Source organism: Paenibacillus lentus (assembly GCF_003931855.1).
In the GTDB taxonomy this organism is placed as follows: domain Bacteria; phylum Bacillota; class Bacilli; order Paenibacillales; family Paenibacillaceae; genus Fontibacillus; species Fontibacillus lentus.
Genome location: NZ_CP034248.1, coordinates 403,701 through 865,073 on the forward strand (window position 1 = coordinate 403,701; position 461,373 = coordinate 865,073).

Consider the following 461,373-nt stretch of genomic DNA (forward strand, 5'->3'; position numbering starts at 1 on the left):
GTTACAGTTGAAATGAAAGCGCTTTATACCCTGCGGAATTGAGGTGGTTTCTACGAAACGAAAGGCGACCATCAAAAGCCGGATCATCCTGATCATGACGTTGTTCGCTCTGCTGATCGCATCCCTGCTGTCTTTTTTCAGCTATGAGCTCATTTCATATTTTCAGAGGAAAACAACGATCCAGGCTACCGAGTTCAATCTGCAGCTCGTATCCCATATCATTGAGCAGGATCTGATGAACCTCTCGGTTCTGGCGATGACCTGCAGCACCAATTCTTCGACCAATCGCATGCTGAATGATTATTTTAAGTCCGACCAGCCCAGCTCCATGGAGGCAATCCATGTCTTCACCTCGCTGCAGGAGGATTTCCGGATGAACCGCTCCAACGGGTATGTGCGCCGGCTGATCGTGACCGATAATAAGGATAAATTTTTTCAAGTGGATAACTCGGTCAGCACATCCGTTCCGTTAACGATTCATAACATTAATGAGCTGCCCGGCCTGACTGCGGATGCTACCGAAGAATGGAAACGGGTCATCCAAGATCCGCTATCCCTAACTAAGACGATCCCTTTTGTCATGCCGATTTACGGGGATAATGCCAACCGGATCGGAACCGTGTACCTTCTTGCCAACACCTCCGTTATTACTGACAAGCTGAAGGGCTACGGTCTGCCTGAGGATGCCAAGCTGCTGCTGACCCTCGGGGATCATCCTTATGAAATTCAAGGGGATCGGATTCTTCCTCTGCCCGTGGAATATAAGCTGACCCCTTATGATGAGGAAGCGTCCAGTGGCAGTGTTACGTCGCTGTCCTGGCTGGAGCTGAACGAAGACGAGAAGGTGATTTCCGTGTCGTACCCCGTGCGCAATGGGGTGACGCTATCCCAGACGCTGCCGGAGAAGCAATTTGCTCCGCAGTTCAATCTCTGGCTGCTGCTTATGCTAGGCGTCTGTGTGCTCGTGATTGCCTCCAGCGGCGTCATTACGGTCTATTTGACCAAGACGATCAGCCTGCCAGTCGAGAAGCTCAAGAAGCGCATTGATAAAATTGCCCAGGGCAATTTCCTCATCGATCGGAACATGGAATGGAACAGCGAGCTTGGCGATGTGGGCCGCGGGATCAACCGCTTATCCCAGGACATCCTTACCCTGATGGAGAAGCGGGTCGCGGATGAGAAGCAGCGGCAGGAGCTGGAGTACCGAATGCTGCAAAGCCAGATCAATCCGCATTTTCTGTACAACACGCTGAATTCAATCAAATGGATGGCGACGATCCAGAATGCCACCGGCATTGCGGAGATGACCACCTCGCTGTCGCGCCTCCTGCGAAGCATTGCCAAGGATGGGCGCAAGCTGGTGCCGCTGCAAGAAGAGTTAAGTCTTCTGGAGGATTATTTTCTAATCCAGAAATACCGCTATGGCAGCAACATTACGATGGAAACAACCATTCAGGACGAACAGCTGCTGACAGGGCTTATTCCAAGGTTCACCCTTCAGCCTCTGGCGGAGAACGCGATATTTCACGGCATTGAACCGAGAGGCCAGGGCCGTCTTAGGCTCAGCATCGAACGTAGCGAATGGAACGACATTCTCATCACACTCGAGGATAACGGAATCGGGATCAGCGAGGAGCAGATGGCCGAGATTCTGACTCCCCAGGAGCGGGCTCCGCAACAGGAGTTCACCGTGAAAGGAATGCTTGAGGGTATGGGGCTGCGCAATGTCAATGAACGTCTGAAGCTCACCTTCGGGGAACAGTACGGATTATCGATCGAGAGCGTGCAGAATGAATATACGAAAATGTTTATTTTGCTGCCTTACCGGACGACGGAATGATTAGGCGAGTGTTCGAGCCGAACCATGATCCCGAATGGAGTGTTGAAGTGAAGAGTCTCAACCTTTCTGGAAGCATCATTGATAGCAAACTTGTAAGGAAGTGATTGCATTGATCAAATTGCTGATTGCCGATGATGAAGCACTGGTATGCATCGGCCTACAGTCCATGCTGAAATGGGAGGAATACGGAATTGAAGTCGTTGGGGTAGCCTATAACGGGGGACAGGCCGAGGAAATGATCGAAGCCTATCGACCGGATATCGTGATTACCGATATTAAAATGCCGGTCAAAACCGGACTGCAGGTCGCCGAATCGGCTCGCGGAAAATACGGACGCGTTCCGCTCTTCATTGTTCTGACAAGCTATGAGGAGTTCCAGTATGCCCGCACAGCGATCCAGATGCAGGCAGTCGATTATCTGGTGAAGCTGGAGCTGACGCCCGAGGCCTTGGAGACCTCGATCAGGAAAGCATTAAAGCTGCTGCAGGAGCATAAAACGGTGGAGAGTTATCCGGAGCTGGTTCATCGAAGTAAGTTGCAAGAGCTGCGGGAGAAGTTTTTCGTCCGGCTATTCAACAATTTGTTCGAGAACAAGAACCAGTATCTTCTGCAAAAAGAGGATCTGGAACTTGAGCTATCCGCCCCGGCCTACCTTGTCTGCACCTGCCGCATCATGGCTCCAGATACTGTTCCCCCGAGCGGCGACAAGCTGGTCACCCTATGCACCAGCACGGTGAAGATGGCGAGAGACCGACTGACTTCGGTTATGCCCTGTTATGTGATAAGCCTGGATTTGCGCAACTTTGCCATCATTTTACCGGTTGATAGCGCTCATTCGCTGCATTGGAGGTCTGACGTAGAAGAACTGTTTTCGGATATGGCCCAGGTGCTGCATAATTATTTCAACGTCAGGATTATGGGCGGCATCGGCTATGCTGTTGACGATCCGTATATGATTCATGAGAGTTATTTAGCCGCCCGCCGGGCTTTGCCCGCTGCGTTGGAGCAGCAAGCCTTTGTATTTTATGCAGAGGATAAAAAGGGCACTAATATGGATCAGCCTCTTTTCGATTACTCGGCATCCCGCTCCGAAATTCGCCGGGCGTTCGAGGAAATGGATACCGATGCGCTCCACAGCATGATTACCATGATGATCGAGGCCTTCGAAGGAAGGAATGATCTTCTTGTGGCCGCAACAGACGCGGCCTGCGGCGTGCTCTATATGGCCACCTCCCTGCTTGCTGATGGGGAAAATCTGGTCGAACAGATTTTCGAGCACGAGTCTGAGGGGTACCGTGGCATCTATCAACAGAGCTCCATCGACGGCGTGATCGTCTGGCTTGTGCAATTCCGGGACGGATGCTGCGAGCTTCTTTCCTCCAAGAAGCAAAGTTACAAGGAACAGGTCATACGGCAGGTCCAGGATTACATCAAGCGCAACCTCGACAGCAAGCTGTCCTTGAACCAGGTCGCGGATATTTTCAACTTCAGTCCCAATTATCTGAGCCACCTGTTCTCCAGGACAGCCAAGGTCAATTTCGTCAAATACGTTACCGACACTAAAATCGCAGCGGCCAAAGAGATGATGCTCCGCGGCGAAGGCCGGATCAATGAAATTTCCCACAAGCTCGGCTACGACAGTGCCTTCTATTTCAGCAAAGTATTTAAGAAGGTTGAGGGCATCTCCCCTCGCGAATTCATGCAGCGGGTGGAGTCGCGGTGATAGGGTAGCAGGCTTAAGAACTTTATAGTTATATTAAGATGAATTAAGATGAACTATTAAAATGGATGTGGGACGAGTACATAAAGTCTTTCTGGGTTCGCTTCCTCTGATAGTATAGATTGACTAATTGATTTGCTATACTAAATGGAAAACATGTATCTAATTACGCTCTAAGCGAATGTTGTGGTGGATTAGTTGGATTTTATGCTTCTAAAATCAAGAATCCAGCCCATAGCTGGCAATTCCCCTTTTTCTAACGACATGAAATCCATTTGAATCTGCTTTTCTTGCCTTGCCGAAGAAACTAACTACTATAAATCCATTTATATAAATTGAACTATAACGGATAATTTTCTTGCCTCAGTCGTTACAGGATTCCAACAAGAAAATGCCCCCGTAAATATTGTAGGCTAATCATAGTAATAGTAAAAAGCCTTCATGCTCGTATGCATGCTCCCGCCATACCGAGAATAACTTTCTTAAAAACCAATATTTAGATAGTCATGGGAAACATCTCTTTGGAGGTGCATGAATATAAACAAAAACAGCCTAAAGGAACGCACACAATTACTTCTTGTCCTAGCCGGGATCTTTCTCATATTAACGGCTATCCTCGTATTTGCGGTTTATGCTTTGAATAGTATAGATTTCATACATATCCGGATTTCTTCCACTGCTTCTGTATTTGCCTTCCTTGGGCTTGTGATGCTGGGAACAGGCGTGTTAAGTGTAATCGGCTCGATGTTGGATGGGTTTCGTAGACATGTGTTCCATCATAGCTTCAAGCTTGGCGGCATGATGATTCAGGAGATTTTGCTGATCGTTATTTTTGGCGGGATGATCCATTGGATCGATCGATGGGTGGACGGCGTAGAAATTGGCAATATTCAAACTGAATTTACGTTAACCTTGTTTTTGTACGGCCTCATTCAATGGGCACCGTTCAAAGACTATTGGAATTTAGAACCTCATAGGACTGCATCAAGTTACGCAGAAGTTGTTTTAAATGGATGCAATCCATAGTTTTAGTAATATAAATAAAATGACAATTAATAACTATTTATTAATTGTCATTTTTCATTAAAGGAATGAAGATAAATGAAAAAAGTATATATGACATTATTACCCTTGTTGATAATTGTTTTAGGGAGTATAGTAATTGAAAAAAATATAAGTAGAGATTTTGGGGCTAAAGAATCTGTACAAGTTGATGAAGATATTAATGATTATTTTACAACAAAAATAGATGATATTAATAAATTGAAAAGTGGGGAAATAATAGGATATGTGTATTTTGGACGAGATACTTGTCCTGTGTGTTTATATCTGAATAAATTATTAGAAAAAGAATATGAAAAAAACGGAGAGTTATTAACTCAACTTTCGCAGAGCGAAAATCGGCTTACTTGCTTGATGTGATTAGATAAACCCTGATTAGAATATGGATGTTGCAATAATAGAAAAACACCGCTTCATTTGGTAAAGTGAGAGTGTCGAATCAATCACTACCATACAGAAGAGGTGTCCTCTACATGATAGAGCAAAGCATATTACAAAATCAACTTCCAAATGAAATTAAACCCGCTTTTAAAGAGCTGAAAGTATTGCAACATTTAAGAACAGCTGGATTTAAAAAGAGATTTGGTTATACCTGTTCGTTTTTATTCCAGCTTGTCTTTGTCCTTTTGTTTCACCACAAAAACTGGTTCCGCCTGTTGGAAAGCGAGAAAGGTGATACGTTTCCTGGGAAGGATGCGATCTATCGATTCCTGAATCACAGCGGCTATGCATGGCGCAAATTTCTGTCATTGCTTAGTTCCTCCACTATCGATAAAATTCGCCCACTGACAGGTGAAGATCGCATGTCTGCATTTGTTGTTGACGACTCCATGTTTGAGCGCAATCGTAGCAAGAAGGTTGAACTGCTTTCTCGATTTAAAGATCATGCAACGGGTTCCTTTTATAAAGGATTTCGGATGCTTACGCTAGGCTGGTCGGATGGTCATACGTTTATTCCCGTTGACTTCTCCTTGCTAGCTTCGATGAAATCGCAAATAAATGGGATCATGCAAGGGATCGACAAGAGAACGTCTGGCTACAAGCGTCGGGTCGAAGCTTTGCTTCCTGCTCCTGAAATTATTCCATCGATGATTGATCGTGCGCTTTCCGCTGGTGTGCAGGCTTCATACGTGCTAATGGATAGTTGGTTCACACATGCTCCATTAATCCAAGCCATCGTTGATCGAGGCCTAGATGTGATCGGCATGGTCAAAGCGGATAAGAAGCGTTATCTTGTTGACGAACGCCGATTATCTTTGCAAGAACTTTATTATGAAGCCATCCCTGTTCAAGGAAAAAACAAGGGAATCTTACGCTCTATCCGTACCGAGTTGTCTCCAGGGATTCCAGTCATGATGGTTTTCGTGCGTCACCGCTCAAAAAAGAAAGAATGGCTTGCCATTCTATGCACCGACCTAACGATTTCGGAAGAAAAAATGATTCAGATATACGGCATTCGCTGGGATATCGAAGTCTTCTTTAAGTGTGCCAAATCCTTACTGCGCCTACAAAAAGAGTTTCAAGGACGCTCATATGATCTCCTTATCAGCCATACCACGATTGTTTTTTCACGGTATATTTTGCTAGCGTGGCAACACCGACAAAGTACCGACAACCGTACGCTTGGTGGCTTGTTTTATTTGCTATGTGATGAAGTAGGTCAGCTAGATTGGGCTGTAGCCTTAAAACAACTGATTGAATTAATCGAAGATATCTCCAAGAAAGCCAGTAAGAAGATCACAGCACTCATTCAAACACAACTACAGCAATGGATCGCTGGCTTGCCCAGTTACATCAAGGCTTATTTGCCGATTTCAAGCTGCGAAAGTTGAGTTATTAATATACAAATTTGACACTGACTTTTGGAGGGATGATAAATATTTTGAAGATGTATTAAATAAATATGCTGTATCAAGAGTTCCAACTTTAATAAAAATTAATGAAGATAAATCATATATTACTTTTGAAACTGAGGCTAGAAAAGATGAAGAAATCCAGGAAGCTTTACATCATTTTTTAATCAAACAATAAAATTTTAAAGTGAAAGGACATGATTATGAAATACAAATTTTTAAATTTAAGTATATTTGTTATAAGTGTTATTTGTTTAATAATATCAATGCAGTTATTTTGGAATATAAATATTTATGTTGATGGACATAATACAAATCCATCTATAGTATTGGGCGGTAAGTCATGGCTTATTGCATATTGGATCATGATTCTATTTAATTTGCTTATATGTGTTTTATCTTTCATTAACTTATTAAAGAAGAAATAAATTTCAACCATAACTTAGTGCTTGATGGAGCATGATATGTAAATACGTAATCTGCCTATGCGGCCGTTCAATCTGATTGAGTCTGTATAATAGTTTGTGTAAACTCCAAAACCTATTAAAATGGAACTAATAGAAGGGTTGGGAGAATACATTGGATTTTGGACGAAGAACAGTTGCGCAACTTCATTAAAGAGAATAATCTGGTAACAGCACAGGATGCTCAAAATGCATTAAAGAACCTGTTTGCAGAAACAATCCAGGAGATGCTCGAAGCGGAGATGGAAACACATCCGGGCTATGCCAAGTACGACATCACGGCGAAAGCGACGTCAAACAGCCGTAATGGCAAAAGCAAGAAAACTGTCGTCAGTGAGTATGGTAAGCAAGAAATATTCGTACCCCATGATCGCTTGGGCGAGTTTGCACCGCTTGTGGTGAAGAAGCATCAGTCCAATGTCCAGGCAACATTGAGGAACAGATCATTGCGCTTTACGCGAAGGGCGTCAGCACGCGTGAAATTCAAGATCATCTACAGCAGTTGTATGGCATCGAAGTCTCCCCGACACTGATCTCGAACGTGACGAACAAGGTTATCTCTATGGTCAAGGAATGGCAAAATCGGCTACTACAGAGCGTGTATGCCGCTGTCTTTCTCGACGCCATTCATTTCAAAGTGAAGCAAGACGGAGCTATTGTCAACAAGGCGGCTTACATGGTCATCGGCATCGATCTGGACGGAATAAAGACGTCCTAGGCATGTGGATTGGCGAAAACGAGTCGGCCAAGTTCTGGCTCAATGTCTTGAACGAGTTAAAAAACCGCGGCATACAAGCCATTCTCATTACGTGTGTCGATAATCTAACCGGTTTCTCGCAAGCGATAAGCGCTTGTTACCCCGCTATAGAGATTCAGAAGTCCATCATCCATAAAATCCGTAATTCAACGCGCCACGTGTCCTACAAGGACTTAAACGATCTGAAGCCGATCTACAAAGCAGCAACCGAAAAAGCGGCGCTTGTGGGGCGAGCTCGCTACATTCTTCAAGTACCCGCCGGAAATTCGCAAGTTGATCTACACCACGAACATGATCGAGAGTTATCACCGTCAATTGCGCAAAGTGACGAAAGGCAAAAGCATCTTTCCGAGCGACGAGGCTCTCCTTAAAATGCTGTATTTATCCACAATGGACGTTGTACGGAAATGGGCGGGCCGTGTTCAGAACTGGGGACAAATGCTGCTACAGTTTTCGGTTTTCTTCCCTGATCGCGTGGGTCAGCACTTGAGGTAGGGGGCGGAGTCCCCCTCTAAGCATCATCCTCTACATTCGTTTACACAAAATTCTTAACAGACCCAACACCTAGGCTGTAAACTGGCACCGATACTCTATCGGCGTCAGTTTATTTAATTTGCCCTGTGACCGCTGTCGGTTATAAAATTGTATGTATTTTTCGATTCGACTTTGTGCTTCAGCTAAACTTCGGATGTGATAGGGGTAGAGTCCTTCCGTTTTGAGGTGATACCTTCTTGTGGATCCGGGTTAACCCCCTAATATTGGACACAGCACCTCTTATTCGAATGATTGCATAGAATCGCTCGATGTTTCATAGTTTTTCATCTGATGACGATCATGCCTTACACGTTGATTTCCTTGGGTCTTACATTGCCTTGCCGGACTGCTTCCATGTATTCGTACGGCGACATATCATATATGCTTCCATGGATGCGATTGCGATTGTAATTGTAGATAAAACCGCTAACGATCTTATATGCCTGTTGGTAGCTCTCAAAATCGTGGCGCTGGTAACATTCCGATTCAAGGATCGAGTGAAAAGACTCGATGTGGGCGTTCTTATTCGGCGTCTTAGGCGGTATTCGTTCGTGGATAATTCCAAACTGTTCACAAGCCTCCGCAAACCGATGGCTAATGAACTGTGGACCGTTATCCGATCGAATAATTGGTCGATTCGCCTTGTCAAAGAGCTGGCGCTTCATTAGTGCCTCCTGCGTGATTTGAACCAGATCCTTAGCCTCGCAGGACAAGCCATGATGATAAGCAACAATTGCTCGGTCGAACACATCGATGATGCTCATCAGGAAGAAAAAGCGCTGTTCACCTTCGAGCCAACCATACTTAATATCCGTTTCCCACAGTTGATTGGAAGCGGTAATGACTTTGTTATTTGCGAGTCGTTTCGGATGCTTGGCCTTGAGCTTCCGCTGAGGGCGAAGCACATTCATTTTCTTGCACAGCCGATAGACTTTCTTCTTGTTAATCACAAGGTGGTGCTGGCGCCTCAGCATCTTTGTCAGCTTGCGGTATCCGTAGACAGACGTGTACTCATCGGCCAACAGCTCCATGATCCACTCACAGATTTGCTCATCGCTAATTCGCTTGTTGTCTTGCGTATATGAGTAACCAGGCGCGGAGCGACCGTTCCTGAGGATTCGCTCAGTTTGCTGATTCGGGCGATTCACATGTGCATAATATGTGGAACGCTCCACTTCCAGAATGCGCAGCACAAGGCTGATTGAATAGCCCTGCATGATGTATTTCTGCGAAATTTCTATTTTATCCGCAAGTGTGGGTTCGTTTTTTTTAACAGGTCACGGAGGATTTCCCTCTCTAGCGCCTGCTCTGCATAGAGCTTCTTGAGTTTCTCGTGCTCCTTCTCCAAGGCTGCATAATCTGAGGCTGTAGGAACGAATGAAGCATGCTTCAAAGCATCGCCATCCAATTCGTCAAGATCCTTGCGTTTCAATTCTCTTGCCCAGCGCAGCACCATCTTCGGATCAAGATCATGCTGCCTGGCTACTGCCGTCATATTGCCGATTTCATGCCCCTTGGATACAACCTTTTTCTTGAAGTTCAGATCATACCGTTTTCTTTCCATTGCGTTCCCCTCCGACTGATTTCATTCTATCGGAATAAGGGGTGTACTGTCCAAGTTCATTTGGGGGCTAAATAGGATCATCCATACGCCGTCATCCTGCCACAAGAAAAGTTGGAGCTGCCGGTAACCGCACTTTCCTTCATAGAGTTGATACACTGTGCTAACTTGACGCTTGGCCTCGGCATCCCGGTCATAATTCTTTCGCTTCAAATAGGCATAGTGACCACTTCTGGAAACACCAAATAGCTGGCACAGTTCAGCTACCTAGCCCTCGCTGGGCTGCCTGTTCGACGAGTTTGAATCGTTCTTTCCTACCTCCCTCATCCAAGTTTCCTAACACTTTTTTTGCATCTCGTTCTCCCGCTTCAGCTGCTGCACATATCGTTCTTGATCCAGATACTCCTTTCGCCTTCCTCGCTGATCCAGTAATCCAAACTCACCTTGCTCTCGATATTTCCGCATCCACCGTTTCATTCGTTCTTTATCTTGGATACCTAGATGTTCGTTGATCTGCTGGTATGTCCAGTTTCCCTCCACGTGCAGGCGGATAGCTTCCATCTTTAGTTCCTCTGAATAAGTTTTAAACTTTTGACCTTTAATCGCCATTTAAAAATGCACCCCCTAGAATTCATCAGTTATACCAAGGGGTTTTTCCAATGTCTATTCTAAGGGGTGCACTTCAACCTTAGGGTGGGTTCTTACTTTTTCTTGTTACTATCTTACAAGCACAAATCTCCAGTTATGATCCGCTGTGCCGTTATCATCCCATTGAACAATGTTCGCGCCTGATGTCGTGGACATGCCATCCACGCCGAGCACCTTACCGCTATGGCGGTTGACAATCTTGTAGCTGCCATTGCCCACCGGAGCGAATTGCCATTCATGATCCGCTGTGCCATTATCATCCCATTGGATGGCTTTGGCCCCATTTGTAGTGGACATGTTTTCGATACCAAGCACCTTACCACTGCGCATATTCGTCAGCTTGTAATAGCCATTATTCAAGCTGTCCACCCGCCATTCGTGATCCGTCGCACCAAAATTGTTCGATTGCAGGGCCTGTGCGCCATCGGCTGTAGATGCGCCTGCTATGCCGATCATCAGACCACTATGCTCGTTCTTCAACGTGTATACGCGGCCGTTCTCAATATCGGACGACTGCCCTCCGCCCGAGGAGCTGCCGAACTGCCAGTAATCCAGGTTAAACAGACGTTGGCCATTTGCGCCTTTAAACATAAAGTACACATGATGCACGCCAGTCACGCCGTTTATCGTAGTTTCTTGGAGGCTCCATGTTTGATTGCCCCCTGTCGGGTTCACCTGGAGCGTTCCGATCACCTGTCCCGTTGGGCTACCGAGCCGAATTTCAATTTGGCCACCAACCGTCGAGGCCACATTCGCTTTGAAGCTCGTTGCGCCTTCCGAACCAAAGTCGGCATTAGCGACGGCAATCCAGTCACCATTATGAATATCGGTTACGTTCATGTTTACGTTTGGCACCATGCCGCCTGGCGCCTGAGCAACCTCCGTCAAAATGCCGCCCTGCCAGGCGATCGTCTCAGCCTCCGTCCGTAGATACGGATTTAGATTTTTGATCTGTGTAACGCCTTTCATTGTTCCCTGAATCGGGTTAATCTCCCCATTTCCCGCATACGTCAGCTCATTAATATGAGGCGAGCGATATCCGAGTCCATCACCCAGTATGGCCTTACTGACAGTCTGGGCATGGTAAGCAATATACCACTTATTGTTGAATGGGAAGATGGAATGGTGGTTATTGCCCCCGACGCCGAAAAACTCATACGGATTTTTCAGAATCGATTTTACATAAGTAAACGGCCCCATCGGGTTGTCGCTCACCATATAGGCGATTTCTCCAGGAGGTGGCGTTCCTGGCGGATGAGTTCCACCAAAGTTGGAGCAGTAAGAGTAATAATATTTGCCGTTGTATTTGTGGATTCCCGAGTCTTCAAAAAAGAATGGAGCGTCAATAACCTGCGCGCTGCCTTCCGTATGAATCATATCATTGCTTAGTTTGATGACGCGGGCTGTCTTAGGACTCGCCCATTGCTGCTGGGTCGGATTGTTGCCGCCGGGAACTCCACCGCCGAAATACAGATAACCCGTGCCATCATCATCGACCAATACGGCCGGATCAAACAGCCATACAACACCCGCAACACCAGGTGTATTTAGAGTCACCAGCGCTTTTCCAAGCGGATCTGTCCACGGCCCGATCGGGCTGTCTGCGGTGAGTACGCCAAGCCCTCCTGCACTATTGGAGAAGTAAAGAAAGAACTTGTCCTGTCCGTTGATTTTCTTATGGGCAGCAGCCGGAGCCCAGGAGCCATTAGCCCACTTGGCGATGCCATTAGGCCCTGCAACAGGAATAGCGCCGTGATCCGTCCAGTTCACCATGTCGTCCGAGGAAATGACATGCACCTTATTCAAATTGCTGAACGAATTAGTTTTCACTTTTCCGTTGCTATCGTATTCATAAGCGTCGCTGGACATATAAAGATAGACCCTACCGTTGTAGGTCATCGCAAACGGGTCAGCCCCAAGCTTATGATCCATCAGCGGATTGGCGTTGCCAGGAGTTTTGGCGATCGCCGGCGTTTCCGCGTGGACGGACTGACTTTGGAACATCCCCATCCCTAGCAGCACAAAGGTTAATAGTAAAACTATGCTTCTCTTACCCTTCTTCATTTTAATTCCCTCCTCATTGTTAAAAATAACTTCTCCGTGCATTCGTACTTTTCGCATATTCGTTACCTCATGAATGCGAAACTCCAATTGTGATCCGCCGTGCCGTTATCGTCCCATTGTACGATTTTTGCACCTGCCGTCTTGGACATGCCGTCCACGCCGAGTACCTTGCCGCTATGGCGATTGACCAATTTATAGCTGCCGTCGCCCACGGGGGCGAGCTGCCATTCATGATCCGCCGTGCCATTATCATCCCATTGTACGGCGGAAGCGCCATTCGCGGTGGACATGTTCTCAATCCCTAGCACCTTGCCGCTATGGATATTCGTCAGCTTGTAGTAGCCGCTGCTTAAGCGATCAAACCGCCACTGATGATCTGCACTGCCATTATCGTTCCATTGGACAGCTTGTCCTCCATTCGCCGTGGACATGGCAGAGATACCAATGACCATGCTGCTATGCGCGTTTCTCAGCTTATACACCGATCCGCTTTGTACAGGTGACTGAGGCGACTCTCCCGCTCCCTCCGTCCCTGTCATCCGATTATCGATTCTAAAATAATCGAAATCCACGTACCCGCCAGCTGATTGCGTTGCATAATTAAACAAAGCAAATCGATAGCCCATAAAATGTGGCAGGGTGTAGCTCATCTGCAGCGTGTCGCCAATAGCCGTCCACCGATTTCCGTCCAGGCTGTAATAGAAGTAAGCCTTGTCGGTTCTATTTTTAAAATCCATTTCCACCTTTAAATACACCTTGTCCTGCGCAAGAGGTACGCTCGCCACTTCCACCGGTGCTGCCCCGCTGCCATTGACCATCACGATTGATTTGGAATTCCCGGACATTTTCACCCCGACGAACCCATAGTTTTTCTGCAAAGCTGCAAGCCCTGCATAATCTCCGCTTTTCATTTGGCTTACATCAATGGCAATCCGACCGGAGCTTTCCGGCCCGATGCTTCTTTGCGTCAGTGAGTTGCGCGCGTCCAAAATGCTTGTGCTGGTTCGTCCGGTCTTCAGCCGTATAAATCCCGGGCGCTCCGTCAGAGACCAAAGATTGTTAACGGGATTGTGATTCCACTGCCATACAAGCGGAAGCCGTGTCTGTTCGAATTCATCAGAAGCCACGATTTTATGATTAGAATTCACGCCGGGAACTGGCTTTGGCATTTGGGCGGGAATCTGGCCATTCACGCCGAATACCGGCCAATCGTTTTGCCAGGCAACTGGAACAAGGAAGGGAGTGCGCCCTACAGATCCATGATCCTGGAAAAGCATGCCGTACCATTTGCCATCCGCCGTATCCACGATTCCACCTTGAGCAACGCCAGCATAGTCCAGAGCAACCCGTCCTTCATAAGGCCCCGTAATGTGATCCGCTCTATAAACCAATTGCGTACGGCCTTTTCCCTGCGGCCAGGTGATCAGGAAGATGTAATACTTACCGTTAATTTTCTGAATATGCGCCCCTTCAGCTGGGAGCCCTATATTCGAGCCTGCAACCTGACTGGCATTGGGGATAATAACCTGATTTAGTCCACCCGCCTTGACGGCGCTGGCGTCCGAATGAAGTTCCGTAATCCGGATATCGCCGCTGCCATGAACCAAATAGACACGCCCATCGTCATCAAAATGCAAAGACATGTCATGATAAAAACCGATCGTGGAACGTGTCCATGGCCCTTTTTCAATATCCCTAGTCTTGTAGATGAATGTATTGCCCGCTGTGCTGGAGGAAAAGACCACATAATAAGTGCCGTTATGATATCTTAAACTGCTGGCCCATGAGCCTTTGCCATACTCATTTTGACCGTTCCTCAACGCCTGTGCGTCCGAATCCCCAAGCGTATCGTAAACATAATTCACAATCTCCCAATTAACGAGATCATAAGATTTCATGATCGGCACGCCAGGGTTCATATGCATCGTTGTGCTTGTCATATAGTACGCGTTACCAACTCTAATGACATCTGGATCCGGTACATCAGCCCATATGATGGGATTCTCAAACGAATTTTGATCCTGTGCAGCATGCAGAGCAGGTGACTTGAGTGTCACTACCATTGCAAGCGCTATCAAAAATAAGTGAGTTTTTCTCCACATCATGATACGTCTCCTCCTTTCCTACGGGTTCTTAAAATAGCACCAACGGAAACTGCTGCCTCCTGGAAGTCCAAAGAATGTCTTAACGATCCGAGACTCTCCCTCCCTTCTAAACAAATTACCACCCCATTATACCTCGTTTCTGCTATTTTTAGCAATAAATTACAATTACAAAAAATTAATTATATAGTTGCTTTTGAAGAATCTAAATGGACTTTTTGTGATTTTGTTGAAATTTCTTTTTACTGTTTTTCAGGAAAGTAAAAACACCATATTCTCTTTCTCTTACCGAGAGAAGTTCTAAGATAATTAGGGAAAGCGCTTTAATTTGCTCACCTCCTGTCGTGCTATGATGAAGCAAACTAACGAGATAGAAAAAGGAGGCTGTTTTTATGTCCACAAGCCAATTGGGCGCTTTCCATACGAAAGACTACCGAAACCCGCTCAAGGAGCTCGGCTATCCGGAAGCGGACATCCAAGCCAAACTGGAACAGGCATGGAGCGATTTGTTTTATGGAGATCCGGATGTGCGTATTTATTATCCGATGGGCGACGATAAAGGCTATATTCTCGATACCGGAAATTTGGACGTGCGGACGGAAGGGATGTCTTACGGGATGATGATGGCCGTGCAAATGAATAAAAAGGAGGAGTTTGACCGACTGTGGAATTTCTCGAAAACGTTTATGCAGCACAAGGAAGGCCGCTACGCCAACTACTTCGCCTGGCACTGCAAACCGGACGGTACCCGCATCTCTCAAGGGCCAGCGCCGGACGGGGAGGAATTCTTTGCCATGGCTCTGTTCTTCGCTGCACATCGTTGGGGAGACGGCCCGGAACCCTATAACTATTCTGAGCAGGCACGAACGATATTAAGAGCATGCTTGCATCAGGGAGAGGACGGCGAAGGCGATCCGATGTGGGACCCAGCAACGAAATTAATCAAGTTCGTCCCAGAATCCACGTTTAGCGATCCGTCATACCATCTCCCTCATTTTTACGATTTATTCGCCCTGCTCGCCGATGAGCGGGACACGGTCTTTTGGCGGGAGGCCGCCAAGGCCAGCCGCGCCTACCTACATACGGCATGCCATCCGCAAACCGGCCTTGCCCCGGAGTACGCAAACTTTGACGGAACACCTGCCGCCCCGCAACCGCATGGCGATTTCCGTCATTTCTTCAGCGACTCTTACCGAGTGGCCGCCAATATCGGCCTGGATTGGGTATGGTTCCGTCAGGACCCTTGGCAGGTCGAGCAATCCAACCGAATCCAAGCATTTTTCCGGGACATCGATGTCTCCGACTACCGCCGGTATACGATTGACGGGAAGCCTTTTGACGAGCCATCGCTGCATCCCATTGGACTTCTGGCCACCATCGCGGCAGCCTCCCTCGCCGCCGACGGCCCAGACGCAGAGCATTTCGTCCACCTGTTCTGGAACACGCCGCTTCGTACGGGCGACCGTCGCTATTACGATAACTGCCTGTACTTCTTCAGCCTGCTGGCCTTGAGCGGGAACTATCGGATATACTGATGACCGTATTGGTGGCAGAGTATTTAAAAAGGCTGGCATCGCAAGGATGTCCAGCCTTTATTTCATCATAGATTCAAGTGTTACTTGCAGTTCCTCCTCCATGAGCTGTAGAGATTCTTGAACGGTTCGTTGTTCGGACAGCATTTCAGCTAGATACCTTGCCGAGATTTCATCGATCTTAGGGTATATTTCTGATGGTAGTTCCCTGAATTCATTCACTAAAGTATGATTTACCTTTTCCAATTTATAAAATGCTTTGATGGATTCCTCCTGATTCTCGGCTACTCTTACAGGTAAGTCCATCGTGTTGATTTGCGGGAGCAGTCGTGCATAATCATTCCCAGAAACATACTTGATGAATTCCCAGGCTCCCTTGGTGTCGTCATTGTTGGATGGAATCGAAAATATGTCATTCATCGTTATCCCATTTCCCATATTTGGCTGTTCTGCACGAATAGGAAGCGTTGTAATTCCCCATTCAAGTTCATTATTTTCTTCATCTAAAATTCGATATAACGAGGAATCAGCAACAGCCATTGCAATATTACCCGATAAAAAAGGATAACTCTTCTTCGTTACATCCTCTATGTTCAAGGATTCCGTTTGTTCTACTTGATTTGGGTCAAAACAGGTCCCCGATTTGAAACACGATGTCACTTCATCAAATATTTTCTCCCACGACGAAGAATTTAGAGTAAATTTCCCATTTCCATAAACGGATAACCCACTGCCTTCTCCTATTGTTAAAGCCATCATAAAGGGGTTAGCAGCTTTTTTGTGATAGAACCCAAACTGCGGAGTCTGACCATCCTTAAAGTCTGAAAATTTATGAGCAAGTGCAAATACTTCCTCCCATGTTATCAAGTCTCTTGGATATGAAATACGATACTCATCAAAAAGCTCTTTATTATAAAATAATGCTTCCCCTACAAATGTTGGCGTTAGCCCATGTATCTTGCCTTGTTCATCTTGAAGGAAGTCGAGGACAGCTGGTGAATAATTCGTAAGATCGAAGCGATCCTTGATTATCATCTCATCCAGGGAGAGTAATTTGCCCGTTTCTTGAAGTACGGAGTAGGATTCCATGGGGATAGTTATTAAATCTATATTTTCCATTGCTATGAGTTCTTCAATTGTATCCGTCATATTCGTTCCTGGAGTAAGATGTTCAAAAATCGAAACAACTTCTATAGAGTAATTAGAGTGTGTGGCAAGAAAAAAATTCCCGTACAGCTGATTAAATGTTCTTTCATTAAAAGCAAGTACCTTTAAGGTTCTATGCTCGTGTTCTTCTACCTGTACCTGACAACCAGGTAATAAGATGAGCAGACTTAACAACAGGCAAAGCTTCTTCATTTTATTATATCCCCTGTCTACGACACGCCCCGTCCTTAGACTTCCTTATCCTAGGCCTGGGCGTATGTGGTCTGATATTTTGATTGTTATGTAGAGCCGCTCATTTCCCTATTTCCGTCGACCGATTAAATCTAAATTTTTTCATGCGATCCCTCTTTAGATTCCAATTAAGTTTTCTAGATATCCACTCATGGAGTAGTAAATTCCTGTCTTAGCAGGGACATTAAGATCAGAGATTCGTAATGATCGCCATTCTTAATACACTCTCTTAATATTCCTTCCTGCTTGAACCCTAGGGATAAGTAAAGCTGTCTGGCCCTTTCGTTATGTACCTTAACATCCAGCCATATGCGATGAGCACCTAGCTCTCCAAATACATGCTGCAAAAGCGCCCTGATTGCTTCTCTTCCGTAGCCTTTATTTTTCTTAGAAATCACGATTCTGACTAGTTCTATATTCTGATGTGGATTTTCCAGACCAGCTAAAATAATATAACCAACCTGGTTCAGCTCTTCATCCTCTATGACAATATGCCTCTTATCCGAGTCGTTTAACGTTGTAATATGTTCATCCCTTGACCATGGAATGATATAGGATATGTTCTCGCGATCGTTTTCTAGGGTTAAAACCATCTCTACATCGCGAACCATGGTTAACCGATATACCAGCCTTTCCGATCTCATAAAAATAGCAGATTTCATGGCCCCACCTCCTTCCATTACTATACAACCAAAATCCAAAGAGTGGAAGTTGAAGCATAAACTACATGAACCAAGAACCAGCTTCGGCTTCAAAATCCCAGAATTAATATGCAAAAGAAGACACTTTATAGTTGTTAGTTCCTATATTAAGTTCTTTGTATTATTATAGAATTAGGCATTTATGAATTAACAAACTAGGGATTGCAAACAATTCGAATACAAGGTAATTCTAATCACGAAGGAGTTTCCGCAATGAACGACAGCATGCAGAATGAGCATCAAGGAATGGAAATCGGGGTTTATACCCTCGGCGATCTTGTGCCTGATCCGTATCATGGTGAAACCATCAGCAGTCGGCAGCGCCTGCAGGAAATGATCCAAGCAGCCAAGCTGGCCGATGAAGCTGGACTAGATCTATTCGGAGTCGGTGAACATCATCGTCTAGATTATGCGGCATCGGCAACCTCGGTTATTTTGGCGGCTATCGCGCAAGCTACCAAGCGAATCAAACTAACGAGCGCGACAACTGTCCTGACTACGACAGATCCTGTGCGATTATTTGAGGAGTATGCCACACTAGACCTATTATCGAATGGACGGGCTGAAATTATTGCTGGGCGCGGCGCATTCCTAGAGTCTTTTCCCCTGTTCGGCTATGACCTAAATGACTATGATGAATTATTCATGGAGAACTTTGAGCTGTTCCAGCAATTAAATCATCAGGAGAAAGTCTCTTGGCAAGGCAAGTTTCGTGCTCCACTACAGGAAGCGGAAATTGCACCACGTCCCGTCCAACCGCAAATTCCCATGTGGATTGGTTCGGGCGGTTCGCTTGTCAGCGCGGAGCGAGCAGGGAAGCTCGGAACCGGTATGGCTTTAGCGATTCTCGGCGGTGCTCCTAATCGTTTTCAAGCCTTGGTGGAAGCCTATCGAGAGACTGGAATTGCCGCAGGCCACAAACCATCTGAACTAAAAGTAGCGATTACTGGCCATGGTTATATTTCCTCCACAACGCAGCAGTCCAAAGATGAATATTACCCTTACTATGCCAATTATCGACAATATGTAGATAAACAGTTGGGCGGAAGCGCACCGAAGCTGTCCCGCTCGGATTTCGAACAAATGACCAGCCCGGAAACAGCGCTATTCGTAGGTGATCCGCAATTAATCATCGATAAAATCCTACATCAATACGAGCTCTTCGGCCATCAACGGTTCATGTTACAGCTTGACGTGGGCGGCATCCCCTTTTCCAAAGTTGCACAAAGCATAGAGCTGCTAGCAACAAAGGTTGCCCCGGTCGTTCGCAAAGAAACAGGCCATGCCGTTACGAAGCCAAATGCCTGACCTAAAATGACCTAATTATTATGGAATAAAGGAATGATCTCATGTCGGATACTAAGCTAGAAGCGAAAGCACTGGATATTTTAAAAGATAAAATCCAATTAATTCAAACTGGAGAAGGCGGCATTTACCTCGTTGGACCGATCAAGCTACCTGTCGACCTGGATGGGGAGACCGTTATTTTTCAATGGTATTGCTGGCTTAGCCGCTGCCAAGTCACAGATAATTTCCAGGAAATCATTGACCAGCTGTCGTCTGCAAGCTTAGCGGAATATCAACAATCGAGCGTGCTTGTGTACGGTGATTTTAAAAATGCTGACGAAGCGTTGATTCGCATGCATTCGATTTGCCACACGGGCGACATTTTCGGCAGTCAAAAATGCGATTGCGGTTATCAGCTCAAGACATCCATGAAAAATATCGTACAGCACGGTACAGGCGCGCTATTTTATCTGGCCAATCACGAGGGACGCGGCATTGGATTATTCAGTAAAGCTATGGCTTATGTGCTGCAAGAGAATGGATACGACACCGTCGAGGCTAACCTAAGTCTTGGATTTGTCGACGATTCCAGGAACTACTCTGATGCACTAAACGTACTGCGAATCCTCCGCACCAAACCTGTTACGCTCATGACCAACAATCCAAAAAAACTCGATGCTCTGCAAAAAGCCGGGCTCACCTTATCCGGAAGAGAACCGATTTGGGGTGGCGAATCCGCCTTCAATGAGTTCTACCTACAAACAAAAGTGCAGCGTTCCGGGCATTTAGAGGAATAAAAGGGGGGCTTTGCCCCTCTATTTAGTTATTCATATTTTTTCTTTGTCCCGTTTACTTCAATTTCTGCCCCGATGTCTTGATAGTTCCCCGTGAACCAAGTTCCATAATTCTGATTACTGTAAAAATTGGCATTAACCTCAACTTTAGCATGTGGTTGTAAAGTTAGATCCTTTGCCTTAAAATCGATATCCTCATAACCCTTAGACAGTATCGGCTTAATTGTAATCTTCTCTTCCTTGCCATAGTTATAGAAGGTAAATGAACAGTTCGCTATTGCTCCATGCTCTTTGACTTGAACATGACAACGACTATCGCTTTTGACATAGTCAAATGATGCAGCGCCACTCGAATTATGTTTTTGTAGAAACATAAGTTTCTCTGTAGCTACTGGAAATATGAATATAAAAGCAATACACACCATGATAATCCTGCTAAGTACTTGAGGGTACCACGATCGATATGATTTTGTGGCCCAAACAACGCCCGTAATTAATAGGGCCAGACCCAGAATTACAGACAAATGAAAGCCAGTCTCGTTCTCCCCTGTCCATGGTGAAATGCCTAAGGCATTAAAAATACCGTCTCCAAGGGATCTTTTTAGATGGTCGCGCGCTAACATAACCAAGCCTAAAATAATAACGACAAAAGAAAGCCTATCCTTCTTCAAGGCTCATCCCTCCCTAATACATCTTTTTCACAATCATTAGCCGCTCTCCTGGCTTACTCCTTATTCAATGCATAAGTTCCGAACTTGTCTAAATCGGTTATCATTAATGCTAACCATCCCTTACTCTCTATATATGCTAAGTATTTTTCTTTGTTAAACGTTAAGCCCAATAAAACAGAACGAACGCTCACCCGCCACGTAAAAGTTGGAATTTACCGCCAAAGGGCTTCCTATAATGCAAAAAAAAGCGAGCTTTGCGCCATTACGCAAACCCGCTAAGGATTAAGAATCAATCATCACATCTATAATATAAAATTTATTCTATCGACAGCATTTTGAGCACGATCACCGTCGCTTCCCCGCGGGTCGCCGCATCGTTCGCAATAAAACGGTTCCCCCCTCGGCCAGCCACGAGACCCATTTTGAGAGCAGCATCTACCGGGCCTTTAGCCCATTGTGGAATCGTGTCGTCATCGGCAAAGCCGGTTGATGCATCGGGGTTAGACTGCAGTTTGAGCGCCCGCGCAATCATTGCCGCCATTTCCGCACGGGTAATGGGAGCATTCGGACGGAAGCTGCCATCTTCATATCCGCTTATAATGCCTGCCTGTACCGCCTGCGCAACGCTACTCTTCGCCCATGCGCCGATTTGATCATGATCGGTGAATATTACCGCCACTGCGTCGCCTTCCCATTTCATAGCACCTGCCAGCATGACTGCAAACTCAACACGGGTGAGCGGTCGGTTCGGTTTGAACGAGCCGTCCGGGTAACCGCTGACGATGCCTTCCAACGCTGCGCGCTTGATATAGCCTTCCGCCCAATGTCGAGCAATGTCGTTAAACGAGATGGCTGGCGCTGCTAGTTCGGCAGGCGGGGTTGATTTTTGCTCGATGAATAGCGTATATACCTTGCGTGTACCATCCTCCGCCTGAACGTGCAACGGGATAGCATTGTCTCCTTCTTGTAAATCGATCTTGATGCTACTGTCTACCACTTGATCCCGCCATGTCACTTTGGCCTTCGGGTGCTCCGCGAATACTTTCACCTCGATTTGCTTCGCTCCCGTCTTGACTGTATAGGACAAAGTATCCGCTGTAAACGATGGCGTTAAAGAAATACGTTTACCGTCCACCCATACTTCCAGCGTCTTCAAGTTGGCGTTACGAGATAAATGCCGATCGCCACCTGCCGTACCTCTACCCGATCTACTGCTGCCAGAAGATGAACGCGAGAGTGTCACCGCTGTCTGGCTTAGCCCAGGTTCGCTTTCATTCCCCACAGCATCATAGGCTTTGACCGTAAAGCGGTAGCTCGTACCCGGGGCAAGGCCTGTCACCGTATACGTATAGACACTTTCCGTAACCGAGTATTCATAATGGCCGATGACCTGATCGACTTTCTTCTCGTCATTCAGGTATAGACGATATCCGCTAACTGCAAAATCATCTTGTGCCGAAGGCCATGTTAGTTTCACGCTCGTCTGTGTAATATCCGAAACAGTCAATTCGCTGCCAGACGGCCAGATGGGGGCCAATGCATCCGGTTCTCTGATCACAGTGACTGTGTACTGCTGTGTATCTCCATTTTCCGCAGTGACAATAATTTCAATATGGTTGCTTCCCACCTGCAACCGCTGCACGTTTCCTCCGATAATCTCTGACTTCGCTCCCGGCTCGTAGGTTGCAGCCGTCACGCTAATCTGTTCGATCAAATAAGGAAAATGTAGGTTGTAGGTGTAAATTTCCGATTTAAAGCCCGGCAGCAATTCCCCGTCCAGTCGGATATCACGCAGCTTCGCATCGTTGCTCGGCAGCACGGTCACGGTCAATTCTGGATTCAATTTGCCTGGATTACGAATATACTCCGGATACTGCAGCTCTCCTGTGACCGTATAAGCTCCCGCCTGTCCCGAGTCATAATCTGTATTCACCAAGTCCCAGCTTACCGACAAATCTCGCTCAGAGCCATCGGTCAGACGGACACGCACCCCGACAGGCAGGGACAGTTGCTCCAGCTTCGTTCCCTTGGCTGTTCGGATCGTTGAAAGAGCCATTAGTTCTGCTACATTTGTGTACGGCATTGCAGAGACAGGCTCCGATAAATCGCTTTCAGTTCCCTCCATGGCAACGGCTTGTATCGCAAACCAGTATAACTTGCCCGGCGTCAGGCTGGTTACATTATATTCTGTACCGGTAATAAGTCCATCCACGTTCACGAGCTCCCACTGTTCCGACTGTACAGGAGAAGCTGTCCCCTGGTAGTGATACAGCTTATAGCCGACAGCCCCGTCGACGGCTTCCCATACCAGCCTTGCTGCATTTTCCCCGGCATCTGCGGTCACCTTCTCCGGAGCAGCTATTGACCTTGTACCAATGGCGTAGAGCTTATGATCATCAGTCCCGATATATACTGTACCGTCCGGGCCGATTACAGGCGATGAGCGTATTTCTTTCCCCGTTGCAAATGACCACAATACCCGCTCATCATCATCGTTAGCCTTCGGATCCAACGCATATAACGCTCCGTCCCCATACCAACCAATCGAACCGATATAGATTGTACCGTCTGCTCCAACCACAGGAGATGAAATGATCATACACCATGTTTTTATAGATGTATCAAACGACCATTTCTCGCGTTTATGTTCATCCACAGCCTCTGGATCAAGCGCATATAACGCTCCATCAAGTGAACCGACATAGACCGTGCCGTCCTGCCCAATCGCTGGCGATGAGGATACCGCTCCCCATGTTTCATAGGACCACTTCAACCGATGGGCATCATCAGCATTCGGATCCAGCGCATAGACGTATCCGTCATCCGAACCAACATAGATCATGCTGCCGTCTGCGCTGATCGCAGGCGATGAGTAGAACGAACAGGGCCCATCCATCATCCACAAGCACTCCTCTGCTGTCTCTGGTTCAAATGACCACTTCAGCCGCTGAGCCTCATCCTGAGCATCGGAGTCCAGCGCATAGAAGATTCCATTGCCAGAACCGACATAGATCGTGCCGTCCACTCCAACTGCAGGCGATGAATCTATCTGACCACCAATTTCGTAGGACCATATCTCCCGCTGTCCATGATCAGCATCGGGATCCAGCGCGTATATTTTCCCATCATACGAACTAACATAAATGATCCCATCCTGCCCAATCGCAGCAGATGAATATATCCGATCTCCTGTTGCAAACGACCACTTCTCTCGATCATCGTCATCGGCCGCATTTGGATCTAGTGCATACAACTTCCCGTCGCCAGAACCAATATAAACCGTGCCGTCTGCTCCGATTGTAGGCGATGAGGCGATAGCCCCCCCTGTCTTAAATGTCCATTTCAGCTTGCCCGTCTTCGAATTCAGCGCATACAGCTTTCCGTCATACGAACCAACATACAACGTGCCGTTCGCCCCGATCGCGGGGGTTGAATATATTTTGTCCCCGGCTTCGAACGACCACTTTACATCATGATCCGGGCTTCCCATAAACCTGGACTGCCTCGTCCAATTAAAAGCTGTCGGCTGTGCCGCCTCGTAATCATAAGCACCCGGCTCATAACCTGCCCCTTGGGCAAACGGCAAATCGGCGGCCTGTACCAACGCAGCCGGAAACAGTCCCGCCAAGCCAAGCCAGATCGCCAGCAGCAGCATCCAGACTTTGTTACTCCCCTGATTCATCTCATACAAATCCTCCTTTTTTTATTTTCTAGAAGCTCATCCAGGCGATTATACACATTTCCTACTCTTTCGTGATCAACCCTACTTGACGCCTTAAGCGAAAAGGTTGATTTAGGGGGTGGAGACGATTGGGGCAAAAAAAGAAACGGGTCAGAACAACTTTAGTGTTCTGGCACGTTCCAATGCTTGTAATCGGCCTTTGGTCTGTAATTTGCCATAAATATTGTTAATATGCGTTTTTATCGTTGCCAAAGAAACATTCAGCTGAAGCGCAATTTCTTTGTTCGACAACCCCATTTCCATTAGCCGAAGCACAGCTTGTTCTTTGGCGGTCAGAACACCCCCATTCCCTTCCATTGAGGACGAATCCATTCCTCCCGTAATAGGATAGATTAGCCGCAGCAATCGTTTCACATACGGTAAAGAAACCTTTCGGCTGGGGCGATGCTGCTGACTTTGACGCAATGTGAGATATTGAGCCAATAAATGACCTAGTGGTGCTCCTTCATCAACAAAGGTACGAATGTATCCTTCCGGCCCTGCCAAAGCAAGTGCTTCTTCCAGCACATCTATACTCTGGGCAACCTGTCCCTTCAAAGCGAGAATCCGGCTCTTAATGACGAGCAGACGAATTTTGTCGCTTTGCCGTCCGGCATTACTCGCGATACCGAGGATACGATCGGTTAAAATTATTGCTTCTTCGGTTTTCCCCTGCTCTGTCAGCAATGAAGCCAGCAGCTCATATTCCTTGAGCATCGTTAGCGGAATTTCATCGCTTGCCCGCAAACCGATCGGATTCTGCCATTGTCGCACAGGCTTCTCTTTTCCTTGCATCCTGGCTAGCATGGCCCGAAACCAGTCGAGTTTTCCTGACAAACGGGGGTTCGCCTTCAGTGCAGGCTGCTTCGTCAGCTCTTGAATGATGACACTTGCCCTCTCCGTGTCTCCATGTACGACGGCAATACGAGCCAACCAAAGCGACGCGATCGCCGAAAGACTAGGATTGTCATGTGCTTCCCCGATATCGCGCGCTCGGCGCATGTACCTCTCCGCTTCGTCCAGTCGATTACGTTCATATAGAAACTTACCGAAATCTATACAGAGATGAGCGATAAAATACATATTCCGGCTTGCGGACCAAATCGACAGTAAAGGATCTAAGACCTGTTCCGCCATTGCAAGACTGTCATCCGACACATAGATGTCCCACACAGGATGGTAGCCGTCCCCGCCACTCCCAAATCCAATGAAGAAATCCCCTTCTGGATGCCTTTCGATATACTCCTTCGAGTATTGCACAGCATAGTCAAAGTCCCGATCCAAGAATGTGCGGAATGCGGCCAGAAAAGCTAGTCCGGCTTGGAGTATCCTTCCAGTGTCAGGATCAAGGAAATCCGTATTCTGTTCCAGCCTACGCACCGCCCACCAATACCCTTCCGTGGCTGCTTCAATGCGACCGGACATATACTGGGAGGCCAGCTTGGATAAAAACAGCATCGGCCTCGCAAACAGCAGAGAATCGGGAATGGCGCTTAGCCATATGCAAAGGGTCGACCATTCATTAATCATGAGCGTAGGCGCAATGGTTTCCAACAACCTCAGCGCTTCCTCATAGCCTGTACCGGCTAAATAATGATCCATCGCTTCATATAGATGATCGTTCTCCTCCAGCCATTTTCCCGCGTCCAGGTGCAGTATTTTCCATCGCAGGGGTTCCCGTATTTTTAACTGCGCGACCAAAAATTGCTGGAACAGATGATGGTACCTGTACCATTCCCGCTGCTCGTCCAAAGGCACCAGAAACAGGCTCATTTGTTCCAACTGCTGCAAATATACATTACTCTCAGCCATGCCAGTGACCGCCTTGCACAGTTCGCCATTCATCCGCGCCAATATCGAAGTCTGGAGCAGAAATTGCTGCAGCGTTTCAGACTGCTGGGATAACACTTCTTCGAAGAAATAATCCGAAATATCACGCTCCGTTCCCATCATTTTTCGGATCATTAAGGCTGAACTGGCATTTTCGTGTTCGTGTAACGACAAAACTGCCAGCCTCATCGCGGCTGCCCATCCTTCGGTCTGTTCCTGTACGGCTATCGCTTCATCAGCGGATAAATCCATCCCGCCGCATAATGCGAAAAACTCAGTCGTTTCTGCCGGGCTGAAGCAGAGATCTCTTACATCCAATCGGTTCAGCCCGCTCCCTGCCCTTATTCTAGAGAGGGGAATGGGCGGACTAGTTCTACTTGCGATATAAAGATGAACATGAGGAGGCAGACGTTCTAATAAATAAACAATTCCCTTCAGGATGGAGGCTTCTTCAATATAGTGAAAATCATCCCACACAAGCAATGTTGTCTGCGATATACGGTGCAAGCCATTGACAAGCGCGGCAATCAGTGAATCCCCCGTTGCGTCTTCCGCGGCATGCCGAAGAACAGCCTGTTCATCAAAAGACGGGCAAACCTGCTTCAGCGCGGCAAACGTGTGAGCCCAGAAGCACATTCGGCGATTATCTCCCTGATCCAGTGATACCCAAGCGACAGGACTTTCCATCGAGATTGCCCACTCACTAAGGAGCGTCGTTTTGCCATATCCGGCAGGGGCTGTAACAACAGTCAGCGCACAGTTCAATCCTTCCTGGAGCCGATGAAAGAGACGAGGCCGGGCAACAAGCGATGAGCGCGGCCGGGGAATATGTAATTTGGTAGCGATGATCATTGAACATCCCTCCCTTCACAAAACAACCCGGCCATCAGATTGCTCTAAGGTCGGGTCGTGTGTTGTATGGTATTCTTCTATGTTTGTTAATAAAGATATTCAATCTATATCCTTGTTTCTCTTCCGTTTATGCTTACCTACATAAAAAAGAAATAGACCGCCCTGCCTAAGGATACGGTCTATTTCGACCACCACTTAGCGGCCGTTATGCAGTTATTGTACTATGGACCATGTTCCTGCACAGCGCCTTACTTATTCTTACTTCAGTGTAACTCATTTCATAACGTTTTTATAGAATTTTTGTGTTTAGTTTCAAAAATATTTTCGGACCAGCCCAAAAGCCAGAGATTAATTACAATTCAAAATAATGACCCGCTAAATATTGTATTAGCCCGTGTCTAGCTACAATAACGTGTCCTCGATAAGGTATTCTATAATAACCGATACAATAAAAATTACAATGGCATACACAATCCCCCATCCTGAGGTTCCACCTTTTTGGATGGCTAGATTACGACGAACTTCAGGATCATTATGAGATTGCATGATCTGATCAATCACTTTTTTAGATTTTTTGTAATATATTTGATTAGCCAAAATCGCCATCCCAATACCCACCCCTGCAAATCCACCACTCGACTCTGAACCTAAGAACATTAAAAAAATCGATATCAGCGATAAAGTTCCAACATACATTGCGCACTCCGCATACATTTTTCGATATCCGAGCCAAATGGGACCAAACAGGAAGATAGGCCAGTTCCATTTCGATTTCCTCATCACTTTTTCAAAATATTTATCATTATTTGTATGTAATCTTAGTAAATGAGTAAGTTCATCCTCGCTATATTGTTGATATGTACCATATGGTGGTGGCATGTAGGATGGCGCTGATGACGGTACGGGTGATGGTCCTGGCATGCTCGGCACTGGTGGCGGCCCTGATGCTGGCGCTTGTGATGGTTGTGGTGGCACCTGCCCTCCCCCCTGTGACACAAGATTCATCCCACAATGCTCACAAAATCGAGCCGTAGCATTTAGTCGTCTTCCACATGAAGAACAAAATTTGTAATCCACTCCGTTCAGTCCTTCCTTTTTAATAGAGAACACCAAACTTTAAACATAGTATGTATCTAGTAAAATCATACCAAATTGACCAGGCGGATGGAACTACTATACATTTCAAATTGAATTAAAAAACTATCTGCCACAGCTTTCGTAAGTATGAGTATGACCAAACCCGCCTTTCAAACCACTCCACAACATCCCAAATCGCTTCAGGATGCCGAAGTTTCTATACATACTGCTATCTAATTATGATAGAATGGCAGGAAAATATTAGGGAGGGCTTTTCTTTGAAAAAATTTATCTCTGGTTGCCTTGTAGGTGCCTGTCTCATGCTAGGAACAACGGTCTATGCAGAACAAATTAAGCAGTTCATATTGACTCCTGTCACATATCCCATAATTGTCGATGGCGTAGAGTATAAGGATGTTGAACGTCCAGTATTAAATTATGAAGGCAGCACTTATGTTCCTCTTGCCAAGTTAGGCGACATTACTGGTGTAGACTATGTTTGGAATGATCAACTTGGAAGAGTGGAAATTAACACTGGAAAGGGACAATTTTATTCTGATTACAATGGTGATATTCCCAATTATGCAAGTGTAAATGGTATCTCGTCCGGAAAAAGAATAGAGCTATCCGATGGAAAAACTGTGGTGTATGCATATGATGTTACGGATGCGACTGAAGAATATATCCAAAAGTATGTTAGGGAATTGGAAAACCAGGGATATATCTATGAAAGTGATACATCCGATAATGAGATTTCCTATTATTCCAAAGGAGATATCTTTGTAGGACTTACTGTGATGGGATATGACTTCAATGTCCTTATCTCTAAAGATTAATATAGTTATGGATGAAGCGGCCCACGCCGTTTCAAAATCCTGATCAGATAGTCGACTTCCACCTTCTTCAATATATTCGACCCGCTATAATTAAGGTGCAATTGAACAAAGGACACTTCATACAGCAGCAAACCGCTGCATGAAGTGTCCCGCAAGAGTAAAATGATGAATTATTCAATGTACCCTTACAGCAAGATTCATAGCTGACTATAACGGATCAGTTCGATCCCCTGCTGCCTGATATATTGCTGCAAATCTTTATTCATAAACAGTGCCAGATCCTGCTCTCGTTCATCACATAGCGAAGAAATATTCCGCAGCTCTTCATCGCTATACCCGGGATGCCCAGCAATTTCAACGGTATAGTTCGTATCCTTGTATTTCTCCAGTACGGATCTTAGCCACGCCTCGCTCACAAATGATGCAGACATATCACCGCACAGCACATCGGTTCCTTTTACACCCGCTCCCGGTATACTCCCTTGCAGTTCAGGAGATAACTGATCATCCCTCCGCATAGGCACGTTATATTCTTTCGCCAGCTCAATAACAATGCCCATCATTTGCGCATCCTTGATGCTAAAACCATGATGCGTATCCAAGTGATTCAGGGTCAGTCCAGTGGCGAGGAATTTTTCAATTTGTGCTGTAAGCTCAAGCTTCACTTCCAAGGCATTGTAAGAGGAAGGAATGAGACCCGGTTTTCTATAAAAATTACCGTCACCATCAACAATACTTCTCACTTGAGCAGCGTCCAATATAGGCTTTCCAAACGTCAGATTTAAATGAACGCCCATCTCCGTAATTCCTGCTTTTTGGGCTAATTCAGCACTTTTCTCAAAATGCACCGAATTGGTGAGCGCTGAAGTATCTGTAATGGTGCCTTCCCTCATCCCCTGCAGGATCCCCTTACTGATGTTCTCCGTCATTCCATAGTCGTCAGCATTTATGATCAGCCTCATGATTTTTCGTCTCCTATATTTATTTTTTAACGATGAACAGATGCTGGAGTGGCTCTACGGTTCCCTGAACCTGAGAAACAACATCTTTGAACGAATCCATATTCGTCACGACAATAGGAGTGGTCAGCTGGAAACCCTCGCCTTTGATTTGGTCCATGTCAAACTCAATCAGAACATCGCCCCGCTTGACTCGATCGCCTTCCTTTACCTTCTGGGAGAAATGATTCCCCTTCAACTTAACGGTATCTACTCCAATGTGCATTAAAATTTCCACTCCATCATCCGATCTCACTGCTATCGCATGTTCGCTTTTCATCGTCACCGCTACGGTGCCGTTCACCGGGGATACCAGGACACCTTGTGACGGAATAATCGCAATCCCTTTACCCATAGATTCTGAAGAGAAGACAACATCATCAACCTCATTCAAAGGAATAGCGGTACCAGCAAGCGGACTTACAACGAGGCTCTCCGAGCCCGCTTCCAAAACCTCAGAAGCTTTGGTTGCTTCAGACACGCCATGATCTGTTCCTTTGGTGGGAGGTACGTCTTTCTTCGACTCATGTCCAAACAGAACTACACAGGTTGCTCCGGCAATAATGGAAACCAGGACACCAATAATGTAGTATATCATCGGGCTTTGTGCAGGCATCGTAAATACATTCAAGAAGAAGTTAAATACGATCAGCTTAACGCCTAGGGCCCCTACGACAGCTCCACCAATAGCACCGGCAATAACCATATAAATAATCGTTTTCCGGTAGCGCAGAACGATACCGTACAAGATCGGTTCAGTTACACCTGACAAGATCGCGGATAGAAACGACGAACCACTTAACGCTTTTAAATCTTTATTTTTTGTCTTCAAGAAGACTCCCAATGCTATACCCATAGAAGCAGCAATAGACATGCCTGCTAGTGGGGTAATGTAGTCTCCCCCCGCACTAAGGTTGTTTATAATAATCGGCACGGTTGCCCAGTGCAGGCCGAACAGAACTAGGAAAGACCATGATCCGCCAAGAACGATTCCCGCAAGGATCGGGCTGCTGTTAATTAGGAAATTGACCGCATCTCCGACCCCCTGGCCGGCGTATTGAGCGAATGGCCCGATCAACATCGCTGTTAACGGAACCATAATAACGAGTGACAAGAACGGTACGGCGAACAACTGCAGGTTTTTGTGAATGATTTTTTTTAGTGCTTTCTCAAGTACCGAATAAATACTTACGGCGATAAACATAGGGAACACAGATGATGCATAATCCACTAAAGGAACTGAAATCCCCATAAAGTGAGTTGAATTTCCATTCGCTAACAAGGCTGTAAAATTCGGTTCAAGCAGCGCTGCCCCAATAGCAGCAGCTACATAAGAGTTGACATTCAAGACGCGAGCAATCGTAACCCCTAACAGAATAGGAAGGAAGAAAAAGATAGAGTTGCCCGCCGCCGACAAAATTGCATAGGTACCGCTATCTGTGGCGATCCAGCCTAATCTCTCCAGTACGATAAGCAGTGCTTTGACCAGACCGGCACCGGCAAATACCGGGATGAGCGGTGTGAGACTACCCGAAATGAGTCCAAAAATAGAGGACCAGAAGCCCTTCTTCTCTTTCACAACCTCTTCTTCTGATTCGGAAAATCCTTCTTTTCCGTGAATATGTTTATACACCTCGGATACATCATTACCGATAACGACCTGAAATTGTCCTCCACTTTCAACAACCTTTAACACACCCGAAGTTTGCTCCAGCGTCTTTTTGTCCGCCATACTGTTGTTCTTCAGAACAAACCGTAATCTTGTGGCGCAGTGGGTCAAGCTCTGAATATTTTGTTTTCCGCCAACAAGCTCTGTAATATCCTTTGCCAATTGTGAATGATTCATATCATAACCTCCTAATTAATTCATTTCAGATTGCTATTTTGAGAAAATAAAAACCTGAACTGAGGCTATCTCATTGACTTTAATCGCCAACAAAATAGCATCAGTTCAGGTTTCGCCTGCCGAACAGTCACAATCCCCGGATCATATTCAGTTTTCACGGCTGGTTACTCTATGAATGTGAATGATAAAATAAACCAGCTCTTCATTTGTCAACTTCTTGGAATAATTGTTCTCAAAATAATGGATCATCTTCTTGGCACAAGCATATGATTCTGGATATTTGTCCCTAACATGCTCAAATAATGAATCACTCTCGTCTGGAATCAATTCATCATGCAGAACCCGATACGCAAAATACCTCAGATGGGTTAGAAATCGGCTGTAATTAATCGAGCTTTCGTCAATTTTAATTCCAAAATGATATTTCACAATATTGGATAAATCGTTTACAATTTTCGTCATCGTATACGTCTGCTTCATGTCCTGCCCTTTTTGCTGGGCATTAACGAAATGCAGAGCGATGGAGCCCGCCTCATCTTCTGGGAGCCGAACTCCCATTTTAGTCTCAATAATATCCAGTGATTTTAAGGCGACTTCAAATTCTGCCTTATAGAACTGTTTGATCTCCCACAGCAGCGCATTTTTCACGAACAATCCCTCAGGGAACCTCGTTAACGCAAAGCTTATATGGTCAGTTAATGTAATATAAATATTGTCGCTAAATTTAACGGATAATTGCTGCTCTGCGTACTCTATAATTTCATTCGATAATTCCAAATGCTCTGTCGGGATCTCACTTACCAGACCAATCAGTTTATCAGATACACCCTTCTCTAGCACAAACCTCTTGTCCACTTGGGAGAAATCAACCGTGGAGCTATTATGCTTGTTGTATCCAATTCCTTTTCCCATCACAATCATTTCATCACCATTGTCATCGACAAGCAATATGACGTTGTTGTTAAAAATCTTCTTGATCTTCATCTCCATCACCTTCTTATCGCTACAATCTTTACCAATAAAAAAAACCTAAACTGAGACAGCAGCTATGCCACTGAATCAATTTAGGTATCGCCTGCCGAACAGTCACAATCCCAATTCATATAAAATGATGTTGTAAAGTTACTTATACTCAGCATAGCACGGTTGTACATTCAATTCAACCGTTTTTTTAGTTTGTCATGATAGATAACCCACCGGCAAGGAATCATTCATCTATAGTTCGCTAGATGCCTGAGCCACCAAGGAAACCAAGAGGGATGAATCCACGGTATTTCCCTTTTTCAGCTTTACAGTTCTTCTCTCAGGTGGACCAGCGAACATTCCAGCTGGCAGCTTCGGCCCGAATGCCATCACGATGACCACAGCCCGATTCAGCTCCACGATCGGCGAGGGCGACACTCTCGAAAGCGCTTCATAAAGAGCTGCAATGCGGGGCCAGTCCGTCTCATCTGCTGTCGGCGCCTGGGCATGGCAGGCGGTAATCGCAGCCTGCAATGAATAGGGATCTAGCGACCTGTTTGGAAGAGGCTATGCTAACGGTTGTATGAGCGCTTAATCTCCCCTAAAAAAGGGAGGTTCTTTTTTAACGGTTGTATGAGCGCTTATTTGGACGAAATGGCCCCTCTGCCTAGGAAAAAACGAAAATAGGCTCGCTGGCAACCGTTACAATTTGTTAAACCTCACTTTTGCCAAAATAACGTCGCTCACAACCGTTAGAATTTGTGGCTCACAACCAACACATGTGTAACTACGTTACTTATCCAACTAGCTGGAGTCAGGCTGCCCAGATATTGTATCGCTCCGCATTGACCGCCAACCTCCTCCAGAAACTCCCGGCGAACGGCTACTTCCAGATCTTCACCTGCCTCGACCATCCCTCCGGGAAGTTGAATTACATAATCATTTACTGTTCTTCTATATTGCTGCACAAATATAAAAGAATCGGATTGTTTCGCTAACATCACGACAGCTTGGTTATTCTCGCTAAGGGTATACATTTTTCCGAATTCATCTTCTACGATCATGTTTCCATTCCATTCTTGTGTGATAAAACAGTTAAGTCTTTCATAACTAACTCCTTTTTCACAAACTACGATGGGCCCAACTCTAAAATTCATCTGTCATATGATCCAACTTCTTGACCCATTCACTATCGTTCCAAATATCGGGGTTATTAATCGTTAGATTTGCCCCTCGCACCATGAAATCATAACTATCTTTTGCACCCGTGTACCAATCAACAATGACTAACTTCCCGTTTACATTACGCACGAGAAACTCAGTAACTTCACCATAACCACCTACAGTCATATTAATTTGTACCGGTAAGTTGAAATAGAGATAGCCTCCATTCACATCATCCTTGTACTCCACTTCCCAAGCACCAATCTCAATATCCTGAACCAGATCATCAGTAAGATTGTGCTTTATATGCACATCGTATTGGGATTGAATTTTTTGTTGTGTATACTGTTTAAGGTGATCGTTTTCAATGAGTGTATCCATTTCGATATCCGAGCCATTCCAGACCGCTTTATAATAGTCAGACAGCGCCTTCACACACATTTCATAAGCCGTTTCAAAATCCTGATCAGATAGTCCACTTTCATTTTTAGCCACATATTCGGGTAATAGCTTCTGTTCAGCGCTGCGCGCTACTTCCGTATTTAAAGCACGATCTGCACTGCTATCTCCTGAAACTACAGGAGCCTCTTTTGGGTTATTCCCTTTGATTTGATCTTGACTACACCCAACCAAAACAAGTCCAATTGCGATAAACAACATCATGAATCTTGTCATAACATGACCTTCTTCCTCTAGAAGTTATGAATCAACGAGGCCTACAATCCCTTATCCAAAATCTATGTACTACTTTTTCAAAATTCTTTATAAAATTCAACACACCCATACAAGTATGGGCGTGTTGCCATTAGTATATGTATCCTTTAGGTACTTACGGAGGCTTTTTGCAACTACATTATTCTTATCATTCAGATCGTTTTGTTTGTGATTCGAGCTGATATATTTGCAATTAAATTAACAAGAACTCCGTAGAAGATTAGAACAAGACTGTAATGAAGCTTCCCGCTAAAATCCTGAACACTACCGATCTCCGATAAAAACACCAGGCCATAACCAACGGCGATCGCGATGGAGAGAGATTGTACTAAACTTCCTGTGTCCTTAAGTACTGTACTTTTTTTATGATCCCTTTTGAAAATAGACGTCAAAATAGAAACGATAGCAACGATAGCTAGAATAGTCAGTCCAGAACTAAAGTTAATAAATAACACAAAACCACTCCCTTCTAATGTCATAGTCAATTTCAGTTATATTTTACCTTTATTCACATCTGCGTGCAATCGTTTTCATTCTTCCTGCTTCTTATAGGCTTCAGGCAAGAACTGATCCTTACCGTCAATTGTATCGTAGCTTACGCCTTTTTCGCCCAGGTAAAGCCTTTTGCCCTTCTTCACTCATCAGGTAGGTCAGGAATTTAATTGCACGTTCCTTGCCCTTACATCTTTGGAAATCATCGAGACGGTCCAGCCGGAGATGGAATGACCGCTCAGGCTAGGCAGATCCAGCCTGGAATTGGCAGGCCCGTCAACCGCGATGTAAATTTCAATTTTGTTCGAATCTTGCTGGGACAGCATACCCAATTACGCGGCAAAATCCGTGCGTTGGTACAGTATCGCAAAGCAACGTCCTTGTGCAATCTTTTCTTCCATTTGAGCACGCGTATCCAACTCCTTAGAACAAATACAAAAATAGGGTTTACTATTCAGTTCAACTGTATTATATTCTTATTAAGTTCAACTATATAGTTCGACTGAATAAGAGGTGAAAATATGAAACATCCATTGTTACCACTGTCTGAAACGATGCATTATATTTTATTAGCGCTGCGAGAACCTCTTCATGGTTATGCCGTGATGCAACAAATTGAGCAAATGAGTAATGGCACCGTAATCTTAGCTGCTGGAACTCTATATGGCGCACTTGATAATTTAAACAAACATGGTTGGATTGAACCAGATGGGCAAACTGGCAGAAGAAAAGTGTACAAAATTACAGATGAAGGACTAGCCATTTTAAAGGCAGAGCAGCAAAGATTAAAGCACATCTTATCTTTGTACGAAAAGGAGTGAAGAGGATGAAGAAATTCAAGATGTTTTTTAATATTGTTGAGGAAGAGAAATGGCTGAACGATCAATTACAACAAGGTTATCGTTGTACGAAAATCAGTAATTCAGGAATCTACACCTTTGAAAAAGTGAGCAAAGATTACGTCGTACGACTAGATTATCAAGACTTTTTACCGAAAGAGAAGTTTATAGAATATAAGACCATGTATGAGGATTTTGGATGGTCTCATATAAAGGGGGCACGCTTCGGAGCCATTCAATATTGGCAAAAAGAAGCCGGAGATCAAAATGAAATTTTCTCTGATCGCCAATCCATATCTCACTATTATAAACGGCTAATGAGATATTCCTTATCACTGGGACTTACACTTTTAGTGATCTGTTTCTACTTATACAACAACGGTATTTATTTAACGGAAGGCCTTTGGGAAATGAAGGGCAAACTATTTTGGTTAGCTTTTCTATTTGAAACCCCATTTGTGCTTTTCAGATTAATTCCATTATTTTTATTATTTACTTTTGGTCTGGGTTTCTTCAAAGCCTACCGGCAATACGCAGCATTCAAAGAAAATTAAAATGAAAGTGGGATACATATGAGACTTGCTAAATTATTACTAGCTGCTGGTATTTTACTAACCCTAATTACAGCTTGCAGTACTGCCGGGTTAGATGAAGTCGAGAAATATGCTACCCCTGTGGAAGATATGGATGTCCCTAATGATGTAACGATTATCGGCTTAGGAGAAGCCACACATGGGAATGTGGAATTTCAGGAATTGAAAAAGACTGTGTTCGAAGCATTAATTAAAAATGAAAATGTGCGAGTTTTTGTTTTAGAAGGTGATTTTGGAGCGGGTCAGCAAATTAATGACTACATACTGCATGGAAATGGGACAGCTAAAGAAGCGGTATTTGCTCTTGACTACGGCATTTATAAAACGCAGCAAATGATCGATTTGGTAGAATGGCTGCGTCAATATAACGAAGCTGCAAATGAGGATGACAAAGTATATTTTTATGGCAATGATATGCAGCGGTATGATGCTAGTAAAAAAGGGTTGCTGGCTTTTTATGAAACGGTGAATGAGGAAATGGCCAAAAAATACACTGCACAATTACAACATGTATCTAATGACACCATGCGTAATTTAACAGCCGAACAGCTAGAGGAACTGAACGGAATCATCGATGACATCGTCACGGATTTACAATCCCATGAAGATGAATATTTAGTACAGACATCCCCAGAATCCTACGCGTTTGCTCTGCAATATGCTAACGTCATGAGACAGCGTACAAGCCTTCTGGGGAATGACAAACAATATACGATGCTGCGGGATGAATACTTGGCGGAAAATGTAAAGTGGATCGTGGAATTTGAAGCACAACGTGGACACGATAAATTATTCGTCTCTGCACATAACGGACATATTGAAAAAACATCCGCCGCCTTTGGTTATAAATCCATGGGAGACTATTTGGACGAAATGTATGGGAATCATTATTTTGCCATTGGAACTGACTTTATAAACAGCACATTTCAGGCAGATCACAATGGAACTAATAAAAGAAAGAACCACACCATTAATAATAGTGATCCTTTTGTGAAGGCATTTAGTGAAATCGAAAGCAATATTTTTTATGTTGATTTTGAACTAGCGAGTAACTCAAAAGAACTCGCCGAAATTATATCGCAAAAACAGAGAATGCCGAACATCGGCGATGACTTTAGCACCTGGTATAAATCTTCAAAAAAGTTATATACCCTTGAGATGATACCGAATGAAGCATATGATGGGATGATCATCGTAAAAGAGGCAACACCGACGACGGTTATGGAATAAAGTCCATGATGTAATAAAGACCAAGTGCAGCGAACACTGGTCAGTACAATTGGCTTGGATGGTTTATTCCCTTCTAAGTCGCATAGGAACAAAACCTACCTTTGGGTGGGTTTTTACTTTCTCTTGTTGTTATATTTTAGCCTTGCAATGGTTGCTATCTTTGTAGCCCTTAATACTTCAGTTAATGACTAAACACCAAACTGATTTAAATGATGGTTTAGGTGCTTATATAATCCTATTCCCCATTGCTCAGGAGTCAGTTTTCCAAAAAAGGGATGTGGATGAGACGTACATTTTTCCGGCCCATTGTTCTGGGATGTTATATTTTTTTGTTTTAGTTTTACTTTTTCTGTTTCAAATTCTTTTTCTTCTACAATCATAATTGTAGACATGTTGCGGGCAGGTGGCTTGTCATTGAAGAAAAATGGTTTCACAAACGTTCCAATTAATATGCCTAACCAACCTCTTGGGGGAAAGGTTTCTCCCATTGCAATGTCATTAAACGCTGAGCAATGAGCTAGCAATTGGGCAACGTCCATCTTACCCCATTGAGAGCGTGAACTTGGACTCAATTTGTCTATTTGGTTCAAGATCTCCATTGTGTCCGCTTGATTAAAGATATCTTTCAAAACAAACTCCTTTAATTTAATGACTTCGGGATTGCTATTCCATTGTAGATAATTTCCCTCCGAGCCTGCCAGTTAGTTTAGCGGCTGCGTTCGAATAATAACTCGCATCTACTTACGTACGCACGTAACTTTCAGCTAGGCATATGATCTTATGAATCCCGTCGCTTTTCTAGGTTTGCGAGATTTGACTCTTACTTATATTTTACCTTTATTTATATGAGCATTTTGCATTAACCTGAGCCCTTGCTAGACAAAGGTTTTCAAACATAAAAAAAGGACTTCACCCCAACTTGGAGAAGTTTTCAAGTGACAAAACAAGAAAACCCAAGGGGGAGAAGTCACTATGTATATTCTACAAGAAAGTCTATTTTCCTTTGAAGAACTTCAAAAACTTGAATTTAAAGAACGTTTGCCTATCTTCTTCAGCGCCCTGGACTTACGGCCATATGCTAAAGAATTGAGAAGTCATTCACCCCGAGGTGCCGATGGGCACTGCCGACAAGGGATTCTTCGCGCATTGCTTGCAGCGCCGCTGGAGAACATGGATACATTTAGCGGCTTGCATCGTCGTCTGGATATGGATCTTCGTTTCCGTTACCAATGCGGACTCAGGCTTGATCGAAAAGCTCCATCAATCGCCACATTAAGCCGCGTTTTCACTGAGCTAACGAATAAGGGATTGGCAAAACGTCTGTTTGAGGATCTCGTCACACGCTGTAAGCAGGAAGGAATCATCGATGGAAGTCACGTGGCGATGGACAGCGCAGCGATCCATGCCTACGAGAAGAAACAGCCGAAGCGCAAAAGTGAGCTGACGGGGAATGCCAACTGGGGCGCGAAGTTTGACTCCTTTGGTAACAAGGTCAAGTGGTTCGGCTATAAGCTTCATCTTGCTGTCGACACCGCTAGCGAACTGCCCCTGGCCCTCTCGGTTACACCGGCTCATGTCAATGACGGTGATCTGGCACCCGCTCTTATGGAACAAGTGGCTGCCGATGCGAAAGTGAAGTTCTTTGTGTTTGATGCTGGGTATGACCAACTTAAAAACTATGAAGCGGCACGGAAGCTCAAAGCGCAAGCGATTATCCCGATGAATCTTCGCAATGAGAAGGAACCGCCTGCAGGTATAACATCTAACGGTACACCTTGCTGCTCCATGGGTTTTGCCATGACATACTGGGGAGTAGATGGCGATCACCTGAAATTCCGGTGTCCCCATGCGACCGGCAAGGTGGATTGTCCGCTGGGGATGGCAGCCTGTTCATCTTCCAACTATGGAATGGTGCTCAAGGTTGATACAAAAAGCGATTTGCGCCGTTATTCAAGTCCGCACCGGAACACGAAACGTTGGCAAGAACTTTACAAAGAAAGAACGAGTGTAGAACGCTGCAACTCCCGAATGAAAACCTATTTGACCGCAGACGCCATGCATGTTTGGGGCATAGAGAAAGTCATAACTCACCAATATTTAAATGCAATTGTATTGCTGGCTTCTGCCCTGGCAATGGCTCAGAAATACAGAAAAGTCGCTGCTTAAAATTTTGAATGCGCAGAAAATTCTGCAGGTCTGCCCATTTTTGAAAACCGAGTGGATTTAGCTGAAAATGCACCACCAACTAGGTCTAGGTTCTGCTATTCAATTCTCAAATAGGGAATTATGCAAAATGCTCATATATAAATAATTATTTGTAATCCATTTATATAATTATGGAGCCTTACAATCATGGTAACGTCATCCTTTATGATTACACTGATGGTACAGCTAGAGCAGGTTACATCAATGATAATAAGAAGCCAGTGGATATTAAAATAGGCGGGGCTCGAATAGCCCCTGCCTACTTATTTATGCATTAAATACCAGTTGATTGAAAGCTATCACCGGACATGTCCCACGGATGAAGTTCTACTCAAGATGCTCAATCTTTCTACGATGGATACCACCGCAAATGGACTTCTCTAACGTCTACATTGACTCTCTTTTAACATATACTAAGAGGCTTAACCTTTATTAACTATCTTTCCTTAGTCCAATTGTTGATATCACTATTCCTGCAATAAAAAGAATAATTGATAGTACAATTGGAAAAGATCCTAGCATCTGATTGCCAAAATCTTTTGTGTGAATTGCTCCATATTTCGTGTAAATACTTGCAGCTATAAGACTCATACCATATAGAACAACCCCCGAAAGACATAAAGTTGAACCTAATAAAACTTGTTTCATCTGAACCTCCTGAGAGATTAAACTCCTAACCAGTATGGCTAGGAGTTCACATAATTAATAATCGTAACTTAAGACTTCAGTATTATTTTTCCACTCCGACGTACTTTCATTAAACCATTGATGACGTACACTTGAGGTTACATAAAGTCCTAGAAGTGTTCCAGCACTTTTGTAAGTAGCAGTATATCTAGTATCTACTGGAGCACCGCTTCCAATCCAATTGTATCTACTTCCATCGGTTCCGTAAAAAAACTGATAGTATCTTTCAGTTTCCTGATCACCTCTCGCCTGCATTTTTACTTTTGCTCCTGATGACCATGTTACATTCGCAGTTACTGCAAACGGGTACCCTATTCCAATTTGATACTGTGTATTATTCTGCAGTTGAGTATCAATAGATCCTGTATTAGGATAGTAACTAATTAACTCATCGCCGTTGTATTGGTTATCAATTGTACCTTGAATACCATTAATGATATTACGATTATCATATGCTGGATACCATGTTGTAAATGCATCAACGGTAAGATAATCATAATTTGGATCTGCATCTTGAGACTTGTAAATTGTATATTCTGTAATCGAACGTGCAACTTCAAATGTATCTAAATCATAAAATAAGCTGTCATCATAAAACCAATTGCTTTTAGTTATACTTGTCAAAATGGTGGTAGGTGTTGTAGCTGCCGGACTAATCAACATTTTTTGGTTACTGTAAATATTATTAATTTTCGTTTTAAAATCCAAAACTTCCTTAACTTTTAATTCTCTAGTAAAAAGCCCTTAGGCACAACTATTCTCTTACAACCATGTACCTTCTTCATCAAAGATTATAGTTCATTTGTAAAATAGAGGAAACCACAAAAAAGAGACTCCACCCAAGTGTCATCTCCAATCCAATTCCATGCCTCATTTTTATTCTTTCATATTTTTATATAAAACCTCACCTTCTTGTTTAATTCTCATAACAGTCTCATGACTACTTTGGCTGCCTGAGATAAATTGAGTTACTTCTTCAGTAACCAGCTCATTTAGCGATTTATTAAAACCATTTGGCATATAAATTGGATAACGAACGCGGATGTCATGGCTCAACTTATAAAACGGTTCAAGTGAGTAACCAAATAACTCTTGGGAGTAGGATGTTCTGGTACTGTTACGATACCCAAACTAAACGATTTATCAGAGTTCTCGTATTGCTCAATCAGGCTTGTAGTCGATAGGATCATTGCTGATTTCCCACGAATGAAGAGCTCTTCCTTCTCCTTCACATCATGTGTCGCAGCGAACACGGGGACATCGAGATGGATCGCACCAGATCGGTATACCTCTTGCACAGTTGCCAATATGTTTTCCCACGCTTCAGTATCATGCATGATCCAAACATCACTGTTGTTGACCGATACCATATTTAATCCATGAGCTCTGCCTACCATACCTACAAATTCATATAATGCGCCCTCAAATGAGAAACCATAGGTCCCTTCCTTATTATCTGAGAATCTGGCCGCTAACCCAAAAAACTCTCTCCAACTTAACTGATCCTGAGGATATTCGATATCCAATTGGTCAAACATGTCCTTATTGTAAAATAACGCGATACTAGAAAACATAGGAGCTAAACCATTTAAACGATTTGATGCATTTTCTCGCAGCAGTGAAATAATGTGAGGATTCAAATTTTCAATATCAAAATGATCTTTTTGTATCCATTCCTCAAGACCTTCAAGCACCCCTCTGTTAGAAAACGCAAGATATTCTTCAAGTGACCTTGTAAATATGACATCAATATTCGCCTGTTCTATTTGTTGAACGAGCTCATCTATAGAGCCCTCCGAGCGATTGACCAATGTTTTTAGCGGAACCACTTCAACTTCAATATCAGGATATTTCAAGTAAAACAGTTCCCCATAATCAGTGTTAAACATATCTTGATTCCAATATAAAACTTTGATCTGGCCACCCTGCGAATGATTTGTTGTATTACAAGCGGTTAAAAGTATAAGTAGAACAAAAATGATGGGCAACTTTTTCATTTTATTAACCAAGTCCCTCTCACTCATTTATTTTAAACACCCATAACAAATTTTATTTACAAATATATACAATCAATTATACTCAAAAAGAGACTTAAAGGGAGGGGACTTTTTAATGAAAAAAAGGATATCAAGATTCATATTAGCTCTAGGCTTAGGGCTGCTGAATCAATCATTTGCCTTCGCAGAATCAACGATTATAGCAGATAGGGAGGTTAGGCCCATTGAAGTCGTCGTGAATGGAGAATTTATCAAAATGGATGTACATCCTCTTATGGATAAGAATCACCTATACGTTCCCATCCGAGCGCTTGCATCCCTTGGTCTTTCCTACAGCTTTAACCCCTCAACTAAAATTACAACAGTACAAAATAAAGATGGAGATTACTTGAAGCTCAGTGTGAATAGCACAACCGCCTATAAAAATGAAAAACCGATCCAAATGGATATGCCTGCTCAAAATAAAAATGGCCGTATTCTTGTTCCATTACGCTTTATCAGCGAATCCTTGGGATACAACGTTCAATTTGAATCCATTCGCAAATTCGTTTTTATTAACTCACAAGACTATACATTTGATCCGAACTTACTGTATCAAGATGACCTTCAAGCAGCGCGTAAAGCCGCGATCGCTTTGCCGATCAACGTGGACTTCAAAACGCTTGGCACATTTGATGGTTATCGTTTACACCAATATTCCTTCCCCGTAGGAAGAGCAGATACCTACTTTTTTAATGATGGAATTTTTACTTTTGTGCAAATCATAGATGGCAAAGCCATTGCCATTGGACAGTTGTTTCGGGAACGAAGAGAACCTTCACAAGCAGCAGGGAATGTTTCACCCGAAATGAGTTTAGATACGGACCCGATCATGGAGCCTTACAACTATGGAAATGTCATCTTTTTTGATTACACTGATGGTACGGCTAGAGCAGGCTACACGGATGATAATAATAAGCGAGTGGATATTGAAACAAAGATGAATATATATTCTGATATCATACAAAAACTTCCTGATCATCGCTATGGTAGATATAAAATAGGCAGGGATCGATAAGAGCTTAATATGGGGTGGTGTTGCTCAATGTGGAAACAAAAGAAAGTTAAAATATTGTCCTTTTCTTTTATCATTTTATTATGCATTACTATGCTCTCCTTTTATATGTATATATGGATATCTGATCCGTTAAAGACAGATGGTTGGTCCAATTATAATAAAGAACACAAACGAATATATCTTTCACTTATAAATAATGGATTTATTAAAATGGAGATAGAGAAGGTGACTGTAAACAGCGGAAAACAACCAGAACAGCTCAATTTGGTCATGAGTTATACTGGACAAATCGTTTCGGCTGGAATTGAAGAAAATCCGCAAGCGCGAATCATCGGCATTGACGAGGGATTTATTCACCCCAAATTATCTGAAAATGAACTAAGAGATTTAATAAATAATAATACACAACAATTACCACTGCATTACGGGGTTCTGATCATAAACAAGGAAAACATTGAAAGCATACGTATCAAATATAAATATTTTGGTATTTCTAAAACTTTGAATGTGAATTTAGAACAAGGGAATTGAAACTTTACTTTTGAGTTGAGGAAACACTGGCTAGCTAAAGTCCTACACAATAAAGAACGTTAAAGAACCTCAACTAGCCAATCCTGCCAAAGCCTTTATGGATTTACTAGCTCATGGTGGTGCCCCTTCAGCTCGATTCTATAATATCCAAACGTTGCTTTTCTTTCATCAGAGCTTAAATGGCCAGAGCGTTGAAAGCCAAATGTAGTAATACCGTTATCATCAATTGGCCAATCATAGACCTTGCCTAATGTGTCAAAGCCATAATAAAATCCTGGTTTGCCTAAATAATCAGAAACCCATTCTCCATTGTTAAATGCTGCCGATTTTATATTGCTTGTTTCATGCGCATTGAGTATACCACGCTCATATCTCGTCATATAATAGACATTGTTTTGATATGTTTTTACCGCCTTGATCGGTGCCTTTTCAATCGCTACTCTTGTAATCGTTTCTCCATCCACATGGTATAAAATAAATTGCTGCGTTGTGGCATAGTCATAATTCAAATAAAAATGGCCCAGATCTGTTTTAAACCATATGTCCCCTAGCCAGACCGTATTTTCATCCTCCATTAATTCCTGATAAACAAAGGGCTCGAAATAAGGGAGATTATTGCTAACTAATAATTGATCATTTTCTTTAATTACTGCCATAAAACGGTCACTATAGACAATGGATTTTCCTTGGTATAGCAATTCGTAAATGTGGATAAGATTACGGTTTTCAAGCACTTTGGCGTTAACATCCCTAATTATAATCAAGCTATAGGGTTGAATCTCTTCATTTTTTAAATAGACTACTTTTTTATTAAAGGCCTCGCCAATATACCTTAAAGGAATATAAGTTGAATTGTTATAAACGTCCGCAGCCACATCCATTTCACTGGATTTTCCATTTATAGAAATATCCTTTTTTCCTATTTTCAAGGTTATGGTTTTATCAACGTGCTTAATAGTAATGAACTGATTTTTAGCGTTAAAATCTACCTTTGCACCCAACCCTTCCGAAATAAAACGAAGCGGTACTAACGTTCTGCCATCTTTAACAATCGGCTGTACGGCTGATACCCTCTGCCCATTAATAAACGCCATGGAGCTTTCAGGAGACAGAATCATACTATTTTTCAAGTCATTTTCTGTTATATCTTTATAATAGTCTCGAAGATTTTCCGCGTGAGCCGTATCACCAAAAGCAATGAACATTATAAAAGTGAATAATGCGAGGATTCTTATTTTCATAGGCACACCTCTTGAATGGTTTATTTAGTTTAAATTACACATAAATAGATCGTGATTAACTATTTTTATGGGCTGGGGTATCCAATCAAAAAAGCACACTACACCTAAGAGAATTATGAGACCTAAAATGATAGAATTCCTTTTCCTTAAAAGCTTCACTTCGAATGATCTATCCTTTTTATTCCGATTATGCAAATATATATAACTATAATGGAAGCTTTTATATAGGGATAACTCCACTGTTTCTATGCTACAGTCATTAGGGGGTTGCTTTTTTTAACTCCTGGTCCAGTATAAATTGTCCCTCGGACTCAATTCTGTTGAGCGCCTCTTCCAAGGAGATCTCCTTCTTTTCAACCCTTTTTATTTCAAGCTGCTCTAGCTCTTTGAGTTGAGCATCAAACCTTGCTGGAATTCTATCAGGGTAGGCTTCTATAATAGTCCTCTAACGAACTTGCTGAAAATGATTGCTCTGGCAGATATACAGCCCCCGAGCTACTGCTCCTCAACGCTAAATCCCAGATAGCTTTCCACGAATCTGTTGTCAGATTAACCTTCATTGTTTTAGTATTTACAGTAATTAGTCCTTGTGTATAGGCGATCCGATTGGCGATTCCGACCGTAGTATCAGCTAGAGGTGTCCCAAAGCCATATATTTTGTCATTGCTGCTAGGATCAACAGGAAACTGCTGCGCAAGATTCAAAATTTCCTCCCAGGTCATATTATCATGCGGAGGTTCAACACCATGTTTTTGAAATAGATCCTTATTATAATACAGCGCATTTGCATAAAATCTCGGACTCAGTCCATACAGCTTTCCGTTCCCTTTTCCCTTCAAAAATTCAATTACAGAGGGGTTGATATCATCTATATCATACTGATCTTTCTTAATAAGTGGCTCCAAATCCACGAGCAGGCCGTCTATTCCAAACTGTTCATATTGTTCTGAACTCAAAAGAAGAATATCCGGCTTAGTCTCTTCAATCGCTAACTTAAGGGCATCCTTGCCGGATTCAAGATTAAGATTCTGTGTTTCAATAACTTCAATTTCTGTCGGGTACTTGGTTTGGAACATATCACCATAATCCTGGTAAAAAAAATTTTCACTGTGATACATCACCCTGAGATGCCTTGTTTGTTTTTCTTTAATTGAACTGCTAACTGTACATCCCGTAAGAAGTATGCAGAAAAAGAGTATAAACACTTTATTTACATGCTTGATAGGCACCTTAATATTCTACCTCCATTTATCAGATCTTTTCATATTCTAACCTGTAAATATCTGTGGAGTTCATCAGTGATGTGATTACCACTTCGTACCGCTTAAATATAACCCAGATGTATCAGTATCATTAGCTTCATCATTTGTTGAATCCAATTCTATGGGTTTATAAACAACGATCTCGCCTTTTTCTATCTCATGCAGTGTATCTTCCATGCTGCTTAAAACTTGAGAAAGTTTGTCCCGACTTATCCTTCCTTTATTGACCAAGCCATCTCCAACTTTTTTGATGTTTTCCATTTCAGCTTTGTACTCTTTATAAGAATAACTTTCTAGGCCATAATTATCCTCATGCTCTGAGACATCCCTAATAAATATACCGCTATCCGTTATTTTTGATCTAATCTCATCAATGGAGCTTACTGATTTGTCTGTATCCTTTCCATTCATCTCAGCCTTTCCTAAAATCGGATTAACGTCAGCTATCTTCGCATTGGTAGCAAATACAGTTACGCTGCCTGCAATTAACGCGGCCGACCGGGTTAACCCCCTAATATTGGACACAGCACCTCTTATTCGAATGATTGCATAGAATCGCTCGATGTTTCATAGTTTTTCATCTGATGACGATCATGCCTTACACGTTGATTTCCTTGGGTCTTACATTGCCTTGCCGGACTGCTTCCATGTATTCGTACGGCGACATATCATATATGCTTCCATGGATGCGATTGCGATTGTAATTGTAGATAAAACCGCTAACGATCTTATATGCCTGTTGGTAGCTCTCAAAATCGTGGCGCTGGTAACATTCCGATTCAAGGATCGAGTGAAAAGACTCGATGTGGGCGTTCTTATTCGGCGTCTTAGGCGGTATTCGTTCGTGGATAATTCCAAACTGTTCACAAGCCTCCGCAAACCGATGGCTAATGAACTGTGGACCGTTATCCGATCGAATAATTGGTCGATTCGCCTTGTCAAAGAGCTGGCGCTTCATTAGTGCCTCCTGCGTGATTTGAACCAGATCCTTAGCCTCGCAGGACAAGCCATGATGATAAGCAACAATTGCTCGGTCGAACACATCGATGATGCTCATCAGGAAGAAAAAGCGCTGTTCACCTTCGAGCCAACCATACTTAATATCCGTTTCCCACAGTTGATTGGAAGCGGTAATGACTTTGTTATTTGCGAGTCGTTTCGGATGCTTGGCCTTGAGCTTCCGCTGAGGGCGAAGCACATTCATTTTCTTGCACAGCCGATAGACTTTCTTCTTGTTAATCACAAGGTGGTGCTGGCGCCTCAGCATCTTTGTCAGCTTGCGGTATCCGTAGACAGACGTGTACTCATCGGCCAACAGCTCCATGATCCACTCACAGATTTGCTCATCGCTAATTCGCTTGTTGTCTTGCGTATATGAGTAACCAGGCGCGGAGCGACCGTTCCTGAGGATTCGCTCAGTTTGCTGATTCGGGCGATTCACATGTGCATAATATGTGGAACGCTCCACTTCCAGAATGCGCAGCACAAGGCTGATTGAATAGCCCTGCATGATGTATTTCTGCGAAATTTCTATTTTATCCGCAAGTGTGGGTTCGTTTTTTTTAACAGGTCACGGAGGATTTCCCTCTCTAGCGCCTGCTCTGCATAGAGCTTCTTGAGTTTCTCGTGCTCCTTCTCCAAGGCTGCATAATCTGAGGCTGTAGGAACGAATGAAGCATGCTTCAAAGCATCGCCATCCAATTCGTCAAGATCCTTGCGTTTCAATTCTCTTGCCCAGCGCAGCACCATCTTCGGATCAAGATCATGCTGCCTGGCTACTGCCGTCATATTGCCGATTTCATGCCCCTTGGATACAACCTTTTTCTTGAAGTTCAGATCATACCGTTTTCTTTCCATTGCGTTCCCCTCCGACTGATTTCATTCTATCGGAATAAGGGGTGTACTGTCCAAGTTCATTTGGGGGCTAAATAGCGACAAACAGAGGGTTAACGCCGTTGTCTGCTTAAATTTCATGATGGATACAATCCTTTCCCTTGTAGAATGGTTACTAAATCCATAATTAAAGGAGGCCACCTTTGAATTTCTCTCTGCCATATGAATAAGAGATAAAGCATAGCTAGATTTTTCTTGCTCCCCTAAGGTTCGTATTACCCTCTCATCACAAGTAAGTTCTAAATCTCTAATCATGAGGAAATGCATAAGCCACACGAGTGGATTAAACCAGTAACAGCAGAGAATAACTGCAGAAAATACCCTCCATAGAATATCTAAATGCTTTATATGCATCTTCTCATGCGTAAGGATATACTTTAAAAGCTTTTCATCTTGCAAATCCAAAGATTTGGGCAATATTATCTTTGGCTTTATGAAGCCGCAAGCTATAGGAGATATCAAACGATCTGAAGTCATAACTTGAATTCGACGAATGAACTTCTGCTGACTGAGCCATTTATCAATAAAAAATTGATTGCGTATAGGCAGTGCCGTCTTTAAATCTTTGTTGTTTTTGTAGAAATTCACTGCAAAAAAAATCCCCAGCGAGATTGTCCCAACAAACCAGATGACTGTTATAGTATCAAGAGAGAGCCTACCTTGACCAAAAGAAATGTCTTGAGTTAGAGGCCTTAAGCCCTCTTCTGTGTCCAAAAGTATTCTTTCTATGATGCCATTTGTTTGTCCTGCGGGATCGCGATTCACTCGTGAGGTTATATCGTTTAATATTGTGTTTATATTCCATTTAGACAAAATGGAATGAGGAATAGCCAATCTGAACAGGGCAATACCCCAGAGTATTAAAAACACTTTCTTCGGCACTTTATGGATTAACAGAGCCCTCAAGCACACTATGACAATAATGAAAATTCCTACAGAAATACTTCTCTCAATTAAAAATAAACTCATCTCCGCACCTCACTTTTTCAGATTCTCAACGATTTGCTTTAATTTTTCGATCTCCGAATCTGATAAATTATTTGCGTTGATGAAGGACGAGAAAAACAACTCCGTAGAACCATTAAACATCTTATTAATAAGTCCGATCGTCTCCTGTTCCTGTACTTGTTCCCTTGAAATCAAGGCTTTACATATAAACTGGGGATCTGTTCTTTGGACGGCTCCCTTATCGACCAGTTTTTTAATTACCGTGTAAGTCGTATTTCGGTTCCAGCCAATATCATCCTTGAGTATCTTTGCAAGTTGCCCGGCTGCTAATGCTCCTTGGCTCCACAGCACCTCCATCACCTTTAACTCCGCATCAAATAATTTCATTTTTCCACCTCCATTTGATTATTGTGCTAGTCATAGATACATACTACTCTGATAGTCATTACTTTTCAATACTTTTCCTATTTTATAAATAAAATCCTTTTCAACTTGGTTATTTGCTATTAAAAATAATCTAAACAAATCTTTGGATTCATTATTTCAAATATTATGCATAAATATCTAAAATTTGAGCGTGAACTAACTCTGCAACCTCTGTATCATCTTTAAATTTTGTTGGATCAATCGAAATGAGATCTTCTTTTGCTAACGTTGATCTATTTAAAATAGGCAAGGCCCGAATGGACCCTGCCTACTTACTCTCTATTCAACCAACTTTTAAATATCAAATACGCAATTCTAGTGTTTTCAAGTCAATAATAAAATTTTGTTGTTTCAGAATATCCAACCCAAGCAGCCCTCTATGGTCTCTAGGAAGAATGCCCACATCGATCTCTATATTTTCAATGCTTCTTGTACCAATTTCGATCTTGTCCATAATTTTTGTATAGAAAGGAGTGCTTCCGCCAATCCCGTATGCTTCATAGATAGAATCTCCTGTTTCGTAGGTCACACCAATTTCCTCTAAAATATCAGGACTGATTATAGTATGTGAAGATCCTGTATCTATAATTACATCTTCTATTCTCAATGTCCGTCCTCTAAACGTCACGGAAAGTGACGTTGTAATTAACTGTCCGTCATAGTTAATTTTCATTGTTATTACGTCTCACTCTTATTAGTGGATCACGCCTAAGATGGATTACAAATTCTTGATTTGATGTATGGTACACTACATTCCCTGGCTTTACTTGAAAAAATTCTTTATTAGCATCTTCATTTGGTACTGTGCGAATTGGTGCAACTTCATCTACTACCTTTTTGTTGCCTTCCTCGTGATAATTAAGTATGGAAACCAGAACAAATTGATCAGGAAACAGTTCTCTTACCTCTTGCCATTTCATTCGTTCTACCTCCTAGAAATTCGCTCTAATTCTTCATTCTATCTTGATTTTACCATACTTATAGCCAAACGTTGTCAATATACTTTACGTATTTTAACTATTTCGCCGATGCTTATGACTTCTATTTACGAAGCTCACGCAATACAATTTGTTCGAACCATTTCCAAGGAAGAAGCGCCTTCCCCCATATTGCAGTCCATGCTCCCTTGCCTAACACGTAACGCAACTTGGGATAGCGAGCTTGAGCGATTCGCACCACCGTCCTGGCCACATCCTGCGGATCGCTGGCGTTGTTAGCTACGTTTTTGCTGTAGGCCAGAATGGCGGCAAGAGGCTCCTGATAGGGTGAATCTTTCTTTGCTCTGATCGAAATGTAATCGAAGCCTTTGGACCAAATTGCGGTTTTGTATGCGCCAGGCTCCACTAAAGACACATAAATGCCGTATGGCAGCATTTCCAAACGAAGCGATTCACTGAATCCTTCCACCGCAAACTTTGAAGCCGCATAAGGCCCGTACCCGGGAAAACCAAGTCTGCCGCTGATGCTGCTGATGTTAATAATTTTCCCGTATTTTCTCGAACGCATATGTGGTAATACTTCTTGAGTCAGAGCAACAAGACCGAAAAAATTCGTGTCCATCGCATACATCCAATCCTCTAGTGGAATCTCCTCCACAAAGCCGCCAAGTGAGATGCCGGCATTATTCACAAGCACATCAATGCGTCCATGACGCTCCATCACTTCATCCACAGTCTGACGAATCGCTTGCTGATCGCTCACATCAAGGGAACAGCACTCGATATGCTGGCTTATACCCTTTTGTTCCGCAGCTTGCATCAATGCATCCTGCTTCGTGATATCACGCATGGTGGCAATGACATGATAGCCGCTTCCGGCTAATGCCAGCGTGATCAGCAAACCAAAACCGCTGGATGTTCCCGTCACCAAGGCAACCGGTCTGTTTTGCATCATGTCCTGCAGCCTCCTTTATAGTTAGAGCTTATATTTTTGGATCAAAGGAATTCCGATTTTGTTAATGACGGTTTGCAAAAATGACCAGCAAAGCCGCCGGCGAAACGGCAAGTGTCTATCATAAACAGCCGAGTACTCGATCTCAGCCGCAGCACCCCGCTTCCTTTTGAAATGAGCAGCACCAGAGCTTCTGTTTAATAAATGACCGTTCTCTAGCGCAATGTAGAATAAAAGCGCAGACAACATCCGGTACAAACCCACTTCTCTCGGCAAAGAAAGATCGTAACCGAGCAATGGGGTCGTCATGACTCCGTTGCGGCAAAAATAACCTATCACGGCATCAATACGCCCATTTTTCCGAAGCGCCTTAAGCTGAAGAATCTTATTTTTAATCGCGAGAGCGATAAAATCTTCGTTAAATTGCGGATTGTACATCGAATATTTTTGCAAATACAAAGCATTGTACAGCTCCAATATGCGCGAAATATCTTGATCTGACAACTGATCATGATCTAACATCTCATAGCCATGACGAGCGATTAGTGCATAGTCCTTTTTTAACAGCTTGCGTGACTTGGAACTTATCGAGGCCGATTGGCTAGGATGAACGAGATAGATTTGGCGGGAAGCTACCATTTTATAATTGAATCGACGTAACTCCTGAATAAGCTTCTCATGGTTCGCTTCATTAAGGGATCGATAGATGATCGCATAATCAGGGAACTGCTCGGTGAAAAAAGAGTGCAGCGCCCTTAGTTGATCCGGTGTTAGTTCGGGATATAAATTCGTTGAGACGAACCAGTTGTTTACATGAACCGCCTTATTGATCTGGCTCGCTTTAAATAATTGCCCTAATCCGCTGAGCAGGGCTGACAAGCCTTTACGCAGCAGTGCATTTTGGAGCAGCACGAGCTCTTGCTTGGCATAGCTTACATAATGCGTATAAGGAGAGCATACATAGGAATTGTCATATTGTGTTTCCGTGATTGAAATAGGAAGCACGATACCATCAAGGGATACTGCCAAGTACCTAGCTTGAACATTGTTGATATAATGCGAGGGCTGGCGCTTCACAAACGGCAAAAGAAACTTTTTAGCATATTGCCCATCTTTGGTGTTCGGCCATGGGAGATCATCTATAGTATCTGCATCATATAAACGGATCTGTTTCCTCTCCAAGCTGAAATCTCCTTTCCACGCGGCGCAGTTTTTTCAGGTCGGTTAGCTCTCCATGCTTATCGTATTTAGCTTGAACACCCTGATCATATAAGCTAAATTCAATGACTGGCGGCTGGCAATTTATTTTAAGAAATAAATCATTCATGGCATGAGTGATCTGCTGTTCAATTTGTACAGACCTAGAGCCTGCCTCATCTATCCTCAAGAAAATTTCAACGCGGTTAGGCGTATGCTGAATTGCCAAATACTCAAGCACTTGCTCGGAGGCATGAATAATCGCCCGGCTAATAAAGTCAGGAAATATCGGCTTTAGCCTGTTGTCATGCACACTGTAGCCATAAAATATATCATCACAGCGTCCTTCTATGGACTCTATTGCTAGAAAAGGAGAACCACACGGACATGGCTCAGCGCGTTCGGTTAGGACATCATTTAATCGGTAGCGCACGATCGGTTGCGTCCTTCTCGAAAAGTCAGTAATAATCGGAACAAATCGACCAAGCTTCTGATCTAAATATTCTTTTTCAATAATAACTATATCTTCGTTCAGGTGAAGGGTGCCATGGGAGCAAGTACAAGCCAGAAAACCTTCCGTGCATTGATAGACTTGATGAACCCTTTGTGCGAACTGCGTCTCTATGGCCTTCCGATCCAACGGATCCAGCACTTCGGCAACAGAAATGATTTTATGGGGATGGATTTGCAAATGCCCTTGTTGTCTAGCTTGAGCCAAAATCCGGAGCATCGATGGCGGAGCGACGATTAATCCTGGACGCTGCTCGTTCAATCGATCAATATGCTCCTGAACCGGACTTAACAAATCATAATAATGAAATTGAAGCCGCTGGCTGCCAACACTGCCATATAAATTGCTATTCGCCCGCAGGAAAAAAGCGATGCTCTCCTTTTGCAGCAATGAATGAGGCAACATTTTAGCCAGGACTGTTCCAGCCCATGCCCTTCTTTCCTGCGGACTGACGAGGAAAATACCTCGATTTCCAGATGTCCCTGATGAGAGTCCGACCGTAATCGAACCGATGGTAGGGGCGAAATCCCGGCTGTTCTCCGCTTGATACGCCACGGCAAAAGCTTCTTCTTTCGTGATTCCCACCGTATTTGATGGGTCGAAATGCTCCATCATCAGCTCTTTATCCATGATCGGAAATTGCCGCCACTGGGCATCCGTATAATCCTTCCAAAGCTCGCGATAAAAAGCAGAATGCTTGCGGACAAAACGAACATGGCTTCGTACTCTCTCCTCCTGCCACTGTTCAACCCCTTGACGACTGGCTGGCCATTGACGAAATTTTGTCCGCAAGTAGTGGTATACAATAGCTCCTTTGTCGATCAACATGACTCCCCCCCTATTTAAGAGATTCCCCGACTTCGCTGCAATGGGATGGAATAATTCGATATTCTGGGTGCTGCTTGTAGAATTGGCATATGCGCTGGAAGCTTTCTTGATACTGCCGTCGATCATCCATAATTAGGCCAGCAAGCCAATGGGGAGGCCGGGATTCACGATACGCTCGGCTTGACCATACAGCATCCGCACATAAAAAATACGGCTGATCCCCAGTATGAAGTAGAACGCCAATTTGACCGGGAGCATGTCCAGGCAAGTCGACGGCAATCACACTTCCATCGCCAAAAAGATCCAAGCCCCGCTCAAATGGAAAACTAGAGGGCAGCGAGATTCGTTGTTGTTCATCTATCGGTAGAGAACGCTCCTCAAAATCACTCGGTAATAAGTCCGGCAGGAAGCCTGCCCGAACCGCCGCTAATCCTCTACGGTGCTTCATTTTATCGTAGGCTGCTTTTAAATAAATAAACGAAGCTTCAGGAAAATCACACAGCCCAGCAATATGATCTGCATGGAGGTGGGATAAAATGACATACTTAATGTCGCTTAATTTAATCCCTGCCTCTTTTAATTGATAGACCGCCGTCTCTCTTTCTGGGATAGAAACAGGGGTCGCCTTTCGATAGAGCGAATAAGGAAAACGACTTGCTGCTTCGAAGAATCGTTCCGAATACCCCGTATCAAATAAGATAGGGCCTAACCTCGGATGCTCCATGCAGGCAAATAGAGCAGGAATTTGAATCGTCCGCCGCTCTCCGCCACGGATCGTTATTTTCTCAGATTGGAAACAGCTTCCCGCCGCAAACAGAGTCAATTTAACACGGGTGCTAAATAAGTGGGTCTCGTTGCTTGATCCATGTGACATAATCGGATATCCCTTCATCAACACTTTTACGTGGTGTATAGTTTAGATCTTTTTTCGCCGCTGATATATCTAACGTAAGACTTTTTCCTAATAGACCCACCGTATAGCGAGTGAGCAAAGGTTCCTTTTTACTCCTGGTCAGGTGGGCTTTCCACTCTAGTAAGGCGGCTGCCCCATAGGCCAGAGGATAGGAAATGTGTTTTCCGCGCAGAGGTTCCCCCAGCTTATCAAACAACTGCTGAAGTAAATCTATCAAAGCTACCGGCTCGCCATTGGTAATATTGTACTTTTTGCCTAGCGTCGATGTAGGGGAGGACATGCATTGGATTAGCGCATCAACCACATTATCGATGTAGGTCAAATCCATCAGAGCCTGGCCGCCGTTAATTAAGGGAACGCGTCCTTGTCGGTTCGCTTGAAGCAGCCGCGGAAGTATCGCCTGATCCCCCGGGCCATAGATCGCACGAGGACGGATGGTGATCACGGGAAGTCCTGCCTCAAAAGCAAGCTCCACTTCTTCTTCGGCCAGACGCTTCGTTGCGGCATACGCATTCACGGCTTGATCCGGAAGCGGAGCTGATTCTGATACATTAAAGCGATCGGTATAATCAAAATATAAGCTCGGTGTCGACACATAGATCAACCTGCCCACCTGATGCTGCCGGCAGCCCTCCAATATATTTCGGGTACCGATCACATTGCTATCATAAAAGTGACTGTATTTCCCCCAAGGTGAAGACAATGCGCCGCAATGAAACACAAAGTCTTGTCCAGCACATAGCAGAACGATCCGCTCGGTGTCCGCAAGATCACAGGGGATGAAGGCGATACCTTCGTTTTCGAATTCCTCCCCTATGGATTCATTTCGTCCAGTCGCTGTAACCTGATATCCCAGCTTACTTAAGGTTTGTGCTAGGCTCCTTCCGAGAAAACCTGTCCCGCCTGTCACTAATACGCTTGAACTCATTTCTCTTCCTCACCATTCCATTCAATATCATTCGTTGATGCTTCTAAGATCGAGATATGCTGCTGCCTGCTTACTTTGGCATTCCACCAAAGAAGCTTAAACTGCTGAAGGAACGGCTGCGGATCTCGAAATCGGAACACCACGTCTTTACCGCCCATGAACAACCGAAGCCACTCCTTGAATTTGAACCAGGAACGAATCGAACGCAAGCCATAGGACAACATCGCCAAGGAAATAATGGCTTTACGACCCGGGCGCGGAGTTATGATCTGCTCTGCCCCCTCCTCATGATGGAAAAACGCCTGATCAATCCGATCTTCCGCTCGAAATAGGTGTAATCCGCTTGTGGCTCTTGGATTGCATTCAATAGGGTAGACTTGTCCATCATCGGTGACGATAAAATCAAAGGAGATTTGCCCCGTAAATTGCTCTGCACTCACGAAGTGTTCGACCCAGCGGTCAATGTCTGGGTGATGTACAGCCTCGAAGCTAATACAAGCGCCAGGCCCAGCCGTAAATCTTACGGGATAAACCGCATGAGCCGTCAGTTTCCCTTGCTTGGCTATGCTGTAGCTGCAATAGGCTGTCCCTTCCATAAATTGCTGTGCCACCCAAGGTTGCTGTGGAGAGAGATGCTTCATTTTTTCCAATACTTCAGTTTCATCTGGTATTTCTGCTTTATCTGGCTCCTTGTTCCTCTCGCCCTTAGCAACTGTACTCGCCGCTCTCGTTTGCACCACGAAAACCTTTGCCCCAAAACGGGAGTATACCGGCTTGAAAACCCATTTCCCCGGGACAGCCAAAGCGGCCTTCACATCCTCCTGAGAGGTTAATAGACTTGTGGTTGGTGCTAATAAACCAAACTCCCTCGCCCGGCCAATAAAATCCCATTTACTATGCAAGCGCCGCAGCTTGTTTAGTGAGTCCGTAAAAACTAGGCAATGCTGACTTAAACGCTCTAAACCTCGGGCAACAAAAAATATCTCCTCGCAAGTTGGAATCAGCCCATCTATCTTTTCTTGCAAAATAATTTCTTGGAGTGCGCTAATATATCCATCTGGATCCTCATTGGGCTTAGGCACATCATAATTTCGAACGATCGCCCGCGAATGAACACAAAGGTGAGCCGGACAGCTCTCGGCCATATACACCTGATGCCCCGCCGCAGCAAGCTGACGAGCCAAATCCAGGGTAGCCGGCGCTCTTCCACCTGTCAGCAGGATTCGCTGATGCCGTTCTTCTTGCCCTGCTTGTCCCTCTTGCCTCCCTTGGCTTTCTTGCCTTTCCGCCCCTTCTTGCCCTCCCTGCCACCCTTGCCCTTCTTCTTCCTCTCGCATTCTTTGCCTTGAGCTAGTATTCAAGGATCATTCCTCCGACAGAGAAGCCTGCGGATGTGCCTAACAATAACAGCCGCTCTCCCCGCTTGATCCGTCCTTGCTTGATAGCTTCATGCAAAGCCATCGGAATGGATGCTGCGATCGTATTTCCGTGCGTTGGTGAAATATTCATTAATTGGTGCTCCGCTATTCCCAGCTTCCTCGATATCAATCGCATAGCCATGGCGCTGCCTTGATGTGGAATGACAAGCTTCAGATCTGCCATCTGACAACCCCCCACTTGGAATAAAGCATCGACAAAGTCAGGCAATACTTTTGACGCCATTCTGTAGATCGCTGGTCCATCCATTTCAAATAGAAATGGCTCTAGCTGGTCGGTATGCCGGCGATGAATTTTCGTCCCTCCACCTCTGATCTGGGAGAGATGAGCTCCTGCACTGAACGTTTGCATCGAGGAACAGATAATCTGGGAGGGTTCATCCTCCTCTGCCCTACTGATCACCACAGCCGCAGCCCCATCCCCAAACAAAGCCGCACTTTCTTTATGAGACCAATCCAACCCAACCGAAGCCACTTCCGTCGCTACGAGCAGAACACGTTGATAACGCCCTGCCGCTACCATATAAGACATAACATCCAGTCCAGTTAAAAAGCTTAAACAAGTAGAATTGATATCAAACGCAGGAACTCCAGAATGCTCTTGCCCCAATGCCTTTTGGATTAAAGAAGCCGTGCATGGAATGGACTGCTCCACGGTGCCGCTCGTAGATACAAGACAGTCGATATCCGAGAAAACAAGCCCAGCATCCTCTAACGCAGCCTCCGCTGCCCTTGCTCCCATGAAAGAAGCTGTTTCCTCTTTTACAACATGTCTAACTCTAACATCTGTTTTCTTCAGCACCCATCCGCTGGGCACACCTAATTTCTTATCTAAATCTTCTGCTGTAATCACTTGCTCCGGCAAATACTTACCCGTTCCTATTATCTTAATCTTCCGAACTTGCATCAGATCAACCTCCAGCTGCTAGAACCTAGCTGCAATAATTTCTACATGAAACTCAAATTAGACCCCGCTTTATTTAGAAACAATCTATGAACATATGGCTGAGCACTCCGGCTCAACTATATTTCTACAACTTTCTACAACTTTCTACACCCTTTCCCAAGATTATAGCCTATTTGTAAAATAGCGGAAACCACAAAAGGAGACTTCACGAAAGTGGAGTCTCGGATTTGAAGTTGTTTGTTAAAATCTTCTTACATGATACTAACCAGCCCAGCGCCATTACCTTCCGAAAAAACTAGTAAGTAAATTCTGCTACCATGACAATAAAGTTCAAATTTCCCATTATATTCCCCTTTGGTTTCTATTTTTTTTGTTTCACATAACGTTGTTGTATCCATAACGCGACCTGCTTAGATAACTCTTAAGGTAATATGTATATTTAATTCGTTACAAAAACATGAGACCTTTATCCATAAGGCTTTCACACTTTCACAAGGTTTGTGAAGAGTGTAAAAGTGGATATGTTTTGTGGGCAAGTAAGACATATACAAAATATCCTACCTACCAATTAAGTTAAGTGGGATTTTCTACGCCGTAGTGTGCCACTAGTGTATTTACAATATTTATCTGAAATATAAACAATATCCCCCTTGTGTTTTGCAAGTAGAAAATGCTTAGTTTTGCAGCCAAAAGTGCTAAACCCACTTGCCAGCATCAAAGTTACATAGGAATTCGTTCCATTGCTTGCTTGAAGCGGAAGCTCTCACCTGTGAAGGAAAGAATATGAGCATGGTGCACCAGACGATCGACGAGTGCTGACGTGAGTTTGGTATCGCCGAATATCGATGTCCATTGACCAAACTCTAAGTTAGATGTAACGATCACACTCTTTTGTTCATAGCAATCCGCTATCACGTTAAATAATAGTTCAGAACCGGTTTGGTTGAATGGGACGTAACCAACCTCATCAAGAATGAGCAAGTCAACTTTTCTCAACTTATCTCGAAATCGGTTAAGTGTTCCCGTCGTAAATTTCTCCTGAAGCATGGCAACTAAATCGGAGGCTCGGTAGAACTGCACCGCATTGCCACGGCGACAAGCCTCCACACCCAATGCCGTTGCCATATGCGTCTTGCCTGTGCCTACGGCACCCATTAAGAGTAAATTCTCCTTGCGCTCTAACCATTCCAATCCCTGAATTTTCTCTGGACTGCTGCCGTTCGGAAAAGTGATATGGTCATAGGCATACCCCTCAAAGGTCTTAATATGCGGAAATCCTGCCTGCTGGACGAGCTTTCCCAGCTTGGCACGGCGGCGTCCGTCCAGTTCCGCACTTAGAATCTGTTCCACAATGCTTCGAATCTCTTCATTTTGTTGAAGCGATACATAGTCCATGACATGGGCCAATCGTAGCTGCCGACATAAATTGGCTAATTCTGTTGGCATGTTAGCTCACCCCCACAAGCTGGTCGTAGCGCTCAAGAGAGCCCTCCAAACGAGTTCCCGGGGGCGACAGCTTCTCCTCCCACGTAATGGGCAAGTCTCGGCTTCCATATTTCATACCAAGGATACCCGTGACGCGGGAAACTGCCGCATCCTGGCCTAGCAAAGCGATTGCCTCTTGGATCTGTTCTATGGTGTACACATCGCTCCAGTGCAACAGCGCCTGAAGGCGCTCTTTTCGCTCAGCCAGATCCTTCACCGTCACATACACGTGCAGTGTCTCCGGCAGCATGCGAAGGAACTGCGAATGTGTAACACTGCGCGGTTTTCTCAACCATCCGCTAAATACTTTCGACCACGGAACGTCCGCCGTTCGTCCCGTGTAAGGTCTAGGCACCTCCCGAATCTTCTGGTGGTGACCGTTCAGGATAACCAGACGATCCCAGAACGTTTGGATCAGCACCTCGCTACCTGGCGCAACCATTCCTAGTAACGGAATCGTCGTATCTTCAATCCGAATTTCCCCGTACTTATTGACTACCGCAGCAGCCAAGCGAAAAGCATCAAATCCATGCTCCGGCAATGTAAGGAGCTTACGTCGGTCATCCTCCCACAGATCAGCGATTCGGCGGTTTTGAGCATAATGCTTACGCTGGTGATCTTGAGTTGCCTGCTCAGCGAAATACGCGACAAGTTGTTCATGGTTTTCATAGATGGGAATGGGGACGGCCCAGTTCCTCTTAGAGTAGCCGCATTTATTTTCCACATGCCCCTTTTCATGACCGCTATACGGATTGCAGAAGACAGCTTCAAACCGGTAATGGGCACAGAATCGCAGAAAGCCTTCGGTTAATTGCCGCTCGCCTCCTTTCTCGATATGCACGACGGCGGCAGACAGGTTGTCGAACCATATCCGCTGAGGAACACCGCCCATCTGTTCGAAGCATTGCTTCATCGCTTCTAAGAAGCATTCCTGATTTTCCGCCGGTGTCGGATAAACGAATGCAGCGTTGCTATGCGGGAAAGACATCACCAGAAGTTTATATGTAAGCATTTGGTGCCCTTGGCTTACCTCAAGGGTCGTAAAGTCGACTTGAGCCTCTCCAGGCGGATGTTCTAGTCGTTCATACGTTTTGGCACGTTCCAGTTCCATTTCACTCTTTCGTTTCTGCACATAGGCTAGCACTGTACGTTGTCCGCCTGTAAATTGATGTTCGTCACGTAACCTTTGAAAAATGCGTACACCTGTATGACGTTGCTTTCGGGGGAGCAAGCGGTCCTCTTCCAACCACGTATCGACAATCTCCATAAATGCCCCCATGACTGGACTTCTACTTTTTCGTTTGGCCACAGATACATTCCAGTTAGTTTGATCGGCATATTTTTTTGCTGTTCGCCAATGAACCCCCACACGTTCAGCTATTTCATTTACAGAACAGCCTTCTACTTCGCGTAGAAATCTGATATAGTCTTGTTGAGGCATTTTCAACATCCTTTCATTTCTCCTCTCGCTACGTTGTCGCAAACATAACGATAGGATGATAATGGGATGCTGACAAGTGTCTCTTTTTTGCATCAAAGTTCGGCATTTTTACGCTGCAATATTAGGCACTTTTATTATGCAAGAAACACCCCTTCTGACAACAAACTGCGGTAATCACCATATTCTTCTAATTAATCTATATACAAGAATAAACATATATGTTATAGTCTGTCATAATATTTCCATTACCACAAAATATTGGGTGGAGGTAGAAAAAGGAGGAGTTTTATATGAGAACAATAAAAATTACAGTCAGTACTTTACTAGCAATTTTCATATTAATGATGGGTACATTAGTTCATGCAAATGTTGGAAGTGCCTCTCAATTGACTTTACAAGGTACAACTATTTTTGACCTCGACGAATACGGGAAGCAGTTAGAAGATGTTTCAGCAGGAAGCCAAACGGAAATTTATATAGATGACTATTTCTTTTCTGATAGTTCAGTGAAGTTACATGGCACAGTATTCACCGCTAAGGATGAAAAGACATTTAATTTAGAAGGTACTCTAAAGAAAGCTGACTACACTAATACATTAATTGTTGGAAATTTAGTAGATACCTCAGGAAATTATGATGTTATCTTTTTTGGAATAGATAGTGCACCAAATTCTAACATCACTCTTAATTATGGACAATATTCTGATAATGATACTCTCTTGAAACTATACTTACTTGAAAAAGGCACTCGTAATTTTACAGTAGTTGAATCAACTATTGATAACAGTACTCTTAATTTATCTGAACAATTTAATAATGTGTCAGAATTAAATCAAGGAGAATACACTGATATATTTTGGTTCAGTAAAATTCTAAATCCAATTAAATCTTCCGAAAGTAGCCCCATTGCTAAATTTGCTGTAACAAGCGGTGTATCCGATAAAACATACTCATTAAGCTATGCTATTGGAGTCGGTACTGTAAATGAAGAAATGGTAGTAAGAACATACGTTGAAGGACCAACTTCAATAAGTAGCGGGTTAACCCCCTAATATTGGACACAGCACCTCTTATTCGAATGATTGCATAGAATCGCTCGATGTTTCATAGTTTTTCATCTGATGACGATCATGCCTTACACGTTGATTTCCTTGGGTCTTACATTGCCTTGCCGGACTGCTTCCATGTATTCGTACGGCGACATATCATATATGCTTCCATGGATGCGATTGCGATTGTAATTGTAGATAAAACCGCTAACGATCTTATATGCCTGTTGGTAGCTCTCAAAATCGTGGCGCTGGTAACATTCCGATTCAAGGATCGAGTGAAAAGACTCGATGTGGGCGTTCTTATTCGGCGTCTTAGGCGGTATTCGTTCGTGGATAATTCCAAACTGTTCACAAGCCTCCGCAAACCGATGGCTAATGAACTGTGGACCGTTATCCGATCGAATAATTGGTCGATTCGCCTTGTCAAAGAGCTGGCGCTTCATTAGTGCCTCCTGCGTGATTTGAACCAGATCCTTAGCCTCGCAGGACAAGCCATGATGATAAGCAACAATTGCTCGGTCGAACACATCGATGATGCTCATCAGGAAGAAAAAGCGCTGTTCACCTTCGAGCCAACCATACTTAATATCCGTTTCCCACAGTTGATTGGAAGCGGTAATGACTTTGTTATTTGCGAGTCGTTTCGGATGCTTGGCCTTGAGCTTCCGCTGAGGGCGAAGCACATTCATTTTCTTGCACAGCCGATAGACTTTCTTCTTGTTAATCACAAGGTGGTGCTGGCGCCTCAGCATCTTTGTCAGCTTGCGGTATCCGTAGACAGACGTGTACTCATCGGCCAACAGCTCCATGATCCACTCACAGATTTGCTCATCGCTAATTCGCTTGTTGTCTTGCGTATATGAGTAACCAGGCGCGGAGCGACCGTTCCTGAGGATTCGCTCAGTTTGCTGATTCGGGCGATTCACATGTGCATAATATGTGGAACGCTCCACTTCCAGAATGCGCAGCACAAGGCTGATTGAATAGCCCTGCATGATGTATTTCTGCGAAATTTCTATTTTATCCGCAAGTGTGGGTTCGTTTTTTTTAACAGGTCACGGAGGATTTCCCTCTCTAGCGCCTGCTCTGCATAGAGCTTCTTGAGTTTCTCGTGCTCCTTCTCCAAGGCTGCATAATCTGAGGCTGTAGGAACGAATGAAGCATGCTTCAAAGCATCGCCATCCAATTCGTCAAGATCCTTGCGTTTCAATTCTCTTGCCCAGCGCAGCACCATCTTCGGATCAAGATCATGCTGCCTGGCTACTGCCGTCATATTGCCGATTTCATGCCCCTTGGATACAACCTTTTTCTTGAAGTTCAGATCATACCGTTTTCTTTCCATTGCGTTCCCCTCCGACTGATTTCATTCTATCGGAATAAGGGGTGTACTGTCCAAGTTCATTTGGGGGCTAAATAGGTAGTGATGGGGTATTTAGTACAAAAATATACCCACTATCAACAAGAACATATTCAACTCAAGTCCCAAATGTTAATTCTAACACGTCTAACTTTGAAATTGGTGTGTCTCAAGATACTGTTCTAGAAGCATATACAGATCCTGGGGATGTTTTCAGATATCAGCAATGGGATGGAAGCTGGCAAAATTCTAGTAGTATTAATCTCGGATTAAGTTGGAGTTATTCACTTCCAGGGACTGGTTTATCGTTCTCGCCAACTTATACGAATACCACTCAATATACTTCAAAAACTCTTAAAAACTTTGATAATAGTGGAACAAATAAGGTAAGACAAACAAAGGTTCAATTATCAAAAAATAATATACTTAAAACTCCTTCGCATACATTTGACGTAAATTTTAGCGTTGGTCATTATAGTACTAATGCTCAAAAGAAACTTAATCTAAAATGGACATATTATGTTTGGAATGCCCAAAGTATTTATAGTTCTGCGGTAGGGCAAAAAACTAGTAATATGTATTTTTCATATGGATCTTCCAATTGATATTTTATAAAAACTATTACTATAATTAGAATAAGCAAAGGTAGAATAATATAATTGTTATTCTACCTTTATATTTCATTACAAGTATCATAGTCACAAAAATGATAAGGGAGATATTTAAATATGTTGGGTTTTTTTGTGATATTTATATGCCTTTTTTTTCAATTAATCTTTTTATTCAGAAGTAATGACAAAATTAGAGATTTACTATTAATGATGAGTTATTTATTTGTTTTAAACTCAATTTTACTATTATTTGGATACGTGCAGACAATACAAGGGGCGACAGATGTATCATATCTCAGTATTTTCACTTTAAAGGCAAGTCAAATATATCCGTACTTTAAAATATCTTTAGGTTTAGCATTAATAGCTTTCACACTCTTTCTGTTTAAGAGAATACTAAACAGCAACGATTAAATAATAATGAACATTCTATTAGAGATGTTCACTATTCCTATTACTGTTTTTGTATTTTTATCTCACTCCACCTCAGCTCCAGACAACAATTAGTCCAGTGACAACTGTCAGCAAAATACGCTGATGCCGTCCTTATTCTTCAGCTCTCCTTCTTTGCCTTGAGCTAGTATTTAAGGATCATTCCTCCGACAGAGAAGCCTGCGGATGTGCCTAACAATAACATCCGCTCTCCCCGCTGGCCCATCCATTTCAAATAGAAATGGCTCTAGCTGGTCGGTATGCCGGCGATGAATTTTCGTCCCTCCACCTCTGATCTGGGAGAGATGAGCTCCCGCACTGAACGTTTGCATCGAGGAACAGATAATCTGGGAGGGTTCATCCTCCTCTGCCCTACTGATCACCACAGCCGCAGCCCCATCCCCAAACAAAGCCGCACTTTCTTTATGAGACCAATCCAAGCCAACCGAAGCCACTTCCGTCGCTACGAGCAGAACACGTTGATACCGCCCTGCCGCTACCATATAAGACATAACATCCAGTCCAGTTAAAAAACTTAAACAAGTCGAATTGATATCAAACGCAGGAACTCCAGAATGCTCTTGTCCCAATGCCTTTTGGATTAAAGAAGCCGTGCATGGAATGGATTGCTCCACGGTGCCGCTCGTAGATACAAGACAGTCAATATCTGAAAAAGCAAGCCCAGCATCCTCTAACGCAGCCTCCGCTGCCCTTGCTCCCATGAAAGAAGCGGTTTCGTCTTTTACAACATGTCTAACGCTAACATCTGTTTTCTTCAGCACCCATCCGCTGGGCACACCTAATTTCTTGTCTAAATCTTCTGCTGTGATCACTTGCTCCGGCAAATACTTACCCGTTCCTATTATCTTAATCTTCCGAACTTGCATCACATCAACCTCCAGCTGCTAGAACCTAGCTGCAATAATTTCTACATGAAACTCAAATTAGACCCCGCTTTATTTAGAAACAATCGATAAACAAATGCCTCAGCACTCAGGCGAAGCTATATTCCTACAATTTTCTACAACTTTCTACACCCTTTCCCAAGATTATAGCCTATTTGTAAAATAGCGGAAACCACAAAAGGAGACTCCACGAAAACGGGGTCTCCGATTCAAGTTGTTTATTAGAAGCTTATCTCACGCAATTCTTTCTAATAGTTCTTGCAAAATATCATCTAGCTCCTCTTCTTTCTCATCCCTTGATGAATTATTTAACATTCTCTCTAGGTCTTCTCGTAATTCTTGCAAGATATCTCTTGGCAATCTATTTACTAATCCGTGAAGCACAAAATACTTCCAACAACCATCATTTGAATTATCCTTTGCTATTGGCCAATTACCATCCTGCAGCCATTCTAAGAGCTCGGGTAGTATAATTTTCAGCTTTTGTAAGGGTTGATGCTTGAGCAAGCTAACTCGTTCATAGTCGCTTTTGTGCTGAGGTACTAAGTCTTTAATATTCATAGATTCACCACTATTCAATCTTATTGTTTTTATACCGGTCTTTTAGCTCCTTAATAAATACATCAATGGGTTCCTTATAATCGATTGGTTTATAAATAGATCTGTTATTCCACTTATGTCGATGATCTTGGTCTTCAAATCCGTCCTTATTATATTCTAGAGATTTCATAATCATCATGATCTCGTTCAATGTACTTCTTACACTTCTGTTATCTGTTTTTGTGATGACCATCTCATTACAATTCTTTATATAAAATTCAATCAGTTTTTCCGGAATATCTTCTAAAGTAAGATATCTCATTAGGTTTGTTATAAAAATCTCTTGCAGCCGATTAGCTTGGTTACTCCTTATTCCAGAGATAGTTAGACTCAGTCGAGATAAATCGTTCATAAATACATAATGCTTCTTTCGATATAGAGTGAAGATATTAACGTGCCAACTAAAGAATAAGTCAGTTTCTAATACAGGCTCTGGATTGATATGCAAGTCTTTTAAGGTATCTTTTGTGGCTTTTATAAATAGCATATGAGTTAGTCCTTTCATTCGCGTTGGTTTCAGATAACATTTCAGTATCCAGTAAAGCTTAAAGCTTTTACACACTGGTTTCAACGTGCTTAACCTCGCACGCTATTCGCTGAAACAATTTCACTGCCTCTAGGCTCAAGCCTCAGTTATCGTAATCTCTCAACTACCGTCTTCTTCGCCGTTAAAATCCTCATAAATTTGAGAACAACAGCTTGAATCAGCAGCATAACTAGTAAATATATAAGAATGGGGCTCCACGGAAATTGATATTGTATAAAAGAAAACCCACCCACGTTTCCTAACGATTCGCTTAGCCCATATCCAATAAGATTCCCTATAATAAGAGAAATCACGAAGCTCCCCACAATGAAAAAGCCAGCTTCGTAACCTAACATGGCGGATAATTGCTTATATTCCATACCTATGGCCTGCATGATTCCCAATTCGACTTTTCTCGCATTAATTGAGGTCATCACCGTGTTCAACAAATTAATAACACTAAATAAAGCTAAAAATATCATAAAAGTGTACACAACAATCGTGATCGTCCGAAAAGCCGCCTTATTGGACTTCGCCATGTCAGAAAATGAATTTAACTTTAAAGTGTCCTTATTTTGAATTAATTTCTGTAGTTCATCCTTCACCAATTGTTCATTCGTATCTTCTGTAAGAATCACTTCATAGCTTTGATTCGGATTAAAGGGGGTGATTGACTCCATGACTCCTGATGGCAAGTAGAACAGAACGCCCAAATTTTTATCCGCTAGGTCGCCTATAATCTCGAACTCATGTTCAATCTTGTTCTGATCATCGCCAATGATAAGTGAAATACGATCGCCAACCTGGTATCTAATGTCGTAAAATTCAAAATCACCGCTGGAGCTATTCATGAGGATATAAGAGTTATTAGAGGAATTGGGTTCGAGTATTTCCCCGTGTACCAGGCGCTTTCTTAATGACTCGATATTACTCGCTGAAATATTCTCGATGCCTACTACCACAGGATCTGCGCTTTCGTTCGCCCCATTGACAGCAGCTTCAATATATTGACGGTCTACAACATTTTCAACTCCGCTAATGGATAGGATGCTGTCTTTTAGGGCTCCAGAGAGTTGATCTTCGCTTTGCAGATCGCTTAAATTCACCGTTTCAGAATAGAGCTCGTTATTGATTTGAATGATAAACTTGCCGTTATTCGGAAAGTACTGCCGTGTTTTTGCAATGGAATCAACCGAATTTAACAGTGTCGCAAAGGAAATGAAAAGGGCCCCGCTTATAACCAATGACAGCAGCGTTAATGTTGTTTTTTTTCGGCTTCTTGTTAAACTCATCCTTGCTAACGTAAAGGGGGTTAGCCGTTTTGAGCTTTTCTTCTCTTTCTTCTTAAATGTATAGGTCTCTGCTCCAACATATCGAATGGCTTCGATCGGGGAGATTTTAGCTGCAAAATTGGCCGGCGAATTCAATGAAAAGCGGACCGTTAATTCAGTAAACAAACCCGCTGCTAAGGCGAGAATTATACTGGGAAAGAGGTTCCAGACGGAAGGATTCATGGCCCAACTTATCAAACATCCCAGGAGAACGCCAGCCGGAATAAATTTGCGGGATAAGTATCTCCCTTCATATTTCACCAACTTCTTGATTTGCTTTCGCGTTGCTCCTAGTGCTCGTAGTTGTCCGTATTGTTTGATTTGTTTGATAATTGATATATAAAAGATGTTGTAGATGACGACCCAGCATGCCAATGCGATGATAATGATGATACAAAAAATCGTCAGAATGGTATCGCTTGATAGATTGTTGGTATCTACGTTCATATGATTAATCTGGATGTTTTGCTCAGAAAGACCGATTTGCTTTCCGATATCTTTAATTTTGGATTTCAGTTCTTCGTTGGCGTAACTGCCGGCATTAAGAATTCTGATAGCTGCGGAGTATTTTTCCTTGGAAAGATGCGGGTCAGCATCAACAAACGCTTTGGATACTAGGGCGTTATAGCTGATCCGATTGCCCTCTCCGGACGCAGTTGTATGTAACAGGCCTGAAATGACAAATTCATTCATTTGCATTTCTTTGCTGGCGTTGTTTCTAAATTCCACTACGATACGATCACCAATACCCGGTTTTTGAGAAGTCGTTGAAAAGTAGTCCCTTTCTATTACAATTTCATTGGGCTTCGTCGGGAATTTGCCTTCATCGATACGAGCATAGGATAAGTCCATCATCATTTGATCTGTATACAAAATGGATAATAAACGCTCCTCTTGCTTCTCTCTACCAACCTCCAGATACAACCCAACCTCGTCAACCTCGTATACTTGCTTTAATTGAAATATCTCTGTCTCACTAACATCATTGAATATCGCTTGGAAATCGGAATCCTGTTGCAGGTTAGTGAAGGAGTTATAACCAAAGGTCAATACAACGGTTAATAAAACCGCAGCCAAAGCAATAATACTGCCTGCAAAATAGTTTTTGACTTTGTCTGCCTTTAAGTTCGCTTTGGATAATTTTTTGATCATCATCATATTCTGTTTTGACATAGTTCCACGTTCCACCACCTTATTTTCAAGAACTGCTAAACTATTTTTCCGTCCTCGATGCGGATGATACGATCGGCCAGCTTGGCTATATCGGGATTATGAGTAATCATGATGAGCGTTTGCTTATACCTTTGGTTGCTTAGTCTTAAAAGTTCCAATACGGTAGAACTTGTTTTGCTGTCTAAGTTTCCCGTTGGCTCGTCGGCCAAAATAATGGCCGGTTTGGTTGCCAGTGCCCTTGCAATCGCAACCCTTTGCTGCTGCCCTCCAGACAATTGATTTATTAATTTCGTTTGTTTAACGTGTAAATCGAGCATCTCTAAAATACTTATTAAATAATCTTCATCTATCTTGCCATGATCCAGTTCTACCGGAAGTATCACGTTCTCGTAGACATTTAAAGTAGGAATCAAATTGTAATCTTGAAAAATAAAACCGATGTTCGTTCTCCTGAACACCGTGAGGTGATCATCGCTAAGTTTGGATAGTTCGCATCCATTGATGACTACTGCTCCTTCCGTAGGTACATCGAGTCCACCTATCAAATTTAACAAGGTTGACTTACCGCTTCCCGATGTTCCCTCAATAGCGACAAATTCTCCACGCTTCACGGTTAAATTGACGCCATCCAAAGCTTTAATTAAATTAGAGGCTGTTCCATAATGTTTTTTTAAATGCATAGCTTCCAGGACGACCACGATATGACACCCTTTCTCGAATTACTTAAACTCAATAAAATGCAAAAATAAAAGGTTTTAAACTACTTGGTTTCAAATCTGTAGTTTAAAACCTTTTCACATATCCATTTTACGTCTGAAATGACTGCCAAGTTTTGTTAATTGATGTCTGCGAACATGGCATTAGGAAGTGGATTAATGCAGTCGTTCAAGCATTTGTCCTTATGCGTGCCACAGTAGGCATAGCCCTCAATTTCTTCGAATTCCTTCATTTCAAGGTCCTTTTCCAGCTCTTTGCTCATCCTTTCCTCCTCCTTTCTTGCACTTACCATTTAAGTAAGCTTTATACTTTTACTATAATCCATTTTTTTCTAAATCAAATGACTTTTGATTAAATGTACTTTTAGACTGACTAACTGGTCATTTCAATAAAACTTCGTATATTTTGATTAAAGATAAACACTTTGCATAGAAACCTTGTAATCTTCAGACATTTGGAACCGCTGGTAAATACTCATGAAGGGGATCATCATCACAATATGAACCCCCTGCGAGACGGAAGATCTCAGTAATTTTGAAATTACGGTTTTATACTGTGCTACTTCACCTATGCTAATATCACCGAAAAATAAAAAATCAAATTTGGAAATAGAACTGACTTCAGTTCCCTCAGCGAGATGGAATAAACGAACGGTAGCATATTGTTGAAGCTGTTTAACTACGTGAATGTCATTAATGGTTTTTTTCATATAAAAATAGCCGATGTTTGTATGATTAAACTGATGATAGCTTTGTTCATTGTTTCTGTAGAAAAACAAGTTCGATTGGTTGCGCTCAAGCTGCCTCATAAATAGCAAAAAATCGCGATGTCTATCAAAATGATGATTTCTTTCCTTCTGAAATTCGCAATATAAGCTCGTAATGATCGGTGTCAAAAAGCTAGTTCCCTGCCGAAGCACGGCTCGTTCCTGGTAAGGAACACTAACGATATTGTCTGTAAAAAGGATATTGTTGTGTTCTAGATCGACGGTAATTTTAGGTCCAGATTCAGACGAACTATTAACGCCGATAATCTCGTTAAAGGCAAACGGGTATGTAGGGCTTTCCCGATTGCCTTCATTATGATTAGCAGAAATTATAGTGATGCCTTTTTCGATGGCTAAATCACAACATGATTTTAATTTTTGTATGGTTTCGTTATTTCTATTTCGGAGACCTAAACTAAGATTGATTACATCTACTCGATTTCGCCACAGTATTCAATAGCCTTACATAAAGCATCTACCGATCCTTTATTGTTATTATTCAGCACTTGTACGGAGATGATACGAGAATTGCTAGTCTGATCACAAATAATTTTTACTATATCTGTTCCATGACCACTATAATCATCATTACATTTATGACGGACGCCCTGCTCAAGTTGGATTGATTCAATAGGTTGATTAACTAATAGTTCATCCCTCAGGTTCACGTCTGAATCAATTACGGCGATTTTCAAATTAAACCCACCTTATGGTAATTATACCATAAAACCGTTTGATCATTATATTATTCTCGTATTGTATATAATTTGTACTAATTCTTTTCTCCGGTAACGGCTTATAGGTATAATTTTCCTATTATTCATTCTTAGTTCATTCTCTTGTATATTTACGACATAATCCGTGTTCACAATAAAACTGATATGACATCGGTAAAATCGATACTCCCTAAGTCTGTCTTCATATTCTTTCATCGTTTTGTAACTAGTGATTTGTTCATGTTGTGTATGAATAATAGTGTTCTTTTTTTTACTCTCAATAAAAATAATCTCGTTTAATCTAATTTTAAAAATCCCTTGCTCATTTTTAACTGAGCATTTTGCATTAACCTGAGCCCTTGCTAGACAAAGGTTTTCAAACATAAAAAAAGGACTTCACCCCAACTTGGAGAAGTTTTCAAGTGACTAAACAAGAAAACCCAAGGGGGAGAAGTCACTATGTATATTCTACAAGAAAGTCTATTTTCCTTTGAAGAACTTCAAAAACTTGAATTTAAAGACCGTTTGCCTATCTTCTTCAGCGCCCTGGACTTACGGCCATATGCTAAAGAATTGAGAAGTCATTCACCCCGAGGTGCCGATGGGCACTGCCGACAAGGGATTCTTCGCGCATTGCTTGCAGCGCCGCTGGAGAACATGGATACATTTAGCGGCTTGCATCGTCGTCTGGATATGGATCTTCGTTTCCGTTACCAATGCGGACTCAGGCTTGATCGAAAAGCTCCATCAATCGCCACATTAAGCCGCGTTTTCACTGAGCTAACGAATAAGGGATTGGCAAAACGTCTGTTTGAGGATCTCGTCACACGCTGTAAGCAGGAAGGAATCATCGATGGAAGTCACGTGGCGATGGACAGCGCAGCGATCCATGCCTACGAGAAGAAACAGCCGAAGCGCAAAAGTGAGCTGACGGGGAATGCCAACTGGGGCGCGAAGTTTGACTCCTTTGGTAACAAGGTCAAGTGGTTCGGCTATAAGCTTCATCTTGCTGTCGACACCGCTAGCGAACTGCCCCTGGCCCTCTCGGTTACACCGGCTCATGTCAATGACGGTGATCTGGCACCCGCTCTTATGGAACAAGTGGCTGCCGATGCGAAAGTGAAGTTCTTTGTGTTTGATGCTGGGTATGACCAACTTAAAAACTATGAAGCGGCACGGAAGCTCAAAGCGCAAGCGATTATCCCGATGAATCTTCGCAATGAGAAGGAACCGCCTGCAGGTATAACATCTAACGGTACACCTTGCTGCTCCATGGGTTTTGCCATGACATACTGGGGAGTAGATGGCGATCACCTGAAATTCCGGTGTCCCCATGCGACCGGCAAGGTGGATTGTCCGCTGGGGATGGCAGCCTGTTCATCTTCCAACTATGGAATGGTGCTCAAGGTTGATACAAAAAGCGATTTGCGCCGTTATTCAAGTCCGCACCGGAACACGAAACGTTGGCAAGAACTTTACAAAGAAAGAACGAGTGTAGAACGCTGCAACTCCCGAATGAAAACCTATTTGACCGCAGACGCCATGCATGTTTGGGGCATAGAGAAAGTCATAACTCACCAATATTTAAATGCAATTGTATTGCTGGCTTCTGCCCTGGCAATGGCTCAGAAATACAGAAAAGTCGCTGCTTAAAATTTTGAATGCGCAGAAAATTCTGCAGGTCTGCCCATTTTTGAAAACCGAGTGGATTTAGCTGAAAATGCACCACCAACTAGGTCTAGGTTCTGCTATTCAATTCTCAAATAGGGAATTATGCAAAATGCTCACATAATAAATTCCCGATAGATAAATTTTAAAATATCCGTCGTGATTTTTAATAAGCATGTATTTATTTTTAATCCTTTGTATATGCCTTAATGCTCTTTCCATCTCTTTCTCGAAACAAGCTTGATTAATCGGTTTTGCTAAAAAATGCCCTGGTCTACGTGGATCGTATTCAAAATCATGACCAGATGACAAGAATATCAAATAAGCATACTTATCGATCTTTCTTATTGAATGTATTACTCTCCTATTTTTTACTAAAGACATATCAAAATCTAAAAAGAAAATTTGGAAATCCTTATCCATCCCATCTAAAAGAGAAATGGGATCTGCAAAGCGCTGTAGATCAAACTCTAAATGGAACTTTTTAAAATAATTATTCAACTTTTCTTCTGTTTGATTTAAAACATTCTCGTTGTTACTACAGATTGCTATTCTAATCATTGGTATCACCCTTTTGATTTTATTTAAATAACAAGTAGCAACAAAGATTACTATAATTTGACAATTAATTGCTCATTCCATCTTGAATAAGATGCGCAGCTCTATCCTCCCAAAAGTAACTCATCTATAAGCGAACTTCGCTTATTCCCCGCGCACCGGTTCCAACGTGCTAAACCTTGTGGGTTTGTTCGCTGAAACAATTTCATTGCCTCCCCAAAGCCTTTCATCTAAGTGTGTTATTATGAATGTATATTCTTGAATTTCATTGGCTACTTTCGTAACGAAAGGGGCTGTTGAAAATGGCCGTATCCAAGAAAGATCTCGCTAATTTAATTCACCAATTACCAGATAAGGATATTCCTTTGGTTGCTGACTTTTTAAAACGTCTCATAAGCAATCCCCAAGATGCACACATTCCCTATGATGATGAGGAATTAAGTGAAAATGACCTGAAAGCAATTGAGCACGCGGAGATTAGAATTCAAACAAGGTAAAACGATCCGCCTAAAGGATATTGAACATGAATTACGAAATTGAATTAAGCACAGGGTCGGTACCTATCGCATCCTCTATAGTATTAAAGATTATGTTCTTGTTGTATATGTTGTAACGATTGCCCCTGTCTTCTTCGAATTTATCTTAAATAGTAAGTCATGTATTCTTCACCGTATCCGCGGCCATTATATTCTAAAGCGTTCTTCTCGGTTCCATACGTTTCAAATCCTAATATCTTATAAAGGGCAACTGCTACTTTGTTAATAGTTACAACACTAAGATTAATTTGCTTTAATCCTTCTATGTCTTTCACTCTTCTCAATACCTCTTGTAATAGTTGTTTAGCTATAACGTTCTACTTAATATATAACAGGATTTAACTCTTTAAATTCAACCAATTCACAGCAGCTGTTCTAGAACACAATCTTCCATTTACCGTCAATTTTCTTTACATAAAATTTATGATCTATCTCCTCACCATCCTTATTTATATGTACCGACACGTAATAAGCCTCTTTGTTTATTTTCGAGGAACCATTAATTTTATATTTGATCAATGGATCGTTGGTTAAAGTCTCTTTAAATGTCTCAAAATCTAGTCTGCTGTCTTTATTTTGGATATGCAATATTTGATAGGCCTCCTGAGCATCTTTCTTTTGAACAGATAATAGATAGTGATTAACTACTTTTATGGGCTGTGGCATCCAATCAACAAGGCACACTCCAAATAGGAGAATTATGAGACCTATAATGATAAAGTTCCTTTTTCTTATAATTTTCATATCTTTTGTAAAAACTTCCCTTCTTATCGATATTATGTAAATTATGGCATACAATGATATTGTATCATAACATTCCTTTATCGGGAGGGGTTAATCGTGAAATGGTTTAAAGGAAGATTGCAAGTGGCTGCAATCGCGTCTGCTTTAGTGGTATCTTCATTGGCTGGATCTTTATCTGCATCTGCCAATGACTCTTTCATTCCTACTAACAATAATTCTCGGCAAGGAGTAATTGTGCCTTACATGGGTAACGAGAGAGTTATTGCAAATGGGAATCTTTCAGTTGATAGGACTTGGGATTTTGGAAATTTCACTTTGAATAACAGCTCTGTTAAAGTAGTTTGGTCACCAAATAGTAAAAAAAGTAACAACTTTAAATTACAAGTGATGCAACTCAATTGGCTTGGTGAAGCTTATGCTATTGCCCAGATAAGTTTAGACAGCAACTCAACAACCAGCTACTTTACAAATTTACCGGTTGGCAAGAACTTGTTTTTTAGAGTTGTTGGCTCGGCGCATGGAAGCATTTCAGCCTATGACTGGGGTCCGAACAACTGACAGGTAGACTTAAATATTCAAGTTATGGTTTTGGGATAAGTACAAAAAACGTGTAAAGGACACTTACTTCTTTACACGTTTTTTTAGAGTCTGTTAAAAAGAATTTCGTATTATGAGGTTAGCCAGCTTAATCTGGTGAACCTGATTTTCTTATAAAATAGGTGAATAATTTTTCACTTAATTATATTCTACCAGGCCTAAGCCATTCAACATCAAACCCCATCCTGCTCATAATCTCAAGCCCATCATGATACTCCATAGTACTTTCACCGTTCCAGCCATTATCTAAAGCAAACAGTATAAACCTACTAATTTGTTTGGGATGATGTAGATTGAATTTTGTGATTTCATTTGTTTCTTTAATCTTTATCGTTACACCTACTAATAAAGGGCACCCTGCAATTGCATCGTCCCATGTAACAAATCTATATGTACACGTATTATTTCTCGAACCCTCTACTGAAATCCTTAATGTAATTTGGCTCTTGTGTTGAATGTACTTTATATTTATAACATATGAGTACTTTCTACCATTTATAAATATCTCTCTAGTTTTTTTCTTCATTGTTATTAAACCTCTTCGATCCACTTGATACTCGGCATCTGATAGCGGGTTAACCCCCTAATATTGGACACAGCACCTCTTATTCGAATGATTGCATAGAATCGCTCGATGTTTCATAGTTTTTCATCTGATGACGATCATGCCTTACACGTTGATTTCCTTGGGTCTTACATTGCCTTGCCGGACTGCTTCCATGTATTCGTACGGCGACATATCATATATGCTTCCATGGATGCGATTGCGATTGTAATTGTAGATAAAACCGCTAACGATCTTATATGCCTGTTGGTAGCTCTCAAAATCGTGGCGCTGGTAACATTCCGATTCAAGGATCGAGTGAAAAGACTCGATGTGGGCGTTCTTATTCGGCGTCTTAGGCGGTATTCGTTCGTGGATAATTCCAAACTGTTCACAAGCCTCCGCAAACCGATGGCTAATGAACTGTGGACCGTTATCCGATCGAATAATTGGTCGATTCGCCTTGTCAAAGAGCTGGCGCTTCATTAGTGCCTCCTGCGTGATTTGAACCAGATCCTTAGCCTCGCAGGACAAGCCATGATGATAAGCAACAATTGCTCGGTCGAACACATCGATGATGCTCATCAGGAAGAAAAAGCGCTGTTCACCTTCGAGCCAACCATACTTAATATCCGTTTCCCACAGTTGATTGGAAGCGGTAATGACTTTGTTATTTGCGAGTCGTTTCGGATGCTTGGCCTTGAGCTTCCGCTGAGGGCGAAGCACATTCATTTTCTTGCACAGCCGATAGACTTTCTTCTTGTTAATCACAAGGTGGTGCTGGCGCCTCAGCATCTTTGTCAGCTTGCGGTATCCGTAGACAGACGTGTACTCATCGGCCAACAGCTCCATGATCCACTCACAGATTTGCTCATCGCTAATTCGCTTGTTGTCTTGCGTATATGAGTAACCAGGCGCGGAGCGACCGTTCCTGAGGATTCGCTCAGTTTGCTGATTCGGGCGATTCACATGTGCATAATATGTGGAACGCTCCACTTCCAGAATGCGCAGCACAAGGCTGATTGAATAGCCCTGCATGATGTATTTCTGCGAAATTTCTATTTTATCCGCAAGTGTGGGTTCGTTTTTTTTAACAGGTCACGGAGGATTTCCCTCTCTAGCGCCTGCTCTGCATAGAGCTTCTTAAGCTTCTCGTGCTCCTTCTCCAAGGCTGCATAATCTGAGGCTGTAGGAACGAATGAAGCATGCTTCAAAGCATCGCCATCCAATTCGTCAAGATCCTTGCGTTTCAATTCTCTTGCCCAGCGCAGCACCATCTTCGGATCAAGATCATGCTGCCTGGCTACTGCCGTCATATTGCCGATTTCATGCCCCTTGGATACAACCTTTTTCTTGAAGTTCAGATCATACCGTTTTCTTTCCATTGCGTTCCCCTCCGACTGATTTCATTCTATCGGAATAAGGGGTGTACTGTCCAAGTTCATTTGGGGGCTAAATAGATAGAACAATTGTAAATGCAGTAATCTTCTATATTAGTTTTTCATTATTAAGTTTTTTTGTGTTCCCAACAAGCTATTATTTCCACTTATCGTCATACGTCAATGAGAATGACTGTCGAACCAGCTCTTCTACTGTCTTTTCAGAATAATTCTGAGTTTCAGATTTTCTTATTTCTCTAATTCGTTCCCTTATACTCTTAACTTCTTCATTAAAATCATTTACCCTAACAAGTTTTCCCTTTTCAAACATAAGCTCATAAACAATTTCATAACAATGTGGACGCTGAAAGCCCATATGAACATAAAACTCTCGAATAAAATTCCTAGCGATAATAATTCCTCCTGAATAATCTAGCTCGAGATTTACGTTTTTATATGTCCAGGCTTCTCCTACTCTATCAACCTTCTTAGCTCTAATTTCTCTCCATATTGGTGGGTCATCTTCCAATCCAGTGGTGAATTCTGACAAAAACAAATCTACATCTACAATAGCATATTTCGAATAATAACCTCTCCAGCATGCTGTACTTATCATCATTGGCTTAAAACCATGTTTCTCGGGATCAAATGGCCATTCCTTCTCAATTCCAATAAGTGAAAAAGAATGACCTTGATATATAATTTCATCAGAAATTTGAGCTGTCATAGCAATTTCCCTCCCACTATAAATTAATATTTTCTCGCTCTTTCTCACATTTCCTTAGAATTTTAACATTGACTACCTCGAGAGGTGGATATAACGGGAAGTTTATTGAATTTATTTCCTTTCGGCAGTGTGCGGGAACAGAGATTGGAATGGATTTTCCAAAAAAAAGTGGTTTCCGTATGATCGCACCTTGGATATCCACAACACTTCCTTGATGGTTTACCCTCCCATGTCACACGGGGTCTATGCCCTTACATTCCTTCGTTCTACCTCTCAAGGGGTGGACGCCGTTTCTCGCTCCTTTACTGGGTCGTTGCCCTTATGGAATAGTTCCTGCGGCTGATCCGTGCTTCCATTGTCTCTGTATTGATCCTAAGCATATAGTGAGTCTATCGACCTGAACGTGATTGATTTAAGCAGCCAACTGAAGCTGAGCCCGGCGAACCGGTCCTAAGACATCAGCGGCATTGTATACGATTTTCCTTGTGCCTAACGTGTGTAAAATGCGAATCAGTTTTCCACAAAGCGCCACAATAGACTGTTTCTTTTTCAACGGATTGACCTGGCGCTGCGTATAATACTGATGCATCGCTTTAAACTCCGGGTTCTTTGCCACCATGGGCAACACGGCTCGGAAAAGTAGTGCTCGAAGACGTGATCGACCTCGTTTGCTGATCGTCGTTCGACCCTTTTTCTTTCCAGAACTGTTTTCTCGCAGGTTAAGTCCCGCGAGACGGATAATCTGTTGACCGTGGCTATACCGAGATAGGTCACCGGTTTCTGCTAGGAAGCCAGCAAGTGTCGTGATTCCTACACCCGGAATAGTGAGCATTTCCTGTGTGCCAGAAATCTGTTTGAGTAATAACTCCACTTGATTCATGATCTCTTCCAGTTGTTGTGTAAATAAGGCGTACTGTTGCATCCAAGTGTGTAACTCTAACTTAGCAGCAGTGGTACCTTCTGTGAGTCCAATGGATTCAGAGGCAGCTTCCACAAGCTTTTCAGCTCGCTTTATCCCTACGGCTCGCTGTACGTCTTGCTTCCATCGCCCGAGGATCGCAGTGGCGCCAAGGGCTACGATCTCTTGCGGCAATGGAAACTCAGTCAACGTGACGAGCGCGGCTTTGCCCTCCCAGCTCTTAAAAACGTTGTTAAACTCCGGGAAAAACCGATCGAGCCAGTTTTGAATCCGTCTTTGGACTTGCCCCAAACTGACCATCGTTTTCTCACGCATATTCATGAGAATTCTCAAATCTGCGTAAACGCTAGTCGGTAGTTGGGGTTCGGTATAGTGACCGTTACGGACAAGATCCGCAATCACTTTGGCATCCTTGTAGTCATTTTTAGTCTGGGAGTTATCCTCCAGTTCCTTGCTCTTATGCACATGATGAGGATTCACGACCACGATACGAATGCCCTTGTCTTGCAAGAACTCAGCCAGGGGAAACCAGTAGTGTCCGGTGGGCTCAATGCCAAACACAATATCTGTTTTGGCGTACTGCCTCTGCAATGCCTTCATCCACGATACGAGTTTCGAGAGTCCCTTACGGCTGTTTTCAAATACACAGTCTTTGCCAAGCTCGATTCCGCGAAAATCGATCGCTCTGGCAACATGGGTGTCCTTTGCAATATCTGCACCGACAACCAAAGTTTGATCTGTAATGTCCAAAATGCGTTGATTCTGTTTCTCTTTTAGCTTATACTTCATTTGAGCGTCCTCCTTCTAATTAGGGCAGTGAATGGTTCGCATTCCAAGACCCAGCATACAGGAGGCGCTTTTTTTGTTCAAATCTCATATTAATTCATTACAGGAATAGCTTCTTAATACATTGTCGCTTTAACCTTTGTTTTTATACCGGTCTGTTAGCTCCTTAATAAATACATCAATGGGTTCCTTATAATCGATTGGTTTATAAATAATTCTGTTATTCCACTTATGTCGATGATCTTGGTCTTCAAATCCGTCCTTATTATATTCTAGAGATTTCATAATCATCATGATCTCGTTCAATGTACTTCTTACACTTCTGTTATCTGTTTTTGTGATGACCATCTCATTACAATTCTTTATATAAAATTCAATCAGTTTTTCCGGAATATCTTCTAAAGTAAGATATCTCATTAGGTTTGTTATAAAAATCTCTTGCAGCCGATTAGCTTGGTTACTCCTTATTCCAGAGATAGTTAGACTCAGTCGAGATAAATCGTTCATAAATACATAATTCTTCTTTCGATATAGAGTGAAGATATTAACGTGCCAACTAAAGAACAAGTCAGTTTCTAATACAGGCTCTGGATTGATATGCAAGTCTTTTAAGGTATCTTTTGTGGCTTTTATTAAAAGCATATGAGTTAGTCCTTTCATTCGCGTTGGTTTCAGATAACGTTTGTGTATCACTAGAAGCTTAAAGCGCTTACGCGCCGGTTCCAACGGGCTTAACCTCGCAGGATTGTTCCCTGAAACAATTTCACTGTCTTCCCAAAACCTTTCATCTAATCAACCACAAGTGTACTTCTCCCCAATGCTGTGTTATACGCAGTTACTCGCTTCTTTGAAATTACCGACAACTTCAAGTATGTGTTATTAAATGTATATTCTTGAATTTCATTGGCTACATTCGTAATGAAAGGGGCTGTTGAAAATGGCTGTATCCAAGAAAGATCTAGCTAATTTAATCCATCAGTTACCAGATAAGGATATTCCTTTAGTATCTGACTTTTTATAACGTCTCATAAGCAATCCCCTAGATGCAAACATTCCTTATGATAATGAGGAATTAAGTGAAAATAATCTGAAAGCAATTGAGCAAGCAGAATTAGAATTCAAACGAGGTAAACCGATCCGCCTAAAGGATATTGAACATGAATTACGAAATTGAATTAAGCACAGAATCGGTACCTATTGCATCCTCTTTAGTATTAAAGATAATATTTTAATATTCTTGTTGTATATGTTGTAACGATGCCCCTGTCCTCTTCGAATTTATCTTAAATAGTAAGTCATGTATTCTTCATCGTATCCGCGGCCATTATATTCTAATGCGTTCTTCTCGGTTCCATACGTTTCAAATCCTAAAATCTTATAAAGACCAGCTGCTACTTTGTTAGCAGTTACAACACTAAGATTAATTTGTTTTAATCCTTCTATGTCTTTCCCTCTTCTCAGAACCTCTTGTAATAGTTCTTTAGCTATTCCTTTTCCCCGATAATCCGCAGCTACATATATTCCCCAGATCATTCCTTTATGTTTAAATTTCATCCCTTGCCCACGTTTAAAGCCTACCATCCCTACAATTTGTCCGTCTTCCTTAAATGCCCCCAATATGTAATCATCCTGCTTATTCATGATTCTCTTGGCTACCTCGTCTAATGGGGTTTGAACAGAATCTTCATATGAAGTATAGAATGCTTCTGGATGCGTTCTTAATGCTTCAAGTCTTAACTTCCAGAAACCTTCCGCTTGTTCTTGCTTTATATTTTTGATCTGAATCATCTTCGAAATATCCTCTCATTGCAATTATTTCGCAGGGGTTTCTGATAACGTTTCTTGGATTCAAGAACCTTAAGCCCCAACGGGGCGGCCGCGACGCGATCCAGTATTATTTATTAATCATAAAGGTTTATTAGAATTTTGGATATTCCAAAACCCATCACTATTTACTCCTGAACTTGATTGCCCATTCAATTTCATTTCACGTTTTGATACATTTTTTTCTTTGTGTTATTATATATGTAAATAAAGACCAAGTGCTGCGAACACTTGGTCAGTACAATTGGCTTGGATGGTTTATTCCCTTCTAAGTCGTATAGGAACAAAACCCACCTTTGGCCTTAACCTTTGGGTGGGTTTTTACTTTCTCTTGTTGTTATTATTGATGTATGTTAAAAGAGCAAGAATGAACGTTCCAAACAGGAACATGATCGTTAATGCATCCTTTACTTCCATGGCTTCACCTCCTCCAAAGTTTCCGAAGGAAACTTACTTCGAAAGCATCTGCTCGAAGGGAAACCATGCCCACCCAAGATTCAATTGTAGTTATATTTTACCTTTATTTACATCTACGTACAAGCGTTCTCAGTTTGCTTTGTCCAATATGGTGGATTTGATGGGCAATCACATGACGTATAACTTCCCCCCATGTGTCCATAGCGACTCTTCCATCTGGTTGAGGGTTGAAAAAGGGCGTTTCTCCATACTTTCGTTCCATGATTCAACAAATGCCTCTACCTCTGGTTGAAGTAATTCATCATACGATACGTCTTCACACCACTAATACCATTGTTCTCTAACTATCAGTTATAACAAAAAATGTTTGCATGACTATACCTCCGTTTAGTATTCGTTTTCATTTGCAAATGATTTTTTTTGAAGCCTTTAATCACTTTTATTTCTTTAATATGTAATCAATAAATCCCTGTCGTATTTTCTTGCCCTCATATATTCTTTCTACAACCCGATCTTCTTTATAAATCAATTCCATCTCATCAAATAACAAGTCTGCTTCACTATAGTCATAATATGAATGGATTACAGGCTCATCATCTTCAATTTGTTCATATTGGTTATCTCCTAAATCTACACCTTCACCAACTCGAAAATCTTTTAGATTTAGAAAATTTACAAACATTAAACCATGGGGTTGAAGTACTCTTTTCATTTCATTTAATGCCTTCCTCACATCTTCTTTCTTCATATGAAAAATCGAGTTGTAAGAATATACGAAGCTAAATGACTCGTCTGCTAAGGGCAAATTTCTCATATCACCTTGTTGTATATTTAATTTTTGCTTTCTTTTCTCTGCAAACTGATTAGCTTTTTGAATTTGTCCAATATTCATTTCTATCCCACATGTTGTGTATCCATAACCTGCAAATAAACTTAATGGCGGTGAATCTCCTCCAGCTCCGCAATCTAATACTGTCCTTTCCAGTCCACTCTCATTACACAGCGCCAAATATCTGTACAGTGGTACTTGTTTGAATACCTCCATACTTACATCTCCCTCATCCAAGGCTTTTTATAGTTTTCATGGCATAACAATACTCTTACAACCACATACTTTCTTCACCAAAGATTATAGACCATTTGTAAAATAGAGGGAACGACAAAAAGACTTCACCGTAGTGTCATCTCCGATTAAAGCTAGTTCATCTAAACTTGTTACAGGATACTGCCCAGCTCTCCGTCATTTTCTCCGGAAGGAACTAAAAGATAAAGCCTATTACCATCGTAACCAATCGTTTTATAATTAATGTTCCCAAAAATTCTATGGAACTCTTTGAGCGTCTTTCCATATTGGTTTATAAATTGTTTATTATTTTCTGATCCCGTTAACACATGCCTACAATTAAAATAATAATTGAATTTCCAATTTGAATCCTTGTGTGGGGTAGCTGTGACTAACATAACAAGCGACATTCTCGTTCATAGATATTTAGGCTATTAAGAAAAATCTACAACCGGTGTATGGATTGGATTGATTTTTTGTAGCTACAATAATATTTATTATGGACACAAAAAGTGGGGTGAAGCGATGTCGTCCAAAAAGATGGGGCGTCCACCATCTGACAATCCCAAAAGTGATTTGATTCGAGTACGTGTCGATCAAACCATTTTGAATAAGCTCGATGCTTGCACCAAGAAGCTGAATACGAACCGTTCAGATGTGATTCGCAAAGGGATTGAGAAGATGTATGATGATCTCCAAAAATAAAGAAGGAAGCGGCGCGTCCCACGAAGAACACCGCCACTTCCTATCGCGCAATCGCTTTATTGAGCAGACTGCATAAATATCCTATCATGTGCAGGAATCTCATTCAAGTGATGCGATTATACTTAATGGGAGGGAAAACATGAATTCGATTCTGGAAGCCCTATACCGGGGACAACTTGATCCTGTTGAGGCTATTGTGCCCTCTCATCCAAAATACCGTTCTCTAAGTCGACAAATATCGGTTCAAACGGAGCAATGGCGAAACCGATTAGGTGAGGATACGTTTCGTTAGCTTGAGGAGTATTTTGACCTGTGTAGTAGCGTGGACAGTATACATGCTGAAGCTACTTTTCAGCATGGGTTTAGGCTTGGTGCCAACTTGATGATAGAAGTCATCGGCAAGCGGTAGAGCTAAAGTCTATCCATTACTGGGGGTAATGGACAGATAACTTTTTTAAATTACGGAAGAACGATTATTTCCTTAAACCAAACTTGTCAGCATGATGTGGAACTTTGCGTAAAGCATAGCACGAAGCTAGATTTCACTTGAAATTATTATTCTCACGACAGCATCCCTAACTGCGTGCCGCAGTTAGGGATGCTGTACGTCTGCCTTAGCTTTATGCAATCCTTTCAGCACTTTACACTAACTTCGTCTAATGTTCTATGTAATCAAGAAAATAAGCCCAGCCGAAGATTGCCCTTATCATAGGCCGAGGCGTACTTGTCTGAATATATTTTATAAAACTAACTCTTATTGCAAAATCATTTCATCTATATTCCATTCTCTATTTATGTTCAGGAATATGCTCCAATAAATCACCAGGCTGACAATCCAACGCTGCACAAATTTTATCAATGACTTACCAAGATTATAGCCATTTATAAAATAGAGGAAACCACAAAAAGGAGACTTCACCGAAGTGTCGTCTCTATCTCAAGTTATATCATTAAAAGCTTTTTTAAAGGATACTAACCAGCTCAGCGCCATTACCTTCCGATGGAACTAGTAAATAGAGCCTGTTACCGTCGTAACCAATCGTTTTATAGTTAAAGTTCCTAAAAGTTCTAGGGAATTCTTTAAGCGTCTCTCCATTCTGGTTTATAAGAAAGAATCTATTATCCTCAGATTCCGTTAACACAAGCTTACGTTCAAAATACTCGGATTTCCAACTTGAATCCTGGGTGGAGAAACTGCGACTAACTTTGTGCTTTATTTCCCCTGTCTTTAGGTCGTATTTTGCATAAATGATATAATCAGAATCTATGTTAATTCCAAGTGGATGGCCGATTTGACTTGAAGAATTTACAATCATTTCATTTCCTTCAACCCAAAAACTAGTGTTCACATTCCACTCAGCAGAGATTGTCATCGCCTTTTTGGTAGTTATATTTATTATTCTGTATAAGTCCTGTGTTTGAGTTGAATTATCTCCATTCAATTTAATAACTGAGCATTTTGCATAATTCCCTATTTGAGAATTGAATAGCAGAACCTAGACCTAGTTGGTGGTGCATTTTCAGCTAAATCCACTCGGTTTTCAAAAATGGGCAGACCTGCAGAATTTTCTGCGCATTCAAAATTTTAAGCAGCGACTTTTCTGTATTTCTGAGCCATTGCCAGGGCAGAAGCCAGCAATACAATTGCATTTAAATATTGGTGAGTTATGACTTTCTCTATGCCCCAAACATGCATGGCGTCTGCGGTCAAATAGGTTTTCATTCGGGAGTTGCAGCGTTCTACACTCGTTCTTTCTTTGTAAAGTTCTTGCCAACGTTTCGTGTTCCGGTGCGGACTTGAATAACGGCGCAAATCGCTTTTTGTATCAACCTTGAGCACCATTCCATAGTTGGAAGATGAACAGGCTGCCATCCCCAGCGGACAATCCACCTTGCCGGTCGCATGGGGACACCGGAATTTCAGGTGATCGCCATCTACTCCCCAGTATGTCATGGCAAAACCCATGGAGCAGCAAGGTGTACCGTTAGATGTTATACCTGCAGGCGGTTCCTTCTCATTGCGAAGATTCATCGGGATAATCGCTTGCGCTTTGAGCTTCCGTGCCGCTTCATAGTTTTTAAGTTGGTCATACCCAGCATCAAACACAAAGAACTTCACTTTCGCATCGGCAGCCACTTGTTCCATAAGAGCGGGTGCCAGATCACCGTCATTGACATGAGCCGGTGTAACCGAGAGGGCCAGGGGCAGTTCGCTAGCGGTGTCGACAGCAAGATGAAGCTTATAGCCGAACCACTTGACCTTGTTACCAAAGGAGTCAAACTTCGCGCCCCAGTTGGCATTCCCCGTCAGCTCACTTTTGCGCTTCGGCTGTTTCTTCTCGTAGGCATGGATCGCTGCGCTGTCCATCGCCACGTGACTTCCATCGATGATTCCTTCCTGCTTACAGCGTGTGACGAGATCCTCAAACAGACGTTTTGCCAATCCCTTATTCGTTAGCTCAGTGAAAACGCGGCTTAATGTGGCGATTGATGGAGCTTTTCGATCAAGCCTGAGTCCGCATTGGTAACGGAAACGAAGATCCATATCCAGACGACGATGCAAGCCGCTAAATGTATCCATGTTCTCCAGTGGCGCTGCAAGCAATGCGCGAAGAATCCCTTGTCGGCAGTGCCCATCGGCACCTCGGGGTGAATGACTTCTCAAATCTTTAGCATAAGGTCGTAAGTCCAGGGCGCTGAAGAAGATAGGCAAACGTTCTTTAAATTCAAGTTTTTGAAGTTCTTCAAAGGAAAATAGACTTTCTTGTAGAATATACATAGTGACTTCTCCCCCTTGGGTTTTCTTGTTTTGTCACTTGAAAACTTCTCCAAGTTGGGGTGAAGTCCTTTTTTTATGTTTGAAAACCTTTGTCTAGCAAGGGCTCAGGTTAATGCAAAATGCTCAACTACATATGGTGTTTGTAGTTGTACATCTTTTATAATAGTATTTTCATATTTCTTATCCTCTGCCAAACTGTAAGGAAAAGTCGTTATTGGCTTTTTCCAAGGATATTCATAAAGAAGTACCTGGCTGCCATTAACAACAGCCAACTTTTCCTTTTCTTTATTTATTGCAGGCGCCCAGCTAATCTTTATGTTTTCCGTTAACTTTATACTAGGAAATACTTGCTCCGAAAGAATAGTTCCGTCAGCGGAAATTGTTATCTTTTTTAATTTGTTGTTTTCTGATGTAATAACGATAATTTTTAGGGGATTGATCAATACTTGACTATCATAGACTACGGGAAATCTCTTGCTCCAAACTATTTGTTGAGTGCTCAAATTTATAACTTGAAGCTGGTTATTAACATGATCAACGAGTAGGGTTTGTGTCGAGGTTAGCGCGTAGGCTTTCGTGGACTCAGCAAGTAAAGTTTCTGAATATTTTGCAGCCGCTTCCGTAGTCTGATCCGTCGAGAAAAGTGCAAAAAGGAATATCATTGAAAACAACAGGCTCATTTTCTTCACGGGGAGCACCTCCATTGTTAAAAACACTCCCTTATTATACCATTTCCAGTCAAACAAGGGCCTTTATTTATTCTTGAAGTGGATTACCCATAAATTGAATCATATTTCACTTTTCTTTAAATCTTCCCATAACAATAGTGCTATAAAATATACCATCTGCAAGCAATTTGTCTTGTTTTAGTATACCTTCGACTTCAAATCCATGCTTTTTATATAGTTCTATCGCTTTGTGATTTGTCTCCAACACATTTAATGTCATTTTTTTAATACCCACAGAATCAGCCCAAGATATAGACTCTTGTAATAGATTTTTTCCAATACTATATCCCCAAAATTCTTTTAATACGCATACTCCAAACTCCACTTTATGTAATAATCGCTTTAAATCTGTTCCTTCACACCGGGAATATCCCACAATTCGATTGTCAATTACTGCAACCAAAAATATACTTCTTAAACTATCTTTTTTTATAATTGTTTCCATACCTGCAGAATCAATATATGCCTCTCCTCTTTCTCTATCCATATTTTCTGTCTCTCCGTCAATCTGTACTCGCAGTTTAGATAGAGTCCCTGCATCCTTAATTACTGCAGATCGAATAGAGTAACTCAATTCTTTCACATTAAAATCCTTTGGTTCAATGATCACTATAAATCCACCTTTAAAAGTGATTAAAATCTTTTTTCAGCCAATAAATAAAATGTTTTAGGAACTACGTTTAACGTTCTTGTATCTACGACGCGACCCGACCTTAGATAATCCTATCTTAGGTCGGGTCGTCTGTTGTCTGAATATTCTTCTTTGCTCTCTTCATCTGATAACCAATGGGAAAGTGCCCCGCAGCGTAGGTACACTGTTATACGACGGAAGTCCTTCTCTGAGTATCCCACTCCGTTTATTGCTCTTAATTATCAGGTGTGTATTCAATTAAATCAGATAGCTGGCACCCAAATGTATCGCACAGCTTAAATAATGTTTCTAACTTTGTCGTCTCAATATTTATTTCTTTATACAGTTTGTTAATCGAATTTCTGCTCAATCCTGATCTTTCCATCAACTCTGTTATATCATCGATCCGGTGCTCTGCCATTAGGACTCTAATATTACACTTTATCAAAAGGAATCCCTCCTATGCTAATATATTATCTTTCAAAATCATTTTTTTCAATTATTAAGACTCATTATTTTCACCTTACGGAGTTAATAATTATCTTTGCAATTAACCCTACAATGATATATAATAACCTCATAGAGTTAATTAGGGGGGAATAACATTGATTGAGTCCTTAGAAATTTTAGCCGATCCATTAATTCGCAATCGTATAAAGACACTATACTCAAATCCGGATCTCAAACAATTTTCTTCTGAATGCGACCAGTATCTAAAAATTATTCGAGAATCACTTCCCGATAACCTTCAACACACTTTATTTCTTTATGAGGATGCCCTAACTTCATTACAAGCTGTTTTGGAAAGTAAAATATATCTACAAGGTTTTAAAGATGCACTATATCTTATTAATGAATTACATATTCGAGCATTTTGCATAATTCCCTATTTGAGAATTGAATAGCAGAACCTAGACCTAGTTGGTGGTGCATTTTCAGCTAAATCCACTCGGTTTTCAAAAATGGGCAGACCTGCAGAATTTTCTGCGCATTCAAAATTTTAAGCAGTGACTTTTCTGTATTTCTGAGCCATTGCCAGGGCAGAAGCCAGCAATACAATTGCATTTAAATATTGGTGAGTTATGACTTTCTCTATGCCCCAAACATGCATGGCGTCTGCGGTCAAATAGGTTTTCATTCGGGAGTTGCAGCGTTCTACACTCGTTCTTTCTTTGTAAAGTTCTTGCCAACGTTTCGTGTTCCGGTGCGGACTTGAATAACGGCGCAAATCGCTTTTTGTATCAACCTTGAGCACCATTCCATAGTTGGAAGATGAACAGGCTGCCATCCCCAGCGGACAATCCACCTTGCCGGTCGCATGGGGACACCGGAATTTCAGGTGATCGCCATCTACTCCCCAGTATGTCATGGCAAAACCCATGGAGCAGCAAGGTGTACCGTTAGATGTTATACCTGCAGGCGGTTCCTTCTCATTGCGAAGATTCATCGGGATAATCGCTTGCGCTTTGAGCTTCCGTGCCGCTTCATAGTTTTTAAGTTGGTCATACCCAGCATCAAACACAAAGAACTTCACTTTCGCATCGGCAGCCACTTGTTCCATAAGAGCGGGTGCCAGATCACCGTCATTGACATGAGCCGGTGTAACCGAGAGGGCCAGGGGCAGTTCGCTAGCGGTGTCGACAGCAAGATGAAGCTTATAGCCGAACCACTTGACCTTGTTACCAAAGGAGTCAAACTTCGCGCCCCAGTTGGCATTCCCCGTCAGCTCACTTTTGCGCTTCGGCTGTTTCTTCTCGTAGGCATGGATCGCTGCGCTGTCCATCGCCACGTGACTTCCATCGATGATTCCTTCCTGCTTACAGCGTGTGACGAGATCCTCAAACAGACGTTTTGCCAATCCCTTATTCGTTAGCTCAGTGAAAACGCGGCTTAATGTGGCGATTGATGGAGCTTTTCGATCAAGCCTGAGTCCGCATTGGTAACGGAAACGAAGATCCATATCCAGACGACGATGCAAGCCACTAAATGTATCCATGTTCTCCAGTGGCGCTGCAAGCAATGTGCGAAGGATCCCTTGTCGGCAGTGCCCTTCGGCACCTCGGGGTGAATGACTTCTCAATTCTTTAGCATATGGCCGTAAGTCCAGGGCGCTGAAGAAGATAGGCAAACGTTCTTTAAATTCAAGTTTTTGAAGTTCTTCAAAGGAAAATAGACTTTCTTGTAGAATATACATAGTGACTTCTCCCCCTTGGGTTTTCTTGTTTTGTCACTTGAAAACTTCTCCAAGTTGGGGTGAAGTCCTTTTTTTATGTTTGAAAACCTTTGTCTAGCAAGGGCTCAGGTTAATGCAAAATGCTCATTCAAATGAAATAAGGGCCAGCGGCCCTCTTCTTTTTTCAGCTTATGTCTCAGCCATATAACGGTCTGGCACTCACGAACCTCGACTACCTTAACGCAGGTGGTGCAGGCTTATCACCTGATCTAATCTCTTCCGCAATTCCCCTTGCAATAGAGCTCTTAGGCCCCGATGCATAAAATCGATGTGACTTAAATCCCCGGGGTGGGAACAGTTCATTGATTACCAGGGATAACTTCCTGAAATTTGATTTCTTTTGTTTCAATTTTCTGTCCCGCTTGATAATATTCAATCTCAATAAGTTCATGTTTAAAATCTACTTCATAATAAATTCCTAGCACGTATCTACACACGTGCTCTGGTAAGGTTTTTCCATCAAATGACCAAATATCATCATAACTATCCTTCGTCAAGGCAATTAATCTTAGCCTATCGCTATCCTTCTCTTCAGGCTTCCTATCAGACTTTTTCATTTCAATTGCTATCAAATTGTCCTGATTTATATTTTTTCCTCGACTATGAACAATGAGATCACAATTTATCTTTACCACTATGTCATTAGGGCCATGAATAGTTTTTACATGTGTTTTAACTTTACCATTTTTGTTTCGATTGTATTCTACATCTACTTTATACTCTGAAAACTCTGTTTTTTGAATTATATTATGTAGGTGTAGCATTAAAGCACCACAAAGAGTTCTCTCAGATACTTTAGATAATAATAAATCATGATCACTAGTAAGGAATTGTTTGTTTGCCTTTTCAAATACTCCAATCAATCTCTCTATCATTTGACTTCTCCAAATATGTTAACTTTTCACAACAATTTCAGTTAACATGCTTTTATTTACTAGAAGCCCCGGCCTTAGATAGCTCTTTTCTTAAGATCGGCGGTTGGATGTCTGCGCTTCCTCCACGATTATACATCTGACAACTAAGGGCTAAAGCTCTGATGCGTGAATACGATTTAGCTGAAGTTAATCACCAAATACTGTAAAAAAATATTTTATCTATCATCAAATCGTAATACTTGCCATTTAATTCTTCCAAGATTTCAGCTGTTAATTTGTTGTACACATATGCTATTTTATGATTTTCCCCTTCTTCATATGTAATTCCTCAATTCTATCTCTTGACTAATTCAACTAATGTTCTAGCCGCTTATTCGCTGAATAAGCTTCTTTGTTACTGAATCATCTTCACTGATTCCACTTATTTTCACTTCTGCAAATCGAGGGTGGTGAAGCGAAATTAGCCAAATTCATCTACTTCGTTGAGTTTGCTATATTGCATAATAATTTTTCATTATTTTCGCTGAAAAAAAATCTATAATCTCATCAGTTATATCAATGTATGAGTCTACTTTTTTATTATCTAATTGCACCTTCATATTTTCTGATAACTTTAATTGATGTACTATTTCTTCTCCAATGTTTTTTATGGCTTTTTTATTAAAATAGCCTTTATTATGAATAATACAGTTCCGTTCTTCATTTAGTAATATTATATCTTTAAGCCATTTGAACTCATCTTTTGCATTTAAATGCTTTAGGAGATAGTTTACTTTATTTACAGCACCAGAAAGATTTTTGTCACTTAGCATCGCAGAATCAATAAAAAACTCTTTTAAATCAGTATCATTTTCAAATTCTAATAGTTGTTTATAATTTACTTTAATGTTGACTTTACTAAGGAATTCGCTTAAATACATGCCTAATGCTTTTATCAATTCAGTAAGGTACTCATCTAATAAAGTATACGTATTAATAAGACACATCTTATTATGAATATGAAGTTGCTTCATAAATTGATCTGCAATTAACGTCTCTATGAAAGAATCCCTTTCTTCCAACCTTTTCTCTAATTCTACTATTTTCGTAATCCACGGATATTTATTAATCAGATCCTCTTTATGAGAGTGTAATATATTATCCAAGTCATCAAGTGAAGCATTGCTTAAATAGATCTCTATAATTTCATTTTGGATAGGAGTTAAATCTTTAAGATTTATCGTCCCGACTTTAGTATCTTGAGAAAAATTGGATCTATAGAATTTTAATAAATTAATATCCGTAAGGAATTTATCTTTTAATTTAATAACTTCATGGTCAATTCCCCATTCGTAAAAGTCCCTACCCTTAAAAAATTTTCCTTTATAATTACTCATCTTTTCCTCCTGCCTCTATTTCGGTTAACATTAAGGTTTCACGAAACGAGCCAACCTTAGGTCATAGGCTGTAACATTTTGTCTTAACCTTCTTCCACGATTATAATCTGAAAAAAAACCGAGGGAGCTGTAGCCCAGAAGCGTAATACATTGTTAGACGTAGTCTTCAACTTCTATGAAACACCTAGTAGTTCTTTAAAATATCGTTCTAATTCATCTCTAGCTGAAGGTATTTCCTATTTAGCCCCCAAATGAACTTGGACAGTACACCCCTTATTCCGATAGAATGAAATCAGTCGGAGGGGAACGCAATGGAAAGAAAACGGTATGATCTGAACTTCAAGAAAAAGGTTGTATCCAAGGGGCATGAAATCGGCAATATGACGGCAGTAGCCAGGCAGCATGATCTTGATCCGAAGATGGTGCTGCGCTGGGCAAGAGAATTGAAACGCAAGGATCTTGACGAATTGGATGGCGATGCTTTGAAGCATGCTTCATTCGTTCCTACAGCCTCAGATTATGCAGCCTTGGAGAAGGAGCACGAGAAGCTTAAGAAGCTCTATGCAGAGCAGGCGCTAGAGAGGGAAATCCTCCGTGACCTGTTAAAAAAAACGAACCCACACTTGCGGATAAAATAGAAATTTCGCAGAAATACATCATGCAGGGCTATTCAATCAGCCTTGTGCTGCGCATTCTGGAAGTGGAGCGTTCCACATATTATGCACATGTGAATCGCCCGAATCAGCAAACTGAGCGAATCCTCAGGAACGGTCGCTCCGCGCCTGGTTACTCATATACGCAAGACAACAAGCGAATTAGCGATGAGCAAATCTGTGAGTGGATCATGGAGCTGTTGGCCGATGAGTACACGTCTGTCTACGGATACCGCAAGCTGACAAAGATGCTGAGGCGCCAGCACCACCTTGTGATTAACAAGAAGAAAGTCTATCGGCTGTGCAAGAAAATGAATGTGCTTCGCCCTCAGCGGAAGCTCAAGGCCAAGCATCCGAAACGACTCGCAAATAACAAAGTCATTACCGCTTCCAATCAACTGTGGGAAACGGATATTAAGTATGGTTGGCTCGAAGGTGAACAGCGCTTTTTCTTCCTGATGAGCATCATCGATGTGTTCGACCGAGCAATTGTTGCTTATCATCATGGCTTGTCCTGCGAGGCTAAGGATCTGGTTCAAATCACGCAGGAGGCACTAATGAAGCGCCAGCTCTTTGACAAGGCGAATCGACCAATTATTCGATCGGATAACGGTCCACAGTTCATTAGCCATCGGTTTGCGGAGGCTTGTGAACAGTTTGGAATTATCCACGAACGAATACCGCCTAAGACGCCGAATAAGAACGCCCACATCGAGTCTTTTCACTCGATCCTTGAATCGGAATGTTACCAGCGCCACGATTTTGAGAGCTACCAACAGGCATATAAGATCGTTAGCGGTTTTATCTACAATTACAATCGCAATCGCATCCATGGAAGCATATATGATATGTCGCCGTACGAATACATGGAAGCAGTCCGGCAAGGCAATGTAAGACCCAAGGAAATCAACGTGTAAGGCATGATCGTCATCAGATGAAAAACTATGAAACATCGAGCGATTCTATGCAATCATTCGAATAAGAGGTGCTGTGTCCAATATTAGGGGGTTAACCCGTTTCATATTTTACTCTCTTAAAGCAACCCGACAATTTCTCCCTATTTCTTTTATCTAGTAGATATTGCTTTTTACTTTGCTTCCAATAATAAGTGATTTCAGTACCTTTATACTCAGTCCACAATTTATTAATAATATCAATTAATTTATCAACTGCTTCACATATTTCTTTATTAAAGAAAATTCTATTTCGAAAGTAAAATTCTTCAAATATATCAATATTATTAATTGCAGTATCGGTTTCTTTTTCATCGGGTTCGGTCCCATTTATAAATTGCGGTGTAATAAGTCTATCAAAAGAAAGTTCTAAATTAACAAGTATTGTGTAAAGTTCCTTTATTATAGATGCTCGCTCTTGATGTAAATTGCTAAATCTTATTTGATGCTCATATTTCAATTTTTCCAACTCAGCTTTATGATTTTCTACAACCTTAACAAGATCATTCTTTAAACTATCTGATTTATTACTCATCCAACTAGTGAAAACCAATCTAAATACCCAAGCAATCGTTCCAAACAAACTAATACTACCTATTGTGAAAATTCCTAGATTTTGTAGGATATCCACTGTTTTCATTTTTCCCATCCTTTCGAAGATTACATCTGACGTTCTTGTGTTTACGAACTCTAGCTGGCTCAAGGGGCGTAAGCCCCGAGTATGATAGACTGGTTGTCTCTGATTCCGCTTCCCTGAAATGCTTCTGTAAACCAGGGGGCTGTAAAGCCCGCCGCGTGAATACGGTGTTAGGCAATACTCACTTCTTCATTGTCTTACATTTACAAAATAGGTATTGTTTCTAAATTCTCATACTTGTTATATACAGTGTAGAAACATCCTTCAAAATAATTGTAGGCCTCATTAAAGTTTTGTTTAAGCTCCATGAAATCAATCCCGTAATTATGCTCTTTGTTACCTATTAATTGTGCTTCTTTATACTCATTATCAAACGGATATCTAAACATCATAGAGGATGAATCAATAAGATCTAATTCTTCAATAGCGGTTTTCATTAATAGTAATGGCGTTCTATCTTTTTTAATAGCCCCGCTTAAGTATTCTTGAAGTATGTTTTCTGCCTTATTCCATAAAGTCTGTAAGTTATGTCCCTTCAGTTTTTCTTGTATTTTCTTTCTTGTCATACTTTTATCCATTAAATAATGGGTTAAAAGAATAGCTTTAAGAATTAATTCAATTGCATGACGGTACAAAAAAATACTTGGAATAATTACTTCATCGGCTTTGTTTGTTGTGTTATCTCCAACCGAATCTATCAATAAATCTCCACTCTTTTTATACATCTCTGAATAAACTTTAAACTCCCAACTGGAATAATTACTTCTTCTCCAATTCGGGTATGCATTTTTCTTAATCTCTGGATTTCTTTTAAATAGTACTCCCATGAATACTACCCCAATAATTAGTTTTAAGTGAATTTCGCCTAACTCTTTTCTCACGAACTTCGCTAACACACCCTCAGGAAGTAATTAAGAACTTCCTATACCTCTCCCCCTTCCCTCATTACCCAAGATTATAGCCCATTTGTAAAATCAAGGAAACGACAAAAAGAGCCTAACCACAACATTGTAGTTAAGCTCTCTTAAGCCTATAATCCCCTCACCTTATCCCCACTCACCCAAAAACCCTCAACCCTTCCCCTTACCCACTCCCAGCACCTCGCTCGTCCATCTGTTAATCAACCGCTCGCGGTTTTGGCCGGCCCAGTCGAGGTTGTAGGGGATAACGTTCAGCTTCTCCAGTGGGATGGCTTCCTCGGGCGCGATGGCGTCGCGGTTGGTGAGCTGCTGGTAGTTGCCGACCTGCTTGCCGAGCTCCTGGGCTTGCTTGGTTAGCGCCCAATCGACGAATTGGCGGGCTTCCTCCTGGTGCGGGCCGCCCTTGATGATGCCAACGGCGCCAATCTCGTAGCCGGTGCCTTCGGTCGGGAAGCCGATGATGAGATTTCGGAAGCCTTCTTTGTAGAACTTCAGCGCATCATGGGAGAACATGACGGCGGTTCCGACTTCTCCCATGCCTACGGTGCGTCCGGGAACGCTGCCGGAGGTGGTGTAGATGACATTTTGCTGATGCAGCTGACGCAAATAGTCAAAAGCCTTGTCTTCGCCAAACAGCTGCACCAGCGTAGCCAATGTGGTATAAGCTGTCCCCGAGGAACGCGGATCAGCCATCGAGATCATGCCCCGGTATTCCGGCTTCAGCAGATCATCCCACGATTGCGGAGCCTGCAGCCCGACCTCCTGCAGCCACGTCTTGTTAGAGACAAAGGCGATCGAGCCTACGTAAATACCGGTCCAATACCCTTCTGGATCGCGATATTCTTGAGGGATGGCTTCGACATTTTTAGAAACATACGGCTCCAGCAGACCTTCGGTCTTGGCCTGGATGAACGTGTCTGCGGGCCCGCCAAACCAGATGCTGGCCTTAGGTGAATTGCGCTCTGCCCGAATTCTCGACAAAATCTCTCCGTTCGACATTCTGACGTAATTCACCTTGACCCCCGTTTGCTTCTGAAAGGTCTCCATCGCCTTTATTGCATGGTCTTCGTACAGTCCGGCATACACGGTCAGCGTACCCGGACTCTCCTTGCCGCAGGCGGATAGAAATAATGACATCAGCAGGGAGAGCAGCAAACCGCCTAAGGCTATTTTTTTCATGCAATCCCCTTCTTTCTGTGGCATGATGTCAACGATTCTAGATGCAGGCTGAAGTTTAAATTACATGAAGGGCGTCCTCTGCAAACTGCAGCGATACAGAGGTACCGACCGAGTAGACCTTCTCCTGGATCGGGTTATGCTCGGTAATCTGGAACAGCTGACCATCGAACAACACTTCATATTCCTGCGTTTGCCCCATAAACACGCTTTTCTTCACGACACCCTGGTGCTGTGAGCCTTTGGCTAAAGAGACCGCTTCGGGGCGGATCACCACGATCACCCGGTCACCTGCTTTGTATCCATCGCGGCGAATCCGCAGCACACCCGAAGATGTCTCCACGAGCAACCGACCGTCCTCCGTTCCTTTGACCGTGCCTTCCAAAAAGTTAGCCGTTCCGATAAAATCGGCGACGAACTTCGTCTTCGGACGCTGGTAAATCTCCATCGGCGTGCCGACCTGTTCAATCATTCCTTTATTCATGACGATGACCTTATCACTCATGCTCATCGCTTCGCTCTGGTCATGCGTGACGTACACAGCGGTGATGCCGATCTGCTGCTGAATGCGGCGGATTTCATCCCGCATCACAAGACGCAGCTTCGCATCAAGGTTGGACAGCGGCTCATCGAACAGCAGCACACCCGGCTCCATGACGAGCGCCCGGGCCAGCGCTACCCGCTGCTGCTGACCGCCCGACAGCTGGTTCGGCATCCGATCCCGATAATCCTGTAGATTCATTATATCCAAGACGGATTCAACTTTCGAGCTAATTTCCGGCTTGGTCATTTTTTTGATCTTAAGGCCATAAGCAATGTTATCGAATACGTTCAGATGCGGGAACAAGGCATACGATTGGAACACCATCGTGCAGTCCCTTTTATTCGGCGGAATCTGGTCCACCGCTTCATCCCCGAAGTAAATATGCCCCTCGGTGATGTCCTCGAATCCGGCGATCATACGGAGTGTGGTCGTTTTGCCGCAGCCGGACGGGCCGAGGAGAGTGACGAACTCCCCCTGCCCGATCTCCAGGTTGACCCCGGTCACGGCATAAGATTTCTCCCCTTTATCATTCATGAAGGCTTTGGATATATTTTTAAGTGTGACTGATTTAGCCATATTAACATACCTCCTTAAGGATGAACCCAACCGGCAATGACGAGCATAGTCGCGAGAAAAATACAGAACAGTTAGAAAGCGGCGTAAGCCGAAAGGGAGTGTTCGTCAGTGGCTGCATGAACCCATAGAAGCGCCCCATCAAATCCATGGCATATTAAGCGCTGCGGCTACGCTAGGCAAAGCGGATTTACTAAGTTAAGCTTCAGCAGCTTTGCCTTGCAACCGTAACTTCTCTTAACACCAGTGACAGTGCTGCACTAAGCGCAGCAGGTTTACTAAGCACCCGTACCCAACTACACACTCGACCCGCCAGCCCGCCTAACAACTCCCCTAACCCTCCGCTCATCAAGCTGACTGCTCTTTGCCGCCCATCCATTTCACAAGCAAGTTTAACAAAATGAGCGCCACGATCATGATCAGAATCAGAATCGTACAGTACGCACTGGCCACACCGATCCGACCAGCTTCCACCTGCGCCAGAATCGACGCCGTGATGAGATTATATTTGGCCGAGATGAGGAAAATAATTGCGCTCATCGCGGTCATACTTTTTACAAAGCTGTTTACGAGACCGCTGAAGAAGGCGGATTTGATCAGCGGCAGCACAACACTAGTGAACACTTTGGAGCCGCTCGCTCCTAGGTTCGTCGCCGCCTCCTCGATGCTTGGATCGATCTGCTGCAGAGCAGCGACCCCGGAACGAATGCCTACCGGCATGGAGCGTATGACGAACGCGGCAACGATGATGATCCCTGTGCCGGTCAGCGCTAATGGCGCTTTGTTGAAAGCGAGAATATACCCGATCCCGATGACCGTACCTGGCACCGCAATCGACAGCATACTGATGACTTCCAAAGCTTTTTTACCAAAGAACCGTTTGCGGACAATCAGGAAAGCGATGATCATCCCCAGCAATCCTGCGATCGGCGTGGCGACAATGGCCAGCGTCAGTGTATCCTTGATCGCCTTCTGTCCTATAGAGAATACATATTTGTAGTGATCCAGTGTCAGGCTGTTGTTAATGCCCCACAGCTTGATGAACGAACCGATCGGTACGAGCGCATAGAACGCGATAACAGCAATCGACATGATCATACAAAATGTGAATAGTCCATGTTTAACAGCCCCGGACTCAATCATTCTCCGCTGTCCGGTAGGCTTGCCCGTTACAGTAACATAGCTTTTCTTGCCGACCCAGAAGTTTTGCAAAATATAGACGATAATCGTGACCGTCAGCAGAACCATCGCCAAGGCGGCACCGGCCTGCAGGTTATAGCTTCCGACCGCCTGCAAGTAGATCTCTCTAGCAACGGTGGAATAGTTCCCCCCGATCGTCATCGGGTTCCCGAAGTCAGCCAGCGATTGCACGAATACGAGCAGGAACGCATTGGCGATTCCCGGTACGGACAGCGGCAGCGTGACGCTAAGGAACGTCTTCAGCCGGCTGGCCCCCAGATTCTGGCTGGCCTCTTCCAAGGAAGGGCTAATGGAACGCAGCAGCCCGGACAGCGTCAGGAATGCAATCGGGAAAAAAGATAGCGTCTGCACAAGCACCAGGCCGTGCAGCCCGTAAATATTCGCATTTTCAAGTCCCAGCAAATTCTTGGTGATCAGCCCCTGCTTCCCAAGAAGCAGCATGGCGGATAGGGCAATAACAAACGGTGGTGAAATAACCGGCAGAATGGCAATGCCGTTAAACAGTTTTTTGAACGGTACCTTTACATAAGCGAAGGTGTAGGCAAAAACATATGCAATTACTGTAGACAAGGTGGCCGTTAAGATAGCCAGTACCAGCGAGTTGACCAGGGCGTGGAATAACCCGCCCCCGGACAATACTCTCTGATATCCTTGTAAGCCAACTTCGCCGGTAGACCCGACGAAGCTGGATTTTGCAATTTGGAATAAGGGATAGACGATAAATACGAGTAAGCAGAGCATGACCAACACGATGAGAATCGGCAGGAGCGGCTCGCGCTTGAATCTCTTGAACATGGCGCTCATTCAAGCTCTCTCCTCTCTGAATATCTACTGATAGTTATTTCTTTACCTCGACACTCCATTTGTCAATTAAGCGTTGACGCTCTTTACCGGCTTCCACGACATCGTAATCAATCGTATTGATATCCGACAGCTTCACAGCTTTCTCTGGGCCTACCGCATCTGGATTCGTCAGGTTCTGGTAGCTGCCTACAGTTTTACCGACCTCTTGACCTGCCGGAGACAGTGCCCAGTCTACGAACTTCTGTGCAAGCTCTTCGTTTTTCGTGTTTTTAATAATGCCGATCGCGCCTGTCTCGTAGCCCGTTCCGTCTTCAGGAATCGTCAGCTCCAGACTGTCGAAGCCTTCCTCCTGATATTTGATCACGTCATGCGCGAACAGAACGCCTACACCAGCCTCACCCATACCAACCATTCGTCCTGGAGCGGAGCCGCTGGTCGTATATTGCTGGATTTGCGGATGCAGCTTGCTGAGATACTCGAATCCCTTTTCTTCGCTGCCCATCACCTTCAACACGGTATACATGGCCGTATAAGCCGTACCGGAGGAAGCAGGGTCCGCCATGACAATTTCGCCTTTATACGCCGGGTTAAGCAGGTCTTCCCATGTTTTCGGAGCCTCCAGGCCTTTTTTCGCCAAAAACTCCTTATTGGAAGCAAAACCGAGTGCCCCTACATAGATGCCCGTCCAGTTGCCGTCCGGATCTTTATACTTCGCGTCAATCTTCTCCGCGATCGGTGAAGTATACGGCTGCAGCAGTTCTTCCGCAGTGGCTTGCACGAACGTATCTGCCGGTCCGCCGTACCACACGTCGGCTTGCGGATTGCCTTGCTCCGCCCGGACTTTTGCGAGAATTTCGCCTCCCGACATTCTGATCATGCTCGCCTGGATTCCCGTATCCTCGGTAAACTTCTTGATCGCGGCGACCGCATGGTCTTCCTGGAATCCAACGTATACCGTCAGCTTGCCTTGCGGCTTCTCTGGAGCAGCATCCTGGCCTCCATTATTCGCAGGTGCGGCACTGTTGCCGCCCGTAGATCCGCAGCCCGTGAACAGCACGGCGGCCATCGTCAGCGCGGTGATCGAGCTCATCCATTTTTTCATAGCCATAATTGTGAATCCCCCTTTGTCCTTTATGGCTCCATTATATTGGTTGCGCTTACAACACTGTGAGTCCAAGTCTCTGCCACTTCTTCCGGCAATAAAACAGACACAGCAAAAAAGCCTGACCCCACCTCGCTTGGAGATGGAATCAGGCTTCCTGATGACCGCCCTTGATCTGTCGTTACTTGAACATAGGCTAAATACCAGTGCACTGCTGTTACGGTTAATGCTCTGCTTCTGCTTCTGCTACTGCTACTGCTGTACCGCTAATATTTGCATCATTGCTGCCCAAACCTGCCTGCTATGTTACTTGAACCAGCTGAACACCTCATGCACCAGCAGCCCGATCACCGAAAAATCACTGTCGGCAAAAGTCGCGCGCAAATAGCCAAGATTCGACAACAATGGAATAAGAAAATTCGGCAGAATCGTAATCGCGAACCCATGGATCAACGACGATACGATCAGCCCTTTGCGCCCGCCGATTTTATAAGCGATAACGCCCGCTGCCCCGCCAGAGAAGAAATGCGGGATCACCCCGGGAATAATGACGGTATACTGCACCTGCAGCTGAATAACCATCGCGACCAGTCCCCCAGTAAAGCTCAGCAGGAACCCGATCATCGCCGAGAACGGCGAGAATTTGAACAGCACCGGGCAATCCAGCGCAGGAATCGCGCCTGGCACGACCCGGTCGGCAATCCCTTTGAAAGCGGGGACAATTTCCGACAGGAGCATGCGAACCCCCGCCAGAATGACGTAGCAGCCTCCCGCAAACCAGGTTGCCTGAATCAAGGACACGACAAGAATATGCCGTCCCGAGAACATTTCCTGGGTCCCGCCGGGTGAGATAAACAATCCCGAGAAGAGGAACAGCACAAAAGTAAATACCGTTATGACGACCATATGATCCTGGAAAAAAGAGCGCAGCTTCTGCAGCCCCTTGGACTCCGGCGGCTCTGGGCCTTTTTTGAACCAGGAAGCGATAAATCCGCTCAGCACATAGCCGACGCTGTTGAAATGCCCCATGGCGAAATCGTTGTTTCCCGTGACCCGTCGAACATATGGCTGCGTGATCAGCGGGGCAAACGACATGCTGAAGGCCAGCACGATCCCCCCGGCGACCATCACCTGCCACAGCGGCATTGACATCGACACCAGCACACCCGCCAGCAGTGAAGCCATGAACAGCATATGATGCCCGGTCAGGAAAATATATTTAATCCGCGTAAAGCGGGCAATCATCAGGTGGACGATCATACCAACGAGCATAATGAGCGCAATTTCCTCGCCAAAATTGATTTGCGCCAGCGCGGTAATCGTCTCATTATGGGGAATGATCCCGATAATTTGGAAGCCCTTCTGAATAACCGCCGATAAATTGGAAAGGGAGGACCCGGCAGCGTTCGCCCCAATTTGCAATAACGTATACCCGAGCATGGTCTTGATCGTACCGTGAACCAATCTTTGAAACGGCTGCTTCTGCAGCAGCAATCCTACGAACGCGATTAACCCCAGCAGCAGGGCTGGTTCCCCGAGCAGCCCCTTGCTGATCATTTGCGTTGCGTTCATGGGCATCCCCCGCTTTTGTCATATTTGTCTATTTCTTTGTCTATATAGGAAGTCAAAAAACATCTTTTGATCACAAAGTACTGCAAGGAGCGAATTTGACATCGAATCTCGAACTCAATCGAACCTTCTGGTGCTCACGTAGGCTTCTCTACGGGCCGCTCTCAGTTTCACCTTTTCATCTAACCTAAAGCGTTTTGACAAAACGTTACATCAAAAGCATAAGCTTAGGCGCTAAAAACCTAATTTTTTTGGCCTCTAAAATATAATGCCTACATATCCAACCACTGCTTGAATGTCTCGCTGTCCAGCAGCCTTGATTTCAAGTACTGGCGATCCGTAATATCGTCCAGACCAATAACCTCGACGTCCTGGGCGAGCTGTAACGATTCCATCACATAATTGGAGCCTATGATCAGGTCCGCATCGAAGGTGTCGACCGACGAAATATCTGTATGCTCGACCCAGGCCTTCAGCCCCCAATCCTTCAGGAGCGCCTCCACGTTCAGCCGGATCATCAGGCTGGTGCCGAGCCCGCTGTTGCAAGCTACAATGATTTTTTTCATAAGCCCTCCTTCTCGCGCAGTCTTTGCCATATCGTCCGGGCATCCTGGGCCTGCCGCAATTCTGCCATGAACGCCTCATCGTTCAGCGCGTCCAACAGCGTTCCCAGTGCAGCAACATGCTGCTCCTTATCCACCGCCGCCAGTGTAACCATCAGCCAGATTAGCTGCCCGGACGGCCCAAACGCCAGCTCCTCACGAAAGGTCATCACGCTAAAGCCCGTGCGCTTTACGCACTCCGGCATATACACATGAGGAAAAGCCACACCAGCACGGATGATAAACGGATGCTTGTTGGATTGAATGATTTCAATCAGCTTATCCGCGTACCTGGCGTCCGAGACGCCGCGATCCATCAGCAGCCGATTCCCCTCACGCACCGCCTCCTCCCAGAGCATAGCCTCAGCTCCGAGCTTGATCGAATCCGGCGGTAGCATTGCGGTCAACCCGTAATCATGCTCCTGCGGCTGACCACCCGGCCGACCCCCACCCTGGAACAAATGCAGCAATTCCTCCAGCAGCCGATTCCGGTTATGAATATGCGCGTTCCGCTCCACCACCTGAAAAATATCGTTCACCACCTGCACCGCCGCCGCAGCCGCGGCTGACTCGCCCGAAGGCGACACGCCGAGGAAGCTCGCAATCTGCTTCTGATCCTGTTGATCGAGCAGCGGCGACACTTTGATCCACGGCACCTGCAGGGCATGGCTGATCTCCATCGTGCTGAGAACCGCATCCGCCGTCTGCAACGTAATCTCGGCCGCTTCCTTATACGAGTAAGTACCCACAATATCAACCTGCGGAAAAATCGCCGCCACACGCCGCTTCAGCATCGCCGAAGTGCCGAGCCCTGAGCCGCATACGACCGCCACACGCTTGCGCACCGGAGCCTTTGGTGGAATCAGCCCGCTGCCTATATGGAACATGATGTAGCCGACCTCATCCCGGTCGAATACGACTGACCATGGCTCCATCACTTCGTTGACGATCCGCTCTAGCAAATTGAGGAGCGAACCGTACTGCGCCTCCAGCTGCTCCATGAGCGGGTTCTTGGACTGCAGACCAAACTTCGCCCGGTAAATGGCCGGCTTCAAATGAATGACGAGCCCCTGCACAATCTGGTCGATCATTTGCAGCGGACGGCCGAGCTCCTGCTCGGTGCGCAGAATGATCTGCTTAGCGAGATCAGCGATGATCAGCTCCTCCACCGGCAGGCTCTGTTTCTGAGCGCCGAGAATGTGCTGCGTGATGTACCCGATCTCCGAAGCGGGCAGCTTCACTCCAAAGTGCTGCTCAATCTGCGGCACGACCTCAGCTACGACCAGCTCATATACCTCATGTCCCTGCAGCTCAGACAGCGACTCCTGATCCATCTCGATCGCATGCGTGCCCTTCAGCCGCTCCATCGCCATTAGCAGATGCAGAATCAACGTGGAGTAACCTGCGTCCGTGAACTGCACCCCCATCTTCTCCTCAAGCCGCTGGATCGTATCAAACAGCATGGCTGCATCCTCCGTCTCGAACCAGTCCTTCCACGGCGTCATCGGCGAATACGAATCGCCTCGCTGATCGAGAATATAGCGCAGCAGCTTGTCGTGCAGCTTGTCGTCCGTGATCTCGGAGCGTAGCAGGCTCAAATACGCCCTGCGCTTGCGCTTCTCCCGCCCTTCAATATACAGCTGTCCGCGATCCCTTACCAGCGTCAACTCCCAGCTCATGAGCCGCTGCTTGATTTCGTTCAAATCCTGCAGCAGCGTATTTTTGCTGATCCCGAGCTCCTCGATGATTGCCTTCACGGACAGCTTCGTCTCCTGGAGCAGCTGCTTCTGCAGCAGACTGATCCGCTGCTCAGCATCCATATAATGCGGCCGCTTGCCGATCTGCACCGCAAGCTGCTCCGACTGGCCAACGTCCAGCCGCAGACGAACACCCGCCAAGCGATCGCGTTCTAGAACAACGCCCCGCTCGCGGAGCCAGTCCTCCAGCTGCAGCAAATCAGCCCGCACCGTCCGCAACGATATTCCATATTCATCAGCCAGCTGCTGCAGCGGAATATATTGGTCGCTCTCCATCAATTGCTTGACCATGCGCTGTTGTCTGCTAGATATCATAATGTCACCCGAATTATTCATAATTTTGTATGCGCTATCATATTAAGATTATGACACATTTAAAAAGTAAGATATAGAGCCTTCATAGAAAAAGACGCACACTCCGCAGAGTGCCCGTCTTCAAATCGCATATTCCCTTTGATCTGGTTGTTGATATGACTGTTGATATGACTGTTGATATGACTGTTGATATGCCTTTCGATATGGCTTTCGATTTCACTTTGCGATTTCACTTTGCGATTTTACTTTGAGTTTTTACTTTTCATTGTATTCTGCACTTTACTTTGCACTTTGCTTCGTGTTCTATTTCCTCTATTTTTTTAGTCATCTTAGTACTTCGCGACCACTTAGGTTCACTTCACAATCACTTAAAATCATTTCCCGTTTACCTCTGGCTTACCTTCCACTCAAATCTCGTTCATTTCTAGCTCATTTCTAGCTTACTTCTCGCACACTTCTGGCCCACTTCTAGCTTACTTCTGCCCCGCCTCTTGTTTACTTCCTGCTCATTCTAGCTTACTTCACGAACCTAGCTTCGATTTCCTCCGCCAGTAACCGCTCCTGCCTCGAGATGGCCTCCTCATCGGAAAAGCTGCGATAAATCGCACTCAAACGATCCTGATTCTGCTTCACCTCAGTCAAATACGAGATAGCATGCTGCATGGAAGCCGTGTACCGCGCCTTCACCCCGGCGATTTCCTCCGCATATTTCTCATCGGTGTACGGGGTGATGGCCAGCTCATAGACATCCAGAATGCTGTCCCCCTCGCGTAACGGGAAATGCTCATGCGGTGCCGTGCTATCAAAAATCGCTACGCCAAGCGAGCGGAACACTAGCATATCAAGACTGTTCGGATCGAAGCCGCAGTGGTAGATCTCTGTATCGATCCCGCGCTCGGTTGCTGTGGACGCGATCTTTTTAAATAATGTCGATTTCCCTGAACCGGGTCGCCCCTTCACAAAAACTCGCGTCGGCACATCCTCGGTCAGATTGAGAATGAAATCAACGGCTCCTTTCCAAGTCGCGGCTCCAAGAAAGCGGCGAGTGACCGTCCCGGCTGCTTTACCACTACCACTACCACTACCACTACCACTACCGCTTCCGTCTCCGTCTCCGTTTCCGCCTCCATCCCCTACCTGCTGCGATTCCGCAGTGGTTACGAGATACTGATCCGCCCATTCGACGGCCAGCTGGTTCATGACTTCGCGATCCAGGGTGTCGATGTAGATTTTCTCCCAATCGTCATGGATACGCAAAGTACGCTGAAAAGTCTCATAAGCTTTCTTGTAGCTTTCGGCTATATTGTGCTCCAGCGCGGCAATATGCTCCTGGTGCTCCGCCAATCGTTCCCCGCTCGGATCACTTCTAAAATCGACACGATGAACCTCGACGCCTTCCGGAACTCCTTCCTCCGGCCAGGCGCGATCCGCAATCAAGCCAACCCGGGCGCTCTCAACGATGATCCCTTCCAGCAAATCGCTTTGCAGCGGCTGGTGGATCAAATGCAGGTTCCAATCTTTACGTCCCCAGCCGTTTGCGAGCCGGGCCAAAATCGCGCCGATCTCCTGTGGATCTCCCTCCAACACATATACCGCATCCAATTTATAGTAGTTCGAATCCACCAGACTAACCAAGCCTTCGGCTGTATTTCCCCGCGCAAAAAAATGACGTTCTCTTCCTGCCATTTCATTCTTCTCCCTTCTCTATCCTTCGAGATTGTAGTGATGCTACACCCTATGCGGAAAATTTCCACCGTGTGTTTAGCCTATGCCCGAAAAGGGAAGATCATCCATCCATTGATTAAAATAGTCCATTAGACGAGCGTCTGTTGCTGAGGATTCGCCGGGACACCTTCCGGACTTGAGAAACTTACCGACCTTGATGCTCTTACGGGCTTTAGGAGTCCTGCCGACCTTGACGACCTTGCGAGCTTTGGGAGTCCTGCCGGCCTTGACGACCTTGCGGGTTTTGGGAGTCCTGCCGGCCTGGCGGACTTGAAGGCTTAGCAGATTTTGTGAATTTTGTGGGTTTTGTAGATTTTTCAGCCCTAGCGCCCATCTGCCTCAAGGCAAACGCTAAATTTGGAGCCACTGATGCAAATCCACAACCGACCGCAGAGCATACTCCTTGGCGACCGGTTTGCCATGCTCCAGCAGAACCAGGCACGGCACGCTCATAATTTGCCACTCGTTCCGCAATCGCGGCGCGAAGTTGATATTCAGCTTCGATACGGGCATCAATGTGTTGCCCGATTGAATAGCGATATCCAACATCGTCTCACCAAGTTTGCATGTTCCGCATAGCGGCGTATATAAATATAGAGCTTCCCTGCCAAGTCTGGCCATCGAAGCACTCACGAATTCATTTTCTACAGCTTCACGGATCGTCATACCGACCGTCCACTCCTCTCTGTACCAACTCATTTTATTCGCAAGGTACAGTTATCGTTGTTCCAAAGCTGCACGTTCTAACGAACAACTTTCATTACTTAGCGTATTTTTTCCTGCCTTGTCCGTTCAATGGCTATACCGCGGGGGAACCCCCGAAATCTCAGCCCTATTAAGCTTTTCCCAGCCATTCACAGCCCTTTCCTGGGTCCTTCCCTATCCTTTCCTATCCTTTCCTGTCCTTTCCTGTCCTTTCCTGTCCTCCTCCTGCCGCTAGAATGGCTGTAAAAGTTCATTTAGCACAACCATCTCTCCTAAAGCTTAGATCGCTGCAATTGTGCATTATTTTTTTGGAAACACGACTATTCTGAGCGAGTTACTGGATTACGCTGAATTACTCCTGTACTTTTGGAGCAATGTGCTTGAAAGCGCCGCCCGCATATAGAGATGTTCCTGCCTGCATTTTTGTAGCAAGCCTCCAAAAGGAACTCAGCACCAGCATACAAAGCATAACAAGCCACCACCAGCACAGTCACCTATCCAAACTATCCAGTAAATAGCCCAAGCAACTCAAGCAACTCAAGTAACTCAAGTACCTCAAGTACCTCAAGTACCCAAGTAACCATTAGTAACTATTCATGGACCATCTAAAAACGGAATGTATTTTATACAGCTAGTTAAGCTATTTTTACCAAAAATACATGCGCTAAATGGAAATCATGCAGTTAGTTTGCCAGATTAGAGCTCATTCGTCGAAAAAGCTTAAAACTAAATGTAGGTTTTCAGACTGTTGAAGTAATTGATTTTCTATGCAAGAAAACATACTTTCCACGGAAATCCAGAATCGAAAGGATTAAAATATAAGGTGAGTTCCCGTTTGTACGAGAAAAAAGCTTGGCTAGGTGCCTTGCTATTTTCTTAATGTTCTGCACTATGGCAGTCATCAGTGCTTGTTCCTGCACTTTTTCCCGGCCACGCAAACGGGAAATGCGAAGCCCATGGAGCACTTTGGCATCCGCGAAGCTTCGCTCAACTGTTTTACAACGGAGCTTATACAAGATCTGTCCTGAAGAGCTACGGTAATTCGCTTCTACTCGCTCTTTAAACCCTTCCCAAACATGCCGCTGAATTTTACGTTTACGATTTTTGCTTGATGTACAGCTATCCAATAATGGGCATTGGCCACATAAGTCAGGGTTGGACATATATTCTTTGTATCCATTGCGATTGGTTGTGTGGTAAGTCAGCTTAGATCCATTGGGACATATATAAGCGTCTTGTTGCGGGTCATAGGAAAACTCTTCTTTGGGTATAGTCCCCTCTGCTGTAGGGGCATTACGAGTAGCGATGACACTGAAAATACCCATCTCGCTTGTTTTTTTGCATATGTAGGGCGTCATATATCCTGAATCCAAAGCAACAGCTTCTAACGTATTGTGAAAGTCAAATGTATCGATCTGTCTTTGAAGTCTTTCTATATAAACGGTTGAGTCATTCACATTTCCAGGGGTAACATGGACATCCGTAATGAGATTGAATTTGTGATCGACTGTACGATGATCCAAATAATAAAACCCTTCGGGTTTGCCTTTACGCTTCATAAAGCCACTTTCTGGATCGGTGTTACTCACTCGCAGTTTTTTTTCAATCGTTTCGTTTTTCACGGGCGGCAGCGGCTTTTTTCCATGACGCTCTCGTTCTTGATTAACAGCTGTCTCCAATTCTTTTAAATATTCAAGGGGCGTTTCCGTCACAACTTGCATCGATGAACGATTTTTATTCGCGTTAGCTTGGATGTGCGTTGAATCAGTAATGAGAACACGTCCCCCTACCATGTTATGACGGATGGCCAAACGGACTACTTCGTCAAAAATGTCTTGAAAAATGGTAGATCCTTTGAATCGCACATTACGGTTGTAACTAATCGTCGAGTGATCCGGCACAGGATCCGTTAAGCCTAGACCAAGGAACCAGCGGTAGGCTACGTCCGTTTTAATTTCTTGCTCTAATTGCCTTTCGGAGTGAATGCCATACAAATAACCAATCAGCATCATTTTGAAAAGGCGAATCGGGTGAATTGGAGGCCTCCCTAATGTGCCGTGATAGTAGGGGCGAGTCATCTCCGTAATAAATGAAAAATCTACGTTTTCATCAATGATTCGTAGTAAATGATCTTTTGGTACAAGCATATCTATACTAACCAATTCAATTTGATTTCTATCTTGTTGAATGTTAGGCAACTCGCGCACCACACTTTCAATATATTACCTATATTATACCAAATTAATGCGGTAATGTGATCTAGATAGGGGCTTTTTCAACAGTCTGAGGTTTTACAGCTAGTTCCCTCTAACAGGGCCAAAACGGTTGATCTAACTACATGAAATACATCTAGTTACCTTACCTATGTTTGTTTCTCTACGCTTTTAGCTGCACCTTCTCCAGCACTATATACTTCTAGCTATCTTACCTAACTTTACCTCTTACTGAACTACCTAGGAACAATATAAATCAGGGGTTTCAATTTTTGAAGAGACAGATTCCAGTTCAATTTAAGGAGCGCGGGAGGAGCGCGGCAAGGCGCTACGGCGGAGGTGTGGAGCTTCTAGAGCACGGAGCTTTTAAATCGCGGGGCTTTCGGGACAGCCCTTCTGCCCCTTCTGCCCCTTCTGCCCGTCTACCTAACCGCCCACATTACTACCAAAATTACATCCCCGCCCCTTACCCTGCCCCTGTACCAGACTGCACGAACAATTAGCACCTGTATAAATCCTCGCTCTAAAACAACCGATCGCACGCAAAGCACCGTGCTAACAGCATCATACCCGGCACCTCCCCGCAAATACCCGCTCCAGCCTCCCAGCTAAGCTACAGGCCGTCCCGACCGACCGCCGTCATGCAGCAATGCACCGCGCGCTGGGAGCTGCGCGGTTCTACTGGCCGCCCCGGTTACGGTAGCTTCTTGGGGAGAGTCCGGTAATTCTTTTGAATACCCGAGAGAAATAAAACGTATCTTTATAACCTAGAGCCTCGCCGATTTCCTTCACAGACAGCTCCGTGTTGAGCAAAATATTTCTAGCCTCCGCCACCTTCAGACGGTGAAGGAACTCATTCAGTGGATAGCCTGTATAATCATGGACGATTCGCCGGAGCGTAGACACGGATATATGATGCCGCGCTGCCATTTGGGCAGGCTCCTGAGGCGTATGCAAAGACTGAGACAGATCCTCAATTACCTTCAGAACGAATCTCTCCCGATTATTCACCTCACGGCGATCCGATTGCGATACAACATCATATAGAAAAGATTCCAGCATAAGCGCGGCCCGATCCAGGTTGGTCGGTACCCCGCTGTCAATCAGCATGAACATCATCTCCATGCGGTGAATGAGCGAATCATCGAAGGCCGCCTTTTTTACCAGACATGGATGAGGCAGCCAGGACTCCAGCCATTCGTCCACCCGGCTCCCATCTACGGTGAAGTAGTACTCATCCCAATAACCATCCTCATGAGGGCCATAATGAAATACCGCATCGGGAAAAAGACAAAACCAGCTGCCCGCCTCAACCTGCTGCAACTCGCCATCATTAACCTGATAATAGCCACTGCCGCCCGTGATCATCACAAAAGCCCAATGGTTGAATTTGGCCTGGCTGCGCTGCAGCGTTCTTCCCGGCAAATGGCCAGCATTCACCAGGCTCAGCGATCTAACCTTCCGCCTACTTGCATCCACCATTGGATTAAAGATTCGAATCGGATGAGAACTGATCATATAGTCCATGTATTTTGTCATCCTATACATTCTCCCCATAAAACAACTGTGTTAAGTTAATGTTGATCCAAATCAAATATGAATAAATATAACATATCTGTGCTGATTCGTCCTATCCAAATCAAATAAAATCCGCACAGATTAACGAAAGGATGTAAGCGCACGCATGAGTGAACTGAAAATTGGTCTTATCGGTACCGGATCGATCTCGGAATCCCATCTGCAAGCTTATCAAGCCAATCCAAAAGTACAACTGGTCGCTGTCTGTGATTTGAACGAGGACAGAGTACGTAATACCGCTGCAAAATACAACATTCCGCACGTATACACCGACTATCATGAGCTGCTTGCCCATCCAGAGCTACAAGCGATCAGCATTTGCACCTGGAATAATTCACATGCGGAAATCAGCATCGCCGCACTGCGAGCGGGTAAAAACGTCCTCTGCGAAAAACCGCTCTGCAAAACCGTGGATGAAGCGCTGCAAATGGAACAGGCCGTCCGCGAGACCGGCAAGCTGCTCCAGGTCGGCTATGTCCGGCGCCACGCCTCCAACATCGCCGTATTGAAGAAATTTATCGATGCGGGCGACCTTGGTGATATTTACTACGCCAAAGCCAGCCTCATTCGCCGCCTCGGCAATCCGGGCGGTTGGTTCGCAGACCACGAGCGTTCCGGCGGCGGCCCGCTGATAGACATCGGTGTTCATGCCATCGATCTCTGCTGGTACCTGATGGGCAAGCCCAAGGTAAAATCCGTCAGCGGCAACACGTATAACAAGCTCGGCAACCGTTCGAACATTCAAAACTATGAGTTCTACCAAGCCGCCGATTACGATGCATCGCTAAATACCGTCGAGGATATGGCCAATGCCCTGATCCGCTTTGAAAACGGTGCCTCCCTCATGGTCGATGTCAGCTTCTCGCTGCACGCCAAAGAGAACTCGGCGCAAATCAATATTTACGGCGACAAAGGCGGCGCCGAAATCGAGCCCGTATTGTCCATCGTCACGGAACGCCATGACACGATCATTAACATCGATCCACAAATCAGCACGCCGGGCTTTGACTTCCAAGGAGCCTTCAATCGCGAAATCAATCATTTTGTCGACAGCTGTCTCGGATTGATCGACACAAACAGCCCCGTAGAGGACGGCGTGGAAATGATCAAAATTTTGAACGCGATTTACCAGTCCGCCGCAGAAGGCCGCGAAATTCATTTCTAGGTCGACTTTTATCACGAAGTAATCCGAAGAAGAAGCAGCTACATCGAATCTTTCATTCATCCTCGAAGAGCTTATGCTTTCGAAGTGTGTTTCCTTGGAAACATTTCAGGTGCTCATGCAGGCTTCTCCAAGTGTAGGCTTCGGGGTCATTTTCTTCGAAAACGTGTAACTCCGCTCCTCCTGAAAGCTTAGCGAAGCAAAACTCACTACGGGAGCATGGATTCGGTACTCACAACCTATAGCTTTTGAAAAAACGCACATCGGAAGGTTAAGCATCATTGCTAAAAAGGCGACATTGGACTATGCAGGCTACGAGTACGTACGAAATGATCTATTGTTCTTATTGTTCTTATTGTTCTTATTGTTCTTAATCTTCTTAATGTTCTTATGATCGCTGTTGCCCCCATATTTTTTAATTGAGTCTTTCTATTCGTTGAAATTCGAAGACAAGGGCGACCGTTGCACTTCTTCAGAATCATTTCGTGCTCTCTGCTGTTGTCATGCCATTTGTTCGACTTATATAATCAAACATTTATTTAAAGGAGGCGAAGGAAAGTGACATTGAACAACAAAATCGGCGTCATTGTCGACAGCTTTGGGATCGGCGTCACAGAAGGACTGAAAAAAGCCAAAGAAGTTGGCGCAGAAGGGGTTCAAATCTACGCTGTATCCGGCGAGATGGATCCGGCGGCGCTTACGCCAGCCAAACGCAAAGAGCTGCGCAGCTATATTGAAGGGCTTGGTCTCGAAATATCCGCCCTTTGCGGCGATCTCGCCGGACACGGTTTCCAGGATGCCGAGGCCAATCCCGCGAAAATCGAAAAATCTAAGCGTATCCTCGACCTGGCTGTCGAGCTGGGCACCCCCGTTGTAACGACGCATATCGGCATCGTCCCGGATGATAAGAACGGGCGCATTTACGAGTCCATGCAGCAGGCCTGTGAAGAGCTTGGCGTGTACGCAAAGAGCATGAACGCTTATTTTGCCATTGAGACCGGGCCGGAACCAGCCGCACATTTAAAAAGCTTCCTGGATACGCTGAGCACGAACGGCGTTTCAGTCAACTTCGATCCCGCCAACATGGTGATGGTCACTGGCGATGATCCTGTAGAGGGTGTCAAACTGCTGAAGGACTATATCGTCCACACCCATGTCAAGGATGGGCGGCGGCTGCGCCCGGTTGATCCGAGAGATGTATACGGCTTCCTGGGATACAGTGCTATGGATCACGAGAAAATCGCCGAAATGGCCTCCTCTGGAGCGGCCTTTGAAGAGCTGCCGCTGGGAGATGGCGCAGTGGACTTCCCTGCCTATTTTACCGCGCTGCAGGAAATCGGCTACAAGGGATATTTGACCATTGAGCGCGAGGTCGGCGACAACCCGGCAGAGGATATCCGCAAGGCTGTGGAATTCATTCGCGCTTACCGTGGCTAGAGCCGGCTTGAGTCAAAACAAATCTAGCACGCAGCAGACAACAGGCTTGCCTCTGGGCAGCGGTTTCGTCTTCACAGCAAAGATACTCGCCCGCCCTAACCATACCGAAAATGAAAAGGAGTCATCCTTATGAAATTAGGAATCAGCTCTTACAGCTTATATCAAGCCATGCATACTGGCAGCATGACCATTGAAGACGTCATCGAATGGGTTGCTGAAATCGGCGCCAGCCATATCGAAATCGTCCCGGGACTCGGCTTTGATTTTGAGGCCAATCCGGAATTGGAGGAGCAAATCAGAGAAAAGGCCGCAGCAGCTGGTCTGGATATTTCCAACTATGCGATCGGCGCCAACTTCGTCACTGATACAGAGGAGCAATACGAGGCTGAAATCGCCCGGGTCATCAGCGAGGTTGACCGCGTTCATCGCTTAGGCGCCAAGCTGATGCGCCATGATGTCGCTTCCCGGCCGGATACTTCCATTGCCCGCTTCAATGAAGACCTGGCGAAGGTCGCCGCAGCGTGCCAGCGCATTGCCGACCATGCCAAGCAGTATAATATAACGACAAGCGTGGAGAATCACGGCTACTACGTGCAGGCCAGTGACCGGGTACAGACCCTTATCCATGCGGTGAATCGCCCGAACTTCAAAACCACGCTTGATGTCGGCAACTTCGTATGCGTAGACGAAAACCCGGTTTCCGCCGTGAAAAACAACCTGCCGTACGCATCCATGATTCATATCAAGGATTTTTACATCCGTCCATCGTATCGCAACCCGGGCGACGGCTGGTTCAGAAGCACAGGCGGCGATTACCTTCGCGGCGCTATCGCCGGGCACGGCGACCTCGATTTATACGAAATCCTGCGCTTGATCAAGGCATCCGGATACGACGGCTACATGTCCATCGAATACGAAGGCATGGAGGATTGCCGACAAGGCACGAAAATCGCCTTCGCCAACGTAAAACGCATTTGGAACGAGATCTGACTTCAGCCGCTAGGCACCATCCCTCCCAAACGATTTAGCCCCTCTTGGACGGCAGCGAGAGACGACAGCTGTATAATGTGCCAAGCGCAGAAGTCTCTCAGCCGCCGACTAGAGGGGATTTTGGCTGGGGAGGAATACTCCTCAGTTACCGGATTCCCCTCATTTATCTTGAGAGCTGTTAGCCACATCCGTTATTTCGGATGCCACGGCAGCATCCTTTGTGGCTTCTGCCAGATTCAATCCGATGACACCGGCGATAATCAGCATGAGACAGATCGCTTTGAACCAGGTCATCTGTTCCTTGAACAGGAACATGCCCACGATGACGATCAGCACCGTGCCTAGCCCTGACCAAATGGCATAAGCCGTGCCAACATTCAGACTTTTGAGCGACATGCTCAAGGAAGAGAAGCTAAGCATATAGAAGACGGCCATGCCAATAGAAGGCCATAACCGGGTGAAGCCCTCCGACATTTTCATCGAGGTTGTGCCGATCACTTCAAATAAAATCGCAAGCGCGAGCCATACATAGGCCATAACTAGTAAACTCCTTTTTCTCAAAAAATTAACTTACTCAACAGAATGGGGCCTAATGGGGCCTAATGGAGCCTGATCGAGCCTTCTTTCGAGAATCATCCACCGCGTTCCTACTCCATCCTTCTCTCCTCAATAATGCCACTCAACAAAATATCCACGATTTCGCCCAGCGCTTCCTGAAGGGTGAGACCGTCATGCCGTGATACCGACACGTATTCAGTGAGTCGATACAGTGAACCGATATACATTTGCATGAAAATCTCGAAGTTAAACGGCTTGACCTCACCGCTCTGCACGCCTTCCTCAATAAGCTGCCTAATTCCATCCCAGCCTTCGCGCATGTACTCGTCCGCATAGCCCCATGCTTTCGGGTACCCGGTACGAAGCTCATCCAGCATTCGCAAATCCTTAAAGGCCAGGCCGACGGGCAAAACGGCAAGCGACTGCCGAAGTTTCTCCCGCAGACTTAGCGTCTCATCCTCCCGAATTCGTCTCTCCATCGCCCGCATTTCCTGAACGGATTGCTGAATAATCGCGCTAACCAATGCTTCTTTGGATGAAAAATGCTGATACAACGTCTTCGTGCTCATGCCGAGGCGTGCAGTCACGTCCCGAATCGAAAATTTCAACCCCCGATAGCCGATCTCGGTTACCGCCGCTTGAATGATGGACTCTTTCAAGAATCTACACCTACCCTAATTCTGCTTTTTTTTCAACTGGCTGGTCCTCTGAAAAACACGGAAAACAATTTGTTTTATATGTTTTCCATGTTACTGTCCCCATATTCCAAAGTCAATTTTTCTTGCATGAGAAAAAAAAAGACCGTCTCCTTAGCCTATAGGCATTGGAAACAGTCTTTTCAACATCGACTGTCTTGTCTTGTTTTGTTTTGTTTTGTCTTAGCTTTGCTTTGCTTAGCTTTGCTTTGCTTAGCTTGGCTAGGTTTGACTTGCTTTGCTTTGCTTTGCTTAGCTTGGTTTGGTTTGATTTGGCTTGGCTTAGCTTATCGACCCGGCAATTACTTATCGCCACCTAACTTAACCTGAATTAATCCAACTTAACTCAGGGAGCCAGTCATGTCTGTAGTCATCAGCATGCCGTCAGCAGATAATTATGACCTCAGCGTCGAAGCCCAATGGTCACAATTTCGCTTGGCTGCACCAGCAGGGACAGTCCTCCTGCGGCATTGCCGGCGATCGGCTCCTGCGGTTCTTCCAAAATCGTCGTCTTATAGAAATACTGCGAAGGAATATTGGATATCAACGTAAGCTCTGTATGCTTACCGCTCATATTGTACCAGCGCAGCAGCAGATCTCCCGTTGCCTCATTCATTTTTAACGAAGAGAACGCAAGCTCCGTATTCTCCCATTGGAACGGGGCATACGTCGGCGCAATCACGCCATTATGCACCCCGGTTTGGCACACCGTCCATGGAATCTGGAACTGGTAGGCTTCCGCATAAGCTCCGGTAATCATGCCGTCTCCGGAATGCGGGATCAATTTCATCTGCACCGTATGTTCTCCCAGACATTGCGCTTCCGGCGTCGGGAACAAGCCCCAGTCGCCAAGCTCGCCCACACTGCGCAGCAGCGTGATCGCAATCGTATTTCGACCGTCACGCAGCACCTCGTATTCATTCAAGCCGAGGTTAGCTACAGTCAACCCTGCCCCGCCAGCATTGTCGCTAACATCTACGAACGCCTGCTGATGCTGGGTGTTGCTCGGGTTAACCCATTCCGGCGCCGGCTCGTTATCTCTTACCGGAATTTCGAACATCGAATCGGCATGATGCACGGAAGCGGACAGATCTGTCGGGAACAAAGCCCGTACCCGGTGATCTTTGGCCTTATTATCGATCGTTGTCTCGTTATGAACCCCTTTGCCGCCGCGCTCCAGGCTCACAACCGTGCGAAGCTTCATGCTTACCGTCTCCCGACTACGCTGAGCCTTACGCTCTGGATAATACACGAGCGCACGCTGCTCCTCATCCAGTCTGGCATCCGCCGATACTGGAATCTCCCAATCATGCGTAATCTCGATGGACGCTCGATATGATGTATCCTCCAGTACGGAAATACAAGCTGGAAGTCCTTTTGTCGTTAAGGCCACTTCTCCCTCCGGCTGCTTGTACATATATTCGTTCCCGATATCTCCGGTATCCTCATACACGCCCAGATCGCGGTAGACACGCCCCGTTACCTTGTCTGTCAACGAGAACGAGCCATCATCGGCAATTTCAATCTGCAGCCATTCATTCTCCAGGATACGCTCGCCGTGCAGCAGCGAGGAGCCGACGCTGGAAGCTGCAGCACCTGAACTGGAATCGGCTGCAACTGCACTAGAAGCTGCAGCCTCGGAACGGCGAACCCATGCATATGCACGCAGCCCGAGCGCAGGCACATCCTCTGCCAGGAACGTCAGCTTCACCCGGCGGCACATATACGGCTGACGGAACTGATCATCCGGCAGATCGTAGCCGAACAGAAGTCCGAGGTCCTCTACCGTCACATCCACTACGTTCCCTTGATCATCCATGAGTACGCGACCGGAGAGGTCCACCTCCTTCATCCGACGCGCCGTCTCCTCCAGCGTGAATCCTTCCCGCAAATACAGGCGCGCCGCGTCTAACTCGACACTGATCGTGCCTGTACGCTTCCAGCCCGTTGTATTCATCGCCACAAGCGGCAGCGCATCCTCGCCAAAGGAGGCGAACACTGAAGTATCCACCGCAGACGCGATCGCCTGCTTACTGTCGTCGATGATCGACTCGGCCACATGGCGACTCTTGTCGAAGCGGGTGACCATTTCGCGATGCACCTCATCTACGCTGCAGCCGCAAATGCTGTCGTGCGGATGGTTCTGCATCAGCGTCTTCCAGGCGTAGGTGAACAAGTGATGCGGATACTCTTTGCCTAGTACATGAGCGAACGAAGCTAGCGGTTCTGCGACCTTTTCCAGCAGCGCCTGTCCTTCCTGGTTCATCTGCTTCAAGTAAACTCGGGCCGACGCCGTATTGACCAGCGTGCCCCAACCGTCCGTACGCTGACTGCGCAGTTCGCCTTTGACGGTCGATAAACTGTCGTTATCTAGAGCCTGCTCCACCGCCTGCAGGTAATCCGGGAAATTCGAATGAATGAATTCCGTATCCGGGTACAGTTTCCGAGCCGTTTCGATCGCCTCTGGCAAATCCAGCTGTACCGGCTGATGGTCGCAGCCGTTCATGAACAGCAGCTCACTCGTGGAGGCGTATTTCTCCGCATCCGCCAGCTTACGATCCCAGAATGCCCTGGCCTCCGCTTCCTCGACCGGTACTTCATTGCCATTCGAGTACCAGTTCGCAAATAGAATGCCAAGCACCTTGGAGCCGTCCGGCCCTTCCCAAATCAGCTCTGAGAACGAGGACTCATAACCGTCATCCGACACCGTATTATTGAACCCGGTCGGCTTCACCCCGCGTCCGAAGAACACATTCGTAATCCCGGACTGCTGCATAAGTTGCGGTGTTTGCCCTACCAACCCGAACGTATCCGGGAAGTAGCCGATTTTGGCTACTTCTCCGTAACGCTTCGCATCCTGATGTCCGATTTGCATGTTCCGTACATTGGCTTCTCCGCTCGTCAGAAAAGCATCCTGCAAAATATACCAAGGGCCGATTAGCAGACGTCCATCGGTAATATGCCGCTGCAGCCGCTCCTGATTTTCCGGCCGAACCTGCAGATAGTCTTCCAGGATAATCGTCTGTCCGTCGAGATAGAAGCTGCGGAACTCGCTATCTCCGTCCAGCTTGTCCAACAAAGCATCGATAAGCTGCACCAACCTTACATGGTGCTTCTCATAAGGCAAATACCATTCCCGATCCCAGTGGGTATGGGAAATGATGTGCGCTTTTCTTGTTTTTTTCATGTCTCGTACCTACCTTCTCTGACGATTGATATCAACGGCCAAATTCAGCTTATAGTGGATACTCCTCCATATAGTTCAACAGCTCATCCACCGTCGTGAAAGCCAGCCCCGTCACCGTGTCGGCACAGCCATAATAGATCGCAATGCGCCCGGTGTCCGCATCAGTCAAAGCAGCGCATGGGAAGGTTACATTCGGCACGTCTCCTACACATTCGTACAGCTTTTCCGGTCCAAGAATATAGTTGCGCGATCTAGCGATCACCTTCCAAGGCTCATCCAGATCAAGCAGCGCACAACCGATACGGTATACAAATCCATTACAAGTATTGATTACCCCATGGTAAATCAGCAGCCAGCCCTTGTCGGTTTCGATCGGAACCGGGCCAGGCCCGATTTTTTTGGACTGCCAGGCGGATTCATCACCGTTGACAGTGCCCATCACGTACCGATGTTTTCCCCAGAACGTAAGATCCGGGCTGACACTGTAAAAGATATCCCCAAAAGGCGTATGCCCCGTGTCGCTCGGACGGCTGACCATAGCATAGTAATCACCGATTTTACGGGGGAACAGCACCCCGTTGCGGTTATATGGCAAAAAGGCATTTTCCAGCTGATGGAACGTCTTGAAGTCAGTCGTATAGCCTACGCCAATCGTTGGGCCATGGTAGCCGTTGCACCAGGTAATATAATAGCGATCTTCAATCTTAATTACCCGAGGGTCATAACGGTATTCCCGTTTGGTAATTTCAGGGTCACCTTCAAACACAATTGGCTCGTGATTAATCGTCCAGTTGATGCCATCATCGCTGAAGCCCGCAAAAATATCCATGCTCACAGACCTGGAATCGCAGCGGAACACCCCAGCAAACTTGCCCTCGAACGGAACAACAGCGGAGTTAAATACACTGTTGGAATTCGGTATCGCATTTCTCTCGATGATCGGGTTTGCAGAATAACGCCAGACCGGTGCGTTCAAACCAGCTGGCTTATCCTGCCAAGGAATATTTTTTAAGGACTCTCCAATAATTCTGCTCATGGTATATGTCTCCTTTATATCTTTATTTAATTTACAAAATACCTTCCTTCATCGCACGGTACACAAGCTGGGAGAATAGGCTGTTCGACCAAGCGAACCAGCTCCGCGTAAAGATCGCAGGATCATCCGCATGAAAACCTTCATGCATATAGCCTGTATCGGCGTCCGTCGCCTCCAGCATGGCGATCATCTCCAGCTTCTCTTCCTTGGTCTGAGCGGTAATGCCCTGCATGGACAGCGCCATATGCCAGATGTAATCCTTCGGCGTATGCGGGCTGCCGATTCCCCGCGCTGCCTTGCCTTCAAAGTAGAACGGATTCTCCTTACTCAACGCGAAACGACGTGTATTCTGATAAATTTCGTCATCGGCCGTCACATAACCAAGGTACGGAATCGACATTAGTCCCGGCGTGCCCGCATCATCCATCAGGCAGTAATTGCCGTAACCATCGGTCTCGTAGGCATAAATCGGCCCGAACTCTGGATGGCGGTAAACACCGTACAGCTTGATCCCATGATCGACTTCGAACTCCAGCTCCTTCAACTCCGCCAGGAAATCCATATCCCGGAACAACCATTCCGCGAACTCCTGCATCTGACGCAAAGCGACGACCGCGAACATATTGCCTGGAATGTTGTAGTGGAAATCGCAAGCATCGTCACTGGAACGGAAGCCCGACCAGATCATCCCCGTATAGTTGACCGGCATTCCCAAGCCATTGTTGCGAAGGGAGTCCTCCGGTATCCCGTTATTGCGGGTGAAGCGGTAAGGAGACTGTTCGAAGTGGTGCTGCTCCGTTTTGAACACATCGACAATTTTGTGCATGGCCGCCTTGAATCCAGCATCGAAAATATCGGTGAGCCCCGTCTCCTTCCAGTACATATAAGCAAGCCGTACCACGAAGCATAGCGAGTCAATCTCGAACTTCCGCTCCCATACCCATGGCGACATTTCCGTCTCATCCGTCGCATTCCAGTGCCAGTCATTGGCGCTCTCATTAAATGCATTAGCATACGGATCGATATGAATGTATTGAATGTGGCGCTTGATCAGCCCGCCGATAATCCGCTGCAAATCAGAGTCATCCTTGGCCAATGGCACATAATGAATGACCTGCTCCACGGAGTCGCGCAGCCACAAGGCCGGAATATCGCCGGTAATGACGAAGGTTGTGCCATCATCCATCAGCTTCGTTGTCGTCTCCAGCGTGTTCGGAAAAGTATTCTTGAACAGCTTCAGCAGCTTGGGACGGTGCGCCAGCTTCTCCTCGGCCTCCTGCAATACCTCCTGCACAGCCCTTGGCAGCTCCAGCTTCGGCATTGGAATTTTCGGTAATCTGAATTGTTCCATGTCGTTTCTCTCCTTAATATGTCGAGTAATATAGGCTTATGAGTGTTAGTAGAACTATAGGCGAATTAAAGCCGTGAAGGCTTAATGGTGACTGGTTACACCGATGTCGTTGCTGATGCAAAAAATTAATGCTTGATCTTCAATGTCTTAATTTCATACGGCGCAAAAGACAGAGTAATGATCTCGTTGTCATAGTTTAGCTGCTCCGCTTCCTCCTCCAGTGCATTAGACAGCCACGCCTCCTGTACAGGCTGAGCCCAGCGAAGCTCCACGTCCTCCCGGCCTCCGGAGGATTCATAGAAACGCAGGACGATTCCGCTTCCATCCTCTGCCGGTTTGACAGTATCAAGGATCACGTGCCGCCCGGTGAAAGAGATGAAGGAATGCTCCACGGGAAGCTGCCCTTGTCTCGGCTCTGCGGCTATAACAACGGAAGCATGGTTCAGTTCGGACGCCTGCCTTACCGTATGCGCAGACTGCCAGTCCCCCTCATGAGGGTAGAGCGAGTACGTGAACTCATGCTCGCCAAGATCCGCGCTAATATCCGGCCATTTCGGCGCGCGCAGCAAGGATAGTCGAATCGTGCTGCCCTGCACATCGTAGCCATATTTGCTGTCATTGAGCAGGCTTACGCCATACCCCCGTTCGGATACATCGACAAAGCGATGGCCGCACACCTCATACTGGGCCTGCTCCCAGCTCGTATTGCGATGCGTTGGACGCTCCAGGGTCCCGAAAGGTATTTCATAGGTCGCCTTGTCGGTCACGACATCGATCGGGAAGCCGACCTTGAGGAGCTTATGCGCCTCATTCCAGTCGACATGCGTCTTGAAGTCGATGCGCGGGCTATCGTGATAGAAAATGACATCCTGCGTAATAACCGACTGGCTGATGCTCCAGCGGAATCGAAGCACGTCCTTGGTCGCCCCCGCCCACAGAATGCGCTTCTCCAGCAGCTCAGCCTCTCCCGCCGGCTGCTGTTCGTAACGATCATCGATATCCCAGGCATCCCATAAGATCGGGCGGTCATGGAAGAAATGAAATCGGTTGGCCGCTTCCCCTGCCTTCACAATCTCACGGCTCGCCCGCTTATCCATCAGGCTGACGATCTCTCCCCGATCATTGAAACGGACAAGGTAATACTCGGTCTCCCAGACGTTGCCTAGCTCCCGCTTCGCCTCTGCATTGTCGGCCGGCAAAGAAATCTTGCTGCTGTGCAAGCCCTGATCGGTTAATGTATTAAGTCCATGATCAGCTGGCGTGTCAGCCGTTACGCCATCCTCCTTAAGCCACACTGTCTTATAACCGAAGGCCGGAATATTTTTTACCTGTATCCATGCCGTACGATTACCCTGCTCATCTGCCAAGACATCCACCGCGAGCCGATTCCCTTCCGCGTCATAAGCGGCAACGCCAGCAGAAAATTCATTCGCTCCCGCTTTGCTTTCTGCCAAATCAATGGCGATGACTTCACTCCGGCTCCACCCCAGGCTGTTAAAAATAACATATGGCTTACCCGTGTCATCTTCGCCGTTACCTTGGGCTGTGTCTTGGGCTGTGTCTCGGGTTGCCTCTTCACCCGCGCCTGCACCTGCACCTGCAACTGAAACTGCACCCGGTATCGTCGTAATCATTTCCGCCAGTGCGGTAATGCCTTGATCCAGCGCGAACCGACCATGATCAAATACTTCGGTGTATTCCTTCATAGAAGTAACGTAACTCTCGGTAATTGCTGTACCCGGAATAATGTCATGGAACTGGTTCAGCAGAAGAAGCTTCCAGCCTTCATGAAGGCGCTGATCGGCCTCTTGCCGCAGCTCCGGATGCATAGTCTGAGCCGCCAATGAATTCCACAGTTCAGCCTCACGGTACAGGATCTCTGCTTTGCGGTTGTTCAGCTTGTTGCGGCCATGGGTCGTATACGTTCCGCGGTGCAGCTCCAAGTACAAGTCACCGTGCCATTCCGGCAGGTTCGGCTCTGCCTCCGCAATTCCGGCAAAGAACTCCTTCGCCGTGCTGTATCGGCTAACAGGCTGCCCGACCATCAGCTCTGCGCGGTCGATATACTCCAGCATTTCGCGGGTCACTCCGCCTCCGCCGTCCCCATGACCGTAGAGCAGCATCTGTTCGTTGTGGATCGCCTTTTCCCTGTAGGACTGCCAATGCTCGTGTATATCCTTCGGCAGTGTATTTTCGTTCACGCCATGGTTCGAATAAGAGAGCATCGCTGTTCCGTCTATACCGACCCAGTGGAAGAGATCGTAAGGGAACACGTTCGTGTCGTTCCAGCCCAGCTTCGTAGTCATGAAGTAGCGTATACCGCCATGCCGCAAAATTTGTGGCAGTGAAGCACAATATCCGAACGTATCTGGCAGCCATTCAATTTCCGAGGTCACGCCAAATTCATCCTGATAAAATCGTTGGCCATACAGCATTTGGCGCATTAGCGATTCACCGCTAGGGATGTTCAGATCCGGCTCAACCCACATACCGCCGACCAGTTCCCAGCGCCCTTCCCGTACTCTTTCCTTGACCCGCTCAAAAAGCTCCGGGTCGTTATCTTTCAAGTAAGCGAACAGTTGCGGCTGGCTTTGCGCATAGCGATACTGTGGATATTCATCCATCAGAGCATCCACCGTAGAGAAGGTGCGGCTCACTTTTCGAACCGTCTCTCGTATCGGCCACAGCCAGGCGATATCGATATGCGATTGCCCTACCATGTGCTGCATTCCTTCCGCATTGCCGCCAATTTCCTGAATTCTGTCCTTTAGCTCTTTCTCTATATGTTCAATCGCTTCCCCGTCACAAATTTCCTTCGCAGACAAAGCCACGAACTGATCCATCGCCCGATGCAGCGTCTCGACCAGCCGGGTACGGCGGAAATCCTGCTCCGGCAGCAGCAATGCGGAATCGCGGATAATTACAGCCGTATACATCAGGCTTTGCACAGCTCGATTCGCCAGCACCAGGGCGCTGCGGACCGACGTAATCGGCGGCTGGATGACCGCCTGCTGGTTCAGCGGATCTACCGGCTCGGGAACTGGATCAAAGAGCTCGATTTCCAGCTCAAGAACACTGCCGTCCCGCTCCGGCCGCAACGTAACAAATGTATGGTTGCGATCCAATCCCTGATAGGAGGCTCCATTTACCCGAAGCAGACCTTCCCCGCCCGATTCAAAAATAAGGCCGACATTTGCGTTACGCCTGTTATGCTCGTTTTGCCCATGAAGCACGCTGTCCCCGTTGCTCCCGTTAAGCCAAGCCGCAGGAATTTCAAGCTTTCGTCTGAAAAAATAGGTCGTTCCCTGCGTACTGGGAAAACGTTGCAAATCACGCCCATCGGCATACGTTCCAAAATGCTCATATTGACCAGGCAAATGATATGTCGCATAAGATATATCCCAATCGGTCAGATCACGGTACTCCAGCCACTGACGCTCCGACAGCTCACGAATGAATCTCCTAATCCGCTCCATCCCTTATTTCTCCTCCTGTACGCTGAGTTCTACGCTGTGTCCATCATTCACATGTTTACCAACGAATATTTTGAACTGTCCCGGCTCCACCACCGGCTTGTGATCGAAGCCAATGTACTCCAGCTGCTCCCGGCCAACCTTAAAGCTGACCTCCCGGCTTTCGCCCGGCGTAAGACGGATTTTCTTGAAGCCTTTCAACTCCTTGGCCGGTCTAGTTACTTTGCTGGCTACATCGGACACATACATCTGTACGACCTCTGCGCCGGAAAGATGACCGACATTCGTCACGGTAACGCTAACGACAGCCTCTTCATTCGCCGAAATGACCTCCGGCTCGATTCGCAAATCGGAATAAGCAAACTCGGTGTAGCTAAGACCGTAACCGAATGGGTACAGCGGCTGCGAATCCTCTTCCAAATACCGTTTGCCGCGCGAACGCTTGCCGTTGTAGTAAACCGGAAGCTGTCCGACATGTTTGGGAATCGATATCGTCAGCCGTCCCGACGGATTCACGTCGCCGAACAGCACATCTGCGACCGCATGTCCTCCTTCCTGCCCCGGGTACCAGGCTTCAACGACCGCTTGGACGTTCTCCTCAATCCACGGTTCAGCAATCGGGCGGCCATTAATATAGACGACAACGATCGGCTTGCCCAGCTTATGAATCTCCTGCACCAATTCCAGCTGCACACCGGACAATTGCAGAGAGATACGGTCTATCCCTTCACCGCAGTCCATATCGCTCCAAGCATTCTCGGTGACCTTGGACGCCCCCGTCCGCAAATCAATCGTCCCCTCGCCAAAGTCGCGGGCACTGCTGCTTCCGAGGACCAAAACAACCGTGTCAGCCTGCTCTGCGCAGGACAAGGCATATTCGAAGCCCTCCCTGGAATCCCCCTTGATGCGGCAGCCTGGCGCATATAGCACCCGGTTGGGCTCTCCGGCCAGCTTGCTGCGAATGCCGTCAAGCACGGTAACGATTTTGTCCTTCGGCTGAGGCGACGTGTAATCTCCAAGCTGATTGTACCCGGCATCCGCATTGGGCCCAATAACCGCAATGGTGCCCGAGGTTTTCGAGAGCGGCAGAGTACGGCTTTCATTTTTTAGCAGCACGATGCCTTCCCCGGCGATCTGGCGAGCCAGTTCCTTATGCTTATCGCTGCCGATCACTTCCTCGGCACGCTTCGGATCAGCATACGGATTCTCGAACAAGCCCAACTCAAATTTCAGCGTCAACACCCTGCGCACAGCTCTATCTACCACTTCAACGTCCAGCTTGCCCTCGCGTACCGCCTTCACGAGATACTTTCCGAACATTTCGCCCGACATTTCCATATCAATGCCTGCCTGAATGGCCTGAACGGCGGCATCCATCCCATCCTCCGCCACGTCATGACCGGCAGCGAGCATATCGATCGCACCGCAATCCGTAATGACCATACCGTCAAAACCCCACTCCGACCGAAGCAAATCTTCAAGCAGCACTCGATTCGTCGTGCAAGGAACACCGTCGATTTCATTGTAGGCCGGCATAATAGACTTTGCTCCTGCTTCAACCGCCTTCTTAAACGGCAGCAAGTCCACTTCGAGCAGTTCCCGCATACCTATATGCACAGGCCCGGCATTTCTTCCGCCTTCAGAGCTGCCATACCCGACAAAATGCTTTAAGGTAGCTGCAATCGTATCTTGCCGGTCTAAGGATTCACCTTGCAGCCCTTCTACCGAAGCGACCGCCATTTCACTAATGAGATACGGGTCTTCCCCGAAGCATTCCTCTGTCCGGCCCCAGCGCGGATCGCGAACAACATCCAGCACGGGAGAATAAGTGACCGCGCCGCCTTGGCTTCTTGTCTCCAATGCGACAGCCCGGCACATCTCGCGATAGAGATCCACGTTCCAGGTGCTGCCCATCGATAGCGGTACGGGAAATACCGTCGCGCCGATAGCCATATGGCCGTGAGAGCATTCCTCTCCAATCAGAATCGGGATGCCCAGCCGGGAATTCTCCACCGCATAACGCTGGATTTCATTCACCGCCTCAGCTCCCTCACGGGGAGACAGGCCCGACTCCAGTGTAACCCCTGTCCATGGATCAGCTCGCAGCGTACCGTAGAGTGATCCAATGCCTCCATTCTTCACCTGCTCCTTAAAAGATTCAGCAAAATTGATTTTTCCATCTTTATATTCATAGGCCTGCCAGCCGAAGTTTTGAATCAGCTGTCCTGCCTTCTCTTCCAAAGTCATAAGACCGAGCAAGTGCTCTACCCGTTCTTTCGTTGGTTTACTGCTATCTTTATAAATCATGGCCATTGTCTCCACTCTCTCCTCTACCTAAATGATCTTATTCTTTAACAGCCCCTATAGTCAGACCTTGAATGAAATAACGCTGGAAGAAGGGGTATGCAAAGATAATCGGACCTGTAGCCAGAACAACCATCGCCATACGGGATGTATCCTGAGGCATAGAACGCAGCGCCTCCAGGCTAAGTGAACTATTCTGCGAATTCTGCATAATGAACTGCATGCTTGTCTCAATCCGCATCAGCATCGATTGCAGCGGAACCAGCTTGGGATTGTCGATATAGAGCAAGGCGTTGAACCAGTCATTCCAATAGCCCAGCGTGCTGAACAGTCCGATTGTAGCCAAGCCCGGCAGAGACAGCGGTAATACAAGCTTAAGGAAAATACGGAATTCTCCCGCACCGTCGATTTTGCCTGATTCGAGAATCGCATCCGGAACGCTCGTGCTATAGAAGGTTCGCAGAATCATAATATAGAACGCATTCATCGCCAGTGGTAAAATCAGTGCCCAAATTGTATCTTTAAGGCCCAGCAGCTGCGTCGTGACAATATAGGTCGGAACGAGTCCGCCGTTGAACAGCATGGTGAAAAAAGCAAAGAAGGAGAAGAAATTACGATATCTAAAGCTCTTGCGTGAAATGGCATAAGCATAAAATGCGATAAACAATAGACTAATCATCGTCCCTACAACGGTGACGAATATCGTTACTCCATATGAACGGAGCAGCGTATCTCCGGTCTGGAACACATATTTATAGGCTTCAAAACTCCATTTTGCCGGCCAAAGACGATAGCCGTCCCGCGCCAGCACTCCTTCATCCGTGAAGGAAATAATGACTACAAACAGAAATGGAAACACACACATCAAGGAAAAAACGCCGGCAATCAGATTGAAAACCATGTTCCATGGTTTGGACAATTGATGAAAATCCCGAGTTTTTATAGCACTTTGAGCCATATTGCTTTACGCTCCCTTCCGTAGTTTTAGAACAAGGCGTTGTCCTTATCGAACTTGCGCACGATGTAATTTGAAGTCATGACGAGCGTAAAGCCGACAATTGACTGATAAAGACCAGCTGCGGTACTCATGCCGATTTCGCCAGTCGTCTTAAGACCGCGGTACACATACGTATCGATGACATTCGTCACGGCATACAGGCTTCCGGAGTTTCTCGGCACCTGGTAGAAGAGACCGAAATCCGCATAGAATATTTTGCCGACCGCAAGCAGAGTCATAATTGTAATGATCGGAGCAAGCATCGGCACGGTGATGCGGCGGATTTGCTGCCATTTGCTCGCACCATCGATCATCGCCGCTTCATATAGCGATCTGTCGATGCCCATTATCGCTGCCAGATAGACAACGCTGTTATAGCCGACTGCTTTCCATAAGTAGACGAAAATAATAATGAACGGCCAATATTTCGGATCGGCATACCATTGAATAGGATCCATGCCAAGACCTTTGAATACCTGATTCAGCAGTCCACGCTCGGAGCTCAGGAAGCTGAAAGCAAAATAGCCGACGATAACCCAGGACAAAAAGTACGGAAGGAACATCCCGGTTTGATATAGCTTCGCCAAACGCTTGTTCACAATTTCCGACAGAACGACTGCCAGCATAACCGACAATACGAGTCCGATAAAAATAAATGCCAGATTATACAGCAGCGTGTTGCGCGTAATTACATAAGCATCATTCGTGCTGAACAGAAACTTGAAATTGTCCCATCCGACCCATTTACTGTTGACAATACTCGCCCAGAAGCCGTCTCTATGAAATCGATACTGCTTAAAGGCAATGATGGTGCCGAACATGGGCAAATAGGAGAAGAAGAGAAACCACAATGCACCCGGTAGAACCATAAGCAGCATCACTTTGTTTTTCACGATGTTCTTAAGAAAGCCGCCGATCATTTTCACGCCTACCCCTCCTGTTGATGATTTGAAAAGAAGACCGGGACGTGGCCCTTCCACCGCCCGATCTTCGATTTGTACTTTACTTGTTATTCGCGGCTCTCCACTCGTCGATTTGAGACTGAGCTTCTGCAATGATCTTATCCAGTCCAGCCGCTTTGAACTTCTCGTTCGCTTTCGGCAGGTACTCTTCAGGATCTACCGTACCTGTCATGAGAGATGACCAGAATTCATCCTTGACGTTCTGAACGGCAGCAATTTCATTGACGATATTTGTCGTATCGAAGTTGAAGCCGAGCAGCGGTGCATTTTTACCTGAAGCATTGAACTCCTTGAACTGGTCCCATTTGTCTTCAGGGTCATTCTCGTTCAAATAAGTAATCATGATGTTGCCCAGGGAGAAGGTAGGCATGTCATAGTTTTTCGACTCTTCCAGATTCCGCATGACATTGTCGCCGATTTTCTCATAGTGGACACCTTCGATTCCGGAATCAATCATATTGCGAAGTACAGGATCTGTATTAAGCAGGTTCAAGAATTCCATGGCTTTCTCCGGATATTGCGAGTTCGCGGAAATTGCCTGCATCGATCCCATGACTGACCAGTTGTATACATAGGCGTCCCCAGCTGGTGTCGAAGTTACAGGGTATCCGTAGCTTGCCGACCAAAGATTATCAGCCAGCGGCTGTGTAGCAGAGCGATCCGTGAACCATCTTCCGGATTTGAACAAATCGTCTACCGAGGTTGTAGTCGCCGCTTCTGGGGAAATGTACCCGGCCTGATAATACTTACGCATCGTCTTTAATGTCTCCATCAATTCTTCGGTTTCCAGAATGTTTACGACTTTGTAGTCCGTCGTATCCATGTAAACGGCCATCGGCATTTTCTCAATTACGTAGTCGAATGGCATAAGTGGCATATGGTCACTCACGATCGCATATGGCGTTACGCTAGGCTCATTCTCCTTAATCACCTTCAACAGGGGTTCGAGGCTTTCAAGAGAATTAACACTCGAAATGTCTAAATTGTATTTATCAAGTAAATCTTTGTTGAAACGGTAGACCTCCTGAGCCGGCAACTCCTTGTTGGCAGGAACGGCATAATTATGTCCATCGACCTTGGAACCTTCTAAGAATGCTGGATCAAGGACTTCCTTGATACCTTGTCCATGGGTTTCCAGAAGCTCATCAATTTGCATAAATGCGCCTTTACGGGCGTTTTGCACGTAATCAAAAGCCCAGGAACTCGTGAACAATATGTCCATCGGCTCGCCGGATGCGGCCATGACCTGCATTTTTTGCGTGTAATCCCCAAAATCGATCATTTTCATATTAATTGTCGCGTTAATTTTTTCCTTCGTGTATTTATTGACTTCCTCCATCACTCGGTCAACATCTTTCTGCGGTGAGCCGATGGTATACCAGATTAGCTCAACCGGCTTTTCCGAGCTGCCTCCGACGCCCTCAGCCGCTCCATTTTCATTAGCCTTGCCGCCACCACAAGCACTTAACACTAATGTAAGCGCCATCAAGGATGCGAGTAGCATAGAGAATCTTTTTCTTTGTTTAGCCATTTAAATGAACCTCCCTTTTGTTGTAGCCTCCGAATGGTGCAGCTTGACAACACTACCGTTTCTCCGCGTATCCGAATGATTGGTGCTTCGGCTCCCGCTGGAGATCGTAATCGGATTCCCGTTCGCAGGCTGGCTTTTCGCCTTGATTTCCTTCAAGGACTATCTTAACTTTAGAATATGAAAGCACTTTCAAATAGAAGATAAATTAAATAAATCATGTCGAAAATAAAGAAAAGGGGCTGCTGGCGTCCTTTCCGCTAGCTAAGCCCTTTGAATTCAGTCGGCGATATGCCGACATTTTTTTTGAATTGTTTATAAAAATACCCCGTCTCCCAATACCCGACATTTCGTGCGATGTCCTGCACCTTCATATTCGTCGTCCGAAGCAGTTCCTTTGCTTTCTCGATCCGAAATCGGTTAATGTACTCCGTAAACGTCTCATTGACTTCCTTGTGGAATAATTGTCCCAAATAAACCGGATGGATATTGTACATGGAGCCGAGCACCTTGAGAGACAAATCCTCATTATATGATTCATGGATATGATTGAGCACCTGTTGAACGACCGGACTCTTCACATCACGTTCAAGCAACTCCATCGTCATCGCTGCCGCTTCCTTGATCATTTCCATCAGTTCGGTTACCGTTGCTGTCCTTTGAATTTGTCTAAGGCTTCCCTTATACGGCTCGGACTCTTCAGAGTGGGTAATTTCCTGCAGCAGCATTTTGAAGCGAATCAGCCATTCCATCGCCATCTCCTGCAGCATGTCCGGCGTAATGCCCTCCAAATGCTGCAAATAAGCAAAGTCCCTCTCGATTCTATGAAACAGCGTCTTTGTATCCTTCGCTAAAATCTCTTTCTCATATTCATTCCAATCGATCGGCCAATCCCCGGCACGCGTCTCCTGCTTCCGGCTCGCCAAATCCTCATAATGCAAAATCCGGTCAGCTGACCTAACCATGAAATATTCCTGCGCACGCCTGGCATTCGCGTAGCTTTGAGAGGCATCCTCGATCTCCTCTGCACTGCCAAGCGATACGAGGAGCTTATGGCGGGAGGATAGAAGAAGCCGCAAATCGTCGCTGACTTGTTCCGCATACTCCCTGCATGACGGCATGTCGTCCATATTAAACACCAGCACGATATCGCCATACATGTCCCGAAAAGGAATAACATCAGGAGCCTGAATCAATTGATTCGCCACAGAGTCGAACACTTCCGCGAATGAATGCTCCGCACGTAGGACGGCTACCTGCACAAATAGCTTATCCAGCCGGATGCCCAATAAATCGGCACGTTCCCGGAATTCCTTCGGACTAATCTGATCGCACAACCAGCGATACATCACATTATCCTTCAAAATTCGTATGCTCTGCTCGTTAAGGGCGAGCTCCGATCGGGTCGCATTCAATTTCTGTGCAACTGTTCTCAAAGTAGCCTGGAACTCCTCCAAATTGATCGGTTTTAATAAATAATTCTCGATGCCTAACGCCATGCCTTCCTTCAGATAGTCGAATTCATTATAGCCGCTAAGCACGATCACCTTAAGCTCGGGATGATGGATCCGAACCTGGCGAATCAGATCCAGCCCGTTCATCACCGGCATCGAAATATCCGTAATCAGAATATCGGCCGGTGTCACCTTTATCGCCTCAAGCGCGAGCGCGCCGTTCTCCGCATGGCCTACAATTTCCATGCCCAATTTGGCCCAATCCAGAATATCGTATAGCCCTTCAATGATAAACGGCTCATCATCAACAATAAATACTTTAAACATGCTTCATCCCCCCTCCCCCATCTGGGGAAAACGAACGGTCAATGTGGTGCCCCGTTCCTCTTCACTTTCAATTCCTAGCCCGTATCGCTCGCCATAAAGCAGCTTCAGCCGCTCATGTATGCTGCGAAGCCCGAACGACTCCGCATTCTCGTCCGGATGGTCGAGGCCCATTACGATCTGTTCCAATCGTTCCGGATGGATGCCTTTTCCGTTATCCCTCACCTCAACGACGCAATCCTCACCGTAGGATTGAACAGATATCCCGATATGATTGTCGCTCCGGTCAGGTCTCATGCCATGCAAAATATAATTTTCGATGATCGGCTGCAGTGACATTTTGAATATCGAAATCCCCTCGAACGATTTATCGCAATGGATCGTATAGGCGAATTTATCTTTATATCGTATGCGGAACAGCTCCAGATATAAACGACAGGCCTCCAGTTCGTCTTTTAACGTATAATTGCTTTTTTGCTGAACATAGCTTTTAAAAAGAACCGATAAGCTGTAAATCATCTCCGCAACATCTCCGGCCCCCTGAGATATGGCTCGCATGCGAATAACCTCAAGGGTGTTGTATAGAAAATGGGGATTAACCCTGGCCTCCAATGCGGCAAGCTCCGTACGCTTCTGCTTAATTTCCGCCTTGAGCACCCGGTCGATATACAGGTTCAGCTCGTCAAGCATATCATCGAAGCTCTTGGAAATTTGGCCAAGCTCATCCTCCCGCGAATCCGCGATACGCGCTTTCAGATCTCCCTTCTTCACCTTTCTCGTAAAACGGATGATATTATAGATTCGTTTTGCAAAATTGCCGATAAACAAGGAGGGCGCCACGATAGCCACCAATATGCACATCAAGGCGATCATAATGATCGATTTCCGGACGCCTTCATAGGTAGCTGCTATTTCCTCCTCCGGAACTGCACTAAGCACGGTAAATCCCCCTTGGCTCTGGGTTAGCTTCGTCACCGTCATTCCCTCGTCGATGACGCCGGTATCATATATCGAATGAATTTGCTCCGCATAGGGATACTCCCGGCCATAAAACATATTGGACGTATCGAACAGCACATCGCCATCTGCAGACAGCACCACAATCGTCCCCTTCAGATCATCGCGATAATTCGCCAGGCTGTCCCAAATCTGTCTCCCATCAAAATAAACGAGCAGCTGCCCGATATTCCGCAGCGATTGCTTGTTGTTCACCGGAACGCGAAGTGAAAACATCGGCTCGTCCGGCAAATCAATTACTTTACGTACCCAAATATTCGGGATGGAGACCTGGGCTTCTTCTTCCAAATACATCGCATCCGGCACAAATGAACGGGCGGCGTTTGTCTCGATGATTTTGAACTGCTTATGTTGATTGTAGGCATATAAATGCTGCTGGTCCGCGCTGTACAATATTAAGCTGCGAATGTCCGGGTCATCCTCCATCTTATTGCGGAAAAACTGCACCGCATCGGTCGTCGCCCCAATATCGCTGTAGAATTTATCCAGTCTGAAGCGAACATACTCCTCATAGGGATGCTCCATAAAAAAAGAAGTGTTGTTAGCTAACTCACTATCCCGGTAAACATCGCGCATCATATTTTGTACGGATTCATATTTGCCGCTGATATAATTGCTAACGCTTTCAACCGCCCGCTTTTGAATGTTCATTTGACGCTGCACCGCAGCCTCCGACATGGACAAGAACATCAAATACGAGAATGTTATAATAGTCATAATCATAACGATCGAGAAGAACAGGATCATTTTCATAAACAGGTTGTTCTTGAAATATTTACGGTATATCTTGCCGATGATCATGGTAACCTCCTCAGAATACCGCTTATTATAACATGGCTCTAGCAGATTTCTTTATATTATAGATAATAATGTAGAATTTTGTCGAATAAATAAAAGCCGCTGGCACAAGCGAGCCCAACAGCTTTTACATCTGTTCTATTGATTTCGAAGGTAGCAGAAAATGATTTAAGCCAGAAACGATTTAACATGATTTCATTCCACCGTCAAAATTCGCGGCGATGTCGTTTGTACCGATCTCGAGGCGAACCATGACCCCAGACCTGCAGTCAAAATGCTCAGGGGAATCATCACGGTAATCCCTCCTCCCTTCATAATCAGCGGTACTTCGACAATACCGTAATCCGCCAAAATGATGTTAAGCAGTGGAGGAAGGCCGATGAATCCCAAAGGAACCCCTATCAAGGCCCCGGTCGCCGAAACTACTAAAATTCCAACGGTCACCGACACGCGAATCTGCCTGGAGGTCATGCCGATCGATTTGTAAATGCCGTAAGTTCGGCTCTCCTTCTTCATGTTGATACGGCAGATGCTGTAGATAATAACGAACGTAATTACGATAAACAACAGGGCCATAACCGACATTGGCAAAATCAATATCGTGACGGCCTGAGAGAACACCTCGTCGACGAGCGTCGCCTGGCTTGCCGTCCAAATTGCCCTGCCGTATTTATGATGCAACTCATTCACGAATTCATCGATAGAAACGCCATCCTGCAAATTGATAAAGATCGTATTCATTGTAGCACCATAATCGGGATCAACCTCTCGGATGACATCAGCCGTTATTCGTCCCGTATAGGACATATTCGCAATTGCCTGATAGATTCCCGTCACGGTCAACGTATGCTTCTCTCCGGCGATGTAAATGTCTAGCAAGTCGCCAACCTTTAGGTCCAGGCTGCTGGCTACATTAACGCCGATCGAAATTTCTAAGCTACTTATCGGATTACGGCCTTTCATATTTTCATAGCCGATTTCGTCGTAATTTCCTTCTGCCACCGTCAGCAAAATCCCCAATGTATCCTGCTCCGGCTCGCCCGCCAGTCCCTTGTTGATCGGCAATACGCCATTGGCGTCTCCGTATCGGCTATAATTTTTCACCCGTTGATCCAGCAGCACTTCTTTATGAAACTCTTCATAGCTCAGCTTCGCCGGATTATCGATCCTCACAGATAGGTCGGCTGAATCATACCCCCATTTGGCAATCGTCTCATGGATGGAAGAAATGCTGTAGACGAACAAAAATCCAAACACAAGCACCGCAGTCGACAACGCCGAGATTAGCATAATCAGCGCAGAGCCGCCAGTATTCTTGGTCACGCCTCTTAGCCCGATGATCATTTCCATGGGTAGGGAGTCCAGCTTCAGCAGCTTCTTTCTCCATGCGCTTCCGCGGCTTGATTTTCTTAAGCTATCTTTCTCCGACATGCCGTATCGAATCGCTTGGGCCGGCTCAACGCCACGCGCTTTATAAGAGAACAACAGAGCTGTGAGGAATATTACCGCGATAACGATGACCGCAACTCCCACCCCTATCGCAATCGCCGAAGCATGAACTTTCATTTCCGATCCGCCTGTATACAGATAAGCCATGGAGCGGCTGACGATTTGGTTAGAGAAGAAATAACTGAGTAAAATCCCCGGAATGACCGAGACCATGGCCAGTAGCGTATATTGCATCACATAAGCCGAAATCACTCTGCGGGAGGATAAGCCGACCGACTTGATGATGCCTATCGTTTTGTAGCTCGAAAGAATCCCATCCGAAATCGTAAATCCAAGGGTATGCAGGGCTACCGAGATCATGATGACCGCTAGAAACCCCATGATAAAGCTAATGACTTGATTTGCGATCATATAATAAGAGGAGATGCTTTCATAATCCTTCACGGATTCCAAATAAGGCGTGCCCAGGAATTTCTCGAAGCTTTCCCAATAGGCATGGTTTTGGCTATATTCATCGAAGCGCAATCCGGTCATGTACATATCATTGCCCTGCAGCGATGCCATATGGGTGCTATAATCCTGACCATTCAGCCATATTCTCCCGCTGGTCGCAAACGGCGAGCAATACGAGATATCCACGACTAACGCAGCGACTTGCAGACTGAAGGTTTCTTTATCTGTCTTGAATTCGATCGGATCGCCGACTTCTATATCCTTGGAATAAGCGAGCGATGTTGGAATCCAGACAGTCCCAGGCTTGGGCGCATGCCTCTCCTCCCCTTGCACAAACAGGAGCTGATCAACGGAAAAAGGGCCATTTGGCGTATCCATCATAAACAAGTCGACATTGGGAATTTCCTCTCCCGCATGTGACAGACTGGAAAGATAGCGGTACCGCATCATCTCCGAGGCCGCAACCCCCTGCTGCTCCGCCCACCATTGTTGAACCTGATTCGGGTCGTGTATGCCGTTCTCCAAGCGCAATATTTGATGGGCGCCATGAACCTTCGCATGCATACTCTCATATACCTGATTCGTGTTGTTGATGACGAGAATCGCCGTGGACAGCAGCAGCGCGGAGAGCATAATAATGATCGCCATAAAGCTGTTTTGTACTTTTTTATTATTCAAATTCGACCAGCATAGCTTCCATATCGCATACATCCGTCATCGCCCCTCTCCTGACATAAACATAAAAATCTGGCTTTCTCTTGACTGCCATTGATCGGGAGAGTATTTACCCAGCTCCAGAATTCCGTCGATATTTCCGTCCTTTACTAGAATCAACCGATCCGCTCGGCAAGCTGCCTTAATATCGTGAGTGACCATAACGATCGATTGAGATTTAAGGTTGATCTCGGTCAAAATATCCAAAATGATACTCCCTTGCTCCTGACTGAGCGCCCCTGTCGGCTCATCGGCAAAAATCACTTCAGGCGAATTGATCAACGCCCTGGCGATGGCTGCCCGCTGCTGCTGTCCACCGGATACTTGAGACGGCAAACGATCCGCCTGCTCCGCGATGCCCATCATTTGCAGCAGGCTCATCGCCCGCTTATTGATTTCGCTTTTGTCGCGACCAGCCACATATCCCGGAAAGGCGACATTTTCCACCAAGGTGAAATCGGGAATCAAATTGATGGACTGATAGACGTAGCCGATCTTGTTCGATCGAAAATCTGTGATCTCCTTTTCCGAATAATCGTCAATCCGCTGTCCCTTGAAATATACCTCCCCAGAGGTTAGCGTATCCAGACCGCTCAGCAGGTAGAGCAGCGTTGATTTGCCCGAGCCCGAGCTGCCCATAATGACCGTAAAATCCCCCTCATACAATTCAAGGTTGATGCCTTTGGCCGCATAAAATGGCTCTGTTCCCGTGGAATAGGATTTGCACAAATTAACCGCTTCGATCATAACTTTTTTGGCGTTAGCCGTAATCATGAATATTCCTCCTTAAATAAAATCCTGTTTTATCCCCGATTCCATTGCCTTACATTCGAAGCTTACGGCTGGCCGTTTGTATAAGTCATGGTTCCAGGGCTTTGCTGTTGCGCTCCTGGTAGAGTGGTGCTCAAGGATGATGATAGGTCAAAATAGGTGGGCACATTGCTCTCGCCTGCGATCGCAGTTGAGATGCGCTAAGATGTGTTCGGATACGTTGAGATTGTTGAGATTGTTGAGATTGTTGAGATGCGTTGAGATACAGTGAGATACAGTGAGATGCATTGAGATATAGTGAGATGCGCTGAAGCATATTGAGATATGTTGAGATCACGTTGAAGCACGTTGAGATAATTTAGATAGGTTAAATTAAGGCAGGTCGGAGATAGGTTGAAAATAACCCCCCAAGGCAAGACACATCACCCATTTATCCAGTACTAATTAATGTATAGTAGCTGGATATACATATCCTAACATTCACTACTGTATATTGCAAGATACCTGTTATTATACTAGTCCGAATTTTAAACCCAAAAAGGAGCACCGTTTTCAGTGCCCCTTCAGAAGCTATTTTAAGTGACCACTCTATGACCCCTCTGCTGGCCACAAACGGTCGTTTATCGCAAGGATGACTCAACGATTACTGCTCTCTAAATTCCTGCAAGCCTTCGTTCAAGGAACGGGTCGCGGCATACACCTGCTGATACAGCTTGAACAGCCGCGCATATTTATCGACATTCGCCGCATTCGGCTCGTACGTGGCACGGTAGCCGATGAACTGATCCGCACAGTCCTTCAGGCTGTCGAACCAGCCGCTGCCAACCGCTGCCATCATCGCTGCGCCCATGGCCGGGCCTTGCTCATTGTTCAAGGCAACGACTGGCGTGCCAAAAATATCTGCCTGCATTTGCAGCCATACCGGGTTCTTGGCACCGCCGCCGATTGAGATGATGCGCTCCACGTTAATTCCCGCTTGACGGAACAGCTCCAGAGACTCCGCGAGCGAAAATGTAATACCTTCCATCACCGCACGAGCGAGATGCTCGCGGCGGTGCGTGCCGGATAATCCAATGAAGCTGCCACGGATAACGCTATCCGCATGTGGCGTGCGCTCACCGACCAGGTATGGCGTGAACAGCAGCCCCTCCGCACCTGGCGCTATATCAGCCACGGGCTTTAAAAGCTCGTCAAAGCTCAGCTCCGGCGCGAGCGAATCCTTGAACCAGCTCATGCTATAGCCCGCAGCCAGTGTAACTCCCATCGCATAGAAGGCTCCTGGGTGCGAATGGTTAAAGAAATGCACTTTGCCCGCGAAATCTTTATTTTTATCTTCCTCATACGATAAAATAACACCGGACGTCCCAATGCTGCACAGCGCATCCCCTTGACGTACGATCCCAGCTCCAACAGCTCCGCAAGCATTGTCCGCTCCCCCGCCGAACACCTTCGTGCTCGTGGAGAGCCCGGTCAGTTCCGCGAATTCTGGCAGCAGGGTGCCCGTCTCTTCCGTGCTTCCGACCAGCGGAGGCGCAAAATTACTGGACAGCCCGAACGCCTCCAGAATTTCCTCGCTCCACTTTGCTTCCGGCACGTTCAACATCAGTGTACCGGCGGCATCGGACAGCTCCATGTGTACATTCCCCGTCATGCGGTAACGCAAATAGTCCTTCGGCAGCACGAAGCGGGCCGCTTTAGCAAATAGCTCCGGCTCATTCTCCTGCACCCAGAGGATTTTGGGCAGCGTAAAGCCTTCCAGCGCCGCATTTCTCGTAATGTCCAGCAGCTTGTCACCAAGCTTGGCTTCGATCGCCCGGCATTGCTTCGTCGTGCGGGTATCATTCCACAGAATGGCATGACACAGCACTTCATTCCTGTCGTCCAGCAGCACCAGACCGTGCATTTGGCCCGAGAACGAGATACCTTCAATATCCTCGGCAGCAACCCCGCTGCTCTTCATAAGCTCTTTGAGGCAGGTGATCGTGCCTTTTACCCATTCCTCCGGATCTTGCTCACTGTAGCCCGGGCGCTCGTGAATAAGCGGATAGGCAGCCGTTGCTTCTCCCTTGATCTCTCCGCCTTGGCTCACCAACAGCGTCTTTACCGAACTGGTGCCTAAATCGATACCGACTACGTATTTCATACGTGACTCTCCCTTCACCAAAATTTCGTATAAGTGATCAAAATTGACTTTTTGAACTACTTCTCATATTCAAAAGGGGACGTCTAGCGTCCCCTTTTATGATCCAACTTATTTCGTAGCGAAAATATATTCGTTCAGACGAGCTTTAATCAATTCCAGATGACTGGATTTATTGCGGATCTCGCTGTTTTGCAGTGCGTAAGCTTCCAGCGTCTTAAAGTTGGCTTTACCGGATACGATATCCGCCCCGATTCCGCTCTTGAAGCTGGCATAACGCTCATCCAGCAGGTTGTCGAAGAATTTGTCCTCGATCAGCTTAGCCGCTACTTTAAGCCCTTTGGCGAATGTATCCATACCTGCAATATGGGAGTAGAACAGGTCTTCCGGCTCGAAGGAGCTTCTTCTTACCTTCGCGTCGAAGTTCACGCCGCCGGAGCCAAGTCCGCCGTTCTCCAAGATTTCGTACATAGCCAGCGTAACTGCGTACAGATCTGTCGGGAACTCATCCGTATCCCAGCCAAGCAGCAAGTCGCCTTGGTTGGCATCAATGGAACCCAGCATGTTGTTGAGGCGTGCTACACGCAGCTCATGCTCGAACGTATGACCAGCCAGTGTTGCATGGTTTGCTTCCAGGTTCAGCTTGAAGTGGTCTTGCAAACCGTACTTCTGCAGGAATGCGATCGTTGTAGCCGCATCGAAGTCATATTGATGCTTGGAAGGCTCTTTCGGCTTAGGCTCGATCAGGAATTGGCCTGTGTAGCCGATTTCCTTCGCATAATCCAGAGCCATTTGGAAGAATCTTGCCAGGTTGTCAAGCTCAAGACCCATATCCGTATTCAATAGAGACTCGTAGCCTTCACGGCCGCCCCAGAATACATAGTTTTCAGAACCAAGCTCAAGACCTGTTTCCAAACCTTTCTTCACTTGTGCGGCAGCATAAGCGAATACGTCAGCATTAGATGTTGTCGCAGCCCCGTGAACAAAACGCGGGTTGGAGAACATGTTCGCCGTGTTCCAAAGCAATTTAACGCCGGTAGCCTTCATACCTTCTTTAATCTTAGCAACGATTACGTCCAAATTCTCGTTCGTCTCTTTCAAGGTTGCGCCTTCAGGAGCGATGTCGCGGTCATGGAATGCGAAGTAAGGAGCGCCGAGCTTCTCCAGGAATTCGAAGTTTACTTCCACGCGATCCTTCGCCAGGTCAAGACCTGTACGAGTCTCCCATGGACGAATCATAGTAGCTTGACCGAACGGGTCGCTTCCGTCCATCGTGAGGGTGTGCCAGTAAGCAACTGCAAAACGCAGATGCTCTTTCATCGATTTGCCAAGAACAACCTCGTTCTCGTTATAATGTTTGAATGCCAGTGGATTGTTAGAGCCTGAACCTTCGTACTGGATTTTGTTAATGTTCTTAAAATAACTCATAAATGAAATCCTCCTAGTCTGAATTGGATTTGCTTGTAGTAAGTAAGCCTTTACATCATGATGATTATTAGTAGCATGACCCCACTTTATGCGAGGCATGCTGCTGGATACATTTATCCTAACACGGCCGACTTAGTTTGTCTAGTAAACTAACTAAGTTATTGATTTAGCATAACCGTTATGTGTATGATGTAGTTATCTTTTATGTAGAATCGAGGGTATTTATCATGAAAATTACGGGCGATCAGCAACTGATCAAGAAAATGAACAAGACGCTCGTTCTCGATACAATCCGCCAGCGGCAGCCCTTGTCCCGTGCCGATATCGCCGCTACACTTGGCTTGAATAAAGCCACCGTGTCCTCCCTGGTATCCGAGCTGATTGAGAGCCAGCTTGTGACCGAGATTGGGCCGGGCGAGTCTAGCGGAGGACGAAAACCTACGCTGCTGCTGTTCAATGGGGGGGCCGGATATGCAATCGGGGTAGATATCCGTGTCAACGATCTTTTTGCGTTGCTCGTGGACTTGGAGGGCAATGTCATTCGGGAAAGAACGGTGCCCCTGAATGACTTGTCGCCTGACCATGCGCTGGACCAAATCCGTAAAATGATCATCTGGCTCAGCAAAAGAGCCCCCGACTCGCCTTATGGCATCGTTGGTGTCGGGATCGGTGTTCCGGGATTGGTCAATGAGAAAAGCCAAATTGTCTCCGCCCCAAACCTGGGCTGGAACAATGTATCGTTGCACAATCTGCTAGCGTCTGATTTCGGAGAGAATATCCATATAGATAATGAAGCCAACGCAGGGGCAATTGGCGAGAGATTATACGGTGCTGGGCGCGATGCGGCTAATTTGATTTACCTGAGCATCGGCGTCGGGATCGGCTCCGGTATGATTGTTGGCGGGGAGTTGTATCGCGGCATTTCCAATTTTTCCGGGGAAGTGGGGCATATGACGGTAACCGAGAACGGCCCACTTTGCCGCTGCGGTAATCGCGGCTGCTGGGAGACGCTCGCCTCGGAGAAAGCCCTGCTCGACCGGGCGGCCCAGCGTTGGAAGCATAGCTCGGCCGCATCCGAGGAGGAAGGGCTCGCCCGACTGCTGAACATGGCCCGGAAAGGGGATTCCGATGCGCTTGCCCTGCTGCAAGAAACGGGAAACCATCTCGGCGTCGGCCTAGCTAACCTGGTGAATATTCTGAATCCTGAGTTAATCGTCATCGGCAACCGCCTCTCGATGGCCGGAGACCTGCTTCAGGAGCCGATGCTGCATACGCTGGAGAGCCGCAGCTTGTCCTATCACATGAAGAAGACGCAGGTCGCCTTTGCCGAGCTGGGCATCCGCAGCACCGCTCTCGGCGCGGCCTCTATGCCGATTACTGCCTTTCTGGCTGACCCAGATGTCACATCGCTGAAAGCACAGTCTTAAATGCAAAGCGCCCTGACCGCGGCCTGTACCCCGGTCAGGGCGTCTGTTTGATCATTCCGAAGCACGATATTTTCGCAAATACAACAGTAAGCCAGACCCTTAAGCTCTAACGGTTGCCATTGTCGTTAATCCACTTGTTTTTCACGTTTTGAGAATCTAACGGTTGTATATGTTGTTGTTCTAACGTTTTTAATATGTTGCAATGAATTCGGTACAAATAACGTTGATTACAACCGTTAGGACATCGAGGTGCTCGTTTTCAACGGATTAGCAGCCTTAGCAACCGTTAGAAACTCGGAAAGACTTCCCCCCTTGGTTTAACTGATGAATTCTTGTCGAGCATTTTATTGTGATTAGCAACGATCGATATTTTCGCAAATAAGCCTAATCCACAAAAATCACTACAATTACAATGCATCTCATCCCTAATATGAACAATATCCCAATTATGAACAATCACTATATCAGTAAAATTAATCGGTCATAGGCTGTAACCTTTTCATTTACTCACCAATCTAATTCTATAGAGGGCCCTCAAAAGGAGTTGAAATTGTTGCAGCAAGATATGGTACTGGACGTCCAGCGAGCACAGCAAGGTGACCGAGAAGCGTTCATCCGGTTATTCCGGATGCTAGAGCCTCAGTTGTACAGCTTGGCCAAGTCCATTGTCAGACGTGACGAAGACTGTGCGGACGCATTTCAGGAAACAACGCTTAAAGCGTACAAAGGCTTAGCCACATTACAACAGCCAAAATATTTTAAAACCTGGGTCATCCGGATTCTGATCAATGAATGCAATCAGTTGTTGCGTATTCGTAGTAAGACATTAGTTATGGCGGAACTGCCGGAAGCGGAGCCTCCGTTCCATTACTACGAGGACAGCAGCAAGCTGGATCTGCATGAGGCCGTGGACAATCTGGACGAGTCATTGCGCATCGTCATCCATTTGTTTTATTTTCAAGACTTGTCAATTAAACAAATCTCGAGTGTGCTGGACATTTCCCAAGGAGCCGTCCGAACGCGTCTGCACCGGGCTCGCGGGATATTAGCCGATGAAATAAAGCGGAAGCAGGAGGGGAAGCTGACTTATGAAAATATATGATCTCGATAAAAAGCTTCGGGAAATCGGCAGAGAAGAACTAAACCAAGTACCGGAGATCATTCGTCAACGTCAGGATCAAGTTTACGCTTCCCTGCCCCATCATCCGGTAGAGAACAAAACCGGGCATAACATTCGCAGCCGCATCATGCGCAAATTTTGGGCCGCTACAGCCGCTGCCGTCATCCTTGTCTTTATCGGGGGACTCAGCGGTGTAATGATGTCCCCAGCGTTGGCAAATTCATTGAAAAGCCTGCCGCTCATCAGCAATATCTTTAAACTGGTTGACGATTTGGGACTACAAACAGCAGAGGAGCAAGGACTGGTTGAGGAAACAAAAGCCAGTGTGACCCATGAAGGAGTTACTCTACATGTGCCCCAGGTGATCTTTGACGGACTTCGCCTATCTCTGGCGGTTCAGCGAGAAGGAGATCATTTTCCCAGCGCTATTCTGGATTCCGAGGTCGTCGGAGAAGGCGTGAATGCGGAAGTGATCCACCAAAGAGGCGAAATCAAAGATTTCAAAATGTTCATCAACGGAAAACCTACCCACGAATATAAGGGAAACCAACGCATCGGTTTGAGCGGGCTACCGACAGAAGATCCTCATTCAGCGATTTTCCGGTTAACTGCCCATTCCGGTCCGGGGGAATCGGCATATTCTCTGCCAGATCAATTTACACTGACAGCTCAATTTTGGCTGGAGGGTACCAAGGAGCCATTTGTATTCGAGCTGCCTGTTCGCAAGCAGACGAAGACAACGAGTTTCTCCCCTAAAGAAGTGAGAAGCTGGAGAAATGTTACCGTCACACTGGACGAAATTCAATTTACCCCCCTGACAACGAAGGTGATTTTAAATCTAGAGCCAGAGGATGGATCGAGAGAAGCTTATCAGAACTTAATATTCGAGCTATGGGATGGGCAAGGAAATCCCGTGAATTTTGTCGGTGGCATGGGTGCACTCGGTGAAGCTGGAGAAAGCCGGAGTGAACTGTTATTTGACCGCTTCAAGGAAGCTCCAAGTACAGTAACGCTGAAAGCATTTCTCCCGGAAATGGTCGACCCTTCGGCCGAATCGGGTCTGTTCAAGCTCGATCAGAATGGAGAACTGGTCAAACAATACCTGAAAGAACTTGAAATGAGCGTACAAGTAAATCAGAACGATATAGAGAAACTGTACAACCTGTCCAAATAATAAAAATATGCATGGAGGAGTTTAATATGAAAAAGGTATACAAAGTGATGACAACAGCCGCTTTAGCAAGTTTGATTTTGGGTGGAGCGGCTTTGGGAACAGCGACAGCGAATGTATCAAATCCAACCCTTCCTGCTCCTAAGAGCGTAGCGGCACAAACGTCGGCGCAAAATCCTAGTGTAACCCACAACGGCATTACGCTGAGCGTAAGTAAGGCATTGTATGACGGCAACTATATCGGTATTACCGTAAATCGAAGCGGCGGGGGATTGACTTCAGGAATAACCGAAGGAAATTTTGATGCACAGGCCGAGGATTATGCATTTGCAAAAGGAGCCATTAAGGATATTCAAATTTTTATGAATGGCAAAAACATTTATGACATGGGCGATGGAAAGCTGCATAAAAGGCCTAGCCTCGGTTGGGCACAAGGCTCCAACCCGGATGTAGCGGAAATTAAAATTGTCGATCCAACCTGGCTGGGAGATCATCTCAACGAGCTCGCCTTTTCAAATCAATTCAAGCTTACCGTCAAGATTACGCTGGAAGGTGTAGACAAACCTTATACATTAGAAATGCCGATGCAGCAAAGCGTAGAGAAAGCAACGGCCTTGAAGCCAAATATGACCAAAAAACACGGAAACCTAAGCGTCACCTTGAGCAAGCTTAATCTGACCTCGGATTCTTCCCGTATTCAATTGATTGAGAAAGGCTTAGACAAAGATAAGCATTCGGGCATCATTTATGAGTTTGTAGATGACGAAGGTAATATTATTGAACAAATTTCCGGCTTTGGAACAAACGACAACAACAATAATGGGCATTGGTACCACAATTTCGTGATCGATGCCCTGAGTAAAAACACCGAGTCGATCACGGTCAAAGCTTTTACTCCTGAAATGGAAACGCCAGGAGCAACATCAGGCAGCTTTAAGCGAGATGAAAACGGCAATTTGATAAAAAATTATATTAAAAATCTCGAAATGACTGTGAAGGTGAAAAAGTAACTTCTATCCATAATTATTATCTTTAGCTGCACAAATGCCCGTTGTCACTTTAACCGTGATAACGGGCATTTGCTTTGCCTTTTTCTATAAACCGCTACCCTTTCACTGCCCCACCTACGATCCCCTCTACGATTTGCTTCTGCATGGCGATAAAGAATACAAACACAGGAGCAAGGGTAATGACGGTCATCGTCATGAACATCGGCCAGTTAACCGCGAATTCTCCCTTAGCTTTGTAGATCTCCAGAACGAGCGTTGTATTCTCCCGGGAGCTTAGGAACAGCATCGGGGACAGGAAATCGTTCCAAATCCACATCGTCTGCAGCACGGCACAGGTGACCGTAATCGGCTGCAGCAGGGGCAGGATAATCTTCCAGAATATGCCCCAGATCGAGCAGCCATCGATAATGGCCGCCTCCGACAAATCCTTCGGAATGGTCTTCATATACCCCAGGATCAGGAAGAAGACAAACACCGAGCCCCCTAAATACATCGTCGTTAATCCATACAGCTTATCCACCAGCTTCAAGTTGGTCATCAACTGGAACAGCGGCACGAGCAGCGTCTGAAACGGAACCATGAACCCAAGCAACAGGTATCCCATAATGACCCGGTTTACGCGAGTCCGGTTATACACGATCGGATACGCTGCCATGGCTCCGATCAGCACCATCAGGATAACGGCCGTTACGGTCAGAAACAAGCTGTTGCCGAAGCTGCGCAGTATTGGCGTCTCCTCAAAGACCCTGGCATAATTCGAGAAGTTCCAGCTTGAAGGCAAGCTGATTGGTTTCGTCGCTGTCTCGAGCTCACTTTTAAACGTGTTGACGATAATAATGTAAAAAGGGAAAAAGGTGAGCAGTCCGAAAGGAAGCATAAGAACATCCAGTATCCATAATTTCCGTTTGGATCCTATCATTGCATGCGCTCCTCCCTTTTCTGCATCAGGCTGAATTGGACGAAGCCAATCACTAGAACGATAAGGAAGAAGATGACCGAAATCGCCGACGCGAGCCCGAACTGAGCCTCGGAAATCCCCCGCAGCACGATCACCTGCGTAATCGTATGCGTCTCAAATCCAGGTCCCCCGTTCGTCAAAGCAAACGGAATCTCATAAACCTTCAAGCCGTTCGTGATTAAGAGCAGCACGCTCACCGTCATCGCCGGAGCCAGCAGCGGAATAGTAATGTAGCGGATCTGCTGCCACTTGCTGGCGCCGTCGATCGCCGCTGCCTCGAAGAAGTCCTTGGATATCGACTGCAGGAAGGCCAGATAAATGACCGCATGCCATCCGGTCGTGGCCCACACAGCGACGACTATCGTCGATATCTTGGCCAGCACAGGATCGGATAACCAGGGCTGGGCCGACATCCCGAACGATTCGCGCAGGAATGTGTTTAGTATCCCTGACGGGATCGGCGCGAAGATAAAACCCCAGATAAAGGCTAGCAGCAGGCCGCTCGGGATGGACGGGAAGAAAAAGACCGCCCGCAGCACATTTTTGCTGAAAAAATTCTGATCCAGAATCAGCGCTAGCGGAATCGCAAGTAAGGTAACCAGCACCGTTGTTGCGAGCGCAAACAATATTGTAAATGAAATTCCCGATACGATCGCGTTGTCGGCGAACAAGCGCACATAATTTTTCAAACCGATAAAGTCGTAGTTCTTGGAATACCCGTTAAAATTAGTCAGGCTAAGCATAAATGAGCGAATTAACGGGTAAATCGTAAACAACGTATAGATGATCAGAATCGGAATCAGAAATACCTGGTATTGGAGCTGTCGCATAAATTTACCCAAGGTTGATCTTCCTTTCAGTGAGCTAGACCTTAGTAGTTCTCCATCTCAATGAATTTCTTATCAATGGCCTGAACAGCTTCCTCCGGCGTAATTTTACCGACAGCCATATCCTGGGTCGAAACCACGAATTGGTTTCTTAGCGCTTCCTGATATCTTGGCCAAGTCACCATAGGCAAATAGATTCTGCCTTGCATTAGGCCTTCCTCATATGCGTTTTGCAGGGCAGGATGCACTTCGGCCTCGAAGCCTTTGGCCGTTATGATTAAATTCGTTCCCTCATGGAACAACTGCAGGCCTTCCTCACTGCTCAAATACTCCAGGAACAATAGCGCTTCCTCTTTATTCTTCGTCTTGCTATTCACCGCAAAGCCTACGCCTGGCGCCCCGACATAGTAGCTCTGGCCTTTCTCGAATCCAGGCAGACCCATGACTCCGAAATCCAGATCCGGCACTTGCGTCAATTTATCCATCACCCATGGACCGCTGAAGAACATCGCGACATTGCCGAGTGCAAACTCGCTTTCGACTTGATCTCCAGTCAGGCCAATCATGTCGGAGGTCAATATTTTCGTATCGATCAAATCTCTTTTCCACACTTTAAACACTTCTGTCCATCCATCGGCAAATGTTTTTTCGCCAGCAAAGATCTTCTCGTCAAAATCAGGGTCTTGGGACAGCACCATGTTCCCGTATAGAGCCGAATGGATTTGCGTCAAATCCTGCATGGTATCATAAATCGGGACAATTCCTGCCTCTTTCAGCTTCAAGCACACGGCGATGAACTCATCCCAGGTTTCAGGGAGCTCCGTAATACCTGCTTTCTCAAATAACGCCTTATTGTAGAACCAACCGCCTACCCAGCCGTTTTGCGTAAAAGCGTAGGTTCTTCCATCCTTGCTCAGCATCGGTTTATTGCTGTCGAGCATCACATCCATGAACGGGTAGTCTGTCAGATCGATCGCGTGTCCGCCGTCGATAATTTCATTGCGGTTCTCGGCAGCGATCATAAAAATATCCGTCGCGGAATCCGACAGCAGCATCGTCTGCAATTTTGAAATATAGTCCTTGACCGGCGGAGCAAATTGGAAATCGAAAGAAATATGCGGGTATTTCTTCTGGAACCCTTCCAGCACCGGCTTCATTTCGGACTCATTGTTCCAGGCTAGGATGCTCAGCTTCACCTTTTGCTTGCTTTGCCCGCCCTCGGCGCCGCTGGCTGCGCTTTCAGAACTGTCTTTGCCTCCGCAGGCGCTGAGCACCATCGTAGCGATCATAACCATAATCAACAGCAGTGACTTTCTTTTCACGTTTAGTTCCCCCTTATTTCAACATTGTAAGCACTTACACTCATTTCAAAGCTTACTCCGGTTCCTTTCGCGGCGGAATTCATATTGTTGCGCAACTTCTTGTATTTCGTTGCACGGTTTAATATTTCTCGCCTCGATGGAGCTGACGGTATTGCTTGGGGGACACATCATAGTATTTTTTAAACGTCCTGCTGAAGTGACTCTCATCGACAAATCCGGTCACCGAAGCGATCACGCTGTTCTTCTCCTCCGTACGGAGCAGCAATTCGGCAGCCTTCTCCATCCTGACCTGAATCACGTAGTTCCAGTAGTTCACATTCATCTCCTGCTTGAACAGCCTGCTTAACTGAAAGCGGTCTACGCCAAACCGGTCCGCCACCATCTGCAGAGACAAATCCTCCCCATAGTTGAGGTCGACATATTGCTTCACTCTCATAACCATATCCTCCGTCAGGTTCGGGCCTTTCATGATGCTGGCGATATGATCGATTAATCTCATAAATAAGAGCTCCAGCTCGCGGATATTACGATAGCTCCTAAGGTCATCCATCGTGATGTTATCGAGCTTCGTACTTGACCTGCCCTTAGATGGAATCGATTGGGCAATAACGTACAGAAAATGAAGAACGAGAGAGTAGACATCCTCCGGCGGAATCCGCGAGCTCCGGAAATAATCAAACATTTCTGCGGTCAGCTTCCTGGCGGCCTCCGGAGCGAATTCGCGGACAACCATCTCCCGATAGGCCTGCTCATAGCTCTGAAAATGCTGCATGCCCCATGCCCCGTTAAACGCCTCCTCCTGATAAGCATTTACAGGGTCACAAGTATAGAAGCCCAACATGCCGGCTTCCTCGCTCTGCTCCAGCAGCTCCGGCAGCTGATCAGCATGGCATCCGTCCATCATTCGGCTTGCTCCAATGCTCACCGCAGGTTCAGGTATATGGGCTTGGATACGGGATAACGTCTCCTGGCATAGCTCCAGCAACCGGGATTCCGGGATGGGAGCGGTTATTCCCAGCAGGCAGCTGTATTTATCCCGGCTCTTTCGGTAAACTACCGGAATCAGCGACGGCTCCGCCTTCAGCAGCCATTCCGCAAGCAGCGGCTCGCTCAGGCTCTCTCCTTCGATCTGGAGGACGGCGCATTGCTGGAGCTTCAGCAAGCCGCAGGCCCGCTCGACGACGGCGAGGCTATTGGCATACGCAGACCTGGAGTGCACCAGCTTCCCGAATTCATGGGCCAGAACGGATTGCTGCTCTGCATGTATGGCGGATGTAAGCTCAAGAATGGTTTTCTTCAGCAATACGACATCCAAAGGCTTCAGCAAATATTGATAGACATCCAGACGTAGCGCCTCCCGCGCATAGGTGAACTCATCGTGAGCGCTTACAATGACCGTTTTCGGCTTCTTTATGGAATGATCCAGCTGCTGCAAGGTTTCGATCCCGCTCATAAATGGCATCTGAATGTCCAGTATGACGATATCCGGCAGGAACTCTTCGAGGTGCTGAAGCGTTTCCCGGCCGTCATAAGCATGTTTGATTTCTGTAATCCCTAAGGCTGTCCAATCCATCGTTTTATCCAAAAAAGTGTGCAGGGAAGTTTGGTCATCCGCTATTAGCAATTTCATGGCATGTCCCCCTCGTAAAGGCGAGCTTATTCGATCCTCGGCACAGCTAAATATACGCAAGTGCCGGCATTTTTTGTGCTGCGAACCCGGATTCCGAAATCCTGTCCGAAGTTCAGCTTAATCCGGTGATTAATATTATAAAGTCCGATATTCCCGTTTTTCTCATTCGGCTTGTCCAGCTGCCGTCTCAGCCGTTTGAGCTCATCTTCATCCATCCCTTTGCCGCTGTCACAAATGGCGACAAGCAGACCTCGCTTCACTGTGGTGACGCTGATGCGAATCGCGCCCTCCCGCCGATCCTCGCCGAATCCATGCCGGATACAGTTCTCCACGACAGGCTGCAGCAGCAGCTTGGGTATTCTGCACGGCAATACGCGCTGATCTGGAATGTACTCATCGACCTGCAAACGGTCATCGTATTTTTTATTCATAATATAAAGATAATTCCGTACGTGCTCCAGCTCCGTTCTAAGCTCCACCAGCTCCCCCGACTGTCTCATCGAATAACGGAACATGTGGCTTAAGGAAAGCACGATATGATTGGAAGACTCGATGTTACCGCATACAATTTCGGTCTGCAACAGCTGCAGCGTATTGAACAGAAAATGAGGATTGATCTGGGCTTGCAGTGCCTTCAGCTCTTCTTCTTTCAGCGCAATCTGAGTTAAGTAGTTTTGCTGAATGAGCAGGTCGATCCGGTCCATAAGCTCTTTGAACTTCATCCCGATCTGATTGATTTCGTGATACTGGTAGTTCTTATCGCGAATGTACAGCATGTCGTCCGTCCCGATTTTATCCAGCGTCTTCAGCAGCCCTTGCATCGGCCGGGAAATACGAAAGGTAACCGCCAGGCTGATCAACACGTTTAGAATCAGACATAAGTAAAGGATTCGCGCCAGGTTCGACTTTAGCGGAGCCGATTGGTTCGTAATTTCATGCATCGGCACGGCAGAGATCATCATCCAGCCTTCAACGGCCGTCGGCTGATAAATAATCAAATGCTCCTCCCCGTACAATGGCGTGCGGAAATTGCCCGACTTCTGCTCGTAGATCTCATCGATCCCATCAATGTCCATGATTTGGCCGATTTCTTCGTTATTCTGATGAACGATGATTCTCCTGTTCTCGTCAATCAGAAAGATGCTCCCTTTGTTCTGATAGTTGTTGCGCTCGAACATGCTGTTTACCTTCTGCAAATCGAGGTTGGCAATGACCGAGCCGATGACCTCGCGGCGAAAGCCTTTGACCTGCATGGCTACGGACAAGGTGGGACGTCCATAACGAGAAATGTCCGAGCTTAAATAATAATCCTGATGATGTATGCCTAGGCTAAAAAAATAATCCCCTTGCCGAGGTTGAAAGGATTCCTGTGCCCATGGCTGCGCCCCGAAAGCATACTCCCACCAAAGCGAGCTCCGCCCGTTCAAATTGTTGACATACCCGTTTTTCCCCAGGATGAGAACATCACTGATTAATGACTGGTACGTATTGATGCTCTGTGTAATTTCAGAAATGTTCCGTTCATGCTGCAGCAAATAGGCCATGTCAGGCACTTCAGCATGCCGCATGATTGCGCCGACGGATTGGTTGCTTGCCAGCACCAGCAGCGAACGCTTCGTCTCCTCCAGGTTGAAGCTTAAGCCTTGAGCAGCCTGCTCCATCACCTTATTGCTTGACCGGATCACCTCTTCCGTAATCATCCGGGTCGAATCGCGAATGGATAACATCCCAAGCAGCACGAGCAGCAGTAGGTTACCGAACAAATAGTAAATGAGAAAAGTGCGATAAATTGTTTTTCGAAACATAAACTTTCGTAGGAAACGCAGCATTCTTGTCATAGAAACCCCTTCAATCTCCCTTGAAATCGTACCGCCGCACAGTCTCCCAGCGCACGGTGTATTGCTGCCTGACGGCGGTCGGTCGAACCACATTTTTATCCGCTTCTACTTTCCAGTGGCCCTTTACCAAAATTTCTACAAAAAAATACACCTTCCAGTTGTCTTTCATATCTTACGACATGATTAACAATTCTTGAAGGTGTTTTAATCATTGTTCAATTGTCAGTCCCCTCCAACTGTATCGGGGCGCTTAAACAATTGCACTTATAAAATGGAGAGCGAACTCCCTACAGCAGTATGCTCATAACTAAGTCCAAAGGGCTGCTTCGCACCTAAACCTCGCATTTCATAACTTATACAACCCGGCTTAAAAAGTGCTGCAGAAACCGCTCAGCGTCTACCTTCATGCACACTTCGATCCTCGGCTCCCCTTCATACGATCCCACCGTTTGGCCTGCAGCCTCCCCTTCGGTAACTACGGTAACCCGCATTGTCTCACACGAGACTAGGCTAGGATCAATGGCGACACCCACCGCAAGCGGGTCATGCAGTCCGCAGCCGCCAATCCCGGGATAGAGGGATTCATATACATCGACATAGAACTCCGTCATCTCCGCAAGCCATAGTCCCAGCTCGTGTCCGGCACTCCGCCACATCTCCAAATGATCACTGGACAGCAATGTTTGCAGCGTAACGTCCAGGCCGACGAGCTTTAACCGAACGCCTGACGCGAAGACGACTGCAGCTGCTTCTGGATCAGCGACCATATTGGCTTCGCCGTAAGGAGTAGCATTCCCAGGGACAGTAACTGCACCGCCCATTACCACGACTTCACCAATTAGGGGGACGATTTCCGGCGCCTTCTCCATAGCCAGTGCTAAGTTCGTGAGCGGCCCCACGGCGATGATCGTCATTTCATGAGGCCGCTCCTTCACTTGCTGAATCATATAATCGGAGGCCGCGATATCGGATTTATGCCCTAGCGGCTCTTCCCTCCATGCATTGCCAAGACCGTCTTCTCCGTGAATATGCCTTGCGTAGTGCTTCTTCAATGTACCGCACAACGGTGCGCCTGCTCCCTCATAAACAGGGACGGACTTACCTAACTTTTCCAGCATGAACAACGTGTTGCGGGTTGCCTCTTCAACCGGGATATTTCCGAAGCAGGTCGTCAAAGCGACTAACTCCAGCTCAGGAGAATGGGCGGCGTAGGCTATAGCAAGTGCATCATCAATGCCTGTATCTACATCCATAATAATCGGTTTCAAAGACGTCTCTCCTTTGACCAAGATGAGTAAATCATTCACTCTAGCACATATTATATACTTTATTACTCCTAATTAGTGTTAACGCCTCCTCCTCAGGCAAAGGCCTGCTGATGTAAAAGCCTTGAATAAGATCGTACCTGGACTGCTTCACATGCTCCAGCTGCTTCACGGTTTCTACGCCCTCGGCCACGATATTCAAGCCCATCCGTCTACCGATCAGAACCATAGCCCGGGCGAGGGAGCACTCATCCCCTTGATCCGAAATTTGAGTAATAAATGATGGGCTGATCTTCAACGTAGTCAGCGGCAACTGCTGCAAGTAACTGAGAGATATATAACCTGTTCCAAAATTATCCAAGGCCAGATGAACCCCCGCAGCTTGTAGCTTCTCCAGCTTGCCAATCAATACGTCAGGGCAGATCATCCCCAAAGATACGGACTCGGTGATTTCAAGCTCCAGATGCTCGGGAGACAATCCCGTGTCTTTCAAAATGCGGAGCACCATATCGACAAAATCCTCCTGTACAAGTTGAACAATGGATATGTTCACGGAAATCCTCAGCTGCCCATACGCTTCAAACTGCAATTTCGCCGCAAACCGGCAGGACTCCGCCAGCACCCATTCCCCAATAGGGACGATTAATCTGCTATCTTCAGCGATCCGGATGAAGGTCAGTGGAGAGAGCGGACCAAGCACAGAGCTATTCCAACGAATCAAGGCCTCAAAGCCCATTATCCGGCCTGTCCTACGGCTGATTTTGGGCTGATAATGCAGTATAAATTCGTTATTTTCAATGCCATGACGAAGCTGCGTCTCCAGTTGAACCCGTTCGTTGAATGTCCTGAGAAACGCCGGATCGAACAATACATATTTACCTTTACCCGCTTCCTTGGCGTTATACATCGCCACATCCGCATTTCTCAAGATTTCCTCCACATTGCGGCCATCCTTCGGATAAAAGGAAATGCCGACGCTTACAGACACCGCCAGATCGCTATCATTCATTCGGAACGGCTCTTTGAATCCCGTGATCACTCTTTCTGCCACAGCTATCGCCTCCGACTCATCCTGAATGTCGCGCATGAACACGACAAACTCATCACCCCCGAAACGAAACAGCATCGCCCTATTGCCAATCATGCTAGTAAGCCGCCGGCTAGCCTCTATAAGCAACTGATCCCCGAACTTATGCCCCAAAGTATCGTTTACATACTTGAAATTATCGGTATCGACAAAAAATATTGCCGCCATCGCATCCGATGCAGCAAAATATTCCTCCAGCTCCTTCAGCATGTATAATCGATTCGGCAAGCCGCTTAAAGTGTCATAATAGGCCAGTTGACGCAGCTTCTCCTGAGACAGCTTCAACTCGTGGATATCCTCGTGGATACCGGCCATGCGGTAGGCCCGGCCGCGCTTATCAAACAACGCTTTGCCCCGGCCGAGGAACCAGCGGTATTCCCCGCTCTTCACCCGCAGCCTGTATTCGCATTCAAACAGTTCCTTCCGTCCTTGTGTCACATCGTCCATCGCTTTCTGTACTGCATTGACATCCTCCGGGTGAATGAGGTTGTCCAAAATCTCGCTGGAAACGTGGTCGTCCTGTGTATAACCCAACAACTCAAACCAACGTGGAGAATAATATCTCTTATTACGAAGCAAATCTATTTCCCATATACCCGCATTGGAAGCCTCAATGACGAGTCGGTGCTGCTTTTCACTTCGACTAAGCATATCCTGGTTCTCAACCAGCTTCTTATAATTCTCAAGCAACTGCCGCTGGGTTTTCGTCAGCTCCTCGCAAGCAGATTCCAGCTCCCGGCAGCTCTCTTCCAGCTTCAGTTCATAGCGCTTTCGTTCCGTGATATCGATCATCGAGCCAGCAAATCTGACAACCTGCCCCTCGCCGTTCCTTCTCGTTATTCCCCGGACCTGCATCCATAAATATTCCCCATCCTTCTTCCTGATACGATACTCGCTCTCGTACACCGGCGTACATCCGCTCAGACAGGCCTGCCGGGACCGCTCCGTATCCACCCAGTCGTCAGGATGAATGATCTTTTTCAACCCATGAACAGTCAATTCGACCTCACCACGTTCATATCCTAACAAATCGTAGAAACGATCCGATACAAAATAGGTTCCAAGGGCTGGATCTATATCCCAAATGACAGCTCCCGAACCGCGAGTAGCCAACCTAAATCTTTCCTCGCTAACTCGAAGCTTCTCTTGATTCACCACAAGTTCATCGTATTGGCGCTTCATTTCTTCCTGCGTAGCCGTCAAGGTCTGGTAGGTCGCCTCCAGCTCCTGATAACTACTCTGCAGCCTATCCTGAGACATCCTGCGTTCATGAATATCCAAGCCAATCAACATAATACGGCTCGGCTCTGAAGTTCCTGAAGCACCGTTAATTGCCGAGGTTCTGAACGAGAACGTTCTATATTGATCTTGATCCTCAAGAAAAATCACGACTTCCTTATTTTCTACAAATTTCTGAGCAAGCGCATCATTCAGCAACACGATGACTTCCTGCCAGCTATTCCGCAGCACAGCGATTTCATCATATTTACGTCCTATAATCTCGCTTCCCTTGACTCCGATCAGCCGTTCGCTATAGCTATTGAGCCTTACGATCGTCTTATCCGGTTTAACCGTCCAAATACATAAATGAGGATGATCGAAGATATCGTGGCACAAGGCTCTCTCGGTCTGCAAATTTTTTCTTAACTGATAAGTTAGCACAAGCAAACAAATCATGCCGAGCGTTGTTATTCCGAGTAAAATCAACATATGTATTCCCTGCACCCGGGCTCCTCCTTTTTGGCTGCATAAAATGTCTATTAACTACTACAAGGAGAGGAAGTATAGTGGGAAAATTAAGCTGTAGATATTGCCGTGAGTAGAATTTCTCCCTATATTGTCTAATATTAACATACGAGATATGGAACAAGGAGCTATTTTCACCTATCCTTTTCTCTAGTTCTTGTGCCGATTTAACACATACTTGCAAATAATATCGTAATATCGTAATATTGTGATATTGTGATATTGTGATATTATGATATTACGAATTTCGGAGGTAGATCATGGATAATAACTTCAATGCGTACGAAGAAGCTGCCGAAATGCTTAAAGCGCTGGCTCATCCGGTTCGCCTTTGTATCGCCCGCGGGCTGCTGAAGAATGGTCCCTGTAATGTTTCATATATGCAGGATTGCTTGGAAATTCCGCAGTCTACAGTTTCTCAGCATCTGCAAAAGCTTAGGATGAGCGGGATCGTCAAGGCCCAACGCCACAGGCACGAGATCCATTACACGATTGAAAATGAAAAGGTCAAGCAGCTCATTATAACGATATTCGGGGAGGATTCAATATGAAGAGAAAAATATTGATTGTCGGCGGTGTGGCTGGAGGAGCCTCCGCAGCTGCACGGCTCCGTCGATTGGACGAAAAGGCTCATATCATTCTATTCGAGCGCGATCCGTATATTTCATTTGCCAATTGCGGACTTCCTTATTATATCGGGGACACGATTAAAGAACGTTCCAAGCTGATCGTACAGACGCCGGAGGCGATGCGCCAACGTTTCAATATCGATGTGCGAACGGGCAGTGAGGTCCTCTCCCTCGATCCGGCAACGCGAACAGTGAAGGTTCGCAGCGAGGAACGCGGAGACTACGAGGAATCCTATGATGCGGTTATTCTATCGCCTGGCGCCAGCCCCATTCGTCCTGCACTGCCGGGCATCGAGCATCCCCAGATCTTTACACTCCGCAACATTCCAGACACAGATCGAATAAAAGAGCAGGTAACGGAGGCAGGCCGCCGTTCGGCCGTCGTCATCGGCGGTGGATTTATCGGTGTCGAAATGGCGGAGAATTTGCGAGAAATCGGCTTGGACGTCACCCTTGTAGAGGCAAGCCCGCAAATTTTAGCGCCATTTGACAGAGAAATGTCTAATATTTTGGCGAAAGAAATGGAGCAACACGGCGTGAAGCTGCGCCTTGGCGACAGTGTCTCGGCCTTCGAGGACGTGAACGGCCAGGTCAAGGTCAAACTAGCCAGCGGCGAAGATATTCAAACAGACCTCGTCATTTTGGCGATCGGCGTTGCTCCGGATACTCGCTTCCTGCAATCTAGCGGTATTGTTCTCGGCCCAAAAGGCCATATCGTAGTCGATGAATACATGCAAACGAATCTGAAGGACGTTTACGCCGTAGGTGACGCCGTGGAGACAACCGATTTCGTGAGCGGCCTGCAGACAGCGGTACCTCTCGCCGGCCCAGCGAATAAGCAGGGTAGAATCGCTGCGGATAACATCTGTGGACTGGGAACGACTTATAAAGGAACACAAGGTACTTCCATTATTAAAGTATTCAATCTAACCGGGGCATCTACCGGCAATAACGAGAAGATGCTGCAGCGCCTTGGTACGCCGTATCATGCCATATATGTACATCCAAGCTCTCACGCCACTTATTATCCAGGCGCTTCGCCAATGGCCATCAAGCTGTTGTTCGGTCCTGCAGGAGAGGTGCTTGGAGCCCAGGCTATTGGCAAAGGTGGGGTGGACAAACGGCTCGACGTTCTTGCCTCCGCCATTCGCTTTAAAGGCAGCGTCACGGATCTGACAGAGCTTGAGCTAACCTATGCCCCCCCTTATTCCTCCGCAAAAGATCCCGTCAATATGGCGGGGTATGCAGCAGAGAACGTGCTGACTGGGAAAACGCATGTATTCCTTCCGAGAGAATTGGAAGAACGCGATATGGACAACACCCAACTGGTCGACGTAAGAACTGCGGCTGAGCATGCACGCGGGCATATCCCTGGCTCCATTCACATTCCTGTCGACGAGCTGCGCCAGCGCCTGGACGAATTGGAGGCAGGCAAGGAAATTTGGCTATATTGCCAGGTTGGTCTTCGCGGATACACGGCATCGCGCATTTTGAACCAAAACGGCTTCCGCACTCGAAACCTGACAGGCGGTTATATGACTTATCAAATGCACCATTATAAACCAGGACTTTAACATCCGCCATCCTGAATTTTTACTGGCCTCTAGACCTAGAGTAGTGCGCCAGAAAACAAAACAAAACCGGCCATCCTCCGCCACCGGAGGATTCGGCCGGTTTATTTCTTTTTCGTTGCCATTACTTCTTCTTTTTATTGCCTTGAGCGTTATTGATCAACAGCTTACCTTTATCCTCTGCGTCAAGATAAGGTTTATTCACATAGTAATACATGAAGCCCATGAATATAACGCCTCCGATCAAGTTGCCAATCGTCACCGGAACCAAATTGTGCAGCACACCAGCGAATGAAATCGTACCTGGATGGTTCAGCACAAGCGCAATCGCGAAGGTACACATGTTGGCTATGCTGTGCTCGTATCCTGAAATAAAAAAGCAAAACACGAACAGCATCATCGCAAACATCTTTGCTCCGTCTCCTTTTAAGGACATAGGAATAAAGAATGCGAGGCAAACTAGCCAGTTACATAAAATAGCCCGAAAGAACAATTCAGACGTAGATGTCGTCATTTTCTGCTCTACTACATTAAGCAAAAAGCCATTTACCGACGAATCCGTGAACAGTCCTGTCAAAAAGATCAGAAGCGCAAAGGCAGCAGCCCCCAGAATATTGCCGGAGTAACTGAACACCCAGAGCTTCACGGCTTCGACCCACTTCAACCGCTTCCTTAAAGCGGCGTACGTATAGTAGAACGTATTTCCGGTAAAGAGATCCCCGCCACCGTATGCGATCAGAATAATAGCCGCACCAAACGTGATAGCCGCCATCGGATAAGTCAGCGGGGACTGTTCTAAATAGAAGAAATTGCCCGTCTTAAAGGCCACAATGACCCCAAATCCGATAAACATGCTGGCGAGCATGGATCTTGCGATGTAATGGAGCAGGTTCTGCTTGAAGATGCGGTGCTTCTTAAGAGCCAGCTCCTCTACTTTGTATAGCGTTTCTGTTTCCATAGCGGCCTCCCGAATCATGATATTAACTCATTGTCCATATATCCTAGCCATTGTCAAGACCAGGATGGGAGGAGCGGACAGATTCCCTTTTATATAATATAACCCTGTCAGCTTATTTACTTTCGCCGAATAATTGTGCATAATGAGAATAGAGTACTTGATAATGATTATCATTATTGTTTTATTAGCATTCATGGTTCTGATATGATTTACGTTAACATAAGGAGAGTAATGGATATGAACTTATCAGCACGCAAAGCATCCCTCCAAGTCGACGATTACCTAGATCTGTTAAATCTTGCTACACATCTGGGCGATGTAAAATGGCAAAAGGAGATTATCCGCAAGCTGGAGCATATGCAGCCTACTGTCACTGAGATGAATTCCTAAAACTGATCCAATACCCGACTTTGCTTCAGTGTATGTTCGGGTGAAAGGATTGATTGACATTTACTGCCTGTATCATGTATATTGGACAGAAATAATGATTAAGCAACAGCTTACGATGGAAGCACCCGTAAGAGCAGGCGCCAGCGCCTATTCTTGCAGGTGCTTTTTTTGTCGTAATCATGACTTAATGAAGAAGGAGATGAATGAAGCATGGCATTGCGCAGTAATAGAATTTTGCGATGGATAATCTTGTTCATCGTAGGAGTATTCATTCAAAGTTATATTGCTCCACCGCCTCCAGCTGCAGCTGCGATGGAATTCACCGACTCCGTGAAGGCCTCTCTGGAGAAGACGGCGGAAGCTGTAGGCGGTAAAGCAAAGACACGGCTCATTAAGCAGTACAGTGATTTGGCAGACCTTCAAAAGAAAATCAATGCTCAAGACACCAAAACCACCAGCCTCCGGCTAAGCAATGAGACTCAGCTTAACAAGGTTCGTAAGCAAATCACGAATCTGGACGCCGATAAAATCCTCAAGCTCGACAATCAAGCCAAAGCAGCACGAAGCAAGCTGCAGCCGCTACTCGACTTGCACAGCTCCTTGAATAAGCAAGCCGCAGCCGTCAAGGCGCTGAAAGACAAGAGCCTATACAAAGCACTTAAACAAAAAGCCGATGCAATGAAGCCAGCAATCAACCTTGCCCGTCTCCACATTCGGAATAGGAATGCCGAGCTGAAGACGGCCAAGAGCGAAAGAACACGAAAAACGAAAGAAATTCGGGCTGTATTATCCCAAATCGATGCTATAAAAATTAAACTTAAAGCCGAACGAAGCGCAATTAGCAGTAAGAACAAGAGCATCTCTACTGAGTGGAAAAACTTCAAGACTGCTCTAAAAAATAAGGATGCTGGCCGCGCTGAAGATACTTTGAACCGACTGGGCAATCTTTCAAAACAGATTCTCACCCATAAGCAAAACATGTACGGCCTTGAAGCTCAAATATCAGCCATTATAAAGAAAGCATCCGCCCGCTTGCCCTAATTTCATTATATCTGCTATGTTTTCAAACGTTATTCAAGCATGACTATGCGGCTGATTCGGACTAGCCAGCAGCTTCGTCCGGTATTCGAACGGGGAAATCCCCTCCAGCTCCTTAAATACACGGGAGAATTGCTTCGTATTTTCAAAACCCACCGCCATCCCGATATCCGCAAGCCTGAGCGTTTGATCGTGCAGCAATTGCTTGGCCTTGCGGATCCTTACTTTTTTCAGATAGACTACAAAGCTCTCGCCAGTATAGGCTTTAAATGCTTCACTAAAGTACGAGTAATTCAATGATACATGATTGCTGACGATCGCCATATTGAGGGAGCGATGATAATTGTTTTCAATATAGGCTACCGCCTCCTTCATGTCGCCATGTTCGGTATGAGCGGAACGAATCCCCTTAATATACTCATGCAGACTAAACAATAGCTGCTCCAATGACCTGAAATAATCATGAAAATGGCGAAATCCACTCATCGTACCTACCTTGCGGTACAGCTTGAGCACCTCCACAGATGCTTCACCATATACGCGAAACACTTCGTCGAGCACCTGTTCATTAACCCGTTGACTGATCCGCTCAATATATTGGATATCCAGCTCAGCCAGCTGATCACTATGGAAGATCGCATGCAGCAAGGGGCTAATCTCCTTCTCCCTATTGGTACCAAGGATGTTGCCAAGCTTCCGAATGTCCTCCTCGGGTACGGCATACACCAGTCGTTGCCCCTGGACATCCCGATAATTGATCAATTGGACTTGAGGATAAATAAAAGAATATTGCAAGGCTTGAAGCGCCTGGCTATAGCAAATTTGGATATCATCAAGGCGTTCTCCTTCCTCGCTTACTCCGAACAGCATGCCGTTCAAGCCTTTACTCTCGGCTGTTCGAGCCAGTTCGGCAAAATTATCGCTGGAGCTGCCGATAAGCACAACCCGGCCCTCGCGATCAGGGAATGTCGCGTTCAATACAAGCCCCTCCCCGCATTGAAGCAGCTGCTCCGCTAGGGCCATTAATTCTCCCCGCTTTATCTCGCGTCCATCCTCATACTTATAAGCGGCAACGGCTACGGTAAAAGGAACCGCATAATTCTCAAATGAAATTTCCCGTTCCAGCTCCCGCCGCTCTTGTTCATCCAGCTCATTCTGCAGCAGCAGCTCCTGCAAGCGGCTGGACTGCAGCTTCAGTCGATAAGACTCAGCTCCAGCAATCTTCTCCGCCAATTTTAAACGCTTGTTAAGCTCTTCTTCACATTTCTGCAGCGCGACAAACAGCTCATCCCGCCGAATTGGCTTTAGCAAATATTCCTGCACCTGATATTTGATCGCCGCTCTCGCATATTCGAAATCCTCATAGCCACTTAAAATGATAATGTTCGGCTTAGGTTGATGCTCCTCTGCTGAAGCGATATCACTCAGCTTCTCAATGAAGAGAATGCCATCCATGACCGGCATGCGAATGTCCGTAATGACGATATCCGCTCCCTCGTTACGGTACACAGCAAGGGCTTCTTCCCCATGGGTCGCCGTCACGATGGTATATGTATCAGGATATTCACGCTCAATCATCATTTTTAATCCTAACCGGATATTCTTCTCATCATCCACGATCAATAGCTTTCTCAATGTCCATTCCCCTTCCTGTTAGCAGCACCTTCGGGATTCTCATCACGACTTTGGCATATTCCCCCTGTACACTGAAGACCTCCAGACCATAGGGTTTACCGTAATAGAGCAATATCCGTTCATGAACGTTTCTTAGTCCGATTCCTTCTGTCTTTTCCTCGCTCCGCCCAAAGCCTACCCGCTCCCTTTCCTGTAATCCCGAGGCCACGATGCTGGCGTTAATCCGGCTGACAAGGAGTTCATCAATGCCGACTCCATTATCAGCTACGGTAATGATAACCCCGCTATCCTCCCAGTCCTTCACCGTAATCTTAATTTCCCGCTTCTGACTTCCCCCGTCAGGCCAAGAATATTTAACACTGTTCTCTATAAGCGGCTGCAGCGACATCTTCAACACTTCCAGCTCCATAAAATGTGGCGGTATGTCCAATGACAACGTCACAGGCTCGTCAAAACGGATATTCATAATTTCAATATAGTTCTGGATATGGCGAATTTCGTCCTTTAATTTTACGTATTCACCTGTCCATTTGAAGTTGTAGCGCATCAACCCGCCTAACGAAGTCAACACATCGGAAATCGTTCTCTGATTCTCGATCTCAGCCAGCATTTTTATATTCTCCAGCGTGTTATATAGGAAGTGGGAATCGATCTGGCTGTAAAGCGTCCGCAGCTCCGCTTCCTTCGTGATCGCCTGCTTCCGGACTCCCTGAGCGATCAGCTCATTAATCGTTTGCAACAGCTTATTGAAATGATGCGCCAGCTCACCGACCTCTCCGCTTCCCTCAAGGCGAGGTGCTGTTGTATTGAACTCTCCCCTGCGCACTTTTTTCATGGCGTCCGTCAGTCGTTTCAAGCCCTTTAGGATCATAGAATTCAGAAAATACGTAATAATCGAGAGTACGAGAATCAATATAATATTGGCGACGATAATCTGCCTTTTAAGTTGAGATATGTGATTTAAAGGCTCCTCCATAGAAATCACGTTGATCAAATGAGCTCCTACTCGATTCACCGGAGAGGCCGTGATCAAATAAGAGCGGTCATTAATTTTGAATTCGCTTGTCTCCTTGCCGCTCTGCTGCAGCTGGGCAAACTGCCGGTGCACTTCCCCGATCAACGCCTCATTGTCCCCGGTAATGTTTCGTCCCTCATCCATGAACAACATGCCATATCGATCCATAATCATCATCTGATATTCGGCATCGCCGATCCCTGCGAACGTCTTTGGAGAGAATTCCTTGAGCAGCATCTCGATGCTGATGATACCGACATGCCTGCCTCCCTTATTGATTTCCCGCAGCAAAGACACTTTCGGCTGGTTCGCATTTGGCTCTGCCGTATAGCGCTTCATAATATCCCGGTCACTCTTCTGAAATACCCACATTTCCGTGCCGCCCAAAGCTGTCGCCTCAGCATACCAGGCTTCATTCTCAATTCTCTGCTCCTGGAACACAATCGGCCATATTTCATGAATTAAAGGATTGCTGCCGAAGAGCCGCCAATGTAAAATACTGGGATTATTGAATTGAATCCGCGTAAAATCAGCAAAGGTTCCCCGAGTAAGCTCCAGCAAATCAACTGTTCCCGGCTCCTCACTCAGAGTCAAATAATCCATTAATTCCTGATCCAATAGTGTAATTTGCGCAGCGGATTCCATCACCTCAATCTGCTTCTCAATATGGAATTTTTCCAGCTCCAGCATGAACTGACTTTGCTTCACCGCATCCCGGTTATACGTCTTGCTGATTTCATTGAAAAAATAATTAGAAATAATAATGCTCGGAATTAAAATAATGACAATATACGCGGTGACAAGACGGCTCTGCATCGATCTGCGCTTGAGCCAATAGATGATCGACTGCCAAGCTGAAATTATGCGCTGCTTCATCCTCTGCACTTCCTGTCCTTGGCAAAAATACGCTATTTGCCGTTCTCTAGTTCATCAAATAAGGTTACGAAATACCTAGCTATATCGTACACTAAGGCGGCCTTACACAAGATGCTCTGCACTAGGACGCCTTAATAAAGATGCACATACCAGGCTGGCATGCGCTAAGAGGAGATGCCTAAGGCACACTTACCAAGCCGACATGCGCTAAGAGGGTATGCCTAAGGTGCACTTACTAAGCCGACATGCGCTAAGAGGGTATGCCTAAGGTGCACTTACTAAGCCGACATGCGCTAAGAGGGTATGCCTAAGGTGCATAATACCACGCTGTCATAACTAGATGGATTTTACGCATCTAGTTACGCCCTAAACGAGTGTTCCAGGAGATTAGATGGATTTTACGCATCTAGAATCAAGAGTCCAGTCCATAATCGGCAATTTCCCTACTTTTAACAACATGAAATACATTTAAATCTACTTTCCCTCCTCTACCACAAAAATTAACTACTATAAATACATTTACATCAATTGAACTATTAAAATAGTGTGGAAGTCCGTGGTGCAGGAATGTAACATGTTCCTACGGTTCTGCAGTCGTATTAATCCCAGATTCCTTGAATGATATAAGTTCATAAAAAAGGTAGAAATGCAGCCACAAAGGCAGTCACATGCACCACAAGCGAGAGCACATCCCCTCCACAAGCGATCCTCACAACATTCCAAAGACGATCATAGCTTAATCTCTCCAAGCAGCTTTCTTCAAAAGCTATAGTGCTTGAAAATACGGCCAAAGGGGCCCTCATTCAGCCAAGGCCGACATTGAGGTACCCCGTAGTAAAACAAGCTATTCATTTACTCAATGAATTCGGCAAGTTTCTTCACATTCTCTTCGAATTTCTTCTGCTTATATTCCTGAACCTTGGCGAAGCCAAGCTCGTCGCGCTTCTTCAAGTAAGCCTCCCAAATTTTATCGAACTCCTCATCCGATTCGGCCAGCAACAGCTTCGGCAATACTTTGCCCCACTCCTGCATAATTTTCGTGTGCATAATGCCTTCTTCGGAATTGCCGACTGGATCGATTTGATCATATTGCGAGAGGCTTACGGTCTTACCGCGAGTCCAGTCTTCCATTTGCTTGAACGGCTCAACCGCAGGCGGCTCCCAAGCTGGAGTCATGTTCGTATCCATCAGCATCCAGAACGTATGGGAAGCCCCATATTTCTTATCGAACGAGCTGCGGTCGTTGTTCCGCAGATCCGCTACCTCCGGCAGGAACTGATCCTTGCCGTCGATCGTATCCCAGGTTACGCCTTGCTTCCCAAGGAACGTATCCCGCTGGCCTTCCTCCGAAATCAAATAATCGAGGAAGCGGATGGCGCGAGCTTTGTCCTTCACGTTCTTGGATATCATGGTAACCGTCCATCCGGAAATCGATGGCCCCGCCAACGTAGGCTGATCCAGGTTGGAGTTGGCCGGCCCATCTATCGCAATATATACGGAATTCGGGTCTGCAGCATACAATGCATTTTGCTGAGCCGCCAAATCCGATCTTGCGTACAGCATTGCAAAGTAACGGCCTTGAGCAATTTTCTCCTCCATTTGTGGACGCTTATCGATGAAGACATCCTTCGCCAACAAGCCCATTTCATTCGCTTTGCGAATCGTCTTCAGCCAGTTCACATAATCAGGGTCAGTGAATCTGTCGTTCAGTTTGCCGTCCTTCTCATGAGGCACCGCCAGGAAGTTCTGAATGTAATGTTCGAACGAAGCATTGCCCTTCTCGTGGAAATCGTACATACCTAGCGGAATGAGTGGCTGCCCGTTGATGTCCGGGAACATTTTCTTGGCATCCTCAAGCGCCTTCAGGAAGCCTTCCGGCGTCCGCATATCTGGCTTGCCCAGTGCTTCATACATATCTTTGCGCACCAGGAACGTCTGCGTCGAGGTCAAGTTGTCACCGAATTTCTTATAGTCCTCAGGTGAAGAGGATGAATTCGGATATCCATAGACGTTGCCGTCCTCCTGCGTGTACCACGATACCTTCGCCGGATCAGTCACTTTATAGAAATAAGGATCATATTGGTCGGCAAGCTCATTGAGTGGCAGCACCAGATCGCCCTCGATCATTTGCTTGACAGCGTCTTCATACCAGCCCAGCGTAATGAAGTCCGGAAGGTTGCCGGAGGCAATCATCGTATTCATCTTCTCCGCCTCGTTGCCCGCAGGGACGATGAAGTTCACGTTAACCCCCGTCTTCTCCGTCACGTATTGGCTCGTAATGTCTACCCCCCATTTGTTCGGGAACCAAGAAAAGTTAATATACCAATCAAACGTAATCGGCGACGTATCTACCTTCCAGCCCGGATCATTCTCCGTCAACTTCACTTCCTCGGCCGACTGCTCGCCCTGCTGTTGTGCACCGTTCTGATTCTTGCTCCCGCCTCCACTGGAGCAGGCTGTCGACAAAACTAGCAGCAGAGCACATAGAAGCATTACAAAATTCTTTGTCTTAGGCTTCGCCATCATGTGAGATTACCCCTTTTCTTTCTTATAATAAAAAGTATAATATGACTCTCGCTAATGCGGTCATTGCTCGCTATACTTTAGCAAGAGGGACTACCACCTGGAAGTGGAAGGCTTCTGACATCCGCAAGCAACCTCCCGCCCCCGCCCTTCAGCCTTACCCTTTAATCGAACCAATCATCATCCCCTTAACGAAATAGCGCTGCAGGAATGGATAGACGAAGACGATCGGCATCGTGGTGACGACCATCGTCGCCAGCTTGATCGATTGCGAGGTAACCGTTTTGCCAATGCCCCCCGGAATCTGAGCCACCATCTGATTTGAGCTTGACTGGGCCACGACTCGGTATAAATAGGTCTGAATCGGCTGCAAATCCATATTGTTCATATAAATGACCCCGGCAAAATAGTCATTCCATTGATATACGCCGTGAAACAGCGAGATTGTGGCAATCACCGGCATCGACACCGGAATAATGATTCTGACAAAGATCGACCAATCATTAGCTCCGTCAATTTCCGCCGCCTCCTCTAGACCGTCCGGAATCTCCCGGAAGAAGGTCATGAAGATGATGAGATCAAAGAAGCTGAACATCACCGGAATAATATATACTAAAAAATTGTCCAGCAGGTGTAAATCTTTCATCAGAAGATAGGTAGGAATCAGTCCCCCGCCAAAGAACAGCGTGATCGTTCCGATAAAAATATAAATCTTGCCCCCGATCAGCTCACGCCTGGAGAAGGCATAGGCAACCATCGCCGTAAAAAATACGTGGAGGATCGTCCCCAACAGCGTTTTGGCAACGGTAACACCCATCGCTGTCATAATGCCGGGGTTCTGGAAGACCGCCGTATAATTCTCGAAGCTGAATATCCGGGGCCACCAGTAGATCCCCCCGCGCATGCCGTCCATGCCCTCGTTCAGCGAGTTCACAACGACATACCAGATCGGATATAAAGTCACGAAGCATATCAACAGCATTCCAATATTATTTAACAGGTCGAAGAGGGCTTCTCCCTTGGTCTTTCGATTAAGACTCAGCATTGTCCGCTCGGCTCCTTCTCTAGAAGAGTGATGTGTTGTTCAGCTTCTTGGTTACGCTGTTCGCGATCAGCAGCAGAAATAGGGCTATCACCGATTTGAACAGACCAACCGCAGTGGAGTAGGAAAAGCGTCCGGACAGCATTCCTGTCTGGTACACATAGATATCGATGACATTACTGGCGCTCTCATTCAGGGCGTTGCGCAGTACCAGAATCTGATCGAAATTGGAATTCAGCACACCGCTGACAGCCAGAATGAACAGAATCGAAATCGTCCCCTTGATCGATGGCAGTGTGACGTACCACATTTTCTGGAACCTTCCCGCCCCGTCAATCGTCGCAGCTTCATATAAATCGGGCGACACGCTGGAGATCGCAGCTAGATAAATGATCGCCGACCACCCCAGTTCCTTCCAAATGTCTGACGTAATGATGATTCCCCAGAAGTAATCCGGCTCGGCAAGATACGATATTGGCTCTTGAATCACGTTCAGCGCTAACAAAATATTATTAATAATCCCGACATCCGCCAGCCATGTCGTCAATATCCCGCCCAGGACGACCCAGGACAAGAAATGCGGCAAATAAGAAATCGTCTGAATCGCCTTCTTAAACCGAAGCGAACGTATTTCATTCAGGAATAAGGCGAAGATAATCGGCAGCGGAAAGCCAACAATTAGCTTGATCAGGCTGATGCCCAATGTGTTCTTCATGACGTTCATGAAATTATCGTCTTCGAAAAACGCCTTAAAATGCTCAAGGCCTACCCAAGGCGCCTCGGCAATAGAATTAATGATTCTATAGTCTTTGAAGGCGATAATGATCCCGTACATCGGTACATAGTTGAAAAGAATAATCCAGGCGATGCCCAGCAAAGCCATGATCTGAATATGCCGTTGCCTGTACATTTGCCTCAGCCACTGGCGGCGAGGCGGGTCTGGGCGCATATTCTCCATTTTTGACAATGCGGCTGACTCGGCACTGTGCTCTAGTTCCATAGTTTGACCTCCAAGATGTTCGTTTCTATCTTTGCTGATCCGTACTTCTATGATGAAAACATTTACATTTGACTTAATTTCATTGTACGATTTACCACAGGACCTTGTAAGGCTTCAGATTTCGTATCCAGGGTCGCAAATTTCGGCATAAGCGGACAAATCCCTCTCACGATTACGTGCCTGATCACCGTCAGGGCATCATGAAGAGGGATTTCGGACAGTTCCTATTTATGCTTTGTAATCTATCACATACGTTATAATCGAATGCGGCTCCAGCTGAACCTCCAGCATCTCTGCGTCCAACCCCATAGTAAAGCTGCGGCGCTCCTCTCCTTCATTCATGACTACGACGGCAATCGTTCCGTCCGGATTGGCAAATGCCGTTGAGAGAACTCCCGCCACCCGCGAATCAAGGCCAATGCGCACAGCCCCCGGAGCTATATACTTGCTGAAATGACCAATATAGTAATACGAGCTGTTATAATGAAGCGTATCCGTAACCGTGTCCGCAATAATTGGGGCATCGCACAGATTGTTGACATGGTTTGGCCCGCCCGTCTCATCGAGGACGATGTTCCAATCCAGGTATCCTTCCGTCCAATTGTTTAAATCACCGATCATATTCCGGCCATAGCGTTCGCCCGTGAACCATTCGCCCAGCTTCACACCGCCCTCTTGACATCCTTCTGTAAAGAGCAAGCCCTTATCCGGAAACAATTCATGCACTTTGCCGACATTGTCAAAGTCTTCACTGACGTACCAATGAAACCCTGTTCCCCAGACGTACTTAGCAGCATCTGGATCGGACAACACAACGCTGGCGCGCTCCACCATAATGTCGCGATTATGATCCCAGATCACAATCTTCACATCTTCCATGCCCGCATCATGCATCACGGGACCCAAATATTCCTTAATGAAATCTCGCTCATCCTCGGCGCTGTAAATGCAAGAATCCCAGGTCTGAACCGCTGCAGGCTCATTCTGAACCGTAATTCCCCATATTGGCACGCCCTCCGCTCGGTAAGCCTCGATAAACTTTGTATAATATCGAGCCCATACCTCGCGATATTCCGGCTTGAGCGCTCCACCATGATTCATACTGCCATTCGTTTTCATCCAGGCCGGCGGGCTCCAAGGCGAAGCCAGCATCGTAATGTCTCCCTTTCTAGTCCGAGCAGCATCCTTAATTAAAGGAAGCACCCATTTTCTATCCCTGGAAATATCGAATGATTTCAGCTCAGTGTCGTGATCTTCCACATACGTGTAGTTCTCAAGTGCAAAGTCACAGCTATGGATATGCACGCGCCCAAGCGTATAACCGATTCCGTGCTCCGGGTCATAGTAACTGCGAATAACTTTCTCCCGTTTCTCCGGGCTCATACGTGACAACGTATACGCCGCCGCCTCCGTAAATGCTCCGCCGAACCCGAGGATTTGCTGATAGCGGACTTCTGGCTGCAGCTCCATATCGGCTTTCTGTCCCTGCGCTTTGAGCTGGAAGAAGATCGGGCCTTGTTCTCTGAGACGGTCATCCGTTTGCTTTGCTGTCACTATACATTTCGCTTGTCTGGTCATGCTCTAACCACTCCTTGTACATTGTCAAGGAATAAAAGCGCTTACTCCAGGGATAGGGGCCCCCTTCGTATGCGCTTTCACCTTGCTATACGGACTTTCCCTTGCATTGTAAAATGAACGCTGGTGTGAATCAAACCAATACAAAATTTAGGGACCTCAAACGAAATTCCAGACTACCCGACGGCTGAAATGAAGCAATTTCTTCCTGCTGTCTGAAGAGATTATGATAATTCGACAAAAAACTGCATTTCCCCTAAATTTCTTATGCACAATCCATTGATTTCCTACACCGTCCGCAATATGATATTTTTAAGGCATAATCCATTATGCTCACATCATAAGTCCTACATAAATTCGCGGTTCAACTTGAGGGGGCTAATATTTTGAGTCATTCCGGTATCGAATCTATTATCGATTCGGCCACACTGCTGCGATCTATTGATAAAATGGGGATTGGTTTAGCCATTTCCGATCCTAATTTAAAGGATAACCCGCTTGTCTACGTCAACCAGGGCTTTGAAATGATTACCGGATACACGCGCGAAGAGGTTCTCATGCGAAATAGCCGGTTTCTCCAAGGCGAAGAGACGGACGAAGGCCATTTGGAAGTTATCCGTCAAGCGATCAAGGAAGGTCGAACCGATAGCGTTACGATTAAAAATTACAAAAAAGATGGAAGCACATTCTGGAACCAATTTATTATTTGTCCTGTCGTGAATTCAGAGGGCGAGCCAACCTACTTCATTGGCTTACAGTTTGATGTGACCAAGGAGATGGAAGAACGAGATGCTTCCGAGCAAAAAATAAAGCTGCTCTCCAATTTTGATCCTCTCACTGGACTTCTGAACAACAACGGCTTCCGGGAAGCGATGAAGAAGACATTCCAGCCCCCGGAAATGAAGACTCATACAGCCGCTGTCATCCGCTTGAATCTAAATCGCTTCCGTTACATCAATGAGAGCTACGGGGAGAGCACTGGCAACGCGCTTCTTAAGGAAGTAGCATTGAGGCTCAAAGCTACTTTAAGTGATGATACACTGATTTGCCGCAGCTTCGCCGATGACTTCATCGTCCTGCTATCCGGCATTGATAACCCGCTGAGAGTTCACGAGATCGCTAATGAGCTGAACGATGCCTTGAGAAAGCCGTATATTTTATCCGATGAGGAAATTACACTTAGCTTTGCAATGGGAATCAGCCTCTATCCGGATGACGGCTCAGAATCATCAATCCTGCTAAAGCATGCCGAGCTAGCCATGAAGGAAGCGAAAATCGAGGTGCTTAACGGGCCGCATTATTTCGATTATTATTTGCTAGACAAGCTGCTGGAACGGGTTAATATTGAGAAAAAATTGCCCCGGGCGCTTGCTGATGGAGAATTTGAACTGCATTATCAGCCCAAAATTGATGCCGCTACAGGCAGACTTACGGGACTGGAAGCGCTGATCCGTTGGAATGATCCCGAGCTGGGACGCATTTCGCCTGCCTCATTTATTCCTATCGCCGAAGATACCGGATTTATCGTGCAGTTGGGGGAATGGGTCTTGTGGGAGGCTTGCCGAACGAATAAAAAGTGGCAGGATGCTGGCTTTCCAAAGCTGCCCATTTCAGTAAACGTCTCTGCCGTTCAGTTCAGACATCCCCATTTTGTTCATATGGTAAAACATGTACTGGAGCAAACTGGGCTTGCCCCGGAGTATTTGGAGCTGGAGTTAACCGAATCTCTCATTAACAACCCGTTGATGATTAAAGAAAAGCTTGATTCCTTAAAAGAGCGAGGCATTAGCTTGTCTCTAGACGATTTTGGCACAGGCTACTCCTCCATTTACTATTTGAAGACATTACCATTGCAGGTACTAAAAATCGATCGAACATTTATTCAGGAAACACCAACTTCCCAGCGGGACAGTTCTCTGCTCCGCTCGATTATCGAACTTGGCAAATCTTTAGGCATGACCGTACTAGCGGAAGGCGTCGAGACCGAGGATCAATTCAAATTTCTGCAGGAGATTGGTTGCGATCAAATCCAGGGCTTCTACTACAGCCGTCCGCTGGAAGAACAGGCGGTTGAGCAGCTACTGAGGACAACTCGCGACAGCGATTGATTAATTTACGCATGAATCAAAATAGCAAATAAATGCCCAATAAAGGCTTATGACGGCTTATTGCGAATCGGTACTTGACCGGTTTCGACAATAAGCCTTTTTGCTGATTTCCTAAATACTCTCAACAATCTTTCAGTTGAGCCAGCCATCGAAAAACTGGCGATACCCTTCCTTCATTACACTGCTTGAGAACTTCTCAAAGGCGTACTCCCGGTTATCCATGGAATGAGACAAGGGCGATGCCAGCGCCATATTGACCAGCTCGAACCAGTTCTGCTCATTCCCCGCAAAGGCGTGACGCGAGCTAATATGGTCATAGCACGGATGCTCCGGCTTAACGACGATTTTGCCCATAGCCAGCGCTTCCGTCAGCGGCATCGCAAACGTGTCGAATCTAGAGCAGCTCCAGTATACTTTGGCCGAGTTCATCAGCTGAAAAATCTCTGCCTGCGACAAAGCAAATTGCAGCTTTACGTTGCCGGGAATGTCATATTTCTTCATGCTCTCCCGATAACGCTCGCCGCCGAATACCATATACACTTCCTGATCGGGGTTACGCCGGGCATATTCCAACACCAGATCCGGCCGACGATTCTCTTCGTCCCGACCGATCCATAGTACGCGGTTATGCACGATCGCAGCCGGATCAAAATAGCGATGCGCCAGTTCCTCGCTGAAGCCAATCGGAATCACATCTACATCGGTGACACCGAACACGCTGTCCAGCTGCTTTTTCAAAAACTCGGTCTGTACGACAGCTTTATCGACGATGCTGTAGAACGGCTTCATCATCTCATAGCCCGTCAGCGCCGGGTCAGGAAAGCTGTGCGGGAATAATACGCTTTTGGGAATAAACATCTTTAAATAAGTGAAGCCGGAAACGGTAAAGATGACATGCTCGATGCCCTGGGCGTGGATTTGATCCAGGACAATATCATAATTGACCAAATCCCCCTTTTCATGCTCATAACCCGGAATCCAATCATGACCGCTGACATGGCGCTCCGGCGAAATAAAGATGATTTCTACTCCAAGCTCAGCGGCCAGAGTCCGGAGACGTTCCGCAAAAACACGCGGCCCCTGGGCTTCGGAAAACTGAATTTTACGCATAACTAAACCGACTTTTTTCACTGATTCGCCGCCCTTTCTGTGTTGTGCAATCAATGTTCATCCGTTCCTCGATCCCCTGATAAAGTTCCTCTTATCTCCATATATATCAATCATTCAGCTCGCCGCTTGCGGATACATATATAGGGATATTGTCCGCTCATTTCATACCTATCTTTCATCATGTGACCTTTCGGGTACGAGTTAATATTGTAAGGGTACTAACCTTACGATTGATTGTCAAACGACAGGTTTCGATGAAAAAAAGAGGGGGTTTTCAATCCGTCTCAAGAAGCGATTATGACAATCATCGGTTATAATATATAGGATATGGATACTAGGACCGTAGAATAATGAATAATGAATAATGATGTACCAAGGAGGATCACCATGTTTGACCGCTTCCCCGCCCTATCCACCAAACGTCTCCAATTGCGAGAAGTGACGCTGCAGGATATGGACGCGGCCGCAGAGTTATATGGAAATTCCGTTATGATGAAGACTCGTCCGGGACCTAGCAAGCACATGCCCATTCAGGCAAACAAGGAATCCCGCGAGCCTAGGTTTCAGGAACGAGAGGCCATAGCCTACCGCATTCAGGAATGGTTCATGACTCCCTATCAAGAGCAACGGGGCATCCGCTTTGGAATTTACTTGAATAACAGCAACCGAATGATCGGTTCCTGTGGCTTCTCCCACTGGGACAAAACTCATTACAAGGCAGAGCTTGTATACGAGCTCCATCCCGAATATCGGAAGCGTGGGTTTCTAAAAGAGGCATTAGGCGCTCTAATTAACTTTGGCTTCAATACCATGGAGCTCAATCGGATCGAAGCGCGAATCGAGAGCAGTAATCAAGCAGACCAGCGAATGCTATTATCGCTAGGCTTCCGCCATGAGGGAGTCGAACGAGAGGCTGAATTCGCTGACGGCAAATTCATCGATATCGTCTGGCTTAGTATGCTAAAGAGCGACGGCCCACCGCCCGTGCATCTCGTCAAATAACGAGCCGCCACTTTAGCTAACGGCGGTAAGCACTCGCCAGCCCCATTCGGGAGTTTCACCCTAAAGATGACGCCCATGCTGGGCGTAATATAAACAAAGAACCTGAGGCTGTGCCTCAGGTTCTTTGTCCGTGCGTGAGCCGCTGCTTCCTGAACGATACAATCACACGATTTGATTACAGAATCATTGAATCATCCTCATAAGCTTAAGGATTATTAATAGTTAGGACTACAGAATTGGATGGATCGGACAAATGATTCACGGTAGCGTTCGTTCCATCGGCAACTGACAGCACATAAACCTGGTAAGATACACCGGCTGCAATCGGATTACCCGATGCGTCCAAATCAGCCTCGGTAAAGGTCACAATCGGAGTTCCACCTTTGCTGACAGATTTATATGCCCCTCCCCCAAGGCCGCTCGCCCGCGCTTCAGTCATGCCCTCGCCTGACGGTACGAGCAGCACCGCATACGAGGAGATACCGTTCTCGTTCGCCGGTTTGGTGAAGCTGACGATCAGGCTTGCTGCATTGTCGTCCGCTGAAGCACTCACACCCGTAGCTGCCGGAGCCACCGGATCAACGACCGTCAATCTGAGCTCGCCTGACGGACCAGTCAGGGCGTTCAATGAAGCCGTATTGCTTTTAGATACGGATAAAATGAATACCCGATAGGCCTCGCCTGTCTTCAGCACATTGCCGTTCACGTCGCGGGTCGATGCCGACAGAGCCTGGTTAACATCTCTTCCTGCACTAACCGCCGTATAGTTCCCAAAGCGTACCGCATTGGCCTCTTCCTTGCCGAAGCCTTGACTTGTCGGAACAACTAAAATACGATGCTCTGCAATGTTGTCTTCAGTTGCGGATCTAGTGAAGCTGACAACAATATCCCGGCCATCGCCATTATTGCCGTTCACTGTCGCTGTTAAGTTGCCCACCGCCGCGGCCGCGCTATTCCCACTTAGCGTAATCGCTGCGGATTGGGAGGACAAGGCATTCTGACTAGTAGAACCGTCATAACCTACCGAGAGTACAAATACACGGTAGCTGACTCCGTTGCGAATTGCTGCTCCATCGACATCCCGTGCGGAAGATGGAAGCGTCTGACTCAGATAAGAGCCTGCTTTGTCGAAACGGGTATAATTACTGCTTGAAATTCGGATAGCCTTGGAAGCATTAAAGCTGCTGGCATTCGCTGCCTTCACAACAAAAACACGATAGTGGCTAATATTTGATTCATCAGAAGCCCGATTAAATGAGACCTGCAAATCACGGCCATCATTATAATCGCTCACGTCTCTGACATCCAAGCCGTTTACGGCGCCTACGCTATAGTTGTTAGACAATGTAATCGCGGAGGATGCCTTGGAAAGCGTATTGCTGCCCGAATAACTGCCGCGGCCGACCGACAGGATAAACACCCGGTAACTAACACCGTTGCGAATCGCCGCCCCGTCGACGTCTCTCGCGCCGGATGACAATGCTTGCTGTACATAATTGTTGCCGCCTCTATTGACTTCCGTATAATTCGAGCTGCGTACGTTATTTGCTTTGGACAGGTTGAAGCTGTTTGCATTTGAAGCCTTCACGACAAGCACGCGGTAATGGCTCAGATTAGACTCATCCGATGCCCGATTAAACGAGACTAACAAGTCGCGGCCATCGTTATAATCGCTAACATCACTTACGCTCAAGTTAGAAATCGTACCTACACTGTAGTTATTGAGCAAAGTAATAGCGTAGGACGGGCTGGACAGCGCATTGGTGCCCGAATAAGCACCGTTGCCGACCGCCATTACGAATACCCGGTAGCTAACGCCATTACGAATCGTCGCTCCATCGACATCCCTTGCTCCAGAAGGCAAGTTTCGATTAAAGTTATAACCGTCTTTGCCCCACTCCGTGTAATTCGCGCTGGATACATTATTGGCTTTCGCTAAGTTAAAGGAACCATAATCACTCGCTTTTACGACAAATACGCGATAACCACTAATTCTTGATTCATCCGACAGCCTTGTGAAGCTGATGCGCAAATCACGGCCGTCCCCATAGTCGCTTTCATCGATAACTTGTGTAATAACAGGTGCCGCAACGGAACCCCTGCTCAGCGTAATCGAAGATGACGCGGTGGAGAGTTTATGAGATGCCGTAGCCGTGTTATTGCTAATCGACTGTACAAATACGGTATATGAGACCCCGTTCTTTATATAGTCTCCGGAAGTATCTCTTGCGCTGGAACTTAGTGCGGCTTTCAGCGTGCTGTTCGACGATTTATTGACAACGGTATAGTACTGGCTGGACAGCCTGTTTGCCGCAGCAAGATCAAATTTCCCGGCATCCTTTGTCTTGACGACAAAGATGCGATAGCTGGAAATGTCACTGTCCTTGGACGGCTTCGTAAATGTTACATACAAATCTCTGCCGTCTCCATAATCGCTCACATCGCTGACTTTAACATTCGTTGCTGCTTCTACGGAACTGCTGGTGCCCAGCGTAATTGAAGCAGATGGATAGGACAATGCGCTGGCTAAACTGCCCTTGCCGACCGAGATAACATAAGCAACATAAGCTTGGTTCGCCTTAATCAAATCCCCATCAACATCGCGGGACTGGGAAGTCAATGTGACCGTAGGATCAACGCTTCCGACCGATGCGCTTGTATAATTGGAGGCCGGAACCTTCATGGCAGTTGCCAGATTAAAGCTGGAAGCTTTGTTGGCTTTAACGATGAACACCCGATAATGGTCAATGGAGGACTGATTCGCTGCCCGCGCGAAGCTGACCTGCAAATCACGACCGTCCCCATTATTGGCTATATCCCTGGCGGATACGTAACCAACGGGCTCAGCGGCTGCCGGAGTAGTGTTTGTTGTAACATACACCGTCTTGCTGCTTGCATCCCACACGACCTCTTCGCCCAATGCTTCACTGACGAAGCGCACAGGCGCCATCGTTCTTCCTCTCACATTCTGTGCGGAAACGTCGAGACTCACCTTTTGATTATTGATCGTAGCCGCTTTGCTATTTATTTTGAGTACGACAGTCGTACCATCTTTCCAAGCGGTTACAGTCTTCGTCCTATTGTTCCAATCGACCTCCGCGTCCAAAGCTTCAAATATAGCGCGAAGCGGCAGCATCGCCCGGCCGCTGACCAAAATCGGCGCCTGGTCTGTTGGCAATCTGACCCCATTAATATAAATGCTGATGGCTTGTGCTGCATGAGCCTGCGTTTGCAACACTAATGGAAAAATTAAAAGTGCTGATAAAATTGTTATCCATATTTTCCTCACTTGCTTGCCCTCCTATGTCTTTGTATAGGTAAATTACCCATATTATCGTGGCCTTGATTATTTGACGTGTTGAGACAAGCAAAAGTTTCTTTACTGCCCAAATTTTTCTGATAATTGGGTAATATGGGGGATAAATGAGCTATACAACTAACGAAAAAAACGCCTTACGGCGTTTTTATCAAAGGTATCATTTTTCAAAAAGACTAAATACAAACTGCGCCGCTAGCGTCGCTTCGGCAATAGCTTCACATACTCATCCGACAGCTTCATGAGCGAGGTTATATATTCATAATCTTGGCGATACTGGGCAAAATCAGCAACAGGCTCTAATGTCTTAATGGATACGGCATATCCATCTTCGAAGCCTTGTCCTGGAATGAACATAATTTCATCATTGAAGAAGGAACCCGTCGGTAAGTAATACCGGATGCCAGATACATTGCGGTCAATATTCATCAAATCTTGACCGAGCGCCGTGAATTGCTCCTTTTTCAAGGAGATGCCCAGCATATTCGCTACGGTCGGCAGCATATCCACCTGTCCCCCGGCCCGCTTCGACACCATGCCAAGCGGCTTGCCAGGTACATGAATAATAAATGGAATGTTAAAGCGGCTGATCGTGTCATCATATGGTACGCCAAGCTGCACCTCGATTTCCTCCGCGCTTGTCTCCTTCGGCTGAAGGCCGAAATGATCTCCATAAAAAACAAGCATGGTGTTGTCCCACAGATCGGCTTCCTTCAACTGCTCGACCAATTGGCCAATAGCATAATCTGTATAATGGATCGCATTAATGTAATTTCCTAGATTCGTACCTTCCAGCTCGGCCGGCAGCTCAATTTGCTGGAAAGACTCAGGAACGATGAACGGCGAATGACTGGAGGTCGTAACGAATTGGGTATAGAACAGCTTGTTCCGCGCATGAAGATCCTTCATCTTCTCTACACCGACCCGGTACATCTCTTCATCAGAGGCCCCATAATCGTTGAAATGATCATTGTTAAAAGCAGGCTTATCATAATATTGATTAAAATTAAGTGCAGGATACAGCTTATTCCGATCCCAAAACGTCACCTTATTGACATGAAGCGTATTGGCGGTATAGCCCCGCTGCTGCAGCAGTCTCGGCAGGCTGGGCAGCTCGCGGTCGCCATAACCTGTAGACATTGCCACTGCCGCCGTCGGGTAGATGGAAGTATTGAACATAAACTCGGCATCCGATGTATTGCCTTGTCCAATTTGCTGATAAACATGCGGAAAATAGATACCCTCTCCAGCTAACTTATTTAATACCGGTGTGATTTCCGCGCCATTGTCCAGCTTCAAGTTGATCGGAAAGTTCTGAAATGATTCCATCTGAATAACGATCAAATTCATCCCTTCCGCGATCCCGAAATAATCTGGCTCTCTCTCCCCCTGCGCAGCATCCGGCTCAGTTTGATAAGGATAACTGCTTTGCAGCTTCCTTATGTTAGCCTTCGTCTCTTCGATGTCACCTTCGGCGAGCTTTTGATTTTCCTCACGACTGCTGATGGCAGCCACGACTTGATAGTTCAGAAACCCGACTTTCTCCGCCCGGACAATCTCATTGTCGATGAGCTTGCCTTGACGCACATAGTATAGGGAGGAGGCCACACTGACAAGAAGTAATACCGTTACGACAGTGTTCCAAACCCATTTTCGGCGCTTTTGTTCTTTAAACACAAGTGTATAAACTGCACCCCGGCGGCGCTGACGTAAGACTCGGATAACCTGCCATCCCGCAGCTAACGCGAAGTCGGCGAAGAACAAAAATTGCTCTGGCCGCAGGAGCCCACTAATACTAGCACGTACTTGGGGAACTTGATTCAACCCGCTTAATACCGCATACGTAGGCACCGTCCCAAAATGGGCATAATAAAGAGCCGACGAGAACAGAAGAAAAGAGAAAATGGCGTTCAGGCTCCAATAAACAACTCCCTTGCCCTTTTCCGGTGTCAATAGCTCTACTAAACATAACAATCCTAGGACTGCCAACACTTCTCCGGGAAGACTTCGCCAGTAAATTGCTCCAAAAAAGAACATCCGCAACAGCAGCAGCTTAAGGGCGAGCAGCAGCCCTATCGTAACTAGCTTCGATTTATACCAAACGTGAACTCGTTCCATACTCATACCTTTCTCCTTGCATAACCTGTCTCAAAACCCCTCAACATTCAGCACATAAACCTTTAACGGCCTAAACCAACCTCTGTATATGGATTCATGTTCGGCCTTTTCTTCTCAACATTATAATTATAGCACGCTGAAACACAGACTGGAAATTAGTGGATAAATCATTCTTGCCGTTCCATCAATTGTCGCAGCTTAAACTCCGTAGACGTTTCCGGTGCCGGGGTATAAATGCTACAGCGTAAATCCACGTTCCCATGCACTTGCAGCGAAGTGAGCTGGAAGTGCATTTTGCCCCCCTTCCCATGCCTGAACTCCAGGATGACCTCCGGAGCCGAGCTGACCTCGCTTTGCTCCCAGAGATAATTGAAATCGGGATGAGCCTCCTTCATTTCCAACAAGAAAGAATTATACCACTCGTCTTCCACGTATTGCCCGTAATAAGCACGAAAAATAGCCAGGAACCCCCGTACAAACTGCTCCCAATTCACGGCCAGCCTACGAAATTCCTGCCTAGTAAACAACAAAGAAATCATATTCCGCTGCTCTAGCGGAATCGCCTCAAAATCAAGGAACACATGAGAGGCAGCCTCATTCCAGCCGACTATTTGACATCTTCGATCCGAAATAATCGTAGGACAATATTTAAGCTCATGTAAAATTTTCTGTAACGAGGGGCTGATTTCCGGCCGACCTTCCTGGAGCCTTTGGCCAACTACACCCAAACCGCCACCGGTATCCATGGCCAGCGCATACAAATAATTACGCTCATCACGGGTAAGACGCAGCGCCGCAGCAATATTGTCAAGTACAGATGTGGACACTTTGATATCCCTTCCTTGCTCTAGCCAGGTATACCAAGTAGTGCTTACGCCAGCTAACTGAGCTACCTCTTCCCTTCTAAGCCCCGGAGTTCTGCGCCGCCCTCCTGTCGGCAGCCCGACCATTTGCGGGACAAGCTTAGCGCGCTGCGCCTTCAAAAAAACAGACAGCTCCTGCAATCGCGCCTGCTGCTTCATTCCAATCTCCCCCTTGCCACACGCTTAAAGTGGTACTGATTATACTATAATAACTAACAACTTGTAATAGGATAAATCCTATGACACAATAACTCCCATCACAGCTCTCAAGGAGGTTCTTATGGAAAGAGTCGCGATTACAGGGCTGGGCGTAATATCACCGCTCGGCAACCAGGTAGAGTTGTTCTGGGATCAGCTTGTTCACGGGAAGTCAGGTATTTCTATCATTGACACTTTTGATACTTCAAGACATAAAACAAAAATCGCGGGCTTGGTACGAGATTTCGATGCCGAAGCTATGTTCGGCCGTAAAGAAGCGCGCCGAATGGATCGCTTCTGCCAGTTCGCGCTGGCTGCCACAGATCAGGCGGTAGCCGATGCCGGATTAAATCTGGAGCAAATCGATAAGGAGCGCATGGGGGTATACGTCGGCTCGGGCACAGGAGGGATAGAAACACTTCTAGCACAGAGCCGCTTGCTGCAAGAGCGGGGGGCCGAACGCATTAGCCCGGTTCTCGTTCCGATGATGATTTCAAATATGGCTGCCGCCATGATCAGTATTAAATATGGAGCCGTCGGCCCTACATTATCACCAGTCACCGCCTGCTCGATTGGAAATACGTCGATCGGAGAAGCCTACCGGCTCATTGCATCGGGCGGTGCCGACATTATCATTGCCGGAGGAACCGAGGCAGCGATTACGGACATTTCCCTAGCGAGCTTCGGTAATGCCACAGCCCTCTCGACGCGCAATGACGAGCCGACCAAGGCAAGCAGACCGTTTGATACAAATCGCGACGGCTTTGTTATGGCGGAAGGGGCCGGCATCCTCATCCTCGAGTCGCTCAACCATGCCAAACGGAGAAGTGCCCGCATCTACGCCGAAATCATCGGCTATGGCGCCACTTCGGACGCCTACCATATCGTTGCGACTCATCCTGAAGGCAACGGGGCTTACCGGGCCATGAAGCTCGCGCTGAAGGAGGCCGATATCAAGCCGCAGGACGTAGACGTTATCAGTGCGCATGCAACGAGTACCGAGGCAGGCGACTGGTCAGAGACGAAGGCGATCAAGAAGCTGTTTGGCGAGCAGGCTTATCAAATTCCAATTACAGCTAATAAATCGATGAGCGGGCATATGCTCGGTGCGGCCAGCGCTGTTGAAGCGGTGGCGCTCGTCAAATCGTTGGAGCAGGGCATCATTCCGCCAACGATTAATCTGGATACACCCGATCCGGTCTGCGACCTGGACTATGTGCCCCACCAGGCACGGCAAGCTAAGCTGCGCATCGGGATTTCCAACTCTTTCGGGTTCGGCGGGCATAACGCGGTGATCGTTCTAAAGGCTCACGAGGGGCGGACTTGAGCACAGTCAAGCGATTCTTTTAGACTTTAGCCGTGGCACATGGGCACACTGCCAAACGGCAATTTAAGAGATTGCGCTTTAGTATTATGGCATTCAGGGTTTATTCCTAATATTCAGCATTGGATACTTCATACATCAAAACGTCAATGGCATAGCTATTGACACAACAAGGCCCCGTCAAGCGTCTAACGCTAACAGGGTCTCGTCGGTTACTTATTCTACTAAATCCGCTGCACCAGCATTGGATACAACCTGTTCGGGATTTTTACAGCCAGGGATGACAGAGCTAACAATAGGATTCTTGAGGCACCAGGCCAATGCCCATTGCGCCATATCTACACCCGCTGGCACTTCATCCCGGCGAATCCGCTCCACCTCTTCCAGATTGCGGCGAACGACCTCAGCATCCTTACGATGCCGCACATCGTTTGCATCAAATTGCGCGCCCGGCTTATATTTGCCGCTTAAGAATCCGCTGGCCAGTGGAACCCGGGCCAATACGCCAAGGTCTTGACGTTCACAGGATGGGAATACCCGATTCTCCGGCACGCGATCCAGGCGGTTATATACAACTTGGATCACCTTGGAATTGACCTTGCTTGATGCGTCGGTTTGGTGCAAATTATCATTGCTGCCGATGGAAGTACCCAAGTGGCGTACTTTTCCAGCCTCAACCTGCTTGTCCAACATGGTCCATAATTTATCGTTATCGAATACGTGATCCGGCCCCGAATGGAACTGATACAAATCGATATAATCCGTCTTCAACGCTTTGAGCGAAGCATCCAATTGTTTCAGCACATCCTCGGCGTCAAACACATCCGTACGAGTAAAGCGCTCATGAAAATGATGACCGAATTTCGTTGCGACAATCCAGTCCTCCCGCTTGCGGCGGCTCATATAATCGCCGATGAACGACTCTGAGAGATGGTCGCCATAGCATTCTGCTGTATCAATCAGATTAATGCCGCATTCCTGGCCTTTATCGAGGATGGCATCCACCTCATCCTGATTGAACTGCATCCCCCATTCACCGCCAAACTGCCATGTCCCGATGCCGATCACGGATACGTTCAATTCTGTCTTGCCTAATCTCCGATACTTCAACCTAATCCCTCCTTAAATAACTGACAATTCATCCATGCTTGAAGTGGAAACAACACTAAATAAATGAACCTTCTTTCGTCCACATTGTACACTCACAGGCACCGCAAAACAAATCCAAAATCAGTTCAAACTATAGTAAACTAAATACAGACAAACTTCCGGCGATTCATTTTTATTTGAGAGGAGCATTCCGATGGGAAAAATAGCCCTGATTGTTGGTGGCAGCGGCCTCGTTGGCCGAAAGCTGCTCCATCTGCTGCTTGAGGGGCAGCGTTACGACTCCGTAGTCGCCTTCGTTCGCGCTCCCCTTCACGTGGAGCATCCGAAGCTCACCGAGCTTATTATCGACTTTGACCAACTGGAGCAATATGAGCAGCATTTTTGCGCGGACGACGTATTTTGCTGTTTGGGCACGACGATCAAAAAAGCCAAGACCCAGGAGGCTATGTATAAAATCGATGTCGAGTACCCGCTAACGATTGCCCAACTAGCGCTTGGGCAAGGAGCGCAGCATTTTCTGTTCATCAGCGCGATCGGAGCCAATGCCGACTCTCGCATATTTTACTCTCGGATCAAAGGCATTGCCGAGCGGGAGCTCCGCGAAATGCCTTACGATAGTCTTTCTATTCTCCGGCCTTCTCTTTTGCTGGGCGAACGCGAGGAATATCGTCTTGCCGAACGGTGGGGAGGCGTGATTTTTCAAGCTCTATCCTTCCTATTGATCGGCCCTCTTAGAAAATATAGAGCCATCGAAGCGGAGACTGTAGCCCGAGCGATGTACCGCATGGCTATGAATTCCTCTAAGAAAACCGCCATTTACTCCTCTGAGCAAATCGAACAATTAGGACGATAAAATCAAAGCGACCGCACTCGGCAATAAGCCAAAGCACGGTCGCCTTTTGTTTTCATATGTTTTTTGTTAAAACAGTGTTGCTTAAGCATATTCGACTTTGGAGCTCTATAGCCTGTCTTATGTATCGAACCTATGCCTTGATTAGTCTGCCTTCGCTATCCTTGAAGCTGCCGACAGCGATAAGAATAAAGTCGATTAATGTCCAAATTCCTAGACCGCCTAGAGTAAGCAATTGAATAATTCCTGTTCCAACCTTGCCCACGTAAAAACGGTGGATTCCTAAGGAACCTAGAAAGAAAGCTAATAGTAATGCAGCAACAAACGATTTCGGACTTTTTTCCATCATTTTCTCCCCCCTACGACATAAGTATTTCGTAACCTATTATCGGTATAACATAGTCCACTATTTAGGTCTAGAAAAATTTTTAGAATTATGAGATATTTTGTCACATGTAGTAGTATTTACTCATTTTCTGTCGAAGGGGTATACTCTCTGGCAGCCACCCCCTCCAGCCTGCGAAGATATTCAAAATTAGGATGCACGATCAAATCGGATAAAAAGGCGGAGATGGTGCTTCCAGGCTTTCTTTTTGCGTTCAGGGCATTGACTATGGATTCGGCCGAGGAAATTCCGAGCCCATGACCAAAGTAGAGACCATTATCCAGTACAATCGCGTTCTCCCCCTGCCATTCAGGCGTTTGCGGATTGAAATCAGGATTCTCAAAATACACGACGTCTCCCGCCGTAGCCTGCTGTGCCCGGATCAATTGCAAATCGCTATCATATTGCCAATCGTAGAGCACCAGTTGATTAAAATGTTTATTAAAGGCATCGGCCCCAATGGAATCTAGTATCCCCTTATAAAGAATAACGACCATCGCCGTAGCGCACTCCATAGCATACCTATAGCCATTATTAAAAATGTCGACAATCGCTTCGGACGGCTGCACCTCCTCCTTTAACCTAAATCCTCCATTAGACATACGAGTCCAATACTGCTCGTTAGCCCTTGAGTTTTTGTAGGTCGCGAATTTGGCTCCAGACGCGTTAAAATCCTTCGCGGCCTGTACGATCGCCGCTCTCATTCTCAGTTCAAAATCGAGCTGCTCCGGCAGGCGATAGATATGAACGGCCGGACTCAATCTGAACTCTCTCAAGATATTTCGCTCTAATTCCGACGCTGCAAGCTGATGGAGCCGTCCAAGCTCCATATTCAAAGTAATGATCACGACCCAACCTCCTAGGCGAATTAACTCATTCTATGCGGCATGGTATGCGGACGGCGCCTTCTTCGTGCAAAGCTTGATTGCAATTTGAGAATATTGGAAACTTTTGTACATAAATTGCGTTTAAATCTATTAAGTCAGATATCAGAGCGTCCTTTTATACGGAAAAAGAAGGATATATTTTGTAATATGGCGAATTTTGTATTCTTGTCGTATGCACATTCCAGTTATTTGGAGCATTTAGCGAATTTTGATATAACCGAATACATTGATATTGTGCTATCATGAACAAGCAGTAAATAGTAGAGACAGTATACAACTTGGATGGTGGAACGAAATATTATGATTTATACAGATTGGATATACTGGCTGTTCGTGCTCGTGGCAGTCGTCACGTATCACCTCATGCCGCATCGGATCAGACCCTGGGTGCTGTTTGCCGCAGGCGTCACTTTTTATTACTATTACGCAGGCTCCTACCTCTTCTTGCTGCTAGCCGAGGTCGTCATGGCGATTATCATCGTAAAGGCTGCTGCCAAGTGGAGTAGACGCTGGATTTACCCCGCCGCAATCATCGGGGTTATTCTCGTGCTCGGTTACTTCAAATATACGAATATGATGCTTGATACATTAAATGACTTGTTTGCATTCATGCAGCAGCCATTTTTTCCGAAGGCAGAACAAATCGTTCTCCCATTAGGGATTTCCTATTTTACATTCGAGCTCATTCATTACCTGGTTGAACGCAAGCGCGGAAATTTACCGGAGCACCGACCAGAAGGTCTGCTGTCGTTTATATTCTTTTTTCCAACGATGGTCGCGGGCCCCATTAAGCAATTCCAAGTGTTCTACCCGCAGCTCAAAGCCAAATTTCACATTGACCATATCTTGATCGGAATCACCCGGATCGGGTTCGGTCTATTCAAGAAGCTTGTACTCGTAGGTACGATTGATCTGTTGGCCCAACCCGTCTACTCTAAAGCCGGGATTGCCGCAGCCGATACAGGGACGCTCTGGATTGCCCTGATCGCTTATACATTTGTCATTTACTTTGATTTCTCAGGCTATTCCGACATTGCTATAGGTACGGCTCGCTTGTTCGGTATCGTCGTTCCGGAGAACTTCCGTTTCCCATATCTGGCCCGCAGCGTTGCCGAGTTCTGGAACCGGTGGCATATCTCTCTGGGCTCCTGGCTTACCCGCTATGTGTATTTCCCGCTCGGCGGCAGCCGCGTGGCCACGCCCAGAATCTATCTGAATTTGATGGCTACGATGACGGTATCCGGGCTATGGCACGGAGCCGCTTGGAATTTTGTTGTCTGGGGAATGTTCCATGGCGTGATGTTATGTATTCATAGATTCCATGTAAAGCAAATCAAACCCAAGTTGAAGCCTGTTCCAAAATGGCTGAAGCCAGGAACAACGATGATGGCCATTCTGATTACATTCTTTGGCGTAACGATGAGCAGGGTATTCTTCATTCTGCCAATCGCAGACGGATGGAATCTAATGCTGCGCTTGCTTGGTTTACGATAAAATGGATTGAAAGAAAGCGAGGATTACAAAGTGCCGAATGTATTTATGAATAAGACGGTAACCGTCATGATGGTCTCGCTCGCCATCGCAGGTTTAATCGGGATTAGTGACGGAGCAAGTCCGATTGTAGATCATATGAAAGAGGATGTCGTAACCCATGCGAAGAAAGAATTACGTGTTCCGGCTTACGACTCCATCGTCTATACGCCGCTCTGGATTGAATATTTGAAGGAGCAGCCGGATGATGGAAAACAGGTAGTCGGCATATTCGGACCCTCTACGGTCTTCGGAACAACGGTTATGAAAGGGGCCAATACTTCGGCTGGCGTTCTCCAGGTTCATCTGAAGGACAGCCGGGTACTCAATATGGGGCTTACCGGCGGGCGATTTACCGAGACTTATGCTGTGCTTGCCTCTATCATTGATGAAGTCGATTATGTCGTATATGAAATCAACTACGGGATCGCCGTTGTCTCGGACAATGAGCCTAATGTAACCGTGTATCCGTCCCTTATTACGAAATTAGATCAGAACATTTCACGGAGCTGGCTGAATGATTTCCCGGATAAAAATCGCCAGTCGCTCCCCAGCGACATTCACAACTGGGCGACGTCCAATTTCCTCAGCAAATGGACGCTGTACCACGATCGCGATGTCATCAGCTACAAGCTGTTCAAAACGCGTACTCCGATGGAAAAGATCCGCCGAGAAATCAAAAAGGAGCAGGACAAGAAAAACGGCGTAACGCCGAGCTATGCTCCGATGTACACGGCATATGACAAAATGCAGGACAAACATAAGGAAGAAATCAACAACCATTTCAAACAGCTTTACACTTGGAACAAGCCGTTTAACAAAGACGAGAGCTTCGGTCTGTTTATGATCGAGAAGACGCTCGACCTGTTACAGGAGCATAATAAGACAGCCGTCTTTTATTCGGCACCGCTCGATAAAGAGCATATTACCAAGAAAAATCTACTGAATTGGGATGACTACAACAAGGTGATGGGAGCTTATCAAGAGCTGATCGAATCGAGAGGATACCCTTATATCGAGTTCAACAAAGGGAAAGAGAATACGATCCCGCATAAATTATACCGTGACCCGTCCCACCTCTTGGATGAAGGCAACAAAATGTTCGGCGAAATTTTATATAAGAAGTTGATACAATATGGAATTACAAACTCGTAGTGCCAAGCTAGCCCAAGCAAAAACCAAGCGCCTCAGTCATCGTGTCGGCCGAGCACTGATGATGCTGGGAGCGGCGGTCGTTGGAGCCATTGTCATCATAGCTATCGTACTAAGCATCCTGTTCTTCTCAGGAGAAACCCAGGAATTTATTTATATGAACTTTTAAGTGGATGGCGGCGAGCAGCGCGAGCCGAGCGGCGGGACGCGAGCAGCGCGAGCCGAGCGGCGGGACGCGGCGGCGCGAGCCGAGCAGCGGGACGCGGACGGCGGGCTGTGATTTACTTACGGTTGGCGATGGTGGCGGTGCATACCCGCTATGCGCTAAATGTGGCCAATAACAACTGATTTTCACCACAATAAAGAAAGGGTTCCTTGCTCAGCACAGAGCGCAGGAGCCCTTTTTTATTCTTAAACCAAGAATCACCATTGGCCAATCGCTTGAACCAAGGATTACTATCGACCAATCGATAATCAGATCAGCCAAAAATTCACTATTTGATTCGTCCCTAATCCCTGCTAATTTCGCAAATTCTACTGGGTATACAGGCCATGTAGATGCTACTATTTCTGCTGTTTCTTCAACCCCGGCTGAGTATGTAACTTCTGATATTTCTGCAGACTCTGCAGGCCAAGTTCATTAATAGATGTTGGATGACCTATGAAGGTGAGGCAGTTCTATCGCTAAAATTCACATACGACAGACTAGTGTCTGATTTCATTGTTCTAAATGTATTTCATACAGTTAGTTTGCGGACATTTGTCTTGTCGTGCGAAACTAACTGTATAACCTCAGACTGTTGAAGTAATTGATTTTCTATGCAAGAAAACATACTTTCCACGGAAATCCAGAATCGAAAGGATTAAAATATAAGGTGAGTTCCCGTTTGTACGAGAAAAAAGCTTGGCTAGGTGCCTTGCTATTTTCTTAATGTTCTGCACTATGGCAGTCATCAGTGCTTGTTCCTGCACTTTTTCCCGGCCACGCAAACGGGAAATGCGAAGCCCATGGAGCACTTTGGCATCCGCGAAGCTTCGCTCAACTGTTTTACAACGGAGCTTATACAAGATCTGTCCTGAAGAGCTACGGTAATTCGCTTCTACTCGCTCTTTAAACCCTTCCCAAACATGCCGCTGAATTTTACGTTTACGATTTTTGCTTGATGTACAGCTATCCAATAATGGGCATTGGCCACATAAGTCAGGGTTGGACATATATTCTTTGTATCCATTGCGATTAGTTGTGTGGTAAGTCAGCTTAGATCCATTGGGACATATATAAGCGTCTTGTTGCGGGTCATAGGAAAACTCTTCTTTGGGTATAGTCCCCTCTGCTGTAGGGGCATTACGAGTAGCGATGACACTGAAAATACCCATCTCGCTTGTTTTTTTGCATATGTAGGGCGTCATATATCCTGAATCCAAAGCAACAGCTTCTAACGTATTGTGAAAGTCAAATGTATCGATCTGTCTTTGAAGTCTTTCTATATAAACGGTTGAGTCATTCACATTTCCAGGGGTAACATGGACATCCGTAATGAGATTGAATTTGTGATCGACTGTACGATGATCCAAATAATAAAACCCTTCGGGTTTGCCTTTACGCTTCATAAAGCCACTTTCTGGATCGGTGTTACTCACTCGCAGTTTTTTTTCAATCGTTTCGTTTTTCACGGGCGGCAGCGGCTTTTTTCCATGACGCTCTCGTTCTTGATTAACAGCTGTCTCCAATTCTTTTAAATATTCAAGGGGCGTTTCCGTCACAACTTGCATCGATGAACGATTTTTATTCGCGTTAGCTTGGATGTGCGTTGAATCAGTAATGAGAACACGTCCCCCTACCATGTTATGACGGATGGCCAAACGGACTACTTCGTCAAAAATGTCTTGAAAAATGGTAGATCCTTTGAATCGCACATTACGGTTGTAACTAATCGTCGAGTGATCCGGCACAGGATCCGTTAAGCCTAGACCGAGGAACCAGCGGTAGGCTACGTCCGTTTTAATTTCTTGCTCTAATTGCCTTTCGGAGTGAATGCCATACAAATAACCAATCAGCATCATTTTGAAAAGGCGAATCGGGTGAATTGGAGGCCTCCCTAATGTGCCGTGATAGTAGGGGCGAGTCATCTCGGTAATAAATGAAAAATCTACGTTTTCATCAATGATTCGTAGTAAATGATCTTTTGGTACAAGCATATCTATACTAACCAATTCAATTTGATTTCTATCTTGTTGAATGTTAGGCAATTCGCACACCACACTTTCAATATATTACCTATATTATACCAAATTAACGCGGTAATGTGATCTAGATAGGGGCTTTTTCAACAGTCTGATAAAATACATCTAGTATGGAATTTACTATAAAAGCCGATTGCATTTCGGGAAAAACCGATAAAAAATGATTACGGTTCGATGATTCGTTCCTTTTCGCGTTCCTTTTCGCTAGGTAGATTCCCATCGCTAGATATACTCTCATTCGATAGATAACCCGTATTCGATAGACATTTCCCCATTCGATGGATCGATTCCTTTTCACTGGATAACCCCCTATCCGATGGATCGCTTCCTATTCGCTATATAAATTCCTACTGGCTGAATACCTTCCTAATGAAATAAGTTCCTAACAAGCATGAGCAAGCTCCCTCCTTTAGGTTGTAGATCGAAACTCTATTCTTTACTGAGCTAAATTTGAGTGTATCCCCAAAATAAACCAAGGCAAGCCAATGTAAACATGTAAACCAAAGTAAACACGAAAACCAAAGTAAACCAACTCCCACCAACTCCCTCATAATGAAACCTCCGAGCAGATTAAACAAGTCCGCTATCCATACCTTGTCTCGTTAACTCATAATACAGGATGCGCTGTCCAGTGCCGCGATGGATCGGCTTCAGCCAGCCCTTCTGGCATAAACGCTTCAAATGGCCGACGGCGGTTCGATGATTGATCGTGAAGTACTTCGCGATATCGACCGGGCGAATCGGGCGCGCTAGAAAGGTCGCATAACGAATAATCTCCTGATCGGCGAAAAAAATTCTTTCCACTTGTTTATTCGCCGATTCAAATCGACTCAGCACCATACGCAGCAAATAGATGCAGGTTTCCGGCCGATGCGCCACATCATCATAAGCAAATGAAATCACTTGAAATCTCATACCGGCCAAAAAGGTTTCACGATTTAATTCGTTGCAATATTTTTTCCGATCCATATTGGTTACATGCTCGCCAAATCCCTTAATTTCGATTAAAAGTCTACTTAACCTCGGATCAAAGACATAATCAGCAAAATAAGGTCTCCCACGCCAATCAAGCACTTCGTATTCAGGATGAAGATCATCAAAATTTCCCTTCAGCGGCCACCATATATTTTCCGCAAAAAGGATTTCCCCATGTCCGTGCCCTCTTTCCAGCCTGCTCCGTCGCTCACCGATTCGACGATTCAAATGATCTTGAATGAAAGCTGCGTGCGCTTCCTCAAAAGTCACCATTTAAAATAACTCCCCTCCGTCAAACTAGTAAAAATAAAAAAACGCCCTCAAACCACACGATGGTGTTTGAAGACGTCCTTCGTCATTCCGACCAAATAATACCAGTCCTTGCAAACTCCTGTAAATAGTCATTCATAACCATAGCCACAGCCATAGCCATAGCTAGAGTCAAATAAAAGCTAACAACAACAATACACAGAAGACCCCACTCACCTAGAGTACGAGCATGAGCACTAGAACGCAGCACGGGCACGAGCACGAGCACAGGCACGGGCACAGGCTCAAGCGCGAGCATGAGCACTAGAACGCAGCACTACCACGAGCGCGAGCCCCCTGCATTACTTATTTGAACTCCGGCAGCCAATCTCCATGAGCTTCAATCAAGTCATCGCACATCGCTACAATGTCATCGATGGAAAGCTCAGCCGCTGTGTGCGGATCAAGCATCGCTGCATGGTAAATATGCTCCTTCTTCCCCGTAACGGCTGCTTCGACGGTGAGTAGCTGCGTGTTGATGTTCGTCCGGTTCAACGCAGCAAGCTGTGGCGGCAGAGCTCCAACGTAAGTCGGTGTTATACCTGATGCATCCACGAGACAAGGCACTTCAACACAGGCTTCCTGCGGAAGGTTAGTAATCAGGCCCGTGTTCATCACGTTGCCGCCGATTTTGTATGGCCGATTTGTCTCCATAGCCTCCATAATGTACGAGGCATATTCCAAGCTGCGGGTATGCTCGATATTTTCGCTGGCAAACAGCTTCTCCCGCTGAGCCTTCCAGCCCTCAATCTGCTCGATGCAGCGCCGTGGATATTCATCCAACGGAATATTAAAACGCTCAATCAGTTCAGGATAATTCCGTTTTATGAAATACGGATGATACTCTGCATTATGCTCCGAGGATTCCGTCACATAATAGCCAAAGCGCAGCATTAACTCAAAACGCACCATATCATTGTGGCTTTCCTTCTGCTTCTCGGCGGCAAGCTTACGGATTTCCGGATAGAGATCCTTACCGTCGCGCTTAACCTCCAGCAGCCAGGCCATATGATTAATTCCCGCGATCTTCGTCTCCAGCCCCTCTTCGCTCAAGCCCAGCGCTCCGAACAGCTCGGGAATACACTTCTGCACACTGTGGCATAGTCCTACCGTCTTAATGCCGCCAACAGTATTCATCACATTCGTCAATACCGCCATCGGATTCGTGTAATTCAAGAACCAGGCATCCGGGCATACTTCCTGCATATCCTTCGCGAAATCAAGCATGACTGGAATTGTCCGAAGGTTGCGGAAGATGCCGCCAATTCCCAAAGTATCAGCAATCGTCTGCCGCAAGCCATATTTCTTTGGAATTTCAAAATCCGTAATCGTACACGGATCATATCCGCCTACCTGAATCGCGTTAATAACGTATTTCGCACCCCGGAGCGCCTCTTTTCGATCACTGTAAGCCTTTACAACGCAGGTGCTGCCAATCGTTTCTTTGAGGCTGTTCAGCAGATTTTCCGAATCTTTCAGCCGCTCCATGTCAATGTCGTACAATGCGAGCTCAAAGCCCTGCAATGATTCCGTCAGCATGACATCTCCAAGAACATTTTTGACAAACACCGTGCTTCCGGCACCCATAAATGTAATTTTCGCCATTGCTTCATCGCCTCCACTATTCGTTAAAATGTACCTTAACTATAAGCTCCAGGCTGAAGGTTGAACATGGCTCTTTCTCGCTAAAACATGTCATAATCCCATTTAGTAACCTCATAACTCTTTTATACACGGTAGAAAACCTGTTATAATATTTACATCAAAGGTGCGTATGGAGGAGGGATAGCAGAGGTGAGCCGTATCGATATCGTCCACTATAACGAGCCGTTCCAGAATCAGATGGATTTGAAATTGCTGTTCTTCGGCATGGAGGAATGCCTGTCTGGTCATGCATGGGGCCCAGGTCTGCGCGACTGCTATATTATTCACTATGTCCATGAGGGAAAAGGACGTTTTCGCATCAATGACCGAACTTATGAACTGACCGCAGGCCATGGTTTCCTCATCCCACCGGAGATCTTAGTCTACTACGAAGCCGATACCCAATGCCCGTGGATTTATTCCTGGATCGGATTCAGAGGACTTCATGCCAAATCATTACTGCAAAGAGCCAATTTGTCTCTGGCGAATCCTGTATTCCAATCGCGCAGCCACGTGTTTGAAGCCTTCTACAATGATCTGGATCGGGCTCGTGCGGAACGCGGCGGTGACGTGCTGATCCAAAGCATCATATACCGGATCATGGCCGAACTGATTGCCTGCTCCCCTTCAGATTCATCCAGAGAAAAGAAGATCTCTAACCCCAAAGAAGTCTATGTACGCAAAGCGATTGAATGGATCGAGAGCAGCTACAGCCAGAAGATCAGTGTCATGGATATCGCCCGTTCCGTCGGTCTGGACCGTACTTATTTATCCGGGCTGTTCAAAGCACAATTCGGCGTCTCTTTGCAAACCTTCTTGCTGGAATATCGAATGAATCGAGCCGTGGAACTGCTCCGCAATCCCGATCTCACCGTCAGCGACGTATCCCGCTCAGTTGGCTATACCGACCCCTTCCTGTTCTCGAAGATGTTCAAAAAGGTGATTGGCCAATCACCCAGGGCTTCCAGGCAACGCGAGAATAACCGCCCTATTCCAAGTAAAAAAGACTCCCCTTAGGATCTTCCATAGATCCAAAAGGGGGGCCTGAACAGCCACCGCTGGGTAAACGGTGAGTTATGATAGATACAGTTTATAGATAATTCCTACTGATAAGCCTAAACGTAAGAAATATATGTTATATTTTTACTTCTGTAAATGTTATAACCAAACTTAAATATTAAGGCCTACCTACGTGTGAAAACGGGCGCGAAAACGGCTTGGGGATTCTCCGGTCCAGCGCTTAAATTGGCGGCTGAAATGAGCAATATTTTTGTAACCGAGCCTGCCGGAAATCTCTTCGATCGTCAACTCAGGATCCATGAGCAGCAACTTGGATTTTCTCAGCATTAAATTGGACATATACTGACGGGGCGATAGGCCAAATACAGACGTAAACATCCGATTTATAGAAGATGTGCTGTAGCCGACTTCCGCAGCGATCGACTCGATTGTATCCATTTCCCGCCCCTCCCTGCTTCCATCCGCTGTCTCATCTACAGCTTGCTCTAGCAGGGCAGCCACCCTAGATGCGGTTTGCGACATCCGCGACGGGGGACCATCACCATCCCGCTTGCCAAGCGTGCCGCTAATCCCCGCGAAAAGCTCAAATATCGCCGAAAGTGCTGCCATACGAGATTCGACACGGACAACCGTCTCCTCCGATGTTAATGCAATCAGCTTATCGAGCGCAGGACGAATCGCAGCCGCTAATTCACTGCCTGAAGCGTGGTAGCAAGCCTTATTACGATAGAGCAGCTCGCGAAATGATATCTCATCGACATCAAAATGCAAGCAATAATATGTCATCTCCTCTCCGCCAAGCACTCGGCTTTCGTGGAGATCATCGGGCCCCAACAAAAGGAGATCACCTGGCCGCTGCACGTATACCGTCCGGTTCACGATCATCTCCTGCGTACCCGAGAGGACTAAATTCACCTCAAACAAGGGTTGCTTATGCGAAGGATACTTCCAATCCGGATCAACTGTACGCCAGTGGGCGGCAAACACGCGGAAAGTGGACTCCATGTCAGGAAGCATCATTTCTCTTCGTATGCGCTCCATTTTTACCTCCATATTTCCTGCCCCCTTTTTGAATATTAATCACAACTATTGAAGTTGATTGAATTGGGTAAATATCAACATGCTATGGATATGGGAACCTCTTATTGACGTTGATACAATATAGTTATCATAACATAGATAGACCTCGATCATCCTTCAAAAGGAAAAGGGTAATTTATCGTTGTGAACCTCAATTTAGACTCCCATTTTTTCAAAAAACATAGTTAAAGGAGAAGAAGCATGGCTATAATTCAAAACCCGATTTTGACAGGCTTTAATCCAGATCCTAGCATTTGCCGCGTAGGCGAGGACTATTATATTGCGGTATCCACCTTCGAGTGGTTTCCCGGCGTGGGTATCTACCACTCTAAAGATTTGAAAAACTGGAGGCTCGTCACCAGACCCTTGAATCGCTTGAGTCAGCTCAACATGATGGGAAATCCGGACTCCGGCGGCATTTGGGCCCCTCAGCTATCCTATGCCGATAATCAATTCTGGCTGATATACACTGATGTAAAAGTAACAGAAGGACAGTGGAAGGATTGTCATAACTACCTCGTTACCTGTGACACCATCGACGGAGAATGGTCAGAGCCGATTTATTTGAACAGTTCGGGCTTCGATCCATCGTTATTCCATGATGAAGACGGGAAGAAATACCTTGTCAACATGCTATGGGATCAACGCGTTGGTCACCACAATTTCTATGGTATCGTGCTTCAAGAATATAGCGCCAGCGAGCAGAAGCTGGTCGGCGACAGAGAGATTATTTTCAAAGGAACGGATATCAAACTGACGGAAGCGCCACACTTGTATAAATTGAACGGTTATTATTACCTGCTGACAGCTGAAGGCGGCACCAAGTATGACCACTGTGCTACGATTGCTCGTTCCAAAAACCTGCGCGGCCCTTACGAAGTACATCCAGAGAACCCGCTGATCTCCTCGTTCTCCGTACCGCGTAATCCATTGCAAAAGGCCGGACATGCTTCGATTGTGCAGACACATACCGACGAATGGTTCCTCGTTCACTTGACGGGAAGACCATTGTCCCGGGAAGGTCAGCCTTTGCTTGACCCTCGCGGCTTCTGCCCGCTTGGCAGAGAGACAGCGATCCAGCGGCTAGAATGGAAGAACGACTGGCCTTACGTGGTTGGCGGCAACCAGCCTTCCCTGCAAATCGAAGGGCCTAACATTCCTGAAGTGAAGTGGGAACCCGATTTCCCGGAGAAGGACGACTTCGACAGCGACAAACTGAATCTGCACTTCCAGAGCTTGCGGATTCCGTTAGGCGACAATATTGTCTCGCTAACCGACAAGCCCGGCCATCTGCGCCTGTATGGCAAAGAATCGCTGACATCCAAATTTACACAGGCATTCATCGCGAGACGCTGGCAGCACTTTAATTTCACCGCGGAAACCAAGGTCGCGTTCAACCCAACGACGTTCCAGCAGTCGGCAGGATTAGTGAATTACTACAACACGCAGAACTGGACCTCCTGCCAGATCTCCTGGAACGAAGACAAGGGCAGAATTCTAGAGCTCGTCGTTTGCGACAACTTTACATTCTCCGCCCCACTGCAAGGCCATGAAATCGCAATACCTGCGAATGTGGAATACGTGTACCTGCGCGTAGATGTGGAGAGTGATGTGTACCGTTACTCCTACTCATTCGATGGAGCGAACTGGTCTGTTATCCCGGTCAATTTCTATTCCTATAAGCTGTCTGACGATTACATCCAAGGCGGAGGCTTCTTTACAGGGGCATTTGTAGGCATGCAATGCCAGGATACCTCCGGCCAGAACGAGCCTGCTGACTTCGACTACTTCATCTACAAGAACAATTAATATAGTAACGGGCCGCATCGGGGATATCCTCTATCCTTGAGCGGCCTGTTATTATGCGCTTGTACTAGCTTCGTACCATCCACTCCCCAAAAGATAAAGAACCCAGGGCTCGCCCCAGGCTCCTTGCTCGGATGTAGATGTTAAAGTAACTTATTCTAAGCTTCTAATCTTACCTACCCCAACTTAATCCATAACTCATAACTCATAACTTGTAACTCGCAGCTCTTAACTCTCAACCCATACCCCTTAACCTTAACCCTTAACCGAACCAGCTGCGATCCCCTCTACGATCTTGTCGCTAAGGAATAAGAAGGTGATCAGGATCGGCAAAATACTAATCATGAGCGTAGCACCGATAGCCCCCCAATCCGTCGTATATTGACCGATAAAGTTCTGAACCCCGACCGTCAAGGTCTTATAAATATCAGAGCTGATGAACGTATTTACGAATATAAACTCATTCCAGTTATAAATCATGTTGATGATCGCCGTCGTTGCCAACACGGAGCTGGTCATTGGAAATACAATTTGCGCAAACATCCGGTTTACGGAGCAGCCATCAATGACGGCGGCCTCCTCTACCTCCCGCGGCAGCGCATAGTAGAAGCCGAGCAAAATCATGATCGTAATCGGCATGTTAAACGCTACATAAGAGAAGATCAATGATAACGGATGATCCGTTAAACCGATTTTGTTATATACGCTAAACAAAGGAATGAGCGTCGAGTGAACGGGAATCATCATCGCGACCATGAATAGACCCAGCACGAAGGAGCTTCCCTTCCACTTCATTCTCGTCACGGCATACGTGACCAAGCTCGCCAGGATGACCGTCAGCGCGGTTGCCAGCACAGTAACCCATACACTGTTCAAAAAGTACACATTAATATTCCCCGCGCTCCATACTTTGGAATAGTTCGCCCATTTAGGATCCATCGGGAGCGAAAACGGCGGAAGATTGAACACTTCCTGGTTATTTTTTAACGAGAAGAACAACAGCCATACGAGCGGCAGCACTTGAAGAACAGCCACAAGAATCAGAATGATATACAAAAGCCCATAGCCTAATTTACGTCCAAGGGCTGCCCCTGAGCTCGCCGGCCCGTTCTGAAGCTGTCCTGCGGTTCCAGATATCATGAAGCGTCCCTCCTTAGGAATATTGAATGGTATCTTTCGTAGCCGTTAATTTGCGAATAACCCAAGTGATGACAAGACAAATGATGAGCAGGAAAAATCCGATTGCACTGCCGTATCCGAAATCATGAGCCCGGAATGCTACACGATACATATACGAGGCCATAACCTCACTGGCGCCATTCGGTCCCCCGTCGGTCATGACGTAAATCAGGTCAAAATACTTCAGCGACCCGACAACGGCCAGAACGATCGTCACCTTGATCACTTCCATCGCAAGCGGAAGCTTGATTTTCCAGGCGATTTGCAATGCATTGGCACCATCGATCTTCGCCGCTTCCTCCAGGGAAGCCGGAATATTCTTCAGAGCTGCGTAGTAAATCAGAATATAGAAACCCGCATATTGCCACAGAATCGGAATGAACAGTGCAGGCAATACCAATGATGTCTCTGCAAGCCATGCAGGAGGATTAGCAAAACCGATAGATTCCAAAAAGCTGTTTACGATCCCGTTGGTCGGATGGTAGATTTTCAGCCACAATTGCGCAATAGCTACCGACGATAACAGCATCGGAATAAGATAAATTTTGCGGAACAGGTTCGCCCCCTTGATACGGGTAGCAAGAACCATGGCTACAGCTAAATAAATCACAAGACTGAGCGTAGAGAACAAAGCCAGCAGAAGCGAGTGCCAAGCACTACTCCAGAATGCATCATCCTTCGCTAGAGCCAGATAATTTTCCATACCGATGAATTCCATGGCGCTGATGCCATTCCACTTGTTTAATCCATAAAAGCCGGTAAGTATAATCGGAATATATACGACACCTAAAATGAGAAGCAGTGATGGCAGTACATAGAGTGCGATTACCTTTTTATTGGAGAGCACCTTATCCACGTTGTCCGACTCCTTTCCTCCATAGTCGTTTCTATTTTTCGCTAACTCGTTGCTTAGAAAAGACTATCCGGCAATGCTGCCGGATAAGCCTCTTGAGCAATGACTGACACGGATTAAGCAAGCAGTCTCAGTCATTGTCCTCCTGTTAGCCAAATTACCTTTGAACTGTTAGCGTTATTGTCCTTTGGCAATCGCCGCATCATGCTCTTCGGAGAATTTCTCCGGTGTTGCCGCTTTGCCAAAGAGAGCCTGGATCATGTTAAGGTGCGTCTCTGCCGCATTCGCAGGCATTTGCACGTCTGCGAACAAAGTAATGCTGCTAGCTTGATTCATTTCGTTAAACAGATCGATATACAGTTGAGGAAGATCCAAGTTGGACGTATCTACCTTCGTAGCCGGGATAACCCCTGCGCCGGTTACGGATTGCTCACCCCATTTGGTGACGAAGTATTCCACGAATTTCTTAGCCTCATCCTTCACTTTGGAGTTCTCGCCCACGAACAGGCCAACGCCTGGCCCGCCAACCCAGCTGTTGATGTCGCCTTTGCCGCCTTCAATGGTCGGGAATTTAAAGAAACCAACGCTGTTACGAAACTCCAATGGAATTTCTTCATTTGTCGTGAAGTTCGGAAGGTCCCAGGAACCCATCATGTACATTGCTGCTTTTTCGTTCAAGAACTCGGACTTCGCCTCTTCATTGGACAAGCCATTGAAGCCTTTGACAAATGCATTGCTGTCAACCAAAGCTTGAACTTCAGCCCCTGCCTTCAGCAATCCTTCGTCCTTGAAGGAAGCGGAGCCGCTAATTGCGTTAGCCAGTGTTTGTTGTCCCGCGATCCGGTCAGCCATATACATGTACCAGAGGGAGCCCGTCCAACGATCCTTGTTGCCCAGTGCAATCGGTGCCACACCGTTATCAGACAGCGCTTTCACAACTTGCTTAAATTGTTCGTATGTCTGTGGAACTTCAAGATTATATTTCTCAAAAATCGCTTTGTTGTAATACACCGGTGCGATATTAAATTCCAATGGAAGCGCATACGTATTTCCGTCAATATTATAGGCCTCCGTAGTTCCGGCAACAAACTTGCCGTTCAGCTCGCCGCTCAGCAGATCATCTACCGGAGCAAACAGATTGCCTTCCACATAAGGCTGCAAGAATCCCGCCGCCCAGGTTACGCCCACATCCGGCAGTTCGTTGGATGCGGAGAGTACTTTCAGCTTGTTCTTGTACTGCTCGTTATCCAGCACCTCTTGCTTGATTTTTACATTAGGGTTTTCGTTCTGATATTCAGTAATAATCTGGTTGACGATTTTGTTCTGACCAGCGGACACGCCTTCAGGCCATAGGTGCATGAAGCTAACTGTGACTTGGTCGCCGCCCTTGCCTTCCCCGCCTTGAGAGGTTCCGCCTCCGTTATTCCCCTTCGAGCCGCAGCCCCCTAAGATCAAAGCCAGACACAATGAAGTTAATAGCAGCATCGTCCATTTTTTCTTGAACACGTTTACAACCCCTTTTCTACGAATGCTAGCGGTTACATTCCGCTTAATTAAATTGTATCAATGGTGGGATCATGCTGTAATGATAGAGGGATTGGGATTAATGCCACTATTATTGGATGATCTCTGCCGAATCCTTCACGTTATTCCTGTACTGTCCAGGACTGACCTGCTCCAGCTCCCGGAAGACTTTAACGAAGTACCGTGCGGTCTGGTATCCGACCCTTTCAGCAATCTCGGCAATGGGAAGCATCGTCGTGGTAAGCAGTACCTTCGCCCGCTGGATTCTCTGCTTGGTCAAATATTCACTGAAGGTCAAGCCTGTCTGCTCCTTGAACAGAACGCTGAAATAACTGGCATTCATATGAAGATGATCGGCTAGATCGCGCATAGATACCGATTCATGCAAATGCTCGTCCAAATAACGAATCGCTTCGCGGACCGGGGTACTATATGCACTCTCATGCTCCATCGTCTCCATCAGCTTGGGATCGACCAGCTTCTCCATCCGCTCGATCCGGTGGATCTTCTCCTCCCGCTGGAGCGCGAGCTCGACAGCCTGAACAAGCTTGGCCTTATCCAGCGGCTTCAATAAATACTCGACCACGCCGAATTTCAACGCCTTTTGCGCATAGTCAAATTCCGGGTGACCGGAAATTACTATAACGACCGGTGGATTTTTCATATCCTCCAATCTCTCGATAAGATCAAGCCCGCCGATTTCGGGCATCCGGATATCGGTTACGAGCAGATTGGCCTCGTGCTCCTGCAGCCATACCAAAGCCTCCACGCCGCTGGACGCCGTCTCAATCCGGTAACGGCCAGATGACCACGCCTCTAAAGTTTTGCGGACCCCTTCTCTTGTCCTCGGCTCATCATCTACGACAAGTATCGTTTTCATGGCTTCATCTCACTCCCATATTCATTCGGAATTTCAAAGGCTATCGTCGTTCCATGCCCTTTCTCACTTCTAATTTCAAGCCCTTCTGCTTCAGCATCATAGCTCAGCCTTAGTCTTCTCTCCACGTTGACCATCCCAATGCCATGGCCTTTCGTTGCACTTACATGCCCTTTTCTCATAACAGCATGCAAGGAACGCAGCTTCTCCTGATCCATTCCCGGCCCGTCATCCGCTACGGTAATCCGGGTAAATCCCGGCCTGCTGCTAGGCTCTACCCGCAGCATAACCGTGCCAGGGCCTACCCGCTGCTCCACGCCATGCAAGATGGCATTCTCAACAAGCGGCTGGATCAGCAGCTTCGGTACGGGCACCTGGCGGCAAGCCTCGTCTACCTCAATGCGCCACGATAATCTGTCCACCATGCGCATCTCCATGATTTTCAAATACCTTTCTGCATGATCCAGCTCATCGCCGAGCGTCACCCATTCATCCTCATCCGTCTTATTAATGACATATCGGAATATGCCGGACATCGCCACAACGATTTGAGCCAGTTCTTCCTCCCCTTTATCTTCTAGCTCCCAATAGAACGCTTCCAGAGTATTAAAGAGAAAATGCGGATTAATCTGAGACTGGAGCGCCTTCAGTTCCGTACGGCTCTGAATGATTTCCTTCTGGTAGACAACCTCAATTAGCTCGTTCAAATCGACGACCATTTGGTTGTACGAATTGTTGAGTTCATTGATTTCCATCGTTCTTGACGTAATCGGACTTGGCTTCAACGTACCGAATCGAGCCCCCCGCATCGCCTTAATCAAATTCAGGATAGGCCGCGTAATCATCGTGGATAGAATAAAGGTAAATATCAAAAAGAGCAATCCGCCAACCCCACCAGACACAAGAATATTCGTGCGCAGCACGCTAATCCCCTCGGTTACATAATCCATGGGCGTCAATATAGCCAATGTCCAGCCCGTAGCCTCAGACTGGTTCTGAATTGCAATATACTCTTTGCCATCAATTGTGATGCTTTCGCCGACATGACTGAGCAGCATTCTGGAATCTGCCCCCGCAGGAAAATCGGAGAAAATGGTTTTCCCGCTTTTATCGAATAGTCCCATGGATTCACGCATTTCGCTCTCCACCGTGGCATCCGTAAGTTCAAAATAGCTCTTTTCAATATGAACCATTAAGTACCCGGCGTGGGAAAAGGACTTATCGATTAGGCGAATGCTGCGAATCGCGATAACCCCATTTGGATTCTGTGGGTCCTGGCCAAACCATACCAGCCGGCCCATCTCCTCGTCCACCCGATCGATCCATTCGCTGGAGACGCGTTCGGTCAATCTAATGTCATCCAGCGGGAGCAGCCTTTGAAAATCCGCCGTGTATAATTCGAGCGAACGAATGCCTGTCGCATAAGCTTCGTATTTACGCACTTCCTGCTGAAGCCGTTGCCTGTCTTCAAAGCGGATTGGCTCCGTTGCCGTCTCTTCGGCTAGCAAGCGCTGGGTTGTCGCATTCATTGCCACTTGGGCTGTCAGTGTATTAATTTGCTGCAATAGAGCATCCAGTTTTCCCGTCGCTTGAACCGCAGTTTGCTGAATATGCTTCTCGGCATTGTTACGCAACAGAATCGAAACCTGGCCGAATGTAAAAAAGCTGACCAAAGCCAGCACGATGACCATCACCAGCATAAAGCCGATGAAAATTTGGTTACGCAACGTATTTATCCGGTTAAACTTTGACAATGGCTACACATCCCTCGTCATAGCGTTGTAAAGATACTATATACCATTATCTAAATTTGCTGTTCGAAAAAGTCAAGCCTTCCCTTCTCAATTCAAAGTCCTGAAAACCCAAAAAAAAAGTTCCAGTCGTCATGGTTAGACAACGGAACTATACTTGCCTCGAATTCCCACGCATATTAAGTAGTAAAATTATCAAAAGTGCTGATCACTGAATGCAGCTCTTGCTGATATTCCCTATATTTGGCAGCATCCGTCCATACAGTAATCCAGTGATAGTACAACTTAGTCTCGATCGTAGTGACGATATAGGCCACCTTCATCCCGTTCACTTCCTGCTCGACGGCAAACTGATACGCGGGGTGTCCATTAATAAAGAGGGATCGAGGCTTGTAAATCGGCGAATGGGCAAGACCTGCAGCAAAGCTTTGTTCGGCGTATTTCTGATACTGCTCGAGTGTGCTTCCTCTCTTGAAGCGCTTCTTAGGCTCGGAGAATAACGCCAGATATTTATTCGAAAATCGATTGGATAATGAGATCTCCGCCTGATTGTCCAAATTAGGGTCGAAGAGCCAATCCGGGCTCGTCGTGATTTTAAACTTTCCGTTATGACTGATATGTATCTTCTCATCACTATAGCTCGTTTCCTTGGAACGCCGCTCCCCTTCAGAAGGAGGATTGACCCGGACAACCAAGGGTAGCATCATCGCCAGTAAAATCGGCATAACCGCAAAAGTTACAGCCACAGCTTCTCTGCCGCGATTTACTTTGTTCGATGGCATCTGCCCCGCACTCACCACATAAGTACGGGCGGCTAAATCGCCAAGCCGCTGTCTCCGCTCCGTCATAACAATTCCTAAAGCAGCAGGCAGCCCGGCAAGCAGCAATGGATTACTGTCCATGACCCGGAATAGAGTACGGATAAATGCCTTAAGCAGTCCTGGAGCAGCCCCATCCTGATCGACCACTCGAATGCGCATCACCCATTTTCCAAACGTACTTCCTATTAAACCTTCAAGCAGCACATAATAAGATAATATAAGAACGACGATGCACAGATGAGCGGAAAATACCCCACGGATGATTACCAACCTATCGATATCCAGCGCCGATCGGATTAATACTGCGAACAATAAATAATCAAGCAAAGTTGCCCCAATGCGCCTGAACAACATAAATACAGGACGATTGGATGGCATATGTAAATCAACGTAATTTTGCTTCAAGGATATCCACACCCCTTACTGCCCTTTCCGTATATTCCCATCTGAGAACATCCAAAGTATATGATATCCCGAATCTTTCTGCAAATTGCTTACTTCTTAGTTAAGTCCAAGCCCAAAAAAAACCGTCACGATCCCATGCTACTCTCCCGCCATGCAGCTTCCGAAAGGCCTTTTTTACCTCCTTAGAGAGGGACGGATTTCCGTTATCATTGACAAAAACATGCTCTTCCCCAAAGTGCTGCCTAACATGGGCAATAGCCTCTTCTTGCCGAAGCATCCCTTTGAACTTAATCTCCTGTACCATCCACTCTGCAACATGATCTGCTGAATACATCACTTTGCCCCCAACTAAAGTTTTGAGTATAGTGTATCACAACCAGCCAAGGCGCCCCTCACGGGACGCCCTGCACCTATTTAACTATTAATATTACATGACTACCATCAAGATTTACGCGTCAGCAAGGCACCGATGCCCATGATCACGCCTAATCCTGCAGCACTGAGCAGGCTAATTAGCGAATCACCGGATTTGGTCGCCATATAAATCGTTCCATTGATAAATATGGAGACTAGGCATAGATAAAAGATCCACTTCATTATTTGATGCTTGCGCATGGTCGATGCTCCTCCTCTCGCTTAATCTTCTGTATGAATCGAGACCTCCGCAGGGGGCGAATGCAGAGCTTTTACGCTTAGTAGGACGATAAGCAAAAATCCCCCAGCCATCATGCCCGCAGTCCTCAAAATTTCTGAAATGCTCCACCCACTGCCTAGCAGCAACGGAACCAGCCCTGTTGACAGAGGGTACAGCCCCGTTGAAGCGATGGTAAATACGCTCATGCCGCGGCCTAGTTTATCCTGTTCCAAGCTGAGCTGAAATACCGTCAGCAGCAGCATATTGGCATAAGCCGAGATCATCCCCGCACAACCGCTGATGATAACGGCATGCCATAATTGATCAATCCAGCCCAGACCGACAATACCCAGACATAACAAAATAAATGCCGCATAAGCCCGCAGCGTTACATTTCCCTTCGGCCGAAACACGACGAGCATCAAGCCACCAAGAACGCTCCCGGCCGCAAAGGATACCTGCAGGTAGGTCAAATCCATGGCTGTACCCTGAAACACCTCTTTGACTAGAGTTGGGAATGCTATGCTCACCGGACCGGAAATAAAGAAGCTGGCAATACCCACAGTAACTATAATGGACACTTTAAAGGGATCTCGGCTTATATAACGAAAGCCCTCACCCATTTCCAGCAACATCGAGTCCCGGCGATCTGCTTGCCTTTGTCTTGGTTCGCGAACCAGGAACAGACATATTGCTCCGAGCAGCAATAAAAGGCCAAGCAGGAGAAAAGATAGCTGAAACGACCCAAACGTGAGAATAAGTCCAGCGACAGCAGGTCCAGCAAACATTCCTAGCTGCTGAATAATGACATTTAAGCTATTCGCTGTCCCGAGCTGCTCTGGAGCTACAAGGGTCGGGATAATCGAAGACGATGCCGGCCAATAAAACGCCTCCAGAATACCAAAGACTGCAGCAAAAACAAGCAGCACACCAAAAGTGAGTAGACCTTGCGCAAATAGAACCGCCATACTAACCAGCAGAAGGAAGCGTATAAAATCGGAAAAAAACATAATTTTCGTCTTGGAGAATCGATCCGACAATACGCCGCCTACAGTCATGAGGATTACGCGCGGAATAGCTGTCACCATCAGAACGATACCAAGCATCGTCGGCATATGAAGATAGTCAACAACGTACCAGCTCTCAATCAACATATACATCGGTGTCGTCAGACTTGTAAATATCATGGAGGCCATAAAGAACATGAATGTTCGATTGCGCATCAACGAGCCTTTGGCCGATTCACTCAACTGATGAATAGTAAACACCCCTCTCATGACTTCATCATAAAGAGGGGTGTTATCATTTTTCTTACTCATTTCTTACATAAATCTTAAGTTGTTACAACCTTATGCATTCAGCAGAGTGTAAATGTCTTTATATAGCAGGTTCTGCGCGTCGGCCACAGCCTGATAGGTCACATGACCATTCATGACGTTAATGCCCTTGGCCAAAGCTCGATTATCCAAAGCCGCCTGCGCATACCCCTTATCTGCAATTTGCAAACCATATGGCGTCGTTACATTCGTTAATGCCAGCGTAGAGGTACGAGCTACCGCTCCAGGCATGTTTGCCACGGCATAATGGATCACTCCATGCTTCACATAAATCGGCTGGTCATGCGTCGTAATCCGGTCGATCGTCTCAATTGAACCGCCCTGATCTACAGCTACATCGACAATGACTGAGCCGGGAGGCATCGTCTGAACCATCGCTTCACTAACGAGCCTTGGCGTACGTGCTCCCGGAATCAGAACGGCTCCGATCAGAAGATCGGCCTGCTTGACGCTGTCTGCAATATTAAATGGGTTCGAAACCAGTGTCTTGACCCGCCCTTGGAACAAATCATCGAGTTGACGCAGCCGATCCAGATTCAAATCAATGATCCGCACGTCTGCCCCTAAACCTAAGGCTACTTTGGCTGCATTTACGCCAACCATGCCTCCGCCGATAATCGTCACTTTTCCAGGCTCTACGCCAGGCACTCCGCTGAGCAGCACGCCTTTGCCGCCATTGGATTTCTCTAGGAAATGAGAGCCAATCTGTATTGCCATCCGTCCGGCAACCTCACTCATCGGGGACAGAAGCGGCAGTGCGCCTGAATCCAGCTGAATCGTCTCATAAGCGATAGCGATTACGCCACGTTCGGCCAGTTCCTTCGTCAGTGAGGGCTCAGGAGCCAGATGCAGGTAAGCGAACAGAATCAAGCCTTCCCGTAAAAATGAAAATTCCTCGGCTACTGGCTCCTTCACTTTGACGACCATTTCCGCCGACCATGCGTCCGCGGCCGTGGGTACAATCTTCGCCCCTGCTGCGCTATAGTCCTCATCACTAAAACCAACACTAAGCCCTGCTCCGCTCTCGATCCATACTTCATGACCAGCCTGAACATAAGATAACACCGATGCGGGCGTCATCCCGACGCGGTGCTCGTTATTCTTGATCTCTTTAGGCACCCCTACAATCATGTATACACCATCCTTTAGTTTCTCTCAGCAAGAGCCGATTGTATAATTATTAAATTATAATGCATATCTACTGACTTTACCTCATTAAAGTTGAAAAATGTATTACAAGCGTTGAAGTTCATTCAACTGTTTTTACTCAAAAAACCGTGCCAAAGACAATTCCTATTATGTCCTCAGCAATGGATTTGTTACCTTTTTAATTTCATCGATAAAAGCCTCGACGGAACTCGTCATATGGGAATCTTTCCGACGGATGAAGACCGTAGTTACTTCCCGATAAGGATCGGGCACCCTGTGGCAATGAATTGTGCCTTGCATCGTCAAATAACTGACCGTGGATTCGGGGACAATCGTCAGCCCGACCCCCGCCGCCACACTGCCAATAATCGTGTCGAACGTGCCGAACTCTATGATTTTTCTAGGAACGATGCCCTCTTCCTTTAACCAGCTCTCCATTCTTTCGCGATAGCTGCAGCCTTTGTTGTACAGCAGGAGGGGTTTAACCGTGATATCGTCAAGCGAGAAGCTTGCCTCCCTGGAGACTATAACCAGCTCCTCCTGGAATACCTCGTATTGCTCAATCATTGGATGCTGTATAGGCCCCGTCACAAACGCACCATCCAGCTTAAAATCAACCACTTCCTGAAGCAATTGCTCCGTAACTCCCGCCTTCAGGGACAGGTCAACATTAGGATAAGTATGGAGGTAGGATGACAACAATTTAGGCAGCGCAATCACCGTCTCCACAATGCCGATCTCCAGAATCCCCGACGGAGTGGACGAGTCCTGAAACACCTTCTTCAATTCGTCGAATTTAGCTAAAATATCATTGGCGTATTCCAGTAGCCGTTTTCCTTCTGTGTTTAGAATCATGCCGCGCCTATGGCGATAAAATAACGGGGTATGCAGTTCACGCTCCAACAGCTTAATTCTGGCCGTGACATTAGATTGAACGTAATTTAGCTCTACCGCGGCCTTGCTGACGCTACCGTGAAGTGCAACCATTTGGAATATTCGCAAATCATTCAAATCCAATCTCCTTCTCCCCCTCCCCGGTATCCTTATAATGTCCCTTTTTCCCAGGTATCATTATAAATGATGGATGAGTTGAATTACAATCATTTTACTCTTGTCTGTGATTAATCTATCATTTTATGTATAGAAATATGTGGATATGGTTAAGGAGAACGGAGTGAATGAATAAAAAGCAAGTTATCATCGGGTCGGCCTTATGTCTGATTGCAAGTATGTCCTGGGGAGCAATGTTCCCTGTAGCGCAAGTCGCCTTACAAAAGATCGATCCATTCTACTTCTCGTTTATTCGGTACGCCGTCGTGGCTGCCCTTTTAGCAGCGATACTATGGGTGAAGGAAGGGAAAACGGCTTTTCGCCTGGAGGGTAAAGGAAAAGCTCTCGTATTCTACGGAACGATGGCCTTTGCTGTGTATAACATGCTCATCTTCTCGGGCCAATATCTTATGGGGGATACTGGTACGATAACCGCTTCTTTAATTGAGGTTCTTATGCCAATGATCTCGATCCTCTATGTATGGATTACCGCTAAAGCCAAACCACCCAGATATACGATGATCAGCATGATTCTATGTCTAGTCGGGGCATTGCTTGTCATTACCAATGGCAAAATGGCCTTCTTTGCGATGGCAGGCAAATCATTATTCCCGTTATTGCTTATTTTCATAGCAGTTACAGGCTGGGTGCTGTATTCTATGGGCGGAAGTCGGTTTAAAGACTGGTCGGTTCTGCGCTATTCAACACTGACATGTCTGCTGGGAAGCCTGGTGTCGCTCATCATTGTCGCCTTTGCTACATTGCTTGGGCTGCTGCCTGTTCCTTCCGTAGAGACGCTCGGTGCGATAAAGTGGGAAATGGCCTTTATGATCACTTTGCCAGGCATCGTGGCTCTTCTAAGCTGGAATACTGGTTTAAAAATGTTAACGCCGCTCAACGGAATACTATATATCAACTTTGTACCAATCACCACCTTGGTCATTATGGCCTTTCAGGGATATCAGGTCTCCATATTTGAAATTTGCGGTACACTGCTTGTCATTTTTGCGATCGTGCGTAACAATCTGGTTCAGCGCAAAGAGCAGAGAGCACCTGGCAGAACAGCAAGCTGGAGTGCCAGAAGCAGTGGCGCTAGCCCTCAGCCCACTGTCGGAAATATACGAACCCGGTAAATCACTAGCCATGCTGATCTCCATCTGGTTAGGGGATACCACACCGTAAAATTCATAAAATTTTGGTGACAAGTGGAAGGCAAACAAGACCAATCGAATACAAATTCGATCGGTCTTGTTTCTTATTTTAATGACGAACCGAAGGAAGCGTTCGGCACGACGGTGTATCGCTCTAATTTTTCCAAGGAACCCGGAACCACCTTGATTGATTTGATTTTGCTGTACTGCATGACAACCTTCCATTTTTCGATTTTAACGTTATAGTCTTCCTCCCCTGTGATCCTTCTAACGACATTGAGTGTATACGTATTAGAACCGTCAAATTCTACAATTTTAAAATCAACCATGCCGCCCATTTCGTAGTTACCGCCGAATGAAAATTCTACATAAATATCGGTTGTAAAATCCTCTGTCACTAGACTCATTGCCGTATCATAATCTCTTTCATCATAAGCCATCAGGAATCTATAGATGTTGTTCCGAGCTGCAGTCCAGGATACTCTTTCATATTCTTTTTTTAAAAAAGGGCTCCGAATCTACATAAACCGTCTTCGTTTTCTTATCCCATTTTACATCTGCACCAAATCCTTCTGAAATCGCACGAATGGGTACATACACAGTGCCATTAATTATTTTTGGCTCGACACCGCTTGTCACCTGATTGCTATGGACAAAAACTTTAGGTTTAATTGTTGCTGCAAAAGCACCTGCGCTAAAAATCAGCATACACGCTACTCCAATTAACCCCATTTTCACAAATCGATGCATGAATATAGCCCCTATTTACAATTTTTATATTTAGGAGCTATTCCGCCCATAAACGTTATGTTTTTTCCTGTTGCTATCCAAATAAAAGCGACCTAAAAAGCATTTAGCTTATTAGATCGCTTAAGATAGATTAAAGGTTGAACTTATTATATTCTACTTAAAACTTAATGACTCCCGTCGTATGCAGCAGCACCAGGAACACGAGAATCGGTGCTACATAACGCAGCATGAACAACCACACCCGGAACCAGCCAGCACGCAAGCCGGAGGCCTCTGCCGCCCCTTTCCAGAAGTACCCTGCAAATATCGTTATGGCAAGACCGCCGACAGGCAGCATAATGTTGGAGGTAATGAAATCCACCCAGTCAAAGAAGGCTTTACCGCCAAACGTAAGCTCCGGCACCATTCCGAGAGACAACGCGGATGGCACACCGATCAGGAAGAGCAGCCCAACCAGGATCCATACGGAACGCGCGCGGCTCCAGCGAAAGCGCTCCATCGTATAGGATACGGGAACCTCCAGCAACGAAACCGACGATGTCAGCGCAGCGATCGCCAGCAGAATGAAGAACAATCCTCCGAAGAACGAGCCCAAAGGCATGGCCGAGAAGGCCGCCGGCAAAGCGATAAAGACCAGCGATGGCCCTTGATCCGGAGCAATGCCAAACGAGAACGTTGTCGGGAAAATAATAAGCCCCGCTATGAATGCATAGATCAGATCTCCTGCGCCGATCGCCAGGGTTGCCGAGCCTAAGGACTGTTCCTTCCGCACGTAAGAACCGTAGGTCAACAAAATCCCCATCCCTAGCGACAAGGAGAAGAAGGCATGTCCCAATGCAACCAATGCCGACTCCGCCGTCAATTGTGAGAAATCCGGATTAAGGAAGAAGGATACTCCCGCCTCAGCGCCTGGAAGCGTCACCGCCCGGATCATCAGGACGATCAACAGAACGACAAGACTCGGAATTAAGATCTTATTAAATTTCTCAATACCACCGGAGATCCCGAGAATAACTACCCCACCGGTGATGAGCAGGGCGACTAACTGCCAAACAAGCGGCATATAGCCCGAGATGAATTGAGCGAACTGTCCCTCAAAATCCGGATTGCTGAACAAATTACCGCTAAACGCCGAAACGGCATAGTGCAGCGTCCAGCCTGCAACAATGATATAGAACGACAAGATAAGAAAAGGGGCTAGCACCTGCAGAATGCCAAGACTTTTCCATCCCCGTCTCCCGCCTACCCTTACGAACGCCGTCGCCGCGCTACCCCGCCCACTGCGTCCAATGGCCAGCTCTGCCAGAAGCACCGGCAAACCAATGATAATCAAACAAACTATAAAGAGAAGGAAAAAAGCGGCTCCCCCGTTCTCACCGGTAATGTAAGGAAACTTCCACATGTTCCCCAGGCCCACTGAACTGCCGATAGCGGCCAATATAAACCCGGTAGAAGAGAACCGCTCCTTCTTCCTTTCATTATTATTGATACTGTTCCTCTGCACACTCATTGTATCGACTCCATCTATATTAATTTTTTCCAATCATTATATATCATTATGACGGTTCAGTCATATTAAATTTTATCCATATTAAAGTCTTTCTATAGAAAATTCCCCAAAAGATCTATATAGAATCACAATATTTTATAGAGGTGGATGCAATTGGCACGCCCTTCTGCATAGGGCACTCTTTAATTCGCCGCCGCAACGACTAACTTTCAGAGAAAATTATGAAATATATGATAAAATATGTCGATATATATCCTATTAAAAAAATACATAATAGAAAAAGAGGTTACCAAAAATGACGATGATTGGGATTGATTTGGGGACGACCCATAGTCTTGTGGCCTATTGGACGGAGGATGGCCCAAAAATTATACCGAACGTATACGGAGAGCATCTGACACCATCAGTAGTTGGTGTAGATGATACAGGTGAAATTCTGATTGGGCAAATCGCCAAGGAACGACTAATGACACACCCTGACCTGACCGCTTCTACCTTCAAACGCTATATGGGCACGGAGAAGCTCTATCGAATGGGCAAGTATACTTTTACGCCCGAGGAACTCTCCTCCTTTGTCGTGAAATCGCTCAAGGCCGATGCGGAAGCTTATCTTGGTCAAGAGGTGACCGAGGCGGTCATTAGCGTACCCGCTTATTTTAATGATACTCAGCGTAAAGCGACGAAGCGTGCAGCTGAGTTTGCCGGATTGAAGGTAGAACGGCTGATTAGCGAACCGACGGCAGCAGCGATCGCATATGGATTGCATCAGGAAGAATCGGAGACCAAATTCCTGGTATTTGACCTTGGGGGCGGTACGTTTGACGTGTCGATCCTTGAATTTTTTGAAGGCGTGATGGAGGTCAAGTCCATTGCCGGAGACAACTATTTGGGTGGTGAGGATTTCACCGAGCTGATTGTCTCCTATTTTGTACAGAAGCATGGTCTGGACTATTCTTCCTTTGATCTCAAAGCGCGTTCGGCCCTGTTCAAGCAGGCTGAAATCTGCAAACGAGCCTTGGGGGAGGGAACCACGGGCTCCATGACGTTCATCCTCGATGATACTACCTATGAGATGAGCCTGAACCGTGATGAATTTGAGAAAATCTCCGCCCAGCTTATGCTCCGTCTTCGCCATCCTATCGAACGGGCGCTAAGAGATGCAGCGCTATCTCCACGTGACATGGATGCAGTCATACTGATCGGCGGTGCAACCCGAATGCCAATCATTAAATCGATTGTTACGAAAATGTTCGGCCGCCTGCCTTTTGCCGGGGTAAATCCCGATGAGACTGTTGCGCTTGGTGCAGCCATTCAGGTTGCTCTCAAGGAGAGGAACGAAAGCTTGAAGGAAGTCGTGTTGACGGATGTATGTCCTTACACGCTGGGGATTGAAACCACCAAACGCATAGGTAACAATCAGTTCGATGATGGTCATTTCTCGCCGATTATTGAGCGGAATACGCCGATCCCCGTTAGTAAGGTGGAATCCTACTGCACTATTGTTGACCAACAAAAGGTAATCGCTGTCGATGTGTATCAAGGAGAAAGCCGATTGGTTGCCAATAACATCAAGCTGGGCGAGCTGGAGATTGATGTTCCGCCCGATAAAGCGGGGGCACAATCCATCGATGTACGATTTACCTACGACATTAATGGAATTTTGGAGGTCGAGGTGACGACACAGAGCACGGGATTAAAGAAAACGATTGTTATCGAGAAAAACCCTGGGCTCCTAACGCAAGAAGACATCCAAAGAAGATTGAATGAGTTGAAGGATATTAAAATTCATCCGCGTGAGCGGAGCGAAAACCGGCTGCTCCTGGCCAGGGGCGAGCGCCTCTATGAGGAAGCGCTTGGGGAGAAAAGGGAAGAAATCGCCTTCCTTCTGCTAGAATTCGAGCGAGTGCTGGCGTCCCAAAACGAGCACGAGGTGAAGAAAGCTGCTGCAAAGCTCAGCAAACAGCTTGAGCATCTGGAGAAGTGGAGTGACTACTATTGAGGATATGGACGACGCTTGGCATAGAGCAAACTTATGATATACCCACGATCCGGAGAGCCTATGCCAAGAAGCTGCAAATCCATCATCCCGAGGATGATCCCCAAGGGTACCAGCAGCTAAGGGAAGCCTATGATCAAGCTATGAGGCTTGCAAGGCAGTACCAGCAGTCACAGATTCATAATTCACTCGCAGAAGAGGAGGAGCTGCCCTCCTCTTCTTTCCCTGATCCTGTACAAGAACAAGCTGAGGACGAGGATGAGATTTCGGAGGATCAGAGAAAAGATAGCGAAAATGAGTGGGAAGACGAGGAGATAACGGAACAAGACATGCCCCGAATTCCTCGTCTTCCAAAGTGGAGCACCTTCGACACGGATGCAAAGTTTAGAGAACGTAGTGAAGAAAACAACGATGAAGAGTTAGATTACAACGGCGATTTTGAAGTTAATTATGACGAAGGCGAAGATGAAGATGAGGATGAGGATGAATTCGAAGATAATTCCGAAGATGACTTCGAAGACGAAGATGAGGCAAGCAGTGAATTCGAACTCGATGAGGATTTCGACGAAGATTACGATGATCCTGCGCATCCCGTAAGTACATTTATGGATCAGGTAAATACCTTGTATTCAAACTTCACGGCCCGCATGGACACCCATCCCTGGTTGGAACTGTTAAGCTCAGATACACTTTGGAACGTCGAATATCAACGAGCCACCTCCGATATCCTGCTCGACTATTTCGAGCAGCATTATTTCCTGCCTACTGAAGTGTGGCATCTTCTAGAGGACTCCTTCCAATGGCGGGCACGAAGCGTGGAAGATGAAGAGTTTGCCGAGCGATATCCAAAAATATACGCCTATGCCATCATGGAGTTCCCGGGGCTCCAGATGGATTACAGTTCGCTCTTGCAGGCGCAGCATATCCACGTTGGCCAGGAAGAATTTCTCCGCTACCGGGAAGCCGTCGCCCTGGCGCTTCTAGAGAACGATATCCGATCAGCTCATGTTCATTTAATCAAAGCGCTTAGCATCTTTAAGGAGGACAAGGATCTAATCCGCCTGCAAACCGAGTTCTATCGGCGAACTAGCGATTGGGATAAAGCGCTATCGTCCTGCAATGAATATATTCGGCTAGCCCCCGATGACTATGAGGCTGTACTATTACGAGCCCGCTTCCTGCTTAAGATGGATAAAACTGACGAGGCACTTCAGGATCTGCACCAAGTTCTGGCGCAAATCCCGAATTACACGGAGGCTCTTTCCCTAGCAGGGCAATGTCATCTCAGGCAGGGACGGCTGGAACAGGCCAAAGATACTTTCCATCAAGTGTTAACGATAGATCCAGAGGAGATCGAGGCCGTGCTCTATCTGGCACAGATCCACCGCCATACCGAAGAGAATTTGCAGCAGATGAAAGGAGCAGAGCGGAAGAATACGCAGCGTGAAATCAACGAAGAGCTGGGTCGGCTGCCTTTACGAAGCCGGCTTCAGAGAGCGGCAGTACTGCTTCTTTCGCGTAGATGGCATATCCTGGCCATAATTATCGTTCTTCATCTCCTCATTGGGCAGACTATAGTCAAGCACACTGGCCTATCAGTTTGGGCCTATGCTAGGCATGCATTTCTTCCGCCAAAGGTGATTACGATCGATAATGCGATGGATTTTGAGGCATTACCAGCCGGAGATCATGCCGTTCAGATGAAGCTGACGAACACGAGATATATGGGTATTCTGGAAATTAAGGACGATGGAGCTCATGGTGGGCCTTATCAATATTTTCATGCGAACGAAGCCAAGAAGCTTGGGCTTTTGGATCAATTAAGCGGGTACGTCTGTATCGGATATGTGGGGGATGCCTCCGTAATCATCATTGCAAATTATGAGCAAGCGATGTCAGCATACGAAGGCAAGACACTGGAAATTTCGGGTGAGGCGAGACCGGATCCATCTCATCAGTTGAAGCAGCAGCTGGAAAATTGGAAGCAAAATCAAGCGAGTTCTCAAAAGTACTTAAAGGATCATCCGTTGTCCGACTATTATGTCATCGCAAAGGACGGAATCAGCAGAGACAACCCGGCTGGCAAACTGCCTGCAAGGGTCCTGTATCTATCTGCACTACTTCTTCTCTTCTACATCCCGTTCCTTCAGGAGCTGCGCAGACAATGGAGATATCTTCGCTACAACTAAACAATGGGAGGTGATATACCCAATGAACCTGGATACGCAGGAAGAGCGCAAAGCCTGGATGCCTTATGTACATGCCGTACTTTCCTTGTGCTCCATCGGTCGAGAGGTAGGCTACTTCGTGGTGAACCCGAAGATGCAATACCAAATGTGGAATCGCATGCGCAGCTTTCTAAGTCAACATGAAATCCGCGATAAAGAACAGCTTATAACGAATATAGAGTGGTATTTGGAGACAGGCCGCCGAGATGAATTTTTCCGAGATTCCTGCTACCTCTCCATGCTCTCCGCCGCGGAGCGCAGCCGATATATTCAGTTTCTAACCAATGAACAAAGAAGGCGACAGCTGTCCGTCGTCAACCGTTACTTGTGGAGTCTTTCCCCTGGGGGCATTGCCGCCTATGATTATTCCTGGACGATGTTAAAGTGTTTTGCCGGCAAGCAGGTAGGATATTTGTCGGAGGATGAAATGTGGAGGTATATCGGCCAAATCATCCCCATGATTAAGGAGAATTTCTCCGATTGGGATGCCTACATCGCCAGCTATGCGATTGGCCAGAGTTATTTGCAGCATGAGCATCCCTTCAGCTTTGTCAGTAAGAACCGGAAATATATTATGCAACTGATGAACTCCCTTCAAAACCCGATGCTTCAGTTCAAACCATAGTTATCTCATAACCTTATAACCTTCAATATGCATAAGGAGCCTCCCCCTGGTAGGGAAGGCTCCTTTTTGGCATAGGTTGGATAGAATACTATTCAATTGTGAATTCTTGAATTCTGAATGGCCCAGCGGCAATTTGTCCAATGAACCGATTCCGTCCGTCTAGAGGCGTGCCGAATATAAATTAATGCTCTTCTCTTCCAAGAAAGGTCTCGACATCATGCAAGGACGGCAGCGCATCAATCGCTCCGGGGCGACTCGCGGTAATCGCTGCAGCGGCATTAGCGAACCTCAGCAGCTCCTCAGCCCGTTTGCGATCCACCAGCTCTAATTGCTCCAGCCATTGCGGCATCGAATGTGCTTGATACAGCAGCGCCCCGATAAACGAGTCGCCAGCCCCCGTCGTGTCCGCAACATCCACCCGATTGCCGGGTACGGATACCTCCAGACCGCCGCGCGAGAACCAGGTTGCCCCCGCTGCGCCGCGCGTGTAAATCACATGCTGGACATCCCCGACGAATAGCGACGAGATCGCTTCCTTCTCATCAGCGATACCCGTAATGAACGTCAGCTCCTCATCGCTGATCTTTACAATATGACTGAGCGGAATAAACTCATGAATCGCGCGGCGGCATGACTCACCATCCGGCCATAGGGGAAGCCTGACATTCGGATCGAAGCTAATGGTTACTCCCGCTTTCCGCGCCAGCTCAATCGCCTTCCGATGAGCGTATTTCACCGGGGCTTCGATCAAATCCACTGAGCAAAAGTGCAGGATATCCCCTTTCGCGAACCAGTCGCCGCTAATTTCATCTTCATGCAGCAGCATATCCGCGCTCGGATTACGATAGAAGGAGAAGTCCCGATCGCCGTCTTCCTTCAAGCTGACGAACGCGAGCGCTGTATTCGCTTCATTCGTGCGCAGCACGCGCGATACATTTACACCACTCGCCACCATCTTGTCCACTAGGAAGTCACCAAATGCATCTGCGCCGAGCTTGCCGATGAACGCCGCCTGGCCGCCAAGCTTGGCGACCGCACAAGCGACATTCGCCGGCGCACCGCCAGCCGCCTTAGTGAAGCTCTCTACGCTCTTCAGCTCCACCCCCCTCTCGGCAGGGATGAAGTCTATCAATGCCTCCCCAATCGTATACACCGTCGTCATTTGCATGCGCCCCCTCATATGTCATGCTCTGAACTTGCAAGCAAGCCTTCGAGCTTGATTTCCCATCTAGCCCAAGCGCTGAAACAGTGAATACAAATATTCGACCGCTGTCGTTACGCTTGGGAAATATCCCATTTCCGCAACATCGTTACCTGGCTCTCACCTGTCGAGAATAGCTTGATGCCCCGGGAATCCGCACCAGGGTAAATCCGTGCCGTCATAACTACTTCCCCTTCACCAGCGAACACCTCTACCGAAGATTTATCTACAAAAATCCGCAGAGAAAGCTTGCCGTCCTTAAGGGGTACTGCGGCTTTGCGCTGGCCGCCAGGGCCAATGCCTGCCCGCTCCCGATCGAGCAGAAGCATTCCTTCTTCCTTATGATAAGCGATAACCGTCTCTTCTTGCCCCGTCTCATCCGTCCGAAGCTTAAGGCCGAATTCTAGCGCGTTCCCAGCTTCGAACTCAACTTGCAGCTCGTAGCTATCACCATCGACCGTCAATTGCTGCTCTCCGCTTAGCTTGACATTCGTCAGCTCATAAGCGTTACTGCGTCTTGATTCGATCTCTTCCACCGGGCTAAACAAGATCCGGTCGCCGTCCAGCACCGCAACGCGCGGCAAGCTCATCGCGCCTGCCCAATGATGTCCTTGCTGGGTCGGCATATCCTCTTCCCACATATCCATCCAGCCGATAACGATTCGTCTCCCCTGATCATCCAGTGTAGACTGCGGGGCGTAGAAGTCGAAGCCATGATCGACCTGAGCATAACGTTCAAACGTGAATGTCCCGGCTTCAGAGTCGAATTCACCCACCATATACATGTTGGAATGTAGATTGTTGTATTGCTCTCCTTGTGCTGGCATCCGCTGCGGCGACATCATCAGAATTGCTTTGTCCCCAAGCAGGAATAAGTCCGGGCATTCCCAGTTATCGCCAAAGGTACCGTCGCTCTTGGCTAATATGTTAACAAACGACCAGCTCAGTAAATCATCCGAGCGGTACAGCAGGACTAGACCGTTGCCCTGTGCATCATTCGAGCCTAGCACCATATAGTACTGGTTGTTGTACTCCATCACCTTAGGATCGCGGAAGTCCTTCCGACTAACCCCTTCCGGGATTTGATCAAGGCCAATGATCGGGTTGCCTTCGTACTTATGGAAGTTCACCCCATCCTTCGAGAATGCTATCGCTTGAACCTGTTCATAATCTTGATCCGGATTAGGCCCGGTTACCACATGTCCCGTATACAACAGCACAAGCTGACCGTCCTTCGCAACCGCACTGCCCGAAAAGCAGCCATCCTTGTCATATTCTTGATCTGGAGCCAATGCCACAGGGTGGTACTTCCAGTTCACTAGATCCCGGCTGACCGCATGGCCCCAGTGCATCGGCCCCCATACTGGTTTGTAAGGATAGTGCTGATAGAATAAATGATACTCCCCATTATAATGGATAAAACCATTCGGATCATTCATCCAGCCGAATTCGGCCATGAGATGATAATTAAGTCGATAATCGTCCTTTAGCAAATGCTTTGAATCCCTGATGAATTCATTTGCTCTCTCCAACGTATAAGTTTTTAGGATAGTCATAATTCCTCCTGTACAACTGCTTATTTAATAGAACCCTGCATAACGCCCTGAATGATATATCTTTGAGCGAATAAATAAACCAGCATTACCGGTAAAATGGTAAGCACGAGCCCGGCCATTAGCGGCCCATATTCTACGGAATACGTCCCATAGAAACTGAATGTCGAGAGCGGCAGCGTCCGATTTTGCGGAGATACCAAAATGAGAGACGGCAGGAGGAAGTCATTCCAGATCCACAGTACGTTCAGAATCGAAATAGTCGCGGTAGTCGGAGTCAACACGGGAAACACGATCCGAAAGAACGTTTGCGTTCGCGTACAGCCATCAATCAAGGCCGCTTCCTCCAGCTCGGCGGGCACGCCCTTCACAAATCCGTGATAAATGAACACCGCCAGCGGACTCCCAAATCCTAAATACATGTAGATGAGGGCCCATTTGTTATCCAGCATGCCTAGCGTTCCGTAAATTTTGACTAGCGGAATCATGATCGCCTGAAATGGAATAATCATCGCAGCAACCATGATCATGAAGGTATATTGATTAAATTTAGTTTGATTACGTACGAAGTAATGCGCTGTCATAGCGGCAAAAAGCGAAATTAACGCTACGCCTAAAATCGTTACAGTAAGCGAGTTTATAAATGAAGCTGTATAGTTCATCTTCTCAAACGCGTTGCGATAATTCGTCCAGTCTAAGCTTTGCGGCAGGGATAACGGATTTGAAGTAATCGCCGTATTCGCTTTGAATGAATTGATCAACAAAAAGACAAATGGAAAAACAAATAGTAAGAGCACTAGAGTTAGCCCAATCGTTTTCAACCATACCCCAGCAAGTCCTCTTCGAGCCGTGTCCATTAGGCTTCCACCTCCATCTTCTTCCCAAAATACACCTGAAGCAGCGTAATTACTGCGACAAGAAGGAAGAGTACTAGCGCTTCCGCTTGTCCTAGACCGTAATCACGAGAGAGGAACGCTTTTTCATAGACATGCATCGACACCATTTCCGTACTCTTGAAGGGCCCGCCCTTTGTCAGCGATAGGTTGACGTCATAGACCATAAAACCGCGCTGCAGGGTCAAAAATATACAAACGATAAACGAAGGAACCATCAGCGGCAAAGTCATCGTCCGCAGCTTCGTCCAACCATTTGCGCCATCAATGCTCGCTGCCTCCAATACATCGTTAGGCACACTCATGAGTCCAGCGATATAAATGACCATCATATACCCGGCATACTGCCAAATGGTCACAATGACGAGAGCCCAGAATGCCTTCTGTGGATCAGCCAGCCAGGATGTGCTAAATAGCGGAATCCCCGTCTTCTCCCCCACGAATACCAGAACATTTGAGAAAATAAACTGCCAGATCAAACCTAGCACGATGCCGCCGACCAGATTCGGTACGAAGAACCCGGCCCGGAATATATTCTGGCCTTTCAACCCTCTCGTAAGCCCGAAGGCTAATAGGAAGGCAACGCTATTGACCAGGATAACCGTAAATAATACATATTTCAGCGTCAAACCGAAGGACTTCCAAAATACCTTGTCCTGAAACACTTTTCCATAGTTCTCGAATCCTACTAACGTATGCGTCGTCGCGATACCGTCCCAATTCGTGAAGGTCAGATAAATACCATATATAAATGGAACGATCATTACGGTAAGAAAAGCGAATAAGGTCGGACCGGTAAATAGTAATCTCGTCTTAAGCCGTGGCCACCATTCCTTTTCTTTGATCATAACGATTCCTCTTTTCCTCTGTCGTTGTGAAGAAGTGATGGATAAGAACCACGATACATGTGCTCTTACCCATCACTATCGTCTTATCAGCCGATGTAAGATAAATTACTTCACGCTTGTCCAGTACTCTTCGATTTCTTTAATCAGTGTAGCCCGATCGCCAGCATCCCCTAAATATTTCTGCATCGATGCTCCGAGTTTTGCCCAGTGATCTGCTGGAAGCGTACTCATCGACTCTTGGGATTTGCCCTCGGCAATGTAATACTGAATGGACTGGCCAAGCGGATCAGCAGCTGGAAGTGTGATATTCTTGAACGCTGGAATGATGCTCGCTTGGTTAACTAGGAAATCCTGGCCTTTCTCTTCATATACAAGCCAATTCAGGAACTTCTTAGCGGCCTCCTGCTGTTCAGGCGTACTCTTCTCTTTATCTAGGATAATCCGCTTGGAAACAGCCGATGAAATTTCCTGGTTACCGAAATCGTCCGGATTGTTGCTAATCGGTACTGGAAGGAAGCCATATTCTCCGTTTGCCGTATCGAAATCATGAATCTGCGGCCATGCCCAGTTGCCCTGGAACCAAATACCAACTTCACCTTTACCGAGAACCTCAGGTCCGCGCTCATATACTCCTGCTAATGGAGACTTCTTGTCGATATTGTAATTTTTCATCATATCAAACGTATCCAAGAGGCCATTCAGCACGGCATTACCCGATAAGTCCTCTGTGCCAGCCTTCAGCGAATCTATAAATTTGTCCACCTCGGCCATGTCCCTGTCTTGACCTGCATAAGCCAATGGCAGGAAATGTGCTCCGAGCGACCAATCCATCGGAGAAATGATCAGCGCCTTTTTGCCTGTCGCTTCAATTTGCTTGAACAAATTCTCCAGGTCGTCTCTAGTCTTAATCGTCGATGGATCAAAGCTGCCGCCAACCGCTTCATCTAGGACGGCTTTGTTGTAAATGAAGCCATAGCCTTCGATTGCTAGCGGGAAGCCATAGTTCTTACCGTCGAATGTCGTCAATTTTGTCGCGTTCTCGACAGCATCCGCATTCCACTTTTCGCCGCTCAAATCAAGAATCCGATCCTTAAACTTCTCTACGTCTCCGGTATCAAGCATCATCATCGTTGGCGGATTTCCAGAGGCATACAAAGTGGAAGCCCTTTCGAAAGGAGAGGTTCCAGCAGGTGCAGCCATAATTTCTAGAGTAATATTCGGGTTATCCTCCTGAAACGTCTTCGCCGCTTCTTCAAGCTGCGTCTGAATTTCGCCTTTTGAGTTCAATAGCGAAATTTTGATTGCTTCACCTGAAGTGCTGGCTCCATCTGAGGAATTTGACGTTCCTGCATTATTGCCTCCGCCATTCCCTCCACACGCTGATACAACCAGTGCCATAAGTACAACCATCGCCGTCATGCTTAACCAATTCAATCGCTTCATTTTTTTCCCCCCGTTGCTAAAGTCGCTAGAAATTATAATATAGTTTGTTACTAACAGGCGCCCTCGATTCATTTGCTAAAATGTAATCGCTTGCAACCTGTTTGTAATCTAATTGTATGTCAAACCTTTATCATATGTCAATCGTTTGACATAAATTTTTTAAAAATTTCTTCCTAGCCTAAAAAAACAGGGCTGCCAGTAGTCAGTTTCACTGACTTTCTGGACAGCCCCGTTCCTATACGCTTATTTAAGCTGTACCCCGTATAACTAGCTCCACAGGCAAAGCGTTTCTAATTTCAACGGTTTCACCTTCCACCTGCTTACTAAGCAGTTCGACAGCCAGCTTGCCAAAGTCATCAATCGGCTGGCGAATAGTGGTCAACTCCGGTGATAGCCAACGAGCCGCGTTTACATCATCATAGCCGATGATTTTGACGTCCTCTGGCACTCGCTTCCCTGCCAGCTCGCATTCTTTCAATGCAAATGCGCCGATAATATCGCTTGTCGCAAATATGCCGTCAATGTCCGGATGCGCGACCAGCAGCTCACGCAGCAGCTGCTCATAACGCGCTTGGTCAAATACGTTCATATCCGTCTGAATAATGAGATGGGCGACGCCATGCCGCTGAACAACATCACGAAACGCATCCGTTCTGCGATTTGCCAGCAGATCGAGCTGTAAATTACCGCAAATATGGGCGATCTTGCGGCAGCCTTGGCTGACTAACCTTTCCGTAGCTAGTCTGCCCCCCTCGTAATTGTCTGAGCTGATGTAAGGGATATCCTCTCTGATCTGCCGGTCAAATGTAATAATCGGCGAACGAAGGCTCATGAAATCATCTACCTCCAAGGTGTGACTCCCCATCATAATCCCATCGACGCGATTGCGCTTCAGCATTTCGATATAGTCCCGCTCCTTCACGGGATCAAGCTGCGAGTTGCACAACAGCACCTTATACCCTTTCTGATAAGCGTAATATTCTATGCGATCCGCCAGTTCGCTAAAAAACGGATGAGACACACTAGGAACAATGAGGCCTAATATGTTCGACTGCTTGCGAAGCAGGGAGCGAGCAATCTCATTGGGCTGGTACCCCAGTTCGTCCATAGCCGCATATACCTTGGTGCGCGTAGCTTCACTGATATAACCCCGATTATTCATTACGCGGGATACCGTCGTGACGGATACCCCGGCCTTTAATGCCACATCATGAATCGTTGCCATGCTTGTTCCCTTTCATAATCGTATTATTCAATAAGTCAATAACTCAACTATACCCGACGGATTATTTTGGGACAAGGAACAAGGAGCGAAGAGTACCGTCTCACGGACTCATTCATGCTGTCTGCGTCTGGCTGTAATAGCAAGCAGTAGAACCGGAACTAAGGCGACCGCGCCGCATAGTATCCAGGATATTTGAATCGGGGTCTGATCGGATGTCAAATCCGTAAAATTCCGGCCGATGATCCCGGTGACAATCAGGCCAATGCATACCCCAAGCTGAGAAACTGCTGAGTCAAAAGATAATAGGGTGGAACGATACTCATCAGAAATTCTTTTGTTCAAGTAAATTTGCTTCGCCGCCGGGTACATTCCCCGACCCACCTCATAAATCAAGAAAGTCATCAGCACCGGATAAAACGTATTGAGAGAGCCCGCAAAAATAAGCCAAACGCCGATCATCCCGCAAGCATACATAAGCACTCTAATGTCGCTATTGTTCTTGCTCAACTTTCGTACGATGTAACTGCCCAATGTCATACAAAGGGAATAAGCTGCCTTGATGATGCCCATAATCCAAACTCCCTGTTCAGAGAGCCCTACAAGTCGAGGCTGTTGAAAGGTATTGCCCGCAGAATTGGAGAAGCTGATAAACAGTCCGATTATAAAAATGATCCATATCGACTTGTTTTGCAGACTAATTCCGACACTTTCCCGAATGATGGCGAATATATTTCTACTCTTGATTCGAGCAAATCCTCTTTTATTCTCATGCATATAGAAGACACATAACAAGATTGCTAACAAAGTAGATAGAATACTGGCGAGCCAGGGGAGGGAGTAACTATACATAGCGAGAAACGCCCCCAATAAACCGCAAATAAATCCAGCAATATACTGGATACTATTCACCGTCGTAAATAGAACCTCCATCGGCTGATGACTATTCTCCACGGCCCATGACTCCAGTGAACCCGATTGCAGACATATCGCCAAACCGCCAAATATTTGGGCAACAACCAGCACTTCCATCCGCTCCGATTGCATAAATAAAATGCTGTATATGAGAAAGCAGACGAGCCCTAGAATGATAGAGATCTTACGGCCATATTTATCGGCTATAGCGCCCGTCGGAATTTCAAACAGAAAAATGCTAACAAAAAAAATAACAAGCAAAAAATTTGCGGTTTGTAGCGACAGCCCCTTGGCCAGGAGAAATAAAATTAACGTGGTGCCCGTAATCTCACTCATGAAAAACTGAAGGAACCCCACCGTATAAAATAATTTATGAGCTTGAACCCGCAACCGCACCTCTTCCTTTCTTTTCTGAAATCGATCTTCTTCCAAGGAATGCAGTTAATTATATGGGTAAAAGTGGAACTTCAATATGACTTTCGTAACAATTTCACATTTATACTTATCCGTAATACACACGAAAAAACTCATATCCACATCGGGAACGATGTCGATATGAGTTTCAGAGAAATTACATATCCGAATGAGATCTCGTTATTATTTCCGCAGCGAAGGTACGGCTGTCTCGTCAAGCTGCTTCCTTCTATTCCGATACAACATATTTACGGCCATGGTGCCCAGGATTAATACCACTACGGATATTACACTACCCTCGATACCAAAGATCCCTCCCGATATCCAGGCAGGCCCTTGATCCGTGGCACTCAGCAAAGAGTATTCGGAAACCGTTCCCGAGACATTAAAGCCATATATGTAGCCTTGAAAGTAATTCCAGGTTAAATGCAAGCCGATCGGCCACCATAACCCGCCAGTAACCTCGCGCGCGACCGCCATAATCACTCCAGCCATGAACAGATTGGCGATGGGCAACGGGGTACTGAATACGCCCGGGTTCATGCTATGTAATAGTGCAAACAAGATTGAGCTTACTACAATGGCAGGCGTTTTCCCATAATGATAGCGCAGTAGACCCTGGATATATCCGCGTGAGTAAATTTCCTCCGATATGGCCACACCCACGAACAGAACCGCTCCCTTCAGCATAGGAACAAGCATATCCTGATCCCACGCCGCCGTCTGCCAAGCGATTCCGCCACAAGCCCAGATGAAGACAGCCGAGAGCGAGATCAGAATAATGCCTCCCACAGCACCATGTAGAGCGAATGCCGCTCCATGCGGCTGCTTTAACCCAAATGACCATCCTTTCCTCCGTTCAAAGAACGCGTACATTGCAAAGGAGCTCGCAATAAACAATATCATTTGCAGGTAATGAACCAGCAGACTCTCCCCGATCGAGGTTCCCAATTCATCCAAGTTCTTTCCCGAAGCAACGCCTACAACCGCAAAAATAAATGAAACGATCGTCATCGCCACCATAACCATCACAAAGCTTAGTACAATTTTACCCAGCACAGAGGCATGAGTCTTCATAAGCCACCTTCCTTCCCCACCATGCAATCCTTAATTGCAGTAATGATTTCCGATACAACTATAGCCTTGGTTTCTTTATGCTGTCAATCCAAATTATAGGCGGCTTAGCCGCGACATATATTCAACAGCGGTAGTCCCATACCCATTCTTGAAATGCTTGTTTCAAATGGGCTAGATCTACTTGCCTTGCCAAGCCCATTTAAATCGTGTACGATTTAATCGTAAGCGATATATATATAAAGATATGATCGTTCTCTAAATAAATGAAAATATCAGGGAGGTTTATCAATGAATAGCGTATATGATTTCCAGGTTAAAATGACGAATGGGAAGCAGAAGTCGCTTCAAGACTACAAAGGACATCCTTTAATTATCGTGAACACCGCCAGCAAATGCGGATTTGCACCTCAATTTGGCGGGCTTCAGGAGCTATACAGCAAGTATCAGGATCAGGGATTAGTCATCCTGGGATTCCCCAGCGATCAATTCAACAATCAGGAGTATGATAATATAGATGAGACGACGCAGTTCTGCCAGATCAATTACGGCGTAACCTTCCCGATTTTTGCCAAAGTCGATGTCAACGGGGAGCATGAGGACGCCTTATTCACATATTTGAAGCAGCAGCAAAAGGGCGTACTGTCCAGCAAAATCAAATGGAATTTCACCAAATTCCTCGTTGACCGGGAAGGGAAAGTCGTCAAGAGATACAGCCCAACGGTCGTGCCTAGTAAAATCGAAAAAGATCTCATCCCATTGCTATAAGACGTTTCAACGCTTCATAAACCCATTTCGAATAACCTAATTTTAAACATAAACAAGGTGAACATTGTGGAAGATTTTTTGACGCTAAAAAAACAGCTCTGCTTTGCCGTCTATGAGACAGCTAGTGAATTTAACAAGCTCTATGCCGGCATACTCCAGCCCTTCGGGTTAACCTACCCTCAGTATTTAGTTCTGCTTGCGCTATGGGAGAAGGATGGGATCACTGTCAAGGAGCTAGGAGAGAAGCTGGATCTGGGAACGGGTACGTTAACCCCTATGCTCGCTCGGATGGAAGCCAACGGCTGGGTGCAAAAAAGACGCTCCGAGTTGGATGAAAGGAAAGTATTTATCTATTTACAGCCTAAGGCATTAGAGGAAAAGTCGGATATTACGCTTAAAATCAGTGAAGAAATACGTTCCTGCCAGATCGGGCTTGAAGATTATGAGCAATTGATGCGGCAGTTGAATGACCTGCACAGAAAATTGAAAGACAGAAGCTCATAAAGCCTTGGAAAAGGAAATGACTGAGACGCGAACCTTATGCGGTTCGCGTCTTTATTACTATGAGAAGATCAACACCAACGCCTAGTTAGTGCTTCTTTGCTTTTTCTCATCATATCCTCCTTACTCTGCCCCTTTGGAAGATTCCTTAACAACTAGCCTCGCGTCTACTTTGAAGCTCCGTTTATCCGCCCACACATTATCGTTCATCTGATCGATCAGCTTCTCTGTCATCACAGCTCCCATCGCATAAAGCGGCTGCTCCACCGAGCTGATTCGTGGCCTGACGTAATTAGTCAGCCTAATATTATCGACCCCGGCGACAGCCAATTGATCTGGGATAGATATGCCTAGCTCAGCGCATGCTTTGTATACCCCAAGCGCCATCTCGTCGTTCGCGGCAAATACAGCGGTAAAGTCGGATCGATGGCTTCGCAGTCTTTTGAATGCCTCGCAGCCCCCCTCTTCTGAAAAATCCCCGTTGTCCACCAAATCGTCTTCATAAGGGATTCCCGCCTCTTGGAGCGCTTTCATATACCCTTCTAAACGTGCCTGACTGTCCATTGCATCAGCATATCCGCAAAGAAAAGCGATTTTCCGATGTCCCTGCTCTACGAAGTGAACTATCACCTCTCTCGCAAGCTTAACATTATCCGTAAAAGAGCAAGGCATCTGCGGATGTTCAATCTTGCGGCCGATCAGGCCAATCGTGTACCCGTTGTCGGCATAAACAGCAATCTCCTCGTCCGATAAATTTGGTGTCACCAAAATTAAAGCGTCCACGGTCCGGTTCATCAATAAAGAGAGAAATTCGAACTCCTTCGCCTTCTGGTTCTGTGCATCACAAATGAGTACCTTATAATGAAGCGAATTAGCCATATTTTCGATGCCCTTGATAATTTCTGCATAATAAGAAACACGAATATCGGAAACGACGACAGCCAAAGTCATCGTTTTACGGGAACGCAGCTGCTTGCCCATATTGTTGGGAATATAGTCCAATTCGCGAATGGCCTGCATTACTTTTGCCTTGGTCTTGGCATTCACGAGATTACTCCCGTTCAATACACGGGATACCGTAGCGGGAGATACATCGGCTTTCTTCGCCACGTCAATGATTTTACTAACCTTCATAAGCGCAAGCTCCCACACTTTCGAGAATGATAATTCTATATATTTTACCGGATTACGTGCCTTACCATTTGAAGGTCATCATCGATTTGGCGGGGATGTTATAAGTAAAGGCTTGGCTGCCCCACTGAATTTTGATGTTCTGATCGGAGAATTGCGGGTTGTATACAACCACGACTTTGGAGCCGTCCGGGTTCTTGAACGCCACATTCTTCATATCTCCATAGGTGTTGGATTCAACCCGGTACGCGCCGGGAACAACGAATTTACTGTAATGGCCCAGCAGATAGTACTGCTTCTTGAAAATAACGCTATTCTCCGGATTATCACTCCGATTATCCGAATTCTGAATCGTGATCATCCCACGGTTGCTATTATTCGGCGCTAGCAGGGTCGGACCGCTTCGCTGATCCAGCGCGAGATTCCACGTAATGATCGATTTTGACCAGTTGCGGGTAATGTTGATGAATTCATTCGCCATGTTGTCGAAGCCAGAATGGGTGGCGTTCTCTGGATCATTCCATGTGCCGAAGCCACCTTCTGTGAACCAGATGTCCTTATCCGGATGGGCATTATGAAGACTCGTCATCTGCGAGCCGTCTCCAATGTCATAATGGTGGAATGCGCTCCCATCAACAAAGTGGCCTTTCCCGGCATTTTTCAAATCCGTAATTACTTTATTCGGGAAGTTCCAGTCCAGATAATTATGGTCAAAAGTGATGATCTTCGTGTTCAGTCCCGCATTGCGAAACGTTGGACCTATGAAATCGCCAATCGCACCGATTTGATCCTGCTCATTCATTTTCATCGTCGGATAGGTGTTCGTTTCATGTAACGGCTCGTTTTGTACCGTAATCGCGTAAATCGGAATGCCTTCATTTTGATAGGCTTCGACGAATTTTTTCAAATAATCAGCAAAAGTCTGGTAATGCTCCGCCTTCAGCTTGCCGCCGTTTAGCGTATTCGAATACTTCATCCAGGCCGGGGCACTCCATGTGGAGGCGAACACTTTGATGTTCGGGTTCTTGGCCAAAGCCTGCTTCACCATCGGGACGATGTACGGCATGTCCCTGCTGATGGAGAAATTGTGCAAATTGTTGTCGTTCGGGGTATCGGCATAAGTGTAGGCATTTGGATGATAGCATGTTTATATCGATTTTTAAAGGAACAAAATTTCGGGTGGGTTCGCAAAAAGCGTTTAAAATGGAGGCCAAACGGCTAATCATGCTCCGTACATAAAAAAACGATGCCTTCGGCTCGAATGAACTGAAAGCATCGCTCTAATATCCTATTTTACACGTGCTAAGGCCAACGAATGGACCTTAAAAGCAATTAATAAGCCCCGCGAATATGCTCCGCTACCTCGCTCCGATAAAAGGCTTGAAGACGCTCCAACTCTTCAGGACGGAATGCTGGAACCTGCAGCGTACCGAGGTTGTCCTCGACCTGGCGAACATTCTTAAATCCAGGAATGACGCAGGTCACTTCCGGATGATCGAGAATCCAACGCATCGAAGCACGAGCCATATCCCCGCGGCCCTCGGCAATCCAGGACAACTGGGAAACCAGCTCAACACCTTTGACAAAAGGTAGGCCCGCAAAGGTCTCACCTACGTTGAATTGCTCGCCGTTCGCGTTGAAATTCCGGTGATCGTCCTCGCTAAATTTCGTCTCCTTCGTAAATTTGCCCGTCAACAGACCGCTCGCCAGCGGCAACCTCGCCAAAATGCCGACTCCCGCTGCCCTGGCCTCCACGAACAATTTCTCCGCTGGCTTCTGGCGGAATATATTGAAGATAACCTGCAGCGCTTTGACGCCAGGCACACTTAAGCAGAACAGCCCCTCTTCCACTGTCTCCACAGAGACGCCGTAGTGGCGGATTTTGCCTTCCGCCTTCAGCTTATCCAGCACCTCAAACACCTTGCCATCCTTCAGCACCGCTAGAGGCGGACAGTGAATTTGATAAAGGTCAATCCGCTCGCGCTGCAGATGCTTCAAGCTGGCTTCGCAGTAGGCGCGCACCGATGCCTCGGAATACGTGTTGAGGTCATGGATGTCGCCCGCCCGGCAAAATTTGGTGGCAATATGGATCTCGTCCTCTTTGCCTTTGGTCGCTTTAGCCAGAAGCTCTTCCGCATGACCCGACCCGTATACATCCGCTGTGTCAAAAAAATTGACGCCATGCTCCATCGCCGTCGCCAAACCACGCAACGCTTCCTGGTCATCCGAGTGACCCCAGCTCCCGCCGATCGCCCATGTCCCAAAGCTCAGCTCGCTGACTCGTAACTCTGTATCTCCCAATTGCCGATAATTCATTGTCCCATCCTCCTTAGTACCCACTCTATTCTGAGCATAGCCAAAAAAGCGCTTTCCCGCAACATGATAGCAGAAATGCGCTTAATATTAACGGATTTTGGAGCTTTTATCCCTATGATTCCTACTTGGCTGCAGCAAACCGTTGGTACTGATCCATAAATGCCCCTACGCTCTGGACAGGCACGAGATACTTTGCCGTCTTGGTATGGATGATGATCTTATCCATCGAACGGTTAAAACCGATCGGAGTAACATTTCCACTATATATTAATCCGTAACTTCAATACGATCAATTTCCTGTTTGCTAAGAGCAAACTTACTGAATATATGTCGGATGACAACATGCTCCCCTTGGAAAGTGACCCGCACCGTGAATAACCGGACAAACACGAAAATAATGGCGGCCGCAATCCCTAAAGACAGAATAATATACATTTGGCATCTCTCCTCGCTATAATCTAAAACACACTTTCATTCCGTTTAGTTTCATTTAAATTCGGAAAGCAGTGACGCTTTCCCAAGCGATTTTATAAAATCAAGCTATTTTATTGCTAAAATACATATTTTTTGGAAGGAAATTGTAAGTTTATCGCTAATTAAGTAATCAGGCACTTATTATTGGTTTTCCCACCGGGAAGGAGGTCGTTTAGAACGCTAGAACAGCCGAAAACAGGAAGTGACTCAGTCAAGAAACTAAAGCGCTTACAAGTAGTGTTATTTTGAGAGGAGATGAAGGTCATGTTTTCATGTGTAAAAAAATCAATTCATGTTTTATTGGCGTTCGTAATTACGCTGCCACTGATGTTAACCATGCCAGCAGTTACTGAAGTTTCGGCAGCAAGTGATGCTGTCATTCATTTATCGGCAGAAAAACAAACGATTCGCGGTTTTGGAGGCATGAATCACCCGGCATGGATTGGAGATTTGACAGCGGCACAAAGAGAAACCGCTTTCGGTAATGGACCGAATCAATTAGGATTTTCAATAGTAAGGATTTATGTGGACGACAACAGAAATAATTGGAACAGAGAAGTGGCGACTGCAAAAAAAGCGATTGAACACGGCGCACTAGTCATTGCTTCGCCGTGGAATCCTCCAAGTGATATGGTTGAGACCTTCAATCGTAATGGGGATACTAAGGCAAAACGACTTAAATACGATAAGTACGCAGCGTATGCACAGCACCTTAACGATTTCGTTTCATACATGAGAAATAATGGCGTCGATCTATATGCTATTTCTGTCCAAAATGAGCCGGATTACGCGCATGACTGGACGTGGTGGACTCCACAGGAAATGCTTCGTTTTATGAAGGAAAATGCCGGGTCCATCAATGCCCGAATTATCGCACCCGAGTCTTTTTCTTACCTTAAAAACATATCAGACCCGATTTTGAATGATCCACAGGCCCTTGCTAATATGGATATTCTCGGCGCTCACACTTATGGCACTCCGTTCAGCAATTTCACTTATCCTCTTTTCAAGCAAAAAGGAGCGGGAAAAGAGCTTTGGATGACAGAGGTCTATTACCCGAATAGTGACAATAACTCGGCGGACCGCTGGCCGGAGGCATTGGACGTTGCGCATCATATCCACCACAATATGGTTGACGCAGAATTCCAGGCCTATATCTGGTGGTACATTCGCAGGCAATACGGTCCTATGAAAGAGGACGGTAATATCAGCAAGCGCGGATATGCCATGGCTCATTACTCGAAATTCATTCGTCCCGGATATGTAAGGGTTGATGCAACCAAGAACCCTGATACCCACGTATTCACTTCTGCCTACAAAGGCGACAACAAGCTTGTTATTGTTGCAGTGAACAGAGGCACTACAGCAGTAAACCAAAACTTTGTCTTGCAAAATGGGACGGCAGCGAGCGTATCGAGATGGATTACGAACAGCAGCAGTAATCTGACAGCCGGAACACCATTGGATGCATCAAGCGGCTCCTTTTTTGCCCATCTTCCTGCCCAGAGCATCACAACCTTTGTTGCTGAACTCAGCGGCGGCAGCGGTGACAGTGGCACCACATATGATGCGGAAACCAATACAATATTGTCCAACGCAGCCGTAGAGACCATCCATTCAGGGTATAACGGTGCAGGATATGTCAACTTTAATGCATCTACCGATGCGAGCATTGAATGGAATAATATCTACTGTGCTGTTACAGGAACTAAAAACGTGAAGTTCCGGTATGCCCTGGAGAACGGGACAAGAAATCTGGATGTCTACGTTAACGGATCGAAGGTAGTGAGTAATACTGCCTTTGCAGCGACTGGAGGTTGGGCGACCTGGGGCGAGAAAACGATCCAAGTGCCTATGAATACCGGAACCAACACTTTAAAAGTAGTCACTACCGGTACGGAGGGACCGAACATCGATAGCATACATGTCTCGGCCCAATAGGCACGTTAAGAAGTAACCGAGAAATTCTGCGATCAACGTAACAGTGAATAAAGAAGGCTGTCGAGACGTTCTCGACAGCCTGAACACCTCGAAAGGTGTATTTTATCTTAAGCTTATTAAAAAAACCTCCGGCCTTTAGACCTTGAATACATGGATTAACTGCTTAAGCTCCTGCATCATTTCATCTAGAGCTTTAGAAGACTCAGAAATAGTCTCCATAATCGCGCTTTGTTGCTTAGATGTGACCGATACGGACTCCGAATTTGTAGCAGATTCCTGAGCGGCTCTGAACATTTCCTCCACCGAGGCCGTGATCTCTTCGGAGCTGGCGGACAGCTGCTGTGTGGTCGAGGATACATCATGCATTTGAGTCGACACTGCCCGAATCGAGGAGAGAATATGCCCAAAGGTCTTCCCAATGTTCTCTACACGTGAAATCCCTTCACCCATCACTTGAATACTATGCTCAACGGCTTCGGCCGTCGTAGTCGTGGAATTCTGTATCACATTAATGAGCTCAACGATGCCCGAGACCGATTCATTCGTTTGCTCTGCCAGCTTCTTCACCTCATTGGCCACGACCGCAAAGCCTCGGCCATGCTCCCCGGCTCTAGCCGCCTCGATCGAGGCATTAAGCGCCAGAAGAGCGGTCTGGTTGGAAATCATCGAAATGACGTCAACGATCTGGCCGATTTCCTTAGAATGACTGGCCAATTCCTGTATTCCTTTAGCAGTATGCTGTGAAGCTTCACCGATGATGTTCATTTGAGCAATTGCCGACTGAACCTCTTCATACCCGCGTTCCACTTCATTGGTCACGGCTTCCGATTGATCGGTAACGTCTACGGCCGTTTCCGATATTCGCTGCACACCGATAGACATTTCCTCCATCGCTCTTGCCGATTGCTCAGCGCCCATAAGCTGTGTCCGAGCGCCCAGAGCCACCTCGCCAATAGCTAAGGCAATCTGGCCAGAAGCCTCTGCAGATTGATTCGCCGATGTGTGAAGCTCGGAGGATGCCGTAGATACTTGATTTACCGTCAGATTTATTTTTTGCACAATATTGGACAAAGAGTCAATCATGGCGTTGATATTTATACCCATTTGGCCGATCTCGTCTTTCGATTGCACTGGTATTCTCTGCTTCAAATCTCCCTCGGCTACATATTTCATTACATTCGACACACGAACAATTGGTTTGGCAATAAGACGGGTAAACAATAAGGATATGATTGACACAACCACTACAGAAATAATAATTGTAATGATGGAAATAGTTCGCGCGTTCAGTACCTTCGTGTTAATTTCACTTTCTGGCACGGTAATGATCAGCTTCCAATCCGTATTCGGAACGGTGCCAAAATAACTGATCAGCTTCTCTCCATTCTCATCCCGGTAGCTAACCGAACCATCGTTCTGGCTTAAAACTGTATCAAAAGCCGCCTTTTTCTCTGGCGTATTCTCGAACTCTTCAATTGATTTACCGATCCGCTCAGAATCCGGAGAACTATAGTACACTCCCTTGCTGGAAATAAAGTATCCATACCCGCTTTCCCCTAATTTGATCCGTTCGCTCATTTGTCCAAGGGTATCGGGCGTCAGTGAGAAGGCAACGCCGCCAAGGAAATCTCCATTATTGCCGACGATAGGAACAATTACCGGAATGATGTAAATATCTAGTGGTTCCAAGTAGGACATATCCGCAACAGAAGGCTGCTTCGTCTCCTTAGCTTTCAAAAAATAAGCCGCATCACTCATATCCGAACTCATACCGAGCATATTCGTTAGGAGTCCCTTGTCATCAATAAGGCTGTATCCCTCTGACTGGTTGTCACTATGATCCAAAATAGTAAGCAAGGGAAATATTTCCTCCGCCTTCATGGTCTTAAATTCTTCATGCTCAGAGATAAGTCCCTCTACGGCACTTGTCTTGCTTTTGATCCATTCGTCAATTCGGTCTATATTCATTTGAAGTGTCTGCTCCGCCATCTCTTTGGTATCGTCACGGACCACACCACTAAAATAGCTCGTGAAGAAAATTGTAGATATCAACAGTGGTACGATTGATAAGGTTAGCAAAACCGCCGACCACTTCCATTGAATAGAATTAAACTTTTTCATAATGGAACCTCCTGGTATGTTAGGTCTATATCCCTAATAAAGTAATAGAGCACTCAAATTATATCGGCCTAAACACCGCTATTTTCTGTGAATAATTGTTGAATATTATGAACTTTGTGAGAATTTTCACCTACTGCTATATTCCAAAAGAACCACAAACCAACTAGGAATACCTGCGATTTTACTAGAGACGAGGGTATGAAAATCCTATACAGGTGGTACAAAACAAATCCAGCGATCCTGGTAAGGATCGCTGGATTTGTGAATGATTCCGTATGGAGCATGCTTCATTTCTATGCGTGCCGCTTTGTTTTTAGAACCGGACAAGCCAAAGGCCTGCTCCTGTGGAGTGGATTAAATTATGATTTAATTTCATACTTCCGCACCACCTATGTGCGGATGCCATATTATACCTTTGAGATGTGTGATTATAACTAAGTGAGGGATACATCGATGATCTATACCGCTCTTGGAGATTCCATTACATTTGGGGAAAATGCCTCTTCTTTCGCAAAATCTTATCCTCGATTAGCCGCATCCCTGTTAAATGCTTCAGGGTCCCATAAGGTGATAGGGTACGTTCTGGCACGCCCAGGCTGGAACACCTATGGTTTATTAGATGCCGCGGTATGGCAAGGTTCCTCCGTCATCAGCCGATCGGACGTCGTCTCGGTCTGGATTGGCGGGGTGGATTTAGCGAGCTCAGCCTTGTCTTCACTAAGGAGCAAGCAGCCATTAAACGCCAAGCAACTCCTAAGCCGCTATCGGCAAAATTTCCATGCCCTGCTGACGCAGATCCGAAATAGCAGTCCTGCCCGAATCATCTGCTGCACGCAGTATAATCCTTTTCCGAGCAGTCCTCTTGCCGCCGAAGCCATCACAGCCCTGAACCAAACTACAAAAGAGGTCGCGCACAGCTATAAGGCAAAAGTCGCACCCGTTCATAAATGGTTCGAAGGCAAGCAAAAGAAGCTCATTTACGGATACCGGCAAGGAAAAATGGAGGACGCCTTAAGCGGGTTCTTCCCCATTCACCCTAATGATCAGGGGCATCAAGTGATCGCGAAGGGATTGGTTCCTTATCTTGACCCTAATTCTTAACATCAAAGCCATATTATTAGGAAAGGCACCAGCCTAATTGGTTGATGCCTATTTCTATTCATTTTTCTCTATATTCTTTACATATTTAAATATGTGGTTTCCATAAACCTAGAGCCGTAACATGCTATAATATAACTAATACACGACCCAATCAGGAAATTATAAACGCCCGAGTTGGAGAGTTTAACCCTGTACATATAAAAACTGAATTTACCGTAATGTTTCTGAAGGAGTCATAACCATGAAGACGGGAATTTCCATTTTTAAAAAGCTGATGCTGGGTGTACTTCTCATGTTTAGCTTAATCATCATTATTTTCTGGGTGATTTATCGGTTAAATATCAATGATATCCAGACTGAATTGAAGAAGAACAAAATCTCTGAAGTGAAGTTCATTACTTTGCAGCTTACGAATCAATTCGAGCAAGTTCTTATGAATACGATTACATTATCCGAAGACCAATCTGTTCGAAAATATCCTTACGAGCTGGAGTATGGCAATCTATATTCCAGACATGAGACGAAGCTCATGATTATTGATAAACTGTCTCTGAATAGTACATACACGCCTTGGAATAATTCGATTACGTTATATTATCCTGATTTTGAGGAAACCATCTCCTCTGACCCTGCTTATAACATAGATAAATACAATCCTCCAACCCAAACATTAAATAAATGGACTTTACATTTGGAGAAGGATGGCTCTGGCTATTACTCTAACTTAACTCAAAGTCATATTGGCCCCCTACTTATAGAAACGAGGGTGTCACTGGATCAACTGCGCAAAATGATACGGCAATATACATCGGGGACTCCCCTGCTCTACGACTCTTATAACAACAAGACGATCCAGAGCGAACCAGCGCTATTATCGGAGGATATCATAAACCGAATCACGCCTTTAATCACCGGAGAAAGCGGCTTCTTATCCCTAGAGGTAGACGGCATCGAACATATTGTTACTTATATGAAGTCGGACATGCTCGATTTATACTTCATTGACTATCATCCTAAACACCAATTCATTAAGCCGATTTACCGGAATAATACTCTTTTTATAAGTGCTATCGTTGTCTTGCTATTAATTTCACTGATATACAGCCTTGTACTTCGCAAACAGGTGCGTACGCCTATCATTCATCTAAGGAAAGCCATATCTCTATTTGATCGCGGGGATTTCTCAAGTCGCGTAAGTAGTCTTGACGCTGAGGAATTCAGAATGCTAGGCAACTCCTTCAACCGAATGGCAGAAAACACCCAAAAGCTCATTGAACAGGTTCTAGTCGGCGAGTTAGAGCTCAAAGAAGCACGTTTAAAGCAATTTCAGGCTCAGATCAACCCCCATTTCCTGTACAACTGCCTGAATTTTATACAGAGCAAGGCCGGCATCGAGGACTATGATTCCGTTACAGCCATGACACTTCATCTCAGTGCTTATTACCGGTATGTCCATAAAATTGAACATATTGACTCGACGATCAGGGAAGAACTCAGGTTCGTTGAAAATTACCTTTCTATTATACAATTACGCAAAAGTACATTGACCTTCTCGATCGAGATTCCAACCGAGATAGGCACACATTCGCTACCGCGGATGATTCTTCAGCCACTTGTTGAGAATTGTGTTCAGCATGGCATAGAGAATTCCTTGGGTCCCGGTCATATTGAAATCAGAGCAAGGAATGACGAGACATCTATTCAAATTTCTATCAAAGATAACGGCGCAGGTATGTCTGCTGATAAACTCTCTCTTATTCGCCAACGCATGGAAGAATCTAAAGAACTAGAAGATATATCGGGGATAGGTATCCGCAATGTATATCAGCGTCTCAAGCTTTATTTTGGTCCGCAAGCCGGGCTTAGTATAACTTCGAGTTTATCAGAAGGAACATGTTATACCCTTACAATCCAAAAGCAGGAGGAAGATTATGCTGCAGCTGCTATTAGTTGATGATGAATCTTATGTGGTCGATGATATGGAAATTGCCTTCCCCTGGAGCCAATATGGGATCGCCAAAGTCCACAAAGCTTACTCTGGAGTAGAGGCACTTCAATTAGTTAAGGATCATACGATTGATATAGTCATTACGGATATTGCCATGCCAACGATGAATGGACTTGAGCTTATTAGCCATATTAAAAAACACAACAAGTCGATAAAATGTATCCTCCTAACAGGTTACGCAGAATTTGAATACGCTCAGGAAGCCATACAGCAGGGAGCCGTCGACTACTTACTGAAGCCTCTAGAGCACAGTAAGCTCGCGCTTTGTCTGGAAAAGACCATTCACAGTATCAAAGCCGAGCTCGAGCAAATCGCTTCCTACGAGAAGGTACTATTTACATTCAAAGAGCATCTTCCTGTGTTGAAGGATAAGCTGCTAAATGAATTGTTACTAGGTAAATCTTTCTCCGATGAAGCTTTAGAGGACAAGTTATCGGATTATTCGCTTTCTTTTCGTCAAGACGAAGATATTTTCCTCATGGTCATTCGCCTGGAGGAGCACTTTATCCAATACGGTTCGAGCAGTCTGCTGCTCTTCGAATATGCGGTGACTAATATCGCTTGCGAATTGCTTGAGGAAGATTTTGAAACGTGGCATTGTAGAGATTCATATGATTATCTGGTATTGCTATTAAAAGCAAAGCAATCGGATGAACAGAAGGATACTGAAAGATTGATGAAGGAACTTACCCACCGCTGCCTCCAATTGCACCGTAATGTGAACGATTACTTAGGCGGCGGCATATCGGTCATCCTTTCCTATCCAGGAAAGTTCAGATCAGATATTCGCCTGATGTATGATCATGCTGTTGCGGCGATTCGGAAGCAGCTTGGGAACGAGACAGGTTATTTCTCTGCTTTGACCGAGCCACCGGAAATGTCCTCCGTGAGTGTGTTAAGTGTATTATATAACCCTCCGACCTTCATACAGCTTTTGGAAACCAATCAATGGGATGGATTTAGAGATCGATTGGATCATATCGAGAAGGCATTCAACGCCCTATCCGAGCAAACTCAGGAACATTTAGATGCAATCCGAACGGTCATCATGACCTCGTTTCATTACATCGCACATAGAAACACTACGCTTCTATCCGATCTAGTCGGAAGCGAATTCATGAACCGGCAGAGCTTTCACACTTTGCCCCAGCTTATGGAATGGACGAGGCAGTTTGTTAATAAACTACAGGAGAAGCTGGAGAAGGATGCATCTGATCAGCAGCAGGATATCATTCGGAAAATTCAGGCGTTTATTTCCGAGAATCTATCCACAGTATGTCTGCAATCGATAGCAGATCATGTAGCCCTCCATCCCGTCTACGTATCTAAGCTATTTAAGCAAATATGTAACATCAACCTAAGCGAATATATTCATAGCATCAAGATGGAGCAAGCCGTTGTCTGGCTCCGGGATACGACAGACAAAATCTATGAAATTTCCAAAAAACTCGGTTATTCCAATTCACAATATTTTATTAAAGTATTCAAAGATAAGTATCAGATGACTCCGCAGGATTACCGGGATCAGTTCAGTTAGGCTTACATACCAATAAGGAGGGGGCTGATCTCAGCCCCCTCCTTTATCGGAGATGTTCACTATTTAACCGATTCATACCACTCATTTACTTCTTCCGCGATCTTTATGCCGCCGGAAGAATTATACTTCTCAACAAAGGAATCAAACTCATCGATAGAAGACTGACCATAAATAATTTTGTTCTGGACTTCCTTCTCCAGCTTGCTAAGCATGTCTCCTCTGGAAACCTGGGTTGGCGTAGGTTTACCCGTGAACATTTCCATCATAACCGCATCCTTCTGATCGACAATGATCTTCGCGGCTTGCATTTGCTCAGGAATTGCTTTAGCCAATGATTCTTCGTAAGGAGTTGACGGCTGTTCGCCATTCGCCAACTTGGCAAGTCCATTAATACGCAGGTAAGGAATAATGGCTCCATCGAATGTCAAGGTGTACCGTATAGCATCAACCCATCCTCCAGGAATCTTATCACTGTCTTGTTCACCGTAGATCTCGCCGTTCGGGCCGATCGCATAATCGTAACCTTCTGCGAACCCATTCGCAAACGGACCCTCCCCGTCAGGGTTAGCCCAATTATCGAATAAGTAATTCTGGTATACAAAGAACGCGTCTTTGTGTTTCATTTTTTTGTTAATTAGAACAGCACCGCTGCTGATTGGCGTTCCATGACGCCCAACTTTGCCGTCAGGCCCTGCTGGAAGTGGGTAGGGCTTGTATTCAGCTCCAGGCACATTACTCTTTAAATCTGAAAGCGGCCAACCTGTCATCCAATAAGGCCCCACGATAATACCGGCCTTTCCTGCCGTGAATGCTTCGGTTGCTTTTACTTCATCGTACAAGCCAGATTCTTTGGATATGTACCCCTTCTTCATCCACTCTTGTAGTTTAAGAAGCCCTGGCTTCATCTCAGGTTGTGTAGAACCATAAACTAACTTACCGTCACTCCCTACATTCCACTGGTTAGGCATCGCGCCAAACATTCCGAACACCCAGCCTGTATCAGACATCCAAGTATTTAGGTTATTTTTAAACCCAATGGACAGCGCTATAGTATCCTTTTTGCCATTTCCATCAGGATCCCCGTTTGTAAACGCCTCCATAACAGTTTCAAGCTCGTCAAGCGTTTCCGGGGCTTTTAAATTCAGCTTCTTGAGCCAATCTTCGCGTATATACATGACCGGATCATTGTTATAGGCATTTTCCAAAATCGGAATCCCCATTCTCACTCCGTCACGAATGTAAGGGTTCCAGGCTGTTGGATCCTGAGCCATAGCTTCCTTGTAAGCATCGGATGCATATTTATCGAATAACTCACCGGCATCCGCAAATTGGCCGCTATCAATCAAATCATTGATGAGTTTGATATCTCCTCTAAAAGCAATGATATCCGGCATCTCTTGTCCCGATGAGAGCATCAATCGAAGCTTTGTAGCGTAGGCATTATTCTGCTCACTAACCGTCCATAAATATTTAATATCGATTCCCAGGGTTTCTTTGGCCCATTTCGTATGCACGTTATTCTCAATGTTCTCGCCATTCTTAAATTTCATATTTGTTGTAATCGGGAACACGGTTGTGATGGATACAGGCTCTACATACTTCCCATTCTCGAACTTAGCAGAATACATTGAATCGCCTGTAGCAGCGCCATCTCCGGTATTGCCAGTGTTTGCATTATTGACGGAACTTCCTCCACAGGCCGCCAATGATGTCATCAGCATTGCACTTGTCAGGACAGTGACAAAGGATTTTTTGAACTTCTTCATCATGTGCTCTACCCCCACTAATTTTATTGATTCTTCCAATGTACCATTCATTAAATAGTTTCTTAAGAGCAGCATCACCTCCCAGCTATAAATCGCAAGTTACTCTTTCACAGCTCCCAATACGATCCCTTTGACAAAGAACCGCTGCAAATATGGATAAACTAGCAAGATAGGCAGCATCCCGATAAAGATCTGGGCTGCTTTTACCGTTCTATTCGATATATTTTCTAAATCCTCTGGACGTACCGCCACTTTACTAAAATCCTGCTGGACTATAATAGTCTGCAAAAACGTGGCTAATGGGTAATTTTTGTGATCTGTCATAAAGATCAGCCCGTCAAACCAATTGTTCCAATGTCCGACCATTGTAAATAAAGATAACGTAGCAATGGCAGGAAGTGACACAGGCAGATAAATACTGAACAGGGTTCGGAGGTGACCTGCACCGTCGATAAATGCAGCCTCCTCCAGTTCCTTAGGCACCCCGCGAAAAAAATTAAGCAAGAGAATCATATTCCAAACCGATACGGCCCCAGGGAGAATAAGAACCCAAAGCGTATTCATCATATTCAGCTTCTGGATCAAAATATAGAACGGGATTAAACCTCCATTGAACAACATCGTAAAGACAAAGAACCAGGTGTAAATATTTCTGCGCTTAAACTTATGGCTTTCCTTAGATAGCGGGTATGCCGCAAGCGTAATGAGAGTCATACTGATAAGCGTCCCGAGTACCGTCCTTTGAACAGCTACCCATAAAGAACGCAGGAAATTCTCATTCGCCAAGGTCTTAGCATAAGCCTCAAATGTAAAGTTCACAGGAAACAAACCAACCAAATTGGCATTGGCAGCGGCTTTACCACTGAATGAAACAGCCAATATGTGTACCATCGGAATAATACAAAGTAGTGATATCAATATAAGGAATGTATAGTTAAAGAATGAGAATATTTTGTAGGATCTGGATTTATAGTACATGTCAGCGGTTCCTCCCTTCTAGAAAATGCGATAATTGGCCAGTTTGTACGCCAACCGGTATGCGATAATGATGAGTATGAAACCTACAACCGACTTGAACAAGCCAACCGCAGTGGAGAATCCGAAGTTGCCGTCAATAATACCCATCCGATAGACAAATGTATCAATAATGTCCCCTTTGTCATACACTAGCGCATTATACAAGTTAAATATTTGGTCGAAGCCAGCGTTGAGAATGTTGCCCAGCGACAGCGTACCAACCACGATCGTAATGGGAATCAGAGCCGGAATCGTAATGTACTTGACTTGCTCCCAGCGACTCGCTCCATCTACTTCTGCAGCTTCATACAAAGAGGGATTAATTGCAGCGAGCGAAGCAAGGAATACAATCGTCCCAAATCCAAATTCCTTCCACACATCACTTAGTACAACGATAAAGCGGAACCAGTCACCGTCACCTAAGAAGAATATTGGCTCCAGACCGAACACAGCGCCCAAAAATTGATTGACAAGCCCTTCCGTGGCCAGCATATCTAGCAAGATCCCGCCCAAGATAACCCAAGACAGAAAATGCGGCAAATATACAAGTGTCTGCACCGTTTTCTTAAAGGTTGCTCGTCTAACCTCATTGAGTAGGAGCGCGAAAGTAAATGGGGCAATTAATCCTGTGACCATCTTTAGCCCGGCGATAATCAGCGTGTTCCAAATGACCTGCACGTACTCTGGCGTGCTAAACAGGAAACGAAAGTACTCCAAACCGACCCAATTAGACTTTCCAAATCCAAGCCAAGGCTTGAAATCCTGGAAAGCGATCACGAGACCAGCCATCGGAATATAGGAAAAAATCAGTACTAGAATGATTGCTGGCAGCAGCATTGCATCCAGCACCAGTGTTCTTCGCCATTTCGAGCTTCGCTCGGTACGTTGAGGCAGTTGTACGGCGGAATCAGCAAGAGCAGTTACAGGTTTCTTTTTGATCTTCATATGCGTGCTTCCCTTCTATGAATATGACTCTAACCCTTCTCTCCATTGGTATATTTTAAGTATAGGATGGGAGTGGTGGCGGTTACATGATAATTCGGGGACTCAGATAACAAATTATTAATATTACAAGTTCATAGAGACGCTTAAGCACAAATAAGACAAACAAAAGCCAGCGAAGGTTAATCCCAACGCCAGCTTCTTGCACTGAAATGCATGCACCGAGCGGCTGTACACTAAATGCATTTCATGTATCCAGTTACTGATCTAACGAACATATTGAAGGAATAGATGGATTTTATGCAGCTAAAATCAAGGTTTCAGCCCATAATCGGCTATTTCCCCTTTTCTAAGGACATGAAATCCATTTAAATCTATTTTCCCTGCCCTGCGGCTGAAACTAACTACTATAAATCCATGTAAATAAATTGAACTATTAAAATGGACATAGGGCAAACTCGTACACACCCCTTTGGATCACTCTTGCTCAAACCAGTCACTAAGGCAACCATAAGCCCCTATTCCCGAGGCAGCTTTCTCTCTAAAAACGGGGCTGTCCAGCAGTCAGTTTCCACTGACTTTCTGGATAGCCCCGTCCGTTGAATTGAAATCAATTTTCTCCCTTATCTGCTTCTACTTTCTTTTGCTCAGCTTATAAATTAATTTTAATTCAGCTTCTGGCCGCAATTCGGGCAAAAATTCGCCCCTTCGTTCTTCGTACCGCAGTTCGGGCAGAAGTTAGGACGCTTGCCTCCTTCAGGAGCAGATGGAACACCCGTGGTAGACTGCTGGCCTTGACTATGCGGCTGGTTGAAGTGTTGATTAGTCTGGTGATGATGCTGATGTTGATTTGCTCCTGAGTTGGAGTTCTGACCTTGGTTCTGATGGTGCTGGTTCTGATTCTGCTGCTGACCCGGATTCATGTTTATGTTCTTCATCATTTCATTCGCCATGGTCATGCCCATCATCATGCCCGCCATGTCCGAGGCCATGCCGCCGCCCTGTACTTTGCCGGATGCAATGCCATCCGTCATGCTGACTTGTTGGTATTTCTGCAAGTTACCGATCATTTCATGAGACGCTGTCTTCGTAATCATCTCCTGAATTTCCTGAGGGTAATTGAAGCTCATCACCTGGAAGCCCGTAATCGTCATGCCATTGCCCAGCATCTCCATATCCAAATCCTCGCGAATTCCCCTCGCAATATCCACGGCGTTCGCCTGTAGATTGAACATGTCCTTACCTTCCCGGCTGATCCATTTCATGAGCAGCTGATCCAGTACGGAAGTGATGCGGATCTTAACATCCTCAACCAAATAGCTGCCCTTCATCCCGGCGATATTATCGATCAACGTCACATAGTCATTGACTTTAAAGTTGAACGTACCGTTGGCGCGAATCGGCATGCCGCCCGGCAGCTGAGGCGTCGGAATCAAGATCGGGTTCTGCGTTCCCCATCTGACCGTAAATTCCTTTGTATTGACGAACAGTACCTCGACCCGCATACCGCTGTTGAAGCCAAATTTAAATCCTTTTAATGTGGATAGAAATGGAATGATCTCAGACTCAATGTTATAAGAGCCTTCATCCTCAAAAATCCCCTCGATCTTGCCATTGTTCACAAAAATTGCGTCCTGCCCCGCCTGAATGATCAGCTTACTGCCCTTCTTAATCTCCCGGTTGCTCCACTTCCAGAAGATCATATCATCTCTGAATTCTTCCCATTCTACGACGTTGGCAAATTGATTTCTAAAAAAACTCATGCTGCTTCCCCGTCCCTTCGATTAAAATTTCCCTCTGCTGCCGCTATGCGAATGGCCGCCTCTGGTAATTCCGCCACCGCCACCGCCACCACCGCCACGCCCACCGGAGCTACCGCCCGTGTTTCGCTCAATCTTCCGTTTCGTTGTCGTCGTTCTAAGGTATCGATCCTGGTGATCCACTATTCCTGAAGTGCTGGCATCCTCATAGGTGCGCCGATTAATCGTAATACGACCGCCCGAGCGGTAAGCCATCGTACTGACGACAATACCGCCAAAGATTCCTGCTGCTGCCAGTTGAAACCAAATGTTAAACAGCGGGTTGTCCGGGTTCACTCCCGGCTTCAAGCCCATATATTTATGGGCCGTTTTAATGTATTTTTCAAAAGCTCGCTTATAATCCCCACTGGATAAATCCGGTGCGAACTTGTTTCGTATTTTGTCGAGCCTGTCGTCATCCAGATATTTTTTTGCCTTTTGAAATCCGCCCACATATACATCCCGGTTCTTTATGTCCAGCATTAGAATTACCGCATTGCCATGGGGCTTATCATAACCGGGGGCCTCATTGTCGTAAAAATCCTGGGTCATTTCCTTAACGTCGATATTATTCGCGTTATTTGAAGTAATAATGATGATATCTGTCTCTCTCTTCGCCCCGTACTCATTCGCCATCGCGTTCAACGCATCATATTCCTCCGCGCTGAGCAGGTTCGCTTCATCATGGATCAATGTTTTCATCGGTGCTGTCGCTACCGTCTGAATAGGCGCTGCGACAGATACGACGAGAAAGATTAGAATGACCAGTATGGCCGGTATTGTCGGTGCTGCATCAATCTTTTTCACAAAAATCCTCCCCCCATTATCCAGGAGATCAGCTTCAAGATCAGAAGCGTTGCACCCGCTACGCCAGCGAACCAGGCCGTAATTTTCCCTTTACTGAGCGGAGGCTTGCCAACAACCTTGCCCGTCTGGCCGTTCATGGCAAATACGTATTCCTTTTGGTTGTAGTCATACTTCACCATCCACACCGGAATCAAGCAATAGTCCGCCTGCTTTAAGGTCGTATCAATATCCTTATTGGTGAAGCTGACAGACGTATATCCAGACACCGCAGATGAAATCGAAGCTTCGATAAAACCTCTAATTTTCTCCTTGGCCCGCGGGAGCAGCTCCCGATCGTCGTAGCTGTATTTGTCCGCAATATAACCAGCGAGGTAGGGGCTCTTGAAGCCCTTCATCCGCTCATATGGAAAAGGCTCCAGCTTATCCATCAGTTCGTCATTCATCTTATGCGATGCATCGATCGGCAAATTAACGTAATTCAGGCGGAGCTTCCGGTATATCGCGAAATGTTGGGTTTCCGTATACTGATAATCGCCCCGCGTATAGGTTCTTACTTTCGTCGCCTGGCCATGAACCTCAACCCGATTATGCAGTTCATACAGCCAGAAGGGAACATACACTCCCGTAATTCCTTTGACGCGGTCCGCAGTCATAAACCCGCCGGGGGTAAGCAGGCCGTTCCTGCACCATTTTCGAAAGGTCTCCATCGCCTCTTCCTTGCTAATCAAAAAGGGGAGCACCTTCGCCGGGGCCAGCTCCCCAGTCAAACGGTCGCCAAGAACAACGGCCGATCCACAGAAGCTGCACAGCGTGGCGGTCGTTACCTCGTCGGCTGTAATAGCAGCCCCGCAGCTGTTACATTGATACCCCTTCCCTGTCTCCTCTGAAAATAACCGCTGCTCGAGAGGATCAGGGATTTGCTCAATATTGTCTTGTCTCCCGCAGCCTTGGCAGGTCAATGCTCCCGTTCTACCGTTAAAGACCATGCCGCTGCCGCAATTAGGACATTTGTAGTCGATTACCGGCATTTACTCACCTCAGGTATAAAAAAGTAGCTTTTGATCATGATTGCTTTTTGTTGATTCTTGCCTTGATAGTCGCTAGTTCAGCCTCTACGCTCGCAGAAGTGCTGTCATTAATGGGGGCGGCTGCATTTGGGCCAGCGCTGCTGCTTGTGTGCGCTCCTTCATCAGGGCTAGTACCTTGAACTGGACTCGTGTCTGAATTCGCACCGCTCTCCGCACTTGTTGCCTGTTCGTTATACACTGACCGTTCAGGTGCGTTAGAAGGATCGCTTGGGCTCACCCCTGTTGATTTCAGCTCCGCCAGGGCGATCGCCTCTTCTGCAGCAAGGTATGCCTTCTCCTCGAGCTCATCGAAGGAGTCCGCCGACGTGCTTCTGCCCGCCCCGAAGCCTTGCTGCAGCTTAGCGGCAGCAAGTTTTTCCTTCAGCTCAGAATGCCGGGCCTCCAGCTGTCCAATGTCGGACATCAGCTTCTCCTGCAGCTGCTTCATGCTTGCTACCTTAGAAGCAGCCAGCTCATGAGTCTTTTGCAGCTCGCTCAATTTCTCCGCCTGCTGCGCTTTCCGCTCTAGGAATTTTATAGCATCATCCTCGCGGCCCGCCTCTACCGTTTTCTCGGCATAACGCTGCAGCTTCTTAATCTCCGCCTCGCACTCGTTCCATGAGGCCTTCGCCCTTCGCTCATCTGCAAGCACAGCATTCATTTCCGCTTTAACCTGGCCCAGATCCCTGTGCAAGCTCCGCATATATTCATCCATGGCCTTCGCCGGATCCTCTGCCCGATCCATGAACGAATTCACATTGGCCCGCATAATATCTCTAAACCTCGACAAGATTCCCATCGTTAGTCCTCCCTTCGAAAGTTGCATTACCTATTAATACATGAAATTCGACAAAAAGGTTTCATTTCCGTAGAAAGTGTGGCGTAGACTCTAAATAAAAAGGACTGTAAGATGTATCAATTTATATACGAGTTTAAAGACTATTTTAAAACGAACAAATCCACAACCTGGAGCGATTGTGGATTAAGATGTTGTTGAGGTGGATAATTTCTAGCTTTTAACCTAAAGATTCTATTTTTTCATAATGTACTTCCAACAGGCAACGATAAAGGAAATAATAGCTATACATGCTAAAAGTGATATAACTAGTAAGATATAGGTTGGTAGCATGCTCATATTAATTCGTCGTCCCTCCTTTAGAAAGCTCCTCTTAAATCAACTTTAGTGCAAATTAAAATCATTGTAAAACAACAAAGATTTTCCTCATATTTGATTAGTGTATGATATAGTCGCATAGCAAGGAGGTAAGATATGTAAAAAAACTACATTAGGAGATTATTTTTTTGAGGAAAATTCTTACTACTTTACTATCTACTATTCTTCTGCTCACTTTTTCGGTTCCAGCTTTTGCTTTAGAGAATATTTTCAAAGAACAAAGACCCCTCATTGCCAGAGAGGTCTTTGTTCTCTTTCTACTTAATCCCCGGTTTTAAAATTAAATTGATTATTCATCTCCTGCTTTAGATATAAAGGTGATTCTTAAACCCTATGTCCCCTCGTTGTTGATTTGAGCAGCCTCTCACACCTGATTAAACTCGATCCAACCGATCTGCAGACCCTGCTTGAGGAAGTCCAGCTTCAGCTCATATAGTCCCGCTTCCAGCTCAATCTTCACCAGCCGCTGCCGAATCCATTTGCCTTCCGTTCCGTTCGTCTGAATGGTGACCATTGGCTGGCCGTTCAGCATGACGTTGCATACACTTTGCGCTAGCTCTGGCTCCGGGGACATGATATTGACGATAATCCGGTACTGTCCAGCCTGGTCCACCTTTATATAGGTCGGGCCCGTTGCCGAAGGCTTGATCTGCGCGTCTTGGGACAGCTCCTGAACCAGCTCCGCCGTCAACGCAGGATTAGCCTTAAATGCATGAACCGTCTCCACAATTTCCTGCTTCCGGGAGAACACGGGAGCCTGCATCAAGAATTCGCAAATATTGATCGCGCAGCGCTGCAACTCTCCGCGGGTTAACGTACCCTTCTCCAAGGATTCCAGCGTATTGTCATCATAAGCATTGACCTCAGCGCCATAGTTGGTGACAACCATATAAAGATCGTTCTGCGCGCGCACCATCCAATTCGTATATTTACGATCCGCCGCGCCTCCATGGACAACGTCATTCATGACCGCCCACCAGTCCGTCATTACAATACCCTTAAAGCCCCATTCTCCACGTAGAATCGTCGTGTTCAAATCGTAGTTGGAAGCGGCCCAATGCCCGTTGACTGGGTTATACGAAGTCATGATCGAATTCGCACCGCCTTCCTTTACGGCGATTTCGAAGCCCTTGAGGTAGATTTCCCGCAGGGCGCGTTCGGATACGACCGCATCCACTTTGTTCCGATACTTCTCCTGGTTGTTGCAGGCAAAATGCTTCAGTGTGGCGTTAGATCCGCCTTTAATAATTCCCCGAGTACAAGCAGCGGCGAAAACTCCCGAGACTAGCGGATCTTCCGAAAAATACTCAAAGTTACGGCCATTGAGCGGACTGCGCCGGATATTCAGACCAGGGCCGAGCAAGGCGTCAATATTATTGCGCAATAATTCTTGCCCCTCCATGACATAAAGCTCTTCCACCAGCTCTACATCCCAAGTAGCTGCCAGCAGGGTGCCGATGGATACCTGGGTCGCTTTGTCCCCGCTATCCATACGGATGCCGGACGGCCCGTCCGCCGTACAGCCAACCGGGATTCCAAAGTTCAGCAGCCGATCGCTCACTCCGCCAAAGGCCGAAGCCGTACCTGGCGTCACCAGCGGGCTGACCATGCCTTCGCCGCGGACAATCGTAGCCAGGTCTTGATCACTAAGCTGGGCAATGAAAGCTTCCATACTCACCTTGCCTTCATGAACGTCTCTCAGCTTATATCCTTGATCCCCTGTCTGCTCCAAAGTTCTAGGAAGATTCTTCTCAATGCGCTCCGCTAAAGAGATTTTCCGTTTCGGCACCGCTTCGAACGTAAGCTCATAAGAGCCATCTTCCTTCCGGGCACCCGGCTTCATTCGGGTGAAATCCTCCGTTGGCGCAAGCGCCTCCTCCAACTGCTCTATCACTTGAAGGGCTTCAATGGTATAACCAGCCTGTCCACCTTCAACGCCGATCTGTACTGCATTCTTCACACTGTTTCCTACATAGAAATGATAGACCCCTGGCTCCAGCACATAGGCGGAAGGATAACCAGTCACGCCCCCGTCATCATAAGAGGCCATGGTTTCGACAGCGAAGCTTAGCGTTAGGCGCTGCGTTTCTCCCGGCTCAAGCCGCTTCGTCTTGCCGAATGCGGCCAATACTCGGGCCGGCTGGCCCAGCTTGCCTTGCGGTGCTTCATAATAGGCTTGAACCACCTCTTTGCCCGCAAAGACAGCCCCCGTATTCGTCACGGTTACGCCGATTTCAACCCAAGGCTTCCCGTCCCGGGAGACCAGCTTCGCCTCTTCCGGCTCGACATCAAATTCCGTATAAGATAAGCCGTAACCAAATTCAAATTGAACCTTATCAGGGCAAAACGTCTCAAAATACCGGTACCCCACATAAATATCTTCCTGGTACAGGTTCTTAAATTCATGGCCATAGTTGCGGGTGGACGGATAATCGGCAATAGAATAAGCGATCGTATCGGTTAATTTGCCGCCCGGCGTGACGTCTCCAACGAGCACATCCGCAATGGCATTCCCGCCCTCCATGCCGCCCTGCCAAGCATAAATGACACATGGAATCGGATGAACATAATCCGCATCGTCCATCCAGCTCATATCGATGATGTTCGACACATTCAGCACCACGATCGTCTGCTCGAAATGGGCCGTGACCTGTTTCAGCATGGTCTTCTCCTCTAATGTCAACTGATAGCTGCCCGGCTCATCGGCATTATCCTGATCCTCGCCCGCCGTGCGCCCGATGACCACAATTGCTTTAGCGGATTTGCTTCTGGCTTCGCGCACGAGCTCATCGGTTAATGGCATTTCCTTCTGATGCCAAGGCTCTGCTGCCCAACCGCCGCCGCCATTATCAAAAGGGTTCTGTTCAATCCACTTCTCGTATACGGCCGCGAGCTCCTCGTTAACGGTAATGTTCTTCTTGCCGCGAAGACCGTCCAGCAGATTCGTCGTATAAGCAACATTCACACTGCCGCCAGAGCCTGTGCCGCTGCGATAGTAATCAATCTGAATCCGGCCGAAAATGGCCACGTTTTCATTGTTTTGCAGCGGAAGGGCATGGCCTTCATTTTTTAACAGCACAGCGCCTTCGGCGGCTACTTTTCTACTAAACTCAGCGAAGCCTTCTAGTGGAATTCCCAGTTTGCTCATCGTCACTTTATTCTCTCCCGTCCTTTTTTATGATAAATATAAATTTCACGATTAAAGCGATTACAATCCCTGCGGGCTAAGGCGTCTATTTACCGACTCTAATATTCTGCATCGTTACCTGCTCCAGCTGAATATCCGAGAAATCACTGACCAGCCCCTCACCGGTTGGCGATTGAGAGACGATTCCTACTTTCAACGTATCGGAAGCCTTCAGATTAAATACTCTGACCATCTGATAGTTTGTCCCATCGGTAGAGTAATGCATCGCAAATGTATCGCCTTTTCGGCCGATTTGCAGCCAGACGCTGGTATCATTCAGGTTGACTCCGTTGGCATCATCTGACACGCCATCCGTCACGACGCTAACCACAGTGTATGTATCAAAATCACTGTATTCATGGCACAGCTTCGCCCAGCGGTTATCGCGATCCATGATAAAGAGTGCTGCCCCATCGTAGGTAGAGATGAAATCATGCCTTACTTTGGCGCGCAATACAAAGTCCCCTTGGACCTCGGTATATAAAAATGGCGCATTGCTCTTGACATCCCCAGTCTCCGGATTAATGAAATAATCGGTCTTTCCTGGTGCGGGAATTTGAAGCAAATGATCCTTCTCAATGATTTGAGATTCATTCAGCCACTTATCGAATGGGTGCATATACTCTCTCTCCTAACATTTAAATTTTCTTTAGTATAACTCATAATTGGAAGCCCTAACAGACGCTAACCTAGCTGTAGTTGCTAAAAGTTATTTTTAATCCGGCACATGACGCAAATGCCTCGCTACTTCTACAAACATCGGGAGTGCCAGGCCCGGAGACATCCGCCGCTGTGCTGTATGATGCTTTTCCAAGAAAAGGAATCTAGATCTCCTCCCCAGTTCCTGCCGTTCCCAGATCGGCACATGGGTGTCCCTTTGTAGCACCATCCCGTCGCTGAGCATGCTGTGCAGCTTCATCCCCGACCGCTCCCCTTCCATAGATGAATCTATTATCACCACTCTTCCTGGGTACCTTTCCATATACACTCTTTCATAACACTTTTCTATAGGTACACTTGATTCGATCTTACTTCATTCGTATGCCTAGGGAAATGGCTCATTTTTAAGATCAAGCCCCAAAATTTTAAGTTTCATTCATAAATTAGACGCGAGGCAGCCAATTCTGCAGCACCGAACTCACCCGACAAACAATAAATCCACACCTCTAAGAGGTATGGATTTATTATTGAGGCCAGGGAGGCACGCCCCTATGGCTCCTCCCTCGTTGCTTCTATTTCGTGCGGATCGAGACGGATCCTTGAATGCCCGGGCTGTACATATCGGGCGTGATTCCGATCAACACGGAAATCGTGACTTGATTCTTCAGTTCGACTCCCTGTAGCGGAACCTCCAGACTCTCAGGCCAAAGAATGAATTGCTTCAGCTGCAGCCTGCCATCCACATAAATCTCCACATCGCCGCTGATCGAATGGAACCAAAGATAAGGCCGCCCCGATCCCTCTACATCCGACACCGGTGCCTGGTTGCGGTAAATGACATAACCGCTGGCACCACGCAGCATCTGAAGGGCGCCGAAGCTGACATCGACCTTCTCCCACGAGTTCATGTCCGTAGGATGAATCGTCACATTCGGATCCGGACGTGCCTCAGCAATCTCCTGCGTGATCAGCCAGTTGTTGATATACCGCTCGTCTATGGACGGAACAAAAGGCGGCTCCTCTGCCGGTTGAACCGGGATGACATAAGATACGGGCTGCAATCCGTTTCCTTCGATCGTAAGCACGATGTCCTCTTCCCCGGCCTGGCTTCCGACAATAAGCTGGCAGCATCCGTTAAACAAGCTGCGCTCCTCAGCACGATCCGGCTCATGACAGTTCGGGTCTCCGTTGCCTACACCAAGTATGACCCCGCTTCCCTTCATCGAGAAGGACACTTTGCTTTGCTCCGTCGGAACAAATCGGCCTTGCCCATCCACCGCATAGACATTGACCGCCATCGCATCTCTGCCGTCGCCCGCTAAAACTGGCTTCTGTGTCTCGACGCGCAACGTATGAGCCTCATCCGTAGTTTGAATCTCCGATACTTTGACGAGCTGGCCGTCCTGATATCCCTCCATCTTTAAGGTTCCCGGCTCGTACGCCACATCCCATTCATATTGCTCATAGATATCAATAGGCTGTCGATCGATGAGAATATCGTTCAGGTACAGCGCGACCTCATCGCAATTCGTGTGCGCCATGATTTTAACCTTCTGCCCCTCTTGGCCAGGCCAGTTCCAATGTCCCACAATGTGCAGCACCGGCTCATCCAGCCAGAAGGCTTGATATAAATAGTAAGAATCCTTCGCGAACCCGCAGGTATCCAAGATTCCAAAGTGTGTGCTGACACTCGGCCATTCATACGGCGTAGGCTCGCCGCGATAATCAAACCCCGTCCATACAAAGGTTCCCATGACAAAATCACGAGTGTTAATGGTCTTCCACGACTCTCTTACGCTATTCCCCCAGCTAGCCTTCTCCCGGTCATAACTGTCGAATATTTGCCGGTTGTTGTCGCTGATATAGTTGCCACGGGTCGAAAAGGCGCTGACCGTCTCAGAGCCGATGATCGGCTGATTTGGATGCTTCTCCCTGAACTTGTCGTATCCGCCATTCATATAGTTGAAGCCTGCAATATCCGTGACATCCACCGTCCCCTCGTCCTCCATCACCCCGCCATTCATGGCGCCCAGGATAGGCCGAGTAGAATCCAGTTTCTTCACGGCACGGATCATCCGTTTTACCATTTTGCGTCCAATTGGCGTCCCTTGGAGCGGCTCTTCATTGAATAGGCTGTAAAATACAACGGATGGGTGGTTGCGATCCCGAGTCACCATGTTCCCCAGTTGCCGCAGCCCCTCCCGGGAGCTGTCAAAGTTCCTGTTCTCGTCCATGACCAGCATCCCCAGCCGATCGCAAGCCTCCAAGAGCTCCGGCGTCGGGTTGTGGTGAGCGCAGCGGTACGCATTGCTGCCCATGTCCTTCAAGCGCTGAATACGATACTCCTGAATGCCATCCGGCAGGGCGACGCCTACTCCCGCATGATCCTGGTGATTGCACGTGCCTTTTATTTTTAGCGGCCTATCGTTTAAATAAAAGCCGGTATCGGAACAGATGCGGATGGTGCGGTACCCGTAATTCGTAACGGTCGTATCCACCTCTTCCCCATTCACGACAAGAGTGGAGTGCAGCTTGTATAGATGAGGGGCATCCACGTCCCACAATGCCGGGTCCTCGATCGGAAGATCCTGCGTAATCACGGCGGATTGTCCCGCTCCGCAGCTCCCGTTCGTCAGCTCCTCCGCGAGGATATTGCCGTCCGCTTGCGCGACGCGGGAAATGAGCTGGTATTCTACAGCCGCCTCCGATTCATTCCCCATTGTCGTCTCTACATTCGTAAGCCAGCGACCAGCGACCTGCCTGATTGGACTCACCCATATGCCGCGATGGACTATATGAACAGGCGCTGTTTTCGTTAACCAGACATGCCGGTATATTCCCGCACCCTCGTACCACCAGCCCTCTGATACAGTGGCATCAATCTTCACGACGAGCAAATTCGGTTGATCGCCGAAATAGGCACGGTCGGTAATATCCACGACAAAGCTCGTATATCCGCAAAAATTTCTTTCAAGGATGCTCCCGTTGAAATACACCGTAGCATGCGTGGCAATCCCGTCAAACTCCAGAAGAAGCTGCTTCCCTTTGTCAGCGGGATCTAGTTTAAATTTTTTGCGGTACCAGCCTATCCCGCGAGGATAATAACCAAAGTCCGGAACCCCGTTCTCGCGATCCAACGGCTGCCGGTAGGACCAATCATGTGGCAAGTGCACGGTGTCCCACTCGTTGTCATTCCACTCAATCCCTGCGGGCCCTCGGCTCCCGCCTGCTTTGGCATGGCCGTACACAGCCTTATGGCTGCTTTCCTTCGCTTGAACAGGATCCCCTAAATGGAACCGCCAATCTTTATCCATGCTCAGTCTTTCTCTCATCTCCTCAAATCCTTCTCCCTATGATATCCCCATTTTATGAAAGTTTGAGGAGCGTAAGTTAGGACAAAAGCGGACGGATAATAGTACAAAATGAACATCCCTCGATTTATCTATTGTTCTTTCCCCCAAGTAAGTTTAAGTATATTAGTAGTAGACTTTAATATTTAGTAGACGATTAGACCCATTATGTGGATGAATTGGAGTAGACGCTATGCTGATGCCTTTTCGACTGTTTCCAAACCCCTCTTCCAATCCGCTGCCTTTAGCGCTCTATAGCTGCGGACTGCATGAACAGAATTATCAATACAGGCCGATGGGATATCCGACCCTGCAATGCTTCATTAACTTTGGCGGATATGGCACATTTCACTTTCCCAATGATAAAGAACTCGTTTTGACTCCCAATCATGCCCTATTGCTGCCAGCTCAGGCTGCCCACGAGTACTATCCTGGTTCGGGTCAGACCTGGCTTCTGGGGTTTATAAGCATTTATGGTACGGCGGTAGAGCCTATGATCAAAGGCTTCGACCTCCCGTTCATGACCAGCATTCCACTAAAGCCGGCAGCCCTTAATGTTATGAGCCACAAATTAACCACGATCTGGCAGGCTTGTATGAACGGCTCCCCGGGTATCCAGGGGCAGCTGTCCATCCAACTATATGAATTTATGCTTCTTTTATCCGAGCATGTCATTAGCCATAAGAATCCTATCCTGCCGAACCAGCCCAAAGCATCGCAGGATGCGCTACAGCAGGCCGTTCAATTCATGAAGCAACATTATGACGAAAACCTGCTCATCTCCAATATCGCCCATGCTGTAGGCTACTCCGTCCAGCACTTTCAGCGCCTCTTCCACGAAGCCTACGGCGTGAGTCCCCACGCCTATTTGCAGCGCGTCCGCTTGGAGCAGGCGGCAGCCTGGCTCGAGAGCTATCCGGAATATTCCGTTCAGGAAATCTCTCACCGGCTGGGGATGGAAACCAGCTACTTTATACGTATTTTCAAGAAAAAATACGGCGTAACACCAAGAAACTACAAAAATACATATGCCTATAGACATCAATTGCAGTAAACCTATTTCTGTTCCATTGGGAGTGCAGCTATGTTATTCAAAATCAAGAAAAACAGCATCATGGTCAAAATGATCATCGTATACACCATTCCATTTATCCTGCTGTCCCTGATCCTCATCTGGAATAGCCAAAAATCAACGCAAAATATTCAGGACAGCTTCATTTCGAATATGTCCCATGCCTTCGATCAAGCTTCGCAGGAAATCCAAAAACGCATCGATATGGCGTATGACTTAACCGAGATCGTCAGCAAGAACAGTAAAATCATTACGTTCATAGGCGATCCCTTCCTGGGAGATGAGGCGGACTTTCTCAGCCAATACCTGGACGGCATCATTCCGATCATTCAATATGCCACTGCCTTCACGGAGACCGACAACTATTCCATTCGCATCTATATGATGAATGAACAAATTCCAGAATCCTGGCCGTACTTTTTGCATTTGCAAAGGCAGGCCTCCCATACAAAGCTGCAGACGTTCATCGCGCAGGAGAGTGAGACGCAAATGTGGCTCCGGCCGGATGACCTTCAGCTCGGGCCAAGCTCCTTGAATTCGGATCGCAGCAAGTACACACTCCTTACCAAGCTATACTCCCCTTCGCGCGAATTGTTAGGGCTGGTCGCCGTTATGGTAGCCGAGGATCATCTACTGAGCTCGAATGAAGACGCTTACCCCTCAGATATTGCGCAATTTTTGTATCACGAGCCGAATATTGCGCTAGCTGCGCCCAATATGGATGAAGCCGCCGAAGCAGAAATTCTGCAGCAGCATCTGACTGAAGCCGAAGCTCATTTCATTTACGATCAGCATCTGTATTTGCACCGAGCCTTCGATGCCATCCAGCAGACCTTTGTGTACAAGGTATCCCTGGAGCAGTTGAATCAATCGATTCACAAAAGTATGCTTAACCAGCTGTTGCTCATCATTTTCAGCGTGATGCTGCTGATCGTGACATGCTACTTCATGTTCAAGACGATTTTCCTGCGGCTGAATCGCATCGTATCGATCATGAGGAAGGTCATTAACGGCAACCCACATTTACGTATTATGGACACCAAGCCGGATGAGCTGGGACAGCTCGCGCAGGACTTTAATGGTCTGATTGAGACGAACAATCACTTAATTGAACGCATTGTCATGAAGGAGCGATTAAGAAAGGAAGCGCAAATCCAAGCGCTGCAATATCAAATCAATCCTCACTTCATCTACAATACGCTGGATATTTTCCGCATGCAGCTCATCAAAGAGCGCATGTTCAGCACAGCAGACCGAATGGCCGATTTCGGAAAAATACTTCGGTACAATCTCAGCAGCAATACCCTGCATACCACGCTGAAGGAGGAAATCGAGCTGATTCGCAAATATGTCAGCCTCCAATCGCTAGGCAGCAGTCAGTCGATTCAGCTCGAAGTCGAAATTACAGAGGAGCTGAAATCATATCCGGTGATCAAATTCCTGCTGCAGCCGATCGTGGAGAATAGCATAAAGTACGGGAAAACCGTGCAAAGAGATTCGCTGCAGATTCAAATCCACTGCTATGTGCATAAGCAGCAGGTTTGGCTGGATATCATCGACAATGGCGCGGGAATAAGCGAAGCGAAGATGAACGCGCTTAACGAACACTTTCAAGCTCCGCTCCATTATGACGAAGCTGCCCCGAATCCGCCCGGACGCTCCATTGGACTGTATAATATCAACTCCCGGCTGCGTTTGTATTATGGGGAGTCCTACTATATCACCATCGAAAGCAAGGACAACGACTATACCAAAGTACAGATCAAATTACCTTATGAATGAGAGGCATTCCGTCATGTATAAACTGCTTATCGTCGACGATGAAGAAATCGTACGCGAAGGACTTCGGGACATTGTCGCGTACTTGCAGATTCAACCTATCGAGCAAATCCTGACGGCAAAGGACGGCGCGGACGCGCTGTCCATCATTGAAAAGGGAAATCCGCAAATCATACTCACTGATCTGAATATGCCGATATTAGACGGGATTGAATTGATCAAGCAGCTGCAAGGGAAGCACGGACATAAAATCATTGTGATTAGCGGATATGATGACTTCCATCTCGTCAAAGAGAGCTTCAAGCTGGGCGTGCGCGATTATTTGCTCAAACCGGCCCATTCGGAAGAGCTACTGGAGGTATTGGATAAAATTGTCCGAGAGCTTCAGCAGGAGGAGCAGCAGTACAAGAAGGGCGAATCAGAGAAAAAATTAACCCAGATGGAGAGAATCAGCAGAAGCATGAATTGGGCGATCCAAAACACCGAGCAGGATGAGCATGCTTTAGAAAGCGCATTCATCGAATTGGGTTTTCGCCTGCCTTATCCGAATACAGCGGCGGCAATTCTCTCCCCCATTCATTCCGCCTCAAACGCGGAAACTTTGGGCGCCACTTGGGATACACTCCTGATTACGCCGGATACAAATCGTTTACCCATGAAGCTGTACTCCTTCTATAACAGGCAAAATGACCTTGTCGTATGGATCAACTACGATGGGCAGCAGCATGATATATCCACCGTCAAGCAGGTTTTGGAGCAATTCATAGGGAGCAATCCCGAACTCCTCATCGTGATTGCCGTAGGCAAGACAGTCTCTGCGGCAACGGCGCTGGCACAAGCATATCAGAGCGCACTAGAAGTACTGAGCTACAAGCTGACCGCAAGTCCGCAATCCATCCTGCTCCACGACGATATTCTGACAAGGGAAGACCAGCCTATCGCGCCGGCGGATTTGAGGTTGTTGGCCGAAATGATCGATATGGGACGGAAGGATCAGGTGCTCCCCTTTATTCAAAAACACTTCAATGACGAATCATTAAGAAGAAGCACCTTGAACAGCATTCGCAGCAATTATGACGCGATCCTGCACACCATCAGCTGGGTTCCCCATCAAAAGCAGGAGTTTTCTGTATTTGAACAGAGTGAACCATTGCGCTTATATCTCATGTCCCGAATACTGCAAACGATTGAGGCACGACAGAGCTTAATCCGCAGCTATGATATCGTAGAGATCGCCAAGAAGTACGTCGATGAGCAATTGCTAGGCGAGATTAATATGGCCGTCATCGCCAATTATTGCAATGTCAGCTACACCTACTTTAGCAAGATGTTCAAAGAGAGCACGGGTGTGAACTTTCAGGATTATGTCACGATGAAGCGGATGGACTATGCCAAGAAAGCCTTGAACGGCATCAATGTCAAAATTTACGACGTCGCTTCCGCATTGGGATACAGCAATCCGAAAAATTTCACCCGTGTGTTCAAAAATTATTGCGGCATGAGCCCAAAGGAATACCAGAAGCTCATGAAGTAGTTGGGCTGCTTTGACATTTTATACTGAGCTTGATGGAGGCTTATGCGGCTTTATGCGGCTTTATGCTGCTTTATGCTGCTTTATGCTGCTTTATGCTGCTTCATGCTGCTTTATGCTGCTTTATGCTGCTTCATGCTGCTTTATGCTGCTTTATGCTGCTTCATGCTGCTTTAGTATGCAGATTTATGTAGCTTTATGTTGGCTATGGCCTTCCTGGCAAGTTTCCAACCTTCACGTTCATTGTGGCGAATGTGAAGGTTTTTGCACGTCGATGGAAGCTTTTCGGATGACGAATAATGATACCTTTTCGCAAACCCGAGCCCTATATCTCCTCAAATAATGCGCTTACAATTTAGTTATACAGCAAAAGAGAGAGGGGTATAGAGAGAGATGGCAGACTCGGAAGCTTCAACAGCGAATTCAAATCTAGCTTTGGCACGAGAGAAACGGTCTTCCCGCAATCGTGACCAGCTTTCGCTCCAATCGATGATTATACCGGGCATCTTATTTATTCTAATCTTCACGTTCATTCCGCTTTACGGTGTCATTATCGCCTTTAAGGACTACAACATCGTCACGGGAATCCAGGGGATTTTCTCATCAGAATGGGTCGGACTGGCGAACTTCAAAGAATTCATTTCCGATATTAATTTTTGGAACATGCTGCGCAATACCCTCGGGATCAACTTATTGGGCCTCTGCATCACCTTCCCGGTCACGATCCTGTTTGCATTGTTTCTGAATGAACTCACTTTCCCGCGCTTTAAGAAGCTAACGCAGACAATCACTTATCTGCCGCACTTTATTTCCTGGAGCATCTTCGGGGGATTAATCATCAACATCCTGTCGCCGAGCAATGGCGTATTGAACTACCTGCTCGTGAACTTCGGCATCCTTTCCGAGCCGATTCATTTCCTCGCCGAGAAGGATTACTTCTGGATGCTGGCGGTGCTTACGAATTTAGTCAAGGAATTGGGCTGGGGCGCCATTCTATATCTTGCGGCGATTGCCAGCATCGATCAGGAAATGTACGAAGCCGCCTATATGGACGGTGCCTCGCGGTTTCGCCGCATTTGGCATATTACGCTGCCGGCAATTACAGGTACGATCGTCATCCTGCTCGTCTTCTCCATTAGCAACATTCTGAATAGCGGCTTTGATCAGTTCTTCGTCCTGCAGAATCCACTGAACATTGACGCCAGTGAGGTTATCGACACTTACGTGTATAAGGTCGGATTACGAGAATTTCGTATGGAGTACGCGACAGCCGTCGGATTAATGAAAACCGTTATTGCGCTATTCCTGCTGTATCTGGCTAATTTCATCGCGAAGAAAATAACCGGGAAAGGGATTTTTTAAGGAGGTACTTATGGTTAAAGATCATTCATGGCCCAACCGGCTGTTCAATATGTTCAACGTATTCATTATGGCTTGCTTAATCGTACTCACCTTGTACCCCTTCTGGTATTCCGTCATCGGCTCTTTCAATGATGGCCTCGACTATGCCAAGGGCGGCGTTTATCTATGGATAAGACAGTTCACATGGGACAATTATAGCGCGCTGTTCAGCGATACCGCCTTAGTGAAATCCTTTGTTGTGACTTTATCCAGAACGGTGATCGGAACCGTCACCCATGTACTTTTTACCGCCTTGTTCGCTTATGCCTTCTCGCGGAGGAATCTGAAGTTTAAAAGGCTGTATTCGACACTCGGGCTGATGAGCATGTATTTAAGCGGCGGTCTAATCCCTTACTTCATTCTAATTAACGCGCTAGGGCTCTATAACAACTTCCTCGTCTTTATTATTCCGACACTGTTCAGCTTCTGGAATGTGATCCTGTTCCATTCTTATTTTGCCGAGCTTCCCGAAGCATTGATTGAATCGGCGAAAATTGACGGCGCAGGCGAGTACACGATATTTTTCCGCATTATTCTCTCGCTGTCGAAGCCTGTTATTGCTGCCATTTCTTTATTTACGGCGGTTGGACACTGGAATGCCTACTACGATGCCATGATTTTCACCCAGGGCGACAGCCTGCAAACCGTGCAGCTGTATATCCTGAAATTGATTCAGAGCACGGAGGCGGCCCTATTGCTTGCGAATATGTCAGGCTCCCTCGGAGCGGCACAGGGTTCTGTCACTACCACCACCCTGCAGTTAGCCGCCATGGTTGCTGCATCACTGCCGATTGTGCTGGTTTATCCTTTCGTACAGAAATTCTTTATTAAAGGAATGCTCATTGGTTCTGTCAAAGGTTAAGCGGCATTTGAGGATTGATGATATAAAGCTTACTATTTTATAAATAGGGGGAAATACGATGAACAAAGCATCACTACGATTCATGGCAATTGCGCTGGCTCTAACGGTCATGATCACCGGCTGCTCCAGCCAAAAAGGAGCGGGCAACAGCACGTCGGCCGAGCCGAATGCTTCTCAGGCAGCAGCAACCACCCAGTCTGCCAGCGAGCCTGGCTGGAAATCGAACACCTCGCCCGTGTCCCTGTCCTGGTACACCGGAGTGGCCGGATATTCTAAGAAGTGGGACGCCAAAAACAACTACGTGGATAAGCTGATCACCGAAGAAACCGGGGTCAGCGTGGACTTCATTCATGCGGGAAACGATGTGAACGCGGAGTTCAACGTTATGATGGCGACCAGCAATCTGCCCGATATCATTACGCTGGATCGCTGGAACAGCACTTCGCTCATCCAGACGCTGATGAATAGTGGGATGGTAGCTCCGCTGAATGAATTAATGGAGCAATACGATCCTTACCTGTCTACAATTCTGCCGGAGACGATGGTCGATTGGTATACGCAGGCAGACGGGAATCTCTACGCGATTCCAAACTACTACGTGTCGCCAGAAATGCTGGAGCAGTATCCTGACGTCAAGAAATTCTATAATGAACGCTCCAACGGCCAGATTATCGTCAGAAAAGACATCATGGATCAACTAGGAATCACAGTAGAGGACTTGCAGCAGGAGGACTCTTTCATCGCGGCCCTGAAGAAAGTGAAAGAGGCGAATATTCAATACAATGGCATGACCGTACTGCCGCTGTATTTTGATGACAAGGATAAATACATCAATGACTCCTTAGGCGTGCTGGCCGGCTCCTTCGGTGCGGTACCCGAAGCGGAAGACGGCTCTTACGTAGACTTCCGCAGAACGGAGGAATTCAAGCATGTGCTGGAGTTCGCCAATCGATTATATTCCGAAGGTCTACTGTCTCTGGAGAACTTCACCAGCGCACGGAACCAAATTGAAGAGAAAATGACGCAAGGTACTGTCTTCATGAAGATCGGAAGCTACGCCGACTATACGACGCCTATCAGCCAGCTGTATATCTCCGATCCTAATGCGAAATACATTACGATTGATGCCATCAAGTCCAACAAGGGTACACTGCCTCAGTACGGCAGATCCTTGAACAAAGGCTGGACGCTGACCTTCGTGAACAAGAAGTCCAAGCACGCAGACCGTGCGATTCAATTTCTTGAATACCTGTATAGTGAACAGGGACATAAAGTAAGCTTCTTTGGTAAAGAAGGCGAGACGTTTACAGTTACCTCCGATGGCAAGTTCAAGCGCAATCCGGAGATCGATCAGGAGTTTAACGCGGACTGGAACGCCGCTACGAAGAAATGGGGCTTCGAATCCATCTGGTGGTTAACGAACGAGGTATGGCTAAAAAGCGTCAGAGAAGCCGAAGAGAACGAGCAAACCCAATACATGGAAGGTCTATTCTATGGCTCAGCCAAATACATGTACAGCAACGATGTCTTAGACTCCGGCAACCTGTTCGATGCTTATGAGCCAGGCTCCAAAGAGGCCAACGCCGAAGCCAAGATCACTGTCTACTGGGCGCAGATCGTTCCGAAGATGATTTTGGCCAAGAACGCCGCAGAGTTCGAGTCCCTCTACAGCGAAGCTATGGCTACGCTGGACAAACTTGGTCTGGGCAGCATTGAAGCAGCGAAGAATACACGTGTCCAAGAGTTTAAGCAAGCAACGGGCGTCAACCTGGTATCTCCGAAATACACGGGTGAATATAAATAGAATAAAACAGCTCCATACCTAAGCAGGTATGGAGCTGTTTTTAGATTACCTGTAACAATTGATTTAACGATTTATCTAGTTGATCAAATTTATCTCCAATCGATTGCAACATGTAATAAATTAAAATATAGATAATGTAACAGGAAATCCTACATTTGTTGCTAACGATATCACATTTAAAATTTCCATATCCATCACCCTTCCACTTCAGAACTCTTCCACTAATTAGGGAAATTATAGTTTGTTTTTACAACTAGCACAAAAAATATGATATAATACAAGAACAAACGTTCCCATCATGTGTATCAGTTGTAAAATTACTCCCACATTTTCCCTATACTTAGACATTAACTTTTTACATAAAAGGGGTGCCATATTTTGGAAAAAGAAGAGAAGCGACAAACAACAATCTATGATTATTACAAAAGCGAAATTTATCGTATTGGCTGGAGAATTCAATATCAAGCAAAAAAAGTCAGAAAACGAGAATGTCCTTTTTATGACTATAACTTTAGCTATCCTAATTTCGCCTCTATAACTGAGGATAAGATATGGATTAATGAAATTATGGATTCATTACCTCCCCAAGGAAAACTAGTTATAGATAAGCTATATTTTCAAGATTTAACTGAATCCGATGTGGCTCAGCAACTTAAAATTAGTCAACAGGCGGTGAACAAATGGAAACAAAAGATGCTCGAAAAGTTATCTCAGACGATAAATTATTAGAATTACTTAATTTGGCAAAAAAACAAGATCCTGAAGCTATGTTGCGACTCATTGATTTGTATAAAGAAGAAATCCAACAGGTTAGCAAATTTATCCGTCTACCTGAGGAAGATGCAATTTCTACAATTATCCTTGAATTCTTAGAATTAATCCAAGATTCTGAATACAATACAGTCCAATAAATATTCTTCTTATTTCTAAAATTTCTGATTGATTTGGTTGTTAAACTATCTTTTAAAATACCTATATAGTTGAGAGACAATTAAGCGCGCAACTCTCAAATCTATTTAAATCGGAAAGGGAGTAATAATTATGGCAAGTTATCAAACAAGAGAGTTTAAGAAAAAGGTAACAATGACTTATGAACAAGCAAAAATGGCTAGAGATGCTCAAACTAACATGTATGAGCATGGAATTGTTAAACCAAACTCAAACTCATTGATTTCAGGTCTGGGCACTAGCGCATCGATCCTCACATTGTTTTTTACGCTAAGCAAAGCAGCTGTAATCGCTACAGGTTTAACAACGCTTCTCTTCAGTGCATCACCGAATGAGAAAGAGGTTCTAAAAGATATGGTACAAACGGGTCTTCGAGAATTTAATAAAATCATAAAGCTATTTGAGGATAACCCTTCTTATAAAATGGTTGAAGTAGAACTACCATTTATTGAGTATAAACAACACGGTGAACTCCTAGCTCAATTCTTTACTGGAGCAGGTAATGTTATTCGAATTAACACAGGGAAGGGCTGGATTGTTTTATAAACCTGTAAAGTTTAGCGATCTGTTAATGGGCATTTATTGCCCATTAACAGATCGCTACTTTATTATGAATTCTAATAGTGGCAACAATTGTTATTTTACTGTAAAATGATTTACTAAATGAGCATTTTTCAAAAATCTGATAACTATAACTGCAAGTTTTTTGGGACATGAAAAGGGAGATTTGCACAATCAAGAAAATCACTTCACTTTGATATTCTCTTAGATAATTTATTTACGATAAAAAATAGATAGTACACCCGATTTCATTTAGCCAACGTGACTTATGCACTTGCATGTTTTTCCCTTATCAATGTTTCAATCTTACTTAGTGAATGTGTATTTAAGGTGAATCCTATGCTTTCCCTTTCCAACAAACGGAATGATGCCAAGTAATATAATAGGTTAGGAGTGGCTGTATTGAAAACTAGAATCTCAAGCAATATGATTTTAAAGGTGGTTTTTACGATCATCGTGCTTTTCGTTTTATTTTACAAATACATTCCCCAGCATACGACTTTCCAAAAAGTCGTTTCTGACAAAATCTCACTATCTGAGGTTGAAGAAATTAGAATTATAAAAACGTCTTACACCACATCCAAAGAACCCAAACAAGAAGAAGTAGTCATTCATGAATCGGATCAAATAAAGTCGATCATGAATAGCTTCAAGGATCTACAATTAACGACAGTCGTCGACCCAAGTATTAAGGATTCTACTACGGTCTATCATTTATATATCCAAGTATCTAAAGAAAGTAGGTTTCTTCTTAACTTTTACGATGGCACGATCTTAGAAGTTTACGACAGTAAAGCCAAGAAGAGACTTACGAATTATAAGATAAAAAATGATTATAGCCCTGATAATGATATTGGGGGATACCTTGATCTATAAATAATTTAACAAGGTTTGCTTCCCGGTAGGCCTCACAACGTACTAAACGGCGACGCCGGGAGCCCCTCCCGGTTGTACAAATTTGCACGGGCAGGATTGTTCGACCACGCATACCTGACATGGACAGGCTGCCGGATCTCATCATGCTTCACGATGACGGTGTCGCCGGAGATAACCGCATTTGCAGGGAAGAAGCGCCCGTCCGGGCCGCATACGGCAAACCCTTGGAGTTCTCCGCCGTCCCGCGTGGTCAGTCCACTGCCAATATGGTCGAAATGCACGACAATCGTACTCGCATCCTCCGCCGTAGTCACATCTGCCGCATTCGCACCCCCAATACGCTCCATGCTTTTGAACATCGGGCCGCTGTACACCAATTGTTCCTCGCCATAGGCCAGCTTACGAGCACACAGTGCGAGCCGTTGACCCACCGTTTTCTTGTCCTGCGGATGCAGGTCGTTATATTCTCCGACATCAATGGTTACAGCCATCGCGGTATTCGGTACCGTTAAGCCCTTCCGCTGCTCCTCTCGAAGCTCTGCCCAATTTACCTGAGAGTCATCCTCTTCTCCCAAATTGGCAAGCTGCGCATAAATGAACGGGATTTCGTCGCTTCCCCAATTGCGCCGCCAATCCTGAACTAATCTTGCGAATAATTCGCTATATCCCGCAGGCTGACCTGTGTTGGACTCACCTTGATACCATAGAATCCCTTTGATCGGATAGTCTCGCAAAGGCGCGATCATGCTGTTGTAAACGCCGGAAGGCATATACTGAAAAAACGTCTGGGACTCTAATGCTTCGGTGACCGCACCGATCCGATATTTCCAAGCGCCCCTCAAATCTAGCTCCCGGCTGCCTGCAACTATCTTATACGGCATGTCCTTCACGAAGCCCCCTGTATTCTGTGTACTGATCACGCGAACAGTAAGCATATTTCTTCCCGGCTGCAACAGCCCTTCAGGGAGTGGATAGCGTCTGGGCGGATACATATATCCGGTCTTGCCAATACAAACCCCGTTGATGTACGTATCATCCGCATCCACGACTGTTCCGAGCTTCAACATTAATTCACGATTCCGTATTTCATCATGCAACATTTCAACATTCAACAATTCACCATTACGCATTTGATCATTCAACATTTCACTATTCCGCATTCCATTATTACGCACTCCACCCTCCAGCATGGAGACAGGCACGTCGAATTCTCTACGCAACCAAACCGCGCCGCGCACCGAGGCCAGCTTACTTCCCGACCAGGAGCCCGGAACCTGGATGTCTTCCCAACCCGAGGTGTCACACAATACTCGGAACCAGCCTTCCTTCAGCCCCAGGTCATTGTCGTTCAATTGCTCATACCATAGTTGATTGCGCTCTTCATCCCTAAGCTTGGTTTCGCTTACATAATGATCATCCTTACACTGCTCAAGTACAGCTTCATAACCGCCGATGGCTCTAAGCGTCGGCTCGCTAATCCAGGCTTCGATTGGCGTCCCGCCTACCGCGGCGTGAATCAAACCAATCGGCACCTGATATTTTTCATATAACGCCTTAGCAAAAAAGAACCCAACCGCGCTGAAATCGAGCACATTCCTCGGAGTTGCCGTGATCCATCCTTCCCCTTGCGCCGCATCACGGTGTTCAGCCCGAGGAAGCTCATGCTGCGGCCCGTGAAAGTTGTAAGTCTGCGGTACAGCAAACTGGCGAATGAAGGGAAGATTTACGTTTGCCACCTCCTCCGCCAACACATCGAGTGTTCTCCGCACAGGCAGCTCCATATTGGACTGCCCGCCAAGCACCCATACATCGCCGATCAGGATATCACGAATGACGCTTTGAACGATGCTCTCCTGATGCTCCATGGATATCGTCATTTCATACGGGCCGCCAGGCTGCAGCTTCTCCAATGCCACACGCCAATCTCCATTAGAGTCGGCTGTGGTGCCGTATTCTTGTCCGAGAAAAGAAACCTGTACCTTCCTGCCGCTCTCGGCAGTCCCCCATATCATCACCCTTGCATTCCTCTGCAATACCATGCCATCACTCAGCATGCTAGATAGCCTCATCGTCGAGCAGCCTCCTCTTTCAAAGGTATACCTGTTTCGATCTTACTCTATCCCTGTATCAAGGGAAATGGTCGAATCTATAGATCAAACCCCAAAATTTTAACAAGATGATGCCAAAAAAGCCCGAAGCTGCAGTCATAAGACTATCACTTCGAGCTTTTGGGGTTAAGTTATGTCACCCTACTTACTTCGTTCCAGGCACAGGCTCGCTTTCAATCTTAGCAAGAGCCTCCTTACTTACGTCCACACGCTTCACGAATAGAGTAAGAATCATAGCAACTACGGTCGTGGCGGCTGCAATCAAGAAGGAGAATTGAATGCCCTCAAGTAGCGCTGTTTGTCCGATTTGAGCTTGTACCTGCTCTGTAATCGTGGTTGGATCCATGGCAGCTAGTTGATCAGCAGCACTTGCCTTTGTCTTGGAGTTCATAATCGATACAAAGATTGCCGTACCAATCGCGCCAGCGACCTGTTGAATCGTGTTATTAGCCGCTGTACCATGCGGATTCAGGCGAGTAGGCAGCTGGTTCAAACCATTCGTCATAATCGGCATCATGACCATGGAGATCCCAAACATGCGAATGGAATATATTAGAATAATATAGTTATAAGTTGTGTGGAGATCGAATCTCGACATCAGGAATGTTGTTGCCACCGTGATCGCTAAACCAACAAAACCAAGGATACGCGGTCCGAATTTATCGAATAATTTACCGGTTATAGGCGACATAATTCCCATCACGATGGCGCCTGGCAGCAACATTAAACCGGATTCCAGCGGCGTAATCCCGCGAACATTCTGCACATAAGCAGGCGTTAAAATCATACCTGAGAATAGTGCCGCCGCATTTACGGCCGAAATGATCGAAGCCATCGAGTACATCGGATATTTATAAATGCCCAGATCTAATAATGGAATTTCAAGACGCAATTGACGAATAATAAATAGTGCAAGTGCAACTGTCCCGGCAATTAAGCAGGTAATAACTACAGGGTCACCCCAGCCAGCGCTGCTGGCATCACTGAATCCGTAGAGCAGTCCGCCAAAACCGATCGTACTCAGAACAACAGATAGGTAATCAAGCTGCGTCGGTCGAGTCGGCATAACACTGCGAAATTTCCAAATCGCCAGGAGTAAGGCAATTACGGCGAACGGAAGAATCATTTCAAACAGAACGCGCCAGTTATAATATTGAACAATATAACCGGAAAGTGTAGGTCCGATAGCCGGAGCCACGATCATCACCAGACCGAAGATTCCCATAGCCGCACCGCGCTTCTCACGCGGAAAGCTGATTAACATAATGTTCATCAACAAGGGCGACATCACGGAGGAGCCTCCAGCTTGAATCATACGGCCAGCGATTAACCAACCAAAGTTCGGAGAATAAGCGGCGATTATCGTACCTAAAGTAAAGATAGATAAGGCCGTAATAAACAAACTGCGGTTCGTAAATCGCGTGAGTAAAAAGGCAGATACGGGAATCAGAATCCCGCTGACGAGCATATAGCCAGTAGTCAACCACTGCACGGCGGAATAATCAATCTTGAAATCGTGCATGATGGTCGGCAAGGCGACGTTTAACAATGAATTATTAAGAAATGCAACAAAGGTTGCGAAAAATAACAAGCCTAGCATTAAATAGGGTGGTTTTTCTAACTGTTTAACCGTATTGCTCATGCTGTATGCTTCTCCTATCTTTATTTAAAATTTAAAGTCACTTGATGATTTTATATCATCAGTCTAATAAAATCAAGTTTTTATACCGATAGTACAAAGTGCGTTGTTTTTTTGCTTCATCGTAGATATACTTGTTGGTATCAGATTGTACGGAGGAGCTCATGAATCGACGAAAAACTCAAGTAGTTAACCATGCATTTGCCTTATTTATTGAAAAAGGAATCATGCCAACCTCTATTCAAGATATTATTGAGCGGGCGGGCATTTCTAAAGGAACATTCTACAATTACTTCGCCTCGAAGAATGAATGCGTCAGTGCCGTGCTGGAGCAGCTCCGGTATGAAGCGCATATGAGTAGAAGCGAGCTGCAGATCGGCAAGGACCCCAGTGATGTCGATGTCTTAATCGAACAAATTTCGATGATTGCGCAAAGCAGCCAAAAATACGGTTTATCCGCGTTGTTCGAAGAAATCCTGCATTCTCGCGATAAGGAAATGAAGCAATACGTCATGCACTACCGCCTCTTCGAAATCGAATGGCTCGCGGGTCGCCTGGTTGACGTGTACGGCGAGAAATTGCGCCGACATGCCTATGAAGCGGCCGTCATTTTTATGGGAATCCAGCAGCACTTGATGTTCACGGCCAAATCGATCAACCAGACCAATATCGATTCCAAGCAGGTCGCCCGTACGGTATTGCTGCACTACATGAGCTATATTATCGATTGCCTGGTTGAGAAGAACACCTCCGTCATTGACGATGAGAAGCTGTATGTGGCGAAGAGCTTAGTGACGCAGGAGGAGATCAAGCAAGAGGTTATTCTCCAGGCAATGGACGAGTCCGCATGCCAGCTGAGATTCACCAAGTCGCAGGCCGATCTCACAGCAGCGCTGCGTTATGAAATCGAGCAGCAGCCTCTGCGCGAATCGGTGGTCAATGCCCTGCTGAAGCCATATGTCGAGGCCTTTAAGGGCTTAGAGGGTTATGACCAAGCTAAAGATATTATGACCATGATCTGGAGATATATGAAGCAATAGATGAATTGCTGGAAAAAGCCCAATCCTTATCGGGACTGGGCTTTCATCGTGGAATCGAGCAACAAAAATTATACCGCCAGCGGCGGCGTCAGCTGCTGGCGGTATTGTTTATACATACGCCTGAAGTTGTGCGGCTAGTTGCCCCTTACCTTATAGGTTAGACACTCTACAGATAGGAATCACGCCAGACATACAGAAGCATAGGGGTTTAGGCCAACCAGAAATCTCTGGCTGACCTACTAATACGAAACAGGACAATCATGGTGGTATCTGACCATAATCGCCCTGTTTAATGTAACGGAATAGCGTTATTTAGGGTATAATATTCAAGCATTTGATGTGCGTACAACCGATATGAAGAAATCTTTATACGGGTATTACAAGGGTTATATGTGTTATTGGTTGAATGATGGGTTCATTTGTGACTGGGTAGCCTTATGTGTAGTACCTATGATACTCCTGTATTCTTCTTAATTTATTCGACCTAAGCAAATCACTGTTCAGATCATTTATTTGTTGCAACAATTTTAATGTGCTATTCATGATTTCATTTTTAAACTCCGCATGGTCTATAAGTATATCTCCCCACTCCTTGTTGTCAGTATGTAGAAGTGGTGTTTTGGTAATAAAACCCTGTATCTCTGTCATACTGGGAATATTAATTAAACTAACTCGCAGTCCCCCCTCCTTAACAAATTCAACCCATTGATTACCTCCCATTATATTCATAGCGACATAATGAGAACTATCCCTGCTTTCAAGACCCTCAAGAACTTCAAATAACCTACAGAACCAATGAAATATCAATTCATTTCCAAAAGGAACTTCTTCATGATAAAACCCAACAGAGCGATCACCGAATATCAATTCAATTTGTCCAGAAATATCACCACCAAAATCCTTATCAAATTGTTCAGAGTTTATTTTGCTAAACTGCTGAATATCTTCGTCTACAAGTCTAAAATTAATTTTAAACAAAGATTACACCCCCTAGTAACCAAAATCTGATAGTTTATATTTATGCGATCCCCATGCAGTCTGAAATAAGCCGTTATCGAATGCAACTGTTATCAATTCTCCATCTATCATAGTAGAATATTGTCCATGGGTTATTCCCTTCGCTACCGCTTCATTCGACGCTCTTTCAACCTGAGAGACAACTTGATCTTTACTTAAATTCTTATTAAAGAAACTAACATTGGATAATTGTTTTTCCACTTCTTCTATTGATTTGACTTTCAACAAATAAGGAATTTGCTTACTAAATGACTCGAAAGAATGTCCACTCCAGAAGTGTTTAATGTTACCCAAACTTAGCTCAACTTTCCCCTTCCCCTCAAGCCTACCCCCAGATCCCCCCAAATCAGGACTGTCATGCTTGTTGAGGTTATTTGAAAAATCCTTAGGCACAATCATCCGGTGGCCCGTACTCGTCTCTAAAATGGTAAACGGCAGCAGATCCATGATTGATTTCGGAGCCTCGAATAACTTATTGATGTCCTTGGCTTTGTCAGCAGCCTTCGCCGTACTCTGCAGCCCGTCTACCACTTTATTCGCTTTTCCGGCCTTCGTCAGCGTAACTCCCGGGATTAGATATGAAGCTGCTGATCCCAACATCTGAGCTCTTTCTTCAGGTGTTCCCTCGTTGAAGTTCTTGTACATGGTCTTGGCGGCTTCTACCAATACTTCAGGATTCTCGACCAAATAAGCGACGCTATCGACGACGCCCTCTACCGTATTCTCTGGGTCTACTACCAATTTGAAGGCAAACTCTGCCGTGTCTATCACACCCATTACAGTCTCTTCCACTAACGCAAAAACAAACTCGGAGACAACCCGGTCGGCCATGACGACCTTCTTGCGCCATTCCGTCATGCCATAGGTGTCTTCCAACCATACATAGTACTCTAGCAGCAGGTTGGCATCGGGCTTGTTCGGGTCATAGATTTTCTCCATAAAATAATTATAGGTCGTCTCGTTCTCCTTATTATCCGGTGTGATCGGCGTTCCATCCGGGAGCTCCATTGGCGGACCATGCAGTCGGCGATACTCCTCTACCTGTCTTTCGAATTCCCGGACCGCTTCCGCCCTCTTCACCGCCAGTTCAATCTCGTTATAATTTAACTTGGCCCAATTCCGGTACTTCTCATTGACCAGCCCGGCAGCAATCACAAAGCGGAGTTCCCCCTGATCCGGCATCTTGGAGCCATCGGTCAACAGCGGATTGAAGTCGCAAGCGGAAATCGGGGAGCCTGTAAATTGTGATCTCAAATCGGTGCCTACAAAGTAGCGTTCATCTATACCCAGCTGCCTTAGAAGGGAGCGCTGCATTTCAGCATGCAGTTTCGCCTCCTCCATATAAGCGGTATTTCCATATTTCTCATAAATGTTATAAGCAACCTGACTCCGGCCAATTTCAGAGATGGCATGTGCAATCTTGCTCAGTTGGTCTTGCGCCCAGCCCTGCTCATCCACACTGCCGTTGTTCATAATATGCAATAACGAAGCAATACGCGGGTCTTCTTCAAACGGCTTGAGCTGCTGGCTTAATGCCGCTCCCTTCATAGTAAGCAGCATTTCTTTCAATCGATTAATAAGAGAGAGGGGATTGTTTAAAAAACCACTTAACGCCCCTTTCCCCTGCTGCAACCCAGTCTGTGCCCAGCGACTCAGCAGGCCTGCCTTGTTCCAAGTGAATTTCCGGGCCATTCCAGTCAAGCTTCGGAATTGCTTCTCGGATGCATGGTATTGCCCGGCAGCCCAGCGCAGCGTTGATGCCTTGGCATCCATTTGATCGCTAATTGACTCCATCTTCCTCCGAATTTCCCCAAGCGCTCGCTCTAGTTCGGCTGCTGAGGACTGGACGTTATTGCTTTCCGGGTAAGCAGACCTGGTGGAGCTCACCAATTGAGATAGCTCTCTATACAGCCCAATAACATCATTCTCTAGTACCCGCTTCAAATGCTTCATTCCCTGTTCTAGACCGAGAATGCGGTCGGGATCTACCTTCAGCTGCATGCTTCACCTCCGAGTAGTTAGGCATGTTTTATTTATTCGAATTTCGGCATTTTAGTTATTCAAATCATCAAACATCGAACCAGCCACGGTGACCTTGATGGTATCTATATCATCAACACCTTGTAATAGCTTAAGATCCTTGTAGGCGTGATTCCCTGCTGTCATATCGACTGTATCAAACCATGCCTTAATATAGTAAGTTCCATTTGGCATGCTCGCATGGGTGTACAGCGCTGTGTTGCCCGGGTTAACAACGATAGTAATGGTCGAGGTTTCCGTAATCTTGTACATATGCTGTCCGGCTTTCACGTATTCACGGTAGGCATAGTTCGTGTTGCTGCCCGCGGTAAACGATTCGCTATAACCTTCCAGCACCATCTTCCAGAACGGATGCGAGTCGCCGCCGCGTTTGTCCGTATGCTTGATTTCCTCCACCTTTTTTGTGTAACGGGATGGCTCCTTGCTTCGATCCAGCACGCTGATCAACGGGGTCGAGTTCACCGACTTGTTGTCCTTGACGGATATAAAGTCAGGTTTCCGCTCAAAGCCGCTGCCTTTTTCCTTAAGCCCATCGTTTTTGATGTTAACGGCGACCTTCTTATTGTTGATAAACATCAGGTCGGTTTCATAGCGGAAGGAATGGATGAGTCCGTTCACCAGATCTTTATGATCGTTCGTCATGTCATTCGCATTCGGCAGCTTATTCTTGAATACCTCTGTTTTGACGGTGAACGTATAGCTGCCTGCAGGGTTGAAATAATATCCCGACTTGATCGGGTAATCATATTTCTGAAGCTCCTTGTCTGTGGCGAATACCGCCTTATTGAAAAGCTTCTTATTGTTAACCCGTTTCGCTGCGGCATTTCGGGCTTGGGCGTATTCATCAGTCATGGAGCTTTCAACATTCCATTGCACGCTTCCACTGGCTTGTTGAATGAATGTCCGTATGTACTGACCGGGCGCTTGTGTCCAATCGTATTTGTTCCCGTTCTCATCCTGATGGTGCATCCAGCGGATGACGTCGTAAGTGTAGGGTTCATTCTCCCAAAACAGTTTCTTGGCCACAGAATCCGTATGGTTTTCTTCGATTTCGTTACGATACTCCCGCTTTGGAACATCCTTCATCCCGTTGTAGACATACATATCATAGACCTTGGTAAGGGTATCCGACGTAAAATGAGCAGTCGCGGTTCCTTCTCGGGTTTCTGATTTTGTCACACACGTTCTTTTTTCGCCTTCACCAGAGCATTCCGGCCAGGAGTGTGTATATTCGTACGGTCTGCTTACGGAGCCTTCATAATGAATCGTGCCTATCTTAGAAAGCGGGATTCCGGGTTTGTCCAAATTAAGCCATAGCCTTCCTAACGGATTATCCTCGTAATCCTCTCTTTTGATCGTGTAAGTGACCACTGGCGTGCGGATAATCGTCGAGCTATTTACGTCCACATCCGGGTTATTATGAACCTCGAACTCCCTTAGCAATCCCGGCGATTGGTTAATTACGGCAAGTTTGCCTGTCGCATTCCCTGCCCACCTCGCATCGGTCAACTCAGGCAGCACCAATGTGGCGGTATTGCTCGGCAGATGAAGCTTAACCTTCTTCGTCAGCATGTCATAAGGCAGCTGCTGCGGGATGTTCAACTTGATATCGGAGCTAAGAACGTTGTTATCCAGAATGACCTCTTCAGGCTGCTTGCCGTCCTCATTAACCTTGAACTGAATTCGAACATCGCTCTCCGGCATCGTAAAAGAGACATCTAATCGTCTCTTCTCAGTTTTGGAAATCCCGATGGGTCCCGATTCAGCCGCTACCCCGCCTCCGAACAGCAACTGGTTTTCCGCTGCCGTCAGAGGGAGTCCATCGCTTTTGCGGGTAACACTCCACGTAAATTTAGCGGTTTCCCGTTCAGGGAATGTGGATTTTAACCATACAGAGACATGAACCTCATCTCCAGCCATGGCCTCAGACGGCAGGTCGACAAACTCTGCAGAGATATCACTGGGCTCGGTCTCGATAAACGCAGCGATCGGCACGTCCATATATGTACCCCTTTTTAAGTACACCCTTCCAGACCCCTGGGAGAGATACGTCGGCGGCTGGATCACGTGAACGTATTTAATCCAGCCCCCTTTGGGAGCGGTACCCCTGTCGTAAACCCTACTGCCTGCGTATTGTTTATTCTGATTGTTGTACATGAGGTACTCGCCATAAAGCTGAGTGGCGTACTCTTTATTCAGCGCCTCAATGATTTTGCCTTCAAAGGTTGCATCGGGCAGGTATTGCAGTAGTTGGTCGGGCAGCTCACCATCAAAGTTTTTGGGGAAATCATTAAATAGATTATCGAATTTCTTTGATATCCAAGGACTCGGTATCAACTGGAAGTTCTGTATCTTAGTTCCACTCCAGCCCGCGTCCCATGGGAATCCATCGGTTGATACCGGATCACCAAAAACATTGTAACCGGAGTACCGCTGCATGGTTTGTCCCTTGTGTGTAATCGTGGTGCCATGACTTGTACCATATACTATATCGAAGCCTTTGAATTTCTTAGGATCTTTAATTGCCTCATCAATCTGTTGCTGGAGGAGCGCAGTATTTAACTGTCTCCCATATGCTTTTTGGGGATAGAAGTTTTTCTCTCCATACAATTCTTCCATATCCTTATTAGCTCTTTTCAGTACTTCTTCAGGAGTAAGGGTTTTTAAATACTCCTCTAGGGTTATCTTAGTCTTGGTTAATTCTTCTGACTCAGCGGATATATTGACTTGTGGTATAAAGCCGCAGATAAGTACAGTCAGAAGAAATGTAGCAATTCGTCTCTTCATAGGAGCTCCACCTACTTATACCAGATCGATACAATGATATTACCCCAATACTTCGACTCCACTTGAATTCCGTAAGTCTTGTCGCTGAATTCCTTCGCTTCTAAGATGTCATCCCTTTTGGTCTTTTGTTTCACATATTTCATGATATTGTCCACTGTTTTGGAGTCAATCTTTTGTCGCAAAATTTCCTCTAAATCTTTGATCTGCTGGTTATAATCCACACCGTCTCTGCCAAAATGGACACGAAGCTGTAGAAAAACCATATCCTTCTCTTTCTGTTTCATAGTTTCACCGGATCCACCTAATCCAGATTTGTAGGATTCGTAATAGCTGAAACCCTCTGTTGATTTCTTTTCAGTCTCCCCCTCTATACTTCTCGAGGCTTTCCATTCTGCCCAAGGATCTTTGGGGGCCGCCGTTCCTTTCGAGGTTCCAGATTGCTCCGCTGCAAGCCCTGTCAGAATCTCCACACTGTATAGATCCGAATGCCAAATTACTTTAGCACCGAGCGCCTCGCTGACAAAACGCAAAGGAACGAAAGTTCTGTTCTGTTTTTCCTGGGCAACCGTGTCCATTTGCTTCGTTTGACCGTTCACGGTAAACGCCTTTTTTCCCAGAGTTAGGACAGTCGTGTCTTCTCCCATCTTCACGGTGACTTGCTTGCTCTGGCTGTTCCAGCGAACTTCGGCTCCAAGCGCTTCACTTACAAACCGAACAGGCACCTGAACCCGGTTGCTCTTGTCCATGAACGGCTTCGCATCCGGAAAAGATATCAAGTTCCCATTGACCTCGACTACGATTGAAAGCTTTGCTGCCGAAGACCACGCAGGTGCCAATGTCAGAGTTAGCACCATGGTCATGAGCATAACCCCTAGCTTTTTGATTCTCTTATAATTCATCATCTTATTCCCCTTAATATGTATTCAGTAGGAAGAAGTCATTTCCACCTCCTTATTCTACCACCTGGGATTTTACTAGATTACGCCATTTCATACAATAACTATGAGTCTATCGTCGCACCTCGTATAGTCTCATTGAATTACCAAACCGCTACTGTGTACCTAGTGAAACTACCATTCCCGAGGCTTCTATGAGGGGTAAGGCTTATTTAAGTGACGAGCACTCGATCAAGGCTATACTAATTACTCTACGGTTACATTATCACTTCTAAATGTCATTATTTTCATACCTAATTCACCTTCAAAGACGATTTTAATGTCTTTCACTGTTGAAGAAGAATCCACTTCTGAACAACTGATCTCCAAAATAGAATCGGAATCCACAGTATCATTTGTTGAATCTAAATGATATCCTTGTACATTATTGAAAATAACCTTAATCTCTTTCAATTCATCTTCCTCGGGGCTGTAATTTTTTTGTCTCCAATTACAGAGATCAATATCAAGCACCAATTTCTCACCGTTAATACGAATATTTTCTATTAAGCTATCATGCAGATCGTATTCTTCAATAAAGCTATCTATCTTCATACTTACTCACCGTCCTTTATTACAATATGAGAAGCTTTAGAACCTTTACCCACAGGATTTCCATCAATATCAAAATGATAATCGATTTTTGTATCGGTAGAATCGGTTTGTGGATGTGGTAATGGTCTACCGATTCAAATCCTGCTGCACCTTTCTTTCCTGGATCACAACTGATTTTTACACCTGTTTTAGGATTATAATATTCCCGAGACATGGTCTCCTAGGCTTTCCTTGGATCAGTTACATCCTACCAGCCTTCTTTGAGCAGTTAATCTGGTGTCTTTGCTCTCATGTCGTTGAGCATGTTGCTCATGGTTTTGCCCGTCCCCGCAAGCGGGATCCATCTTCACGCCATTCAATTTCGACTTTTGCTTGGTACCTTTGTAAACTCCTTGCCCTATTGTGTCGTCTGTTATATGTTAACTGGTCGTCACCAGAGTTCTTTTCTTCACAGTAACAATCGCAATAACATACCGTTCTGTTGCAGACAAGACAGAGAATGCTGTATTACAGCCGCTCCTACTATTAATTGTCCTGCTAGCCATCTTAGAAGATGCGAGATATTACCTTCTCATCTTCCCTATCGCTGTAGGGTATTCTACAGTTGCGATGATTTTTGAAAAAACTGCAAAAATTGAACATGTCAAAAAAACAGGCCAATTACGGTGGCAACTAACCATAATCAACCTGTTATAATCATTTGGCACTAGATATCCCTACCGGGTAGACTACCTTTCTTCTCGGCACAAGTGAAGATACTGACCGAACTCAGGGTAAATATCCCAATTTTTCTCAAGGGTATCCTTAGCCTCACGTTCCTCGACAGAACCTGTTTTAAAATCTCTCTTTTCCATTGCTATATAGCCATCTTCTTGGAAACCTAAAATCAAACTATTTAATTCCTTGTCGGTTTCATCATCATATTCCCAATACATGGCTGTTCTTAAAAAGAGTTTACCACCACTCATAACTTCAAAATCATAATTCAGATACTTACGAATCAGTTCATCATAAAAACCCACAGATACCCATTCTTTCGTCACATTCACTATATACTCAGGCTTTTCATCTTCGGCTAATATTGCCGTATATGGTTGTTTTTCTTGATGGTGCAGGTATGCGGTATGTTCATCGAGAATATTCCATGGCTTCTTTTTGTTATCTGACCATTCATCACAGTAATATATTTGCATTATCAATTGTACTCCTTCCCGTTAATATCCCTAATAGTAATGTTTATAATCATCACTTATAAATTGGAAAACGACGAATATAGCTCCAACTTAGCGGCCAACTCCACGTTGTTCCTTTTTAGTCAGCCATCTAATTTAAATCAGTTAGTTTCAACATAAACAGTTCAATCATTTGTTCAATTCTTTTAATTGATAAGTTTCTTCTGCCATGCAAATAAACAAGGTTCTTTATCTCCTCCCAATTTCGATGCTCACTGATTTCTTTGATTTCTTGAACGAAACCATTTACAAATACCTCGGATTCCCGTGTTTTATATTCCTCAATTAACACACCTAAATCAGCATAATCCATACCCCAATTAAAATAACTTTCAATAAAATACTTTAAGTTTTCATATTTTTCTTGTTCATTCGTCAATATACTCTTCTCCTTATTCGAAAACTGGATATCCTGTAATAATTCTATAACCTGCAGGCATTGGGGGGGGCTTTAACCAAGTACAGCTGAGAGGTCGTTAAATTATCGGTCACTTGCTTCGAATGTGTTGCTTTTAATGCAGTACTTTTTATATTTTCTAAATCTTCAATTGTATACAATCACTTTCCTCTACATATGAAAAAGGCTCATTCCTACTCATGGTTCAAGTTGGAAGGAGCTTTTGAATGTTTATCAAGTGTTTGGTTTGTTGGGTTGTATTGCACAATCCTGTTGTCGCGCTGTAAACCCCCGCAAGTTTTAATCTTTAACGCTCATCAAAATTATAACCGCCTTTTCTTGGTAGTAAGTCTTCAAAATCGCACGATGCTATTGCTTTAAAATCAGCATCCCATAACTTTGTCAGCAAATTAGATATTTCTAATACATAGTTACGGTAAACCACATCTTCAATTGGTTCAATTTCAAGGTAGTACTTGTAATAAAGAAAGCTATCATTTCCTTGATTTCTTGTATCTTCATCGAAATCACCGTTATTAAAAATAAATATTTCTGCTTGTTTCGTCAATATACTTGAACCGCTAATAGTACCCATAACAATGTTTGAGACTGTATCAATTAGCACCTCTTTATTAACACCGCTATCTACAAATATTTTAGTATATAAATCGAATTCTTCCTCCAATGAAATCACCTCAAATCATCTGGGTTGCCCCAAAAAAAGAAACCCTGAAAGACATGAAGCCAATCAAGGTACTGCTTGTTTTGCATCATCTCTTGTGAGTGTCTCTATTGAGGTATTTATAGACGACCTATGGAGTTAATGGAAAATATAGCCACGTCCTTCACGTCTTCAACCAATTGACTGACGATGCCGTCTCCTATACCTACAAGCGTTACGGCCGTGACTCCACAGACGAAGCCCCGCCTGGATCGGCGACATGCTGTCTCCCCTTCTCCAAATAACGCTGAAACCAGCTCTGTGTTGTCCAGCTCAGCGTGAACCTAGACGATCTCTTCACGCTAGTCGCCCTTACCGAGTCCTTCTCTGCCTTTATGTATTCATTTTCTGCAAAACGCAAAGCTTGAACCTTTTTACTCATCTGCCCGTCGATCCGCTCGGCCAGCTTCTCAACTTCCCGCAGCAAGCCGTTAGCTTCACGCGCCGCGGACCGCACGTATCGCTCGGAGGGATCGCAATATTTCGCTTCCACATGCTAATGAGCCGGCTTAGCTCCCTGGAACATTCCCGTGATTCCGCTCTCCATCGTGCGCTCTAAACGCTCCAGGTCGCGTGCCAAGCCCCCGACTCGGCCAGGGTCCACCTTATTCAAGCATGTCCAACCTCATTAAGGATTCTCAGCCAATGCTAAATTCAAGCAGCCCTTTTATGACTTTTATATAAATCAAAATTCTGCTTCTAGGTAGTCTTCACAACCAAAAAAAGAGAGCCTATCAAGGTCAAAGTAATGCATATTAATCTTCAATTTCCTTAGTTACCAAATCTAGCAGAAAATCTCCAAAGTCACTTGCTACTATCTCATTTCTTTGAGTTAGTGGTTGCCCAGAAATAAAGGAAATAACTTTGGGTTGTAAACTGCTAGTTGTTAATAATCATGCTCTACTAATTAAATAGCTTTGAGTTCGATTTTTTCAATTAGACCCCAGTCTATGCCTTCTTCAAGTTGATAGTCTATCTCCTCTAACAGTTTAAATCCTTCTTGCTCAATCCCTTCATCAGGTCCGTACACTTCAAAATGCCGCTCTTTAAACTGCGCAAACCAAAAGTACATACTGTAATATATGCTTTGTTTATCTAATGGGACTGATCCAGCGTCGTTACTTTTAAAAAACGTATAATATGCTAATAACTCATTTAAACGATTATCATCGATATTCACATTGTAAAATTTGCGTAGTTCTTCATTGGTTATAAAATTCTTCAACTCGTCTTCTTTTATAATTTTCATTTACAACACCTATCCTTTATTCTGGAAAGTATTTGACATCAATTTCAACATTTTTTAATTTGAAAAAATTTGTCAATTGCTCTACAGCCTTTTTATCAGAAACTAGCCATTCCACCTTATATCCAGCAGCTATAGCTGAGTCTTGTTGTCTTAATGCCTCTTGAATAACTTTGTTTTTAGCGAATTCCGGGAGGTCATCTACATGATAAAATGACTTTGGCTTTATTATCAACTTGCCGTCTTGCAAAACGTCATCTACTAAGTTCTCAAACTGAACATATCCTCCCTTTGGATGAGGCAAATAGTAACTTTCATTATTAGGATTAATTTTTAATTCAAAATCATCAACTCTTGGATTACTTTGAGGTATTCTCTCCCCGAAGAACCCTTTACCATGTGGTCGTGCATTAATATCATTAATACCCCATTTAATTTTTGTGTTGTATTTTGGAGCTTTTGGCGTCCCCTCAACAGAACCCATCTTCCCGCCGCCCGATCCCGAATCAGGCTTAGACTTAGAGAACTGCGAATCCGTCTTCGGTACGTCCATATCCCGGATAGGGATTGTAATGCCGTCGGGGGTAGAAAACGTTATCTGCGGCCGCGATTGCGCCGCTTCCTTCACGGTCTTGACCAGTTCCTTCACAGTTTTGCTAGAGAATTTGGCTCCCGCTCTGGCGGCGCCTTCTACTACCGTCAAGGCGAAGAACGCCTTCGTCACGGCTCGCCCGTATTGTACGCTCTCTTCATAGGTGGCTTTGCCGGAAAGAATCTTCGGCTGCAATTCAATGATATCCTGGAAAGGTACCACGAATTCCTCTGCGGCGGCGTCGCCGAGCAGCTTCTTCATATCATTGATCGTAAGCTCACCGTTCGCAATCGCTTCACCTATAGCGTAATATCCAGGCACGGTATCTGTCCAGAATCCCAAGCTTCCCGGACTGGAATTGATGGCGAATTCAGCCAAATCCTTCACGTCTTCAACCAATTGACTGACGATGCCGTCTCCTATACCTACAAGCGTTACGGCCGTGGTTAATCCGCTGGTATTCAGGTTCGGTTTATTTCTTATTCCAATAGCACTTTCAGCATATGCTAATTCAAGCAGCCCTTGTGTGATCTTCCCATCTACCTCGAATATCTCCAGTCCAAACTCCTTACGCCTAACTGCTGCCATGGTGCTCACCGTGTTCGCGATATGCTGGTAGCCGGCCACGGCGATCAAGAATTCCTGATTATATTCGCCGGTAATCTCGCCTTGATAGATGTTCATCATCTTCAAATACTGCTGCATGTTGCGGATATCCTCCGCAGGAATCGTCTGGTTGTATTCATCAAACAGCGCCTGCATTTCCCTGCGCCGCTCCGCCGCTCGACGAACCGCTGCCTCAATGGAGTCGTAATGAAATCTCACCCACTCCCGGTGAAGGGAATTGATCATACCGGTTGCGATGATCAAGCGCAACTCGCTCTCTTTGGGCATTGCGGACAGATTCTGCTTCAGTGGATTGTAGTCGCAGGCATCCAGCGGAGAGCCTTTATAGAACACGGCCAAGCTGACCCCAGACTCATACCATTCCTCAGCGACGCCGAGCTTTGCGAGCCGCTCCCTCTGCTGCTGAGCGGACCGGTGCGCATATTCCATGTACAGCTCATTATTGTAAATCGCATATATTCTATAGGCCGCCTGGCTGCGAGCAATCTCTTTGAAGCTAGAAGCAATCGCCTCGAGCTCCTCACGCGCCCACGCCTGCTCCTCCGCCGTTCCACTGTCCAAAATTTGCAGCAGAGAGGCGATCCGCTCGTCCTCCTTCACTGAATCTAGACGCTGCACCAAAGAAGCGTCCTTAAGCTCCAAAAGTCTTCCCCTGATCCATTGCAGCAGTGATGGCCGTGACGCCACAGACGCAGCCCCGCCTGCATTGGCGACATGCTGTCTCCCCTTCTCCAAATAGCGCTGAAACCAGCTCTGCGTCGTCCAGCTCAGCTTGAACGTAGACGATTTCTTCACGCTAGTCGCCCTTGCCGAGTCATTCTCTGCCCTTATGTATTCATTTTCCGCAAAACGTAAAGCTTGAACCTTCTTCTTCATCTGCTCGTCGATCCGCTCGCCCAGCCTTCCGATTTCCCGCAAAAGGCTGCTAGCCTCACGCGCCGCGGACCGCACGTAATGCTCGGAGGGATCGGAATATCTCGCCTCCACATCGCTTATGAGCCGGGTTAGCTCCCTGGACATTCCTGTAATTCCATTCTCCATCGTGCGCTCTAATCGCTCCAGGTCACGTGCCAAGCCCCCGATTCGGCCAGGATCCACCTTATTCAAGCATGTCCAACCCCATTTCAGGAAAATATTAGTGTCTGATATTTTACCAAAATGTCAAATTTTAAGGAATAAATCGGTATACCTAAGAAAAAACAAAAAAAGACACCCCAAAAAGTGTCTTTTATCCTAGCTCTATCCATTCCCCCGACTTTAGGCCTGAACCATAACATTCAACAGCAAGGGAGTACGAGCTTCTTCCATACAACTCACTTCGTTAACAGCGCATTCGCGACGAGCATATCAAACCTGCGGATATCGACGCCTTTCTGCAGCTTCACCTTAATATGGCCCGCGCGAGTCCACAGTTCCACCTCAGCGTTCATATCGAGAAATCCACCCGCATTCTCCGTAGACCACATATCAATCGAGGAGTAAGGCAGCGAGTAAATCTCAACCTTCTTTCCCGTAAAGCCCTGCGCATCCCGGACGATCAATCGTTTGTTGGTGAAAATGGCGCTGTCGCGAAAGGTTTTGTAGGCAGCGACCGCCACTTCCCCGGGAACGAGCAAGTTGTTCACATCTGCGGGAATGGGGCACTCAGATACCAGCGTCCATTCCAGTATGTGACGTGTCTCAGACATCGATTTTACCTCCTGATTATTTACAATTAATCCAGTTGAATAGTTCAAGATTACCATAGGGCTGTATAAAGTCTCAATTCCCCCGCTTGGTTGTAGGTTTCCGTGTAACTACATCATGCATCAGGCGGTAGCTGAAATCTATAGAAAAATACCGCTCGAAAACCGCATAAAATGCAGTATTGAACGGTATTTGTTTCGTGGCCATACGCCAAGCAAGCGGCCAAGCCTAAACACCACGCTATTATTGTTGAACTTGCTCCGCTAATAGTTTTCCTACGTTACGCCCCATGGTCAAGCTTGCGCTGTTGGAGGCATTTCCAAAATGTGCACGGTTGTATAGGAATCTATGTGCCAGTTCGCCAACTGCATATAGCCCATCAATGGCAGTTCCGTCTTCTCTTACCACCTGACAATCACCCGTCGTTTTCAGACCGCCCATGGTAGCTACAAAGTCGGGCACAAATTTCACTAAATAATAAGGCCCTTCTGCTGCATACGCTTGTAACATTTCCGCCGGCTTCTTGAACTCCGTGTCCACGCCTTTCTTCGCCATGCTCTGATATTCATTGAACGTACTCACTAAATGATTCATTTTGCTCAGCTTTTCTAATTCTGCCATCGTATTTGCCTTATAAATGTCTCCGGAATCGAGTCCCGTTTCGAGTAGAGATACGACTTCCTCACTGCTGCTATCGAACAAAATATAGTAAGGCGCCTCTTTAGCATCGATCAAATCAGCGGCAATCACCACACCCGGCCCAGCTTCATTGGTCATTCGTTGACCCGCTTGGTTAACGAGCATGAGCTTGTCAGTCACGCCGCCTTCTAACGGACTATAGCTATTCAATTTGTTAAAATTAACATTCAAATCAGTGAGCTTCTTGGAAGGCAGTAGTTTCCCTGGGCTTGGAATGATCCAGCCGTCTTCGTACAGTGCTGCTCCAACTTGCGCCCCCATTGTCATCCCGTCGCCTGTGTTGACGCCCGTTCCTGAAAATTGGTAGCCTGTGGCCAGAATGTCAGGAATCAATTGCTCAATATATTCCTCACTGCCGCCGAATCCACCCGTTGCCAGCACCACATTCTTGGCATGAATTACAAAATTCTTATCAGGGGATGAAGCCTTAACTCCAACCACGCCACCGTCTGCTTCGATTAATTCAGTAGCCGTTGCCTCTGTAAGGATCGTCGCACCTTGTTCTTTCAAGCTGTTCGTTAATCTCTCAATAACGAGTTCCCCTGCCACTTGATTACCATCCGTTACCGGCTTGACGATATCTGCTCCTCTTTGCTCTTTGGTAAAGGAAATTTGATATTCCAGCCCATGCTGCTCAAGCCAGGCAATTGTAGCGCCACTATCAACAATGATCTCTTTCACACGTTCGTAATCCGGGTAAGGTATCCCTTCTTGTCCGCCTTGCATCGTCATTTTGCTCCAGCGTTCTATAGCCTGATCAAGGGTATCATCGGACTTCGCTTTGTGGTAAGCTTCGTTCTCTTCCACTTGCGCCATCATGACGTTACCAAACGATGTCGCGAAGGATCTTCCCAGTGCGGCTTGTTTCTCCACAACAATGACGGATGCTCCGTTCTCTAATGCCGATATAGCGGTAGAAAGTCCAGACAGGCCCGAGCCAATGACCGCGATATCCGCTTCTAGCGTTTGTACCTGCTTCTCCTTCTGCTCCGCGCCTATTTTGAGAGCGGTCAGATCTCCGCCCGCTTGAAGTACACAATCCTCAACCGCTTGGATGATGGCATCTCCTGTAGCCGTTGCGCCAGTCACTGCGTCTACAACTAAGGTCTGCCCTTCGATGATCCTGGCTGGGATCTTGTCGATCGCACCATCCGCTGTACCCTTCGTCTCATTAAATTCGACCACTTCAATTTTATCAATGGCATTCTCCGAGAAGGTGACTTCTACCTTGATGTCGCCCATCTTGCCTTGAGCTACACCGACATAGGTCCCTGCTTGGTATAGTCCCGCCTCTGTAACTGCCTTGCCGCCTGTGTTCCCACAGCCTACCATGACTAGGACTAACATGACTGTTAGTAACATGGCAACAATTCTCAAAGCTCTACTTCTCATCTCTCCTGCATCCCCTTTAGAAGATTATTTATCCATGACTAATAACTAACACTTTAATTGTGAAAAAAATCACGTTATTAGCCACGCTTTCTCATGTATATTTTGAGGTATCCAGTAAGGGGAGAGTCAAGAAGGAGCTTAGACATCATGAATCATCATAATTTGTTTACCGTTAGCGAATTCGCGGATTTATTCAATATTCACAAGAAAACCTTATACTATTACGACGAGATTGGCTTGTTCGAACCTAAATATACCAACGAAAAAGGATATCGGTATTACTCCGATTGCCAAATCTATGACTTCCATGTACTGCTATCTTTAAAAAATTTAAACTTGTCTTTAAAAGAAACCAAGCAATATGTCAATCACCGGACACCAGGAACGGTAATCGATTTATTTAATGGGAAAATTGGGGAGATCGAGGAAAAAATTGAGGAACTCACCCGTCTTAAACATTCATTAACCAAAAGATTGGCCTTAATCAATAGTACTTTAGATACTTCGGTGGATGATATTCAAGTTCAATACAAAGAGGAAGAATATTTCCGACTGGAACCGATTGAGCCCGTTCGCGACAGCGACACGAATTATATTGCCTGGCATCACATATTCATAGAAGAGTCTAAGCACCAATTAAATGAAGGGGCCTACGGACAGATGCTGCTTCGCGAGAATTTAATCCAGAATATTTATAGTCCCAACTATATCACCGTTGAAGCCATCGAGAAGAAGGATATGGACAAGGCCTTCATTAAGCCAGAGGGCAAATACGTAGTCGGAAGAAAGAACGGGAAAGTGCTCCACTCCACCTCACTATACCAGCGACTTATGAAATATATTGAGGAGAACAACCTGGAGATCATCGGAAATGCTTATGAGTATTTCATCATTGACGGATCCTTCGCATCAGATGTGAATGAACGGGTTCTAGAGATTCAAATTCAGGTGAAGTAATGCCCCAACTCAATTTGAGATAAGGCAACAACAGGATACAAGAACCCCCCGGAAGGCCTTTAGACCTCCGGGGATTTCTGGTTAAGGATGTCCCTATCACCCCTTGATCGAACCAATCATGACGCCCTTCTCAAAATATTTCTGGATAAACGGATAGATCACCAGTATCGGCAGCGTGGAAACGATAATGACACCGTATTTGATTTGATCGGCATATCTTTGCGCGTAGCCCCCCGCGTCTCCCCCAGTCCCGGCCCCACCAGCAAACACCTGATTAGACAGCAGAATGTCCCGCAAAATAATTTGCAGCGGCTGCAGGTTGTTATTGCGGATATAGATCAGCGCGGTAAAGAAATCGTTCCAGTGCCCGACCAAATAATAGAGGCCGATTACGGAGATCATCGCCTTCGAGAGCGGCAGCGCCACCTTGAAGAAAAAAGTGAAATGCGAGCAGCCGTCCATCACCGCCGCCTCGTACAGCTCCTGGGGCAGCGAGCTCTCGAAGAACGTCCGGGCGATAATCAGATAGAACACGTTGACGCAAAACGGGATAATGAACACCCAAATCGTATTCGTCAGTTGCAAATCCTTCATTAGAAGATAAGTCGGAATAAGGCCGCCGTTGAAGAACATCGTCACCACAAACAGAAACATAATGGCCTTCCTTGCCCGGAACTCCCGCCGGGACAGCACATACGCCGCAGGGAGCGTGAACAGCATGTTAACCAAGGTGCCGAACAGCGTGTAGAACACCGTGTTCCGGTAGCCCGTCCAGATCCGCATATCCTTGAAAATCTCCTGGTACCCGAAAAAGCTGATGTTTTTCGGAAACAGCCAGACTTTGCCTGTCGCTACGAGCGTGGAGTCGCTGAATGAAGCGATCACGATGAAGTACAACGGATATACGATAATTAGAAAAATAAACGTGCATAGGAGGCCCAGCGTGATTTTGAAGGCCAGCTCTTTGCCGTTGAGGCGCGGGCGGTTCCCGTTGATTGGCGGTGGGGCTCCCTGGATGCTTGGCCCGGTTCCACCGATACTTGGCCTGGTGCTATGGCTGCTTAACCCGGCCCCCTGGGTGCTTGGCATGGTGCTACCGAGTCGTGGCTGCCCATGGCTGCCTGGAGTTCCTTGGCTGAGTGAGATTCCGCCCCCGCTCAAGACGCCATGGATGCTTGGTGCGACTCCGCCTCCGCTCAAGGCTCCATGGAAACTTGCTCCGGCTCCACCGCCGCTCAAGGCGCCATGAAAACTTACTCCGGCCCCGTCGCTGCTCAAGGCGCCATGGCGGCCCATTCGAGTATGTTCCTTGTCGGTTCCACTATTACGCTTATGCGTACGATCCATCTCCGTTCCTCCTTCCCTCATAGGCTTTTAGAATAAGCTCGTCTCGGATACCCGCTTCGAGATCGTGTTCATGGCAAACAGGAAGATGAAGTTGATCACCGTATTGAACAGGCCGATGGCCGAGGCCAGACTGAACTGGCTAGAGACGATCCCGATCTTGTACACGTAGGTGGCAATAACCTCGGACACGGGCAGATTGAGCGAGTTCTGCATCAAGAATATTTTCTCGAAGCCGGTACTGAGAATGTTGCCCATGCTGAGAATGAACAAAATAATAATCGTCGGCACAAGCGCCGGAATATCAATAAAGCGGATCGTCTGCCAGCGGCTGGCCCCGTCGATGCGGGCTGCATCATAGAGCTGGGGATCGACCGTGGACAGGGCAGCCAGATAAATAATGCTGTTCCAGCCGCAGTGCTGCCAAATATCCGAGAGCACGTACACCGGAATGAAGGTACCAGTTGAGGCGAGCAGGTTGATATGCCCCAGCCCGATCGATTTCATCAGATGCCCGACGACCCCGGTCTCCGCCGACAGCAGCACATTGAGCATGCCCACCAGCACGATCACCGAGATGAAGTGCGGCAGATAGACGGTCGTCTGCATGAGCTGCTTCATTTTTTTGCGCCGAATCTGGTTCAGAATCAACGCCAAAATGATGGGAGCCGGAAAACCGAGCACAATGCTCGCCAGGCTGATCAGAAAGGTGTTCCGCATCAGGTCGGTGAACAGATAGCTGTCGATGAATTGCCGAAAATACGCCAGTCCCCGCCACTCGCCCCCGGTCAGCCCCTTGCTGAAGTCATAATCGCGAAAAGCGAGCTGAATCCCGTACATCGGAATGTAATTGAAAATCAGAATGACGATGATCGCCGGGAGGATCATGATCCAAAGTTGATAGTCGCGCGTGACGGCTTGAACTAGCCCTTTGCGAGTCCGCATATGCTCCCCCCTTATTTTTTGCTCTGATATTCTTCGTAGTATTTTTGCATGATCTCTAGATTCTGGGTGATGCCGGCCTTCTGGGCCTCCTTCACGTACGCATCCCATTCTCCCTCAATGCCGCCCTTGGTCACCCACTTGGCGAAGCTGGACTCGGCCAGGTTCATAACGTTCGTGTTGTTCAGGCTCATCGTGTTGTTGTCCATCGTCGAGTATTTAATAAACAGGCCCGGAAAAACATCCTTATCCAGATCCACCTTCAGCGCTTCCTCCAGAGACTCGGATTGGCCGAGCACCTCCTGCATGTCTTTGCCGAGGGTCAGCTGCAGATCGTCCGGGATATAAAAAGCCCCATGATCCGCCATCGTAGACGTCCATTTCCAGGTGCCGGGGTCCATCTCCGGATTGGCCGGAGGCAGCACGCTATAAGTCCCGTCTCCATGGTCCTGAATATTCGGGCCGATCGAGCCGAACAACGCCTGTATGCCGACCTTCGGATCGTACAGCTCGTTGATAAAGCGCATCGCCGCTTCCTTATGCTTCGTCTTGGCGGACATCACGACGTGATTCGTGCCGTAGTTCAAGGAATAGTAGTCATAGCTCCACGACAGCTTCCCCGTGTAATCCGCGGTGACCTTCAGCGGAGGCAGAGTGACATACTGCGGGGCCAGCTGCTCCCCAAACCGGTCGGACGCCACCCAGCCCCAGGTGAAGCCAACCTTGGCCGTGTCCCCTTCCCCGCGGGCGATCGATTGATATTTTGTATAGTCGTGTGTAAAAACTTCAGGATTGATCAGTCCCGCCTTGTACAGCTTGTTGAGGAAGGCCACCATGGTCTTGTAGCGTTCGTCGATAAGGAAATTCTTGATCTGGCCATCCTCGACAAAATAGCCCTGACTGCTGCCCTCCGACAGCGTGATGCCCATACTGCCCAGAAGCACAGCCGGATTGAAGTACCCGCCGATCCCACCCGGCCAATCCATCGGAATCTCGTCCTTCGCATCGCCATTGCCGTTGGCGTCTTTCTCTTTAAAAGCGACGAGGACGTCATACAGCTCATCCCAGGTCGTCGGCTTTTGCAGCCCTAGCTCATCGAGCCATTTCTGGTTGATGAACTGCCTCGTGCCGGTTGACGGCCAGAACCGCTGGTATTTGGGGAGGCCGTAGATTTTGCCATCCGGCTGCGTAGCGATGAGCTTCGTCTCTGGCTTCTCGCTGAACATCTTCTGCACGTTCGGAGCCTGGTCGAGCATGCCGGACAAATCCTGGAACAGCCCCTGGAACTGGGCAAAATCCGCATCCGTAATGACATTCGGCCCGATGAACAGGTCCGGGATGTCGCCGCTGGCTAGCATCGTGCCTTTCTTTTGCCCATAGTCGGTCGTAATCTCCTGCCACTCAATTTCGACTCCGGCAGCATCCTCGACCGCCTGCAGCCACTCCATTTCCGCCAGCGGCTTGGTGAGCGGATGCTTCGTCATAATCGCTGTCAGCTTCACCTTCTCCCCGGACGCATTCCCGGGCGTTGTCCCCGCGGATTCGCTATTTCCCCCTGAACCGCACCCCGACAGCAGCATGGCTGTGATCAAGACGAGTGATGTGAGAACGCTTAACTTTTTCCGCATATCCATACCTCCACACTTTTGATATGGGCCCGATCGATACAGACCGCTGCCACAGCTTTGCCTGGATTGATTCGCAGGCACCTTAGACAGTAATGGGAGATGCCAAGCCGCGTAAACGGGCAGTTTTTGTGCGGGTATTCATTTTTTGAAAGCGCTTAATATAATGTGTGGACTAGACGGTTGTTCCCGGCCGTTCCGGGGGCGTCTTCAAAAATTGTAGATGTTCAAAAAGTGCCCCTTGCGATGGTGTATGCAGACGGATTCATTAACGGCCAGACAGCCCTGTTGGTGGGGAGCCGCATCATGCGCACTACTCCCTCTGCGGACGATGCGGACTCGGGGCATGCTTGGATGATTGTCGACCCTACGGCAGCTTGCCATGACAGCATCTGATGGAAAGGAGCTTAGCTTCTGTGCGTGGTGCGGTATTGGCCGGGCGTGGTGCCGACGATTTTTTTGAAGGAGCGGATGAAGCTGGAGGTGTTCGTGAACCCGACCTGGGCGGCGATGCTCTCCAGCGTCCCCTCGCTCTCCCGCAGCAGTTGAATCGACCTCTGGATTCGGAGACGATCGATGTATTCCTTGAAGTTCTGACCCATCTCCTTCTTGAAATGGTGGCTGAAATTCGAGACCGACATGCCAAAATGATCGGCCATCAGCTGCAGCGAGCAATTCGGGTCCATTCCCTTGTCTTCGATCACCGCAAGAATCTCTTCCCTGGAAGCCGTACGTACCTTAGGCAATGTCTCGCGAATCATCTCGCACAGCTTTGCGCCACTCTCCCGCAGGATTCCGGTCATCTGCTCCAGCGTATAGCGGGGCTGGAAAGCCGCATCCGTCAGGCGCAGCAGGCTCTGGTCATCATGACGGAACCGCTGCAGCCCATTAAAAATCACGCTGGCCGTGTTCAAATACACGCTCCGCAGCATATGCGGCGGCAGCCCTTCGCTGCTCAGATAGCAGACGATCCGCTCAATCAGCGACTCCACTAGAGTCGCTTCATTTTTCAAAATCGCCAGCTCCAGCGACTGCAGCAGCTCCGCGAAATAAGAAACCGTACCGGACGGTGACATCTCGATCTCAGCAAAGCTCAGGATCGGACTCGTATAGCGCAGCCGCAGCTGCTCAACCGTACGCAGCGCCTGCAAGTAGGAGACATGGGCCGAGTTGGGGTCGAGGATGTACGTACAAGTTAGTTCAGGTTGATCCTGTCCCGAAGTCCTTCGTGCTCCTTTTGGTTGGCTATGTCCCTCAGCCCTTACAGCCTCCCCTGGCTCGCCAATGCCGATGATCGTCTTCCAGCCCGACCGCACCTGGAGCTCCTCCTGCAGCAGGGCTAAAACCGCTTGAACGGAGAAGTCCTCCCCATGGGAGCAGACGAATACGATCTCGTGATGGTAGTTACTTTTGAAAAAATAACCCTGAACCCCTTCAGGCAGCTGGCTCTCCCGGTTTTTGCAATAAAGCAGCACAAGATTCGTCTCCTCGGTCTCCGATTCACAGGAGATGACAGCCACCGTCACGCGCGCTCCGTCCAAACTCACTCCTACCTTCTCCGCTTCCCGCTGCACTTGCTCCCCGCTCAGGAAATGCCCGTTGACCAGCTCCAGCAGCATATTGTCCCGCATGATTGGCAGCGTCTCCTTCACCTCTTCATCCAGTCGGCTGTTGACCGCAGATAGACCGCTTAACGTATAACGGATCGCCTCGATCTCGTTCATCGGCCCACGCTCCTCCGGCTCGAACAAGCCTGCGGCGAACTCGACCAAACGCTTAATTGGGTGGTAGTTTTTGCGGATCGAGACGTAGATGACAATCACTTCAAGTAGCAAAATGCCTCCAACAAGCAGAATCGTGTTCAGTTGAATCGTACGCAGCCCCTGGAGCGATTCCGACACCGGGAGCAGGCTCACATACTTCCAGCCGTTCTTATCCGAAACCGTATAAGATACGAGATAGGACACGCCGTCGATCCGGTGGATACCGGAGAACGAACCCTGGGTCGAGCCAAGGGAGGAGCTGGAGGTCGAGTCAGGGGACGAGTCGGAAGACGAGCCAGAGGCTGTACTAGTGGACGTACTAGCGAATTTACTAGAGAATGAGCCGCTATCTTTTCCCAGACTGCTTACCAGCTGTGGTAAATCCTCCGAGCTCTGAACTAGCGCCTCGTTGGAGGCAACAAGCGGCTGTCCCTGCCCATCAAAAATAAAGAAATCCCCCTTATACGCCTCCGAGACCGACCGCATCATGCGGAGAATCGTATCCTCCCGGACCATGATCATCACCACGCCAGGCGAACTCGTGCCGCCCACCGGAAGCGGCTGCAGGAAGGTTAGCATCCGTACCCGGTTATGGCCGGGGACCAGCACCCCTTCTACGGGGCGAACCATGGGGGAGTCCAGCGTGTTCAGCGTCTCGGTCAGATCGTTATGAGGCCAGCTTTCATAATAAAAGCCAACCCCCGGCTTCCCCATATCCTCCACACTGTATGCGCTTCCAGTTTTGGAGAACAAATAACCGGTGCTTCTCACATACAGCAGGGTGTTGTATATAAAAGCATCGGTCGCGTTGTACTTTTTCATCTCATTCGCTATCAACACGCGCTGATAATCACTCTCCTCGGCCTGATACAGCCGGAACTCCCGGTTCTGCACCAGCTCAAACGGCAGATTGTACACATACCGCGTGAACGTATCCATCGACGTCATGAACTGCTCCGTAATGTAGGCGTTCCAGTCCATCTCCTTCACCTTGACTACCTGCGCCGAATACGGATAATAATAGAATAGAATAATCATGACAGGAAATAACAGCACCAGCAAATAGGAAATCAATAGCTTGGTCAGCAAATTCACCCTAGTTTTACCCATGCTGGCTCACCCCCTTTTTCTTTTTTCCACTTCAAAACTATCCAAAAAACCCCATTGAGATTCTTAACGATTTTATCAGGAATCAGGCCTAATCATTTAGAAACCAAGAGAGGACAGCACTAACATGGAAAACGTATCAAACGCAGTTCAACTGGAATCCATAAAATCCTTCCAATCAACCATCAGCAAATGTGAAAATGCCTTGGCTCAAATGACACAGAAGGGCGCAAATACGACCTTAATCATGAAACGACTCCAGGCACTTCGCATTGGCTTAGCCCTGCTAGAATATGTATGGAACCAAAAGCCCCATCATTACACCCAGGAAGATCTAGCCGAAGCTCGCCATGTGCTTACTGGTTTATTCCCATCCATTGAGAACAGTTATGCCAAATCAAAGGCAGGTAGTCCGCAAAGAACGCTTTTAGAAAGAAGAATGAAATCATTGGAACTGGCTGTTCAAGCGATTGATGATCTTTCTAATGGGTAAGTTATTTTGCCGATACGGCTTACCAGCTGGGTAAATCCTCTGAGCTCTGAACTAGCGCCTCATTGGAGGCAACAAGCGGTTGTCCCTGCGCATCAAAAATAAAAAAGTCTCCCTTATACGCTCCTGAGACTGACCACATCATGCGGAGAATCGTATCCTCCCGGGCTATGATCATCACCACGCCAGGCGAATGGGTGCTGAAAGCCGGAAGCGGCTGCAGGAAGGTCAGTATCCGTACCCGGTTATGGCCGGGGATCAGCCCCCCTCTACAGGCCGAACCATGGGAAAATCCAGCTTGTCAGCGTCTCGGCCAGGTCGTTATAAGACCAGCTCTCATAGTAAAAGCCAACCCCCGGTTTCCCCATATCTCCCACACTGTATACGTCTCCAGTTTTGGAGAACAAACATCCGATGCTCCTTACATACAGCAGGGTGTTGTTAGTAAAGAAAATATAAGAAAGAATTGAAATTTACAACCATTTCTTTGAATTGTCGCTGTGGACAGCGGTGGATGTAGGCAGCAAAGAGGCTGGCAGCGAACTAGCTGCAATGCGACCGCTGTGAGGCCCATCACCTGCAGCCCTCGTTAGGTAGTAAATGTGGCTTAAGTCAGCCTTGCTGCTGTGTGACTATATTATAAATGTAGACGTGGAGGGGAGTTAGAGAACATGGAAGGAATTTGGGGGGACTTAAGGGTGAGGAGTATTCTTTAGGAGCAACTTTCGCTGGATTAGACTGGGATGAGCTGTTGCTTATTCATCATCCTGGTTGGCGATATTGCCCACCCCATGATCGAGGTGGATTTCGATAATCATTACTGCTCCCAACTTGAAGCCGTAGGTGAACGCCGCCGTCATCTCCATACTCTGAATTTGCTGCTGCAAATCCAACAGCGCCTCAAGCTCGGCAAACTCATCGCTGGACAACCTCTTCTTCCAGGATTCTATTTTCTCAGACATTTCCCTGCCCTTCTTGCGATACATGGGATCTTTGGGAACCAACTGTTCTTCGGGAATGAGATGACCGTAATATAGGGATTCAAGTAGGGATTGCATGGGATGGCCTCCTTTTTTCTATAGGATAGCAGAAGGAGGGAGAATATGTGGTACTCATATGCGTAAACTCAAAAAGGGAGGTACTAGCCTAAAGAATGCGTTATATTAGTTTGTTAATAAAAAAATAAACAAACCATCGATGAAGGTTTGCCTACTTGTAGTGGGGAACTATTCAATGTAAGTATTATCAAAGGAGAGTCAATAGTTCCTTTTTAAATAAACAACTACCCAAGCATATTCTATCTAAGCACTAGAGAAGTATACTTAATAAATGGCGTACACTTATTCTTACGAAAATAAAACTTTTAGAAAAGAAACCAGAAAAAATAAATTTAAATAATAGTATCTAGAAAAACAATATAGGGCTGTCATAACTATTTATCTACTATACTATAAAAAAGTAGTAAACTATAAACAACTGCTATTTTAACTTATATCACCTTATAAATTATCATTTAAAAATTAAAATCTCTTCAGTTCTTAAATTTATCGCCCAGTCATAAGCATTGTTGTTGTAGTTATACACTATTATTTCAGGATGATAATGCTCCACTACTCTACCTAAACTAAAACTTAATGAAACAGGTGTGGTAGCAAATAAATGGACTTTATTAACACCTCTCTCCTTTAATTTTGATAGTAATTCTAAAAACTTTTTTTGATATAAATCGATTTGAGCGTAATTAGTAATATTCCATCGACTAGGGTTCTCTAAACCTAAAAATATGACTTGCGAGACACCTGATACAATTCTTATCTCCTCGTCCATTATTGAAAAGGATTGTTCAATTTTCAAGGCAACTTCATTATCGTACTTTATTTGTGCATTATAATTATTGACAATATTCATGTCAGTATTATACTTTTTCTTTAATTCATAAAACCCCCTTCCTAGACACTCAGAGTTTTCTCCCTGATACTCATAAAGTATTGGATCATCCGTACTTTTAAAGCGGTATCCATCTAAAAATGCTAATGGTACATGTGGAAATCCAAGATAAATCAATGAGTTAGAGTTCTTACTACGCTTTATTACTGTTTTCATTTTAGATTTTTGTTTATTAAGTATTTTCTGAAGGGCCGTAGCACTAATACCTCCATTAATTTCAAAATACTCTATAAAATTAAGAGTTATATATAAACACCCCTGTTCTTGATACTCTTTCTTAACACTATTAAAGTTAGCCTCATTCTTAGAAAACGTAGTTAACATTATAAAGTCTCTTTTCATAAAACAGAGTACATGATTAACAAACCAGTTATATGTAACTTGGAGCAAGCCCCATTTTTTGTATAGAATAATACTAGAGAAAATTAATATTAATAGCATTATTATTGAAGTTAATGGGTCGCTTTTTATAAGATTAAACAACTCCGTAACTAATTTAAATATTTTCATTGTAGGCTCCTTTATACACTAGAACTATGTCTTTTGTTCTACGGCACCCGATCCATACTTTATAAATTTCTATTCCTCCAATAATAAACACTAAATAATCAGAAAAGGTATTCGACTTGTCTAATAATTTTCTCCAATTTTTAATATCTTGTGGTGAATAGTGTGGATCCATTTCAGGATGAGTATGCCACTCCCCTAGGTACATAACAGTTTTATTGCTATCCTCCCACTTTTGTTGAAGAATAGCGTTATGGCTCTGTTTCTTGCGTATAAATCTATGCCTTGATTTGTAGTCGCTCATTAACGGTAACGTATAATCTCTAATTACTACATCATTACTGTTAGTTAAAACTGAACCAATCAGCATCCCTCCTGATTCATAATCAGTAGGGTCTTCTTGTCTTAGCCTTTGAATTACTTCAATAACATGTTCTTCTACTAGGATTTCATTATTTCTATATTTAACTTTGATCATGAATATGCCTCATTTTTAAGGTTACCGCAGACTTTGCAACTAGGATTAATATAATCGTAGTCATCCTGACTCAAAACATCTATTGATTTTTTATATCGATCAGAAGTCAGAAAGCCATTCTCTTCAAATATTTTAGAAGAACCTTTCCATGAAACTAGAGGATTTTCTTCGACACTATTATCTAAATATCTCAGAACTAACCTCGAAGCAAGTAATGCTGTCTCCATAGAATCAATACTTCCGTAAGGTGTAAAAGAACCAGCACAACCATTCATATTTTTAATAAATGGAACGTCGCTCTTACCTGCAAAGGATGGATACATCCTTAAATCACTATCAATTAAGCATTCATAACACCCCTTTCCTCCGTTGTTAACTACAAGAGCATGTCCCCCTATTCCATAGGCTTCTACCCAAGTAAAAATTGCAGGGGTAGATGACTGCAATATAAGTTTATTAAGTCTTCTTTCTATATTCGGATCGCCGATCGCTATTAATATCAGATCAAAAGCATCTAGATCTACTTCCCCTCTTTCAATGATATCCACAGCTTCATTTTCAATTGTTTCAATTTTTACATTAGCATACCTATTTTCAAACTCCTCTTTTAACAATTTAACCTTAGTTTTACTCTCAATAGATTTATTCATACCCAAAAAGTGGCGGTACGAGTTTTCAATTTTTAGTTTATCATTATCTATCAAGGTAAACCTTTTTATTCCAGACCTTGCTAACATAAATAACAAATCACTGCCTATAGATCCACACCCTATTAATAATACGTTGAGGGGCTTCTGTACCCCACCACCTCTTTCTATTAAAGTTGTGTCATCATTTCGAAAGACAAACAATGGAGTCACATTAAAATCGTCAAAATTGCTTTCTATAAGTGGGACTACTCTTTTTGAAAGAGATTGATTAACCTTTTCAAACCACAATCCAATTATTGTTTTTTCACCTGTCATTAAGGGAATCCTTAGCAAATAAAAATATCTTTTTTTATTCATTGAAAACTTCATTATTTTTGATAATGTAGTGTCAGTCACATGTTCCCGAATGATTTTTGAAATCTCTTCATTTCTCCAAAATCTGTCTAGCTGAGGAACCTTGCCTTCGTAAGTATAATCTAATGGAACATATAATGCTTTTTCTAGATTTCGAGATTTGATGTTAATGTTTAATAACTTCCCTAATAAAATTGTTGACTCCTTATCGTCCGTTAAAAACGCAAATGGTTTACTTCCAATTGCTAAAACAGAAATTTCTTTTGGCTCATCGACAGGAGTGAATACAGAGAAAACAAATTCTATTTTATCTAATGTGCCAAAGTAATAACTAAATTCACGATGATATTCTATTTGCGGCGAATTCGATATTAATACTTGCTCCACTCTCTCAAAAATAAAATCTAATGTTCTTTCTGGTATATCACTCCAAATTACACCCTCTTTATCCAAGTAACAAACAAGTCCACTATTCATTACATGTGGAATGTCGGGGATCTTATGGTATCTTTCATTAATATGCACCTTTGGTAGTTCGGTTGGGAATAGTGGACTAAAAGTTATAGTTAACGGTATCTTATAACCATTTCTTAATTCAAAAAATAATTCATAATAATATTGATCAATTTCTATAACCTTCTCTAAATAGTTTTTTTCCAGTAATAATTTTTGAAAATGAATATTCATAATAAATTTTCCTTGGCTGAACTCGAAGACGGCGCACTAGATAAAGCAACTTTTTTATACCTAGCCTCTTTTGATTCCGGGATTGGGAAGGCCTCACCAAAGTACTTTGGACTAAGGACTTTACATGCCTCGTGTGGGTCACTTTTACCTCCTGCTTCAGTCAGTGCATTCTCAAATTCATTTAATTTTTGATAAAAGGTATCCATTTGTGTGTTTGTCATCTTAGAGAATACATTAGTATAAGGTTGTACTGGTAAATCATATTCAATAATATAAAAGTTTTTTTCTAGTTCATGATCCCACTTCAGGAAAAACTTTCTTTTTAGATTACTTACAAAATCTTTTAATGCATTTAAATCATCATCCTTATATTTACTCGATAAGGAATCATAGGATTGCTTGTAGGAAAATAACTCAGTTGCTAAAATGGTTATACCCACGCTTGGTGGACGTGAACTACCTGATGATTCAAAACAAACGTCTTTCCATTTCTTCATATACCTAACGACTCTTTTGAATTGCTTTTTCGCATCATCTGCAAATGAATTTTTGATATAATTATTTAGCCCTTCTGGATCAGCAGGATCCCAATATTTATTTTCCTTATTAGAAAACTCCTTGCCCCAAGCAAGATACAAATGATCATCATACTTTGATTTTACATAGACGGGCAAGTCGACATGATATGCTGGTTCATCATCTAATGAATATGTTATGGTTACACAGGGATTCTTTATCTTTGGTATTGTTGTAGTGTGGCTTTTTAGTATATCTCTAATTATTTTCTTAAGTTCAAGGCTGTCTGTATAATCTTCCTTATAAAGGTCAAAAACTACACCTTCGTCTATATCATAATCTTTATCTTCTGGTATAATACCAAGATCTACCGCATAACTACCTTGATCAATGAATTCTAGACTTGGCACATCTTTTTCCATTTCTTCAAATTTAGTCTTAACCCCTTTCTTTATTTTATTTGTGATAATATCCCTTTTCTCCCTTAATTCTTTGTTCTCCTTAAATCTTTTAAGTTTAATTTCATCATGAAATTCTTCAAATTGCTTCTGAATATCCGCCATTTTTTAACCTCCAGAAATATTATATTCCCATTATTATACGACATAATATGGTAATAATGAACACTTATAGATATTCAAAGAAAACAAGTAGAATGTTAATGTTAATGTTAATGTTAATGCATATTCGGTCACGAAAAAACCGCATTCCACCTTTTGGGAATGCGGTTTTTTCTTTTTTACCAAAAATAAATCATCATATATTAAATTTATTTCATTATTGATAACTTACTAAATTAAGTCTTGCACTTTGACATTCTTGTAATGTTCTATCAACCATAGATATCTCCCACAGTGATAACATAAAATATAGAACCCTACTCAGTACTTAGATAAACAATCTATAATCATAAGACATAGGCCCAAACCGTTCTAACAGCGACCCAATTTTAGCAATTTCGTTGGATGACTGAATTGTTGCAGGAAGTTTAGTGTATAAATCAAATGTATTCCAATTCATTTTAGAGAGACCCAATATTTCTCTTGCAATAGTACTTAGGCTCGAGTTCCCATGATGTCGTTTAATTACCAACGGCGCTGGAATACGGCTTTTTCCCTGATAATATTTTCTATTTGAAATAATAGCCTCAGTTGTACCATGAACCCATAGTAGGGCCTTTTGATTTTCTAAAATAATTGATGTTGCACGTCTAATAGGGAAACCATCTTCCACAAATGTACCATCATGCTTCATTACTGAGGAAACATACCTTTGGGCGGATTCAATATTGATTTCTATCATATCAATATTTTCGATACCAGCTAATCCTTGTAATAAACCTTCTTTCTCCTCTTTTTGAAATGGAGTTCTCTTATGAATAACAACTCTTCGAGGAAGTCTGGAAAGAGACTCATAGAATAGCTGCCGCACGCTCTCTCCCATTCGTCTTGCATCATTTTGTGACATATAGGGATTCTTTCCTCGAAATATCGGCTCTTCAATCTTACTTAACTTATATCTAAGCCCTAGCCCATTTGAACTATATAAGTGACTACATCCTAAAATAATTTGGTTGCCTTTACTAGCAGAAGTATCTACACTATAGCCTATTCCCATAAAAGCAGTATCACGATCGAGAGAGTCCAAAATCCATGGAGTCCTGCCCGCCTTAACATAAAATGAAAGAGACAACCACCACATTATTTGACATTGTTGTGGTTTTCTCAATGTTTCTTCTCTTAAAAACTGAGTTGCGATTCCCCTTTGAATACAATATGCCTTAATATAATCGTGTAAATCAAAACGCTCCCCAATATCATTATATTTCTCCCAAATCCTCCACCTTGCAGGGATATAAATCACTACCACATTTGGGGCTGAATTGATGTTTAATCTATCAAGTGCATCGCAAATATGCCTAGCCAGTTCGATTGCTCCATGCTTTTGATCCATAAATTTAGTCGGCTCATCACAATAGAACCAGTTATTCTGATTAGGCTGAGGAATATCTATTGCAGTTCCAAATGCCTGCATAAACCCCGGGAACTCCATAAGATACTCAGTATTGGTTTCAGGTTTTCTCCTCATATGAATATTACCAAAGTAACTACTTACTTTTCCTGAATCCGCTTCAGGGCAAATTACTCCTATTGTAATTTCCCTCGCTACAGCACTTTGGGTTATACTAAAATCATACGGTCTATTATGCAACACTCCCCTAATAGGATGTGTCTCCTTAACTCCCGCTTGTCCACTATGACTTGAAAACAATAGCTTAGGTTCATTAAAATGCATTCCTGATAAACTTATATACTTTTCCATAGATGGTGGTACCGTAATTTCATTTCTACCGCTAGAACTAGTTAATTTTGCATAGAGTGGAGCCGGTTTAATATGAAATTTAAACGTAGAGCCACATCCTGCAGGAAAGTCATAAGATCTAACTGACTTTTCAGATATTATCTTTGATCTCCATTTCATTAATGCAGCATTAAATTTCTGATTATATTGCTTTTGGAGTACCGATCGCTTTAATTCTTTTGAAACTTCTACAGATAATTCTTCTCCATTTATAGTACTACCTTTTATGGTGGGCTTTAGTATCACATAATGCTTCCCCTTGATTTGTCGTATATATAATAAAACACCTTCGTGAACATTAAAATATTGGCCCTGAATTCTTTCTTGGTGAGAGACAGTAGAATCCCAGATTAAGTTCCTTCCGTCTGTACATAAATGGGTGTTACTTTGAACAACGGACTTGACTAATGCCGATGTTAATAATGATATGATAACCCCATCCTCGTAAGATAACTCTCTACTACTAATCGGAGTTCTTACAATTTCACTATCAACATACTCCCGAAAGACATCTCTCAATTCGTCAACCAAGCCAAGAGCTAATATCTGTCCTTTAAAAGGAACAGCCACCACATTCTTTTTATTTATTAATTCCATAACTTTTTGCCAAGTTCCAGCGCCTTTAAGTAAAGGAGCGCTAAATTGCAAAACCTCAGTAGGAATATCGATAGGAAAAACATTACTTTTAACAATAGAACCTATTTTAGTTGAATCAATACTAAATGAAGGAGATACCTTGTTTAATGAAAATTCTTTTGTTAATTCATTTACTTTATCATTCCATACTGATTCTAAGCAGTGTGTGGCCAATCGAGACATTAAATCATCAAAGCCTGATGTCGATATAAAATAAGCCTCTCGTCCGTTTTCTCTAGCTTTCTTAATTAATCGACTTACAACCTCATTAGGCTCAGACTCCTCAACACCGCACCAATACAATCTCCCTTCTCCAGAATAAGAATAAGCTTCTTCAAGTGCTGCCATCACAGAATGATCTCGACCACTATAACCACTTACAATTAAATTATGGGTCTTTAGATGATTAATTAAGGCAAGCCTTAGTTTTCGGTCTTGTACTTGCAATTCATTTTCGGTATTTTTAAGGGCGTCATACCTGTAGTCGCCGTGTAAAGATACACAGAGTAACTCACCTCGTGTATATATTCTTTCTATTCTATCTATACTATCAAGTCCTACCTCAATTGGAGTTACTAATGCAGAGTTTAGAGCAGCCTTTGCAACTAATCCATCAAAATTAGTCGTCCACACCGATTGAACTACCCCCGCTCCTGCAAGCAAGGCAAGTAGTTGATACCCAATATAAGGTTTCTTATTTTCTATAATTGATTGAAAGTATCTTCGGCGATCTCGTGGTATAGGATAACACTTCTCAATATAGAAGCTATACTCTTCATCTGCCCCCGACTCAGGATACTCACCTTCATAATCTAGCCATTCTTGAATTCTTTGTTGGATATGTGGCAATGTAATATTATTAAATTGATCACCTAAACCTTGATTCTTAGTTAAAAAGATATCTCTCTTCCACTGCCATATGCAATTTGAAGCCGAGGGAATACCTGATGTTATAGAAGCACCCGCTCCAATTAACAATGAATGAGGCGAACTTTTATTTATTGAAACTGAGCGAATAAATGCATCTAATTCAATGTTCAACTTATCACTGACCACACTTATCACCTTCTATATTTCAGTAGTGTTATTTTTAGTTGATCCGACGTCCAACAGACAAATCAAATGAATTATCCAATAAACCTAGCTTTCCCGGTTTACAGATCGTGTTGAAAGACATTCATCACATCTGACCAATATTCCCCATCGGTAAAACTTCAGTTTCACTCGGCTCCAGAAAGCCCCTACAAATCCAAGGCGTAAATCATGGATGGGGCTTTAACGTCCTTGGATACATCCAGTAAGGCAGGAATCCATAATAGAACAATAACTTAAGGTTATCTATAGTTAATCGTGCTACCACGCTCTTTCTTCACATAAGTTACGGCAGGGCACACTACCTCATCAAAATCGTCTTCTTCTTATCCTTATTGCAGTACGGTATCCGAGGATACGACACCTTTCTCAATTGCGTCATTTTCAATTAAAAACCTACTGGGCTTCATCTTGTTAAAGATTAGATCCAACCAGTCCGCATCGGCTAAGCTATTTCTCCAATACCTCACGTTCATCTGGTCGCCATTCACCCTTCCATGCCTAAAGATCTAGTTAAGGGTACTTTCGACAAGTTATAGGAAAATCCTCCCTTATTTGATAATTTGGGGTTAGGCTATTGGAAAGATAATCATTTTAACGATGTAAATCCGTGTCTTCAAGACTATAAATGTTTACTAAAAGCGGAATTACTAATAAGAGTACGCAATTATCGATTTTTAAGCCTTCCCAAAAAAAATAATCATTTTGTTGACTTAAAGGAGGCTTTTGGCGAAAAAAGAGAGCAGATATCTGCTCTCTTTTTCGTGTAAATTTATACAAGTTCACAACAAATTAAACGCACGAAATTCTAATTGATTTCTTTACGACGTAAAACTTTATATTCTGTATCCTCTTTTTGTTTTATAACATCCTTCGCTTGTCCTTTTTCTACTTCATCCGGCATACGTAAAAGTAAATCTTCTAGTTGTTGAATGAGCCCTTCCCTAATGCTATTTTGGTTTTGAAAAATATCATTAACTATACTGTCTTTTAATCTTATTAATGAAGTGAAAATTGCAATTAGTATCAAAGAGAGAAAAGTGCATCCCGCAAATAACATCAGAATATCAAATAGTTGCATCAATTCCTTATCTTTATAAACATAAAAAAGTAATTGGGTTAGATTCGGAGTCAACACTGCTACAAGAAGACTAGGTGCAATTAGCGGAGGCAATTTGGACTTTTCTTTATCATTTTTATACAACTCAATTAGTTTTTCTATCTTCCATCTAGTTTTTATATCCTTACTGTAAAGAAAATCGGTGAGCTTATTCGATTTTAACTCCTTTAATTTCGCACTTTTCCAGATTCTCCTCCCGACACTAATTTTATATCTCTTTCTAATGACTCTTTTAACAGCTCTGAAAAAAATAAAAACCGAATAAGAAAGTATAATCATTGAAACTATACTCGAAATAATTAACCACTTTCTATAACCAACATTGAACAAAGAAATAAAAACACAGGTTAGTATTATTACAGAGCAGAGTATCATCATAGTATTGACAAAGTAATAATGTTTCTTGATATGTTTATGGACCAGTGCATAAGTCCTTACTTCATTTTGGTAATATTCAAAAACTATATCCTTCATCCGAATCTCAACTTTCCTAGAATTTTAAACTACCTATTCAACCCGCCTACTCCTCCACTCGAATCTCCACCACAGATCCCGCCAAATCCACATCTGCATGATCCAGCTCTACTTTGACCTTGCCGACTCTTCGGGCTTCGCGCCATTGTCGCAGATCCTCGTCATTTTCTAGCTTCAGTTCTGCAATTTCATGGGCACGATCAAACATGTATTTGCTCGTGTACAGACAGGTATAGATGCCCTGTCCACCTAAGGCAATCGGCTTGTCCCGCCGTTCCCAGCGTTCAATCGTGAATTTAACATATAGTTCTTCTTCCGTGCCGGGCCGGGCAGGCCGTTCTGTGATCTCGCCTCTTCGAACGACTTTCCAATCCTGAATTCGGCCGAACCAATGGATGCCCGTGTTTCCTGGCTCCTGAAACTTCCTACGAGACTGGCACATGGCAATATATTCGATTTGGGTGAGAAGCTTGTGATCGACGATATTTTTAAGCGGCATATGATAGAATCGTTCTGACAAAGCCACATCCAGTTGGGAGGGCTCTCGCAACGAACCAACAAGGACATTCTTCCCCTCAAGCTTGTTGAAATAGTATTCTTTCGTCCCACGAGGACGGGTAGACCGCTCATAAGCCTTCTCTGGACTATCCATAATGATTTCATCCAGGAACTTCTCCATCAGGCTTGTGGCATTAGGTAGGAATGGAAATGCTCCCACGTTGACAAGCTCAATACTCTTATAGAATTTATGATCGCGAAACTGCTCTTCATTGTCATAGGGGAACAGAACATATGCCCCAAACATGCTACGTTCCAATTCTTGTTGTCCATCCCCATATACAATGGCATCCCGATACCTGTGCATCGTATTAATATCTGATTCCTCAGGTCCAGGATTCGTGTACATCCTCCGGTATGGAGTCCCCTCATAAGCTGGATTTAAGCGATACTTCGCATCAAAAATATATTTATATTCAATCGAAGAATCGCTTTTTTTCAAGGTCAGAACATTATCCGGCATCTGGCCCACCGTAGGGGTCTGCTCTCCCCTTGGTAGTGAATTATAATAAAGTGTAAATACTTCGCCATTCTGAGGATTCCGATACATGATTTTGGACTTCTGAGTTTTGTCGAGCTTCACAAAAATCCCTGAACGATTCACCTTGACGATGTCTTGTTTGATGAGTTCATATTTACGACTTAGTAAATCGTGAATTTTCAGGAAACACCAGTACTCATACAACTGAGCTAAATCCTTTAATGACAAACGAATGAGATCTCCTTGAACCGAGAGACCCTTCATCAGCATGAGATAGCAACGGTACACCTCTCTGTACCCAGGTGCCATCTGTAGAACAAGGGATACTGACATGTGCGTCATATCGCCGACTGCCAGAAAATCGTATCGTAGCAGCCTTTGTAGCTGAGATTCCATCAGATCTACACTTCTTAATAGTTGAGGATCGGAAGTACGCTCTACGGACTTTAACCGAACACGAAGAGCTTGCAATTTCTTTGCAATCCGTATTAAAACCCACCGAACAAAGCGATTCTCCCCTGTATCGAAGTCCATATACTTCTTAGATTCCAATACATGGGTGGGGTACATATTTTGGCCATTAATATGAATAATTCCGTTCTTGTTATCCTTAACAAACAGCTCCGGATGTCTAGAGAGGTAAGCTAAATTACCCTTCCCAGCATGTCTTGCCTTACCAGAGGTTACTTTCTGATTCACTATATTTGTCTTAATGTGAGGCGCATTCTTAATGCGCTCCACGGCCTGAACAAGATGTTGAAACATATGTTTTAAGATGGCAAAGAACTCTGTCATACTTTGCTGGGTTGTATCCTTTAGCCCAGTCAAATGGTAGGTTTTCCGCAAAAAATCAAAGGACAGATTATAAATTTGTTGATTCACATCGCTCAGTATCGTTTCATAGTCCTTTTTATAATCCATCTTCGTCGGAAAAATTTCTAACTGTAATTGCATGAGCGCCTGTCCATGTAAGCGAAGCTCTAATTCCGTATATCCAACCTCATTCTGGAAGTTCAAAATACCAGATAATATATTTTTCCCAAGAGGCTTTACCGCCTCTCTTAAGTACATATTCTCATGATAAAACTGAATAGCCACATCTTGCTTTTTCTCGACTACAATTTCATAAGCCTGCGTCTCAAAGAAAAGAGGGGCACACGCTTGGCCCTCATCCCATTCCTGCAATCCATTCTTCTCTGGCGAGAAGACCGATATGGAGCTAATCTCTAAATTGGAGGAGAATTTATCTATACGACAGTGGGCATTCACCATGGCACCCTCCTCATCCCGGTGTAACTGTAATGCCTCTACCGTGGGGTGAAACGGTTTGCCCTGAATATATAAGTTAAATAGATTGGTCTCGATCCGTAGTAACTCTACCGTCCCATTACGATAACCAGTATGAAGTGAATCCATCCTCTTCTAACCTCCGTAACATGAACACAATCTTGCGGGCACTTTGCGGATATTTGATCTGCGACTGTGCATTGAGAAATTCTGCCTCATTATATACTGGAGATAAGTCCTCCATTAGTTCGTTGATGGCAAGAGGTCGATCTAAACACACCTTCAACAATTCCAAGAGAACTCGTCTAACCGCAGAGCTACTCCCTTGGATTCGAGGTAATATTTTCTGAAGTAATTGAAGGTCGAACGCCTCATCAGCCGACATTAAGTTGTCACGGCGATTGTATATCATATAGAAGCTTACGGAGTCACGAACTCGAAACCCTACATGGGCGTGTATGCCTTCTAAAATTTCATTCAATTGAGCTAGACTTTGTGTCGTTTCTGAAATGAGCTCCCTGTTCTCATCCAATGCGTCGACAAGCTGAAGAAAATCACTTCGTAAAAAGGAATTCGGAGCAACGGCTTCTGTTATCGTCTCTCCCACCACTTCATCTGGGAGCTGCAATAAATTGATATAGTTAAATTCAATGGTATTGGCTCGGTCGAGAACTTTTTTACTAAAAGGATGGGTGGTCTCGTCCATATTGACTGTACCCATGAAATACACGTTATCAGGAATCGATAGGTCCCCGTACTTCTGCTGATCCTCCTCAGAAGATAGGGAAGCAGCTGAAATTAATGGAGCCGTCGCAATTTCACCATCTCGCCATTCCTGGGTTTCCAATACACTGAGAAGATCGCTAAAATAATGCTCTACCCTGGCTAAATTCATTTCATCTAAGCAAATAAAGTAGGGTTTAGAGCGATTTTCCGGCTTAGAGGCTTCATATAGCACTTCCGTTAATCGTCCAGGACGAAAGGTTCCTGATAAATCCTTATATCCTAATAAGTCTGAGGGATCGCTCCAGTCAGGTCTAACCGGGATAAGCGCGAACTGTCCATTCTGCACGGTTGCCCCCATCGCTTCAGCAAACAACTTAACTAGTTTTGTCTTTCCAGTGCCTGATATCCCTGCTAGAATGACAAACGGCTTTGTTTTGATGGAAAGATAGAAATTCTCTATTAATCCATCTGGATATGAGAATCCTCTATTCTGAATAAATGAGCGTATCTGTGACAACCGCTGTGTTACGGACAGTGTCTCCACTTCTTCCGACTCCTCATCCTCGATTTGATCCTCTTCTTCTTCATTCGCCGCTGTCTGCAATTGACTTTGTACATAGATCTGATAATCCTCCATCATCCGTTGCAAATCAGCTACAAGCTGTTCGTTTTGGGGAAGGTTATTGCTGTCATATCGGACGTAGGCAACGGTAGATACCTGGTAATCACGTCCTAACCCGCTTGTGGTTAACTCAATTCGGTCGTCCTTTGTAAAGCCAACCAAAGGCAACTGTTTTCTTATTTGGTCGACTTTATTTTCAAGGTATGTGTAACCTGCCCTTCTCCCACGATCCCGAATAGGTTTCGTCACCCCTTGGTTAAAGGTTAAATAGACAGAGCTCATATCTTCGGCAAAAAGATAAACTAAATATTCGCCATATTGAGTTGATCCCGTAAGACGTGTATCCATCAATGCAATCCAGGGAACGGTAGCCCAATTTCCTTGACCCACAGAACCTTGAACCCGAATATGATCTGAGATGAACGGGTATTGCCTTATTCCTTCGGGAATCGTTCTTCGAAACGCTGTCCCCAGAGGATGATTCGCAAACGGTTCCTGCTTAGCCGTTCTATATGTAAGTAATATATGGCTCAGGTGCTCCTTTAGAGAGAAAGAGCTCGACTGAAGCTCCGTATAATAGGACTCTAATTCCCGGTTGGCATATCTTTCGAGTTCAGTCAGAACTTCTTCCCCTCCGTCCCATATCGCATAGGTGAATGTTAGCTCATTCCTGTCGTTTTTAGCTAGAATACTTCTAAGCGCCTCGACCGGGGTATCTAATATCGCTTTCACTTGCGTAGCACTCACCTCTGACCAACGAGAAGCCATGCTATTCGGTGGAATATCCACGACTAGATTATTTACTTCCCGATCTCTGCAGTAGCTTAAAAACCGTTCCGCAATGGAATCTAACGATATAAACCTTTGCTGGGTTTCGCGCCAAATGCCAATCATAGAGAGTACGAGTACCATCTTGTAAGATTTTTGCTTCACACGAAAAATAGATGCTAATTCAGTCGGTAATGACATTTCTGTTCCTCCAGGTGAAAGTTGAGTTTAATAAATATATCTTGTAACATAGCGTTTATTTATCAAGTTATATATATTATAGTCCAAAACCTGGAGTGAAGGAGATAACCCTTAGCATAGAGGTATTCGGAATGGTTCAGATATTTTTATAATGGGGAGCGAATCAAATGAAAAATAATAGTTTTCTACTTAAAACTTATATGATCGTTATTCTGTCTCTTGTCCTCGTCAGTTGTACCAATCCTAAGCAAGTGATAAATATCGACATTACAGCATTTATGTATGGGGACGAGATAAATCAAACGGTAGAGGTATCCATGAATGGCGAGTATAACACCAAAGAACACAGTTTCATCGGCTCTCTAGTCATTGGAGATGTAATTAAGCTTGAACATGTAACCTTTTCTCCTGGATCAGGATTAATCAGCTACCACGAATCAACAAGATCTTATCTTGGCCAGATCTTTTTTGATTATCAAAGCCTGCATTTCTCTATAGAAATTACAGACCAGGATCTTTATCAGCAACTAACCGAATCCAATCATGATAGGGATAAAAAGATCACTATCACTTCACCTGCTAATAATATTGAGGAAGCAAAGCGAATGAATGCGGAGCTCAAAGACAAGAAGCTTCCTTTTGAGAAATAACAGGAACATCAATAATAAGCATCCTGGTTCCTACCATACCCGTAATACTCGGGCAGGAGATTCTTCCCTTCCTCCACACTTTTATTCACGATATCTATCAGTTGCTCCATAGTTCCACCAATCTGTTCGGTGGGTATGCTTTCGCCAAATCTCCCCTTCATTATGGCGTTGATTTCCTCGAACTCTTTGGTATGCAAACACATCAATACATTGGTTATTCCATAATACCTTGGCAATAAATCATAACCTTCAGCAATGCTTTCCTTCATTTTATATCTTAAACCGCCTAAAGCTTCGTTTTCCGGGATACTGTATTTATCGATAACACCATAGTATTTCCTATATTCCGCCACAATCTCTTTGTACTCCTTCGAATCCAAAACATCCCGCACTAATTGGTCATCTTGCATTCTAATTTCTGCTGTATCCAATGAATCTCTTTTCATTCCAAGTTTTTGATTTGCCTCAATAAGCCCATTAACTTTAAGGAAATAAAACTCAATTTGCTTTTCCTTCGACCTCAGGAGTTGTTCCATATCTTGACGTTCTTTGGCTACCTGTTGCAATCGTTCCCGATGATCAATTTGCATATAAATGATATAAGCGACTAGAAATAGAATTAAGGTTACTCCAGCATATATCGTCCTCTTATTTTGCATAAGCATTCTCCAATGTTTTACGCTGCTTGTAGTACATCAAGCTTTTAGTACATCAATAGTTTATCCATTCCTCCCATACCCGTAATACTCAGGCAAGAGATTCTTCCCTTCCTTCACACTTTTATGTACAATATCATTCAATTCTTCGAAAGTTCCGTAAATTACTTCAGTGGGGATAACATCGCCAAAGTGTTCCTTAAATAATTTGTTCAATTCTTTAAACTCCTTTGTATCCATCCACATCAATGCATTGGTTATTCCATAGTATTTAGGTAATAAATCATACCCTGCCGCGATACTTTCCTTCACTTTATATCTTAGACCACCTAATGTTTCATTTTCCGGAATGAAAACTTTATCCAAAATCCCATAATGCTCTTCATATTTCGCCATAATTTCTTTATACTCTCTCGAGTCTAAAACTTCCGACACCAATTGGTCATCTAACTCCATAATTTCTCCTCCATCGAATGAATCTATTTTCATTTCAAGTTTTTGATTTGTCGAAATAAGTTCGTTAGCTTTTTTAAAGTAAAACTCAATTTGCTTCTCCTTCGACCTCAGAAGCTGCTCCGTTTTTTGGCGTTCTTGGGCTTCCTGCTGTGTATGTACTTGATAATTAAATTGCATATAAATAATATAAGCAATCAGAATTAGAATTAGGGTTAGGGATATTCCACCATATATACGCCTTTTATTTTGCATAAGCTTCCTCCAACAATTCCTCGAATCGCTTATAGGCTGTAGGAAAATACTTTCTTAAGTTAGCTCTCCTTACAGAGTTGAATTGCGCCTCGTAACAGTGAGCAAATGCTTCTACAAATACCTTGTCTTTATCAGCCGACCAGTACTCCACGGGGTGCGCCCAATTTCCAACGATTCGTTGTGTCTCTTTACCTACCTTCACTATACTCAACCCACTATATAAATCTGAAACTGCCGACAATTCATGAGGAGTGAGTTCATCACTAATATTCTCATAAAGCTTCTTAAAATCAATCCAAGTTTCCTTGGTTCCATTCCAATAATCAGGATTCATAATGTCTTCCAATTTGTATCTCATATGTCCTAAAACCGGTACGAGTTCACGCTTCAGTTCCCTTAAAAACATGGCATTCGCTCGAGATTCCACGGCGCTTCGGAAATCATTCATAATACATTTTCGAAAGATCGCATCAATGGAAAGATCACCTGCTACATCATCAAGATAATGTCCATACTCATGGAAAAAAACAACGCCAGTTCCCTTCCTAGTATAATCTTTTGCAATGTTTAAAAATACGGTGTCCTTGGAATCCCTATAAAATGATCCATCCTCATTTGTTAGCTCTAAGAGAGAGTTATTTTTGACGTATTTTAAAAATAGTTCCTGTGCAATTGGTGTTCCGCTCATAAATCTGTTAATTACTGCATCACGATAGTCTTTATGCTCGTCTATGCCTGGTAGGGTGTCTAACTTCTTTGCAAATAAAGCCAGTAGAATATCCTTTCTGGTTGGCGCTGATCCGCCGTCTATTGATTTCTTCTCCCAATTCATCACGAGATTATGGGTGGTCGGAAGTTTTGGGGTATTTTTCACCGCAGTATCGCTTTCTTCTTGCTGCCCGAAATTAATTTTTCTAAGCTGATCTTTCTTCTGAGACAAGGACAGTTTAAACATTCCTACACTATCTTTATTGTCATAGCCCTCTTCATAATCCAAAACATAAGCATTGGTGAAATTGATTTCCCGTATGACTTGCTCGTCTTTCTCATATGTAATATAAACGTTGCGATAATAATCTGTACCAGGTTCGTAAGGAAGATGGGCCCATTTACTGAGCTCCAAAATCTCCTGCCCCGTTCCTGATTCTTTCATTGGCATTACCTTGCCTGAAATGAGAAGAGTATATCCCGGATCATAAGTCCTTGCTGATGGAACTGTGCTTGTATGGTGCAGATATTCAATGCATGTCAATAATTCATCATCCAGTTCAATGGAGCACCCTTCGTTATCCAGGCCTACAATTTTTAATGCTATTCCCATTAACAGCCTCCTGACAGGGTTAATCACCCTTGTATTCCTTTATTATGTAAATCGGTAAATTCCATCATATTTATTAATTCAAACATTTACCCAGCAAATGCTTATGGCTCGCTCCGCTGCTCTTTGCCCCATAACAGCAAAAAAACCGCTCAAAGAGCGGCTTATATCGAAACCCTAGTTAACGTATCATCACCTTCAAACTAAGCTTCTTTTTGCATGAAGACGGGACCACCTTAACGAATACTAACATCCCCCAAACCTCACCTTCTCACAAACAGCCGAAAGACATTCAATACTACAGAAAACAACCCGCCACCCAGTGCAAAAAGTAAAGTTAAACGGAAGCCGGCCATGGGATTAGATGTAGGATTGATCAATAGAAACAGTCCGCCAAGAATGAATCCTCCGAGACAATACAGCAAGAGATGTGCGAGTTTCCCATACTTCTTAATTCTCATATCGATAAATATGGATATAGGAACAGCAATAAATAAATATATGGCGAACAAAAGGACAAACCCGTTTAATAACTTACTTGTAAAGCTGTAAGATAAGACATTGTCCTCATTCGTATGGCTAATCATAGTGAACACAAGAGATAGAATGAATGAAGAAATGATGGATGATATGATCCTAATCAAAACACATTCCCTCCTAATGTGGAGCTATTTGCGACAAACGCCTGTTAATATCGGCAATAACCTCTCCATATTGATCACAATTCTTTTCAAAGACTTGACCTCCTGCAGTAGATATGTTTCTTCAATTATAGTTGTTTTAGATCGAAATACCGAACATTTTGAAAGTTTAGTGCAGAGGATAATGAATTTTATCACCGGGCATATCTGATAGTATTCAGTTGTAAGCGTAAGCAACAGATGAAAGGGGAGGTCATTATTGATTAGCAAGAGTAAAGTGGTACTAAGCGTGATGTTGGCAATTGGATTACTCGCAGGATGTGGAAGCAAAGGGGATCATGCACAGCCACAGGCGGGATCGTCAGTAGCACCCAAAGAAGAGAAGGTGTCTATCACGTTCTGGAGGAACTCGGGCAATGACGCCGAGAATTCAGCCTATGACAAACTGGTGGCCTCGTTTAATGAAGCGCATCCCAATATCAAGGTTGAGATGAGTCCGATTCCGTTTGCTGATTACGATACCAAGGTGAGAACAGCCATTGCTTCGGGCAACCCGCCTGATATTATGGCTATCGATGGCCCGAATATGGCTTCTTACGCCCAGGCTGGTGCATTGCAGCCGCTGACCGCATATTTCAAGAAGGACGGTAACCTGGAGGATATTCCGGAATCGACCATTGCCACGTACACCTATAATAATGAAATTTACATGGCTCCGCTCACCGAATCCTCCATTGCTCTTTTCTATAATAAAAAAATGTTTGAAGCGAAGGGAATTCCTCTCCCTTCCAAGAACCCGGAAGAGCCTTGGACTTGGGATCAGGTGCTGGATGCAGCCAAAAAGCTAAACGACCCGGCCAAAGGCGTGTACGGCATTGATCCGGCGCAAGGCTTCGGTAATGCAGGCGGAACAGCATACTTTAAATATCCGATTATTTGGCAGTTTGGAGGGGAGATTATGAGCCCGGACGGAACAACCTCCAAAGGCTATCTGGATAAACCGGAGACCAAAAAAGCGCTGCAATTCTTCTCCGACCTGTATAATGAACATAAAGTGTCTTCCCTGGAATACCCGCCAGATGCGTTCCCGAACGGCCAGCTGGCGATAACGGTTGACGGTTCCTGGTCACTAGGCAATTTAGCTGATAAATTCCCGAACTTCAAATTGGGTGAAGATTATGACATCGCGCCGCTTCCGAAAGAGACCCAGCAGGCAGTCGCCAATGGAAGCTGGTCGCTGGCTATTTCGTCGAAGAGTAAAAATGCCGATGCTGCTTGGCAGTTTGTGAACTGGGTGACCGGTGCTGAAGGAGCAAAAACCTACACCTCCATCACAAAAGATATTCCGGCCCGCTATTCTGTAGCTAATGAGGTCCCTGAGCTCAATGAATATCCTATGAATATCTTTGTTGTACAGAACCAGAAATTCGGCAGACCTCGTCCGATTACGCCGATCTTTCCGCAAATGTCCGAAGCGGTAAACAAGATGATTGAAGAAGTGACGATTGGCGGACGCAACTTGGATACAGCCGTTGCCGAAGCCATCAATAAAATAGACAGGGCGTATGACAGTCTCCCGAAAAAATAATAGTATCTCCAATCATTGCAGAAACGGCAGCCGCCCTTTAAAAAAAGGGCGGCAATGCTGTTTCTTCTTTCAGCTTCAAGAAGCTTCAAGATTTAACTCCCTCGTTGTGGGGTTGGTTTGAATTTTTGATCCATAATGATACAAGGGGCGCGGTTGTCATGTTCTACTCGTTACGCAGCAGATTGATGTTGGCCTTTTCAATCCTGCTGATCCTTCCGATTACGTCAGTTGTCTTTATCCTCAGCAAGGAATCGGCGGAGCAGATCCGAAAATCTACCCAGACCTCCACTCTGCAAACCATTGACCAATTTGCCACCCATGTCAGCACGCTGCTGACGCAAATTGAAGATATGGGCAACCAGGTGCTGAGCAGCGGCATCACACAGGAATGGATAACCGCTACACTGAACGATGAGAGCACCAGGGCTGAACAGTTTATGGCCAAAAAAAAGCTGCGTGAGCTGCTATCCTCCTATGCGCTCAATAATTCGAATGTGATTTCCATATCCACCTTTGCGAAGGGAGAAGGCGGGTTATGGACACAGGACCAAAGTTATTTGAAGAGCAGCTGGTACGAACAATATAAGGAGCAGGACGTGCGCTGGACGCAGGCTCACCAAGACAGGGATCAGGCCGACGACAGCATGCGTTCGCGCGAGATCAACAGCCTTGTGCTTCCCTTGGTGCAGCTCCAGTCCCTACAGGATGTCGGAGTGATCAAAATCAACTATCCTACGGAGCTGCTGCGCCAGGATATGGATAAAATCAGCATCGGCAAAAGCGGCAAAGCCTTTTTACTGACATCTGAAGGCCACAGTGTACTTCATCAGGATCTGACAGGAGCTCAGCAGGTGCTTAGCGATGGACTTGCTTATTTGCAGAAACACAGTGGAGAACAGAACAGTGGTATTTTTTCGCTTCGCCAGGGTGAGACCGACTATCTGCTCTTTTACCGCAAGCTGCCTGCCCAGAATTGGTTGATTATCGGCGAGGTGCCGGAGGCGGAGCTGTATGCCACCATCACGAAGCTCAAAGAAACGCTGCTCCTTGCCAGCTTTGTTCTACTGATCCTTGTGATCATTGTCGCGCTGCGGCTCTCCACCAATATAACGAAGCCACTAAGTGCCATGGCCCGGGCCATGCGGCATGTCAGAAACGGGCAGTTCGAGCTGGGACTGAAAGATATGCCGAAGGCTAGATCCCGGCAGAGTGAAGTAGACTATGTGGCTGGTGTATTCGAGGAGATGACCCATCGGCTGAAGTATCTGATCGAAACGGAATTCGAGACCAATCTACGCCGGAAAAATGCCGAATACAAAGCGCTCCTACTGCAGATCAATCCGCATTTTTACAACAATACACTGGAGATCATCAGCGGTCTGGCGGCGATGAAACGAGAGGATCTGGTCATAGATGCCACGGAAGCGCTGGGCAAAATGATGCGCTATTCGCTGAGTCTCGATACGGATCTGGTGCAGGTCAGCGAGGAACTCGGTTATATTCGTGACTACCTGTTCCTCCTAAAGTTGCGGCATGAGGAGCATCTGATGGTGGCGATCCAGCAGGATTCCGCCGCGGATCACCTGTTGATCGCCAAGTTTATTCTGCAGCCGCTGGTAGAGAATGCCGTGAAGTACAGCCTGGAAAAAGGGGGAATCGCCGAGGTTACGATCACCTCCAGGGTGTGCGGAGCGCGCCTGCACTTGCAGATACAGGATAACGGTTCAGGAATGACTCCGGAACTGATCGCCAGTATTCTTGCCGATACGGAGTCGAGGGACAGCGTGGGAATCTTATATCATAAAGGGGACAGCATCGGCTTGCGCAATGTGCTATCCCGCTGCCGCCTGTATTACGGTGAGCAGTTCGAAGCCGTGCTTGATTCGAAGCTGCACACAGGAACAACCATTACACTGAAGTTGCCACTGATAGAGGGGTGAATATCATGTATGAGATTATGCTGGTGGATGATGAGAGGGGGATTCGCAACAGTATCAAAGCCAAAATCGATTGGGAAGCCGCCGGCTTTCGGATTGTCTCAGAGGCCTCCAGCGGCAATGAAGCGCTGCAGCTGCTGGAGCAGGGACCGCTACCGCAGCTGGTCATCTCCGATATCCGCATGCCGCAGATGGACGGCATTGAATTTATCCGCATCTGCAAAAAAAAGTATCCGCTGCTGAGGACGGTTGTGCTGTCGGGATACTCTGACTTTGATTATCTAAAATCGGCCATACAGCTTGGAGTGAAGGATTATTTGTTGAAGCCGGTAGCCCGCGCAGAACTGAAAGAGCTGCTTGGCAAACTGGGTGAAGAATTTGAACAGGAGCAAAAAAGCCTGCAGATCTCACAACAGGATCTGCTATGGAAAAATGAGCAGCTGCGGCTGATGCAGGAGAATTTTTTGCTGCAAATGGTTAAAGACGAGTGGTACAGCCTGGCAGCTATCCAAGAACGGCTGCAGCAGCTGCAACTGACCCCGCTGACGGCGGATGATCTGAAGCTGCAGTTTGTCGCTGCGGAGATGAGAGTGCCGCCGGGGCGGATGGCGGACCTGCAGGGCCGCCGGGATTTGCTCAATTTGGCTTTTCAAATGCTATGCCGGGAGACGGCTGCTAAGCGGAAAGAAATCTATCCGTTCTGCGATGTCGCCAATTCTGCGATGATGTATTTTCTGGTTATTATGAAATCGGGGCCGGAGCATGCCGATCGAACGGAACGGTTCGTTGAAGAACTGAAACGAAATATCGCCAGTTACCTGAAGCTGGAATGTGTGACGGGGATTGGCGAGGAAGTGACGGGACTCAAGCGTCTGAAGAACGGTTATGCTTCCTGCATGCTGTCCTGGAGTCAAAGCACGGTGTATAAAGATGGAGAGGGTGAACGGAACCGGGTGATGGAGCTTACGCAGGCTTTTACCCCGGAGGTGGAGCGGAAGCTGGTGCAGGCGATTGAAAATTTGGACATGAGCACCTTCCGCCAGCAGCTTGACACCATTTTCAGCAGCGAAAGAGATACGCCGATGTTTGCTTTTACCTTTCTGGCCCTGCGGATCCTGCTGATGTTCAGCTCCATCGCTAAGAAGTTTGAGCTCGGCGGCTCCGCACTGCAGAAGTATTTGTGGAACTGTCAGATGACCATTGCCGATTACCAGTCACGTGAAGGCGTGCTGGGGCAAATAGATGAGCTGGCGCAGCTTGTCATGGACGAAGTGAAGAAGCTCCGCTTCTCCAGTGGACAGCATATGGTCGAGGCGGTCAGAAAATACGTGGAGGAGAATTTCTCTTACGAGTTGACGCTCTCTTCACTCGCCGAAATGTTTCATCTGAATGAGACCTATTTATCTGGTCTGTTCAAGCAGCATGTGGGCATTACGTTTAGCGACTATGTCACCAAGCTGAGAATGGCCAAGGCGGAGCAGCTTTTGCAAGAGAACGAACTGAAGCTGACCGATATCGCCATGCTTGTCGGCTATTCCAGTTCCAGCTATTTCAGCACCTCTTTCAAGAAAAACATGGGCAAAAGCCCCAAGGAATACCGTGAATGGTATTTGAAGAATCACACCTACGGGTAACTGAACTGCGCAATGCCACATTGGACGGAACTCTGATGTGGCAATTTTGTGTTTCACGCCAAAGTGCCCGTTCCCTTCCCCCACTCCCTGAAAACATCACAACTCCCTAACTGATCATATTGAAATGATTTCTCCGATAGTTTAGCTACAATAGTCTAAAACAAACAAGGAATAGGAGCATGCAACATGAAGGTTTCGAGTGAGAAGCAAGCACATAAAGAGAGCATCCGGCTGGCGGAGAAAGCGGTGGCGGCACAGGCAGAGGCTGCCGCTCGGGATGACTACCGGCTGCAGTACCATATGCTTCCGCAGGCTGGCTGGATGAACGACCCTAATGGGCTGATTCAATATAAAGGGGAATATCATCTGTTTTATCAGCATCACCCCTATAGTGACAAATGGGGACCGATGCACTGGGGCCATGCTGTAAGCAAGGATTTGGTGCATTGGAGACACCTTCCTATTGCTTTAGCACCTACGGAGCCTTATGAGCTTGGGCAGGAGGGCGGTTACGGGTGCTGGTCCGGCAGTGCTGTGGAGATTGATGCCAAGCTGACCCTAATTTACACCGGGCACGTGGACGGCCGGGAGCCGATGGAAGTGCAGTGCGCAGCGAGCAGCGTGGACGGGGTAGTTTTTGACAAACATTCCGGAAACCCTCTGATTCCAGGTTCGCCCGATACAGGGAACCTCGGCTTCCGTGATCCCAAGGTATGGCGTCATGATGGTCTGTGGTATATGGTGCTGGGTTCCGGGAAAGAAGGCAAAGGTAAGGCGCTGCTCTACCAATCGGAGGATTTGGAGCAATGGGAATACATGGGGACGGCAGCGGAGAGCGACGGCACTCAAGGGGACATGTGGGAATGCCCCGATTTGTTCCCGCTAGGAGACAAGCATGTGCTTGTACTATCACCGATGAATATGCCGGATGCCAAAAATTTATATATGATCGGCGAAATGGATTACGCCAGCGGCAAGTTTACACCGGAGGCTCAAGCGAAGCTGGATCATGGCCCTGATTTTTATGCTGCACAGACTTTGTTGGACGACAAGGGCAGAAGAATTATGATCGCTTGGATGGATCACTGGGGTTCGGAGATGGCCCGTGAGGATCGCGGGTGGTATGGGGCCATGACATTGCCGCGAGAGTTGGTGCTGCTGCCGGAAGGCAAGCTGGTTTCACGGCCAGTTCCCGAGCTGGAACTCCTGCGGGAGGATGGCATAATAGCTTCCGGGGTGACCCTCTCTAACGGGAATGATATGGAGTGGAGCGTTAGGGACGGACAGGGTTTTGAATGGATTGCTGAGTTTGCTCTGGACGGCACACAAGCTGAGCGTCTTGAGATGACTTTGCTTGCAGCAGAGGGAAGCGGGGAATCGACGGTAATCCGCTATTTGCTCCGGGAAAACAAGCTGATCCTGGATTGCAGCGCTTCCGGCCATGCCGATGCATCGATAAGTGAAGTTTCAGTAAGTACGGAAACATCAGATACTAACGGAGCCACGCTTAAACTGCAGGTATTTGTCGACCGTTCGTCCATCGAGGTGTTTGTAAATGATGGCCGTTATGTGCTGACAAGCCGGGTGTATCCGTCTGCTCTAACCGGCGGAATAACAATGAAGGCGATGGGTGGAAATATAACGCTGCAGTCGCTGAATATGTGGAATCTCAAATCTATCTGGAGCTAATCAGGAGGGATTATGATCAAAACTACAAGCAAGCTGGCATGTGTAGCTGTAGTACTGCTGGTTATAGCAGGCTGCGACATTGGCGGCAGTACCAACAATAACGGATCAGGAGAAAGTGAAATGAATGCTTCTGATTCTAATACTCCATCCAATGCCGTCTCTAATACTGCACCTGCGGCTTTTCAGTTTTCTGCGATTCCCAATTACTACACGGAGCTGTACCGCCCACAGTATCATCTGTCGCCGGAAAGCGGGAATATGAGCGATCCAAATGGAATGGTTTATTTTGAAGGTGAATATCACCAGTTCTACCAGAATAGCGGCCAGTGGGGTCACGCCGTCAGCACGGACCTGATTCATTGGCAGCATCTGCCGGTAGCTCTGGTGCGCGATTCACTCGGGGAGATTTGGTCAGGCAGCGCGGTGGTGGACTGGAAGGATACGAGCGGTTTTTTTGACGGCAAAGCGGGGTTGGTGGCGATCTTCACCCATTTCAAAGGAGGAACGCAGTCGCAGAGCCTGGCTTACAGCTCGGATAAAGGACGCACCTGGACCAAATATGAGGGCAATCCCGTTATTCCGAATCCCGGACTCAAGGATTTCAGAGATCCCAAGGTGTTCTGGCATGAACCCACACACTCTTGGGTGATGGTTGTCTCGGTGGACAAACGGGTGAGATTCTATACCTCTCCTGACCTGAAGACCTGGCAGATGGCCAGCGAATTCGGCGCCGACCAGGGTTCGCATGCGGCCGTTTGGGAATGTCCGGATCTGTTCGAGCTTCCCGTGGAAGGCAGCAAGGAGACCCGATGGGTATTGGCGCTCAGCATTGGAAATAACAAAACGACCCGTGGATCGACAGCGCAATATTTTGTCGGCAGCTTCGATGGCCGGACGTTCAAGAACGAGAATGAGCCCTCCACAGTGCTGTGGACCGATTACGGAAGAGACTTCTACGCCGCAGTGTCCTACTCGGATATTCCGAAGACGGATGGCCGCCGTATCTATATCGGCTGGATGTCCAACTGGCGATATCCGTTCTCCATGCCGACCGATCCGTGGAAAGGGAATATGTCGCTGCCGCGGGAGCTGAAGCTGCGTGACATTCCTGGTGAGGGATTGCGCCTTGTCCAGCAGCCGGTGCAAGAGCTGGAGGCTTTGCGTGGCCAAGCTGTCAAGGTGGGAACCCAGCGGCTGGAGCCGGGCAACAATCCCCTGGTCGGCCTGCGAGGGAGTTCCTATGAACTCGATGCCGAGTTCACCGTGCAAGAAGAAGCGGAATTCGGCTTCAAACTGAGAAAAGGCGGAAATCAGGAAACAATTGTATCTTATAACAGCGTGAATTCTACACTGACGATAGATCGGACCAAATCCGGCGACAGCTCATTTGAAGCCGAGTTTGCCGAAACGGTTCAGGCTCCCCTAAGAGCCCTAAACGGGAAAATTAAGCTGCGTATTTATGTGGATGAATCGACGCTGGAGGTGTTCGGCGCAGACGGCGAGACAGTGGTTTCCAGTATTCTATTCCCGGGGGCTACCAGCAACGGATTGGAGCTGTATGTAACAAAGGGGAACGTGACGCTGGACCAGGCCGTCTTTTATCCGATGGCCAGTATATGGCGGGATGAGGATCCCGACGGCTCGAAACCGCTTCGCGTTCTGCTTAGCCATTCCAGTGTAGATGTTCCACTTGGCGGCACTGTGGAGGCGGAAGCGGCGGTCGTTCCGCTAACAGCTCCCCAGGAGCTTACCTGGGTATCGAGTGATGAGGCGGTTGCACAGGTAGATAGCCGTACCGGAACATCCGCTGTCGTAAAGGGGCTGAAGGAAGGCCAGACGGAGATTAAAGCTCTTGCTCCGGGTGGGCAAATTTATGCCGTGATGAACGTGTTCGTATATAAACCGGATTGAAATGGAGTGAAAAGATCATGACAAGCGTTACAGCGGAAGCCGAGTCTGGCTCCAAATCTACACTTGCAAGCAAAAAGCCCAACCGGTTTCTGCGGGGAGAAGAAAGGACCGCCTGGTGGTTCGTGCTGCCTTCCTTTGCTTTGCTGCTCATTTTTGTATTTTATCCGATGCTGCAAGCCTTTGTGATCAGCTTCCAGAATTATAACCTGGTGGGGTCGACTCGCAGCTTTATCGGGTTGGACAATTACAAGAACCTGGTGACGGACAGGGATTTCCTGGCCAGTCTCAGGCATTCGTTTCATTTTGCCATCATTGTTATTCCGATTCAGACCAGTATTTCACTGTGCTTAGCCCTGTTAGTCCAGAAAAAATTCGCATTCACCGGGCTGTTCCGCACACTTTATTTCATTCCGGTTGTCATTTCTACGGCCGTGGCCGCAACCGTGTTCAAGCTGATCTACAACAAGGAATTTGGGATTCTGAACAATGTGCTGAAGGCGTTTCACCTGCCCACCACCAACTTCCTCTCCAACCCGGAGACAGCGATGTACGGCGTGATCATGCTGGGGATATGGAAAGGCGTAGGCTTTTTCATGATTATCTTCCTGGCCGGACTGAATAACATTCCGCAGGATTTGTACGAGGCAGCACGGGTGGACGGTGCTACAAAAATACAGCAGTTCTTCCGCATTACGCTTCCTTTGCTGAACCGTACCACGGCCTTCGTCGTTATTATGACGACAATCGATGCAATAAAGCTGTCCGGCCTTGTTTTTGTATTGACCGGTGGAGGACCCAACGGATCCACCGAAACCGCAGTCTATTATATTTATAAAATGGCCTTCCAGCAGATGCAGATGGGTTACGCCACCGCTGCCGCCTTTATTCTGTTCGTAATTGTTCTTGTGATCTCGCTTGTGCAATTGAGACTGTTTCGGAACGCGGAATATTAAAGGTGGCGCTTCTGAAGCCAATTTGGCTGCAGGGTCATTTCAAAGAAACGGCCGTTTCGCTAAACTACTAGGAGGAATACACATGCACCGCTTTGCAAGCATTGTCAAGTATACGGTTATGACCGTCCTGGCTGTCATTTCAATTATCCCGATCCTCTGGATGATCTCAGGTTCACTGCGACCTTATGAGGAACTGTTCAAGTACTCCTCCAGCCTGAATTATCATTTGTTCGTTCCTGTCCAGCCAACGCTGGCTAATTTTAAAGAGGTTATCTTCAATGAGAGCAACCCGTTTATCCGCTATATCGCCAATACACTGTTCGTTGCAGGGATTGTGACCTTGCTGGTGCTGCTGGTGAATTCGATGTCGGCGTTTGCTTTTGCCAAGCTGCGTTTCCGTGGAAAAGCGGTTGTCTTCGCACTGTTCATGTCGGCGATGATTATTCCTGGTGAAGTGACGCTGGTCCCGAACTATCTGCTGATGAATTATTTCGGCTGGCTCAACTCCTATAAGGCGTTGGTGATTCCTTCGATGCTGTCCGTGTTCGGGATCTTTCTGCTGCGGCAGTTCTTCGCGGAGATTCCCGATGAGATTCTGGAGGCGGCCAAAATCGATGGGGCCTCGATGCCGCGAATCTTTTCCAGCATTGTCTTGCCTGCGGTCGTCCCACCAATGATCACCCTCGCACTGATGACCTTTCTCGGCAACTGGGATTCGTATCTGTGGCCGCTGATCGTAATTAATGATGACAAAAAACAGATGATCCAGGTAGCTATTGCGGCATTCTCCTCGGTGGAAGGAACGGATTGGTCTAAGATTCTTGCCGCAAGCACCATTTCCACGGTTCCGATCCTGATCCTGTTTCTGTTCTTGCAGCGCTATTACATTCAGGGCATTACGATGTCCGGTGTAAAAGGGTAATGCTGCAGCCATTCTACTGATCTGAATTGATAACGAAGGAGCAACGAATGATGAAATACGATGTGGTGGCGCTCGGTGAGCTGCTGATAGATTTTACACCTGCGGGGACATCTCCTGCGGGTAACCCCTACTTTGAGCGAAATGCCGGAGGCGCTCCGGTGAATGTGCTGGCCGCATTGTCGCGGCTCGGCAGGCAAACGGCTTTTGTCGGAAAAGTCGGCGATGATCCGTTCGGTCAGTATCTGCGGGAAGCCTTAGTTGCCGAAAATATTGCGGACAGCGGGCTGGTCCAGACAAGGACAGCCCATACGACGATGGCGTTTGTGCATTTGGATGGTGACGGGGAGCGGAGCTTTCATTTCTGCCGACATCCAGGCGCGGATGCTGAGCTGACTTTCGATGAGGTGAATCGTGAACTGCTTAGCAGCACACGGATCTTTCATTTCGGGTCAATCTCCATGACCACCGAGCCTGCTTACAGTGCTACAGTTCAGGCGGTCCGGCTGGCCAAATCGCATGGGGCACTTATCACCTACGATCCTAACTGGCGGCCTGCGTTATGGATGGATGATGCCCACAGCAGGGCTGCGATGGAAGAAGGGCTGCATCTGGCAGACATCGTAAAAGTATCTGAAGAAGAACTGGTCTTCCTGACAGGAAGTCAGGATTTGGCGGATGGAGCAGCGCAGCTCTTGAACAGCTATCCTATCGCGCAATTACTCGTCACGCGGGGAGCAGAAGGGACTTATTACGCCAACCGGACAGTGTCTGGCAATGTGAGCTCCTATCCGGTAACCCCAGTAGATACCACAGCAGCGGGTGACGGCTTTATGGGCGCTTTTATTTACCGGCTGCTGGAGTCGGGTAAACCGGTGACGGAGTGGGAAAGAAATGAACTGGAAGGAGCGGTGGCGTTCGCCAATGCGGCAGGCGCGATAGCGACCACGCGGAAAGGGGCAATCGCCTCCCTGGCAAAATTGGATGAGATTGCGGCGCTACAGCATCGTGGTGGAGGATACGCAGATTCGATCTGATCTGGGGCTCGGATACTGCTAGTCGCCGGAGTCCTCTGTCTCAATAATAAGCCTCACTAATTTGTTCTGAAACTAACATGCCTAAAACTCACCTTCTCACAAACAGCCGAAGAACATTCAATACAAAAGGACAAACCCGTTCAATAACTTACTTGTAAAACTGTAGTATGCGACATGATCCTCATTCGTATGGCTAATTATAGTGAATACAAGAGATAGAATGAATGCAGAAATGATGGAAGATATCATCCTAATCAAAACACATTCGCTCCTTATGTAGAGCTATTTGCGACAAACGCCTGTTAATATCAGCGATATTACAGGCGTTTGATTCATTTGTTGGGTATTTATAGAAGATTATAACCGAAAAATTAGAATATTGTGCGGAATCAATTTTACATATATTAGCAACTACCTTTCTCCTAAAGCGTCTTATTAGTAAACCAGGAAAAGAGGAGCCTTCTCATTTTGAGGAGGCTCTTCGCAAGCGTATTTAGTCGGTTGGTTAATTTATCAGAGCAGAAGCCTTAACCCCGTCGTTGATACAAACTGTGTAACTAAGAGGAGGTACTTTACTTTTCGATATCAACGGCCAGATGAAGCTTATAGCCAAATCTAAACCTCTACTCCTCCGTCCGCAAAATCTGATAGCATAGTTGAACAACGCCGGAGGAAAACCTTTTTGTATCCATCAATTTTAAATTCAACCTCTGCTTTACATCAATAAATAAAGGCTTTCCTTCCCCCAAAACGACAGGGTGAACAGATAATCTCAATTCATCGACAAGCCCTAAGTGGATAAAAGTTGTAATCAGGCTGGCTCCGCCATATAGCCAAATATCTTTACCGGGCTTATTCTTTAATTGATTTACTGCTTCAAGAATATTATCGTTAATGAACGATGCATGATGATCTGTGCCTTTCTGCGACCTAGAGAATACGTATTTTTCTTTGCTATGGACTAAGCTCCATATTTCTTTTTCAGAGTCCGTAGCCCCATCTTCTGGCGTATATTGTCCCCATAATTCGTAGCTTTTTCTACCATATAGAATAGTATCAATTTGATGTAGGAAATCCACAAATCCCATTTCATCATCCATGATACACCAATCGACTTCGCCATTTTTCCCTTCAATAAAACCATCTAAAGTAACTGCTAAATCTAAAATTATTTTTCTGGGTCTTGTATGATTGGGCATAACTCTTCCTCACTTTGTTCGAACATATTATTGATCCATTTTTATGTTTCCTAATTATACCAGATGTATTGAATTAGAGGGCGATGCAAAGCAGATTCTTCGGCAAGTCCATTTATCCCCTGAAGTTCGCTTAAATTCGCCTAGTAAATTTCTCCTCTGTTTTCGTTTCTTTATGAAATTTAGTTTATCGGTTCCCACCGTATCCATAGTACTCAGGCAGAAGATTTCTACCTTCCTCCACACTTTTATTCACGATATCATTCAATTCTTCAAAGGTGCCGAAAATTTCTTCCGTGGGAATAACATCGCCAAAGTGTTCTTGGAGTATGCTGTTCAATTCTCTGAATTCTTCAGTATGCAACACATTTAATTACTTAACATTATGCTTATCTTGGGAGCGAGGTATTTTATCGGTGAGTGTATACAAACCATGTAATGCTTGCTGTTAATAATGCTGACGAAATCAAAGCTGTAAGAACACTATATGTTTGCCAAATAAGTATCGTTGACCAATCGAAAGCACAGCACAGTATACCCAGGACAATCGTAGCGATCAGGAAAATAACTGTTACGATTATTCTCTTTTTTGTCATTGGCTGCCGCTCATTCGTTTTCCTTCTGCGTAATCCTAAGAGAAATAGCAAAACGGCCAATAGGCAAAAAATAATTGTGATAGACGATAAAATGATATCCAAAAGCTGTGTGCCGCTTATTTCATATGACTGAGTTAGATTGCCGTCTAATATATCTTTAACTTTTAGTACCAGGTTTATATTGGTATTTGTGCCGTTACTCAGCAAGCAGACGGCTGTTCGTTCTTTTAGCAGTATGGCTACTTCGGTTCTGAAATTTGGATTGCCCCCAGAGTGTTCTATAATCGTTTGGTCGGCGTTTACCGACCAACCTGCCGCATAATACATATCGTTGACAGCCGAAACAGACATATCACCCCTATGTGATTTTTCGATAACCATGTGAAATATTTCGGGTATGTCCTGCACGATACCCATCTGTATGCCCATCCAACGCGCCATATCTTTTGTATTAGAAATGATGTAGCCTGCGGGTTTATTCCCAGCATAATCCGGAGCATTAAATGGAGTTGTCATAAAAAAGGAAGAACGGTAGCCCTGTGCCAACTGTCCAGTGGCTTGAGCATCTTCTTTATAAACATACGTCTGGTGAAGACCTAACGGCTGAAATACCTGTTCCCTCATAAAGTCTTCATAGCTTTGTCGCGACACAATCTCAATAACCAAACCCAATACGTCATAATTAACGGTTCCATAGTTATACTGTTCACCGGGAGGGAACGCCAATTCAGCATCCACGAGCATTTCCACAGTCTTTTGCAACATATCCGGTGTATTGCCTTGTGGAATATTTTGAGTATGCCTAATATTTGTTAGACCACTGGTATGGTGAAGAAAGTTATTTAGTGTAAGGCTTTGCATATCAACAGGTTTCCCTTGATACTTTAACGTTAACCAGGGTAAATATTTTTGGACAGGGTCAGTCATTGAGAGCAGCCCTTGCTCTTCCAACAGCATAATACCCATACCGGTAAAAGCTTTACTGACCGAGGCTAACTCATAGAGTGTATTTTCACTTGCAGACAACCCATTTTCACGGTCTGCATACCCTGAAGAAAAGTAGAACACTTCATCATCAGTAAGTATTGAGATTGACATTCCCGGCACACCTGATATACGACTGGCATCATCTAGCAACGCTTGTATTGCCGCAGATTTCGAATCTGACAACGCATAACTTTGTGTTGCGAATTCTGAGAATAATATAAATATCGTTAATACAAAAACAATAATCTTTTTCATAAACTCTCCTTCACCAACGATTCTACGACGCCTTTCTCATTGCCATGAGCAGGCTGGCAAAAATGGCTGTCAAACAAGTAATGAGCACGCAAGCTAGTGTTCTTCGCAATCCGGCCCGGAGAGGATTTTAACAACCTGAGTCTTCGCGTTGTCATATAGCCCTTCTCTCAGGACACCTCCGAAGTACTGGAAACCACGGACGTGGCCCAATCCGTCGACGTAATGGCGCTTCCTGACATACTCTTTATCTACCATGACATACATATCCTTTCCCCCTGGCTGCTGAACTTCATTCAGCATAACGGGGATATCTCTCGGGGTGGTCAACTTTTACATTAGCAGATGCTGTATAAGTGGTACACTTTTAGATTAGCAAATACAAAAAGAGATCGTTTCCCTGCGGTCGCTTTACTATGTAAGTTATTTGAATAGAATTTCAATGATTAATAAATCAAACTTGTTAGTTTCTCTCATACCCTCAGCGCCGTTAAAATTCTTCCGTTATAGTTTATAAACAAAATTTTACTTATAAGGAAATTCATAATATGATTCATGTATCTTACTACGCATGAAATTTTCCTTGAACTAATCGCTTAGCAAGATACAACTGAAGTCCCTCGCCACCACTTATAATTGCGAAAACAAGGAGATAACATATGAAATCATACATAACACTAAAAGAACGATTAATATCCTCAACAAAATTTGGTTTACTACTCTTTATATTCACTATTATAGTCAGCTGCACGAATCAAAAAGAAGTGGTTAATCAGCATGAAATTATAAGTGAGCCTTCTATCCAGTTAAAAATCGCAGTATTAGAGGAAATTAATCAATATACTGCCATTGAGAATGTACTGTACGTGAAGACATCTCTCCAAGAACTAGTTGAAGATGAGAAACTACAATTCGATGGATTAATCATCTCTAAAGAGAACTTTGATGAAGCAGCAAAGATGGAGTATAAGAATTATTTTAAAAATATACAATTCCCTGTATTCTTTCTAGGAGCAGAAAACATATTAACTTCTGTATTCCACGAAGAGGAGCTTACCTTAGAAGATGCTAAAATAGGTGACTGGGGACCCTATGCATCTGGATTTGTCAGTACTGAAGATGGATACACGGAATGGTCTTTATATTTGCCTAATAATCCAACTCCCGAGGATAAAAATATGAATTCTTTAGCACGAATCTGTAATGTTCTACAAAAATATAAAGAGGGTAGAGATACGTAACGTTCTGGGGCTCCCTTCTGGGATCGTACTTGATAGTTAATTTACATATAAATAATACAAAAAATCGCTCTACCTACACCAACGGCTCGACGTTGTTCTTTGCCCATTAACAGCAAAAAAAGCCGCTTAATAGCGGCTTCCCCCAACTTCCTCTTCCAAATTCCCATCAACTCACAGTTACGGCCTCTTCCGCTCCATGCAAGCTTATCTTCATACCCAAAGCAAATGCTAATTTAAGTACTGTATCCAGGCGAGGAACAGACCCGCCATTTTCAATTCGAGCAATGGATTCCTGGTGAAGCCCTACTTTATCTGCTAGCTCCTGTTGTGTCCATCCGAGCTCAATTCGTCTTCGATGAATGGCATTCACTAGTTGTGCGACTGCTTCAAGCTCATTCATCCGCATTGGATCAATGGACTTTAGTTCCTTCTTTTTTTCATTCCAACTTTTCATCATCAATCACTCCTTCCGTTCCTTGCTAGCCAGTTATCCATGCGTCTCCTAGCAATCACAATTTCCCTGGGAGGTGTCTTTTGGGTTGTCTTGGCGAAATGATGCAGAAGTACAAAGTGATTCCCGTTCCATCCAAAGAAGAGAATACGATTATTACCTGGGCGAAGCTCCCATATCTCGCCTGAAATTCGCTTAGTAAACTTTTCTCCCGCTCTCGTTCCTTTATCTTCTAACCGATTCAGGCAATAAATAATCTGCTCCAATTGAACTCTGGCATTCTTATTATTGAGGGCCGCGACATCAAGTTGGTTAATGAAACTCTCAACTGGCCTATTACCTTCTTCATCCTCATAAAACAAAATATTATACAAGGCCGCCTCCGACAGTTACTGTATACTCCGTGTCAACCTAATTATAACATATAGATCATAAATTTATACTGAGACAAATCAACTTGAACTAATGAATTTTCCTATATGCTCATCGACTCTCATCGACCCAACTGCTATGAATTACAAACTCCAAATCAAAAATCCCCCTCAACATACTGCTCAGGGGGATAAACGCTTTAAGTTCAAGCAACTTTATTACTGTTTTAAGAAATCAATTTCTATTTCATTTCTTTGTGGTTCACGTTTAAACAGATATTCACCATGGCGAATGGATGCAAGTACTTCTGCGCGCTCACGAATAGCTTCATAGGCATCTTTTGCATCTAAAACGATAAAGTTTGCTGGTTTTCCTGCTTCAATGCCATACTCATCGTTAACTCTCATGATGTTTGCGCCGTTGAATGTAATCAGGTCGAACGCCTTGTTGATTTCATCGATATGTGTATAGTGCGCTAAATGAATTCCATTGTCCAAAATGTTCATCATATTTCCATTCCCTAAGGGATACCAGTAATCTGCTATCGAATCTTGAGCAAAGGCGACATTATTGCCGTTATTTAATAGCTCTTTCACTCGTGTTAGGCCACGACGTTTCGGATAAGTATCGCCACGTCCTTGCAGATGCGCGTTTTCTGTGGGGCAAGAAATAAAGTTAATTTGTGATTCTCTAAATAAACCCAGCATTTTATTTGCATAGCTGTTCTCTACGGAACCAAAGCTGCAGGTATGGCTTGCTGTTGTGTATATACCATAGTCTTGTTCCATGACAAGCGCATTTAACACTTCTAAAAATCGACTATTGGGGTCATCGTTCTCATCACAGTGAATATCAATCATGACGTTATATTTTATGGCCATGTCTACGATCCGTTTTAATGACTCAACACCATGTTCATGTGAAATTTCAAAGTGAGGGATTCCCCCAGCTACGTCAGCACCCATTTTCAGCGCCTCTTCCATTAACTGTTCTGCACCTTTGTATCTAAAAAACCCCTCTTGAGGGAAGGCTACAAGTTGTAGAGTAACGATATCCTTCAATTCTTCCCGCAGCTTAATTAAAGCCTTCATCCCGGTTAGGTTAGGATCAGTAATATCTACATGTGTGCGAATAAATTGAACGCCTTTGCTCAATTCTTTCTGAATTCCTTTAATCGCACGCTCGCGCACTAATTCTTCCGTCAATGTTTTTTTATTATCGCTCCAACGCTGAATCCCCTCAAATAACGTGCCTGACACATTGGCATTTCCTTCGCCTAGCCCTGAAAAGATATAATCCAAGTGTAAATGAGGGTCAACATAAGGTGGCAGCACTAGACGACCTTCTAAATCAATCACTTCATCTGTGTTGTTTAAATCATTACCGATGGCTTTAAATTGACCGTTCTCCACTAATAACTCATGTGATTCTGGATTTCCGTATATGTTCGCATTAATAAATTTTTTCATATTTATATCACTCCTATCCATCATTTTAACAATTACAATTTTATATTGCTATGTTAGCCATCATCCACGGTATTATTATTCCCCGCAGCCATAGAATTACCCTAAAGCTTCCAACGCACAGCCTAACCAAACTCCCCAAACTTATGTCTTTTCAACCACTACTCCAAAGCTCGTTGAGCATTTCGCTGTCTTCTGGAATATCCTGGCTGGGTCGAAATTTCCTTTAACTCTATGCTATTGGTAAAAAACCTAAAGAAATAAAACCTGCGAATAGCGCAGCTTTTTTATTTCCTTAGGCTTAGATAATAATATAAAATACTGATTATGAATAATGAAAAAGATATAACTGCACCTATTAAGTTCATGTATAATGCAATACTTGGATAACTCTCTAATTGCATTATTGAATTTAATGAGAAAAACCACAAAACAGAAAAGAAGAAAAAAATAATACTTGCTGCTAAAAATTTTTTTGTTATTCGATTGAAGATGATATACATAATAGAAACAATCACTACAATTACTGAAGATATTAGAAATATTTCATATTCCTCATTTTTTACATGAATAGGTATATCCGATGTGAAGAACATTTCTAAAGAAAATTGAACGGTTAAAAGTAATAGTAGCAGTACTCCAATGAATATACGAACAAAATTTTGAATCATAAAACCTCCTCAATTTACTTAATTTAATATTTCTCAAGTTTGATCCTACTCTTTTCGCATATTATTACCGGATCTCTCGCCCATTTATACCATATAATGTATTATTGTGTATGGTCAATTATAAACGACTTCATATCTTACGGTTAAACTCTTCAATAATTTTAATAGAAGTATTAGTTCAGTCATAAAAATCGCTCCAATTACTGCTGTTCCTTGCCCATTAACAGCAGAAAGGCCGCTATTAGGCGGCCTTCTGAAACACATCTTTAATTTCCCATACTCTTCAAACTAGGCTTCTTCATAAACAACGACAGTACCACATTAACGATCGCTAGCAACAAGCTGATCTTAAACACCAGCGAGGATCCCGTGGCAACCGCCTGAGTTGGTTCATTAGCAACAGTGGCTAGGAAGCTGCTCTCTTTGGCCGATAGGATCGAGACCATGACCGCGATGCCGACCGCGCCGGCGACTTGCTGGAGCGTTTGCGTGATGCTCATGAGCTTTGTAACCTTCTTTAATATGCTGTCGCTGCTCGTGATTTTGCCGATGTATATGCAAATGACCTTATTGATCGCCGCCTTTACGACCGGGCTTATCTTGCTGCCAGACAGCTTGCTGAACTGTGTATTAGCGCCAACGATCGGCAGAATGTTTGACAAGTACGGCCCGAAAGCGGTGATCACGCCGGGAACCATTCTCGTCGCCCTAGGCTACGGTGTATATTCACAGTTCGGCACGGATACGGCTCTATGGCTGATTGTGCTGACCCATATCATCATGATGCTAGGGATTGGGATAGTGCTGGCCTCCGTACAGACCAACACGCTCAACTCTCTGCCGAAGCATACTACCCGGATGGCATCGCCCTACGTGAATGAGATCCGCAAGGTATCCATAGATGCCGCATCGGCTGCAGGCTACTATAGAGCGATTTCTTTGCTTGGATACATTTATAAGAAAAAGAAATCCTTAACACCCTTCTCCAGCTCTATGATGATAATTTCTGAGTTCATCGTTCCAGGAGATGTCGCGATGACTCCACCCTTTCTCCAATAAGGCCGCCAGCGTATACTTCCATACGAAAGCTTGCCTAAATTTATTCCTTTTTTATAATAAATGATTTGGTTTTGCTGTAAGGTTTGTAAATAGTTCTCTAATTCTCCTCTTGTTTTGTCCCCAACAAACTCAACCTTGTAAGTATAATAGGATGGCTTGCATGGTTCGAACGTATACGTAAACATACCTACTTTAACCAGTCTCCACCCTTCTGCCGACATCAAATTCAACCATTTTTCCTGATTCTTTAATGAGAGAAAATATTTAAATACTCTTCTTCTCACTGCTTCCTTCCCCCCATCAAGTATGGCACTACATTAAAACGAATTCATCTATATGAAAATAATAGCACTCATAGCGGGCCTTGTGGATAGATACTTTGGGGTTTGGAATTATTCAAAAGTAAAAATGGAGAAAGGAGATAAGCTGAAGGAGATGAGAGTGGTTATTCACGTAACCGCCGAGCGAACCGAGTGATTGTGGGTAACGTAGTTTTCGTTGTCCATATTGAAGATGCTGGCTACGTGTTTGCTAAGGATGCAAAAGGGCTGCGAGGCTTTACGGATCATGACATTATCGCCTTTCGATCGCTAATTGACTTGTGTGAACGTGGTATCATGCTAGATAGCGCCATAAACACCGTAGTATCAAGTACGGGGTGTGGGCTCCAATCGACGAAGTAAAACACTCCAATGGCTATTTGTCTATTCCGCCTGATACCTGCGGTCTAGGGCCCTGAAATTGAATGCGCAGCCCTGGATACACACTGATAAACAAGACAAAGGCCGACAAGACATACACCGTAAGCAGTGACGTATTGTTCATTAATACCCCGGACAAAGTGGAGCCGATCAAAATCGCGCCCATAAACAATGGCGTTATTAATCCATTAACGCGGCCGATCAGATGCTCATCAATTCTGCTGACCAGGAAGGTTGAAATTACGAGATTGGTAAACGCCAGACTGATCGAGCCAAGAAAGCTGAACAACAACGTTAACCATAGCCATCCTGACAGAGCTTCACCCACGGTAGCCAAGCCCAGACAAATCAGGCTGACGACAAGCGTCACATTCTGGTTCAGTTTGCCGCTGATCGTCGCGGCTATGCCGCCCCCCACAAGCAGGCCCGCTCCCGAAACCCCAGACAGAAACTGTAAGTGAGTCTGCTCAAGCCCCAGCCGCTCTGTAATGATGAATATCTCCAGCGGCTGAATGAGTCCCGAGGACAATCCGACAAATCCAAAGACAAGCCCCAGCAGGCGAAGGGAACTGGAGCCAGTCACATATCTCCATCCTTCTTTGATGTCGGAAATTAGTGTGCTGCCGCTGGCTTCACGATCCGGATCCTTCGGTAGGAACGACAGGAGAATAGACGAAAACAGAAACAGCACAAGCAGCGAATATAGCGACATGTCAATCCCGAAGGTCGTATAAATAAACGTACCGAGAATTGGACCGAGAATGAGGAACAATGACTGCGAGCTTTGCGTGATGGCTACGGCCGCTTGAACGTTCTCTTCCTCCACGTTCCGTCTGACAATTTTAACCGAGGAAGGCTGAGCGAACTGACTAACGATGGATGAGACAAAGGTCGCTACATACAGCACCTTCCAGTATCCGCTATTCAGTACCAGAATAATCACAATAATCGATAGAAAGCTTAGGATATCCCCGTAAATCATCGTTCTCTTCGGTTTCCACCGATCCGCTAGCGCGCCGCCGATAAATGAGAAGACAAAGATCGGCAAATACTCAATCACCGTAATTAAAGATATTGCTATGGGATCTTCACCCTTCGTCTGCTCCATGATGAAATACAAAATGGCCATATTGCGTATCCAGATCGCTAGGTTTTGCAATAGGTCAGAACCTGTCACTATCAGAAATGCCTTATTCCTGAACAAGTTTGTCATTACAAGCCTCCCATAGACCGACCGTACGGTCTAATATAGTTTATAAAGAAAGACTGACAAAGGTCCATCAGTCTGCTATTGCTTCATCTGCTGTATTCCTTGAAGTATCGTCCTTAGCCCCTTGTGATACAACTGTCGGAGTTCATCAATTTCCATTTCAAAATAAAGCGTACTAAGTCCATTAAACAAACCGTTAATAATATACATTAGTTCCTTAGGATCGCCTGGCTTCAATTCGCCCTGCTCTATCCCTTGCATAATAATGCTCTCATAAGTTCTGTATGGCAGTCGAATCAATGCGAGCATCTCATCCATCATTTCCTTGCTAACGACTTGCCCCGACAGAAACTCATTGATCGTGTGATTCAACGGATTGGCCAGGTCATCCACATAATAATCGGCCAGACCGTACAGTTTATCAATCGCCGTCTCGTACTGCTGCTCAATTTCCTGCCAAGAATCAATCCATTCCTCATTGTTAATTCTGATTAGAAACATGAAGAGCTCTTCCTTGCTTTTGAAGTGGTAATAAATGCTCCCCTTGCTTCTGTTATTGATCGCACAGATTTCCTCCATGGAAGTAGCACTATAGCCCTTCTGAGCGAACAACTCCTTCGTCTTCATGGCGATTTCCTTCTTAATTTGTAAAACGTCTTTCCTGCGCTTAACCTCTATCGTAAATCCCTCCACATAAACTATCATTAGCGGATACAGAAGCTGGGCGGATCAACATAAGCTTCAGTAACAAAACCGACCGAACAGTCTAACAATAACATAGACGGAAAAAAACGTCAATTTAACAAATGCCCGCTTGCCATTCAAAGAATTTCTTGTCCTCACGGCAAACGGGCAGGTCATGAATAGCGTTAACCAAGGTATTCTCTATGAGGGCAGACTGCCGTCATCGGCAGCAAAAAGGGCTTCTTTTATGAAAGCTCATTCCTCTCTCGAATCATCCTTGCCACTGTCTTCTTGAAAGACTTCGCTGATTTCCTCTGCGAGCTGCTATAACATGGAGACATACTCCATCCCCACAATCATGTTCTTGTTTAACCTCCTGGAATCAAGATGATGCTAGTCCCTTCATATTGAACATGAACTTTGATATTAATTTGGATCAGCTCCATTTTTACTGTAATCTCTCATCATACATCAGCTGAATTTGAATCCCAAACGGGTCTTCAACAATACCATACGCCTTGCTAAACACATTGCTGGATAATGGAACGATAATTCTCACCCGCTCATCTGTCGTCAGACTCTTGTAGAAATGTTCAATTTCCTGCAAATCCGCGCTTTGAATGCACAAGGAGGTGTTGTTGCCTACGGTGTATTTTTCGGTGGGTTCCATAGGATCTTCAGCCAGCATGATTTTTGTTTTTCCGATGGTTAGGACGGAGTGCGTAATAAAATGCTTATTCGCGTCCGTAAGCAGGAACGAACTGTCGAGTGTGGCCATGTCCTCATAGGTGACCAACAGCAATTCCTCGGCATTAAAATGTTTTTTGTAAAAATCGATGGCCTCTTTCGCTCTTCCGTTCATGGATAAGAAAATAGCCACTTCTAGCGTTGCACTCATGGGATCCATCTCCTTTTCTTTAGTAAATTGAGATACATTTAAAACTTGACCTTGAACTCATCCTAATCTATAAAGGTATCAAAACACGACACCTTTACTAAGGAGATTTGTGATGAAAAAATCAGAAAGATTAAATGACATGATTCGATATTTGAACGGCCGAGAGTACTTTAATTTAAGTGACCTAATGGATAGATACCATATTTCAAAAAGTACAGCTCTACGGGATATAAGCTCATTGGAGCAATTAGGCATGCCGATCTTCTCCGAGCATGGCAGGCATGGACGATATGGCCTCTTAAAAAACAGATTGTTATCCCCCATTATTTTTACGATGGATGAAGTGTATGCTCTGTACTTTGCCATGCTGACGCTGGAGGCTTATCAATCCACGCCATTTCATCTTAGCGTGAATCAACTTCATGAAAAGTTTAAGAACTGCCTCTCCCCAAAGCAAATTGAGCAGATTCATAACATGAGAAAAATTCTACAGTTTGAAATGTATCCGCATTCGCATGTGAGCCGGTTTTTAGATCGAATTATGCATAGCATTCTTCATGAAAGTAGCTGTAAGATTCAATATTTGAAAAATAAGCAGACTACAAGCTACGATGTTCAATTTTTCAAAATTTCCGCGAGGTTTGGTCAATGGTATGCTTCCGGAATTGAGTTACATACGCAGCAGTTTCGGGTATTCAGATGTGATCGAGTCACCTCTATAGAAGAAGTAGAAGCCAAATCTCCTTGTTCTATTGATGAGCTTCTTCAGCGTTCATTAGAAATTTATCAATCTAAGGATAGTATTGGCTTTGAAGTGGAGATTTTAGAACAGGCCAAGGATATTTTCCATAAAGAACATTATCCCTCAATGACCATGGAAAGTGGGGATACAGCAATTATCAGCGGATTCTATAATCCGGGAGAGGAGGATTTTATAGCGGATTATTTGATGAGATATGGCTGTTCTGTTGTATCCGTGAAGCCCGAATCTTTGAAACGATTGATCCAGAACCGGGCAGAGCGTCTTTTACATCATTATCAGAAATTGTGAATCCCGCATGAAATGAAATAGGAGATTTCTTTAAAGTGAAAATAACGACTTATATACCATAGGTGAAGAAAAAAGGGCTGTGTCCAATCTGCACTGAAAATAGAATTTATAGCAATAGCAGTTCCAGCTGACTCTGCTTCCAATGAATTTTTTATAAAAGCCTCTAAATAAAGGTTATTTATTTCGGTTGGATCATTACCAATAATTCTATATCATGTTATCTTAACGCAAACGCAAAAACACAACTTCGGACCAAAGCCTACTAAATTAATGCCCTATAGAAGGTAATATGGAATAAGCAAAACTAAAAACGGCCCAGTCCCAATGCAGTTCAGGATCAAGGCCGTTAATATATGATTATTGATTTCGAATCAGGTAATCGAATGCACCTAACGCTGCGGTTGCACCGGAGCCCATCGAAATGATGATTTGCTTGTAAGGTGAGTTCGTGCAGTCTCCTGCAGCAAATACACCAGGAATGCTGGTTGCGCCATGATTGTCTACGACAATTTCGCCCATGCGGGTACGTTCAAGCGTATCACCAAGCCAATCCGTATTTGGAACCAAACCGATTTGAACGAATACGCCTTCCAGATCAACATGCTTCGTCTCGCCGCTCTCGCGCTCGACGTAACTAATGCCGTCCACACGGTTAGAGCCCGTGATTTCTTTCACTTGCGCATTTTTGATAACTGTTGTGTTAGGCAAGCTGTTTAGGCGCTCTTGCAGTACGGAGTCAGCCTTCAGTTCCGGCGCGAATTCCAGAACAGTCACATGTTCAGTTAGACCTGCCAGGTCAATTGCTGCTTCAATACCGGAGTTGCCGCCGCCGACCACTGCAACGCTCTTTCCAGCAAATAGAGGGCCGTCACAGTGCGGACAGTAAGCCACACCTTTGTTTTTATATTCAACTTCACCAGGTACGCCGAGATTACGCCAACGGGCACCTGTGGAGATAATAACCGTCTTACTTTTCAACACCGCGCCATTCTCGAGTTCAACTTCAATAAGCTCTTTCTTCTCAAGACGCTTGGCACGCTGTGCCTTCATAATATCAATGTTGTATTCCTTCGCATGCTCTTCCAGGCTTGCAGCAAGCTTAGGACCTTCTGTATACTTCACACTGATGAAGTTCTCAATGCTCAAAGTATCATTGACTTGACCGCCAAAGCGCTCAGCAACAATACCCGTGCGGATCCCTTTACGAGCTGCATAAATCGCAGCACTCGCACCGGCTGGTCCGCCACCGATAACCAATACATCGAAAGGCTCTTTGTTCTCGAACTCGGATGCATCCGAAGTGCCTAATTTAGCGAGAATATCATCGATCGTCATGCGACCGCTCTCGAAGAATTCACCATTAAGATGAACGGTTGGCACAGCCAGAATATCCTTGCTCTCGACCTCTTCCTTAAATGCTGCTCCGTCAATCATTGTATGGGTGATTCCCGGATTGAGGATACTCATCAGGTTGAGTGCCTGCACAACGTCAGGACAGTTATGGCAGGAGAGGCTTACGTATGTCTCGAAGTTATATTCGCCTTTAATGCTCTTAATCTGATCAATTACGCTTTGCTCAACTTTTGGAGCTCTTCCGCTGACTTGTAGCAGTGCCAGGACGAGCGAGGTGAATTCATGTCCCAATGGAACGCCGGCAAATGTTACGCCAGTGTCTTCACCCACACGATTTACGCTAAAACTTGGCGTTCTAGCCAATTGCGTATGCTCTACGGTGATTCTGTCCGACATGCTGGACAGTTCATTCACTAAATCCAGCATGTCGTTAGATACAGAATCCGTACCTGCACTGACTTTCAGCAGAACATCGCCCTCCAGAAGCTGAAGATATTGCTCCAGTTGTTGTTTAATGTCTGCATCCAGTTTCATAATTTCTCTCTCCTTAGATCTTACCTACGAGATCAAGGCTAGGCTTCAATGTTTCTCCGCCTTCTTTCCATTTAGCCGGGCAAACTTCACCTGGATGGTTACGAACATATTGAGCAGCCTTAATCTTGTCGATTAGAGTACTTGCATCACGGCCGATGCCGTCTGCAGTAATTTCAACGGTTTGAACTACACCGTCTGGATCAATAACAAAAGTACCGCGGTTTGCCATACCAGTCTCTTCATCCAGTACTTCAAAGTTACGGGAAATTGTATGGGATGGATCACCAATCATGATATAAGTAACTTTGCCGATTGCTTCGGAGCTGTCATGCCAAGCTTTGTGCACGAAGTGAGAATCCGTGGATACGGAATATACCTCAACACCAAGCTCTTTCAAAGTTGCATATTGATCTTGAAGATCCTCAAGCTCAGTAGGACAAACGAAGGTAAAGTCTGCTGGGTAGAAGCATACTACACTCCATTTTCCTTTCAAATCCTCGCTAGTTACCTCAATAAATTCACCGTTGTGGTAAGCCATTGCTTTAAACGGTAGTATTTCTGTTCCAATCAATGCCATGGTTAATCCAACCTCCTAAGTATTTGAATTCGCAATGATTTTCGTTGCTTAAGACTAGTTTATCACACTGCCAATCGCAACCAAAACGAATTCTTATTTGTAATTATTATTATATGCTATTGATTCTCATTGTCAAACGTATTCATCAAGTCTTCATAATTTTGTGATGTCATTAATATATCCTCGCGGAGCAGAAATTATATGACCATGAATTGCATGCCGCTTATAGTCTCTTAGATCAGGGGAAGGCTAGGTGAGGTAAGGTGTGGTGGGCGAGTGGGACGTGGGGGCGGGGTGAGGTAAGGAGGCGATGGCCATACAGTTCATGGGCGCGGGGTGAGGTAAGGGGAGCGCGATGGACGTGCAGTTCATGGGCGCGGGGTGAGGTAAGGGGAGCGCGATGGACGTACAGTTCATGGGCGCGGGGTGAGGTAAGGGGAGCGCGATGGACGTGCAGTTCATGGGCGTGGGGTGAGGTAAGGGGAGCGCGATGGACGTGCAGTTCATGGGCGTGGGGTGAGGTAAGGGGAGCGCGATGGACGTACAGTTCATGGGCGCGGGGTGAGGTAAGGGGGCGATGGACGTGCAGTTCATGGGCGCGGGGTGAGGTAAGGTGTGATGAGGTAACTAAATGTATTTCCTCCAGTTAGATCACGGGTTTTGGCCATATCAGACGGAACTAACTGGAAAACTGCAACTAGAATAAAAAGTGGACAGTCCTTAAGTGAACCTAGATAATAATCCTTAAGGGAGAGATGTCCGGATGGAACGTAATAGTTACAGTGAAGAGTTTAAGAAGCAGACAGTGAAGTATATTTTAGAGCAAAGTAAGTCCATGCCGCAGTTGGCCGAAGAACTCGGTATATCTGCCGGTGTGTTGCACAACTGGAAAGCACTTTACCGCGATGAAATCCAGCTGGAATCTTTAGTCACACCGGAGAGAGTGCGTCAACTCGAACAACAACTGCGTAAAAAGGAACTGGAGAATCAAGAGAAGGAGCGGGAAAATCAAGATCTCCAGGAAGAACTCGCTATATTAAAAAAGGCGCTGCACATCTTCAGCAAAGAAAGGAACTGAGGTTCCAATTCATTGAAGAACATCGCTCCGAGTTTTCGGTGGAGAAGATGTGCAAGGTTTTACAAGTGTCTCGGAGTGGCTTCTACAAGTGGCAAAAGGCATTGCCTAGCGAGCAGAAACTTCGAAAGGCGAAGGTTCTGGAGAGAGTCAAGTATCATTTTCATGACTCCGGGGAACGCTACGGCAGTCCTAAGATTACCCGAATGCTGTGGAAAGAGCGTATCCAGGTCGCGGAGCGCACAGTTAGCATCTACATGAAAGAACTGGGGTTGCGTTCTTGTGTCTCCCGTAAATTTAAGGTGCAGACGACCGATTCCAATCATGACTCACCCATTGCTCCCAATGAGTTGAACCAGAACTTTGCCGTATCTGAACCGAACAAAGTGTGGGTTGCAGATATTACCTACATCCCCTGCCGAGAAGGACGGCTGTACTTGGCTAGTCTGATGGATCTGTGCACACGCGAGATCGTGGGTTGGCGTCTTTACGGCCGGATGACAACAGAACTTGTCTTAGATGCTCTAGAGGCCGCATATGATGCGAAAAAACCAGGTAAGGGATTGCTTCACCATTCCGATCGCGGTTCACAGTACGCATCGAAGGAGTACCGTGACAAGCTGGAATCGTATTCCATGAAGGTTAGCATGAGTCGTAAAGGGAATTGCTACGATAACGCTTGTATCGAGTCATTTCACAGCATCTTGAAAAAAGAACTCATCTACAGAACGAAGTTCAAGACCAAACAACAGGCTTACGAGACCATTTACAGGTACATTGAATTTTTCTACAACCGCAAACGAATCCACAGTTCAATCGGCTATGTGTCGCCGGTTCAATTTGCTGCGCAATTCAAGAAGGAGACGGCGTAAACTTTCACTTAATAGGTGTCCACTTTCTTGACAGAAGTCCAAACCTACATTTAGTTTTAGGATATTACGACTATTTAGCTCGATTAAGGCAAACTAGCTGCATCTTTTACATTTAGCTCAAGTATTTTTAAAAAAAGAGGCGAACTAACTGTATAAAATCAGACTGTTGAAAAAGCCCCTATCTAGATCACATTACCGCGTTAATTTGGTATAATATAGGTAATATATTGAAAGTGTGGTGTGCGAATTGCCTAACATTCAACAAGATAGAAATCAAATTGAATTGGTTAGTATAGATATGCTTGTACCAAAAGATCATTTACTACGAATCATTGATGAAAACGTAGATTTTTCATTTATTACGGAGATGACTCGCCCCTACTATCACGGCACATTAGGGAGGCCTCCAATTCACCCGATTCGCCTTTTCAAAATGATGCTGATTGGTTATTTGTATGGCATTCACTCCGAAAGGCAATTAGAGCAAGAAATTAAAACGGACGTAGCCTACCGCTGGTTCCTCGGTCTAGGCTTAACGGATCCTGTGCCGGATCACTCGACGATTAGTTACAACCGTAATGTGCGATTCAAAGGATCTACCATTTTTCAAGACATTTTTGACGAAGTAGTCCGTTTGGCCATCCGTCATAACATGGTAGGGGGACGTGTTCTCATTACTGATTCAACGCACATCCAAGCTAACGCGAATAAAAATCGTTCATCGATGCAAGTTGTGACGGAAACGCCCCTTGAATATTTAAAAGAATTGGAGACAGCTGTTAATCAAGAACGAGAGCGTCATGGAAAAAAGCCGCTGCCGCCCGTGAAAAACGAAACGATTGAAAAAAAACTGCGAGTGAGTAACACCGATCCAGAAAGTGGCTTTATGAAGCGTAAAGGCAAACCCGAAGGGTTTTATTATTTGGATCATCGTACAGTCGATCACAAATTCAATCTCATTACGGATGTCCATGTTACCCCTGGAAATGTGAATGACTCAACCGTTTATATAGAAAGACTTCAAAGACAGATCGATACATTTGACTTTCACAATACGTTAGAAGCTGTTGCTTTGGATTCAGGATATATGACGCCCTACATATGCAAAAAAACAAGCGAGATGGGTGTTTTCAGTGTCATCGCTACTCGTAATGCCCCTACAGCAGAGGGGACTATACCCAAAGAAGAGTTTTCCTATGACCCGCAACAAGACGCTTATATATGTCCCAATGGATCTAAGCTGACTTACCACACAACTAATCGCAATGGATACAAAGAATATATGTCCAACCCTGACTTATGTGGCCAATGCCCATTATTGGATAGCTGTACATCAAGCAAAAATCGTAAACGTAAAATTCAGCGGCATGTTTGGGAAGGGTTTAAAGAGCGAGTAGAAGCGAATTACCGTAGCTCTTCAGGACAGATCTTGTATAAGCTCCGTTGTAAAACAGTTGAGCGAAGCTTCGCGGATGCCAAAGTGCTCCATGGGCTTCGCATTTCCCGTTTGCGTGGCCGGGAAAAAGTGCAGGAACAAGCACTGATGACTGCCATAGTGCAGAACATTAAGAAAATAGCAAGGCACCTAGCCAAGCTTTTTTCTCGTACAAACGGGAACTCACCTTATATTTTAATCCTTTCGATTCTGGATTTCCGTGGAAAGTATGTTTTCTTGCATAGAAAATCAATTACTTCAACAGTCTGATAAAATACATTTGGTTTCTAAAATCACCCATAAACTTGGTGCTGGCCTTTCGCTACAAATGCCCTGAAACCTCAGTTTGTTCATTTAACGATTTAACGACCTAGCGAGCCAAGGTCTGGTTTTCCTCGTTCTCTCCCCCCCACACGATCTGACGTTGCTCGTTCTCGTGCTTCACGTTGCAGCGTCTACTTTCTTGCCACCTACCTTCCGGCGTTACACATGTGGGATCCACCTTTCTAACGTTCACGTTCCAGCATCCACTTTCCAACCTCCACCAACCTCGACGTTCGTTCCACCTCCTCTCCGGCATTCACGGCCGAATGACTAAGTTCTTTAACTAAACATCCCCCTGCCCTCTTAGTACAAAATTGTTTTGATATTTCATTAATAAGTAACTCAACTTTCGCAGCTCAAATCTCCAAACAAACCCTTAATATAGCTGGGTAAACCGGAGATCCATTCCTGTAGTTGACAAAATACAGCTGTTTTGTTCTTCTTTGTTTTCGCCTGGGACATTTCGAGAAATAAACTCATGAGCTGCTGAAGTGCAGTCTGGTAATCTAGATCGCGGACCTCATCAGCAAAGAGGAAAAAGAGTCCTCCCAATGTTCGGTCATCACTCGATTGGCGTCGTTCGTATTCCATCGCCAAATATCGGCTGAATACAATCGTGGTGTGGCTAATCAGCTGATCAAAGGAGCGGCCTTGGAATTCGGTTCCCAGTTTTAAGTAGCTTTTGGTGACTTTGAAAAAGGTCTCTATGCTCCAGCGCATACCGTAAATACGTACGATTTCAGTCGCATCAAGCGTCACATCTGTACTTAAAATCGCCAGCCACTCCCGTTTTTTATTCCGGTTGCGGACAAACACAAGCTTCACGGGTAGACCGCAGGCGGTGTGTACGATGATCGAGCCTTTAATATCTTTGGCATTCGATGCAGGAAGGCTTTGAAACACCTCGCGCAGTGTCATTCGCTTGCCTTGAACTAGATAGCGTTGTTTCATTTCTTTAACCATGCCAATCACGGGCAGACCTTGGCCAGTGAGCTCGCGAAGCAGTGGAGCTTGCGTAAACCAGCTATCCATAAGCACGTAATCAGCGGTGAATCCTCCACGTAAGGCTCGTTCCAGCAAGGCTACGACAGCATCCGGCTTTCGAGAAAAGGCCTCCATCCGGCGTTTGTAGCCGTTACTGCGTTTGGAAAGATTCGAAGCCATTTCGCACAGACGGTTGGCTAATTTAGCGGAAGACAGCATGACAAAATCAAGCGGAGCAAAACTAAATCCGTCTGACCAGCCTAGCGTTAGCATAGTGTAACCTTTGGTGAATTTGCCTGTGGAGTGGTCAAATACACGTGCCAAGAGTTCCGCTTTTCTGCTACGATTTCGGCTGAGCACGGAATCGTCAATAATGAACACACGTACCCGGTGGGACGAAATGAGCGATTCGAAATGGTGCACGATTCGAAGACTCAAAGCCTGCAAAAAGCGCCGCCAAGCAAAAGAAGCCTGATTCAAAAAACGGTAGATAACATCCTTGCCGGGAAGATCTGCTCCGCGATCACTTTCCAGGAGTCGAAACCAGTTTTTCCCCTCAAAGACCAAAGAGAACACGATTTGGAAAATCGCTAGACTTGAAAGACCGAAAGATTTAGAAATACCCGCTTGTCGTAACGTTTTTCCGATGTGGAGACTGGCAAAAATTTTGGGAAAGTGAGACTGTTCAGACAGGGAATGTTGTTGTAACATAGGGTTACACACCTTTCTTGTTGGTATGGTTGATTAGACACTTCCATGATACCAAACAAGCAAGGTGTTTTTTTGTCAATACGAGTAAATCTATTGAATTCTTCTTGCGCACTCAAGGGTTTAAGTCATTTTTCTAGGTGCGAAAGTTGAGTAAGTAATCCATCAATTTATCAACGCCAATCCACCAACCCATCAATCCGCCGATCCATCAATCTATCAACACCAATCCATCAACATCAATCCGTCAATCCCCTTTTGCGAAGAAGGAGAGGCCTCTACTCAATGACTCCATACAGCAGGCATGCGATGCGCTTGAGTTCAGCCTCGATCATACTTTTGAACAAACGATGGCTACTCAATCCATCAATCCATCAACCCATCAATCCGTCAATCCTTCAAACCTTCAATTATAGCCTCTCGGCCTCAGGGCCTCTCTTCCTTAACTTGAAGTGAACGCCCCGATGAACATACCCATGAAAATTTTATATATAAAAACTAGGGAATATTCTTTAATTTCTAGCTAGAAGCGTTTTTAGCACGGATGCTATGATTTAGGGTGGGAAGGGAGGTTGCATTCCAAACATCGAAAGCGCTTAACTAAATTTATAATTTAGGAGGAGTAGAGCGAATGGGTAAAATGTTCAAACAAGCCATCACGAGTTTGCTTGCGGCAATCCTGCTTATTCCTTTAGGATGGCTGGCTCCAGCAGCAGGAGCTTCAGCGACGTCAAGCGCGGATAGTGCGCAGAGGCCAGCACGTACGGTATATCACGAAACCTTTGCAGATGGCAAAGGGAAAGCTGTGCAATCCGGTGGAGTCAGCCTGACGCCGCTCACCGGCAAAGTCTTTGACGGCAATGACGATGGAGCGGCTTTATATGTAAGCAACCGATCCAACGACTATGATGCCGTTGATTTCAAATTCGCTGATATCGGCCTCGTCAATGGCAAAACCTATACGGTAACCGCTTCTGTATACGTTGATGCAAATGAAAATGTACCTAGCGGCGCAAATGCTGTATTACAAACAGTAGATAGCTACTCCACTTTGGAGGAGGCAGATTTTGTAGCCGGAAGCGCCTTAATCCTGACCAGAGACTTTACCGTAGATACCAGCAAAGATTCAGCTCTACGTATAAAATCGAACAATGAGGGTGCAACTGTTCCGTTCTATATCGGAGATGTTCTGTTCACCGAGAAAGCATCATCCGGCGGCGGAGATCCTGAGCCACCAAGGCCGCCAGCCAAGGACTTCACTCCGATTACTTTTGAGGATCAGAAGTCGGGCGGTTTTGAAGGCAGAGCAACGACGGAAACTCTAACAGTCACGAATGAGGCAAATCATACCACAGACGGCTCCTATGCTTTGAAAGTCGAGGACAGATCTGACACCTGGCACGGTCCATCATTGCGTGTTGAGCAATACATCGATAAGGGCAGCGAGTATAAAATCACAGCCTGGGTCAAGCTGATTGATCCCGCAAACTCGCAAATTCAGCTATCCACGCAAATCGGCAATGGGGGCAGCGCAAGCTATGTCACTCTTGCCGACAAAACGATCAACGCCAGCGACGATTGGGTTAAGTTGGAGGGAATCTACCGTTATAACAGCATCAGCAGCGAATATATAACCATCTATATCGAGAGCCCTCATGCTACTGCATCTTTTTATATCGATGATATTAGCTTTGAGAAACTCTCATCTGAACCGACCGAGATCGAGAAGGATCTGCCCCCAATCAAGCAGGTTTACCAAGACAAATTCCTGATAGGCAACGCGATATCGGCTGAGGACCTCGAAGGGATTCGTCTTGAACTACTGAGCATGCATCACAATATCGCAACAGCTGGCAATGCCATGAAGCCAGATGCCCTTCAGCCTGAGAAAGGCAACTTTACCTTTGATGCCGCCGACAGGATGGTGAATAAGGTGCTAGACGAAGGCCTGCAGATGCACGGTCATGTGCTGGTATGGCATCAGCAAACGAAGGATTGGATGCATACGGACATAGTGAATAACGTCCCATTAAGTAGAGAAGAAGCGCTTAATAATATGAAGACCCACATCAGAACGGTCGTAGAGCATTTTGGCGAAAGAGTGATTTCCTGGGATGTCGTGAACGAAGCGATGGCGGATAACCCGCCTAACCCGACAGACTGGAAAGAGGCGCTGCGCAAGTCCCCATGGTACCAAGCTATTGGCCCGGATTTTGTCGAGCAGGCGTTCCTGGCAACAAGAGAGGTGCTGGATGAGAAGGGCTGGGATATCGAGCTCTACTACAATGACTACAACGATGATAACCACAATAAAGCTGAAGCTATTTACAGAATGGTCAAAGAGATCAATGAGAATTACGCCAAGACGCACCCTGGCAAACTGCTGATCGACGGTGTTGGTATGCAGGGACACTATTCAGTGAACACGAACCCTACTAATGTAGAGCTATCCTTGAAAAAATTCATCTCCTTAGGCGTAGAAGTCAGCATCACCGAGCTGGACATTCAGGCTGGAAGCGACTATCAGCTCTCCGACAAGCTTGCCGATGCTCAGGGCTATTTGTACGCACAGTTATTCAAGATGTATAAAGAGCATGCCGATCATATCGCACGCGTTACCTTCTGGGGCTTAGATGATGGCTCAAGCTGGCGAGCCTCTTCGAATCCTTTACTGTTCAATAAAAAGCTACTGGCCAAACCGGCCTACTATGCGGTCATCGATCCGGACAAATTTATCGCAGAGCATGAGCCAGAGTATAGCGAGGCCAAGCGCTCAACTGCTGCATTCGCTACCCCTGTGATCGATGGGAGCATGGACGCGGTCTGGAACAACACCGCCAGTATGCCAATCAATCAGTATCAAATGGCATGGCAGGGGGCCAGCGGCGTAGCTAAAGCGCTGTGGGACGATAAAAACCTTTATGTATTGATTCAGGTTAGCGATGCCCAGCTTGATAAGTCAAGCGACAACGCATGGGAGCAGGACTCTGTCGAAGTCTTCCTCGATGAGAACAATGCCAGAACCTCGTTCTATCAAGGCGACGATGGGCAGTATAGAATCAACTTTGACAACGAAACTTCATTTAACCCGCCAACTATCGCAGAAGGGTTTGAATCGGCAACCCAGGTTTCCGGCTCGAATTATACAGTGGAAATGAAGATCCCTTTCAAGTCAATTACTCCAACCAATAACCTGCTAATCGGCTTCGATGCCCAAATCAATGACGCCAAAGACGGAGCCCGTCAAAGCGTCGCTGCCTGGAACGATACCACTGGCAACGGATATCAGGACACTTCCATTTTTGGTGTGCTGTCCCTGATCGGCAAACCCGGCAACCCAAGCGGTGGTAGCGGGGATAGCAGCGGCGGAAGCCGTGGGGGAAGGGGCGGAAGGGGCGGCGCCTCGAGTAGTCACGGAAACAAAGACGGAAGCACCAATAGCGATACCTCCAATAACGGCAGCACAAATGCCCAGCAGATAGGAACCATTGAGGCCAAAGACGGCATGGTCACGATCAAACCGGGAGTGAAGATCGACAATGGACGTGCGACGGGTGCTATAACTAGCGACCAACTAGACAATGCGCTTGAGCAAGCTCCCCCAGCAGCAAACGGCAGAAAGCAAATTATAATCGATGTGCTGGAGCAGCCAGATACGGAATCCTATGAAATTCAGCTGCCTATCCGACACATGAAAAATCATGAGCCTTTTATGCTCTTGCTAAAAATGAAAAACGCAGCGCTTCAAATTCCCAGCACGTTACTGGCAGGCGTGGCAACAGACGCTGAGCATGCATCCATCCGCGTAGGCAGCGCTTCCACAGAAGGGTTGAATGCAGCTGCAGCTACCCTGCAGCAGCAAATCGGCAATCGCCCGATGGTCGAATTGAGCGTCATAGCTGGCGACAAGGCGATTGCCTGGACTAATCCAAATTCTTCTGTAAAAATAGCCCTTCCTTACACACCGTCCGCGGAAGAGCTGAGCCATCCAGATCACATCGTCGTTCTGTATATCGATGGCAACGGTAATGCGACACCAATTCCGAACGGACGATATGACGCAGCAACCGGAACAGTGGCTTTCCAAACCACTCCATTGGGTACCTTTGCCGTAACCTATGTATCTAGATCCTTCGACGATCTGCAGAATGTATCTTGGGCAAAACAAGCCATTGACGCATTGGCCGCCCGTGAGCTGATCAAAGGAACGGATGACCAGAGCTTTTATCCAGAAGCTACTATAACTAGGGCAGACTTCATCTCGCTGCTTATAACAACCCTGGAACTGAAAAGTGCCGGCCATTCCGAGGTCGCCTTCAGTGATGTCCCGGCCACGGCTTATTATAAAGATGCACTGGCCATTGCCAGGGAACTCGGCATCGCCGCTGGGTTCACGGACAACACGTTCAGACCTGATAGCCCGATCTCTCGCCAAGATATGATGGCTCTATCGGCACGAGCGCTTGCGGCTGTGGGCAAGCCATTCGAAGGCAGCGCTGCTTTAGACGCTTATACAGATGCGGGGAGCATTGCCGCCTATGCCAAAGATAACATTACATCGCTCGTAAAAAACGGCTTCGTAGCGGGCAAAAACGACAAGCTTGCGCCGAACGAACCGCTCACTCGCGCTGAAGCGGCTGTCATGCTGTACCGCATTTGGAAGCTGTAATCTCCGTTAGTTGAACTGAGCCTTGAACAAAAAAAGCTGACGCCCGGGTCATACCGATGTCAGCTTTTTAAAATTATGCTTGCTAATTTATTCAATTATTCACTTGGAGCAAGGTATTTATTGCTAGCTAAGTTAAAGCTTCTAAAGCTTATCATTCTCTACCCCATTGAAATCCATCGTTTATTGGGGTCTGAGATCCTTTTCACCTTCATATCATCCATATCATCCATAAACATACGTTCTAATTATCCTCGGGCAAGCTTTCAACCGCTGTAAAAAATACATCTAGAAGCTCAACTTCGAAATTAGCCCGGATGTATTCCGCGATTCGATCCAGTTCTTCGATGCTCCTATACTCCAGGCATGGACGCCCTTCGCTCCATAAAACTCTGCATTGAAATAATTCTCGTACACGCTCAATAATATAATCCTGCTCAACGGCTCCACGACCGATTGCCATGTCTCATGCCCTCCTTGCCAATTGATCTCCGTGGTACAGCTACTAGTGCTATTATTTAAAATTTAAATATTTATTTCCGTGACATTTGTCACTCGCACTATTTTTTCTAATTCATTAGTCTACATGCACCCGCATTAACGAATACGGTCCCGCCAAAATTCTTCAGCTTGGAGGCAAGGTTGCAGTATCGAAGCATGCCCTGCCAGGGATGGCGTGGCAAGGATATTACACGGACACGGAAGGCAATATTTTCGGTGTTCACCAGCCGGATCAAAACGTAAAATAGCATTTTGCCCCATCTCAGCCGCCTAAAGCTATGAATGGGACTTGCTATCTTATTTTTGCAGCTATTTGCCTAAATCGCTCATTTTAGCTTTTTACATCTATACGCCTATTTCCCATTTTAGCTTTTTGTAGCTACATACCTTCCACTCATTTTGGCTTTTTGCAGGCTAGATCCCTATTTCTCTCATTTTCGCCGTTACCTGCCCGATCCTTCCATCGGTATCCATTCCGTTAAACTTCGGAAGTGTCAATTCGCTGATGATGGCTCCATCCCGCATAAACATAATACGTTCCGTCCGCGCCGCAACCTTCGCGTCGTGGGTCACAAGCATAATCGCGGTCCCCTCTGCGTTGATTTCTGAAAAGATGTCCATAATCTCCTCCGCCGATTTGGAGTTAAGCGCGCCGGTAGGCTCGTCGCCGAAAATAATTTTCGGGCTGTTCATCAGCGCACGACATATTCCCGCCCGCTGCAGCTGCCCCCCGGATACCTGGGTAATATCGCGCTTCTCAAGCTCTGCAATGCCTACTCTTTGCATAAGCGCCAATGCCTTTGCCGTAATGTCCGCGGCGTTCTTTCTGCTGCCTCGCATAGAAGGTAGAATGATGTTGTCGAGAATGTTCAGGTGTTTCAGCATCGTCGGCTGTTGAAATACAAAGCCCATTTGGGTTCTGCGCATATCCGCAAGCTCATTCTCCCCGAACTCCGATAAATTCCTGCCATCAAAAAAGACCTGTCCCCCATCCACGCAATCCGTACCGCTCAGGGCAAACATCAGCGTGGATTTTCCCGAGCCCGAAGGCCCCATGACGGCCACGAACTCGCCTTCATCGATAGCCACGGTCACGCCGTCCAGCACATTGCGTTTTTCGTCGCCCTCACCGAAGGATTTTACAATATGATCACCAATCATGATTTTCTTCATAGGCCTACTCCTTTATATGTTCGGTAATTGTGATTCGCCCCGCTCCCGCAGTACCAAGGATGGTTGCGATCAGCACCGAACCGGTCATGATCAGCGGATTTAGCAGATAGGCGGCAAGCGGTTCGACCGTAAAACGAAACGTTGAAGCCCCAAAGGAGGAGATCACCACCCCGGCAAGCATCTCTCCGAGCGTATTCGCCAGAATCGTGCCGAGCACAATTCCAGCAATTAGAACGAATGCCGCACGCGAGACATACTGCGCCTGGATATCGGAGTTCGTAAAACCAAAAACTTTCATGACGGCAATGGAGTATCTGTCTTTGGCGACAAGCAGTTTCATGAACAGCAGTGTAACCAGTACCATGATTATGAGGGCCACCGCAATGGCCGCATAGGAGGCCTTTCCGACGGAGCTTATTGTCGAACCAAACGTCTGTGCAATATACGCATCCATATCCGAAACCTTAGCGTAAGCAAATCTGCCCGCATAGTCCGCCACCTTGCTATGGATCAGGGAAGGATCTTCAAGCTCTGCACAGATGATATACCACATCACGTCTGATGAATGGTCATTGAAAACTGCCTTTGCCGTTTTGCCTCCATTGGTAATGTCGGAATAAATGCCGCTGACCGTAAGATTTCTGTCCTTCCCTTCGATCACCAGTGTTATGACATCGCCGACCTTTTTGCCTAGCTCCTCCGCATTCAAAATCGACAGTGCAATTTCGTCTGCATTGACAGGTGCTCTGCCCGGAGAGTAAGCGATGGGAAATATCGAATGGTCGCCGAGCTCCACTTTTATATTTTTATCCGCTCCGGTCTCTGTTTGTACTTTAAACGTTTTTGTGGCAAGCACGGCATACTCGGAAATCGCCTCGTCGTCTTTCAGCGTCTTTACAATATCCGCGGCTTTCTCAGAAATCTGGTCAGTCTGCTGGAGATCAAAGCGTAAATCATAGCTCCCGACCCCCATATATTGAATGAAGCTGTTGGAGGAAATCGTGTTGTACAAATTCTGTGGCACAATCATGATAAATACGGAGATGATCAGCACGATCAACATGGTGGCGTATAACTTTTTTCTGGCAATAACATCCTTGACCCCTAGAAAAACATTCGTGTTAAACAGCCGGTTCGTGCTCAAGAGCAAATGCTTTGTAACTATCGCTTTTTCCTGCGAGGTACCGAAGCGGATGGCTTCCGCAGCAAAAATCCTCCGAAAGCGCCTCAGCACTCCGTTCACATAAGCCATAATCGCAAGAAAAACAAGCAGGATACCAATGATTCCAAAAAACGGTGCCAAAGAGGAATGGCTGCTTTCACCCATATAAAGCCGGATATTTTCAAGCAGTAGATCCTGGAAGACAAAGGACAGTCCAAAGCCCAGCAGGCACCCCGCCGCCGCAATGGCCGCATATTTGGCAAGATAAATCTTCTTGATGTCGGAAATACGCAGCCCTAATGTCTTCATCACTCCGATTTCGCGGTAATCGTCTTCAATTTTTGCAAGAAGCGTAAAGCGTATGCACATCAAGGCGATGCACACGACAAGCACGCTCACTAGCAGGATGACCCCGATCATTATCCCATCGGAAAGCGCATTGATCATTTTAAAAAGCGGATATGTAATCGTCGGCCCGTTCGCTTCCAATCCTGCCGCAGCATAGGCCGTCTCGAAAGCCCCTAATGCCGATAAATCCTTCAACCTGAATTCAATCAGGTATTCCGTACTACCCAGGCCTTTTAAATCTGCGAAGTCCTTGGCACTAACCAGAAATCGCTTCGAGGAAGAGAGCATAGAATTCATCTGCGAATCACGCAGAAATCCCGTAACGATAAACTCCTTGCCACTGATGACGGCCCGGTCGCCAATCTTTGCAGTGTTATCTCTCATATAATTGATGGGTACATACAGCTCGCCATCAGATACGTCTATGATGTTCCCGTTCAGATCAAGCAGATGGTCAAACTTATCGCTCTGGACGCTGAATCCGTTATCCTGGACACGGTCTGCAAGCGAATGATCGCCTAATACAATCCGCGCACCATCCATATTGAGAAACTCCAGTACTTGAAATTCCTCTACATTGCTGTGCTGTTCCGCAAATTCCGTTAGCCGGGCTGGATCAAACTCACCTGCATGCATCTGCATAAAATGAGGCGTCTCCGCCCGCGTCATCAGCGTATCTATCGCTCCTGACAAATTGACAATGAGTATCGCCGCAAGCGAGACAAGCATCGCTGCCGCTGCTACAAATATCGTGGTGGTCAGCGTGATCAGCTTGCTATTTGAAATATCATCGCGTATTAATCGGAAATACATAAGTCACCCCTGTGCTCAAGCTTTCTGATCGTTCCGAATTACCGTTGCCAGTTATACAGAACTAGAGCTAAAACTAAATAAGTTCACGTCGTCACGCATACGATTACTCAAGTTACTCCTGATTCATCCCAAACATCCCCATAATGTCCCCCAAGCTTCCACTTTCTGCGCCAAGCAGTCGTTCTAGGTTGTAGATAAAGGCAAGCATTCGCGACAGACGCTCCTCCTCCGTCAATACCACCATGTCACCGTCGAAAACGGTACTCGCATAAATTACAACCATTTCCATGCACTCATAGGGATACGGGGTGTGGAACACTCCCTGCTCAATCCCCTCGCGGATAATTTCCGTTAATATCGGCGGAACACCATGGATAATCACCTTTTGTATTTTTTGATGCATCAGCGCATTCTGCGGCTTGTGGATATGCTCCATAATCTCCTCGCTGCTTCCGCCGCTTATATTCAGTGCCATAACAACACGGATCATACGCTCGACAACGGGAATGCTCCTGTCTGCAGCAGCCTTCTGAGCTGCATCTAGAAGACGGGCGCTATACCGCTCAATCAGCGCGTCCATAATATCTTCCTTTGACCTGAAGTGATGATACAAGGTTCCCCGCGCAATTCCGACCTTCTCGAGAATATCGTTTGTGCTTGTCCCATCAAAGCCCTTTCGACCAAAGAGCTCATCCGCCGCATCCAGTACTTCGTTTCTGCGCTCCTCTGCATTTTTTACAACTCTCATTGTCGCACCTCCCCACACTACCCTACTTCTCCGACTCACCGACCGACTGTCTGTCGATTATATCGTAACATGTCATTTTGAGATGTCAAGAGGTGGCCCGTATGTTGCTCCTTACTGTTCATACAGCCGCCGTGTTAGTGTTTAAACGCTGCTCCGCCTTTGTCCGCCAAATATGGTCAACCACTGTCATAAGACGCCAAGACCACTTTGAGCATAAAAAAAAGCCCAGCCTCTATGCGGCCGGACTTAACAATCTACCTTCAAATGATACAGTCACTCAGCTAATAATCTTAACCTAAGAAAGCAATAGAACGTTTGACTTTTCTTGCGAATGCAATGGGGTTGTCGATCGATTCCCAGTGGACATACATCAGACGCGGCTTCTCAAACAGCCAGTGATTATGGACTGCCGTTACTGTAATTCCGTTGTTGCGAAGATTACTCAGCAATTGATTGACTTGATTCTGGAAGAGAGCCGTTTCCCCTAGACATAGCGCACGACCTGAACTGTCCAGCGATTCAAACGAGAACAGCTGATAACGGATTAAAGGTGAGGTGGTTCTTCTCCCCAAAATTGTAGCGTTAATTCTCCTATTTCTTGATACAAAACAAACCGGGCCTCTGGTGATCTCGTGCTCCGTTCCACCTAAAATACTTGAAAATTGATTACATAATCTTCTAAAGCGGGGACTTGCTTTCACTTGTTCCGCCAAATAAGTTCATCCTTTCATTTCATAATAATTATCAACTTCGTGCACAAGCTGCATTAACCCAGAAACGCAATGGATTCTTTGGTATTTCTCGCAAACACAACAGGATTTGAAATGGCCTCCCAGTGGATATACATTAAGCGCGGATTTTCATTAAGCCAGTGATTATGAAGGGCAGTCACCTTTATCCCCCGTTTACGAAGATTTGAGATTAGGCGATTAGCCTGGTTCTGATGTACGGCCGTCTCGCCCAAACAAAGCGCGCGCCCCGATTTATCCAATGATTCAAACGAGAACATTTGCATCTGAACCAGCGGGGATCGCGTTCTTCTTCCCAGGATCGTCTCATTTAAATCCGTCATCCGCGTGACAAAACAAACCGGCCCTTCTTCAATTTCTGATTCACCCCCTAGAATTCTTGCAAATTGATTACACAGCCTTTTGAATTGCGGACTTACCTTCACATGCCTTGCCATGCAAATCCTCCTTTGATCATTTTCTATCCATCTTAAGACTAGGAAGAAAAAATGAATTAGGCGAATCACTCATTTTATGCAATAAAAAAAGGACACTCATCTATTGAAAGATCGTGTCCTGCGAATTGAATTTTAAGAAGACTTGCTGTCAATCTTCATCGTTAGAATGCCTGTAAAGTAGTCATACGACACCTTCACTATTCTGCCGTTTAACTTGAACTGCTCCGGAATGTCATTGCGATTAAAATAGTTCCAAACGGTCTTCCATTTCTCCCCGAAGTAGAAGTGGAATAATTGCGCTGAAACGACTGGAATCTTGAACGATCCATCGCTGAAGCCATTCATTAACTTGGAATCAGCCAGAGACTCTATGGCAGGTCTCGCCCAGTGATTGGGAAGGTACATCCGTAAATCGCTGTTTCGCCGCATATGTATTGCTTATAGGAATGATAGAAATGGCAAGTATGACGCAAAGGGCAATCTTAATTACTAATTTTGTGTTAGAAAACTTCATGGTCTTCTTACTCCTTTATTATGGGACTGTTGTTATAGCTAGAGTGCTGCAGTTGACTCCCCATTTCTGGCGGAACACCACGTCCTTTCAACATATTAAGCACAAAATGATATCACGGTCGCTTCAGCAGCGTCCATGAAAAATCCACCCATTTTTGTTACATATATATCCATAGCCTGGGCTGCTCATACTTTCAAAGAACATGCTTGATTTATTCACATGTTCTGTTCTGGATATTGGACTTAGCGGCTCGGGACGGAGCTGCCTGCACCTTTGCATCTACGGTAATATAACTAGCAGCAAAGCAATAACTAGGATCAATTTCGTTAGCCATTCGACCTGACGGTGGCCCGCATTTTGTTCCTTGCTATTGACTGCGGCTGCCCCATAAGTGCTTAAGCGCTGCTTCAACTGCTTATCGATGACAAGCTTGCCAATAAGGGCGGCCAGCATCAATAAGGTTAAGCCCAAATGCCAATAGGCTGATGACAGTGCGCTGAGTAACCTTATCATATCAACGAAGAACAATAATACGGCTGCGGCAAACGCCAATCGGTTATACCTGTTCCAGGCGTTAATGGATATCTCCTCAAACAGCGGGGCCATCCCCGTTTCAACGCTTAAGGCCAGCCTGTCGGACAACAACGGGCGAACCCCCGCGGCCATGACGATCGCTCCGCCCACAATAAGGCCCAGCACCACATTTTCAATGGCATTCAAAATAAAAATCAACATTGTAATCCTCTCCTTTTTGATTAAATCGCAAATTAGTTGGTCAACCAACCAAATCCATGCAAAAAAAGAAAAGCAGGCTCTTATTCGGTCATATTATATCTGCTTCTCACCATTTTCTCGAGTTCCAGGTATGCACGATCCAAATCAAACTCTGGATTTAACAGCTTCTGTAAAGCTAATCCATCAAAGCAAGCCAGCATAATCGCCGCAATTGAATCCGTATCCGCTTCTTCTCCGGCGTCACCAGCAACCTTGTGCAGAATTTGCTCAATTCCGGTACGAGCATTCTCCAACAAAGCATTCACCCGGTCCGAAATTTGCGGATTGCGAAGCCCCAGAGCAAACAATTCAAAACGGAGCTTATACCAGTCAGGCTGCCTTTCCACACGCTCTTTGGGCTCGTTAAGAGCTGCTTTCGCGAGATGATCTGAAGGTACGCTGGATTGAAGCTGTTGCATATCCCGTGTGTACTGCTGCGAGGAAGCGAGTAACAGCTCGGTCAAGATTTCTTCTTTATTTCTAAAATAATAATGAATTAATCCGGGCGTGATCCCCGCCTCGTTAGCAATGTCTTTAATGGATGCTTTTTCGTATCCCTTTTCCGACATCACTTTGAATGCGGCCTCTACGACTTTATCCCGCTTTTGCTGTACCATGCCATCACCCTATTTTTCAATTTGGTTGGTTGACCAATTAAAAGAAATATAGCACAGCTCGATCCGGGCTGCAAGAATTCATTGATGTAACCTCATGGCCACCCCAGTTTATTTTGCCTTGTCCCGTCGAACCGTAAGAATATTCGGCTTATCTCCAAGGGCGCTGCGGAGCTTTTTTCGCGCTTCTACCGGAGTTCTAGCTGTAATCGGAGCCTCTTTCTGCTCGCCGTCGATTTCATAGGTTACAACGAAGCATTTTTCACCACATCTCATATCGCATCTTCCTATCTTGTTAACCCTTATTCAGTGAATCCCCCCCTCTCATGCGGATGAGAGAGGGATCTGATCATAACAGCAGCCGTCCAAATAGATCCTCTAAATCGCTAACTTCGGCTAACCCGTTAACCATAACTCTGCCGTCAGGAGCAAGACGCACCTCGAGTCTGTTCGGAATATCTTTCAGCTGATCCTGGAGATGAAGGTAGCGATCCGACAGGAAGTGATAACGTTGATTGGAGGAGCCTACCCAGGGACGACTCGTATCCAGCCTGTCTTTTTGAAAAGGCCCATCAATAAGCAGATCGGTAACGCCCAATAAGTCGAGGTCATCCTGCTTGCCCGATTGCTGCAAGTTTTCAAGCAGGTATCCCGTAAACGTCATGATCGAAAGCCCCTCATTCTTAAGGATCCCGCCTAAATGAGCAAGTGCCCGGGCTTGAGCAAAGGGTTCCCCTCCCAGAAAGGTAATTCCTTCAACTTCAGGGCCTTGAAGAATTTGTTCCGCCAATTGCTCCACTTCCATCGTAATCCCCCCGTCTTCCGCCCAAGTAAACGGAACTGCACAGCCAGGGCAATGAATGGGGCATCCTTGCACTTGAATACAAGCACGTATACCGGGCCCCTCCACTTTGGTCGCAGGAATAAATCGATGTACGCGCAGCAGCATCAATAATCCACCACCCGAACGTTGGGTTTTAGAGGCGTTGGCGCCGAAGAACGTACCGTAACTAGCGGACGAATGCGCTCGATAGCGTACTCCTTCAATCCTAGCATTTCAAAAAATTCATCTACAGCGCGAAAGCCATTGCTGCTTTGACGATATTGGATTGCCTTCTTGGCCAATACAACCCCCACCCCCGGCAAGTCTGCAATATCGCCTTCCGAGGCTGTATTAAGATCCAGCACCGGTGGAGACAATGATTGTTGAAGCCCTTCGGAGGAAGCCACCCCCTGATGTGCAGCAGGCACAGATTGCTGCGCAGGAACAGACATGCTGTGCGGCTGCGGTTCCATACGTGGTAATGATGTAAAAATAGCCCGCCTTCGTAACCTCTCTACTTGATGAGGCTTCAAGCTTAATAATTCCCCAATCTGCTCAGGAAATCGAAAACCGCCAATCGCTTCACGCTGCTGTACGATTCGCTCGGCTCCGGCGACTCCAACACCCAGAACTTCAATTAATTCATCCCGAGATGCGGTATTTACATCCACAATATCCACTTCATACCCAGCCTGCCTCGGATTCAAGGCTAATTCAATCGACTCCTCTACTGACGGCGGGGCCGGCATCCCTTGAGTATTGAGCGGGGCCTGCGGCATTGCAGGTTTGATCAGTTCAGCCAATTCAGGCTGCCTCATGAACGGGATCCAATCCGGCATTCCCGGTTTCCAGACATGGGTCTGTTCAGGTCGGATTTGTCCGCTCCCCACTAAACTTTTAATAAGATAAGCATCATAAGGACCATAAGTCTGACCGGCAATGGCTACCATCCACTCTGAGGTTGGGGGAGCCGGAGGTGAACTTCTCAACTCATCCTTCGAGTATTTATCGTTAGGTACCGCTGTTACTTCGAGTGCCTGAATAGTATAGTTCTGAATATCCCGAAGCAGTTGAACCAGGTCATCCTTATTAAATTGGCTACCAGACATATTGAACAAGTTACCCGGACCTAGTTCAATGTCATGATCTCCGCTCCGTATGATCTCAACCTGTATGAATTCCTGCCAGTTCAGATAATTCTGTTTCGTATCCGTCATCCAGTCATTGCGCCAATATACTCCAGCTTCGGTAATAAGCAGCCCATTTTTACCACTACCAAATACGGTAGCATCTATAAAAGCAATGGCATAACCCTGAACCGGAATCGATATAGCTCTATAAAACTTGGACAGCTTGTTGTGTTGAATGATCTCCTCGACGAAATAGCCAGGACCGGAGTAATTTGCGCAAATGGCTCGGATTTGATTGAAATTTATGAATCCCATCATGATCAACCCCTGATGTTAATCGTAAGCACAATCGAGTTGTCCTCTAGTACTTCTTCGCTTTCGATAGTCATGTTCTTATCTTCTACGCGTTCCTTTAGCTTTTCATATACCATAGCTTGCAAGCAGCGTTTATAGTCTTCATCTACATCCGACAGGTATTGATATACTTTACGCAAATCAGGCGCATTTCGAACCTCAACGTAAAATGGACTGTCATGGGACTGGGACTGCCTGAACAGCAGCAGGGAGTCCTCTACTCTGCATGTGATGGCATGGCCCGCGCGTACCGGGTTAACGCCGAATTCTTTAAGCGTTCGAAACAAAAGCTCCCCGTCCCGAAAATTGGTGGGAAAAGTGACTACTGGCTCGACAATCTCTGTGGCTGATGTCATGATACCCGTTCCGCTTTGGCCTTGTCCTTGGAGCTGCTCAAATATCTGCCGTCCGGCTGCCTGGTTAATGTCTGCCATAAATTGTTTGATTTTTACTTTAGAATCCGACTTCCCAAAGACTGCTGTCCATTTGCCATCATCCAGCTCCCAGAAGAAGTATAGATCTTCGCCGTCTATATGAGTTTTATAGCTTCCTCCCCATTTTTCTGCATCGTACCCGGCCTTACGTACCGTTCGCACAAGTTCAAGCTCATTTTGAAAGGTAGAAGGCTCCTTCACTTCCATCGACTCGACCCATCTATCAAAGTTCTGCTTCCCCATCACGAGGCGCAGTGTAAGCGCGACAGGGATCATTGCGAGCGAAACCGACATTTATTTTCCCCCTTCTCTGGTTTGGATCGGATTCACATTCTGTTGTTGAACCTCCACTTGCTCGGCTTCATAATATTCTTCCGTATATTCTGAATCAATCGTCTCCGCGTCGAGCAGTTGTTCTAAAATCTCGATATAATCCGTGCAGGATTTCCCTTTAATCCCGATAACATCGGCTTGAATTTGGCCATCGGGAAAGATTTGGACTCGAATCTGTTTCTTTGCCATGTCCCCCGCCCCTTTTATCTAATCTAAATGCTATGTACTTATTCGACATACGGGAAAATATCCCTTTTAAGACCCGCCGAGACATCATATGAGACTAAGCAATTACTTAAATTCTTCATATTCCCAAAGACCTGCTTTAAAAAAGGCCGATTCAAAGCGAGTCGCTTTTGAGTACGGCCCATTATATGAATGAATCGGGAACGTCAATGCTTACGCACTGCCATCCCAATGTCTCTCCTATTTCAGGATTTCTTCGATACGGCTCAGAACGTCTTCGCTGAGATCCACCCCTGACGCCTTGACATTTTCTGTTACCTGCTCCGGGCGGCTGGCGCCAACCAGTGCACTTGCTATGTTTTTCTTGCTCAGTATCCAGGCCAACGCAAGATTGCCCACGGTAATTCCCAGCTCCCCTGCAACCGATTCTAGCTGCTGCACTCTGGCAATCTTCTCTTCCGTGATTCTATTACGCATCCGCTCAAGCTTGGCCGCCCGGCTGTCCTGCGGAATGTTGGTGGCAGATGTATATTTGCCAGTCAGCAAACCTTGCGCAAGCGGAGAGAAGACGACCTGACCAATGCCGGAGCGTTCGCAAAGCGGGATGATTTCCTTCTCGATATAACGATCGAACATATTGTACACGGGCTGGTTAACGACGATACGATCCAGCAAATAACGGTCGGCAACACCAAGCGCCTCCGCGATTTGGGAGGCTTGCCACTCGCTTACGCCGGCATATAACACTTTGCCTTGGCGAATCAGATCGTCGATGGCGCGCAGCGTTTCGTGCAGAGGCGTCTCTGGATCATAGCGGTGACAATAAAATATATCCACGTAATCGTGTCCAAGGCGCTTCAAACTAGCGTTGGCCTGCTCGATAATATGCTTGCGCGACAATCCACGGTCGTTCGGGCCTTCGCCCATGGGCCAGAAAGCTTTCGTAGCAAGCACATAGGATTCACGTGGATATGCCTTCAGAGCTTTTCCAACCAGCTCTTCCGCGGCCCCTTTCTCATAAACATTGGCCGTATCAAAAAAGTTGATTCCCAGATCATAGGCAGTTTTAATCGAACTCACCGCGTTGTCCCGTTCCACGTAACCACCATATGTAAGCCAACTGCCCAAGCTGATTTCGCTGACTTTTAGCCCACTTTCGCCTAATCTTCTGTATCTCATTGCATAGCCTCCTCTATGAATGATGTAAACACTTTTATTTCCTGTTCCTCTCATTCTACATCAATTCATCTGGTCTTTGAACTTTGTGCTGATCTCACTTGCCCAAGACGTTTAACCACGCAACAAGCTCCATAAAATAAGAATTTATTAATTTCAAATATGATATTTTACAATTTTATGTATTTTCGCTAACATCCCCGTTACATCGATCTACTATTCTAGTCATGCCCGCCGCATTAACGGCTTCACGAAATTTGAACTGACTGGCCCTGCCAAAAATTCCAAAGCGGTCGGCAATGTCTCCTCCGTTACCGGAACGTTTGCCAACTGCTCCGGTGGCGTTACGCTATGGAATACTGTCATGTCCTGCGAAGAGAACTTTGGCGCAACAGCGAGATATGCCAGTTTGAATGATACGCATTATGGCTGGGTCGTTGAAATCGATCCTTTCGACAGTAAATTCCTGCGGAAACATACGGCGCTCGGCCGCTTCAACCATGAGAACACAGCCATGGGCATTGCGAAGGACGGCCGTGTCGTCGTGTACATGGGGGACGATAAGAAAGATGCTTGCGTCTACAAGTTCGTAACCAAGGGGAAATACGATGCCGCAAAGGGCCGCAGTAATTCCGACCTGCTCTCCGAGGGCACGCTATACGTCGCCAACCTGAAGGGCGGCAAATGGGCTGAAGTATCCATCGATGCCGTGAAGAAGGTGCTTCATAATGACAAGTTCAAAGCCCCCTCCGGCGTGAAGGGCACTAAAGAAGAACTGCTGCAAAAATTCCAGACGCAAGGCGACGTCGTAACGAACTGTCATGAAGCCGCGCTGCTCGTAGGCGGAACCCCGACGGATCGGCCTGAGGACGTGGAAATTTCCCCGTTCGATAACACCGTCTTTATCTGTCACACCAACAACGATAACCACGGCAACATTCACGGGCATATCACCCGTATTTTTGAAACGGACAACGATCTGGGCTCCACCTCGTTCGACTTCGAGATCTTCGCTGCAGGCGGACGTCAATCCGGCTTTAGCTCACCGGACAACCTGGCCTTTGACTCGAACGGCCATCTATGGGTCGTGACCGATATTTCATCTAGCAGTTTGAACAAGGGGGTATATACCTCATTTAAGAACAACGGCTTGTTCGTTATCCCTACGTCTGGCCCAAGCCAAGGCGAAGCCCTGCAATTTGCTTCCGGGCCAAAGGAATGCGAGATGACCGGACCGTTCTTTACCCCGGATGAGCGCACGCTGTTCTTGTCCATCCAGCACCCGGGCGAGAACACCACGGACGCAAGCAAGCCAACCAGTATGTGGCCGCATCGTCAAGGAGACAAAATCCCTCGCGAAGCCGTCGTAGCCATCCGCGGGTTCAAGCTCGGCTAATCATTGAATCGAGAGGAGACCTATCTATGCCATTCGGAAATATCGGTATCGGCGGACTCATCGTCATCCTGATCATCGCTTTGATCATTTTCGGCCCCTCCAAGCTGCCGGAGCTCGGACGCGCCTTCGGGCGCACGCTTAGCGAATTCAAGAGCGCCACACGTCAGATGATTGACGACGACAAAGAAGACAATATCGGGGGCAAAGAAGCATCGTCCACTGCTGAACAAGGGACACGCCTGACGGCTGTGGATTCCAAGAAAGGATAAGGAGATCGTCATGAAGGTCGAAAGCTCAGACACCAGCTTCGTCGGCCACTTGAGCGAACTGCGCCGCAGAATCATGTTTACGCTTATCGCGTTTATCGTAGCCCTCTGCGGCGCCTTCGTCTATGTGAAGGAGATTTATCGCTGGCTTGTGCGGGATTTGGATCAAAAGCTGGCGATTCTAGCTCCATCCGACGTCCTATGGGTCTATTTGAAATTGGCAGGAGTCGTCGCGATTGCGGTGACGCTGCCGATTGCCGCGTACCAAATCTGGCAGTTCGTGAAGCCGGCTCTGGAGCCGCGCGAGCAGCGGGCATCACTGGCTTACATCCCATGGCTGCCCATCTTGTTTGTAGGAGGCATTTCCTTCGGATACGGGATCATTTTTCCGATGGTGCTTCAATTTTTGGAGAGCATGTCCGGCGATTTTACCACGATGTATACGGCGGATAAGTATTTCTCATTTATCCTCAGCATGACGGTGCCTTTCGGACTGTTGTTCGAAATGCCGATCACCGTCATGTTCCTCACTCGAATTGGGATTCTGAATCCTGCGCGGCTCGCCAAAGCCCGAAAATTGTCTTATTTCTCCCTCGCTGTAACCGCCGTATTAATCACGCCGCCGGATATCGTGTCTGACGTACTCGTCATTATCCCGCTGTTCCTGCTATACGAGGTCAGCGTCACCTTATCCAAAATAGTCTACCGGAAACGCAAAAAATTGGAGACCGTTGCTTAATCGCTGCCGCGGTCTCTTTCTATGAACACAAAGGGGCGACCTAAGTCATCTACGATGACTTTTTGGCAGCCCCTCCTACATTCACTAGACATTATTTTGATTCTGTTGTTCTTAGATAAATTGCATCGTAAGCCAAGATAACGTTAGTTTTATCCGTGACTTTGTATACGTCATTTACCACTTCTTTGTCACTGTAACTTATATTGATTTATCCGCTTTAACAAAAATTCCACCCTTAACATAAATTTTATCTGGATGGTCAGAGTCATACTGTAAATTAGCTGGAAGAGTATCACCAGAGATGAATTTCGAGTCAGCTACTTTATTACCAGAAGCTTGAATTATTGATGTTCCAGCGACTACAGCAGCTCCAATTACCGTTGTAACCATTACTAAAGCTATTATTTTCTTCACTATATTAATACTCCATTCTGTGACTTCTGATTGGCTCCTTGAAATTACAGTTAAGTCTAATGAGTAATACTCCATTCATATATGTAATTTTATCATATATAATATCGTTTGTTGTATATTATTCCCTAAATAGGTCCCCCTTACCTATAAGGGTTACTATACAGAGAATATAGCGTGATAAATCCGCAATTTGAAACTAGCTCCTCAAAAAGGCACACTCGCCGAGCAATCATATAACTGGAATAAATTCTAAATCTTTGCTGTTTTCTTCCGATATATTGTAATGATGCACCTACCACCCAAATTTTAGGGTGCTCAGAAAGGTAGATTATCACAAATCATGTACTACAAGCTAATTACACTGGCAGCCTCGTTTATCCTGTTAGTAGGATGTTCCTCCTCTCCCGCTGCTACGAATAACATCAGCAATTCAAATTTGACTGCCTCGGAGAAGCCCATACCTCTTGACTCTGCGAAAGAAATGAGTACAGGAGTCCAAGACGAACATGTAGCGATTCCTGGGACGTCCTTGAGCTTTGTCCCATCAGCCGAATTTCAGCTAGCAGGTGGATTTGTCGGCTATGAGAGCGTGAAGCACCAGACCAGCATTATGGTTATAGAACTTCCCGTTCCTGATGGAACTCAAGCCGTCCACTATTTTGACAACTTGTTCACAGCAGATCGACTACAAACCAAAGGATTGGAGCTCCTTTCCAAGGAGAAGATACATACTGAGGCGAGCCATCAAGCTCTTCTTATCAAATGTCATCTCATTAGCGACGGGGTCACTTATGTTCAATGGATTTATATTCTAGGCAGTAAGGGACAAACAGCAGCACAAATCCAAGTAACCGCTCCAGAAGAGAACTTCATTCTCATTGAAGATCAAATCACGGACATGCTGGCCTCCTTTCAATGGACAGAAGAATCATCCGAAGCGAATCTCTACTACTCACTTGATTTGCCAACCGATTGGAAGCTGGCGAAGCAGCACGGCACTATGGAGCTATATAACAAAGATGGTGTATTTCCCGTCCCTGCAGGTGAGCCCTTATTAAGCGTATTAAACCTTCAACAAACCGTGTCAGCCGAAGATCGGCAAGCATTCTTAGACAAAATGAACTTGCAGCGAAATTATTACTCCAACTTAGAAGTTATTCATTCAGAAGATGTTGAGATTGATGGTTATCCCGCCAACATATCCTATGTATCCGGCATAGAGACACAATCAGCAAATGCGGTAATCAAACAATATTGTTACATATTTATAGACCAAACCATCATTCTCATAGAAGCCGATCAGTTGGATCAACTTAATAAGGCTGACTTTGAGAAAATAGCTCGATCCTGGAAGTTAAAATGAGCTTGTTGAAATTTCGCATTTATAATTACGGCTATTTTTAAGAGGGATTTCATAGTGTTACCTACAATCACGAACAAAACCGACACAAAAGTCAATCAATGCTTAATTGGGGCTGTGCTCTGTATTACAATGACTGTTCTCCTCAACGTATATAAGAGTATGTGCTCTATTGTTATTTAGTTTCTATGTATTTTCAAAAGCGTACCAATTCATGGAGTACCCGACTCAAATCAATGCCGGAACTATGATTATGACGGTTTATATTGCTTACGCCTTTTTCCAAGGGATATCAGGCACATTTGCTTATCAAAAATTGTTGAAAGCAGAGAAAAAGATTGTATCGTAAGTAGAGCAACTCCAAGACACCAATTCTGCTGCTGATTATTATTGAGCTAAACCAGAAAATTAACATCGGAACAATAGAGTGCTACTCATATATTAGGAAAACCCGCTTAATGAGCGGGTTTTCAATATGGAGGCGAAACGTGGCTGTGCAAATCCACAATTCGCCGCCACATGTTGCTTAGATCGTTTGATGATATATGGTCAGGCACTAACACTCGCCGCTATCGATCGGTGCGGGTTAACTATTATTGCTTAGTTTCAACTAATTGTATTAACCTTGACAACGCACTTGAGTAAGTCGAGTCATGTCTGTGCACAAACCATACCTGCAAATCCCGGTACTCTTCAGGCAAGCGGTGGGAAGCGATTATGCCCTTCTCTTCCGCCTTGGCAATTGACGACCGTGGTAGCATAGACACACCGAGCCCGGTGGAAACCCCATCTAGAATAACTGCTAACGTGCCAAACTCCATAATCTGATATGAGGCCAGGCCAGTTCCTCTCAGAAAATTCTCTGCTTTTGTCCGATGCGTGCATCCAACGTCAAAGAACAACATCGGCTTCGTAAGCAACTCATGCATATCACTTTTTCCCGGCTCAGAGATCAGCACCAATTCCTCTTCAAAAGCCGAGATATATTCTATATCTGGATCGTCAACAGGGCCATAGACGAACGCTCCATCAAGCTCGTACTCCAACACCTTTTGTAAGAGAGTATGTGTCACACCCGTAATGAGCGATAAATTAACATCCGGATATCGTGATTGATATTCGGCCAATAGAGGAGTCAGATGAATGACTGCAGTCGTTTCAATGGAACCTATCCGAAGAGGACCTGCAGGATGATCCGAGTATTGTGTAGATTTCACAGCCTCGTCCATCAGAGTCAGTATTTCATCCGCATATCCCAGTAAATTCTCGCCAGCTGGGGTTAGCGTCATCCCTCGATTGGATCGTCGAAAAAGGGGGATTTTCAACTGAGCCTCAAGATGCTGAATTCGCGTCGTCACATTAGACTGTACATAGTTCAATATTTGCGCAGCCTTGGTTATGCTCCCCTCTCGAGCTACAGCTTGAAATATTCTTAAATCTCCGCTTTCCATTTCGATGTCACCTGCTTAGTATGATCATTTATGATACTCACATTCGATTTTGTTTATTTTACTGTATGATCCCTACTCTGTACAATTCAAAATAGATTCAGCGAATTACATATTACTGGAGGAATTAGGATGAAAGCAATCGTACATGCTGGGATGAGCGGTTTGAAGGGCTTGATATATAAAGATGTTATTGACAAACAACCGGGCTTCGACGAAGTAAAAGTACGGCTGAAAACTGCAGGGTTGAATCATCGAGACTTATTTCTCATGGCGGATCGAACAAATGAGGATGCTCCCCTAATTATGGGTTCTGATGGCGCGGGTAGAATCGAAGCCGTAGGTGAAGGCGTAACACACCTTACAGTAGGCACCGATGTAATTATTTATCCGTGTCTCGGATGGGGAGTCATCCACGATGTCCCGACCGTTCCAGCCATAGTGGGCGGCCCTTCAGATGGTACATTCGCCGAGTCTATCATCATCCCTGCACAGAATGCCTTCAGCAAGCCAAATTACCTGACTTGGGAAGAAGCAGGCGTGTTGCCCTTGTCTGCCTTGACAGCCTATCGGGCTTTGTTCACAAGAGGCCGCTTAAAGCAAGGTGAGCATATCCTTATTCCTGGTATTGGTGGGGGGGTGGCGACTTATGCCATGCTTATGGCTTCAGCGGTGGGGGCACGAGTCAGTGTCACATCACGCAGTGAAACCAAAAGGCAAGCTGCTCTTGCACACGGGGCAGATCATGCCTTTGACAGTCATAGTGATTGGAAGAAAAGTATGAAAGGAGAAACAGTGGATCTCATCTTGGACAGTATCGGGCCAGCGACGTTCCAACAGTATTTTGATATCATTAAGCCAAATGGCCGTATCGTGACATTTGGAGCCAGCTCAGGAGATCGAATGGAAATAGCAATACGTTCCATATTTTACCCCCAAATCAGTATCATCGGCACCTCAATGGGAAGCAGTGAAGAGTTTATTGCTATGCTTCAATTTATGGAACTCCACTCGATACGCCCTATCATTGATAGTGTGTATCCTTTACAAGACACCCTTCAAGCCTTTCAGCGAATGCAGCAGGGGGAGCAATCTGGGAATATTGGAATAAGAATTGATTGAGGCTTGTGATATTCATCCCATAAAGTCACAGCCTGTATCTCCACATTCGTCGGGGCCAGCTTGCCCTTCTGTTCTCTATAAACAACAAAAATCCACAACCTCATGCGGTTCTGGATTTACATGGTGGAGGCGAGGAGCTTCGAAATAATTAGCTTAATTATTCCGCTTCTTCTATGAGTAAAGTTAACACATTTCTTAATCGGATACTACTGACGGGAGACTCAATCATAGCATCCAAGTATTCTTAAACGATCTGCTGTTACCAAACGTTCATAGGCATCAAGCTGTTTTTGTTCACGAAGCCCAGGAATATTAATTAAAACTTCGGTTCCCGGATAACAATACCGGGAGTCCTCCTGATCATACATTCTTCGCAATTTTTACAGCACGGGCTAGAAATTCAGAGTTCTTCATTCGTCCATTACTTCTCTCTAACAATAATTGATTTTCTCGTGCAGTAAGGTGAATACCTTCAATTGCCAGGGACGACCGAGCATACAGTAGGGCCGCCTTATTTCGTTTTGAAAATCTTCTCATTTGAATCATTCCTTTGTGGTTCTGACCTAATAGAATGTCCTCCCGTAGTGAGACGAGCGTCCCGTTTTACTTTTAGCTCATGACGGGCTATTGGCCATCCCCATCCCGGAGATTATATTCTAAAAATGTCCCCTTCTGCTAAAAAAAGCGGCCGAATACGGTCGCTTTTCTGATGCTATAAATGGAGGCCAAATTCTAGCCTCACCTTTTCCTATTCCAGCCTGCCGCCTTCTACTACAAGCTCTTCGGCATAACCCTCACCATAAACTTCATTCAATGTTTCTTTGTAGGCTTGGTGAATAAACTGCTCCTTGCCGAGGTTATCGAGCTCGGTATTAATCCAGTCCAGCAGCTCTGTATTTCCTTTAGCTACGGCTGGAGCGATCGTATCTTGGCCACCAAAAGCCGGAATACTAACCGTGAAACCAGGGTTGGACTTCGCCCATGCGATCAACTCTGTATTATCATTTGCAATTGCGGCACCACGTCCATCTTTAAGCGCTGCGAAGATTTCCGTATACTGATCAAATTTGAGCAGCTCGATCTCCGGGTATTCTTTTGTAAAATAAGTTTCTGCCGTTGTACCCTTAGCCACAATCAATCGCTGACCTTTTTCTTTGAGCTGATCAATCGAAGTAATAGGTGCGCTATCCGGTGACACAATTCCAAAGGAAAGCTTCATATATGGATTGGCAAAATCAACTTTTTCCTTTCGCTCGTCGGTTACGGTAAAGTTAGCCATAATAATATCCACCTTGTTGGATTCCAAATAAGCGACACGGCTGGCTGCATCCACAAGTACGAATTCAACCTTCGATTCATCCCCAAGCAGGTCTTTGGCAAACCGTTTGGCAATATAAACGTCAAAGCCCTGATTCTTACCATCAGAATCTACATAACCAAATGGCGGCTTATCAGCAAATACCCCAATTCTGACCTTGCCATTCTTTTTAATCTGCTCGATTGAATTAAATTTGGATTTGGATTCCCCACTATTCCCGGAGCCTCCGCAAGCGGTCAATCCTACCAATAGCAAACTCATAATCAAGGTTAAAACAAATAAGCTTCTGCTTTTCTTCATTTCTCTCATCCCCTATTTCTATCATTTTTCGTACTGAAATATATCCAGAAAGTGCTGTGCACGCTCTGTTGCTGGCTGGGTAAAAAATTGCTCCGCCGTAGCAATCTCACAAATTTTGCCCTGATCCATAAAGACAATGAAATCTCCTACGGATCTCGCAAAGCCCATCTCATGTGTCACAATGATCATCGTCATTCCCAGGTTGGCGAGCTCTAATATGACATCAAGTACTTCCCTGACCATTTCTGGATCAAGCGATGCTGTCACTTCATCAAACAGAATAATGCCCGGATTCATACACAAAGCTCTGACAATCGCAATTCTCTGCTTCTGCCCCCCGGAAAGTTCCCGTGGATAGGCATCCTTACGATCAAGCAATCCGACCCGATCAAGTAATTGCTCAGCTTGCTGAAGCGCCTCCTTCTTATCTCTCTTCTGTACCTTCAATGGTCCTAGCAAAATATTGTCGATGACCGTCATATGCGGAAATAAGTCATAATTCTGAAACACCATGCCGATATGCTGCCTTATTTCACGCCAATCCACATGATCATGAGCTAGATTGCGACCGAGGTATTGGATTTCTCCCCCTTGAACCGATTCCAGTCCGTTCAGACAGCGCAGGAATGTGCTTTTGCCGCATCCTGATGGACCAAGAATGACGATTACATCCCCTTTCCTTACCTGTAAATCGATTCCTTCCAATACCTGTCGATCCCCGAAGCTTTTCTGTAAATTTTTTATTTCAAGCAGTAGTTCTTTAGAATCCCCCATAAAAATAACGTTCCTTCCTCATCGCTAATTTTGCCATCTGCGCTCAAAACGTCTAGAAATGACGGATAACGGATAACATACGAGAAAATATAATATGAAAATAAAACCATATACCCAAAATGAGGCCGAAGGCGCCTTAATTACACCCAACTCAATTATTTGTTGTCCAATTTTCACTACCTCGATTACTCCAATTAATACAACAAGGGATGTCGTCTTCACCATACGCGTCGCCAGATTGATCGAGCCTGGCAGCATTCTTCGTACCGCCTGCGGGATGAGGATATATCGATAAATCTGTCCGCTGCTCAGACCTAATGCTTTAGCCGAATCCTTTTGATGCTTTGGCATAGATTCTAAGGCGCCACGTACGATGTCCCCAATTTCCGCTGCGCCCCATAAGCTAAATACAAGTATAGCTGTCACTTCTCCGCTAATATGAATATCAAACAAAGGTGTGAAGCCAAAGTAGACGACATAGAGCCATACCAAGATCGGAATAATTCGGAACACCTCAAGATATACGCGTAAAATAATTTGAAGCACCTTGATTGGCAGCGTCCTGAGCAATCCCATAAATAGGCCTAATATTGCCCCGAGCGCAATGGAGATAAACGAAATTTTAATCGTTACGAGCAGGCCTCCTAGCAATCGCTCCATATTGGAGCCCTCAAACAGCACTTCAACCCCCAAATTCTGCATATCTTACCTTCCTTTCTACCCATGACAGCACAAGAGACAAAGGCAAGATCAAAATAAGATAAGACATAACGAGAAGCGATAGAGATTCTGCTGTTTTGTAGTGCATCCCAATCAAATCCTTTGCCACATTCATTAAGTCCATTAATGCGATCGCGCCAACAATCGAAGTCTCTTTTAACAGGAAAATGGCATTGGCCCCCAATGAAGGAATACTAATCGCATACGCCTGTGGAAGAATCACATATCTTGCAAGCTGGACTTTGGACAGCCCAATGCTTAGGCCCGATTCAATTTGCGACCTGCTTACGGCCTCAATTCCACTACGGAAGGCCTCGGTCATGTAGCTTCCACCAAGAAACGTCAGCCCGACTATTGCACAGGTTGTTTCGCTCATGTAAATTCCAATTTTGGGCAGACCGTAATATAAAAAGAATAATTGAACCAGTAATGGAGTGTTTCTAGATAACTCGACATAAACAACAATTACACCCGAGAGCAACGGTACCTTATAATGCAAAGCAACACTAAACAACAATCCTAAAACTAGTGAGAAAAGGATTCCCCAGAAAGCTAGCTTCACGGTCAACCACATAGCATCTCCATAGAGAGGCAAGCTTTCAACAATAAACTCCCAGTCCAAATTCATAAGCACAACCCTTTATTTTTTCGTTAATATGTAAATCATGAAAATCATCATTTTTAACTACTACCAATAACCATTGTATTCGCACTGTTTAACTATGATTTGATGATTAGTTTAAATCTTATAGTAACCTTACGCAGCATGATATGATTTTATTCACACTATCCCTACTAAATAACTATGCTTTAGGAGCTGGAGGCATTCATGGACGGAATTAGAATCTACGATCTTCATCTACGGAAATATTTCCCACCGGCTAATCAGTAAGAGATATAAAGGTAAACGGTATTTGATGTCGAACTGACTTATTAATATATTGTACTTTTGAGCAATAAGTTTGTTGGAGTTTAAAATATTTTGTCATATGTAGGTGATCAGATGAGTGCAACCATAACTATCCAACAGTATCATAATCTTCGGAATGAATTCAGAAAGTATTTACAAGGTATCCATCCGGAATGGAATGAGAGTACATTATCCACACGGATGTCCGATGCTTTTTTCGCGCTGAACAATGATATTGGCGTTGATTTCTGGGCCGGTCTGGCCAGCGAAGAATCCATGCTAGAGGTACGCGATCATATCCACGATTACTTTGCCTATCAGAAAAAATATGACTCTCCCGACGCTCGTGCGGATTATTATCTATCATCGTTGCGTCTGCTCAAATCATTCCTTGATGAGAACTATCCTTCATTGCCAATAGACTGGAGTGGCGGGAGAATAACAAAAATGTATCTAAGATCAGAGTTTCAATCGTGGATGCGAAATCAGAAAAAGTCAAACGGTGAACCATACAGTCCTAAGACGATTAGCCAGTATTCCAGCTCGCTCAAAAACTCGACGGCTAAGCTGAACCTTGTCGGCGAAATTCACCACGATTTATTTAATTATTTCTCCTATGATGAATTTGAAGAAGTACGCGAGGTTATTTTGGCCGCTCCGAACTTCGAAGAGGTGGACCTTGCTGCTGGCAATAAGGCCTACTCCAACGGAATGAAGATGTATGCCCGATTCCTTAAAGAATTAAGCGAAAATGCGTTTACCGATATGGTGGCGGGAGAACCTGAAATCGAATATCCCGATTATTCGGTTGACGACTTTCTCAACGAAGTATATATGACAGAGGAGCGATATCGCACACTAAAGGGCTTGCTCCTGCGCAAGAAAAATGTCATTTTGCAGGGGGCGCCAGGGGTAGGCAAAACTTATGCGGCTCAACGGCTAGCTTTCTCCATCATGGGCAAGAAAGATAGAGACCGGGTCAGAATGGTGCAGTTCCACCAAAGTTACAGTTATGAAGATTTCATTATGGGATACCGTCCAGAGGGTAATGCATTCGTACTCACCAAAGGCCCCTTCTATGAATTTTGTAAACGCGCGAAAGAGGATGACCGCGAACACTTCTTTATTATTGATGAAATTAACCGTGGCAACTTGAGTAAAATTTTTGGCGAATTGCTGATGTTGATCGAGAACGACAAGCGGGGTGAAGATAACGCGATCCGACTCTTGTATAAAGATGAGCTGTTCTCCGTACCAGACAATGTTCATATTATCGGTATGATGAATACGGCTGACCGCAGCTTGGCGATGATCGACTACGCGTTACGTCGAAGATTTGCGTTCTTTGAGATAGAGCCGGCTTTTGCAACAGAGGGTTTTAGAGCCTATCAGATGAAAGTAAATAATACAAAGTTTGATGCCCTGATAGGAGCTGTAGTGAAGTTGAATGCTGCAATCGTAGAAGATGCCTCACTAGGAAGTGGTTTTCAGATTGGACATAGTTACTTTTGTACAGCGGAAACTATAGATGACGCCTGGTTGTCCGAAGTTGTGGATTATGAGTTACTTCCATTGCTACATGAATATTGGTTCGATGATCCATCCAAGGTGGAGCATTGGATTAGCGCGCTTAGAGGTGCTATTCGTGGCTGATTCCATCAAAGTGAAAAATATTTATTATATGCTCTCTTATGCGAGTCAAAATCTTCATGAAGCTGGGATAGATCAGGTTGCGGCCGAAGAGTTTGACCATATCCACGATTTGTTTGCAGCGATCTTGATCCGCGGAGTAGGCGATCAGATTCGGCGAGGCCTGCACAAAAATTATGTTCCGCAGGAGGAGACGATCGGTAGCTTGCGGGGGAGAATCCAAATTACAGAGTCGATTAAACAACAGACTATGTTACGTCGGAAAATGGTCTGTTTGTTCGACGAGTTTACCGAGGATACGCTGCATAATCAGATTTTGAAACAAACGATGCTCCTATTGCTTAGAATGGGTTCGGTGAGGCCCGATTACAAGAAAGAATTACGCAAGTTGCTAATGTACCTCGGCAATGTAACAGACATTGCGCCGCGTGCAATCCGATGGGATGCGCTGAGATACCACCGTAATAATGCTACATACAAAATGCTGATCAACATTTGTTGGCTTGTGATCAATGGTTTATTACTGACAACGGAGTCGGGGGGGTATCGCTTAGCGAGGTGGCTTGCTGATGAACAAATGCATCGGCTCTATGAGCGTTTTGTTTTGGCGTACTACCAGAGACACCATCCGGAATTTGCGCCACGCGCTTCATATATTAATTGGGATATTGCCGAAGATACGTATTGGCTGCCTGTGATGAAATCTGATATTACTTTAACTTATAAGGAAAAGACCATCATCATTGATACCAAATGGTACAGCAAGACCATGCAGACGAACAGCATGTATGATAGCAAATCGTTTATATCAAGCCACATGTATCAGATTTTTACGTATGTAAAGAACAAGGACAGGCTGGGATCAGGAAATGTAGCCGGTGTTCTGCTCTACGCCAAAACCAACGAATCCATTACGCCGGACAATGACCTTGTGTTGAGCGGGAATCGCATCAGCTTGAAGACGCTCGACCTAGGGCGCGAATGGGATAGAATTACTGAGCAATTGGAATCATTGTGTTCCTGGCTATTAACGGAATAAGAGATAGTGGAATACAGGAGAGATGGTGATATATACATACCGCCATCTCTTCTCATGTGATTAGATTTAGTGAATTCTAACTTGTTCTGTTGAACAAATTTCACAAGTGCTTCTGTTAGAGTCGGTATTTGCCTCGTACTAGAAAATTGCTGAATCACATTATCCTTTATATGCCTCATGTAATTCTGCAAGATCAAATTTCTTCATTTGAAGAAATGCTTTGGTTACGGAAGCAATCTGCTCCGGTGTACCCTTGCTCATCATCTCGTCCATCCCTCTCGGCACGATCTGCCAGGACACACCATACTTATCTTTCAGCCAACCGCATTGCTCGGCCTCAGGAACCGCAGAGAGCTTATCCCAGTAGTAGTCGATTTCATCTTGTGTATCGCAATACACCATGAAGGAAACTGCCTCGTTGAAATTGAACCCATGCTCATGCGCACTGTCCATTGCGGTAAACCACTGATTTTCAAGCATGAATTCGGCGAACATGATCGTCCCTTCTTTGTCGGGCTCCATGCCTTTGGGGTAACGAGCAGTAAGTCCTTGCTTTGAGTTCTTAAATACGGACAAGTAAAAATGAATTGCCTCCTCCGTTTTACCGCATAGATCACCGACAAACAACATCGACGGTATGATCGTAGGACGTACTTCGCCTTCCGGGTTGGTAAGAATTAACTGCCACGTTAAACCATATTTGTCCTGAATCCAGCCGTATCTCTCACTGAATGGATACTTATCAAGCGGCATTAACGCTGTGCCACCATCCGATAATTTGTTCCAAACCTCATTTAACCTCTCTTCCGCAGCTTCGTCTCGGGATGGGTCAAAATTAACCATAAAAGACACAGACGGGTTGATTTTAAAATGGGGTCCTCCGCTGATCGCCATAAACCTTTGACCCCATATTTCAAAAGAGACTAGATCACTATCGCCGGATGGTGTGTTATGTAATGTGGTTATATTCGTCATTTTTGAGTCCGGGAACAAGGAAATGTAAAGCTCTGCTGCTTCTTTTGCCTCCTTGTCGTACCATAAATGCGGAACAATTCTTTGATGGGTTATACGGATTGACATGGTTCAACAGCCCCTTTAAGGAGGATTTTGGCACTCTATATTGTTATATACCGTAATTAAGCCGTTCAAACACATTTTAGGCATTATTCACTGGATTAGACGAGGGGCTGCGTATAAATATTTTAGATTGCCCGCTTACATCACCGTGTTCCCCATTCCTGTATTGGAACGTACAAGAATTTCATCGAATTCGACTTGATGGTCCGCTTTGCCTGTTTTTCGTGACAGCATCGTGCCCACAAACCAGCGAGGAAGCCAAGCGGAATCGAGACAATCCCCGGAGTCGTAAGCGGAAACCAAGGATTTCCGACGAAGATCGCCTTTCCGGCCTCAGGATGAAACACATTTGGACTGACGATAACGAGTCCCACAGAGGCGATCAGCCCCACCACCATAGCCCAGATCGCCCCGTTTGTATTGAATCGCTTCCAGAAAATCGTATATAGGATCACAGGCAGGTTCGCACTTGCCGCAACGGCAAATGCCAGCGATACTAGGAAAGCGACGTTAAGGTTTTGAGCAAATAAGGCTAGGATAATCGAGATGACAGAAATGCCGATGGAAGCGTATCGGGCCATATTGACCTGCTGCTTCTCGGTCGCTTTCCCTTTTCTCAAAATTTGATTGTAGAAATCATGAGAGAAGGCAGTCGCGGCGGTAAGTACAAGCCCTGCTACAACGGCGAGAATAGTTGCGAAGGCTACGGCAGAGACAAAGGCGAACAGCAGATTGCCGCCCAGCGCTTGTGCGAGTAGCGGAGCAGCCATGTTCCCCGCCTGATCCGCAGCGGTAATGTCGCCACTTCCAACGAAGGCAGCAGCACCAAAGCCTAGGAAAATCGTCATCACATAAAAAAGACCGATAATCCAAGTTGCGTATACCACGGAGCTGCGGGCTATTTTTGCATTCCTAACCGTAAAGAAGCGGACAAGAATATGAGGCAGGCCTGCAGTTCCAAGAACTAACCCCATCGTCAAGGACAGGGTATCCAGCCCATCTTTATACTTCACGCCAGGATGAAGAAATTTCTCTTGGAGTGGGGTTGCTTCTTTGATTTGATCGAACATGCCTGTGATGCTCCAGTTGAATTTGTGCAGCACCAATATCGAGATGAGAAGCGTGCCGCCCATCAGTAGAACCGCCTTAATAATCTGTACCCAGCTCGTTGCGTGCATTCCACCAAATGTAACGTAGACAGTCATGAGGATCCCTACGATAATCACAGCGGTTGCAAAATCAATGCCGAGCAGCAGCTTGATCAAAGCTCCTGCCCCTACCAGCTGGGCAATCATGTAGAAGATGGAGATGACCATCGTATTAAACGCAGCAAAGCCGCGGATTTTTGTAGTTTTAAAACGAACAGCGATCATATCCGCAAACGTATACTTTCCTAAATTTCGTAAAGGCTCCGCAACCAGGAATAGGACGACTAAGTAAGCAACGAGGAATCCGATACTGTAGAAAAATCCATCAAATCCAGCTAGCGCAATCGAACCCGCAATCCCTAAAAACGAAGCCGCTGACATATAGTCTCCGGCAATCGCCATCCCATTCTGCCATCCGGTCAGCCCGCCGCCAGCCGTATAAAATTCGCTGGGCGAATTATTTTTTTTCGAAGCCCAGTATGTAATAACAAGTGTCAGGGCAACGATAGCTAAAAACATCATAAATGCAGCCGTATCCATCGTCTACCTCACCTTCTCAGCTATAATTTCATCCGAAATTCTATCGAACTTAGCAGCCTTTTTGTAGTAAATCATACAAAGCGACCAGGTCATGACAAATTGCAGTAAGGCAAAGACCCAAGCCCATGTGATACTTCTGTAAAAGGAGTGATTCAGGATGTTTGTGTAGGAGGTCAGAATCGGCAAAGCGAAATAGAAGCAGAGGAAGAAGATCGTGAAAGGAATAATGAATGCTTTCTTGGCTCGAATCAGCTTTCTGAATTGATCCGACTTCGCGATGGATGAGTATTGTGCGGGAGTTAGCTTCTGCCTTTTCTGATCAGCGGTTAACGGTTTACTTCCCATCGGCAATCCCCTCTCATTCAATGAGTGTACCTGCATCATACAAATACCAAGCGCTCTCAAGCATGCCGTACCATTTCAGTGGTCACCACTTTTAATGGATATGTGAACAGTTTGTGAATATGCAAACGACATTTCCCTAAAACACAAAAACCCACAACCCCAGTGGGTTGTGGATTTTAGTATCGAAGTTAAATCCTTATTTACTCCAATATTGCTTAGCAATTCTTTGTCCTTGATTAATTTTTGCCCACTGCTCAGCCTCAGTTAATTCATTCCCCCCATCACAAGAAGCAAATCCACATTGATGGGATAGCAGCAATCGATCCTTGTCAATAATCCGCGATGCTTCATCTAGCATTCTGAAGACACGCTCTTCATCATCCAGCGTATTCGTTTTAGATGACAACAAGCCAAGTACAATTTCTGTTTCCGGCTTATCCTTGAAGACGGCAAGCGCCTCAAGTGAACCTGCACGTTCATCATCCCATTCCAGGAAGAAACGGTCATATTTAAGCTGCTTCAAGAACAGATTAGCAATTTTCACATAGGAGCCGCCACCCATATTACGGGAATCATAGTTGCCGCGGCAATTGTGCGTCCACATTTTCAAACCTAAGCTATGACCAAAATCAATCAATGTATTGTTAATGTCAATAAATTCAGTAGCAAGAGCTTGTACTTCCTCTTGGTTGATATGCTCACCGGTATACGGAGAATTCGGGTTGTCATCTGCAAACAGTTCCCATAAGCAATCGTCAAATTGCAGAATTTTCCCGCCAGCCCCAGCAAACTCCTCAACAAATTCCTTATATGCCTGGACGAGGCCATTTTTAAGCTCCTGTCGATCTTTATAAACCGCATCTTTACCGCCAATGTTATCCGACCAGGACAACTCTCCAAAAATATGAGATGGCGAAGGTACGCATAGCTTCGTTTCACGATCACCAGCTAGAGCTTGGAGTTTCTTAAATATTCTTATGAAATGATGGTCCTTTCCGCTCAATTCACCTGTAATGCGCAAGCCAATATCTTTTCGTGTCTCATATTTTGAACTTCCATCCAGGTCGCGGAAGAAATAACCATGCTCGGCAATATAGCGATCAATTCCCTGGAATCCCCAAACAAAGTCTAGATGCCACATGGATTTGGAATATTCACCATCTGTAATAACGGACAAATCATGCTCAATTTGTTTTTCAACTACTGCCTGAATTGCCTCAGTTTCACACTGCTCATAACCCTCAAAATCCTGATAGAACGGATAAGTGATGTCATCACGATGTTCTATTTGTGTTTTATATTTCAATAGCTCAGACGGCCGCAACAAACTGCCTACTGTTTGGAATTTACTGCACATTCAAAAAACCTCCCCGTTCTGTCTCATCATTTTGTAATGCTCTGATTGTAGCACGGATGAGGTATTATAACGTAACACTCAAAAGTCATAACTAGTTATAGCTAAAAGCTATAACGGGGAAAGTATGATTTGAAATAACAGCATAGAAACAACCACAACCTCATACGGCTGTGGATTTATTGTCCGAAGGCAACGCCACATAAGCGAGCTTTCATGGGTGTAGTCACAGTTTAATGTTGGCAAAGCAAACCCATTCGATTCCTCTTGCGACCTTTTGGTAAAAAATACAATTCCCTACCTTTGCTCAAGTATCGTTTTTTTACACTTATTAGTGTCTGTATTTAGCTCTAAAAATGCGCCAACAAAGCTTGATAAGATTAGGAGGCGAATGTGCATTTTCGGCAAGATAAGAGAACGCAGTACGGTTTCCTCGCTTCGTATTACAATCGCTACATGAAGCAAGCAGATTGTGTGGAAGATCCGATCCGCCTTTGCTTGAGGGGATAATATGATCCACTGTCGTGGCGGGACGTCCACACCACAAACAAGTATGATGATCCCGTTTTAGCGCAACTTTTCGATAGTTACGAAATAAGAACGGGTTATAAAGTAATTGAATCGTCTCCTCATCAATCCAGACGGCACGCGAACGCTCGACTTCCCGCCAAGCTCGATGAGGCAAACATGGTGTTAGTTCTTGACCATCCATATTGAGTACCGATATCATTGTTCCCTCATTATGATTATGATTCATCTATTTCACTCCAACTGTACGAAATGCTCTGACTTATTATTAACAAAAAAACCATCATCATGCGGATGGTGTTCATGATGGTGGAGGCTAGGGGAGTTGAACCCCTAACGCCACGTAGCTGTCTACGGGTACTCCATTTCTTCTACTAGTAAATTTTTTACTTATTAAGACCAAATCAAAAGGCATGAATTCGATAAAGTACCGAACTCATGCCCAATTCATCACCTAATCGCCGTGCCGTTACCAGACTTAATTTAGATGCCTTCACCTTCAAATCGCTCAAACTTACCTCCGATTCGATCTCAATACCCTCGCGAAAATTGCGTGCTTTCTTTCAGATTGGCAATATCATGGCCCGTGGGATTTTGGAAGGCACGAAGCCCAAATGTCGGCGCAACTGCAAAGATGTGGTCAAAGATATCCGCCTGAATCGATTCATACACTGCCCAGTTGGTATCATTGCTGAAAGCATAGATTTCCAATGGCAATCCGTTATCCCCCGGTGCTAACTGTCTAACAATCAGCGTCATTTCCTGGTGAATTTTTGGATGGTTCCGCAAATATTGATGGATGTATTCTCTGAATACGCCCACATTCGTAAGCTGTCTGCCATTCACTTTACTTTCAGTATTAATCTGGTGTTCCCGATTGTATGCATTAATTTCATCTAATCTTGTCGTAACATAATCGGTAAGGTAGTGAATTTTCTTGAATTCCTCAATCATTTCCTCGGTACAAAAGCTTATGCTGCTCGTATCAATATAGAAGCTTCGCTTGATCCTACGACCACCGGATACTTGCATGCCTCTCCAATTCTTGAACGAGTCTGAGATGAGCGCGTAGCTCGGAATCATCGTGATCGTCTTATCGAAATTTCTAACCTTTACCGTGTTTAACGTAATGTCGATTACGTCGCCATCCGCATTATATTTTGGCATTTCAATCCAGTCACCGACACGCACCATATCATTCGATGATAATTGAATGCCTGCCACCAGACCTAATATGGAATCCTTAAAGACGAGCATCAGTACAGCCGACAAAGCACCAAGCCCACTGAGAATGATCAAGGGGTTCTGACCGATGAGATTCGAGATCACCACAATGCCGCCGATAATAAACAATACGATTTTTGCCACCTGAATGTACCCCTTAATCGGTCTGATCTTGGAGACTTCAAACGAACGGTAAATCGCGTCAAAAGCATTGAGCAGCGCATTAAGCACCATGATGGTTACAATAATCATGTACGTTAATGCGGCCTTTTCAATCCAACCTTGATAAAGCGGGAAGATGGAAGCAGAGTAATAAATGATGATGGCTGGCACGAGATGCGACAGCTTATGGAACACTTTTTTCTCCAAAATAATATTATCCCATGTATACCTATTGTTATGGACGATATGAATAATCGTCTTCAACACGATTTTTTTGGCTATGTAATTAGCCAGTATACAGACCACAGCTATAAAAACGACCATGATCATATTCGATAGATATCCAATGGTTTGTTCGCTCATGCCATATCCGTCTAGTTGATTTCTAATAAATTCCATTGTCTCCTCCTAACGCAGTATGAATTAGCCTATGTTAGCCTATTATTATAAGTTAGATTCTAGTGCTAAGCAAAGTTCAAAATAAGGCATTACGTTGCTTCATCTGGGAGGTGCTTGGTGCAGACGTATAAAAAAAGACCACCTTCAACGGTGGTCTTTCTGATAGTACTATGGAGGCGAGGAGGAGCTTTATAGTTTAAATGTAGACTATATAAATATATAATTTTAATAACAGTTGAATAAGATAAGAAGGAACCCTAATGAATAGGATGATTGAGATGGAACGGAAGGTCACCAAATTTGGCAACAGCCTCGGTATAACCATGACTGACGCTTTGAAGCAAATTGGACTCGATCAAGGTGATTTAGTCAGCATTGATGTTAGTCCTGCTACAGGAGAAATCATTATTAAGAAATCAACAAAAGTCTCATTACCTGAAGAGGGTCTATCAAGAACTTTGCGTAAACGAATGTAGAGGGTGATGCTTAGAGGGGGACTCCGCCCCCCTACCTCAAGTGCTGACCCACGCGATCAGGGAAGAAAACCGAAAACTGTAGCAGCATTTGTCCCCAGTTCTGAACACGGCCCGTCCACTTCCGTACAACGTTCATTGTGGATAAATACAGCATTTTTAAGGAGAGCCTCGTCGCTGGGAAAGATGCTTTTGCCTTTCGTCACTTTGCGCAATTGACGGTGATAACTCTCGATCATGTTCGTGGTGTAGATCAACTTGCGAATTTCCGGCGGGTACTTGAAGAATGTAGCGAGCTCCAGTTGTTGCGCCAAGAACGGATGATCAGTGGATACTTTGTGCCCCACTCCTCCTCAAAGCGATCTAGCTCCACAAGCGCCCCTTCTTCGGTTGCTGCTTTGTAGATCGGCTTCAGATCGGCCGTCACCTTCTTCAAGTCCTTGTAGGACACGTAGCGCGTTGAATTACGGATTTGATGGATGATGCACTTCTGAATCTCTGTAGCGGGATAACAAGCGCTTATCGCTTGCGAGAAACCAGTTAGATTATCGACACACGTAATGAGAATGTCTTGTACGCCGCGGTTTTTTAACTCGTTCAAGACATTGAGCCAGAACTTGGACGACTCGTTTTCGCCAATCCACATGCCTAGGACGTCTTTGTTCCCGTCCAGATCGATGCCGATGACCATGTAAGCCGCCTTGTTGACAATAGCTCCGTCTTGCTTCACTTTGAAATGAATGGCGTCGAGAAAGACGACGGCATATACGCTCTGTAGCGGCCGATTTTGCCATTCCTTGACCATAGGGATAACCTTGTTTGTCACGTTCGAGATCAGTGTCGGGGAGACTTCGATGCCATACAACTGCTGTAGATGATCTTGAATTTCACGCGTGCTGTCGCCCTTCGTGTAAAGCCAATGATCTGTTCCTCAATGCCTGTGACATTGGACTGGTGCTTCTTCACCACAAGCGGTTCAAACTCGCCTAAACGATCACGGGGTACGAATATTTCTTGCTCACCATACTCACTAACGACAGTTTTCTTGCTTTTACCATTACGGCTGTTTGACGTCGCTTTCGCCGTGATGTCGTGCTTGGCATAACCCAGATATGTTTCCATCTCCGCTTCGAGCATCTCCTGGATTGTTTCTGCAAATAGGTTCTTTAATGCGTTTTGAGCATCCTGTGCCGTTACCAGATTATTCTCTTTAATGAAGTCGCGTAACTGTTGTTTCGTCCAATGTCCCATGTATTCTCCCAACCTTTCTATTAGTTCCATTTTAATGGGTTTTGGAGTTTACACCTTTTAGTAATCAATCTCGTTATTTCTTTTCAGTTTCGCATTAATCCACTTGCGATTCTCCCATACAAATTTCTGTGGTTCATCTACTTCGTCAGCAAGTTTATCACGCCAGTTCATGCCATAATTGTTGTGATAGAATTGCTCGTCTAACCTATAGAAGTTTGTTATTCCTATCCCTACGCAACGCAAATTTCCATTTTCGAGGCTGAATACATAAGTCCCATTATTTTCGTCTATCTCGGCATATGTATTAAAATTATCTATAAATGATCTTACATCGTTTAATGTCCTAATTACTAACACTTATAAAACCTCCTCATTTTCAAATGTGTAAACATTATATGTTGGATTTTACATTTGTCAAGTGAGGAGCTTGCATTTGTTAGTAGACTAATAAAAGGGCAGAAGAACTCAAACACTGATATTATCCCCTTACGGTAGACAGTGAAAAAAGAGTTCATGATATTATGAATTCAACACTGTAGACCGGAGGGGATTTTTCTATGCCACCAAAGAAGGGTCAGAAGTTTAATCGATACGACGAAGAAACGAAGCGAGAAGCCGTTCGTTTACGAATTGAAGAGCAATGGAGCTATACTCAGATCAAGGAAAAGTTGGGGATCAAAAGCGATGCTCAGATTGTAACTTGGGTACGCAAACATATGAATGGTGAATCGTTCAAGGATTATCGGGGGCGTTGGGCGAAAAAACACTTCAGCAGTCTCGAGGAAGAGAACGAGCATCTGAAAGCGCAGGTCGAATATCTAAAAAAGCTCAATCCGAATCTACATGGGGAGGGAAGTTGGATAAGCAAGCCCGGTTTAGGACCATCGAAAAAATGATTGGGAACCACTCGATAGTCATGCTGTGTAAGATTGCTGAAGTGTCTCGTGCCGGGTATTACAAGTGGAAAGCTGCTCTAAGTAACCAGCAACAACGTCAGGAGCGAGATGCTGATCTGAAGGAGCATATACTTGCCATTCACCGTTTGCGGCCCTATTTCGGTTACATCCGTATGTGTACGGCTTTACGTAGGGAAGGATTGCTTGTTAACCGCAAGAAAGTCAGACGGCTTATGCGTGAGCTCGGGATCCGGTCAGTCATCCGCAAGAAGCGTCCAAATGCAGGGCGCAAGCCTTCTGTCGTGTTTGCTAATGTCTTGAACAGGGACTTTCAAGCATCTGCTCCATTTACCAAGCTAGTCACGGATATTACTTACGTACGGATCGGTCACGATTTCACCTATTTGTCGACTGTAATGGATTTGCATAACAATGAGATTGTCGCTTGGGAACTCTCTGAGCGCAATGACTTGCAACTTGTGCTGGACACAGTAAAGCAACTCGGTACTCGCAAGGATGCAGTCTTACATTCTGACCAAGGCTTCCAATACACGCACAAGGCTTACGAGACTCAGTTGCTCGCACAAGGGCTCCAGGGCAGCCACTCAAGGCGAGGCAACTGTTATGACAATGCCTGCATGGAGTCGTTTTTCTCCCATTTGAAGACCGAACAGCTGTACCTTAAACGTCCGAACGATCAGCATTCAGCACGTCGTCTCATTGAGGAATATATTGAATTTTACAATCATGAGCGTTTCCAAAAAAAACTCGGCGACCGTTCTCCAGTTGAGTACCGGAAAGCGATCGCCGCATAAATTGATCCTCTTTTTTTACTGTCTACTTGACAGGGGTAAGACCACACTCGGTTCGTTCTTCTGCCCTTAGTTTGTTGTTGCACTTGCTCATTTAGGCTCGGAAAAGGTAACGTGACTTCAAGCCCTCGATAGTCATATTTTCTTGAACATTGGAATGGGGGATGAGCAGATAACTCCACTCTTTACCTCCGTGTTCAAGTTCATGCTTTGATGCATAAGTACACCATTCCACAACTGCACGTGCTTTGGCTTGAACGACACTGTCTTCCATTTCTTTCTCTTTCTTTATTTCGCAGATGAATTTATTTGTCTTGGTCTCAACCACGAAATCTGGTTCATACGCATTGCTTTGATTGTAATAGATTTTAAAATGTTCAGCTAATGGCTTAAACCATTTGTCCACGTTCGGATCATTCTCGCAAATAACTGCAAACTGACGCTCACTATCCGAATCAAATTTCTGCTCGGGGTATAAGCATTTAATAAACCCACCAAAAACCATACTACGGATACGTGATTTATCTTCTACGGGCTGGCGGAACGGTCTTACACCTTCGTTTAGCAAAGTTGTGTAACTCACTGGTTTGAACGTTGTAAATCCTTTGCTTACATGGACTTCATAAGCGGCAGCTGTCTCATAATAATGCTCTTTCATCTGTGTATGAATCAGTTCAGCTAACCGCCGCTGATTATATTGAAGCACATTGCGAACAGCGTTATCATCTGGCAAATAGCTCTGTAAGTGCTTGACCATCTGGTTACTTAAATTGTATAAAAGTTCAGCATGGTCATCGTATGAAATATCAGGATAATCAATGAGTGAAGAAATCAGGTAATCTTCCAATCTTTCTTCATTTGCTTGGGTGTTATTCCGTTGTAATATTTCCCGAGTATGCGTCCTTAGATGCTGTATCAAAATATGTTCAGCAACAGGTTGCAAGTTGACGCTGGAAGTTTCCAAACTAAATGGGTGATATCCCCATGTTAACTCGCCAACAGGCTGAACGACAATTCTCGGAATATCGATACTGTGTTGAATGGTCTTTTCGACTAACGCTTCTACCACTTGTTCAACCAAGGCAGTAGTCTGCTCTGGAAATAGATCCAATTGATTGACGAGATATTCTGTACGAATCTCCTCAACTAGTTGACGCTTAACATCTCCAGTTGCTAGGTACTTCGAACTCGGTAAATGTTCGTAAGCCTGAAGCTTTCTTTGAGCTAATTCATAAACACTTTTAACATCTTCCGTCTGAACTTGCTTCGATTCACCAGTGCTTGTAGGAATTGCTGAGACTTGCGCCTGAACTTGCTGAACGATACTCTGTTCAATCTTGGGCACAGAGGTAACAGCTTGCTTTTGTTCTTTGGCTATGTCTTTTCCGATGTATACGCCACTTCGGATAATAGAATTCGGGTTGTTCGCTTCATCTACAATCTCCTGAAAACGATCATGAGCGATAATTGTCAGTCGGTCAACTGCTTCTACCCCAGTCCTTTTTCCATAAGGTAAACGCAAGCCTCTTCCAATGGATTGTTCTACAAGCGTCTTCGAATTCGCAGCTCTTAATGGAATAATCGTATAGAGATTCGTTACGTCCCAGCCTTCTTTAAGCATATTGACGTGAATGACAATTTCCGTTTCTGATGCAGGGTTCTCTAATTGCATTAGTTCTTGAATCGTTTCATCTTTTTCTTGCCCGCTTTGATTAGAATGAACGGTTATTACCTTGTTCCGATATCGACCTTCAAAGAAGCTTTCCGACTGGATAATATCCATTAATTTGCCTGCATGAGTCGTATCCTGAGCTACGATCAGAACAAATGGCTTCACAATCGGTAGATGATTCTGCCTTGCGTATACTTCAAGTTCGACTTTGGTTTCCTCATGCACAAGAATTCCATCGTCCAGCTTTAGCCTTTCTAATTGTTCTTCCGAATATTGGCTTGAATTGAAGTTCTCACGTGTAGCAACGGCTGGCTCTTTGACAAAACCATCCTCCATTGCTTTATGTAACGGATAACTGTAGATCACGTTATTGAAAGGAATTGTCCGAGTACCCGATTCTACTTGAGGGGTAGCGGTTAATTCCAGCCCTAATATCGGTTTTAATTCATTTAATACTTTGACCCCTGCAGATGCACGATACCGATGGGATTCATCCATAAGTAAAACCAGATCAGGCAATGATGCCAGATATTCAAAGTAGCTCTCGCCAATATATTCACTCAATCTTTTGATACGTGGCGCTTTACCGCCACGCACTTCAGAGTTAATTTTGGATATGTTGAATATATTAATACGAACTTCATCACTAAATAAACTTCCTGTTTCATCTTCATAAGTTTCACCAGTTATAACTACAGGAGGAAATGAAGCAAATTCAGTTATCCCCTTGAATACATATTTTTTAGTATTAGGAGTAAAATCCTGAATCAACTTATTATAAATCGTCAAATTGGGAGCAAGCACAAAAAAATTTTTGATCCCTTTACTTAAAAACAAATAGGAAATAAATGCCCCCATCAATCGTGTCTTACCCACACCTGTTGCTAAGGCGAAACAAATAGAAGGAAATTCACGTTCAAAATCCGTAACAGATGGATATAATGATTTAATCTTTTCTAATTCATCAACCAGAGCTTGGTTATCATAGCGCCCGAGCTCTATGATGTCAACAATATCGGACAAAATTTTTAATGATTCCTTTTGTGGCTTTCTTAAACTAAGCCGAGCTGATATTGAGTTTACATGTTTATTCATGGCTCTTCCCCTTCACTAAACAGCTCCAATTGTTCTGTCCTTTCTAGTTGAGGAAGCTGTGCAACATTTAAGCTATAATCATCTCTTCCAAATTCACACTTATTAAGAATGGATGCGGGAATTTTTTTAAAGGTAATCTTGGGATAATCCTCAGCGTTTGCGTTATATGCTTTACAGCAAATCAATAATGTCTCATCATCTGCTAGTTGGTCATGAATTTGGTCAACAACTTCTCTTGTCATTAGCTGGGTTGTTGTATAAATGAAATCCGTTTCCGTAGAATATCCTTGCTTCCAAAAAATTGATTCATTAGGTGAATAGGTAAACCCATGATGTTTACACATCGCTTCTGCTAACATTAACGCATTATAATTTTTACTTATAACCCAATTACCAAACTTATCTTTTTCAAGCAAACTAGGTGCTAGAGTATAGTATCTAAATCCACCGCCACCCAACCAACCATACTCTTTACTAATCCCTGATTGGTCTTTTCCATCAATTACAGATGATAGTCTGGGGATAATATGAGAGTCGCAATGCTCACCCAATTCTACCATAATCCATTTTCTCCCCATTTTGTGGGCAACTGCTCCTGTAGTTCCAGAGCCACCAAACGAATCAAGAACCCAATCCCCCTTATTACTAAAGTGCTTCAGGATCAGCTCTACAAGAACCTCAGGCTTTTTACCACTCTTAAACTCCACTCCGCCCTCGTGTCTACAGTTACCAAATTGTGCTGCAAAATCGTAAAAGTTAAGAATTGGAAGATAGGTGATATTATCTTCATCTAGCTCCTGTCTATCAACTGGAACACCTTGATAATACTTTCCCCTAGTAGCATTTTCCCGCTTTGGACCAGTAAAATATCTATATCCTTTGCCATCATCACCAATATTTTTAACTTTGTACATACAGCCTAGTCCGTCAACATCTTTTCTATCTGCCAGATAGTCTCGGAAAAATCTCCCTGAAGAGTTTCCATCTAATATTGAACCTGATGCCCATATTTCCTTGAAACCTTCAACAGACCCAGTCCTTTTAACTATTTTATACTGGTCTGGTTTAAAAATAATAACTTCTTTCCCGCCTAAAGTAATTGTTTCGCCTGCTGAAAGTTCCTCGATATAGTAACAAAATTTATCATAATCATAATCCTTTTGGGTACGATTTGCTCTTGCTTGTGGCGACTTCCTGTATACTAATATATGCTCAATTTGTTTATGGAATATCATATCTTCTTTAAGTGTTTTATCTGGGTATCTTACTTGAATATAAATTGTGCTTAAATAATTTTCTCTTCCAAATAGTTCGTCCATTAGGACTTTAAGGTAAGCGCCCTCTGACTCATCAATATGAACACATATAAACCCTTCATTGGATAGTAGCTTTTTTAAAATTACAAGTCGCTCTTTCATTAATTTTAACCACAAGCTATGCTCTATACCATCATCATAATGTTCAAATGCGTTTCCAGTATTATATGGAGGGTCAATATATATACATTTTATTTTCCCTGTGAATTCTTGTTCTAAAGCCCGTAGTGCCAATAAATTGTCCCCAAAGATTAATCGATTGTCAAAAAAATCGTTTTCGGAATATCTTTTATCTGCATGATATGATTTCTCCTGATCTTCAAGAAGTATTCTTGGCTCTAATTTAGTTTCCTCATCTTTACCTATCCAAGTCAATTCCAACTTAGTTTTCTTGCTCATCTTTACACCTCAATCGTTATACTACTTCCCATCTAATTAGGAACAAATGCTGTCTACTTATCTTCTGCTCGAGCTTTTTCTCAACCTCTACAAATAGTTGTTCTTTCTGACGATCAATCTCGTCTTGTGCATCAAACAGACTTCGGCGCATTTCGCTTCGTTGTTTTTCACGTTCTCTTATCGTCTTATTTAGTTCCAGCTTTTCAGCAATTTGACGAACCATTCTTGCTTCTTTTTGGAGTTGGGTTATTTCTGCATCCAAATCCTTCAAATCGGTCTCCAACTTATCCTTTAAGTCCTTTGACCACTTGTCTAGCCTTTCCAACTCTCGGTCAAGAAACTCATTCGTCCTCTCTTGAATACCCCATAGGATAGCTGATTCTTGTTGCTTGTTTATTTCACTTATTTGATTTCCAAAATACGCAAATCCACTCTCGTCATCTTCAACAAGTTCTAGTTCACTTGCAGGTAAATCGAATAATTTTTCGCAAAGTTCTTGATCAATCTGATTTCCATTAGAATCAATTGCCGAGAAAATTAAGTGTTCCTCATCTTCTGCAGATTTTACTTGTAACAAATCAAGGGATAACCAACCATTATTCCCGATTAAATTCTGCAATAGGCTTACTCTTCCTTCATAGTCGGAATAACGGAATTGTATCAGCTTCTTGGGTAATTTCCGACTTTTTGCTTGCTCAATCCAATTTATTGCCAGTGGGTGACCTAATCGATAATGATGTACATGATCACTGCTTGCATTCTTCTTCATTTGTGAAATTAACTGGTATTTATCGTTGCTATTCAAAAGCCTAAAGCTTAATTGCCCTGAATCGAAATGCGCTTGCGCACTGCCTTCATAGACAGACATAGCCCATAAATAACGCTCCATCTTATTTAATTGAAGTGTTGTTTGTTCGTAATGGGTTCTTAGCTTTTCACGTACTTCATCATCGAAATTCTCGAGTAAATTCTTGCGGGTTTCTTTCATTCGACATTGGATTTGCTCGTCCAATTCCACCTGTAATTGATTGAATGCTTCTTGAATTTCATCGGCAGAACGACAGGATTGATAAATTTTCTGGATTCTTTTTTCAAAGTCAACACCCGATTCAAGAGAGCCAAGCACTTCATCAGAAGAGCCAAATACTCCTTCGAACAAACTGAATTTCTGATCCAGCAATTCATAAACTCGACGATCAGCGGCATTTTTGCGATTTAAGAAATTAATAACGACCACATCGTGCTTCTGACCATAACGATGGCATCTGCCAATCCGTTGTTCAATACGTTGCGGATTCCATGGCAAGTCATAATTTACAACTAAACTGCAAAATTGAAGGTTAATTCCTTCTGCCGCCGATTCGGTTGCTATCATAATGGAAGCTTCGTTACGGAAATATTCAACCAATGCAGCTCTTGTATCCGCCGTCTTTGAGCCTGTGATTTGATCATCGTCTTGATGCTTCTCGAGCCACTCTTGATAAATTTCCTTTATCTCAGGCGAATTATTTGTCCCATTGAATACTACAATTTTACCATGATAGCCGTTCTGCTCAAGCATTTCCTTTAAATACGCCTGCGTTCTTCTTGATTCCGTAAAGATAACCACTTTATCATTCGCACCAAGTTCACGGAGCTTTTCGAAACCATTAGTGAGGGCAATAAGCAAAGCTTTCCCCTTCTCGTTTTCTGTGATGGAGCTGGCTAGATTATAGTATGAGAGCAATTCTTCACGTTCACGGAGCAATTCCTCACGCTCAGTAGCTCGATCATCATCGTCTTCGTTTTGATCGGCATCCTCGTTTTCCTCTGTCCATTCTTCAACCGTGCTATCCAACTCATCAATATCATTATAGATGTTTTCAATCTCTTCTGCTAAACCCACTTCTTCCAAAGAAGCGTCTAGTCTCTTTATCAGTGATAACAACGTATCAGAAATTGCAAAAGATGAAGATGCTAATATTTTGCGTACAACCAAAGTCATTAGGTTGCGCTGACTTTTCGGCAACGCAAAAATATCTTCACGCTGAAGGTAATTAGAAACTTTCTCGTACAGCTCCCATTCTAAGGCACTGGAAGTAAACTCCTGTACTAATGGTATTCTTTTCGTGTAGGGTACATATTCAGTTACCTGCCTGCGAAGTGTTCGATGGCATACAGGTCTCAATCGGTCTTTTAAGTCTAGGAAATCATATTTCGTCATTTCCTTCGTTCCGTGACCAAATTGCTTGCGGAAAGTCGTTTCATCTCCAAATAGTCTTGGATCAATAAAACTAACTAAACCGTACAATTCCATTAGTGAGTTCTGTAAGGGTGTAGCAGTCAAAAGTATTTTCGGAAAACCTTCAGTTGCCTCACGCAGTATTCTAGCGATTTTGTTTGACTTTTTATAAACATTACGAAGACGATGAGCCTCATCAATAATAATTAAGTCCCATTGGGTTCGCTTTAAATCTGCCGATTTATTACGGGCAAACTGAAGAGAGGTGATAACTACGTTATCCCTTTGTTCAAATGGGAATGCCTGTCCTTCCCGAACTAACTCGTTGTAGTTTTTGCTCTCCATAATAATCGAAGGTATGTAGAACTTCTCGATTAGCTCCCGATTCCATTGCTTTCGAAGTGGCGGGGGGACAATGATTAATATTTTTCTTTTTCGCTCCGCCCATAATTGACTAATAATCAATCCTGCTTCAATCGTTTTTCCGAGACCGACCTCATCCGCAAGAATTGCTCCACGCTCTAACGGCGCTTGAAATGCAAACAACGCAGCTTCTACTTGATGGGGATTCAGATCTACCGTTGCATTAATCAAAGATTGACTTAAACGACCTACTGTATTGGAAGCACTCTGCTTTGTTAGCTCATATGCGAAATACTGACTATGGTATGCTGTACTCATTTCATGCGTCACCCTAATTTTTCTATTGCATATATACATCCTCTAGGGTCTTATTCGACAGCGTAGGTATATTTTCCTTGTTTCTTTTTTAAAGCATCTCCCTTCTAATGCCATTTTTCGACTACATTCCGCAACGACTTAAATTTGATAGCAGGATTTACCACTCTTTCCGTCGAATTATCTACATGCAAAAGTTGAAGCAATAATTAGTAATTATCTAAGGAGAACTTATTGATGAATAAGTCATATGTCCAATATATAGAGAACACAATAAGATTAAACCCCGTCTTTGTAGTAGGAAGTGGTCTTTCAGCTGGTGCTGGAATATCTGGGATGGGACAATTAGCAACATACTTGATTGAAAATGTGAATACTGACAAGTTTAGACAAGAAGATTCAAGTCAATGGGAACAAATTAAAACTAGACTCATCAAAGAAGAAAAAGGATTGGAAGAGGCACTTCAAGATTCTGGGGACGCAATTAGCAATTTGCTTCTAAAAGAAATAATTCAACAGACATGGTGTTGTATATCAGATGATGAACAAAAACTCATTCTAGAAATCTCAAATGATAACGATCCTACAGGATTTTCACGCTATTTCAAAACATTTAAGAACTCGACTACCGATACAATTCATATCATCACTACAAATTATGACCATTTGATAGAATGGTCAGCATCAAGTTCAGGGTGGAGAATCTGGGATGGGTTTCATGAAGGTACTATTGGATCGCTTCTACCCGTCTCTGAATTAAATGAACGGATGAAGAATGTTTCGTTAGTAGGAAAAAGACCTGTCACTAGAAAACATCAGCATATAAGGATTTATAAACCACACGGTTCGCTGAGTTGGTTCAAATTTCCTGACGGACAAGTAAAAAAAGTGCAGGGTATAGGAAATCATCTGGTTCCGAGGCTTGGGAGAGTTCAGATTACTCCAACAATCGTGACACCAGGTATCGGAAAGTATCTGGAAACCCACAAAGAGCCCTATAACATTATTCTTTCAGAGATGAAACAAGTATTGAGTAGCAGCAAAGCCCTCGTTTTTTTGGGATTCGGGTTTAATGATTTACATATCCAAGGTAATTTTGATTCAATTCTTCGTAATAATTCTATAAAAAAAGTCATACTAGCAAGGGAACTATCTGATAATGCCAAAGAATTAATTGATAGTAATAAAATAAAAAACTATATTGCCGTACAAAAACTTGAACAAGGAAGCCAGATAATAAGTGACGTAATAGAACCGTTTATTACTGAAGAGCCAGAGCATTGGACATTTAAAGAATTATTAAATCAAGCATGGGGAGCTGATATTAATGAGTCAAGATCTGTTTAATATTCACGAGGATCAATTTATTGGGTTTGTAAATAAAGTTGACAGTTATAGCGTTAATATCTCCACCACCGACGAAGAACAGCTTAGGAGAGTTAATGTAAATGGCTATGTAATAATGCATACTTCAGACCCTAATACTCGATTAATAGGGCGAATCGAACGTGTTGTCAGACTTGAGTATGAACCAAGTAATTATTCCGAGGAAATGGATGAGGAAGATAATAATACAACTAATAATGACATTACTGTTAACGCTTTAGGCACACTAAAAGGACCTGGTGGCGGTAGAGAAATTGCAAAATTTACACGTGCAGTCGAAAATTTACCAGAAATCGGTGCCAAATGTTACTTACTTCTCGGAGAGTACCTAACACTTTTTACTGGACTAGTCGCTGAAGAAACGGCAAAATCTAATACTCCTTTAACATTAGGTACATACACAATGGCTTCTGAAGCACGTGCAATTTTAGATGGCAATGCATTTTTTCAAAGACACGCCATGATTGTAGGATCAACTGGGTCTGGTAAGTCATGGACGGTTGCCAAAATCATAGAACAAGTGGCGGGTCTTAAAAATTCAAATATGATTGTCTTTGACTTACATGGCGAATACGAACCGTTATCTGCCCACCCTCATATCAAGAGATATAGAATTGCAGGACCTGCAGATTTAGATAATCCTAAATCCGATGTGCTGTTTTTACCTTACTGGTTACTTGGTTACGAGGATATGCTTGCATTAATTCTGGATAGAAGCGATGAAAACGCTCCGAACCAAGCAATGGCTTTTAGTAATGCAGTAATCAAAGCAAAAAGAGATGCATTAATACAGGAAAATATGAAGAAAGAATTAGAGACATTCACCATAGATAGCCCTGTCCCATATAGTTTAGACGACGTGGTTAACGATATCACCGAGTTGAACGAGGAGAAAGTACAAGGAAGTAGGGGATTGGTTAATGGTCCGTTTAACGGTAAATTTAATCGCTTTCTTCCCCGTCTTGCTTCAAAGAGAAGTGATCGTCGACATGGATTCTTATTTTCATTAAAAGAAGATCAACTCTCCGTAAATTATTTGGACTATTTAGTCGATAGTTTAATGAAAGCTAATACAGAGGACTCTAAAGGTGTGAAAATTATTGATTTTAGTGAGGTACCCTCTGATATACTTCCAATAGTACTTAGCTTAGTTGCCAGATTAGTATTCCAGGTACAGCAATGGTCTGATAGTTCATCAAGACAACCTATTGCAATTGTCTGCGATGAAGCTCATTTATACTTGCCAAATCGTTTAGCTGCAGATGCTGCCGAGGCAAGAGCTTTGGCTCATTTTGAAAGAATAGCAAAAGAAGGTCGAAAATATGGTGTAAGCCTTCTTATAATTAGTCAACGCCCTTCCGAACTAAATACAACTGTTATGAGTCAATGCAATAATGTAGTAGCTCTAAGACTTTCAAACCAATCTGATAAAAGTGCAGTTTCTAACCTACTTCCAGAAAATCTTGGTGGGATACAAGATCAGTTACCTACTTTAGGAGTTGGAGAAGCAATAGTTGTCGGCGATTCTTGCTTATTGCCAAGTAGAATAAAAATTCAGGAACCTGAATACCAACCTAATTCGGGCTCAGTTAAGTTCTGGGACGAGTGGAGCAATGCAAAATATGAACAAAACCTGTCGCTTGCAGTAAAAAATCTGAGAAGACAAAGTAGCGCATCTTCAGAAGAGTAAATTTTAGATGTAATTGCAGACCGACTCAATTCCATATTGAGTCGGCTTCCTTTGTCGTAGTTACTAGTTTTATTACATAAAGGTTGGTGATTGTTTGTTTCCCATTGATAAACGCAATGTTAAACGTGAGGTCGACAGGTTAGGCGATCATCGAAAAAAAATAGAGAAAGGATTTACAGTTGCCTATGTTGCAGAATCATACAAAAAAACCATTTGGAATCTAATGGACACTCTTCAGGATGCAGATGCCTACAGTATGGCTCAATGGTTAATTCATGTAGATAGATGGATTGATGATCGTGGAAAAGAAATTAAAGCGAAATACAAAAGAGGGGAAATTATCAACGTAGAATTAGGGGCAATGAATTTTGGGTATGAAGCTTCTTACGAACACCCAGCGATAGTAATGGCAAACGGATATAACCGTATTTTAATAGCACCTTGTAGCTCTAAATCATTCGGGAAAGGGCATAGAGATGTTATAGATATGCCGAGAGCTGATGCAACTGGTCTTACCGAAAATACGGGCGTAGGGGTTGGTTGGACACGTTGGATAAGCAAGAACCGTATATTGGATCGTATTGGTGTTGTCAAGAACATTGCAATTTTAGATAGAATTGATGAATATCTGATGAACGAACTGTTCTACAATAAAGTACTTGCCGCACATTACGATAATCACATTTATGATCTTGAAAAAAAGCAACGTAATCTTGAAGCCGAACTCGAAGAAATGAAATCAATTATTGAGTCGATCGAAGAACTGCTCCTTCGTCATTCCCCAGAACTATACGAACAATATCGGGAGATAGCCTCAACAAAAAATTAAAATGTAATTGTCATATTTAGGTTGACACCATATAATATTCGTTGTAATATTAAATCAACTTAATGAGTTATTTATGAAGCGGACGCCTCTGGACAAGAGGGTCCGCTTCGTTAGTTTTCTCACAAGGACTGCGAATCATTCCCCCAAAGCCCCAAAATTACCCCTTAGAGCGCTTCCAATGCTCAATCCCGACAAATCCCCCATAGTCGATAAAAACAACGAAATCAATGCTTTCAGACGTTTTAGAATGGGTGTGTTTGAAACCACATTACGAATGAGTGTGGTTTCAAACACACCACTAAACAAACTAATGCAGAAATTTAATGTAGACAGAACGTCTACAAGATAATAAAAATTCAAGCGTGGTCGTTTCTGGTGTCTACATTTCGTCTACATTTTCGAACAAAACAAAAACCCCGACCTCTTGCGGTCAGGGTTTATGATGGTGGAGGCGAGGGGAGTCGAACCCCTGTCCGAAGGCAACGCCACATAAGCTTCTACGGGTGTAGTGACAGTTTTGATGTCACCCTAGAGACTCCCCGTCACCGGATTCCCTTCGGGTCAGCCTGTTTGTCTTCTTCAGCTAGCCGCAGGCGGAGACTAGACAGCGTATCCCACTAAAGTTGAGCCCTCATCCCGGTACATGGGCGATACAGAGCGAGAGCACGTCTGCAGGTTATTAAGCTGCGAGAGCGTAGTTTGTTTGTTGTTTGCCGTTTAATTGGCTTTAGCGTTGATAAAGCGGACGCGTCCCCACTACCCGCTACCTATGCTCGATCTACCCCCGTCGAATCCAAAAACGCCCCCGAAATAAGATAAGCGATCTACAACGATCATCCTGCCTTAAACGGCGACTCGAATAGGTCGGCAGCCAATGCCGGTTCAATCCGAGCATAAGTGCTGTTTGCACTTAATATAGCCAATTCAGCGAATATCGCCTCAACTTGACTACAATCATTATACCACTTTCATCACGTTTTATGTCTGGTGATTTAATGGCATTTAGACCATAATTGTAGCAACCTGGATAACGAAATGCAAGTTTTCAACCTCTAGTAGTGACTTTCAATGTAATATTAAACATAAATCTGCAAAATATAATACGATTCTTCGATATAGATTGGACAATGTTGCGGAAATTAGCTGCTTTTTCAAAGGTCATGCAATACATTTTATAAGACCTGTTTTCTATTCAGATTTTGCCTGGTCGTGCCTTTATCCGCCAATCTCTCTCTCGGAGGCATCAAAAAACCTCGAATTTTAGCAAGCATCATGCTGCTGCGATCCGAGGCTTTGCTTATATTCAAAAAATTCGCTTCTATATAATAGAGTAAAGATTACCGCGCCACCTTCTGCTTCTCGCGAAGTATGCGCTGAATATCGCGCTGTGCATCCCGCTTGGCTGCGGCTTCACGCTTGTCGTACTGCTTCTTCCCTTTACCAAGGCCAATCAGCAGCTTAGCATAGCCGTTGCGAATATAAATCTTCAGCGGCACGATCGAGTATCCTGCCTGCTTAGACAAGCCGAGCAGCTTGGCGATTTGCGCCTTATGGAGCAGCAGCTTGCGAGCACGCGTCGGATCAGATGGATTATTCCTATTCCCTTGCTCGAACGGACTAATGTGCATATTGTGAATAAAGATTTCCCCATTACGAATCGTTGCAAATGCATCGCTAATATTCGCTCTTCCGCCTCGGATCGACTTGATCTCTGTTCCGGTCAGCACGATGCCTGCCTCAAAGGTGTCCTCGATGAAGTAATCATGGGAAGCCTTCTTATTCTGCGCCAATACTTTACCATCATTCTTCTTACCCATGTTCATCCTCCTCATCGCCATTTTGCCAGGTTACTGACTCTAGTATATCAGAAGTTAATTGTATCAACTCCCTGTGGCAAAATCAAGGAGCTTGCGCACCGCCCCGCGGCGCAAAACCTTGCGAAGGCCGCCCACCAAGGGGCGGCCTCGCCACATGCCCGGGCATAGCCCCCGGGCCAAAACCTTGCGCGGCCCCGCCATACACGGGCGCGGCCGCGCATTCGCCCTGGCATAGCCCAGGGCGCAAACCCCAGGCCGCCCCGCCATGCGTGGGCGACCCCACTGCAAGCGCCCGAGCACAGCTCGAGGGCGCTCACAACAAGCGGCCCCCACCACTGGGGGGCCGCCGCAATGGCCGCGCCGTTCCGGCACGCGGCCCAAACCGCTCGCCCGGGCTACCAGCCCCGGGCGAGCGGCCACACGCGCAAGAGCTATCGCTTCTTGCGCGGCTTCCCATCGGCGCCCGGCGCACCACTGCTGCCGCCGCCGATGAAAATCCCGCTCGCGGACGTCTTCTTCCGCCGCGAGCGCTTGCCCGCCGCGCTGCCGCTATCGCTCGCATTGCGGCTTGTCGGCGCTAGCCCTGCGCCTGCGGCATAGCCGCCTTTGCCGGAGCCGAAGCCAAAGCTCACCGCTGGCCCAGCATCCAAAGCGGCGGCTCCCGCACCTCGTTTGCTGCGCTTGCCTCCGGCCGCGGCTTTGCCTTTTCCACCAGCGGCTCCTTTAGCCTTGCCTCCAGCGGCTTTGCCCGCCTTACCAAACGCCTTGCCAGCACCAGCCTTCTTCCCGCCTTTGCCGCCATTCTTGGCGCCTTTACCACTCTTGCCGCCCGTCTGCCACGGCTTCCCGTCCTTGCCAGCTGCGCGTCCCCTAAAACCGTCTTCGAAGAAGTCTTCTCCCCGGCGACGCGGCTTCATATTGACCATCTCAAAATCAATCGTGTGGTCATCCATATTGACCCGCGCCACGCGAATCTCGACCTCATCGCCGATGCGATAGATTTTCGAGGTGCGCTCGCCGATGAGCGCCATATGCTGCTCATGGAAGTGGTAATAATCATCCGTCATCGCGCTTAGACGGATGAGTCCCTCCACCGTGTTCTCCAGCTCGATGAACATACCGAAGCTTGTCACGCTGCTAATAATCCCGGTGAACTCCTCCCCAACTTTATCGAGCATGAACTCAGCTTTCTTCAGCTGCTCCGTATCGCGCTCCGCCTCTACAGCAACCCGTTCCCGTTCGGACGATTGCTGGGCGATTTCCTGCATTCGGCTGTTCAAATAGTCCTGCCGCGCTGCCGTAAGTGCCCCGCCGCTCTCAATGACCTCGCGAATCACCCGATGAATGACCAAGTCTGGGTAACGGCGGATCGGCGAGGTAAAATGCGTATAGAACTCGGCGGCAAGTCCAAAGTGACCCGTGCTTTCCGCATCGTATTTCGCCTGCTTCATAGAGCGCAGCATCATCGTGCTGATCACCGTCTGCTCCTTCGTGCCTTGAATGTCCTCCAGCAGCGTCTGCAGGGCGCGAGGATGAATATGATCTCCCTTGCCGCCCTTGACCGTATACCCGAAGTTCGCAACGAACATCATGAAATTCAGCAGCTTTTCCTGATCCGGGTTCTCATGAATCCGGTAAATAAACGGAACCTTAAGCCAATGAAAATGCTCCGCCACCGTCTCGTTGGCCGCCAGCATGAATTCCTCGATGATTTGCTCCGCGATCGAGCGCTCTCTTTTAACGATATCCGTCGGCTTGCCGTTTTCATCTACAATGACCTTAGATTCCTCGAAATCAAAATCAACCGCCCCGCGCCGCATCCGCTTGCTTCGCAGCTTCAGCGCCAGCTCCTTCATCAGACGGAACATATCCACCAAATCACTGTAGCGCTCCATTACCTCTGGATCTTCATCCTCCACAATCTTGCGAACGTTCGTATAAGTCATCCGTTCCTTCGTGCGGATCACGCTCGTAAAGATATCATGCTTCACGACCTTCATCTGCTCACTGAATTCCATCTCGCACGACAGTGTAAAGCGATCCACCTTCGGATTCAAGGAACAAATGCCGTTGGACAGCCGGTGCGGAAGCATCGGAATCACCCGATCCACCAAATACACGCTGCAGCCCCGGTTATACGCCTCCTGATCAAGCTTCGATTTCTCACGAACATAGTAACCAACATCCGCAATATGCACGCCAAGCTTGATGTTGCCGTTAGGCAAGCGCTCTACATTGACCGCATCGTCCAGATCCTTGGCATCCTCGCCGTCAATTGTCACGATCACCTTATCCCGCAAATCCCGCCGTCCTTGCTTCACAATCTCTGTAGGATCGATCTCGTCCGGCGTGTTCAACGCTTCTTCCATCACATCCTCGGGAAAAGCCTCCGGCAATTGGTGCTTGCGGATAATCGATAGTATATCGACCCCCGGATCATCCTTATGTCCAAGGATCTCAATAATTTCACCTTCTGCCGCAGCTCGGCCTTCCGGATATTGAACGATGCTCACAACAACCTTCTGCCCATTAGCCGCCCCGCCAAAAGCCTCTTTCGGAATAAATATATCGCGATTAATTCGCTTATCGTCCGGTATAACAAAGCCATAAGCCTCTTCATTTTGGAATACGCCGACCACCTGGGTAATAGCCCGAGTGACAACCCGTACGACTTCACCTTCCAGCTTGCCGCCCGCGACACTTTTAGAATTGACGCGTACAAGCACGATATCACCGTTCATGGCGCTTTTGAGATCATTAGCATGAAGATATACATCCGGATGCTCGCGATCCTCCGGAATGAGAAAAGCAAAGCCTTTGGCATGAGCCTGCAGCCGCCCCCGCACCAAACCCATCCGTTCCGGCATGCCGTAACGGTGAGTTCGTGTCAGTATGATTTTCCCTTCCTGCTCCAAGCGGTTCAACAACTTCAAGAATTCCTTGAATTCCTTCGCGTCCGCAATATGGAAATGCTCTTCAAGCTCTTGATAAGTCATCGGTTTATAAGCGGTTTCCCGCATAAAATCAAGCAGCTCTAATTCTGTTACCATAACAACTCACCTCGGCCCGGCTTCTCGATTTGTCCTTAACCGGTTATGTATTTTTGGGATGCCATTTTCCATGAAATACAACAAATCTCCTCTTGTATATACCCTAGTATACACGAATTTAACCGTCCGCATCCGTTTCTCCTCAAATCCACAAACTGTATTTTTCCTAGATCACACCTTAACTGTCCCATATTTCCGACGACTGACAATCATCCAAACAATCATTCAAGACATCAGGCATCCAACCACACAAAAAAGCCCCGTTCGTGAAGAACGAGGCTCTCTGCATTAACGGCTTATTTAATTGCAACGGCAACAGCGATCGACAGGATAAAGAATCCCGCAGCCAGCCCAATGGTAATCCGCTCTAGAACAAGCTCCATGCCGCGTGCTTTTGCCTTACCAAATAGATGTTCCGCTCCTCCGGAGATGGCACCGGTAAGGCCAGCACTTTTACCTTCCTGCAGAAGGACTGCCACAATTACACCGATGGAAAAAATAATGAGCAATACTTTCAATAACAAATCCATTGTATCCACCTCCTAAGTGAGAACATCTAAAATTCCATGACGAATATAATTTTGATTCCATTAGTTATAAACAGATAACTTTAAAAACAGCACTACTATTGTACCATAGCCTCCAAGGAATGACAACTCAAACTAGCTAACATATCACCTGCGTTTCCCGTCCTTACATTCGATACCTAACACAACGGGCGCAGGTGCTGAACAATGATCTCATCAAACATGTATCATTTGTGTTCATAGCTCTTTTAAAACATCCCTTGTTTTCAGAATAGCGTAATAACTACAAAAAAGCGATAAATCGATCCTATTCAGGAATGACTTATCGCTTTTTAATTAGATCACTCAGAAAGCAATATCACGTTATCGATATTACTGTTTCAGGTTGTAGAAAGATTTCAAGCCGTTGTATTGAGCCAATTCGCCCAATTGATCTTCGATGCGAAGCAATTGGTTGTATTTCGCAACACGGTCTGTACGGGATGGTGCACCTGTTTTGATTTGGCCAGCGTTTGTCGCTACAGCGATGTCAGCAATTGTGCTGTCCTCGGACTCACCAGAACGGTGGGAAATCACTGCTGTGTAGCCAGCGCGTTTTGCCATTTCGATCGCGTCGAAGGTTTCTGTCAGCGTACCGATTTGGTTCACTTTGATCAGGATGGAGTTACCGATACCTTTTTCGATACCTGTTGCAAGACGCTCAGTATTAGTAACGAACAAATCGTCACCAACCAATTGAACTTTGTCGCCCAATTTTTCAGTAAGCAATTTCCAACCATCCCAGTCGTCTTCGGACATACCATCTTCGATGGTAATGATTGGGTATTTATCAACCCATGAAGCAAGAAGGTCAACATACTCAGCGGAAGTATAAGATTTACCTTCGCCAGCAAGTGTGTATTTACCGTCTTTGTAGAACTCAGTGGAAGCAACGTCCATACCCAAGAATACGTCAACACCTGGTTTGTAACCAGCTTTTTCGATCGCTTCGATAATTGTAGTGATTGCTTCTTCATTCGAACCAAGGTTTGGCGCGAAACCACCTTCGTCACCTACAGCTGTGTTTAGACCTTTGGCACTCAATACGGATTTTAAGTTGTGGAAGATTTCTGCTCCAACACGAAGAGCTTCTTTGAACGTTGGTGCTCCTACAGGAAGAACCATGAACTCTTGAACATCAATGTTGTTGTCAGCATGCTCACCACCGTTGATGATGTTCATCATTGGAACTGGAAGCTGCTTCGCGTTGAATCCGCCAAGGTAAACATACAATGGAAGATCAAGAGCGTCAGCTGCCGCACGGGCTACAGCCATGGACACAGCCAGGATCGCGTTAGCGCCGAGCTTGCCTTTGTTAGGCGTTCCGTCCAAATTAATCATCAGCTTGTCAATGCCAAGTTGATCCAAAGCATCCATGCCGATTACTTCTGGAGCGATAATTTCATTTACGTTCTCAACAGCCTTCAATACCCCTTTACCAAGGTAACGGGATTTATCCCCGTCACGCAGCTCAACTGCTTCGTGAGCACCAGTGGAAGCGCCGGAAGGAACGATAGCACGGCCAATCGCGCCGGACTCCAGGTATACTTCAACTTCTACCGTCGGGTTACCGCGGGAGTCTAGGACTTCGCGAGCGTATACGTCAGAAATAATAGTCATTGTATAGTCTCCTTTTTATATGCGTATTTGAAATTTTTAAGAGAACAACTTCTCTTACATCCTTCTTGCCCGAAGGCTCGGACAATTAAGCTTTGCGGCTGGCGATCATCGAAGTGCCTGTCATCTCTTCCGGTTTAGGCAGACCCATCAAGTCCAGAAGCGTCGGCGCCACATCCGCCAGGATGCCGCTATCACGTAGTATAACATTTTCATCCGTCACGATAAAAGGAACCGGGTTTGTCGTATGCGCAGTAAATGGACGGCCACTCTCATCGAATACCATATCCGCATTACCATGGTCAGCGATGATAACAACGACGCCACCTTTTGCCTTAACGGCATCTACTACTTTGCCTACACATTCATCGGTCACTTCTACCGCTTTCTTCGTTGGCTCCAGCATACCGGAATGGCCTACCATGTCCGGATTCGCGAAGTTCAGAATGATCGCGTCATGCTTATCGGATTCAATCTCTTTCACTGCAGCCTCAGCCACTTCATAAGCACTCATTTCCGGCTTAAGGTCATACGTCGCGACCTTCGGCGAGTTGATGAGCACCCGTGTCTCGCCTGGCAGTTGAACATCCCTTCCGCCGCTAAAGAAGAAGGTAACGTGAGGATATTTCTCTGTCTCGGCGATTCGAAGCTGCGTCTTCCCATGCTGCACAAGAACTTCGCCAAACGTATTATCCAGATCCTTCGGCTTATAGGCTACATAACCCTCTACCGTTTCCGCGAATAGCGTTAAGCAGACGAAATGCAGACCTTGCGGGAATTTCGGCCCCCGGTCAAAGCCTTGGAAATCCTTGTTCGTAAATACGTTTGACAATTGAATGGCCCGGTCAGGACGGAAGTTAAGGAACACGACAGAGTCGCCGGACTCCACGAGTGCGATCGGCTGATCATGTCCATCCACGATGACGGTCGGCATAACGAATTCGTCAAATACCGATTTCTCGTAGGATTCCGTTACCGCTGTAATCGGATCGGTGTATTTAGGACCCTCGCCATAGACCATGGCCCGATACGATTTCTCAACGCGATCCCAACGCTTGTCGCGATCCATTGCATAGTAGCGGCCTTGTACTGTGGCGATTTTGCCCACTCCAACTTCCTCGATTTTCGCGATCAGACGCTCGATGAATCCTTTAGCGCTGTCTGGAGCCACGTCGCGTCCATCCAGGAACGCATGGATGTAGACCTCTTGCATATCTTCTTTCTTCGCGAGATCAAGCATAGCAAACATATGATCAATATGGCTGTGTACGCCGCCATCTGAGAGCAGCCCATACAAGTGAAGCTTCTTCCCATTAGCCTTCGCACTGCGCACAGCATCCACTAAAGTCTCGTTCTCAAAAAATTCGCCTTCACGGATCGACTTGGAAATCCGAGTCAAGTCCTGATATACGATGCGACCTGCACCGATATTCAAGTGTCCAACCTCGGAGTTACCCATTTGTCCTTCCGGCAAGCCTACAGCTTCGCCGCAAGCGGTTAGCGTCGTGTTCGGATACTGCTTCAAATAACGGTCATAGTTAGGCTTATAAGCCTGAGCAACCGCATTGCCTTCCGCCGTATTCCGAAGCCCGAATCCGTCCATGATAATAAGTGCTACAGGTCTTGGAGCTGCCATTTACTGCGCCCCCTCGACCAATTGAATATAAGAAGCCGGTTGCAGACTGGCACCGCCAACTAGCGCGCCATCGATATCGCTTTGGCCCAAATATTCCTTCACATTCTCAGGTTTTACGCTGCCGCCGTATTGAATACGAATTTTGCCGGCAACTTCTTCGTTGTACAAATCTTTAACCAGACTGCGGATGTAGGAAATAACTTCGTTCGCATCCTCAGCTGTCGAGGATTTGCCCGTTCCGATCGCCCAGATCGGCTCATAAGCGATAACGACTTGCGCCGCCTGCTCTGCGGACAATCCTTTTAACGCTGCTTCGGTCTGAACCTTAACAACATCCTTGGTTTGGCCGCCTTCGCGCTCTTCCAGCTTCTCGCCGACGCAAGGAATCGGAGTCAATCCATGCTTGAATGCAGCATGAACTTTCTTGTTCACGATTTCATCCGTCTCTCCGAAGTAAGCCCGACGCTCCGAATGCCCGATAATGACATAATCAACGCCTAGTTCCTTCAGCATTCCGCCGCTGATTTCACCGGTAAATGCACCTTCATCTTCAAAATGCAGGTTTTGAGCACCAATTTTGATTTTTGTTCCTTTAGCCGCTTCCACTAAAGCTGGAAGATTCGTATAAGGAGCACAAATTACGCTCTCTACACCTTCTACTTCCGCTTTACCTTTTACCGCTTCGAAGAAAGCTTTTGCTTCAGGAACAGTTTTGAACATCTTCCAGTTCCCTGCAATGATCGGTGTTCTCATGCGGTTCACTCCTTATCTATCAGTAAGTAATTACTTATCGTTCAGAGCCACAACGCCCGGAAGCGCCTTACCTTCCATGAACTCCAGGGAAGCGCCGCCGCCAGTGGAAATGTGGTCCATTTTATCCGCCAAATTGAATTTCTCCGTTGCCGCTGCCGAGTCGCCGCCACCGATAATGGTGTAGCCTTCTGTCGCTGCGCAAGCTTCAGCTACCTCACGAGTTCCGCCTGCGAAGGTATCAATTTCGAATACGCCCATCGGTCCGTTCCATACAACCAACTTCGATTTTTTGATAATGTCCGCATAAATCTCGCGAGTCTTCGGCCCAATATCCAGACCTTCCCACTCAGCAGGCATGTTGTCGATGTCTACTACTTTCGTGTTGGCATCTGCGCTGAAATCATCAGCTGCAACGATATCTACCGGCAGTACGAAGTTCTTGCCAAGCTTTTTCGCCTTCTCGATGAATTCAAGCGCTACATCAAGCTTGCTATCATCTAGCAGCGACTTACCGATCTCATGGCCTTGCGCTTTGAAGAAAGTATAAGTCAGACCGCCGCCAATCAATACGTTGTCAGCGATGTTCAACAGATTGTCGATAACATCGATTTTATCTTTAACTTTGGAGCCGCCAATAATCGCGGTGAAAGGACGATCTGGATTGGACAGTGCTTTGCCAAGAACTTCAAGCTCCTTCTCCATCAACAGACCGGATACCGCTGGCAGGTGATGAGCGATTCCTTCCGTGGAAGCATGGGCACGGTGTGCTGCACCAAATGCGTCATTCACGAACAGGTCAGCCAGTTCCGCGAATTGCTTCGCAAGCTCTGGATCGTTCTTCTCTTCGCCTGGGTAGAAGCGAACGTTCTCTAGTACGAGAACATCACCGTTGTTCAGAGCAGCTACTTGCGCTTTTACAGCTTCGCCAACCGCTTCGTCAGCTTTTGCCACTTTTTTGCCAAGCAATTCGGACAAACGTTCTGCAGCTAGATTCAAACGAAGGGACTCGACCACTTGACCTTTCGGACGGCCCATATGGCTCGCAAGAATAACTTTAGCGCCTTTCTCAACCAAATAGTTAATGGTAGGCAGTGTCTCACGAATACGAGTATCATCGGAGATTTTACCATCCTGAACTGGGACGTTAAAATCGACTCTGACAAACACGCGTTTGCCGGCTACTTCCACATCACGTACACTTTTCTTGTTCATCTCCACGTTCCTCCTAAGGTATGCGGCAATGGCTTTTACGCCATTTATGCGCCTGGTTCTCTTGATTGATTTCTCTCCTAAGCAGTGCTTCTATCTCTATATTTGTGTGTGAATGTCGATTCTATAACTTCTTAATTATAAAAGCATGATTAGAACTCACCAAGCGTGGCTCTCGTGTTTCAATCATGAACCAAAGAGGAGTCCTGCGGTCAGGTCGCTCCTCTTTGATATACAGATGTTATTTTAGGGATTACTTAGCTTTTTTAGCGAAGTACTCCAATGTGCGAACAAGTTGTGCCGTGTAGGACATTTCGTTGTCATACCAAGCCACAGTTTTAACCAATTGCTTGTCGCCAACAGTAAGAACTTTAGTTTGCGTAGCATCGAACAAGGAACCGAAAGTAATTCCTTTGATATCGGAAGATACGATTTCGTCTTCAGTATATCCGTAAGTTTCTGGGTCGGAAGCAGCTTTCATAGCAGCGTTAACTTCATCAGCTGTTACTTGTTTCTCCAGAACAGTTACCAGCTCAGTCAAGGAACCTGTAGCTACAGGAACACGTTGTGCTGCACCGTCAAGCTTGCCTTGCAATTCAGGAATAACAAGACCGATTGCTTTAGCTGCGCCAGTCGTGTTAGGAATGATGTTCTCAGCTGCTGCACGAGCACGGCGGAAATCGCCTTTCGCGTGAGGTGCATCAAGTGTGTTTTGGTCGCCTGTGTAAGCGTGAATTGTAGTCATCAAGCCTTCAACGATACCAAATTTGTCTTGAAGAACTTTAGCCATTGGAGCCAAGCAGTTTGTCGTACAGGAAGCGCCGGAAATAACTGTCTCGGAACCATCAAGGATCTCATGGTTAACGTTGTAAACAACAGTTTTCATGTCGCCAGTAGCTGGAGCGGAGATAACAACTTTCTTCGCGCCGCCTTTCAAGTGAAGCTCAGCTTTTTCTTTCGTTGTGAAGAAGCCTGTGCACTCCAGAACGATATCTACGCCAAGCTCGCCCCAAGGAAGTTCTTCAGGGTTGCGGTTAGCAAGAACTTTAACCTCTTTGCCGTTTACTTTAAAGAAGCCGTCATGAACTTCTACTTCGCCATCGAATTTGCCTTGAGTTGTATCATATTTCAACAAGTGAGCCAACATTTTAGCGTCGGTCAAGTCATTAATTGCTACTACTTCGATGCCTTCCACATCTTGAATACGACGGAAAGCAAGACGTCCAATACGTCCAAAACCATTAATACCTACTTTTACACTCATTGATAGATCCTCCCAGTGTTTGTTTTTTTATTATTCAAGACCGGCCTGATAAAGCCAGCCATGAGTAAATATGGTTAAACGATCAAACTTCGCTGTTCTGCTGTTTTTGTTCTTTGTGCTCCAGTTCGCTCACGATGTCCATTGCCGCGGCTTCGTCCGTAACGAGGATGTCTTCATGTCCGAACTGCAACACCGCGTATATAGCTTTAGCCTTGCTTTTGCCGCCCGCGATTCCAATCACCGTGTCCGTCTTCCTGATGTCTTCGAGACGGAGTCCCAAGGTCAGCATTTTGTGAACAACTACGCCTTCTTCATCGAAATAATAACCAAATGACTCTGCGACCGCGCCTTCCTTCTGCAGTTCCTCAATCATCGAAGAATCCAGTTTGCGGCGGCGGGCCATCTCCATCGCATCCCCGATGCCGTGTATAACAATCCGCGCCTGGCGGATCGTACTCACGATATCCTGAATGTTCGGATCGTTGACCAGTGACTGATACGCCTCTTTGCCGAGCAAATCAGGTACATGCAGCAGACGGTATCCTGCTCCGACCCGTTTTGCCATGCCGGAAGCAATCGTGTTCGCTTGGATTTCCAAGCTCTCTCCAAGCCCTCCGCGCGCTGGCACGAACCAGTTCTGCTTAAACGCTGCATTCGAAGGCGGATTCAATTGCTCCGCGATTTCAGCCATCGTTGTACCACCTGTGACCGCCACGACGTCTCCGCCTCGCATGGCACCTAACAGCGCTTTGGCTCCTGCCAGACCGAGCTCCCGCTTCGTTAGCGGTGAGGTCTCCCAGTCACCAGGGATGACTACGACTTTGCGCAATCCAAAGGCCTTACGAATCTTCTCCTCCAAATTAGCGAGGCCGAATATTTCTTTCACGATCGGCTCCATATCTTCCAGCAGCTTCCTGCCCGAATCGCTAATCCTCATGCCTATATTCTCGATTTCAATCAGGCCTTGAGCCTTCAGGAGATCTGTTTCGGCACGCAGTATACGTTCCGTCATGTTTAGCGAGACCGCCAAGGTTCTGCGACCAATCACATCCGATAACATGATCTGGTGAAGTATGGTATGCCTTTTCTTGAGAATTTCCATGAGATCTGGAAGAAGCTGCTTCTGCATTTCCAAAATATTTCGCATGCTTTCCACTCCTGCAAGCTTCGTCTTTCTCTCCTTCTCCGTTGGTCTTAAAATGTCCCGGGTTAACCTTTTAAGTCCCACTGATATTTTAACCAATTTTGGTTCCTGTTGCAAGTGTGATGTCCCTATAATTCTCTATCTTCTGGAGGCTTATTCAATAATCTTCGATGAAATTCGCCAAGACATGAAAAACGGCGTTTTTATGACTTTTCCCGCCATTCCGGCAGCAACATGCTAGACAATCTAGTTTGATGATTTACAAATAGTAGAGACGGGGGTATGCTCAAATTGGCATCTAATTACAATTTTGGGAAATGTGGTGTAATCATTGTGTATTCGAACAACATATATTCTTATTATTGCCTGTTTTTTATAACCGGATGTACGGGTCAGCCCTCCCCTTCCGAATTGAACGACAGCGAACTCACCCTAAACATCGGCTACTTCTCAGAGAAGCAGTTTGAGAATAGATATTCATCCTTGCTGTCGATTGAATATCCGAAACTAAATTACAATGTAATACCGACAAGCGACTTAATAACGGAGAGGATATCCGTACAAGAATGGACTGCAGAGAACGCTGTGGACCTAATCTACCTTCCGCCGGCTTATCTGCGATCTTTGGCAAATAACGGATTGCTTCAGGAACTTGATCTATACATACAAAAGACCTCCTTCTCTCTGGATGCTTTCGTACCGAGCGCCGTAGAGCTCATGAAGCAATATGGAGATGGCAAGCTGTACGGGCTGGCTCCAACCTTCTATAGCCGGGCACTTGTATACAACTCTCGTTTATTTGACCAATATGGCGTTCCATATCCCAAGGATCAAATGACGTGGGAAGAAATTATTGATTTAGCCCATCAATTCCCCAAAGGGCTGACGCATTCTTACCCATCGAACGCCCACTTTTTAATTAACATAGGGCAACCGAGAACCTCCAAGCCTACAATGAAGATACGAAGAAAATCACTTTGGACAGCTCCTCATGGGCAGATTTGCTGGAGCTTACTCTTGAGCCGCTAAGAACAGGCAACATTGCCCTTCATGATTTAAATGACAATTTATTTTTAACAGGCGAATATGCCCTGGGCATTATCACTTACGAAGAATTGATTCAGCTGGAGCAGCAAGGCTCGGATCTGGAATGGAAGCTGGTAACCATGCCAACCCATCCAGCGGAGCCGGATTTAAGCCACCACTATGTGTTAGACGGCATGTGGGCGATCCCTGCCAGCTCGACCGAAAGCGATGCAGCCTGGGAATTAATCCGTTTCTTTATGTCAGATCAAACCGCCAAATGGTCGTATCGTTCCGTTTATGGCTTTTCTTCACTCACGGCTTACACTTCCATGGGGCAGAGCACCTCAGATATAGAAGCCTTCTACAAGCTTAGACCCGCATATCGTACAAGCCCGGTTCCAAGCACCATTTTTGAGCTTCTAAATGAAGCGATAGAACAGGCCATCACCGGTAATGCAAGCGCAGAACAGGCTTTAGCTGAAATCGCGAAGAAAGAAATTCAATAACTGTATCCACTCTGCAATTAGGTTGATCGGGGCAAATCCTGTTCCGTTTACATATAAGCATCCAGACTCGCACTCCAGCAATGGATCCTACACTTTAAATACGGCATCAAGAACTTATTCTCTGGAGGCAAATACGCCCAGGATTATGCGTCGGATAGCTGGTAATAAATAGGGCGGCTCAATCCCGCCCTATTCTTCACTTACAAGGAGGAACATACATATGCCCATAAGACGCGGACTGCTCATGATCTTACTTCTTATCATCGTCTTTCCGTCACTTACAGGCTGCCAGAAGCCCCAGCAGATTAAACCGATTACGATCAAAGTCAGCTATCCGTCAGCACAACAGTTCTATAAAATGTTCGGCTTTGCTTTTCAGAAATCGCACCCCCATTTTGAAATCCAGGTCATCCAGGATGAACCCGGAACGGACGCTGGCAGCTTCGATACAGAGGCTGATGTAATCTATATAAACGGAATGGATCAATACAAAGCAGCAATAGAACAAGGTAAGCTTCGACAGATCCCTCCGCCCCTATTAAATCCATCAACGAACGAAGGAGATCTCTCGCCAATCGTTACCGCACTACTTAGCTCAGCTTCCGAGGACGGCCGCTACTATGCGCTAGCTCCTACTTTTCATAGCGAAGCGCTATATTTCAACAAGAAGCTGTTTGATGAATATAACATCACTTATCCGTACGACGGAATGAGCTGGAGCGATGTATTTGCTCTGGCGCAGCGATTTCCTGCTGAAGATAAAGAAGGCAACCGCTTGTACGGCATCCAAATGAATTATTACAAGAACGTGACGATGAACTATATCCTTAAAGCCGGGGAGACTGAGAACTTGTCTTATTTCGATCCCCATACCATGAAAGTGACAATGAATACCGAACACTGGAAATCGATCTGGTCCAACGCGGTTCAGGCTTTCCGTGCAGGTGTCGTTTATGACCTAGGAGAAGAGCTTGATTCAATGAAGCATCCGGCATTCTTGACAGAGGATGCGGCAATGACTGTGAGCTCCAATGTTCTCGCTTATAACTTCGAGCCCTTTTCCCATTTTGAAGGCGGTACAATGCTTGACTGGGGAGTGGTTAGCGCGCCTATAGACCCGTTGAATCCAGATACCTCCAACTTTTATGAGATCTTTGACTTTTTTGGCGTCTCTTCAATTTCAGAGCATCCGGAAGAAGCGCTTGAACTCGTCAAATTCATTGCTGGCGATGCTCTTAACAGCCGTCTGCTGGCTCAAAAACAGCCCAATTACGGCTTGCCGGCCGTAACTGAATATGTCCACCCGGTAGGCGAGCGTGATCTCTCTCCCCTTTATTCGCTTCAGGCCAACCCCGATTATATCGACATATATGACAAGGTCGACGCCAATGTGCTGGATGCATTTCAATCTGCGGCACAATCCGTCTTAGATCGGCTACTGGCTGACGAACTAACGCTGGAGGAGGCGCTTAGAGAGACGGAACTGCGGGGTCAAGAAGCGGTCGATGCCGCCATTGCCGAGCTTAAATTGAAGCAGCAAGGGAATTAGCACACTGCCACGCTCCCGGTGAACCCGAACCCTGTAGCACCTTTTGGCTAGATGTCTGTCTGCCGATGTAGGACGTCTAGCCGAATAGGCGACATGCGTATTGGCGCGGTTTAAAAATTCCCACTTGAATTTTAATGTCCAATACCATATAATCATTTTTGTTACGCTAAATTTGCGCCCGTGGTCCAATGGATATGACGTAGGCCTCCGGAGCCTGAGATCGAGGTTCGATTCCTCGCGGGCGCGCCATCTCAATTTTCACCTCGAACACACAAACCTACAGAGCCTTCTAACGAAGGCTCTTTTAGTTCATAAAATATCTCAGCTTTTCCAAAAGGCACCTTCAGGTGCTTTTTGTTTTTTTATAGTTTGACCATCTTTGACTTTCTGTTTGAAATTGTTTATGATGAGGTTAATATTTCTCGATTACGTCAATTATGAGATTGATTGAATCGATACCAATTTTTATATTACAATAGGAGCTATACTGCTAACTTCGCGATCGGCCCCACCTTTACGCAAGGAGCGCACGTAATAGCTTGAACCAATCTAAGGAGGTTTTATCGGTGAGTTATATTCCAATGGTCGTTGAACAGAGCAACCGCGGAGAACGCGCATACGACATTTATTCCAGACTGCTGAAAGACCGTATTATCTTCCTTGGTAGCGGAGTGAATGACGTCGTTGCCAACTCCATCATCGCTCAAATGCTGTTCCTGGATGCAGAAGACCCGGGCAAAGATATTCATTTGTATATTAACAGCCCCGGCGGATCGATTACGGCAGGTATGGCCATTTACGATACGATGCAATATATCAAATCAGATGTCTCCACGATTTGCGTAGGCCTCGCTGCTTCCATGGGTGCATTCCTCTTGAATGCCGGCACTAAAGGTAAACGCTATGCGCTACCTAACAGTGAAATCATGATTCACCAGCCACTTGGTGGAGCTGAAGGACAAGCCACTGACATCGAGATTCGTGCTCGCCGCATTCTCAAAATGCGCGATAAATTAAATCACATTCTAGCCGAACGTACGGGGCAGCCGCTGGAGCGGATCGAGAAGGACACAGATCGTGATTACTTCATGAGCGCTGCCGAGGCTATGGAATACGGCATTGTAGACAAAGTCATTGAGAGAGTAACTCCTGAAGGAGTGTAACTACTACTAAAATACAAGACTGTCCTCCAAAAATAGCTTGGAGGACAGTCTTTCTTGTAATAGGGTGCTATGGACAAAGGAGCGACAATGAAATGAGCAATAACCGGACGAACAAACAATATGACATCAGCTATAACCTTGGTCAGGTAGCCATGGGTATGGAGCCTGCCGATTTGGTCATTACTAATGGCACATTAGTTAATGTATACACGGGCGAATTGATAGCGAACACGGATGTAGCCATCAAGGATGGCCGAATTGCATACGTAGGCCAAGCCTCGCATACGATTGGTGCAAGCACGCAAGTCATCGATGCTGCTGGGCGATATATTTCTCCGGGTCTGCTGGATGGTCATATGCACGTAGAGAGCACGATGCTGTCCGTAACGGAATTTTCCAAGGCAGCTCTCGCCAAGGGGACCACCGCGATATTTATGGACCCGCATGAAATTGCCAATGTATTCGGAACGGAAGGCGTCCGCCTCATGCATGAGGAAGGGCGTGGCTTGCCGCTTAAAGTGTACACAACATTCCCTTCCTGCGTTCCGTCCACGACAGACTTAGAGGATGCCGGCGCCGAGCTTCAGGTTACCGATATCGCTGAAGGCATGACCTGGGACGGTGTGGCTGGTCTCGGTGAAGTGATGAACTTTCCCGGAGTCGTACATGGCGAGCCTAAAATGACGGGAGAAATTAAGGCCACGATGCAGGCTGGCAAGGCAGTGACCGGTCATTTCCCTAGCGATGACGAGCAGCAGCTTCAAGCCTATATCGCCGCGGGAGTCACCTCCTGCCATGAGACTGTCACGCGGGAGCAAGGCCTGACCAAGCTAAGACTCGGCATGCATCTGATGATCCGCGAGGGCTCTGCCTGGCATGACGTCAAGGAGGTCATCAAGGTCGTTACTGAGGATCAGGTACGAACCGATAACATCATGCTCGTTACCGATGATGTCTACCCAGAGACGCTTGTCGAGAAAGGACATCTCAATCATGTCATTCGCCGAGCCATTGAGGAAGGCGTTGATCCGGTTACTGCAATTCAAATGGGGACGATTAACACAGCTCGATACTTCAAACTGGATGGAGATATCGGCGGAATCGCTCCAGGAAAATGCGCCGACCTGCTGCTCATCGATGATTTACATCAAATGGAGCCCTCTACCGTAATAACGAACGGAGAGCTGATTTATAATGAAGGTAAGCTGTTAGCGGAGTTCCCAAACTACGTCTATCCGGAGAAAATTCGACAATCAATTCATTTAGCCAGACCGCTGACCGCTAGCGATTTTCTTCTACCGAGCCAAACCCAGAACACAAGCACCAAAGTACGCTTGATTCAGGCTATAGAGAACAGTGCCCGCACGGCCAAAGCCACAGCTACATTGCATGTAATCGAGGGCATAATTCAACCGGATCCAGAGCAGGATATCGTGCAGCTAGCGTGCATTGAGCGCCATCATGGGACAGGGCAAATCTCTCTAGCCTTTGCTCAGGGCTTTCATTTGAAAAGAGGAGCTGTTGCCTCTACGGTAGCTCATGACAGCCATAATCTGCTCGTCATGGGAACGAATGCCGCCGATATGGCCATTGCAGCCAATGAGCTCGCTAAGCTTGGCGGTGGTATGATCGCCGTCTGCGATGGTCAAATCCTCGCATCGGTACCGATGGTTATCGCAGGACTGATGTCAGATCAGCCGTTGGAGACCGTGACTCGTGAAGTGAAGCAGCTGGCTGCCGCCTGGAAGCAGCTCGGCTGTCCGCTGAATGCGCCGTTCATGACCTTCTCGCTGATCGCTTTGCCCGTCATTCCTGACATCCGCATTTCGAACCGCGGCCTGGTCGATGTGACCGAATTCAAGCTGATTCCCGTGGAAATCAGCGAAGATTAGAACGTGTAGAGTACATTCAGAATGAGGTTTTATAAAACTAGGAATGCCAAGGAGGTTCATCATGAAAATAGATATATGGTCAGACTTCGCATGTCCATTCTGTTATATTGGCAAGCGTAAATTCGAAGCAGCGCTGGAGAAATTCCCCCACCGTGACCAAGTCGAGGTCGGCTTCCGCAGCTTCGAGCTTGCTCCTGACGCGCAGAAGAATACCGGCAAAGATATGAATACGGTTCTGGCTGAGAAGTATGGCATGCCTTACGAGCGAGCCAAACAAATGAACGACCAAGTCACCCTACAGGCTGCGGAAGTCGGACTAGAATACCACATGGACAGTGTCATTCCCACGAATACCCATGATGCGCATCAACTGACGCACTTCGCCAAGCAGCATGGCAAAGCCAACGAAATGGCCGAACGGCTGTTCAAGGCCTATTTCACTGAAGGGCTCGATCTGGGAGATCTCCCGACCCTAGCCCGGTTAGCCGCTGAGATTGGCCTAAACGAGCACGATGCGCTCAAGACTCTTGAAGAAGCCCCCTTAAACCACACGGTCACCGAAGAGCTGCAGGAAGGCGCGCGGCTCGGGATCACCGGAGTACCGTTCTTCGTATTCAATAATAAATATGCCGTATCTGGCGCACAACCGAGCGAGACGTTCCTAGAGGTGCTGCAGCAGGTATGGCAGGAAGAGCAGCAGCAGCCTCTGCAAGTCATTACTGGCGAAGCCGGCGGCAACTCGGGGGCCGGGTCTAATTCAGATCCATCCTGCTCAGACGACTCCTGTTCCGTCTAATACTCCGTTCCCCTTATAGTCAGCTGATCAATGAATACCATCCGCTGCTATGAGGGGAGTTTTCTCACATCATATAAGATTAACGAGTAATACCAACAAGAACCAAGATAATACGAAATCATCCAACAATACCGCTTCGCTCCACGCTCTCCACGAAATATTTCACCCATCCCCAAGCCCTTATACATCAAGGAATTAATCCTAGTTCGTTATTCCGGGGTGTTATAATCAATGCAGCTAACACAGTCACATGTTTACATAACAAAATATCAATACTTTATTTTATATTTGCATAACATATGGTAATTATAGATAACAAATCAGTTTATTATTTGTTATATGTGGTGCAATCGAGGTTTATTCAACAAAAAAAGGCCTTCCGCATGATCGATGATCCTCGGAAGGCCTCGTGACAAACTACGGTTGTCTTGTAAAATCAAACGGATCCGTACCCGCTGGAAGCAGCTGTGAGAAAGGGAAATAGAATTCTGGAAATCCGTTCACATAAGGCAAATACTCATAGAGCGGGAAGAAGATAACTACTCCCTCGTCTTTCACATAATACGATGGATTCGGACCAATCGTCTTAAAATTACCGAAATACCCCTGTGTTTGCTGAAGTTGTTGTGCAATCGCCGGGTCAACGATTTGGCGGTAATTTGGATTTGCCCGCAGCAATTCGTCAAGCGTAAGCAGCTTGCCATCCTCTAGACGGAAGGTTAATCCCTCCCGGTAGCTATTCCCATGCGCTCCCCCCGTGTAAGCGTAGGTTTGCTCATAGAGACTGAGGATACCATTTTTGTTATACGTGACAAAGTAATTGCTTAGAAACTCATATTCATGGCCGCTCGGAGAAGGCCCGGTTTGTTTCATTTCTTGGACGGATTTCTTCACAAACGCTTCTGCCCGAGCTTTAAAAAACGAGTTGAGCTTCCGTTGGACGGACTTACTCTTCAAACCGCTAATTTGCGGATACTCGGCTTTAATCGAAGCCCCCGGTAAAGACTTCGTTAGCGTTCGCGTCTCGACTTTAACCCCTGCCTCCGAGGCTGCTGCGGTTCTTGGGGCATTTGCTGCAAATTGGGCCCAGCTCACATGTGACTCTCTCTCAGATGCCACGGCTTCACGGATATTGCCCTCAAACAGGGTCCCCGCCGATAACAGCATAAGCGTTAACAAGCTTAGCCCGATTCGCCTCTTCTTCGACATAAACATCTTTATTTCACCTCTTTTCTAGGATAGTCGAATTATGTCCCTCTTCTGGTTAAATCATGCTTAAGGAGCAAAATGAAAAAAACAGCGAAGCGCTAATACGCCTCGCTGTTCATGCTTAACAAACAGGGATCATAATTAAATTGTCCTCATACTAGCGACCGCTCTTCAGCTCCGTCCAGAAATGGTCATACAGCTGCAGCTTATCCTGAACATCACCGAGCCATTCAGTACGGGACAGCTCGTCCGCAGAGAGATTAATCATTGTATCGGCATTGTATTCCTCACTGTGGAATTCCTTCGCTTTGATGTTCGGATCGCTATAGCCGATTGATTCATAATTTTTCGCGCTAACTTCTGGTTCCAACATATAGTTGATGAACTTCTCCGCCAGCTCTTTATTTTTTGCGTCCTTCGGAATCGCGTAGTTGTCAGACCAAATCGTGCCGCCCTCTTTAGGCACCACGTATGCCACATCTGGATTATCCTTGGCGATCACAGATGCGTCACCCGACCAAACAGTGCCGATCCAGCCTTCTTCCTGAATCATCTTATTCTTAATATTATCGGTATCAAAAGCAAGCACGCTCGGCAGCAGCTGCTTCAAATCATCTACCGCAGCGGTAATTTCTGCTTCATCCGTGGAGCTATTCGATTTACCGGCTTTTTTCAGTGCCATTCCAATCACTTCTCGATTATCATCGAGCAGAAGCACCTTACCTTTATACGCTGGATTCCATAGATCTTCCCAGCTATCAATTTCGTCCTTAATGTATTTCTTGTTGTATGCAATTCCCGTCACACCCGTCATGTAGACGATGGAGTATTTGTTGCCCGGGTCAAAAACCGGATCTTTGAATGCCGGATCGATGTTCTCAAAATTCGGGATATTCTCCATATTCAGCGGTGCGAGCAAGTCCTCCTTTATCATGGTGTCTACCATATAGTCGGAGGGCTGGATCAGGTCGTAGCCGCTGCCGCCCGTTTTGATCTTTGCCAGCAGATCCTCATTGTTAGCAAAGACGTCATACACAATTTTCACATCATTTTGCTTCTCAAAATCAGCCAATACTTCCGCGTCAAAGTTATCAGCCCAGCTGTATATATGCAGCGTCTGCTTTCCAGATGCTCCACATCCGGACAGCAGGGATAGTACCCATATACTCGCCAGCAGCACGCCGGCCCATTTCATTTTTTTCAAATCTTAGTCTCCTCTCTTTAATCACCTATGTAAGCTGATGTATTGAATTGGATGCAGGGCAAGTACATGAAATGTTCCTACGACCACTGTTGTTCCCGAATTTCTTGAATTATATAAATTCAGATGATGCGAAATCCGATCACAAAGGTGATCACAAGCCTATGCTATCCATGTAGCTTTATTCAGAATCATTTTTCTTCCTTGTCTGCATCCCATTCTTTAGTTATTCTTATTTACTTTAATCATGTTTAAAAAAACACCGAGGCTTAGCTTTTCGATGTGCGTTTTTCAAAACACTATATCTATCTCTCATTAGAATGGGAGGACAGATTGTTTCTTTTGCCCCTTGCCACGATTCAAAATGTATTGCGCAAGCAAAATCAACGTCACGCTCACCACGATCAAAATCGTACAAAGCGCATTAATTTCCGGGGAAATACCTCGTTTCACTTGCCCATAAATATAAATCGGCAGCGTTGTCGAGCTTGGCCCGCTAACAAAGAAGCTTACCATAAAATCATCCAAAGATAGTGTAAAAGCGATAAGCGCCCCGGCCACGACACCCGGCATAATTTGCGGAAACGTGACATAACGGAACGTCTGCCATGCACTAGCCCCCAGATCATTTGCGGCTTCCTCTAATTGCTTGCCCATACCTGCCAGCCGCGTGCTGACTACCACATACACATAAGACATACTAAAGGTAATATGCGCTAAAATAATCGTAAGCTTGCCCATTGGAATATGAAATTGAGTAAACAGGACAAGCAGGGATAGACCCATAATAATATCCGGAATAATAATCGGCAAGTAGAGCAATCCGCCCATTCCGGCCCGCATCTTGCGGTTCAGTGTTCTCATCGACAAGGCCGCCATCGTCCCCAGCATTGTGGACACTACAGTTGATACACCGGCAACGATCAAGCTGTTGCTTAGCGCCTCGATAACCCGCCGATTTTTGAATAACGAGACGTACCAATCCAGCGTGAAGCCACTCCAATCCGCGGCTAGTCTTGAGCTATTAAACGAATAGGCAATAATAAAAGCGATCGGTACGTAAATAAACAGCATCATCAGTAGCGAATGGAATCCGAGCAGCGGATGCGTCTTAGTCTTCATCAGCGGCCCTCCTTCACTTTTAAGTGTCTGGAAGTCATCGCTTTGTTAAACAAGGCGATCATAATTAAAGATGTGATCACGAAGATGATTGACATCGCCGAGCCAAACGGCCAGTCCCGCGCACCTGAAAATTGCGCTTGAATGACATTGCTGATCATCGCTGATTTCGCCCCGCCCAGAATGTCTGTTACGACAAACATCCCCGTCGTAGAGACATAGACCAGCACGGAGCCTGTCATTATTCCCGACTTCGTCTGCGGCAGCGTAATATGCCAAAATGCCTTCCATGATGATGCCCCGAGGTCGCTAGCCGCCTCTAACAGCTTTTTATCCATTTGCTCCAGCGCAACATAGATAGGCAGCACCATAAAAGGAATAAACGTATAAACCATCCCAAGCAAGACAGCTCCTCGTGTATATAGCATCTGGAGCGGCTCCTGGATTAAGCCGATATCGACCAGCAGGTTGTTGACGATTCCTTGGGTCCGAAGCAGCAGAACCCATGCGTAGGTGCGGATGAGGAAATTGATCCAGAACGGAATCGTCACAAGAATAAGTCCCCATGTCTGCTTCTTCGGACCCGAGTTCGCGATATAATAAGCCAGGGGGTAGCTAAGCAAAAGACAGATTACCGTCGTTAACACAGACAGCACGATCGTATCCCAATAAATCCCCAAATAGAGTGGATCGAAAAAACGAGCATAAGAGGACAGACTGAACCCGGCTACAACTCCGCCTGTCGCATCTCGACCCATGAACGACATACCGACGACGATCAGCATCGGAATGACTAGAAAAGCACCCAGCCACAGCAGTACCGGCAATACGGACAGGCTTGACTTCCTCATGGCCCGATAACCACCTCATCCTCCGTATTCCAGTCCACCCCAACCTTTTCGCCAATATTCCATGAACGATCATCTGTAACATCAAGTACGATTGACACGGTCATCGGCTCGTTGTCTAACTGAACAATCAGCTTATGAATGCTGCCAAGATACAGCACGTCCATAACCTCTCCGCTGCGTTTGGAGCCTTCAACCTGCCTGTTCGCCACTAATTTCTCTGGACGCACAGCAAATAACCGCCCATCGCTGGAGAAAATGTTATTCTCTCCTACGAAGGTGGCGGAGAACAGAGTGGTTGGTGTCGCGTAAATTTCGCGAGGCGTGCCTATTTGTTCTACTTGCCCATTATTCATGATCACGATCCGGTCGGACAGCATCATCGCTTCCTCCTGATCGTGGGTTACATAAACAAACGTAATGCCCAGATTCCGCTGTAATTGCTTCAGCTCGGATTGCAAATTCTTCCGAAGCTGCAAATCAAGAGCACCCAGCGGCTCATCGAGCAGTAGCACCTTCGGCTTGTTTGCAATCGCTCTGGCGATAGCCACGCGCTGCTGTTGCCCACCGGACAGCTGATGCGGATAACGCTTAATCAGCGGAGTTAACTGGGTCATCGTAACCGCTTCTTCTACGCGCTGCCGCAGCTCCTTAGACGGCATTTTCTTCATTTTCAAGCCAAACGCAATATTATCCTCAACGGTCATGTGCGGAAATAGCGCATAGTGCTGAAACACTAAATTCAAATCCCGGCGGTTCGGAGGCAAATGCGTCAAATCCGTTCCATCCAGCAATATCTTTCCGCTCGTCGGTTGCTCGAACCCGGCGATCATGCGTAATATCGTCGTCTTGCCGCAGCCGCTCGGGCCCAGCAGGGTTAAGAACTCCCCTTCCTGTATGGTGAGCGATAGCGGATGCACAACGACTTGTCCCGCAAAGCTTTTCTCAACCTCGGACAGTTCAATCATGTATGCACCAACTCCTTCAGGTCTACTAAGAAAAAAAAGCCATATCCATTGGTATGGCTTTTAACAGGTTAGTCGATTCATTTTTTTGCATATTCACTATACCTTGTTTTCTTCTCAGTTACAACACTTTTTCTAGGCCATTAGGTAGAACTAAAGGAGGTTTTGTGAAGATTGCCAGGCTCTAGGAGCAACAACATGCTTGGCTTGGCATCTCAACACTAGTTATAATGCATTAGACCCTTCTATTTATTGACGAAAAACAGCGGTTTATTTCATTTCATACATCACGGAAAGTGTTGTCTTTACGGTAATTTCCCCGGGCTCAATAGAGGTTGCCCGATCCATGGTAGTCTTCTCCGCTACAGCGAAGCTCATGTTCATATAAGGTGAGTAATCATTACCACTGCCTTGGGTCACGCTCAGCACCAGGCCAACCTGACGCTTGGCCGCCTTGGCAATCGCTGCGGCCTTCATGTCCGCATTTGCCATGGCCTTTTGAATCACCTGCTCCTGATATTGATCCGGATTCTCGGTGGAGAAGCGAATATTATCGATTCGGTTTGCTCCGGCCTTTGTAAGCTCATCAAGCAGTTGGCCCACCTTATCCAAATCGCGATAAGTAATCGACAAAGTATGGTAAACGGTATACCCCTTCACCTTCTGGCCTTCTTTTTCCGAATACGTATAATTCGGTTGAACCGAGAATTGCCCTGTCTTCATATCCTTCGCATCCAACTTCCACGTATCCTTCAGCAGCGTGCTTACCTTAGCCATCTTAGCGGCATTTTGGCTTTGCGCTTCCTTCGCCGTATCCGCTTGCGTCTCTATCCCTACAGAGATGTATGCAACGTCCGGCTTAACCTGAATCTCCCCGCTGCCTGTAACGTTAATTACATTGCGCTGTACCTCGTTGTCAGCATATACAGGCTGCGGTAATTCCAATCCCCCGCTAATAAAAGAGCCTCCGGAAATTAACACTCCTGCAATCAGTACTGCTCCAACTGGCTTGAACCATTTTTTCATCAGAAATGACCTCCATTATGGGTGAGTTTAACTACTAAACGGCAGCTTCCGGACAAATGTTGCAGCTGACATCAATTCCTTTACAATAATCTTCGGGTAAATTCCCAATAAAAAGGGACAACTTCGTGATTTAGTCACGAAATCGTCCCTCTCTTGAACACTGGCAGCCACTATTATTGGTTCTCCAGTTCCTCTTTGCTAACGAGATTAATTAAAGCGTTTGCGGCTTGCTCCGCATCGGCGCCATCTGCACTGATGTAAATTTCCGTTCCGGTGCTAATGGCAAGGCTCATAATACCCATGATACTTTTAGCATTTACTTTTTTATCGTCTTTCTCAACAAATATTTCAGATGAGTATTTATTCGCTTCCTGAACGAAAAGCGCTGCCGGCCGAGCGTGTAGACCCGTTTTCAATCGAACAGTTACCGGGTGTTTGATCATGAAACCTTACCCCCTATTACGAATTCAATCAGCATATTGTAGAACTATGTGATCATGGTAAATTTATATCATTATATCATATTCCAACTATAACAGACTAGTTATACACTTGTACCCCCGCGAATTTTTTCTGCCAGCTCGTCAATTTTCCGGAGTCGGTGATTTACGCCTGACTTGCTGACCTTGCCTTTTAACAGCTCTCCAACCTCTTTCAGGTTCATATCGGGATGAGCCAAACGTACTTCGGCAACCTCTCTCAGCTTCTCCGGGAGGTTCTCAAGTCCTACTTCTTTCTGAAGTAGTCTGATATTCTCGATCTGCCTAACGGCCGCGCCAATTGTCTTATTCAGGTTCGCAGTTTCGCAGTTCACAATCCGGTTAACGGAATTGCGCATATCGCGCATGATACGTACGTCCTCAAATTTGAATAATGCTTGGTGCGCGCCGATAATATTCAGCAGTTCGATGATTTTCTCGCCTTCCTTAATGTAAAAAATAAAGCCCTTCTTGCGCTCAATGCATCGTGCGTTCAGGTGGAATTCATTGGCGAGCTCCACCAAGGCTTTGCAATGCTCTTCATACATAGAGGAAATCTCAAGATGGTACGAAGAGCCCTCTGGATTATTTACCGAGCCACCCGCCATGAATGCCCCGCGTAAATAAGCCCGCTTACAGCAATTTTCCCGGGTCAAGTCCGGATTAATCCCCTGCGTAAAAATAAAACCTTCAGAAACGATGTTCAACGTCTTTAGTATCTCCTGAACCCTGGTCGGAATTCGAACGATATAAACGTTATTTTTCTTTAGCCGCATTTTCTTGCGTACAAGCAGTTCGGTATGAACCTGAAAGTGCTTCTTCAATAAAGAATAAATTCGCCTTGCAATCGCGGCGTTTTCCGTGGAGATGTCCAGAACAACCTTTTTGTTCGAAACCTGCACCGAGCCGTTCATCCGAATTAGCGCGGACAGCTCGGCCTGCTCACAACAGGACTCGGCCTCGACCATCGTTAGTTCCTTTTTGGTTTGCGCCGCAAACGACAAGACTCTCACCTCTTTCGTAAATTCCAGTTCTGCACCAATTGATAAATATGCTGACTTAATTTGTCGGCATCGTGGCGCAAATAGCGACGGAACAACACGAGTGTATCCGCAATAACCTTATAGCCTCGCCCGGTTACGACGTCCCAATCGACCTCGACGGGTTTGGCACCTTGCTCAGCGTAGAAGTCCTGCACTTGAGTCGGTATTTCGCCGTCATTGACGATGACATAATCAAATAAATGATGGCCAACGTGATCATAAACGGCCTGCAGATGATCACTCACTGTATAATTGTCCGTCTCTCCAGGCTGAGTCATAACATTGCACACAAAAATCTTGATGGCGTCCTTATTCGCCAGAATCGCCTCAGTGAGCTTTGGAACGAGCAAATTCGGGATGATACTCGTGTAGAGACTACCCGGACCGATTAGAATGGCATCGGCCTCGCGAATTGCTTCACAAGCCTCCGGTAACGGCTCAACCTCCTCTGGCTCCAGGAAGATCCGTTTGATCTTCCCGCGGGCCTCGGGAATCTTCGATTCCCCGGAGACAATCGTGCCGTCTTCCATTTCCGCATGCAATACCACTGCCTTGTCGGCAGCGGGCAGTACGCGGCCGCGTACTGCAAACACACGGCTCAGTTCACGAACAGCCGTGACGAAATCGCCGGATATATCTGTAATCGCTGCTAATATTAAATTGCCCAAACTATGCCCGGCTAGTCCCGAACCGTTAGAAAAGCGGTAACTGAGCATGTTCGACAGCAATGGTTCAACGTCCGCCAGCGCGGTCAATACGTTACGAATATCGCCGGGAGGAGGCATATGAAGCTCATTCCGGAGTATTCCGGAGCTGCCCCCATCATCAGCGACGGTAACAATGGCCGTGATATCGAGCGGTTTTTCTTTCAATCCGCGAAGCATGACCGATAGGCCGGTTCCACCGCCCATCACTACAATTCGCGGCACTTTCGTTTCGTTGGCTCGATTCATCGTCTTGATTCACCCTCTTAATGTCGGTCTCGGCCCTCATCCCTGTGGCTTACGCGAACCGTTTCCGTTTCACTAGTACCGAGCATCCGGCCCAAATATTCAGCAATGGCGACCGAACGATGCTTCCCTCCAGTACAGCCAATGGCGATAATGACCTGGCTTTTTCCCTCTTTATGATATTGTGGCAGCAGAAAATGCAGCATATCAAGCAGCTTGGTTAAGAAAGACTGCGTCTCCGGCCACTTCATAACATAATCATATACATCGCTATCTTGTCCCGTGTGTGGACGAAGCTGCTCAATATAGTGAGGGTTTGGCAAAAACCGGACGTCGAAGACCAAATCGGCGTCGATCGGTATGCCGTATTTAAATCCGAAGGATGTGATGTTAACGGATAAATAATTGCTCTCCAAATGAGAGAAGCGGGAGATGATTTTCTCTTTAAGCTGAGCAGGCTTAATATTGCTCGTATCAATCACCTGAGTGGCGGAAATCTTCAGTTCCTCCAGCATTTTTCGTTCAAGCCGGATACCGTCCAGCGGCATACCATCCGGAGCGAGTGGGTGACGGCGGCGGCTCTCCTTGTATCGTTGAACCAATACAGAATCTGTCGCATCCAGGAATAAGATTTCAGATTTAATCGTAAAGTGATCCTTTACATAGCCCAGCGACTCGGACAACGCCGTAAAAAATTCTCTTCCGCGCAGGTCGATCACCAGCGCCACCTTGGCGATTTTTCCATTCGATTGCTCGATGAGCTCAGCGAATTTGGGGATGAGTACTGGAGGCAAATTGTCCACGCAGAAAAATCCTAGATCTTCCAGGCTCCTTACAGCGAGTGATTTCCCTGCCCCGGACATGCCTGTAATGATAATCAAATTTGCAACCGATGCTTTCTCTTTGTCTGACATGCATTTCCCTCCTCGTAGAGTTCTCCTGCTCTTCTATCTATATTATATATATCTAAAAATAATATCGACAGCATATATCGACAGAAAATGATGACAGACCCCCGACTTGCTTTTGAGCTTACGAGCCTAAAAGTTACATTTACAATCTTGTAACACTACTAAATTTTTCGAATTTTGCAAGCCTACGAACGAGTAAATAGGCCAGCTGCGCCAACCATTCCCGCATCATTGCCCAGCATTGCAGGAACGATGCTTACTCCTCTTGCCGATACTTCCGGCGTCAGCTTCTGGAACACGCTACGCACTTCATTAAATAAAATGTCCCCAGCTTTGGATACTCCGCCACCAATAATGAACACTTCCGGATTAAGAACGACAGCTACAGCGGCCAACGCTTTCCCTAAATAAAATGCAGCACGGTTGACAATTCGAATAGCCACCTCGTCACCCTCTTTAGCTGCATCAAATACGTCCTTCGCCATAATTTTCTCCACCTGTGACAACGTAGTACGCTCGCCTCTCGCCACAGCATCGTTGGCCATCCGAATAATACCAGTCGCCGAGGATACCGTCTCCAGACATCCGTTCTCACCGCAACCGCATTGAATCGCTTCGAGGTCAGGAACTACTGACATATGGCCAAGTTCTCCTGCAAATCCGGCAAAGCCCTGGTAAATTTTACCATTCAAGATAATACCTGCACCGACTCCCGTACCGAGCGTAGCGCAGACACAGTGATCGATGCCTTTGCCCGCGCCCCCCCATGCTTCTCCTAATGCCGCAACGTTAGCATCATTGTCTATTTTGACAGGCTTGCCCAGACGTGCCTCCAGAATCTCTCGAATCGGAAGATCCCTCAAACCTACATTCGGTGCTAGAATGATAATCCCTTCGCGTACGTCCGTAAACCCGGCAACTCCAGCACCGATACCTGCTACCTGTTCCCATTCAAATGAAGATTCCTCCACAATTTGACGGACATACTGCTCGATGTTGTTCACAACGGTATCGGCACCTTTATCAGCCTCGGTTGGCCCTTCATAAGTATGAAGAAGCTGCCCTTCATCATTACAGATGCCAACTTTGATCGCAGTCCCGCCAAGGTCAACACCAATGTAGATTTTTTCAGACATTGTACAAGCCACCTTTTTCTTCAAATAAAATAGTTTATCCTACGTACCAACTATAAGCGAACCACACGGTTCGGTCAAGAGAAGCGAGCTGTAGAAAATCCAGTAAATACAAGGGTTTTCGCGCAAATGATAAAATTCACAAAGGGTGTTTGAATACAAAAGGGATCTATTCGCCGCCTTCTTACGGACATGCGTCAATCCTTCAAATTCCCAACAAAAAACCCCGCCACTGGCGAGGTTCGCATATTATAAATGACCATTTATATATAGCCTGGTCAAGACATGATTCGCTTCTGTCCCTCCAGAGCCTGGATCGGAGCGATATTTTGCGTAAACTCCAAGGTTCCCATATATTTCCCATCATCACTACGAATGGCAAAATAACGAATGTAAACGAATTTGTCCCTAAACGGAATCCAAAAATCCTCCGAATCCTTCCGTCCAGATTTGAAGTCTGCCAGCAGCTTATCCACAATATGCATGCTTTGCGGAGGATGACAGTTCTGCACCGTGCGTCCAATGACCGCCTTCGTCCGGGCGAAGATCCGTTCCTTCCCGTGGGAAAAGTACCGGACGACATCATGCTCATCGATAAAGGTCAGATCGACAGGCAGATGATTCATAATCGCTTCCATCTGTGCTACGGACACGATCCCTGTCTCGAACCGGATCAGCCCCTCCGGCAGATGGCCGTTCACCGCTTCCTCCTCTTCAGCAAAAGGAAGCGGAACGCGATCGGGAATCCATTTCTCCTTCGGAGCAACCAGACAATAACCGATCTCATCGCTCTCTTCGGCAATCTTAACCCATTCATCCTCTGTCAGCTTCTCCAAGGCCATCGGTAGCAAAATATTCTCTTCTTTAAAGATCATCTCGTTGACCTCAGTGATCACGCGCTCCAGATCGATGATGAGTGTGTCCTTATCCGCACTATCGCCGCTGTAGCTCAGCAGTTTCTCCTTTACTTCCTTGATCATGGCGCGAATCGCATCGTCTACGCCCCACATGACTTTGGTGGGACCATAGATACCATACCTCTCTAAATACGGAAACAACAAATTTTCCTTGCGGCTATAATGCTTATCGATGTCCAGGAGTAGATTCAAATCCTCCACCAGCTTGTAGACGATTTCCTTGCTGTCCTCCCGTTGGAATTTATCCTTATGCAGCTCCAGTTTAAAATTGACATGTCGCTCAATTTCGCGGTTCTCCAGCTTAAAGGTATGGACAGGATGCCCCGGCTGCTCCTCCGGCTTGGATGAGCGGTGAATCTCCTCGATCGAGCCTTTAAAAATAGCCGTGTGGACAGAGCATAAGCGCTGTACCTCAGAGACAGGTATTCCTTCCTCCTCCATCAAAGCTTGCTCCATGGCGGATATTTCCGCTACGGTTACATCTCCTACCGCTTCCTCGAACCGCGCTTTAACCTCCTCTACGCTCTTTCCTTCATGCAGCTCTTTAATAATCTCCTTTAACAGCTCCTGTCGACGTCCCTGCTCTGGTACTGAATACTCCCGATTATTGATGATTTCACTCATCGCCGTAACCTCCTTATATTTTTTATAGCCTACTAGTTAACCCATATTTAATATCCAAAAGGCCCCGAACAGCTCGCCGTACTGGCCTTATTCCATAATTTCATAGCCCTTTGCGCGAAATGCGCTCTTAATCTTATCCAACTCTACCTTGCGCAGCCTGGCTCCCTGGGGTATCGTCATAAAGCGCCCCGCGCTCTGCAGCATCCCCGGCTTGGCAAGCTGCTCAAAGCCCAGGTTCACCATAATATCGATGATTTCAGGATCGGACGTACATAACTCGTACACCGTTTTGCGCAAATCGATTACTTTCCCCATGATTCCTCACCCGCGTTTCTTCAAATTTGATTGAAAACCATTCTCATATCAAAAGTAGCACAGGCAGCCGCAACGACTTGTGATTACAATCACAAGCTAGTTTGTACTCTACCGATATTGTTTATTTTTTTATGAAGATTTGTCACAATAGGAAGAGAAGGAGGCAAGTATCATGAATCAAATTCATTTACTATACATTGAAGACGATACGGAGATTGGGGAATGGGTTAGCAGGAATCTGCAGGAACGCGGCTATCGCGTAACATGGCTGACTAGCGGAGAACGTGCCTTAGAGCAAGCGGATGTCTGTCGGCTTGTCATTCTCGATGTTATGCTGCCAGGCCTAGACGGCTTCACCATCGGACAGCGGATTAAGAAGCAGTACCCGGATCTGCCCATCTTGATGCTCTCGGCAAGAACCTCGATCGACGATAAGCTGCAAGGTCTGGAGTTCGCCGATGATTATTTGACGAAGCCGTTTCACCCGGATGAGCTAGTGGCTCGCATTGAGGTGCTGCTCCGCCGCAGCGGCAATACTTCCTCGGAGCCGCTCAAACTCCGGCATTTGCTCATTCATGAACGCGAGAACCTCATTATTAACCAAGACAACGGGCAGGAGGTCACCCTTACCGGGAAGCAGTTTCATATCTTCAAATACCTGCTGCGCCACCTCGGCCAAATTATGACCAAGGAGCAAATCTATGAAGCTGTGTGGGGTGAGCCCTATCTGGAAGGGGATAAATCTCTAATGGTCCATATCCGGCATTTACGCGAAAAATTGGAGCGCGATCCCGCCTCTCCCGAAATTATCGAAACAATCCGAGGGATCGGTTACCGGGTGAGATCATGAGAATTATGAGAAAAAGCCCTTTACAGCGCCTGCGCACCTCCCTTCTATCGCAATACGTGTTAATTATTGTAACAGCCCTTGTATTTATTCCCGTACTCATTCCAGCCAGCTTTGCAGCCTCCTGGGCCGTGAACCAAATGCTGATTATGAGCGGGCAGGAAAACTATCAACTGCCTTATGGATCCGCATATGAGCTGGAGCAGATGTGGCACCAGCAAGCAAAGGCGCTTGATGGCGCCTCCTCCAAGGAGATTAATGCCAAACTGACCGCGCTCAAGCGGGAATTTCCCGATGCTTCGCTATTCTGGGTCGACGGAGATGGCCTCACACAGCTTCAGCTTCCAGAGCAGCCTGTGCTTCCCGAGAAATGGTCAACCGGGAATACAATCGCCTTCATGAAGGCAGGAATTAATGCTGATCCTTACACCATAGTCGCCTTAATCGGTGGCCACGAGGAGATTGGTCAGGGCTTCATGGTCTTCGAACTGCCTCGCTCTTACCTGACGCCTCAAGGCCGCCCAAGCGATACCCGGTTCTACGGGTTATTCACAGCCCTTATTTTTGGCGTCTTCATCCTGCTGTCCTACCTCTTCTTCCGCGATATCCGTCAACGACTACTACGGCTTGAAGCCGCCATGACCCGTGTCGGGGACAACGGACTTCCAGCACCAACGGCAGAGGGACGGCCTGACGAAATTGGCAGACTGGAACAAGCCTTTAATCATATGGTGGAGCAATTGGAGGAAGGGCGCCGAAGAGAGCGCGAGGAAGAGGACCTGCGAAAGAATCTGATCGCTAATCTATCCCATGACCTGCGCACGCCGCTGACCGTACTGGGCAGCCATCTCTACTCTATTGAAAAAGAGCCTTTATCCGCGCAGGGACGGCAATCCTTATCCCTAATGCAGACGAAGCTGGGTGACCTAGATCACTTAATCGACCATCTGCTATCCTATAATCTCCTAACGAGCGGCAGATACGCCTTGTCTCTAGAACGGCAGGATGTGCACCGCATCGTCAGAGAGAGTGCAGCAGCATGGTATCCGGTCTGGGAAAAAGCTCAAATGGACATTGACATCGACTTGCCCGAGGAACCGCTCAAGTGGGCTGTTGACACGCAGGGCTTCCGGCGCGTGCTGGATAATCTGTTTCAAAATATTGTTCGCCATGCTGGATCAGGAAAATATGTAGGCATCCATGCGATAAGCTGGAAAGGAAGAACCGCTCTAGTTATTACAGATCACGGCCCTGGCCTCCATGCAGATTCGAACGCCAAAGGCGCAGGCCTTGGACTCGCCATCATCGATTTGCTGCTTCAAGAGATGGAGCTTCAGCTTGATACTGAATCCTCGGCTGGTGGAACAAGGTTCATCATATATCCCATCACAAATAAATTTAAGGCACATGATTATGATGAACCACATATCACTTAAAATAATCAGATCTGCCGTATTAACAACCTCTTAACCAAAACTTAAACTGCAGGGGTCACTGCTTTTAAACTTCGGAAGATATGATGGTTTCCGAGGTGATAGCGTGAATGAAATGATTATTCAAACCAAAGGATTAACGAAAAAATACCGCGGACGCGCTGCCGTCGATCAACTGAACCTGGAAATTTCCAAAGGGGATATTTACGGCTTCCTTGGACCAAATGGAGCCGGCAAAACAACGACGATCCGCATGCTGCTCGGACTAATTCAGCCAACAAGCGGATCGATTTCGATATTCGGACAGGAGCTGAGAAAAAACAAACTGAATATTTTGCGCCGAATCGGCTCGCTCGTGGAGTATCCCTCCTATTACGGCCATTTAAGCGCCACCGACAATCTCGAAGCGATCCGCCGGATTCTAAACGTGCCTAAATCACGAATCGATGAAGTGCTGGAAATTGTGTCTCTGGCCAAGGAAGCAAGGCGTCCAGTGAAGGGCTTCTCCCTAGGCATGAAGCAGCGGCTCGGCATTGCCGCTTCATTGTTAGGAAATCCCGAGCTCCTGATTCTGGATGAGCCCACGAATGGGCTCGATCCTTCAGGCATTCATGAAATGCGCGAGCTGATTAAGAACATGCCACGGCAATACGGAATTACTGTGCTCGTTTCCAGCCATTTGCTGGGCGAAGTTGAGCAGATGGCTCATAAGGTCGGCATTATCCGCGAAGGAAAGATGGTGTTCCAGGATACCATCGATAACTTGCGCCTTCAAGCGCAGCATGACATCGAGCTGGTCGTATCCGAGCCGGATTCTGCCATCTGGATCGCCCGCGACCTGGGCCAGATATGCACGATCCAAGGCGGAATCATAACCATCCCAGGCATGAAGGATCCTCAGGTCGCCCATCTCGTCAAACGGCTTGTCGACAACGGGCATGCGATCTACCGGGTAGAGCAGAAGAAGAAATCGCTGGAAGACATCTTCATGCAAGTGATCGGGGAGGGAGCATTATGATGTTGCTGCGCTCGCTTCATGCCGATTTCCTAAAGATACACCGCAAAGGAATATGGTTCCTCATCTTTCTGGCCCCCATCGGTCTCGTCACGATGCAGGGGCTGAACTTCGGACTCCGGTCTGACTATTTATTCAACAGATACAAGGACAATCTATGGGGCGGATTAATTTACAATATCGAACTGTTCGTTCCGATGGCTCTTTTCCTCGGCTGTACCTTGATCAGCTCCTTGGTCGCCAATGTGGAGCATCAAATGAGCTCGTGGAAGCAGCTGCTGGCCCTACCGATTTCAAGAAGCGCTGTATTCCTGTCCAAATTCACACTCTGTGTGCTCCTGTTGACCGCTTCCTGTCTGCTGCTGCCACTTTGTACTGCAGGACTGGGATTCATTCTTGGCTTTGGGCCTGCTCTACCAGTCCAGGAGCTGCTTTCCATGGGCTTTTATCCATATTTAGCAGCTTGGCCGCTATTGGCCCTTCAGCTTTGGCTGTCGCTTACACTTCGCAATCAAGCCCTTCCAGTATCGACTGGCGTAGCCGCAGCGATTATCTCGCCCTTTACGGTGGATTTATCCGCGTGGCTACCGCTCAATTGGCCCACGTTGGCCCTAGGGGGCGACAACCCGTTGCCCTTCATCATCGGCGGCACGGTTTTGGGGCTCTTCATTATGCTGATCAGCCTGCTGCACTTTAACCGAAAGGATGTGGACTGACCATGCGGAATTTTTTGCGAATTTTATCTGCGGAATCGCTCAAAATGTCCCGTTCTGGCATTTGGCTCATTATTCTGGCTAGCCCGCTCCTTTCATTATTAATCGGTGCATTAGTATCCGTGCCTGCGGGTGCTGATCCATGGCCGATCATACTCGGCGCCATGGTCATGCTGCACGGCATGCTGTTCCTGCCGATTATGGCCGGATTATTCGCAGCCTTCATCTGCCGCTACGAGCATACTGGCGGCGGCTGGAAGCAGCTGCTTGTCCTGCCCGTATCGCGTACAGGCGTATATCTCGCGAAATTTGCCGTCGTGACCGCCCTGCTTGCGCTTAGCCAACTCTTCTTCCTAGTGTCTCTGATTGCTGCTGTAAGCTTCCATGATTTCCCTGGTCCTATGCCTTGGGGAATGTTCTTCCGAAGCATTATAGGCGGGTGGATTGCCTGCCTGCCGCTGGTTGCGCTGCAGCTTGGCGTGTCGCTGAACTGGGCGAGCTTTGCGGCACCGCTTGCGCTGAACGTATCGCTGACGATTCCGAATATGCTCATCGTTAATTCGTCCACCTATGGCCCGTTCTATCCTTGGGCTCAGCCACTGCTCGCCATGATGCCAAGCGGCGAGGCTGACTTCGGCGCCTTTAACCTGCCCTACCCAAGCTTGCTGATCACCGTCCTGGGCAGCTTTCTGCTATTCTGTCTAACTGGACTTACCTATTTCCGCCGGAAGGAAATTTAAACAAAGCGTGCGGAGGTAGTTCATTCCCAAGCTGAAGGCATATTCTAGATGCCCCTGAAAGTACGGGGTGACTTTTAAGAACCTGAAAAAGCCCTAAAGAGCCTGAGGGATTCCTCAGGCTCTTTAGGCTCTTTATTCATAAATACCTTGATTTTCAATATTTCGCTTTTCATCCAACTTTACGGGTTCAGCGTTTCACTCCAATCGCGCACCATAGCGCCCTCCAGCAGCTTCTCACAATCCAACGCCGCCATGCAGCCGGAGCCTGCAGCGGTAATCGCTTGGCGGTAGCGTGTATCTTGTACGTCGCCGCAGGCGAACACGCCCTCGACATTCGTCATCGTTGTTCCCGGCTGCACAATAATATAGCCGTGCTCGTCTGTTACAATTTGGCCGCCCAGAAACTTCGTATTCGGCGTATGGCCAATCGCAATAAAAATCCCATCCGCCGGAATGAGCTCTTCCTCTTGGGTCGCATTATTACGGACCTTAAGTCCGGTGACCGCGCCCTGCTCGTCTGTAGACACCTCTATCGGCGTACGATTCAGCGCCCATTCGACCTTCTCATTACCCCGAGCGCGATCCTGCATAATCTTCGAGGCACGCAGCTCATCGCGGCGATGCACGACCGTTACGCTAGCCGCAAAGCGCGTTAAAAAGCTGGCCTCCTCCATAGCTGAATCTCCACCGCCGATGACGATGATTTTTTTGCCACGGAAGAAAAATCCATCACAAGTCGCGCAGGTGCTTACCCCACGGCCCACATTCTCCTTCTCTCCAGGAATGCCGAGATATTTCGCGGATGCTCCGGTAGAGATTATGACCGTCTCTGACTCCAAAGCCTCCCCGCCCTCCAGGGTCAATTTAAAGGGCCTTGTGCCAAAATCCACCTCTTGTACCCATCCGCTTCTGAATTTCGCTCCAAATCGTTCCGCCTGCTTTCGCATCTGATCCATCAGCTCCGGACCCATGATACCTTGCGGAAACCCCGGAAAGTTCTCAACCTCCGTTGTCGTCGTCAATTGCCCCCCAGGTTCCATCCCCTCGATCACGAGCGGATTCAAGTTCGCGCGGGCCAAGTAAATTGCTGCCGTCAGCCCCGCCGGCCCGGTTCCAATCACAATCGCTTTGTACATTAACCCAAACCTCCCTGGTATCCCTTGTGTATTAAATCAATTCATAATTACTTATGATCTATTATGTAATTGATCCTATACACAAGTTTTACCCAAGTCTGGCTTACTTTACCCGCTGGCCTGCAATAAGCCTCCATACTCCCGTGAACTTATTGGACGAAAGGAATTGTACGATTCACTTTCTCTTTAACATTACATACCTGGTCTACCCGCCGGGCATACTTACTGGCCGTAGATGCGGAAATACCGTAGCGCTTGGCGATCTCCTCATAGGTAATCGATTTGCGATGCATTTTGGCGGTCAAGTAGTCCAGTGCTGCTGCCCAGCCTTCAATATGGGCCATCGCTGGAATATCTGGATATAGTCGAGTCAAAAAGTCTACCCACAGCGTTTCGATATCATGCTGTAATTGTAGATCCGAGACTTTCCCGATCCGCTTCACGGCCAAATCGATCACCGCCTGCCATTCACTGCGCCATACCGGTAAGTTGGCACCTATTTTGCTGGGGTCAATCATCGTGGTCCCCCCGTCTTTCCATATAGGTACCGGCCCTTTTACGCCAAGTGAACGCAACACGAATACAGCCATGTCCTTTAAGTAGACATCCTCTTCCGGAATTAGCAAAAATGCCAGGAGCGCTTCCTCAACCTCCGGATCGGCAATCAAGCGAAGCGTCTGAATCACTTGAAGCTTCGTATGATGATCGCCATGGCGTAAAGCCCAAAAGAAGGAAGATCGGATAAGGGGATTCTCCCGGATGTCTGGAGGCAAGCCATTCTCCCATTTTTCCGGATACTTAAGCTGCTCTTCAAAAGGAAGGTTATAATGATAGCTGATCGGAGGATACTGCCCGTGTAGCTCATAATCATCCATTCGGTTTAAATAAAAAGAGGATATACCCGAATCAGGATCAAGCTTCTTCAGCTGCCGCCAGAGCGCTTTGGCGACCGAACAGCGCCCGGTATTGTATGCGGCCACCGCTGCGTAATGATATAAGGTAGGATCGCCATTCACCTCTGGATCTTTAAGAAGCCGCCTAAAGTGCATATAAGCTGCTTCGTGCTCGCCCAAAATGCCCATCGTCGTCGCCAGCTTGAACAAATGCTCCTGATGGAATGGAACGACGATTCGCAGCAGCTCCCTCAGCTTGTCCAGTGCCTCTACATTTCCTTCACGCTGTAAAAATACAGCCAAATTGCATAGACCATGCAAATTACCTGCATCCTGCTCCAGCACTTCGTGGATCGTGTCCAACGCCTCTGGAAATAGCCCCAGATAATAGTAGCCTAGCGCCAAATTGTTACGAGCGGCCAGAAAGTCCGGATACTCGGCAACAATACCCTCCAACAGCTTCACTGCCTGGATGAATTTCCCTTCCTCCAGCAGCTCACGGGCTAAATCGTGCTCGACCATGCCTTCACGCGCTTTGATGCTCTTTAATTTCGTCGGACGATGCAGCTCATACTGCAGCAAATCCATCATTTCTTCGGCTTCTGCTAGAAACTGTCCGCTCTCATCTTCTTCTAAATACGTAATTAATGCCTCTTCTGCCGCTTCAAACTGCTCCATATTCGCATAATTGTTAGCCATATAGAAATAACATTCCGTCATGGACGGATCAATGTCCCGTAAAATGGCGGACAATACGGCATTGGATGCCTCATAATCGCCCATTTCGGACAGGATGCCCGCCATATTGCAATGATTTACCGGATTACCCGGTTCGTATTCCACTGCTTTACGAAAATATTTCAATGCCTTGTCATAGCGATTGCGGTCTAATGATGAGACAGCTCTCTCAAAGAAAAAGTTCGCATCCATAGAAAGCGGCAGCACATTCGTCTGTATGTCTTCCATCTGGACTTTGTTCTTCTTCAATCAAGGCACCTCCTTCTATCCCTATCTCTCCCACACAGTATACCATAGTGGAGGCCCTCCTCCCACGGGGAATCGGGAAGGTAAAATACGGATTGCTTCCGGATTTAGAGGAAAAAACTAATTTATCCAGAAATATAATTTAGATGATAAATTTTACAATAGAGGAGCGAGTTCCAGTGGGGATTTTATGGGAAAACATTGTAGTAACTATATTGATTATCTTAGTCCCTCTAGCATTAATTGCCGGGTTGGCCTTGTGGCTGATTCTAGGCCATCATCGCCACAAGCCTTAAAATGAAAAAGAACCAGAAATCCTCCACGAAGATTCTGATTCTGGCTCTTTTATATGCTCGTAGCATTTCATTCTTAAATTCCACGATCTCTGAACAAAGCTGCAATGGACCCGCCCTCCACGATGAACTGAATCGCCTGGGATAGCATCGGAGCTACGGACAGCACTTTAAAATGGGCAGGCGGCGGCTCCGGCAGCTCGATCGAGTCCGTCACAATGACTTCTCGAATATTCTTATGATGAAGACGCTCCACCGCTTGATCCGAGAACAGCCCGTGCGTGGCACAGACATAGGCGTCATTGGCACCACGTTCCTTTAGCCCCTCCACGACATTTACAATTGTAGATCCAGTATCAATGAGATCCTCAATAATGATCGGTGTATACCCCGCAACATCCCCAATTACATGCGTAATAACCGACTCGTTATGGGCCGGCCGCTTCTTGATCATAATCGCGAACGGTGAATCCAGCCCGCTAGCCAGCTTCTCCGCCATGGATGCCCGCCCGGCGTCCGGTGATACAACGACTGGATTAGATATGTTCTGTGCCTGCAAATATTCTGTCATCAAATCCAGCGCAGTCAAATGATCAACAGGAATGTTAAAGAACCCTTGAATAGCCGGAGCGTGCAAGTCGATCGTTGCTACCCGGCTCGCCCCGGCAGTGGTCAGCACATCAGCCAGCAGCTTTGCGGAAATCGGTTCCCGCGGAGCCGACTTGCGCTCCTGCCGCGCATAACCATAATACGGCATTATGATATTGACCGTCCGCGCCGAAGCTCGCTTGGCTGCGTCAATCATGACCAGCAGCTCAACGAACAGCTCATTGATCGGATGAGAGAGAGACTGCACCAGAAACACATCGGAATTGCGGATGCTCTCTTCATAATGGACATAGATTTCTCCGCTTTTAAATCGGGACAGTTTGACCTTGCCAGGCTCAACGCCTAGCCGCTTGCAAATCTGGGCCGTCAATCTTGGATTGGATGAACCCGAAAAAATTCTCAGCCTGGATTCCATAACATCCTCCTGGATCATTTGTAGTAGTCACTTATGTGCAAGCTCAGAGAGTTCAGGGGCTCAGGGAGCCCCTGCTGCAATCTAGTCCTGCTCCAATTGAATCATTCTGCGCTGCCGTTTCGTGAACGTTGCCAGCTCCCGTACCCCCAGCTGGTACAGTGTAGCACGTGCTACATCCAGATGCTCGCTTAGCTTTAGCGGGTCATGAGCATCAGAGCCAACGGTCAGCGGGATTCCCAACTGAATAGCAGATTCCAGAATACGACGGCTCGGGAACATTTCAGCACAAGGCTTGGATAAGCCTGAAGCATTTAGTTCCATCGCTATCCCCGATTCCGCTATAGCTGATAAAGCGGCGTGCTCTAGTGCCCTTGTCTCCTCCACCTGGGCCGGGCCCGGAGAATAGCCAAAGCGCTTGATGACATCGAAATGACCGATAATATCATAAAAACCTGTTTTTGCCGCCTGACCTATTGCTTTATAATAACGCTCATATACAGCAAAGACGTCCTGACCCTCCCAGTTATGAACCTGCCGGTAATCCGAAATATCCCACTCGCCCAGAAAGTGAACTGATCCAATAACATAATCCCAAGGATAGCCTAGAATAATCTTCTCAATCTCTGCTTCCCAGCCTTCGATATAGTCGCCTTCCAAGCCTACCTTCACATCGATCTGGCCGCTGTACTTCTCTTTAAGAGCAAAAGCCTCTTCCACATAGAGCGGCAGCTCGTCCAGCGCCATCGCCATCTCGGGATAGTACGTCTTAGGGTTCACATGCAGCAGCGGCATATGATCCGATAGACCGATTTCAGATAAGCCGATCTCGATCCCCCTGACCACATATTCCTCCAGACTCCCGACAGCATGACCGCAACGGGCATGATGTGTATGATAATCGATCCAATAATTGCTCTTCTTAGCCATTCCCGATCCCTCGCTCTAGTTTCTCGGTGCACACTTCCGTGTATAAATTCCCCTGAAGCCCTATCTAATCACGGCGCGGCCGTTCATGACGGCGCTCCAATTCCTGCATAATGTCGTCGAGCGGCAAGTTTCGCTCACACAGCAGAACGAGCAAGTGGTAAATTAAATCGCTGACTTCGTAACGCAGCTCGTCATTATCTCCATTTTTGGCGGCGATAATCGATTCCGCAGTTTCTTCGCCTACTTTTTTAAGAATCTTATCAATCCCTTTTTCGAACAAGTAGGTGGTATATGCCCCTTCCGGGCGCTCTTGATAACGCTCCGCGATCAATTGCTCCAGCTCGCTCAGCACGGCAAATCGGCCGCCTACCTCACTCCCCGCTGCAGGGCCTGAACCACCCGTCGCTTGATCTCCGGGCGCTGAGGCTGCTGCTACGCGATAGAAGCAGCTATCTTCCCCGGTATGACAAGCCGGGCCTTGACGCTGAACCTCCACTAGCAAAGTATCGCCATCGCAATCATAACGAAGGGACACGATCTCCTGCGTATGGCCTGAGGTTGCTCCCTTATTCCACAGCTCGGAGCGCGAACGGCTCCAAAACCAAGTCTGTCCCGTCTCCAGCGACTTCTTCAAGGATTCCCGGTTCATGTAAGCCAGCATCAGCACGTCCTTCGTGGATGCGTCCTGCACGATAGCCGGAACGAGGCCGCTCTCGTTCCATTGAATGATCTCTTCCAGCTGATTCAGCGGAAGCTGCTGCTTAAGTTGCTGAGTCATCGTATTTCCACTCCTCTGGATATCAGATCCTTTTTCAAATCAGGGATCGCAATCTCTTTATAATGAAAAATCGTTGCCGCCAAGGCGGCATCCGCCTCTCCTTCTGTCAACACGTCGTAGAAATGAGATACTTTCCCCGCGCCGCCGGAAGCAATGACAGGAATGCCTACAGCACGGCTGATGGCTTTCGTTAAGGATAGATCAAATCCATCTTTCGTGCCATCCGCATCCATACTTGTTAGCAAAATTTCCCCCGCGCCTCTCGATTCGGCATCCTGAGCCCACTTGATTGCGCTCATCCCCGTCGCCTTACGTCCCCCGTGGGTGTATACCTCCCAGTCCTTCAGCTCCTCGCTATATTTTGCGTCAATCGCGACTACGATACATTGAGAACCGAAGCGCCGAGCCCCATCCGAAATCAATTCGGGATTCAGCACAGCCGCTGTGTTAACGCCGATTTTGTCCGCGCCCGCTCGCAAAATTCGCTTCATATCCTCTACCTGAGAAATGCCCCCGCCTACAGTGAAGGGAATGGAAATTTCACCAGCGGTTTGCTTCACGACCTCAACCATCGTCGCTCTACCTTCATTCGAAGCGGATATATCCAGGAAAACAAGCTCATCCGCGCCTTCCCGGTCATACAGTGCCGCTAGCTCCACCGGGTCACCCGCATCCCGCAGATTTACAAAATTAACACCTTTTACAACCCGCCCGTCCTTCACATCAAGGCAGGGTATAATTCGCTTTGCGAGCATAATGGATCATTCCTCTCCAATTGGAATCTCAGTTTCTCTCAGTTTCGATATATTCGATATATAAGTTCATACGATTTATTGGTTTATCCTAGTCCATTGTAAGGTCCATTCCTGCAACCCTCATACGAACCTATTTCAAAGGCCCAGACTAGTCCTTAATGGCCTGAATTGCGGCTGCCAAATCGATGTTGCCAGTATACAATGCCTTGCCCACAATCGCACCGCCCACGCCCTCCTGGGCATGAGCTGCAAGCCGAACCAGATCGTCCTGAACCGTCACCCCGCCTGAGGCGATTACGGTGCGCCCCGAGGACTTGGCCAGGGCAACAATCGCCTCCACGTTAGGCCCCTGCATCATGCCATCGCGAGAAATATCCGTAAAGATGAAGGTTTCCGCTCCCTTGGCGGCCAATTCCTTCGCAAGCACCTCGGCTTGAACCTCCGAGGTTTCCAGCCAGCCGCGCGTGGCCACAAAGCCATTACGGGCATCGATCCCGATGGCGACTTTATCGCCGTAAGTTCCGAGCACGGATTCCGTGAACTGGCGATCCTCAATCGCTGCTGTACCAAGAATGACCCGGCTTACGCCAAGCGACAGCAGGCGCTTCACATCGTCCAGCGTACGCAGACCGCCGCCGACTTGAACGGGAACCTGCACGCTGCGAGCAATTTCTCCGATCAGTTCATCGTTCACCGGGTGCCCAGCCTTCGCACCGTCCAAATCAACCAGATGGATGAACGTACCGCCCTGGGCCTCCCAGGACTTAGCCACCTCCACCGGATTATCATTATATACCGTTTCACGTCCATAATCGCCCTGAACCAGGCGGACACACTTGCCTCCCCGAATATCAATCGCCGGGTAGATGATAAATGAAGACATAGATTACGTTCCTCCGCTCTATACATTTCCTCTGCTATAGAGGTTATTAATGCCTTTACAACTATACAATCTGATCTGGTGAGTAAATGATCGTGTCTTTGACCGCAAACCACTTGCTCGTCTCCGAAAATCGATCCATGAATACATAAGTCTACGATCAATTACATAGATCCGATCAGTAAGTCAATTTAGCCCACCTAAACCCACTAAACTCACCTAAACTCATCCATACCTTTCAACCGATAGCGCTGTTTTTCCTATTTAAGCGCTATGTTGAGCCAAGGCCAAGGCCAGGAAGCTCTGCAGCAGCGCCATACCGTGCTCCCCGCTCTTCTCGGGGTGGAACTGCATGCCGTATACGTTGCCACGGCCCACAATCGCCGTCACCGGATGACCGTAGTCGGTCACGGCGAGAAGATCCTCCGCAGCTTGCGGCTTTACATGATAGGAGTGGACGAAGTACACATGTCCTTCATCCAGCCCCGCAAGCAGCGGACTTTCCGGCTGCAGGAACTTCAGCCGGTTCCAGCCCATGTGCGGCACCTTGTATGGGCCGCCCGCAAAGCGCACCGCCCTGCCCGGCAATAAGCCGAGGCCCTCGTTGCGTCCATGCTCTTCGCTCTCGTCGAAGAGCAGCTGCATACCGAGGCATATGCCGAGCAGCGGTGTGCCGTTTGCGGCGGCCTGCCGCACAACGGCGTCCAGCCCGGTGCCGCGCAGATGCGCCATGGCGTCGCCGAAGGCGCCTACGCCAGGCAGCAGCACGCCGTCGGCACCGAGAATCGCCGCAGCGTCGCTCGTGACGAGCCCCTCGTAGCCGAGGCGCTCGACCGCTTTGCTGACGCTATGCAGGTTGCCCATTCCGTAATCAACGATGGCAATGGCCAAAGTTAGAGCACTCCCTTCGTTGACGGAACGCCGCTCACGCGCGGATCAATGCTTGTAGCTTCATCGATGGCGCGTCCAAGTGCTTTGAACACGGCTTCGATCATATGGTGCGTGTTCTGTCCGTAATGGACAATTACATGCAGCGTTACCCGTGCCTCCAGCGCCAGCTTCCACAAGAATTCCTGTACGAGCTCCACATCGAAGCTGCCTACCCGGCTGGACGGATACTCCGCGCGGTATTCGAAATGCGGCCGGTTGCTGCAATCAATGACAACCTGCGCCAGCGCTTCGTCCATCGGAACAAATACGCTTGCATAGCGTTTAATGCCTCTTTTATCGCCCAGCGCTTCCCGCAAACACTGCCCGAGGCAAATCCCGATATCTTCCACCGTATGATGATCATCAATTTCAATATCACCATGCGCATCTACCGTCAGATCAAACTGACCATGCTTTGTAAACAGGTCGAGCATATGATCCAGAAATGGCACATCGGTCTGGAGATTAGCTTGCCCGCTGCCATCTATCGAAAAGCTCAATTTAATATCCGTCTCATTCGTCTTACGGCTAACGCTTGCACTCCGCTCTCTTGTCTGTTCCTGATTGGTTGTCATTATTCATTCCCTGCCTTTCCTTCTTTACGCATTCGAATTTCGATCGCTCGCGCATGGCCTTCCAGCCCCTCACGGCGCGCCAGCTCCATAATGGTCTCACCGTTCGTTAACAAAGCTTCTTTACTATAGTAGATCAAACTGGATTTCTTAATAAAATCATCTACATCCACCGGAGATGAGTAACGTGCCGTTCCATTGGTAGGAATGATATGATTCGGTCCGGCAAAATAATCCCCGACTGGCTCCGAGCTATACGGCCCAAGGAAAATAGCACCCGCATTTTCAATCAGGCCAAGATATGCTATCGGTTCTTCGACAATAAGCTCAAAATGCTCCGGCGCCATCTGATTAATAACGCTGATCCCCTCTTCAATCGAATCCACTAGAAGAATGACTCCGTAACTATTGATCGAAGCTTCTGCAATCTCCCGCCGCGGCAGCTCTGCCAATTGACGCTGAACCTCATCCCGGCAAGCATTGGCAAAGGCTTCAGAAGTGGTTACCAATACGGCAGATGCCATCTCATCATGCTCGGCTTGCGACAACAGATCCGCGGCCACATAAGCCGGATCGGCGCTGTCGTCGGCCAGAACAGCAATCTCGCTTGGGCCCGCAATGCTGTCAATATCGACAGCACCATAGACTTCCCGTTTCGCAAGCGCGACATAAATATTTCCAGGCCCGCAAATTTTATCAACAGGCGCGATGCTCTCTGTACCGTAGGCAAGGGCTGCTATAGCCTGCGCTCCACCTACCCGGTAAATTTCATTCACTCCTGCTTCCGCTGCGGCAACCAGAATATATGGATCGATACCCGCCTTGCCATTGGTCGCCGGCGGAGTCACCATGACGATTTCCGGCACGCCTGCTACTTGTGCGGGAATGACGTTCATCAGTACCGAGGAGGGATAAGATGCCTTGCCACCAGGCACGTAGACGCCAACTCGCTTGAGCGGGCGAATGATCTGACCTAGAATGCTCCCGTCAGGCTGCAAATCCATCCAGGAATTACGCTTCTGCCGCGAATGATAGGCGCGAATATTCTCCGCCGCAGCCGATATTGCCGATACAAAAGAAGGCTCTACCTGTTCGTAAGCCGCCCGTAATTCCTCCTCCGTCACTCGAAGCGATTCCGGTGCCAGCTTCATTCCGTCCAGCTGTTCCGTATAATTTAGAAGCGCGGCATCCCCTTCATTTTTCACAGCACTAACGATGGCTTTGACGATCGCATTTTGCTCCGCTGAACCGTAGTCCACTTCCCGCTTCAGCTGAAATTGTCCCGCCGATACGATTCTCATCCCTGTTTGCCTCCTATCATTCACTAACATCCATTCCCATATTTACGAAGCTTTCTTTCCCTGTTCTCATGCATTTTCGCTTGTCTGTCCTTCTACCGTTCGTCCATCTCCGCCCTAGCTCTCGATTCCCGTGCCTTGAATAACCCGGTTTAATGCGTCGCATACCGCCTGGATTTCGCCGTTCTTCATGCGGTAGCTAACTCGGTTTGCAACTAAACGACTTGTAATTTCAAATATACTCTCCATTTCCACCAGGCCATTTTCCTTTAATGTCCGACCAGTTTCCACCATATCTACGATCCGATCAGCCAGGCCGATCAGCGGTGCCAGCTCAATAGAGCCGTTTAACTTAATGACTTCCACCTGCTGGCCCTGCTCACGGAAATACTGCGAAGCTACATTTGGATACTTGGTCGCTACACGTTGGTGAATGCCAGGCTTCCAATCCGGCAGCGCAATGACCGACATCCGGCAGCGAGCGATCCCCAGATCAAGCAGCTCATACACATCGCGATTTTCTTCCATTAGCACATCTTTACCAACGATTCCGATATCCGCCACCCCGTACTCGACGTAAGTCGGCACGTCCACAGGCTTTGCCATAATAAATTCCATGCCGATCTCCGGCAAAGAAATAACGAGCCTGCGCGACTCATCCACGTCGCTAGGAATAGATAGTCCCGCTTCACGAAATAATGCCGCTGCCTGTTTATATATACGCCCTTTGGGCATAGCCACCTTAATAATTTCTCCCAAAGCTTAAGTCCTCCCTTCTTGCCATATACAGGTTAGAAACTTACAAAGCTGCGTATCTCGCCATAAGCTGGCCCTAATGGGCCGCTACGCACATTTTGTGCTACCGTTTCCGTTTCAGATAACAAATCCTCCGGTTTGTCGGTATGCTTCATGAGTACGCTTCGTCCTTCACTCCGCAGACGAGCCGCTTCAGCAAAAGCCAACTTGCGATTCGTCGCATCGTATTGCAGCAAAATCGGCAGCTCCCGCTCGGTCTGAATGCCGCCTACCCCGTCCAGAATCCGATTTGTCTTGAGCGAGAAGCCCGTAGCCGGTGCCGGACGGCCAAATTGCTGGAGCAAATTATCGTAACGCCCGCCGCTGCACACCGGAAAACCAAGCTCAGCCGCATATCCTTCAAAGGTCATTCCCGTGTAATACGAGAAGTCCCCGATCATCGTTAAGTCGATCATGACATGCTGCGCGACCCCGTAATCCTCAAGCGCATCCCATACTTGAGCAAGATGCTCGATCGAGGACTGTGCCAGGGAATTGCCGCTAAGCTCCAAGGCCTGATGGCATACTTCCTTCCCACCGCGCAGCTTAAGCACGCCTTCTAGTTCATTTCTCTGTTCTTCGGTCAGAGACAGACTCGCCAGCGTCTCACGGTACCCGACGTAATCGCGGTGCATCAGCACTTCCTTCAATGTCTCCCTAGCTTCCTCTCGATCAGGAATGGCATCCTCGAGCAATCCGTTCAGAAAGCCGACATGACCCAGGGCGATCTTGAAGGTCGTAACCCCCGCTGCCTGGAGTGAGGATACAGCCAGGGCTACGACTTCGGCATCGGCCTCTGCAGAATCATCGCCGACAAGCTCTACGCCTGTTTGGAAGAACTCTGCTTCCTTCCCCGCTTCCTCTTCAATGGCCCGAAATACGTTCGCATGGTACGACAATCTAAGCGGCAGAGGCTCATCCCTTAATAATGAGGAAACGACCCGCGCGATGGGGGCAGGCATGTCTGAACGTAGCACCATTGTGGTTCCTCGATTATTGAGCAGCTTAAACAGCTTCTGATCTGATGTTGAGCTAGCCACGCCAACCGTGTCGTAATATTCCATTGTCGGTGTCATTATTTGACGGTACCCCCAGCTGGTCATGCAGTCCAATACACTACGTTCTATGGCCCGCAGCTTCTCTACCGCAAAAGGCAAATAATCGCGCACACCAGCCGGTTTTTCAAATCCCTTCGGTTTAGACAAGACTTTCACCTCTTCTATATATAAACTGAATTATAAATTTCTTTATCATATTAAAGTGCTACCATACTACCAAATTAAAGGGTATGGCATATTTTATCATACTTACTTCTTAATCGTCAATGTACTAAGTTTTTGACTGCACCTGGATTTCAAAATGCCATCAATTACAACTTTAACATACCTGCGCCTATTTGAAAGGGAGTCGGATAAAACCGTTTATGGCTCTTCGACGTCTTAACATATAGATGCAAATTATTCCCCCGACTTATAGCATGGAGATGTATACAGAAAGGAGCAAGAACGTGCAAGAAAAAGAATGGGCTGCCGCCGCATGCCTTGGAGACGAAGATGCCTTCTACAAGCTGGTATCTTCCCACAAAAGAAAATTGTTCGGCATCGCCCATAGCTATTTGAAAAATGAGGCCGATGCCTTGGAGGCCGTCCAAGAGGCTATTTGCCGCGCCTGGATCAAATGCAAGCGGCTGCGTGACCCGGCAGCCTTCGTACCGTGGCTCATTCGCATCCTGATTAACTGTTGTCATAATGAGCTAAGGTACCGCAAAAGAACTTTGCCTCATTATACCGAAGCATCGCAGGAGAAAATAGAAATGATCAGTGTTTACAGACTGGATCTCGAACAGGCGCTCGATCGCCTAAAGCCGAAATATCGTGATGTACTCATGCTCAAGTATTATCAGGATATGACGTTAACTGAAATCGCCTTTATTCTGGGTCGGCCTGAAGGCACCGTGAAAACCTGGCTGCATCAGGGATTAAAGCAAATACGGGAACATATAGGAAGGAGAGGTGAAGGATACGATGAGAAACCATCATTTTGATCGGGAATATGCTCAGGAAGAAAAGCTACTGACAGATTATTATAAGTCCCATGGTACCGCTGCCACCCAGATCGATGAGGAAAAATTAAATAATGCACTTCTCGCAGGTATCGCAGCGGGAAATTCCCGGCCAAAGCAACTCACTCATTCCTATCCTTGGAAACTTGCAGGCACAGTACTTGCTTGCTGTTTGATCCTTTTCGGCGGCTGGCAGGCTTGGGTGTTGGAAAAAAAAGAGCATTCTTCATTTCATGCCTCCCATTTGGATATACCAAGCTTCGTATACAACAGAATGACGCACACGCATAAAGACGCAGCACGACATGGATTGTATCAGCCTATCAACGAGACGGTCACGCAGGGCGATTATCAGGTAACTATAAACGGGGTTCTTGCTGATCGTACAGAGATGATTATATTTTATACCTCGGTTAATTTACCGGGGAATGTCCCTATTTCTCCCCGAGACGCCAAATTTCTGGATACCGGAGGAAATCACCTGAATGTTGGGATAGATTATTCTTCAACAACCCCCCGACCAGGAACAACGACAAATGTCCAGCATGGTGAATTTACACTTTCATTTCATAAAAACGATATACCAGAGCAATTCATTTTCTCGGCAAAATGGGGTCACAATCAGGCATCTGATGCTGAACATGAACTCATTGAGTTCCCTATTCTGCTTGATTCCAGTAAATATGCTAATTTGGAGCATAGAATCACGGTTAATCGATCGGCAACGATTGGACAATATATTTTTACTGTTACAGACATCATGCTTTACCCATTAACGACAAGAGTCAATGTCCAAATCGAATCTGCCGGGGAGAATCTATACCAAGGTCTGATCGAACCGGTTCTATGGGTAACTCAGGAGGGCACACGAAAGTCCATTCCTATGCAAATGTCTTCGACAAATGCAGGCTCAAACCAACTTCTCATCCAGTTTGACAGCCTGTACTATTCCGATTGGCAACAGCTTTCATTTGGTGCCTCTGGAATGGAGGAATCGTTAGGGGAGGATTTAGAACTTGTACTCGATACGGAAAAACAGGAACTGATTTCTTCTCCGAACGATTCCATTCGGCTTGAGCGCATAGTTCCAAACAAAGAATTTATTGATCTTTATTTTGAGCTTGATTTGGTTTCCGATCAAAGGGTTGTGCGCTTCGAACTAGATGAAGAGTTCATGGATGGAAACGGGGAAAAACACTCATTAATTGGGGGCCGTTCCAGCTCCCGATCAGATAAATTCCAAACGGTTAACTATAAATTAAAACCGGGAGACTACGCCCAACCGTTGACCTTAAAACTGCTTTCCTATCCGGGAACAGACATCAACCAAACTTTTGAAATTCCGCTTCTCTCCGAGAACAATCCAAAGAAATAAGAACTGCACTCTCATTCCCATCCTTCCCGCAGTTAACCAAATATCTCACCTAACAACAATAAAGGATCGCCTAAGGGCGATCCTTTATTGTTTCACTTCTTTTTGTACAGTTCTTCTTGTGCTGTAACTACGGTCTCTGGAGCGGCTGCCTGTGGTTTGCGCTCGATCAAGCGAAGCGGGTTTCCGCCCACGAAGGTTCCAGGCGCCACGTCCTTATGAACGATCGATCCGGCAGCTACGACCGCACCGTCTCCAATCGTGACACCGGGTAATATCGTCGTATTGGCACCAATCATAACCTCATCGCCAATATGAACTTCCCCCAGCCGATATTCCTTGATCAGATATTCATGTGCCAGGATCGTTGTATTATAGCCGATCACCGAGTTACGCCCAATTGTAATCAGCTCTGGGAAGAATACATCCACCATAACCATGAGGCCGAACGCGGTGTGCTCACCCACCTTCATTCCCAGAATGCGGCGATAAATCCAGTTCTTTAGCGGTAGCACCGGACAATACCTAGCCAGTTGGATGAAAATAAAATTTTTGACACCCTTCCATGGACTTACCGTACGGTACAACTGCCATAGTGCATTTGACCCCTCTACTGGATAACGCTGCACTCTCCTCACTTCTTCTGTAGCTCCCATCCTAATACTCCGTATAAATCTAGCATGTCCTCCAGAATATAATCCGGATTGTACTTCTTCAGTTCCTCTGCCCCTTTAAGAGACCAGGCTACGGCGGCTGAGAGAGCACCGGCTGCTTGGGCTGACTTAATATCTGCAGGACTATCCCCGATCATGATCGTGCGCTTTGGATCAGCATTTAGCTGCTCCATGGCCTTCAGGACCGGCTCTGGGTGCGGCTTCGGATGTGTCACATCCTGTACCGTAACAATCGTGTCCATATATTTCACTAATCCGAACAACTCCAATACACGCATCGTTGACGGTCTAATCTTAGTCGTAACGATTCCAAGCTTAATTCCTCTGTCTTTCAAAGTAGAAATCACTTCGTCTACATGGGGAAATCCCTTGACCATCGTATCGTGATGTATCGTGTTAAACGAGCGGTAATCGGTTACCAGCTCCGAGACATCCTGCCAGCCCGAGAAAGCCTGAAATTGCTGTTCCAACGTCATCCCCATATAAGGGATAATCTGCTCCCGGGTACGCGGCTGCTTATGCTTGTCCAATACATGCTGAAAAGACGCAATAATCAGTTCGTTCGTATCGATAATCGTTCCGTCTAGATCAAATAACACCGTGTCAATCTTCAATTTAAGCTACTCCTTTTTCTGTTCCTCGTCTTTCCTTGTCTCAGAGATATCCTCACCCTGTGCCTTCTCATTTAGAACTTTCTTGTTCAGAGCGGCTGTACCCGATACATTCTCAATCTCCTGAATCTTCGTAGAAGCGATTGGATCACTATACCTTGGCAAATGAGGTACCCTTCTGCGCCGAACAACAATACAGACGAGAGCAATAACAATAATAACCAAACCCAGCAATTGAGATATACGAACATTCCCATAGTTGGGATCCAAATATCCGTGTTCGAACCCTAGCCATAGCATGGGAGACCATAACCCGTCTACGAAGGATACTAGCCACTCTGGTCCCTTAAACGCCAAGCTATCCGTCCGAAGCGCCTCAATAAAGAAGCGGCCGATGGAATACCAGATGAAATAGGAGAAGAATAACTCTCCAGCCCGCAGAAATTTCTGTCTTCTCAACACGAAAAGCAGTACTAAGCCGACCAAGTTCCATACCGATTCATACAAAAAGGTGGGATGACGGAATATTCCCTCTACGTTCATCTGGTTAACGATAAAAGACGGCAAATGCAAATAGTCACTTAAAAAGGCTTCCGTCGTCGGCCCACCATAGGCCTCCTGGTTCACGAAGTTCCCCCAACGGCCGATCATCTGCCCTACGATCAGGGAAGGTGCGCAAATATCGGCGATTCTCCAGAAGTTATAACCGCGTCTTCGCACCAAAATCACCGCACATATAATAGCGCCTATAAGCGCACCATATATGGCTATGCCGCCTTCCCAGATCTTAAAGACATCCCAGAAATTATCCTTATATTGATCCCATGTAAAAGCAACATAGTAAATCCTAGCCCCGATGATAGCCGATGGAACCCCGAGCAGCAGCAAATCCATGAAAAACTCCTGAGGAATCCCGAAGCGCTTTCCCTCACGGATCGCCAGGAGCAACCCGGCCAAAGCACCGGTACCGAGAATTAATCCATACCAGCGTACAGCGATACTTCCAATAGAAAATGCGATTGGATCCAATAACAAAGTGCCCATATTCACGCTCCTAGTCCAAATCGTCTATATCTTCTGCAATGGTCTCGGTGAGCTTGGTCGTAAATTGCAATGCCGCATTATATCCCATCCGCTTCAGACGGAAATTCATAGCAGCCACTTCGATAATGACGGCCAAGTTCCGTCCAGGCCGAACCGGAATCGTCGCCAGTGGTACATCCGTATCAATAATCCGCGTGGTCTCCTCATCGAGTCCGAGACGGTCATATTGCTTCTCCTGCTGCCAAGCCTCGAGTCTAACGACCAGGGAAATCCGCTTATTGTTGCGAATGGCACCAGCACCGAACAAGGTCATGACGTTAATAATACCAACACCCCGAATTTCCAGTAAGTGTCGAATTAACTCCGGTGCCGTTCCATGAAGCTGATTGTCAGAGGTCTGACGAATCTCTACCGCATCATCGGCAATGAGACGGTGGCCCCGCTTCACAAGCTCCAGTGCGGTCTCACTTTTTCCGATGCCGCTGGAGCCGGTAATAAGCATACCTACCCCATATACATCAACAAGTACCCCATGAATCGTTGCTGTTGGGGCAAGTTTCCTCTCCAAGAAGCTCGTAATCCGGCTAGATAGAATCGTTGTCGCCATACTGCTGCGCAGAACGGGAATGTTCTTGACCGAGCTGATTTCTACCAGCTCCTGCGGAACTTCCCAAGATCTTGTCACAATAATGCACGGTGTTTCCTCGCTGGAGCATAGTCGCTCCATACGATCTCGCCGCTCCTCGGCTGGCAGCATTTCATAGAAGGCCAGTTCAGTCTTCCCTAGAATCTGAACACGCTCAGGTGGATGATACTCGAAATAACCGGCCATTTCTAAGCCAGGACGGTATAAGTCATCCACGGTAATCACTCGTTTTAACCCTTGCTCTCCGGACACAACCTCAAGTCCGAACTGGTTAACCAATTCTGATACTTTCACTTTTTTTGCCATGATGTTCTCCTTCTCCAGGCCGCTAGCCTCGGAATCTCTACAGTTCGGCTAGCGCCCTGCAAATATGTAAATATAACCCAGTGACATCTGCATTCATATCATTGTATTCATCGTAAAGGAAAATACGACGTAAATCAATTACCAGCCTAGTTTACAGTAAAAAACCGCCCCGAAGGGCGGTTCTGATCATCGATTATAATTAAGCGTAGAATACGTTCTTCTCAGTTTCTTTATCAAAGATATGAATTTTGTTCATATCGATCGCAAGCTTCACATTATCGCCTTCACGAGTGTTAGAACGTCCGTCCACACGAGCAATCAGCGGGGAAGTGCTATTCAAGTACAAGAGCATTTCGTGACCCAGGTTCTCCGTAACATCTACAGTTGATGTGAAGACTGTATTCGGTGAACCTTCCAAGAAGATTGGCTCTTCATGAATATCTTCAGGACGCACGCCCATGATTACTTCCTTGCCACCTACGTAGCCCTTTTCTTTCAATGTCACGGCTTTACCTTGAGGGACTTCAACACTAAGAGCATCAGATTGGAAGTATACAGCACCGTTTTGCTCTACAATTTTACCGTTGATAAAGTTCATTGTAGGAGAACCGATAAATCCAGCAACGAAAATGTTCGTTGGTTGGTTGTACAGCTCCTCCGGAGAAGCAGCCTGTTGAATGATACCGTCTTGCATAACTACGATACGGTCACCCATTGTCATAGCTTCTGTTTGGTCATGCGTTACATAGATACAAGTGGTTTCCAGACGTTTAACCAGCTTTGTGATCTCAGCACGCATTTGGCCACGAAGTTTAGCATCCAAGTTGGAAAGTGGTTCGTCCATGAGGAAAACTTGTGGATCGCGGACAATTGCGCGTCCCAAGGCAACCCGTTGACGCTGACCACCGGAAAGTGCCTTCGGTTTACGATCAAGCAAATGCTCAATGTCAAGAATTCTTGCTGCTTCGCGTACACGTTGGTCGATTTCTTCCTTCTTCACTTTACGAAGTTTCAAACCAAACGCCATGTTTTGATACACGTTCATATGTGGGTACAAAGCGTAAGATTGGAAAACCATCGCAATGTCGCGGTCTTTAGGAGCAACGTCGTTAACGACGCGATCACCAATGTACAATTTACCTTCAGTAATTTCTTCAAGACCAGCGATCATACGAAGCGTTGTCGATTTACCACAACCGGATGGTCCAACCAATACGAGGAATTCTTTATCTGCAATATCTAGGTTTACGTCAACAACGGTTGCTTTGTCAGCACCTGGGTATTTTTTATAAATGTGTTCTAAGCGTACGCCTGCCATGAGTTCTGCCTCCTAGAATTAAATTAGTATAAGAGATTTCATCCAAATGTAACCGGATTCATTTCGTATCTTTATATTAACCTACTTAGGCATTAAAGCGCTATCCACAAAATGCACAAAAAACCTATTCTCCATTTGTCACTTTATACAATAGCATCCCCAACTTGACTATAACCGCATCATGAAAACTACGCACATCAAGACCTGTTTCCTGTTTAAACTTATCAAGCCTGTACAGCAGCGTATTCCGGTGAATATAGAGCCGCTTAGCAGTTTCGCTCACATTACAATCCAATTGAAAGAACGTATCCAACGTCATCATAATCTCTTCATCGTCCAATACACGAACCGGATTCCCGGTATCCTCTAAAAATCTTTGCCGCTGAGCACCTGGTATACTATAAATGAGACGTTCCAGCCGCAGCTCCCACGGCAAGTGAATTTGCTCTGTCACATGAAAAATACGGCCAAGGGCCAGCGTTTCGCGCAGTAATAAAGCCGTCGACACCAACGCCTCCTCCGGGTCAATCGGATCACCGACAGATAGATGAAATCCGCCCCCAACCCACTCATTGGTAATCAGCTCATACATCCCTTGGCTTAGAGCACTCAGCATATCCCTTTCTGTGTCCAAACCCTCTTCATTTTCATCACGAAGGTCGGTCAACAATTGCTCGCCGACAAGGACGTACCATTCTTCTTTTAGCGGCAGCAATGCAATGTCACCGCCAAAATAGCTTCGCAGCAGTTTATTTAGCTTTACAAAAGAAATATCCATAGCCGAATGATTCTCCCAACCAAGCAAAAAAGGGAGCATTGTTCCATGTATCTTTGTTCTCCACTTTAACGATTCTGGTATACCAGCCTGGTAATTTTCAAGCTCCAGCTGCTCCTGAATCCATGCGCCTAGCTGCTGACTGTGATACTCGTCTCCCTTACTTCCAGTAACTGCAGGTGACGATCGCCGTCCGTCAATTGAAGCAACTAATAGTTCGATCAGCTTCACTTCCGTATCGGCCAAGTCAGACGTATTCGCTTCAAGTACTTGGACTTTATGATGATGAGTTCCACAAAGCCAGAGAGAACGACCCTCCAGCACAACGGAACGAGCTATCACCGAGTCCTCTGGGTTTCTAAATTGGGTTAGATCTTGCCACTCCTGCAGCTCCATGCTTACAAGATGGACAGGAGCCTTAATAATGAGTTCCAGTTGCTTCTTAAGTAAATTAATTTCCATAAAAAATGCCTTTCTGGAGCATCCTGTTTTTTTATTGACTATAGTCAATATTGTATCATGATCTCTGGATAAAATTAAAATTAGCGTTATCAAGAAATTTCTGTTAACCACAAAAAAGCCGTCAATCCAAGATTGACGACTTTTGAGATGAGCCATGAAGGACTCGAACCTTCGACACCCTGATTAAAAGTCAGGTGCTCTACCAACTGAGCTAATGGCTCTTACTGGTGGAGGCTGATGGATTCGAACCACCGAACTCGTACGAGAACAGATTTACAGTCTGCTGCGTTTGGCCACTTCGCTAAGCCTCCAAAGTTTCATGCTGAGTCAGGACACTGCCTGAGAGCATAAAAGTGGCTCGGGACGGAATCGAACCGCCGACACGAGGATTTTCAGTCCTCTGCTCTACCGACTGAGCTACCGAGCCATATAAAATTTGGTCAAAAAAATAAAGTGGTTAAGTATATAACTTTCCCACTTCTTGTGGAAATACTCTATATGAATACTTCGACAAACCCTTAACGGGCTCTTATCCCTTATTCAAGGAAGTAATGGCGGAGCCGACGGGATTCGAACCCGCGATCTCCTGCGTGACAGGCAGGCATGTTAGGCCTCTACACCACGGCTCCGCAATAATAGCTCCAAGAAAAAATGGTGCCGGCGAGAGGACTTGAACCCCCAACCTACTGATTACAAGTCAGTTGCTCTACCAATTGAGCTACACCGGCAAATAAAATTTATAAATATGGTGGAGGCTAACGGGATCGAACCGCTGACCCTCTGCTTGTAAGGCAGATGCTCTCCCAGCTGAGCTAAGCCTCCGAAAATTATGGTAGCGGCGGAGGGGATCGAACCCCCGACCTCACGGGTATGAACCGTACGCTCTAGCCAGCTGAGCTACGCCGCCAAACATATATAGGTTGTACAAATGGCGGAGAGGGAGGGATTCGAACCCTCGCACCGCTTACGCAGTCTAACCCCTTAGCAGAGGGTCCCCTTATAGCCACTTGGGTACCTCTCCACGCCATAATCCAAGGATGTTAATCCCTGAAAACTGGATACGAAACATACATTTGCGTCTGCCCTTCATCTCTTCCGGGCCCCGCCAAAGTAATCGGCTAAGCTTCGTCAGCTTCACGTCACTTTGCGGGTAGTATTTTGGATAAGCCCTCGACCGATTAGTACCTGTCAGCTCCATACATTGCTGTACTTCCACCTCAGGCCTATCAACCTCGTCGTCTTCAAGGGGTCTTACTAATTGGGAAATCTCATCTTGAGGAGGGCTTCACGCTTAGATGCTTTCAGCGTTTATCCCATCCGCACGTAGCTACCCAGCTATGCTCCTGGCGGAACAACTGGTGCACCAGCGGTGCGTCCATCCCGGTCCTCTCGTACTAAGGACAGCTCCTCTCAAATTTCCTACGCCCACGACAGATAGGGACCGAACTGTCTCACGACGTTCTGAACCCAGCTCGCGTACCGCTTTAATGGGCGAACAGCCCAACCCTTGGGACCTACTTCAGCCCCAGGATGCGATGAGCCGACATCGAGGTGCCAAACCTCCCCGTCGATGTGGACTCTTGGGGGAGATAAGCCTGTTATCCCCAGGGTAGCTTTTATCCGTTGAGCGATGGCCCTTCCATGCGGTACCACCGGATCACTAAGCCCGACTTTCGTCCCTGCTCGACT

At 45.9% G+C, this 461,373-nt stretch carries 387 protein-coding genes, 9 tRNA genes, 1 rRNA gene, 1 other RNA gene and 18 pseudogenes (1 of these 416 cut by a window edge); 114 read left to right on the top strand and 302 right to left on the bottom strand.

The features are described 5' to 3' along the window. Positions 1-43 precede the first annotated feature (43 nt). From EIM92_RS01930 to EIM92_RS01960, 6 genes and pseudogenes are all read left to right on the top strand, one after another. Entirely contained in the window at positions 44-1,840 is a 1,797-nt protein-coding gene (locus EIM92_RS01930; protein WP_246021177.1) for a sensor histidine kinase, read from the top strand. A 100-nt stretch (positions 1,841-1,940) separates the two neighbouring features. Continuing rightward, on the top strand, positions 1,941-3,563 hold the full coding sequence (locus tag EIM92_RS01935; protein WP_246021179.1) for a response regulator transcription factor: 1,623 nt from the start codon (positions 1,941-1,943) through the stop codon (positions 3,561-3,563). Positions 3,564-4,091: 528 nt separating this feature from the next. After that, positions 4,092-4,586 (top strand): hypothetical protein, encoded by a 495-nt coding sequence (locus tag EIM92_RS01940; RefSeq protein WP_125081236.1) that lies wholly within the window; start codon positions 4,092-4,094, stop codon positions 4,584-4,586. A 75-nt stretch (positions 4,587-4,661) separates the two neighbouring features. Then, positions 4,662-4,982 (top strand): hypothetical protein, encoded by a 321-nt coding sequence (locus EIM92_RS01945; protein ID WP_125081237.1) that lies wholly within the window; start codon positions 4,662-4,664, stop codon positions 4,980-4,982. 113 nt (positions 4,983-5,095) lie between these two features. Beyond that, positions 5,096-6,454 (top strand): IS4 family transposase, encoded by a 1,359-nt coding sequence (locus tag EIM92_RS01950; protein ID WP_125081238.1) that lies wholly within the window; start codon positions 5,096-5,098, stop codon positions 6,452-6,454. Between the two features lie 595 nt (positions 6,455-7,049). Beyond that, a pseudogene (locus tag EIM92_RS01960) lies at positions 7,050-8,191 on the top strand (IS256 family transposase). A gap of 69 nt (positions 8,192-8,260) precedes the next feature. On the opposite strand, the pseudogene EIM92_RS01965 reads toward EIM92_RS01960, so the two are convergent. From EIM92_RS01965 to EIM92_RS01995, 6 genes and pseudogenes are all read right to left on the bottom strand, one after another. Then, positions 8,261-8,407: pseudogene (locus EIM92_RS01965) on the bottom strand (IS3 family transposase); the annotation flags it as partial. Positions 8,408-8,535: 128 nt separating this feature from the next. Beyond that, positions 8,536-9,447: an IS3 family transposase gene (locus EIM92_RS01970; RefSeq protein WP_125080998.1), complete on the bottom strand. Its 912-nt coding sequence runs from the start codon at positions 9,445-9,447 to the stop codon at positions 8,536-8,538. 20 nt (positions 9,448-9,467) lie between these two features. Then, on the bottom strand, positions 9,468-9,794 hold the full coding sequence (locus tag EIM92_RS01975; RefSeq protein ID WP_125080997.1) for a transposase: 327 nt from the start codon (positions 9,792-9,794) through the stop codon (positions 9,468-9,470). 333 nt (positions 9,795-10,127) lie between these two features. Then, the gene (locus EIM92_RS01985; protein ID WP_125081241.1) at positions 10,128-10,400 is read right to left on the bottom strand and encodes a helix-turn-helix domain-containing protein; all 273 of its coding nucleotides are present in this window, start codon (positions 10,398-10,400) and stop codon (positions 10,128-10,130) included. Between the two features lie 108 nt (positions 10,401-10,508). Beyond that, on the bottom strand, positions 10,509-12,503 hold the full coding sequence (locus EIM92_RS01990; protein WP_125081242.1) for a carbohydrate-binding protein: 1,995 nt from the start codon (positions 12,501-12,503) through the stop codon (positions 10,509-10,511). A 62-nt stretch (positions 12,504-12,565) separates the two neighbouring features. Beyond that, positions 12,566-14,608, bottom strand: a complete 2,043-nt coding sequence (locus EIM92_RS01995) for an RICIN domain-containing protein (protein WP_125081243.1) — start codon at positions 14,606-14,608, stop codon at positions 12,566-12,568. Between the two features lie 389 nt (positions 14,609-14,997). Between EIM92_RS01995 and EIM92_RS02000 the strand changes: the two genes are divergently transcribed. After that, positions 14,998-16,140: a family 8 glycosyl hydrolase gene (locus EIM92_RS02000; protein WP_125081244.1), complete on the top strand. Its 1,143-nt coding sequence runs from the start codon at positions 14,998-15,000 to the stop codon at positions 16,138-16,140. 57 nt (positions 16,141-16,197) lie between these two features. Here EIM92_RS02000 and EIM92_RS02005 read toward each other — a convergent pair whose 3' ends face one another. Next, positions 16,198-17,496 carry an ABC transporter substrate-binding protein gene (locus EIM92_RS02005; protein ID WP_125081245.1) on the bottom strand — a complete coding sequence of 433 codons (1,299 nt, stop codon included), beginning with the start codon at positions 17,494-17,496 and terminating at the stop codon, positions 16,198-16,200. Between the two features lie 188 nt (positions 17,497-17,684). Then, entirely contained in the window at positions 17,685-18,197 is a 513-nt protein-coding gene (locus EIM92_RS02010; RefSeq protein WP_125081246.1) for a GNAT family N-acetyltransferase, read from the bottom strand. Between the two features lie 252 nt (positions 18,198-18,449). Here EIM92_RS02010 and EIM92_RS02015 point away from each other — a divergent pair, with 252 nt between their 5' ends. Both EIM92_RS02015 and EIM92_RS02020 read left to right on the top strand, forming a co-directional pair. Beyond that, a complete protein-coding gene (locus EIM92_RS02015) occupies positions 18,450-19,544 on the top strand; it encodes an LLM class flavin-dependent oxidoreductase (protein ID WP_125081247.1) in 1,095 nt (364 codons plus the stop codon). Between the two features lie 41 nt (positions 19,545-19,585). Continuing rightward, positions 19,586-20,320, top strand: coding sequence for a GTP cyclohydrolase II (locus EIM92_RS02020; protein WP_125081248.1), 735 nt, complete (start codon positions 19,586-19,588; stop codon positions 20,318-20,320). A 26-nt stretch (positions 20,321-20,346) separates the two neighbouring features. On the opposite strand, the gene EIM92_RS02025 is transcribed toward EIM92_RS02020, so the two are convergent. From EIM92_RS02025 to EIM92_RS24690, 5 genes and pseudogenes are all read right to left on the bottom strand, one after another. Continuing rightward, positions 20,347-20,988 carry a hypothetical protein gene (locus EIM92_RS02025; RefSeq protein WP_125081249.1) on the bottom strand — a complete coding sequence of 214 codons (642 nt, stop codon included), beginning with the start codon at positions 20,986-20,988 and terminating at the stop codon, positions 20,347-20,349. A 316-nt stretch (positions 20,989-21,304) separates the two neighbouring features. Further along, on the bottom strand, positions 21,305-24,670 hold the full coding sequence (locus EIM92_RS02030) for an S-layer homology domain-containing protein (RefSeq protein ID WP_125081250.1): 3,366 nt from the start codon (positions 24,668-24,670) through the stop codon (positions 21,305-21,307). Positions 24,671-24,820: 150 nt separating this feature from the next. Continuing rightward, positions 24,821-27,391 (bottom strand): winged helix-turn-helix domain-containing protein, encoded by a 2,571-nt coding sequence (locus EIM92_RS24455; protein ID WP_125081251.1) that lies wholly within the window; start codon positions 27,389-27,391, stop codon positions 24,821-24,823. A 402-nt stretch (positions 27,392-27,793) separates the two neighbouring features. Then, positions 27,794-28,366 carry a DUF2628 domain-containing protein gene (locus EIM92_RS02040; RefSeq protein WP_246021181.1) on the bottom strand — a complete coding sequence of 191 codons (573 nt, stop codon included), beginning with the start codon at positions 28,364-28,366 and terminating at the stop codon, positions 27,794-27,796. A 30-nt stretch (positions 28,367-28,396) separates the two neighbouring features. Further along, positions 28,397-28,501, bottom strand: a pseudogene (locus EIM92_RS24690) (zinc-ribbon domain-containing protein); the annotation flags it as partial. Positions 28,502-28,746: 245 nt separating this feature from the next. Here EIM92_RS24690 and EIM92_RS02045 point away from each other — a divergent pair. Next, positions 28,747-29,304, top strand: a complete 558-nt coding sequence (locus tag EIM92_RS02045) for a hypothetical protein (protein WP_164515004.1) — start codon at positions 28,747-28,749, stop codon at positions 29,302-29,304. 197 nt (positions 29,305-29,501) lie between these two features. Here EIM92_RS02045 and EIM92_RS02050 read toward each other — a convergent pair whose 3' ends face one another. The 7 genes and pseudogenes from EIM92_RS02050 to EIM92_RS24055 form a co-directional block, all read right to left on the bottom strand. Further along, positions 29,502-30,266: a ChbG/HpnK family deacetylase gene (locus tag EIM92_RS02050; RefSeq protein WP_125081254.1), complete on the bottom strand. Its 765-nt coding sequence runs from the start codon at positions 30,264-30,266 to the stop codon at positions 29,502-29,504. A gap of 19 nt (positions 30,267-30,285) precedes the next feature. Continuing rightward, positions 30,286-32,148, bottom strand: coding sequence for a beta-glucoside-specific PTS transporter subunit IIABC (locus tag EIM92_RS02055; protein ID WP_125081255.1), 1,863 nt, complete (start codon positions 32,146-32,148; stop codon positions 30,286-30,288). Between the two features lie 147 nt (positions 32,149-32,295). After that, complete coding sequence (gene licT, locus EIM92_RS02060; RefSeq protein WP_125081256.1) at positions 32,296-33,132, bottom strand: BglG family transcription antiterminator LicT; 837 nt, start codon at positions 33,130-33,132, stop codon at positions 32,296-32,298. Between the two features lie 354 nt (positions 33,133-33,486). Further along, a pseudogene (locus tag EIM92_RS02065) lies at positions 33,487-33,666 on the bottom strand (RNA polymerase subunit sigma-24); the annotation flags it as partial. 197 nt (positions 33,667-33,863) lie between these two features. Then, positions 33,864-34,175, bottom strand: coding sequence for an NUDIX hydrolase (locus EIM92_RS02070; protein ID WP_164515005.1), 312 nt, complete (start codon positions 34,173-34,175; stop codon positions 33,864-33,866). An 82-nt stretch (positions 34,176-34,257) separates the two neighbouring features. Then, complete coding sequence (locus EIM92_RS02075; RefSeq protein ID WP_125081258.1) at positions 34,258-34,950, bottom strand: hypothetical protein; 693 nt, start codon at positions 34,948-34,950, stop codon at positions 34,258-34,260. A 593-nt stretch (positions 34,951-35,543) separates the two neighbouring features. Next, positions 35,544-35,900 (bottom strand): annotated as a pseudogene (locus EIM92_RS24055) (extracellular solute-binding protein); the annotation flags it as partial. Between the two features lie 102 nt (positions 35,901-36,002). Between EIM92_RS24055 and EIM92_RS02090 the strand changes: the two are divergent. The 3 genes and pseudogenes from EIM92_RS02090 (at position 36,003) to EIM92_RS02100 (ending at position 38,143) form a co-directional block, all read left to right on the top strand. Then, positions 36,003-36,333 (top strand): annotated as a pseudogene (locus EIM92_RS02090) (PadR family transcriptional regulator). Further along, a complete protein-coding gene (locus tag EIM92_RS02095; RefSeq protein ID WP_125081261.1) occupies positions 36,308-36,874 on the top strand; it encodes a DUF2812 domain-containing protein in 567 nt (188 codons plus the stop codon). Before EIM92_RS02090 ends, EIM92_RS02095 begins: the two are co-directional and overlap by 26 nt. A gap of 18 nt (positions 36,875-36,892) precedes the next feature. Continuing rightward, the gene (locus tag EIM92_RS02100; protein ID WP_125081262.1) at positions 36,893-38,143 is read left to right on the top strand and encodes an erythromycin esterase family protein; all 1,251 of its coding nucleotides are present in this window, start codon (positions 36,893-36,895) and stop codon (positions 38,141-38,143) included. A 188-nt stretch (positions 38,144-38,331) separates the two neighbouring features. On the opposite strand, the gene EIM92_RS02105 is transcribed toward EIM92_RS02100, so the two are convergent. Beyond that, positions 38,332-38,772 (bottom strand): DUF1569 domain-containing protein, encoded by a 441-nt coding sequence (locus EIM92_RS02105; protein WP_125081263.1) that lies wholly within the window; start codon positions 38,770-38,772, stop codon positions 38,332-38,334. Between the two features lie 343 nt (positions 38,773-39,115). Between EIM92_RS02105 and EIM92_RS02110 the strand changes: the two genes are divergently transcribed. Then, positions 39,116-40,309: a transposase gene (locus EIM92_RS02110; RefSeq protein WP_125081264.1), complete on the top strand. Its 1,194-nt coding sequence runs from the start codon at positions 39,116-39,118 to the stop codon at positions 40,307-40,309. Positions 40,310-40,780: 471 nt separating this feature from the next. Here the strand turns inward: EIM92_RS02110 and EIM92_RS02115 are convergent, their stop codons facing one another. The 3 genes from EIM92_RS02115 to EIM92_RS02130 all read right to left on the bottom strand — a co-directional run bounded on the left by EIM92_RS02115 (position 40,781) and on the right by EIM92_RS02130 (position 43,059). Continuing rightward, positions 40,781-40,996, bottom strand: a complete 216-nt coding sequence (locus tag EIM92_RS02115; RefSeq protein ID WP_125081265.1) for a hypothetical protein — start codon at positions 40,994-40,996, stop codon at positions 40,781-40,783. Between the two features lie 54 nt (positions 40,997-41,050). Then, complete coding sequence (locus tag EIM92_RS02120) at positions 41,051-41,743, bottom strand: hypothetical protein (protein ID WP_125081266.1); 693 nt, start codon at positions 41,741-41,743, stop codon at positions 41,051-41,053. Positions 41,744-42,087: 344 nt separating this feature from the next. Then, on the bottom strand, positions 42,088-43,059 hold the full coding sequence (locus EIM92_RS02130) for an ABC transporter substrate-binding protein (protein WP_125081268.1): 972 nt from the start codon (positions 43,057-43,059) through the stop codon (positions 42,088-42,090). A gap of 88 nt (positions 43,060-43,147) precedes the next feature. Between EIM92_RS02130 and EIM92_RS02135 the strand changes: the two genes are divergently transcribed. Further along, positions 43,148-44,089, top strand: a complete 942-nt coding sequence (locus EIM92_RS02135) for a copper amine oxidase N-terminal domain-containing protein (RefSeq protein ID WP_125081269.1) — start codon at positions 43,148-43,150, stop codon at positions 44,087-44,089. Positions 44,090-44,116: 27 nt separating this feature from the next. Then, entirely contained in the window at positions 44,117-44,620 is a 504-nt protein-coding gene (locus EIM92_RS02140) for a hypothetical protein (protein WP_125081270.1), read from the top strand. A 95-nt stretch (positions 44,621-44,715) separates the two neighbouring features. On the opposite strand, the gene EIM92_RS02145 is transcribed toward EIM92_RS02140, so the two are convergent. The 19 genes from EIM92_RS02145 to istA all read right to left on the bottom strand — a co-directional run bounded on the left by EIM92_RS02145 (position 44,716) and on the right by istA (position 61,935). Then, positions 44,716-45,861, bottom strand: coding sequence for a copper amine oxidase N-terminal domain-containing protein (locus tag EIM92_RS02145; RefSeq protein ID WP_125081271.1), 1,146 nt, complete (start codon positions 45,859-45,861; stop codon positions 44,716-44,718). A 419-nt stretch (positions 45,862-46,280) separates the two neighbouring features. Next, complete coding sequence (locus EIM92_RS02150; protein ID WP_125081272.1) at positions 46,281-47,090, bottom strand: ABC transporter substrate-binding protein; 810 nt, start codon at positions 47,088-47,090, stop codon at positions 46,281-46,283. 78 nt (positions 47,091-47,168) lie between these two features. Continuing rightward, positions 47,169-47,648, bottom strand: coding sequence for a hypothetical protein (locus EIM92_RS02155; RefSeq protein ID WP_164515006.1), 480 nt, complete (start codon positions 47,646-47,648; stop codon positions 47,169-47,171). Positions 47,649-47,721: 73 nt separating this feature from the next. Further along, positions 47,722-48,633: an IS3 family transposase gene (locus tag EIM92_RS02160; protein ID WP_125080998.1), complete on the bottom strand. Its 912-nt coding sequence runs from the start codon at positions 48,631-48,633 to the stop codon at positions 47,722-47,724. A 20-nt stretch (positions 48,634-48,653) separates the two neighbouring features. Continuing rightward, complete coding sequence (locus tag EIM92_RS02165) at positions 48,654-48,980, bottom strand: transposase (RefSeq protein WP_125080997.1); 327 nt, start codon at positions 48,978-48,980, stop codon at positions 48,654-48,656. A gap of 21 nt (positions 48,981-49,001) precedes the next feature. Further along, on the bottom strand, positions 49,002-49,985 hold the full coding sequence (locus EIM92_RS02170; RefSeq protein ID WP_125081274.1) for a M56 family metallopeptidase: 984 nt from the start codon (positions 49,983-49,985) through the stop codon (positions 49,002-49,004). Between the two features lie 9 nt (positions 49,986-49,994). Then, a complete protein-coding gene (locus EIM92_RS02175) occupies positions 49,995-50,351 on the bottom strand; it encodes a BlaI/MecI/CopY family transcriptional regulator (RefSeq protein ID WP_125081275.1) in 357 nt (118 codons plus the stop codon). A gap of 340 nt (positions 50,352-50,691) precedes the next feature. After that, the gene (locus EIM92_RS02180; RefSeq protein ID WP_125081276.1) at positions 50,692-51,063 is read right to left on the bottom strand and encodes a retropepsin-like aspartic protease; all 372 of its coding nucleotides are present in this window, start codon (positions 51,061-51,063) and stop codon (positions 50,692-50,694) included. Continuing rightward, a complete protein-coding gene (locus EIM92_RS02185; RefSeq protein ID WP_125081277.1) occupies positions 51,053-51,310 on the bottom strand; it encodes a hypothetical protein in 258 nt (85 codons plus the stop codon). Before EIM92_RS02185 ends, EIM92_RS02180 begins: the two co-directional genes overlap by 11 nt. A gap of 121 nt (positions 51,311-51,431) precedes the next feature. Further along, complete coding sequence (locus tag EIM92_RS02190; protein ID WP_125081278.1) at positions 51,432-52,283, bottom strand: SDR family oxidoreductase; 852 nt, start codon at positions 52,281-52,283, stop codon at positions 51,432-51,434. Between the two features lie 21 nt (positions 52,284-52,304). After that, positions 52,305-53,462, bottom strand: a complete 1,158-nt coding sequence (locus EIM92_RS02195; RefSeq protein WP_125081279.1) for a GNAT family N-acetyltransferase — start codon at positions 53,460-53,462, stop codon at positions 52,305-52,307. After that, positions 53,434-54,816, bottom strand: a complete 1,383-nt coding sequence (locus EIM92_RS02200; protein WP_125081280.1) for a F390 synthetase-related protein — start codon at positions 54,814-54,816, stop codon at positions 53,434-53,436. Before EIM92_RS02200 ends, EIM92_RS02195 begins: the two co-directional genes overlap by 29 nt. Before the next feature lie 10 nt (positions 54,817-54,826). Beyond that, positions 54,827-55,690 (bottom strand): MBL fold metallo-hydrolase, encoded by an 864-nt coding sequence (locus EIM92_RS02205; protein WP_125081281.1) that lies wholly within the window; start codon positions 55,688-55,690, stop codon positions 54,827-54,829. Next, complete coding sequence (locus EIM92_RS02210; protein ID WP_125081282.1) at positions 55,653-56,657, bottom strand: NAD-dependent epimerase/dehydratase family protein; 1,005 nt, start codon at positions 56,655-56,657, stop codon at positions 55,653-55,655. Before EIM92_RS02210 ends, EIM92_RS02205 begins: the two co-directional genes overlap by 38 nt. Further along, positions 56,654-58,018: a YheC/YheD family protein gene (locus EIM92_RS02215; protein WP_164515007.1), complete on the bottom strand. Its 1,365-nt coding sequence runs from the start codon at positions 58,016-58,018 to the stop codon at positions 56,654-56,656. The genes EIM92_RS02210 and EIM92_RS02215 overlap by 4 nt, the downstream gene beginning before the upstream one ends. Then, a complete protein-coding gene (locus tag EIM92_RS02220) occupies positions 58,008-59,000 on the bottom strand; it encodes a beta-ketoacyl-ACP synthase III (RefSeq protein WP_125081284.1) in 993 nt (330 codons plus the stop codon). Before EIM92_RS02220 ends, EIM92_RS02215 begins: the two co-directional genes overlap by 11 nt. Before the next feature lie 251 nt (positions 59,001-59,251). Further along, positions 59,252-59,398, bottom strand: a complete 147-nt coding sequence (locus EIM92_RS23600; RefSeq protein WP_164515008.1) for a hypothetical protein — start codon at positions 59,396-59,398, stop codon at positions 59,252-59,254. Between the two features lie 322 nt (positions 59,399-59,720). Further along, the gene (gene istB, locus EIM92_RS02225) at positions 59,721-60,446 is read right to left on the bottom strand and encodes an IS21-like element helper ATPase IstB (RefSeq protein WP_125081065.1); all 726 of its coding nucleotides are present in this window, start codon (positions 60,444-60,446) and stop codon (positions 59,721-59,723) included. Position 60,447: 1 nt separating this feature from the next. Beyond that, complete coding sequence (gene istA, locus EIM92_RS02230) at positions 60,448-61,935, bottom strand: IS21 family transposase (RefSeq protein WP_164514990.1); 1,488 nt, start codon at positions 61,933-61,935, stop codon at positions 60,448-60,450. Between the two features lie 281 nt (positions 61,936-62,216). Here istA and EIM92_RS02235 point away from each other — a divergent pair, with 281 nt between their 5' ends. Continuing rightward, positions 62,217-62,978 carry a hypothetical protein gene (locus EIM92_RS02235; protein ID WP_125081285.1) on the top strand — a complete coding sequence of 254 codons (762 nt, stop codon included), beginning with the start codon at positions 62,217-62,219 and terminating at the stop codon, positions 62,976-62,978. 83 nt (positions 62,979-63,061) lie between these two features. Here the strand turns inward: EIM92_RS02235 and EIM92_RS02240 are convergent, their stop codons facing one another. Both EIM92_RS02240 and EIM92_RS02245 read right to left on the bottom strand, forming a co-directional pair. Further along, positions 63,062-63,973 (bottom strand): IS3 family transposase, encoded by a 912-nt coding sequence (locus tag EIM92_RS02240; protein ID WP_125080998.1) that lies wholly within the window; start codon positions 63,971-63,973, stop codon positions 63,062-63,064. A gap of 20 nt (positions 63,974-63,993) precedes the next feature. Further along, positions 63,994-64,320, bottom strand: a complete 327-nt coding sequence (locus EIM92_RS02245; protein WP_125080997.1) for a transposase — start codon at positions 64,318-64,320, stop codon at positions 63,994-63,996. Between the two features lie 179 nt (positions 64,321-64,499). Between EIM92_RS02245 and EIM92_RS02250 the strand changes: the two genes are divergently transcribed. After that, positions 64,500-64,940, top strand: a complete 441-nt coding sequence (locus EIM92_RS02250) for a hypothetical protein (RefSeq protein WP_125081286.1) — start codon at positions 64,500-64,502, stop codon at positions 64,938-64,940. 659 nt (positions 64,941-65,599) lie between these two features. On the opposite strand, the pseudogene EIM92_RS02255 reads toward EIM92_RS02250, so the two are convergent. The 10 genes and pseudogenes from EIM92_RS02255 to EIM92_RS24700 all read right to left on the bottom strand — a co-directional run. Continuing rightward, positions 65,600-66,265 (bottom strand): annotated as a pseudogene (locus EIM92_RS02255) (beta-ketoacyl-ACP synthase III); the annotation flags it as partial. Positions 66,266-66,517: 252 nt separating this feature from the next. Further along, the gene (locus EIM92_RS02260; protein ID WP_125081287.1) at positions 66,518-66,844 is read right to left on the bottom strand and encodes a DUF5071 domain-containing protein; all 327 of its coding nucleotides are present in this window, start codon (positions 66,842-66,844) and stop codon (positions 66,518-66,520) included. A gap of 10 nt (positions 66,845-66,854) precedes the next feature. Then, on the bottom strand, positions 66,855-67,370 hold the full coding sequence (locus tag EIM92_RS02265) for a DUF6933 domain-containing protein (protein WP_164515009.1): 516 nt from the start codon (positions 67,368-67,370) through the stop codon (positions 66,855-66,857). A gap of 146 nt (positions 67,371-67,516) precedes the next feature. After that, positions 67,517-69,913, bottom strand: coding sequence for an ABC transporter permease (locus EIM92_RS02270; protein WP_125081289.1), 2,397 nt, complete (start codon positions 69,911-69,913; stop codon positions 67,517-67,519). 35 nt (positions 69,914-69,948) lie between these two features. Beyond that, entirely contained in the window at positions 69,949-70,611 is a 663-nt protein-coding gene (locus EIM92_RS02275) for an ABC transporter ATP-binding protein (RefSeq protein WP_125081290.1), read from the bottom strand. A 137-nt stretch (positions 70,612-70,748) separates the two neighbouring features. Further along, positions 70,749-70,892 (bottom strand): pseudouridine synthase, encoded by a 144-nt coding sequence (locus EIM92_RS02280; RefSeq protein WP_125081291.1) that lies wholly within the window; start codon positions 70,890-70,892, stop codon positions 70,749-70,751. 147 nt (positions 70,893-71,039) lie between these two features. Further along, complete coding sequence (locus EIM92_RS02285; RefSeq protein WP_125081292.1) at positions 71,040-71,525, bottom strand: hypothetical protein; 486 nt, start codon at positions 71,523-71,525, stop codon at positions 71,040-71,042. Positions 71,526-71,627: 102 nt separating this feature from the next. Further along, positions 71,628-71,849, bottom strand: a pseudogene (locus tag EIM92_RS24695) (S8 family serine peptidase); the annotation flags it as partial. Continuing rightward, positions 71,828-72,091 carry a S8/S53 family peptidase gene (locus tag EIM92_RS02290; protein WP_125081293.1) on the bottom strand — a complete coding sequence of 88 codons (264 nt, stop codon included), beginning with the start codon at positions 72,089-72,091 and terminating at the stop codon, positions 71,828-71,830. The pseudogene EIM92_RS24695 and the gene EIM92_RS02290, both read right to left, overlap by 22 nt. 45 nt (positions 72,092-72,136) lie before the next feature. Continuing rightward, positions 72,137-72,496 (bottom strand): LytR/AlgR family response regulator transcription factor, encoded by a 360-nt coding sequence (locus tag EIM92_RS24700; protein ID WP_125081294.1) that lies wholly within the window; start codon positions 72,494-72,496, stop codon positions 72,137-72,139. Between the two features lie 75 nt (positions 72,497-72,571). Between EIM92_RS24700 and EIM92_RS02300 the strand changes: the two genes are divergently transcribed. Then, the gene (locus EIM92_RS02300; protein WP_125081295.1) at positions 72,572-73,765 is read left to right on the top strand and encodes a transposase; all 1,194 of its coding nucleotides are present in this window, start codon (positions 72,572-72,574) and stop codon (positions 73,763-73,765) included. A 99-nt stretch (positions 73,766-73,864) separates the two neighbouring features. On the opposite strand, the gene EIM92_RS02305 is transcribed toward EIM92_RS02300, so the two are convergent. Next, a complete protein-coding gene (locus EIM92_RS02305; RefSeq protein WP_125081296.1) occupies positions 73,865-74,341 on the bottom strand; it encodes a response regulator in 477 nt (158 codons plus the stop codon). A gap of 299 nt (positions 74,342-74,640) precedes the next feature. Between EIM92_RS02305 and EIM92_RS02310 the strand changes: the two genes are divergently transcribed. After that, positions 74,641-74,835, top strand: a complete 195-nt coding sequence (locus EIM92_RS02310; RefSeq protein ID WP_125081297.1) for a hypothetical protein — start codon at positions 74,641-74,643, stop codon at positions 74,833-74,835. A gap of 140 nt (positions 74,836-74,975) precedes the next feature. Here EIM92_RS02310 and EIM92_RS02315 read toward each other — a convergent pair whose 3' ends face one another. Together EIM92_RS02315 and EIM92_RS02320 are read right to left on the bottom strand one after the other, a co-directional pair. Beyond that, positions 74,976-75,185, bottom strand: a complete 210-nt coding sequence (locus EIM92_RS02315; protein WP_342772920.1) for a GNAT family N-acetyltransferase — start codon at positions 75,183-75,185, stop codon at positions 74,976-74,978. Between the two features lie 64 nt (positions 75,186-75,249). Continuing rightward, the gene (locus EIM92_RS02320; RefSeq protein ID WP_125081298.1) at positions 75,250-75,462 is read right to left on the bottom strand and encodes a hypothetical protein; all 213 of its coding nucleotides are present in this window, start codon (positions 75,460-75,462) and stop codon (positions 75,250-75,252) included. A 252-nt stretch (positions 75,463-75,714) separates the two neighbouring features. On the opposite strand from EIM92_RS02320, the gene EIM92_RS02325 reads away from it, so the two are divergent. Further along, complete coding sequence (locus tag EIM92_RS02325; RefSeq protein ID WP_125081299.1) at positions 75,715-76,176, top strand: hypothetical protein; 462 nt, start codon at positions 75,715-75,717, stop codon at positions 76,174-76,176. A gap of 181 nt (positions 76,177-76,357) precedes the next feature. Here the strand turns inward: EIM92_RS02325 and EIM92_RS02330 are convergent, their stop codons facing one another. From EIM92_RS02330 to EIM92_RS02365, 9 genes are all read right to left on the bottom strand, one after another. Then, positions 76,358-76,741: a hypothetical protein gene (locus tag EIM92_RS02330; protein WP_125081300.1), complete on the bottom strand. Its 384-nt coding sequence runs from the start codon at positions 76,739-76,741 to the stop codon at positions 76,358-76,360. A 144-nt stretch (positions 76,742-76,885) separates the two neighbouring features. Next, positions 76,886-77,797, bottom strand: coding sequence for an IS3 family transposase (locus EIM92_RS02335; RefSeq protein WP_125080998.1), 912 nt, complete (start codon positions 77,795-77,797; stop codon positions 76,886-76,888). A 20-nt stretch (positions 77,798-77,817) separates the two neighbouring features. Further along, on the bottom strand, positions 77,818-78,144 hold the full coding sequence (locus EIM92_RS02340; protein ID WP_125080997.1) for a transposase: 327 nt from the start codon (positions 78,142-78,144) through the stop codon (positions 77,818-77,820). Between the two features lie 151 nt (positions 78,145-78,295). After that, positions 78,296-78,865, bottom strand: a complete 570-nt coding sequence (locus tag EIM92_RS02345; RefSeq protein WP_125081301.1) for a hypothetical protein — start codon at positions 78,863-78,865, stop codon at positions 78,296-78,298. Positions 78,866-79,277: 412 nt separating this feature from the next. Continuing rightward, positions 79,278-80,573, bottom strand: coding sequence for an IS110 family RNA-guided transposase (locus EIM92_RS02350; protein ID WP_125081302.1), 1,296 nt, complete (start codon positions 80,571-80,573; stop codon positions 79,278-79,280). 129 nt (positions 80,574-80,702) lie between these two features. Next, on the bottom strand, positions 80,703-81,296 hold the full coding sequence (locus EIM92_RS02355) for a DUF6933 domain-containing protein (RefSeq protein ID WP_125081303.1): 594 nt from the start codon (positions 81,294-81,296) through the stop codon (positions 80,703-80,705). A gap of 552 nt (positions 81,297-81,848) precedes the next feature. Continuing rightward, positions 81,849-82,358, bottom strand: coding sequence for a GNAT family N-acetyltransferase (locus EIM92_RS02360; protein WP_125081304.1), 510 nt, complete (start codon positions 82,356-82,358; stop codon positions 81,849-81,851). 357 nt (positions 82,359-82,715) lie between these two features. Beyond that, entirely contained in the window at positions 82,716-82,811 is a 96-nt protein-coding gene (gene comI / locus EIM92_RS24060; protein ID WP_019639195.1) for a competence inhibitor ComI, read from the bottom strand. A 439-nt stretch (positions 82,812-83,250) separates the two neighbouring features. Beyond that, entirely contained in the window at positions 83,251-83,856 is a 606-nt protein-coding gene (locus EIM92_RS02365; protein ID WP_125081305.1) for a class I SAM-dependent methyltransferase, read from the bottom strand. A gap of 543 nt (positions 83,857-84,399) precedes the next feature. Between EIM92_RS02365 and EIM92_RS02370 the strand changes: the two genes are divergently transcribed. Then, positions 84,400-84,579 (top strand): CopG family transcriptional regulator, encoded by a 180-nt coding sequence (locus tag EIM92_RS02370; RefSeq protein WP_125081306.1) that lies wholly within the window; start codon positions 84,400-84,402, stop codon positions 84,577-84,579. Positions 84,580-84,718: 139 nt separating this feature from the next. Continuing rightward, positions 84,719-84,988, top strand: a pseudogene (locus tag EIM92_RS02375) (DUF6809 family protein). Between the two features lie 379 nt (positions 84,989-85,367). Here the strand turns inward: EIM92_RS02375 and EIM92_RS24590 are convergent. From EIM92_RS24590 to EIM92_RS02405, 5 genes are all read right to left on the bottom strand, one after another. Then, on the bottom strand, positions 85,368-85,439 hold the full coding sequence (locus EIM92_RS24590; protein WP_342772921.1) for a helix-turn-helix domain-containing protein: 72 nt from the start codon (positions 85,437-85,439) through the stop codon (positions 85,368-85,370). Between the two features lie 725 nt (positions 85,440-86,164). Beyond that, entirely contained in the window at positions 86,165-87,358 is a 1,194-nt protein-coding gene (locus tag EIM92_RS02390; RefSeq protein WP_125081308.1) for a transposase, read from the bottom strand. Between the two features lie 104 nt (positions 87,359-87,462). After that, on the bottom strand, positions 87,463-88,047 hold the full coding sequence (locus EIM92_RS02395; protein ID WP_125081309.1) for a hypothetical protein: 585 nt from the start codon (positions 88,045-88,047) through the stop codon (positions 87,463-87,465). A 106-nt stretch (positions 88,048-88,153) separates the two neighbouring features. Then, a complete protein-coding gene (locus EIM92_RS02400) occupies positions 88,154-88,696 on the bottom strand; it encodes a GNAT family N-acetyltransferase (protein WP_125081310.1) in 543 nt (180 codons plus the stop codon). Positions 88,697-88,952: 256 nt separating this feature from the next. Beyond that, complete coding sequence (locus EIM92_RS02405; protein ID WP_125081311.1) at positions 88,953-89,165, bottom strand: helix-turn-helix domain-containing protein; 213 nt, start codon at positions 89,163-89,165, stop codon at positions 88,953-88,955. 157 nt (positions 89,166-89,322) lie between these two features. On the opposite strand from EIM92_RS02405, the gene EIM92_RS02410 reads away from it, so the two are divergent. Then, on the top strand, positions 89,323-89,622 hold the full coding sequence (locus tag EIM92_RS02410; RefSeq protein WP_125081312.1) for a hypothetical protein: 300 nt from the start codon (positions 89,323-89,325) through the stop codon (positions 89,620-89,622). 95 nt (positions 89,623-89,717) lie between these two features. On the opposite strand, the gene EIM92_RS02415 is transcribed toward EIM92_RS02410, so the two are convergent. The 3 genes from EIM92_RS02415 to EIM92_RS02425 form a co-directional block, all read right to left on the bottom strand. After that, the gene (locus EIM92_RS02415) at positions 89,718-90,911 is read right to left on the bottom strand and encodes a transposase (RefSeq protein WP_125081313.1); all 1,194 of its coding nucleotides are present in this window, start codon (positions 90,909-90,911) and stop codon (positions 89,718-89,720) included. 338 nt (positions 90,912-91,249) lie between these two features. Next, complete coding sequence (locus tag EIM92_RS02420) at positions 91,250-91,825, bottom strand: hypothetical protein (protein ID WP_125081314.1); 576 nt, start codon at positions 91,823-91,825, stop codon at positions 91,250-91,252. Positions 91,826-92,316: 491 nt separating this feature from the next. Beyond that, positions 92,317-93,201, bottom strand: coding sequence for a hypothetical protein (locus tag EIM92_RS02425; RefSeq protein WP_125081315.1), 885 nt, complete (start codon positions 93,199-93,201; stop codon positions 92,317-92,319). Positions 93,202-93,512: 311 nt separating this feature from the next. Between EIM92_RS02425 and EIM92_RS02430 the strand changes: the two genes are divergently transcribed. Together EIM92_RS02430 and EIM92_RS02435 are read left to right on the top strand one after the other, a co-directional pair. Beyond that, positions 93,513-93,839 carry a transposase gene (locus EIM92_RS02430; protein ID WP_125080997.1) on the top strand — a complete coding sequence of 109 codons (327 nt, stop codon included), beginning with the start codon at positions 93,513-93,515 and terminating at the stop codon, positions 93,837-93,839. Between the two features lie 20 nt (positions 93,840-93,859). Next, positions 93,860-94,771, top strand: a complete 912-nt coding sequence (locus EIM92_RS02435; RefSeq protein ID WP_125080998.1) for an IS3 family transposase — start codon at positions 93,860-93,862, stop codon at positions 94,769-94,771. A 91-nt stretch (positions 94,772-94,862) separates the two neighbouring features. On the opposite strand, the gene EIM92_RS02440 is transcribed toward EIM92_RS02435, so the two are convergent. From EIM92_RS02440 to EIM92_RS02500, 13 genes and pseudogenes are all read right to left on the bottom strand, one after another. Next, complete coding sequence (locus EIM92_RS02440) at positions 94,863-95,447, bottom strand: hypothetical protein (RefSeq protein WP_125081316.1); 585 nt, start codon at positions 95,445-95,447, stop codon at positions 94,863-94,865. Between the two features lie 200 nt (positions 95,448-95,647). After that, entirely contained in the window at positions 95,648-96,325 is a 678-nt protein-coding gene (locus EIM92_RS02445) for a hypothetical protein (RefSeq protein WP_164515010.1), read from the bottom strand. Between the two features lie 189 nt (positions 96,326-96,514). Further along, complete coding sequence (locus EIM92_RS02450; RefSeq protein ID WP_125081318.1) at positions 96,515-97,543, bottom strand: ABC transporter substrate-binding protein; 1,029 nt, start codon at positions 97,541-97,543, stop codon at positions 96,515-96,517. Positions 97,544-97,598: 55 nt separating this feature from the next. Beyond that, positions 97,599-98,660, bottom strand: a complete 1,062-nt coding sequence (locus EIM92_RS02455) for an ABC transporter ATP-binding protein (protein WP_125081319.1) — start codon at positions 98,658-98,660, stop codon at positions 97,599-97,601. Between the two features lie 202 nt (positions 98,661-98,862). Beyond that, on the bottom strand, positions 98,863-99,006 hold the full coding sequence (locus EIM92_RS23605) for a hypothetical protein (protein ID WP_164515011.1): 144 nt from the start codon (positions 99,004-99,006) through the stop codon (positions 98,863-98,865). Beyond that, positions 99,006-100,661 (bottom strand): ABC transporter permease, encoded by a 1,656-nt coding sequence (locus EIM92_RS02460; RefSeq protein ID WP_125081320.1) that lies wholly within the window; start codon positions 100,659-100,661, stop codon positions 99,006-99,008. The genes EIM92_RS23605 and EIM92_RS02460 overlap by 1 nt, the downstream gene beginning before the upstream one ends. Before the next feature lie 34 nt (positions 100,662-100,695). After that, on the bottom strand, positions 100,696-101,769 hold the full coding sequence (locus tag EIM92_RS02465) for an ABC transporter substrate-binding protein (RefSeq protein ID WP_125081321.1): 1,074 nt from the start codon (positions 101,767-101,769) through the stop codon (positions 100,696-100,698). 300 nt (positions 101,770-102,069) lie between these two features. Beyond that, positions 102,070-103,335 carry a PTS ascorbate transporter subunit IIC gene (locus tag EIM92_RS02475; protein ID WP_125081323.1) on the bottom strand — a complete coding sequence of 422 codons (1,266 nt, stop codon included), beginning with the start codon at positions 103,333-103,335 and terminating at the stop codon, positions 102,070-102,072. Between the two features lie 269 nt (positions 103,336-103,604). After that, positions 103,605-103,898 carry a PTS sugar transporter subunit IIB gene (locus EIM92_RS02480; RefSeq protein ID WP_164515012.1) on the bottom strand — a complete coding sequence of 98 codons (294 nt, stop codon included), beginning with the start codon at positions 103,896-103,898 and terminating at the stop codon, positions 103,605-103,607. Continuing rightward, positions 103,895-106,006 carry a BglG family transcription antiterminator gene (locus EIM92_RS02485; protein WP_164515013.1) on the bottom strand — a complete coding sequence of 704 codons (2,112 nt, stop codon included), beginning with the start codon at positions 106,004-106,006 and terminating at the stop codon, positions 103,895-103,897. The genes EIM92_RS02480 and EIM92_RS02485 overlap by 4 nt, the downstream gene beginning before the upstream one ends. A 516-nt stretch (positions 106,007-106,522) precedes the next feature. Beyond that, positions 106,523-107,692, bottom strand: a complete 1,170-nt coding sequence (locus EIM92_RS02490) for a hypothetical protein (protein WP_125081326.1) — start codon at positions 107,690-107,692, stop codon at positions 106,523-106,525. 390 nt (positions 107,693-108,082) lie between these two features. After that, positions 108,083-108,397 (bottom strand): thioredoxin family protein, encoded by a 315-nt coding sequence (locus tag EIM92_RS02495; protein ID WP_125084976.1) that lies wholly within the window; start codon positions 108,395-108,397, stop codon positions 108,083-108,085. Between the two features lie 890 nt (positions 108,398-109,287). Next, a pseudogene (locus EIM92_RS02500) lies at positions 109,288-110,643 on the bottom strand (IS1182 family transposase); the annotation flags it as partial. Positions 110,644-110,921: 278 nt separating this feature from the next. Between EIM92_RS02500 and EIM92_RS02505 the strand changes: the two are divergent. Then, on the top strand, positions 110,922-111,152 hold the full coding sequence (locus EIM92_RS02505) for a hypothetical protein (protein WP_125081327.1): 231 nt from the start codon (positions 110,922-110,924) through the stop codon (positions 111,150-111,152). Between the two features lie 175 nt (positions 111,153-111,327). Here EIM92_RS02505 and EIM92_RS02510 read toward each other — a convergent pair whose 3' ends face one another. Further along, entirely contained in the window at positions 111,328-112,188 is an 861-nt protein-coding gene (locus EIM92_RS02510) for a helix-turn-helix transcriptional regulator (RefSeq protein ID WP_125081328.1), read from the bottom strand. Between the two features lie 145 nt (positions 112,189-112,333). On the opposite strand from EIM92_RS02510, the gene EIM92_RS02515 reads away from it, so the two are divergent. The 3 genes from EIM92_RS02515 (at position 112,334) to EIM92_RS02525 (ending at position 115,816) form a co-directional block, all read left to right on the top strand. Further along, positions 112,334-113,392 (top strand): Gfo/Idh/MocA family protein, encoded by a 1,059-nt coding sequence (locus tag EIM92_RS02515; RefSeq protein ID WP_125081329.1) that lies wholly within the window; start codon positions 112,334-112,336, stop codon positions 113,390-113,392. A gap of 555 nt (positions 113,393-113,947) precedes the next feature. Continuing rightward, a complete protein-coding gene (locus tag EIM92_RS02520) occupies positions 113,948-114,826 on the top strand; it encodes a sugar phosphate isomerase/epimerase family protein (RefSeq protein WP_125081330.1) in 879 nt (292 codons plus the stop codon). Positions 114,827-114,955: 129 nt separating this feature from the next. Continuing rightward, the gene (locus tag EIM92_RS02525; protein WP_125081331.1) at positions 114,956-115,816 is read left to right on the top strand and encodes a sugar phosphate isomerase/epimerase family protein; all 861 of its coding nucleotides are present in this window, start codon (positions 114,956-114,958) and stop codon (positions 115,814-115,816) included. A gap of 159 nt (positions 115,817-115,975) precedes the next feature. On the opposite strand, the gene EIM92_RS02530 is transcribed toward EIM92_RS02525, so the two are convergent. From EIM92_RS02530 to xylA, 16 genes are all read right to left on the bottom strand, one after another. Then, positions 115,976-116,353 (bottom strand): DMT family transporter, encoded by a 378-nt coding sequence (locus EIM92_RS02530; protein ID WP_125081332.1) that lies wholly within the window; start codon positions 116,351-116,353, stop codon positions 115,976-115,978. Between the two features lie 110 nt (positions 116,354-116,463). Then, a complete protein-coding gene (locus tag EIM92_RS02535) occupies positions 116,464-117,033 on the bottom strand; it encodes a TetR/AcrR family transcriptional regulator (RefSeq protein WP_125081333.1) in 570 nt (189 codons plus the stop codon). 439 nt (positions 117,034-117,472) lie between these two features. Then, on the bottom strand, positions 117,473-120,256 hold the full coding sequence (locus tag EIM92_RS02545) for an alpha-mannosidase (RefSeq protein ID WP_125081335.1): 2,784 nt from the start codon (positions 120,254-120,256) through the stop codon (positions 117,473-117,475). A 49-nt stretch (positions 120,257-120,305) separates the two neighbouring features. Next, on the bottom strand, positions 120,306-121,292 hold the full coding sequence (locus EIM92_RS02550) for a glycoside hydrolase family 130 protein (protein WP_125081336.1): 987 nt from the start codon (positions 121,290-121,292) through the stop codon (positions 120,306-120,308). A gap of 31 nt (positions 121,293-121,323) precedes the next feature. Continuing rightward, a complete protein-coding gene (locus EIM92_RS02555; RefSeq protein ID WP_125081337.1) occupies positions 121,324-122,643 on the bottom strand; it encodes a glycoside hydrolase family 125 protein in 1,320 nt (439 codons plus the stop codon). A gap of 125 nt (positions 122,644-122,768) precedes the next feature. Continuing rightward, the gene (locus EIM92_RS02560) at positions 122,769-126,119 is read right to left on the bottom strand and encodes an alpha-mannosidase (RefSeq protein WP_125081338.1); all 3,351 of its coding nucleotides are present in this window, start codon (positions 126,117-126,119) and stop codon (positions 122,769-122,771) included. Between the two features lie 3 nt (positions 126,120-126,122). Next, complete coding sequence (locus EIM92_RS02565; RefSeq protein WP_125081339.1) at positions 126,123-128,423, bottom strand: glycoside hydrolase family 3 N-terminal domain-containing protein; 2,301 nt, start codon at positions 128,421-128,423, stop codon at positions 126,123-126,125. A 37-nt stretch (positions 128,424-128,460) separates the two neighbouring features. Next, entirely contained in the window at positions 128,461-129,378 is a 918-nt protein-coding gene (locus EIM92_RS02570; RefSeq protein ID WP_125081340.1) for a carbohydrate ABC transporter permease, read from the bottom strand. A 26-nt stretch (positions 129,379-129,404) separates the two neighbouring features. Next, complete coding sequence (locus tag EIM92_RS02575) at positions 129,405-130,337, bottom strand: ABC transporter permease (RefSeq protein WP_125084977.1); 933 nt, start codon at positions 130,335-130,337, stop codon at positions 129,405-129,407. A gap of 82 nt (positions 130,338-130,419) precedes the next feature. After that, positions 130,420-131,910, bottom strand: coding sequence for an ABC transporter substrate-binding protein (locus tag EIM92_RS02580; protein ID WP_125081341.1), 1,491 nt, complete (start codon positions 131,908-131,910; stop codon positions 130,420-130,422). Between the two features lie 257 nt (positions 131,911-132,167). Continuing rightward, the gene (locus tag EIM92_RS02585; protein ID WP_125081342.1) at positions 132,168-133,688 is read right to left on the bottom strand and encodes a response regulator transcription factor; all 1,521 of its coding nucleotides are present in this window, start codon (positions 133,686-133,688) and stop codon (positions 132,168-132,170) included. 3 nt (positions 133,689-133,691) lie between these two features. Continuing rightward, positions 133,692-135,503, bottom strand: coding sequence for a cache domain-containing sensor histidine kinase (locus tag EIM92_RS02590; RefSeq protein WP_125081343.1), 1,812 nt, complete (start codon positions 135,501-135,503; stop codon positions 133,692-133,694). A gap of 192 nt (positions 135,504-135,695) precedes the next feature. Continuing rightward, positions 135,696-138,113: an ABC transporter permease gene (locus tag EIM92_RS02595; protein WP_125081344.1), complete on the bottom strand. Its 2,418-nt coding sequence runs from the start codon at positions 138,111-138,113 to the stop codon at positions 135,696-135,698. A 3-nt stretch (positions 138,114-138,116) separates the two neighbouring features. Further along, entirely contained in the window at positions 138,117-138,890 is a 774-nt protein-coding gene (locus tag EIM92_RS02600; RefSeq protein ID WP_125081345.1) for an ABC transporter ATP-binding protein, read from the bottom strand. Between the two features lie 640 nt (positions 138,891-139,530). After that, positions 139,531-141,030 (bottom strand): xylulokinase, encoded by a 1,500-nt coding sequence (gene xylB / locus EIM92_RS02605; RefSeq protein WP_125081346.1) that lies wholly within the window; start codon positions 141,028-141,030, stop codon positions 139,531-139,533. A gap of 108 nt (positions 141,031-141,138) precedes the next feature. Further along, positions 141,139-142,455 carry a xylose isomerase gene (gene xylA / locus EIM92_RS02610; protein WP_125081347.1) on the bottom strand — a complete coding sequence of 439 codons (1,317 nt, stop codon included), beginning with the start codon at positions 142,453-142,455 and terminating at the stop codon, positions 141,139-141,141. Positions 142,456-142,682: 227 nt separating this feature from the next. Between xylA and EIM92_RS02615 the strand changes: the two genes are divergently transcribed. From EIM92_RS02615 to EIM92_RS02630, 4 genes are all read left to right on the top strand, one after another. Further along, the gene (locus EIM92_RS02615; RefSeq protein WP_125081348.1) at positions 142,683-143,882 is read left to right on the top strand and encodes an ROK family transcriptional regulator; all 1,200 of its coding nucleotides are present in this window, start codon (positions 142,683-142,685) and stop codon (positions 143,880-143,882) included. A gap of 553 nt (positions 143,883-144,435) precedes the next feature. After that, positions 144,436-144,984, top strand: coding sequence for a sigma-70 family RNA polymerase sigma factor (locus EIM92_RS02620; RefSeq protein WP_125081349.1), 549 nt, complete (start codon positions 144,436-144,438; stop codon positions 144,982-144,984). Further along, positions 144,971-146,176, top strand: coding sequence for a DUF4179 domain-containing protein (locus EIM92_RS02625; RefSeq protein WP_125081350.1), 1,206 nt, complete (start codon positions 144,971-144,973; stop codon positions 146,174-146,176). Before EIM92_RS02620 ends, EIM92_RS02625 begins: the two co-directional genes overlap by 14 nt. A 26-nt stretch (positions 146,177-146,202) precedes the next feature. After that, on the top strand, positions 146,203-147,183 hold the full coding sequence (locus tag EIM92_RS02630) for a DUF4179 domain-containing protein (RefSeq protein ID WP_125081351.1): 981 nt from the start codon (positions 146,203-146,205) through the stop codon (positions 147,181-147,183). Positions 147,184-147,277: 94 nt separating this feature from the next. Here EIM92_RS02630 and EIM92_RS02635 read toward each other — a convergent pair whose 3' ends face one another. The 7 genes from EIM92_RS02635 to EIM92_RS02665 form a co-directional block, all read right to left on the bottom strand. Continuing rightward, positions 147,278-148,102, bottom strand: coding sequence for a carbohydrate ABC transporter permease (locus EIM92_RS02635; protein ID WP_125081352.1), 825 nt, complete (start codon positions 148,100-148,102; stop codon positions 147,278-147,280). Continuing rightward, the gene (locus tag EIM92_RS02640) at positions 148,099-148,983 is read right to left on the bottom strand and encodes a carbohydrate ABC transporter permease (RefSeq protein ID WP_125081353.1); all 885 of its coding nucleotides are present in this window, start codon (positions 148,981-148,983) and stop codon (positions 148,099-148,101) included. Before EIM92_RS02640 ends, EIM92_RS02635 begins: the two co-directional genes overlap by 4 nt. A 29-nt stretch (positions 148,984-149,012) precedes the next feature. Continuing rightward, positions 149,013-150,290, bottom strand: coding sequence for an ABC transporter substrate-binding protein (locus EIM92_RS02645; protein WP_125081354.1), 1,278 nt, complete (start codon positions 150,288-150,290; stop codon positions 149,013-149,015). A 118-nt stretch (positions 150,291-150,408) separates the two neighbouring features. Continuing rightward, the gene (locus EIM92_RS02650) at positions 150,409-151,920 is read right to left on the bottom strand and encodes a response regulator transcription factor (protein WP_125081355.1); all 1,512 of its coding nucleotides are present in this window, start codon (positions 151,918-151,920) and stop codon (positions 150,409-150,411) included. 26 nt (positions 151,921-151,946) lie between these two features. Continuing rightward, positions 151,947-153,851 (bottom strand): cache domain-containing sensor histidine kinase, encoded by a 1,905-nt coding sequence (locus EIM92_RS02655; protein ID WP_246021182.1) that lies wholly within the window; start codon positions 153,849-153,851, stop codon positions 151,947-151,949. Between the two features lie 260 nt (positions 153,852-154,111). Next, the gene (locus EIM92_RS02660; protein WP_164515014.1) at positions 154,112-155,026 is read right to left on the bottom strand and encodes a nucleoside hydrolase; all 915 of its coding nucleotides are present in this window, start codon (positions 155,024-155,026) and stop codon (positions 154,112-154,114) included. Positions 155,027-155,066: 40 nt separating this feature from the next. Further along, complete coding sequence (locus tag EIM92_RS02665; protein WP_125081357.1) at positions 155,067-157,835, bottom strand: sensor domain-containing protein; 2,769 nt, start codon at positions 157,833-157,835, stop codon at positions 155,067-155,069. A 281-nt stretch (positions 157,836-158,116) separates the two neighbouring features. On the opposite strand from EIM92_RS02665, the gene EIM92_RS02670 reads away from it, so the two are divergent. Both EIM92_RS02670 and EIM92_RS02675 read left to right on the top strand, forming a co-directional pair. Beyond that, the gene (locus EIM92_RS02670) at positions 158,117-158,407 is read left to right on the top strand and encodes an ArsR/SmtB family transcription factor (RefSeq protein ID WP_125081358.1); all 291 of its coding nucleotides are present in this window, start codon (positions 158,117-158,119) and stop codon (positions 158,405-158,407) included. Next, positions 158,404-160,059, top strand: a complete 1,656-nt coding sequence (locus EIM92_RS02675) for an FAD-dependent oxidoreductase (protein ID WP_125081359.1) — start codon at positions 158,404-158,406, stop codon at positions 160,057-160,059. Before EIM92_RS02670 ends, EIM92_RS02675 begins: the two co-directional genes overlap by 4 nt. A 121-nt stretch (positions 160,060-160,180) precedes the next feature. On the opposite strand, the gene EIM92_RS02680 is transcribed toward EIM92_RS02675, so the two are convergent. Continuing rightward, positions 160,181-161,014 (bottom strand): formate/nitrite transporter family protein, encoded by an 834-nt coding sequence (locus tag EIM92_RS02680; RefSeq protein WP_125081360.1) that lies wholly within the window; start codon positions 161,012-161,014, stop codon positions 160,181-160,183. Between the two features lie 237 nt (positions 161,015-161,251). On the opposite strand from EIM92_RS02680, the gene EIM92_RS23610 reads away from it, so the two are divergent. After that, a complete protein-coding gene (locus EIM92_RS23610) occupies positions 161,252-161,404 on the top strand; it encodes a hypothetical protein (protein WP_164515015.1) in 153 nt (50 codons plus the stop codon). A gap of 210 nt (positions 161,405-161,614) precedes the next feature. Further along, positions 161,615-162,445 (top strand): hypothetical protein, encoded by an 831-nt coding sequence (locus tag EIM92_RS02685; protein ID WP_125081361.1) that lies wholly within the window; start codon positions 161,615-161,617, stop codon positions 162,443-162,445. A gap of 33 nt (positions 162,446-162,478) precedes the next feature. Here the strand turns inward: EIM92_RS02685 and EIM92_RS02690 are convergent, their stop codons facing one another. The 6 genes from EIM92_RS02690 to EIM92_RS02715 form a co-directional block, all read right to left on the bottom strand. Then, positions 162,479-164,077, bottom strand: coding sequence for a response regulator (locus tag EIM92_RS02690; RefSeq protein WP_125081362.1), 1,599 nt, complete (start codon positions 164,075-164,077; stop codon positions 162,479-162,481). Further along, positions 164,052-165,968 (bottom strand): sensor histidine kinase, encoded by a 1,917-nt coding sequence (locus EIM92_RS02695; protein ID WP_125081363.1) that lies wholly within the window; start codon positions 165,966-165,968, stop codon positions 164,052-164,054. The genes EIM92_RS02690 and EIM92_RS02695 overlap by 26 nt, the downstream gene beginning before the upstream one ends. An 852-nt stretch (positions 165,969-166,820) precedes the next feature. Continuing rightward, positions 166,821-168,491: an extracellular solute-binding protein gene (locus EIM92_RS02700; RefSeq protein ID WP_425464188.1), complete on the bottom strand. Its 1,671-nt coding sequence runs from the start codon at positions 168,489-168,491 to the stop codon at positions 166,821-166,823. A gap of 157 nt (positions 168,492-168,648) precedes the next feature. Beyond that, complete coding sequence (locus EIM92_RS02705; RefSeq protein ID WP_125081365.1) at positions 168,649-169,536, bottom strand: carbohydrate ABC transporter permease; 888 nt, start codon at positions 169,534-169,536, stop codon at positions 168,649-168,651. Between the two features lie 19 nt (positions 169,537-169,555). Beyond that, entirely contained in the window at positions 169,556-170,491 is a 936-nt protein-coding gene (locus EIM92_RS02710) for an ABC transporter permease (RefSeq protein ID WP_246021346.1), read from the bottom strand. 270 nt (positions 170,492-170,761) lie between these two features. Continuing rightward, positions 170,762-172,111: a glycoside hydrolase family 30 protein gene (locus EIM92_RS02715; RefSeq protein WP_125081367.1), complete on the bottom strand. Its 1,350-nt coding sequence runs from the start codon at positions 172,109-172,111 to the stop codon at positions 170,762-170,764. 383 nt (positions 172,112-172,494) lie between these two features. On the opposite strand from EIM92_RS02715, the gene EIM92_RS02720 reads away from it, so the two are divergent. Further along, complete coding sequence (locus tag EIM92_RS02720) at positions 172,495-174,216, top strand: putative bifunctional diguanylate cyclase/phosphodiesterase (protein WP_125081368.1); 1,722 nt, start codon at positions 172,495-172,497, stop codon at positions 174,214-174,216. Positions 174,217-174,348: 132 nt separating this feature from the next. Here EIM92_RS02720 and EIM92_RS02725 read toward each other — a convergent pair whose 3' ends face one another. Then, positions 174,349-175,347 (bottom strand): glycosyltransferase, encoded by a 999-nt coding sequence (locus EIM92_RS02725; RefSeq protein ID WP_125081369.1) that lies wholly within the window; start codon positions 175,345-175,347, stop codon positions 174,349-174,351. Between the two features lie 366 nt (positions 175,348-175,713). Here EIM92_RS02725 and EIM92_RS02730 point away from each other — a divergent pair, with 366 nt between their 5' ends. Continuing rightward, positions 175,714-176,328: a GNAT family N-acetyltransferase gene (locus EIM92_RS02730; RefSeq protein WP_164515016.1), complete on the top strand. Its 615-nt coding sequence runs from the start codon at positions 175,714-175,716 to the stop codon at positions 176,326-176,328. 205 nt (positions 176,329-176,533) lie between these two features. Here EIM92_RS02730 and EIM92_RS02735 read toward each other — a convergent pair whose 3' ends face one another. From EIM92_RS02735 to EIM92_RS02745, 3 genes are all read right to left on the bottom strand, one after another. Beyond that, positions 176,534-179,617, bottom strand: coding sequence for a copper amine oxidase N-terminal domain-containing protein (locus EIM92_RS02735; RefSeq protein WP_125081371.1), 3,084 nt, complete (start codon positions 179,615-179,617; stop codon positions 176,534-176,536). A gap of 222 nt (positions 179,618-179,839) precedes the next feature. Then, the gene (locus tag EIM92_RS02740) at positions 179,840-181,762 is read right to left on the bottom strand and encodes an LTA synthase family protein (protein ID WP_125084979.1); all 1,923 of its coding nucleotides are present in this window, start codon (positions 181,760-181,762) and stop codon (positions 179,840-179,842) included. Positions 181,763-181,929: 167 nt separating this feature from the next. Continuing rightward, entirely contained in the window at positions 181,930-182,784 is an 855-nt protein-coding gene (locus EIM92_RS02745) for a helix-turn-helix transcriptional regulator (RefSeq protein WP_125081372.1), read from the bottom strand. Positions 182,785-182,905: 121 nt separating this feature from the next. Between EIM92_RS02745 and fabF the strand changes: the two genes are divergently transcribed. After that, positions 182,906-184,150, top strand: a complete 1,245-nt coding sequence (fabF, locus tag EIM92_RS02750; protein ID WP_125081373.1) for a beta-ketoacyl-ACP synthase II — start codon at positions 182,906-182,908, stop codon at positions 184,148-184,150. 213 nt (positions 184,151-184,363) lie between these two features. Here the strand turns inward: fabF and EIM92_RS02755 are convergent, their stop codons facing one another. Further along, entirely contained in the window at positions 184,364-185,257 is an 894-nt protein-coding gene (locus EIM92_RS02755; protein WP_125081374.1) for an aldo/keto reductase, read from the bottom strand. 193 nt (positions 185,258-185,450) lie between these two features. Here EIM92_RS02755 and EIM92_RS02760 point away from each other — a divergent pair, with 193 nt between their 5' ends. Further along, positions 185,451-186,110, top strand: coding sequence for an oxidoreductase (locus tag EIM92_RS02760; protein ID WP_125081375.1), 660 nt, complete (start codon positions 185,451-185,453; stop codon positions 186,108-186,110). 130 nt (positions 186,111-186,240) lie between these two features. Here EIM92_RS02760 and EIM92_RS02765 read toward each other — a convergent pair whose 3' ends face one another. Continuing rightward, positions 186,241-186,456 carry a TM2 domain-containing protein gene (locus tag EIM92_RS02765; protein ID WP_246021183.1) on the bottom strand — a complete coding sequence of 72 codons (216 nt, stop codon included), beginning with the start codon at positions 186,454-186,456 and terminating at the stop codon, positions 186,241-186,243. A 116-nt stretch (positions 186,457-186,572) separates the two neighbouring features. Further along, entirely contained in the window at positions 186,573-187,340 is a 768-nt protein-coding gene (locus EIM92_RS02770) for a protein-glutamine gamma-glutamyltransferase (protein WP_125081376.1), read from the bottom strand. A gap of 339 nt (positions 187,341-187,679) precedes the next feature. On the opposite strand from EIM92_RS02770, the gene EIM92_RS02775 reads away from it, so the two are divergent. Genes EIM92_RS02775 through EIM92_RS23615 form a run of 4 tightly spaced genes read left to right on the top strand, consistent with a single transcriptional unit; the run spans position 187,680 to position 190,402 of the window. Then, positions 187,680-188,873: an MBOAT family O-acyltransferase gene (locus EIM92_RS02775; protein WP_125084981.1), complete on the top strand. Its 1,194-nt coding sequence runs from the start codon at positions 187,680-187,682 to the stop codon at positions 188,871-188,873. 30 nt (positions 188,874-188,903) lie between these two features. After that, complete coding sequence (locus EIM92_RS02780) at positions 188,904-190,064, top strand: hypothetical protein (protein ID WP_125084982.1); 1,161 nt, start codon at positions 188,904-188,906, stop codon at positions 190,062-190,064. Beyond that, positions 190,045-190,230, top strand: coding sequence for a hypothetical protein (locus tag EIM92_RS02785; RefSeq protein WP_125081377.1), 186 nt, complete (start codon positions 190,045-190,047; stop codon positions 190,228-190,230). Before EIM92_RS02780 ends, EIM92_RS02785 begins: the two co-directional genes overlap by 20 nt. Positions 190,231-190,234: 4 nt before the next feature. Next, complete coding sequence (locus tag EIM92_RS23615; RefSeq protein ID WP_164515017.1) at positions 190,235-190,402, top strand: hypothetical protein; 168 nt, start codon at positions 190,235-190,237, stop codon at positions 190,400-190,402. A 562-nt stretch (positions 190,403-190,964) separates the two neighbouring features. Here EIM92_RS23615 and EIM92_RS02790 read toward each other — a convergent pair. From EIM92_RS02790 to melA, 4 genes and pseudogenes are all read right to left on the bottom strand, one after another. Then, positions 190,965-192,320, bottom strand: a pseudogene (locus EIM92_RS02790) (IS1182 family transposase); the annotation flags it as partial. Between the two features lie 555 nt (positions 192,321-192,875). Continuing rightward, a complete protein-coding gene (locus EIM92_RS02795) occupies positions 192,876-193,553 on the bottom strand; it encodes a hypothetical protein (protein WP_342772899.1) in 678 nt (225 codons plus the stop codon). An 82-nt stretch (positions 193,554-193,635) separates the two neighbouring features. After that, on the bottom strand, positions 193,636-193,854 hold the full coding sequence (locus EIM92_RS02800; protein ID WP_125081378.1) for a hypothetical protein: 219 nt from the start codon (positions 193,852-193,854) through the stop codon (positions 193,636-193,638). Between the two features lie 41 nt (positions 193,855-193,895). Further along, positions 193,896-195,194, bottom strand: coding sequence for an alpha-glucosidase/alpha-galactosidase (melA, locus tag EIM92_RS02805; protein WP_125081379.1), 1,299 nt, complete (start codon positions 195,192-195,194; stop codon positions 193,896-193,898). Positions 195,195-195,383: 189 nt separating this feature from the next. Here melA and EIM92_RS02810 point away from each other — a divergent pair, with 189 nt between their 5' ends. Then, positions 195,384-196,250, top strand: a complete 867-nt coding sequence (locus tag EIM92_RS02810) for an AraC family transcriptional regulator (RefSeq protein ID WP_125081380.1) — start codon at positions 195,384-195,386, stop codon at positions 196,248-196,250. A gap of 171 nt (positions 196,251-196,421) precedes the next feature. Here the strand turns inward: EIM92_RS02810 and EIM92_RS02815 are convergent, their stop codons facing one another. Then, entirely contained in the window at positions 196,422-197,306 is an 885-nt protein-coding gene (locus EIM92_RS02815; protein WP_125081381.1) for a helix-turn-helix domain-containing protein, read from the bottom strand. Positions 197,307-197,534: 228 nt separating this feature from the next. Here EIM92_RS02815 and EIM92_RS02820 point away from each other — a divergent pair, with 228 nt between their 5' ends. After that, positions 197,535-199,142 carry a glycoside hydrolase family 43 protein gene (locus EIM92_RS02820; protein ID WP_125081382.1) on the top strand — a complete coding sequence of 536 codons (1,608 nt, stop codon included), beginning with the start codon at positions 197,535-197,537 and terminating at the stop codon, positions 199,140-199,142. A gap of 252 nt (positions 199,143-199,394) precedes the next feature. On the opposite strand, the gene EIM92_RS02825 is transcribed toward EIM92_RS02820, so the two are convergent. The 11 genes from EIM92_RS02825 to EIM92_RS02870 form a co-directional block, all read right to left on the bottom strand. Next, positions 199,395-200,279, bottom strand: a complete 885-nt coding sequence (locus tag EIM92_RS02825; RefSeq protein ID WP_125081383.1) for a carbohydrate ABC transporter permease — start codon at positions 200,277-200,279, stop codon at positions 199,395-199,397. A gap of 13 nt (positions 200,280-200,292) precedes the next feature. Continuing rightward, positions 200,293-201,174 carry a carbohydrate ABC transporter permease gene (locus tag EIM92_RS02830; RefSeq protein WP_125081384.1) on the bottom strand — a complete coding sequence of 294 codons (882 nt, stop codon included), beginning with the start codon at positions 201,172-201,174 and terminating at the stop codon, positions 200,293-200,295. A gap of 174 nt (positions 201,175-201,348) precedes the next feature. Further along, on the bottom strand, positions 201,349-202,677 hold the full coding sequence (locus tag EIM92_RS02835) for an extracellular solute-binding protein (RefSeq protein ID WP_125081385.1): 1,329 nt from the start codon (positions 202,675-202,677) through the stop codon (positions 201,349-201,351). Positions 202,678-202,786: 109 nt separating this feature from the next. Continuing rightward, positions 202,787-203,575, bottom strand: a complete 789-nt coding sequence (locus tag EIM92_RS02840; RefSeq protein WP_125081386.1) for a response regulator transcription factor — start codon at positions 203,573-203,575, stop codon at positions 202,787-202,789. Beyond that, positions 203,572-205,326, bottom strand: coding sequence for a cache domain-containing sensor histidine kinase (locus EIM92_RS02845; protein ID WP_125081387.1), 1,755 nt, complete (start codon positions 205,324-205,326; stop codon positions 203,572-203,574). Before EIM92_RS02845 ends, EIM92_RS02840 begins: the two co-directional genes overlap by 4 nt. 176 nt (positions 205,327-205,502) lie before the next feature. Beyond that, positions 205,503-206,549: an RDD family protein gene (locus EIM92_RS02850; RefSeq protein WP_164515018.1), complete on the bottom strand. Its 1,047-nt coding sequence runs from the start codon at positions 206,547-206,549 to the stop codon at positions 205,503-205,505. 100 nt (positions 206,550-206,649) lie between these two features. Next, positions 206,650-206,883, bottom strand: coding sequence for a DUF6953 family protein (locus EIM92_RS02855; protein ID WP_425464171.1), 234 nt, complete (start codon positions 206,881-206,883; stop codon positions 206,650-206,652). 107 nt (positions 206,884-206,990) lie between these two features. Next, complete coding sequence (locus EIM92_RS23620) at positions 206,991-207,164, bottom strand: hypothetical protein (protein ID WP_164515019.1); 174 nt, start codon at positions 207,162-207,164, stop codon at positions 206,991-206,993. A gap of 21 nt (positions 207,165-207,185) precedes the next feature. Beyond that, positions 207,186-208,502: an MFS transporter gene (locus EIM92_RS02860; RefSeq protein ID WP_125081390.1), complete on the bottom strand. Its 1,317-nt coding sequence runs from the start codon at positions 208,500-208,502 to the stop codon at positions 207,186-207,188. 30 nt (positions 208,503-208,532) lie between these two features. Then, positions 208,533-209,651, bottom strand: a complete 1,119-nt coding sequence (gene ald / locus EIM92_RS02865) for an alanine dehydrogenase (protein ID WP_125081391.1) — start codon at positions 209,649-209,651, stop codon at positions 208,533-208,535. Positions 209,652-209,816: 165 nt separating this feature from the next. Next, positions 209,817-210,686, bottom strand: coding sequence for a LysR family transcriptional regulator (locus EIM92_RS02870; RefSeq protein WP_125081392.1), 870 nt, complete (start codon positions 210,684-210,686; stop codon positions 209,817-209,819). 161 nt (positions 210,687-210,847) lie between these two features. Here EIM92_RS02870 and EIM92_RS02875 point away from each other — a divergent pair, with 161 nt between their 5' ends. Beyond that, complete coding sequence (locus tag EIM92_RS02875) at positions 210,848-211,852, top strand: DMT family transporter (RefSeq protein ID WP_125081393.1); 1,005 nt, start codon at positions 210,848-210,850, stop codon at positions 211,850-211,852. A 122-nt stretch (positions 211,853-211,974) separates the two neighbouring features. Here EIM92_RS02875 and EIM92_RS24065 read toward each other — a convergent pair whose 3' ends face one another. The 3 genes from EIM92_RS24065 to EIM92_RS02885 all read right to left on the bottom strand — a co-directional run bounded on the left by EIM92_RS24065 (position 211,975) and on the right by EIM92_RS02885 (position 214,130). Further along, the gene (locus EIM92_RS24065) at positions 211,975-212,277 is read right to left on the bottom strand and encodes a hypothetical protein (RefSeq protein ID WP_246021184.1); all 303 of its coding nucleotides are present in this window, start codon (positions 212,275-212,277) and stop codon (positions 211,975-211,977) included. Between the two features lie 79 nt (positions 212,278-212,356). Then, a complete protein-coding gene (locus EIM92_RS24070) occupies positions 212,357-212,620 on the bottom strand; it encodes a copper amine oxidase N-terminal domain-containing protein (RefSeq protein WP_246021185.1) in 264 nt (87 codons plus the stop codon). A 157-nt stretch (positions 212,621-212,777) separates the two neighbouring features. Further along, positions 212,778-214,130: a sodium-dependent transporter gene (locus EIM92_RS02885; RefSeq protein ID WP_125081394.1), complete on the bottom strand. Its 1,353-nt coding sequence runs from the start codon at positions 214,128-214,130 to the stop codon at positions 212,778-212,780. Between the two features lie 295 nt (positions 214,131-214,425). Here EIM92_RS02885 and EIM92_RS02890 point away from each other — a divergent pair, with 295 nt between their 5' ends. From EIM92_RS02890 to EIM92_RS02900, 3 genes are read left to right on the top strand one after another with little or no spacing between them, the layout of a single operon-like run. Further along, positions 214,426-216,129, top strand: coding sequence for a molecular chaperone HscC (locus EIM92_RS02890; protein WP_125081395.1), 1,704 nt, complete (start codon positions 214,426-214,428; stop codon positions 216,127-216,129). After that, complete coding sequence (locus EIM92_RS02895; protein ID WP_125081396.1) at positions 216,126-218,315, top strand: J domain-containing protein; 2,190 nt, start codon at positions 216,126-216,128, stop codon at positions 218,313-218,315. Before EIM92_RS02890 ends, EIM92_RS02895 begins: the two co-directional genes overlap by 4 nt. 22 nt (positions 218,316-218,337) lie before the next feature. Then, a complete protein-coding gene (locus EIM92_RS02900; RefSeq protein WP_164515020.1) occupies positions 218,338-218,979 on the top strand; it encodes a DUF1266 domain-containing protein in 642 nt (213 codons plus the stop codon). Positions 218,980-219,160: 181 nt separating this feature from the next. Here the strand turns inward: EIM92_RS02900 and EIM92_RS02905 are convergent, their stop codons facing one another. The 8 genes from EIM92_RS02905 to EIM92_RS02940 form a co-directional block, all read right to left on the bottom strand. Further along, positions 219,161-220,141 carry a carbohydrate kinase family protein gene (locus tag EIM92_RS02905; RefSeq protein ID WP_125081398.1) on the bottom strand — a complete coding sequence of 327 codons (981 nt, stop codon included), beginning with the start codon at positions 220,139-220,141 and terminating at the stop codon, positions 219,161-219,163. Positions 220,142-220,254: 113 nt separating this feature from the next. Beyond that, positions 220,255-221,736, bottom strand: a complete 1,482-nt coding sequence (locus EIM92_RS02910) for a glycoside hydrolase family 32 protein (protein ID WP_125081399.1) — start codon at positions 221,734-221,736, stop codon at positions 220,255-220,257. 20 nt (positions 221,737-221,756) lie between these two features. Continuing rightward, positions 221,757-222,590: a carbohydrate ABC transporter permease gene (locus EIM92_RS02915; protein WP_125081400.1), complete on the bottom strand. Its 834-nt coding sequence runs from the start codon at positions 222,588-222,590 to the stop codon at positions 221,757-221,759. Next, the gene (locus tag EIM92_RS02920; protein ID WP_125081401.1) at positions 222,590-223,474 is read right to left on the bottom strand and encodes a carbohydrate ABC transporter permease; all 885 of its coding nucleotides are present in this window, start codon (positions 223,472-223,474) and stop codon (positions 222,590-222,592) included. Before EIM92_RS02920 ends, EIM92_RS02915 begins: the two co-directional genes overlap by 1 nt. Positions 223,475-223,579: 105 nt before the next feature. After that, positions 223,580-224,917: an ABC transporter substrate-binding protein gene (locus EIM92_RS02925; protein WP_125081402.1), complete on the bottom strand. Its 1,338-nt coding sequence runs from the start codon at positions 224,915-224,917 to the stop codon at positions 223,580-223,582. A 247-nt stretch (positions 224,918-225,164) separates the two neighbouring features. Further along, positions 225,165-226,142 (bottom strand): LacI family DNA-binding transcriptional regulator, encoded by a 978-nt coding sequence (locus EIM92_RS02930; protein ID WP_125081403.1) that lies wholly within the window; start codon positions 226,140-226,142, stop codon positions 225,165-225,167. Between the two features lie 108 nt (positions 226,143-226,250). Further along, positions 226,251-227,444: an MFS transporter gene (locus EIM92_RS02935; protein ID WP_125081404.1), complete on the bottom strand. Its 1,194-nt coding sequence runs from the start codon at positions 227,442-227,444 to the stop codon at positions 226,251-226,253. Positions 227,445-227,651: 207 nt separating this feature from the next. Next, positions 227,652-228,545, bottom strand: coding sequence for a CPBP family intramembrane glutamic endopeptidase (locus tag EIM92_RS02940; protein ID WP_125081405.1), 894 nt, complete (start codon positions 228,543-228,545; stop codon positions 227,652-227,654). Between the two features lie 288 nt (positions 228,546-228,833). Between EIM92_RS02940 and EIM92_RS02945 the strand changes: the two genes are divergently transcribed. Both EIM92_RS02945 and EIM92_RS02950 read left to right on the top strand, forming a co-directional pair. Then, positions 228,834-229,310, top strand: a complete 477-nt coding sequence (locus EIM92_RS02945; RefSeq protein WP_125081406.1) for a glutathione peroxidase — start codon at positions 228,834-228,836, stop codon at positions 229,308-229,310. A 66-nt stretch (positions 229,311-229,376) separates the two neighbouring features. Continuing rightward, the gene (locus EIM92_RS02950; RefSeq protein WP_125081407.1) at positions 229,377-229,814 is read left to right on the top strand and encodes a MarR family winged helix-turn-helix transcriptional regulator; all 438 of its coding nucleotides are present in this window, start codon (positions 229,377-229,379) and stop codon (positions 229,812-229,814) included. A 120-nt stretch (positions 229,815-229,934) separates the two neighbouring features. On the opposite strand, the gene EIM92_RS02955 is transcribed toward EIM92_RS02950, so the two are convergent. The 5 genes and pseudogenes from EIM92_RS02955 to EIM92_RS23625 form a co-directional block, all read right to left on the bottom strand. Beyond that, positions 229,935-230,945 carry a LacI family DNA-binding transcriptional regulator gene (locus tag EIM92_RS02955; protein ID WP_125081408.1) on the bottom strand — a complete coding sequence of 337 codons (1,011 nt, stop codon included), beginning with the start codon at positions 230,943-230,945 and terminating at the stop codon, positions 229,935-229,937. A 61-nt stretch (positions 230,946-231,006) separates the two neighbouring features. After that, positions 231,007-231,228 carry a glycoside hydrolase family 30 beta sandwich domain-containing protein gene (locus EIM92_RS24460; RefSeq protein ID WP_281279674.1) on the bottom strand — a complete coding sequence of 74 codons (222 nt, stop codon included), beginning with the start codon at positions 231,226-231,228 and terminating at the stop codon, positions 231,007-231,009. After that, positions 231,214-232,062 (bottom strand): annotated as a pseudogene (locus EIM92_RS02960) (glycoside hydrolase family 30 protein); the annotation flags it as partial. The gene EIM92_RS24460 and the pseudogene EIM92_RS02960, both read right to left, overlap by 15 nt. A 212-nt stretch (positions 232,063-232,274) precedes the next feature. Further along, on the bottom strand, positions 232,275-233,258 hold the full coding sequence (locus EIM92_RS02965; RefSeq protein ID WP_125081409.1) for an aldo/keto reductase: 984 nt from the start codon (positions 233,256-233,258) through the stop codon (positions 232,275-232,277). A gap of 267 nt (positions 233,259-233,525) precedes the next feature. After that, positions 233,526-233,693: a hypothetical protein gene (locus EIM92_RS23625; protein WP_164515021.1), complete on the bottom strand. Its 168-nt coding sequence runs from the start codon at positions 233,691-233,693 to the stop codon at positions 233,526-233,528. A 303-nt stretch (positions 233,694-233,996) separates the two neighbouring features. On the opposite strand from EIM92_RS23625, the gene xynC reads away from it, so the two are divergent. Next, positions 233,997-235,673 carry a glucuronoarabinoxylan endo-1,4-beta-xylanase XynC gene (gene xynC, locus EIM92_RS02970; RefSeq protein ID WP_125081410.1) on the top strand — a complete coding sequence of 559 codons (1,677 nt, stop codon included), beginning with the start codon at positions 233,997-233,999 and terminating at the stop codon, positions 235,671-235,673. A gap of 135 nt (positions 235,674-235,808) precedes the next feature. Here the strand turns inward: xynC and EIM92_RS02975 are convergent, their stop codons facing one another. After that, positions 235,809-237,794: a methyl-accepting chemotaxis protein gene (locus EIM92_RS02975; protein WP_125081411.1), complete on the bottom strand. Its 1,986-nt coding sequence runs from the start codon at positions 237,792-237,794 to the stop codon at positions 235,809-235,811. A 453-nt stretch (positions 237,795-238,247) separates the two neighbouring features. Here EIM92_RS02975 and EIM92_RS02980 point away from each other — a divergent pair, with 453 nt between their 5' ends. The 3 genes from EIM92_RS02980 to EIM92_RS02990 all read left to right on the top strand — a co-directional run bounded on the left by EIM92_RS02980 (position 238,248) and on the right by EIM92_RS02990 (position 242,440). Beyond that, the gene (locus EIM92_RS02980; protein WP_125081412.1) at positions 238,248-238,895 is read left to right on the top strand and encodes an SGNH/GDSL hydrolase family protein; all 648 of its coding nucleotides are present in this window, start codon (positions 238,248-238,250) and stop codon (positions 238,893-238,895) included. 241 nt (positions 238,896-239,136) lie between these two features. Further along, on the top strand, positions 239,137-240,849 hold the full coding sequence (locus EIM92_RS02985; protein ID WP_125081413.1) for a sensor histidine kinase: 1,713 nt from the start codon (positions 239,137-239,139) through the stop codon (positions 240,847-240,849). After that, on the top strand, positions 240,827-242,440 hold the full coding sequence (locus EIM92_RS02990) for a response regulator (RefSeq protein WP_125081414.1): 1,614 nt from the start codon (positions 240,827-240,829) through the stop codon (positions 242,438-242,440). Before EIM92_RS02985 ends, EIM92_RS02990 begins: the two co-directional genes overlap by 23 nt. A 59-nt stretch (positions 242,441-242,499) precedes the next feature. Here the strand turns inward: EIM92_RS02990 and EIM92_RS02995 are convergent, their stop codons facing one another. From EIM92_RS02995 to galA, 11 genes are all read right to left on the bottom strand, one after another. Continuing rightward, positions 242,500-244,209, bottom strand: coding sequence for an extracellular solute-binding protein (locus EIM92_RS02995; protein ID WP_164515022.1), 1,710 nt, complete (start codon positions 244,207-244,209; stop codon positions 242,500-242,502). Positions 244,210-244,305: 96 nt separating this feature from the next. Continuing rightward, positions 244,306-245,184 (bottom strand): carbohydrate ABC transporter permease, encoded by an 879-nt coding sequence (locus EIM92_RS03000; protein WP_125081415.1) that lies wholly within the window; start codon positions 245,182-245,184, stop codon positions 244,306-244,308. A gap of 18 nt (positions 245,185-245,202) precedes the next feature. Continuing rightward, positions 245,203-246,060 (bottom strand): ABC transporter permease, encoded by an 858-nt coding sequence (locus tag EIM92_RS03005; RefSeq protein WP_125084985.1) that lies wholly within the window; start codon positions 246,058-246,060, stop codon positions 245,203-245,205. Positions 246,061-246,830: 770 nt separating this feature from the next. Beyond that, positions 246,831-247,928: an SPFH domain-containing protein gene (locus EIM92_RS03010; protein WP_125081416.1), complete on the bottom strand. Its 1,098-nt coding sequence runs from the start codon at positions 247,926-247,928 to the stop codon at positions 246,831-246,833. A 21-nt stretch (positions 247,929-247,949) separates the two neighbouring features. Then, positions 247,950-248,771: a TPM domain-containing protein gene (locus EIM92_RS03015; protein ID WP_246021187.1), complete on the bottom strand. Its 822-nt coding sequence runs from the start codon at positions 248,769-248,771 to the stop codon at positions 247,950-247,952. Further along, positions 248,768-249,799, bottom strand: a complete 1,032-nt coding sequence (locus EIM92_RS03020) for a TFIIB-type zinc ribbon-containing protein (protein WP_125081417.1) — start codon at positions 249,797-249,799, stop codon at positions 248,768-248,770. The genes EIM92_RS03015 and EIM92_RS03020 overlap by 4 nt, the downstream gene beginning before the upstream one ends. Before the next feature lie 34 nt (positions 249,800-249,833). Beyond that, complete coding sequence (locus EIM92_RS03025) at positions 249,834-250,637, bottom strand: PspA/IM30 family protein (protein WP_125081418.1); 804 nt, start codon at positions 250,635-250,637, stop codon at positions 249,834-249,836. A 739-nt stretch (positions 250,638-251,376) separates the two neighbouring features. Continuing rightward, positions 251,377-254,160, bottom strand: a complete 2,784-nt coding sequence (locus EIM92_RS03030; protein ID WP_425464189.1) for a glycoside hydrolase family 3 C-terminal domain-containing protein — start codon at positions 254,158-254,160, stop codon at positions 251,377-251,379. A gap of 85 nt (positions 254,161-254,245) precedes the next feature. Then, the gene (locus EIM92_RS03035) at positions 254,246-254,818 is read right to left on the bottom strand and encodes a DUF1349 domain-containing protein (RefSeq protein WP_125081420.1); all 573 of its coding nucleotides are present in this window, start codon (positions 254,816-254,818) and stop codon (positions 254,246-254,248) included. 96 nt (positions 254,819-254,914) lie between these two features. Next, complete coding sequence (locus EIM92_RS03040) at positions 254,915-255,118, bottom strand: hypothetical protein (protein WP_164515023.1); 204 nt, start codon at positions 255,116-255,118, stop codon at positions 254,915-254,917. A gap of 313 nt (positions 255,119-255,431) precedes the next feature. Beyond that, on the bottom strand, positions 255,432-258,191 hold the full coding sequence (gene galA / locus EIM92_RS03045) for a beta-galactosidase GalA (RefSeq protein WP_125081422.1): 2,760 nt from the start codon (positions 258,189-258,191) through the stop codon (positions 255,432-255,434). Positions 258,192-258,402: 211 nt separating this feature from the next. On the opposite strand from galA, the gene EIM92_RS03050 reads away from it, so the two are divergent. The 10 genes from EIM92_RS03050 (at position 258,403) to EIM92_RS03095 (ending at position 269,043) form a co-directional block, all read left to right on the top strand. Further along, positions 258,403-259,263: a helix-turn-helix transcriptional regulator gene (locus EIM92_RS03050; RefSeq protein WP_125081423.1), complete on the top strand. Its 861-nt coding sequence runs from the start codon at positions 258,403-258,405 to the stop codon at positions 259,261-259,263. A gap of 30 nt (positions 259,264-259,293) precedes the next feature. After that, positions 259,294-261,063 carry a sensor histidine kinase gene (locus EIM92_RS03055; RefSeq protein WP_125081424.1) on the top strand — a complete coding sequence of 590 codons (1,770 nt, stop codon included), beginning with the start codon at positions 259,294-259,296 and terminating at the stop codon, positions 261,061-261,063. A gap of 13 nt (positions 261,064-261,076) precedes the next feature. Continuing rightward, the gene (locus EIM92_RS03060) at positions 261,077-262,594 is read left to right on the top strand and encodes a response regulator (protein WP_164515024.1); all 1,518 of its coding nucleotides are present in this window, start codon (positions 261,077-261,079) and stop codon (positions 262,592-262,594) included. Positions 262,595-262,984: 390 nt separating this feature from the next. After that, on the top strand, positions 262,985-263,953 hold the full coding sequence (locus EIM92_RS03065; RefSeq protein WP_125081426.1) for an ABC transporter permease: 969 nt from the start codon (positions 262,985-262,987) through the stop codon (positions 263,951-263,953). Between the two features lie 10 nt (positions 263,954-263,963). Then, the gene (locus EIM92_RS03070; protein ID WP_125081427.1) at positions 263,964-264,854 is read left to right on the top strand and encodes a carbohydrate ABC transporter permease; all 891 of its coding nucleotides are present in this window, start codon (positions 263,964-263,966) and stop codon (positions 264,852-264,854) included. 58 nt (positions 264,855-264,912) lie between these two features. Next, positions 264,913-266,658 carry an extracellular solute-binding protein gene (locus tag EIM92_RS03075; protein WP_125081428.1) on the top strand — a complete coding sequence of 582 codons (1,746 nt, stop codon included), beginning with the start codon at positions 264,913-264,915 and terminating at the stop codon, positions 266,656-266,658. Positions 266,659-267,036: 378 nt separating this feature from the next. Next, on the top strand, positions 267,037-267,387 hold the full coding sequence (locus EIM92_RS03080) for a sigma factor-like helix-turn-helix DNA-binding protein (protein WP_125081429.1): 351 nt from the start codon (positions 267,037-267,039) through the stop codon (positions 267,385-267,387). Next, entirely contained in the window at positions 267,339-267,569 is a 231-nt protein-coding gene (locus EIM92_RS03085; protein WP_125081430.1) for a hypothetical protein, read from the top strand. The genes EIM92_RS03080 and EIM92_RS03085 overlap by 49 nt, the downstream gene beginning before the upstream one ends. 130 nt (positions 267,570-267,699) lie before the next feature. Next, positions 267,700-268,152 (top strand): hypothetical protein, encoded by a 453-nt coding sequence (locus tag EIM92_RS03090; RefSeq protein WP_125081431.1) that lies wholly within the window; start codon positions 267,700-267,702, stop codon positions 268,150-268,152. Positions 268,153-268,569: 417 nt separating this feature from the next. Continuing rightward, the gene (locus EIM92_RS03095; RefSeq protein WP_125081432.1) at positions 268,570-269,043 is read left to right on the top strand and encodes a hypothetical protein; all 474 of its coding nucleotides are present in this window, start codon (positions 268,570-268,572) and stop codon (positions 269,041-269,043) included. A 32-nt stretch (positions 269,044-269,075) separates the two neighbouring features. Here the strand turns inward: EIM92_RS03095 and EIM92_RS03100 are convergent, their stop codons facing one another. Together EIM92_RS03100 and EIM92_RS03105 are read right to left on the bottom strand one after the other, a co-directional pair. After that, a complete protein-coding gene (locus tag EIM92_RS03100) occupies positions 269,076-271,112 on the bottom strand; it encodes a sialate O-acetylesterase (protein ID WP_125081433.1) in 2,037 nt (678 codons plus the stop codon). A 184-nt stretch (positions 271,113-271,296) separates the two neighbouring features. Further along, entirely contained in the window at positions 271,297-272,793 is a 1,497-nt protein-coding gene (locus EIM92_RS03105) for a DHA2 family efflux MFS transporter permease subunit (RefSeq protein ID WP_125081434.1), read from the bottom strand. Positions 272,794-272,954: 161 nt separating this feature from the next. Between EIM92_RS03105 and EIM92_RS03110 the strand changes: the two genes are divergently transcribed. Beyond that, positions 272,955-273,830: a TetR/AcrR family transcriptional regulator gene (locus tag EIM92_RS03110; protein WP_125081435.1), complete on the top strand. Its 876-nt coding sequence runs from the start codon at positions 272,955-272,957 to the stop codon at positions 273,828-273,830. 435 nt (positions 273,831-274,265) lie between these two features. Here the strand turns inward: EIM92_RS03110 and EIM92_RS03115 are convergent, their stop codons facing one another. The 13 genes from EIM92_RS03115 to EIM92_RS03175 all read right to left on the bottom strand — a co-directional run bounded on the left by EIM92_RS03115 (position 274,266) and on the right by EIM92_RS03175 (position 289,756). Next, a complete protein-coding gene (locus tag EIM92_RS03115; protein ID WP_125081436.1) occupies positions 274,266-274,808 on the bottom strand; it encodes a hypothetical protein in 543 nt (180 codons plus the stop codon). A 12-nt stretch (positions 274,809-274,820) separates the two neighbouring features. Further along, positions 274,821-276,848 (bottom strand): hypothetical protein, encoded by a 2,028-nt coding sequence (locus tag EIM92_RS03120; protein ID WP_125081437.1) that lies wholly within the window; start codon positions 276,846-276,848, stop codon positions 274,821-274,823. Positions 276,849-276,899: 51 nt separating this feature from the next. After that, on the bottom strand, positions 276,900-279,674 hold the full coding sequence (locus tag EIM92_RS03125; RefSeq protein ID WP_125081438.1) for a hypothetical protein: 2,775 nt from the start codon (positions 279,672-279,674) through the stop codon (positions 276,900-276,902). 11 nt (positions 279,675-279,685) lie between these two features. Next, the gene (locus EIM92_RS03130; protein WP_125081439.1) at positions 279,686-280,576 is read right to left on the bottom strand and encodes a copper amine oxidase N-terminal domain-containing protein; all 891 of its coding nucleotides are present in this window, start codon (positions 280,574-280,576) and stop codon (positions 279,686-279,688) included. 240 nt (positions 280,577-280,816) lie between these two features. Continuing rightward, positions 280,817-281,164, bottom strand: a complete 348-nt coding sequence (locus tag EIM92_RS03135) for a hypothetical protein (protein ID WP_125081440.1) — start codon at positions 281,162-281,164, stop codon at positions 280,817-280,819. A gap of 728 nt (positions 281,165-281,892) precedes the next feature. Next, entirely contained in the window at positions 281,893-282,357 is a 465-nt protein-coding gene (locus EIM92_RS03140) for a hypothetical protein (RefSeq protein WP_125081441.1), read from the bottom strand. Positions 282,358-282,487: 130 nt separating this feature from the next. Continuing rightward, positions 282,488-282,775 (bottom strand): hypothetical protein, encoded by a 288-nt coding sequence (locus tag EIM92_RS03145; protein WP_211344421.1) that lies wholly within the window; start codon positions 282,773-282,775, stop codon positions 282,488-282,490. A 325-nt stretch (positions 282,776-283,100) separates the two neighbouring features. After that, a complete protein-coding gene (locus EIM92_RS03150) occupies positions 283,101-283,478 on the bottom strand; it encodes a 1,4-dihydroxy-6-naphthoate synthase (RefSeq protein ID WP_125081443.1) in 378 nt (125 codons plus the stop codon). 211 nt (positions 283,479-283,689) lie between these two features. Continuing rightward, positions 283,690-284,007 (bottom strand): hypothetical protein, encoded by a 318-nt coding sequence (locus EIM92_RS03155; RefSeq protein WP_125081444.1) that lies wholly within the window; start codon positions 284,005-284,007, stop codon positions 283,690-283,692. A 414-nt stretch (positions 284,008-284,421) separates the two neighbouring features. Then, positions 284,422-284,763, bottom strand: coding sequence for a hypothetical protein (locus EIM92_RS03160; RefSeq protein WP_125081445.1), 342 nt, complete (start codon positions 284,761-284,763; stop codon positions 284,422-284,424). A 16-nt stretch (positions 284,764-284,779) separates the two neighbouring features. Next, on the bottom strand, positions 284,780-287,086 hold the full coding sequence (locus tag EIM92_RS03165) for a hypothetical protein (protein ID WP_125081446.1): 2,307 nt from the start codon (positions 287,084-287,086) through the stop codon (positions 284,780-284,782). Positions 287,087-287,292: 206 nt separating this feature from the next. Next, positions 287,293-287,667 (bottom strand): PH domain-containing protein, encoded by a 375-nt coding sequence (locus EIM92_RS03170; RefSeq protein WP_125081447.1) that lies wholly within the window; start codon positions 287,665-287,667, stop codon positions 287,293-287,295. Between the two features lie 241 nt (positions 287,668-287,908). Continuing rightward, the gene (locus tag EIM92_RS03175) at positions 287,909-289,756 is read right to left on the bottom strand and encodes an FAD-dependent oxidoreductase (RefSeq protein WP_125081448.1); all 1,848 of its coding nucleotides are present in this window, start codon (positions 289,754-289,756) and stop codon (positions 287,909-287,911) included. Positions 289,757-289,903: 147 nt separating this feature from the next. Between EIM92_RS03175 and EIM92_RS03180 the strand changes: the two genes are divergently transcribed. Beyond that, on the top strand, positions 289,904-290,713 hold the full coding sequence (locus tag EIM92_RS03180; protein WP_164515025.1) for a MerR family transcriptional regulator: 810 nt from the start codon (positions 289,904-289,906) through the stop codon (positions 290,711-290,713). A 96-nt stretch (positions 290,714-290,809) separates the two neighbouring features. Here EIM92_RS03180 and EIM92_RS03185 read toward each other — a convergent pair whose 3' ends face one another. From EIM92_RS03185 to EIM92_RS03195, 3 genes are all read right to left on the bottom strand, one after another. Further along, the gene (locus EIM92_RS03185; protein ID WP_246021348.1) at positions 290,810-291,802 is read right to left on the bottom strand and encodes a carbohydrate ABC transporter permease; all 993 of its coding nucleotides are present in this window, start codon (positions 291,800-291,802) and stop codon (positions 290,810-290,812) included. Positions 291,803-292,087: 285 nt separating this feature from the next. Further along, complete coding sequence (locus tag EIM92_RS03190) at positions 292,088-293,002, bottom strand: ABC transporter permease (RefSeq protein ID WP_125081450.1); 915 nt, start codon at positions 293,000-293,002, stop codon at positions 292,088-292,090. Positions 293,003-293,013: 11 nt separating this feature from the next. After that, the gene (locus EIM92_RS03195; RefSeq protein ID WP_125084988.1) at positions 293,014-294,627 is read right to left on the bottom strand and encodes an ABC transporter substrate-binding protein; all 1,614 of its coding nucleotides are present in this window, start codon (positions 294,625-294,627) and stop codon (positions 293,014-293,016) included. A 165-nt stretch (positions 294,628-294,792) separates the two neighbouring features. Here EIM92_RS03195 and EIM92_RS03200 point away from each other — a divergent pair, with 165 nt between their 5' ends. Continuing rightward, positions 294,793-295,020, top strand: coding sequence for a hypothetical protein (locus EIM92_RS03200; protein WP_125081451.1), 228 nt, complete (start codon positions 294,793-294,795; stop codon positions 295,018-295,020). 11 nt (positions 295,021-295,031) lie between these two features. Here EIM92_RS03200 and EIM92_RS03205 read toward each other — a convergent pair whose 3' ends face one another. Next, positions 295,032-297,497, bottom strand: coding sequence for an AraC family transcriptional regulator (locus EIM92_RS03205; RefSeq protein WP_125081452.1), 2,466 nt, complete (start codon positions 297,495-297,497; stop codon positions 295,032-295,034). Positions 297,498-297,621: 124 nt separating this feature from the next. On the opposite strand from EIM92_RS03205, the gene EIM92_RS03210 reads away from it, so the two are divergent. Beyond that, positions 297,622-297,987, top strand: coding sequence for a hypothetical protein (locus EIM92_RS03210; RefSeq protein WP_125081453.1), 366 nt, complete (start codon positions 297,622-297,624; stop codon positions 297,985-297,987). Between the two features lie 19 nt (positions 297,988-298,006). Here the strand turns inward: EIM92_RS03210 and EIM92_RS24465 are convergent, their stop codons facing one another. The 11 genes from EIM92_RS24465 to EIM92_RS03255 form a co-directional block, all read right to left on the bottom strand. After that, entirely contained in the window at positions 298,007-298,129 is a 123-nt protein-coding gene (locus EIM92_RS24465) for a hypothetical protein (protein ID WP_281279652.1), read from the bottom strand. A 124-nt stretch (positions 298,130-298,253) separates the two neighbouring features. Next, positions 298,254-298,391: a hypothetical protein gene (locus tag EIM92_RS23630; RefSeq protein ID WP_164515026.1), complete on the bottom strand. Its 138-nt coding sequence runs from the start codon at positions 298,389-298,391 to the stop codon at positions 298,254-298,256. Between the two features lie 348 nt (positions 298,392-298,739). Then, positions 298,740-299,042 (bottom strand): DUF6809 family protein, encoded by a 303-nt coding sequence (locus EIM92_RS03215; RefSeq protein WP_125081454.1) that lies wholly within the window; start codon positions 299,040-299,042, stop codon positions 298,740-298,742. Between the two features lie 451 nt (positions 299,043-299,493). After that, on the bottom strand, positions 299,494-300,441 hold the full coding sequence (locus tag EIM92_RS03220; RefSeq protein WP_125081455.1) for an SAVED domain-containing protein: 948 nt from the start codon (positions 300,439-300,441) through the stop codon (positions 299,494-299,496). Next, entirely contained in the window at positions 300,428-300,916 is a 489-nt protein-coding gene (locus tag EIM92_RS03225; RefSeq protein ID WP_125081456.1) for a Mov34/MPN/PAD-1 family protein, read from the bottom strand. The genes EIM92_RS03220 and EIM92_RS03225 overlap by 14 nt, the downstream gene beginning before the upstream one ends. Continuing rightward, a complete protein-coding gene (locus EIM92_RS03230; protein ID WP_125081457.1) occupies positions 300,913-302,607 on the bottom strand; it encodes a ThiF family adenylyltransferase in 1,695 nt (564 codons plus the stop codon). The genes EIM92_RS03225 and EIM92_RS03230 overlap by 4 nt, the downstream gene beginning before the upstream one ends. After that, positions 302,604-303,686, bottom strand: coding sequence for a cyclic GMP-AMP synthase DncV-like nucleotidyltransferase (locus EIM92_RS03235; protein ID WP_125081458.1), 1,083 nt, complete (start codon positions 303,684-303,686; stop codon positions 302,604-302,606). Before EIM92_RS03235 ends, EIM92_RS03230 begins: the two co-directional genes overlap by 4 nt. 325 nt (positions 303,687-304,011) lie before the next feature. Beyond that, positions 304,012-307,176 carry an SIR2 family protein gene (locus EIM92_RS03240; RefSeq protein ID WP_164515027.1) on the bottom strand — a complete coding sequence of 1,055 codons (3,165 nt, stop codon included), beginning with the start codon at positions 307,174-307,176 and terminating at the stop codon, positions 304,012-304,014. Between the two features lie 844 nt (positions 307,177-308,020). Next, positions 308,021-308,806: a hypothetical protein gene (locus tag EIM92_RS03245; RefSeq protein WP_125081460.1), complete on the bottom strand. Its 786-nt coding sequence runs from the start codon at positions 308,804-308,806 to the stop codon at positions 308,021-308,023. 46 nt (positions 308,807-308,852) lie between these two features. Beyond that, on the bottom strand, positions 308,853-311,261 hold the full coding sequence (locus EIM92_RS03250) for a restriction endonuclease-like protein (protein WP_125081461.1): 2,409 nt from the start codon (positions 311,259-311,261) through the stop codon (positions 308,853-308,855). Beyond that, on the bottom strand, positions 311,233-313,449 hold the full coding sequence (locus EIM92_RS03255) for an MrcB family domain-containing protein (protein ID WP_125081462.1): 2,217 nt from the start codon (positions 313,447-313,449) through the stop codon (positions 311,233-311,235). Before EIM92_RS03255 ends, EIM92_RS03250 begins: the two co-directional genes overlap by 29 nt. Before the next feature lie 167 nt (positions 313,450-313,616). On the opposite strand from EIM92_RS03255, the gene EIM92_RS03260 reads away from it, so the two are divergent. Then, the gene (locus EIM92_RS03260) at positions 313,617-314,099 is read left to right on the top strand and encodes a hypothetical protein (protein WP_125081463.1); all 483 of its coding nucleotides are present in this window, start codon (positions 313,617-313,619) and stop codon (positions 314,097-314,099) included. 8 nt (positions 314,100-314,107) lie between these two features. Here EIM92_RS03260 and EIM92_RS03265 read toward each other — a convergent pair whose 3' ends face one another. From EIM92_RS03265 to EIM92_RS03280, 4 genes are all read right to left on the bottom strand, one after another. After that, the gene (locus tag EIM92_RS03265; RefSeq protein WP_155612370.1) at positions 314,108-314,635 is read right to left on the bottom strand and encodes a hypothetical protein; all 528 of its coding nucleotides are present in this window, start codon (positions 314,633-314,635) and stop codon (positions 314,108-314,110) included. 183 nt (positions 314,636-314,818) lie between these two features. Beyond that, complete coding sequence (locus tag EIM92_RS03270; protein ID WP_125081465.1) at positions 314,819-315,463, bottom strand: hypothetical protein; 645 nt, start codon at positions 315,461-315,463, stop codon at positions 314,819-314,821. Then, positions 315,453-316,784, bottom strand: coding sequence for a hypothetical protein (locus EIM92_RS03275; protein WP_125081466.1), 1,332 nt, complete (start codon positions 316,782-316,784; stop codon positions 315,453-315,455). The genes EIM92_RS03270 and EIM92_RS03275 overlap by 11 nt, the downstream gene beginning before the upstream one ends. 260 nt (positions 316,785-317,044) lie before the next feature. Further along, on the bottom strand, positions 317,045-317,425 hold the full coding sequence (locus tag EIM92_RS03280; RefSeq protein ID WP_125081467.1) for a hypothetical protein: 381 nt from the start codon (positions 317,423-317,425) through the stop codon (positions 317,045-317,047). A gap of 256 nt (positions 317,426-317,681) precedes the next feature. Between EIM92_RS03280 and EIM92_RS03285 the strand changes: the two genes are divergently transcribed. The 8 genes from EIM92_RS03285 to EIM92_RS03320 all read left to right on the top strand — a co-directional run bounded on the left by EIM92_RS03285 (position 317,682) and on the right by EIM92_RS03320 (position 329,090). Next, the gene (locus EIM92_RS03285; protein WP_125081468.1) at positions 317,682-319,010 is read left to right on the top strand and encodes an ABC transporter substrate-binding protein; all 1,329 of its coding nucleotides are present in this window, start codon (positions 317,682-317,684) and stop codon (positions 319,008-319,010) included. A gap of 158 nt (positions 319,011-319,168) precedes the next feature. Then, positions 319,169-320,950, top strand: coding sequence for a cache domain-containing sensor histidine kinase (locus EIM92_RS03290; protein ID WP_125081469.1), 1,782 nt, complete (start codon positions 319,169-319,171; stop codon positions 320,948-320,950). 5 nt (positions 320,951-320,955) lie between these two features. After that, positions 320,956-322,581, top strand: coding sequence for a response regulator transcription factor (locus EIM92_RS03295; RefSeq protein ID WP_125081470.1), 1,626 nt, complete (start codon positions 320,956-320,958; stop codon positions 322,579-322,581). 186 nt (positions 322,582-322,767) lie between these two features. Beyond that, entirely contained in the window at positions 322,768-324,270 is a 1,503-nt protein-coding gene (locus tag EIM92_RS03300; protein WP_125081471.1) for a glycoside hydrolase family 32 protein, read from the top strand. A gap of 12 nt (positions 324,271-324,282) precedes the next feature. Then, positions 324,283-326,181 (top strand): GH32 C-terminal domain-containing protein, encoded by a 1,899-nt coding sequence (locus EIM92_RS03305; protein ID WP_125081472.1) that lies wholly within the window; start codon positions 324,283-324,285, stop codon positions 326,179-326,181. A 17-nt stretch (positions 326,182-326,198) separates the two neighbouring features. Beyond that, positions 326,199-327,134, top strand: a complete 936-nt coding sequence (locus EIM92_RS03310) for a carbohydrate ABC transporter permease (protein WP_125081473.1) — start codon at positions 326,199-326,201, stop codon at positions 327,132-327,134. Positions 327,135-327,216: 82 nt separating this feature from the next. Beyond that, positions 327,217-328,056 carry a carbohydrate ABC transporter permease gene (locus EIM92_RS03315; protein WP_125081474.1) on the top strand — a complete coding sequence of 280 codons (840 nt, stop codon included), beginning with the start codon at positions 327,217-327,219 and terminating at the stop codon, positions 328,054-328,056. A 47-nt stretch (positions 328,057-328,103) separates the two neighbouring features. Beyond that, positions 328,104-329,090, top strand: coding sequence for a carbohydrate kinase family protein (locus tag EIM92_RS03320; RefSeq protein WP_246021189.1), 987 nt, complete (start codon positions 328,104-328,106; stop codon positions 329,088-329,090). 623 nt (positions 329,091-329,713) lie between these two features. Here the strand turns inward: EIM92_RS03320 and EIM92_RS03325 are convergent. The 4 genes from EIM92_RS03325 to EIM92_RS23870 form a co-directional block, all read right to left on the bottom strand. Next, positions 329,714-330,289, bottom strand: coding sequence for a dihydrofolate reductase family protein (locus EIM92_RS03325; RefSeq protein ID WP_125081475.1), 576 nt, complete (start codon positions 330,287-330,289; stop codon positions 329,714-329,716). Positions 330,290-330,473: 184 nt separating this feature from the next. Beyond that, the gene (locus EIM92_RS03330) at positions 330,474-330,626 is read right to left on the bottom strand and encodes a hypothetical protein (RefSeq protein ID WP_164515028.1); all 153 of its coding nucleotides are present in this window, start codon (positions 330,624-330,626) and stop codon (positions 330,474-330,476) included. 70 nt (positions 330,627-330,696) lie between these two features. Continuing rightward, positions 330,697-332,124 (bottom strand): serine hydrolase domain-containing protein, encoded by a 1,428-nt coding sequence (locus EIM92_RS03335; RefSeq protein WP_125081477.1) that lies wholly within the window; start codon positions 332,122-332,124, stop codon positions 330,697-330,699. A 93-nt stretch (positions 332,125-332,217) separates the two neighbouring features. Next, positions 332,218-332,424 carry a hypothetical protein gene (locus tag EIM92_RS23870; protein WP_211344422.1) on the bottom strand — a complete coding sequence of 69 codons (207 nt, stop codon included), beginning with the start codon at positions 332,422-332,424 and terminating at the stop codon, positions 332,218-332,220. Between the two features lie 356 nt (positions 332,425-332,780). On the opposite strand from EIM92_RS23870, the gene EIM92_RS03345 reads away from it, so the two are divergent. Then, positions 332,781-333,362 (top strand): hypothetical protein, encoded by a 582-nt coding sequence (locus tag EIM92_RS03345; protein WP_125081478.1) that lies wholly within the window; start codon positions 332,781-332,783, stop codon positions 333,360-333,362. 166 nt (positions 333,363-333,528) lie between these two features. Here EIM92_RS03345 and EIM92_RS03350 read toward each other — a convergent pair whose 3' ends face one another. The 4 genes from EIM92_RS03350 to EIM92_RS03365 all read right to left on the bottom strand — a co-directional run bounded on the left by EIM92_RS03350 (position 333,529) and on the right by EIM92_RS03365 (position 336,822). Continuing rightward, the gene (locus EIM92_RS03350) at positions 333,529-333,819 is read right to left on the bottom strand and encodes a helix-turn-helix transcriptional regulator (protein ID WP_246021191.1); all 291 of its coding nucleotides are present in this window, start codon (positions 333,817-333,819) and stop codon (positions 333,529-333,531) included. Then, positions 333,819-334,187, bottom strand: a complete 369-nt coding sequence (locus EIM92_RS03355) for a type II toxin-antitoxin system RelE/ParE family toxin (RefSeq protein WP_125081479.1) — start codon at positions 334,185-334,187, stop codon at positions 333,819-333,821. Before EIM92_RS03355 ends, EIM92_RS03350 begins: the two co-directional genes overlap by 1 nt. Positions 334,188-334,403: 216 nt before the next feature. Next, the gene (locus EIM92_RS03360; RefSeq protein ID WP_125081480.1) at positions 334,404-335,654 is read right to left on the bottom strand and encodes an amidohydrolase family protein; all 1,251 of its coding nucleotides are present in this window, start codon (positions 335,652-335,654) and stop codon (positions 334,404-334,406) included. Positions 335,655-336,588: 934 nt separating this feature from the next. Beyond that, positions 336,589-336,822 (bottom strand): hypothetical protein, encoded by a 234-nt coding sequence (locus tag EIM92_RS03365; protein WP_211344423.1) that lies wholly within the window; start codon positions 336,820-336,822, stop codon positions 336,589-336,591. Between EIM92_RS03365 and EIM92_RS24080 the strand changes: the two genes are divergently transcribed. After that, entirely contained in the window at positions 336,815-337,381 is a 567-nt protein-coding gene (locus EIM92_RS24080; protein ID WP_246021193.1) for an MFS transporter, read from the top strand. The two genes, EIM92_RS03365 and EIM92_RS24080, sit on opposite strands and share 8 nt — an antisense overlap. Here EIM92_RS24080 and EIM92_RS24705 read toward each other — a convergent pair. The 4 genes from EIM92_RS24705 to EIM92_RS03390 all read right to left on the bottom strand — a co-directional run bounded on the left by EIM92_RS24705 (position 337,276) and on the right by EIM92_RS03390 (position 340,874). Further along, positions 337,276-337,665: a DUF2812 domain-containing protein gene (locus tag EIM92_RS24705; RefSeq protein ID WP_125081481.1), complete on the bottom strand. Its 390-nt coding sequence runs from the start codon at positions 337,663-337,665 to the stop codon at positions 337,276-337,278. The two genes, EIM92_RS24080 and EIM92_RS24705, sit on opposite strands and share 106 nt — an antisense overlap. A 412-nt stretch (positions 337,666-338,077) precedes the next feature. Beyond that, positions 338,078-339,295, bottom strand: coding sequence for an MFS transporter (locus EIM92_RS03380; protein ID WP_125081482.1), 1,218 nt, complete (start codon positions 339,293-339,295; stop codon positions 338,078-338,080). Positions 339,296-339,370: 75 nt separating this feature from the next. Further along, the gene (locus EIM92_RS03385; RefSeq protein WP_125081483.1) at positions 339,371-339,997 is read right to left on the bottom strand and encodes a TetR/AcrR family transcriptional regulator; all 627 of its coding nucleotides are present in this window, start codon (positions 339,995-339,997) and stop codon (positions 339,371-339,373) included. A gap of 427 nt (positions 339,998-340,424) precedes the next feature. After that, positions 340,425-340,874, bottom strand: coding sequence for a VOC family protein (locus tag EIM92_RS03390; protein ID WP_125081484.1), 450 nt, complete (start codon positions 340,872-340,874; stop codon positions 340,425-340,427). A gap of 112 nt (positions 340,875-340,986) precedes the next feature. On the opposite strand from EIM92_RS03390, the gene EIM92_RS03395 reads away from it, so the two are divergent. Next, complete coding sequence (locus EIM92_RS03395; protein WP_125081485.1) at positions 340,987-341,925, top strand: helix-turn-helix transcriptional regulator; 939 nt, start codon at positions 340,987-340,989, stop codon at positions 341,923-341,925. Positions 341,926-342,282: 357 nt separating this feature from the next. On the opposite strand, the gene ahpF is transcribed toward EIM92_RS03395, so the two are convergent. Both ahpF and ahpC read right to left on the bottom strand, forming a co-directional pair. Continuing rightward, the gene (ahpF, locus tag EIM92_RS03400) at positions 342,283-343,812 is read right to left on the bottom strand and encodes an alkyl hydroperoxide reductase subunit F (protein ID WP_125081486.1); all 1,530 of its coding nucleotides are present in this window, start codon (positions 343,810-343,812) and stop codon (positions 342,283-342,285) included. Between the two features lie 13 nt (positions 343,813-343,825). Next, the gene (gene ahpC / locus EIM92_RS03405; protein ID WP_125081487.1) at positions 343,826-344,389 is read right to left on the bottom strand and encodes an alkyl hydroperoxide reductase subunit C; all 564 of its coding nucleotides are present in this window, start codon (positions 344,387-344,389) and stop codon (positions 343,826-343,828) included. A gap of 763 nt (positions 344,390-345,152) precedes the next feature. Here ahpC and EIM92_RS03410 point away from each other — a divergent pair. Continuing rightward, positions 345,153-346,336: pseudogene (locus EIM92_RS03410) on the top strand (IS3 family transposase). A 238-nt stretch (positions 346,337-346,574) separates the two neighbouring features. Continuing rightward, positions 346,575-347,930 (top strand): annotated as a pseudogene (locus tag EIM92_RS03415) (IS1182 family transposase); the annotation flags it as partial. A 211-nt stretch (positions 347,931-348,141) separates the two neighbouring features. On the opposite strand, the gene EIM92_RS23635 reads toward EIM92_RS03415, so the two are convergent. Then, positions 348,142-348,288, bottom strand: a complete 147-nt coding sequence (locus tag EIM92_RS23635; protein ID WP_164515029.1) for a hypothetical protein — start codon at positions 348,286-348,288, stop codon at positions 348,142-348,144. Between the two features lie 149 nt (positions 348,289-348,437). Further along, complete coding sequence (locus EIM92_RS03420; RefSeq protein ID WP_125081488.1) at positions 348,438-349,790, bottom strand: IS4 family transposase; 1,353 nt, start codon at positions 349,788-349,790, stop codon at positions 348,438-348,440. Positions 349,791-350,418: 628 nt separating this feature from the next. Here EIM92_RS03420 and EIM92_RS03425 point away from each other — a divergent pair. Next, the gene (locus tag EIM92_RS03425; protein WP_125081489.1) at positions 350,419-354,456 is read left to right on the top strand and encodes an endo-1,4-beta-xylanase; all 4,038 of its coding nucleotides are present in this window, start codon (positions 350,419-350,421) and stop codon (positions 354,454-354,456) included. Between the two features lie 241 nt (positions 354,457-354,697). Here EIM92_RS03425 and EIM92_RS03430 read toward each other — a convergent pair whose 3' ends face one another. After that, the gene (locus EIM92_RS03430; protein ID WP_125081490.1) at positions 354,698-354,916 is read right to left on the bottom strand and encodes a hypothetical protein; all 219 of its coding nucleotides are present in this window, start codon (positions 354,914-354,916) and stop codon (positions 354,698-354,700) included. A 151-nt stretch (positions 354,917-355,067) separates the two neighbouring features. Here EIM92_RS03430 and EIM92_RS24085 point away from each other — a divergent pair. Beyond that, positions 355,068-355,202 (top strand): annotated as a pseudogene (locus EIM92_RS24085) (VOC family protein); the annotation flags it as partial. A 166-nt stretch (positions 355,203-355,368) separates the two neighbouring features. On the opposite strand, the gene EIM92_RS03440 reads toward EIM92_RS24085, so the two are convergent. The 14 genes from EIM92_RS03440 to EIM92_RS03500 all read right to left on the bottom strand — a co-directional run bounded on the left by EIM92_RS03440 (position 355,369) and on the right by EIM92_RS03500 (position 366,725). Further along, positions 355,369-356,127, bottom strand: a complete 759-nt coding sequence (locus EIM92_RS03440) for an ABC transporter ATP-binding protein (protein WP_125081491.1) — start codon at positions 356,125-356,127, stop codon at positions 355,369-355,371. 4 nt (positions 356,128-356,131) lie between these two features. Further along, complete coding sequence (locus EIM92_RS03445; protein ID WP_125081492.1) at positions 356,132-358,450, bottom strand: ABC transporter permease; 2,319 nt, start codon at positions 358,448-358,450, stop codon at positions 356,132-356,134. A gap of 112 nt (positions 358,451-358,562) precedes the next feature. After that, positions 358,563-359,198, bottom strand: a complete 636-nt coding sequence (locus EIM92_RS03450) for a TetR/AcrR family transcriptional regulator (RefSeq protein WP_125081493.1) — start codon at positions 359,196-359,198, stop codon at positions 358,563-358,565. 290 nt (positions 359,199-359,488) lie between these two features. Further along, entirely contained in the window at positions 359,489-359,911 is a 423-nt protein-coding gene (locus tag EIM92_RS03455; protein WP_125081494.1) for a DUF1259 domain-containing protein, read from the bottom strand. Between the two features lie 53 nt (positions 359,912-359,964). After that, positions 359,965-360,384 (bottom strand): DUF1259 domain-containing protein, encoded by a 420-nt coding sequence (locus EIM92_RS03460; protein WP_125081495.1) that lies wholly within the window; start codon positions 360,382-360,384, stop codon positions 359,965-359,967. Positions 360,385-360,516: 132 nt separating this feature from the next. Beyond that, positions 360,517-360,813, bottom strand: a complete 297-nt coding sequence (locus EIM92_RS03465) for an S-layer homology domain-containing protein (RefSeq protein WP_125081496.1) — start codon at positions 360,811-360,813, stop codon at positions 360,517-360,519. Between the two features lie 364 nt (positions 360,814-361,177). Beyond that, on the bottom strand, positions 361,178-361,633 hold the full coding sequence (locus EIM92_RS03470; protein ID WP_125081497.1) for a hypothetical protein: 456 nt from the start codon (positions 361,631-361,633) through the stop codon (positions 361,178-361,180). An 80-nt stretch (positions 361,634-361,713) separates the two neighbouring features. Next, entirely contained in the window at positions 361,714-362,289 is a 576-nt protein-coding gene (locus EIM92_RS03475; RefSeq protein WP_125081498.1) for a TetR/AcrR family transcriptional regulator, read from the bottom strand. A gap of 108 nt (positions 362,290-362,397) precedes the next feature. Then, the gene (locus EIM92_RS23640) at positions 362,398-362,562 is read right to left on the bottom strand and encodes a hypothetical protein (protein ID WP_164515030.1); all 165 of its coding nucleotides are present in this window, start codon (positions 362,560-362,562) and stop codon (positions 362,398-362,400) included. Positions 362,563-362,635: 73 nt separating this feature from the next. Beyond that, on the bottom strand, positions 362,636-363,235 hold the full coding sequence (locus tag EIM92_RS03480) for a 4Fe-4S single cluster domain-containing protein (RefSeq protein WP_125081499.1): 600 nt from the start codon (positions 363,233-363,235) through the stop codon (positions 362,636-362,638). Beyond that, entirely contained in the window at positions 363,235-364,557 is a 1,323-nt protein-coding gene (locus EIM92_RS03485; protein WP_125081500.1) for a helix-hairpin-helix domain-containing protein, read from the bottom strand. Before EIM92_RS03485 ends, EIM92_RS03480 begins: the two co-directional genes overlap by 1 nt. Before the next feature lie 2 nt (positions 364,558-364,559). Further along, positions 364,560-365,321, bottom strand: a complete 762-nt coding sequence (locus tag EIM92_RS03490; protein WP_125081501.1) for a hypothetical protein — start codon at positions 365,319-365,321, stop codon at positions 364,560-364,562. Further along, positions 365,322-365,549, bottom strand: coding sequence for a DUF2997 domain-containing protein (locus EIM92_RS03495; protein ID WP_125081502.1), 228 nt, complete (start codon positions 365,547-365,549; stop codon positions 365,322-365,324). It lies immediately after the preceding gene. A gap of 237 nt (positions 365,550-365,786) precedes the next feature. Then, entirely contained in the window at positions 365,787-366,725 is a 939-nt protein-coding gene (locus EIM92_RS03500) for an aldo/keto reductase family protein (protein ID WP_125081503.1), read from the bottom strand. 217 nt (positions 366,726-366,942) lie between these two features. On the opposite strand from EIM92_RS03500, the pseudogene EIM92_RS03505 reads away from it, so the two are divergent. The 3 genes and pseudogenes from EIM92_RS03505 to tatC all read left to right on the top strand — a co-directional run. After that, positions 366,943-368,118 (top strand): annotated as a pseudogene (locus EIM92_RS03505) (PhoX family protein); the annotation flags it as partial. Between the two features lie 26 nt (positions 368,119-368,144). Beyond that, positions 368,145-368,387, top strand: a complete 243-nt coding sequence (gene tatA / locus EIM92_RS03510) for a twin-arginine translocase TatA/TatE family subunit (RefSeq protein ID WP_125081505.1) — start codon at positions 368,145-368,147, stop codon at positions 368,385-368,387. A 10-nt stretch (positions 368,388-368,397) separates the two neighbouring features. Beyond that, positions 368,398-369,123 (top strand): twin-arginine translocase subunit TatC, encoded by a 726-nt coding sequence (gene tatC / locus EIM92_RS03515; protein WP_125081506.1) that lies wholly within the window; start codon positions 368,398-368,400, stop codon positions 369,121-369,123. A gap of 198 nt (positions 369,124-369,321) precedes the next feature. Here the strand turns inward: tatC and EIM92_RS03520 are convergent, their stop codons facing one another. Further along, positions 369,322-369,537: a hypothetical protein gene (locus tag EIM92_RS03520; RefSeq protein WP_125081507.1), complete on the bottom strand. Its 216-nt coding sequence runs from the start codon at positions 369,535-369,537 to the stop codon at positions 369,322-369,324. Positions 369,538-369,877: 340 nt separating this feature from the next. Between EIM92_RS03520 and EIM92_RS03525 the strand changes: the two genes are divergently transcribed. After that, the gene (locus EIM92_RS03525) at positions 369,878-370,900 is read left to right on the top strand and encodes a hypothetical protein (protein WP_125081508.1); all 1,023 of its coding nucleotides are present in this window, start codon (positions 369,878-369,880) and stop codon (positions 370,898-370,900) included. 590 nt (positions 370,901-371,490) lie between these two features. On the opposite strand, the gene EIM92_RS03530 is transcribed toward EIM92_RS03525, so the two are convergent. After that, complete coding sequence (locus EIM92_RS03530; RefSeq protein ID WP_125081509.1) at positions 371,491-372,348, bottom strand: LysR family transcriptional regulator; 858 nt, start codon at positions 372,346-372,348, stop codon at positions 371,491-371,493. Between the two features lie 129 nt (positions 372,349-372,477). Here EIM92_RS03530 and EIM92_RS03535 point away from each other — a divergent pair, with 129 nt between their 5' ends. After that, positions 372,478-373,467, top strand: a complete 990-nt coding sequence (locus tag EIM92_RS03535) for a zinc-binding dehydrogenase (protein ID WP_125081510.1) — start codon at positions 372,478-372,480, stop codon at positions 373,465-373,467. Between the two features lie 748 nt (positions 373,468-374,215). On the opposite strand, the gene EIM92_RS03550 is transcribed toward EIM92_RS03535, so the two are convergent. The 4 genes from EIM92_RS03550 to EIM92_RS03565 are packed head-to-tail and all read right to left on the bottom strand — an operon-like array spanning position 374,216 to position 377,207. Further along, on the bottom strand, positions 374,216-375,085 hold the full coding sequence (locus EIM92_RS03550; RefSeq protein ID WP_125081512.1) for a cysteine ABC transporter substrate-binding protein: 870 nt from the start codon (positions 375,083-375,085) through the stop codon (positions 374,216-374,218). A 21-nt stretch (positions 375,086-375,106) separates the two neighbouring features. Continuing rightward, the gene (locus EIM92_RS03555) at positions 375,107-375,859 is read right to left on the bottom strand and encodes an amino acid ABC transporter ATP-binding protein (protein WP_125081513.1); all 753 of its coding nucleotides are present in this window, start codon (positions 375,857-375,859) and stop codon (positions 375,107-375,109) included. A gap of 24 nt (positions 375,860-375,883) precedes the next feature. Continuing rightward, the gene (locus tag EIM92_RS03560) at positions 375,884-376,561 is read right to left on the bottom strand and encodes an amino acid ABC transporter permease (RefSeq protein ID WP_125081514.1); all 678 of its coding nucleotides are present in this window, start codon (positions 376,559-376,561) and stop codon (positions 375,884-375,886) included. Then, the gene (locus EIM92_RS03565) at positions 376,542-377,207 is read right to left on the bottom strand and encodes an amino acid ABC transporter permease (RefSeq protein WP_125081515.1); all 666 of its coding nucleotides are present in this window, start codon (positions 377,205-377,207) and stop codon (positions 376,542-376,544) included. Before EIM92_RS03565 ends, EIM92_RS03560 begins: the two co-directional genes overlap by 20 nt. Positions 377,208-377,582: 375 nt before the next feature. Between EIM92_RS03565 and EIM92_RS03570 the strand changes: the two genes are divergently transcribed. After that, positions 377,583-379,142: an AAA family ATPase gene (locus EIM92_RS03570; RefSeq protein WP_125081516.1), complete on the top strand. Its 1,560-nt coding sequence runs from the start codon at positions 377,583-377,585 to the stop codon at positions 379,140-379,142. Then, complete coding sequence (gene mcrC, locus EIM92_RS03575) at positions 379,135-380,178, top strand: 5-methylcytosine-specific restriction endonuclease system specificity protein McrC (RefSeq protein ID WP_246021196.1); 1,044 nt, start codon at positions 379,135-379,137, stop codon at positions 380,176-380,178. The genes EIM92_RS03570 and mcrC overlap by 8 nt, the downstream gene beginning before the upstream one ends. Before the next feature lie 159 nt (positions 380,179-380,337). Here the strand turns inward: mcrC and EIM92_RS03580 are convergent, their stop codons facing one another. The 6 genes and pseudogenes from EIM92_RS03580 to EIM92_RS03605 form a co-directional block, all read right to left on the bottom strand. Beyond that, positions 380,338-381,258 carry a VOC family protein gene (locus EIM92_RS03580; protein ID WP_125081517.1) on the bottom strand — a complete coding sequence of 307 codons (921 nt, stop codon included), beginning with the start codon at positions 381,256-381,258 and terminating at the stop codon, positions 380,338-380,340. Positions 381,259-381,393: 135 nt separating this feature from the next. Continuing rightward, positions 381,394-382,943, bottom strand: a pseudogene (locus EIM92_RS03585) (solute symporter family protein). 3 nt (positions 382,944-382,946) lie between these two features. Continuing rightward, positions 382,947-383,288 carry a DUF485 domain-containing protein gene (locus EIM92_RS03590; protein ID WP_125081518.1) on the bottom strand — a complete coding sequence of 114 codons (342 nt, stop codon included), beginning with the start codon at positions 383,286-383,288 and terminating at the stop codon, positions 382,947-382,949. A gap of 196 nt (positions 383,289-383,484) precedes the next feature. Continuing rightward, positions 383,485-384,645: a cobalamin-independent methionine synthase II family protein gene (locus tag EIM92_RS03595; protein ID WP_125081519.1), complete on the bottom strand. Its 1,161-nt coding sequence runs from the start codon at positions 384,643-384,645 to the stop codon at positions 383,485-383,487. 328 nt (positions 384,646-384,973) lie between these two features. Further along, positions 384,974-385,399 (bottom strand): HNH endonuclease, encoded by a 426-nt coding sequence (locus tag EIM92_RS03600; RefSeq protein ID WP_125081520.1) that lies wholly within the window; start codon positions 385,397-385,399, stop codon positions 384,974-384,976. 302 nt (positions 385,400-385,701) lie between these two features. Beyond that, on the bottom strand, positions 385,702-386,955 hold the full coding sequence (locus tag EIM92_RS03605) for a mechanosensitive ion channel family protein (RefSeq protein WP_125081521.1): 1,254 nt from the start codon (positions 386,953-386,955) through the stop codon (positions 385,702-385,704). 260 nt (positions 386,956-387,215) lie between these two features. On the opposite strand from EIM92_RS03605, the gene EIM92_RS03610 reads away from it, so the two are divergent. Continuing rightward, positions 387,216-387,431: an AbrB/MazE/SpoVT family DNA-binding domain-containing protein gene (locus EIM92_RS03610; protein WP_125081522.1), complete on the top strand. Its 216-nt coding sequence runs from the start codon at positions 387,216-387,218 to the stop codon at positions 387,429-387,431. A 31-nt stretch (positions 387,432-387,462) separates the two neighbouring features. On the opposite strand, the pseudogene EIM92_RS03615 reads toward EIM92_RS03610, so the two are convergent. Further along, positions 387,463-388,679 (bottom strand): annotated as a pseudogene (locus tag EIM92_RS03615) (IS256 family transposase). A gap of 57 nt (positions 388,680-388,736) precedes the next feature. Further along, positions 388,737-389,036, bottom strand: coding sequence for a hypothetical protein (locus EIM92_RS03620; protein ID WP_125081523.1), 300 nt, complete (start codon positions 389,034-389,036; stop codon positions 388,737-388,739). Between the two features lie 200 nt (positions 389,037-389,236). On the opposite strand from EIM92_RS03620, the gene EIM92_RS03625 reads away from it, so the two are divergent. Beyond that, positions 389,237-390,390 (top strand): IS3 family transposase gene (locus EIM92_RS03625; protein WP_125081524.1). Its coding sequence is split into 2 segments (ribosomal slippage): positions 389,237-389,498 and positions 389,498-390,390, totalling 1,155 coding nucleotides; the frame shifts between segments, so codons are not numbered across the junction. 91 nt (positions 390,391-390,481) lie between these two features. Here the strand turns inward: EIM92_RS03625 and EIM92_RS03630 are convergent. From EIM92_RS03630 to EIM92_RS03640, 3 genes are read right to left on the bottom strand one after another with little or no spacing between them, the layout of a single operon-like run. After that, entirely contained in the window at positions 390,482-393,154 is a 2,673-nt protein-coding gene (locus EIM92_RS03630; protein WP_125081525.1) for a DEAD/DEAH box helicase, read from the bottom strand. After that, entirely contained in the window at positions 393,151-394,869 is a 1,719-nt protein-coding gene (locus EIM92_RS03635) for a site-specific DNA-methyltransferase (protein WP_125081526.1), read from the bottom strand. Before EIM92_RS03635 ends, EIM92_RS03630 begins: the two co-directional genes overlap by 4 nt. A 16-nt stretch (positions 394,870-394,885) precedes the next feature. Beyond that, positions 394,886-397,771 (bottom strand): SNF2-related protein, encoded by a 2,886-nt coding sequence (locus EIM92_RS03640; RefSeq protein ID WP_125081527.1) that lies wholly within the window; start codon positions 397,769-397,771, stop codon positions 394,886-394,888. 234 nt (positions 397,772-398,005) lie between these two features. Here EIM92_RS03640 and EIM92_RS03645 point away from each other — a divergent pair, with 234 nt between their 5' ends. The 3 genes from EIM92_RS03645 (at position 398,006) to EIM92_RS03655 (ending at position 401,673) form a co-directional block, all read left to right on the top strand. Further along, positions 398,006-399,115 (top strand): SIR2 family protein, encoded by a 1,110-nt coding sequence (locus EIM92_RS03645; RefSeq protein ID WP_125081528.1) that lies wholly within the window; start codon positions 398,006-398,008, stop codon positions 399,113-399,115. Beyond that, positions 399,096-400,844: an ATP-binding protein gene (locus tag EIM92_RS03650; RefSeq protein ID WP_125081529.1), complete on the top strand. Its 1,749-nt coding sequence runs from the start codon at positions 399,096-399,098 to the stop codon at positions 400,842-400,844. The genes EIM92_RS03645 and EIM92_RS03650 overlap by 20 nt, the downstream gene beginning before the upstream one ends. Positions 400,845-400,938: 94 nt before the next feature. Then, positions 400,939-401,673: a type II toxin-antitoxin system PemK/MazF family toxin gene (locus EIM92_RS03655; RefSeq protein WP_125081530.1), complete on the top strand. Its 735-nt coding sequence runs from the start codon at positions 400,939-400,941 to the stop codon at positions 401,671-401,673. A gap of 443 nt (positions 401,674-402,116) precedes the next feature. Here the strand turns inward: EIM92_RS03655 and ssrA are convergent. The 10 genes from ssrA to EIM92_RS03705 form a co-directional block, all read right to left on the bottom strand. Next, positions 402,117-402,480, bottom strand: a transfer-messenger RNA (tmRNA) gene (gene ssrA / locus EIM92_RS03660). A gap of 530 nt (positions 402,481-403,010) precedes the next feature. After that, positions 403,011-403,490 (bottom strand): SsrA-binding protein SmpB, encoded by a 480-nt coding sequence (gene smpB, locus EIM92_RS03665; protein WP_125081531.1) that lies wholly within the window; start codon positions 403,488-403,490, stop codon positions 403,011-403,013. A 431-nt stretch (positions 403,491-403,921) separates the two neighbouring features. Further along, a complete protein-coding gene (gene rnr, locus EIM92_RS03670; RefSeq protein WP_125081532.1) occupies positions 403,922-406,540 on the bottom strand; it encodes a ribonuclease R in 2,619 nt (872 codons plus the stop codon). Positions 406,541-406,836: 296 nt separating this feature from the next. After that, positions 406,837-407,070: a preprotein translocase subunit SecG gene (gene secG / locus EIM92_RS03675; RefSeq protein ID WP_125081533.1), complete on the bottom strand. Its 234-nt coding sequence runs from the start codon at positions 407,068-407,070 to the stop codon at positions 406,837-406,839. A gap of 369 nt (positions 407,071-407,439) precedes the next feature. Continuing rightward, positions 407,440-408,726, bottom strand: coding sequence for a phosphopyruvate hydratase (eno, locus tag EIM92_RS03680; RefSeq protein WP_125081534.1), 1,287 nt, complete (start codon positions 408,724-408,726; stop codon positions 407,440-407,442). An 85-nt stretch (positions 408,727-408,811) separates the two neighbouring features. Further along, positions 408,812-410,359: a 2,3-bisphosphoglycerate-independent phosphoglycerate mutase gene (gene gpmI / locus EIM92_RS03685; protein ID WP_125081535.1), complete on the bottom strand. Its 1,548-nt coding sequence runs from the start codon at positions 410,357-410,359 to the stop codon at positions 408,812-408,814. Then, positions 410,360-411,112 carry a triose-phosphate isomerase gene (gene tpiA / locus EIM92_RS03690; protein WP_125081536.1) on the bottom strand — a complete coding sequence of 251 codons (753 nt, stop codon included), beginning with the start codon at positions 411,110-411,112 and terminating at the stop codon, positions 410,360-410,362. A 30-nt stretch (positions 411,113-411,142) separates the two neighbouring features. Further along, positions 411,143-412,324 (bottom strand): phosphoglycerate kinase, encoded by a 1,182-nt coding sequence (locus EIM92_RS03695; RefSeq protein WP_125081537.1) that lies wholly within the window; start codon positions 412,322-412,324, stop codon positions 411,143-411,145. Positions 412,325-412,574: 250 nt separating this feature from the next. Continuing rightward, the gene (gene gap / locus EIM92_RS03700; RefSeq protein WP_125081538.1) at positions 412,575-413,585 is read right to left on the bottom strand and encodes a type I glyceraldehyde-3-phosphate dehydrogenase; all 1,011 of its coding nucleotides are present in this window, start codon (positions 413,583-413,585) and stop codon (positions 412,575-412,577) included. Between the two features lie 82 nt (positions 413,586-413,667). Then, positions 413,668-414,732: a sugar-binding transcriptional regulator gene (locus EIM92_RS03705; RefSeq protein ID WP_125081539.1), complete on the bottom strand. Its 1,065-nt coding sequence runs from the start codon at positions 414,730-414,732 to the stop codon at positions 413,668-413,670. 330 nt (positions 414,733-415,062) lie between these two features. Here EIM92_RS03705 and EIM92_RS03710 point away from each other — a divergent pair, with 330 nt between their 5' ends. The 7 genes from EIM92_RS03710 to EIM92_RS03740 all read left to right on the top strand — a co-directional run bounded on the left by EIM92_RS03710 (position 415,063) and on the right by EIM92_RS03740 (position 421,661). Next, positions 415,063-415,758, top strand: coding sequence for an ABC transporter substrate-binding protein (locus EIM92_RS03710; protein WP_164515031.1), 696 nt, complete (start codon positions 415,063-415,065; stop codon positions 415,756-415,758). Next, positions 415,707-416,261: a type 2 periplasmic-binding domain-containing protein gene (locus EIM92_RS03715; RefSeq protein WP_164515032.1), complete on the top strand. Its 555-nt coding sequence runs from the start codon at positions 415,707-415,709 to the stop codon at positions 416,259-416,261. Before EIM92_RS03710 ends, EIM92_RS03715 begins: the two co-directional genes overlap by 52 nt. 220 nt (positions 416,262-416,481) lie before the next feature. Next, positions 416,482-417,810 carry an ABC transporter substrate-binding protein gene (locus tag EIM92_RS03720; RefSeq protein WP_125081542.1) on the top strand — a complete coding sequence of 443 codons (1,329 nt, stop codon included), beginning with the start codon at positions 416,482-416,484 and terminating at the stop codon, positions 417,808-417,810. Between the two features lie 174 nt (positions 417,811-417,984). Further along, positions 417,985-418,059, top strand: a tRNA-Arg gene (locus EIM92_RS03725). Positions 418,060-418,376: 317 nt separating this feature from the next. After that, a complete protein-coding gene (gene clpP, locus EIM92_RS03730) occupies positions 418,377-418,973 on the top strand; it encodes an ATP-dependent Clp endopeptidase proteolytic subunit ClpP (protein WP_125081543.1) in 597 nt (198 codons plus the stop codon). 92 nt (positions 418,974-419,065) lie between these two features. Beyond that, positions 419,066-420,865, top strand: coding sequence for an adenine deaminase (ade, locus tag EIM92_RS03735; RefSeq protein ID WP_125081544.1), 1,800 nt, complete (start codon positions 419,066-419,068; stop codon positions 420,863-420,865). Between the two features lie 61 nt (positions 420,866-420,926). After that, the gene (locus tag EIM92_RS03740; RefSeq protein WP_125081545.1) at positions 420,927-421,661 is read left to right on the top strand and encodes a DsbA family oxidoreductase; all 735 of its coding nucleotides are present in this window, start codon (positions 420,927-420,929) and stop codon (positions 421,659-421,661) included. Positions 421,662-422,078: 417 nt separating this feature from the next. Here EIM92_RS03740 and EIM92_RS03745 read toward each other — a convergent pair whose 3' ends face one another. From EIM92_RS03745 to EIM92_RS03805, 13 genes are all read right to left on the bottom strand, one after another. Then, entirely contained in the window at positions 422,079-422,876 is a 798-nt protein-coding gene (locus EIM92_RS03745; RefSeq protein ID WP_125081546.1) for a DUF3298 and DUF4163 domain-containing protein, read from the bottom strand. A 151-nt stretch (positions 422,877-423,027) separates the two neighbouring features. Then, positions 423,028-424,065 carry an ABC transporter substrate-binding protein gene (locus EIM92_RS03750; RefSeq protein ID WP_211344453.1) on the bottom strand — a complete coding sequence of 346 codons (1,038 nt, stop codon included), beginning with the start codon at positions 424,063-424,065 and terminating at the stop codon, positions 423,028-423,030. A gap of 321 nt (positions 424,066-424,386) precedes the next feature. Next, positions 424,387-425,193 (bottom strand): ABC transporter permease, encoded by an 807-nt coding sequence (locus EIM92_RS03755; RefSeq protein ID WP_125081548.1) that lies wholly within the window; start codon positions 425,191-425,193, stop codon positions 424,387-424,389. Further along, positions 425,193-426,041 carry an ABC transporter permease gene (locus tag EIM92_RS03760; protein ID WP_125081549.1) on the bottom strand — a complete coding sequence of 283 codons (849 nt, stop codon included), beginning with the start codon at positions 426,039-426,041 and terminating at the stop codon, positions 425,193-425,195. Before EIM92_RS03760 ends, EIM92_RS03755 begins: the two co-directional genes overlap by 1 nt. Next, positions 426,038-427,006 (bottom strand): ABC transporter ATP-binding protein, encoded by a 969-nt coding sequence (locus EIM92_RS03765; RefSeq protein ID WP_125081550.1) that lies wholly within the window; start codon positions 427,004-427,006, stop codon positions 426,038-426,040. Before EIM92_RS03765 ends, EIM92_RS03760 begins: the two co-directional genes overlap by 4 nt. A 267-nt stretch (positions 427,007-427,273) precedes the next feature. Next, complete coding sequence (locus EIM92_RS03770; protein ID WP_125081551.1) at positions 427,274-428,029, bottom strand: SIMPL domain-containing protein; 756 nt, start codon at positions 428,027-428,029, stop codon at positions 427,274-427,276. 173 nt (positions 428,030-428,202) lie between these two features. Then, positions 428,203-428,472, bottom strand: coding sequence for an HPr family phosphocarrier protein (locus tag EIM92_RS03775; RefSeq protein WP_019640181.1), 270 nt, complete (start codon positions 428,470-428,472; stop codon positions 428,203-428,205). A gap of 101 nt (positions 428,473-428,573) precedes the next feature. Next, positions 428,574-429,512 (bottom strand): DNA-binding protein WhiA, encoded by a 939-nt coding sequence (gene whiA / locus EIM92_RS03780; RefSeq protein WP_125081552.1) that lies wholly within the window; start codon positions 429,510-429,512, stop codon positions 428,574-428,576. 5 nt (positions 429,513-429,517) lie between these two features. Then, positions 429,518-430,504: a gluconeogenesis factor YvcK family protein gene (locus EIM92_RS03785; protein ID WP_125081553.1), complete on the bottom strand. Its 987-nt coding sequence runs from the start codon at positions 430,502-430,504 to the stop codon at positions 429,518-429,520. Positions 430,505-430,521: 17 nt separating this feature from the next. Next, positions 430,522-431,415, bottom strand: a complete 894-nt coding sequence (gene rapZ, locus EIM92_RS03790) for an RNase adapter RapZ (RefSeq protein WP_125081554.1) — start codon at positions 431,413-431,415, stop codon at positions 430,522-430,524. A 182-nt stretch (positions 431,416-431,597) separates the two neighbouring features. Beyond that, positions 431,598-432,548: an ROK family glucokinase gene (locus EIM92_RS03795; protein ID WP_125081555.1), complete on the bottom strand. Its 951-nt coding sequence runs from the start codon at positions 432,546-432,548 to the stop codon at positions 431,598-431,600. A 275-nt stretch (positions 432,549-432,823) separates the two neighbouring features. Further along, complete coding sequence (locus tag EIM92_RS03800; protein ID WP_125081556.1) at positions 432,824-434,086, bottom strand: DUF438 domain-containing protein; 1,263 nt, start codon at positions 434,084-434,086, stop codon at positions 432,824-432,826. Positions 434,087-434,173: 87 nt separating this feature from the next. Next, on the bottom strand, positions 434,174-434,401 hold the full coding sequence (locus EIM92_RS03805) for a DUF1858 domain-containing protein (protein WP_125081557.1): 228 nt from the start codon (positions 434,399-434,401) through the stop codon (positions 434,174-434,176). Between the two features lie 172 nt (positions 434,402-434,573). On the opposite strand from EIM92_RS03805, the gene EIM92_RS03810 reads away from it, so the two are divergent. From EIM92_RS03810 to EIM92_RS03830, 5 genes are all read left to right on the top strand, one after another. Next, complete coding sequence (locus EIM92_RS03810; protein WP_125081558.1) at positions 434,574-435,251, top strand: response regulator transcription factor; 678 nt, start codon at positions 434,574-434,576, stop codon at positions 435,249-435,251. Positions 435,252-435,256: 5 nt separating this feature from the next. Beyond that, on the top strand, positions 435,257-436,684 hold the full coding sequence (locus EIM92_RS03815) for a sensor histidine kinase (RefSeq protein WP_211344424.1): 1,428 nt from the start codon (positions 435,257-435,259) through the stop codon (positions 436,682-436,684). Positions 436,685-436,787: 103 nt separating this feature from the next. Continuing rightward, positions 436,788-437,699: an ABC transporter ATP-binding protein gene (locus EIM92_RS03820; protein ID WP_125081560.1), complete on the top strand. Its 912-nt coding sequence runs from the start codon at positions 436,788-436,790 to the stop codon at positions 437,697-437,699. Then, positions 437,699-438,412: an ABC transporter permease gene (locus EIM92_RS03825; protein ID WP_125084992.1), complete on the top strand. Its 714-nt coding sequence runs from the start codon at positions 437,699-437,701 to the stop codon at positions 438,410-438,412. The genes EIM92_RS03820 and EIM92_RS03825 overlap by 1 nt, the downstream gene beginning before the upstream one ends. Positions 438,413-438,414: 2 nt before the next feature. Then, positions 438,415-439,149 (top strand): ABC transporter permease, encoded by a 735-nt coding sequence (locus EIM92_RS03830; RefSeq protein ID WP_125081561.1) that lies wholly within the window; start codon positions 438,415-438,417, stop codon positions 439,147-439,149. Between the two features lie 179 nt (positions 439,150-439,328). Here the strand turns inward: EIM92_RS03830 and trxB are convergent, their stop codons facing one another. The 12 genes from trxB to EIM92_RS03890 form a co-directional block, all read right to left on the bottom strand. Then, positions 439,329-440,285 carry a thioredoxin-disulfide reductase gene (gene trxB / locus EIM92_RS03835; RefSeq protein ID WP_125081562.1) on the bottom strand — a complete coding sequence of 319 codons (957 nt, stop codon included), beginning with the start codon at positions 440,283-440,285 and terminating at the stop codon, positions 439,329-439,331. A gap of 149 nt (positions 440,286-440,434) precedes the next feature. Continuing rightward, positions 440,435-442,165: a tetratricopeptide repeat protein gene (locus EIM92_RS03840; protein ID WP_425464172.1), complete on the bottom strand. Its 1,731-nt coding sequence runs from the start codon at positions 442,163-442,165 to the stop codon at positions 440,435-440,437. A gap of 366 nt (positions 442,166-442,531) precedes the next feature. Continuing rightward, positions 442,532-443,479: a ribose-phosphate diphosphokinase gene (locus tag EIM92_RS03845; protein WP_125081563.1), complete on the bottom strand. Its 948-nt coding sequence runs from the start codon at positions 443,477-443,479 to the stop codon at positions 442,532-442,534. An 81-nt stretch (positions 443,480-443,560) separates the two neighbouring features. After that, positions 443,561-444,406, bottom strand: a complete 846-nt coding sequence (gene hisJ / locus EIM92_RS03850; protein ID WP_125081564.1) for a histidinol-phosphatase HisJ — start codon at positions 444,404-444,406, stop codon at positions 443,561-443,563. A gap of 64 nt (positions 444,407-444,470) precedes the next feature. Next, complete coding sequence (hisIE, locus tag EIM92_RS03855) at positions 444,471-445,184, bottom strand: bifunctional phosphoribosyl-AMP cyclohydrolase/phosphoribosyl-ATP diphosphatase HisIE (RefSeq protein WP_125081565.1); 714 nt, start codon at positions 445,182-445,184, stop codon at positions 444,471-444,473. After that, positions 445,181-445,939 carry an imidazole glycerol phosphate synthase subunit HisF gene (gene hisF, locus EIM92_RS03860; protein WP_125081566.1) on the bottom strand — a complete coding sequence of 253 codons (759 nt, stop codon included), beginning with the start codon at positions 445,937-445,939 and terminating at the stop codon, positions 445,181-445,183. Before hisF ends, hisIE begins: the two co-directional genes overlap by 4 nt. A 148-nt stretch (positions 445,940-446,087) precedes the next feature. Then, entirely contained in the window at positions 446,088-446,822 is a 735-nt protein-coding gene (gene hisA / locus EIM92_RS03865) for a 1-(5-phosphoribosyl)-5-[(5-phosphoribosylamino)methylideneamino]imidazole-4-carboxamide isomerase (RefSeq protein ID WP_125081567.1), read from the bottom strand. A gap of 261 nt (positions 446,823-447,083) precedes the next feature. Then, positions 447,084-447,710, bottom strand: coding sequence for an imidazole glycerol phosphate synthase subunit HisH (hisH, locus tag EIM92_RS03870; RefSeq protein WP_125081568.1), 627 nt, complete (start codon positions 447,708-447,710; stop codon positions 447,084-447,086). Positions 447,711-447,712: 2 nt separating this feature from the next. Beyond that, the gene (gene hisB, locus EIM92_RS03875) at positions 447,713-448,324 is read right to left on the bottom strand and encodes an imidazoleglycerol-phosphate dehydratase HisB (protein ID WP_125081569.1); all 612 of its coding nucleotides are present in this window, start codon (positions 448,322-448,324) and stop codon (positions 447,713-447,715) included. After that, a complete protein-coding gene (gene hisD / locus EIM92_RS03880) occupies positions 448,324-449,622 on the bottom strand; it encodes a histidinol dehydrogenase (RefSeq protein WP_125081570.1) in 1,299 nt (432 codons plus the stop codon). The genes hisB and hisD overlap by 1 nt, the downstream gene beginning before the upstream one ends. Before the next feature lie 114 nt (positions 449,623-449,736). Further along, the gene (gene hisG / locus EIM92_RS03885; protein ID WP_125081571.1) at positions 449,737-450,378 is read right to left on the bottom strand and encodes an ATP phosphoribosyltransferase; all 642 of its coding nucleotides are present in this window, start codon (positions 450,376-450,378) and stop codon (positions 449,737-449,739) included. A gap of 32 nt (positions 450,379-450,410) precedes the next feature. Then, positions 450,411-451,619, bottom strand: a complete 1,209-nt coding sequence (locus tag EIM92_RS03890; protein ID WP_125081572.1) for an ATP phosphoribosyltransferase regulatory subunit — start codon at positions 451,617-451,619, stop codon at positions 450,411-450,413. A gap of 302 nt (positions 451,620-451,921) precedes the next feature. Here EIM92_RS03890 and EIM92_RS03895 point away from each other — a divergent pair, with 302 nt between their 5' ends. Together EIM92_RS03895 and EIM92_RS03900 are read left to right on the top strand one after the other, a co-directional pair. Then, complete coding sequence (locus tag EIM92_RS03895) at positions 451,922-452,458, top strand: sigma-70 family RNA polymerase sigma factor (RefSeq protein WP_211344425.1); 537 nt, start codon at positions 451,922-451,924, stop codon at positions 452,456-452,458. Continuing rightward, a complete protein-coding gene (locus EIM92_RS03900) occupies positions 452,439-453,851 on the top strand; it encodes a DUF4179 domain-containing protein (protein WP_125081574.1) in 1,413 nt (470 codons plus the stop codon). The genes EIM92_RS03895 and EIM92_RS03900 overlap by 20 nt, the downstream gene beginning before the upstream one ends. A gap of 92 nt (positions 453,852-453,943) precedes the next feature. On the opposite strand, the gene EIM92_RS03905 is transcribed toward EIM92_RS03900, so the two are convergent. From EIM92_RS03905 to EIM92_RS03975, 15 genes are all read right to left on the bottom strand, one after another. Further along, positions 453,944-454,486, bottom strand: coding sequence for an acyltransferase (locus EIM92_RS03905; protein ID WP_125084994.1), 543 nt, complete (start codon positions 454,484-454,486; stop codon positions 453,944-453,946). Beyond that, positions 454,483-455,136 carry a pyrophosphatase PpaX gene (gene ppaX / locus EIM92_RS03910; protein WP_125081575.1) on the bottom strand — a complete coding sequence of 218 codons (654 nt, stop codon included), beginning with the start codon at positions 455,134-455,136 and terminating at the stop codon, positions 454,483-454,485. Before ppaX ends, EIM92_RS03905 begins: the two co-directional genes overlap by 4 nt. A 6-nt stretch (positions 455,137-455,142) precedes the next feature. Next, the gene (gene lgt, locus EIM92_RS03915) at positions 455,143-456,177 is read right to left on the bottom strand and encodes a prolipoprotein diacylglyceryl transferase (RefSeq protein ID WP_125081576.1); all 1,035 of its coding nucleotides are present in this window, start codon (positions 456,175-456,177) and stop codon (positions 455,143-455,145) included. A 10-nt stretch (positions 456,178-456,187) separates the two neighbouring features. Continuing rightward, on the bottom strand, positions 456,188-457,129 hold the full coding sequence (gene hprK / locus EIM92_RS03920) for an HPr(Ser) kinase/phosphatase (protein WP_125081577.1): 942 nt from the start codon (positions 457,127-457,129) through the stop codon (positions 456,188-456,190). A gap of 199 nt (positions 457,130-457,328) precedes the next feature. Next, complete coding sequence (locus tag EIM92_RS03925) at positions 457,329-458,447, bottom strand: ABC transporter ATP-binding protein (RefSeq protein ID WP_125081578.1); 1,119 nt, start codon at positions 458,445-458,447, stop codon at positions 457,329-457,331. Between the two features lie 124 nt (positions 458,448-458,571). Then, the gene (locus EIM92_RS03930) at positions 458,572-459,684 is read right to left on the bottom strand and encodes a PucR family transcriptional regulator (RefSeq protein WP_125081579.1); all 1,113 of its coding nucleotides are present in this window, start codon (positions 459,682-459,684) and stop codon (positions 458,572-458,574) included. Positions 459,685-459,832: 148 nt separating this feature from the next. After that, positions 459,833-459,905: transfer RNA gene (locus tag EIM92_RS03935), tRNA-Lys, on the bottom strand. Between the two features lie 4 nt (positions 459,906-459,909). Further along, positions 459,910-459,995 (bottom strand) — tRNA-Tyr (locus EIM92_RS03940). A gap of 43 nt (positions 459,996-460,038) precedes the next feature. Continuing rightward, positions 460,039-460,111, bottom strand: a tRNA-Phe gene (locus tag EIM92_RS03945). Positions 460,112-460,236: 125 nt separating this feature from the next. Next, a tRNA-Asp gene (locus EIM92_RS03950) sits at positions 460,237-460,313 on the bottom strand. A gap of 23 nt (positions 460,314-460,336) precedes the next feature. Beyond that, positions 460,337-460,412, bottom strand: a tRNA-Thr gene (locus EIM92_RS03955). Positions 460,413-460,430: 18 nt separating this feature from the next. Continuing rightward, a tRNA-Val gene (locus EIM92_RS03960) sits at positions 460,431-460,506 on the bottom strand. Between the two features lie 8 nt (positions 460,507-460,514). Continuing rightward, a tRNA-Met gene (locus tag EIM92_RS03965) sits at positions 460,515-460,591 on the bottom strand. A 22-nt stretch (positions 460,592-460,613) separates the two neighbouring features. Next, positions 460,614-460,705, bottom strand: a tRNA-Ser gene (locus EIM92_RS03970). A gap of 137 nt (positions 460,706-460,842) precedes the next feature. Further along, positions 460,843-461,373: ribosomal RNA gene (locus EIM92_RS03975) — 23S ribosomal RNA — on the bottom strand (it continues 2,544 nt past the right edge of the window).

Excerpts from the sequence above, each read along its gene's own strand:
- EIM92_RS01940 (WP_125081236.1), top strand. The coding sequence starts at position 4,092 with ATGAATATAAACAAAAACAGCCTAAAGGAACGCACACAATTACTTCTT.
- EIM92_RS01945 (WP_125081237.1), top strand. The coding sequence starts at position 4,662 with ATGAAAAAAGTATATATGACATTATTACCCTTGTTGATAATTGTTTTA.
- EIM92_RS01950 (WP_125081238.1), top strand. The coding sequence starts at position 5,096 with ATGATAGAGCAAAGCATATTACAAAATCAACTTCCAAATGAAATTAAA.
- EIM92_RS01970 (WP_125080998.1), bottom strand. The coding sequence starts at position 9,447 with ATGCAGGGCTATTCAATCAGCCTTGTGCTGCGCATTCTGGAAGTGGAG.
- EIM92_RS01975 (WP_125080997.1), bottom strand. The coding sequence starts at position 9,794 with ATGGAAAGAAAACGGTATGATCTGAACTTCAAGAAAAAGGTTGTATCC.
- EIM92_RS01985 (WP_125081241.1), bottom strand. The coding sequence starts at position 10,400 with ATGGCGATTAAAGGTCAAAAGTTTAAAACTTATTCAGAGGAACTAAAG.
- EIM92_RS01990 (WP_125081242.1), bottom strand. The coding sequence starts at position 12,503 with ATGAAGAAGGGTAAGAGAAGCATAGTTTTACTATTAACCTTTGTGCTG.
- EIM92_RS01995 (WP_125081243.1), bottom strand. The coding sequence starts at position 14,608 with ATGATGTGGAGAAAAACTCACTTATTTTTGATAGCGCTTGCAATGGTA.
- EIM92_RS02000 (WP_125081244.1), top strand. The coding sequence starts at position 14,998 with ATGTCCACAAGCCAATTGGGCGCTTTCCATACGAAAGACTACCGAAAC.
- EIM92_RS02005 (WP_125081245.1), bottom strand. The coding sequence starts at position 17,496 with ATGAAGAAGCTTTGCCTGTTGTTAAGTCTGCTCATCTTATTACCTGGT.
- EIM92_RS02010 (WP_125081246.1), bottom strand. The coding sequence starts at position 18,197 with ATGAAATCTGCTATTTTTATGAGATCGGAAAGGCTGGTATATCGGTTA.
- EIM92_RS02015 (WP_125081247.1), top strand. The coding sequence starts at position 18,450 with ATGAACGACAGCATGCAGAATGAGCATCAAGGAATGGAAATCGGGGTT.
- EIM92_RS02020 (WP_125081248.1), top strand. The coding sequence starts at position 19,586 with ATGTCGGATACTAAGCTAGAAGCGAAAGCACTGGATATTTTAAAAGAT.
- EIM92_RS02030 (WP_125081250.1), bottom strand. The coding sequence starts at position 24,670 with ATGAATCAGGGGAGTAACAAAGTCTGGATGCTGCTGCTGGCGATCTGG.
- EIM92_RS24455 (WP_125081251.1), bottom strand. The coding sequence starts at position 27,391 with ATGATCATCGCTACCAAATTACATATTCCCCGGCCGCGCTCATCGCTT.
- EIM92_RS02050 (WP_125081254.1), bottom strand. The coding sequence starts at position 30,266 with ATGAGGCTGATCATAAATGCTGACGACTATGGAATGACGGAGAACATC.
- EIM92_RS02055 (WP_125081255.1), bottom strand. The coding sequence starts at position 32,148 with ATGAATCATTCACAATTGGCAAAGGATATTACAGAGCTTGTTGGCGGA.
- licT (WP_125081256.1), bottom strand. The coding sequence starts at position 33,132 with ATGAAGATCAAGAAGATTTTTAACAACAACGTCATATTGCTTGTCGAT.
- EIM92_RS02070 (WP_164515005.1), bottom strand. The coding sequence starts at position 34,175 with ATGATCGTAGAAGATGAATTCGGAAAAATGTATACCCTTAGCGAGAAT.
- EIM92_RS02075 (WP_125081258.1), bottom strand. The coding sequence starts at position 34,950 with ATGACAAGATTCATGATGTTGTTTATCGCAATTGGACTTGTTTTGGTT.
- EIM92_RS02095 (WP_125081261.1), top strand. The coding sequence starts at position 36,308 with ATGAAGAAATTCAAGATGTTTTTTAATATTGTTGAGGAAGAGAAATGG.
- EIM92_RS02100 (WP_125081262.1), top strand. The coding sequence starts at position 36,893 with ATGAGACTTGCTAAATTATTACTAGCTGCTGGTATTTTACTAACCCTA.
- EIM92_RS02110 (WP_125081264.1), top strand. The coding sequence starts at position 39,116 with ATGTATATTCTACAAGAAAGTCTATTTTCCTTTGAAGAACTTCAAAAA.
- EIM92_RS02115 (WP_125081265.1), bottom strand. The coding sequence starts at position 40,996 with ATGAAACAAGTTTTATTAGGTTCAACTTTATGTCTTTCGGGGGTTGTT.
- EIM92_RS02130 (WP_125081268.1), bottom strand. The coding sequence starts at position 43,059 with ATGAGTGAGAGGGACTTGGTTAATAAAATGAAAAAGTTGCCCATCATT.
- EIM92_RS02135 (WP_125081269.1), top strand. The coding sequence starts at position 43,148 with ATGAAAAAAAGGATATCAAGATTCATATTAGCTCTAGGCTTAGGGCTG.
- EIM92_RS02140 (WP_125081270.1), top strand. The coding sequence starts at position 44,117 with ATGTGGAAACAAAAGAAAGTTAAAATATTGTCCTTTTCTTTTATCATT.
- EIM92_RS02145 (WP_125081271.1), bottom strand. The coding sequence starts at position 45,861 with ATGAAAATAAGAATCCTCGCATTATTCACTTTTATAATGTTCATTGCT.
- EIM92_RS02160 (WP_125080998.1), bottom strand. The coding sequence starts at position 48,633 with ATGCAGGGCTATTCAATCAGCCTTGTGCTGCGCATTCTGGAAGTGGAG.
- EIM92_RS02165 (WP_125080997.1), bottom strand. The coding sequence starts at position 48,980 with ATGGAAAGAAAACGGTATGATCTGAACTTCAAGAAAAAGGTTGTATCC.
- EIM92_RS02170 (WP_125081274.1), bottom strand. The coding sequence starts at position 49,985 with ATGAGTTTATTTTTAATTGAGAGAAGTATTTCTGTAGGAATTTTCATT.
- EIM92_RS02175 (WP_125081275.1), bottom strand. The coding sequence starts at position 50,351 with ATGAAATTATTTGATGCGGAGTTAAAGGTGATGGAGGTGCTGTGGAGC.
- EIM92_RS02180 (WP_125081276.1), bottom strand. The coding sequence starts at position 51,063 with ATGAAAATTAACTATGACGGACAGTTAATTACAACGTCACTTTCCGTG.
- EIM92_RS02185 (WP_125081277.1), bottom strand. The coding sequence starts at position 51,310 with ATGAAATGGCAAGAGGTAAGAGAACTGTTTCCTGATCAATTTGTTCTG.
- EIM92_RS02190 (WP_125081278.1), bottom strand. The coding sequence starts at position 52,283 with ATGATGCAAAACAGACCGGTTGCCTTGGTGACGGGAACATCCAGCGGT.
- EIM92_RS02200 (WP_125081280.1), bottom strand. The coding sequence starts at position 54,816 with ATGTTGATCGACAAAGGAGCTATTGTATACCACTACTTGCGGACAAAA.
- EIM92_RS02205 (WP_125081281.1), bottom strand. The coding sequence starts at position 55,690 with ATGTCACATGGATCAAGCAACGAGACCCACTTATTTAGCACCCGTGTT.
- EIM92_RS02210 (WP_125081282.1), bottom strand. The coding sequence starts at position 56,657 with ATGAGTTCAAGCGTATTAGTGACAGGCGGGACAGGTTTTCTCGGAAGG.
- EIM92_RS02220 (WP_125081284.1), bottom strand. The coding sequence starts at position 59,000 with ATGCAAGTTCGGAAGATTAAGATAATAGGAACGGGTAAGTATTTGCCG.
- EIM92_RS23600 (WP_164515008.1), bottom strand. The coding sequence starts at position 59,398 with ATGGATACAACAACGTTATGTGAAACAAAAAAAATAGAAACCAAAGGG.
- istB (WP_125081065.1), bottom strand. The coding sequence starts at position 60,446 with ATGCCAACAGAATTAGCCAATTTATGTCGGCAGCTACGATTGGCCCAT.
- istA (WP_164514990.1), bottom strand. The coding sequence starts at position 61,935 with ATGTTGAAAATGCCTCAACAAGACTATATCAGATTTCTACGCGAAGTA.
- EIM92_RS02235 (WP_125081285.1), top strand. The coding sequence starts at position 62,217 with ATGAGAACAATAAAAATTACAGTCAGTACTTTACTAGCAATTTTCATA.
- EIM92_RS02240 (WP_125080998.1), bottom strand. The coding sequence starts at position 63,973 with ATGCAGGGCTATTCAATCAGCCTTGTGCTGCGCATTCTGGAAGTGGAG.
- EIM92_RS02245 (WP_125080997.1), bottom strand. The coding sequence starts at position 64,320 with ATGGAAAGAAAACGGTATGATCTGAACTTCAAGAAAAAGGTTGTATCC.
- EIM92_RS02260 (WP_125081287.1), bottom strand. The coding sequence starts at position 66,844 with ATGAATATTAAAGACTTAGTACCTCAGCACAAAAGCGACTATGAACGA.
- EIM92_RS02265 (WP_164515009.1), bottom strand. The coding sequence starts at position 67,370 with ATGCTATTTATAAAAGCCACAAAAGATACCTTAAAAGACTTGCATATC.
- EIM92_RS02270 (WP_125081289.1), bottom strand. The coding sequence starts at position 69,913 with ATGTCAAAACAGAATATGATGATGATCAAAAAATTATCCAAAGCGAAC.
- EIM92_RS02280 (WP_125081291.1), bottom strand. The coding sequence starts at position 70,892 with ATGAGCAAAGAGCTGGAAAAGGACCTTGAAATGAAGGAATTCGAAGAA.
- EIM92_RS24700 (WP_125081294.1), bottom strand. The coding sequence starts at position 72,496 with ATGTTTGAAAACCTTTGTCTAGCAAGGGCTCAGGTTAATGCAAAATGC.
- EIM92_RS02300 (WP_125081295.1), top strand. The coding sequence starts at position 72,572 with ATGTATATTCTACAAGAAAGTCTATTTTCCTTTGAAGAACTTCAAAAA.
- EIM92_RS02305 (WP_125081296.1), bottom strand. The coding sequence starts at position 74,341 with ATGATTAGAATAGCAATCTGTAGTAACAACGAGAATGTTTTAAATCAA.
- EIM92_RS02310 (WP_125081297.1), top strand. The coding sequence starts at position 74,641 with ATGGCCGTATCCAAGAAAGATCTCGCTAATTTAATTCACCAATTACCA.
- EIM92_RS02330 (WP_125081300.1), bottom strand. The coding sequence starts at position 76,741 with ATGAAGAAAAAAACTAGAGAGATATTTATAAATGGTAGAAAGTACTCA.
- EIM92_RS02335 (WP_125080998.1), bottom strand. The coding sequence starts at position 77,797 with ATGCAGGGCTATTCAATCAGCCTTGTGCTGCGCATTCTGGAAGTGGAG.
- EIM92_RS02340 (WP_125080997.1), bottom strand. The coding sequence starts at position 78,144 with ATGGAAAGAAAACGGTATGATCTGAACTTCAAGAAAAAGGTTGTATCC.
- EIM92_RS02345 (WP_125081301.1), bottom strand. The coding sequence starts at position 78,865 with ATGACAGCTCAAATTTCTGATGAAATTATATATCAAGGTCATTCTTTT.
- EIM92_RS02350 (WP_125081302.1), bottom strand. The coding sequence starts at position 80,573 with ATGAAGTATAAGCTAAAAGAGAAACAGAATCAACGCATTTTGGACATT.
- EIM92_RS02360 (WP_125081304.1), bottom strand. The coding sequence starts at position 82,358 with ATGATTCAGATCAAAAATATAAAGCAAGAACAAGCGGAAGGTTTCTGG.
- comI (WP_019639195.1), bottom strand. The coding sequence starts at position 82,811 with ATGGAAGTAAAGGATGCATTAACGATCATGTTCCTGTTTGGAACGTTC.
- EIM92_RS02365 (WP_125081305.1), bottom strand. The coding sequence starts at position 83,856 with ATGGAGGTATTCAAACAAGTACCACTGTACAGATATTTGGCGCTGTGT.
- EIM92_RS02370 (WP_125081306.1), top strand. The coding sequence starts at position 84,400 with ATGTCGTCCAAAAAGATGGGGCGTCCACCATCTGACAATCCCAAAAGT.
- EIM92_RS02390 (WP_125081308.1), bottom strand. The coding sequence starts at position 87,358 with ATGTATATTCTACAAGAAAGTCTATTTTCCTTTGAAGAACTTCAAAAA.
- EIM92_RS02415 (WP_125081313.1), bottom strand. The coding sequence starts at position 90,911 with ATGTATATTCTACAAGAAAGTCTATTTTCCTTTGAAGAACTTCAAAAA.
- EIM92_RS02420 (WP_125081314.1), bottom strand. The coding sequence starts at position 91,825 with ATGATAGAGAGATTGATTGGAGTATTTGAAAAGGCAAACAAACAATTC.
- EIM92_RS02425 (WP_125081315.1), bottom strand. The coding sequence starts at position 93,201 with ATGAGTAATTATAAAGGAAAATTTTTTAAGGGTAGGGACTTTTACGAA.
- EIM92_RS02430 (WP_125080997.1), top strand. The coding sequence starts at position 93,513 with ATGGAAAGAAAACGGTATGATCTGAACTTCAAGAAAAAGGTTGTATCC.
- EIM92_RS02435 (WP_125080998.1), top strand. The coding sequence starts at position 93,860 with ATGCAGGGCTATTCAATCAGCCTTGTGCTGCGCATTCTGGAAGTGGAG.
- EIM92_RS02440 (WP_125081316.1), bottom strand. The coding sequence starts at position 95,447 with ATGAAAACAGTGGATATCCTACAAAATCTAGGAATTTTCACAATAGGT.
- EIM92_RS02450 (WP_125081318.1), bottom strand. The coding sequence starts at position 97,543 with ATGAAAAAAATAGCCTTAGGCGGTTTGCTGCTCTCCCTGCTGATGTCA.
- EIM92_RS02455 (WP_125081319.1), bottom strand. The coding sequence starts at position 98,660 with ATGGCTAAATCAGTCACACTTAAAAATATATCCAAAGCCTTCATGAAT.
- EIM92_RS23605 (WP_164515011.1), bottom strand. The coding sequence starts at position 99,006 with ATGAGCGGAGGGTTAGGGGAGTTGTTAGGCGGGCTGGCGGGTCGAGTG.
- EIM92_RS02460 (WP_125081320.1), bottom strand. The coding sequence starts at position 100,661 with ATGAGCGCCATGTTCAAGAGATTCAAGCGCGAGCCGCTCCTGCCGATT.
- EIM92_RS02465 (WP_125081321.1), bottom strand. The coding sequence starts at position 101,769 with ATGGCTATGAAAAAATGGATGAGCTCGATCACCGCGCTGACGATGGCC.
- EIM92_RS02475 (WP_125081323.1), bottom strand. The coding sequence starts at position 103,335 with ATGAACGCAACGCAAATGATCAGCAAGGGGCTGCTCGGGGAACCAGCC.
- EIM92_RS02480 (WP_164515012.1), bottom strand. The coding sequence starts at position 103,898 with ATGAAAAAAATCATTGTAGCTTGCAACAGCGGGCTCGGCACCAGCCTG.
- EIM92_RS02485 (WP_164515013.1), bottom strand. The coding sequence starts at position 106,006 with ATGATATCTAGCAGACAACAGCGCATGGTCAAGCAATTGATGGAGAGC.
- EIM92_RS02490 (WP_125081326.1), bottom strand. The coding sequence starts at position 107,692 with ATGGCAGGAAGAGAACGTCATTTTTTTGCGCGGGGAAATACAGCCGAA.
- EIM92_RS02495 (WP_125084976.1), bottom strand. The coding sequence starts at position 108,397 with ATGACGATCCGTGAAGCTGTAGAAAATGAATTCGTGAGTGCTTCGATG.
- EIM92_RS02510 (WP_125081328.1), bottom strand. The coding sequence starts at position 112,188 with ATGACAAAATACATGGACTATATGATCAGTTCTCATCCGATTCGAATC.
- EIM92_RS02515 (WP_125081329.1), top strand. The coding sequence starts at position 112,334 with ATGAGTGAACTGAAAATTGGTCTTATCGGTACCGGATCGATCTCGGAA.
- EIM92_RS02525 (WP_125081331.1), top strand. The coding sequence starts at position 114,956 with ATGAAATTAGGAATCAGCTCTTACAGCTTATATCAAGCCATGCATACT.
- EIM92_RS02530 (WP_125081332.1), bottom strand. The coding sequence starts at position 116,353 with ATGGCCTATGTATGGCTCGCGCTTGCGATTTTATTTGAAGTGATCGGC.
- EIM92_RS02545 (WP_125081335.1), bottom strand. The coding sequence starts at position 120,256 with ATGAAAAAAACAAGAAAAGCGCACATCATTTCCCATACCCACTGGGAT.
- EIM92_RS02550 (WP_125081336.1), bottom strand. The coding sequence starts at position 121,292 with ATGAGCAGAATTATTGGAGAGTCCTTAAAAAATATTCCTTGGCAGGAT.
- EIM92_RS02555 (WP_125081337.1), bottom strand. The coding sequence starts at position 122,643 with ATGGAACAATTCAGATTACCGAAAATTCCAATGCCGAAGCTGGAGCTG.
- EIM92_RS02560 (WP_125081338.1), bottom strand. The coding sequence starts at position 126,119 with ATGGAGCGGATTAGGAGATTCATTCGTGAGCTGTCGGAGCGTCAGTGG.
- EIM92_RS02565 (WP_125081339.1), bottom strand. The coding sequence starts at position 128,423 with ATGATTTATAAAGATAGCAGTAAACCAACGAAAGAACGGGTAGAGCAC.
- EIM92_RS02570 (WP_125081340.1), bottom strand. The coding sequence starts at position 129,378 with ATGGCTCAAAGTGCTATAAAAACTCGGGATTTTCATCAATTGTCCAAA.
- EIM92_RS02575 (WP_125084977.1), bottom strand. The coding sequence starts at position 130,337 with ATGATCGGCGGCTTTCTTAAGAACATCGTGAAAAACAAAGTGATGCTG.
- EIM92_RS02580 (WP_125081341.1), bottom strand. The coding sequence starts at position 131,910 with ATGGCTAAACAAAGAAAAAGATTCTCTATGCTACTCGCATCCTTGATG.
- EIM92_RS02585 (WP_125081342.1), bottom strand. The coding sequence starts at position 133,688 with ATGTTTAAAGTATTTATTGTTGATGATGAGCCGTTTATCATTGAAGGG.
- EIM92_RS02590 (WP_125081343.1), bottom strand. The coding sequence starts at position 135,503 with ATGATCATCGGCAAGATATACCGTAAATATTTCAAGAACAACCTGTTT.
- EIM92_RS02595 (WP_125081344.1), bottom strand. The coding sequence starts at position 138,113 with ATGTATGCGATATGGAAGCTATGCTGGTCGAATTTGAATAATAAAAAA.
- EIM92_RS02600 (WP_125081345.1), bottom strand. The coding sequence starts at position 138,890 with ATGATTACGGCTAACGCCAAAAAAGTTATGATCGAAGCGGTTAATTTG.
- xylB (WP_125081346.1), bottom strand. The coding sequence starts at position 141,030 with ATGAAATACGTAGTCGGTATCGATTTAGGCACCAGTTCGGTAAAGACG.
- xylA (WP_125081347.1), bottom strand. The coding sequence starts at position 142,455 with ATGAGTTATTTTAAGAACATTAACAAAATCCAGTACGAAGGTTCAGGC.
- EIM92_RS02615 (WP_125081348.1), top strand. The coding sequence starts at position 142,683 with ATGAAAATTACGGGCGATCAGCAACTGATCAAGAAAATGAACAAGACG.
- EIM92_RS02625 (WP_125081350.1), top strand. The coding sequence starts at position 144,971 with ATGAAAATATATGATCTCGATAAAAAGCTTCGGGAAATCGGCAGAGAA.
- EIM92_RS02630 (WP_125081351.1), top strand. The coding sequence starts at position 146,203 with ATGAAAAAGGTATACAAAGTGATGACAACAGCCGCTTTAGCAAGTTTG.
- EIM92_RS02635 (WP_125081352.1), bottom strand. The coding sequence starts at position 148,102 with ATGATAGGATCCAAACGGAAATTATGGATACTGGATGTTCTTATGCTT.
- EIM92_RS02650 (WP_125081355.1), bottom strand. The coding sequence starts at position 151,920 with ATGAAATTGCTAATAGCGGATGACCAAACTTCCCTGCACACTTTTTTG.
- EIM92_RS02655 (WP_246021182.1), bottom strand. The coding sequence starts at position 153,851 with ATGTGGTTCGACCGACCGCCGTCAGGCAGCAATACACCGTGCGCTGGG.
- EIM92_RS02670 (WP_125081358.1), top strand. The coding sequence starts at position 158,117 with ATGGATAATAACTTCAATGCGTACGAAGAAGCTGCCGAAATGCTTAAA.
- EIM92_RS02675 (WP_125081359.1), top strand. The coding sequence starts at position 158,404 with ATGAAGAGAAAAATATTGATTGTCGGCGGTGTGGCTGGAGGAGCCTCC.
- EIM92_RS02680 (WP_125081360.1), bottom strand. The coding sequence starts at position 161,014 with ATGGAAACAGAAACGCTATACAAAGTAGAGGAGCTGGCTCTTAAGAAG.
- EIM92_RS23610 (WP_164515015.1), top strand. The coding sequence starts at position 161,252 with ATGAACTTATCAGCACGCAAAGCATCCCTCCAAGTCGACGATTACCTA.
- EIM92_RS02685 (WP_125081361.1), top strand. The coding sequence starts at position 161,615 with ATGGCATTGCGCAGTAATAGAATTTTGCGATGGATAATCTTGTTCATC.
- EIM92_RS02695 (WP_125081363.1), bottom strand. The coding sequence starts at position 165,968 with ATGAAGCAGCGCATAATTTCAGCTTGGCAGTCGATCATCTATTGGCTC.
- EIM92_RS02700 (WP_425464188.1), bottom strand. The coding sequence starts at position 168,491 with ATGGCGAAGCCTAAGACAAAGAATTTTGTAATGCTTCTATGTGCTCTG.
- EIM92_RS02705 (WP_125081365.1), bottom strand. The coding sequence starts at position 169,536 with ATGCTGAGTCTTAATCGAAAGACCAAGGGAGAAGCCCTCTTCGACCTG.
- EIM92_RS02710 (WP_246021346.1), bottom strand. The coding sequence starts at position 170,491 with ATGGAGAATATGCGCCCAGACCCGCCTCGCCGCCAGTGGCTGAGGCAA.
- EIM92_RS02715 (WP_125081367.1), bottom strand. The coding sequence starts at position 172,111 with ATGACCAGACAAGCGAAATGTATAGTGACAGCAAAGCAAACGGATGAC.
- EIM92_RS02730 (WP_164515016.1), top strand. The coding sequence starts at position 175,714 with ATGTTTGACCGCTTCCCCGCCCTATCCACCAAACGTCTCCAATTGCGA.
- EIM92_RS02740 (WP_125084979.1), bottom strand. The coding sequence starts at position 181,762 with ATGGAACGAGTTCACGTTTGGTATAAATCGAAGCTAGTTACGATAGGG.
- EIM92_RS02745 (WP_125081372.1), bottom strand. The coding sequence starts at position 182,784 with ATGAAGCAGCAGGCGCGATTGCAGGAGCTGTCTGTTTTTTTGAAGGCG.
- fabF (WP_125081373.1), top strand. The coding sequence starts at position 182,906 with ATGGAAAGAGTCGCGATTACAGGGCTGGGCGTAATATCACCGCTCGGC.
- EIM92_RS02760 (WP_125081375.1), top strand. The coding sequence starts at position 185,451 with ATGGGAAAAATAGCCCTGATTGTTGGTGGCAGCGGCCTCGTTGGCCGA.
- EIM92_RS02765 (WP_246021183.1), bottom strand. The coding sequence starts at position 186,456 with ATGATGGAAAAAAGTCCGAAATCGTTTGTTGCTGCATTACTATTAGCT.
- EIM92_RS02775 (WP_125084981.1), top strand. The coding sequence starts at position 187,680 with ATGATTTATACAGATTGGATATACTGGCTGTTCGTGCTCGTGGCAGTC.
- EIM92_RS02785 (WP_125081377.1), top strand. The coding sequence starts at position 190,045 with ATGGAATTACAAACTCGTAGTGCCAAGCTAGCCCAAGCAAAAACCAAG.
- EIM92_RS23615 (WP_164515017.1), top strand. The coding sequence starts at position 190,235 with ATGGCGGCGAGCAGCGCGAGCCGAGCGGCGGGACGCGAGCAGCGCGAG.
- EIM92_RS02795 (WP_342772899.1), bottom strand. The coding sequence starts at position 193,553 with ATGGTGACTTTTGAGGAAGCGCACGCAGCTTTCATTCAAGATCATTTG.
- melA (WP_125081379.1), bottom strand. The coding sequence starts at position 195,194 with ATGGCGAAAATTACATTTATGGGTGCCGGAAGCACGGTGTTTGTCAAA.
- EIM92_RS02815 (WP_125081381.1), bottom strand. The coding sequence starts at position 197,306 with ATGGAGGTAAAAATGGAGCGCATACGAAGAGAAATGATGCTTCCTGAC.
- EIM92_RS02820 (WP_125081382.1), top strand. The coding sequence starts at position 197,535 with ATGGCTATAATTCAAAACCCGATTTTGACAGGCTTTAATCCAGATCCT.
- EIM92_RS02825 (WP_125081383.1), bottom strand. The coding sequence starts at position 200,279 with ATGATATCTGGAACCGCAGGACAGCTTCAGAACGGGCCGGCGAGCTCA.
- EIM92_RS02840 (WP_125081386.1), bottom strand. The coding sequence starts at position 203,575 with ATGAAAACGATACTTGTCGTAGATGATGAGCCGAGGACAAGAGAAGGG.
- EIM92_RS02855 (WP_425464171.1), bottom strand. The coding sequence starts at position 206,883 with ATGTATTCAGCAGATCATGTTGCAGAGTGGATGGTACAGGAGATTAAG.
- EIM92_RS23620 (WP_164515019.1), bottom strand. The coding sequence starts at position 207,164 with ATGCGCAAGCATCAAATAATGAAGTGGATCTTTTATCTATGCCTAGTC.
- EIM92_RS02860 (WP_125081390.1), bottom strand. The coding sequence starts at position 208,502 with ATGAGTAAGAAAAATGATAACACCCCTCTTTATGATGAAGTCATGAGA.
- ald (WP_125081391.1), bottom strand. The coding sequence starts at position 209,651 with ATGATTGTAGGGGTGCCTAAAGAGATCAAGAATAACGAGCACCGCGTC.
- EIM92_RS02875 (WP_125081393.1), top strand. The coding sequence starts at position 210,848 with ATGAATAAAAAGCAAGTTATCATCGGGTCGGCCTTATGTCTGATTGCA.
- EIM92_RS24065 (WP_246021184.1), bottom strand. The coding sequence starts at position 212,277 with ATGAGTCTAGTGACAGAGGATTTTACAACCGATATTTATGTAGAATTT.
- EIM92_RS24070 (WP_246021185.1), bottom strand. The coding sequence starts at position 212,620 with ATGCATCGATTTGTGAAAATGGGGTTAATTGGAGTAGCGTGTATGCTG.
- EIM92_RS02885 (WP_125081394.1), bottom strand. The coding sequence starts at position 214,130 with ATGAGTGTGCAGAGGAACAGTATCAATAATAATGAAAGGAAGAAGGAG.
- EIM92_RS02890 (WP_125081395.1), top strand. The coding sequence starts at position 214,426 with ATGACGATGATTGGGATTGATTTGGGGACGACCCATAGTCTTGTGGCC.
- EIM92_RS02900 (WP_164515020.1), top strand. The coding sequence starts at position 218,338 with ATGAACCTGGATACGCAGGAAGAGCGCAAAGCCTGGATGCCTTATGTA.
- EIM92_RS02905 (WP_125081398.1), bottom strand. The coding sequence starts at position 220,141 with ATGACGACGGTGTATACGATTGGGGAGGCATTGATAGACTTCATCCCT.
- EIM92_RS02910 (WP_125081399.1), bottom strand. The coding sequence starts at position 221,736 with ATGACTATCCTAAAAACTTATACGTTGGAGAGAGCAAATGAATTCATC.
- EIM92_RS02915 (WP_125081400.1), bottom strand. The coding sequence starts at position 222,590 with ATGGACACGGCTCGAAGAGGACTTGCTGGGGTATGGTTGAAAACGATT.
- EIM92_RS02920 (WP_125081401.1), bottom strand. The coding sequence starts at position 223,474 with ATGATCAAAGAAAAGGAATGGTGGCCACGGCTTAAGACGAGATTACTA.
- EIM92_RS02925 (WP_125081402.1), bottom strand. The coding sequence starts at position 224,917 with ATGAAGCGATTGAATTGGTTAAGCATGACGGCGATGGTTGTACTTATG.
- EIM92_RS02930 (WP_125081403.1), bottom strand. The coding sequence starts at position 226,142 with ATGGCAACGATTCATGATGTGGCATTAAAGGCCGGGGTATCCGTCACG.
- EIM92_RS02940 (WP_125081405.1), bottom strand. The coding sequence starts at position 228,545 with ATGAAGACTCATGCCTCTGTGCTGGGTAAAATTGTACTAAGCTTTGTG.
- EIM92_RS02945 (WP_125081406.1), top strand. The coding sequence starts at position 228,834 with ATGAATAGCGTATATGATTTCCAGGTTAAAATGACGAATGGGAAGCAG.
- EIM92_RS02955 (WP_125081408.1), bottom strand. The coding sequence starts at position 230,945 with ATGAAGGTTAGTAAAATCATTGACGTGGCGAAGAAAGCCGATGTATCT.
- EIM92_RS02965 (WP_125081409.1), bottom strand. The coding sequence starts at position 233,258 with ATGAATTATCGGCAATTGGGAGATACAGAGTTACGAGTCAGCGAGCTG.
- EIM92_RS23625 (WP_164515021.1), bottom strand. The coding sequence starts at position 233,693 with ATGTATATTATTCTGTCTTTAGGGATTGCGGCCGCCATTATTTTCGTG.
- xynC (WP_125081410.1), top strand. The coding sequence starts at position 233,997 with ATGTTTTCATGTGTAAAAAAATCAATTCATGTTTTATTGGCGTTCGTA.
- EIM92_RS02975 (WP_125081411.1), bottom strand. The coding sequence starts at position 237,794 with ATGAAAAAGTTTAATTCTATTCAATGGAAGTGGTCGGCGGTTTTGCTA.
- EIM92_RS02980 (WP_125081412.1), top strand. The coding sequence starts at position 238,248 with ATGATCTATACCGCTCTTGGAGATTCCATTACATTTGGGGAAAATGCC.
- EIM92_RS02985 (WP_125081413.1), top strand. The coding sequence starts at position 239,137 with ATGAAGACGGGAATTTCCATTTTTAAAAAGCTGATGCTGGGTGTACTT.
- EIM92_RS02990 (WP_125081414.1), top strand. The coding sequence starts at position 240,827 with ATGCTGCAGCTGCTATTAGTTGATGATGAATCTTATGTGGTCGATGAT.
- EIM92_RS02995 (WP_164515022.1), bottom strand. The coding sequence starts at position 244,209 with ATGATGAAGAAGTTCAAAAAATCCTTTGTCACTGTCCTGACAAGTGCA.
- EIM92_RS03000 (WP_125081415.1), bottom strand. The coding sequence starts at position 245,184 with ATGTACTATAAATCCAGATCCTACAAAATATTCTCATTCTTTAACTAT.
- EIM92_RS03005 (WP_125084985.1), bottom strand. The coding sequence starts at position 246,060 with ATGCTGCTGCCAGCAATCATTCTAGTACTGATTTTTTCCTATATTCCG.
- EIM92_RS03010 (WP_125081416.1), bottom strand. The coding sequence starts at position 247,928 with ATGAGTTTTTTTAGAAATCAATTTGCCAACGTCGTAGAATGGGAAGAA.
- EIM92_RS03020 (WP_125081417.1), bottom strand. The coding sequence starts at position 249,799 with ATGCCGGTAATCGACTACAAATGTCCTAATTGCGGCAGCGGCATGGTC.
- EIM92_RS03025 (WP_125081418.1), bottom strand. The coding sequence starts at position 250,637 with ATGGGAATCTTGTCGAGGTTTAGAGATATTATGCGGGCCAATGTGAAT.
- EIM92_RS03030 (WP_425464189.1), bottom strand. The coding sequence starts at position 254,160 with ATGAGCAAACTGGGAATTCCACTAGAAGGCTTCGCTGAGTTTAGTAGA.
- EIM92_RS03035 (WP_125081420.1), bottom strand. The coding sequence starts at position 254,818 with ATGCACCCATTCGATAAGTGGCTGAATGAATCTCAAATCATTGAGAAG.
- EIM92_RS03040 (WP_164515023.1), bottom strand. The coding sequence starts at position 255,118 with ATGAAGCTGCACAGCATGCTCAGCGACGGGATGGTGCTACAAAGGGAC.
- galA (WP_125081422.1), bottom strand. The coding sequence starts at position 258,191 with ATGAGAGAAAGACTGAGCATGGATAAAGATTGGCGGTTCCATTTAGGG.
- EIM92_RS03050 (WP_125081423.1), top strand. The coding sequence starts at position 258,403 with ATGCTGATGCCTTTTCGACTGTTTCCAAACCCCTCTTCCAATCCGCTG.
- EIM92_RS03055 (WP_125081424.1), top strand. The coding sequence starts at position 259,294 with ATGTTATTCAAAATCAAGAAAAACAGCATCATGGTCAAAATGATCATC.
- EIM92_RS03060 (WP_164515024.1), top strand. The coding sequence starts at position 261,077 with ATGTATAAACTGCTTATCGTCGACGATGAAGAAATCGTACGCGAAGGA.
- EIM92_RS03065 (WP_125081426.1), top strand. The coding sequence starts at position 262,985 with ATGGCAGACTCGGAAGCTTCAACAGCGAATTCAAATCTAGCTTTGGCA.
- EIM92_RS03070 (WP_125081427.1), top strand. The coding sequence starts at position 263,964 with ATGGTTAAAGATCATTCATGGCCCAACCGGCTGTTCAATATGTTCAAC.
- EIM92_RS03075 (WP_125081428.1), top strand. The coding sequence starts at position 264,913 with ATGAACAAAGCATCACTACGATTCATGGCAATTGCGCTGGCTCTAACG.
- EIM92_RS03085 (WP_125081430.1), top strand. The coding sequence starts at position 267,339 with ATGGAAACAAAAGATGCTCGAAAAGTTATCTCAGACGATAAATTATTA.
- EIM92_RS03090 (WP_125081431.1), top strand. The coding sequence starts at position 267,700 with ATGGCAAGTTATCAAACAAGAGAGTTTAAGAAAAAGGTAACAATGACT.
- EIM92_RS03100 (WP_125081433.1), bottom strand. The coding sequence starts at position 271,112 with ATGAGGCTATCTAGCATGCTGAGTGATGGCATGGTATTGCAGAGGAAT.
- EIM92_RS03105 (WP_125081434.1), bottom strand. The coding sequence starts at position 272,793 with ATGAGCAATACGGTTAAACAGTTAGAAAAACCACCCTATTTAATGCTA.
- EIM92_RS03110 (WP_125081435.1), top strand. The coding sequence starts at position 272,955 with ATGAATCGACGAAAAACTCAAGTAGTTAACCATGCATTTGCCTTATTT.
- EIM92_RS03120 (WP_125081437.1), bottom strand. The coding sequence starts at position 276,848 with ATGCAGCTGAAGGTAGATCCCGACCGCATTCTCGGTCTAGAACAGGGA.
- EIM92_RS03125 (WP_125081438.1), bottom strand. The coding sequence starts at position 279,674 with ATGAAGAGACGAATTGCTACATTTCTTCTGACTGTACTTATCTGCGGC.
- EIM92_RS03130 (WP_125081439.1), bottom strand. The coding sequence starts at position 280,576 with ATGATGAATTATAAGAGAATCAAAAAGCTAGGGGTTATGCTCATGACC.
- EIM92_RS03135 (WP_125081440.1), bottom strand. The coding sequence starts at position 281,164 with ATGAAGATAGATAGCTTTATTGAAGAATACGATCTGCATGATAGCTTA.
- EIM92_RS03140 (WP_125081441.1), bottom strand. The coding sequence starts at position 282,357 with ATGCAAATATATTACTGTGATGAATGGTCAGATAACAAAAAGAAGCCA.
- EIM92_RS03160 (WP_125081445.1), bottom strand. The coding sequence starts at position 284,763 with ATGAAAATTATAAAAGAAGACGAGTTGAAGAATTTTATAACCAATGAA.
- EIM92_RS03170 (WP_125081447.1), bottom strand. The coding sequence starts at position 287,667 with ATGTCTGAGACACGTCACATACTGGAATGGACGCTGGTATCTGAGTGC.
- EIM92_RS03175 (WP_125081448.1), bottom strand. The coding sequence starts at position 289,756 with ATGAGAAGTAGAGCTTTGAGAATTGTTGCCATGTTACTAACAGTCATG.
- EIM92_RS03180 (WP_164515025.1), top strand. The coding sequence starts at position 289,904 with ATGAATCATCATAATTTGTTTACCGTTAGCGAATTCGCGGATTTATTC.
- EIM92_RS03185 (WP_246021348.1), bottom strand. The coding sequence starts at position 291,802 with ATGCCAAGCACCCAGGGGGCCGGGTTAAGCAGCCATAGCACCAGGCCA.
- EIM92_RS03190 (WP_125081450.1), bottom strand. The coding sequence starts at position 293,002 with ATGCGGACTCGCAAAGGGCTAGTTCAAGCCGTCACGCGCGACTATCAA.
- EIM92_RS03195 (WP_125084988.1), bottom strand. The coding sequence starts at position 294,627 with ATGCGGAAAAAGTTAAGCGTTCTCACATCACTCGTCTTGATCACAGCC.
- EIM92_RS03205 (WP_125081452.1), bottom strand. The coding sequence starts at position 297,497 with ATGGGTAAAACTAGGGTGAATTTGCTGACCAAGCTATTGATTTCCTAT.
- EIM92_RS03210 (WP_125081453.1), top strand. The coding sequence starts at position 297,622 with ATGGAAAACGTATCAAACGCAGTTCAACTGGAATCCATAAAATCCTTC.
- EIM92_RS24465 (WP_281279652.1), bottom strand. The coding sequence starts at position 298,129 with ATGATGTGGTCAGTCTCAGGAGCGTATAAGGGAGACTTTTTTATTTTT.
- EIM92_RS03215 (WP_125081454.1), bottom strand. The coding sequence starts at position 299,042 with ATGCAATCCCTACTTGAATCCCTATATTACGGTCATCTCATTCCCGAA.
- EIM92_RS03220 (WP_125081455.1), bottom strand. The coding sequence starts at position 300,441 with ATGAAAATATTTAAATTAGTTACGGAGTTGTTTAATCTTATAAAAAGC.
- EIM92_RS03225 (WP_125081456.1), bottom strand. The coding sequence starts at position 300,916 with ATGATCAAAGTTAAATATAGAAATAATGAAATCCTAGTAGAAGAACAT.
- EIM92_RS03230 (WP_125081457.1), bottom strand. The coding sequence starts at position 302,607 with ATGAATATTCATTTTCAAAAATTATTACTGGAAAAAAACTATTTAGAG.
- EIM92_RS03235 (WP_125081458.1), bottom strand. The coding sequence starts at position 303,686 with ATGGCGGATATTCAGAAGCAATTTGAAGAATTTCATGATGAAATTAAA.
- EIM92_RS03245 (WP_125081460.1), bottom strand. The coding sequence starts at position 308,806 with ATGAAGGATATAGTTTTTGAATATTACCAAAATGAAGTAAGGACTTAT.
- EIM92_RS03250 (WP_125081461.1), bottom strand. The coding sequence starts at position 311,261 with ATGGATTCACTTCATACTGGTTATCGTAATGGGACGGTAGAGTTACTA.
- EIM92_RS03255 (WP_125081462.1), bottom strand. The coding sequence starts at position 313,449 with ATGTCATTACCGACTGAATTAGCATCTATTTTTCGTGTGAAGCAAAAA.
- EIM92_RS03260 (WP_125081463.1), top strand. The coding sequence starts at position 313,617 with ATGAAAAATAATAGTTTTCTACTTAAAACTTATATGATCGTTATTCTG.
- EIM92_RS03265 (WP_155612370.1), bottom strand. The coding sequence starts at position 314,635 with ATGGAACAACTCCTGAGGTCGAAGGAAAAGCAAATTGAGTTTTATTTC.
- EIM92_RS03270 (WP_125081465.1), bottom strand. The coding sequence starts at position 315,463 with ATGCAAAATAAAAGGCGTATATATGGTGGAATATCCCTAACCCTAATT.
- EIM92_RS03275 (WP_125081466.1), bottom strand. The coding sequence starts at position 316,784 with ATGGGAATAGCATTAAAAATTGTAGGCCTGGATAACGAAGGGTGCTCC.
- EIM92_RS03290 (WP_125081469.1), top strand. The coding sequence starts at position 319,169 with ATGTTCTACTCGTTACGCAGCAGATTGATGTTGGCCTTTTCAATCCTG.
- EIM92_RS03295 (WP_125081470.1), top strand. The coding sequence starts at position 320,956 with ATGTATGAGATTATGCTGGTGGATGATGAGAGGGGGATTCGCAACAGT.
- EIM92_RS03300 (WP_125081471.1), top strand. The coding sequence starts at position 322,768 with ATGAAGGTTTCGAGTGAGAAGCAAGCACATAAAGAGAGCATCCGGCTG.
- EIM92_RS03305 (WP_125081472.1), top strand. The coding sequence starts at position 324,283 with ATGATCAAAACTACAAGCAAGCTGGCATGTGTAGCTGTAGTACTGCTG.
- EIM92_RS03310 (WP_125081473.1), top strand. The coding sequence starts at position 326,199 with ATGACAAGCGTTACAGCGGAAGCCGAGTCTGGCTCCAAATCTACACTT.
- EIM92_RS03315 (WP_125081474.1), top strand. The coding sequence starts at position 327,217 with ATGCACCGCTTTGCAAGCATTGTCAAGTATACGGTTATGACCGTCCTG.
- EIM92_RS03320 (WP_246021189.1), top strand. The coding sequence starts at position 328,104 with ATGATGAAATACGATGTGGTGGCGCTCGGTGAGCTGCTGATAGATTTT.
- EIM92_RS03325 (WP_125081475.1), bottom strand. The coding sequence starts at position 330,289 with ATGCCCAATCATACAAGACCCAGAAAAATAATTTTAGATTTAGCAGTT.
- EIM92_RS03335 (WP_125081477.1), bottom strand. The coding sequence starts at position 332,124 with ATGAAAAAGATTATTGTTTTTGTATTAACGATATTTATATTATTCTCA.
- EIM92_RS23870 (WP_211344422.1), bottom strand. The coding sequence starts at position 332,424 with ATGCTGAATGAAGTTCAGCAGCCAGGGGGAAAGGATATGTATGTCATG.
- EIM92_RS03345 (WP_125081478.1), top strand. The coding sequence starts at position 332,781 with ATGAAATCATACATAACACTAAAAGAACGATTAATATCCTCAACAAAA.
- EIM92_RS03350 (WP_246021191.1), bottom strand. The coding sequence starts at position 333,819 with ATGATGAAAAGTTGGAATGAAAAAAAGAAGGAACTAAAGTCCATTGAT.
- EIM92_RS03360 (WP_125081480.1), bottom strand. The coding sequence starts at position 335,654 with ATGAAAAAATTTATTAATGCGAACATATACGGAAATCCAGAATCACAT.
- EIM92_RS24080 (WP_246021193.1), top strand. The coding sequence starts at position 336,815 with ATGCTCATGAGCTTTGTAACCTTCTTTAATATGCTGTCGCTGCTCGTG.
- EIM92_RS03365 (WP_211344423.1), bottom strand. The coding sequence starts at position 336,822 with ATGAGCATCACGCAAACGCTCCAGCAAGTCGCCGGCGCGGTCGGCATC.
- EIM92_RS03380 (WP_125081482.1), bottom strand. The coding sequence starts at position 339,295 with ATGACAAACTTGTTCAGGAATAAGGCATTTCTGATAGTGACAGGTTCT.
- EIM92_RS03385 (WP_125081483.1), bottom strand. The coding sequence starts at position 339,997 with ATGATAGTTTATGTGGAGGGATTTACGATAGAGGTTAAGCGCAGGAAA.
- EIM92_RS03390 (WP_125081484.1), bottom strand. The coding sequence starts at position 340,874 with ATGAGTGCAACGCTAGAAGTGGCTATTTTCTTATCCATGAACGGAAGA.
- EIM92_RS03395 (WP_125081485.1), top strand. The coding sequence starts at position 340,987 with ATGAAAAAATCAGAAAGATTAAATGACATGATTCGATATTTGAACGGC.
- ahpF (WP_125081486.1), bottom strand. The coding sequence starts at position 343,812 with ATGAAACTGGATGCAGACATTAAACAACAACTGGAGCAATATCTTCAG.
- ahpC (WP_125081487.1), bottom strand. The coding sequence starts at position 344,389 with ATGGCATTGATTGGAACAGAAATACTACCGTTTAAAGCAATGGCTTAC.
- EIM92_RS03420 (WP_125081488.1), bottom strand. The coding sequence starts at position 349,790 with ATGTTACAACAACATTCCCTGTCTGAACAGTCTCACTTTCCCAAAATT.
- EIM92_RS03425 (WP_125081489.1), top strand. The coding sequence starts at position 350,419 with ATGGGTAAAATGTTCAAACAAGCCATCACGAGTTTGCTTGCGGCAATC.
- EIM92_RS03430 (WP_125081490.1), bottom strand. The coding sequence starts at position 354,916 with ATGGCAATCGGTCGTGGAGCCGTTGAGCAGGATTATATTATTGAGCGT.
- EIM92_RS03440 (WP_125081491.1), bottom strand. The coding sequence starts at position 356,127 with ATGAAGAAAATCATGATTGGTGATCATATTGTAAAATCCTTCGGTGAG.
- EIM92_RS03445 (WP_125081492.1), bottom strand. The coding sequence starts at position 358,450 with ATGTATTTCCGATTAATACGCGATGATATTTCAAATAGCAAGCTGATC.
- EIM92_RS03450 (WP_125081493.1), bottom strand. The coding sequence starts at position 359,198 with ATGAGAGTTGTAAAAAATGCAGAGGAGCGCAGAAACGAAGTACTGGAT.
- EIM92_RS03460 (WP_125081495.1), bottom strand. The coding sequence starts at position 360,384 with ATGGCAAGGCATGTGAAGGTAAGTCCGCAATTCAAAAGGCTGTGTAAT.
- EIM92_RS03465 (WP_125081496.1), bottom strand. The coding sequence starts at position 360,813 with ATGCGGCGAAACAGCGATTTACGGATGTACCTTCCCAATCACTGGGCG.
- EIM92_RS03470 (WP_125081497.1), bottom strand. The coding sequence starts at position 361,633 with ATGTTGATTTTTATTTTGAATGCCATTGAAAATGTGGTGCTGGGCCTT.
- EIM92_RS03475 (WP_125081498.1), bottom strand. The coding sequence starts at position 362,289 with ATGGTACAGCAAAAGCGGGATAAAGTCGTAGAGGCCGCATTCAAAGTG.
- EIM92_RS23640 (WP_164515030.1), bottom strand. The coding sequence starts at position 362,562 with ATGAGATGTGGTGAAAAATGCTTCGTTGTAACCTATGAAATCGACGGC.
- EIM92_RS03480 (WP_125081499.1), bottom strand. The coding sequence starts at position 363,235 with ATGCTGCTGCGCGTACATCGATTTATTCCTGCGACCAAAGTGGAGGGG.
- EIM92_RS03485 (WP_125081500.1), bottom strand. The coding sequence starts at position 364,557 with ATGATGGGATTCATAAATTTCAATCAAATCCGAGCCATTTGCGCAAAT.
- EIM92_RS03490 (WP_125081501.1), bottom strand. The coding sequence starts at position 365,321 with ATGTCGGTTTCGCTCGCAATGATCCCTGTCGCGCTTACACTGCGCCTC.
- EIM92_RS03495 (WP_125081502.1), bottom strand. The coding sequence starts at position 365,549 with ATGGCAAAGAAACAGATTCGAGTCCAAATCTTTCCCGATGGCCAAATT.
- EIM92_RS03500 (WP_125081503.1), bottom strand. The coding sequence starts at position 366,725 with ATGAGATACAGAAGATTAGGCGAAAGTGGGCTAAAAGTCAGCGAAATC.
- tatA (WP_125081505.1), top strand. The coding sequence starts at position 368,145 with ATGCCATTCGGAAATATCGGTATCGGCGGACTCATCGTCATCCTGATC.
- tatC (WP_125081506.1), top strand. The coding sequence starts at position 368,398 with ATGAAGGTCGAAAGCTCAGACACCAGCTTCGTCGGCCACTTGAGCGAA.
- EIM92_RS03525 (WP_125081508.1), top strand. The coding sequence starts at position 369,878 with ATGTACTACAAGCTAATTACACTGGCAGCCTCGTTTATCCTGTTAGTA.
- EIM92_RS03530 (WP_125081509.1), bottom strand. The coding sequence starts at position 372,348 with ATGGAAAGCGGAGATTTAAGAATATTTCAAGCTGTAGCTCGAGAGGGG.
- EIM92_RS03535 (WP_125081510.1), top strand. The coding sequence starts at position 372,478 with ATGAAAGCAATCGTACATGCTGGGATGAGCGGTTTGAAGGGCTTGATA.
- EIM92_RS03550 (WP_125081512.1), bottom strand. The coding sequence starts at position 375,085 with ATGAAGAAAAGCAGAAGCTTATTTGTTTTAACCTTGATTATGAGTTTG.
- EIM92_RS03555 (WP_125081513.1), bottom strand. The coding sequence starts at position 375,859 with ATGGGGGATTCTAAAGAACTACTGCTTGAAATAAAAAATTTACAGAAA.
- EIM92_RS03560 (WP_125081514.1), bottom strand. The coding sequence starts at position 376,561 with ATGCAGAATTTGGGGGTTGAAGTGCTGTTTGAGGGCTCCAATATGGAG.
- EIM92_RS03565 (WP_125081515.1), bottom strand. The coding sequence starts at position 377,207 with ATGAATTTGGACTGGGAGTTTATTGTTGAAAGCTTGCCTCTCTATGGA.
- EIM92_RS03570 (WP_125081516.1), top strand. The coding sequence starts at position 377,583 with ATGAGTGCAACCATAACTATCCAACAGTATCATAATCTTCGGAATGAA.
- EIM92_RS03580 (WP_125081517.1), bottom strand. The coding sequence starts at position 381,258 with ATGTCAATCCGTATAACCCATCAAAGAATTGTTCCGCATTTATGGTAC.
- EIM92_RS03590 (WP_125081518.1), bottom strand. The coding sequence starts at position 383,288 with ATGGGAAGTAAACCGTTAACCGCTGATCAGAAAAGGCAGAAGCTAACT.
- EIM92_RS03595 (WP_125081519.1), bottom strand. The coding sequence starts at position 384,645 with ATGTGCAGTAAATTCCAAACAGTAGGCAGTTTGTTGCGGCCGTCTGAG.
- EIM92_RS03600 (WP_125081520.1), bottom strand. The coding sequence starts at position 385,399 with ATGAATCATAATCATAATGAGGGAACAATGATATCGGTACTCAATATG.
- EIM92_RS03605 (WP_125081521.1), bottom strand. The coding sequence starts at position 386,955 with ATGGAATTTATTAGAAATCAACTAGACGGATATGGCATGAGCGAACAA.
- EIM92_RS03610 (WP_125081522.1), top strand. The coding sequence starts at position 387,216 with ATGAATAGGATGATTGAGATGGAACGGAAGGTCACCAAATTTGGCAAC.
- EIM92_RS03630 (WP_125081525.1), bottom strand. The coding sequence starts at position 393,154 with ATGAATAAACATGTAAACTCAATATCAGCTCGGCTTAGTTTAAGAAAG.
- EIM92_RS03635 (WP_125081526.1), bottom strand. The coding sequence starts at position 394,869 with ATGAGCAAGAAAACTAAGTTGGAATTGACTTGGATAGGTAAAGATGAG.
- EIM92_RS03640 (WP_125081527.1), bottom strand. The coding sequence starts at position 397,771 with ATGAGTACAGCATACCATAGTCAGTATTTCGCATATGAGCTAACAAAG.
- EIM92_RS03645 (WP_125081528.1), top strand. The coding sequence starts at position 398,006 with ATGAATAAGTCATATGTCCAATATATAGAGAACACAATAAGATTAAAC.
- EIM92_RS03650 (WP_125081529.1), top strand. The coding sequence starts at position 399,096 with ATGAGTCAAGATCTGTTTAATATTCACGAGGATCAATTTATTGGGTTT.
- smpB (WP_125081531.1), bottom strand. The coding sequence starts at position 403,490 with ATGGGTAAGAAGAATGATGGTAAAGTATTGGCGCAGAATAAGAAGGCT.
- rnr (WP_125081532.1), bottom strand. The coding sequence starts at position 406,540 with ATGGTAACAGAATTAGAGCTGCTTGATTTTATGCGGGAAACCGCTTAT.
- secG (WP_125081533.1), bottom strand. The coding sequence starts at position 407,070 with ATGGATTTGTTATTGAAAGTATTGCTCATTATTTTTTCCATCGGTGTA.
- eno (WP_125081534.1), bottom strand. The coding sequence starts at position 408,726 with ATGACTATTATTTCTGACGTATACGCTCGCGAAGTCCTAGACTCCCGC.
- gpmI (WP_125081535.1), bottom strand. The coding sequence starts at position 410,359 with ATGGCAGCTCCAAGACCTGTAGCACTTATTATCATGGACGGATTCGGG.
- tpiA (WP_125081536.1), bottom strand. The coding sequence starts at position 411,112 with ATGAGAACACCGATCATTGCAGGGAACTGGAAGATGTTCAAAACTGTT.
- EIM92_RS03695 (WP_125081537.1), bottom strand. The coding sequence starts at position 412,324 with ATGAACAAGAAAAGTGTACGTGATGTGGAAGTAGCCGGCAAACGCGTG.
- gap (WP_125081538.1), bottom strand. The coding sequence starts at position 413,585 with ATGAGTGTAAAAGTAGGTATTAATGGTTTTGGACGTATTGGACGTCTT.
- EIM92_RS03705 (WP_125081539.1), bottom strand. The coding sequence starts at position 414,732 with ATGCGAAATATTTTGGAAATGCAGAAGCAGCTTCTTCCAGATCTCATG.
- EIM92_RS03720 (WP_125081542.1), top strand. The coding sequence starts at position 416,482 with ATGCCCATAAGACGCGGACTGCTCATGATCTTACTTCTTATCATCGTC.
- ade (WP_125081544.1), top strand. The coding sequence starts at position 419,066 with ATGAGCAATAACCGGACGAACAAACAATATGACATCAGCTATAACCTT.
- EIM92_RS03740 (WP_125081545.1), top strand. The coding sequence starts at position 420,927 with ATGAAAATAGATATATGGTCAGACTTCGCATGTCCATTCTGTTATATT.
- EIM92_RS03745 (WP_125081546.1), bottom strand. The coding sequence starts at position 422,876 with ATGTTTATGTCGAAGAAGAGGCGAATCGGGCTAAGCTTGTTAACGCTT.
- EIM92_RS03750 (WP_211344453.1), bottom strand. The coding sequence starts at position 424,065 with ATGAAATGGGCCGGCGTGCTGCTGGCGAGTATATGGGTACTATCCCTG.
- EIM92_RS03755 (WP_125081548.1), bottom strand. The coding sequence starts at position 425,193 with ATGAAGACTAAGACGCATCCGCTGCTCGGATTCCATTCGCTACTGATG.
- EIM92_RS03760 (WP_125081549.1), bottom strand. The coding sequence starts at position 426,041 with ATGAGGAAGTCAAGCCTGTCCGTATTGCCGGTACTGCTGTGGCTGGGT.
- EIM92_RS03765 (WP_125081550.1), bottom strand. The coding sequence starts at position 427,006 with ATGATTGAACTGTCCGAGGTTGAGAAAAGCTTTGCGGGACAAGTCGTT.
- EIM92_RS03770 (WP_125081551.1), bottom strand. The coding sequence starts at position 428,029 with ATGAAAAAATGGTTCAAGCCAGTTGGAGCAGTACTGATTGCAGGAGTG.
- EIM92_RS03775 (WP_019640181.1), bottom strand. The coding sequence starts at position 428,472 with ATGATCAAACACCCGGTAACTGTTCGATTGAAAACGGGTCTACACGCT.
- EIM92_RS03785 (WP_125081553.1), bottom strand. The coding sequence starts at position 430,504 with ATGAATCGAGCCAACGAAACGAAAGTGCCGCGAATTGTAGTGATGGGC.
- rapZ (WP_125081554.1), bottom strand. The coding sequence starts at position 431,415 with ATGTCAGACAAAGAGAAAGCATCGGTTGCAAATTTGATTATCATTACA.
- EIM92_RS03795 (WP_125081555.1), bottom strand. The coding sequence starts at position 432,548 with ATGTCTGAAAAAATCTACATTGGTGTTGACCTTGGCGGGACTGCGATC.
- EIM92_RS03800 (WP_125081556.1), bottom strand. The coding sequence starts at position 434,086 with ATGAGTGAAATCATCAATAATCGGGAGTATTCAGTACCAGAGCAGGGA.
- EIM92_RS03805 (WP_125081557.1), bottom strand. The coding sequence starts at position 434,401 with ATGGGGAAAGTAATCGATTTGCGCAAAACGGTGTACGAGTTATGTACG.
- EIM92_RS03810 (WP_125081558.1), top strand. The coding sequence starts at position 434,574 with ATGAATCAAATTCATTTACTATACATTGAAGACGATACGGAGATTGGG.
- EIM92_RS03815 (WP_211344424.1), top strand. The coding sequence starts at position 435,257 with ATGAGAAAAAGCCCTTTACAGCGCCTGCGCACCTCCCTTCTATCGCAA.
- EIM92_RS03825 (WP_125084992.1), top strand. The coding sequence starts at position 437,699 with ATGTTGCTGCGCTCGCTTCATGCCGATTTCCTAAAGATACACCGCAAA.
- EIM92_RS03830 (WP_125081561.1), top strand. The coding sequence starts at position 438,415 with ATGCGGAATTTTTTGCGAATTTTATCTGCGGAATCGCTCAAAATGTCC.
- trxB (WP_125081562.1), bottom strand. The coding sequence starts at position 440,285 with ATGTACAAAGCGATTGTGATTGGAACCGGGCCGGCGGGGCTGACGGCA.
- EIM92_RS03845 (WP_125081563.1), bottom strand. The coding sequence starts at position 443,479 with ATGGAATCCAGGCTGAGAATTTTTTCGGGTTCATCCAATCCAAGATTG.
- hisJ (WP_125081564.1), bottom strand. The coding sequence starts at position 444,406 with ATGGCTAAGAAGAGCAATTATTGGATCGATTATCATACACATCATGCC.
- hisIE (WP_125081565.1), bottom strand. The coding sequence starts at position 445,184 with ATGACTCAGCAACTTAAGCAGCAGCTTCCGCTGAATCAGCTGGAAGAG.
- hisF (WP_125081566.1), bottom strand. The coding sequence starts at position 445,939 with ATGCTCGCAAAGCGAATTATACCCTGCCTTGATGTGAAGGACGGGCGG.
- hisA (WP_125081567.1), bottom strand. The coding sequence starts at position 446,822 with ATGTCTTCATTTATCATCTACCCGGCGATTGATATTCGGGGAGGCAAG.
- hisB (WP_125081569.1), bottom strand. The coding sequence starts at position 448,324 with ATGACAACCAATCAGGAACAGACAAGAGAGCGGAGTGCAAGCGTTAGC.
- hisD (WP_125081570.1), bottom strand. The coding sequence starts at position 449,622 with ATGAGAATCGTATCGGCGGGACAATTTCAGCTGAAGCGGGAAGTGGAC.
- EIM92_RS03900 (WP_125081574.1), top strand. The coding sequence starts at position 452,439 with ATGAGAAACCATCATTTTGATCGGGAATATGCTCAGGAAGAAAAGCTA.
- lgt (WP_125081576.1), bottom strand. The coding sequence starts at position 456,177 with ATGGGCACTTTGTTATTGGATCCAATCGCATTTTCTATTGGAAGTATC.
- hprK (WP_125081577.1), bottom strand. The coding sequence starts at position 457,129 with ATGGCAAAAAAAGTGAAAGTATCAGAATTGGTTAACCAGTTCGGACTT.
- EIM92_RS03925 (WP_125081578.1), bottom strand. The coding sequence starts at position 458,447 with ATGGCAGGCGTACGCTTAGAACACATTTATAAAAAATACCCAGGTGCT.
- EIM92_RS03930 (WP_125081579.1), bottom strand. The coding sequence starts at position 459,684 with ATGGAAATTAATTTACTTAAGAAGCAACTGGAACTCATTATTAAGGCT.